Raw genomic sequence first — 461,373 nt, forward strand, 5'->3', positions numbered from 1 at the left:
TTCAACTGCCCGCCGGAGATAACTCTCATCCGCCTCGTAGCATAACGCCCCTTGAAGTTGTATAATCCCTTTTACGATGGAAAGAACAAAGATCGTCATAATAGCCGGGCCAACGGCCTCGGGTAAAACGGAACTCGCCGCTACACTGGCAACTCTCTTTGACGGCGAGGTCATAAGCGCCGATTCGATGCAGGTCTACAGATCCATGGATATCGGCACCGCGAAGCCATCAAAAGAAGAGCTGGGCGACGTCCCTCACCATCTCATCGACATCGTCGGCCCCCGGGAGGAATATACGGCGGCAAGGTTCAAAAAAGATGCCGCTGACAAGATAAGCGAGATACGCTCAAGGGGCAGGAACGTATTCATGGCAGGAGGCACGGGGCTCTATATAAAGGCCCTTACCCAGGGGCTCTTTGAGGGGCCTGAGGCCGACTGGGACCTTAGAAGGGGGCTACTTGAGATCGCTGGCTCAAAGGGCAGGGCGGCCATCCATGAGATGCTGAAGGAGGTAGACCCCGAGAGCGCGGCAAAGATACACCCCAATAACCTGCACAGGGTGGTAAGGGCCCTTGAGGTCTATGAGCTCTCCAAAAAGCCCATATCCGGTCTTCAGAAAGAGCATTCCTTCTCATCCTCACCTTACGAGACCCTCAAGATAGGCCTTGCGAAGGAGAGGACGGAGCTCTACTCCGACATAGACCACAGGGTCGACAGGATGATAGCGGCCGGGCTTCTGGATGAGACAAAAAAGCTGCTTGCCATGGGATACCGTTCTGACTTGAAGCCGATGCGCGGTTTGGGTTATAAAGAAATGACAGGTTTCATAAATGGCGAATACGCCTTCGACGAGGCGGTCCGCCTTTTGAAGAGGAACACCAGACACTACGCAAAAAGGCAGTTGACCTGGTTTAAGGGCGACCATGAAATAAGATGGTTTAACCCTGCTGATAAAACGGGTATAATAACGATTGTAAGGGAATTCCTCGATTGAAAAAACATCTCAAAATACTCTTTATCGCGCTTGTCCTTATCATCCCCTCTCTGGTGAATGGGGCCGATATCGAGGTAGTGCCATCTGAGGGCACCGCCTTGAAATCGGACGATATAGCCGATGTAAAGCGCAGGGCCATCGACCACGCCCTCAAAAACGCGGTCTCGGACGCCGCGAAGGCCATTCTTACGAAAGAGTCGCTTTCAGCCAACGACCCTGTGATGCAGGCCCTGACCTCTGAGGCGAGGCGCTTTGTCCTTAACTACAAGATACGCTCGGAAGGCTGGGTCAACCACATGGACATGCTCCCTTCCGGCGCCATGCCGGAAGGTGTAACGGCTGCGGGGGGGGTGGAGCTCTACCACATATGGGTGGACGCCTCTGTAGATAACGGCGCGCTAAGGCAGGCTATAGGCAAGTACCTCTCGGTGGAAAGCTTCTCGGCCCCGCTCGTCATAAACATCATGGACGTAAGGGACTATACGGTCTTCAAAGGTCTTCTCGCCTCTTTGCGGAAGATAACCGTCATAAAAGACATCTCGTACAATTCGTTCTCTAACGGCAGGATAACACTTCTCGCGAGGGCGAGCGGAGAACCCTCTACCCTTGCCGGCAGGATCGCCAGAGAGCTGCCTCAGGACTTCACGGTAACGGAAGGCGCGGGACAGATAATCATTAGGCCGTCCGAGGGGCTTGCAACAGAATGAGAAGACTCATATTCGCGATAATCATCGCCGTTACGCTTTCAGGCTGCGGACCCGCGGTCAAACATATCGTATCCCCGGAATATGAGCAGACGAGGCCGACGAAGGTGGTCGTCCTGCCCCTCATCTGGGAGCTGGAGGCCGCGAAAGAGGCCGACGATATAAGCTATCTCTTCAGGAGGATGACCGCGGAAAAGCTCAACCTCCTTAACTATCAGACCGTCCCTCTTGAGGACGTGGAGAAGGCTGGCAAGGGCTCCGGGGACTGGTTTACCGGCAAGGCCCCGCACGAGGTAGCCGCTCTCTTCGGAGCGGACTCGGTCCTCTTCATACGCATGAAGGACTGGGACAAGCACAGCCTGCCTCCATATGCCTCGCTTGAGATAAGGGCCTCCTTCGAGCTGCGCTCAGCCAACGGCAGCCTTCTCTGGCAGGCCGAGTACTCGAGCAGCGAGGCTGACCTTAATATCGACAGCGCCCCCATGCACCTGGCCCTGTACAAGGCATACGAGCCGAGGGTGCAGAGGTTCGTTGACGCTATCTTCACTACCCTGCCGGCCGGGCAGGCACGGGAACAATCCAGGAAGACATATTTCAAATGGCTGCCGTAAAGACCAATCTTAACAGTTAAGGAACCTCTGATTTATTTGCGCCTTGTTGTCCTTCTGAGCGAAGCGAAGAATCTCGCATGTAGCCATCGGCAAATTACCGGCAGGCTGTTGAAAAACAGCCTGCTAAAGGCAATCCAGCGTACTGTTCTTGTATGCAGCAGTAACGACGAAGACAACGATGCAGATGGAACCTTTCAACAGCCGTAAGCGGAAAATGAAGAACATCCCGAACATCCTTACAGTCTTCAGGATAGTCCTCGTCCCTGTCTTCCTCTATTTCGTCATCGACGAACGCCTATACTCGGCAGCGGCGGTCTTTATCGTCGCCGGTGTGACCGATGCGGTCGACGGCTTTCTCGCCCGCAGGTTCGATATCCGCACTGAGTTCGGCGCCAACATGGACCCGTTCGCCGACAAGTTCCTCCTTGTGAGCGCCTTTATAGCGCTGACCGCCAAAGGGCTCATCCCGCTCTGGCTTACTATTCCGGTGATCCTCAAGGATTCATTTCTCCTCTCAGGCGTGCTGGCGTTGCGGAGCGCCGGGAGGAAGGTGGTCATCTCACCAAGCGTTTTCGGCAAATCAACGACCCTGCTCCAGATAATCACCGTCGTCTATGCCATGCTGCTTGGCAACGGCCCGGAGTTCACCGCCCTCGCGGCGACCACAGCCGCGATTACCTTGTATACCTGGATAGATTACGCGAGAAGGGAGATCAGGATACAGACTGGGAAGAAGTGATATGAAAAAACAAAAGGCGGGTCTTTGACCCGCCTTTTGTTTTTTCGTTTACTGCCTGCCTTTAACTGGTCGCTAAATCGCCTCAGGCAGTCCGCCCAGCTCCGAGAGCTTAAAGACAGGGCCGCACTGGCATACGTAGACGCTATTTATCTGGCAGTGGCCGCATTTTCCTACCCCGCATTTCATACGCCTCTCAAGGGACATGTAGATATCTTCCGCGCCCAACCCCAAAGCCTTGAGGCTTAATATGACGAACCTGTACATCACCGGCGGCCCGATGATGACCCCGAGCGTCTCCTTCTCCTTTATCGAGACCTTCGGTATGAGGGTCGTGACGACCCCGGTGTTGCCCTTCCACCTCGCTTCTGCCTTATCTACCGTAAGCTGGACGTCGAGGCCGCGCCTTCTCCAGTTGTCCATCTCCTCGGTAAAGAGCATCTCCTCCGGAGTCCTTGCGCCGTAGATAAGAGTAAGCCTCCCGAACCGTTCGCGCTCCGCCAGAACGGCCTTCACGAGCGAGCGCATGGGCACGATGCCTATGCCGCCTGCCACGAAGACGATATCCCGGCCTTCCATCTCGTTAGTGGCGAAGCCCCTGCCGAACGGCCCTCTAAGCCACATCCTGTCGCCCTTCCTCAGCTTGTGCAGGGCGTTCGTAAGGTTCCCCACCGCCCTTACGCAGAGCTCTATCCTTGTATCACCCGGCGCGGAGGTGATCGAAATAGGCGCCTCTCCGTAGCCGGGCAGCCCTACCATGAAGAACTGCCCCGGCCTGTAGGCAAGCAGCGCTTCGCTCGACGGGACTACCGCAAAGAACCTCTCCTTCTCGCTCAAGCGCATGGAGCGCTCTACCATGCCGAGGAACGGGAGGTACGGAGAGTCCATCTCTCTCGCAAATTCCTTCAGACTATCGTCTGTGACTTTCGCGTATAAGCTCATTAGTTACATCCACTATGTTTATTTTTACAAGGCAGGTCCTTGAGCACCTGCCGCACCCGACGCAGAAGAGCGAATCGAAGGTGCCGGCCAGGTACCTGAACTTCCTGTTGAACCTGTGCCTGAGCCTCTCTGCCCGGCTCTTCCTGAAGTTGTGCTCTCCGGCCACCTTGGCGAAGTCCTCCAGGGTGCAACCGTCCCACGTCCTTACCCTTTCGCCCTCGACCAGGTTCGGCCTGACCTCGTCCTTTACGTCAAAGCAGTAGCAGGTCGGGCAGACGTTGTTGCACGCGCCGCAGCCGTAGCAGATGGCCCCGATCTTCTCCCAGACCGGGCTTTCATCGCTTTTGGCGTATATCGCCGGGAGGTCTTCAGGCGCGCCGTTTATCTTTGCCTTGAAGGCCCGCTCCCTTTGCGCCCCCCTCTCCTCAAGCTCCTTCAGCTCGCGTACCGTCGGCTCACGCGAGTCGGCGAGCCTTGAAAGAAGCTCCGCGCCCCTGTCGGTAGATGTCCTTACGAGGAATCCCCTGGATATCCTGTGGAGGAATATATCGAAGCCATCCTCGACCTTGTCGGTGCCGAGGCTTGAACAGAAGCAGTACTCGTCAGGCACGCAGTCGGTGCCGACGACTATCGTCTGCTCGCGCCTGGCGAGGTAATTGGGGTCAGAAACGCCATGCGAGAAGACCCTGTCCATGAGCCCCATCCCCTTGATATCGCAGGGGTGAAGGCCGATGAGCACTTGCTTTTCCGCCTCTATTACCGGTACATGGGTCGAGGTGCGCATGTTGAACTTGAGGAGCACCTCGCGCTGCGGGAAGAGGAACTCCTTGGCTGAAAGGTGGGTCGGGGTCTCCGAAAGTTTCAGGTCATCGACCTCAAAAATCTCCGCGAAGGCCGGGAAGCCATCCTTTTCAACGGTGCCGTAGACCTTATGCTCCCTTAAGAGCCCCTTTATGAGGGACCTGTACGCCCTATCGGGTAAATATTTGAATTTGTGGGTCTTTTTCATAATTAAAATTATATCAAGGTGAAAAAACCCTGTCTATACCTGAATCAATATTTTTAAATTTTTTCCAGCTTACGTTGAGAGTACTTTTTTGATCGTTAATACTTGACAAAATTGATAAGGTATATTAGATTGTACATATTGGTATTTCACCGTCTATTATATCAAGAAGTTCGAGGTTTGATTTGAGGCTTTCCACAAAAGGACAATACGCGGTGCGGGCGATGGTCAATCTGGCCTGCCACTCCGGCGAAAGACCGGTGACCTTAAAGGGTATTTCGGCTGAGGAAGGGATATCTTTATCCTATCTTGAACAGCTCTTCGTGAAGCTCAGGAAAGGCAGGATAGTCAAAAGCGTCCGGGGGCCTGGCGGAGGGTACGTGCTGGCAAAAGACGCGTCCCTCATAAGCGTGGGCGAGATAATAGCCGTGGTAGAAGAACCGCTTAACCCTGTGGCCTGCCTTGACGAAGATTCCGCCGGGTGCGACAGGGCCACGCGCTGCACCACCCAGCGTGTATGGAAGTGTCTTGCGGAAAAGATCGCCGAGTTTCTAAACTCGGTTTCCATAGATGACCTGAGCAGGGAGGCCAACGCCTTAAAGAACGGCCAGCCGCGCGTGAACGCGGACCTCTGCGGCTTAACTGAATAATAACGGAGGCTTGAAGAAATTGAAGAGGATCTACTTCGACCACAACGCGACTACCCCTGTGCTTGATGAGGTATTCGATGCCATGGTGCCGTTCCTGAAAGAGCAGTGGGGCAACCCGTCCTCGATACACTGGGCTGGAAGGGGCACGAAGAAGGCTTTGGAGGATGCCAGAGAAAAGGTATGCGCCCTCCTTAACTGCGCCCCCCTTGAGCTCATATTCACAGGCTCCGGCACGGAGGGCGACAATCACGCCATTAAAGGGCTTGCCTGGGCCAAGAAGGACAAGGGCAACCACATAATAACCACCAAGGTAGAGCACCCGGCGGTGCTCAACACCTGCAAGCACCTCCAGAAGGAGGGCTTTGAGGTGACCTGTCTCGACGTTGACAAGTACGGGCTTATAAGCCTCGACGAGCTCAAGGCCGCCATAACGCCCAAGACCATACTTATAACGGTCATGTTCGCTAACAACGAAACCGGCGTCCTCTTCCCCATAAAGGAGATAGGCGCGATAGCGAAAGAAAAGGGCATCGCCTTCCATACCGATGCCGTGCAGGCGGCTGGAAAGATAAAGATAGACGTGCAGGACCTGAACGTCGACCTCCTCACCATCTCCGGCCACAAGCTCTACGGCCCCAAGGGAGTGGGGGCGCTTTACGTGAAGCGTGGCACCAGGCTCGTGCCCCTCATCCACGGCGGCCACCACGAGAGGAACAGGAGGGGCGGCACCGAGAACGTGGCCGGCATAATCGGCATGGGCAAGGCCGCCGAGGTGGCGCTCCGCGATATGGACAGGGAGATAGCGCACCTTACCGTCCTTCGTGACAGGCTTGAGAAGGGCATGGCCGAGCGTGTCCCGCACATAATGGTGAACGGGGCGCCAGACAAGAGGCTCGCTAACACGGCGAACATCTCCTTCGAGTTCGTCGAGGGCGAATCGCTCCTTCTGAACCTTGACATGAAGGGCATAGCGGCCTCAAGCGGCTCTGCCTGCACCTCAGGAAGCCTTGAGCCTTCCCATGTGCTTGTCTCAATGGGACTAAGCCACGAGCTTTCACACGGCTCCGTGAGGTTCAGCCTCGGCAAATCCAATACGGCCGAGGAGATAGACTACCTTTTAGAGATAATGCCGCCCATAGTGGAGCGGATGAGGTCCATGTCCCCGCTATATGCCGGGGCGGCGAAGTAGCGGATTTGACAACAATTCCAAAGTCGGATATATAATAAAGAAAAGTGTTTTTTTACCAATCAACAGCCAATAGGAGAGGGATATGTATAGCGAAAAAGTGATGGACCACTTCTCAAACCCCAGGAACGTGGGCGAGGTCGAGGACGCGAACGGCACCGGCACGGTAGGGAACCCTGCCTGCGGAGATATAATGAAGCTCAGCATAAAGGTCGAGAACGACGTGATTCAAGAGGTAAAGTTCAAGACCTTCGGCTGCGGCGCGGCCATAGCCACAAGCTCTATGATAACCGAGCTTGTAAAGGGCAAGGGCCTTGTCGAGGCGGAGCAGATATCGAACAACACGGTAGCGGAGGCCCTCGACGGGTTGCCGCCCGTCAAGATGCACTGCTCGAACCTTGCCGCAGACGCCCTCCACGCGGCGATCGAGGACTATAAGAAGAAACAGACAGAACCGGCAAGGTAAACCGGCAGACAGATTGGAAAACAAAGCCCCCGAGGGTGATCTCGGGGGCTTTGTTTATCTCGAACCTCTCTGGCATGTTAAATCCAGGTACGCTGCTACTTCATCGCGGACCAGAAGCCGAGTATCTTGATCCAGTTGCCCTCCTTTTTTATATCCCTGAACCCCGCCTGCTCAAGATACGCGCCGATATTGCCCCGCACCTGTTCTATGGTGTTCGGCCATAGTTTAAGGGGCCATGCGATTATCCACCATAAGGGTGTCACCGGCCTGTCTATATCTACCAGTAAAAGGCGCCCATTGGGCTTAAGCACCCGCCTTACCTCGGCAAGGCCCCTGATCTTGACATCCGGCGGAAGGTGATGGAGCATCAGGCTTGAAAGGGCGATGTCAAAGCTATTGTCGTCGAAAGGCAGATCTTCCATGGCCGCGACCCTGAACTCTGCCCTGCTCTTCTCCCTTCCCGCGCTTATCCTTGCCTCCCCTATCATGGCCGGGGCAGGGTCGATGCCTGCCGCGCTCCCGTCAGGTCCGGCTTTTTGAGCCGCCATCCTTGTAAGTACCCCTGTGCCGCAGCCCACGTCCAGCACCTTATGCCCGGGCCTTATATCAGCAAGCTCCACCGTCTTTTCCCTGAAGACCCTGCCAAGGCCAATTAGCGGGCAGTACCAGTCGTAGAAGGGGGCAACCCAGTTGAGCGCCATGCCCCTGGTTGGCGCGGGAGGCTCCTTTGAGAGCGAGCGCACCCTGATAACGCCGTAGGCGATGATCACAGGGCAGACTATAAGTAAAGAGACGAGGATAGATGAGAGGATAGAGAAACCCAGGGCGAGAAAGGCCAAGACCGCCGCCAGGAGCATGAGCGGCGGGCAGAGCCAGAAGAGCCTTTGCATATCAGCTTACCTCTATCTTCAACGCCTTCAAGGTCGCCGAGTTGGCCACGACGGAAAGTGAGCTTAAGGCCATGGCGGCGGCGGCGATGATAGGGTTAAGAAAGCCGAGGGCCGCTATCGGGATGCCTATCGAGTTATAGATGAAGGCCCAGAAGAGGTTCTGCTTTATCTTCCTCATCGTAGCCCTTGAGAGCTTTATACCGGCAAAGACATCCCTTACGTCGTCCTTGACGAGGATTATACCCCCGGTCTCCTTTGCCACGTCAGAGCCGCTGCCGATGGCTATGCCGATATCGGCCTGGGCCAGGGCCGGGGCGTCGTTTATGCCGTCGCCGACCATTGCCACAACCTTGCCCTCGGACTGAAGCCTCTTTACCACCCCGACCTTCTCGCCCGGAAGCACATTGGCTATGACCTTATCTATCCCGGCCTGTCCGGCCACCGAGCGCGCCGTCCTTTCGTTATCGCCGGTAAGCATTATGACCTCAACGCCCTCCCTCTTAAGGGCGCTTACGGCGGCTATCGAGCTCTCCTTCAGGGTGTCCGCAACGGCCACTATCCCCATTACCGTGGCGCCCCTCGCAAGGAGCATCGCTGTCTTGCCCTGTTCCTCAAGCGCCTTCATGCTATCCTCAACCCCGGCTATATCGACCCCATTCGCCTCCATGAGCCTCCTGTTGCCGAAAAAGACAGTATCGCCCCTGAAGGCCACCTTTACCCCGTACCCGGGGACAGCCTCGAAGGAATCCGCGTCCGGGACCACTGCCTTATCCATCGCTGCGGCCCTTACTACAGCCTCGCCCAACGGGTGCTCCGAGCCCTTCTCTGCCATGGCGGCGTACATGAGGACGGTCTCAGTACTGGAATCGAACGGCACGATATCGGTTACTGAAGGCTCGCCCCGGGTGAGGGTCCCGGTCTTGTCAAAGACAATAGTAGTGAGCTTCTGCGCCCTCTCCAGGTACTCGCCGCCTCTTATGAGAATGCCGGCCTCGGCCCCTTTTCCGACCCCGACCATGAGGGCAGCGGGGGTCGCTATGCCGAGGGCGCATGGGCATGCTATGATCAACACAGCTATAAAAGCCAATAACCCCTGCGGGAAATTACCAGTCGCCCACCACCCGAAGAAAGATAGAAAGGCCACTGTAACAACAAAAACGACGAAATAGCCGGAGACCTTGTCTGCTATCCTCTGTATGGGGGCTGATGAGGCCTGCGCCTCCTCGACCATTTTGATTATCTGGCTGATTGTGGTCTCTGCGCCGACCCTTACGGCCTTGAACTTGAGCATGCCCACCTTGTTCATGGTGGCGCCTATGACGCTGTCCCCCGGTTTCTTATCGACCGGCATGGACTCGCCGCTTATCATCTTCTCATCCACTGCGGAAGAGCCCTCCATTACAAGACCGTCAGCCGGTATCTTCTCGCCTGGCCTCACTACCACAATTTCACCGACCTGGACCATCTCAGCGGGTATCTCCATCTCCTGAGCGTCCCTTATGACCCTCGCCACCTGCGGCTTCAAGTCAAGTAGCTTCCTTACTGCCGCCGAGGACTTCTTCTTTATTATCTCCTCCATGTACTTTCCGAGGAGGACAAAGGCGATGATAACCGCCGACACCTCGAAGTAGACGTCCCTCTCCTCGACCTTGACAGGCAATATGTCAGGGGCGAATATGACTATTACGGAATAGAAGTACGCTACCGTCGTGCCCAGGGCTATGAGGAAATCCATGTTTATCATCCTGTTCCTCACGGCGTTATAGGCACCCTTGTAAAAGCTCCACCCGCCGATGAACTGTACGGGGGTTACAAGTATGAAGAGCCAGACGCCCCATGTGAACCAGGGGAGCTGCGGTATCGGCGCCCAGGTGAGTATGGTCGCGCCGGCGGCGAGGCCAAGGAAAAAGGCGGCGCGGAGGATGGCAAGGACGAGGACCCCTGCCAGGGCGATAGAGACCCGCCTCTTCATCTTCTTAAGCTCTTCTTCAGGAGACTCGAAGGTCCTTAGGCACCCGTCGCTGCAGAAGTAGAAGGTCCTTCCGCCAAGCTCCTTCTTTAAAGATTTTCCCTTATCGACCACCATGCCGCAGATAGGGTCCTTCGCGGTATCGCTGGCGCCTGGGGCCGCCTCTTCCATCCCGGTCTTCATGCCGGAGGGCTTGCCTGCCCCGAGGTAGCTCGAAGGGTCTCTATCGAATTTTTCTTTGCACTTGAGAGAGCAGAAATAGACCGTCTCGCCCTTGTGCTCGCTCTTTCCAGCAGACATCGACGGGTCTACTTCCATCCCGCATACCGGGTCTTTTGGCATTTGCCTCTCCTTCCCTAAGCTCTTCCCCATCCTTAAAGGCTCTTCCTTACGCCTCCCTTAAGGTCGAACCTGAAGACCCTTTCAGGGACCCCGGCCACGTCCTTTATTACAAGCTCGACGTAATCAGAGCCAGCGAGGTCTGCGCCCCTGAACTCGATGGTTGCCTCCCTGTGGTGGCCTGAACCCTTGGAAGAGACAAGCCCTGCCGCATGCTCGCCGCCAGTTTGGTCACGGAGCGCTACTATATCCTCGAACCTGTACCGGTCGAGCTCAACGGAGTGGGTATCGAGCACCACATTGAAGACAGGGGAGGCATTGCCGGGGTTATTATATGTCACCTTTGCCGTGACCCCGGCTGCCTCTGCTTCCATGGCAAGGGCCGCGCTCTCCCGCATCTGCCCCTTCTCTTCCATCTGGCCACCCATATGCTCTTTCATGTGCTCCATCATCTGCCCGTCCATCTGGGCAAAAGCGGCCTGAGGAAGAAGAGCTGCTGCGACGGCAGATAAGATAATACGGTACATAATGCGCCTCCATTCGATTTTTTTAACGCTTATTCATGAGCATGTCCTTTGCTACAAAGAAGACGGCGGTAAGCGCGCCAGCAAGAAAAAGGCCCACGCCAGGGGCAGCTATCACCGTTACCGAGGCCTCTGCCATCTCCGGGCCAAGGGACGGGGTCCTGTAGCCCATCGCTATCCAGGCCAGCGGATAGATGAGGCCGCCGAGCCCTGCCATCGTGGAGGCGGCTATCTTTATCCAGCCACTGGCTGAGGTGAAAGCAAGGATAAAGGAAATAATAATAGCCCCAAGGCCGAGCCCCATCGCATGCAGATGGCCCCTGGTAAGGCGGGTATGGGTAAGCTCCGTCAAAGCGTCATTATGCCCTCCGCCGTGGCCATGGGCCTCCTGTGTAGAGACCGGCATAGCCTCTTTTTTCACGTGCATGTGCTCCGCACCGTTGTTGTGCGTGCGCCTTACTGCGGATTCTATCTGGTTTTCAGCGTTATGGCTGGCCTCTTGCTCGTGCAGCGGGACGACGGTTAAGCTGGCGGCCTCAAGGCTTGCATGCAAACGCTCGTGGCCGAGCACGAGCCAGAAAGCCCAGCCTATGCCGAAAAGGATCCCAAGCAGTCCTATCAATATCCCGGGCCTTACAGGCCGTATGGAGTTCATCATCTTGCCTCTTTATTCTCCCCTTGTTTACCTTGATGCAAATCCTCTTTCAAACCTTCCGCGTTGCAGTCGGGCTGCTGGCATGGCTCCCCGGCCTCTTCCTTGACCATAGACCCTTCAGCATGCCCGTCCCTGTCATGGCCCCCCGGCATGCCGTGGTGGCCGCCCCAGACCAAGGCCCCTATAAGCATAAGCCCCATCATGATCACCATTACTGTTCCCATTTTAAGATCATGCTCCTTTTAAGCCTTGCAGGCTTTTTAGCAGCCATGATGATCATCGCCTCCTTTCTCCTCCTTGCTCGCCTTACCCTCTTTTTCCTCTTTCTTCCCGTGAGAATGCCCGCCACCGCAGCAACCCCCTCCGCCACGGTGCATGAGGAACATGAAGACCACGATGATAATGATGAATATTATCGTATTTACGTCCATATCAACTCTCTCTCTTTTACTTTTTTGCCGCTATCTTCGGTATGAACATAGGGACCTCCTCCCTGTACCTCCTGTACGCCTCTCCGAAACCTCTTTCCATCTCCTCCTCCTCATTTTTAGCGAGCCTGTAATAGGCGAAGAGGAGGACAGGCCACATGACGGCTGTTATGATAGTGGGCCATTGCACAAGAAGCCCTATGGTCACAAGGAAAAGCCCTGAGTACTGGGGATGGCGGACACGGCTGTAAAGGCCTGTAGTGACCAGCTCTCCCTTAGCTCCGTGCACCTGCCTCCATCCGGAGGCCATCACAAGGAAACCGGCTATCATGAGGCCGTTACTTACCAGGTGTATGAGCATGAGCATCGTTTGGCCGCCGCCGAGCAATGTGGCCCAGAGATGTCCGCTCTCGTGGGAAAAGGGATTAAGCGACGGGTACTTCGCCCCCAGTACGGCCGTAAGGATATAGATCGTCAGGGGAAAGCCGTACATCTCGGTAAAGAGGGCGATTATGAAGGCGGTCGCCACCCCCATCGACCTCCATTCCCTCCTCTTTACTGGCGCGAGGAAGCTAAGGATAAAGAAGAGAAAGAAGAGGACGTTTACGATGACGAGCGACCAGAAGCCGTATCCGTAAGAGAAGCCGTCTCCGTGCATCGCCTACCTCTTGCGCGCGGTCAATGGCATTTTGGAGGCGCGCCCTTCGGCTCTTTTATTAACTTCTGCCACCATTTTTTGCCTGGCTCTGAGTGCCTGATGCCTTTTTCCAGCTCAAAACGGTCCTGACAGCTCTTTGAGCAGAAGTAAAAGGTCTCGTGCTCGCAATGGGTGTAGAGCTGGGCATCCTTTTCATCGACCTCCATGCCGCAAACGGGGTCCTTTGCCATAAACGCCTCCTTTTAAAGGCTCATGCGACCTTCCAGGGCAGAACCAATGCCTGCAATACCCACATTATATCCTTTTTTCGCGTCCTTAATGCCTGTGCTCCAAATGATTCCTATCCTGACTCTTTCCACTGCCTGAGCCGCCTTTCCCGGCGGTCGCGCATCCAGCCAGAAGGACTAAAAGTATTAGGATAAGGGCCTTTCGCATAAATACATTACTCCTTATTTGATTTCTGATTGCTATCGCTGCCATGGCTGAGGGGGGGGGGCGCCATCATTCTACAAATAGTAGAACATATGCTGTCAAAAAAAGGCCTTTTAAGGCCATGAAACTCGCTAACTGATTTTATAATATTCTACTATTCGTAGGATGTCAAAGGCTATCTGCAATAAAGCACCGGTAAGGGCTTGAGGCAGGGTCAAGCCCCTGAAATGTCTTTCTTTTTTTCAAGATACTCTTCTTTCGTGATCTCGCCCCTGGCATATCTTTCGTCGAGGATATCCATGGCCCGCTTCTCTATAATCTTATTCTTCCCAAGAAACGTGCCTATGAGCTTTACTATACCGATAATGACAAGGACCCATATCGCGAGCCAGAAGAGCGCCCATAGCCAGTGATACGGGGGCGTCATCCAATGTTGCATCCAATCCATTCTCATGAGTGCTTGCCTTTATAGCTATTCCACATCATGCTCATGCCCCTGCGCCTCAGCAGCCTTCACCCCAACGCCGTACTTGTATACCATCAGGCCGCCCTTGTCCGCGCCAATGGCCATTACTGCCGCGATTATAAAGGCGACAGCCAGATGGAACAAACGCCCCTTTCTTGAAAAACGCCCCCTGGAATAGATACGCCATGCTGAAAGGAAGAGGCTTAAGGCGAGCACGGTCAACCCAAGGTCCCTGTGCGTCAAAAGGACCGCGTGAGCCTCCTCTGAATGCTCTACCGTAGTCGCGGCCCATAGCCCTGCCAATACAGCCCCAAGCGCGCCTGCAGTACCCAGATAGAGCATCCAGTCAGCCGCAAACCTGAAGCTCTCCCTTCCTGTAAAAAAACTCAGCAGCTCCATCAACAGGAAGGAGTCAAGAAGGGCGATGGGGAAGTGCACTATGAGGGGATGTATATTCGGCATCTCTGAGATGCCCTGGAAGATACGGAAGAATATGTCCATTCAATGCCCTTATGCTTTTTCAGCGGCTTTTTTAAGTCTAACCTTGATCGTCCGCCTGTCAAATCGAGAGATCCAAAAAAACCGGGGAAAATGCGCTCGCTCTTCATAAAGATAGCCCCCGCCATAATGGAGATGGGAGGGCACAGGATGTGAACCGCCCCCCAAGTGCTGCTTGCCACAGGATAAGTAACTTAGTACTATAGGGATACCGGAGGGATTTTGATATATACTGGCAAGAGCGAATAGCGCCTGTCCTCCAAAAAAACAAACCTGCTCACAACCGATGCCTTCAAGATCACGCGGACATAATGAATCGGTATTCCTGCGCCTGCTCGCAGCCCTGGCCATCATTGCAGTGCTCCCCTGCGCGATTATCGGCTACGTCTTATACAGCATGAACAGGTCGGCTCATCTCGAACAGACCTCTGTCCTCCTTGACACCCTGGCGGCGGACCGCGAATTCACGACCCGTCTCCTGATAGAAAGGCGGCAGGTCTCGCTCGACCATCTCGCCAAAGACCCTGAAACGGCGCGCCTGGCCCGTGGGCTGTCGCCCGGGGGCAAGGCAGGCGATACCGTGGCCCTGCGGGAGATGGTGGAAAGGAGCACCTACTTTGCGGGGTTATCCGTAGTAGACCTGACAACAGGACGCCACCTGAGAGCTGGCACATTCCCGCAGAAGATAATCGAACGGGCCCTCAAGCTTAAAGAGCAAAGACCTTTTGTGCTCACCGAGACCCTGCCGGGCGGCGAGCGCGTGCTGCTCCTCGGCCAGGCGATCGAGCCCTGGAAGGACGGCAGCGCGCTCCTGCTGGCCCTGGGCAGGCTCAACACCTTCAATGAGCTATACAGGGACAACAGCATCCTGGGGACTACCGGGGAGAGCTTTCTGACTGATTCCAACGGGCTGGCGCTTACAACGCTTCGCTATTCTTACCACAGGGAAAGCCACCCTGTCGACGCCGCCGCCATGACAGACTGTCTTGCGGGCAATAGCGGATCGTTCATAATCACGCCAGACTATACCGGTGTGCCTACCGCCATGTCCTACAGGCCGGTACAGAGCTACGGCGGATGCGTGATGGTGCACATGCGCGCTTCAGAGGTCATGGCCACCGTCAACGCCATGAGAAACATGATAATAGCCATTGTCGCCACTGTGATAACGGCTGTCACGTTGATGTCTTTTTTAGTGGGCCGGAAATTGCTGAGGCTCAACAATGAACGCGGCCTCCTTGAACAGGCACTGGCATGGCACGCCAGCCAGATGGAAGCCACGGTGGAAAAACGCACCGTTAAGCTTAAAGACGAGATAAAGGCGCGCATAGAGGCCGAGGGGAGGCTCCGGGAGAACGAGGCATTTCTCAAGAACATCGTCCATAACGTCCACGAGGCCATCTTCATGGTCAACGCCGAGCAAGGCGGCGCTTTCCGGCTGATGTGGTGGAACGCCAACGTCGATAAGATGCTCGGCATAAAGCCCGCGTTCGCGGCAGGCCTTTTGCTGCCGGACGTATTCGGGCCGGATACAGGTGGGCGGCTTGAGGCTCGCTGCTCTGAGTGCGTCGATACCGGCTCCATCGACTATGAGGAGACGTTCAATACGCCCAACGGCCCCATGGTCCTCCTTACCACGCTGGCCCCGGTCAGGAACGCCGCAGGGCGCGTCGTCCAGATAATCTGCTCCGCGATGGACATAACCGAAAGGAAGAAGCTCGAAGGCGAGATGATAAAATCTCAGCAGCTTGACTCCCTCGGGGTCCTTGCCGGAGGCATAGCCCACGACTTCAACAACCTCCTTGCCGTAATACGGCTCAATATCTCCATATTGAAGCACAACGCCTCGCTGGACCCCGAAAGCCTTGAGATGATAGGCCTTGTGGAGAATTCGACTGCCCTGGCGGCAAACCTTACGAACCAGCTCCTGACCTTCGCGAAGGGCGGCAAGCCTGTAGTGAAGGCCGTCCCGGTGCGCGAATTCCTGAACGAGGTCGCCAATCTTTCCCTGAGGGGCACAAAGACGGCCTGCAAACTCGACCTCGCCGAAGGGCTCTCAGACATAGAGGCGGACCGCGGACAGATGACGCAGGTCATAAACAACATGCTCATGAACGCGGACCAGGCCATGCCCGACGGAGGCATCGTTAAGCTCTCGGCAGAGGAGATCGAACTCACAGGGCTTGAAAAGGGCTTGCCCCTCAAGCGTGGGAGGTACGTAAAGATAACCATAGAAGACCATGGCATCGGCATACCGGAAGAAAATCTATCGAGGGTCTTCGACCCGTATTTCACCACAAAAAAGAAGGGCAGCGGCCTCGGCCTTGCCAGCTCGTATTCGATAATAAAGAACCACAACGGCCATATCTCCGTAAGCTCCAGCGCCGGGCACGGCACTATATTCGAGATCCTCGTGCCTGCCTCGGCCACAAAGGCGCCTTCGGATATCCATGATACCGGCGGAGCCCTTATGACGCGGACCGGCAGGGTGCTTGTGATGGACGACGAGGAAGGCGTAAGGGCCTCGGTGCGAAAGGCCCTTGAATCACTCGGGTACGAGGTCGCGGATGCTTCCAACGGCCTTGAAGCCGTTAACAAATACAGGGAAGGCATGGATAACGATTCTGCGTTCGATGCCGTCATCCTGGACCTCACGGTGCCTGTCGGCATGGGAGGAGAGGAGGCGGTCGCAAAGATTCTTGAGCTCGATCCCGCGGCAAAGGTCTTCGTCTCGAGCGGATATTCAAACACCTCTGTAATCGCTGATTTCAAAAGATACGGCTTCTGCGGCTTTTTGAAAAAGCCGTATGACGCATCCGAACTGGACAGGTCGCTGCATGCCGCTATCTCTGCTCAAAGGACATAAAAGCCCCTCTCGCCATGCCGGGTGAAGCGAGTGGAATTTAAAAGGTATTTTGGTTGCATATCGGGGTCCCCATGCCGCAAAGCCGCAATTCCTTCTTGACAACGCCGGATTAACTTGCAAAAATATCTGTGTTCTTCTTTTCCTGTTTTTGGATGGTAGACATGAAAGAGCCGCATCTTATCACTGTTATCCCTGGCCCCACACCCTTCTTCTCGATATATCTGCGCCTTTTTCCGGTTCACACCGAATAGCTCGCGGTAACCTCTCCAATTCCCATAAGATTCCAATAACTTCGGGGTTGATATATGGACGACGAGGACCAATCATTTCTTTTTTCTTTTTTTCTGAGATTCTGCCGGAAGAGGCCTGGGCAAGGCCCGGCAGAATACCCGTCTTCAGCTAACGGGGATATGAAGTGATCTACCCGACCCCGCTTGAAACAGTTTCAGCTTCAATAATCATCTTCCTGGCCACATCCTTACTCTCTGCCATGCTCGGCAGAAGCCAGCCATCGCTTATCCGCTTCTCCAGCATACTCTCGGCGATAGCTTCCCTGGCCGCGTTCTGGGGAGGCTTCAGCTCTGTCTTCGCCGGTTCGACCGAGGCGGCTTCCTTGCCGATCGGATTGCCGGACATGCCCTTTTACCTGAGGCTCGACCCCGTATCAGGCTTCTTTGCCGCCCTTCTGGGGCTCATGGGCTTTTTCATCTCCATCTATTCCGCCGGCTACCTGAGGGGCTTTCTCGCCAGGAGGCCGGTCACCTCTTTACTTGTATTCTCCAACATATTCATGGCGGGCATGCTCCTTGTGCTCCTCTCGGATGACGCCTACTTCTTCCTTATCTCCTGGGAGATCATGACCGCGTCATCGTTCTTTCTCGTATGCTTCGAGGACGACCATGTGCAAAACAGGAGGGCGGCCTTCGTCTACATGGTCATAGCCCATGTAGGGGCGGTCCTTATACTGCTCTCCTTCGGGCTCATAGCTGGCTTTGCCTCCGGGTTCGAGAACTTCCAGGGCTATACCTTCTCGGCCATGCGGACCGCGCAGATCTCCACCGCATGGTCGTCCATAGCCTTTATCCTGGCGTTTCTGGGTTTCGCGGCAAAGGCAGGGGTCGTGCCGCTGCACGTCTGGCTCCCTGAGGCGCATCCGGTGGCCCCGAGCAATATATCCGCCCTTATGTCGGGTGTCATGCTCAAGGTCGCTCTCTACGGGCTTATCCGCGTCTGCTTTGACATCCTCGGCGTAACGGAATGGTGGTGGGGCGGCCTCGTGCTGGTCTTCGGCCTCCTCTCGGCGGTCCTTGGCGTACTTTACGCGCTCATGGAGAACGACCTTAAGAGGCTCCTTGCCTATTCATCGGTAGAGAACATCGGGATTATCCTTATCGCGGTGGGGCTCGCCATGATATTCACGTCTTTCAGGATGGAAACGCTCGCCGCGCTCGCGATGGCCGCGGCCCTGTACCATATGCTCAATCACGCGGTCTTCAAGGGGCTCCTTTTCATGGCCGCGGGCGCGGTGGTCCACTCGGCGCATGAGGGAAACATGGAAAAACTCGGCGGGCTCATCCACAAGATGAAGTGGACGGCCCCTCTATTCCTGGCGGGGTGCCTGGCCGCATCGGGGCTGCCGCCCTTCAACGGCTTCGTCTCCGAATGGCTCATCTTCCAGTCGTTCCTCCTTTCGCCTGCGCTCCCGAACAGCCTCCTCAACCTCTTCATACCGCTTGGCGCCGCCCTCCTGGCGCTTGCCGTCGCGCTTTCGGCAAGGGCGTTCGTGAAGGTATACGGCATCACGTTCCTCGGCAAATGGAGGGGGCAGCAGGCGAGGGACGTCCACGAGGTAAACTGGCCCATGAGGGCTGGCATGTCGCTGGCGGCCCTCTCGTGCCTCTCCCTCGGCGTATTCCCGAACCTTGTCATCGGGTGGCTCGACATCATCCCGGAGATGCTCGTCTCGGGCAGGATATCGCCCACGGCTGAGGCCTCCGGCTGGCTATGGCTTACGCCCGTGGCGGCGGAGAGGGCGTCGTACTCGGCCCCGATGGTATTCCTCGGGATAGCCCTGATAGTCGGCATAGTCTACCTGACCTTCAGGACAAGGGACGTGAGCGTCCGGAGGGCCCCCCTGTGGGACTGCGGCTTTGAGAAGATGACAAACAGGATGCAGTACACCTCCACCTCGTTTTCAATGCCCACGCGGCAGAACTTCGGTTTCGTCTTCAGCATCAAGGAGACCGCGAAGATAATCGGGAAGAAGGACGCAGGCCTCTTCCCGGAGAAGTACATCTATCACCTCAAGGTCAGGGACCGTATCTGGAACTTCTGCTACAAACCATTCTCGGACGGCTCGTTCTGGCTCGCCCGGAAGGTCGGCAGGCTCCAGCACGGCCGCATACAGATATACCTTCTATACTCGTTCATAACCCTTGTAGTGCTGCTGGTGTTCGCATGAGGCAATATTACCCGGTCTTGATGGAAAGCCTGCAGGTCGTCATCGTGGTGCTTGCGGCCCCGCTACTTGTGGGATGGATCAGGACGCTCAAGTGCTGGACGCAGGGGAGGAGCTCGGCGGGGCTCCTTCAGCCGATGAGGGACATAAAGAAGCTCCTCGTAAAGGACGTCGTACTGGCCGAGAACGCCTCGTGGATATTCACGGCAACGCCGTACATAGTCTTCGGGGCGACCCTCATGGCAGGCGCCATAATACCGATAATCTCGGTCGACCTGCCGCTTGCCGCTACGGCCGACATCATAGCCCTCGTCGCCCTTTTTGCCATAGCGCGCTTTTTTACGGCCCTTGCCGGGCTTGATACCGGTACCGCCTTCGGCGGCATGGGCTCCAGCCGCGAGATGATGATCTCATCGCTCGCGGAGCCCGCGGTGCTCATGTCGGTCTTTACGGTCTCGCTCGTGAGCCATTCGACCTCGCTTTCCTACATGGTCCACGAGCTTACGTCCGGGGCTTTTGTGCTCCGTCCATCGCTCGCCTTCGCGCTCCTGTCTTTCGCGCTTATAGCGATAGCGGAGACAGGGCGCATACCCGTCGACAACCCGGCTACACACCTCGAGCTTACGATGATACACGAGGCGATGGTGCTCGAATACTCGGGGCGGCACCTCGCGCTCATCGAGTGGGCGCGTATGATGAAGCTCTTTCTTTTCGCCTCCCTTGGCGTCGCCCTTTTCATGCCCTGGGGCATAGCCGGCATCGACAGCCCCGGCATGCTGCCCCTCGCTATCGTCGCGCTAGCCGTAAAACTTGCGCTGATCGGTGTTTTAGTCGTGCTTATCGAGACCGGCATAGCGAAGATGCGCGTCTTCCGGGTCCCGGAGTTCCTTGGGATGGCATTCCTTTTTGCCACCCTTGGCATGCTGTCGTATTTCATACTGGAATAGGAAAAAATGGACCTTAGCCTCGCGGCACAGTTAAATAGCGTCCTGGCGGCCCTGATACTGCTGGCCTCTTTCGGGCTCCTTGTCCAGAGGAGGATCAACGGGCTGCTGCACATATTCGCCTGGCAGGGTCTGTTCCTGTCGATGAGCACCGCTGTCGTGGGCTACTCGGCGGGACTCTCGCACCTCTATATCTCCGCGATACTTACGCTGATACTTAAAGTCTTCGCGCTCCCGTACATACTCTATACGCTCATCCACAGGCTCAAGATCCACAAGGAAGTGGAGTACATGGTCAACATACCCGCTACCATGCTCATAGGGATCGCCCTCGTCATCTTCTCGTACCACCTGACCTCGCCCATAATGGAGCTCTCTACACTGGTCACGCGCTCCACCCTGGCCGTGGCGCTCTCGACCGTCATGCTGGGACTTCTGATGATGATAACGAGGAGGAAGGCCGTCACCCAGATAGTCGGCTTCCTGTCCCTTGAGAACGGGCTTTTCTTCGCGGCCACGAGCGCCACCTACGGCATGCCCCTCGTCGTAGAGCTTGGCGTTGCGCTCGACATACTCATCGCCGCGTTCATATTCGGAATATTCTTTTTCCAAATACGCACCACCTTCGACAGCCTTGACCTCAAGGAGATGGAGAAGCTTAAGGAGGATGAGTGAGCGCATACGCGGATAGAACGGAGGAGACAGTCGCATGGCCCTTCTGACAGTCATGGGCGCAAGCCTCGTGGCGGCGGTGCTTCTGGCCTTCATAGGGGACAGGAAGTTCGCGCCGGAGATAAATATAGCCGGCTCTGCCGCCACCTTCGCCGCGAGCCTTCTGCTCGCCTTCGAGGTCTATGAATGGGGCCCCTTCATGGCCGGCGGCGACTTCTTTTTCGTCGACGCCTTCAACGTCTATCTTACCGTCCTTACGGCCTTCGTCTCGATGACCACGGCTATCTTCAGCAGGCGGTACATGAGGCACGAGCGGAGCCACGGCAGGATCGGGCACAAGGGCATGCGCTTCTACCACGCCATGTTCCAGCTCTTCATCTTCACCATGCTCCTCGCGCTCCTTACGAACAACATAGGCGTGCTGTGGATAGCGATGGAGCTCGCAACCCTCTCCACCGTCCTCCTCGTCTCGCTCTACCGCACCCCGGCGGCGATCGAGGCGGCATGGAAGTACTTCATACTCTGCGGCGTGGGCATAGCCCAGGCCCTTTTCGGCACAGTCCTTCTCTACTTCGCGGCCGAAAAGATATTCGGCGATGGCTCGCAGGGCATCCTCTGGACGAACCTCAGCCGGGTGGCCGGGGACCTCGAGCCGACGGTGCTTTCGCTGGCCTTCATATTCTTCATGGTCGGCTACGGCACGAAGGTGGGGCTCGTGCCTTTGCATAACTGGCTGCCGGACGCGCACAGCGAAGGGCCTACCCCGATATCGGCGGTGCTCTCCGGGCTTTTGCTAAACGTCGCCCTCTACGCCCTCGTAAGGTGCAAGGTGCTCGTGGACGGCGCCACGCACAGCAACAAGACCGGATATATAATGATGGCCTTCGGCCTCATATCCATACTCGTCGCCTCGTTCTCGCTTCTCAGGCAGAAGGACATAAAGCGGCTTTTCGCCTATTCGTCGATCGAGCACATGGGAATAGCGACCTTCGCCTTCGGGCTCGGCGGGCCGGTAGCAACCTTCGGCGCGCTCCTCCATATGCTCGTCCATTCGCTTACGAAGTCCGCCATCTTCTTTACGGCCGGCCACGCGGCGCAGATGCACTCCACGCAGGATATGACCGGGATAAAGGGGCTTATAAGAGGCAACCCGCTCGTGGGCTGGGGGTTGATCTTCGGGGTCATCGCCATAGCCGGGATGCCGCCCTTCGGGGTCTTCACGAGCGAGTTCCTTATACTCACCGCCGCCATGAAAACCGCCCCTTACCTTACGCCTCTTTTCCTCCTGGGGATTGGAGTGGCCTTCGCGGCTATGTTCAGGAAGGTGATGCCGATGGTATTCGGGGAGGCCCCGCCCGGCCTTAAGCCGCTTCGGGCCGCGCACATCCCCGTGATGGTCCATATAGCCCTTGTCCTGCTACTCGGCCTTTACCTCCCGGGGTTCCTGAGCGAGTGGTTCCACACGGCAGCGGAGCTTTTGAGATGAGCGAAAAAAGAGACAGCCTCTTGAAATTTCTCTTGAGCAAAGGCTCCTCCGAGATGGACGGGACGGCGCGGGGCGCGGTCTGCTGCAAGGTGAAAAGGGACCTTTTCGCCCAGTCGGCGAAGGTCTTGAAGGAGGCCGGGGTAAGGCTCGTCGCCGAGTGGGCCTCTGACGAGTCTTTCTTCGACAGGGGGTTCGCCCTCTATGCCGCTTACAGCGCCGGAGAGGAATATCTGCTTATAAAGACAGAGCTTGCCAATGACAGCCCTTACTTCCCCAGCCTCACGAAATATTTTCCGGCAGCGCACCGCTTTGAGAGGCAGATACACAGCCTCATGGGGCTTATCCCTTTCGACCACCCGGACTTGAGGCCGTGGATAAAGCATGAGCACTGGCCCGAGGACGCTTATCCGTTAAGAAAGTCCTTTGACGGCAAAAAACCCATGGCAAAGGCTCAAGGCGAATACCGCTGGGTCACCGCCGAGGGAGAGGGTGTTTTTGAGATCCCGGTCGGCCCTGTCCACGCCGGCATAATAGAGCCGGGGCACTTCAGGTTCCAGGCCGTGGGAGAGGGTATAATAAACCTCGAAACGCGCCTGGGCTATGCGCACAAGGGCATAGAAAAAAGATTCGAGTCGCTCCCCTGGCATGAGGCGGTGCGCCTGGCCGGGAGGGTCTCGGGGGATTCCACCGTCGCGCACGCTGTGGCCTTCTGCATGGCGGCTGAAGAGGCCTCCGGCTGCGTCCTGCCGGCAAAGGCACGGTATATAAGGGCCATCATGATGGAGCGCGAGAGGGTCGCCAACCACCTGGGCGACATAGGCGCCATCTGTAACGATACAGGCTTCGCCTTCCTCCACAACCAGTTCTCGATATTGCGGGAAAAGGTCCTCAGGACCAACCGCGTGGTCTTCGGCCACAGGCTCATGATGGATCGCGTGACGCTCGGAGGCGTTGCAACAGACATTGGGGCACAGGATGTCGCTCTCTTCTCCGACGAGATACGGACCCTCAAGGATGAGTTCGACAGGCTCGCGCGCATATACGATGACAACCCGACGGTGCAGGACCGGGTCTACGGCACAGGCGTCCTTGAACCTGAGGTCGCGAAGTACCTCGGCGTAGTGGGGTTCGTCGCCAGGGCGAGCGGCCAGCCCCTCGACGTAAGGATACAGGGGCAGTTCCCGCCATATGACAAGCACCTGCCAAAGGCCAACATCCTTACTTCAGGGGACGTCCACGCAAGGGCATGGATAAGGATTGAAGAGGTGCGCGATTCCTTCAGGCTCCTGAAAGAGATGATAGGCGCCCTTCCGGACGGGCCGCTTTCGGCCGAATGGACACGTCCGCTTCCGGAGGTATCCGGCTTCTCGGCCGTGGAGGGCTGGCGCGGCGAGGTCGTCTACTGGGTTCAATGCGGCCTGGACAGGAATATAAACAGGTGCATGGTGAGGGACCCTTCGAGCGTAAACTGGCTCGCCATCGAGCAGGCCATAAGGGGAGGCAACATCGTCCCGGACTTCCCGCTTTGCAACAAGAGCTTTAACCAGTCGTATTCAGGACACGACCTTTAGCAGCCTGACCAAAATCTGTGTTTTTCACCAACCTGTTAGGGAAAAAAAGATGATACGGATACTCCATCAGATCTTCAGGACAGGGATAGTGACCGAGCCGCTCGCGCCGGAAGAGGAGGCCCGGGTGACCATTACCGGAAGGGCGCTCGAAAAACAGGTGCTCGAGCGTTTCAGGGGGAGCCTTGCCATAAGGCTCGTGGACGCGGGCTCGTGCAACGCCTGCGAACTTGAGATAACAGCCATAAACAACCCTCTGTACAACTGCGAGAGGTTCGGCATGCGCTTTACCGCCTCCCCCCGCTTCGCCGACATGCTCCTGGTAACAGGACCTGTATCGGTAAACATGGCGACCGCATTAAAGAGGACCTATGACGCCATGCCCTCTCCAAAGCTCGTGGTCGCCGTCGGGGACTGCGCCTACAACGGCGGAATATTCGGCGAGAGCTACTCTTCCCTCGGCGGGGCCGGAAACGTCATAGCGGTAAACGCCTACATACACGGGTGCCCGCCTTCTCCTTCGGCGATACTCGGCGGGATACTCAAGGCCGTGAGCCCTGACCTGGCAGGCTGCTGAAAAAGGCCAACCTGCGGCGTCGTCTTCAAAATTCGCCATCGCGGCGTACCATCCAGGTACGCCTCATTCCTCCTGTTTCGGCTCCTTGCGTCTTGACCTCATTTGAAGCCTGAACCTGGTTTTGAATTTTTCAGCAACCTGCTAGGTCTTCCGCCCTTTAAGCCTCCTGTCCTTCTCGATGACCGTAACCTTTGAGCCCAGCCTGGAGAATATCTGCGCGAACTCTATCACTATCGGCCCGGCCCCGAGTATTATGATGCGCCAGGGCAGCCGGCGGAGCTCAAGGGCGGTCTCGTTCGTAAGGGCCCGTGCCTCCTTAAGCCCAGGTATGGGCAATATTACGGGCCTCGAGCCGGTGGCGATGATGAAATGAACGCCCTCAAGCCTTTCGCCGTTCACCTCAAAGGTCTGGCCGTCGATGAAACGCCCCTGCCCGAAGATGACCTCTATGCCCATCTTCCTGAAGCGCTCCGGGTCGTCGTTCTCCGCTATCCTGTCCCTCGTCTTTCTCATCGACTCCATTACCTTCCTGAAATCCACCTCGGCCTTGCCGTTTCAGGATACCGAACTCCTCGGAGCGCCTTAAAAGCGAGGCCACCTTCGCTGACTGCACCAGCCTTTTTGTCGGCACGCAGCCTGTCCTTAAGCAGTCGCCGCCAAGGGATACGTTGTCTATAAGGGCGACCTTCGCGCCAAAGCGCGCCGCCCCGCTCGCGGCCACAAGCCCGGCAACACCGCCGCCAATGACGATAAGGTCAAAACTTTTCATAAGGATACCTCTCCCTTAAGGGGGTTGCACATCTTTTAGCCCTATAAAAAGTCTATCAGAATACGGAGTGAAAGGCTGAGCTGCCCGTGGAAGGGCCGGAAAGGTCAAAAAAAAGCCCCAGGCCGGTTTTTTAACCGGCCTGGGGCAGGGAGCTACTCTGCTCGTTCTGCTACATCACCAGCCGAGCACCCACGCGAATATCAGCGGGGCTACTATCGTCGCGTCCGACTCTATGATGAATCTTGGGGTCTCGGCGCTCAGTTTGCCCCAGGTTATCTTCTCATTCGGGACCGCCCCGGAATATGAGCCGTAGCTCGTGGTCGAGTCCGATATCTGGCAGAAATACGTCCAGAACTGCGTGGCGTCCTTTTTAAGGTCCTGCCTGAGCATGGGGACTACGCATATCGGAAAATCCCCGGCAATGCCGCCGCCTATCTGGAAAAAGCCTACACCGTGCCCTGAGCTGTTGTTTTCATACCAGCCGGCAAGGAACTGCATGTACTCTATTCCTGACCTCATGGTGGTAGGCTTCAACTCACCGGTCACACAGTATGAGGCGAAGATGTTACCGAGGGTCGAGTCCTCCCAGCCAGGGACGATGATCGGCAGGTTCTTTTCAGCCGCGGCTGAAAGCCAGCTGTCCTTTTCATCTATCTGGTAGTACTGCTTCAAGACGCCGCTCCTTAAGAGCTGGTAGAAGAACTCGTGCGGGAGGTACCTTTCACCCGCGTCATCCGCCTTCTTCCAAAGCTCGTAGATGTGGTGCTCTATCCTCCTTATGGCCTCGTCCTCGGGTATGCAGGTGTCGGTTACCCTGTTGAACCCGTTCTGGAGGAGCTCCCATTCGTCGCTGGGGGAGAGGTCCCTGTAGCCCGGTATCCTCTTGTAATGGTCGTGGGCAACGAGGTTGAATACGTCCTCTTCGAGGTTCGCTCCTGTGCAGGAGATTATATGCACCTTCCCGGCGCGTATCATCTCGGCAAGAGATTTGCCAAGCTCGGCCGTGCTCATGGCCCCGGCAAGCGTGACCATCATCTTGCCGCCTTTGTCCAGGTGCGCTTCATAGCCCTTTGCGGCGTCGACCAGGGCGGCTGCGTTAAAGTGGAGATAATGCCTTTCGATGAACTTTGAGATCGGTCCTCTTTTCATTTTTCCTTCCTCTGCGTGATTATGATCGAAGATCCTGCTTTCGCGGACTATATCCAAGATACGGTTCTACAAAAAGATGTCAAGGAATAAGTGGGCTCAGGAGGCGCGCTACTTTCGCAAAATCTCCCCCCTCAGGATTTCACAGTGAATTGTCTCAAAAGTCCCTGGTTTTTTATAAAATATGGAACTCTTGCTGCTGTTGCATTCTCTTGAGGATGGATCGATCAACGTCGAAGGGGCAGAGGGATTCTAAAAGGCGTCTATCTTGACGGAGATGTAAGGGGGGCGGCAAGAAAAGCGTTTTCATGTCGATTACGCCTTTTTGATCGCCTCAAGCTCTTTTGCATGGCATTCTGCGCAATACGAGTGCGTTACACGCTTGTCCTCAAAGGGCTCTTTTTCGCCCAGCTTCTTTTTACAGACACAGCAGACTATTACCATTTGACGCCTTCGGTATCTCAAATCCCCGCCTGCCAATATCGTCATTTTCCCCTTAAAGGGAATGGAAAGCGGCTGAGGCAAGGGGGCCCTCCATGAGCCGCTCTTGATCTGCCATCATGGGCGCATCAAGAGCCCTCAGCCCTTTCCAAGTGCAGATGACCCCTGGATGAGGTCGGGATTGGACTTATTGTTAGAACGTGGCGGCGAGCCTTGCCCCGTATATAAAGACAGTATCCTGGGAGCTATCGCCGCCCGGGTTTACTACTACCTGGAGGTCAGGCGATATGGAGATGTTGTCGTTAGCCCAGTACCTGTAATATGCCTCTATGTAATGCTCGAAGGACGCGTCAGCGGAGTACCCTTCAAGGGAGAGGGAATTGTCCTTGAAGTCCTTGCTTACGTGGCTCGCGCCGTAGGCGAGGCCCGCTACGTCGTTGCCCCTGCCCCAGGCGTTGCCGACCAACTGCGCGCCCGCGCTTATGACCTGATCGAAGCTTGCAACGCTTTTGTCCTGGACCCCGTAGCGAGCGAAAAGCGTCATGTCGTTTGATACCTTCTGGTCTACGCTTATTCCAAAGCCCTTATTGGAGAGGTTCTCCGTCGTCGGGTCTGCAAGGTCCGTGTGCTTTACCTGGTTGGTCCAGGCGTAGATGCGGTAGTTGCCGTCAAGGCCGTAGTAGGGCCTCCATATGTCGAGCTCGGCCATGATGAATGGGCTGTCCATCATGTCCTGAAAGTCCCCGTCCCCCTCGAAGAGGCCGACCCTGCCGGTGACGTTCAACCCCTTGTTGTAGATCGAGGTGAAGCGGTAAGCGGCCGAAAGCCCCGCCCCGTAGCCGTTGGCGTCTCCGCCGAACTCGATGGCCAGGTTATTGACAAAGATGTCGGCCATGAACTGGCTTACCTCGGAGTTTGCCACCGTGTTCGCGTCAAAGAGGGCTGTCGGGTCCATCTTTCCAATCGTCATCTCCAGCCTCTTGTCCCTTGTGTCAGGGATCGCGAACTCGGTCCAGTACCAGGCCTCGGCGATCTCGAATGAAGGCTGGTCGAACTCGAGGTCTGCGTTCGGCCCGGAGAACGTGGGCGGGATTAAAAGGGAGGCCCCTTCACCCTGGCCTATATCGCCCCTGAAAAAGAGGTTCCCGTAGCGCCCTACCGGCGCGATAAGGAAGAGGTCCGCCGAATATGAGCCGTCGGCCTTGTTCGTGCCGCCGCCGCTTACGCCCTGGACGATGAGCGACAGGTCTCCTCCTATCGACAAGGCCTCCACCTTCTCCTGGAGCGCCTTTATCCTGCCTGTCCTGTAGTCGACCATGGTAAGCTCCTGCTCGAGCGTCTCCACATGGCTTTTTAACTCCTCCATCCCTTCGGTCTTCGTCTTTTCAAGCTCTTCTACCATCTTCTCCATCCTCTCCATGCGCTCGCTCATGGAACCCTGCGCCGCGTCAGCCGCGAACGCGGGTGACGACAGGAGCCCCAGGACAAGCCCGGACAGGGCATATCTGCTCAACATCGCTTTCATTACGCCGAACCTCCGTCTGAATTTGCTGAATCCGTGAATCATCGAAATTGATTATCATTTTCAATTGAGCCCCAAAAAAAGGCGGCTTGATCAATACCCGCCCTTTTTGCCTGCGCCGAAGTAGGTGAACTCCCACTCCACCTCGAAGGGCTTGAACCAGGGCCTTACGCCGGTCTCCCTGTCGGTGTGCCTGCCGAAACCCTGCTTAAGCGGGTTCTCTATCCTGTAAATGACCTTGTATTTGCCCGCCCCGAGCATCTTTACGTTATCCCCGTAGTGCGGGCCGTCATTGGCAACCATGGGGGCAAGGTGCCCTTCTATCTTCTGGTTGGTGTCGAGCTTTATAAGCGTATAGGTCACGGTCAGGTTCGGTATCCATTCCCCGGCGGCAAAGCCGTTGGGGTTGTTCTCGGACGCCCTTATATCGGCCTCGATGTGGATATCGGATTTCTCCCTCGAAAGCATCGCGTGGGGCCCGTCCTTTGGCTCCATCTCAATGGGCTGAAGGTATACGGCCGAGATATCCATCCCGAAAAGGGGCTGCGGCAGTCCTATCGGCACCTCAAGGGCGAAGGCGGCCGGGCTGTACAAAACGATAAAAGCTAACACGATAAACGCTCTCTTCAACATCTTCATCTCTTTACTCTCTCCTTGTTTTTTTGTAAAAAGCTCAATTCCGCGCCAAACTTGAAATGCCTATGCTACTTAAGCTCCACCCCCTTCCCATCCAGTTCAGCCGCGGCCTTCCTGACCGCCTCCGCGAGGCTTGCTACCCTGCCCTTTACCTCCTGGACAGGCGCTTTGACGTGCATAGCCTTCCTCAACTCCGAGAAGCCCTTCTCAAGGTCAACCGCCCTTTTAAGGGAGAGCCTCTGCCTTACGGCTATCTCCATATTCGCCTTTTCCCCCTCGAAGACCCCGAAGTAGGCGTCAACTGCCTTCTCCTCAGCCGCTTCAATCTTGCCAGCCTCGTAGAGCTTAAGGCTCGCGCTGAGCTCCCCCCCTATCCTTTCAGCCACCCCTGCCCAGGTCCCGGCGGCAAAGGCGCCCGCCGACAGGACGGATACGAGGACAAATGCTGCGATTAATTCGTGCGCGAAATACAGGACCCTCTTTTTCATCGACCACCCCTTCTATATTCTGAATTTGATTGTCATGTTCAATTGATGCTCAAAAAATTACCATCTTCCACGCCCAGGCAACGAGGCCAATGCCCGCCGCGCTCGGAATGAGGTGCAACCCAAGCCTGCCGGGCACCTTATAGGCCAGGTAGAGGCTCCAGAGCGCCCCGCCGGCAAAGAGTGTTGTCTGGACGCCCTTCACGGCCACAGGGGGGAGCCCCATCTCGCCCATGGCCTGGAAGAGCATCTGCCCGAGGCCGATGACTATCGATATCATCGCGACAGGCGCGTAAAAATAGCCGAGCTCCGTGACCCTTCTGACCGTCGTATTTCGGCCATAGGCCAGAAAGGCGGTGGCTGTGGTAAATGCGAAGAGGACCACAGTAGCAACTGTAAGGCCCAGGAGCATGAAAGAGCCGATGGATATAAAGTCCAGCCAGTTGAAGACCTCTCCGGCTTCAGGGTAGTTGGCCATCGCCCACCACGGGCCGCTGCCTCCTATGAACTCTCCCAGCCCCACAACGAGCAGGAACTCTCCTATCGTCTGCTTGAAGAGGATATAGAACGGGTTCGCCTGCCAGTGGAAGGCCCCGAGGGCGAGCCCGGTGGCGCCGAAGAGGAAGATGACCTCATATATGGAAGGCGCGCTCTTTGAGATGTTCTCTATCTCCGTCCCCGGCTTTCTGAATGCCAGGGCCATCGCGCCAGCGTTTGAGTGGTCGGCGCACTTGAAGCATTCTATGCAATGGCGGCCTGTGGATTTTCCGGCAAGGCCGATAAACGTCGGGCATGCGGCCTTTTTAAAGCCCGTGACCTTTGACCCGGGCCTGTTTTCCTCAAAACTTACCATCCCGAGCCTTGAGAATATCCCAAGGAGAGACCCTATCGGGCAAAGATACCTGCACCAGGTCCTGTAGCGCTTGGTATAGATAAAGCCAACGACGGCGGCCAGGAGCATTGTGCCGCCGAATATCTCCACCACCGGCAGCGGGTAGTCCCGCACGCCTACGAGCTGGCCGAGGACCGTGACAAAGACGAAGCTTAAGATGGGTGTGCCTTCCCAACGTAACCAGGAGGGCGACTTTTTATTGATCCCGACCTTGTTCGCATACTCCGCAAGGGCCCCCTGCGGGCAGAAAACACCGCACCAGATCCTGCCGAATACGACCGTAGAGAGCAGGACGAGCGGGAACCATATCCCCCAGAAAAGAAAGCGCGCGAATACGGTAAAGTTATTCAGGGGCGTCGCCTCCTCCGGGGGGGCCGGGAGGAACGGCGGGATGAGTATAAGCGCGGTGAACATGATGAGCATGGCAAGGTGGATATAGCCAATAAGCCTCTTGTGGCCGGTGAAGAATTCCTCGATCCCGGCGGCCAGCCTCTTCTGCCAGGGGGCCTTCCTTTCAACCTCTATCGTCTCACGTATCGCGTTGTCGGTTTTCATTGGGGTCTTCTCACTTTTTTATTGTGCGCTCGATATCCTTGAATACGTCTGAAAAGGCCTCCTCGAGCTTTTCAAGGTGGTCCATGACCTCATGCACCTTCGAGTCTATATCCTTGAGATGCCCTTTTATCTCAACGACCTCCGATCCATCCTTCTTTACAGATAGCTCCTGGCAGAGGAGGGCATGCTGCCGTATATGGTCGAGCGTCCCATGCAGCCCCGATATGTCAGAGGCGATATGCGCGACTTCTCCGAGCATCCTGCCCCTTTCCATGTACGGCCTCAGAAGGAGGCTATATGCCAGGGCGGCAAGCATCGCCAGCACAAGGAATATCTGGATAGAGAGCCCTTCCCAGCTCGGGTATATACCTAGGAAGCCGACGGATGGCATTCCGGCGACCGGCGTGGTCGAAAGCCACCCGGCGCCCTGAAGCTCGAGCACCCCCTTGCCTGAAAACGAAAAAGCGAGGTAATAGAGGAGCGCGCTCGTAACCGTAAAGAACTGCCCCAGAGGTATCTTGACCGTCCCGTAACGGAAGAGCAGGAATATTACCGCAAGTATGACTGTGCCGACTCCGACTCCGCCCAGGAGGTACCCCAGGCCGCCGCTGGCCGATGAATAGAGCGCCTGATAGAAGAGTACCGTCTCAGCGCCCTCGCGGAAGACCGCTATGAAGGCTGCGAACCAGAGGGTGTAGATATTGCCCCTGCTTAGGGCTCCCTCGACCGAGGACTTGATGTACCTCTGCCAGCGGGCCGCCCTGGCCTTGCTTATAAGCCAGTAGCTCACGTAAAAAAGGACCGCCGTCGCAAGGAGCATGGTGATGCCTTCGAGCGCCTCCCTGCCGGCGCCTGCCGCTGAAAAGAAGAGCTGAAAGACCGCGGCAAAGAGAAGGCTCGCTACTATCGCCAGAACGCCACCGGAGTAGACAACCCTGACCTTTTCCGCCTTCCCGGTCTTTACGAGATAGGCCGCGAGGGCGCTTATTATGAGGATCGCCTCAAACCCCTCCCTGACGATGATCAGCATGGAGTTAAAAAACAGAGAGAGGTGGCCTGAACGGCTTCCTTTTTCAAGAGAGGCCGCGCCCGCGCGAACCCTCTCCATCAATTCGTCGATGGAGGCATCAACCTTCTCCGGCGCCTCGCCGGAGCGGATCTGCCCCGTTATCCTGCCGAAGATGGCCTCTATTTCAGTCTTATCCGAGGGCGATACGGCCCCCAGGGCATTTTCAAGGCCGCTACCCTCAAATGAGTCAAAATAAGCGCTCGTGACGTACGCCTTCGCCTTGCTGGTCTCCCCGGCCTTATGGCTCTCGAGCGCCTTGTCGAGATTGGTCTCTATCTCGGTTAAGGCATTGGCGTAGCCCTCCCCGGCCTGGCAGGCCTGCACAAGCGGGAACAGGGCCAGAAAAGCGGCGGCGAAGAGTGAAAAAAGCGTCTTTAGCATCAGGAAGGTCCCTCGGTATTCCAACGATATTGAAAATCATTTTCAATTATCCTACAAGGGATCTACACACCTGTCAAGGGTTTTTTAGCGGCGATCTTTCTATTGCAGGGTAGCTTTATCCGCGCATATGCGCTATTACGTCATAAAAACAGGCCGTTAGGCTGTCCTGGCTCGCCTTGCTTACTGTGTGCTGGCCGTTACCGCCTGACTGTTGATGAAAAACTCAAAATCACGTTCAGGCTGCTCAGGGTCAAGATGCAAGGAGTCGAAACAGGAGGAACGAGGCGTACTTTTTTGGTACGCCGCGGTAACGAATTTTGAAGACGACGCCGCAGATTGGCCTTTTTCAGCAGCCTGCTGAAACCCATTTGATTTGAGGCCGAACTGGTATATAATCGGAAGATGACAAGCCACTCGTTTTTCATTACGTCTTTATTCGCGTTCACTCTCGTATGCCTCTCTTCCGTATCTTTGGCCTCCGGGCCGGAGAGGGTTCAGGCTGATGAGCTTATGGGGATGCTTGAGGGCAACGAGAAGGTCATCCTCATCGACGTCCGCACCCCGGCCGAGCACTACGGGGCCCACATACCCGGGAGCGTACTCATGCCGCTTGACACGCTCGAAGGCGTAAAATCCCTTCCAGAAGGCGGCCGGATCATACTCTACTGCAGGTCCGGCAAGAGGAGCCTCACAGCCATCGATATCCTCTCCCGCAAGGGCTACAAGGGCTTGGTGGACCTCGATGGCGGGATAATCTCCTGGACAAAGGCAGGCGGAGAGATCATCACCGGCACTGAAAAATAAATCCGCAGAACCCGCTCAATTCAGCGCCCTTCTTCCTAATCTCCTTTTAAAATGAGCATCCCCGCCCTCCCGGCAAATCAAACATTGACAATTCGTCATTTGGCGAATTATAATATTAATTATGTTTGATGAAACTCTCACGATAGCAAAGGCCCTTTCAGACCGTGCGAGGCTCCGGGTCCTCATGGCGCTCCTCCCCGGAGAGCTCTGCGTATGCCAGATAGTAGAGCTTCTGGGCCTTGCCCCGTCTACCGTCTCCAAGCACCTGCAGCTGCTGCAGCACTCCGGCCTTATAGCTTCCCGCAAGGACAGCAGGTGGGTCTACTACAGGCTTGCCGGCAGGGAAGCCTCTCCTGCGGCCCAAAAGGCGTTGCGGTGGGTGAGGGATACCCTGGCGGAAGACAGCTCCATAGGGGCTGACATGAAGGCCATTAAAAAGATAAACGGCATGACAAAGGAGGCCCTTTGCAGGGCGCAGGCAAAAAGATAAGGGTCCTCTTCCTTTGCACGGGAAATTCCTGCAGGAGCCAGATGGCCGAGGGCTGGACCAGGCGCTTCTGGGCCGGGACGATAGAGGCTTATTCTGCCGGGAGCAGGCCCGCGGGGCTTAACGCCCTGGCGGTGGAGGCGATGAGAGAGGCCGGGGTGGATATCTCAGGCCAGTCATCAAAACATGTGGACGCGCTAAGAGGCGAGCGCTTCGACCTTGTCGTAACGGTCTGCTCGGAGGCCGGCGAGAACTGCCCGGTATTCCCGGGCGGCGCAAGGGCCGTGCACGCTGGCTTCGATGACCCGCCCGCCCTCGCGCGTGACGCGAAAGACCACGATGAGGCGATGGCACACTACAGAAGGGTCAGGGACGAAATACGGGATTTCGTAAAGAGGCTCCCTGAGATAATCGGAAATGGCTAAAACAGCAAGCACCCTCTCTTTCACCGACAGGTTTCTTACGCTCTGGATAATCCTGGCCATGGCAGCCGGCGTGCTCGTTGGCTCGTACGTCCCCGGGATATCCGCGGCGCTTGAGTCCTTAAGCTACGGGACTACAAATGTGCCCATAGCCATCGGGCTCATCCTCATGATGTACCCCCCTCTGGCAAAGGTCCGCTACGAGGAGCTTGGCAAGGTCTTCAGGGACTGGAAGATACTGGCGATAACGCTTGCGCAGAACTGGCTCATAGGGCCGGTCCTCATGTTCGCCCTTGCCCTGCTCTTCTTAGGCGATTATCCCGGCTACATGACGGGCATCATACTCGTCGGGCTTGCCCGCTGCATCGCGATGGTCATAGTCTGGAACGGGCTTGCCGGAGGCGACCCGGAGTATGCCGCAGGGCTGGTGGCCTTCAACAGCCTCTTCCAGATATTCTTCTACAGCCTCTACGCCTGGCTCTTTATAACCTTCCTGCCGCCTCTTTTCGGGGCTGAAGGCGCGGTCGTCCACGTGGGCATCGCGGAGATAGCCAGAAGCGTACTTACATACCTGGGCATACCTTTCTTCTCAGGAATGGCGACAAGGTTCTTTCTTGTAAGGCTCAGGGGAAGGGACTGGTACGAAGGCTATTTTATCCCAAGGATAAGCCCGCTGACCCTTGCGGCCCTCCTCTTTACGATAGTCGTCATGTTCAGCCTCAAGGGCGGCGAGATATTAGGGGTCCCTCTCGATGTGGCGAGGATCGCCGTGCCGCTGCTCATCTACTTCGCGGTCATGTTCCTTGTAAGCTTCTGGATGGGTAAGAAAGCCGGAGCGGATTATCCAAAAACGGCTACCGTCGCCTTCACGGCCGCGTCAAATAACTTCGAGCTCGCCATCGCGGTGGCCATAGCCACATTCGGCATAGGCTCTGAAGCGGCCTTTGCCGCTGTAATCGGCCCCCTTGTCGAGGTCCCGGCCCTCATGTCCCTCGTAAACGTTTCCCTGTTTTTAAGGCAGCGCGTCTTCCGTTCGGCAGATACCTTCTCACGCGAGGGCGTAAGATGAGGAAGCCTTATGAGGACTGCCCGTCTTCCCTCCACCTGTAGCCGAAGCCTTCCAGAAGAGGCCCCGGCGCGTCTTTTTTTTGCTGGCGGGAGGGTGGACAACTCCCGCCCTTTTCGGGATGAAGAGACCCGCTTCGCGGGTATTTACAGGGGGTATCGGCGCCCCCCCTGTAAACTCGTCTATCTTTACCAGGCTGTTTTTCAACAGCCTGTTAGAACGCGTTAGAACGCCACCTGCAGGACTACTTGCCCCTTCTTGTCGTCGTAGGCCTTTGTCTCGTCGTGGGTCTTCTCATACGCCGCCACGATATAATTCTGGCCTGTTATCCTGTAGCTCACGCCGCCTATGGTCGTGGTTATCCTGTCGTCAGAGGCGTCCTTGTTCGGGTCAAAGCTGTCGTACCTGCCGAAGAAAGCGACCTGGTCGTAGGTCGGGAGCGCTACCTTCGCGAAGAGCGAGTACCCCTCCTTCTCCTTCGCGCTCGACGTATCTCCGTTGAACGCGCCCTTTCCGGAGTAGACCTCTGCCGTAGCCGTGGCGTATTTATGCTGGTAGGTCACAAGCCCGGTATTGTTCGTCCACTGCTGGGGCTTGCCTGTGGCTGCATCTGTGGCGTTGCCCCTGCCGACGATCCCGAAGTAGGTGAGCTGCAGACCGGGCAGCGCATCCGGCAAGGGCCTCACGGTGAGCCTGCCCTGCACGGACTTGTCCTTGTTCGTCTCGCCTGTTGCGCTGTAGCCGCCGCCGTTGTATACGCCTATGTGGTAGCTTCCGTACCTGCCGGCATAACTACCGCTTCCCACCTCGGCCGTCTGCTCCTTGGAGAGCTTGCCTGCCAGATAGCCTTGCACGCTTACCCCGAGGTCGGACGATGTTATGAGCCCTCTTTTGTCTTCGAACATGGAGCCCTGCATCCTGTAACCGTTAATGGACTCCTCGAAGTCCAGATAGGTAGTATGTCCGAGGCCGGCCCTTATGTCCGTATTGGTCAAGGGGCCCATATCCGGCGTCAGGAAATCCGCGTAGAGGTATTTCATCCTCACTGTATAATCGCCTGTCACGGTCGTCCCCGACTTTATGTCTGTAGTCATCCTCGCCCTCATCCACGGGGTTATCTCCTTTACTATGTTCAGATAGCCCCTCTGGAGGGTAAACCTGCTGAAGTCGGTCTTTGCGGAGGCGCCGGAGGCTGACTGCCCCGCCGAGAAATCGAAGAACGCGATACCGCTCACGCTCAGGCCTTTAAGGGCCGCTGGAAGCTCGACCTTCTTTGACTGAACCTCCTCGGCCTCGGTGGCGCTCAGAGTCCCCTTGTCCACCAGTTTCCGCAGGAGCGGATCCGTTACCTCCGCGTTCGCGGCCAAAGGCGCTGCAAACGCACATCCCAACATAAAGACGAACAGCCTTCTCTTCATCCTGATAATCTCTCCTTCTTGTTTTTTTTATTTAGCCTTCAAAATCTGCTGTACCCAGACCTCTTTTTTTTCGCCCGGCACAAGCCGGTTCAGTTAAGCCTCTTCGGTCGCGCCGAGCCGCGCCTGAGGACGTGGCTCAGGAGCATCGGACAGCGGTAGTGCTCTTCGGTTAAGCAGTAGCTCTCTTCATCTTCTACCGTCGGGGCCAGCAGGCTTATCGAAGCGGCGCAGACGGCCTTGTTTCCCTTCTCCAGATATGGACACTCTTCCATTTCTCTTTTTCTCCTCGTTTTTAAAGACATCTTACCCGCCGATTGTTAAGGGATTATGACAGGGCGGTGATATCTCCGTTACACCCGTCCTCTTTAAGCAGGCGCCCCACCCTGAAGATGAGCTCTTTCACCTCGAAGGGCTTGGTCATGTAGTCGTCGGCGCCGGCCTCAAATCCAACGGCCCTGTCCTCTGGCATGCACTTGGCCGTGAGCACGAGCACTGGAAGCTCCCTTCTTTTCTCCTTAAGAAGACTGCAGAGCCTCCATCCGTCGATCCCCGGCAGCATCAGGTCGAGTATCACCAGGTCAGGCGTGAAAGTTAGCGCCTTTTCAAGCCCGTCGGCTCCGTCAAGCGCCCCGCAGGTCATATACCCCTTCCTTGTGAGGTTATAGTCCACCAGGTCCAGGATGTCCATTTCGTCTTCGATTATGAGTACCCTCTTTTTTTCCATCTTTTCTCCATCTTGGTTTTTATCGGATTATAGCCGCCGGATGTTGAGGGAATATTGCGGTCATGTTAAGTTTTCATGGACATGGCATCAGAGGGAGAACCGAGCGGGAGGGGTACTCCGAGCTTCAAATAAAAAAAGGGGGCGCGTATTACGCGTCCCCTTTTTACGTCTTATCATATCCGCTCCGCTATCCCCCCAGGTCGCCTATGAGCGCGATATCTATGTTGGCCATGTTCCTGGGGTTGCCGTCAGGATGGTACGCGACCTCGATCTTATCCCACTTCCGTATCTCTGCCGCTGATACGGTGGCGGAATATTTCGCGTTGCCCCTGTCGTCGCTCTTGAAGGAGAAGTCCGCCCTGCCGACTCCGGCCATGTTCTTACCAGCCTCCTCGCTCACGAACCAGAGCGTATATACAGAATTCGGCCTGAGGCCGCTGGCCTGGATATTGATCTCCTTCTGCCCGGCCCTGGCGTCCCTTATGAGCGCCTCCCCGCTTGCCTCCCGAAATGCTGGTTCGGCTTCAAGTGTGAGCTTTTCAGTCGCGGCGATGACCTTTTTCGTGGCCGCATTTGAGACCCCTATCAACAAAGAGAAGAAAAGGAGCGCTAAAAACGCGGCGATATGACTCTTTTCCGTTCGCATTGCACTGCCTCCTTTAAAAAAGTTGTTATATTTAAATATTATCGCCTGTGGAGGCCAAGTCAAGTAGCTCAAACCAGGTCCGCTCTTATTTGCCCTGAAGGCTTTTAAGATAATTTGCCATCTCCTTCGCCTCTTCAGCAGAGAGCTTCTGCGGGGGCATCCCGGCCGGGTATCTATCCGCGTATCTTCTATCTCCTCCCTGCCTGCCCTTTGTTATCGTTTTGACGATATCATCTTCTGAGGCGGACCTTACGAACTGGCTATCGACAAGGGACGGAGCTATGCCGGTGCCCTTGCCGCCAGGCCCATGGCATGGCTGGCATCTCGATTTGAAGAGCGGTTCCGCTGGAGCGGCGTTCGCGACGCTCAACGGGCCAAGAATAAACGCAAAGAGCATAAACGGGATGATCCTCCTCATAATGCCTCCTTTGTGTTTTAAATGAGAACCGGGATCCTTAATAGGAGGATAACCGAGGACTTGAATATTTCAAGCGGCTCTGCGAAAATCACAAAAAACTTTCGGAGGGAGAAAAGATATGTCTGTTCTGCTCGAATTCAGCATGACCCCTATAGGCAAGGGCGAGAGCGTAAGCAAGTACGTGGCAAGGTCGCTTGAGATAATCGACAGGAGCGGGCTCCCTTACAGGCTGAACCCGATGGGCACCGTGATCGAGGGTGACTGGGACGATTGCCTGGCGGTGGTCAAAAAATGCTTCGACAGGATGAGGAAGGACTGCGAGCGCGTATCGACGTCAATAAAGATAGACTACAGAAAAGGGAAGAAGGGGAGGATCACCTCAAAGGTCGAGTCTGTGGAAAGAAGGGTCAAGAGGGCACTTAAGAAATAGATTCAAGAAATCTCTGATGAATTCTGTTTTCTGTCATTCTGAAGGGAGTAAGCGACCGAAGAATCTTGTAACTCGTTAATTGTCTACGCACAAGATTCTTCGCTTCGCTCTGAATGACAATCACCGCGGATCAATCAGAATTTCCCAGAAGTTCCCTGATCTGCTTCGGCGTATATGTCATAATCGCCCGCCCCTGTCACAGTTGCGGAGACTATATCGCCTGGCGAGGCCTTCTCTCCCTTCAAGTAGACCGCGCCGTCCACGTCGGGCGCCTGTGCCGAGGCCCTGCCCTTGAAGGCGTAACCTTCCTCACCAGGCCCTTCGACGAGGACCAGTAATTTTTTCCCAACGAGGGCGCTGTTCTTCTCAAGGGATATCTCCCTCTGGGCCGCCATGAGCGCCTCCATCCTGCCGGCCTTCACCTTCTTGGGGACCTGCCCTTTCATCGAGTACGCCGGGGTTCCCTCCTCCCTCGAATAGACGAACGCGCCGAGACGGTCGAACCGGGCGGCCTCTACGAAGCCCAATAGCTCCTCAAAATCCTTTTCAGTCTCCCCCGGGAAGCCGGTTATCATCGAGGTGCGTAGCACCGCGTCCGGGAGCCTCGACCTGATCTTTTCTATGAGGGCCTCCACGCCAGCCCTGTCGTAGAGCCTGTTCATCGCCTTTAGTACCGGAGGGCTTATGTGCTGAAGTGGCAGGTCTATGTAGCTTAGGACCTTCTCCTCGCCCTTCATAATGGATATGAGCTCGTCGGTTATCCTGCCTGGATAAAGGTACAGGAGCCTTATCCACTCGATCCCCTTGACCGGGACAAGGCCCTTGAGAAGCGCTTCCAGCCCCTCTCCCCTGTCCTTGCCGAAGGATGTAGTGTCCTGAGCTATGAGGTTTATCTCTTTTATGCCCTGCGCTGAGAGCGCTTCAGCCTCCCTCACCACCGACTCTACAGACCTGCTCCTGAACGAGCCCCTGATGGAAGGGATGGAGCAGTAACTGCAATGGTTTGAGCAGCCCTCGGCCACCTTCACATAGGCGTAATAGCCCGGGGTGGAGATTATCCTCGGTGTGGTATAGTCGTGTATGAATGTTGGCAGCCCCACGAGGACCCTTTCCCTGAAGCCCTCCTGGACCGCCTCGGCTATCCTGTGGTACTCGCCCGTGCCTATGAAGCAGTCGACCTCCGGGAGGCTTTCGGCAAGCTCTTCCTTGTAGCGCTGGCTCAAGCACCCGGTTACGATAAGACGCCTGCACCTGCCTGTTTTCTTATGCTCGGCAAGGGCGAGTATCTCGTCTATCGACTCCTCCTTGGCGTCCCCGATGAAGCCGCAGGTATTGACGATGAGGACGTCCGCATCCCCTTCCGCCGATGTAAGCTCCATCCCGGAGCCCTTCAATATGCCTAACATCACCTCGGAATCTACAAGGTTCTTGGGGCAGCCGAGGCTTATTAAACATACTTTTTCCGCTGTCTTCCGCATAAGGGTCTTATTTTAACTTGAACGGCGCTGTCAGGCAAGACGAAAGCAGACCATAGGCGCAGGACCCAAAGGTCCCGCCATAGCGATGGTGAACGAGGGGAACGGGCCTGCGGGTATTATTAGACCGCGGCCCTCAAAAGCTCTTTATAGCCGTCCCTCAAGGTGTGCGCAAGGAGCACCGGGCAGTGGTAATGGCCCTCTGAGTGGCAGTAGGCCTCGTAGTCAAAGAGGCTTGGGACCATGCTGCTGACCGATGCCTTGCAAACGCTCTCTGTAAGGTAGACGCAGCCGCATTCCATCTTTTTCTCCTCCTTATAGAAGCTCCCGCCTTGAAAGACGGAAGCCTTATAGTATCCACTTCGGAGGCCGATTCACCGAACTTGAGTGGATTTTTCCGGGAGACAAGCGGATGGCTGGGCTATAGAAAAAAAAGCGGGTTACGGCCTTCACCGTAACCCGCTTTTCGACATTAGAGATTTGGCAGTTGCTTCAAAACTCCGGCTTTTTCAGTAGCCTATTCCGGGGCGCATCGACTCCAGCCTCGCTATCCTTTCCTCTATCGGGGGGTGCGTGCTGAAGAGCTTGAAGAACGACCCGCCCGTGAGGGGGCTCACTATGAACATATGAGAGGTAGCCGGGTTTGCCTCCATGGGTATCCTCTGGGAGGCCATGTGGAGCTTTCTCAGAGCGTTCGCGAGGTAGTGCGGGTTCCCGGCGATAGTCGCCCCTCCCTGGTCGGCCTTGTACTCCCTTGATCTCGATATCGCCATCTGCACGAGCATCGCGGCTATCGGGCCGACTATCATCATTACTATGGCGGCTATGGGGCTGCTACCGCCCTCACGATCATCTGACCTTCCGCCGCCAAAGATCATCGCCCACTGGGCCATCTGGGCGAGGTAGCTTATGGCGCCGGCAAAGGTGGCGGCTATAGTGCCGACCAGTATGTCCCTGTGCTTTATATGGGCGAGCTCATGAGCCAGGACCCCTTCAAGCTCCTCCCTCGTGAGCATCTTCATGATGCCGGTCGTCACGGCCACGACCCCGTGAGCGGGGTTTCTGCCGGTCGCGAAGGCATTGGGCTGGGCCTGGTCCATTACATAGACCTTTGGCATGGGTAGCCCTGCCGCGGATGAGAGCCTTGCTACGCTGGAGTAAAGCTCAGGGGCCTCCGCCTCGGTCACAGGCTTCGCGCCGTACATCTTGAGTATTATCTTGTCGCTCCACCAGTAGCTGAAAAAGTTCAAGGCGAAAGCGATGACCAAGGCGAATGTCATGCCGCTCTTTCCGCCTATAGTCGCGCCGACAGCCACAAGCATGAGCGTGAGCGCCAGCATCAGAACCCCGGTCTTAAGCCCGTTCATCTTTTTGTCTCCTCCTGTTTATTCCTTCTTGTGGTCTTAACGCGGCCCGAAATATAAAAAAGACCTTCTACCGCGCTATGAAAAAACAATTCGAAGGCGCCACCACGGGCCGCCCCCTTTTACGCGGTAAAGGTCTCGCTGTTAGCTGAAACGCTAACCAATGGCGCCGGGCCCTTTAAGGCCGTGCTGACGGCGGTCACTGCAGGCTACTCCCCTTTACAGAATATAACAATAACAGATGAGTATACAGCTGTCAAGGGAATCCGGTTGCCAGGTCCCCATGACAGAGCACTCATTATTTTGCGGCGCCTGCCTCCTTGTACCTCTGGGCCGTATCTACGGACTCGAAATAAAGGGCGGAGCCGTTCACCCCTTCCACGATAACGGCCTTTGCCTTATCTATCTCTTTGCCGGAGACCGGGTCTTTTGAATAACGGGCGCTGCGGTCTGTCTTAAGGGTAGAAACGCATCCGGCGCAGCAGCCGTAATATGTCTTGCCCTCGAACTCTACCGGTATCTGGGGCTTCGCCATTACCGTATTATTGACCATGCAGACCTCGCTGGATTTTACCTGCTTTATCTGGGCCTTCATGGTATCGGCAATGCCATTTGCATGGAGGGCAAAGACGCCAAGCATGACAATAAGGCCTATCATGATATTCCTGGTTAAACGGTTGAACATAACGACCTCCAGCTTTTTTTAGAGCCTGTCCAAGGTTTAATATTATTCTACTTAACGTAGTGTGTCAACGCTAATATTAGAATTGTTTATTTATCATGGTGTTACGCTTCTTTTTCAAACAGCTCACGCCGTAACGAATCCGTGAAGGCTGCGGCCTCCTCCATGCCTTCGCTATTGAGGCCCCTTGCAACCTCTTCGATCGAGCGGCCTGAAGGGGTCAGGACATACGGATCGAGCTCAAGAAGGGGGATGGCAATAAATGGGCGGGCCTCGATATCGGGGTCAGGGAGCACGAAACCGTCCCGGGCCACCTTGACGTCATCGTATGCTATAAGGTCGAGGTCTATGGCCCTTGGCGCGTACTTATCCCCGGTCCTTACGCGGCCCAGAGAGCCTTCGAGCCTTTTGAGGGCGGCCTTTAGCTCGGCGGGAGGCCTCCCGGTGGCCAGACCCGCAACACAGTTCAAAAACCTCGGCTGCCCGGGCCTCCCAACGGCCTCTGTCCAGTAGACGGTAGAAACGGAATCCAGCCCCTCAGCCGCAAGGAGCCTTAAAGCCTCGAGGATATTCCTTTCAGGGCTGATATTCGAGCCTATGCTTATGTAGGCCCGCGCCACTAACGCCCCCTCGTTATCTCAACACCGACGGTCTTCGCGAACCTCAGGGCCGAGGGCTTGTCTATCCTTACCCTTACACTTTCCACCCCCGAGTGCTCGAGACATATCCTTGCCACACCTTCGGCAAGGGCCTCGATGAGGAAGAACCCGGAAGGCTCGACAAAGCCAAGGACCTTCTTCTTTATATCCTTGTAGTTGACGGCGTCCTCGATCCTGTCGGTGGCACCGGGCCGCCTGAGATCGCAGTAAAGGTCGATATCGATGATAATGTCCTGTCGTTCTCTCCGCTCGTCATGGTTTATGCCTATTATGCAGCGCGCTGCAAGCCCCTCAATCAGGATGCGGTCCACGGCCATATTCAATCAGATGCCTCCCTCCGTCAACGTTTATGACCTCTCCGGCCAGAAATTCCGATTTTAATACGTATATTACAGCTTCCGCTATATCACGCGGGCCGCCGTGCCTCTTAAGTGGCACGGTCCCGACCAACCTTTCCAGATAGGCCATCTCAACGCCCGGCGGCGGGAGTATGAGCCCTGGCGCAACGCCGTTTATGACGACTTGAGGGGCGTACTCCACAGCCGCCATCTTTGTAAGCTCACTCAGCAGGTGCTTGCTCATCATATACTCGGCGTGCTTCCAGTCGTAGCCGGATGTCCTCGAGTCTATGAGGTTTACGACCTTGCCCCTTTTCATGATGCGAGCGAAGTCCCTCATCAGCGTAAAGGGCGCCCAGGCGTTTACCCGTATATTGGCGAAAAGCCCGTCGAGCGTCATCTCCCCAACGGTAGACTCGGGGAATATGGAGGCGTTGTTCACGAGTATATCTATGCCGCCAGCCGCGATAACGGCCTTATCGAGGAGCCCCTCATACTCGTTTTTGTCGAAGTCGGCCCGTATAAGCCAGGCCGCGACACCCTTTGCGGAGACCTCGGTCTGTAGCTCTTTAGCCTCCTGCTCAGAGGCGGAGTAATGTATGCAAACGTTCGCCCCCTCTTCCGCGAGCCTGAGGGCTATTTCTCTTCCTATCCTCTTGGCCGCGCCGGTTACCAGCGCGTTCCTGCCTTTTATCTCCCAGGACATCTGTCAAGCTCCAGCCTGTTATTTGCTCGCCTCGATCGCGTCTATCTTCGCGGCCATTATGAAGTCGTTCCGGGTGAGGCCCCCGGCCTTGTGCGTGGTAAGCCTCAGGTCTACCTTATTGTATGAGATGCAGATATCGGGGTGATGGTCCTGGGCTTCAGCCACAACGGCGACCTCGTTCACGAACCCTATCGCCTCACGGAACCCCTTGAAGCTCAACTCCCTTGATATCGAAGAGTCCCTTAACGCCCATTGAGGCACCTCCCTTGAAAGCTCGCCTGATTCGGACCCAGTCAGAGGCCTCTGCCCCAACTCTATCTTGCGGCAGTTCTCATCTGTTATCACGGCGTCCTCCTTTCTTTCAGGAGACCCTCAGGAAAGCGATATCGCCCCCAAGAGGTCTTCAGGGGTCAGCTCTCCTCCCTTTCTGATGAGCGAGCGCGCCTCGTCCACCTTCTCCCAGACGTTGCATAGCATCACGCCCCTCACCCGGCGCTCCTTAAGGTAGTAGACGACCCCTTTCATATTCTCTTCCTGCCAGTCGGCAAAGGTATCGAGATTGGAGCTTACCTCTCCCACCGCCTCGTAGCCGAAGTCAAAGAGGTCTGAGAAGAAATACGGCATATGGTCGTAAGGTTCCTTTGCTCCGGCCATGTTCAGCCCCGCGCGCCGCCCCTGGGTGAGCGCGTTGTCCCAGTGCTCTACCCTCGTCATTCTGTCGAGGGCCTTGTAAGGGAAGAAGGCGCAGTCGCCAGCGGCGAATACGTCCTGCTCCGACGTCCTTAAAAATTCATCGACCGTTATCCCGTCTTCTGTCTTTATCCCGGCGCTCCTCGCCAACTCCACCGCCGGCGTTATGCCGATCCCGGCGATGACCATATCCGATTCGAAGCTCCTGCCATCAACGGTCTTCAAGATGAACCTGTCGCCCTTTTTGGCGACAGACGCGGGCCTCGCATCGGGGAATAGCCTTATCCCCTTTTTTATGAAACTCGCCTCGACGGCCCTGCCGAGCGGCTCAGGGAATACCCTGTCGCATATATAGGAAGAAGGGAAGATCATCGTGACCTCCACCCCGTTGAAGCTGAGCGCGGCGGCTATTTCAGAGCCTATGAAGCCGCCGCCAATTACGAGGGCCGAGGCGCCTGCCGCGGCCTTCTGCCTAAGGCGCCTGTAGTCGTCGATATACCTGTAATAAAATATCTCTTCCAGGTCTCCTCCAGGGATCTGAAGCGCCCTGGGAGACCCTCCGGTGGCGATGAGGAGCTTTTCGTATCCGTACACGCCCCCCGTGTCATCGATAACCGTCTTTTCATTGGCATCAAGCTTAACGGCCCGCGTGCCGAGCCTCAGGTCTACCCCGTTCTTCTCGTAATAGTCCGTGGGTTCCAGGAATATGTCTTCGAGCTTTTTTTGGCCGAACCAGAGTTTCTTTGAAAGCGGCGGCCTGTCATAGGGACGGTCGGCCTCAGCGCCAAGAAGCATCACCCGCCCGTCCATGTCGCGCTCCCTTATCCCCTTTATGGCCGATGCCCCGGCGAGCCCTCCGCCTATTATCACATACCTGTACCTGCCATCCATCGACCCATCCCCCGCAAGGACTCTTTTGCCATCCGGACAGTATACAGTCTATCATATAAAGGGATTTGCCGTGGATGCGCTATACGATGGCTTTGTTTTGGAGAAAAAAGGGTGTTCTCAGGAGAGAGGCCGGGCTATCTGGTTTTTTTTCTGCCCCGTGCCGAGCCCTTTGCCAGCGCCTCGCCTTCTTTCGCGAGCTGGGCGATGGTCTTGCCGTCAAGGACCTCGAAGAGTTTTTTCTGGGCCTCATGCCAGACCGGGTGCACCGGGCAGAAATCGTCCATGTGGCATTCGCCCTTCCTTACAAGGCAGATATTGAGGAAAATAGGCCCTTCTATGGCCTCGATCGCCTGCCGAAGGGTTATGGAATCGGCGGGCTTTGCCAGCATGAAGCCACCGTTGATGCCCCGTCTCGACCTCACGAGGCCGGAGCGCACCAGGTGCTGCATTATCTTGGATAGATAGCTTTTCGGTACCTCTTCGGCCTCGGCTATTTCGGTTATGAGGGATATCTTTCCCTCTGGCTGGGAGGCGAGGAAGATGATGGCCCTTACGGCGTATTCACCGTCCCTGGTAAGCTGGAGCATGCTGGACCCCTTAAAAAGGACATTGAGGACTATCTTAGTCCGATTTATTCCGCTTTGTCAACAGAAAAAAGGGGCATGGGGGGATGAAGCCGGGATGAGGTGTCAGAAGTCGCGGTTCTTCTCAGCCGCCTTCTGTAAGCCGGGTTGAGGATAGAGCGACCAGCCGTTCTCTTTCGCGCTGAAATACGTTGAACGGCCGATGATGATGTGATCATGGACCAGTATATCTACGGCGGAAGCGGCCCTCTCAAGTCCCCTGCTGACCCTGAGGTCGGCCGCCATGGGCGTGGGGCCGAGAGGCTTCTCGTGGACGAATATGACGGAGCGCGCGTTGCACCTGAAGGCCGGTTCTATGGCCGTCCTCGAAGGAATGGCGGCGCCGGATAAATTGCCTTCATGGAGCGTCTCGACGGATATGACCTCGTTCCTCGCGTTCAGATAGACGCCGATGAACTTCTCCGCAGATCCGCCGCCGTTGTTGCGCCTTAAGTATTCCACAACGTCCCCTGGGCTGCGTATGGCCTCTGACACGTCCACCTTCTCCCGCAAGTACTCGCCGGCTGCCGTCCTGACAAGCCCTATGAAAGCGGCCGAATCGTCGTCCAGGCCGGCCCTTTTAAGCTCTTCCGAAGAGGCCTCGATGACGCCTTTTAGCCCGCCGAGCCCGCTCGTGAGCGTTGACGCGAGCTGGCTGGCCCTCTTGCCAGGCATTACGAAGGAGAGCAGAAACTCGACCACCTCTGACCCGGCAAAACCGTCGAGCGAGCCCTCCCCGAACCTTTCCCTTAATCTGCGGCTTTTATCCATACGTATCCGGTGTTTTTGAGCGCCGGGAATATTTTATTTGTCGAGAGCGCTCCTGACCGAGCTCAGGAGGTCTGATATCTCGTATGGCTTTTGCAGGAAGTTGAAGCCCCTGGCCCTGATGGCCGGCCATTGGGACTCGACGTCAAGGTACCCGCTCGTCACAAGCACCTTGAAGTCCGGCCCGGCCGGGTCGATCGCCCTTAAATGGTCCACAAGCCGTATGCCGTCATTGTCCTTCAAGACCATGTCGCTGAAGACGAGATTGAAAAAGCCCTTCTCCCTTTCGAAAATACTTATCGCCTCCCTCGCTGACGAGGCCTCGTATACCTTGTAACCGTTCTTTGCCAGCACCACCGATACGCTCTTTCTAAGGAGCTTCTCGTCCTCGACCACAAGCACCCGCTCTCCTTTTCCAACTGGCTCTTCGTTCACCGGCCTTCTCTCTTCCGCCTTGCCGGCGCACTCTACAGCCGGCAGATATATCTCGAACCGGGTGCCGGCGCCGGGCTTGCTCTCCACGTCTATCCAGCCCTTCAGGTCCTTGACTATGTTATGCACTACGGCTAGCCCTAAGCCCGTGCCCATGGGCCCCTTGGTAGTGAAAAAGGGCTCGAATATCCGCTTTATGGTCTCGCTTTCCATGCCAGTGCCAGAGTCCTCAACCGTAAGCCTCGCGTATGCCCCTGCTTCGAGCGAGGCCGCCCGGAGGGATTCTCCCCCCGCGATCCCCACGTTATCCGTCCTTATCGTAACGAGCCCGCCCCTTGGCATCGCGTCCCTTGCGTTTATGACAAGGTTCATGACTATCTGCTCGATATTGACCTTGTCGGCCCTTATCTGCTTGATATCCCGGTCAAGCTCCGTCCTTATCCGGATATTCTCGCCGATGAGGCGCTTCAATATCCCGAGTATCTTCTCCACCTTCGTATTAAGGTTCAGCGCCGCAACGGTAGTCGGCTGTTTTCTGCTGAAGATAAGGAGCTGGCGCGTCAGGTTCTCGGCGCGCTCTGAAGCGGCATTTATCTGTTCGAGGTAAGGGGTTATCTCCCCGTCCTTACCTGCCCGCTTCATCGAAAGATCGCTATTGAGCTTTATTACGACCATCAGGTTATTGAAATCGTGGGCTATGCCGCCGGCCAGGGCCCCTATCGCCTCCATCTTCTGCGACTGTATGAGCTGGTCATGCATCTTCTCCCTCTCGCGCTCCTGGAACTTCCTCCTCGAGATGTCCCTGCCTATGCCCCTGTAGCCCAGGAGCTCGCCGGCCTGGTTCATTATCGGCGCGCCGTTTGTCTCTAGTATGACCTCGCGTCCGTCCTTGTGGCAGTTCCTGTTCTCAAGGAGAGCGAAGGGCTTTTTAAGGGCGGCTATCCCGACGAATGTGGCGCGGACCCTTTCGGCCTCGTCGGCGGGCATAAAGTCGAATAGCGTCCTTCCGAGGGCCTCATCAGGCCTGTATCCGAGCATATCCATCACCTTCGGGCTTACGTACGTATATACGCCGGAGGCGTCCACCTCCCATACCCAGTCGCTCGTCGTCTCGACAAGGGTCCTGAAGCGCTCTTCGCTCGCCCTTAGCCTGCTGTTCATCTGCTTGAGCTCGACGGTCCTCTCCTCGACCTTTGACTCAAGCTCCCTGCCGGCCTTTCTAAGCAGCTCCTCCGCCCTATTGCGCTCCGCTATGTCGAGCCCTATGCCGACGATAAACGGCCTGCCGTCCTTGCGGAAGAGCCGTGCCCTGAAAAGGAACGGTATGAGCTCGCCGCTCTTCGTAAGGAGCGTTGCCTCCACTTCCACGCTTTCAGAGCTGAAGACCTCGGCTATCTTCTCCTTTATGAGGGGCCTTTGTGCCGGCGGAAAGAAATCCACCGGGTGCATCCTTGCTATTTCGGCTGACGTATATCCGGAGAGCGTCTCGAGGTTCCCGTTCCACCTGACCAGCTTCGTATTATCGTCTATGACATAGAACGTGCCCGGGAGGCTCTCAATGAGCCCCTCACTCAAGCTCATCTCGTCGAGGAGCCTCTGCTCTGCCTCCTTTACGGCGGTTATGTCATTGCCTTTACAGACGACCCCCCTTATTATCCTCGTTCCCTCATGGTACTCCGGGATAAGTTGCAGCCTGAGCCAGCGGAGCTCCTGAGCCCGGGTATAGTACCTGAGCCCTGCCTCCAATCTCCTGCCGGAGAGCGCCGATGCGAGCGTCTCCTTCAATTTCACGGCGTCTTCCGGGTGGAAGATCCTCTCAAGGCTTTCGAATGAGCTTATATCCCAGGGGCCATAACCGGAGATCTCCTCAAAGGATTCGGTTATCCACTCGAGATCGAGCGCTCCTCCCGGCCTTATACTCATCCTGAATACCAGGTCAGAGGTAAGCTCTACAAGATCCCTGTAGCGGCGCTCGCTCCTCCTGAGTTCATCAAGGGCGAGCCTTCGCTCCGCGCTCTCGATAACGGCCCAGTCGCCTTCTTTCTTGATTAGGGTATGGCCGTGACTGGAGGCCACGTCCATGACCTCAGCCGCCCCGCACGCCCCAAGGGAGTAAGTGCAAAGCGCTATCATCCTGAGCTTGCCGATGGCCCCCTGAACGGCCCTCTCATAATCCGAGAAGCGTTTCCAGTCCTTCTTCTCGACCCAAAAGGTATTGCCGGTGACCCTCATCCCGTCAAAGCCATCCCTGAGGGCCGTCTCATGCATCTCGGCCCAACCCTTGAGCACCCGCTCAGGGTCGAACCCGCCGCCGGAGAGGTACCAGTCCTCGTGGCTTACAACCCTTATCTGCCCGGCCGCGAGGCGGTTATTGAAATCCGGCACATGCCTTTCGAGCGCGGCCAGGGCCGATGCGGCCTGCTCTTTGCCTGAGGCTACCCACATGCAGAGCTCGTTAGAGCGGAGCCCGGCATTGATATACGGGAGGATTATCTCCAGGAGGTCGCTCTCCGTGCTGTAGAACTGGCACAGGTGCGTACCCCAGGGGACCTCTCCTATGAGATCGATTCCCGAATTCCTGGGTCCCATTACAGAGCCTCATCTGTTTTAGGGGTTAGAACCATCACAAACATAACTGATTTCAACAATTTTTTAAACAGTTTAATTTAACTGGATTTTACAAGGGTATAAGTATAGCCCGGTTTTTTGAAATTGCCAGCCTTCTTGAAATTAAAAAGCGGCATGGCGAAAGGGCATCTCGCGCCTTTCCGCCCCCTTCTCGGGCAAGCTTGACAGCCCTTAATCGCTCTGTTACCGTCTAATAAGTACTTTTCAGCCCTCTTCCTTACGCTTTTGGCAAACTGTCCGCACTTCGGTCCTTTTACCGGGTTAGTGAGAAATATGGCGGAAGATAAGACATTCAAATTCTTCGAATGCTTCGCGCTTACCACCCTGACAGGCAGGAAGGCAGCCGACATCCTGGAGCTTGTGGAGATCATGAAGACCATAAGCCATGAGTCGATCTTCCACCACATGCACCAGTATTTCCTAAAGCCTCACGCGGTCGAGCCGGAGTTCCCCAACGACTTCGCCGTTTGGGTCTCCGAATCTCTCGGCGAGCCCCTTCTCGCCGAGGCCCTTGCCAACGTAAACCCCTTCGAGTTCACGAATATAGAAGACCTCCGGGCAGAGCTACTCAGGATAATAGAAGAGTACCTCACGAAGTACCCTCCGCCGAGGCCTGTCCTGCCGGGCAGGGAGTTCATGTTCAACGAGGGGATAACCATCGTCATACCAACGGGGATCGAATCCGGGCCGCTCCTCCATGAATTCGCCGCAAAGCTCAAGGAGGTCGACTACTCCAGCATCTATTTTCATTTCTACGAGTCAAGGCTGCGGTTCGGGCGCCCTGTGGACGACTTTAGCGAGTTCCTTTCCACCTCGCTTGAACGCCCGGGCATTGCCGCCAGGATAAAATCGCTCGACCCTTACATGTACTCGACCGAAGTGCTCCGCGCAAAGATAATAGGGCTCATCGAAGAGGGGCTGTGAACATAAGCGACTACCATGGCATAGCCGAGCCGGGCGACCTCCGCGCCATAGAGAGGATGGCCTCCGCCCTTGCGGGCAGGAAGATGCTCCATATCAATTCTACCGCCGCCGGCGGAGGTGTAGCCGAACTCCTCATCAGGATGGTCCCCCTTTTAAGGGGGCTCGGCATTGAGGTCAGGTGGGAGGTCATGCAGGCCACCCGCCCCTTCTTCGAGGTCACGAAGGGCATACACAACTCTTTGCAAGGCAGGGGAGAGCCTCTCACGAATGAGATGTGGGAGACATACCGGGAGGTAAACAGGGAGAACGCCGCGAGGATCGACCTTGACGCCGACCTGGTGGTCATCCACGACCCGCAGCCGGCCATGTTCATCGACTTCAAAAAGCGGGGCACATGGGTATGGAGATGCCATATAGACATATCAGCCCCGGAGAAGATGACCTGGCAGTTCCTGAAGTACCTGGTCGCCAGGTATGACGGCTCCATATTTTCAGTATCGGGCTTTGCCCAGTCGCTGCCCATACACCAGTTCCTGATGCAGCCCACTATCGACCCTCTGGCCGAAAAGAACATCCACCTCGAAGACGAAGAGGTACGCTCGGTATACGCAAGGCTCGGAGTGCCGATGGACAAGCCGATACTTCTGCAGGTATCGAGGTTCGACCCGTTCAAAGACCCCATCGGAGTTATCGAATCGTACAGGCTGGCGAAAAAGTACCACGACTGCGCCCTTGTGCTCGCCGGAGGTACGGCCACTGACGACCCTGAAGGAGAAAGGGTCCTGGCAGAGGTTCAGGAGAAGGCGGCCGGCGACCCGGACATACACATACTTCTTCTGCCTCCGTTCAGCGACCGCGAGGTGAACGCGCTTCAGAGGGGGGCCACCATAGTCCTGCAGAAATCCACGAGGGAGGGCTTCGGCCTGGTCGTCGCCGAAGCGCTATGGAAAAAAAAGCCTGTCATCGCGGGCAACGTGGGCGGCATACCGCTACAGGTCATCGAAGGGACTACAGGCTTTCTGGTCCACTCGGTTGAAGGCACGGCATACAGGATACGCCAGCTCCTGGAAGACCCTGAACGGGCGCGCAGGATGGGCGAGGCAGGGCGCGAACACATAAGAAGGAACTTCCTCATAACGCGGAACGTCAGGAACTACCTCGGCATCTGGACGGCCCTTGAAAGAAAGGAAGAGAAGGTCATATACGTCTGAACCCCCTTTCCTCCGACTCCCTTATCCTCCGGACACGCTCTGCCATTGGAGGGTGAGAATAGTAGAACGCCGCGTAAAGCGGGTGCGGGTAAAGGTTTGACAGGTTGTCCCTGGTAAGCTTCACAAGGGCGCTGGCAACCGCCCCTGGATCGCCAGAGACCCTGAGCGCGTAATCGTCCGCCTCCCTCTCGTGCCTTCTGGAGACCCAGGCGAGAAGCGGCCCCAATGGAAAGGCCGCGACAGGGGCTAAAAAGCCGAGCATGACCGCCTGGGCATAGAATGATGCCCCCTCGAATCCGAAAGCCCTCTCCAGGAGCCCGCTACTTATCGCCGCGTAGGAGAGATAAAGCGCGGCAAGGCTTATGGCCTCGATAAGGAGAAGCGTCTTAAGGAGGTGCCTTCCCCTCCAGTGGCCCGTCTCGTGCGCGAGGACGGAGATTATCTCCGGGCCTTCGAGCTTCTCCATTAGAGTATCGTAGAGGACTATCCTTTTTACCTTCCCTATGCCTGTGAAGTAGGCGTTCGTGTGCGCGGTCCGCCTCGAGGCGTCGATCTTCTGAACCCGCCTGACCCTTATCCCCGCCTTTTCCATCACGCTTCTTATCCCCTCTTCAAGGCCGGGGTCGTCTACCTCCTCGAACCTGTTGAAGAGCGGCTCTATTACATACGGTGATATATACATCATGAAGACCGTCGCGCCCAGGAAAAGGCACCATACCCAGAACCACCACAGCCCCGGGCTTGCCTTTACAATCCAGAGCCCGGCGGAGACGAGCAGCGCTGTCATTGCCGTAGAGATGGCGAGGGCCTTGGCAAGGTCCGCTATCCAGAGGCGCGACGTCATCTGGCTGAAGCCGTATTTTTTCTCTATCCTGAAGGTGCGGTAAAGGCCCCATGGCGCCCCGATAAGCGTCTGCGCGAACAGGATCAAGACGAAAAAGAGGAGCCCGGAGGTTACAAAGCCGGCCCCGAACGACGCCACCCACCTGTCATAAGGCTCCAACAGCAACAAGACGAATACGAGCGTGATAGCGTTGCCGGCTATCGACTCGGCGATCGAAAACCTCGTCTGCTCGACCGTGTAATCCCTGGAGCGCTCAAGGAACGCCTGGTCGATATGCCCCTCGAAGCCTCGAGGCACATTAGCGCCTTTTTTCCTCAAGTGCCTCAGGTTCAACGCCTCGAGCGCGTACCCGAAGCCTGCGGCAGCGACAAACAGGCTTATTATTATCGCGAGCGAATATTCCATATACTTATCTTACCAGCTGAATGGGGATAATTGAAGCTCAGCGGGGGATTACCGCCATCTTCAATCATCCGTTGACAGCTTGCCCGCCTTGTGCTATGGGTATGTGGTTCCCATCGCTTTAGTAAAGGGTGCCTCTAAAAATTAGAAATTTTTTCTGAAGTCAAGGAAGGGCGGAAATAAAAAGCGCAGCATATATGCGAATATGTGAGCATTTTTATTTTCGCCCTGACGCAGAGGTCAGGGAAAAGAACAATTTTTAGAGGTAGCCTAAAATCACTTCCTGCGGCAAAGAACACCTCTACTCCCCGTCTGTCGGGGAGCTTCTCGATAGGAATACAGGAGACGCCTTGCTATACGCGCAAGGCAGATTTCAAGCATGGGGAAGATCTCAAAAACCTCTTTCTTCGCCTTCCTTCTGGCATTTGCGGCCAGCCCCGCCTTCGCCGACGTGATGTGCAATTACGGCGACACACAAAGACTCGACGTATACCTTAAAAAGGGGCGCGAAGCCGAAAAGGAAGGCAAGCCGCTCAACGCGATCCTCTTCTTCCAGGCAGCTGACGAGTACTGCGGTAACAGGGACGAGGCCAGGCGCGGCATCATGCGCATAGGCGCCAGGATGGGCGCGGCTGCCGCCGCGAAAGGCAGGCTCTTCGCCAACAGGGACATCCTGACCACGGTGCCGGACGAAGATTGCCGGAGGTGGAGCCGCAACTATTACCTCGTCCCGAACCCCTATGAACCGCCTGTCCCGGGCCTTTGCACGACCAAATCGGGTGGGATGCGCGTACAGATCGAAGGCTCGGCCGGGGCGTACGACTGGTACGAGGCCACATTCAACTACCGGGAGTCCGATGCCCTGGTCTTAAAAGTCCTCCGGTCGAGCCCCCACGACTTTGGCGCCTATGAAGCGGCGCAAAGGCATTTCAAGAAAAGGCACCAGCTGAACCATGCCGGCTATACCCTTGACACAGCGCACCTGATGGAGCTCCGGAAGACCGCCTCCTCGAACGTGACCGCGATACTTTTGCAGGAACAAAAAGATCTCGCGGCCCCGAAGGAGGCAGACAGGTCCCTGTCCCAGCTCGAGGCCGCGTTGAAATGGGCCTCCTACGCCGGAGAGGAGGAGACGGCAAGGGTGATAAAGCGAGCGATAGACCGGGGTGATGACGCGCTCATGGAGAAATCCATAACCGACCTCCATGAAGCGCTCGAGTATTATTCCTTCGCTGAAAAGATGGAAAAGGTCCGGATGGTTGAGATGAGGGCCGACGAGCTTGGGATGAACGCCTTGAGCGACAACGACCCTGGGGCCGCGCTCAACTTTTTCATGCTCTCCGGGAACAGGGGGCAGGCCGAAAAAGCAAGAGTGCTTATTGAAACGGGGCCGAAGGCGGCAACCGGAAAAAAGACAGCCGGCCCCACCCCGGCAAAGAAGAGGCCTTAAAAGGGGGCGCGCTCTTCAACCTGACCTCGCCAGGCCACCGTCCCTGCGCCGTCGCCCTTCGTAAGACATCGAGCGGGTCCTCACCCGCAATCCTTAAAAACTCCGCGTAGCTTCTCAAAACCCTCTTCGTGTATGCCCTTGTCTCGCCATAAGGGATGGATTCGACGAACTCGTCAAGCTCAGCCGGAAGGGTCCTGGCCCATCTGGCCGCCGCGTTCGGCCCCGCGTTGTACCCGGCGACGGTAAGCGCGAGGTCCCCGTTGAACCTCTCCAGCAGCCGGTCAAGATACCATGATCCGAACCTGATGCTGGTATCCGCCTCCAGAAGGCGCTCTCTGTCGAAATGAACCCCGAGCTCCCTGGCTATGCCGCTGCCCGTGGAAGGCATTATCTGCATAAGGCCCATCGCCCCCACAGGGGAGACCGCGGCCGGGTTGAAATGGCTCTCCTCGCGCGCAACCGCCGCGACCAGGAACGGGTCCGTTGGCGCGCCTCTCTGCCTTACCCTGTCTACAAGGCTCAGCGGGAAGCCAAGATGGGCTTGCGCCAGGTCGTTTGAAAGATGGCTCCTGTAGAGCCTGTAGGCCCTGTAGAAGTCCCTCGCCTCGTATAATAGATTGGCAAGCATTATAAGGCCGGCCTTGCCGCCGGGGTTATTCCGGGCTGTCATCTCTATTTCAACCGCCGCCTCGTCCCTTAAGCCCAGGGCAAGGAGCTCCATGCCCGCCCTGTAACGCGGATCACCCGCAAAGGGGAACTCGACGGCCGCCGGATGAGGAGAAGAGACGGCACCGTCATCAACCGTAGCGGCGACATTCTCGAATCGCCCCGGACCGCTCTGGGCTCTGCCGCCATTCAACTCTTTTGACCTCGCGGCTGAAAGGAGGCAGTAGAAAGAGCCTGGGTCGATAGCGCAGACCTCCTCATATATATCCGCCGCCTCGTAGAGTCTCCCGGCCCTCTGGGCGCTCCGCCCCTTCCAGTACTTGAAGCGCGAAGCCTCCTTGCCAAAGGGCTTTGCTTCGGCATAGATCGAAAAACTCTTCATCGCCTCATCGTACCCGCCCGAGGTGTACTCGACCCATGCAATCTTCCAGAACGCCTCGTCCGAGGCGGGGCTGCCGCCGCAGTTGTCGAGCACCGCCCTGTAAGCGTTCTGAGCCCCTTCCGGGTCTGTGCCCTCCTTTTCCCTGCCGATGAGCATAAGCACCTTCGCGCGCTCTTCGCTTGAAGGGAATTTGCCTGCGAGCCTCTTTTCAGCCTTTAAGAGCCCCTCCTCCCTGCCCTGCCTGACCGACGATAACGCGAGCCAATAGAGCGCCTCAGCCTCTTTTGGGGGAGCGTTGCCGGAAAGATATTCGTTAAAAAGCTTTTCGGACCTGGCGTAGAGCTTGAGCCTGGCATTGGCGACAGCCGCCTTGAAAAGGACCTTCTCCCTGAACGCCGGCAGGTCAAGGAGGCGCTCATATTCCCGGGCCGCGCCGTCGAAGTCAGCGCCCCTTGAAAACGCCTCAGCCCTCCTGAACCTCTCCTCGTCCGTAAGGCTTGCGCCCTTAAACCCGGCGGCCTCAAGGAGACTGAGCCTCCCACGCGCCTTTATGGCAGGGGAAGAGGCAGGCCGGTGGACCGCAAGCCCTTTCAAGGGGTCGATGGCCTTCTCAGGTTTTCCGGAATAGATATACGAATCCGCGAGCTTGAAGAGCGCCTCAGGCAAAAATGGGCTTTTGGGGAAGGTCTTTACGAATCTTTCAAGGGTCTGCCCGGCAGCCTCATAATCGGCGGCATTGAATAATGAGAGGCCGCTCAAAAATGTGGCCCTCTCGACGAGCATCGAACCGGGAAATATTGTTATAATTGATCCATACGCTGAAGCGGCCTCGTCAAAGCGCCCCTGTGAGAAAAACGCCTCTGCCTTGTAGAAGAGGAGATAGTCGCCTATATCTTCAAGGCCCTGCGCCCGCTCGATATGCCCGATGGCAGCGGGGTCCTTCTCATCTATCGCGATGAGGCCCAATAGAAAAGAGGCCCTTGCCGCCCAGACCGTCTCAGGGAAAAGCCTGTGCACCTCGCCGAGGGAGCGCTTTGCCTCTGGAAGATCGTTCGCCTCCTTCATCCGTTGCGCGAACCCGAAGAGCTTTTCAGGCTCAAAGACAACCTGTCCCTGTCCGGGAGGCTCTTTCAAGGTCTCCACGACAGAGGCTTCAGCCGGGCGGGACGAGTTAGCCTGTATGAAGGCGGCTGAGAGAAGGGCTGGTATGATTTTAATGCTTTTTTTCAACAGGGCCATAAGGAACTCCGACAAGCCGCATTATAACATAACCACGGCTTCCGGACAAAATGTTGAAGCGCGGCCGGCACCGGAAAAAAGCTGTTATAAAACGCCTCTGTATTGTATAATCCGCAATAATGCCGCGAACATGGCAACATCCTAATATTTCAGGGGAAACTTATGCAGCTCATTGAGGAGCTTACGGCTGAGTCCAAGATAGCCTACTTTTCAATGGAGGTGGGCTTCAGGAACGACATACCCACCTACAGCGGCGGCCTTGGCGTACTCGCCGGAGACACCATCAAATCGGCGGCTGACCTTAACCTGCCGATGGTCGCCGTGAGCCTCATATACCGTAAGGGCTACTTTAGACAAGAGCTCGACGAGTTTGGAAAGCAGACGGAGTTTCCGGAGAAATGGAACCCTGCCGAGCACATGAGGCTCCTGCCTCAGAGGATAAAGGTCACCATAGAGGGCAGGGAGGTGGCTGTCCAGGCCTGGGTCTACTTCGTAACAAGCCTGGTCACCCAATGGAAGGTGCCCATCTTCTTTCTCGACACCGACGTGCCTGAGAACAGCCCCGAGGACAGGGCCATAACAGACCAGCTCTACGGCGGGGACGACAGGTACAGGCTCAAGCAGGAGATAGTCCTCGGCATCGGGGGCGTGCTCATGCTCCGGTCCCTGGGCTTCAGGATAAAAAAGTACCACATGAACGAAGGGCACGCCGCCTTCCTGACGCTTGAGCTGCTTCAAAGGTACAAGCGCGACATAGAGGCCGTATGGGACGAAAGGGAGGTCTGGGACGTCGAGCGCGTAAAAGACCTTTGCGTCTTTACGACCCACACCCCAGTGGAGGCCGGACACGACAGGTTCTCTTACGAGCTTGTGAAGGAGGTGCTCGGAGAGCCGATGCCGCTGGAAGTCCTCAAAGAGCTTGCCGGTAGCGGAAAGCTCAACATGACGCTCCTTGCCATGAACCTGAGCCAGTACATGAACGGGGTCGCCAAAAAGCACAGCGAGGTGTCCAAGGTGCTTTTCCCCGGCTACAAGATACAGGCCATAACCAACGGCGTGCACACCTTTACCTGGGTCTCGGAGCCTTTCGCGAAACTCTACGACAAATACCTGCCCGGATGGGCGAACGAGCCAGAGCTCTTCGTCAGGATATCGAAGATACCCGAAGAGGAGCTATGGGGCGCCCACATGGAGGCCAAGAGGAAGCTTATAGACTACGTCAACGAGACGACAGGGGCTGGAATGGACTATGAGACCCTGACCATAGGGTTCGCCCGCAGGGCCACCGCCTACAAGAGGGCGAGCCTCCTTTTCTGGGACATCGAGCGCCTCAGGAAGATAGGGAAAAAGAAGCTTCAGATAATATACGCGGGCAAGGCCCACCCCAACGACATGGACGGGAAGAAGAACATAGAAGAGATAATGAAGAAGGCGCGCTCCCTCAAGGGCGACATAAAGATAGTCTATCTCCAGAACTACAACATGGACCTCGCATTGAAGCTCGTCTCGGGCGTGGACGTATGGCTCAATACCCCGATGAGGCCGAGGGAGGCCTCAGGCACAAGCGGGATGAAGGCCGCGCACAACGGCGTGCTTAACTTCAGCATCCTCGACGGCTGGTGGATAGAGGGGCATATAGAGGGATATACAGGATGGTCCATAGGACCTGCCCCGACCGAGAGCTCGCTTTCGGCCTCGACGGACGAGCTCGACGCCGAAGACCTTTACACAAAGCTCGAAAAAGAGGTCATCCCGGCCTACTACGATAACCGGCACATATGGCTCCGCATGATGGAGAACGCAATAGGAAAGATCGCCTACTACTTCAACTCGCACAGGATGATGAGGAGGTACGTAACGGAGGCGTATATAAGGTAGGCTAAACATCTTAACAGGTCGCTGAAAAACTCAAATCACGTTCAGGCTGCTCAAAAAGGCCAAGATGCGACGAATTTTGAAGACGACGCCGCAGATTGGCCTTTTTCAGCAGCCTGCCTAAGGCACCCTGCCGCTCTTAAGATATACCTTGCACTCATCGCTTCCGATCCAGTCTATCTTCATCATGTTGGTGGCGCCCCTCATGCCGACCTTCGTGCCTGAGACGATGACGACCGTATCCCCGAAATCAGCGAGGCCGTTATCCAGCAGAGCGGTCTCTCCCCTGCATATCATCTCGTCAGTATGCGCCCCGAAATCCACCTTGTAAGATGTTACGCCCCACAGGAGGGCCGCCCTCCTCTGCGTCCGCTCCTGGTTGGTGAAGGCGATTATCGGGGTAGCGGGCCGGAGCTTTGAAAGGAGCCTTGCAGTCTCACCTGTCTGGGTGAAAACGACTATGGCCTTCGGCCTGACCTCGGTTGAAGCGGCATGGGCGGCAAAGGCGACCGCCTGGGCGAAAGAGCCGAACATGCCGTCTTTTCTGCGTAAAAGGTGCTTGTGCGCCAGCGCCGCCTCTTCAGCCTCTTTTACGATCCTTACCATTATCTCGACCGATTTTACCGGATAGCTCCCGACCGCCGTCTCTCCGGAGAGCATCAACGCGTCGGTGCCGTCAAAGACCGCGTTGGCGACGTCAGAGGCCTCGGCCCTTGTGGGCCTCGGGTTGGTTATCATCGTCTCCATCATCTGTGTGGCCGTGATGACTATCTTCCCGGCCTCGTTGGCGCGCGCGGTGAGCTTTTTCTGCAATACCGGCACCTCTTCGGTGGATAGCTCCACGCCGAGGTCGCCCCTCGCTATCATTATCCCGTCAGACTCATCGAGTATGGCATCGAGGTCTTCCACCGCCTCGGCCTTCTCTATCTTTGCTATGACGGGGATATCGGCCTCCCTGGCCTTTATGATATCCTTTACCCTCGCCACGTCCGCCGCCTTCCTGACGAAAGAAAGGGCGATGTAATCAACCCCGTTCTCTATGCCAAAGGCCAGGTCGGCCATGTCCTTCTCTGAAAGGCAGGGAGCGCTCACGTTCACTCCGGGCAGGTTCATGCCCTTGTTCTCCTTGAGCTCTCCACCGTAGACGACCCTGCAACGGATAGACTCGCCCTCCACACCGAGGACCGCCGCCTCTATGAGGCCGTCGTCCATAAGTATCCTGTTGCCGGGCGATACGTCCCTGTAAAGGTCGGAATAGGTGGTCGATATCATCGATGCATCCCCGTCCGGGTCGCGGGCTACGATAGTTATCTCCTGCCCGGCCTTGAGCTCTATGGATGGGCTGCGGAGGCGCCCCACCCTTATCTTGGGCCCCTGCAGGTCAAGGAGTATGGCTACCGGGATATTGAGTTTTTCAGAGACCTGGCGTATGGTAGAGATGACCTGGCCGTGGACAGACCTTGTCCCGTGCGAGAGGTTAAGCCGGAAGACGTCGGCCCCCGCGCGCATGAGCCCTTCGATCACCTCAGGCGGGGCCGAGGACGGGCCTATAGTAGCGATAATCTTGGTCTTTCTTTTGGGGATCGTCATTCAGGGCATTATCCCACTCTTTACAGACCGCAGTCAACAGCTTAAGGCCAGCTTGACAAAGCGGGCGGCAGCTATTTAAATTGACCGGGGGGCCAATGGATTTCGGCGATATAAAGATATTCCCTGTAAGCGATGGTTCTTTCAAGGTAGATGGCGGGGGCCTCTTCGGGGTCGTGCCCAGGCCCTTGTGGGAGGGGCTAAACCCACCGGATGAAAAGAACCGGGTGCTCCTTGGGCTCAACCCCCTGCTCATCCAGACAGGAAAGAAAAATATCCTTGTCGATACCGGCATAGGCGACAAGGCGACCGACAAGTTCAACTCCATCTATGCGGTAGACAAAAAACACACCCTTTCAGAGTCTCTTTCCGGGCTTGGGCTTACCCCCCGGGAGATTGATATCGTCATAAACACTCATCTCCATTTTGACCACGCCGGAGGCAACACGATTAAAGATGGCGGCTCATTCAAGCCCGCCTTCCCCAGGGCGCGATATATCGTACAGCGCGGTGAATGGGAGGCTGCCACAGAGCCGAACGAGCGTACAAGGGCAAGCTACCGGGCCGAGGACTTCGTCCCTCTGAAAGATGCCGGACAGGTCGACCTTATAGAAGGGGACGGCGAGATAGCGGAAGGGGTCTCGGTCGTCCGCGCGCCTGGGCACAACAGGGACACCCAGCTCGTCAGCATCCGCTCAGGCGGCAGAACAGCCGTCTTTTTAGGGGACCTCATCCCCACCACGGCACACCTCAGGCTCCCGTTCATAGCGGCCTTTGACCTATATCCCCTGGAGACCCTCAAGGCAAAAAAAGAGATTATCGAGGAGGCCGCCCTCAACAGGTGGCTTCTCATATTCGAGCATGACCCTGAAGCGAAGATGGGTTATGTAAGATTAAAGGAAGGAAAGGTGGAGTTTGAGAGGGTGATGTAGGAGCCTAAGGCTGGAGGAAGGGGGTACAAAGCGAGCTGAGCCTTATGCCCAAAAAAGCGCGGCAGCGCGCAAAAGGTCTTTTGCGCAAAGATGATAAGAAAATCTCATGCTCATATTTTATAATTTCTTATGATACCGCCTCTTCCGCGCTTTTCTCGACGATTTTCAATCGCCATCTATCCTTCTCTTTCGAACCCAAAAACCTCCAGCCATTTCATAATTGTACCGACGCCCTGCCTATCATGATGGAAGCAACTGGCGCGCCCTTTTTTAACGGCGACCTTACGATAAGCTTCTTCTTTTTGAGATCAGCCCCGACAATATAGCCGAGGGCCATGTCCCTCCCCAACGCGTCCCTGAAGGAGAAGAGCCTGCCGGAAAGTCCTTCCAGCTCTACCTCCCCAGTGTACCTCAAGCCAACGGAGGCGAGGCGTACTGTAAACGTCCTTCCGCCCCTGAAGTATTCCCTGAACTTGCTGGCGCGCCACTCGGTTCTACTGGCCACCGTTTTAAGGACGGCATGCTCTGAGGCTTCTACCATTATCACCCTCGGGCGCCTCTGTTTCCTGTAGGCGTCGAGTATATGGCCGAGCTCGTCTCCCTTCTCTATCCCTATCACGATATCGGGCGAGAGAATATCTATCTTATATTGCTTATAGATCCTCCCGACCGGCTCGGTTATGAGGCCGGTCGTGTCTATCACGAGCTTTTCGCACCTCTTCAGGGCGCTGTCCATAAGGAGCCTCGCTCCCGCGATAGACGGCAGAAGGTTACCCGGCGGACTCAAGCTCCCCGTGAAATAGAGCTCCTCGGCCTTTATCCCCTCCCACCCGTTAAAACCGCCTTTGGCCACGCCCCAGGCCAGGGTCGTCGGAGGGCCAATATGCGATTGCCCCATGTCAAGGTCAAGGGCGCCGGTCCTCCATTTACGGGAAAGGAGGCCGACCGCCGCCTCGGCCATCGTGGTCTTGCCTGTATCCGCCCCGCCGATGAACATGATGCTCCGGGCACGGGCGGAAAGTATCGCGCTTACGATATCGCCACTAAGGTCCACGGAGCCCCTCTCGCGGCCATGGAACTGATTAAAGGATAGCATATAACCGCTCGCCCGGCTGGAGCGGAATATTTTTTCGATTTTTTCTTTGACATTTTTCGACCTTTTGGTAATATTCAAAATGCCTTTAAAATTGAAGCGGATTTACAGGCTTTTTCGCCTATAAATTACCTGTGCCCGTGCTAAAAAGAACCCCGCTATATGACATACATACCTCGCTCGGCGCGAGGATGGTCCCGTTCGCCGGGTGGGAGATGCCCGTCCAGTACTCCGGCGTAATAGACGAGCACGTCGCGGTGCGCTCCTCCTGCGGGCTCTTCGACGTCAGCCACATGGGCGAGATCGAGGTCTCCGGGGACGGGGCAATAGATTTCGTCCAGTTCATCATGACCAACGATATCGAGCGTATAAAAGACGGACAGTGCCAGTATACGCTGCTGTGCAAGGAAGACGGCGGGGTGGTCGACGACACCATCGTCTACCGCTTCAACATAGACCGCTTCCTCTTTGTGGTAAACGCATCTAACGCGGAGAAGGCCTTTGGCTGGATGAAGAAGGTCCAGGCAAAGGAGCAGTTCCCTGACGTATCCATAGAAGACTTGAGCCCGCGGTACGCCCAGCTTGCGGTACAGGGGCCGAAATCGGTCGAGGTATTAAGGCCGCTACTCGACATAGACCCTGAGGAGATAGGGCATTTTCACTTCCACATGGGCCTCCTTGGCGGCGAGATAGAGGCGGTCGTATCAAGGACCGGCTACACAGGCGAGGACGGCTTCGAGATATACCTCGACCCAACCGATGCCCCCGCGGCCTGGAAGGCCATCATGGAGACCGGCAGGGTCCACGGCATAAAACCCACCGGGCTCGGGGCAAGAGACACCCTGAGGCTTGAGATGGGCTATCCGCTTTATGGCCACGAGCTCGGCGAAAAGATAACCCCCATAGAGGCGAGCCTGGGAAAGTATGTGAAGTTCAACAAGGATTTCATCGGAAGAGAGGTCCTTGAGAAGCAGTCCAATGAGGGCGCCGAAAGGGTCCTCGTGGGCTTAAAGATGCTCGATACAGGCATACCGAGGCAGGGCTACGAGATACAAAACTCAGGGCTTTCAGTCGGCGAGGTAACAAGCGGGACGATGTCCCCGTCGCTCGAGGTCGGCGTAGCAATGGGCTTTGTCAAGACAGCGCTCAAAACGCCTGGCACCGCGATAGAAGTGATCATAAGGGGACGGGCCGCAAGGGCAGAGGTAACCACGCTTCCGCTATACAAAAAATAACGCCTTCCATTATTTAAAAGCAGGAAAGGAGAATCACACAATGGAGTTCCCCAAGGACCTTAAATACACCAAGGAACACGAATGGATTAAGGTCGAAGGAAAGACCGCGACCGTCGGAATAACCGATTACGCCCAGGACTCTCTCGGCGATGTCGTCTATGTCGAGCTTCCCCAGGAAGGCGGCAGCGTAACAAAGCACGAGCCCTTCGGCGTGGTCGAGTCTGTAAAGGCCGTATCTGACCTCTACTCGCCGGTAAGCGGCAGCGTCACAGAGGTAAACGACGCGATAATCGACAGCCCGGAGGTCATAAACGAAGACCCTTACGGCGACGCGTGGATGATAAAGGTGGAGATATCCAGCAACAGCGACCTTGATGACCTTCTTACCGCTGACGAGTACCAGAAGTTCATCGAAGAAGAGAAGTAAGCCGCTGTGCCCTACATACCCCACACCGAAGAGGACATCCAAAAGATACTTCAGGCGGTCGGCGCAACCAGGGTTGAGGAGATACTCTCCCAGCTGCCGGCCGCTTTGAGGCTTAAAACCCCCCTTGACCTTCCCAGGGGGCTCTCCGAGCAGGAGCTTCTCTGCCATCTCAAGGACCTTAGCGCGAAGAACACTACCGTAGAGGAATATTCGAGCTTCCTTGGCGCGGGCGCGTATAACCATTACATACCGGCGATAGTAGACAGCATTATTTCAAGGTCAGAGTTCTATACCTCTTATACGCCATACCAGCCGGAGCTGTCGCAGGGCACCCTTCAGGCTATCTTCGAGTACCAAACGCTCGTCTGCCAGCTTACGGGCATGGACGTAAGCAACGCCTCTCTTTACGACGGCGCCTCAGCCGTTGCCGAGGCGGCCCTCATGGCCCGGAGGATCACCGGCAAGGACGGGATAATATTATCGAGCTCACTGCACCCTGAGTACAGGGAGACCGTAAAGACCTACCTTGCAGGCACAGGCGACAGCCTCTCGGAAGTGATGTACTGCACCGAGACCGGAGCGACGCTCCCTGGCGCCGTAGAGGCTGCCATGGTGGACTCTACCGCCTGCGTCGTCGTCCAGCACCCGAACTTTTTCGGCTGCGTTGAGGATGTAGAGGCGCTCTCAGAGGTCGTGCACCGCAAGAAAGCCATCCTTATAGTGGTCGTAAACGAGGCCGTCTCCCTTGGCCTCCTTAAGCCGCCCGGAGAGTCGGGCTGCGATATAGTAGTCGGAGAGAACCAGTCTTTCGGAAACCCGTTGAGCTACGGCGGCCCTTACCTGGGCTTCATGGCTACAAAAACAGAATTCGTCCGCCAGATGCCTGGACGCATCATCGGCCAGACGGTAGACAGGGACGGCAAGAGGGCGTTCTGCCTCACCTTCGCCACAAGGGAACAGCACATAAGAAGGGAGCGGGCCACCTCCAACATATGCACGAACCACGGCCTAAGCGCCCTTGCGGCCTCGGTCCACATGGTCGGGCTCGGCTCCCAGGGCCTGCAGAGGCTCGCGAGGCTTAACCTCTCAAAGGCCGAATATCTCAAGGATAAGATCACCGGGGCAGGGGCAGAGATAGCTTTCACCTCTCCTACCTTTAACGAGTTCACGGTAAAGGTAGGCAAAGACCCTGATTCAGTATTGAACGCCCTCTTGAGAAAGAAGATAATCGGGGGGGTAGTCTTAAAGAGGTTCTACCCGTCGCTCGACCGTCATATCCTCGTGGCCGCAACCGAGATGAACTCGAAAGACGAGATGGACAGGTTCGCGCAGGTGCTTAAAGGGGCATAATTTTTTCCTCTGACAGGTTGCTGAAAAACACAGATTTTGTTCAGGCTGCTCTAAAAACCATATGCGTGGCCCCCGTTAAATCAGGGAGCGAGAAGGAGGCGTACTCTTGTTGTACGCCGCTACTACGAGCGATGAAGACAGCGAAGCAGATGGACTTTTGAAGTTTCCTGCCAGCTTGCTGCGGGAAACTTGCATGTAAGGAAAATCTCAATTGTGATTCGCTCGCTAACCGCTCGCTATGCATGACCAGCAGCCTGCTAATTAAAGGCAGGGATATATCCAATGGAAGCTAACGGCGCAAAAGGGCTCATCCTGGAAGAGCCTGTGATATTCGAGAAGTCCTCTGCCGGCAGGGTAGGCGTAGAGCCTCCGCCAGCGGATGTACCGGAGACAGACCCGGCGAAGGTCATACCCAGGAGGCTTTTAAGGGCTGCCATCGACGGCTTCCCGGACGTCTCTGAGATGGACGCCGTCCGCCACTACACGAGGCTTTCGCAGTGGAACTTCGGCGTGGACTCCGGCTTTTATCCGCTCGGCTCGTGCACGATGAAGTACAACCCCAAGATAAACGAGACTGCGGCGAAGCTCCCCGGCTTCTCGCTCCTCCACCCGTATCAGCCAGTCGAGATGACGCAAGGGGCGCTCGAGATAATGCACTCCCTCGAAGGCTATCTGGCCGAGATAAGCGGCATGGACGCGGTAACGCTCCAGCCTTCCGCGGGGGCGCACGGAGAGCTCTGCGGCCTTTTGACTATCGCCGCCTACTACAGGGCCATCGGCAAGCCCCGTACCAAGATAATCATACCGGACACCGCCCACGGCACTAACCCGGCAAGCTCGCACCTCGCGGGCTTCAAGGTCGTGCCCGTCAAGACCGAAGGCAGGGGCACCCTTCCAGCCGAGGCGGTAGCGGCTGTGATGGACGAGGAGACCGCCGGTGTGATGCTCACGAACCCGAACACCATCGGCCTCTTCGAGAAGAACATAAAAGAGATAGCCGAGATCGTCCACGCGAAAGGCGGCTTTGTATACGGCGACGGGGCGAACCTCAACGCCCTTATGGGCCTCACAAAGCTCGGCGAGATAGGGGTTGACGTGGTGCAGTTCAACCTGCACAAGACCTTCTCGACCCCGCACGGCGGAGGCGGCCCTGGAAGCGGCCCGGTCGGCGTAAGAAAGCCGCTTGAGCCATTCTTGCCTGTGCCAAGGATAAAAAAAGAGGGCGGCAGGTACAGCCTGGATTTCAACCGCCCGCAGTCTATTGGCAGGATGAAGTCGTTCTACGGTAACTTCTCGATAATGGTCCGCGCATACACCTATATAAGGAGAATGGGCGGGGAAGGGCTGAAGAGGGCGACCGAGACCGCCATACTCAACGCCAATTACGTGAAAGAGCGGCTCAAGGGCACCTACCACCTCGCCTTTGACGAGCCCTGCATGCATGAGTGCGTATTCTCCGACAGATTGCAGCTCGGCAACGGCGTTTCAACGATGGACATCGCAAAGAGGTTGATAGACTATGGCTATCACCCGCCGACGGTCTACTTCCCGCTCGTTGTGCCTGGCGCGATAATGGTCGAGCCTACGGAGACCGAGACGATAGAGACACTCGATAAGTTCATAGACGTTATGAAGGCCATCGCAGAAGAGGCGAAGACAGACCCGGAGCTGCTGAAGAACGCGCCGACTAAGACCAAGATAAGAAGGGTCGACGAGACAAGGGCGGCGAGGGAGCCGGTCCTGAGGTGGAAAAAATAGAGGATAAAAAGCCCGCTTACGCGGGCTTTTTTAATCACAGGATGAAAGTATCTCAAGCCGATACCCTCCAGAAAAGTGAACAGTATTTCAAGAACCATCTGCCGGCGCTCGACCTGCTTCGGGCCATTTCGATCGTCATGGTCCTGCTCTTCCACTTCAGCGGTTCGTTCAGCCTCCCGAGGGAGTCGTATATAGCCAGGTTTTTTTTCTGGGGCAAGCACGGGGTCGATCTTTTTTTTGTGCTCAGCGGATTTCTTATCGGCGGACAGATAGCCGAGAGCACATTGAGAGGCGCTTTCAGCTTCAAGGTCTTTTACTTCAAGCGGTTCTGGAGGATCTTCCCCGCTTATTACTTCTCTATCCTTGTATACGCGCTGCTTGTTTATTATTTCTCAGGCGGAAACCTTTTCAATAATAGCGGCGTCATAAAAGACATCCTTATCCATATCTTTTATACCCAGAACTATTTCAACCCCTCGATGTATGGCGGCATCTACTGGACCCTTGCCGTCGAGGAACAATTTTATATCGTCATCCCTGTCCTGCTCTACCTTTTGATAAAGCGCTCTCCCGGATCTACCGTACCCGCATTCCTTCTGATCCTGCTCTCATCCATCGCCGTCACGTACTTCCTCTATGACCAGTCCGATTGGTGGTATTATTTCATGGACCACAATATCCGGGGTTTTTCCGCCCTCCTTTCCGGGGTGGCCACAGCCTTCCTCTGGATCCGCTACAGGGACAGGCTCAGGAATATCCCCTCAATTTTGCCGGCAGCCATCCTTGCGGCCTCATGCGCTATCCTCTTTGTATCTTATATCAAGGACAGCACGCTTGGCATGAGCTGGCACGAATCCTTATGGCAGTTCATCCCGACCTCGATAGGGTTTTCCGGATTGATACTTTACCTGTCTATAAAGCCGTTCTCATTCCCCCTTAAGTGGCTGATAAAGACAGTCGCCAGATTGAGCTATACGATCTATCTCTATCATGTGCTCGTAGCCGTATTATTGAGGTACGTGATCAAATCCCAGGGGATCGTCTTTAATACGGCCTCCCTGTCATCTTTCGCGGCTGTCTTTTCGGTCTATCTGATATTGGTTATCGTACTCTGTCAGATCGCCTACTATCTTATTGAAAGACCCACGATGCGCTTCAGGGAAAATTTTTTGAGAAAAAAGAGCCTTCTTGATCCCTGAAAATTATGATGACGGTATTGGGGTGGGTCAGGTGAGCTTTTGAGATGAAAGACCAGAAATGAAGGCAGGCGTCGGTAGGACTGCTTTCATCCAATCCGTCGGCCATTTTTCAAGGCCCCAACCCATTCCGGGCTCTCATGGCCCTTCAAGCAACGGTCGTTTAAGGCCGAAGCCATTGGGATTCAAGGCCTTTAAGGCCTCCTTAGGTGGTTTGCACGCACCCTGCGGATGGGGGTCACGGACCCCTTCTCCAGTCCAGACAACGCCTGTCTTTCAATTAAATTATAGCAGAAAACAAAGAACTCTACAACATTGGACCGCCTTGAAATCCGCTTATTTATAAGATACTTACAAGATTATTTAAAAAACGGTTTTTCGGGTTGGAGGGGCAGGAAAAAGGGCAAAAATAAAGGGCGCATCTTGAGGAGAAGAGGCTTTCATACAAGTGGAAGTTCAGAAGAGCGGTTCAGGCTTCCGGCCTGGGGAGATGCTCTCGCAATCCCGGTTGGCTTGCTCACCCCGCCCTGGAAGAACCCCTAACGGTACCAACTGAAGCTCATCTCCAACAGATGCGTCCTTTATCTATTTTCATAATACTCCTATTGTAAATTCTTGTCAAATTTGATTGTCGCATGTGTCCCCCTAACGGCTCTACTCGCCCGCCGGCCTTGTCTTCCATCTCCTGTGCACCCAGAACCACTCTTGAGGGTGCTTTCTTATCATCTCTTCGACCACTCTGGTAAACCGGGTTGTGTTCTCTATGGCATCCCGCTCCCTGTCGCCTGTATTTGAAAGGGACAATTCCTCCATTACCTCTAACACGTGGCCTCTACCCTTCCTGCATATGAAGGCCGGGACCACGGCAGCGCCGCTTGCCTGAGCGAGGTGCGCCGGGCCCTTGTTAGTGCAGGCCGGGACGCCGAAGAAGTCCACGAAAACGCCTTCAGAGGCCGCAACGTTCTGGTCGACGAGTATCGTGACTATCGCATTCGAGGCAAGGGCCTTCAAGAGCTTCCTCATCGCCCTCCGCTTGTATATCATCCTGTTGCCTGAGCTGCTCCTCGCCCACGTGACGAAGCGCTCGAAGGCGGGGTTATCTATCTTTCGGACAACGATGTCGAGGCTGTACCCCCTGTGGCCGAGGGCCGCGGCGAGAAGCTCCCAGTTGCCGAAGTGCGCGGTCAGAAGGATCACGCCCCTGCCGCGCGAGAGCGCCCTGTCGAAGTTCTCAAGGCCGCTGAACTCTACCATTTTTTCGATATCGCCGCGATCAAGCCATGGCAAACGCGTGAACTCGAAGAACATGGTCGCGAGATTCCGGAAGACCCCCCTCGCTATACGCTTCCTCTCGCCTTCAGCGCCGCCCAACGCGCGTTCCAGGTTCGAAAGAGCGACCTTGCGGTGCCTGCCAGAGAGGCGGTATGCCAACGCCCCGAAGATAGCGCCTAAGGGGCGGACCACCCGCACCGGCAGATGTCCGAGCAGGAAAGAGAGGAGCTTTAGAAGCTTAAACATCAAAACACCCCTCTCAAGATAGGCGCGACAGAGGAGTTGAGAAGGCCCTGGTCTATATCCACCTCGACCTTGAGAGCGAAAACCGGGAGCGTTTTTACAAGCCCCTTGAGCTTGACCGCGTCTTTTTCAGTGGTGACGATCATCTCGGCGCGCCTTTGCTCCATGCCCCTCGCGTCGGCTTCGGTATATGAATGGTGGTCAGGAAAATCCATGCTTTCGGCTACTTGAGCCCCGAGACAGGCAAGGCTCTCCTTGAACGACTCTGGCCTGGCTATCCCGGAGACGGCTAAAACCTTTTGCCCAAGCAAAGAGGCGAGCGGCAGCTCTTCCCCGGAGGCGATGTTGTACAGGCGCTCTGCCCTGTAGGCAAACGGGATGTAAGGGATGGAGTACTCATGGAGCGTCTCCCAGGTCCTTCCCACAGGGGCCCCGCCCTTTATCATTGCGAAATCCGCCCTCTTAAGAGCCGATACCGGCTCGCGAAGCGTTCCTCTGGGCAGCATATACCCGTTGCCGAAGCCTTCCCTGGAGTCAAGAAGGACGATATTGATATCGCGTTCGAGCCTCAGGTGCTGGAAGGCGTCGTCAAGAAGGAGGACGTTTGGCGAAAACCTCTCCATTATAAACTCGCCCCCCCTTACCCTGTCCGGGCAGACGACGACCGGCACTCCGGGTAAGCGCGAGGCCATGAGATAGGGCTCGTCCCCGGCCTCCCTGGGCCCCATCAGGATATCAAAACCGTCCGATACTACCGAAGGGCCCCTGGCGCCGCCCTTGTACCCGCGGCTTAAGATAGCGACTCTCTTTCCGTCTTTCTTGAAAAATTCGGCAAGGAAGATGGTTACCGGGGTCTTGCCCGTGCCGCCAACGGTAAGGTTTCCGACCGAGACGACCTTCACCGGGAGCGAGCGCGATCGAAGGAGGCCGAGCCTGTATGAGACAAGGCGCGCTCGCACGCCAAGGCCATAGAGCAACGAAAGGGGGTAGAGGAAGGCATGGGAGGCCTGGCCGATCTCCCGCGCCCTCATGCTCGCCTCCAATTTCCTGGCAATCGACACCCCTTACCTCCTGAGAAGCCCTTCTATGGCTTCCGTGGTGCGTTGGGCCGCGCCCCTGTTCTCCTCGACAACACCCCTGGCGAGCGCGCCGGTCCTCTTTTTCAGGACCTCGTTGGAAAGAAGGCTCTGGAGCGCCTCAGTAAGCTCGCCCTCATCTCTAACGCGTATGCCGCCGCCTTTTTTCTCAAGGAGCTCCGCCATTCCGAGATATGTCGTAAGATGAGCGCCGTATATGACGGGCTTGCCGAAGTACGCCGGCTCAAGGAGGTTGTGCCCGCCGACGCCCGGCAGCAGCGACCCGCCTACTATCGATATGTCGGAGAGCGAATAGACTGTCATGAGCTCCCCTATCGAATCGAGGAGTATTATTTGAGCCCCCCCGCCCCTGGAGCGCCTCGCGTAAGGAATACCCGTCTTCCGGATAACGGACTCGACGTCGTTAAACCTCTCCGGGTGCCTTGGGGCGATGATGAGCCTCAACCCCTTCATCCTGCCGGAAAGGGCCCTGTAGGACGAAAGGACGATCTCCTCCTCGCCAGGGTGGGTCGAACCGGCTACTATCAAAGACTCGCCGGCCCTCACGCCCAATACTTCCTTGAGGTTTTTTACAAACTGCCTGTCCATGATGGACGGCGAGAGGTCGAACTTCAGGTTGCCTGTAAGCTCGACGTTCTCAGCCGGGACCCCCACGGCAACGGCCTTTTCCATATCTTCCGCGGTCCTGGCCAGAAAGAGGCTCACGTCGCCGAAGACCTTTTTAAAAAGGAATGAGAAGGCGCGGAACCTCCCGGCCGACCTCTCCGAGATAGTGCCGTTTGCCACCACCACCGGCGCGCCGAGCTTCCGCATTGTCCTGAAGGCGTTCGGCCAGATCTCCTTCTCGACCGTAATAAAGAGCGCCGGCCTTACAAGGGCGGCTACCCGCCCTATCGACCATGGAAGGTCAAGCGGGAAGTAAATGAGCGCGTCGATGAGCCCCTTGCCCTCCTGCGCGGCTGTCCTGTTGCCGGTGGCGGTCACGGTGGAAAAGAGTATGCGGACGTCAGGCCGGCCGCGCTTCAAGGCCCTGAGGACCGGCAGCACGGCCTTTGTCTCGCCGACTGAAACGGCATGCACCCAGACCACCTTGCCCTTCCTCAGGTTCCTGAGCTTGCGCTTGTTGAGAAAGCCGAACCTCTCTGGTATGCCCTCCCTGTATTTTCGCGCGAAGAGCATCTTGAGGATAAAATATGGGAGGAGCAGCAGGGCTGATATGTGAAGGATGAGGTTGTAGAGGAAGTACGCCATTTACTCAGCTATTTTTCAAAGCGGCTGTCAGCTGTAGAGGTGGCCTCGACAAGGCTCTTTTCAAGGGCCGCCCTCGCCTCTTCCATCTCCTCGGGGCCTGCCTCAGCCCTGACATAAAGAGGCTCGCCGCAGACGAATACCCCGCGCGAGAAGGGGTACGGCATTATAAAGCCGTCCCAGCTGCCAAAGGTTTTTTTTTTGACGCCCCGAAGGAGATAGGGATGATCGGAAGGCCTGTGGCCTTGGCGGCCTGTATGGCCCCCATCTGGGCCTTCTCGCTGGGCCCTTTCGGTCCGTCAGGTGTTATGGCCAGGTCTTGTCCGTCCCGGGCAGCCTTTAAAAGCCCCTTTATACCGGCCAACCGGCCCCTGGTCGTGGAGCCGCGCACAGAGTCCATCCCGAATCCTTTGACCGTCCTGGCGATCAGCTCGCCGTCCCTGCTCTGGCTTACAAGTATGGAGATGCCGCCGCCCAGATAGCAGTAGGGCATCATGAGAAGCCTTCCGTGCCAGAAGGCGATGATGACCTTTGCGCCCCTGGCCGCAAGCTCCCGGTAGGCGCCGTAATTTACATACTCGACGCGCATCGTCGCCCGCAGGAGCCTTATTATCCCCCGCGCGACAAACGGCAGCGCCGCCACCATCACCTTTTCACTTATCTTAGCCATAAGAGAGCCTAACAGGATTGCTTTAGCAGGCTGTTATCAACAGCCTGCTAAAGATTATCACGATAGAGCTATTTTCTCAACGATAGTTGAAGGCCCGTGAAGACGATCCAGGCAGCCGCCTACCCTTCGAACTGCATCGAGTAGATGCGGGAGTACTCCCCTCCTGTTGAGAGTAGCTCATCATGCCTTCCCATCTCTATTATTCTGCCGCCTGAGAGGACTATTATCCTGTCCGCGCTCCTGACCGTAGAGAGCCTGTGGGCGATGACAAAGGTCGTCCTTCCTGTCATGAGGTTCGATATGGCCTTCTGCACCTCAAGCTCTGATTCGGTGTCAAGGGCAGAGGTGGCCTCGTCCAGGATAAGGATGGGCGCGTTCTTGAGGATCGCCCTGGCGATGGAGAGCCTCTGCCTTTCACCGCCGGAGATCCTCACCCCGCCTTCGCCTATCACCGTATCATATCCTTGCGGGAGCCTCGCGATGAAATCATGGGCGTTGGCCGCCCTGGCGGCAGCTGTTATATCCTCGTCGCTCATCTCGATAGAGCCGTAGGCGATATTGCGTTTCACCGTGTCGTTAAAGAGGATCACCTGCTGGGAGACTATCGCGACCTGCGCCCTGAGGGACTTGAGGGAAACTTCCCTTAAGTCCCTGCCGTCTATAAGTATGGAGCCGGAAGATACGTCGTAGAACCTGGGTATGAGGTTCACGAAGGTGGATTTTCCGGCCCCGGAGCTCCCGACGATGGCTATCACCTCGCCCTTCCTTACTGTGAGGTCTATATTGCTCAGGACCGGCTCGTCGCCGTATTTGAACCCTACGCCGCTGAACTCGATTGAATCCCGTACGCCGTTTATCGGCGCTCCGACGCTGTCGCGCTCACCGGGCCTGTCGATTAGCTCGAAAATCCTCGCCGCGGCGGCAATGCCCTGCTGAATATTGAGGTTTACGCCGTTAAGGGACTTTATCGGCTGGTAGAACATTATGACCGAAGCGAAAAACGAGATGAAGGTCTCGGGCTTCAAGGTACCCTGGCTTATCCTGTATGCGGCGTACCAGATCGTCACCGCGAAGGCGAATGCGCCGAGCGTTTCCATGAGCGGCGAGGATATCGCGCGGACCTTCAAGGTCTTTATCTGGTTCCGGGTGAAGCTCTCGTTCTCCTTCTGGAACCTTTCCGACTCGTAACCCTCCATGCAGAAGGCCTTGACTATCCTGACGCCCGATATGGCCTCGTGCAGGAGCGCGGTCATCGCGCCCATGGTCACCTGCCCCTGGGTCGAGACCTTCTTCATCCTGCGCCCGAGCTTCTGCATAGGGTAGACGGAAAGCGGCAGCGCGACAGAGGCGGCCATGGCGAGCTTCCAGTCGAGGCTCACGACGACCGCGCCGAGGATGATTATGGTGAGGCTCTGCTTCAATATCTGAGTCACCGCGTCGGAGGTCGAAGTCTGTATGAGGTTTACGTCGCTGGTTATCCTCGACGTGAGGATCCCGGTGGAGGTGCTCGAGAAGTAGCCGAGCGACAGCGTCAGTATATGGGAGTAGAGCTTCTTCCTCAAGTCACGCACAATGCCCTGCCCCACGTAGGCCATGAAATACGCCTGCCCATATGAGCTAAGCCCCTTTGCCGCCGCCACGGCGATGATGGCAAGCGGTATCGCGAGCATCATCTTTTCCCTGGGGACGGTGAAAAGGTCGAAGGGGATGAGCTTTATGGTATCCGGGCCCCCGCTTGTGAAAAGGAACTTCATCACCGGGCCGATGAGATAGGCCATCGCGCCGTTTGCGAGCGCGAATGCGAACATGCACGCGAAGGCCATCAGGAAGTGGCCCTTGTACGGCGGCATGAGCTTTAATAGACGGAGGTACGTATTCATGTCCGGCGCACCAGGTCAGGGCTTACGTGATAGTCATGGTAATCGAGATTGGTGATAAGGTTGTATATAGACCTCGCGGCCTTGTCCGCGGCCCCGCCCCTTCCAAGGTTTTTCTTTATCTCCATATAGCCCTCGATCATCGCCTCCCGCCTGGGGCCGTCGAAGAGGGATATGACCTCGCGGGCAATATTTTCAGGGGTCGCCTCCCCCTGCAGAAGCTCAGGGACGACCTTCCTTTCCGCGACGATATTCGGCAGCCCGGCGTAGGCAAGGCCCACGAGCGCCCTGGCTATGCCATAAGAGACCGGCGACATCTTATAGACTATGACCATAGGCGTCCCGATGAGGGCTGTCTCAAGGGTAGCGGTCCCTGAGGCGACTACGGAGGCGTCTGAGGCCCTGAGCGCTTCGTACATCTTCCCACGCACCACCCTTATGTCTGCCTTGGCGCCTTTAAGGGGCCCGGCAAGGAGCCCGTCATCGATGCTTCTGGCGGCTGGGAGGAGAAAGACGGTCTTTTTCTCTTTCGAGATCATGGCCGCCGCCTGCACCATCGGCCCCAGGAGCCTTTTGACCTCTCCTGTGCGGCTGCCGGGCAGAAGAGCCACTACCGACTCTTCAGCGCCTATCCCGAAAGAAGCCCTGGCCTCTTCCTTCGTAGAATCGCATCTGGCGCTATCCGCAAGCGGATGGCCCACATACTCGACATCGACCCCGGCCTGCCTGTAGAGGTAGTACTCAAAAGGGAAGACGACGAGCATCTTGTTGACCAGGCGCGCTATCTTCCCGAGCCTGCCCTTCCGCCATGCCCATACCTGCGGGCTTATGTAGTAGATAACTGGCACGCCGAGGCGCCTGGCCTCTTTAGCTATTCGGAGGTTGAAATCAGGAAAATCTATGAGCACCACCGCGTCAAAATGCTCACCGGCGAGCTGGCGCTTCAATGTCCTCATGGAACTTATTATCTTCGGGAGCCTGGCCGCCACCTCCACGACCCCCACGACCGAGACGTCGCGGGAGTCGAGGCCGACCATCCCCTCTTCCTTCATCCTCCATCCGCCCATGCCGGTAACGTTAAGGCCCGGTATGAGCTTCTTAAGGGACCTTATCAGGGCCGCTCCGTGCAGGTCTCCGGACTCTTCACCGCTTACAATAAATATGCTTTTATCCATGCTGCTTTCATCTCGATTTAATAACGATTAAGATACGGGGCCAGAGGCAGGCGCGGCAGCCTCTCTTACCGGCAGCCAGCTGAGCGCTGGACCAGCTCAGCCAGCTCAAGCGCCTTCATGCCGTCCATGCCAGAGACCACAGGCCGGGCGCCGGTTGTGATGGAGAAGAGAAAGCTTCTCAGCTCCTCAAGAAGTGAGTCCTTCTTCTCGACGGTTATGTCATCGTCCACCTGCCGGGCGACAGGCCCCTGCCCCGCTACCGTCCTCGTCAGGGTCAAGCCCTGCGTGGCGTAGTCTATCGAGACCATGGCGTCAGGCTGGACAACGTTTATCTTTCTTACGCGCTCTTTGGAGACGCGGCTTGAGGTTATGTTCGCAACGCATCCGCTTTGAAAGGTGACCCTCGCGTTCGCGAAATCAGCCTTGCCCGCAGATACGACAGGCACCGCCATCGCCTCTACCTTCACGGGCTCTGAGCGCGCTATCGAGAGCACGAGGTCCAGGTCGTGTATCATTACGTCGAGGATGACGTCCACGTCGGTGCTCCTGTTCGGGAAAGGGGAGGCCCGCACGGCCTCTATGTATACCGGGTCTTTTATCCTGTTCCCAAGTGCGAGCATAGCCCCGTTGAAGCGTTCGAGGTGTCCGACCTGGAGGACTGCCTTCGTCCTTTCGGCCTCATCGACAAGGGAGCGGGCCTCTTTCGACGCTGCGGTTATGGGCTTTTCCATCATCACGTGGACGCCCCTGGAGAGGAACTCCATCCCGAGCCGGTAATGGTGCTCGGTCGGCGTCACAATGCTTACGGCGTCCACCTTCCCTAAGAGCTCCTGCGGGGAGGTGAATGCCTTTGTGTTGACCTCGGCAGCGACCCCCGCCGCCCTTGCCGGGTCCGGGTCGACAACGCCTACAAGCTCTGCCTCTTCGAGCATCGCGTACTTTTGAGCGTGGAACCTGCCGAGGTATCCAACGCCTATGACCGCGACCTTAATCTTCTTCAGAGAGATCACCTTTTCTCTTCATCCTTTCGCGGGCGATCCCCCTTTTTGAGCCATGAATGAAGTCTACGAACCTCCTGGCGTGGACCGAGCCGGGAAGCTCCTTCTTTAATTCCTCCACGGCGTCGGAGGTAGAAAGAGACGACCTGAATATGATGTTGTAGGACCTCTTTATCTCGCCGAGCTCTTCCTTTGAAAAGCCCTGCCTTCTTATGCCGACAGCGTTGAGCCTGTAGACGCTGGCCCTGTTGCCTACCGCCATCACGTAAGGGGGGATGTCCTTGCTCACCGCTGAAGCGCCGCCTATTATGCAGTACGCCCCTATCCGCACGTACTGATGGACTGCAACGAGGCCGCCCACTATGGCGTTGTTGTCGATGCGCACGTGGCCGCCGAGGGTGGCGGAGTTGGCCATGATAATATTGTCGCCGAGCTGGCAGTCATGGGCTATGTGCACGTAGTTCATGAAAAGGTTGTTGCTGCCGCACTCGGTCCTGAGCTTGTCTTTGGTGGTGGCCCGGTGGATGGTGACGAACTCCCTTATAGTGTTGTTGTCCCCGATGATCGTCTCCGTCCTCTCGCCCTTGTAGCCAAGGTCCTGGGGGGGCGCTCCTATGGAGACGAACTGGAATATAGAGTTGTTCTTGCCGATGGCCGTCCACTTGTCTATTACGACATGGGAGCCTATCTTGGTGTTCTCGCCGATCCTTACGCCCTCTCCTATTACGGTGAACGGGCCTATCTCGACCCCTGGCGCCAGCTCCGCGGTCGGGTGGACGCAGGCCGTCGGGTCTATCCTCACTTCTTTTATCCTGGCTGCGGACTTGCTCATGATATGGGAATACCTTTCGTTATTGGATGGTGCTACTTCTCCATTATGGTCGCCAGAAGCTCGGCCTCGGCGACGAGGGCCCCGGCAACGAACGCCTCTCCCTTGAAGGCCCATATGGTGCCCCTGCACTTCGTGACGTTGAGGGCGAATTCTATGGTGTCCCCCGGCACGACTGGCTTTCTGAAGCGCGCCTTGTCTATGCCCATGAAGTAGACCACCTTGTTGCTCACGTCCGCGGACTTGAAGGCCAGTACGCCTCCGACCTGCGCCATCGCCTCTATTATGAGGACCCCCGGCATTATGGGGTGGCCCGGGAAATGTCCGGTGAAGAATGGCTCGTTTATGGTGACGTTCTTAAGCCCCCTGGCCGATTTTCCCGGGTCAAGCTCCAGTATCCTGTCGATCAGAAGAAAAGGGTAGCGGTGCGGGAGGATGTTCATTATCTCCCTCGTATCTATCATGGCGCCTCCTCTGGATGTCTTTTCACCGGCCTGCGTATCGGTCATATATCCCCCTGTTCCTTATCGGCCTTCAATGATTTTTCGATTTCGAGAAGCCTCTTTTCCATCTCACCCAGCTCCTTCTTGAGAAGAGGGAGCTTCGAATAGATATTCTGGGCGCGGAGCCACTGTGCGTGCGGGATGGCCGGGAAGCCCGCGAAGACGCTCCTGGACGGGATATCCTGCACCACCCCTGATTTCGCGCCTACGCCGACGTCGTCCCCTATCGTGATATGCCCGCCGATGCCGGCCTGCCCGCCGATCTGCACGCGGCTCCCCACCTTTGTGGAGCCGGCGATCCCGGCCTGGGAGACGATGACCGTGTCCTCGCCGATGGCCACGTTGTGCGCCACCTGCACGAGGTTGTCTATCTTCGTGCCCCTTCCTACGATCGTCTCTCCAAGCGTGGCCCTGTCAATAGTAACGCACGCGCCTATCTCAACGTCGTCCTCTATCCTTACGATGCCCCTTTGCGGGACCTTGACGTACTTTTGTCTGTCGCGGGCATAACCAAAGCCGTCGCTGCCGATGACGGAGTTGCAATGTATTATGACGCCGCGCCCAACGAGAGAGCCCTCTCTTATCGCAACGCCAGAGTAGATTATGCAGTCAGGGCCGATCTTCGCGCCCCTGCCTACGTACACGCCCGGAAAAAGGACGGTGCGCGCGCCCACGCTGGCGCCTTCTTCGATCGCGCAGAACGCCTGCACCGAAACGCCTTCACCGAGGCTGGCCCCTGGATGGACCTCGGCCCTTGGGTGGACGCCGGGAGCTGGAATGGGAAGAGGCCTCAAGACCTCGACTATCCTGGCAAAGGCGAGCTGAGGGTTCTTTACTATTATAAGGTTAAGGCTGGCGGGAGCGCCCTCTGAAACGACTACCGCGGTAGCGCGCGTAGAGGCGAGCAGGCCTGAATATTTCTTCTCGGCAACGAACGAGATGTCGCCAGGCCCGGCCTCCTCCAGGGAAGCAGCCCCGGTTATGACGGCCGCTCCGTCGCCTGCAACAATGCCGCCGACCAGCCCGGCGAGCTCTGCGATGGTCTTCCCTGGCATGGCGTTATTTCTTACCCTTGCTGTTGAAGGCCTTTATGACCTCGTCCGTGAGGTCGTATTCCGACGGGGCGTACAGGAGCCCTCCGACGGATTTCTCGAAGACGAAGGTTACGCCTTTTTTCTTGGCGATCTCCTCCACCACGTCACGGAGCCCCTCGATTATCTTCGCCTCTGTCTCCTGCTTTTTCTTGTTGAGGCGCTCTCCGTAGTCCATGAACTTCTTCTGGAACTCGCCTGTCCTGGCCTTGAACTCCTTTTCCTTGGCTTCCCTCGTCTCCTTGTTCCAGACACTCGCCTTCTTGTCCAGATCGTCCTTGAGCTTCTTTAAGGACTCCTGCTCCTTGTTGAGCTCTTCCTCGAGCTTCTCGGCCTCGGCCTTGATGTCCTCCTTGGCCTTCACCCCGGCATCGCACTGGTTGAGCGCCTTCTGCAGATTGGCGTAGCCTATTTTTATCTCGGCTGAAAACGCCTGGCCCGAAAGCAGAAATACGGAAACGAATATGGCGGCGGCGATTACCCTTGTCATTTTCATCATTATCATTTTCTCCTTTGTTATATGCGCGTCAGAACAGGGTCCCGATGGCGAAATCCCATTCCGAAGCGCTCTCGTCGTCCTTTGGGTTAAGGTTAAAGCCCACCTCTATCCTGAGCGGCCCGAGCGGCGAGAACCACCTTATCCCCGTGCCGATAGAGGTCTTGAAATCGCCGAGGTCTATCCTGCCCTGGTAGGCGTTGCCCACGTCGAAGAAGACAAGCCCCCTTATGCTCTGCTCGGCAAAGAGCGGGAACAGGTACTCCGCGTTGACGGTCAGCATCGAGCTGCCGCCTATGAGGTCGCCGGTGGCCGGGTCCTTGGGGCTTACGGACCTCGTCAAGAAGCCGCGTATGCTGTTTATGCCCCCAAGGTAGTACCTCTCATAAACGGGGGCGTCATGCCCGTCGTAGCTATGCACATAGCCGATCGCGCCGTGGAGCGAGAAGACGGTGTCCCAGGCCATGGGGAAGAACCTCACAGCGTCCGCCTCGTATTTTACGAAGTAGCTCGTCCCGCCAAGCGGGCCGCCAGCGAACTCGGTTATCAGGTTCACCACCGACCCTTCAGACGGGAAGAAGGCGTCGTTCCTCGTATCCCTTCTTATCTGGAGCCTTATGCTGCTCTCGGTGCTCGCGCCTTCCTGCTCCTTTATGAGCGAAGAGGCGGTCTCTGCGACTTCGGTGATGAATACGTCCTCGAGCTTGTAGGTGATGAAGCCCCTCGTGTACCTGTTGGTTATCGGGAAGCCGAACCTCAGGTCAAAGCCCTGCTTCCTCAAATTGAAGTCGGGGTACTCCCTTTCGGTATTGTAAAGGTCCAGTCCCGCGGATATCGGCCTGTCGAAGAGCCATGGCTCGGTTATGCCGAATATGTAGCGGGAGCTCGAGGCGCTGACCGTGCCGGAGAGATCGAGCTTCAGTCCCGTGCCCATGAAGTTCGCCTGCGAGATGGAGGCCGTGCCTATCACCTTGTCGACCGAGCTGTAGCCCAGCCCCAGGGAGATGGAGCCGGTCGGCCTTTCCTTGACGCTCAGGCCCAGGTTCATCCTGTCGCTACCGCTGCCCCTGGTCTCGGTTATCTGGACGTCCTCGAAGTAGCCGAGCCTTTTCAGGTTACCGCGCGAGCGCTTGAGCTCTGAAGCGGAATAGAGGTCTCCCTCCCCCAGCTCGACCTCCCTCCTTATTACCTTGTCCCTGGTCCTTACGTTACCCGTGATATCTATCTTCTCTATGTAGACAAGCTCATCCTTTTTTATCTCTATGGTGATGTCGATGGTCCTGTCTTCGGGGTTTATCTTTGTCACGGGTTTTATCTCGGCGTAGGCGTAGCCCTTGTCGCCGTAAAACCCGGTTATCGCCTCTATACCCCTGGCCAGCTCCCTCCTGCTGAAGACGCGCCCACCCTCGAGACCGAGCTTTTCAAGCAGCTCCTCCTTTGACGCGAGCAACTCGCCGCTCAAATCGAGTGCGCCCACCCGGAACTGCTCGCCCTCGGAGATGTTAAGCGTTATGTAGAACCACCGCTTTTCCTCGCTCAGCAGCACGCGGGAATCGAGCACGTCGGCGTTTATGTAGCCGTTGTCGAAGTAGTGGTTCATCAGGATGGCGATGTCGTTCTGGTATATGAACTCGTTGAACTTGCCCGACTTGGTGAGGAAGGTGAAAAACCCGACCTCCTCGGTGTTCATGAGCCCCTTGAGCTTCCCGTCGGTGAACGCCTTGTTGCCGATGAAGGTTATTCTCTTTACCCTGACCTCCGGCCCTTCTTCTATCTTGAAGACGACGGTGGCCTCTACCCCGTCGGACTCGATGACCGGGTTGACCCTGGCGAGATAATAGCCTTCCTCCTCGTAAAGGGACTTGACCCTCTCGGCGTTCTCGGCCAGAAGAGTCCTGTCGAGGACCCTGTTCGTCTTGAGCGTTACTACCTCGGTAAGCTTTTCCTCTTTTATCTCGTTGTTCCCCCGGTACTCTATGCGCCTCAGGAAGGGCATCTCCTTCACGCTGAAGACGAGCGCCTTTCCCGCGGCGGTATCCGTCAGAGCGGCCGCGACGTCGTCGAAGTAGCCGGTCGAGTATATGCCCCTCACGTCCTCCCGGACGGTATCCGGGGAGAATGGCTCGCCCTCCTTGCTTGTAATCTTCTTCATGACCGCCTCGGTATCGACCCTCCTGTTGCCCGAGACCGTTATGCGGTCCACCGTCCCGCCCTTCTCGACAGGCCTTGCCAGCAAGGCGGCGCGCATCTCGTCGGCCATCTTGCCAGCCTTGCCCCTTATCTGGCGGACGAGCTCCGCCTCGGATGGCGAGCTTTCGTAGAAGAAGGCCTTGGCGGCCCTGTCTTTGAGGTCTAATACCCTCCAGTCCACGTTCGAGGTGGCGCCGATCCTCGTTACGGCGCCGAGCACGGCAAAATCCGCCTTCACGCGGGCCGCGAGGCCAAAGGCGGCCTCTTCGCCGAAACGGGCGGCCTTCTCCCTGAGGACCATCTCCATGGTCTCCTCGGTCCCGACCACCTCCACGCCGCTATCCTCCAGCGACGAGGCGAGCGCCTCCATTATATTCCTCCTGACGTTCGATATGTCCGCGCCTGCGTGCATATCGAACGGGAGTATCAGTACCCTTATACCCTCAGCCATGGCCGAGACGGGAAGCAGCATGATGACGAGAGCTAACAAACAAAGACGGAACAGGGCCAACTGCGGATACCTTCCAGACCGGAAACGGGTCTTAAATTTGTTGGTGACGATGGTGCTTACTTAAAACTTATTCCTCGCGGATACCTTCCAGACCGGAAACGGGTCTTAAATTTGTTGGTGACGATGATGCTTCCTTAAAACTTATTCCTCGCGGATACCTTCCAGACCGGAAACGGGTCTTAAATTTGTTGGTGACGATGGTGCTTCCTTAAAACTTATTCCTCCGTGATAAAACCGTCCGCCATCTTAAGCCGCCTCCCGAGCCGTGAGGCGAGCTTTTCATTGTGCGTCACTATTACCATGGTAGTGCCCATGGTGCGGTTAAGCTCAAGGATAAGGTCGAAGACCTCCTCGCCTGTCCTGGTGTCGAGGTTGCCTGTGGGCTCGTCCGCCAGCAAGACCTCCGGCGACTGCATGAGCGCCCTCACCACGGCGGTACGCTGCTGCTCTCCCCCGGAGAGCTCGCCCGGTTTGTGCTCCAGCCTGCCTTCAAGCCCCACCTCGACAAGGAGGCGGCGGGCCCTTTCGCGGGCGTCGTTAAAGTCGGTCCCGCCTATGAGGGAGGGGAGCATTACGTTTTCAAGCGCCGTGAACTCCGGCAGAAGGTGGTGGAACTGGAATATGAAGCCCACGGACCTGTTCCTGAAGGCGGCGAGCTTCTTATCGTCATACCTGAATACCGGCTCGCCGCTAAAATATATCTCCCCGGAGCTCGGCCTGTCGAGCGCGCCAAGGATATTGAGAAAAGTGGACTTCCCGGCGCCGGAAGCCCCAACCACCGCCAGGGTGGCCCCTTTTTCGATGGAGACGTCTATGCCCCTTAGGACCTCGACCTTTTTGCCGCCGTCCCCATAGACCTTCTTTAGCCCTTTTGTCCTTATGAGTTCCATTTTCCCCAGGCCGCTTAATACGGCCTTATTCGTACCTGAGCCCTTCGACGGGGTCGAACTTCGATGCCTGCCACGACGGGTACAGGGTCGCGGCGAAGCTTATTGCGATGGAGATAACGACGATGGCTATGACCACCGTGGGCTCGACCTTCGAAGGGAACTTGTCGATGTAATATATCGAGGGCGGGAGCACCTTGAAGTGGAATACCCGCTCTATGAACTGGACTATCCTCTCGAGGTTCATGGCCGCCGCCACCCCGACAATGGTGCCAAGGGCCGTGCCGGCTACCCCTATGATAAGCCCTTCTATCATGAATATCTTCATTATCCCGCCTGAGGTCGCCCCCAGGCTCTTGAGTATAGCTACGTCCTTGCCCTTCTCCATCACTACCATTATGAGGGTGCTTATGATATTGAGGGCCGCCACAAGTATTATGAGCGTGAGTATGATGAACATGGCGGCCTTCTCAAGCCTCAGGGCCGAGAAGAGGTTCCTGTTCATCTCCATCCAGGTCCGAGTCCAGTAAGGCCCCTTGAGCTCCATCATTATGCTGTCCGCGACTTCCTGGGCCTTGTAGATGTCCTTTATCCTGACCTCCACCCCTGAGGCCGCGTCTCCCATCCTGAAAAAGCTCTGGGCGTTCTCAAGAGAGATGAAGGCCAGGGATGAATCGTACTCGTACATGCCGAGCTCGAATATCCCCGCCACCCTGAAGGCGGCCATCCTGGGCACCGGCCCCGCCGGGGTCATTGTCCCCATGGGGGATATCACGTTAAGGACGTCGCCTACCGAGACGCCGAGGTTGCCGGCGAGCTCTCTGCCGATGACGATACCGGCGTCCCCGGAGTTATTGGAGCCGACAAGCCTTGGCTTAAGCCCTTCAAGAGAGCCTTCCTTCATCTTTCCGGGCAGTACAGTGACCTCTCCCGTGGTCTCCATGTCCAGGCCCCGGATCACCGCGCCAACGACACCACCGGAAGAGGAGATCATCGCCTGGTTATAGGTAAAAGGGGTGGCGCCTACTACACCGGGGACCTTGCGGACATCCTCGGCAACATCCCTGTAGCCGGCCATTGGCGCGCCAAGCTCGGTTATGACCACGTTGGCGTTTATGCCGAGTATCTTCTCCCTCAGATTCTCCTCAAAGCCCGTCATGACCGAGAGGACTATGATGAGGGCGGTTACGCCGACAGTTATCCCGAGTATCGATATGAACGTTATGACCGAGATAAAGGTCTGCTTCCTCTTGGCCTTTAGGTAGCGAAGCCCTATAAAGAGTTCATAAGAAGCCATTGTCCGTCAAACCATCCCTGCCCGTGGTTCTTCCTTCCCGGGCAATTTAAAGACCTACTTCCTGAGCTGCGGGAACAATATGACGTCCCTGATCGACGGGGAATCGGTAAGGAGCATCACGAGCCTGTCTATGCCGATGCCCTCTCCGGCGGTCGGGGGCATGCCGTACTCGAGGGCGCGTACAAAGTCATCGTCCATCTCATGGGCCTCGGCGTCCCCGGCGGCCTTCTCCTTGAGCTGAGCCACGAACCTCTCACGCTGGTCGATGGGGTCATTGAGCTCTGAGAAGGCGTTGGCTATTTCTCTACCCGCCACCATCAGCTCGAACCTATCAACGATAGCCGGGTCTTTCGAGTTCTTCCTCGAAAGGGGGGAAACGTCGAGCGGGTACAGGGTGATGAAGGTGGGCTGGATGAACCTGGGCTCCGCAACCTCTTCGAATATCTCGGTCAGCACTTTGCCGTGGCTCAGCCCTTCGGGGATAGAAAGGCCTATCTTCTTCGAGAACTGTACCGCCTTATCCTTGTCGGCGAATATATCAACCGTTGCGTCCGAGTACTTGAGTATCGCCTCCCTGACAGATATCCTCGTCCATGGCGGGGTGAAGTCCAGTTCAGTGCCCTGATAGGTCACCTTCATAGAGCCGGTTATCTCGAGGGCCAGAGAGCTTATCATATCTTCGGTCAGGTCCATCAGGTCCTCGAACGTAGAGTACGCGAGGTAGAACTCGAGCATCGTGAACTCGGGGTTGTGCTGGGTTGAGATGCCCTCGTTCCTGAAGTTCCTGTTTATCTCGAATACGCGCTCAAGGCCCGCGACGATGAGCCTTTTGAGGTAAAGCTCAGGGGCTATCCTCATGAAAAGCTCCATCTGGAGGGCGTTATGATATGTCTTGAAGGGCCTTGCCGTCGCCCCGCCTGGAATGGGCTGGAGCATGGGGGTCTCTACCTCCATGAACTCCTTTTTGGTAAGGAAGTCCCTTATCCCCTTTATTATCCGCGACCTCTTTACGAATACCTCTTTGACCTCCGGGTTGACCATGAGATCGAGGTATCTCTGCCTGTACCTGGCCTCGACATCCGTCAGGCCGTGCCACTTCTCAGGCAATGGATGAAGGCCCTTGGCAAGGAGGCGCAGTCCCGCAGCCTCTATCGTAAGCTCACCCGTCTTTGTCCTGAAAAGGGAGCCTTCCACCCCGACGATGTCTCCCATGTCGCAGAGCCTGAAGAGGTTATACCCTTCCTCGCCGAGGAGGTCTTTTTTCATGTAGGCCTGTATGCGCCCGGTCCTGTCCTGGATGTGGACGAAGGAGGCCTTGCCAAAGTCCCTCTTGCCCATGATGCGCCCGGCCACAGAGACCTTTGAGCCCTTTCCGGCCTCAAGCGCCGCCGCGTCAAGGGGGCCGAACTCGGCAATGATGGCCTCCGCCGTCGTGCCTGGCTTAAAGTCATTGGGGTAGGGGTCTACCCCGGCCTCTTTTAACGCGCCGAGCTTGGCGAGGCGCTGCTGAAATTCCATGCTCCTGTCTTCCACTTGACCCTACCTCTGAGAAAAATATTTTAACGCCCCAAAAAAGGCATAAGTTGACACGCTTTTCCATGAAAAAAGCCTGAAAAGAGCAATGTTAAAAGTTATCTTATTTGGGGGAGTGAGTCAAGGAAAAACCGCGGATTTTCAGGGGGTTTAAGGGGTACAGAGGAGGCGCGCCGACGAAAAGGAGGTCGGGTTTTCTAATGACCGAGGGCCTCACCTTTTTTCTCTTGCCGCACAAGCTCCGCCACGTTTTTGTTTACGGCCTTCCCGTCCATTATGTTCGCCCCTCTGTTAAGCGGGGCGGAAACCTTAAGCGCCCCGTCTATGCCGAGGTTGGCGAGCGTCAGCACGTACGGAAGGGTGGCGTTCGTGAGGGCAAAGGTCGATGTCCGCGGCACGTTGCCCGGCATGTTGGCAACGCCATAATGTATGACACCCTCTTCGACGTAGACAGGGTCTGTGTGGGTCGTGGGCCTGATGCTCTCTACACAGCCGCCCTGGTCTACGGATACGTCCACTATGCAAGAGCCTTTTTTCATGAGAGGGAGCATCTTTCTTGTTACAAGCCTCGGCGTCCTCGCACCAGGTATATGTACCGCGCCTATAAGGAGGTCGCATTCCCTTACACTCGCCTCGATATTGTGGGCGTTTGAGAAAAGGGTCTGTATCTTCGAGCCGAAGAGGTCGTCAAGGTGTCTGAGCCTTGCCGCGTTTGTATCGAGCATGGTCACGCGCGCGCCGAGGCCGACCGCTATCCTGGCGGCGTTCATCCCCACGACGCCGGCCCCGATTATGAGGATATTGCCGGCCTCTACCCCGGGAACGCCGCTTAAGAGCACGCCCCTGCCGCCATGCGACTTCATGAGATAATGGGCGCCGGCCATGACAGAGAGCCTCCCGGCGACCTCGCTCATCGGGGCAAGGAGCGGCAAGGTACCGTCTTCGAGTGCGACGGTCTCGTAGGCTATCGCCGCGACCCCCTTTTTCATAAGCTCTTCGGCAAGCCTCAAGTCGGCGGCGAGATGGAAGAACGTGAATATGGCCTGACCTTGCCTCAGAAACCCGAACTCTTCGGGCCTCGGCTCTTTTACCTTTACGATGAGGGCGGCCCTTGAGTAGACCTCCCCAGGGGAGCGGAGCACCTCTGCCCCGGCCTTCAGGTATTCCTCGTCCGCAATCGAGCTCCCGTGCCCTGCTCCGGCCTCTACCAGCACCGTATGGCCGGCATCTTTCAAGGCCCGCACGCCGGAAGGCACGATGCCGACCCGGAACTCGTTGTCCTTAATCTCTTTTGGTACGCCTACGATCATCAGATTTTTCAATTTTTCAGCAGGTTGGTTAAGCCACAGACGAGGCTATCAGTTTCGCGCGTTGCAGTCAAGTACGCCTCAGGCCAGTTTTTCCTTCGCGTCCCTCATGAGGGGGAGGACGGTATGGTTGAGATAATAGAGGTCCGCCTCAAGGGTCTTTATCTCGTCGTCACGGAGCGTAAAAGGAGTTATGGGGGTATCGCGAAGGAACCCGTTCCTGAATATATCGCTATTTTTCCTCACAAACCCCGCGGGGATCTCATTGGGCGCGCTCACGTTGTTCATGATAGCCCAGGCAAGGGCCCAGCTCCTTGCAACGTTGCTTAAATCGTATCCGCCGCCACCGAGGGCGACCCAGGGCAGCCTGAAGGAAAGGATGCGCTCAACCACCTTCTCAAAGCTGTTTGTCGTGAGGCTCAGGTGCGTGATTGGGTCTGTCTCGAACGAATCGACCCCGAGCTGGGTTACGATAATATCGGGCTGGTACTCTTCCATGAACGGAGGGACGGCCTCTTCGAAGACCTTGAGGAAAAGCTCGTCCCCTGTCGAAGGGGGCAGCGGCATATTGACAGAAAAGCCCCTGCCCGAGTTTATGCCTATGTCTGTCACGAACCCCGTGCCGGGGAAGAGCCACTGCCCGCTTTCATGGATGGAAATGGTAAGCACCCTGTTCGTGTCGTAGAAGGCGAACTCGACCCCGTCCCCGTGATGGGCGTCTATGTCTATGTAGGCGACCCTCTTGCCGAGGTTCACGAGGTGCTTTATAGCGACCGCCGCGTCGTTTATGTAGCAGAAGCCTGAGGCCCGCCCCGGCATGGCGTGGTGGAGGCCGCCGGAGATGTTGAAGGCGATATCGGCCTTGCCATCCGCCACAAGCTCAGCCGCCATGACAGAGGCCCCGGCGCACAGGGCCGACCACTCGTAGACGCCGTTGAAGACCGGGTTGTCGGCGTTCCCCAGGCCGTACATGCTGCCGCCCACCGGGATTATGCCGGTGTTGGCCTCTTTTAAGACCCTTACGTACTCCGGGGTATGGAACAAAAGCAGCTCTGATTCCGTGGCGGCCCTTGCCTCTATTATCCTTGACGACGGCAACACGGCAAGGCCGAGCGCATCGATAAGCTCATAGGTGAGCCGGAGCCTTGCCGGCCTCATAGGGTGGTCTATGCCGTAGTAGTAGCCGCCGAACCTGTCGGAGTAGACGAAGGCCGTCTTTGGCTTCCTGGTCTTCCTGGCAGTCTTACTCATACCTCAAGGCCTCTATAGGGTCCATGAGCGACGCCTTGCGTGCGGGGTATATGCCGAAGAGCACCCCCACAAGCGCCGAGAAAAAAAAGCCGAGCCCGATGGACCACATGGTCAGGACGGTCTCCCACTGGCCGAAGCTCGAGATGAACGTGGCAATCGCCGCTCCGGCGGCTATGCCTGCCGCGCCGCCTGTTATTGTTATCACGAGCGCCTCTATGAGGAACTGCCTCATTATGTCCTTCCTCCTCGCGCCAACGGCCATCCGTATGCCTATCTCCCTGGTGCGCTCCGTTACCGATACGAGCATTATGTTCATGACCCCGATGCCCCCGACAAGGAGCGATACCGCGGCTATCCCGGAAAGGAGCGCCGTAAAGGTGCTGGATGTCTCCTGCATGGTCTTGAGCATCTCGGTAAAGTCCCTGATGGTGAAATCCGATTCAGCGCCCTCCGCAATCCTGTGCCGCTGCCTCAAAAGCCGCTCAACGCCTTCTTTTACGGCCGGGATAAGGGCAGGGTCCTCGACCTGGATATTTATGTCGTTTATATGCTCCTGATAAAAAAGCCTCCTCTTGGAAGTGGAGATCGGGATGAAGACCTGGTCGTCCGGGTCAGAGAAGGTGCTCTGCCCTTTGGCGGCCATTATCGCGATGACCTTGAAGGTCTGCCCCTGTATCTTTATCTCCTCGCCCAGGGCAGGGCTTTCCCCGAAAAGCTCATGTCTCACGGTATTGCCGATGGCGGCAACCCGCTTTACGAGCTTAATATCAGTGTCGTCGAAAAAACGCCCTTCCGCAACTTGAAAATTATTTATGTCGATATATTCGGGTGTTGTGCCGGTAAGCATGGTGGTGGCGTTCTTGTTGCCGAACTTTACCTGCCCGGAGCGCGCCACCCCCGGCGCGAGCTTTCTTATGCCCGGCACCTCCCTCTTTATTGCCTCGGCATCCCCGATGGTGAGCGTTTCGACGTTACTGGTCCTTACATGTCCGAGCATCGCCGCGCCAGGGCGCACGCGCAGGAGGTTGGTGCCGAACCTTGAGATAGACTCCATCACCTGCCGCTTCGCCCCCTCTCCGATGGAGAGCATGGCGATTATGGAGGCGACACCTATGATGATGCCAAGCATGGTAAGGGAGGTCCTCATCTTGTTGGCGAGGATGCCCCTGAAGGCCGTGCGTATTACCTGTAAAAAGAGCATGGATGAGCCTGTTCTCTCTTTGTATGAATCAATGAAAGCCCCCCGCACCCCCAGGGGAGAGGAGTAGGGTGCAAGCCCGGACGCTTGCGATCAAGGTCCCTTGCCGGACAGGTTCAAACAAAGGCTACAGCACCTTGCCGTCCCTTATCGTGATCACCCTTTGCGCGTGTGCGGCTATCTCGTTTTCATGGGTGACCATCACGATGGTCGTCCCCTTATCGTGCAGTTCCTTGAATATCCCCATCACCTCGGCCCCGTTGCGGCTGTCGAGGTTTCCGGTAGGCTCGTCGGCGAGTATGATCTGCGGGTCCATGACTATGGCCCGCGCTATGGCGACCCGCTGCCTCTCTCCGCCGGAGAGCTCATTGGGCTTGTGGCCCATCCTTTTTTCAAGCCCCAGCTCCTTCAAGGCCCTGGAGGCGTGGGCGCCGGGCTCTGTAACACCCGCGTAGAAAAGCGGCAGCTCTACGTTTTCGAGGGCGGTGTGCCTGGAAAGGAGGTTAAAGCTCTGGAAGACGAAGCCGATGTTCCTGTTCCGCACAGCGGCCAGGCCGTCATCGTCCATCTCCTCGACCCTGATGCCGTTGAGGGCGTACTCGCCGCCAGTGGGCCTGTCAAGGCAGCCTATGATGTTCATGAGGGTGGACTTTCCGCTGCCAGAGGGGCCCATTACGGCAACGAACTCGCCCTTTGATATCCTGAGGTCAACGGAGGAGAGGGCCTCAATGTACTCGCCGCCAAGGCGGTATCTTTTGGTTATCCCGCTAAGCTCTATCATCTTGCCCGTTTAAAAGAAGAGCCTTCTCTTCCCGTTCTCTTTTTTATTCTCTGAATTTACCGGAGAGGTGACCACCTCGGCGCCTTCCGCGACCCCGCCCTTTATTTCAGTGGCAACGCCGTCGGTGTCGCCTGTCTCGGCTTCCACGAACTCGGGCTCTCCGCCTTTAACAACATATACACCGGTCTTCGCCCCTTTGGTCTTGACCGCCTCCCTCGGCACAAGGAGAGCGTCCTTCCTTACGCTCGTCACAATGCTCACGTCCGCTGTCATGCCGGGCCTTAAAAGCGATTTTTCCCTGTCAATGACCCTTACGACGACATCGAAGACCGTGACGGTCATCTCTGTCCTGCCCTTCGGCGCTACCCGCTCTACCACGCCTGCGAACTCCTTTTCCGGAAGGGAGTCTACCTTTATAACGGTTTGCTGACCGGGCCTTATCCTCGCTATGTCCACCTCATCTATGTTAGCCGTGACGAAGATGTTATCGAGGTTCGCCATGCTGAATATCTGAGTCCCCTCGGAGGCCGAGGAGAGGGTGGAAGATATCACCTGCCCCCTGTCCACGAACTTCTTTAATACGGTACCAGCGAAGGGCGCCTTTATCTTCGTGTCAGCAAGACGTTCTCTCGCCTCTTTCAAGGCCTCTTTTGTCTGCATGAGCTCGGCCTCGGAGAGCTTTACGTCAGACCCGGCCTTCAAAAAGCCTATCTCGGCATCATCGAGCTCCTGCCTTGATATGATGCCCTCCTCAAAAAGCCTCCTCTGCCTCTGAAGCCTTACGTCCGCGTCCTTCCGGGATATCCCGGCCTTCTCAAGCCTCGCCTCCGACATCAGGAGGGCCGCCTCGGCCTGCTTTGCCCTGGCCTCCTCTGTCTGCGGGTCGAGGCGCACTACGACGTCGCCCTTTTTAACGAGGTCGCCTTCGTTGAAAGGGAAGTCGATTATCTCTCCCCCGGCCTTGCTCTTGACGACGACCTCGACCTCCGGGTTTACAGTCCCGTTGGCCATGGCCTCCATCTTCAAGGTGCCTATGGCGACCTTCGCCGTCTTAAGCGGCTCAGTGTCCTTCTCCTTGTCTCCGCCGCTCAAGGCGAATAGAGCCGCGGCGGATATTGCCGCAACCGCGGCTATTATAGCGTACCACTTTTTAGTCATCTCACCTCTGAAGCGCTTTTGATGTTTATCCCCAGCTCCTCAAGGAGTGTGCCTTTTTCCCTGTAGAATCTAAGGAGCACCTTATTATAGTCCGAGACCGCCGCCAGCCTCTTGAGCCGGGATTGCAGGAGGTCGTCCTGGATCCTCAGCACGTTAAAGGTAGTCGACCTGCCGGCCTCGAGCTTTTTTTCCTCTGCAGAGAGGGTCTCTTCCGCGAGCCTTACAGCCTCCCCCGCGGCTTCCAGCCTCTTTGCATCCGTCGCTATTTCCTTCAAGGCCTCGTCGAGCTTGAGTATCATCCCCTGCTCAATGCGTTTGAGCCGTATCTTCGATTGTAACGCCTGAAGCCTTGCAGCCTCAAGCTCTCCGCGAGCGCCCCGTGAGCCAAGCGGATATCTGAAGAGGAGGCCAAGCCTCCATTCCGGGTTGTCATCAAGGTTGCTGAAGGAATCTGAAAATGAATCACCGAGTCCGTTGTAGCCGTAGCTCGCCTCGAGGTCTACCTCAGGGTAGGTCTGGTTTTCCGTGTACCTTATCTCTATGTTGTTCCTCTCAAGGACGCTCTTCGCTTCAAGGTACTCAGGCCTTGCCTCTATCGCGGAATTGACGGCTTCCCTGAGGCTGCCTCCGGCTGGCCGAAGAGTTCCATCGCCCACAGGCACGATCTCTTTTCCGCTTATGGCGTAAGCGTCTTTTGAGAGGAGCTCTTTAAGCGCCCTTTCACCGGACTGGACCGCCTTTTCCGCAACGAGCACGTCTTCCTTTCTCGACGCGGCGGCAGATTCGGCCTGCACCAGCTCAAGGCGGGATATCGCCCCTGCCTCGAGCTTTTTCCTGTTCACGTACAGGAGCACCTCCGCGAGCTTTAGAGATTCTACCCTCGCGGCAAGAGCGCTCCGCGCCTCCATGAGGGCCCACCATGCCTCCCCGTACCCTGAGACGGCGTCAAGGATGGCGCGCCCAAGCTCGTGCCCGGATATCTCTCTGTCCTTTCGCGCAAGCGTCACCTCCAGGAGGCTGGCCTCGCCGAACCCCCTCAGAAGAGGCTGCGTTATCGATACGCCGGAGAAGGACTCGTACTGGAACTCGAAGTCGTTGAAGGTATCGGCCGTCCAGCTGCTGTTCGTCTTGAGGGTATACTCCGTGCCGAAATACGTCTTCCCTGTCAGGCCCGCTTCAAGGCCGTATGACTCCGACTCAACGGAGCTTAAGCCGCCGGCGGCGACACTTGAGCGCGCGCTCAAAGGGGTCGATCTGTCCTGCCTCGAGAAAGAGCCGAAGACCTCCATATCAAAGCCGCCGATGGCGCTTAGGACGCGAGCGTCGGCTATCCTGGGCTCTATCCTCTGCACGCTCAGGTCGAGGTTGTTCTCAAGGAGCATCTCGATCCCCTGGGAGAAGGAGAGCTCAAGGCGCTCTGCCGCTTGCGCGCCGCATGATGAGGCGAAAACGAAAACGGCCGGAAGTATGAGTGTAAGGAGCTTACGCATTAGAAGAAAACGAAAGAGGGTCAAGATGGCCCCATAATGGCCGGACAGAGATTGAACGCACTAACAGGATGTTGAAAAAGTCCATCCGGGACTTTTTCAACTACGATTTGGCCTGAGTGAATCAGTCCAAATCTTACAGATTGCCCGGCTTTTCAAGTCTCGCAATCTGGCAATCCGTCCATGGATTGCTTTAGCAGGCTGTTTTTCAACAGCCTGCTAAAGAGGTATCAGCCCTTTTTATCTTTCCTGTCGGCTGTCCTGGCAGGCTCGCGCAAGAGCACCTTCCTCGGCCTAATCCCGACCGAGTGGTCCTTGGGCGCGGCTATCTTCCTTAAAACATCAAGGCGCCCCTGCTTCTTGAGTCTATTGTAGATGCTCACCCAGGCGCACTCTCTGTCAAGGTATACTTCGCACATGCCGTCGGCCACGCCGCCGCACGGGCCGTTCAGGAGCCCCTTGGGACATTCGGTATGCGGGCATATGGCGCCGGTCTCCGCAAGGACGCACTCGCCGCAAAGGGCGCATCCCTCGAAGAACCTGCCGAAGCGCTCGACGGTTGCGAGAAAGGTCGAATCGAGGGCCGGGAGCACAGGCTGGGTCTCGTCGGCCACGTCAGCGATCGTCCTTACGCCAGCGCCGCAGGCGAGCACAAGGACGGCTTCCGCCTTTTTCGCGGCCTCGTCCTCCCTGTACGTCTTGAGCACCAGCTGCCTGTAGCATGTCTCCGCTGGAATAGAGCTTCCGAGGACCTTAAAGCCCCTCTCCTCGAGGGCACGGGTCATCTCCGTAACCTCTTTTTTACCGCCTGTGGCGCACTGCTCGGCGCATGAGTCACAGCCAAAGAGGTAAACGCTCTTCTTTCCATTTAAAGAGGCGGCTACAGCCTCTATGTCCTTCTTTTTAGTGATTATCATTTTTAGGATATGAGCGGGCTTAAAGGCCTGTCAGGCGCGTTTCGCCGCTTCAACGGTGTTTTTAAGGAGCATGGCTATGGTCATGGGCCCCACGCCGCCTGGCACGGGGGTTATGAAGGCCGCGTGTTCGGAAGCACCCTCAAAGTCCACGTCGCCCACCAGCCTCCCTTCGCTCGTGCGGTTTATGCCCACGTCTATCACTATAGCGCCCTTTTTTATCCAGTCTCCCTTTACGAACTCGGCCCTGCCGACGGCGGCCACAACGACGTCAGCAGCCCTTACCCTCTCGGGCAGCCCCTTTGTCTTTGAATGGCAGACGGTCACGGTCGCGTTCCTCTTGAGGAGCATCATCGCCATGGGTTTGCCCACTATGTTGCTCCTGCCAACGACAACGGCCTCCTTGCCGGAGAGGTCTACCCCGGTAGAGTCTATGAGCCTCATCACGCCAAAGGGCGTGCAGGGCTGAAGTACCGGGTTTCCTATCATGAGGCGGCCCATATTATAAGGGTGGAAGCCGTCCACGTCCTTCATGGGGGATATCTCTTCGAGTATCGCCTCTTCGTCGATATGCTTTGGCAACGGGAGCTGGACAAGTATGCCGTGGACCTCTTTCGAGGCGTTAAGTTCACGTATGAGATCAAGTAGTTCCGCCTGTGTCGTGCTCTCAGGGAGCTTGTGATGGGTGGACCTTATGCCCACCTCTTCGCAGGCCTTGATCTTGTTCCTGACATATACGACAGATGCCGGGTTCTCTCCGACCAGGACGACCGTAAGCCCGGGGGTTGTGCCGGTCTTTTCCTTCAGTCTCTGTATCTCGGTCTTTAGCTCGCCCCTTACCTGGGCGGCTATCTCCTTGCCGTCGATTATCTTCGCGCTCTTCACGTTTTCCATAGGATTTCAGGTGGTTTTTTAAGGAAGTATACTTTAACAGGGCCGGTTTTGCAAAGCATATTTGGGGAAAAGGGTCATATACCCGGCGCCTGTCCGTTCCGGGGATGTTTTGTTCCAAACACTTGACAGGATGTAACGGCAATGCTTTATTATCAGAGGCGGAAGGTTTTGAATTCGTTTTTCTTTTTCTATCTGGTGTACAAGGGAAAGGAGGGATAATGGGTTTTTGGGACCGTATGAACGACGAGCTTAAACGGGCCATGGAAGAGAGCTGGTCCGCGGTAAAAGAGAGCGCCAGGATCGGCAAGCTGCGCCTGCGCGTACACAACCTCCATAAGGACGCGGAGAGGCGCTTCAAGGAAATAGGCGGGATAGTCTATGAATCGGCCAAGCTCCCCTGGGAAAACCCCCTCCAGAAGCCTGAGGTACAGAAGGCCATAGAGGAGATAAAGAAGATAGAGGCGGAAACTGAGGCCATCGAGGATGAGATAAAGAAACTAAAGCACAAAGAGGCCTCTGAAAAGAAGTAACTCGCCCGGACAGTCCTTCAATAAGCATTTTTTTAAATGGACTTATTTCATGCCTGTAAAGAGCTGAGATGGAGAACATACCCCTTCTAAGGGACATAGTCATACTGATGGCGGTCTCGGTGCCGCTAAGCATGCTCCTCACCAGGTTCGGGCTGCCTACCGTGGTCGGCTTTCTTCTGACCGGCGTAATAATCGGCCCTTACGGCTTCGCGCTTGTCAGGGACACGCACACCGTAGAGCTCCTTGCCCAGATAGGCGTAGTCCTCCTTCTTTTCACCATCGGATTAGAGTTCTCGATAGCAAAGCTCCTCAACATAAGGCGCGAAGGCATAATGGGCGGCGGCTTCCAGGTGGGGCTCACCGTCATATTGGTCATGGCGATATCCCTTATCCTCGGCCAGAATTTATCCGTGGCCCTGCTCCTGGGCTTTATCATCTCCCTTTCGTCAACCGCGATAGTCCTGAAATTATTGGCAGACAAGGGAGAGGTCAACACCCCGCAGGGGAACTTCTCGGTGGGCGTGCTCCTATTCCAGGACCTTGCAGTGGTCCTGATGGTCATGGTGCTCCAGTCGATAGGGATAGACGACGGGGCCTCTCCCTTCGATATCACAAAGAAACTGGGTCTTTCCTTCGCGGCCTTCGCGATAATAGTCGCCGCGGTAGTCTGGTTCATTCCAAGGCTCTTTGACCAGGTCGTGAAGCTCAGGAACAGGGAGGTATTCATCCTCACCATCGTCCTTGTCTGCCTCGGCACCGCCTGGTTTACCTCCCTTTTCGGACTCTCCCTTGCCCTCGGGGCCTTCATCGCCGGATTGGCCATCTCAGAGTCCGAGTACTCCAACCAGATAGTCGCCGAGGTCATCCCGTTCAGGGATACCTTCTCAAGCCTCTTTTTCATGTCCATCGGCATGCTCCTCGACCTGAGCTATTTCTACGGACAGATAGGGTGGGTTGCGCTGCTGGTAGTGGCGATAATAGCCGTCAAGGCCCTTATAGTAGTCGGGGTGGGGCAGATCATGAAGTACCCCCTGAGGCTTTCGGTCATCGTCGGCTTGAACCTCGCCCAGATAGGCGAGTTCTCCTTCATCCTCATGAATATGGGGCAGGATTATAACCTTTTAAACCACGGGCTCTACCAGTCGCTCCTGGCGGCCTCTATAATAAGCATGGCGCTTACGCCGTTCATCTACCAGAGGTCGGCGGGGCTGGCGTATGATATCGGCAGGCGCATCGGCAAGGGCGGGGGGCGCGAGGGGCAAACCAAAAGCCACATGTCCAACCATGTGATAATCATCGGCTACGGCCTGAATGGGCGAAACCTCGCCAGGGTCTTGAAGGAAACCGGCATACACCATGTGATAATGGAGATGAACATGGAGAGGGTGAAGGCGGCCAAGGCAGAGGGGCACGCCGCCTATTTCGGAGACGCGAGCCACCCTGAGGTCTTCAAAAGGCTCGGCGTTGACAAGGCCAAGATGGTCGTTACCGCCATATCAGACCCCATAAGCACGAGGGTCATCGTGAAGACCGCGCGCGAGATGAACCCGGCTGTATCGGTGCTTGTGCGTACGAGATATATAAAAGAGGTAGAAGAGCTGTACAGGCTCGGCGCCAACCAGGTGATACCGGAGGAGTTCGAGACGTCGGTAGAGATATTCGCGAGGGTCCTGAAGGACTACAGGATACCCACGAACATCATACAGAACCAGATAGACCTCATCAGGGAGGAGGGCTACGCGATGCTTCGAAACCCGTCCCTTATGAGCGACAAGCTCTCGCGCCTTTCCGCTATCCTTGAGAAGACCGTGATGGACACCTATTATGTGGACGCGGCCTGCTCGGTAGCCGGTCTTACCATAAAGGAGCTCGATCTACGGAAGAGCACCGGGGCCTCCATCATCGCAATATCCCGCGGCGCCGGGGCAAATACCAACCCTGCGCCGGATTTCAGGATAGAGGCTGGCGACATCCTCGTCATACTCGGTAGCCACGCCCAGCTCGCCGGGGCCTTCAAGATGCTAAAAGACAGGTGCCCGCTGCCGGAAGGAAGGGACTGAGCCGGTTCATGTGTTGGCTCAAGCCAGATAAAAAAAACCCCCTCCAACACTGGAGGGGGTTTTTTAATCTCATCTGATAATCTCTATTATCTCTCGTTGGGGAGTTTATATCCCGCGCCAGCGAACTGGATATTAGCCGGGTCGTCGCACCTCGGGGGAGAAACCGCGTGCACCCCGCCGCACTTGGGGCATTTTCCAACGAAGGTCTTCAACACGAAGGCCTCTCCGCAGCCCTGGCACTTGGCATTAAGCCCGCCGTCCGGGATAGGCGCGTTCCTCACTCCGCCGCCGTGGGCGTTATAGACGAACTCCACAAGCTCCAACCCTTCTGAAAACGGTCCGCCACCGGCAGGCCCGCAGCTTCCGCAACCTTCACCCATAAAACCTCCTGAAAAAAGCTAAAGAATTTCTATAAGGATACTATATCGCGCGGAAATCTTCAATTAAAATCATGCCCGCGCGAGCTGCCATTCACCCATTATCATTATTACATATAGTCTCTGTAATTATACCCTTTAAAAATCTTATACTCCTGAGACATGGGAAAAAAGCAACCAGCCGATGAGAGATGTATTGCCCTTGGTCAGACCATAAAGAGACTAAGGGAGCAGAAGGGGCACACGCAAGAAGCCCTTGCTGAGAAGGCTGATATACACACCAGCTACATCGGCCAGATAGAACGGGGCATACGGTATCCGTCGCTTAAAATTCTTTTCAAGATAGCAGATGCCCTCAATTCAAAAATTTCAGACCTTTTTAAAGGGATTTAGAAGAACAGATGTCCAAAAGCAGAGCAACTAAAAAGAGTACGCCCAAAAGGGCAAAAAATGAAGTCGTTTATGTAACTCCAGAAGGCAGTATAGAGCTTTTCAATTTTGAAGAGACAAGTGCCTATGGGGAAAAGCCCTATTCCGTATATTTCAACGATGATAAGCATCATGTAAGGCTTTTGCAGGGCAATTGTATCGAGGTGCTTAATCGCGCTCGTGAAAACAGTGTTGATATGATCTTTGCCGACCCACCATATTTTCTGTCGAACGGTGGAATTACCTGCCACGCAGGAAAAATGGTTTCGGTAAATAAGGGCAAATGGGATCAGTCTAAGGGAATAAAGGAGAACCACCAGTTTAACCTTGAATGGCTCGCGGCCTGCCAGCGCGTTCTAAAGCCGAATGGTACTATTTGGGTTTCTGGAACAACGCACATCATCTATTCCATCGGCTTCGCGATGCAGGAGCTTGGCTTCAAGATCCTGAACGATATTGTCTGGTATAAAAGGAATGCGCCGCCTAACCTGTCCTGTCGATATTTTACTCACTCAACGGAAATCGTCTTGTGGGCCGTCAAAAATGCCAAAGGGAAGCATTGCTTCAATTATCAGTTAATGAAGAAGATTAATGTCGGCAAGCAAATGCGGAATGTCTGGGAAATATCCGCACCGCTTGCGGCAGAAAAGAAATTTGGCAAACACCCGACCCAAAAGCCGACTGATTTATTAAAAAGAATCATTCTTGCTTCCACACTGGAAGGCGACCTTGTACTTGATCCTTTTTGCGGAAGCTCGACCACTGGAGTCGCGTCAGCTTTATTGAATAGAAAATATGTTGGCATTGACCTCGAGGAAGAATACTTAAGTCTTTCAAAAAAACGCCTTGAGCAAGCTATCAGAGGACAAAATCTAACATTCTGTTGCGGGGACGAGGCATTATGAAGACCGGCGGCACAGGCGGATGCAACACAATTACAGGCTTATGTTTTGAGAAGAAAGTTGATTTTCAAGAGCTTCTGAAGGCGATTCCCGGATATGCGTTGAAAAAAGTACCACATAAGGCCGGCTTGGGAGTGTTTTTTGAGAATAATCTCGTCGCAAGGTGTTTCAGGAAACATGATTTTTATAAATTCCTGACTGGAGAGGGCATAAATTGGAAGCATATGCTCTCAAAGCAATTATTGCCAGATGATGCCCTTCTCGTAATTGTACGAGAAACCTTGTTCATTATTGAAGTCAAATATCAACAGGTTGCAGGCTCAGTTGACGAAAAATTGCAAACGTGCGATTTTAAACGCAAACAATATTTAAAATTGGTTGCCCCACTCGGCCTAAAAGTTGAATATGTTTATGTGCTGTGTGATTGGTTTAAAAAACCAGCGTATAAGGATGTGTTGGCGTATATCCATAGCGTCAATTGCCATTACAAATTCAATGAACTCCCTTTGTCATGGTTAGGACTACCGACAACACCAACTCTTTCCTAACCCGTTAAACCTTCTCGTACGGATCCCAAAGCTTTTTAAACTCATCGAGGGCAAACCTGTCGGTCATGCCCGCGATGTAATCGCAGATGACCCTTTCCTTGCCGATCCTCTCTATCTCCATGCAGGTCTTTGGCGGCAGGAGCTTGGGCTCCCTCATATAGACCATAAAGAGGTTACGGAGGATCCTCCGTGCCTTGTCGGCCATCCGTATGACCCTGTGGTGGGTATAGAGGTTCGCCTTGAGGAACCTCTTAAGCTCCCTGTTCTTCGCCTCCATGCCGAGGCTAAAGCGGGCGATCGTCTTCCTCGCGCGCACGTCTTCGAGCGAACCTATCCCTTCTTCCTCTATCGTCCTCGTGATGCTCTCCACCAGGTCTGTTACCTGCGCGTTTATTATCTTTATGATCGTCTGAGAGGTGAGCACCTTGAAGGGTTCCTTCGGGAACTGCCTTTTCACCTCGCTCAGGTGCTCCTGCCAGATGGCGACCTCGCCGAGCGTTTCCGGCTCTATCATCTCGGATGATAGGCCGTCGTCTATGTCGTGGTTGTTGTAGGCTATCTCGTCGGCTATATCGACTATCTGCGCCTCAAGGCAGGGGGACTTGCCCTTTTCATACTCTGAGTTTACTCCGGGGCGGTCGTGCTCTGAAGAGTGTTTTACAATTCCTTCCCTCACCTCAAAGGTAAGGTTAAGGCCGCTGAAGGCCGGGTACTTCTTCTCAAGCTCCTGGACGATGCGTAGGCTCTGGGCGTTGTGCTCGAAGCCGCCGTGCCCTTCCATCAGGCTGTTAAGGGCGTCCTCGCCCGTATGCCCGAAGGGCGGATGCCCCAGGTCGTGGGCCAGGGCTATCGCCTCGGCGAGGTCTTCGTTCAAGCCGAGGGCGCGGGCGATCGTCCTCGATATCTGAGCGACTTCGATGGTATGGGTCAGCCTGGTCCTGTAGTGATCGCCCTCGTGGTAGACGAATACCTGGGTCTTGTACTCAAGCCGCCTGAAGGCGTGGCAGTGGATTATCCTGTCCCTGTCCCTCTGAAAAGGTGTCCTGAAAGGGTGCTCTGCTTCAGGGTATTTTCTGCCCCTTGAAGCGCCGCTCTTGGCCGCGTAAGGGGCCAGACGCTGTGATTCCAATTCCAGATAGTTCGGTGTCTTAGGCATTGACAATTCCCCGGATGGTAATAAAATCTAAATTATGAGAGCCCTCATCATTGCCCTCGCATCGTTTCTGCTCGCAGGGTGCTCGGTCATCCCGAAGAGCGTGCTGAAAGAGGTAGACCGCGACATCACGATAGACATGGTGCAGGCCCACCCTGAGCGGTACGCCGGGGCAAAGGTCCTGTGGGGCGGCATCATCCTTAACTCTGAGAACCTTGAAGAGGTAACAGAGATAGAGATACTTGAGACCGAGCTCGCCTTTGACGAACGCCCTGAGGACGGCTCTTCAAAGGGCAGGTTCGTACTCCAGTCCCCAGGCTATCTCGACACCAACATATTCTCCAAGAACAAGAGGATAACGGTAGCCGGTACCGTAAAGAGCATCGAGCGCAGGAAGATAGGAAAGATGGACTATCCCTATCCCATCATCACGCCTATCGAGATCCGCACCTTTGAGCCGTTGAGCGAATATTACGAACCCAACTATTACGGCCCTTACGGGCCATATGGCCCCTATCCTTATGGGCCCTATGGACCATCATACCCGTATGGCCCGAACTACCCGTTTGGCCCATACAGGAACCCTCTATACCCCTATCCTTATCCCTTCCCGTGACGTTCTTTGCCGCTGGCCCCAAAAGGTAAGAGGCCTGGCAAGGCGGGCACTACTTCGAGCACCCGTCCTTCAGGTTCTTCAGATAGTCCATGTACTCGTCGTAGTGATCGTCCATGAACTCAAAGACGTTTTTCCCCTCTGTGTCGATGCTCTTTTTGGTCTTTAAAAATTCCTTGAAGGTCATCCTTTCAGGTCCTTTCGTCTTCTGTAGGGTATCGGGTCCGCAACACCTGCCTCGCTGAAGCCGCGCAGGCGCAGAAGGCAGGAGTCGCACTCCCCGCAGGCCTCGTCTTCTTCCTTGTAGCACGACCAGGTAAGGTGCATGGGCGCGCCAAGGCTCAGCCCCTTTTTCACTATATCAGATTTTCTCAAGTTTATAAGCGGGGTCACTATCCTTATCCCGGTCTCCGGCTTCGTGCCGAGGTTGGCGGTCTGCTCGAAAGAATCGAAGAACCTTCTTGTGCAGTCCGGGTACCCGGAGCTATCCTCCTCGACAGCCCCTATGTATATTTCGCTCGCGCCTATGACCTCTGCCCACGAGACCGCTATCGAAAGGAGGTGAGCGTTCCTGAATGGGACATAGGTCACCGGAACGTCCGTTCTTTTGAGGTCGCCCTGGGGCACATCGATATTCCTGTCCGTGAGGGCCGAGCCGCCGATGAGCTTAAGATGGCTTATGTCTACCACGAGGCGCTCCTTTACCCCGTAGAACCTGGCTATATCGTTAAAAGCCCTGAGCTCCCTTCCTTCGGTGCGCTGGCCGTAGTTCACATGCAGGACGGCGCATTCGCCAAGTGAGGCGGCAACCGCCGCGGTAACCGCGCTGTCCATCCCGCCGCTTAATAGCACAACCGCTTTTGCCATTAGGGAATTAAAGCATAAGGCGGAAAAAGGTCAACCGAAAATTGAGCGAAAGACCGCCTTCGACCTTTCCGGCAAGGGCTCCTCTGCCTTTGCCCTGGCGTGCGCCTCTTTTATCTCTTCGAAAACGGCCTTCTGCCTGATATATATCTCCCAGTCTGCGTCAGAGGCGCCTGGGGCCGCCTGCCTCGATAAAAGGCGCTCTTTAATGGTCGAATTTAAAGCAGTACACTCTACTACCCGGAACTGCGCATGCATACGTTCGGCTGTCTGCTTCGCCTTCAAGACAAACGCCCTTCTCCCGAATGTAGCGTCAAGGACTACGGAGCGCCCCTCGCTTAAAAATCGCGCGCCCCGCCTTATAAGCTCCCCGTAAGTCCGTTCCGTGAACCCTTCAGAATAGATCCCAAAGCCAAAGGGCTCGGGCCATCTCTCATCCATAGGGAGCCCGGCAAGCTCCTTTCTTATCCTGTCAGAGGAGAGATGTACAAAGCCTGTGTGCTTCGATATCTCAGCGGCAAGGGTCGATTTGCCCGTGCCAGACGGGCCTGCGACGGCTATGAGCATGGGACCAAAGCCGCCCGAGGCATAAAGCCCTGAAAGATAGAAGTGGTAGGCTGACCTTAAAAAGGCGCTATCCCTTTCGCCATCGTCCACCTCCGGCTCAAGGCTCTTGAAGCCTTCGACCTTGCCCCTTACGTACGCCCGGTAGCACCTGTAAAAGTCCATAAGCCGCCTGCCTTCGTAGTCGCCGGTCTTCTCGAAGTAAGCGCTGTCGAGGGTTCTACCAAGGCCGTGCCTGTTATGAAAGTCGAGGTCCATTGAAAGAAAGGCTATGTCCGCTATAACGTCCGAGTACCTGAAGCGCTCGTTGAACTCTATGCAGTCGATTATCTGTATGCCGTCCTCCACAAAGACATGCTCTGAGTGCATGTCGCCGTGGCAATCCCTTATAAAGCCCTCCCTTACCCGCCTTTCAAGCATGGGGGAGTTGCCGGAGATGAAACCCTCTGTAAACTCCCTTATCCTGCCGTAAAGGGCGGCGCTCAGGCCCTTTCCCACAAACGCGGTCGTCTGCTCGAAGTTCTCTTCCGTGTTCTTCCGTATGCTCTCAAGAGAGCCGAAGCGCGAGATATAAGGGGTTGAATCGGCCTTCAAATGGAATGCGGCGGCCGCCGCCGCGACCCTTCTTATATCCTCGACAGTTGCCTCCCCCTCGTCGAGCATGCGGCCAAGCATCTTTTTTTCCTGAAGCCTCCTCATCTTTACGGCGTACTCTACAGGCTCGCCATCGCCTCCCATGAAGGGGCTGCCATGCCGCTCGGTTATGCCGATTACGTCGAGATAGGTATCCGGCGCGAGCCTCCTGTTGAGGCGCGCCTCCTCATCGCAGAAAAAACGCCGCCTTTCAAGGGTGGTGAAGTCAAGGAAGCCGAAATCCACGTGCTTTTTTATCTTGTAGACAAACTCTGGTGTGAAGATAAGGTACGAGATGTGGGTCTGGCGCAGCTCGAGTTCGGTGGGGCGCTCAGGAAAGGCTTCCGGGGTGAGGAGCGCCCTTACCAGCCTGGCAGTTCCATCCACGCTTCCTCCTCATCCTTCGATTAAATAAAGGCCGGGAAGGCCCCTGTACCGTTCCTTGTAGTCCATACCATAGCCCACTACAAAGCCCCGCCCTATTACAGCGCCGAGGTAGTCGGCTGCCTCGGGAGAGCCGCCATCGCGCTTAAGGAGGGCGCAGACCTTTACGGAGGCCGCGCCCTTGTCAGAGAAGTATTTTTTCAACGCCCTCGCGGTATGCCCCCTGTCGATTATGTCCTCGACGATTATCACGTCGCGCCCCTTGAGGTCGGTCGTCACGTCACGGAGGATGAGCACCTCCTCGGAAGGGACGTCCCGCATGCCGTAGCAGGCGGTCTGGATGAAGTCGACCTCGTGGTCTACGGCAAGGCTACGCACCAGGTCTGAGATAAAAAGGAACGCTCCCTTGAGGACACCCACGACCACGGGGGAGCGCCCCCTGTAATCAGAGCTTATCTCGGCGGCTATTCTCTTTACTATTTCCTCTATCCCCTCGGGAGGGATATAGGGCAAAAGGTCCATATCTCATACACCAGGATTTTGAGTTAAGGATATAATCAGGCGGCAAGGCTGTCAAGGGAGGAGTTTGTCTTGAATTAAGGCTCTTCTGTATGCTAAATATAAGTAAACTTTTGTTCCTCCCCGCAAAAGACCGCGGGGATTTCGCGGGCATATTCAAGCAGGCAGAAGATGATAATACAATGCGATAAATGCGAGACCAGGTTCCGCCTGGACGATTCGCGCATAACCGGGAACGGCGTAAAGGTCCGTTGCACAAAATGCCAGAACGTCTTCATAGTGGCCCCTCCTCCGCCAGCCGAGGAGGTAGAGCTTAACGAAGTCTTTGGCGCAGGCGGCAGCTCGCCCTCCACTTCCTCCCCTTCCTTCGATGATGGCGCGAAAAGAGAGCCTTCCAGGGAGAAGGCCCCCGCAAGGCCCAGGGAAGAGAACAAGCGGAACCTGGCCTTTGACTTTGATGAGAATACCGTTGGCGATGCGAAGGCCCGCGCGCCAGAGACCGGCAGCAGCCCCGCGGAAGAGCCATTTGCCGGTGAAGAGAATACCGGTGACGAAAAACTCTCCTTCAATGACATAGACTTCTCCTTCGGCGAGGAGAGGACCGAGGAGAGGGAGAAGGAAGAAGGATGGGACGCCGGTGAAGCCTTCGGCTTTGATGCTGAAGGCACGGATGATACCCCGAAAAAAGACGAGCCTGATTTCAGCTTCGATGATCCGGTAGACAAGGGCGATGACGATCTGCGGCCCACGGGCTTTGACGCGGTAGAAGACCCGGTTGAACCTCCAAAAGAGGCCGCGCCATATTCTGCCTCTGGCTATACGAGGGCGGGCAAGGCCGCCGCGGCGCCAGAGTCGCCTGTGGTTAAAGAGGCTTCGGCAGCCCCGGGTGAAGAGTTCAAGGATATACTCTCCCGGAGCCTCACAAAAGAGGAGCTGCCGGCTTTCGATGAACCTGAAGAGGAGCACAAGCCCACGAGGGGCCAGTTCCCCGGAAGGCTCGCCCCTATTCTGGCCGTCCTCATAGTACTGCTTGGCGGAGCGGTCATATACTATAGCGGCGTGATAGACAAGCTCGCCCGCGCGCTCATGCCGCCGGCCGCAAGCACCCTCAAGACGGTGGAAATAGAGAACATCAGCGGATTTTTCGCCGAGAACAGGAACTTCGGGAAGTTCTTCGTCATCCAGGCCCGTGTAAAGAACATCACCGGAGAACCGCAGGAGATAAAGGCGGCAACCGGCGTTATCTATGACGAGGACGGCAACACCATCGGCTCGCGCTCGGTCTCTCCCGGCAGGATGGTGTCAACGGATGACCTCAAGAACCTCCCGAAAGAAGAGCTCATAAAAGCGTTCAAAGACCCCTCCGGAGGGGTCATACCTGCCAAGGGCACTGTTCCGGTAATGGTGCTCTTCACCGATATCGCCGAAGGCGTGACCGAGTACGGCATCGATATCGTAAGATAGCCTCCTTAACCCAGGTAAGAGACCCGATGCGTCATCTTGAGGGCATAGCGGAAAAGTTCCTCTCCGACATCGCGGCCCTGCCAGAGGTCAGGATGAGGCTCGGCCTCTTCGCAAAAACGCTCTCATCGCTCACGCCTGAGCAGAGCGCAAGACTCCTTGCCATAATCTACGAAAAAGAGCCGAAGGACAAAGGCGCCGCGATAGTCCGCGCAATAATGGTGGACAACGACGGGCTCCTTCAAACCCTTGGCCAGACGACCTACGACTCCATCTATCTCGCCTCGCTCCGGCTCGGGCTTGTGAGGATATCGAGGTTCTTTACCGAGTTCGAGCCGCATAAGGAAGGCGTAAGCGGCTATGAGGAAGAGGAATTCGTAAAGACAGAACAACTTTCGCTCGGAGAAAGAAGGAGCCTCTCCAAATCCCACCTCATAAGAAACCTTGAAAAGCTCCTGTCGGACCCTGACCCGGCAGTCGTTGAGAACCTCCTCAATAACCCGAGGATAACCGAGAAGGAGGTCTTGAAGATAGCCTCTAAACGGCCTAACTCGCCCCACGCGCTAAAACTCGTGGCGCTCCATGTAAAGTGGTCGAGGCGCTATGACGTGGCAAAGGCCGTCTCAAGGAACCCGTACACCCCGCCGAGAGTCTCTGTCGCCCTCATGGAAGGCCTGCTTAAGCAGGACCTTTTGGCAGTCTCAGAGGACACTACACTCCATCCGGAAGTAAAACAGGCCGCAAAGGAAATACTTGAGGATAAGGAAAGGAAGGGAAAGGGGTAGAAGCGCTTACTTCTTGAGCTTCTCTTTTTCGTCCTGCTCCGGTTCGTTCGAGGCCTTCTTGAAGTTCTTTATGGCCTTGCCAAGCCCTGAGCCGATCTCCGGGAGCTTGCCAGCGCCGAAAAGGACAAGGATAATGATGAGTATTACGATAAGCTCTGTGGTGCCGAGCCCGAACATTTGTATAACCCCGCGATTTTGTGTAAAATAATGTGTAAAAGGTACTACTAAATCTTGACAGATTTAAGGGTGCATGTCAATTAAAACTTTCCGCGGCCCAAAGGGCCAAATGATGCTGATTTTCCTGGCACTTTCGGTGCTCTTGCACCTCTCCGCCGCCGCCCTGGTGAGCCTTTTACCCTCTATTGAAAGGGAAAAGCAAACTACGCCGATACCCGTCGAGGTCGTAGATCTGCCCCATCCAAAACCCGAGAAAAAGCCACTTGTTGTCGCGGAGGTCCCGCCGGCGATAAAAGAGAACATATCTCCAGAGAAAAAGCGGCCAACCGTCTATGCCGACAGGGAGCAGAGCGTTAAAAAAGAGACCTATCCAAGGGGAACGCCTGCGCCAATGGTAAAGTCGCCCCAGCCTGTTCCGCCATCGCGTGAGGCGCCGAGGGTGATCGAAAGGCCGTTAAAGGCGGTCGAGGGGCCGGTTGCGAAGAAGAGCGAAGAGACAAGCCCTCAGCCGCTTAAACCCGTGGAGGAGGTAGTAAGGACCGCGCCCAGAGCTGAAGGGAAGACCATGGAGGAGGCAAGGCCAAGGCCAACGCCAGTTACACCGGCCAGGCCCCGGGTCTTCTCAGAGCAAAACAGGCCGAACCTTTACCCGACAGATGAAAGGCTTGCCGAGCTTACAAAAAACTATGAGGCCCAGTCCCCTTCAGGCGAGGTCGGCAAGACCCTGCAGCTCAATACCGCGGAGCTCAAGTACCAGAAGTACATACTCGACATGAAGAGGAAGATAGAGCTCTACTGGGACTACCCGGACCTGGCGGCCCGGAACGGCTGGCAGGGGAGCCTCTGGATAACCTTCAGGATAATGAAGGACGGCACCGTATCTGACGTGAAGCTCGAGAGGTCTTCAGGCTACCCGATGCTCGACGACGCCGCGGTGACCGCCATCAGGATAGCAGCCCCATTCCCGCCCTTCCCGGCGAATTTTTCCGTCGAAGAGATAAACATAAAAGGGCAGTTCATGTATAACATTATCGGGCCTGCCGGGCGCCAGAATTAGGAGCGTAGAAAAAACAGGGGGGAGGGCGTCAAGACGCCCTCCCCCGTTGTCATTGTGCTTTTTCAGCAGCCTGTTAAAACGCGGCAAAGAGCATGAGGGTGGTAAGATTATTCCCCTCATCCGGGGTCGGTCCTCCATCCCCGGTGTACCATGTGTGGTCGAGCTGGACCTGAAGATTCTGGATCGGCGTATAGACCACCCCCAGCGTGGTAGCGTCATCCGTGTCATCTCCGGCGGCCCCGCTATTTCCGTCGCGGTAGACCGCGGCTACCGTAAGCTTCTGCGCTATCACGCCTACCTCCGCGGCGACAGTCCAGGCGCTCTTGTCTCCGGTACCTGTCTCGTTGAATATGTTGGGGTCATCGCTGGATGACGGGGCCTTGCCATAGGTCAGGTATACGCCGACAGGCAGCGCGCCCACACCGCCCTGCGCCTGCGCGTCAATGGCCCATGCCTCTGCCTTCTTTCTGGTCACAACGCCGTCTTCAAGGTTCTTCTCCACGCCACCCCAGACTTGTCCGCCAAACCCCAGGTCCCATCCTGCGAATGTAGGCGTAAAGGCTAACCTGGCGTAATGCAGATATGGCCCTGACGATATCGAATTTCCCGTCTCAGCTGGATGCTCGTTCGCCCAGAGGGTATAATTGGCGAACCAGAGGCTGTTGACAGCGGCAAAGGTCAAACCCGTGGCCTCTGTCGCTGTGCCGATGTATTGCTGGGCCGAGGTCTCTGTACGGTGCTCAAGGAAGCGCTGGTGGCGAAGCGAACCGGTATTTAATAGCTCCAGTCCGTAAGCTGCGCCGAGCCCATCGGTAGTGAACGGGACTACGCTAATATTCGTCCCGCCCCCGCCGAGAGCGAAGACAAAGGGCAACTTGAATGAGGTGAATAGCGGCTCGCCTTCCTTTATCGCGGCCTCAAGGAGGAAACCCGCGTGCTCGCCTACCCTGCCGCCGAGCAGGAGGGCTGCCTCATCGGGGAACTGAAGCGACCCCTTGTTAAGCTCGCCCGCTTCCCCGGCATCTGTGCCTCCGTTCCTCTTCTGGAAGCGTATCTTCGTTACCAGGCTGGCGTTCAAGACAGAGGGGAGCGAGAGGAAGTCACCTTCTATCATGCTCTGTCCGCCAGTCATCGTATATCCACCCGCCTTGAAGGAGCGGCCAAAGGCGTTAAGAGCCGGGAAATGCTGAAAATGGCATGAGCTGCACGCCATCCCCGTCTGCCGCGAAAAGGCCGGGATGGCCCCGGCGTCCTGCGGCATGAAAAACGAGACCGCGAGGAAGATGAGCCCCACATAGACCACTGATAGATTTACCCTCATCACACCCGCCCCCTTGAGTTTGTATTTTAACCGCTTCAGCTATTCGTCAATAAAAGACCGGGGTCCGATGTTGACAGGGCCCCGGATATCTGTTATTGCTAAATACAGCCTTTCCTGAAGATATGCCCGAGTGGCGGAATTGGCAGACGCACGGGACTTAAAATCCCGAGGTGGCAACACCGTGCCGGTTCGACCCCGGCCTCGGGCACCATTAAAACCTATAAAGCTTCACTTCTTTTTAGGCGTCCTTACGTAAAATTCCCTGAAGACCTCCACGCACCCGTTCGGCACGTTGTAAAGGTAGATATCGGTCCCCCTGGAGCTTGATATCCAGGCGTATACATTCTCCCTCTTCCTGATATTGATGCTCCCGGCCGGATAGTTTTGCCTGTACTTTTCCGCGAGCGCGCCGCAGGTGTTCGTCCAGTAGGCGGTCACCGTCCGCGAGGCCTGGCACGAGCCGTCTTTCATGGGCAGGAGCGTAAGCGAGTAATGCTTCGTCCCCTGCAGGAAATCGACGAGCGCCATCTCGCTCTGCTTGTTCCAGAGGGTGTTCCAGTAGCTGTTCCCCTTTTTGAAGTCGTAGTCCAGCGCCTCAAGGCAGCTGTTGTTCAGGTTATTAATCAGCTCCTTTTTCATCCCCTTGCCTTCAAGCTCTTTTTTCACGTCGAACGCCCAGGCCGTTGAAGAGACAAGAAGGATCGCCAAAACAAAAACCAGTCTCATATAAAGACTCCCTTTGCTAATGGAATGACAGCCTCAGCTCCAATACATCGTCCGGCGCGTCACTGGTAAGGCCGAAGGTGGTCGAGAGGTCGATAGAAAGCTTGTCGCTCCACGCCCAGTTCCCGCCGAGGCGTATGGAGGAGGCGTTTATAAGCGAGCCCGCTATCCTCTCCCCGTCCTTCTGTGTCTCAAGGGTGAGGCTGTGCTGGTATTGCATGTTGACCGAAAGCCTGTAGCTCAACGCGTATGCCGCGCCGAAACCAAACTCGTAGGCATCGCCCGGAGAGAGTTTGAGCTGCCTGCTTACGTAGACTATCTCCTGCGTATCCGGGTCCTGCTCCGCAACGAATAGCGTATTCTTCCTCGGGAAGCTGTGTGTGTAGCCCAGGTTGAGGAAGACGACCGCCGGGTCCGAGCTTTTTATGAATGAGAGCGTCCCCTTGAGCGAATTAAAGCCCGTGCCCATGGGCATCTCGCCCTTTGTGGGGTCTATCTCGAATACGCTCTGCCCTGTCCTCGATTTGAAGGTAAGACCGGCCAGCAGATGCGGCATGGTCGCGGTCTCCTGCAGGGCATGGACGAGTACGGTGCCGTATATGTCACCCTTGCCCTGGTCGTAATTGATCACCTCGTCCTCACCGACCGCCACGTCCGGCCTGAAAAAGCTCTCCCTCTGGTACCTGTACGGGACCGTCAGCTCGAGCTGCACCCTGTCGGTTATTCCGACCTTGCCGGTGGGAGAGATTATGAAGATATCCCTTTTTATCTTCTCTACCGTTACCTCGCCGATGACGAGCACCGGAAGCAGGGCGAACCCGTCTACGTATATCTGGCTCTCGGAGAAGTGGGCGTAAGACAAGCCCAGATCGAGCGCGAACTTGCCCTGGGGAAGGAGCAACCCGCCCCTCCTCGCGTCAGTGGATACCGGGGTATGGTGCTCCCCCTTGAGGGCCTCCTTGGCCTGGTCAGGGTCTGTTGGCGCCTGTTGGACCGCCTCATCCGCCTTTGAGTCAGCCGTGAAGATAAAAAACAGAAAAAGGGTTACTGAAAAACAAACCCAAAGAGCCTTCTTCATCCATCCTCCAACCGCGATCGAGATGTGCAAAGAGTATATACCGGTTTCAGGAGGACGCAACCGCCCCGCCTCAGAACCTTCTCAAGTCGTTTATGCCGTGCTGAAAAAAGTGGGGAGGAGGCTGGAGAAATCTCCAGAGCTCTTCCATGTATGGCGCGTCGGCCCGCCTGAAGCCGGGCTCCGGCTCGCCTTCCCTGTTCACCAGTAGAAAGATATTCTCGTACCAGTAGTCGCTGAACTGGTAGACCGGCAGGGTCAGGTTGCCCTTGGCCGGGTCAGCGAGCTGGACCCTGTCGCCTTTTATCCCCCTGAAGACGACGAAATGCTTGTAATTATTTATGACTATCGGCAGGAGCACGGCTGTGTTGGCCTTCGCAAGCTCCTCTATGCCGTCGGCCTTGTACCCTTCCGCCTTATAGCCCCTCTCTGAGGCGAACCTCTTAAGGTCCAGTATCGAGAACCCCTTCCTCGCCACTATCTGGGCGATGTCTCCCTTGCGCAGGATCCCGTCTATGACCTCGTCTTCCCGAACCGTGTCTCCGAGGATATTAAGAAGTGTAGCCATCGCCGCCGACCCGCAGCTGTAATCGAACTTCTGCATCACCACGCCAGAGGTGCGCATCTCCCAGACGTTCCTTATCTCTTTAGTGAAGGCCATACCTCCCGCTGTTATCCGGTATTCCATTGCAACGGCCTCTCCGGCGGCGAGGGGCGCGAGAAAAAAGGCCAGAATAGTCCAGGCTAAAAATGCGGCTCTTGTCATTTCCCCTCCGTAAAAGTGGAGGGAGGGGCTTTAAGCCCCTCCCTCCGGTCTTCAAGACGGTCTTAGTTCTTGTTCACGGCGTAGGCAAAGGTACCGCCGTCCGCGACGTTGGAGTAGTTGACCGCGGTATTGGTGTTGAACTGTTTCACGCAGGTCTGGCTGAGGGTCCCGGCGTTAATGACGTTCAACCCGGCGTTCACAGCGGACGCCGCTGAGTTTATGAGGACGACCGCGCTCGCGTAGCGCTGGGCGTTGTCATTCAGCTGGACCGAGTTCATGTTGTTGTCCTGGGTCCCATTGCTCAGGTCGGTGGCAAAGTAGTTCTCCACGACCTGGGTCTGCTTGTACTTGTTCTTTGCCGTCGCTTCGCCTTCAAGCGCGAACGCGTCGTTGTAGTGGTTCTTCGCGGTCTGCGTGTTCTCCTGATGGATAACGGAGTTGGTCACGTCGCCGCCGGCGTTGTCCCAGTTGATGAGGTTCTGCCCGACGTTCACCGCGGAGTTGGCCGAGTTTATAAGCTTGTCCACGGTCACGTACTGCTGGGCATTGTCGTTCACCTGGACCGAGTTGTTATTGTTGTCCTGGTCGTAGATTATAGCGTAGTTATTCGCGATATACTGCCCCGGGTCGTCGGATGTCTCCCAGTTCCTGGCCTTCGCGTCAGTACCGCCGTCGGCGTAGTTATCGAAGTTCTCGGCGGTCTGGACGTTTTTCTGGTAGATGGTGTCATCGCTATTGGTGATGTCGCCTACGTCCAGGACGTTCAGCCCGGCGTTCACGGCAGAGGAGGCCGAGTTCTCGAGGAGCACAGCGGATACGTTCTCCTGCGCGTTGTCGTTCAGCTGGACCGAGTTATTGTTATTCTCCTGGTCCTCTATAACGGTCGTAAGCTGAGCCGTTACAGGGAACTCCCCGTTGTGGACGTGCTGTGTCTGCTTGTTTTGGTTCTCCGCGTATGCGTCCCCGTCAACAGAAAACGCGTCGTTCACATGGTTTTCAGCTACAGCGGTGTTGGTCTGGTAGATGTCCGTGCCGGTAACGTTGCCCACAGTGGCGAGGTTCGCGCCGGTGTTGGTCGCCGACTTGGCGGTATTGACGAGCGAATCAACGAGGGCGTTCTGCTGGGCGTCGTCGTTCACCTGGACCGAGTTGTTGTTGTTGTCCTGGTATTCTATGGTGGTGTCCAGGAAGGAATTCTCTATCCGCTGGGTGACGACCCCTTCCTCATAGTTCTGGGCGTACGCGGCACCGTCTTCGGCGTCAGCGGTGTTATTCATGTTGTAGGCGCGCTGGGTGTTGGTCTGGGTGATATCACCGCCGGCGATGTTGCCTGAGTCAGAGCTGTAGATATTGAGGCCGAAGTTGTTGGCGCTGAAGGCCGAGTTCAGGACGCTTACGCCCTCTGAGTTCTGCTGTGCGTTGTCGTTCATCTGGACAGAGTTGTTGTTGTTCTCCTGGTCCTCGATAGTCACAAGGAAGCTATTATTCACATCCTGGGTCTGCTTGTTGAGGTTCTGCGCGTATGCGTCGTTATTAAATGCAAACGAGTCATTCACATGGTTCTTGGCCGTGTTGTCGTTCTCCTGCTCTATTCCAGAGGAGGTCGCTGGGCCGCTGTAGAGGAGGTTGGCCGAGGCGTTGACGGCGCTTACCGCCGAGTTGATTAGCCCTTCGACATTGCTGCTCTCCTGAGCGAAGTCGTTCAGCTGAACGGAATCGAGGTTGTTGTTCTGGTCGGCTACAGGAAAATTGCTCTCGTTCACAATGGTCTGGATGCCCTGGGCGCTTACCCTGTCCATCTCGGAATCAGAGAGGGCCGCCGAGCCTGCGAACGCCGTCCCACTGCCTGCCAGTGTTATGCCTACAGCGAGTGCGAACGCCTTTCTTAAAGTCATTTTGCTTCCTCCTTGGTTGTTTGTTGTTAAGCTGCGTTCAATCCCCCATGCCGCTTTTACAGCGTACCGCTCCATACGAGAAGGCTGTTAAGGATGCCTAGCGAGGTGTTGGTCTGGTTCACTGCGCCGTTGTTGTCGCCGTTGATGACGGTTATGTTTATCCCGATAGGCACGGCGCTATTGGCGGCGTTCAGGTTCAACAGCGAGTTCAGGTTGCTCTGCGCGTTGTCGTTGAGCTGCACCCCGTTCTGTATACCCGTTGCGCCATTCCCCAGGGTCTGTGAGGCGCTTCCAGGCAGGGTAGCGCCCGCGATGACCTGGCTAAGGTCAAGGGTGCCGTCGAGGTTCGGGACGAACATGTTGTAGTCGAGGTAGACGATGAGCCCCTGGGCGTGGACCGTGTCAAGGTACTCGTCAGAAAGCCTGTGAATGGCGCCGTCGGCCTGCGGGGCCATAAGCCACAGGGACAAGAATGCCCAGATTGTGAAGGCGAGTCTTTTCATTTCTCCTCCCTTTATTTGAAGGAGGGGGCTATTACGCCCCCTCCTTCCAGTGGTTCAGCCCCGTCTTAGTTCCTGTTCACGGCGTAGGCGAAGGTCCCGCCGTCCGCAAAGTTGGAGTAGTTGACCGCGGTATTGGTGTTGAACTGTTTTACGCAGGTCTGGCTGAGGGTCCCGGCGTTAACGACGTTCAACCCGGCGTTCACAGCGGACGCCGCTGAGTTTATGAGGACTACCGCGCTCGCGTACCTCTGGGCGTTGTCGTTCAGCTGGACAGAGTTCATGTTGTTGTCCTGGGTACCAATGAGCACGGTATCGGCGTTATTTGCGATCCACTGGGTCTGCTTGTAGGCGTTCTCGGCGGTCGCTATCTCGTCAGACGCGAAGGCGTCATTATAGTGGTTCTTAGCGGTCTGCGTGTTCTCCTGATGGATAATGGAGTTAGTCACGTCGCCGACCGTCCAGTCCCAGTTGATGAGGTTCTGCCCGACGTTCACCGCGGAGTTTGCCGAATTTATGAGCTTGTCGACGGTCACGTACTGCTGGGCGTTGTCGTTAAGCTGTACGGAGTTGTTGTTGTTATTCTGGTCTAAGATGACAGCAACGTCTTCGTTTATGATTAACTGCCCGGGGCTTGCCGCGGTCTCTTTATTGCTGGCAGTGGCGTCTTCGCCGCCGTCGGCGTAGTTGTTGAAGTTCTCGGCGGTCTGGACGTTTTTCTGGTAGATGGTGTCATCGCTATTGGTGATGTCCCCTACGTTCAGGACGTTCAGCCCGGCGTTCACGGCGGAGGAGGCCGAATTCTCGAGGAGCACCGCCGATACGTTCTCCTGCGCGTCGTTGTTTACCTGGACCGAATTGTTGTTGTTCTCCTGGCTCACTACAACGGAGAAATCACCGTTAATGACGTTCTGGGTCTGCTTGTTGTAGTTATTGGCGTATGCGTCCCCGTCAAAGGCAAACGCGTCGTTCACGTGGTTTTCAGCTACAGCGGTGTTGGTCTGGTAGATGTCCGTTCCGGTAACGTCGCCCACCGTGGCGAGGTTCGCGCCGGTGTTGGTCGCCGACTTGGCGGTATTGACGAGCGAGTCAACGAGGGCGTTCTGCTGGGCCTGGTCGTTCACCTGGACCGAGTTGTTGTTGTTGTCCTGGTCCACGATCACTGAGAAAAAGTCATTGACTACCAGTTGAGTGATGAGGCCTTCCTCATAGTTCTGGGCGAATGCGTTTACCTCGCCATTTGCGGTGTTGTTCATGTTGTAGGCGTGCTGGGTGTTGGTCTGGGTGATATCACCGCCGGCGATATTGCCTGAGTCAGAGCTGTAGATATTGAGGCCGAAGTTGTTGGCGCTGAAGGCCGAGTTCTGGACGCTTACGCCCTCTGAGTTCTGCTGTGCGTTGTCGTTCATCTGGACAGAGTTGTTGTTGTTATCCTGCCCTTCTATAACTGAGAACTCGTCATTGTTAACGTACTGTGTCTGCTTGTTGAGGTTCTGCGCGTATGCGTCGTTATTAAATGCAAACGAGTCGTTCACATGGTTCTTGGCCGTGTTGTCGTTCTCCTGCTCTATTCCAGAGGAGGTCGCTGGGCCGCTGTAGAGGAGGTTGGCAGAGGCGTTGACGGCGCTTACCGCCGAGTTTATTAGCCCTTCGACGTTGCTGCTCTCCTGAGCGAAGTCGTTCAGCTGAACGGAATCGAGGTTGTTGTTCTGGTCGGCTACAGGAAAATTGCTCTCGTTCACAATGGTCTGGATGCCCTGGGCGCTTACCCTGTCCATCTCGGAATCAGAGAGGGCCGCCGAGCCTGCGAACGCCGCCCCACTGCCTGCCAGGGTTATGCCTACAGCGAGTGCAAACGCCTTTCTTAAAGTCATTTTGCTTCCTCCTTGGTTGTTTGTTGTTAAGGTTTGAACGTCGCCTGTTCACGCAAGAGACTCCCCCGCGCTCACCTCCTCCTTTCTCAGGATCGCCAACCCCCTGCCGCGGACCCGTGTATAAAACAAACCGCAAGGCCCGCCCACCCCCTAAGCCGCATCCCTTGCCAGAGATATCGCTACGCGAATGCCACGGCCTGATCTGTATGGCATGTTGTTTAGCAAGCGCCGTGCCAAGCCTTTATCTCATCTACTTACCTGTCTTTTTCTCCCGGGCACATTTCCGGGTTGTTAAAAAGCTTTACAGGGACTTTGCAGTGTATCTTTCTGCAGGAGCCATCTCTCCATTTATAAAGCTCATTAGTAACGCCCCTTTTCGCGTTCTCTGATCCTCCGGTCAAGCGGTCGCCGTCTTGCCTGTAAAGACTTTTTACGGAGAGTTATGAGGTCCAGGGAGGGCACGGCCACCGCAGTTCTGTCTTGACAACAGTAGTCGGGATAACGTATCTGCTGTAGCAGGGAGGCGTCATTGAGATCCGGACAGATGAATAAACAGGTACAGGGGCGGGTGCGCCTGATACTCTTCAATAAGCCCTTCAACGTCCTCTGCCAGTTCACCGATAGCGCTGGGCGAGCTACACTGGCAGACTTCATACCCTTCAGGGACGTCTACGCCGCCGGGAGGCTCGATTACGACAGCGAAGGGCTCGTCTTACTCACGAACAACGGGCGTCTGCAAAGCCTCATAGCAGAGCCAAGGCATAAGCTCCCGAAGAGCTACCTCGTCCAGGTAGAGGGCGCGCCGGATAAAGAGGCCCTCGACAGGCTAAGGCGCGGGGTGCTGTTAAAAGACGGCATGACCCAGAAAGCGTTGGTCGAAACTGTCAGCGACCCTCAGATTTGGCCGCGCGTGCCGCCGATAAGGTTCAGGAAGAACGTCCCTGATAGCTGGCTCAGGATCACGATAACAGAGGGCAGGAACAGGCAGGTGCGGCGCATGACAGCCGCCGCGGGCTTCCCCACCCTGAGGCTCATAAGGCTTAAGGTCGGCCCATGGGAGCTTGGGGGGCTAAAACCCGGCGAGTGGAAGGAGGCGCCCTTCCCTGAAGCACTGCTTATAAGATAGCCTTGTTGCTTCTCCACTGCCATGTGATATATACTTGCCGTTATGAACTCTTACGTATTATTTAACGGGTGAAGCGCATGCCTCTTTGGTCCGCCGCCGCAAGGCTCGTTGGCCTCATCGTCACAGGAAAGAGGGTCATCAAGGTCTCCCGAGCGGTACTGGGCTCGATCAGGCAAGAGCGCGGCCCTGAGCCTGACGAGGGGCTTAAAGACCGCCTTGCCGCGATGGAGTTCAGGGTAGAAAGGATTGAAGCCGAGGTCGAAGAGTTGAAAAGATCGGTCAGACGGCTCTCTTCTGCCCTTTACGCTCTCGGCGCCCTCGCGGCCATTGCCCTCTTATTGGCTTTAATCAAACTGGCCTGATACGGAGCAGCCCTTGATTTAAAGTCCGGATTTTAGTATGCTCGAAAATATCAGGCTATTCCTCTCCACGACTCCCCTTCAAGACCAATTCATCTCGAGTTCTTTCAAAAAAACCGCCCTGTGGGGGCAATATGCGCAAGGTCCTCATAATAGACGACGAGGAGAATATCAGGGAGGTCCTCTCTGAGCTTCTCTCCGGAAAAGGTTTCACCACCTTCCAGGCCGCTGATGGCGCCTCTGGCATCGACGCCTTTTTGAAGGTACGGCCGCACGCGGTCCTGCTTGACCACCGCATGCCGGGCATCGACGGCTTCGAGACCTTCAGGGCCCTGAGGGATATCGACCCGGCTGTGCCTGTCATCTTCCTCACGGCCCATGCCGATATCCATGTCGCCGTTGCGGCGATAAAATCCGGGGCCTATGACTTCATAACAAAACCGCCGGAGCTGGAAACGCTCTCGATCATCATCCGCAAGGCCATAGAGAAGCTCGAGCTTGAAAGGGAGGTCGGGAGGCTCAAGTCGGCCGTAGGCGCTTCCGTCGAGTGGACGCTCGGCAGGAGCGAGGCCATAAAAGAGATAATCCCGCAGCTCGTAAGAGTGGCGGCAAGTGATTTCTCCGTCATCATCCAGGGCGAGACCGGCACCGGCAAATCGATGGTCGCGGGGCTCATCCACAGCATGAGCATGAGGGCGCAAGGCCCTTTCGTGCGGGTAGATATCGGGGCGATGCCTGAAACGCTCATCGAAAGCGAGCTATTCGGCTCTGAAAAAGGCGCCTTTACAGGGGCAGAGAAGGCGAGAAGCGGTTATTTCGAGGCGGCCTCCAAAGGCACCCTTTTCATCGACGAGCTTGAGAACACCTCGGCCTCTGTCCAGGCCAGGCTCCTCGGGGCGGTCGAGGCAAAGCAGATATGCAGGGTCGGGTCGAGCAGGCCTATCCCGGTAGACGTCCGGATAATCACCGCCTCGAACAAAGACCTGAGGGGGCTCGTAAAGGAAAAAAGGTTCAGGGAAGACCTGTTCTTCAGGCTGAACGAGTATACCGTGACGCTACCACCACTGAGGGAGAGGTCGGAGGACATATCTTTTTTGGCCGGGAAGTTCCTCTCCGAGGCCTGCGAGGAGCTAAAAAGGCCCGATATCGCCGTAACAGGGCCCGCGCTTGCCGCCCTCCTCAGCCACGCCTGGCCGGGAAACATCCGCGAGCTTAAAAACGTCATGCGGCGGGCCGCCCTGGTGGCAGCCGGAGGCGAGCTCTCTCCAGCGCACCTTGACCTTCTCTCTTGCCATGATGCCCAGGCTCCGTTCGACCGCGTCCTGCCCCTTAAGGAGGTATCCGCGACAGCGGCAAGGGAGGCCGAAAAAGCCGCTATAAAACAGGCGTTAAAGCTCTCCTCAGGGAATAAGACGAGGACAGCCTCCAGCTTGCGGGTCGATTACAAGACCCTGCTTACAAAGATACGGTCCTACGGCCTGGAATAGCATAATATGGAAGCCGTTCCATAATTATGGAGCGCTCTCCCCACCATTGACATCTCCCGAATATCGATTCTAATTAAAAGATAACTGTAATCCGGGTTACTTTGCCTTTGGCATCCTCCTTGCTATAAACAACCTTGCGGGAAGAGGCTAAAGTTTTTTGCATTGTAACCGAAAGATAAAAGTCAAGGAGGGCCGTATGCGTAATCAAAAGATCCTGTTGCCGATACTCTTGGCAATGGCATTGATCGGCAATGGGGCATATGCCGGGGAGCAGAGCCTGAGGGAACGGCTTATCGGGACCGGGACCGTCGAGACGCTCTATTCGGTCGACGACCACACTACCATAGTAAAAGCCGCGGACGGCCAGGCCCTTAAGGGGCTCGAGGCCCTCTGCTCTGAATATATCGGGGCCGGGCTCGTAAAGGAAGGCGCAGCAATGAAATGCGGCGCTATCTTCGAGGCCTCAGAAGACCTTACCCAGGGAAAAAACCCTCTTTACAGGATAAAAAGCGAAGAGGCCCAGCCTGTAGCTTACAAGATAGCTGCCCTGCCGCCTTTCGAAGAGCTCTCCGCGCCGCCCGACGGAAGGATAGAAGGCGGGCTTGGGAGCATCGATGTCTATCAGTACATGTACGCGCTTTGCAAAAAGGAGCAGGGGAGCCATTCGATAGTAATATCCAGGAGGTTCGGCAGGTTCGTACGGCTGGTGGAGGTGCCTTCGGAGGAGGCCTTCGATTACCTACTTTCCTCCGGCGATACAAAGGACCCCTGGTTCTTCGCCTGCGAGGGAGAGAACAGGTTCATAGTCGAGAAGGACTATCAGTACGACCCTGACGGAGAGAAAAAGTTCTACTTCCGCCAGGACAGGGGGCTTGAGTCGGTCGATTACATCAAGTCCGGCGAGCGTGAGAAGCTGGCGCGTCTTGAACGTTCATCCAAAGAAGACCCGAGCCCAGACCCTTCGGTTGAAACCCGCATGATGGAGGCGATGGCGGTAGATCTGAGCGAGCTCAAGTTCGACTTTATAAAGACAGGCCTTGGCGCGAAGTATGAGGGGCACTACAATAATACTGACGACGCGGGCTGCGCCCGTACGACGATCAAACAGACCCGCTCCGGGACGGCAGAAGAGGTATTCAACTACAGGGTATGCGGCACGAACGTTGCTCTTATCGACTCTACTGACAGGAAAAGTGGGTTTTTCGCCGGCCTTCTCGGCAAATAGGAGAACAAAAAAAGGGCTGGACCGATACGGTCCAGCCCTTTTTCCATTTCATCCTGTAGGGCTTTTCCTCCTTCTCCCTCCGGGAGAAGGCCGGGATGAAGGGCTATGTATTTAAGTGGAAAGATCACCTTCCGTGGCACCTCTTGAATTTGGAGCCGCTGCCGCACCAGCAGGGGTCATTCCGTCCGGGCTCCGCCGGGCGCTCAACCGGAAGAAGGTTGGGGGAATTTGTTGCGCACCATCCCCTTATAGTATCAACGACCTTTTGAGCTGCCTCTTCCGCGCTCGCAACACCCTCTGCCAGGCTTTTAGCCGAGGCCTTCCTCTCAGCTTCTATGGCCCTGGCTATCGCAGCCTCGTCCCCTGAACCAGCATCGTCTATTATCCTGCAGTAACCGCGTTCACCCTGGCGGGCCTCAGGCGCGCCGAGCCACCCGCAATGGGGTGGCCTGATATCACGCCCGGTTATTGAGGGATGAATCGAGCATGACTTGTCATCCGAGAGAAAACGGCATTTGAAGGCGAACATCGCGATGAGGTTTATCGTCAGTACTTCACCTGTTGCCCTTATATCCTTTACGATGACATTATACTTCTCAGGCGTACCGAAAAGCGGCCTCTGCGGGGCTTCCGACGTCTTATACGCGTCGGTTATCCGCTGGAGGCGGGCCCTTATGCCCTTGAGCACATCTGCCCTGAAGACTGAGATGTTCTCAAGCCCTCCCTCCTTAACTACTGGATAAGAGATTATCCCCCACCAGGGGTCACAGCATATCCCGCCGCAGCGCTCCACGCAGACCGCGGAGAAAGACGCCTTTGTCTGTGCCACTTCCGCCATGGGGAGATTATAACTTTTTTGGAATCAAAGAGTCCATCCGTTTCAAAAGGGTATAGCTCGCGTCTTTCTGCCTCCCCCCTTGACCTTCCCTTCCCCCTGTGCTAACCCTAATCGTATGAAAAAGAGCGGAAAAAACTCGCGCGCCATGAGGCCCATTACAGAGATAGCCTTTGAGGCCGGGATACCTGGCGAGAGCCTTATTCCATACGGGGCGCATTTCGCAAAGGTACGCGCGTCCCTCCTTCACGAGCTAAAAGACAAGCCGGACGGACGGCTCATCATCGTGACCGCCATGAGCCCGACGCCCGCTGGCGAGGGCAAGACCACTCTTACCATAGGGCTCACGCAGGCCTTAAGGTCGCTTGGAAAAAAAGCCTTTGCCTGCATACGCCAGCCGTCCATCGGGCCGCTCCTCGGCGCAAAGGGCGGGGCCACGGGCTCCGGCTCTTCCAGAGTAGAACCAGCCGAGGAGATAGCCCTTCACTTTACCGGGGACGATTACGCGGTCTCAACATCTCACAACCTCGTCTCGTCCTTGATCGACAACCACATCTACCACGGCAACAGCCTTAATATGGAAAAAGTCCTCTGGAAGAGGGTCTCCCCGATTAACGACAGGTCACTACGCAAGGTAAGGATAGGCCTGGGCAAAGCGGCGGGAGAAAGAGAAGAGGAGTTTCACATATCAGCCGCGTCCGAGCTGATGGCGATTTTGTCTCTCAGCGCAGATCTGGCTGACCTCAAGGAGCGCGTCTCAAGGACTATTGTCGCGCTCGGAAAAGACGGATCCGCGATAACGGTACGGGACCTGAAGGCCAGCGGCGCTACCGCCGCCCTTCTTAAAGACGCCCTCAACCCGAACCTCGCCCAATCAATCCGCGGCGCGCCTGTCTTCATACACACGGGCCCATTCGGGAACATATCTATCGGATGCAGCAGCCTCTTATCCGCAAAGATGGCGCTTAAGCTCGGCGAGTACGTCATCACCGAGGCCGGGTTCTCAACAGAGCTTGGCGCGGAGAAGTTCTTTGACATCGTCTGCAGGGCCGGTGGCTTACGTCCTGCCGCGGCTGTTATAGTCGCAACACTTGGCGCTCTGCGCCTGCACGGCGGGGCGAGCGATTACCGGGCAAAAAATATGAAGGCGGCGCTAAAGGGTATCGACAACCTCCGCAAGCACATCGAAAACGTCGCCGCCTTCGGTCTATCGGCGATAGTCGCGCTCAACAGGTATAAAGACGACACAGACGAAGAGATAGACGAGACGCTCTCAAATATCCGGAGGCTCGGCTGCATGGCTGTGGCGGTGGACGCAAGGGATTTGGGCGCCCCGGGCGGCATTGAGGCTGCCGAGGCCGTTGTCAAGGCCTGCTCGGAAGAAAATGACTTCAACTTCCTTTATCCCCTTGATCTACCCATTGAAGAGAAGGTCTCAACGATAGCGAGGTCGATCTACGGCGCCGAAGGGGCCGTCTTCTCGGCAGAGGCCAGGGCAGACCTTGAAAGGATCGAAAGGCTCGGCCTTTCAGCCCTGCCCGTATGCATAGCCAAGACCCCTAAATCCCTTTCAGACGACCCGGCGCTCCTGGGCCGTCCAAATGGCTTTAACATCAATGTACGAGAGGTGCGCCCGGCCACAGGCGCCGGTTACGTTGTGGCTGTCTGCGGCAACGTGCTCCTGATGCCGGGCATGCCGGAGCACCCCCTCGCCGAGGAGATAGACATCGACGCCTCCGGAAGGATAACCGGGATCCGGTAAGGACCACACCCCAGCCATTTTGAGCATTTTGTGAAACTTGCTCCGCTGCAGGATTACCATGATGTATAATAATCGAGCTAATGGCCGCTAAAGAGGAAAGATATTAAAATGCCAATAGGCAGATATAAAGACCTTCTCAAATCTGGTGGTTTCCAGTCATTTCTGTGGACACAGTTCCTTGGGGCCTTCAACGACAACGCCTTCAAGATAGTCCTCTCTATGATAGCGGTCAACATCTCCGCAGGCTCCGGAGGGGCCTACATATCGATGGTTGGCGCGGTCTTCATCCTCCCGTTTTTCTTCTTCTCCGGCTATGCCGGCCATGCAGCCGACGTCTTCAACAAGAGGACGGTCCTTATAGCGGCAAAGGGCTTTGAAATATTCGCGGTCGTTGTCGGCCTTTTCGCCTTCTGGTCCGGAAAGGTCGAGTTCATGCTCGGGACCCTCTTCCTCATGGCCCTCCATTCCACCTTCTTCGGCCCAGCCAAGTACGGCATAGTCCCGGAGATGCTCCCCGACAAGGAGCTTTCGCGCGCCAACGGGCTGCTTGAGATGTCCACCTTCCTCGCCATCATACTCGGCACCTCCATAGGCACCATCATGTACTCGGTATGGAGCGAAAGCCTTCCGATAGTCGGCGTTTTCCTTGTGGTCATCTCTCTTGTGGGCATGTTCCTGAGCTTCGGCATACCCGTAGTGCCTGATTCAGGCGCCAGAAAGAAGTTCCGCCTGAACCCCTTCGGCGAGATAGGGCAGGGCTTCAAAAGCCTCGTTAAAAAAAGGCTCCTCCTCTTTACGGTCGGCGGCATAAGCTACTTCTGGTTCATCGGAGCTCTGCTTCAGATGGATATCCTCCTTCTCGGCAAGGAGGTAATGGGGCTCGACGACTTCTGGGTCGGGATACTCATAGTATTTCTCGCGGTCGGCATAGGCCTGGGGAGCTTGACCGCAGGCAGGCTCTCGGGGGACAAGGTAGAGCCGGGATTGGTCCCACTTGGCTCTATCGGCATGGGCCTGTTTTCGCTGCTCCTGGCCGTTTCCACAGATTCATATCCGAGGACAGGGGCCGCCATGCTCATGCTCGGCTTCTCCGGCGGCCTCTTTATCGTGCCTCTAAACGCCCTCCTTCAGCAAAGGAGCGGCGCCGATGAAAAAGGGCGCGTTATCGCTACCAACAACTTCTTCAACACGTGCGGCATCCTCCTTGCCTCGGTGGTGCTCTGGTTCATGAGCGGCTCCCTCGGTGTTTCCCCGGACAGGATAATACTGGTCTTCGGTTTCGTGACCCTCGTCTCAACGGTATTCGTATTGAAGGCCCTGCCGGACTTCCTCATCCGCTTCGTCATGTGGATGCTCACCCATACGCTTTACAAAATAAAGATAGTCGGCCAGGAGAACGTCCCGATAAAGGGCCCGGCTCTCCTTGTCTCGAACCACATGTCCTTTGTCGACGCCTTCCTTGTGGGCGCGTGCGTGCAGAGGTTCATCCGCTTTCTCATATACGAGTACTTCTACAATATAAGGCTCATCAACTGGATATTGCGCCTCATGAAGGCGGTCCCGATAGCCGACGGCAACAAAAAAGAGGTCTTGAGGTCGATTGCGAGGGCGAGGGAGGAGCTTACCGCCGGCCACATGGTATGCATATTCGCCGAGGGCGCGATAACCCGCACAGGGAACCTCCTGCCATTCAAGAAGGGCTTTGAAAGGATAGCCGCCGGACTGGACGTGCCCATAATACCTGTGCACCTCGACCGTGTCTGGGGCTCTATCTTCAGCTTCAAGGGGCGTAAGTTCTTCTGGAAGCTCCCGCACCACTTCCCCCACCCTGTTACCGTCTCATTCGGAAAGCCGCTCAGGGGCGCGAATGCCGAAGAGGTGCGCCAGGCCGTGACAGAGCTCGGGAGCGCCGCCCACGACCACAGGCGCGCGCCGGACGACCTCCTGCACATTCGTTTCATAAGGGGCGCGAGAAGGCGCTTTTTCTCCTTCTGCATGGCCGACTCGACCGGGAAAAAAATCACCTGGGGGGCGGCCCTCGCAAGCGGAATAGTCCTCTCAAAATGGATAACAAGAAACTCAACGGGAGAGATGGTCGGCCTTCTGCTGCCCTCGTCGGTTGCCGGCGCTCTCGCCAATATCTCTCTACTCATGGCAGGGAAGGTCCCGGTAAACCTCAACTTCACCGCTGGCAAGGAGGCCATGGCAATCGCCCTCAAGCAGTGCGGGGCAAAAGAAATAATCACCTCAAGGGGCTTTATTGAGAAGGCCGGGATTGAAAAGGACAGCCGGATGGTCTTTCTCGAAGACATAGTCACCGGTATTTCCGGGGCCGAAAAGCTCCTCGGCTTTATCTCCGCCGCCATACTGCCCGCGCGCCTTATCGCTCTTCTTTTTTGCAAGGGCAAGCGCGACCCCGACTCTCTGGCGACCGTCGTTTTCACGAGCGGCACGACCGGGGTCCCAAAAGGGGTACAGCTCACGCACCACAACATCATATCCAACATAGAAGGCTTCCAGCAGGTATTGGAGTACTCCGGCAAGGACACCATCCTTGGCGCGATCCCGTTCTTCCATTCTTTCGGCTTTACCGTCTCCATCTGGTTCCCGCTCATCTCCGGCTTCCGCGTCGTATACCACCCGAACCCGATGGACGCCCGTTCGATAGGGCAGCTCGCTAGACAATACAGGGCCACCATGATAATGGGCGCCCCGACCTTCTTTGCCGCTTACATAAAGAAGTGCGAGCCCGGCGACTTCGCGACACTCAGGTACGCGATAGCAGGCGCGGAGAAGCTAAAGGCGCAGGTGGCGCAGGAGTTCAAGGCCAGGTTCAAGGTAGACCTCCTTGAGGGTTACGGCTGCACAGAGATGTCCCCTGTCATATCCGTGAACATACCCGATGTCGAGGACAGGGGGATAAGGCAGCAGGGAAGAAAGCCGGGGAGCGTTGGGCACCCCATACCGGGTGTATCGGCAAAGGTAGTCGACCCCGCCACGGGCGAGACACTGCCGCCCGGCCATGAAGGGATGCTCTACGTCAAGGGGCCGAACCTGATGCTCGGGTACCTGGACGACCCGGAGGCCACCTCGCGCGTCATAAGGGACGGCTGGTACGTTACCGGGGACATAGCATCGATCGCCGAGGACGGCTTCATAACCATACTCGACAGGATGGCGAGGTTCAGTAAGATTGGCGGCGAGATGGTGCCGCACATAAAGGTCGAAGAGGCCATGTCAACGGCATTGGGGGCCGAGTGCGCCGTTACGGCTGTCGAGGACCCGGGCCGGGGCGAGAGGCTCGTTGCCTTCTATACCAAAAAGGGTCTTTCCGCGCAGGATGTCTGGGCCAGGCTTGCCGCCACAGACCTGCCAAGGCTCTGGATACCGAAGAGGGAGAACTTTTATTTTATCGAAGAGCTTCCGCAGACCGCCGCAGGAAAGGTTGATTTGAAGAAGATAAAGGCGATGGCAGCGGAGAGGGTGGGGGCTTACTGAAATCTCCCCCTTTTCTAAAGGGGGACTAAGGGGGATTATAAACCCTTCAAAGATAATCTCCCCTGACCCCTCTTTAGGAAAGAGGGGGACCAGGAATATCCTTCGCTTCCATTTGATATCGCGCAGCTGATCCGACGTCACTGTGAACGTAAATGCCGTTCAGGGCAGTTTACCTCCCTGCCCTTCCAATTGCCGACCCCAATTGATTTGAAAAAACCCCCGAAATAATACCTCCAGGAGATCCCGTAGACCGGTGATTTAGTGGGCCAGAATGAGATGGTATCAACCCCCGCGGCCCCGGCCATGTCGATAGCCTTAAGTATCATATCCTTTCTGTCATTCCAATTGAACAGGACATACTTCCATTCTATCAGCGGCTTTCTCAAGCCCCTTGAATCCCTGTACTCGACCAGGGCCTTCATATTGTCATAGGCTTTTCTAAAGCTCCCCTGCCTCTGGTATCTCCGGACTGTTTCATCACTGATGCCATCGACTGAGAAGTATATATGGTCGAGCAGCAGCGCGGCCTCGCGCTTTCTATCGGTATCGAGAAGGCTGCCGTTGGTAGAGGTAGTTATCTTGAGGTCCGGATTGCCGTTACGGAGCAACGTAAGCTCGTCTATTATATCCGGGTGGAGGAACGGCTCGCCCAGGTTGAAATAATAAAGGTTTTCTATCCGGTTTTCACTGATCGCAGAAGAGATCTTTCTGATATTCTCGACGGTAAGGTCTCTCTGCCTCCTTATCTTCAGCAGGGTCTTTCTTGAACAGCCCGTACAGTCAAGATTGCACGAGACGGTATTCTCGACCATTATGCCTTTTTCAGGCACGCTGTAATGTTCTTCAAAGTGGCGCGCATCCGCTTTATCCACCGGCTGCAGATCGCCGCACCTTGTACATGTCAGGATCGGCAACTTCCCTTCCGCCAGTTTTTTTCTGAAACCCCTGGCGACAGGGCCGCGAAAGATCTCCTGCAGGCTATTGGCCAAGAGGTCTCCGAGATGGCCTGAGCCGTCATAGTCCTGGCAATTGCAGGAGACCGTCATGTCCGAGTTGATGACGATATTATAATAAGACTGCCCCGTAAGCGCCTTGCAGTAAAAAGCCTTCTTCGTAAGCCTGGCCCTCATCTGGAATAAAGAGGCCAATATTACCTTTATAACGTTGTTCAATCTTTCATTATCCATCGCTTCTTCCGATGCCTGGCGGGATGCCCTCTTTTACTTCGAAGACACAGCCCCGGGCAGGGGCGCCAAAAAGACGGTATTCCTTGAAAGGTCCTTGGCCCTGTACATGGCCTTGTCTGCTGTCTTTAAGAGCTCTTTTTTGTCCCTGGTGTGGGTGGGATAGGTGGCAACACCTATAGAGGCGGTTATCCTCAGAACGAGGCCTTCCTCCTTCATGAACTCGTGCTTTTCTATCGCCGCCCTCGTCCTTTCGGCTACCCTCATGGCAACGTTGTAATCGGCGTCCACCAGGATGATGACGAACTCGTCACCGCCGTACCTTATGACCGAATCGACCTCCCTGACGCACTTAAGGAGGATATTGCCGATCTCGATGAGCACCTTCGATCCTATGAGGTGGTCGTTGCAGTCGTTTATCTGCTTGAAGTTATCGAGGTCGAGGAAGAGGACGGTAACGGGCATCATGAGCCTGTCCGCCCTCTTTATCTCCTTGTCGAGGACAAGCTCAAGGTACTTGGCGTTGTACAGGTTGGTGAGGCTGTCGATGAAGGCCATCTCCTTCGCCTCGGCGTACTTCTCGGCGTTTTCAAAGGCCCCGGACGCGTGCTCGGCTATGAAAGAGGCGTTCTTTACGTCCCTCAGCGCGAACTCGTTCTTGCCGGCGCTCGATAGGATGATGAAGTACCCAGCGGTAGCATTCCCCTTCATGATAGGGGCCACGAGGAAGGAGTTGCAGTCCTTGAGTAAATTCTTTTCCGCGCCTGTGAGCTCCGGCTTCGCAACGATACTGATGCTCGGCAGCCCCTTCAGGTCCTTTTCAAATCTGGACTTAAAGACCTCAAGCACGCGCTCGGCGTCGGCAGGGCTTATGTGCCTCAGCCCTTTCATTGAAAGGGTCTTGTGGTCTTCCTCATAAGCGGCAGCCAGGCCCGATTCTCCTGGCACGGTCTGCAGGAGCGCGTCCAATGTCATATTGTACAGCTTCGATATGTCGAGGGTGGTCGTTATGGCCCGGCTTACTTCAAAGAGCCTGAGAGACTGGCGCATCTCCTGGTTCTCTTCAAGGAGCTTGCGTTTTTCAAGGCAGCTTGCCACCGTATGGAGCAGCTCGTCTTCGTTGAGCGGCTTCATGATGTAGTCGAAGGCGCCGCTTTTGAGGGCGGTGATGGCCGATTCTATCGAGCCGTGGCCCGTGACGACGATGACGTCGATGAGGGCATTGTGCTGCTTTACCCTTTCCAGCACCTCGATGCCGTTCATGTCCGGCATAACGAGATCGGTTACGACGATATCGAAGGCGTTTGTCTCGATGATGTCGAGGGCCTCGGCTCCGGTAGATGCGGCCTTCACAAAAAACCCTCCGCCCGTCAAGATATCGGAGCAGAGGACCCTGAAGAACGCGTCATCGTCTACTATGAGGATCCTGCCTTTGCTCATGGACATGGTCGCGAGAGAATCATCACGGCTCTTTCCCTTACAGTCGAAGTCCCGTGGGTCCGCCGGGGCTTCAATACCAACCCTTAAAATAACAGAAAATATCGAGGGGTGTCAATAGAAGCAGAGGGCGCCGACGCCTTGACAACCCCCCTTTTTAAGGAATAATGATTATTTGATAAAACAGGGTCTCATGGGGCACAAAATGGCAAGACTCCTGCTCACATTTGTTATGCTCCTGCCGCTCCTTTCCGGATGCGGGGACGCCGTAACGGACGGCGCCTCGAGGTCGGCCTTTCTCCAGGCGTTGGAGATATCCGCCGGAGACTTCCACACTTGCGCCCGCGTAGACGGGACCGTCGAGTGCTGGGGCGAGAACTCAAGCGGCCAGCTCGGAGACGGCTCTGAGATAGGCTCTCTCAACCCTGTCGCTGTATCAGGCATCCTGACCGCCTCGCGGATATCCGCGGGCGGCTCTCACACCTGCGCCCTCCTTGCCGACGGCACCGTCAAGTGCTGGGGGGAAAACTCAAACGGCCAGCTCGGAGACGGCACAACAGCCAGGTCGGCTACCCCCGTAACTGTCACCGGCCTCACGGGCGCGACCTCCATCTCGGCAGGCGGCTCTCACACCTGCGCGGTACTCTCTGACGGCACGGTAAAATGCTGGGGCAGGAACGTATTCGGGACCCTCGGCAACGGCTCGAATGCCAACTCAAGCCTGCCTGTCACGGTCTCCGGCATAAATACCGCCACAGCTGTATCGGCGGGCGGCTCTCACACCTGCGCCCTTTTGGCCGACAGCACGGCCGTGTGCTGGGGGTCGAGCTCTGTCGATCAGCTCGGCAACGAGGATACTATCACCGGCGCGGCCTCCAACATCCCGGTAGCCGTAACCGGGCTTGCCAACACGACCTCCATAAGCGCGGGCACGAACCACACCTGCGCCGTCATAAATTCCGGCGCCGTTCGGTGCTGGGGGGACAATAGCTCAGGCCAGCTAGGTTCCTTCTGGACGATCATCTCGCTCATCCCGGTTATAAACGACACCAACTCCAGGACACCCCTTACCGTGACCGGGGTGTCGAGCGCGACGGCAGTGGCAGCCGGGCTTGCCCATTCCTGCGCGGTGCTTTCAAGCGGCAAGACGGTCTGCTGGGGCGAGAACGCGAACGGCCAGCTCGGCAACGGCAACGTCATCGGCTTTGTCCCGCCAGGGGCAGGGGCTACTTCCACCTCGACCATAGTCCCTGTGGAGGCGGTCGGCATAACATCGGCGGAAGAGGCCGCGGCTGGCCTCTTCCATTCCTGCGCGAGGCTCTCCAACAGCAGCGTCCTTTGCTGGGGCGACAACTCAAACGGCCAGCTCGGCAACGGCTCTACCATCTCTTCCACCATCCCCGCACAGGTAGTCGATTGAAGCACTACACCCTTGAAGGCGCCCCGGTAAGGCCCGTCTCTCACAACCCTGAGCTTCATAAAAGGCTCTTGCTGCCAGAGGGGGTCTCTTGCCTGCGTCACATAAGCCATATAGTCCTGAAGCCCGGCTCCGTGGCATCGATGCATTCCCATCCTGAAACCACTGAGATATTCTACTGCGTCCGGGGACTGATAACCTTTAGCGTCGAGGATACACCCGTGCGACTCAAGCGCGGCCATCTTCTCGTAGTCGAACCCGGCGAGGAGCACGCCATCATCGATGTAAGCGAAGAATCCGAGATGGTCTACATGATGGCTGGATGATATTCTGATATACTGAATGTTTTTAATGGAAAGGAGATATTCTATGTTGACCGAAGGCCTTAAAGCCCCTGACTTTACCCTCCCGGGCATAGACGAGGACGGAGCGGAGACGAAGTTCTCTTTAAAAGAGCTCCGTGGCAGAAAGCTCGTCCTGTACTTTTACCCCAAGGACAATACCCCGGGATGTACCCGCGAGGCTTGTGATTTCAGAGACAACATGAGAAGGCTCAAAGGGAACGCGGCAGTCTTGGGGATAAGCCCTGATTCAGTCGAGTCGCACAAGAAATTCCGTGAGAAGCTTGACTTAAGCTACCCGCTCCTTTCAGACGGGGAAAAGACAGTAGCCTCCGCTTATGGCGCGTGGGGCGAAAAGACGATGTACGGCAAAAAGACCTTTGGGATAATACGCTCTACCTTCCTCATAGACGAGAAAGGCGTTCTGTTAAAGGCATGGCGGAAGGTGAAGGTACAAGGACATGTGGACGAGGTCTTGGGGGCCTTAAAGGGGTAGGGCTGGCGCTTTTTCGCTCACACGGACCCCGTTTTTGTCGGCTATCCCCGCTGGCATGTAGCGTGTGGTATGGGCTATCGCATAGCGCCCTCTTCTATCGAGGGCCAATAGCCCTGCCTCGCCTCCGATTCTACGCAGCCGCTTAAGGGCGGCCTCAACCGCCTTTTTGGCGCTTCGCCGCTCCATGCGCATGCACGCCTCCTTGGCGAGGCATAGCCTCAGGATATACTCCCCTTTGCCGGTACAGGTAACAGCTCCAAGGGTATTATCGGCGTATACCCCCGCCCCGATTATGGGCGTATCCCCGACCCTGCCCGGGAGCATGGCAAAGACCCCTCCGGTCGATGAGCCTGCCGCGAGGTTGCCCTCGCCGTCTATAGCTACAGCCCCCACCGTCCCAAAGTAGACTTTATAAAGCCCGGCCGTAATATTGCCGCTCTCTGCTTTTTTAAGGCGCTTAAGCGCTTCCTCTCCAGGCGGAGCCAGCCTCGCGACCCTCTCTTTTTTCGCCAGTTTTGCCGCCCCGACGTTTGTGAAGACATTATTGGGGAGCTCCATCGCCGCCCTTGCCACCCTTACCGGGTTCCTGTATCCCTCAAGGCCGATTACGGCCCCGGCCTTGAGTAGCCTCCCTTCCATAAGCGAACTGTCGAGCCGCCTGATGCCGTCAAGCTGGAGATTGCCTCCCTCGCCAGCGTTAAAAAGGGCTGAGTCTTCCATGAAGGCTATCGTCTCGGTGACCGCGTCAACGGCGCTTGCGCCCCTTTTGAGGACGGAGTAGCCAGCCTCAAGCGAGCGCCCTATGGCCTTCAAGGCCGACTTTGACGGCCTTTTAAGGCCAGCGCCGCCGTGCGCGAGTATTATCATAACGCCTCCTCATTCAAATATATCCCTATTCCATCGTATTTCCACGTTTTCCTTTATCCTTATCCGTGTTAGAATAGCGGAAATGCTCAAGCATACCTTCTGCCATATCCCCGGCGTCGGCCTCAAGACCGAACGGAAGCTCTGGGACAAAGGGGTCATTACCTGGGACTGCCCTCTCGGCTCATTCAAGTTCAAGAGGACGGCTGAGGGTGTCTTCAAGGCCATTGTCGACGAGTCCCGCCAGAGGCTATCCGACGGCGATACCGCCTACTTTGGCAGGCTCCTTCCGGCAAAAGAGTCCTGGCGCCTTTTTTCGGAGTTCAGGAATGAGGTCGCCTATATCGATATCGAGACAAACGGCTACGTCGGCCCCTACGGGTATATAACGGCCATATCTCTCTATGACGGCAAGAAGGTGCGCTATTATATAAAGGGCGAGAACCTCGACGACTTCAAGGAGGACATATTCGACTACAAGGTGCTTGTCACCTACAACGGCAAGTGCTTTGACATACCCTTCATCGAAAGCCACATGGGGATAAGGCTTCCGCACGCGCACATCGACCTGAGGTATACGTTGCGGGACCTGGGCTTCAAGGGCGGCCTCAAGGGCTGCGAGAAGCTCATCGGCATTGAAAGGGGCGGCCTCGACGGCGTCGACGGATACTTCGCGGTGCTCCTCTGGAAGGACTTCAGGAGGAACAAGAACCCGAGGGCGCTCGAAACGCTGATGGCCTATAACATACAGGACGTCGTAAACCTCGAGCCACTGATGATCACCGCGCATAACCTCAAGACATCGGCCACCCCCTTTGAGGAAGCGTACCGGATAGAGCTGCCCTCGCCTCCGATGGACCTGCCGTTCAAGCCCGACCTTGACACCATAGAGAGGATAAGGACGGCGCGCGCCCATATCGGGGCGTGACGGCATCTTGATCAAAACCCCTTCCTTTTTTCCTTATATTCCACGCATCAAATAGAGATCTCGTCCCGATGCCGCTATTTTACCCCTTGACAAAGTTTCAAGATTTCGCAATAATGCAAATATGGCTATCAGAAAAGAAGTCTTCGAGATGCAGGCTGAGATCTGCAAGACCCTGGCAAACGCCAAGAGGCTGGAGATAATAAACGCCCTCAAGGACGGCGAGCTCTCCGTGGGCGACCTGGTTGAAATGCTCGGCATCACCAAGGCCAACGTCTCGCAGCACCTTGCCCTGCTCAGGCAGAGCCGGGTGGTTGTGTCCAGGAGGGACGGGGTCAATATCTACTACCGTATAAACAACCCCAAGATAATAGAGGCCTGCTCTCTTATGAAGTCAGTCCTCCTCGAACAGCTCGAAGAGAACGAGAAGCTCGCCAGGAAGATAAAAAGATAAGAACGCCGAAAGGAGGAACGGCCATGTCGGTTGAAAGGTATCTGCGCCTTATAGCCGGTATTTTCGTGCTCCTGTCTCTGCTGCTTTCAAGGCTCCACTCCGAATACTGGCTTTTCTTTACCGCCTTCGTGGGGCTAAACCTCTTTCAGTCCTTTTTCACTAACTGGTGCCCCATGATGAGCATACTTAAGATGCTCGGCTTAAAAAGTTGCTCTGGGTCAGCCTGAAATATCTTTACTTATGACAAGCCGTTGCTTATGCAGCAATTTTCTCCACGCTGCCCATTCCCGGCGCCTCCTCAGCCCTGCTGCGGCCCCTTAAAAACAGCTGACCGAAATCATATATCAACGCGCCCTTGCCTGTTACAATCATCACGTCTTTACAGGAGGTCCATTGCCATGAGATGCGTCGTAAAGAGAGATACCTGGATACTGGCCCTTGTCGCCGCCCTTATCCTTTCGGCCGCTACCATCGCCAATTCAGCGGAGCACGACCACGGCAGGGCCGGGCACGGGGAATCCGCCCTTATAGAAGAGATGAGAGCGCTTGACGCCGCGTTCAGGGAGATCGTATCAGGGGTGGCCGTTAATGACCGGCACAGGGTGCTATCGGCGATAGAGTTGCTCCACGGCACAATGGAGAAGACACAGGAGGCCATGCTCCACGGGGCCGTCAAGCTCAAGCGCAACCCTTCAGGGATAAAAGAGTTCGAGCGCCTTGACGTCGCATTTCACAACGACCTCGCTTCCCTTGCGCGCTCAGCCCGCGAAGGTCAGAAGATGAACGCCATTACGAAAAAGCTCCTCGACGGCTGCGTGAACTGCCATACCTCCTTCAAGCCCTGAAAAATTATACCCCCTCAAGCGGCCACTCCCCCCTTTCAAAAGCGATGACCCCCTCCTTTCCGTTTTTCTCCTTTACCGCCAATACCTTCTAAGGTATAATATCTGATTCTATTCGGGCCGTATGGCCAAAAAACCAGAAAAGAGCCGGGAAAAATGCAGACCAGCAATCTAAGGAACATAGCGATCATAGCCCACGTCGACCACGGGAAGACGACCCTCGTTGACGCGATGCTCAAGCAGGCGGGCGTCTTCCGCTCCAACGAAAAGGTCCAGGAGCGCGTCATGGACAGCATCGACCTCGAGAGGGAGAGGGGAATCACCATAATGGCCAAGAACACGGCCGTGGAGTACGGCGGTGTGAAGATAAACATAGTAGACACCCCAGGCCACGCCGACTTCGGCGGAGAGGTGGAAAGGACCCTCAAGATGGTAGACGGGGTCCTCCTCCTTGTTGACGCATCCGAAGGGCCGCTCCCGCAGACCAGGTTCGTCTTGAAGAAGGCCCTTGAGCTTGAGCTCGTGCCGATACTTGTCATAAACAAGATAGACAGGCCGGACGCCCGTATAAAAGAGGTCTTGAACGAGGTATACGACCTTTTCATAGACCTTGATGCCACGGAAGACCAGCTCGACTTCCCCATCGCCTACACCAACGCGAGAAAAGGGACGGCCACCCTGGACCTCGAGGCCGACTCGCCAGACTTAAAGCCCCTTTTCGAGCTTATAGTCAAGACCGTGCCCGCGCCAAAGGGCGACCCCCTCTCTACCTTGCAGGTCCTTGTGACCAACATCGACTATAGCGACTACGTCGGCAGGCTCGCCATAGGCCGTATCTTCTCCGGGACTATTAAGGCGGCGGACAACGTCGCGATGATGCACGCCGACGGCAAGACCGTCAAGACAAAGGTCACGGCCCTCTGCGTGTTCCAGGGGCTTGAAAGGAAGGACGCGGCAGAGGCCTCGATCGGTGAGATCGTCGCTCTCGCCGGCATGGAGGGGGTAAATATCGGGGATACGATCACATCTGCGGATAGCCCCAAGGCCCTTCCGAGGATAACGGTGGACGAGCCGACCATATCGATGGTCTTCTCCCCCAATACCTCGCCCTTCGCGGGCAGGGATGGCAAGTACGTCACCTCCAGGAACTTAAGGGAGCGCCTTGAAAAGGAGCTTCTTTACAACGTCTCTATCAGGGTCGACTTCGAGAAGGCAGACGCCTTCAAGGTGATGGGCAGGGGCGAGCTTCAGCTCGCGATCCTGATCGAGATGATGAGGAGGGAAGGCTACGAGCTTTCCATATCGATGCCCGAGACCATAACAAAGCAGATAGACGGCAAGCTGCACGAGCCGATGGAACACCTGGTCATTGACGTGCCCGAGGAGTTCATCGGCGTTGTCACGCAGCAGGTCGGCACCAGGAAGGGCAAGATGCTCAAGATGCAGAACAACGGCCACGGCAGGGTGAGGCTCGAGTTCAGGATACCCTCGAGGGGGCTCATAGGCTTCAGGTCCCAGTTCCTGACCGACACCAAGGGCATGGGCCTTCTTAACCACCTCTTCGACGGATACGAGCCCTGGCACGGCAACATATCAAAGAGGGCTAACGGCTCGCTGGTGGCCGACAGGTCCGGGGCGTCTACCATTTACGCTCTTTTCAACCTCCAGCCCCGCGGCACCCTCTTCATCAAGGAGACCGTCGCGGTATACGAGGGCATGGTAATAGGCGAGAACTCGAGGGAGAACGACCTCGATGTGAACGCCGTAAAGGAAAAGAAACTCACCAACATGAGGGCCTCCGGCTCTGACGATGCGATGTTCCTCTTCCCGCCGAGGACGATGACCCTTGAGCAGGCGATGGAGTTCATCGGGGAGGACGAGCTTGTCGAGGTCACACCGGCCTCCATACGCATAAGGAAAAGGGTCCTCGAAGCCAATAAAAGGCCCAGGAAGAAAGACTGAGCCGAATAACGCATACAATAAGAAAAGCCGCAGGCAAAAACCTGCGGCTTTTTTATTCTCAGTAGGGTCTGATAACCCGCAACTTGCCGCGTATTTTTTATATCCTCTTCGGGCGGCGGAGCGGAGATAAAATATACCGCTCAGTCTAAACTTTCACAAAGACCCACCATGCGGCTATGCTCGCCGCATAGCCCAGCGCGATAACGGGCGTCCACTTGAGGTGAGACAAGAAGGTATACATATCCCTTCTTACGCCCATGACGGCCACCCCGGCGGCAGAGCCTATAGAAAGAAGGCTTCCTCCCGTGCCAGCGGTAAGGGTCACCAGGAGCCATTGGTCGAGGCCCATCTCCGGGTTCATCTGAAGGACCGCGTACATGACCGGGATGTTGTCGACAACGGCCGAGATGACGCCTACGGCGATATTCGCGTAGCTCGGCCCGAACACTCCGTAAAGGTTGGCGCTCAGAAGGGACAGGTAGCCGATGTACTGGAGAGCGCCAACGGCTGTTATGATGCCGAAGAAGAAGAGGAGGGTGTCGAACTCGGACCTTTCTATCTTCCTGAAGATGTTGAAGCTCTCCTCTATATCCTGGGCCTTGTTCCTGAAACCATCCTTCTTTTTTATGTAGTACCCCAAAAACATCAGCAGCCCCAGCCCGGTCATCATGCCCAAAAACGGCGGCAGATGCAGGAACTGATGGAAGCTCACGGCGGTCGCTATGGTCAGAAAACCGAGGACTATGACCGACTTTGCCCCCCGCTTCATCATTATGCGCTCGCTAGAGCCCTGAGGCGCGCCCTTGGGCAGGAACGGGAACATGATCGCGGCAGGCACAAACCAGTTCACCACCGACGGGATGACTATAGCTGAAAATTGCAGCGTCTCCACCCGGCCGGTTGTCCAGACCATGAGTGTAGTGATATCGCCGAATGGGCTCCACGCTCCACCTGCGTTCGCAGACACTATTATGTTTATGAAGGCAGGCACGATAAAGGCCCTGTTGGAGCTAACCGCTGCGACTACCGTCGCCATGAGGAGCGCGCTCGTAAGGTTGTCCGCAACTGCCGAGAGGAAGAAGGTGATGACCCCGGTTATCCAGAATAGCGACCTGTAGCCGAAGCCCTTCCTTATGAGCCAGGACTTAAGCGAGTCGAAGACCATCCTCTCCTGCAGGGTATTTATGTATGTCATCGCCACGAGGATGAAAAAGAAGAGCTCCGCTATCTCTCCGATCATGTGCTTCACGTGCTCTTCGGCGTGTCCGGCCCCGTTCACGCTCTCATACAAGGCGATAAACGCCCACATAAGGCAGCCGATAAGCAGGACAGGCTTTGATTTTCTCAGGTGGAGCTTCTCCTCGAGTATCACGAGCACGTACGCGAGAACAAAAGCGCCAAGGCTCAGGTACCCCAACCATGATGACGTAAGTGCGTGCATTAAGCTTCCTCCTGTAGAGTCCGTGTTCCGGACAAAAAAAAGGCTTAAAAAGGGGAGGTCCCTCTTTTTAAGCCTACTCTCCCATATTATGGGCGCGTCCGTCCGCTAAATTTTACAGCCCTATTTATGACATTTGCGAGGCCCGGTGTCAAGCGCAGAAAACCCTCAAAACCCGCCTCAAACAGCCGATATATCCAAAAGGAATAAATTGCTTTTAAAACATTGAAATTATATTATAGCCGAAGCTGGGCAGAGTTGCCATGAAGTCGCCTTCCAGCTCTACCTTGCCTGGATACACCTCCCTGGACCCTCCCCTTCGGCGCTAACCCGGCTAAACAGGTACTGTGATGAAAAATCCGAAGCTCTCCCTATCAATAAAAGCGCTCTCCGCCGTTGCCATAATCCTTCTGCCTATCCTTTTCACTTTCATCATGGGATACAGGTCCAATAAGGAGCTCCTTACCAACCATTTCCTCGAGGACCTTACCCTCATAGCAGAATCCATAGAAGGGCAGGTCTACCAGTTTATCGAGATGGGCAGGAGCAGGGCCGTGGACTTGAGCAGCGACGGACTGATAAGGTCCGAACTGGCCCAGGCCGGGCGCCCCGGCTGGTCTCCGGCGGGGCTTAACTCGCACCTGATCTCAAACAAGCTCCCTCTCAATACGCAATTAAGGGCCATAGCCGTCGTATCTCCGCTTGGCAAGGTCTTGTCCTCCACGGAAAGCTCGCTCATAGGCACAGACATCTCCGGCGAGCGCTTTTTCAAAGCCGACGGAGGGATTAACGTGGCAGCAAGGCGTTCAGGGGTCTACGGGCCGCCTGACCTCGCCTTTGCGGCCCCGGTAGTTACCCGCGGCGGCGAGACCCTGGGCTTCGTCGTGAACTTCGTAAACCTCTCGGACCTGGGGAGCGTCTTGACAGGGGAGCTCAGCCACAGGCTCGGGGCCATGACCTCGCGCCTTTACCGCCGAGATACCTTCGAATCATACCTTGTAAATTCAGACAGGTTCATGATAACCGGCTCCAGGTTCGTCTCTGACGCCGTCTTCTCTCAGAAGGTGGAAACAGAACCTGTTGCCGCCTGCCTTGAAAGAGGACAGGAGCTTACCGGCTTCTACACCGATTACAGGGGGGTGGAGGTGGCCGGCGCATCCATGTGCCTGCCGAAGCTGGGCTGGACGCTCCTTACGGAGATAGGTTCCTCCGAAGCGCTTATGCCGATTTCCGCGATAGGCAAGTACGCCGCGTTCACCGCCCTCGTCGTCGCTTTTCTGATCGCCCTTCTCTTTGTAGCCTTCAGAAAGATCGTCCTTGAGCTACAGGGTGTTTCAAGGGCAGCGGCCGAAATAGCCAGAGGCAACTACGACGCCGGCATACCCGTGAGGTCAGGTGACGAGATAGGCGAGCTGGCCCGTTCCTTCAACGATATGGCCCTCCAGATCAGGGAACGGAGCGCTTCGCTTGAGCATAGCGAACAGAGGCTCAAAGCCATATTGGACAACTCCTCCGCCGTCGTCTATCTAAAAGACCTTGAGGGCAGATATCTGTTCGTAAACCGCCAGTTTGAGAGTCTTTTCAGGACGGCAGACAAACACCTGCTCGGTCGCACCGACCATGACGTTTTCCCGCGAGAGGTGGCCTATTCGATCGCCGAGAACGACCGGAAGGCCATAGAGAGCGGCTCTCTTATAGAGTTCGAGGAGACTATCCCCCAGGATAACGGCCTCCATACCTATATTTCCATGAAGTTCCCTCTTTACGCCGCAGGGAAGCCTTACGCCGTATGCGGCTTCTCAACCGACATAACCGAGCGGAAACACATGGAGACGTCCCTCAAGCAGAGCGCGGAACGCCTTAAAAGGGCCCAGGCGCTTGCTCTTATGGGGAGCTGGGAATGGGAGGTGCCGAATAACGTACTGTGGTGGTCTGACGAGATATACGATATCTTCGGATGCAAGCCACAGGAGTTCGGGGCCACTTACGAGGCCTTCCTGGGGTTTGTGCACCCCGATGACCGGGAATTCGTGAAAAACTCCGTTGAGCATGCCCTCTATGACACGAAGCCCTACTCCATCGAACACAGGATAGTGCTTCCCGACGGCACGGAAAAGATAGTCCATGAGAAGGCCGAGGTCCTCACCGACGAGGTGGGCAGGCCGCTTCGGATGATAGGCACCGTCCAGGACCTCACCGAGCGCAGGCGCGCTGAGTTCGAGCTCAAGAAACTCTCCGCCATCATAGAGCACAGCGTCAACCTGGTCTTCATCACGGACAAAAAGGGCTCTATCCAGTACGTGAACCCGACATTCGAGCAGGTCACAGGCTTTACCAGGGAAGACGCCCTCGGCCAGACCCCGAGGATACTCTCCTCCGGGGAGGTCACAAACGCGCAATACCAGGAGCTCTGGAATACGATACTTTCCGGCAAGACCTGGAGGAGCACCTTCAAGAACAGGAAAAAGAACGGCGGGTATTACTGGGCGACGACGGTCATCACGCCGATAAAGAACGACAGGGGAGAGATCACCAACTTCCTGTCCGTCCAGGAGGACGTCACCGAAAAGATGCAAAAGGAAGAGCGGCTCAACTACCTCGCGAGCCACGACGAGCTTACAGGCCTGATAAACCGCGCGAGCTTTATCGAGCAGGTCGGAAAATGGATAGAGTCGGCAGGCCACAGGAGCGCCACAGGGGCCCTCTGCATTCTTGACATGGACCAGTTCAAGCTCTTGAACGACACCTTCGGCCACGGCGCCGGCGACGAGTACTTAAGAAGGATCGCCAACATACTGCATGACAGACTCGAAGAGATCTGCAAAAACTCGCCTTCTGAGTTCGACCAGCCACCTGTGCTTTCCCGCTTGAGCGGCGATGAGTTCGCCATCTTCCTCCCGGGTATCTCTGAAGAGCGGGGGGTAGAGCTTACGGAGAGCTTACGGAGTTCAGTGGAGGGCTTCTACTTTACCGAGGCCTCCAGCACCATGACGGTGAGCGCTGGAATGGCGCTTTACCCGGACCACGGCATCGATATAAAAGACCTCCTCACGAAATCCGACGCGGCCATGTACAGGGCAAAGGAACTCGGCAGGAACAGGATACACGTCTACCGCCCCGAGGACCGGGACCTCGAGAAGATGCACTCGAGGCTTTCATGGAGGGAGAAGATATTCAAGGGGCTCAGGGAGGACCGCTTCGTGCCATGGTTCCAGCCGCTCCTTGACCTCAATGAGAACAGGGTACACCACTACGAGGCCCTGGCAAGGCTCATATCGGAAGACGGCCTTGTGCTCCTTCCGGGCGCGTTCATCGACATAGCCGAAAGGTTCGGCATCATAGGCCTCATAGACAGGGTCATCATAGAGAAGACCATGCGCACGCAGGCCGAGATGAGGCGTCTTGGCAAGGATATCTCCTTCGGGATGAACCTCTCGGGCAAGGAGCTCGGCGACGCGGACCTCCTCGACTTCATAAAATCGAAGATAATCGAGACGGGCGCGGACCCGGCAGGGCTGGTATTCGAGATAACCGAGACCGCCGCCATCGGTGACCTTGAAAAGGCGACCCGGTTCGTTAAGTCGCTCAAGGAGATAGGTTGCCAGTTCTCGCTCGACGATTTCGGGGTCGGCTTCACCTCTTTCACTTACCTTAAGGAGATGCAGGTCGACTTCATCAAGATAGACGGCTCGTTCATAAGAAAGCTCCACGAGAACCCGAGCGACCAGGTCTTCGTAAAGGCGATAACTGACCTGGCGAGAGGGCTCAAGATAGAATCGATCGCAGAGTTCGTGGAAAATGAACAGACGCTCGAGCTCCTAAGGTCCTTCGGGGTGGACTATGCCCAGGGATACTTCATCGGGAAGCCTTCGCCTACCCTTCCCCACAATGGTCCGTGGTTCAATAAGAAAGAAACGGCGCGAGTGGTTTAGCCGAGAAAGGGCAGGCGCGCTGGTGAATTAGTTTTTTGAGGCGTGCTTCTTTGGTACGCCGCAGCAGCCGGCTTCTGAAGCCAACGATGCAAATGGACTTTTTCAGCAGCCGGAGAGCAGCTCCACAAGCGCCCTGCCAAAGCCCGGCAAGTCTCCGGGATGGCGCGATGTGACAAGCCTTCCGTCAACTACCACGGGGGCGTCTACGTACGTGGCCCCGGCGTTTATGATATCTGTCTTGACCGAGATATAGCAGGTGGCCTTTTTTCCCTTAAGGACACCGGCCTCTATCAAAACTTGAGCCCCGTGGCAGATGGCCCCGACCACAAGGCCAAGGCCGTTGGCCTCCTTGACGAGATCGACCATAGGCCCGTTTATCCTCATCCTGTCGGGTGCCTGCCCTCCTGGGATTATAAGCCCCTTGAAGTCCCCTGCCTTTACCTCCGCTGCCGATTTTTTCGCCTCAAGCGGGTAGCCGTGCTTGCTTAAGTACGTACCCGCCTTCGGACCGACTATTGTTACCCTGTGCCCCGCCTCCTGAAGCCTGTAAAAGGGATATAACGCCTCAGCGTCCTCGTAGCCGTTCTCTATGAGCATGATTATCTCTGACATGGGAGGCCTCCTTAAAGAGAGCTTTTATCTTCGCTCTTAATCGACCAGATAATGCTCTATGGCTTGCTTCGGTTACCCCCCTTTAGAAAAGGGGGACGAGCCCTTGGGGAGGCCGCTGTCACTTCTTCCCCTGCATCTCTCTTTTCATCCTTTTAGATAACATATCCGCATGCCGTATCGGCTCCGTGAGCCTGTACCTGCTGGCAGACGCAAGGACTATCCTTACCGAGCCCTCTATATCTATAAGATGACCGGGTGAGATGAAAAGGGGTCTCACATTATCCCTGGTCCGCACCACCGCGCCGACTTCAACTCCGTTATATATAAGCGGAGAACGCTCGCCCCTCATCATACCAGGCTCTTTGTACTCTCCCACAAGGCGCGTCTTGGCGGCCCCTATGGATGGCATATCAAGGAGAGCGCCCATGAAGGCGGCGATGCCAAGCCCCTTTGGGTGGGCTATACCCTGTCCGTCGAATATCAGCAGGTCAGGTCTTTTGGTCAGGCCCTTCAACGCCTTTATCACAGCCGGCCCTTCCCTGAAGGACAGAAGGCCGGTTATGTACGGGAAGGCCGCCTCTGTAACAACCGCGCTATCTTCAAGATGTTCAAGGGACGGGAAGCCGAAGAGGCTGGCAGCGCATGCGATCCTGTCATCAAAAAAAGAGGCGTCGACCCCGGCAATGAGAGAGGGCGGCCTCTTAAGCGGCATGATCCTGAGCCTCTTTCTTACCTCTTCCTGTATCTCCCTTATGCGTTCCCTGTCCCTCGGCCACCTGAGCCCTTCTATGACGCGAGGCTCCACCTCAGGCGCCCCTGTCCTTTTTCAGAAGCCGCCGCAACTTCCCTATGACGCTTCTCTCCCTGTACTCTACCCCGGCCCTGGCGCCGGAGACCTGCGTGCCCATCTCTACCTTGATGGAGCCCGATTTTTTCACTGCCAGCACCTGAGAGGGATAGGCCGACCTGTGGCCGGTTATCATGAAACTTATCACACAGGCGACGGCAGCGTAAGGCGCGACCTCTGCCCCGAATAGCTCTACGGACATGATCGACGCCGCGATCGGCGTGTTTGCCGCGCCCGCAAGGAGTGCGACGAAACCTATGGCGGAGAGCATGGCCGGGTCTACGGAGAGCACCGTTGAGAATGCCGAACCGGCTGTCGCGCCGACGAAGAATATGGGCGTACCGATGCCCCCGTGGCCGCCGAAGCTGAGCGTTATCGATGTAAAAAACGACTTCAGTATAAAGGCGTACCAGGGCACCTCGCCCCCTTCGAGCGCCGTTTGTATCGTCTCGAGGCCCAATCCGAGGTAATCCCTTGAGAAGATAAAGGTGAGCGCGACCAGCAGGCTTCCAGCCAGAAGGGCCTTTGCCTCGGTAGATAGCTTTATCGCTTCTGACGCCTTTTTTCCGAGCCTCAGCGTCTCGACCAGCAAAAAGGAGCAGAGGCCGAAAAAGACCCCGGCGGCGATGACCTTAAGGAAGAACGATTCGCTAAATACTGGGATAAAGGTCACAGGATTATAGAAGTACGTAAGGCCAAGCCATGACGAGACCTGGTAGCTTATTATCCCCGCGACGAAGGACGGCAGAAGGACGTCATAGAGTATGCTCCCGACGAAGAGGACCTCCATGCCGAATATCGCCCCGGCAAGAGGGGTGCCGAAGACCGAGGCAAAGCCGCCGCTTATGCCGCAGATGACGAGCTTCCTTCTGTCCGCGCCCTCGAACCTGAGCGCGTCAGCTACCAGCGAGGCGAGTCCCGCCCCTATCTGCGCGCTCGGCCCCTCTTTTCCGGCTGAGCCGCCGGTGGTAATCGTCAGGAAGGTCCTTACAAACTCGACGGGTACGGCTATCGGCCTTATCTTACCGGCGTTCTTGTGTATGCTCTCTATGACGCTGTTCGCGCCGTGACCCGCGGCCTGAGGGAATACGTATTTTATTATAATGGCGCTTAAAAGAAAGCCGACGGGTATAAGGAGGAAGTAGTAATCATAGCGAGAGGCAATTGCCGCCCCCCAGTTGAGCGATTTGACGAAGGCCGTTGTAGAGACCCCGACGATGGCGCCGACTATCGTGGCCAGAAAGATCCACTTTATGACGCTTATGAAGATGACCGTCTCTTCCCTGATCTTCCTTCGCATTATTTTATTATATCACTCCGTCATTCAAAAAAAGAAAAAGGCCTCTTCTGTTCAAGAGGCCTTCCGATAATATTTTATAGTCAGGATTTTCATCCACATCCATCACCCCGCGCTTCGCTATCTTCCACAACTGTAGAGAGGAAAAAAACGTCTTGCTTACTGCACGAACCTGCCTGTGTCAGAGGCCTCGCCATATTCTACAGTCTCAAAGGCGCCGCCGTCCTTCTTGACCATCGTGCACGTGCCTTCAAAGAGAACGCCTTCATCGATTATAAGCGTCGGGGTCTTGATCTCGCCCGTCATCCTGCCCGGGGCCCGTAACTCTACACGCTCTGCCGCCTCCACCTTGCCCTTTACCGTGCCTGTTATTATGACGGTGGAGGCACTTATCTCGCCTTCGATATACCCGCCGTCGCCGACGACAAGAGAGCCTGTCGGGGCCGAGATATCCCCCTTAAAGCTCCCGTCGACGCGCATCGTCTCCTCGAATATGAGCCTGCCTTCCATGGCGACACCCTTTCCGATAAAGCCGGCTATCACGCCGACCTTCTTCCTCTCTTCTTTCTCCTTTTCCCTTCCGAACATGGCAAACCTCCATCTGGAATGAGGGAACATCATAATGACAAAAAACAATGATGGAAAGGACCCCGGTCACATCACGCCGTAACCGACCTCAGAAGGTCTATTATCCTCTCCCTCTCGTCAGCGGAAAAATAGTTTATCTCTACCCTTCCTTTTCCCTTCTTGTCCTTGAGCGCTACCTTTGTGCCGAAGATACCACGGAGCTCATCCTCTACAGGGTTCGTTAAAGCTGCCCCTGCCCTCGGCCTCTTTGTCTTGCTCGCGCCCGGCGCGGCTGCAAGCGCCTCGGCTTCTCTCACTGAGAGGCCTTTGGTTATTATCTGCCTGCATAGCTCAGCCTGCGCGGCGTGCCCTTCGATTGAAAGAAGCGCCCTCGCGTGGCCCATCGTGATATTGCCCTTTACGATCTCTTCCCTCACCTCGTGCGGGAGCTTAAGGAGCCTCAGATAATTGGCGACCGTGGCCCTTTCCTTGCCGACCTTTTTGGCGACATCCTCCTGCGTAAGACCGAAGCCCATGAGGCTCCGGTAGGACTCCGCCTCTTCAATGGCGTTTAGCCCCTCCCTCTGGATGTTCTCGATGATGGCAAGCTCAAGGCTCTCTTCGTCGTTAGCGTTGACAACTATCGCCGGGACCTCTTTTAAGCCGGCCATCCTGGAGGCCCGCCACCTTCTCTCGCCAGCGATAAGCTCGAAGCCCCCAGAGACCGCCCTCCTCACTACAAGGGGCTCTATTATCCCCTTCTCTTTTATCGAGTCGGCAAGCTCGGTAAGCGCCGCCTCGTCAAAATATTTTCTCGGCTGGGTCTTGTTCGGGCTTATCTCATCGGACGGGCAGAAAAAGAACTTTTCGTTTGTAGCAACCGGTACGGACTTCTCTGGCGAGGCCTCTCCGATGAGCGCGCCAAGACCCCTGCCAAGGACCTTTTTCTTATTGAGCATAATAGCCCCTTTTAATACTTAAGTAATTGATTTTAAAGAAGAATTTCTTGATTCGGCCTCAAAGACCAGCTCCTTCGCAAGCTCCATATAGCTAACCGCTCCTTTTGACTGGATATCATAGAGTATCGCCGGTTTGCCAAAGGAAGGGCTCTCTGAAAGGCGCACGTTTCTGGGGATAACGGTCTTGAAGGCCTTCTGCCCGAAGTGCCCCCGGATCTCGTCCTCAACCTGGTGCGCGAGCTTATTCCTCGAATCGAACATCGTAAGGAGTATCCCCTCTATCTCAAGCCCGGGGTTGAGCTTGGCCTTTATGAGGTCTATGGTGCGGAGGATATCGCTTATGCCTTCGAGGGCATAGTATTCGCACTGAAGGGGGATCAAGACCGCGTCAGCCGCTACGAGCGCGTTGACGGTCAGGAGGCTCAGAGACGGCGGGCAGTCTATGAAGATATAATCGAAGAGGTCTTTTACCTGATTGACGCAGTCCCTAAGCCTGTACTCGCGCGCAGGGGCGTCTACAAGCTCTATCTCCGCGCCGGTAAGGTCTATGGATGATGGTACAACCTTAAGGTACTTAAGCTCCGTATTCTTGAGAAGGCCCTTTATATCCTCCTGCCCTATCATGGCATGGTAGATGCCTGAAGAGCCCCTTTTATCGAGCCCCAGACCGCTGGTGGCATTTCCCTGCGGGTCGAAGTCAATAAGAAGGACCTTCTTTTCAGCCACGGCAAGGGTAGCCGCGAGGTTTACAGAGGTAGTGGTCTTACCCACCCCTCCCTTCTGGTTTGCGACTGTGATTACCCTTCCCACATCCAGCTCCTGCTTACGTTTCCTGAGTTTAAAACATCGCGGCAAGTGATTGCAAGAGAAAAGAGCACGAGATGTTCCACGTGGAACATTTTTGGAAGATTATTTTCTGCCAAGGAGAGAAAACAGGGGTTGTGTAATGTTCCACGTGGAACATTACACCTTACGAATTACTACCAGGGTAGTCTTCCGGTCTGAGAATGGTACCGCTACCTCAAAAGACTCTGGCGGCAGGACACCTTTCATCACACCAAGCGCATTGATCTCTTCGGCCACAGCAGGGCCTTTCATGGCCAGGAGCATGCCCCCGGGCCTAAGATAAGGGAGCCCCAGGGTCATGAAGGCAGGAAGCTCTGTAAACGCCCTCGATATCACGCAATCGAACGAGCCTGCAAGCCTGTAGGCCAGGTCCGGGGCCTCTGCCCTCCCTGCAATCGCCTCAGCACCCTTTAGCCCCAGGGTCCTTATAATATGCTTCATGAAGTTGACCTTCTTCTCTACAGAATCCAGGAGGGTCAGTCGAAGCTCAGGCATGGCTATCTTCAACGGTATGCCCGGGAAACCCGCGCCAGCGCCCATATCAAGGACCGATCTAACCTCGGAAAAGAGGCCAAAAGGGGTGAGTGAATCAAGGAAGTGCTTGATTATAATATCTTTTTCGTCCTCTATGGCGGTGAGGTTTATCTTTTTGTTCCAGACCTTCAGCTCACGCAAATAGGTAAGGAATGCAGCTGCTTGGCTATCGTCGAGGGCTACGCCAAGCTCAAGGGCGCCTTTTTTGAGTAATTCGATCTGGTCCATGTTTTTCATCTTTCAAAGCACCATTGGGCATAGGGTGAAGCGAGCATAAGATTGGGGGCAGGGCGCAAGGAGGCCTTCGTCAGAAAGCCGATGTTCCACGTGGAACATCACCGGTAAGCCCCTATCTTCTTAAGATGTATCATCAGCATCGATATGGCCGCCGGGGTCACGCCAGGGATGCGGCTGGCCTGTCCGATCGAAGACGGCCTGGCCTTATGAAGCTTCTCCCTTATCTCGAGCGAAAGGCCGGATACGGCCTCATAGGTGATATCAGGTATCTTTACCCCCTCCATCTTCCTGAACCTGCCAGCCTCCTCGACCTGCCTCTTTATGTAGCCCTCGTACTTGGTCTCTATCTCTATAGCTTCGGCTATCTCCTGAGACACCGCGATATCATTGCGTGAGAGCGCAAGCACTTGCTTGAGATTCAAGCCGGGTCTCCTGAGAAGCTCCCTTAACGTAACCGATTTTTTTAGTTCGCCAGCGCCGATAGCCTGTAATTCTTTTGAGACCTCGGTGGTGGGGTTTATCCTGGCGGAGTCCAATAAATTGCCTATCTCATTGATTTTATTCTTTTTTTCTAAAAAAGCGGCGTAGACCGCGTCCCTGACGAGACCTGCCTTGAAGCCCAGCTCCGTCAAGCGCAGGTCAGCGTTCTCCTCCCTTAATATCAGCCTGTGCTCTGCCCTTGAAGTAAACATCCTGTAAGGCTCGCTGGTACCCTTGGTGACCAGGTCGTCTATCATGACGCCTATATATGCCTCGGCCCTGTCGAGGACCAACGGCGCCATCCCCTTGATCTTGAGGCTGGCGTTCATCCCGGCGATGAGCCCCTGAGCAGCCGCCTCCTCATATCCTGATGTTCCGTTTATCTGCCCGGCGAGGAACAGCCCCTCCACGGCCTTTGTCTCAAGGGTAAGCCTGAGCTGGGTCGGGTCGACATAGTCATACTCAATAGCGTAGCCGGGCCTTAATATCTCGGCCTCTTCAAGGCCGGGTATGGTCTTCAAAAAGGTCTTCTGCGCATCTATCGGCAGGGATGTCGAAAGGCCGTTCGGGTATACCTCGACGGTATCGTACCCCTCAGGCTCTAAAAAGACCTGATGCCTCTCCCGGTGCGGGAACTTTATGACCTTATCTTCTATAGACGGACAATATCTTGGGCCTACACCTTCTATGACCCCACTATATAGTGGTGAACGCCCCAAGTTCTCACGTATCACCCTGTGCGTCTCTTCATTAGTATAGGTGATATGACAGGGTAACTGCGCCCTTGTAAAAGGGGGCGAAGAGAATGAGAAGGGCCTCGTCGCCTCAAGAGGCTGCAATTCCTGCATCGATGTCCTGGAATAGTCGATGGACCGGCTGTCGAGCCTCGGGCAGGTGCCTGTCTTAAGCCTCCCGAGCTTAAGGCCTAAAGATGAAAGCGATCCGGAAAGGTGTGTGGCCGACTGGTCCCCTGCCCTGCCACCGGGGAAGCTGCTGAGGCCGATATGGATAAGGCCCATAAGGAAGGTGCCTGCCGTTATAATCACGGCGCGGGCTGAAAATTCCTCTCCTGTAGTAAGGCGCGCTCCGGTTACCTGTTGAGACCCGTCCGCTCCTGTAACAGTCATTATCGATTCGGCCACACCCTGCCTCAGGTGAAGTCCGGGTGTTGACTCCAACGCCCTCTTCATCCTCTGCCTGTAAAGGCTCCTGTCGGCCTGAGCCCTGGTGGCGCGCACAGCGGGCCCCTTGCTGTCGTTCAATGTCCTCATCTGTATGGCGGTGTCGTCAATGGCCCTGGCCATCTCTCCGCCGAGCGCGTCTATCTCCTTTACAAGGTGCCCCTTCGCTATCCCGCCAATGGCCGGGTTGCAGGACATCTGTCCGATGGTGTCGAGGTTCATCGTGAGGACGAGCGTGCGTAGCCCCATCCTCGCCGCGGCGAGCGCGGCTTCGCACCCGGCGTGCCCGGCGCCGACCACTATTATATCGTAACTGTCTTGAGCCATTTTTTCCTCACGCTATACTCGAAGACGATATTTTATATTAGAGTCGAAAGGGGTGTCAATCATAACGGGGTTTAAAGAGGAGGGCGGGCTCTTTGGATCTCGTTCACCTATTACTCTTTTCTCATGGCCTTCTTTTTGGTATAATCAATCACTTCATAAGAACGCCCCTGTGGAGCGGGGCTCAAGACGGCGTTGAACACGGTTTAAACATCCGATTTTAGGCGTTTTTAGGGTCAACCTGACGGATAGTCAAAGGAAACCAAATTAGATTGACAACCAACTAAAAAACAGTATACTTCCTTCTTATGCCAAAAACAGCCGATAAAACTAAAAAAGCAGTTAAGGCACCGAAGAAAGACGCTACGCTTGCCGCGGCTTCAAAGGCCCGCGCAGGCAAGGCTTCCGTGAAACCACCGAAAGAAGAGAAGCAGATGGCAAAGACAGGCACCAGGGCAGACACAGCAAAAAAAGCAGAGAAGCCTAAGGCAGGAAAGGTCCCGTTCAAAAAAGAGATATCGCAGAAGCTCCTTGATGCCAAAAACAAGATCCTTCAGGAGGTCTCCCAGAAGGTAAAGAGCGAAAGCAACGTCCTCAAGTTCGAGATCGGGGACATCTACGATATCGCGAGCAATGAACGCGATAGGGAGCTCGCGCTGATGCTCGGCGACCGCGACAGGGAAAAGCTCGCGGAGATCGAGGACGCGCTCGAAAGGCTCCGCGACAGCTCCTACGGCACCTGCGAGGAGTGCAGCGAACCGGTGGCAGAGGAAAGGCTCCGGGCCCTCCCGGCCACAAGGGTATGCGTCGAGTGCATGTCCAAGATGGAAAAAGAGATGAAGATAAAGGGCAGGTTCGAGGAGGAGACAGGCCTCGGCATCATGGAGAGGTCAGAGTCCGAAGAAGAGGAGTTCTAAATCCCCTCTTCCAAAAAAATATCAGAGCCGGGCCGCATGGCCCGGCTTTTTTCATTTGGCCCAAAAAAATTATGCCAAAGAAGAACCTTAAATACGCGATAGCCGCCGTAACGCTCCTTCTCCTCGCGCTCTCTTTTTTTCTCCTCAGAAAAGACGGCGAAAGCGTAACATACACGAGATCTGCCATGGGCACCGTCGTAAAGCTCACGCTCATGGATGGCGACCGGAACAATTTTGACCTGGCAGCCAGCTCCGCCTTCGATGAGATCGAAAGGCTCGAATACATCTTCAGCTCTTATAATCCTCAAAGCGACCTATCGAAGATAAGCAGCAACGCCGGGGCCGGCGCTGTAGAGGTCTCGCCAGAGGTCGTGGCGGTCACCAAAGAGGCGGTACGTGTCGCCCGTCTTTCAAGCGGCGCCTTTGACCCGACCGTGGGCGCGCTCGGTATCCTCTGGGGCCCCTCAGGCGAAAAAGGCATTGTGCCGGATGAAGAGGAGATAAAAAAGCTCCTCCCCCTCGTAGACTACAAGGAGATACTAATAGAAGGGGATAACAAAGTAGGGCTATCGAGGGCAGGCATGGCCTTGAACCTTGGAGGTGTCGCAAAGGGGTACATCGCCGGAAGGGCGGTAGATGTTCTCATGGCAGAAGGGGTCAAAAGGGGGATAGTCCAGGCTGGCGGGGATATGGTCGTATTCCAGGAGGATAACGTTTCGCCCTTCACCATCGGGATACAGCACCCGAGGGTCAAAGACGGGCTCATCGGGGAAGCTTACGTCTATAACGGCGCGGTCCCGACCTCAGGGGATTACGAAAGGTTCTTCGAGAAGGACGGCATAAGGTACCATCACATCCTCGACCCGAGGACAGGCTTTCCCTCAAAAGGGACCCAGGGTGTGACGCTCACGGCCAAAGACCCGACAACAGCCGACGCGCTTTCAACGGCGGTCTTTGTCATGGGCCCCGAAAAAGGCATGGAGCTGATCGAAAGGCTCGATGGCGTGGAGGGGGTCATAATAGATGAAAACGGGGTGGCGCGGACTTCGAGCGGGTTTACGGGAAAGATCTATTGACCTTCAGCTCGTTTAGCTGGAACTACCTCCCCTTGCGTCTTTTCCTGCACTATCTTCTTTTCCTCTTCCTGCTTCGCCTTATTCTGCCTCTGGAACTCGTCCACGGCCCTGTTGTGCTCCTTGAGGGTCCTTGAGAATTGATGGCTGCCGTCGTTCCTTGAGACGAAGTAGATAAAGTCGGCCTTCGCGGGGCGGAGCGCCGCGCTTATCGATTCCCTGCCGGGGTTGGCTATCGGGCCCGGAGGCAATCCGTAATGGCGGTAAGTATTGTAGGGCGACTTGATCGACAGGTGGCTTTTCCTGATATTGCCGTCAAAGCCGTTGATACCATATATTACCGTCGGGTCGCTCTGCAGCTTTATCCCCTTTTTGAGCCTGTTATGGAATACCGCTGAGATGACCTCGCGCTCTTCCGGCGCGCCGGTCTCCTTTTCTATCAATGAGGCCAGCGTCACCACCTTCCGCATGGACATCCCATGGCGGCTCGCCTCTCCCTCGAACTCCGAGTAGACCTTTATGAACCTGCCGGCCATGCGGGCTATCATCTCGTCGGTCTTCATCCCCCTGGTGAACTCATAGGTATCGGGGAAGAGATAGCCTTCGAGCGTCGGCCCCTCCACCCCGAGGGAGAGCGCAAGCTCCGGGTCCGTTGCCCTGGCCATGAAGACCTCCGGCTCGGCAAGCCCGGCGGTCTTCAAGACAAAGGCTACGTCCCTCAGGTTGTAGCCCTCCGGTATGGTGACGAAATATCTTTTTACCTTCCCCTTGACCAGGAGCTCGAGCACGTCGACAGGGGGCATATCAGTCGTGAACTCGTACTCCCCGGCCTTTACCTTCTTGTATACGCCGAGGATGCGGGCGGCGAGGCTGAAGCTTTCCGCGTCACGTATCACCCCGGCCTTCTCAAGGCCGTCGGCGACGAGCCTGAAGCTCATACCGCGCTCTATAGTCACGGTCCTTACGGCCTTTACGGTGGAAGGGGGCGTATAGAAGGTAATATAAACGTGCGTGGCGGCCAGAAAGACCGCGACTGCAAGGAGGATTATTATGGTCTCGATGTGCTTTCGCATGGACGGATGATGAGGCCCTACTCGACCCTTCTGCTGTCGAGATAGCCCTGCAGAATATAAGAGGCCGCGAGCTTGTCTACCACTTCTTTTCTCCTGGACCGGGAGATGTCGCCCTCGATCAGGACCCTCTCCACGGCAGCCGTGGAAAGCCTCTCGTCCCAGGTCTCAACCGGCATCGAGGCGCTCTCCCGGAGCCTGTCGACGAACTTGAGGACAAATCCGGTCTGGGGGCTATGGGTGCCGTCCATATTAAGGGGCAGCCCAGCCACAATTGTAGAGACCTCGTTGCCTGAAGCTAACTTTAGGACCGCTTCGATATCCTTTACGAAGGTAGTCCTCTTTACAGTGGTAACCGGCTGGGCCGTAAGCCCCACAGGGTCGCTCAAGGCAACCCCGATGGTCTTCTTCCCTATGTCAAGGCCCATTACCCTCATAGATCCCATTAGAAATATAACCTTTAAAGGCCTGTGCCTTCAAGGTAATTCTTGACTACCACCCGTCCATAACTGTAAAATATATCTCCATTTCAGCCGGGCGGTTAACTCAGCGGCAGAGTGCCACCTTCACACGGTGGAAGTCACAGGTTCAAATCCTGTACCGCCCACCATAAATCCCCCCAGACAATCAAATTTTCCGCGACCTGCCGTAACGTAACCTGCAAGGGCTTGACAGCTATGACCCAACCTGCTATATTGTTCATTATTTAATAGATTTCGAAAGTATGCAATCTTATCTATCTTTGGGGAGTGGGCCAATGTCTTCAAAAGAGATCTACGAGATACACGCAAGCATCTGCCAGTGCCTGGCCAACCCAAAGCGTCTTGAGATCATAAACACCCTGAGGGACAAGGAGCTTTCGGCGACCGATATAGCTGAAAAGATCGGGGTATCCAGCGCGAACGCCTCGCAGCACCTCGCCATAATGCGCAACAAGGGAATACTCAAAAGCAGGCGGGAAGGGGTCAGCATCTACTATTCCCTCGCGAATCCCAAGGTCATAACCGCATGCGACATAATGAAAGAGGTGCTTTTCGAATTCCTTAACGAAAAGCAGTCGCTCACGAGAAAAGTGAAGATCTGAAGGAGGTTTTTATGTCTCACGATTTTTCAAAAGAGTTCTTCGCAGCGTACCATGCCGCGGTCATCGAGGCCCTCGGAGAAGACACGGCAAAATATAACGCCAAGATAGGGGCCATACTCGCCAACGCCTGGCAAAAGAGACTCAGTGAGCTGCCAGCGGACCCGGCGGAGTTCAAGAAAGCCATCGAAGCCTACATGAGCGGGCCGTTCAGGTTCTCCGATATCGCAAGGTTCGAATTCAATGATGACGGCACGGCCCACCTGTATGTCAAAGGGTGCGACATCTGCAACGGCAACGAAATTCTGAGGAACAGCGGCAAGAAGGGCTCCTGTCCGATAAGCCAGATGGTCAAATCCGCAATGGGCAAAGCTCTCAAGACCGGGGTGGAGCTCACTGGCAGCGAAAAGCCCGGCCCGGTAGGCGAGTGCTACTTGAAGTACAAGATATCAAGGTAAGCTTTCCGTAACGCGCTTGATTTTAACCTGACCTGAAAGTGAACCGCCTCAGGAGGAGCTATGGCGAATATCGTAATAATAGGCGCTTCGACCGGCGGGCTTCCGGCGGCCTACGAGATGAAGGCCGCCCTCGACGCCAGCCACAAAGTGACCGTAATCTCGAATACGGATACATTTCATTTCGTCCCGTCGAACCCATGGGTTGCCGTTGGCTGGAGGACGAAGAAGGACATAAGCTTTCCACTCAGGCAGCCGCTTGAGAAAAAAGGGATTGAATTCATCCCAGAGGGTGCTGCCGCCATAGACCCTGTCAAAAAGAATATAAAAACCTCATCAGGCGCCGTCGTGCCTTACGATTACCTCATCATAGCTACAGGCCCGAAGCTCGCTTTCGATGACATTCCGGGCCTCGGGCCTGAGGGACACACCGTATCCGTCTGCACAGTGGACCACGCCGAAAAGGCGTTCGAGCGATACCAGAGATTCCTTGAGAACCCCGGCCCGGTGGTCATCGGTGCGGCCCAGGGCGCTTCATGTTTCGGCCCGGCTTACGAGTTCGCATTTATACTAGATGCCGACCTGCGCAAAAGAAAAATCCGCAGGAAGGTCCCCATCACCTTCATCACCTCTGAACCGTACATAGGCCATATGGGGCTTTCCGGCGTCGGCGATTCGAAAGGCCTTCTTGAGCACGAGTTAAGAGAGAGGCACATAAGCTGGCTTACCAACGCGAAGATAAAACGCGTCGAAGACGGGAAGATGGTCGTCGAGGTTTTGAACGAAGGCGAGCGGGAACTTCCCTTCGCATACTCGATGATAATCCCGTCCTTCAAGGGAGTTGACGCGGTAGCCGCCGTCGATGGCCTCTGTAATCCCAAAGGTTTTGTCGTGGTCGACAAATTTCAGAGGTCTCCAAAGTATCCGGACATTTACGCCATAGGTGTCTGTATAGCGATAGCTCCCCCGGAGGCGACCCCGGTCCCGACGGGCGTACCCAAGACCGGCTTCATGATAGAGAGCATGGTGGCAGCCACGGTCAGGAATATCAAGGCCTCTATTGAGGGAGGGCAGGCCTCGGCAATTGCGACATGGAACGCGATATGTCTCGCGGACATGGGCGACACGGGAGTAGCGTTCGTGGCGATACCGCAGATCCCTCCAAGGGATGTGACCTGGGCGAAGAAGGGCCGCTGGGTCCACATAGCGAAGGTCGGGTTCGAAAAATATTTCCTGCGTAAGATGAAAAAAGGCATAAGCGAGCCTTTCTACGAGACCACGGTTCTGTACGCCCTGAAGATAAAAAAACTCGAATAGACTATGGCAGCATGGGACCCGAAAAAATACGAGGCCTGGTATGAGACCCCGCTCGGGAAGACCTCCGACAGGCTCGAGCAGGATCTTGTCCTTTCTATGGCAGGCGTCAAGGAAGGTGAACAAGTCCTGGACGCTGGCTGCGGCACGGGAAGATATTCCATCGAACTCGCGAAAAGAGGGGCCATAGTAACCGGCCTGGACGCTTCATCCGAAATGCTTGAATGGGCAAGGGCCAAGGCCGGAAAAGCAGGCCTGAAAATCAATTTCATCAAGGCCGACGAGCGTAATGTCCCCTTCCCTGACGGACATTTTGACCTTGTGCTTTCCGTCTGCATGCTCTGCTTCGTAAGGGAAAGGGAGGCCGCGCTCCTCGAGATGAAAAGGGGCTTGAGGCCGGGCGGCAGGGTTATCATTGCCCTCCTTAACAGCCGCTCCCCCTGGGCCCTCTTGAGAAGGGCCAAGGGACTTTTCAGAAAATCTGTTTACAACAGCGCGGAATTCCTATCTCCGCGCGCCATAGAGGCTGAACTCAAAAGGGCTGGTTTTAAGGAGATAGAGACAAAGACCGGCCTCTTTTTTCTGCCCATAAATTCAAAAATATATCTCGCCTTCTCAGAGCTTCAGGAGCGGCTCGGGAGAAGCTTGTGCCCCAAGGCTGGAGCGTTCCTGGTTACGGTGGCAACAAAGGCGTAAGCCTGAATCAAATAAAATCTGTTTGCGAGTGTTATCATGAAAAAATTCTCTCTTGTCGAATTTTCAGTCGAACATCCAAAGCTCGTTGTCGCTATCGTGGCGCTCATAACACTCGGCTTCCTTACGCAGTTCCCGAAGATAAAGACCGACACAAACCCCAAGAACATGCTTCCGCCGACCTCGGACGTGAGGGTCTGGAACGATGAGGTGGACGAGACATTCGCCCTCTACGAAGACACGATAGTCGTCGGCATAGAAAACGATGAAGGCGTCTTGAATGAGCGCACGCTCGGCAAGGTCTTGAAGTTGACCGAAGAGGTCCTGCTGATAGATGGCGTTGCGGCCAGGGACGTGAACGGGCTTCCTACTATCACGAATGTCACCGCCGAAGCAGGCACATTAAAGGTGGGGCCGCTCATGGCAGAGCTTCCGAAGAGCGAGGCGGAAATAGAACGCCTGAAAAAAGACCTCTTTGAGAACCCGCTTTTCACAGGAAGGGTGATATCCGATGACGGAAAGACGACGGCGATCTATATCCCCCTTGAGGAAGGCGCAAACGGCAAGGCCATCGCCGACAGGATAAGGGAGGTCGTCAAGAAAGAGGGCGGCCCGGAGAAATACTATGTAGCGGGCGACCCGGTTGCGAGGGACACCTTCGGCGCAGAGATGTTCAAGCTAATGGCGATATTCGCACCCATCGCTGGCATGGTAATGCTCATTATCAGGTATCTCATGTTCAAGGACCTGTTCCTTTCGATCACCTTGATGATGGACGCCATGATGAGCATCGTCTGGTCGATGGGGGCCCTTATCATCCTGGGCTTCCCGGTACATATCATGAGCTCCATGGCCCCGGTCTTTCTGATGGCGATAGCGACCGACAGCATACATATCTTCAACGAGTTCTATTTCCGCTACAGGGAGAAAAGGGAGAAAAAGGCCGCTATAATAGAGACTATGAAGGCCGTTGGCCGCCCCGTGCGTTATACGGCGCTCGCCACCGCCATAGGCTTCGGGGTGCTTATCTTCATGGATATCGTCCCGGTGAAGGTCTTCGGCGCGGTGGTGGCCTTCGGCACAGTGGCCTTGAGGCTCCTGAGCTTCAGCTTCATACCGGCGATGTTCACCTTCGTGAAAGAAAAAAACCTCGAAAAGGTGGCCGCTGGCGAGGAGACATCTTCCGGCAGGGCCTCCGGGTTTTTAAAGGGGCTCGCGTCCGCGGGGGCGAAAAGACCTTTAGTCACAGCCGTCGTCGGCCTTGTCCTCTTTGGAGTGTCGGCCATCGGCATATCGAGGGTCGTCGTAAACAACAACATGGTCGAATGGTTCAAGGCAGATAGCGATATACGCACGGCTGACTCGGTACTTAACGCCTCCCTCGGCGGCACCTCGCTCGGCTACATCGTCGCCACGGCTGGCGAGGACGATTATATAAAGGACCCTGAGGCTATGAGGTTTATAGAGGGGCTTCAGAGGCGCCTTGAAACACTTCCAGCGGTCGGAAAGACCAGCTCTGTCGTAGATTACGTAAAAAGGATAAACCTGGTGCTCCACGACGGCGACCAAAGGTTCGATAGAGTCCCTTCCACAAAGGACGAGATAGGCCAGTACCTATTCCTGTTCAGCATGTCGGCGAAGCCCTCTGACCTCGACAACGTAGTCGACTACCCTTTCAGGAAGGCCAATATATGGATGCAGCTCAAGACCTGGGACGCCGAGGCGATGCGGAGCGTAATAAAGGCGGCCGATGAATACAAACTGGAAAATCCGACGGCCCTTGACTTAAAGCCCGCGGGGATAGCGTACTTCAACCTCGTCTGGAACGACGAGGTCCTCTGGGACATGCTCAAGGGGTTTACGATCGCCCTCGTCATGATATTCGTTATCCTCTCCTTCAACTTCGGCTCGGTAAAATGGGCGGCCATCGGGTATACGCCGCTTCTTTTTACGATACTTCTCATCTACGGCGCTGTCGGCTATCTGGGCAAGGACTTTGACATGCCGATAGCCGTCCTGAGCTGCCTGTCGCTTGGCATGTCGGTGGATTTTTCCATCCACTTCATAAGCAGGCTCAGGCAGAGGCTGAAGGAGGCTTGCCAGGGCGCGGCGCCTTCCCGCGAATCCCTGACCGACGCGCTTGTCTGGACGGCGGCAAGGCCCGGCAAAGGCATCATGCGTAACGCCGTGCTCTTCGCCTCTGCCTTCTCCGTCATGCTCTTCGCGCCGCTTACGCCTTATATAACCGTGGGGGCGTTTATCGTGAGCATGATGCTCATAAGCGCCACACTTACCATGGTCGGGCTTCCGGCCCTTATCATGTTGTTCAGAGGGCGTCTCTTTAGGGGCAATTGATATATCCTTATACAAGGCAGCATACGCTTCATATAAACGGAGGTAGCCATGCTCAAATATCTGCTTTTATTTTTAGCCGTGCTTCTGCCGCTCGATTCCTTCGCGATAACTCCCGAGGAGGTGATGAAAAACTCGCAGGCCGCGTTCCTCTACCCGGGCAAGGACTTCAAGTCAAGGGTGGCGATGAAGCTTGTAAGCAGATCCGGCTCGGTCAGGACAAGGGAACTTACCATGCTCCGCAAGAACTACGGAGAGACAGGGGGCGACCAGAAGTACTTCATGTACTTCCTGCAGCCGGCCGACGTAAAGGAGATGGCCTTCATGGTCTATAAATACCCCGGCAGGGACGACGACCGCTGGCTCTTCGTCCCTGCCCTCAACATGGTAAGGAGGATCGCTGCGCAGGACAGGCGCTCAAGCTTCGTGGGCTCTGATTTCACGTACGAAGACGTCTCCGGGAGAGACATTGCCGACGACACACACGAGATCGCAAGAGAGGAAAAACTCGGAGATGCGGACTGCTTTGTCGTCAAGAGCACGCCGAAGGCCGGGGATACGGACTACGGACACAAGCTCTCATGGATCGACAAAAAGTCATTCCTGCCGTTGAAGGAAGAGTACTTTGACAAAAAAGGTTCGTTGTATAAGGTCTTCACCGCCGACGAGATCAAGGAGATAAAGGGCTTTCCGACCGTCACCAAAAGGAGCATGAAGAACCTGCAGAGCGGGCATTCGACGGAGTCGACCTTCACAAAGATCGACTACAACATGGGGATAGAGGACAGCCTCTTTACAGAACGGTATCTAAAACAGCCCCCCAGGAAGTGGATGGACTAAAGCTCTTTACGGACCTCGATCATGACAAGAAAGATCCTATACGCCTGCCTTGCCGCCCTGCTCCTCGTCTCAGAGGATTCTTATGCCTGGGATCTCTCAGCCGGGGGCTTTTTGCAGGGCAATTACTCCCTCGGGATAGACGGCTCGAACCCGGATGGCGGCGACTTCAAGTGGGGCGAGGAAAGGGGGCAGTTGAAGCTCGAAGGCGCAAAAGAACCCCTTCGCCTCTTCCTCAAGGCAGATATATCCTTTGACCACCTCGACAGGAACGGCGAGGTCGAGCCCAGGGAGGCGTACATCGACCTCACGCGGCAGAGATGGGACCTGAGGGCCGGCAGGCAGATAATAACCTGGGGCCTCGGCGACCTGATCTTCATTAACGACGTATTTCCTAAGGACTATGAGGCCTTCTTCTCCGGCCGTCCGCTTGAGTACCTTAAAATCGGGGTAGATGCCATGAAGGCCGGGTTCTACCCTGATATAGCCTCCTTTGAGCTGGTCGTGATCCCTTTCTTCGAGCCGAACAACTTCCCGGACCCAAACAGGTTCTGGACCTTCGACCCATTGCCCGATGTGGGGGACAGGACTCAAAAGGAGCCTGCGTCAAACCTGAAGAATACAGAGGTGGCGCTTAGGGCCTACCGTGACATAGCAGGTTTTGACGCGTCCGTATATCTTTACAAGGGCTTTTACAGGGCGCCGTCGCTCGTCCCGGACAGCCTGACATCGACTACGAGAATAGATTTTATATACCCTGAGCTCTCGGTCTACGGGGTAAGCCTTCAGAGGAGCGCCCTGGCAGGCGTCGTTGGCCTTGAGGCTGGCTATTATGACTCTCTGGATGACAGGGACGGGACCGACCCCCTCATCCCTAATTCCCAGACACGTTTCCTTTTGAGCTACCAGAGGCAGTTCATCGAGGACTTCAGCGTTACCGTTCAATACTACGGAGAATACACATATGATTATTCGGAATACGAAAGCACCCATATAGCCGGTTTCCCGAAAGAGCCGAGGTTCCGTGACCTCACATCGCTAAGGATGACCTATCTTCTCATGCGTCAGAACCTCAGGCTCCAGTGGTTCTCATTCTGGTCTCCCACGGACAAGGATTATCTTTTTAACCCCGAGGCCAAATACAACTTCTCCGACAGCGTCTGGGCAGCCCTTGGCGCCAATATCTTCGGAGGAAAAAAAGATACTACCCAGTTCGGGTCTCTCGACAGGAATGACAACATATATATACAGGCGAGATACGAGTTTTAAGATAACCCATTAATTTCAAAGGCTAAATGCCTGCTCAACGCGGTTTCACACAATTAAGGGCACAGAATAGGATCAAATCCGTACCGACAGCAAACCAACTTCTGTCCCCATGGCAAGATGGCGTTTCTAAAGCATTTTTCCTGATTTCGTCTATAGCTCTTTGCCACATCCGGGCTCGACCGTTTAGAATAATTTCAGGTAAATAATATTTATCAAAAACTGTTGACAGAGTTTTTCAAAAGGTCTATAATCTGTTAAATTATCAATAGCATCGCGAAGATAGCTTAACATCAGGTGAGAAAGCCCAGCGACAGTTCTATTCCGCTAATCACGGCCTCAGTTCTACAGCTCACGCGAGAAGCCCTCTTACCCTCTCCCTGAGATTATTAACAGGGGACGTTATCTTCCCGATGTTCGCTTCAAGACCACACAAAGTAAAAAGGAGAACTCTAAATGGGTGTCAGCTATTCGGATATCATTGAGAGGATGAGGTGGGCCGGAAAGCTCAAGAACGATTCGGCCGTTGCGCGGGTCCTTGGCGTAACCCCTCAGGCCCTTTCAAATTATAAGAAAAGGGGCGAGATGCCTACCGACCTGGTCTTGAGGTTCGCTAATATCTACGGCCTCTCGGTCGACTGGCTCATCTCCGGCGAAGGCGAGATGTACAGGCCCGGCAAGGGCGGCGAGTTCGAGAGAAAAGGCTACATGATAGCAGCCGAAGAGACCTCCGCGTATGGAAAGGAATTCACCCGGGCGCCGGATTTCACCGCCTTGAGCCCCGATGAGATAATCTACGTGGGCAAGCTCCTCAAGATACTCCGCAGCCAGAACAAGAGCACTGCGGCGGCCATAAAGTACAGCGTTGACGCCTTCCTCAAGGCCTCGGAGATACCGGTCGAGCAGTTCGCGCCTGAAAAGGACCCTGTTACAAAGGGACACTGAGCGGAAAGGATATACCGGTTACAAGGCCGCATCCGGAGAACGGGCGCGGCCTTTTGTTTTTCCATTTCACTGTCAAGGTCCTCAATTGATTGAAGCCCCCGCCTTATTGACCAACTACCCTCCTATGTGATAATTTTACAACTTATGGCTAAAGGCTTTTCATATACGCTACTCGGTCAATGGCTTGGCGTGGAAGAAGCGCGGCGCAAAACGATACTCGACGGACTTCTTCCCCACCAGAAGCTCCTTCTCTTCTCTGAAGGCTCGATGACCCTTGAGCTTGAGCTCCTTACCCAGGGTAACGTCGAGGCTGAGATAAGGTTCATGGGCCTGACCTCCATTACCGCCGAAGCGGCCTCTTTTCTCGGCGCAGAGGTCGGGGCCGAGGCCATGGAAAGGGAGGTCTGGCTCACCGGTGGCGGCAGAAGGCTCCTTTACGCCCACGCGCTCATACCCGAGGGGATGATAGCCCCGGATATAAAGTCCGCGCTCGACGAGAGGCCTAAAGAGCCGCTCGGCAGGGTCCTTGCCTCAAACGGGGTCCTATTCGCCAAAGAAAGGCTTGAGATCGGGATCGTAAAAAGCCCTTGCGCCTCAAGGGACCTGGAGATCCCCGAAGATACGCCGCTTTTCGCGCGGAGATACATACTCTTTAATAAAGGCGCGGACCGCTGGATAATAAAGGCAGGCCTGACCGAGATATTCAGCCCCGAGCTCGTCGGCGCTGTCCTGAGGAGCTGAAGCCCGTGGGCCAGGTCGCGGCAGATAAGCTCCACGCGGTCTCAGAGCTTCTAAGGCTCCCGCGCCAGCAGGGCACTCTACTGCTTCTGTGGCCCACGATGTGGTCGCTTTTCATGGCTTCAGGCGGGAGGCCGGAGTTAAAATACCTCTCTATATTCATCATCGGCGCCTTTCTAATGAGAAGCGCCGGGTGCGCTGTAAACGACATAGCCGACAGGGACTTCGACCCACATGTTGAAAGGACCAGGACGAGGCCCATCGCAAGCGGCAGGCTCAAGGTGAAAGAGGCGATGCTGGTCTTCGCCCTGCTCTCGGCTGTGGCCTTCGCGCTGGTATTGCAGCTCAACAGGCTGACGGTCATGCTCTCACTCGTCGCGCTCGCGCTCGCCGGGGCATATCCGTTCGTCAAGCGCTTCAGCCACTTCCCGCAGGTCGTCCTCGGCATGGCATTCGGCTGGGGAGCGGTCATGGCATGGAGCGCGGTCAGGGAAGAGGTCGGGGTAGCGGCGTTATTGATATTCACGGCGAATATATTCTGGTCGACCGCCTACGATACGATCTACGCGCTCATGGACAGGGACGACGACATAAAGATAGGGGTAAAATCGACCGCTATCTTCTTCGGCGGCTCGGTATACAAGGCGCTCTCCGTACTTTACTTATGCTTTGCTGTCGCGCTCGGGGCCGCGGGTATGGTCGTTGGGCTCGGAGGCATTTTCATGACAGGCCTCCTCATCTGCCTTATACTCTCCCTCGCAATAGTAGAGTTTGTAAAAAAAGAGCGGACAAGGCAGGCGGCCTTCAAGGGCTTTCAGGCGAACGCGGCCATAGGGGGCGTATTGCTCCTCTTCATAATATTGGACATGAACCTTTGAGACGGGGAATATGCCGTATTACGACCTGAGAGAATTTATAGAAGTGCTTGAAAAAAAGGGGCTCCTTAAGCGGGTGAAGACAGAGGTAGACCCTGTGCTTGAGATCGCCGCTATACAGGAGAGGCTTGTAAAAAGCGGCGGCCCCGCGGTCCTGTTCGAGAAGGTCAAGGGGCACAGGATGGCCGTTCTGGGCAACCTCTTCGGCACAGCCGAAAGGGTCGCCCTCGGCCTTGGCGTAACTGAAGAAGAGCTCTCTGATATAGGGCAGTTCATCGCCACCCTCCAGAGGCCGCAGCCGCCTGAGGGGCTCTGGGACGCCGTGAAGAAGATCCCCTTCTTCGGCAAAATCCTGACCCTTGGCCCAAAGACGGTAAAGAGCGCTCCATGCCAGGATGTCGTCGAGACAGACACCGCCGACCTCTCGAAGATACCCATAATCAAGTGCTGGCCCGGGGACGCGGCGCCGCTTATCACATGGCCGCTCGTCGTCACGCAATCTCCCCAGGGCGGGCCGTATAATGTCGGCGTCTACAGGATGCAGTACCTTGACGGCAAGCGCGCCATAATGAGGTGGCTTTCTCACAGGGGCGGGGCCACTCACCAGAGGCTTTGGGAGAAGGAAGGCAAGGCCATGCCCGTGGCAGTTGCCATCGGCTGCGACCCGGCGACCATCATCGCGGGCGTAACCCCTGTGCCGGAGGACGTTGGCGAGTTCCACTTCGCGGGCGTGCTCCGCAAAAAGGCGATAGAGCTGGTAGAGTGCAAGACCATACCGCTTAAGGTCCCGGCCACGGCAGAGATAATAATAGAAGGCGAGATAAGGCACGGGGAGCTTGAGATGGAAGGGCCGTTCGGAGACCATACCGGCTATTACAACGCGGCGGAGCCCTTCCCCGTCTTCCACGTGAAGGCGATAACCCACAGGAAAGACGCCATATACATGACGACCATTACCGGCAGGCCTCCAAAAGAGGACGCCGTTATCGGCACCGTTTTGAACAAGCTCTACCTGCCCTCTTTAAAGCTTCAGTTCCCGGAGGTCGTCGACTTCTGCCTCCCGATGGAGGCGGTCTCTTACAGGATAGCGGTCGTATCGATAAAGAAGGAGTACCCCGGCCACGCGCGCCGCATCATGATGGGCCTCTGGGGGGTCTTGAAGCAGTTCATGTACGTGAAATACATCATCGTCGTCGACGATGATGTAGACGTGCACAACTGGACCGATGTCATATGGGCCATCTCAACGCGCGTTGACCCGAAAAGGGATACGCTTATTATCGAGAACACCCCTATCGACTATCTGGACTTCTCGTCCCCCATAGAGAACCTCGGAAGCAAGATGGGCATAGACGCCACCAACAAGTACCCGCCAGAGGTCTCACGCAAGTGGGGCGAGAAGATGGAGATGGACAGCAAAGTAGAGGAACTGGTCGAGAAGAAGTGGAAGGAGTACGGGTTTTAATGACGACCGAATCACAAAAATTCGAGCAGTACGGCTCTGACTGGTGGAACCCGGCTGGCAGGCTCTTTTCACTTCACAGGATAAACCCGCTCCGCTTCGGCTACTTCTCTTCGCGCTCCGGAGAGCTTGCGGGCAAGACCGTGCTCGACATCGGCTGCGGGGGGGGGCTGCTTTCCGAAGAGTTCGCGAAGGCCGGGGCAACGGTCACAGGGATCGACCTCTCGCCTGTAGCGATAGACGCGGCGAAGGGCCATTGTGCCGCGTCAGGGCTTTCAATCGATTACCGCGTGGCATCGGTAGAGAAGACGGCCCGGGAGGGCAAGCAGTTCGACGTCATCGTCTGCGCAGAGGTGCTCGAGCATGTAGACGACCTCAACGGATTTCTCCGGGACTCGCTTTCAATGCTCAAGCATGGCGGCCTCTTCTTCTTCGGCACTATAAACAAGACCTTCAAGGCGCGCTTCCTCGCCCTCTTTATGGCCGAGGATGTCCTGGGCATGGTCCCGCGCGGCACGCACGACTATAACAGGTTCGTGCGCCCCTCTACCCTCAAGGAGATACTCGCTCAGAACGGGGTTGAAATTGAGGAGCTTAAGGGGATGAGCTACGACCCTTTGAGGCTCGAGTTCAAGATATCTAATGACACGTCGGTAAACTATCTCGGCTACGCCAGAAAGAAATAGGGTTACATCAGTTGATGCTCACGTCCCTTATCTTATTGGCAACTTTCATATCCATCGTCTTCCCGCTCGTGACCATCCTGTGGCTGTGGAAAGGAAAGTTCACGAGCAGGGTCGACTGGGCCTTAAAGGTGCTCGCCTCCGCTTCGGTGGTCGTCTTCTTCTCGTTCGCGGGCCCCTGGGCCTTCACAAGCATATGGCTCAAGTACATACTCAAGATACTCTTCGTCATCGCCGCGGTCATGACATTCCCCAGGCTTGAAGACAGGGCCATCTTCAGCAAAAGGAACAGTAAGGGGCGGGTGAGCTACAAGCCGCGCGCCGTCTTCCTCGCCGTCTTTCTCGTGCTTGACCTCATCACGATAAAGGGCAGGTATTTCAAGGGAGAGCCTCTTGAGCTTTCATTCCCCATGAAAGATGGAAGGTACTATGTCATCCAGGGCGGCGCAAATCCGATATTAAACCCGTTCCACAGGTCTACCCCGGCAGAGGCTTACGCCCTTGATATAGTGAAGCTCAACTTCCTCGGCAACAGGGCTGGCGGCCTTTTCCCTTCAGAGCTTTCGGGCCACAAGGTATTCGGAGAGATACTCTACAGCCCGTGCTCAGGCAAGGTGGCTGGCGCTGTCGATGGCCTTGCCGACACGCCACCGCGCACGCCAGACGAGTCAAATCCAGCGGGAAATCACATCATTATCGAGTGCGGTGACGCGGAGATACTCCTTGCGCACCTCATGAACGGCAGCGTAACGGTGAAAGAAGGGCAGTACGTGAAGGAGAACCAGGTCATCGCGCGGGTAGGAAACTCCGGCAACTCATTCGAGCCGCATCTACATATAAGCGCGCACATGGCTCAAGACCCGGGAAAGGCCGTCCCCCTCACCTTCAGGGGCGAGTTCCTGGTGATGAACAAGGGGATAAGGAATTAGGATTCCCCCCCTTTTCTAAAGGGGGGGAAGGGGGATTATATTGGTGCGCACAGCGCACCCTACAATACTGAATGATTCCTGCGTGTTTGGGTTCTCGGAATGACCGCTTGACCGTCATTGCGAGCCGAAGGCGAAGCAATCTCATCTTTAAGATTGCCGCGTCGCTACGCTCCTCGCAATGACAACATTTTTTTGGAATTGCTAAAATTCGAAGCTTACCATCAGCCCTAAATCCCCGTATGGCAAAACCGCGAACGCTGAATCTTCTTTATGGACGGCGTTTACGCTCAAGTAGCCCAGGAACCACCCGAGGCTGGCCTGAGAGAGGAAGTGCTTGCCATCGTTTATCCTTGAAAGCGCTGGAAGGGCTGAGGCCGTGTAAAGAAGCGCTGTTACGCATGGGCTATCCGTCCTTTTAGCCGCTACGATAAAGGGAACCGCGCCTATGAAGGCGTGGCCGCTAAGGCCATTATCGTCCCTGAAAGGGCTCCATTCAGAACCGCCCTCTTCAGGCCTCCCCCCGCCAGTAATGTATTGAAGCGCCAACCCCGCTGGCGCGCCAATGGCGATGGCCCTTATCGAATCATTTGCCCATCCTTTTATATCCGGGTCATTCGAAAGTAGATAGGCGCCGAAGAGCACAGGTATCGCTACGTATAATTCACCGGGAAGGCGGGTTATATCAGATGCGCTATCGGTAGACCCGCTCTTGAGATGGCCGACATAGTACCTCTGAAAATTTTCATCTACCGGGGAATTGGCCATGAGGCCCGCGCCAGCGACCGCTGCCCCGAGCTTTATCGCGTTTGACCTGTCTGTGTATGCCACGCTAAAATCGCCCTTTATGTCATGTAGAAGCGCCTGAAGGTCGGCCCAGGGGTCCTTGGCGAAAGCGGGCTGGCTTAAAAAGACCAGCGTGATAATCAGAAAGAGTATCTTTTTCATAGAAAGGTACACGCAGTGAAAACGGCGAAGGCAGATAATAGAGTGAATTTCGATTTTAATCAGGCTGCTCAAAAAGGTCCAGAAAAGCAGATAGGCCTTTTTCAGCAGCCTGCCAGCGCCCTCTCTATCTCCCCCGCAATCCTCTTCGCAGCCTCCACCGGGTCAGGCGCGTTTCTTATGGGCCTGCCGACGACGATATAATCCGCGCCGTTCGAGATAGCGTCAAATGGTGTTACGACCCTTTTCTGGTCGCCGACAGCGTCCTCTGCTGTCCTTACGCCCGGTGTAATGATGAGAAAACCCGGCCCCAGGGCCTCTCGCACCGCCTTCGCCTCAAGGCCTGAGCAGACAATGCCAGCGCAGCCAGCGGCCTTCGCCGCCTTTGCCCTGTGCACGACAAGGCTTTCAGGGGTGAACAACGGGTCTATCCCGGCCTCAGGGAACGCCTCCTTCGATAAACTTGTAAGGACCGTTACGCCAAGCACCTTTGTAGAGCCTGCCGCCTCTACAGCGGCCTTGAGGACCGACCCGCCGTCAGAGGTATGGACCGTAACGAAGTCCGCGCCGAGAGAGGCCGCCGACCTCATCGCCCCCTTTACGGTCTCGGGTATGTCGTGGAACTTAAGGTCGAGGAAGATCCCCCGGCCGCCTACAACCCGCACGGTCTTTACTATCTCCGGGCCGCACGCGACAAAGAGCTCGAGCCCTATCTTAAAGAAGCCGACATGGTCTTTGAGCAGCCCTGCGTATTTGCGCGCCCCATCAATATCAGGCACATCGAGAGCGAACATTATCCGGTCTTTCGGAGAGAGCGCCATATGGGTTCCTTTCATCGTCTCACTGATTCGCGACTGTATTTCCCCCTCACCCGCCCTCTCCCCAGGGGAGAGAGGTTTTATTAAAAAAAAGAGGCCGAGCCTTTCAGGCTCAGCCCCAACAGGTCTTTATAAAGACAGGTATCAGAATACCGGCCTCTCCTGCTCTCTTTCTTTCTTCTTCTTTTCCTTCTCGTCTTCCTCGGTCCTCTTCTTGTGGACCTCGAGGAGGTCTGCCATGGTTAATATCGAATCGACCTTTACCCCGGTCTCCTTCTCGATATTCCCGGCCCCGCCCTCTTCCCTGTCAAGAAGGGCTACGACGCGGAGCACATTGAAGCCGGCCTCCTTTGCCCTTTGAACGGCCTTTATCGTCGACCCGCCTGTGGTGATGACGTCCTCTACCACGACCACGTTCGCGCCCGGCTTAACGTCCCCCTCTATGCAGGCCTGCGTGCCGTGCCCCTTCGCCTCTTTCCTTATGATGAAGACATCAAGGAACTTGCCCCTTATGGTGCACATGAGGGCGGCGGCATAGGCGATAGGGTCTGCGCCGAGTGTCAGGCCGCCAATGGCGTCTATCGGGGCGAGCTTGAGCTTCTGGAAGTAGGCGTAGCCTATAAGCTCCATCGCTATCGAGCTCAAGGCGGTCTTCTTTACGTCTATGTAGTAGTTGCTCTTCTTGCCGCTGGTGAGCGTGAAGCCCGCCTCGTCATACTTGAATGATTTTGTATAGAGGATGTCAAGGAGCTCCTTTTTATAGTCCTCTTCCATTATCTGGTGTGAAAAGTCCTGCATGCCTTGCTCCTTTACCGTTGTTTGGGGTTCCCCAATAATATAGTACCAACGGGCGCGAAAATCAAGGCGAGGATTTAGCGAAGGAGCCGGAAGGCGACTGAACTTTAACAGGTTGCTGACACAGATTTTTTCAGACTGCTCAAAAAGCTCCATATGCGAGGCGTGGAGGAGGCGAGGAATGAGGCGTACTTCCTTAGATGGACTTATTTCATGCCTGTTGTCATTTGCGGCTTTTCTTGAAGGGAATAACGTTGGCGCTCCTCTCTTTCAGGAGGGCTGAGAGGACCGTATCGAACCTTTTTTGAGGGTCAAGCTCCATGCTCGCAAGGGCCCTCATCTGGGCCGGTTTCGCAGAAAGCCAACTCAGGAGATAGTCCTGCTTGTCTTTCGGCTCTAACCTGAGCGCAGTGCAGGGCTCTTCGTCCGGGGCCTTCCCAGGAAGGTTATCTGTCTTCATTTAACCCCTACTCAGGCTCGGAGTAGGTGAATATCTTGTTCTCATAGTTCCTGAGGGTGATCTTGCCCTTTGCCTGCGATATAAGGTAGGTCGGCGCAACCGGGATCTTCCCGCCCCCGCCTGGCGCGTCGACGACGAATGTCGGAACGGCATAGCCGGTGGTATGGCCCCGCAGCTCCTCCATTATGTTCATGCCAACGGACACGGGGGTCCTGAAGTGCCCCATCCCCATGGCCATGTCGCACTGGTAGATGTAGTAGGGCCTGACCCTTGTCTTAAGGAGGTCCTGCATGAGCTTTTTCATCACGGACGGCTTGTCGTTTACGCCCTTCAGGAGGACGGTCTGGCTGCCAAGAGGGATGCCGGCGTCGGCCAGCATGGAGCAGGCCTTCTCGACCTCCGGGGTGATCTCCTTCGGGTGTGAGAAGTGTATGCTGATATAAAGCGGGTGGTACTTCTTGAGCATGTTCACAAGCTCATTGGTCACCCTCATCGGGAGGGTCACGGGGACCCTGGTGCCTATCCTTATGATCTCCAGATGTGGTATCTCGCGGAGTCCCTTTATGTAGCGCTCAAGGAGCTCTGTCTTCATCATGAGCGGGTCTCCGCCCGAGATGAGGATGTCCCTTATCGCCTTTTTCGACCTGATATATTTGAGGGCGTCATCAAAGCGCTGTATAGCCATGGGCGGGTGCTCTTCCCCGACCATCCTGTTCCTCGTGCAGTACCTGCAGTACATGGCGCATGAGTCAGAGACTATGAGAAGCGCCCTGTCCGGGTACCTGTGGACAAGGCCCGGCACAGGCGAATGCGAGTCCTCTCCGCAGGGGTCGACAAGCTCGCCTGAGGAGACGCTGAATTCCTCGATCCTGGGAATGCACTGCTTCCTGATTGGGCATTTCGGGTCGTTGCGGTCGATGAGCGAGAAAAAATAAGGGGTTATGGCCATAGCCAGACGGCCTGTGGCGCGCTTTATTCCTTCCTCTTCCCTCCTTGTAAGGGTGATGATGTCCTTTATCCCCTCAAGGGTGGTTATGCGGTTCTTGAGCTGCCATTTCCAGTCATACCAGCTATCAGGCCGCGAGGCAGGATACTCTATGTATTCAGCCAGTTCAGTCTTCGCGGCAGCTAACTTACTACTGGGCGGTTCAGAGCTTATCGAAAGCCCCTCCATTCGGCTCCTCCTACCGGCTAAGCGGGTTTCTCGGTTTTGGTCAGGTTCAGCTGCGGGTGCTCTATCTCTTCCATAGCCTTCTCAAAGGCTATCTTGTATTTGAAGCCCTTTTTCAGGTACTTCCAGATGAACTCGACCTTTTTCACGTCCTCGTCAGAATATTCCCTGAACTCTTTATCCCCGATCAGGATCTTCTGGGGCTTGATAAACCCCTTCTGCTCAAGGTAATAGAGCTTTTGCCTGGGTATGTCTATTTTTGAAAGTAGGTCTGGAGTCCTTATGCCCACCCCTGTAATTGCTCCTGTATACGGCAGACTGATACATTATTAAGTTGAAAGTTATTCTCAAAATGAATTTAAACTTATTTTACAAAACAAACTCAAACTTGTCAAGCGAAAAATGAGATTTTATAAAGGCTTGCGGATACAGGGTGCTATCAGGTTAGAGTTTGACTCAAGTTTATTTTTAGATTTGTCTAAAGGACTAAATCTTTAGATAATGGAAAAAGGAGATAAATATCAGTTACTTTGGCGAAAATCAAGATAAGATAGGGGTTATGTTCAAAAATAGCGAGTAGAATAAAAAGCACGTTTCAAATTAAATAAAAAAATCCTTAAGAGGGGGGGGCGCAAAGAAAAAAAGCTGCAAAACCGGCGGGGCTTGAACTTTTCGATTCGATTTGTTACACTTTTTTTGGGCTTTAAGCCCGTTATCCTAAGGAGTACTATGATGCATACTACTACCGTCTGGCGTCAGGCGTTCTTCGCGGAGGTCGAGCCGATAAGGCTCAGGGAGCCGCTCGCGTATATCCTGGGTGCGCAGGAAGAGACAGAGCTTTTCGTCATCAACTATACGGATGCCGTGCTCGTAGCCGGCCATTCATGCCCGGCTGTATCAGGGGCCTACAAGGTCACACAGAAGGCCCTTAAGGCGCTTTACAAAGATGAGGTGCCTGTACGAGGGCAGATAAAGGTCCTGATAAAAGGCGGCCCGGGCGACCTCGCCTACGGCCCGCAATCTCACGTCATCTCGCTCATTACCGGCGCCGCCGGGGCGACCGGCTTCAAGGGGCTCGGCGGCAGGTTCGGCAGGAATAACCGCCTCTTCTTCGACCCGGAAGACGCCCAGTTCAACACCTTCATATTCCAAAGGGAAGATACCGGAGAGGCTGTCCAGGTCGCCTACAACCCGCAGGCGCTGCCCGGAGACCCGCGGATGAACGATCTCGCCCCGATGGTCATGAGGGGTGGGGCCTCGAAGGAGCAGAAGGAGCTTTTTTACGCGCTCTGGCAGGGTAACGTTAGAAGGATCCTGCTTGAAGACGAACTATATCCCGGCCTCTTTGAAGTGACAGAGCTCAAGGGCTTCACCTTCCCTGACCTCAAGGCAGGCTCGTACTGACGTAGCGTAAAGCCGCTTCACATTATCTGATTTCCGTATATAATCATCAGGGTCCGCTCGTTCTACTTTGATTCCAGTTCATCTGTCCGTCAGGAGGCTCAATGTCCATGTCCATCGGGATGACCCTTACCAAGTTCCTGCTCGAAGAGCAGAGGAAGTACCCCGGCTCTTCAGGCAACTTCACCGCGCTCTTCTCCGACCTTGGCACCGCGGCAAAGCTCGTCTCTCACGAGGTGCGCAGAGCAGGTCTTGTCGATATACTGGGCGCCTCTGGTAACAGGAACATACATGGTGAAGAGGTCCAGAAGCTCGACGAGCTTGCCAATGAGACCTTCATAAGGGCGATGGAGCATGGCGGCCATCTCTCCGCGATGGCATCGGAAGAGATGGATGAGATCATCCACGTGGACGGCAAGTATCCCAAGGGCAACTACCTGCTTCTTTTTGACCCGCTTGACGGCTCGTCCAACATCGACGTCAACATAAGCGTCGGCACGATCTTCTCCATCCTCCGCTGCAAGGATGGCTCCAACGTGACGACAGCCGATTTCCTCCAGCCCGGCACGCAGCAGGTCTCCGCCGGTTACATACTCTACGGGTCGAGCACCATGCTCGTATACACGACCGGCCACGGCGTACACGGCTTTACCCTTGACCAGAGCGTTGGCGAGTTCCTCCTTTCGCACGAGAACATAACCATCCCCGGCAAGGGGAAGATCTACAGCATAAACGAAGGCAACAGCAAGTACTGGCTCCCGGGCACAAGCGCTTATATAGAAACGCTCAAGGCCAACGGCAGGGACTACAGCGCAAGGTACGTGGGCTCGCTTGTCGCGGACTTCCACAGGAACCTCCTGAAGGGCGGCGTATTCCTCTACCCATCCGACAGGAAGTCGCAGAAAGGGAAGTTAAGGCTCCTGTACGAGGCCAACCCGCTCTCGTTCATAGTCGAGCAGGCGGGCGGCAGGTCGTCAAGCGGCCTTGAAAGGACGATGGAGATAAAGCCCGAGGAGCTCCACCAGAGGACCCCCCTCATAATCGGGAGCAAGGCGGATGTTGAAGAGGCAGAGCAGTTCTGGAAGGCGCATCTGGTTTGAATCCGTTGAGACGGACCTTAACGGGGGCAGAGACCTGACCTGTCTGTCTTTAGCGTTTTTGGCGGGAAAGGTATTTGCGAAAAGTCTTCCCTGATTCAAAGTATATTACCGTACCGTCCTCACCGGCAACGATATACGCCTTTGCCTTATCCACCTCTTTACCAGTGTCAGGGTCTTTTGAGAAGCGCGTCGCTGTCTTGCTCTTGAGCTTTCCCACACATACAGGGCAACAGCCGTAGTAGGTCTTTCCCCCGACTTCGATGGGGATATTCTCCCTGCCCGAGACCCTGTCCTCCACCATGCATACCTTTGAGTTCTCGACGCACTGGACCGCTACGACTGTAGAAAAACCCGCGGCCGGGAAAGACCAGGCTGCCAGGAGCGCGAGGCAGACCCAGAGGGCCTTTGAGAGCATCGGTTTTCTCCTGATGTTTAGTAAAAACACGTGGATTATATCATTCCAGATCACTTAAAGCATCACTTCCCGATACAGAACGAGCTGAAGATAATGTCGAGTATATCTTCTGTCGTGGTCTCGCCGGTTATCTCTCCGAGAGAATCGACCGCGCCCCTGATATCAGAGGCGATGAGCTCTCTTGGAAGCCCGGCGGCAATGGCATCTGTTGCCCTTCCGAGCGCGTCAAGGAATCTGGCGAGACAGTCCCTGTGGCGGACAGAGGCCACCAGCTCCCCCGGAGGCGCGGAATATACCTTTTTTTCATGGCCCGCGGCCTCTGTAAAGATAAGGTCCTTTAGCCCCTCGATGCCTTCTTCCTTAAGGGCAGAGATGGCGATAAAAGGCCTGCCTGGAAAGGCGCTCTCAGCATCGGGGTAGACGTAGGGCAAATCTTTCTTGTTGGCGACGACGATCGTCTTTTTGTCCGCAAGGCCGTTCAATATCTCGACGTCCTCGCCAAAATCCGAGGTGAGGTCGACCATGTAAAGTATAAGGTCGGCGGAGGCGGCGCGCTCTCTCGCTATCCGCACCCCGATGGCCTCGACCTCGTCTTTAGCCTCCCTTAGCCCAGCTGTATCCATGAGCCTTACGGGGATGCCGCGGATATTCACGCACTCTTCTATCACGTCCCTGGTCGTGCCCGGGACCTCGGTCACTATAGCCCTCTGCTCTTCGAGCAGAACATTAAGGAGGCTCGATTTCCCGGCGTTCGGCCTGCCAAGTATAAGTACCTTTACCCCCTCCCTTATAGCCCTGCCTTCCTCAAAGGTCTTAATAAGGGCGTCTGCGGCGATAGAGGCCTCCTTCACGGCCTTATCTATCGCATCTTCCGGGAGGGCGTCGATCTCCTCTTCGCTGAAATCAAGCTCGGCCTCAAGGTGGGCAAGAAGCGCTACAAGCGGCTCCTTGATCGAAGCGACCTTCCTGGAAAGCCCGCCATCGAGCCTGCCGCTTGCGGCGGAAAGCGATAAAGAGGTCTGGGCCTTGATGAGGTCTGAGACGGCCTCTGCCTGCGCGAGGTCGATTTTTCCATTGAGAAAGGCCCTCTTGGTAAACTCGCCGGCACCGGCCGCCCTTGCCCCGGCTGAGAGGGCTTCCGCGAGGACCTTCTTAAGGAGGAGAGGGCCACCGTGGCAGTGGAGCTCTACCACGTCCTCGCCGGTATAGGACCTTGGCCCCTTCATGAAGACCAGGAAGCCACGGTCAATGGTCCCTTCGTCCGCGCCGCAAATACTCCCGAGGTGAAAGTACCTCTCCCTTATATCTTCCGGGCGGGCCCTGAAGAGCCTGAGGGCAATCGCGAGGGCCCGGGGTCCGCTTATCCTTACAATGCCTACGCCCCCTTCACCCTGGGCTGTCGCTATGGCGGCTATGCTGTCGGTCAATGGTTCTTTCATGGCTGGTTGTCGTTTTTGGGTACCGGCGGTAAAGTCGATTAAAGCCCGCCCACTTAACAAACAAATTAAAAACCCCCGGCCTCGATCGAAGCCAGGGGTCATTTTAATCCCGTTCTATCTTCCTTTCAAGTCAAGCCCTGGCAGGGGTCTTGTAGATGAAGTACTGCTGCCCGATGGAAAGGACGTTGTTCACGAGCCAGTAGAGGACGAGCCCCGAGGGGAAGTTAAGGAACATGAAGGTAAAGATGACCGGCATGAACATCATTATCTTCTGCTGGGCCGGGTCGACCGTAGAAGGCGTCATCTTCTGCTGGATAAACATCGTCGCACCCATTAGAAGCGGCGTTATGTAGTACGGGTCCTTGGCAGAAAGGTCATGTATCCACAGGTAGAAAGGGGCATGCCGGAGCTCTATCGCCACGTAAAGGACCTCGTAGAGGGCGATGAAGACCGGTATCTGCAGGAGCATTGGGAGACACCCGCCGAGCGGGTTTATCTTGTAGCGCTTGTAAAGCTCCATTAGCTCCTTGTTCATCTTATCCTTGTCGTTCTTGTACTTCTCTTTCAAAGCGGCGAGCTGGGGCTGCATCTTCTGCATCTCGCGCATGGAATTGAGGCTCTTTTTTGTAAGCGGATAGAAGAGCACCTTTACGATGACCGTGAGTATGATTATCGCTATCCCGTAGTTGCCGAGGTACCTCTCGAAAAAGTTCAATACAACGAGGAAAGGCTTTGCTATCCAGTCGAACCAGCCGAACTCTATGGCCTCCTCAAGGCCGTTCTTCTGCTTGACAAGCCTGTCATACTCCTTGGGGCCGATAAACGAGTTATAGTTCAATGTCGCGGATGCCCCGGGGGCGAGCGTTACCGGGAACTGCAGGGTCGCTCTCGACTGCCCGGCAACAGGAACCTCGGTTATCCAGGAGAGCTGGCCTTCGTCAGCGGGTATGAGCGCGGAGAGAAAGTACTTGTTCTCCAGGCCCAGCCATTTGGGCTTGGCTGCCCCGGTGAGCCTTGCCTCGTCCTCATCCTGCCTGAGGAGCTTGTCGTTTGTCTTGACAATTGGCCCCTGGTGATAGCCTGTTTCGTCTGTGCCTGAGACCTTGGAGGAAAGGACGGTGTCTGCCCGAAGTGAAATGGCGCTGGCCGTAGGGTTGGATGCCTTCAAAACAGTGCTGATCGCGTATGTATCGCCGGAGAAGAGATATTTTTTCTCGATGGTCGCCCCGGTCGAGGACCTGCCTATATAGGTAAGCTCCCCTTTGCCGGCTTCTTCAATAGAGATCGATGCCTTTGACGGGGTAAAGAGGATATTCTCGGCCACCCCGTTGATATCGAGCTGAGTCTTGAAGGAATTTTCTGTGGCGACCAGGTCGGTCACGTTTACGGCCTTTCCGCCATCTATCCCATCTGTATGTCTTTTAAGCTCAAAGTTTCTGATGCTGCCGCCGGCGCTTGAGAAGACCGCCTTGAAAAGCGGGGTTTCGACCGCGGTAAGCTCTTCTTTTACAGGCTCTGCAACGGGCAGGGCGGGTGAAGCCGCCACGGCGCCGGTGGCTGGCTGTTGCGCCTGCTGGGTCTCCTGTGCCTTTTCCTGGGGCTGAATCTGAGGATAGAACTGCTGAATGAAATAGGGGTATAAGAAGAGCACCGCCATTGAGAGAATCAAGGCGATCCAGACTTTTTTATCCATGCGAAGGAGTCCTCTTCATCGTTTTTTCGGTTACCGGGGGCACGGGGTCAAACCCGCCTTCGTGGTAAGGATGGCACCTTAAGAGCCTCCTTAAAAAAAGGTATATGCCTTTGGGCGTTCCGTGTATTTCTATGGATTGGCGCGCATAATCCGAACAACTCGGGTAGAACCTGCAAGAAGGCGGCAAGACCGGAGAGATAAAGGCCTTGTAAAATGAAATAAGGGCTACCAGGAGCTTCTTGAACATCTTCTAACCGGACCCCGGGGCCTTAAGGCCAAGCGCCTTTTTGAGTTCAGCCTCTACATCCGCGAGCCCCTTTATCTGCTCGAGGGTTTTGACGGTTACGAGTATGTCCGTGGACTCCGGGAACAGGGCCTTGTTGAGCCTGAAAAACTCCCTCAATAGCCTCTTGACCCTGTTCCTCTTTACTGCGCCGCCTACCCTGGAACTGACGGCGAGCCCGAGCCTTTTTATGGCCAAGTCGTTCGGTAGAAGGTAAAAAGTAAAACTTTTTGTCGAAAGCCTCTTTCCAGTTTTCCTGACCCTTGCGAACTCCTCTGGCTTAAGGAGCCGTTCCTCCTTCGTAAAGGAGAACTTTTTTTTCTCAGCGCTCATTATAAGCCCTGCCCATGCCAATGGGCTTACCCCGCGCTTATTTACTGGTGCTGATGGTCACGGAAAGATGCTTTCTTCCTTTAGCCCTTCTCCTGTTTATTACGGCCCTTCCGCTCTTGGTGGCCATCCTTACGAGGAACCCGTGGGTGCGGAGTCTTCTTTTATTGCTCGGCTGAAATGTTCTTTTCGGCATGACTTGTCCCTTTTCTTAATTTTTACGTTCTGGTGTCGTTGGTATCCGGGTTAAAGAAACAGAAGCCCCTGGTCAAACCGTTATTTAGACACAGGGGCTCCTTAAATGTCAAGGATTTTCTATGATTTAACGTGTATATTGCCGTTTTAGACCCATTCTTTATCCAGTATCTATCAGAGCCTCATCGGCATTATTATGTAAGTATAATCCTCGCCGCCTTCAGGCCTTATTATCCCAGGGCTTAAAGAATCTTTAAGGACTATACTGACCTTCTCATTGCTTATAGCCTCGAGCACGTCAATGAAATATCTCGCGTTGAAGGCTATCTCTATATCGGATTCCGGGAAGTCGATATCGACATCTTCGGTCGCTTCCCCTATATCAGGGCTGGAAGATGAGAGTACGAGCTTATCTTTGTTAAAGCTGAATTTTACCCCTTTTATCTTATCCGTTGAAAGGATCGATACCCTTTTAAGAGAGGCCAGGAGATCACCCCTCATAGCCTTTGCTTCCTTATCGTTATCCTTGGGTATTACCCTCCTATAGTCAGGGAACTCCCCTTCAAGGAGACGGACGGTGACGACGGTAGAATCCCTTTTCATGACGGCGTTCTTTTGCGTTATCCCGAGAAAGAAGCTGCCCTCCTTTTCATCCAGGACCTTTTTCATCTCCATCACACCTTTTCTAGGCAGCAAGACCCCTTCCTTTTGCCCTTTGGCGATATTGTCCCCTTCCCTTATGATGAGGGCAAGCCTGTGTCCATCTGTTGCTACCATCTTTATCTTGCCCTCCTCCCTTTCAAGGAGGAAACCGTTTATATTGTACCGGGTCTCGTCTGTTGAGACCGCAAACGAGGTCTTGTCTATCATCTCCCGCAGTGCTTCGCCGTCTATGGCCTGTAAAGACCCTTCATCGACGACAGGGAATACCGGAAAATCCTTTGCTGGCAACCCCATGACGTTAAACCTGGCCTTCCCGGCCTTGAGGGTAAGCTTATCGTCCTTTCCAGCGGTGACATCAACCGTTTCTCCGGGAAGTTCCTTCACTATTTCAAAAACCTTCCTCGCGTTCACGGTAATGGAGCCTTCTTCAGAGACCCCGGCCTGGACCGAGTCTTTTATGAAGACCTCAAGGTCGGTCGCCATTATAGTTATCTTGCCCTTGGATGCGTCCAGGAGCACATTGGCGAGAATCGGCATGGTATTTCTCTTTTCTACAATGCCCTGCATCCTCTGGAGGACCTTTATGAAGTCAGGCTTTCCAATAGTGAACTTCATCCTCATCTCCTATTATTGATATATTTTTAAAATATAGTAGTAGATAGCAGTAGGCCATGTTGGTATGTTGATAACGGCCCAAGTGGTTGATAACGGTACCTAACAGTGCCACGGCGCGTGTTGATAAAAACGCGCGTCCGTCAACCTTTTACCGCCCTGCTATTTTTTTTCCACAGCCCCGACCAGGTTACCAACAAAAAGGGCAAGCTAACCAACATCTTTATCTTCTTCTGTTGATAAGCCTGTGGGGAACGGCTCAACATACTGAAGTTGCCTACCTTATCCCGATATTCTGCTTCAACGACTTGACCGCCTGCCTTATATCCTGGTTCTCCTTCAGCTCGTTTGCGATCTTTTTGCAGGCGTGTATGGCGGTCGAATGGTCCTTGCCGCCAAAGGACGAGCCTATCTCAGGGAAAGAAAAACCGCCGTACTCTCTTGCGATAAACATCGCTATCTGCCTGGGGAGGGCGATGTTCTTATGTCTTCTCTTGCTCTTGAGGTCAGAGTATTTGATGTCGTAGAACGAGGCTACAGCCTTTTGTATCTCGTCTATGGTAACGACCTTCTCTTCTTTTACTTTTACGAGGTGCTTTAGCGCCTCTTTGGCCATCGAGAGGTCGATTTCCTTATTAGTGAGGCTTGATACGGCTATTATCCTGTTGAGAAAGCCTTCGAGTTCTCTTACGTTCGAGCCGTTCACTTCGGCTAAAAACCCGGCGACATCGTCCGGGAGCCTTACCCCTTCGACTTTGGACTTTTTCCGCAATATCGCCATTTTCGTCTCTATGTCAGGCGGCTGGATATCGGCCACCAGCCCCCACTCGAAACGCGATCTCAGCCTCTCTTCGAGCCTGTCGAGGTCCTTGGGGAACTTATCACTTGTTACCACTATCTGCTTGTGGTTCTCGTAGAGGGTGTTGAAGGTATGGAAGAACTCTTCCTGGGTGCCTTCCTTGCCAGCCCAGAACTGTATGTCGTCTATGAGGAGCACGTCAACGTTTCTGAACCTGCTCCTGAACTCGCTCATTTTCTGGCGGCTTACGTAATTTATGAAGTCGTTCACGAAGCGTTCGGAGGTGTAATAACAGACCTTTGAACCGGGGTTTGCCTGCAGGACCTTATGGCCTATGGCCTGTAGGAGGTGGGTCTTGCCGAGCCCTACGCATCCGTATATGAAAAGCGGGTTGTACTTGCTCCCCAGATGGTTCGCCACGGCAGAGCAGGCGGCATGGGCAAATTCGTTTGCCTTTCCCACGACGAAGTTCTCGAAGATGTACTTGGGGTTTAAGTTAAGCCCGGCCTGCTTGGGAGCCTTGACGGTATCCTTCTCCTTCTCCTTTTTTTTCGGCGCGGCCGCCTTGGTTGCAGGCTCATCGCCTACTTTCCAGAGGATGGCCACCTCTTTTTTGGAGACCTGCCGGAGCGCTTCCTCGACAAGCGGAAGATAGTGCTCCTTTATCCATTCAAGGAAGAAGCGGTTGGGGACCTCAAGCTCTATGTGGGTAGCGTTCGCGCCCGCGGGCTTTATGGGCCTGAACCAGGTCGCTATATGCTGGGGGCTTACATGGGCAGATATTACATTGAGGCAGTTTTTCCAGATCGCTTCGGAATCCATCATCCACCAACGGTTCCGGCGGCTCTGGGAAAAACAGCGGGGACCAGAACGGTTTTATTGCAGCCGGAAGATATTCACAGGGTTATTCACAGATGTTGATAACCGGGGCCTTTTAGTAGGGAGCCAATTTATCAGAGTGGTATCAGGATTTCAAGGGTTTTGATGGGCTGGAGACCAAGATTTTTGCGGGTAGAATAAAGGATAGATAAATCAACTACATGTAGGCTCAGCCGGGGATGCGAGTTGGCGCGCCTCAGGGATAAAGGCCCCTGATCTCCACCGCCTCGGCCACCCTTTTTACCCCGAGTACCATCGCCGCGGTCCTCATATCTATCTTCTTGCCTGTGGACAGGGCCAGCACCTCTTTGAAGGCCTTTTTCATGATGGTAGTAAGGCGTGAAGTGACCTCGGCCTCGTCCCAGAAAAATCTCTGCAGGTCCTGGACCCACTCGAAGTACGAGACGACGACGCCCCCGGCGTTCGCGAGTATGTCCGGCACTATGAAGACCCCGTTCGAGTGGAGAAGCTCGTCAGCTTCAGGCGTAAGGGGGCTGTTGGCCCCCTCGGCTATCAGCTTTGCCTTGATCGACCCGGCGTTCGATGAGTTTATCTGTCCTTCAAGGGCCGCCGGTATGAGGACGTCGGTCTCAATAGAGATGAGCTCTTCTATCGTAAGGTCCTCCGCGTCTTTAAAGCCCTGCACCGTGTCTGATCCATGCTTGTGTCTGGCGACCGCTTCTATATTGAGCCCTTGCGGGTTGTAGATGGCGCCTTTTGAGTCGGCGATCCCGATGACCTTCGCCCCTGCGTCTTCCAATATCTTCGCGGCGTTATAGCCGACCTTCCCGAAGCCGAGTACGGTGACCGTGAGCCCCTTGACAGCCATGTTGAGGTGCTTTAAGGATTCGAGGATGGTGGTGACAAGGCCGGATGAGGTCGCTTTGCCCCTGCCCAAAGACCCTCCCAGGCACACGGGCTTGCCGGTAACGACACCCGGCACAGAGTACCCCTTTATCATCGAGTAGGTATCCATCATCCAGGCCATCACCTGCTCGTCGGTATATACGTCGGGCGCAGGTATGTCCGATTCGGGGCCTATGAGGATCGCTATCTCGTAGGTATATCTCCTGGTAAGCCTTTTGATCTCTTCCCTGCTCATAATGGTCGGGTCACAGGTCACTCCGCCCTTGGCGCCGCCAAATGGTAGGTCCACCAGGGCGCACTTCCAGGTCATGAGGGATGCGAGCGCGGTAATCTCATCGAGGTTTACCTTCGGATGATATCGGACGCCGCCCTTTGCGGGCCCCCTCGCAAAGTCGTATTGTACCCGGTAGCCGGTAAAGAAGCTCACGTTCCCGTCGTCCATCTGCACCGGTACGGATACGATAAGCGAACGCCTCGGCGTCCGGAGCCTTTCGTAGATGGCTGGCGGGAGCTTGAGATGCCTGTTCGCCTTCTCGAGGTTTAAAAGCACCTCTTCAAAAACGCTTTTTTCTGGCATAAGACCCCTTAAGAAGTTTATGGCGGCGAAACCCGTCCCCTGGCGTGTAGGAAAGAGACCACTATAAACTATTTACCATCAACAGCCCCTCTGTCAAGGGAAGGGGTGGAAGGGGGCTCGGGAGGCAAAGGCTCCTGCGGGGCCTCAGGTGCTGGAGGCGGTGGTTCATGTGACGGCGCCCGCGGCGGCACGACCTGTTCTATGGCCGGTTCTTCTGTATGGTCAAACCAGTAGGTGCCTATCAATGACCCGGCGGCAAGCCCTGCCGCGAGCATGACAATGACCCAGAGGATGAGCTTTAGAAGGCCCCTTCTGCGTCTCGTAACGGCGACTTCCGGCGCGGCCTCCTCTTTTGGCTCTGGCGCCGTCCTGGGGGCTTCCCGTGGCGGCAGAGGCCTTTGAGCCGGAGGCGAGGGCGCTTTTTGAACAGAGGGCACAGGCGTGGCTTCTCTCTTTTTTTCCTCTACAGGGAGCTCCACATGGGGCTCTTCCCATGTAGTCAACTCTATCCGGTCAGGAGTCTCTTCTTTAACTTCTTCCGCTTTGATCTCTTCTGCTTTAATTTCTTCTGTTGGCTGAGGGGGCTCGAAAGAAAACCCTTCCTCCCCTATCTCGATCACGTCGCGCGCTGACCCGCTCTCTTCTAAAGGCTTTTCTTCGGCCCATTCCTCTTTTTCAAGATGGCTGGCCTCTGCCCCGGCCCTCTCGACAATGGCCTTGGCCTCATTGAGAACGGCCGCGGGGTTGCCGCCCGTCTTTGCGAATATCCCTTCCATCTCCGGGATCGAAAAGCAGCCGGAGTGGCCAAAGGCCTTAAGCCGTTCTTCCAGAAATGAGGCGGTCTCTTCCCCGGTCATATTGCCGACCGTTATCCTGCATGCGAGCCTTTCGTCAAGCTCCTTGTACTCAAGTTCCTTGAGCTTCCTTGAAAGCCCGGGTCTGCTGAAAAGGATTATCTGCAGGGTCTTGAGCCTCGTCAGGTACTGGATGAGCTTAAGGCAGCCGGTGGAGAGCTCGTCCGCCCGGTCTATCAGGATTATGTTTTGACCCCCCTGTATCTTGTTCTGGGATACCCTCATGCCAAGGCTAAGGAGCTGCTCTTTGACGGTTGTAGCCTCGCTCTGGCTGCCCACTTCCAGGTTTATCTCTTTTATAAGGTCGATCTCTTTTTGATGTGGCTTGAGAAGAACGGCCGCGAGGACCTTGTCCTGGGATAATTTGTTGAGGAGCTCAAGGAGCACCGTCGTTTTTCCGGAGCCCTCCTCTCCTTCGATGAGTGCCGGCCCGGAGCGCTTCCTTACCGCCTTCGCCAAAAGCTCAAGGGCCGCGGCCTGGCCGCCGGTAAGAGAGGTCTCTAATGGTCCTGCCGGAGGCGAGATCCCGAGCTCGAGCTTTTTGATCTCGGAGAGGGCCTCTGTATTCCAGGGGTTTTTGGAAAGGGCGGTCGAGAAGGCCTTCCTGGCCCAGTCTGCCTTGCCCTGGACCGCAGACAGCCTGCCCAGATACAGCCACGCGCTGTCAAGGTCGTTGTTGAGGTCTATCGAGTCCTTTATAAGTCTTTCGGCTTCGTCGACCCTGCCCGGGTCGTCATTGTATATCGCCCAACCGAGAGCGGCCCAGTACTCGCCCTCGCCAGGGCTCAAGTTGGTTATCTCTTTCAAGATCTCTATCGCCGAGCGGTAGTCCTTGTGCTGCAAGGCTGTTTTTGCCCGCATGAAAAGGAGCTCTGAGTTGAGCTTTGAGTCTACCTGCGCCTCCGGGGCCTGTGCCTCTTTTGATTCCTCGATCTCATAGGCGGGCTCGCTTTCGGCGCCGTCCCTGTCCTTCAAAACACCTGTAAGTATCAGGCTCATCGCGATGGAGATGGCGCGGTGGCGCAAAAGGTCCGAGGAGGCGAGGGCCTCTTCGAGCGAGCCCTCTCCCTTGAGGGCCTCGACAAACCTCTTCTCCTGGAGGTTTAGGCGGAAGTCGTCGAGCTTGTAGCTGGCAATCGCGGAGGGGGCGAGTTTTTTGTCCATGTAGGGCTTAAGGCCGGTCTTTATCTTCGATACCGGATAGAAGCCCAGGCTTATGCCTTCGAGTATCAGCTCTGCCGGGTGCAAGGGGTTGTGCGGGAGGTTCTGGGGCAACGTGGTCTTCATATACCGGTATGAGCCATCGTTCCAGTCGAATATCTTGAGGAGCCTTCTTTTGAGCTGGAGGCGGAGGAACTCTTCGAGCTGCTGATGGGTAATTAACCCCATTGAGATAAGCACCTCGCCGTGCCTCTTTTTTTCCTTCAGGACCACCTCGAGCGAGCTCTCGTATTCCTTCTGCGAGATGATGCCCTCCTGCATAAGCAGCCTGCCGAGCACCTCGCCCAGGATGTTGGAGCTTGCCGCCACCGGCAGCCCTCTCCTGAAGAAGAACCGTTTCTTTATAGGCTCTTTTATAATATCGAGGACAGCCGCGTCGTCTTTTTTGAGATAAATAAGGTGGAGGAGCCTCGGCAGACCGATCTCGCTCAGTTCCCCGTGCCCGTCCTTCATCTTAAGTCCTCCATCTTCTTGTTTTTAAGGCTACCTCTAACTTTTTAGGGCCTCAAGCGTCGTTACGTAGGTCCCCCTGACCCTTTCGGCTATCTCCGTGTAATCCTTTAATAGCTTATCGGCCGCTTCAATCCCTGTGTAGCCGGTACTGCGGGCAAGGGTGGCGAGTTCTTCCGAGCCTTTGTAGAGATAGCCTTCAGGCCGGTCGTGGACTATCCTCTGCCTGGTCTCGATAAGGCGCATGAAGGAATAGGCCCTTAAAAGGAAGTCCAGGTCGTCTTTTGGTATTACGCCGTAGCGTCCGAGCCTTGCAAGGGCCTTGTGCGTAAACGGGCTTCTGAGCCCGGCTTTGGCGGCGCCGTATTTAAGCTGCAGGGCCTGGGAGAGAAACTCGATATCCACTATCCCGCCGCGCCCGGTCTTGACATTATACCGATTCGCGTTTTCCTTGGCAATTTCAACTTCCATGCGTTTGCGTATCCGGAGCATCTCGTCCACGTCGGCCGTGGTCAAAGGCTTGGAGTAGAGTATCTCCCGGAGTCTTTCTACCACCGGGCAGCCGAACGCCATGTCGCCGGCAACGCATCTCGCCCTCGTGAGCGCCTGTCTTTCCCATACCTGTGTAGCCCCGGAATGGTATTTCAAGAGCGCCTCTTCCGAAACCACAAGCGCCCCCGCGCTCCCAGAGGGGCGAAGCCTCGCGTCCACATTGAAGATAAAGCCCTCTTTCGTCCTCAGGGTTGCAACGCTTATTATCCGCTGGCCGAGCCTCACGTAGTATTCGTGCGAGGATATCTCCTTCGCTCCGTCCGTTGTCCCGTCCGTCGGCGCGGAGTATACGAATATTATGTCCAGGTCAGAGCCGTAGATGAGCTCTCTGCCGCCGAGCTTGCCCATGCCGATGACGGCGAAGCTGCCTCCCGCAGGCTCTCCGTAGCGCTCTTTAAGAGCGTCCCTGGCGATCTTGATGGAGGCATCGAGGGCGGCCTCGGCTAAAAAAGTCATCTGGCCGGAGACCTGCCGCGGCGTGAGGGCGCCCGCTATGTCGTTGAGCCCGATTCTAAAAAGCTCTTGCGCCTTAAGCCTTCTTATGGCGTCGAGGACCTCTTCGTATCCCTTGCCCGAGGAGGCCTCGCCCATAAAGGACTCGATTATATTCTCACGGCTTTTGTACGGGACAGAAAGCTCGTTTGAAAGGAGTATGTCGAGGCTTTCCGGGCGCTCGATCAGGTCTCTCGAAAGGAATACGCTGGTGCCGAAAAGTTTTACAAGTTCATTCGTGACGCCGGGGTTTTCAAGCATTAGCGAGTAGAAGGCCGTGCGCGCCCCGACAGATGAGATGAACCGCTCAAGGTGTGCGAGGCTCCTGCCGGGGTCGGGCGAAGAGGCGGCCTTTGAAAGGAATATCGGCGCAAGCCTCTGGAGGGTCACTCTGGCCTTTGCGCTCAAGCGCGCGAAGGGAGGGCCGTCCCTCAACAGGAGCATGTTCTTATATGCTGCTTCAGTGTCTTTGAAGCCTGCCTCGGCGAGCTTCCCGCGCGCGTCATCCTCCGGCAGGTCAGGCGACAGGATGAGTTGAAACTCCAGCGGGACCTCCTGAGCCTCCTCGGACTTATAAAATAAAGACCTGAAGAGCTCGTGTATGCCGCCGGTAATCCTCCTGTACTCATCCCAGAAGAATTCGGCCGCCTTCCTGTCAATGGTATCCCGGAAGCCCATCATCCTCGCCAGCCGCTCGAGGGGCTCGTTTTTAGCGGGTATGGCCTGGCTCTGCCTTCCTTCCACTATCTGTATCCTGTGCTCAAGGTCGCGCAGGAAGACGTATCCCCCGGCAAGCCGCCCGGCCTCCTCCTCGCTTATATATTGTTTCTTTTTGAGGAGCTCTATCGCGGCAAGTGTGTTCCTCTCGCCCAGTTCGATATCACGTCCGGCGTGTACGAGTTGCAGGGCCTGGCAGAAGAACTCTATCTCCCTTATGCCGCCTGAGCCGAGCTTTACGTCCACCGTGTCGGGATCCCTTCGAAGGAGGCTCAGGTCTATCTTCTCCTTCATCGTTTTTATCTCGTCTATCGCGGTAAAGTCGAGGTACTTCCTGAAAACGAACGGCCTCACCATCCTGAGGAACTCTTCGCCAAGAGGAAGCGACCCGGCAACCGGCCACGCCTTTATGAGCGCGGCCCTCTCCCAGGGCTGCCCCCACGACTCGTAATATATTTCCGCGCTCCGGAGCGAATTGGCCACGTCCCCGCTCCTGCCCTCGGGCCTTAAGTCGAGGTCCACCCTGAAGGCAAAGCCCTCGTCCGTGACGTTCGAGATGAGCCTGGTCACGAGCATCGATACCTTTACGAAAAAGGCGTGGAGGCTTATTGCGGAGCCCTCGACCCCGGTCGTCTCGCCCTTGTCTGATGAGTACAGATATAGAATATCTATGTCTGAGGAGAAGTTGAGCTCTCTGCCGCCGAGTTTCCCGAGGCCTATTACAACGAACCCGGCCTCTTTTGTCTCCCCTTCCTCGTTCGTGTATAAAGGAGCGCCGCAGGAGGCCTTAATGTGCTTGAGCGAGAAGGTAACGGCCGCCTCAAGGCACGCGGAGGCGAGGTCGGATAGCTCACGCGTAGTCTCTTCGACAGAAGCGATGCGCAGGAGGTCCCTTGAGCCTATCCTCAGATATTCCTTCTGTTTCAAGAGCCTTATCTCCCTTGAGACCTCTTCAGGCGTTGAAAGAGGGGCGGTCCTTTCGAGTATCTCTCTTTTGAGCGATCTCTCGTCCCTGTACTGGCCGAGCGCGCCGGCAAAAAGCCAGCCCAGGTATTGGGGGTTCTTTATGATGATAGATGAAAGGAACGGGGAGGAGCCGCAGATGGTCGTAAGGGCCGAAAGCTCGTCATTATTCAGGCGGCCAATATAGGGGCCTGCCTCTGCCATTATCCTTTCGAGGTTATTGAGCGCCGCTTGAGGGGAGGGGGAGGAAAGCGAGAGGCTCAAGACCTCTTCCAAACAGCCGGAGAGCGCTCCGAGCGAAAGGAGCTTCAGGTCCCTTAACGCGCCCATGCCGTCGGTAAATCCGAGAGAGGCGAGTTTGACAGATGCCTCGGTTTCGTCCTTACTTAGTATGTCATCGACCATGAGCCAGCATGATAAGCCAAACACAGGAAAAAGGCAATAGCCCCACGCCCCTAACCCCGCCTCTTTCTTGACAAAACCACGGGGCGAGCCTACATTATAATAAACGTCCCGCCCTGGACGGCCTTTTACGCAGGAAAAGGAGAGTACGCATGAGGCTTGACAAGTTCACCATAAAGGCCCAGGAGGCCCTTCAGGATGCCCAGCAAAGGGCAGAGTCCATGGAGCAGCAGGAGGTAATCCCTGAGCACCTGCTGCTTTCGCTCCTTGCCCAGGAGGGGGGCATAGTCCAGCCCGTGCTCCAGAGGATCGGGGTCAACAGGAACCTTTTGAAGGGGCAGGTCGAGGAGGCGCTCAAAAGGCTTCCCAGGGTCTACGGGGGCGGCATGGAGGCTTACATATCCCAGAGGCTCAAGGGCGTGCTCGACGGCGCCATGAGGGAGGCCAGGGAGATGAAAGACGAGTTCGTCTCGGCCGAGCACCTCCTTCTTGCCGTAGCTTCCGAGAGGGGCGGCGAGGCGGCAAGGGTCCTTGCCGCTAACGGCGTCACAAGAGATATGGTACTTAAGGCCCTTGTCTCCATAAGGGGCTCGCAGAAGGTGACCGATCAGATGCCCGAGGAGAAGTACCAGGCCCTTTTAAAATATACCCGCGACCTCGTGGAGCTTGCCCGTTCAAACAAGCTCGACCCCGTAATAGGCAGGGACGAGGAGATACGCAGGGTCATACAGGTCCTTTCCAGGAGGACCAAGAACAATCCGGTGCTGATCGGAGAGGCGGGTGTCGGAAAGACCGCGATAGTCGAGGGGCTGGCGCAAAGGATCGTGGCGGGTGACGTACCCGACACATTGAGGAACAAGAGGCTTCTGGCCCTCGACCTGGGCTCCCTCATAGCGGGGACAAAGTACAGGGGCGAGTTCGAGGACAGGCTCAAGGCCCTTTTGCGCGAGGTAACGGAGGCGCAGGGGGAGGTAGTGATCTTTATAGATGAGCTTCACACCCTGGTCGGCGCCGGCGCGGCGGAAGGCGCCATGGACGCCTCAAACATGTTAAAGCCTGCGCTCGCCAGGGGAGAGCTCAGGTGCGTGGGCGCCACTACCGTTGACGAGTACAGGAAGCACATCGAGAAGGACGCGGCCTTCGAAAGGCGGTTCCAGCCCGTGCACGTCGGCGAGCCCACGGTCGAGGACACCATCGCGATCCTCCGGGGCTTGAAGGAGCGCTACGAGGTGCACCACGGCGTGAGGATAGCCGACCCTGCGATCATAGCCGCCGCCACCCTCTCCAACAGGTATATAGCGGACAGGTTCCTGCCGGATAAGGCCATAGACCTCGTTGACGAGGCGGCCTCGCGGTTGAGGATAGAGATAGACTCCATGCCCACGGAGATAGACGCTATCGAGCGCAAGGCGGTCCAGCTCGAGATAGAGAGGCACGCCCTTTCCAAGGAAACCGACAGGAGCTCGCTTGAGAGGCTTGAGAAGATAGAAAAGGAGCTTTCGGAGCTTAAGGATTCCGGCGCGGCTTTAAAGGCGCACTGGCAGGGGGAGAAAGAGGTCATAAACCGCATACGCGGGACAAAGAAGAGGATAGAGGAAGTGAAGATACAGGCGGCGCAGGCCGAGAGGGCCGGTGAGCTTGGAAAGGCGGCGGAGCTCAAATACGGCAGGCTCTCGGAGCTTCAAAAGGAGCTTGAGGCCGACCAGACGGGCCTCTCTGACCTCCAGTACGGCCGCAAGATGCTCAAGGAAGAGGTCGACGCCGAGGACATAGCCGAGGTCGTCTCCAGGTGGACGGGCGTGCCGGTTGCGAGGATGATGGAGGCTGAAAAAGAGAAGCTCCTCAAGATGGAGGACGGCCTTAAAAAGAGGGTCGTCGGCCAGGACGAGGCCCTGCAGGCCGTCTCCAACGCCGTCCGCAGGGCCAGGGCGGGCCTGCAGGACGCGACGAGGCCCATAGGCTCGTTCATCTTCCTGGGCCCTACCGGCGTGGGAAAGACCGAGACGGCGAGGGCGCTCGCCGAGTTCCTCTTCGACGACGAGAAGGCGATGGTAAGGATAGACATGAGCGAATTCATGGAGAAGCACTCCATCGCGAGGCTCATAGGAGCGCCCCCCGGCTACGTCGGCTACGAGGAAGGGGGCTTTCTCACGGAGGCTGTAAGGAGGAGGCCGTACGCGGTGATCCTTTTTGACGAGATAGAGAAGGCGCACCCTGAGGTCTTCAACCTCCTCCTCCAGATACTCGACGACGGCAGGCTTACCGATGGCCACGGCAGGACGGTGGATTTCAAGAACACGGTAATAATAATGACCTCCAACACCGGCAGCCAGTACATAACCGAGCTTGGCGAGACAGAGTACGAGGAGATAAGGGCGAGGGTCACGGAGGTGCTGCGCGCCACCTTTAAGCCCGAGTTCCTCAACAGGATAGATGACATCATCATATTCCATCCTCTCACAAGGGAGGAGATGAAGGCCATAGTCGATATACAGATCACGAGGCTGGAGAAGCTCCTGAAGGACAAAAAAGTCGATATAGAGCTTACCCCGGCCGCAAGGGAGTACCTCGCTGACAAGGGCTATGACCCGGTCTACGGGGCGAGGTCGCTTAAGAGGCTCGTGCAAAAACAGATACAGGATTCCCTGGCGCTTAAGTTCCTCGAAGGGGAGTTTGGCGAGGATGACAGGATCGCGATAGACCTGCAAGGGGACAAGCTCGTCTTCAGCAAGGACGTCTCGCAGGCAGACCAGGCCGGGAGTGGCAAAACACTGGCCAGGTAAGGGTGGCGCGCCACTTAGCCTTCTTGACAAACGCTTGATTATAAAATAAATTAGAATTTGCGTCAAAAGAGGCTTTAAAGGGCGGCCTTTCCGCCCCTGGGAGGAGGTGTTTTACACTGGCCCTTAAAAGAAGAGACCCCTTCAAAGACCTTCTCTTCCTCCAGGAGAGGATGAGCCGCATATTCGACGAGGCCCTCGTCAAGTACAGGGCTTCAGGGGGGAACGACTGGTACCCGCCTGTCGATATCTACGAGACAGAAGAAAATATCGTCCTTAAGGCCGAGCTGCCGGGCGTTAGCCCGGAGAGCGTTACGGTAGAGGTGAACGACAACACACTGTCGCTTAAGGGCGAACGGAAGTTCGAGAAGAACCTGAAGGAAGAGAACTATTACAGGATGGAGAGGTTCTGCGGCTCCTTCCAGAGGGCCTTCAGCCTCCCCTACCCGGTCGACAGGAATAACATAAAGGCCAGGTTTGAGGACGGCGTCCTGAAGATCACCATCCCCAAGGCAAGGGCGGGCGGGGAAAAAGGCGTAAAGGTCAAGGTGCAGTAAAAAAAGGGAGAGCTTGAGCGGATGGAAGATAACGTAAACAAAGATACTATAGAAGAAAAAAAGGAAGGCGGCGAGGCGGGGGCGCAAGCCGACCTGCCGGCCCTTGATTTCACCACCTTCATCCTTTCGCTTTCCACCTCGGTCCTCATGAACCTTGGGCTGGTCGAGAACCCGGTATCGAAGAAGACGGAAAAAGAGCCCGATGTAGCCAAACAGACTATAGACCTTATAGCCCTTCTCAAGGAAAAGACTAAAGGCAATCTTACCCAGGAGGAATCAAGGCTCGTTGAAGACGTCCTCCATGAGCTCCGGCTCTGTTACGTGAAAGCGGTATCATAAGCCGGGCCCTCTAACCGCGATATTTCATCCCCCGGGAGCATAAATCAAAATGAAAGAAAGCAAAAAAAGATTCGGTCTCAAGACAATAGTCCTTGTGGCCGCGGTCTCCGTCATCGCAGGCATAATGCTTACGGCCAGGTTCGACATGACCAACCCCACCGTGGCCCAGAACTTCTGGCGTGAGGCGGACTCAAGCCCACAGGTGAGCGGGGCGGCGCCAAATAACTTTGTCGAGCTCGCGAAGAAACTCTCGCCGGTGGTCGTGAACATATCTACGACGCAGGTGATGAAGGAAAGGCCGACGATGCCCTTCCCGGAGTTCAGGGGGCCCTTCGAGGAGTTCTTCGGTGACGACCTCAACAAGTTCTTTAACGAGCCAAAGAAAGAGTTCAAGCGCCAGAGCCTGGGCTCCGGCTTTATCATCAACAAGGAAGGCTACATACTTACCAATTATCATGTGATAGAGAACGCGACCGAGATCATAGTGACCCTTTCAGAGAACAAGGTTGACTACAAGGCAAAGGTCGTGGGGCAGGACCAGAAGCTCGATATAGCGCTCATCAGGATAAAGCCGGACGGCGACCTGCCGGTAGCGACCGTCGGCGATTCCGACAGGCTCGAGATAGGCGAATGGGTCCTCGCCATTGGCAACCCCTTCGGCCTCGGCGGCACCGTTACATCCGGGATACTCAGCCAGAAGGGCAGGGTGATAGGCGCGGGCCCGTATGACAACTTCCTGCAGACCGACGCTTCTATCAACCCCGGCAACTCCGGCGGGCCGCTATTTAACATGAAGGGCGAGGTGGTCGGCATAAATACCGCCATCATCGCGGGCGGGCAGGGCATAGGCTTTGCCACCCCGATAAACATGGTGAAAGAGATATTGCTTCAGCTCAAGGAGACCGGCAAGATCACAAGGGGCTGGATAGGCGTGAGCATACAGGAGCTTACCCCGGAGCTCGCGAGGTCTTTCGGGCTTAAAGAGGCCAGGGGCGTGCTCATATCATCGGTCAACCCCGGAGAGCCGGCCGACCAGGCGGGGCTCAAGGCAGGCGACATAATAGTATCTTTTGACGGCAAGCCGGTTAACGAGCTAAGCGACCTGCCAAGGATAGTGGCCACTACAACCCCGGGCAAGAGCGCCGAGATAAAGGTATTGAGGGACGGCAAGAAAAAGACCTACTTCGTGAAGGTCGGCATAAAGGTCGACGAGGATGCGGCCGAGGCTGTCCCTGACCAGGAGACCGAAGGCACGCCTGATAAGAGGATGGGCCTTTCCATACAGCCCATAACCCCCGAGATAGCAAAGCGGCTCGGCAAGAAGGAGACCGACGGGGTCATCGTAAGCTCTGTGAGGCCCGACAGCCCCGCCGCCGAGGCAGGCTTGAGGAGGGGCGACATCATTAAAGAGATAGACCGCAAGCCCATAAGGGGCGCGGCTGATTACAACAAGGCCCTCGCCGAGGCTGAAAAGAGCGAGGTAGTGCTCTTCCTTGTCGAGCGCGGCGGGAATACGATATACGTGGTCGTGAAGCCGAGGAAGTAGCAGTTCGGGTCAGGGATGAGAACAGTTTTGTGAAAGATACAGATTTTGTTCAGGCTCTCAAAAAGCTCCATATGCGAGGCCCCCGTTAAATCAGGGAGTGAGGAGCGAGGCGTACTCCTGTTGTACGCCGCTACTACGAGCTTCTGAAGCCAACGAAGCAGATGGACTTTTTGAGCGGCCCTTAGACTAAAGGCAACAGGCGGAAAAAAGTGGCTTATCTGATCGCCCTAACGGGGGCAAGCGGCGCAATATACGGTTTGAGGCTCGCTGGCGAGCTTCTTTCAAGGGGGGATGATGTGGAAGTCATCATCTCCCCTTCTGGTTTTCTTATACTTAAAGAGGAGCTTGGCCTTGAATGCGCGCCAAAGGACGCCGCAAGCAAGATAAGGGCTTACCTTGAAGGGCAGGGCAGGGCCCTTAAAGGGCGCTTGGGCATTACCGCCCACGACGATATGTCCGCCTCAGTCGCCAGCGGATCATCACTTCTTAAGGCAATGATAATCTGCCCCTGCTCTATGGGAACCCTGGCGAGGGTGGCCTCCGGGGTCTCCGGCAACCTGATAGAGCGCGCCGCAGATTGCATGCTTAAGGAGAAAAGGCCCCTGTTGCTCGTGCCGAGGGAGACCCCGTTAAGCTCCATCCACCTTCAGAACATGCTCCGCCTCTCAAGGGCCGGGGCGGTAATCCTTCCCGCCATGCCCGCCTTCTATCACAAGCCCTCTACGATCGACGATATGGTCGATTTCATGGCTGGAAAGATATTGGATATGCTCGGCGTGGAAAACTCCCTTTACAAAAGGTGGAAAAAAGAAGCGGAGTGATTTATAATCCGGCGTCTTGACATCAAAAACGCATCAAACGGAATAAAGAACGCTTGCCTCGATGATCCAACGGGTTTAGCGCAGTAACTTAATAATAAACGCATCAAACGGATAAAGAACGCTTGCCTCGATGATCCAACGGGTTTAGCGCAGTAACTCAATAACAAACGCATCAAATGGAATAAAAATGCTGGACATAAAATTTCTGAGGGAAAACCTCGAAGAGGTCGAAAAGAGGCTCAAGACAAGGGGCGCTTCCATTGACCTAACTCCTTTCAGGGCGCTCGACGCCGAACGGAGGAGGCTCCTTTCCGAGGCTGAGGCTCTTAAGGCCCGTAGGAACGCCGTCTCTGAGGAGATAGCGAAGCTTAAAAGGGAGAAGAAGGAGGCCGCCCACCTTATCGCCGAGATGCAGGAGGAGGGCGCCAAGATAAAGGCCCTTGATACCGAAGCGGCAAAGGTGGAAGAAGAGCTTAATACGTTTCTTCTCGGCGTGCCGAACATGCCCCACGCTTCGGTGCCAGTTGGCAGGGACTCAAATGACAATCCGGTCATAAGGAGCTGGGGCGAGCCGGCCCAGTTCAAGTTCTCGCCCAAAGAGCATACCGAGATAGGCGAAGGGCTCGGCATACTCGATTTCGAGCGCGCTGGAAAGATATCCGGGGCGAGGTTCTCCCTACTGGTCGGCGCGGGGGCGCTCATGGAGAGGGCGCTGATAAACTTCATGCTCGACATGCATACAAGGGAGCACGGCTACACCGAGCTACTCCCGCCCTTCCTGGTCAAGGATACCGCGCTTATGGGCACGGGGCAGCTCCCCAAGTTCAAGGAGGACCTCTTCAAGATCGAGGGGTGGGACCATTACCTCATACCAACGGCAGAGGTCCCTATCACCAACATGCACAGCGACGAGATATTGGACGAAGAGAAGCTCCCGCGCAAGTACACTGCCTATACCCCGTGCTTCAGGAGCGAGGCGGGATCTTACGGGAAGGACGTGAAGGGGCTAATACGCCAGCACCAGTTCGACAAGGTAGAGCTGGTGAAGTTCGCCCACCCGGACAACTCTTATGATGAGCTTGAGAAGCTTACCAACAACGCCGAAGAGGTGCTTAAATGGCTCGGCCTTCCCTACAGGGTCGTTACTCTTTGCACAGGGGACATGGGCTTCGGTTCGGCCAAGACATATGATATAGAGGTATGGCTCCCTGGGCAGGGCAAGTACAGGGAGATATCGAGTTGTTCGAACTTCGAGGACTTCCAGGCAAGGCGGGCGAACATACGGTTCAGGCCCAAGGGCGGCAAGCCCAGGTTCGTGCACACCCTTAACGGAAGCGCCCTTGCCGTCGGCAGGACGCTTGTGGCGATACTTGAGAACTGCCAGCAGGAGGACGGGAGCGTCGCCGTGCCCGAGGCCCTGAGGCCGTACATGCGGGGCCTTGAAAAAATCCGCAAGATGGGTTAATTTATCCGAAGGTTTCCCCTCATCATCTCCAGCCGCTAATCCACGGAGGGTTAGGCTAATGGTAAGTCACCGGTCTTGAAAACCGGCGGGCTAACGCCCTTGGGGGTTCGAGTCCCTCACCCTCCGCCAGTTTTTTGTAAACTTCTTCAACAAAATCATTGTTGTTGCGCAGCCAGAAGGAAGCGGCGGGAACCTACGGCAGAGCCGCCAAGCAACTTGAACGAGACCTCGACCGCCAGGAACAGTTCATATCGGAACTTCACGACTTCAAGGATAAGCTCCGCCGCACGGCAGACTTACATTGATGCCGGACCTGAACGACGGCGCAGTCCTCAATATCGCCCCGTTGTGGGAAATGGTTCCGTGGAAAGAGGCCAAGAAGTACTGGGAGGAACTCTCGGAGGACAAATACGAATGGTCCTCGGTCGGAAAGCAACTCCAGGAGAAGGGGCTGGTCAGATGAGCAACCACCATACTCAGAAGCCGAAAACTGTTGTGTTCCTTGGCGCTGGTGCATCATGCGCTGAAGGGGCACCTTTACAGGGCAAGCTCTTTCGGAAATACTTCACCTATTACAATAGTCCTATGAATCAACAATGTCTCCGTCATCGGTGGGATGAGGAACTGGCTATGTTTTTCAAAACGTTCTTTGGAATTGACATTAATGATAAAGAAGGTATTAAGACTGCGAGTTTTCCTACATTCGAGGAAGTTCTCGGAATCATCGAGATTGCCGACTCTCAAAATGAGAGTTTTAAGGGTTGGGACACATCAGAGCATGTCCACAGGCTTATCAGTGATCAAAAGCCGCTTCTTAAACATATGCACGATATCTTGATACTGCTAATAGCCGAAATCCTCGATTACACGCTTAAAGATAAGGCCCAATATCATCCTCAATTGATACGGTCACTTCATGATGCTGATTGGCTACGTACCACATCATTTATCAGCCTCAATTACGATATTCTTATAGATAATGCTTTGCTAAAGGCTGACGAGGAATATGGCCTCGACTTGGATTATGCCATTGATTTTGTGAATTTCGGTGATGAATGGCGGCCGCCTAATAAGGAGAATAATCTAAAGCTGTTTAAACTACATGGAAGCTTGAACTGGTTGTATTGCCCGACGTGCAGAACAATCAGGATTACGCCGAAGGAAAAGGGTGTTTGTCATCTCAAATGGAAGCGTGAAGATTGTGTTTGCAAGAAGTGCGATACCCTTGCGGTTCCCATAGTCATACCTCCCACATATTTCAAAGCGCTATCGAATCTATATCTTCGGCACATTTGGCACGCTGCTGAGCAAGCGCTCATGGAATGTGACCGCCTCATTTTCTGTGGGTACTCCTTTCCTGATGCTGACGTTCATATTCGTTACCTGCTAAAGCGAATAGAAATGAGTCGGCAAAGTTCTCCAGAAGTATATATCGTCAATGAACATAAGGGGAAAAAGAATGACTCACGACTGACGGAAAAAAGCCGATATATGAGGTTTTTCCTCGACAAGACAAAAGTGTACTGGACGAAGCTCTCGTTTGAAAAATTCTGCGAGAACCCGACATCCATTGAGGGTTCATCCAGATGAGAAAAGCTGGTATGGCAAGAAGGAGGGGCTAAGCTTATGGCATTCCAGCCGTGTAGGGTGTGCTCTGCGCACCGTTGATTTTCGTCTCAACTCGGCCCTTTATTTTCTCCGCCCTCCTCCCAAGGATATATCCCCGCCAATCCGTGACGTCTTTGAAAAAAGGCCAAAAGTGGACGCGTACGGCTTGCATTCCGCGTCGAAGAATAATAAAGTTTAACGATTATGGCTTACAGGGTAAAAGAGGCGGAGTTCAGGGCGTTTGCCGCAAGGGCGCTGGACAACCTTCCCGATGAGTTCAGGGAACGGATGGAGAACGTCGTAGTGGTCGTGGAGGATTACCCCTCTGTCGAGGACGCCGCAGGCGCGGGTATCCCGCGTGAAGAGCTTCTCGGGCTATTTCACGGCGTATCACGGCTTGAGCGTGAATGGTCCAACAGCGCGCCTGACCATCTTCCCGAAAGGATCGTGCTTTACAAGCGCAACATCGAGGCGGTCTCTTCCACGGAAGAGGAGCTTGTCGAAGAGATACGCCTGACCGTCCTCCACGAGATAGGCCATTACTTCGGCCTGAGCGAGGAAGATCTCGAGAAGTACGAGAACGAATAATTAATCACGGGTAAATCCCCGGCTAAGCCGGGGGACTCGCAAAGCTTGACAGTTCCGGGAATAGCCTCTGTTGTCGTATTGCAAAATCACCAGGCCTGGCGTGGAGAAGGAACGAATCTTTCACCCGCCCCTTTATCCCCTCGGAGGTGAGGGGGACAGTAAGCCTCAAAGGGACGGAGGCTGATAACCCCGGAGATTGCCGCGTCCTCCGCTCCTCCCAATGACGACAAGCTTTCACTTACCCCTTGGAGTTTGGCAGTGATGGCCGGGTTAGAGATTATTCAGGACTTGGGTTTGTTGCAGTCTTTTGTGTTGGATAGCAGGGCGTTAGCATATTGACATCCCGCCGTTTTTAAACTACTCTAACCGGGTGTTAAAAAAGCCCATCCAGGACTTTTTTAACTACGATTTGGTCTGAGTGAATCAGCCCAATCTTACAAATTGCTCGACTTTTAAAGTCTCGCAATTTAGCAATCCGTCCTTGGATTGCTTGGCAGGCTGTTTTTTAACAGCCTGCTAAACAAAAATCTCTGGCTAAATCATGCAGCTTCTTTTTGTGATCCTGACCCTTATACTCTTCGCCGCCGCAGGCGCCTCCGTCATCCGACTAATAGATAGATCTGGAGAGACGGGGCTACACGGCGCGCCTCTTATAGGCATCGCCTTCATCACTGGTCTTGGCGTGGTCAGCCTCCAGATGTTCATCTTATCGCTTTTCTCTATTCCGGTTACTCTTGCCACCGTCTCCATCCCATGGCTTGTCTTTATCGCAGCCGTGTTCTTGAAGATAAAAGGCGCCCCCGCAAGGCGCGAGCGGGAGAGGTGGGACCTGGCAAGCGTTCTTCTCCTCGCTATAATCATCGTCCAGTCGGCCTATTCGTTCGTCTACGCACTTTCAGTCCCGCTCTCCGGCTGGGACGCCTGGTTCATCTGGTTTATGAAGGCACGGGTCTTCTACCTCGACCAGGGCGTCACGGGGCAGTTCCTGGTCGACCCGAATTATCAGCAGCACCAGGACTACCCCGTCATGCTGCCGCTCGCGATAAGCCTCGTCTACAGCGCCGCCGGCTCTGTCAAGGAGGTCTTCGGCAAGCTCTTGTACCCCCTGCAGTTCCTCTCCCTCATTTCGGTCATATATTACGCTACCGCGAAAGAAGCAGGCAGGAGGACGGGGCTTCTCTTCGCGGCGCTCCTGTCAATTGTGCCGGTAATAATGATACATGCCGGGGGTATACCGCTTAAGATAGGGCAATTGTACGCGGGTGATTTCGTCGGGTACTCGGACTTCGCCCTCTCGATTGTTTTTTTGGCGGCCTCGGTCTTTTTTTATCTGTACGCTCAAGAGGGCGGAAAGGCAACTCTTGCCCTCTCGGCCCTTTTCCTTGGCATCGGCGCATGGACAAAGAACGAGGGGCTGACCTTCGCTATTTTTTCCACCCTTCTGTTTTTCGTCTACAGGTTCAAGAAGGGGGGTATGGGCTTTGTCCGTGAATCGCTCGTTTTTGTCCCTGTTATCGCATTATTCGTCCTTCCGTGGCTCTTTTACAGGGTGAGCCTTGGCGTCGGGAGCGAGTACGTGGGAAACCTGAGCTTTTCTACCGTGATTGATAACCTGTGGAAGCTTGGGGTGATTTTCAAGACGCTGGGCAGGATGCTCTTTTTGAATGTCGAGCTCTACAATTTCTGCTGGTGGGCGTACGTCTTGTCTGTTGCCGCCAACTGGCGCTGGGTCTTCTCAAGGGGCCTTGTGGCGCTAAATCTGCTCCTGGCGCTGCAGCTCTCTACCTATATATTTATCTATATAATAAGCCCGGCCCCGATAGACTGGCACCTCGCCACCTCTGCCGACCGGCTTCTTCTGCACCTTCTTCCGCTTGCCATGCTGATAACGGCATTTAATCTCGTCTCGCTTGCGGGCTTGAAAAGCTTCCGCAATCTATCAGAGGCGCGCTCAAGCGCGAAGGCCTTTTGACCGGACCCCTACCGTTACTCTCCCCCCGCCGACCTTTTCATGAACTCCTTTTTCTGGATGAGCATCTCAAGGTTACTTATGGCCTTAGGGTTGGGATAGATCCTTATGCATTCCCTGTATTCGCGTTCAGCCTCGTCATATCTGCCCCGCATCTCATAGGCATATCCCAGGTTCAGGCGCACCCTCTCCTGCATGGGAGATTTCCTTGCCGCGTCCTCCCAGAAGGCCACTTCGTTCCTCCAAACGTTCTGCCTTGAAAAGGCGAGGAGAGCGAGCGCGAGGACGATGAGCACTGCCGCGATCGTAGCGGCCTTCTCCAGACGGAAGTTCGTTGCCGCCTTTCTCATCCCCAAGCCGAACAGGATGAACAGGCCGATCGCCGACAGGTACATGTACCTGTCGGCGTAATAGACGGGTAGCGGTATGATGTTTGAGGTCGGCAGGAGCCAGAGCCAGAACCACGCGTAAAAGAAGCGCACAAGGGGGCTCCCCTTCCAGAACGCCAATACCGACACCGCCGCCAAGCCCAGGGTAGAGACGAGGACGACCGGGTTAAGGAAAGAATCGTATAATGCCGTATCGTAGAACCCGCTCAGGTTAATGGGCAGGGCGGTCATCAATATGTACTTCCAGAAGACGGGCATCATAGTCGGATAGACGGAGTGGAGGAGAAACTCCATCGTGAAAAGGTTATTGCCATCGGAAGCGGCCTCCGGGTGGGTGTATATGGCGATAAGGGAGAAAAGCCCGGAAAGGAGCAAGGCCGGTACGAGGTGCCGGAACTTCCTGTCAGGACTAAGAAATAGCTCGTAGGCGAGGAAGACCGCTGGGAGCATCACAGCCGTGGACTTTGAAAGGAGGGCTGCCGTAAAAAGCGCGAGTGAGAGCGCGTAGAGCCCAAGCCTCTTCTTTTCCCGGTAATCGAAGTAGAAGATCATCGAGGAGAAGGTGAAAAGGGCCGCCAGCAGCGTCTTTCTTTCGGCGACCCAGGCGACGTTCTCAACGTTCAAAGGATGTAAGGCGAATAAGGCCGCCCCGAGAAGGGCGAGGCTGGAGCTTCGCGTCAGGCGAAGGAGAACGAAGAAGAGCAGAACCCCGTTGGTGGCGTGAATTATGACGTTGGCAAGGTGATAGCCTTTTGGGTCAAGCCCCCAGATAGCGAAGTCCAGCGAATAGCTCAGCAGGTGCAACGGCGCGTAGTTTGAAAAGAAGGGCTTAAGGAAGATAACGCCCAGGTTCTCCGCGCTGAAGCCCCGGATATAGATATTGTCCACCACGTATTCGGAGTCGTCCCATGAGGGGATGAAATCGAAGCCCACGGATTTGAAGTAGACCGCGACCGGGGCGATGAAGAGAAGGATAAGTAACAGGGGGCGATTTTTCAAAAGTTTATCCATGGCATGGGCGTTAAAAATCTTACCTCGATTCTGGAATGTGTGTCAATACCGCCAGTGGAGCATGGAAGGCTCAAGGGCCTTAAAAGGATTGAAATGGTCTTGAATTTTTTAAATATTAGGTTTATAGTGCTTTAGTCATCCGGGGAGGGTTTTTCTGATGCGCGAGATAATAGCCTGGTTACAGCGGGTTGAGGGAGCGGCAGCCGAGGTCTACAATCTCGCGGCCGGCAGGTTCTCTGATGACGTGGAGTTCTCCACGTTCTTAAGGCGGCTCAGGGACGATGAGTGCGAGCACCTTAATATCGCCAGGATAGCCGGGGGGGTCATGGAAAAAGGTGTTGCCCTTCCCTGCATCATTTCAATCGACGGCCCGGAGATGTCTTATATAGAGGACTTTCTCATCTTCCTTCGGAACAGGGTCAAGACAGGCAAGGTCACGAAAGAGGGCATGCTCCATTACATGATCACCATTGAGTCGAAGGAATGCAACGACTTCCTGGCATATATAGTAAACTGGCTGTATAGAAACGGCTATGTGCAAACGACCGCGGCCGGCCAGATCGGCTCTCATAAAAAGGCCATGGAGGAATACCTCGAAACCATCAGGTGGAACGGGACGCTGATACACAGGTTGGACGCCGTCTCGCCTTTGCGGGGCAAGAAGCTCCTGGTAGTCTCGGATGACAATCTGATAGAGGATGGCCTTAAGGCCATCTACGAGGGTGAGGATGTCACCCTTGAGAGCGCCGTGGCAAAAAAAGACCTCCTCGGCATGATAGGCAAGGGAGAATACTCGGCTATTGTGGCCGATGCCGACGGCCCCGGGCTCGACCTCAAGGATTTTTACACCGAAGCGGTCGGCCTTCGCCCCGAGATGAGACAGAGGCTCGTCCTTTTCACCAAAAAGCCGGAGGCGCACCAGTTCTTTTTCTCAAACGGGCTTAGGTTCCTCGGCAAGCCGACCAGCATACAGGCGATCAAAAAGGCGCTGCAAGAGGTCGCGCTATAGCAGGATGTTGAAAAAGTCCATCCAGGACTTTTTCAACTACGATTTGGCCTGAGTGAATCAGTCCAAATCTTACAAATTGCCCGGCTTTTCAAGTCTCGCAATTTGGCAATCCGTCCATGGATTGCTTTAGCAGGCTGTTTTTCAACATCCCGCTGGTCCGCTCCTGCGATAAATCCCCCTCACAATCTCCATCGCTGACCTCTTCTGCTACTGAAGCTTATCCCCCTCAAATGCGTTCGATCCATTGACAATCCGCTTATTTAGGACAGACTTAAAATCAGGGGCTTTTTGCCGTGAAACAGGCAAAGGAGCATAGAGGGAAATGAGGATAGCACAGGTATCGCCGCTTTTTGAGAGCGTGCCGCCGGCGCTGTACGGGGGCACCGAAAGGGTAGTCTCCTATCTCACAGAGGAGCTTGTGCGGCAGGGGCACGAGGTGGCGCTCTTCGCTTCAGGGGATTCGCGCACCACGGCAGAGCTTGTGCCGTGCTCTGAGCTGGCGTTAAGGCTCGATGAAAGGCAGCTCGACCCGGTCTCCCTTCACCTTATCATGATGGAGGAGGTCCTCAAGAGGGCAGGCGAGTTCGATATCATACATTCTCATGTCGACTGCATAGGGTTTGTGCTGGGCAGGAGAACAGCTGTGCCGGTCATAAACACGCTTCACGGCAGGCTGGACATGTGCGAGCACGCCCTCATCTTCGAAGAGTATAAAGAGTCTCCGCTCGTATCCATCTCTTTGTCACAAAGGTCGGCGAGGCCGGAGGCCAACTGGGTAGCGAACATCCAGCACGGCCTGCCCAGAGAGCTATACGCGTTCAGCCCGAAAAGGGGCGGCTACCTTCTATATGTCGGCAGGGTATCTCCTGAGAAGAGAGTAGACTCGGCGATAAACATAGCCGAGAAGGCCGGGATACGCCTCAAGATAGCGGCGAAGGTCGATCACGCCGACCAGGACTACTTTAACTCGGAGATAAAGCCGCTCCTCAAAAGCAGGTACGTGGAATTCCTCGGAGAGGTTAATGACACGGAGAAGAACGCGCTCCTCGGCGGGGCCCTCGCTTTTCTGCACCCGGTTGACTGGCCGGAGCCTTTCGGCCTTTCCATGCTGGAGGCGATGGCCTGCGGCACTCCGGTCGTGGCAAGGAGGCGCGGATCGATACCTGAGGTCGTCGAACAAGGCGTAACAGGTTTTATTTTTGAAGACGACGGCGAGGCAGTCGATTATGTAAGCGGGCTCTGTCCGGACTTCTCCAGATCAAGGTGCAGGCAGAGGTTCGAGGAAAGGTTCCTCGCGTCGAGAATGGCCGCCGACTACGTAAAGGCCTATGAGCTTTTGAAAGACGGGGGAAGTGGCGCATGGCTGCGGTCAGCAGGATAAAGGACTCGTTCTTTATTGTAGCCACTTCGACTGTAATAGACCCGCTGAGGCTCATACAGAAAGACGGCGACATATTCGGCATCTACGACAGGTTCGGCGACATACTGCCGCTCGGCAAAGGGGAGCAGGGGCTCTACTACAAGGGGACGAGGTTCCTCTCCCATTATGAGCTGAGGGTAAACGGACAGCGCCCGCTTTTTTTAAGCTCGAACACAGACGATGAAAACCTCCTCATGACGGTAGACCTCACCAACCCGGATATCTATTCCGGAACAGAACTCCTCCTTCGCAGGGATTCCATTCACATCATGCGCTCAAGGTTTCTTTCCTGCGGAAGGCTCATGGAGCATATCAGGGTGAAGAACTTCGGCGGAGAGCAGGCAAGCTTCACCCTTGAGATAGGCGCCGATTCTGACTTCGAGGATATCTTCGAGGTGAGGGGGCTCAAGAGGATCAGGCGGGGCGCGCTCCAGGAGCCGGAGTACGGCGAACGGGGGCTCAGGCTCTCTTACGACGGGCTCGACGGCGTGAGGAGGACTACCGCCTTTACCTTGACGCGCGCCCCGGACAGGATGGGCGACAACACCTTCGATTTCAGAGTGGACTTGAAGCCCGAGGCGGTGGAGGATATCTTCATCACCGCCGAGTGCGTGGAAGGGTTATCGCGCCATGAAAGCGGGGCCGACTTCGCGGGTGCTTTCGAAGAGGCGAAGAGGGCCTCGTCAGCCAGGAAGAGATCGAACGCCGGAATACAGACCTCGAACGAGCACTTCAACATCTCGATAAAAAGGTCGCTCGCCGACATCAACATGATGCTGACGGAGACCCCCCATGGCGTCTATCCCTATGGCGGCATCCCGTGGTACTGCACCCCGTTCGGGAGGGACGGGATAATAACGGCCATCGAGTGCCTCTGGATAAAGCCGGAGCTTGCCAGGGGCGTGCTCAAATACCTGGCGTCGATGCAGGCCACAGTGCTCGATAAGAAAAAGGCCGCAGAACCGGGCAAGATCATGCACGAGACCAGGCAGGGCGAGATGGCCGCGCTCGACGAGATACCGTTCAGCCTCTATTACGGCAGCGTTGACGCCACACCTCTCTTTGTCGTGCTTGCGGGAGTATACTGGAGGAGGACAGGTGACACCGCCCTTATAAAAAAGATATGGAAGAACATAGAGGCCGCGCTCGTCTGGATGGACAGATACGGAGACGTGGACGGCGATGGCTTTTTGGAATATGTCCCGCACGCGAAGGGCTTGAGGAACCAGGGCTGGAAAGACTCTCAGGACTCTGTCTTCCACAAGGACGGCGCGTTGGCCGAAGGGCCTATCGCCCTTTGCGAGGTCCAGGCCTATTTATACGCGGCCAAGAGGGAGGCCTCCGCCCTCGCGAGGCTCGTCGGCAAAGACGCGCTCTCTGAGAGGCTCAAGCGAGAGGCTGACGAGGTACGGCGCAGGTTCAACGAGTTATTCTGGGACGAGGAGCTTTCTACGTTTGTCCTTGCCCTCGACGGCGATAAAAAGCCATGCCGGGTGGTCGCCTCAAACGCCGGGCACGCGTTATTCGCCGGCATAGCCGATATCGACAAGGCCCATAGGGTAGCTGAGACACTTCTTTCAGATCCCCTTTTTTCAGGCTGGGGCATTCGGACCATCGGGGCGAAGGAGAAACGCTACAACCCCATGTCCTATCACAACGGGTCGGTCTGGCCGCATGACAACGCGCTTGTAGCCTTTGGGCTGGCGACTTACGGCTTTACAGGGCATTTCAACAAGGTCTTCTCCGGTATCTTCGACGCGGCGCTCTCTACAGAGCTTCAGAGGCTGCCGGAGCTATTCTGCGGCTTTCACAGAAGAGATGGCGTTGCCCCCACGCAGTACCCTGTCGCCTGCTCGCCGCAGACATGGGCTTCAGGCGCGCTCCTTCTCATGCTCCAGGCCTCTCTGGGAATATACTTCGAGGCCGACAAGAAGATGGTGATATTCAAGGAACCGGTGCTGCCGCAGTTCCTCACGTCTGTTTATCTTAAAAACCTCATGGTCGCCGGCCGCAAGGGGGTGGATATCCTCATATCAAGGTACGGGGAGGACGTTACGGTGGAGGCGCTCAAAAAACCCGATGACGTGCACATATTAATCATAAAGTAGCAAACGGTGAGGGCAGGGGAGAGGGGGAAAAGTCTGTCAAAAATGAGCAAGGCGAAGCAATCCCGGTTTCTTCGCCCCTTGACTTCGACCGAAAAAAGGCCAAAATAGATAATATGGAAAAGGTAAAGAAGACAGAGCAGGAATGGAAAAAGGTCCTTACGCCAGAGCAGTATAATGTGACGCGGAAGCAGGGCACCGAGAGGCCTTTTTCAGGCGAGTACGTCCACACGAAAGACAAAGGGGTCTACGCCTGCGTCAACTGCGGGCAGGAGCTCTTCAGCTCTGATGCGAAATACGAGTCGGGCACAGGCTGGCCGAGCTTCCGGGAGCCAGCCGGCCCTGAAAAGGTAAGCGCCAAAGAGGACAGGAGCCTCTTTACGGAGAGGACAGAGGTCCTGTGCTCACGGTGCGAGGCGCACCTCGGTCACGTCTTCGACGACGGCTCGCCACCGACCGGAAAAAGGTACTGCATCAACTCTGTCGCGTTGAAGCTTGTAAAGAAATGACACCCATTACCTGGGCAGGGGTCTCCAGCCGAGGGCCTCTGCTCTCTGTCTGGCCTCGAAGGCGAGGTCATCCTTTCCGATATTCGAGTAGGCCGCTGCAAGGTTGACCCATGGCTCCGGCTTGCCGGGCAGCAGGGGGATGGCCCTCATGAGGTCGTCGATAGCCTTGTCGAATTCACCGAGCGCGCCGTACGCGCCAGCTCTGTTGTTTAAAGCATAGGCGTCCTTCGGGTTAATGGATATGACCACGTTGAAGTCATCAATAGCCTCCCTGTGCCTTCCGGCTTCGTCAAGCGCAAGTCCCCTCATGTTGTAGGAGTGCACGACCTTTCCGGGATAGAGCTCTATCTGCCTGTTCCATAGCGCGATAGAGTCCTTCCAGAAGCCGGTCTGCCTTACTGTTACAGCGGAGAGCGCTACCAGTATAGCGAGCATCACCGCCAGGGCCGCGTAGAACGCCGCCCTGGTCTTATGAAGTTTGTGGAGGATGGTCCCGGCCCCCGCGCCCGCCAGAAGATACAGGCCGAGCATGGGCAGATAGGTATACCTGTCTGCCGCTGCCTGGCTTCCCACCTGCACAAGGCCTATTACCGGGAGAAGCGTTACGAGGTAATAGAGCCAGCCCGTTGCCGGGGCTTTTGTCCTTCTCAAGGCCAGCACGGAGACGATGGACACTGTCATGATAAGGGCCGCGGAGGCGTAAAAAGAGATGTCGAAAGGCTCGGCAGCCATCGGGTAGTACGGCGCGAGGCCCGCCGGGTAGATGGTCTTGAAGATGTAGAAGCCCACCCCGCGCACCGCGGTCACGCCCCTTTGCCATACGGAGGAGCTATCCAATGAGACGACCGCCGCCGCGGACTTCTGGACCAGGATGGTCGTTATCGCGGAGGCCGCGCTGAGCGCGATGAAAGGCGCTTTTTCGATGACGGCTTTGATGAGGCGGCCCCTGAGCCTGTCGAGCGGAAAGAGGTCGATAATAAGGAGGACCGCCGGGATGGTGACCGCCATGGGCTTGCTCATAAGCGCCAGGGCGAACAATACCAGGGCCGAGATATACCAGACGCCCCTTTGGGTGGCGGCGTACCTCAGGTAGGCCGATATAGTCAGGAGGAAGAAGAAGGCGCAAAGGAGGTCTTTCCTTTCAGATATCCAGGCCACCGACTCGACATGGGTCGGGTGTACCCCGAAGAGCAGGGCCGCGGCAAGGGCCGTGGTCCATATAATAACGCCCGGCAGCCCCTTACGTGCGGATGCGAGCCGGAAGGAGACTAAAAAGACCAGGGCTGTGTTGAGGGCGTGGAGGATGCTGTTGGTGAGGTGAAAACCGAACGGCTTGTTCCCCCATATCGCGAAGTCAAGGGTGTATGAAAGCAGCGTGAGGGGGAGCCAGTTGCCGACGGTTATCGATGTGAACGCTGCCTTGAGGTCGAGGGCGCGTATATAGGGGTTTTCGTATACATGCTCTGGGTCGTCCCAGTTCACGAACCCGTTGCCGAGGGATGGCGCGTAGACGGCAAAGGCTATGATGGCTGAAAGTAAAGCCGCGGCCAGGGCCGATGTTCTGATCTTTTTTTCGAGTGGCATAATAATAGGGCCCATTGCGCATATTATCCGGAAATGGAGGGTGAAATCAATCTTTTCAGGCGCCGCTCCTTTTCAATTGACAGCCCGAGAGCTGTTTTGCCATAATTGAAGGGACGAAAACAATCTACCGCAGCCGGACCTCTTTATGTTACATGGAAAAAAAGTAGTAGTCGTCCTTCCAGCGTATCACGCCGAGAAGACGCTTGTAATGACCTACAAGGATATCCCTATGGACGTCGTTGACGACGTCGTGCTCGTGGACGACTGCAGCGCCGACAACACCGTTGCCGAAGCCAGGAAGCTCGGCATCAGGAACGTGGTCGTGCATGAGAAGAACAAGGGGTACGGCGGGAACCAGAAGACCTGCTACACAAAGGCCCTTGCGCTCGGGGCGGATATCGTTGTAATGGTCCACCCCGACTACCAGTACGCCCCGAAGCTCATTACTGCCATGGCCTCGATGATAGCCTCTGGCGAGTATGACGTGGTTTTGGGCTCAAGGGTGCTTGGCACCGGGGCGCTGAAGGGCGGGATGCCGGTCTACAAGTACATCTCCAACAGGTTCCTGACGCTTGCCGAGAACCTCCTTCTCGGAGAGAAGATATCCGAGTACCACACAGGCTACAGGGCTTTCTCAAGGCAGGTCCTGGAGACATTGCCGCTCAACGAGAACTCGGATGATTTCGTCTTCGACAACCAGATGCTCGCCCAGTCAGTATGGTTCGGCTTCAGGATCGGGGAGATAAGCTGCCCGACAAAGTACTTCGAGGACGCCTCGTCGATAAACTTCAGGAGAAGCGTCATATACGGCTTCGGTGTCCTTGGCACAGCCCTGAAATACAAGCTCCAGAAAATGGGGCTAAAAAACTATCCTATCTTCGCGCGCGCCGGCAAAAAGCTATCCTCCGTCACAGGGCGCGCCGTTTAAAGTCTCATAATCTGGTCTAACCCCGTGCCTTTCGTTAAATGAAGAGATGGGAGATTTGGGTTCCCCTCTTTTATAAAGAGGGGTCTGGGGAGATTATTTCTGAAGGATTATAATCCCCCCTTTTTGAAGGGGGGATTATTCAGTTGTAATATTGTCAGTCAATGGCCGCAGCTTCCGCAGCTCCCGTCTCCGCTGCAGTCGTCATCGGCCACCCCTACGAAAAGGCCGCAGTCCGGGCATTCTTCCGATGAGCCCATGAGCGCGGCGCCGCAGGCGGGGCAGAGCCCTTTTTTAAGCCGTTCCTCGGCATCGGCTATCTCCGGGTTGGACCTCTTCCATAGCTCGTCGACCCTGGCGGCCGCGTCAACCGCTACTTCCCTGTCGACAAATACCCCGAAGCCGCCCTTGCAGGAGCTGGCAGGAGCGCGGAGCACCGTGACCTCAAAGCCGTCGCTCCGGAGGGCCCAGGCGAGTTCATTAGCCCTATCGTAAGTGCCTTCCTCCAGGCATACAAGGCCCTCGTTGCCCGGGGTTGCGGGGCGAGGCGAGGGGCCGCGCATCTCTTCCGGACTTACCAGCTCGGTATCGCACCTGTTGCAGACATTTACGTGCGCGAAGAACTCTGCCCCGCATTCAGGGCAAACCTTGGTCTCGTCATCCATAATAGATTTCCTTTATAATGTTGTTTTGGTGGCCTGAACGGTCAAAAGCGGCCTTGATTATACCATGAACTCGTGATACAAATAAACCTTGTCTTTTTTCCATTCGCCGGAGAGGTGGCCGAGAGGCTGAAGGCAGCTGCCTGCTAAGCAGTTGTAGGGATAAAACTCTACCGGGGGTTCGAATCCCCCCCTCTCCGCCAGTTTTAACTCATGTCCCAATACCTATCGAAGGCCAGACCCCATCTCCCGTTTTTAGCGCTCCTGATCGCACTATCCGTATACCTGGGATTAAAGACCCTGCCTTAGGAAGGGTGAGACGGCTGGAAAGAAGGCTCGGCGCAGACGTTGTTGACCCTTGAGCTTTCCCACTTGAGGATCCTTCATCGGGTCCGTTCCCCGTTCAAGAGTTTTGTCACAAACCCTCCGGGCCGGTTTGCGTTATAATATGGTTGTAAAGGGGGGAGAAGTCCATGAATGAGAAGAAAACCGAGAAGGCCGTCTTCGCCGCCGGCTGTTTCTGGGGGGTGGAGGAGACGTTCAGGAATGTAAAAGGCGTTATCTCGACAAGGGTCGGTTATACCGGCGGCTCGACAGAGGACCCTTCATATGAAGAGGTATGTACCGAATCAACAGGCCACGCTGAGGCGGTGGAGGTAACGTTCGACCCCGGGACCGTAAGCTACGGAGAGTTTCTTAATATTTTCTGGGACATACACGACCCTACGACGCTCGACAGGCAGGGGCCGGATATCGGAAGCCAGTACAGGTCGGCGATATTCTATATGAGCACAGAGCAGGAGAGGCTCGCCATGGGATCAAAGGAGAGGCTCGAGCAAAGCGGGATATACAGTGGGCCGATCGTGACGGAGATAGCCCCTGCAGGGGTCTTTTACCCGGCTGAGGAATACCATCAGAAGTATCTTAAGAAGAGGGGGCTTAAGTACTGCGGCTGATCGCGATAGAAGTCTAACAAAGGGCGGCGGATGCCGCCCTTTGTTTTTTAAACCCAGCTTCGATCTTCTACTTATATATGAGCTTTAGCGTAAGGATTATGAGCGAGAATACCAGCGAAATTGAGTTGGCTACGACGACCGGCAGCGAACCTATCTTTATGCCGTAGACTATCCAGATAAAGATGCCGACGGATAACAGCAGGAACATGACGAGTGAAACGTCCTTTGTCGAGCGTGTCTTCCAGGTCTTCACTACCTGTGGGAAAAAAGAAGCCGTGGTCAACGTGCCGCCCAGCAGCCCGAGCAGGGTAATCGAGTCCATTCAATCCTCCAATAAGGTTCCTGATATTCATTCTATTTGATTACCGGGATTTTTCAAAGCCTTTTCGGGGCCGGTTGGCCAACTGTCCCTGGGTACAGGTTCATCTGGCTTCTGAAATAAGTATAATACCCGAAAATAGGCGATCTGTGAGCTGTCGTTCTGGCCGTGGTCGGCTTGAAATGGCGGCTTTTCGCGAGAATACGTCTTTGGGGGCGGTGGGCCAGACGGGGCTGAGGCTGGGTCTGGCCTGTACTACCGTACCCGGGAAGAAGGGGCAGGAGAGCGGGGACTCCCTGCCCTCTTTTTCATTTCGGCGCTTGTCTTTTGTATATTATAATCTCTTGACTCAAACCGCATAGATGTTAAAATCCTTAAATCATTCGCCCCTGCCGGGCAAGCAAAAAATATCAAGACAAAGCGCCCGTGGCTCAGCTGGACAGAGCATCTGACTACGAATCAGAGGGTCGGGGGTTCGAATCCCTCCGGGCGCGCCAAGAATATCAGGGGGTTACGGCTATCGTAGCCCCTTTTTCATTGACTGTGCCAAATCTTTGCTGATCCTGTCCACGATCTTCCCGGCTACAATCCCGCCATCCAGACAAAACCGGTTTTCTCGTGTATATTTCATCTTTAAAATCAAAATGGGGCCTTGAGCCGTCAAAAGTCACGGAGAAGCGGCTATACCCATGTTAGGGTGGCAAGCATTTTGAGGACCGGGCTAATTCTTAATGTCTCACCCTCCTCTTTTATCCACCTCCCATCGAGGGAGGGGGGCGAAGCGCGGGGTGAGAGGGCAGTAAGCCTCAAAGCTGAATAAATATACTCTCGGTCGGTCTTTCAGCCCGGCCAAAACCTTGAACTACGCCTTTCAGGCGATAGTGGTTCAGTTATTCCACGTAAGAAAGTATAATATGACGATGCGCTCAAAAATATTTCCAGCGATCATAATACTTCTGCTGATGGCTGTCGCTGGCTGCGACAGGCCGATGATACTCAAGACCGACAGCATCACAAAACAGGAAGGCGTGATGATCGCCGGGACATATCATGGCCATTGGAAGCCCCGCTTTACCTCCGGTATATCTGTCAAGATAGACGAGAATGATGTCGTCGAGATACCGTGGGCCGAGGGGCGTTTTTTGGAGCTAAACCCCGGAAGCCACTCCTTCGAGATATGGTACGGTTGGTTTGCGCGGCGCGCCTCCGTGGCAAAGGGTTGTTTCAAGCTTAACCAGGGGCAGGTGTTGTATCTGGAATATAACCCGCAGGGGACGTCAGAGGGCAAGGTCGATCTGCTCGATCTGAATAGCAGGAGCCAGATAAATTATAATAAAAAATGTTTATAGTGCGTCTTTCGTCAGTAGCATGGGACTGAGAAAGCACGGCAGGGCATGAAAAGGCAAATCTGGGCTGCTTACATAATGATCGGCGCGGTGGTCCTGCTCCAACCCAGCCATGACCCCGACATGGCGCTCTGAGCATATGGCGCCGTGTACTGTATTTTGCCGCTCTCCCCTCGCGCTCCATCAGAATTGCGGAAAAATGAAGCCGTTTGTCATAGTAAAAACAAAAAAATGAGTCTCACGCCATGAATATGTTCATCCTTGATAGCGAGATCTACATAAGGCTCGGATTTTTCCTGTCTATCTTCGCGTTTATGGCTGTGTGGGAGATCGCGGCGCCTCGCAGGGCCTTCACCACTTCAAAGCTCTCCCGCTGGTACAGAAATATTTCCATAACCTTTCTCAACGCCGTTGTTGTACGCATTCTTTTTCCTGTGACAGCCTTGGGTGTCGCCCTTATCGCCAGGGAGCGAGGATGGGGGGTCTTCAATATATTTTCGGCAGGTGATTTGATAGCGGGGGTCATAGCTATCATGGCCCTTGATCTGATCATTTATCTTCAGCACCGCTGGTTTCATTCCGCTCAGACCTTCTGGCGCATTCACATGGTCCACCATACGGACCTTGATGTCGATGTAACGACCGGGGCCAGATTCCATCCTTTTGAGATCATCCTCTCGATGATGATAAAGATGCTCGCGATCATCATAATCGGCGCTCCGGCCTGGTCCGTTCTGGCGTTTGAGGTCTTGCTCAACGGGACTTCGATGTTCAATCACTCCAACGCCTATATAGGCCTTCGAACCGACGGTATCCTGAGAAAATTTATCGTGACGCCTGATATGCACCGGGTCCATCATTCCGTATTGACCGATGAGACCAACAGCAACTTCGGCTTTAACCTGCCGTGGTGGGACCATTTGTTCGGCACCTACCGGCGTCTGCCTGCAGACGGGCATCAAGGCATGACGATCGGCCTCCCCGATTTCAGAGACCCGGACCGTCTAACGCTGTCATCAATCCTGGCCATGCCTGTTACCATGGGAAAACGGAGTTAGGCGTGGTGGGCTGTGCCCACCATCTTTTATCTGAGACCCCGAAAAATCAACTCTTTCGGCCCTTCAGGTTGGGTAAGTGAAGCGTTACCCAACAAAAGCACTGAATCAAAGGGCTACGGCAGATTGCCGTAGCTTAGAGCCGGGTATAAAGCGGAGCTTAAAATATAATGGCGAAAAGAGTTGATTTCAAGTAGCTTATAAGCTACAATTGATAAAAATCAATGGAAACGTACCCATACTCTATCGAGTATTACCTGACAGCTGCCAATAAAAAGCCATTTAAAGAATGGCTGGGCGGCTTAGATATTGGGGCAAGGGCAAAGATTCGCGTCAGGCTGGATAGGGTTAGGCTGGGTAATCTGGGTAAAAACCGTTCTGTTGGTGAAGGGGTTTACGAATTAAAAATCGATTATGGCCCAGGGTACAGGGTTTACTATGCGCTGAATGGAAAAACAGTTGTGTTGTTACTGATTGGCGGCGATAAATCGACCCAGAAAAAAGATATCTTACTGGCAAAAGCCTATTGGCAAGATCACAAAGAGAGGAAACAATGACTAAAAAAATCACCAGTTATCAGGAAGACCTGATCGAGTCCTTAAAAGACCCGCGTGAAGCCGCCGAATATCTAAATGCGGCAATTGAAGATGGGGATAAAGAAGTTTTTCTTTTAGCAATGCGGAATGTGATTCTTGCTCATGGTGGAATGGCGGTAGTCGCAAAAAAGGCGCGTATGAATCGAGAAAGCCTTTATCGTATGCTTTCAAAGAAGGGCAATCCAGAACTTAAAAGCATTTTAAATCTGCTTCAAATTGTTGGGCTGAAGATCAGTATTGAATCGGGGAAAAACAGCCGTACTAAAACAGTTAAGCGTAAGGCTGCATAGGGCTATTGCGCTAGCTATGTTTTTACCAGCCGGGTGGGCTCCGCCAACCATTAAAAAGAGGCCATTAATGACATTGCATGTCGAATTATAGCTTCGTAGCTTGGGCTCGGCCCACCATTCTTTGTCTGAGACCCCTGCAATCCTCTTCTCCCCTGAAATTCCCGGTTGCGTACACCGTCAATAGATTGTATGTTATTTGAAAGCAGACCAACTCAATTTTTATATCATGAAAGGTGGATCATGGACGTAAAGGACAGCAACGGAAACGCCCTTAGCGATGGGGATTCTGTGCAGGTCATCAAAGACCTTAAGGTAAAGGGCTCTTCCATCACCCTTAAAAGGGGGAAGGTCTTTAAAAGCATCCGCCTCACCTCTAAAAACGATGAGGTCGAGTGCCGTGAGGGTAAGACCACGATTGTTCTAAGGACGGAATTTTTGAAAAAGGCCTGATCCTGTAATCCGGCGGACCGGGTTTCGCTCTCGCGAGACCCGGTAATCTGATCTCCCGCCTGGCTCATCAAAGCCCGCCCATGGGCTCCGCCCCTTTAAGCACCTCCAGCGCCATCGCCCTGTTCTTGCGGGCCGCAACGTCAGTCGGGTCTATCGCAAGGGCCTTGTTAAAGTCGTTCAGGGCCAGCCCGTATCTGCCAAGTATCCCGTACGCGCTCCCCCTGTTCACGTAGGCGTCCTTGTAGCCAGGGTTCAGGAAGAGCACCTTCGTGAAGTCCTCGATGCTCTTTTCGTAATCCCCCGCGTCGAAATACGCGGAACCCCGGTTGTAATAGGGGAGCAGGTTTATGGGATTATCGGCAGCGGCCCCCTTCTCCTCAATGATCGATATCTGATAGGACCAGAGCGAGAGCGAGTCCTTCCATACGGGCAGTTGTCTCCACGTAAGCGCGGCCAATATCGAAGACGAGATCAAAATGGCCGCCGCAACTGGAAAGATCGAACGCCCGTTCAATCTGCCGGCGAAATGGACGGCAGCGAATGAGATGAGTATCGTGGGGGCGACGCTGGGAAGGTATGCGTACCTGTCGGCGGCTGCCTGCGCGCCTGCCTGCACCAGCCCTGAAACCGGCGTAAGCGTTACCACATAGTATAGCCAGACGGCTGTAAAGGCCTTGTTCTTTTTAAAGGTGTACGCGCATAGAAGGCTGATCGCCAGAAAAACGATAGCCGTAAAAACGTATTCTGCCGAGAGGACTGTTACATTTCCGGGGTGGGGGTAGAAGGGGGCGAGCCCTGCCGGCACCAGAAGTTTTCCTATATAGAAGATGAAGGCCTTCAAGGCGATCATCACACGCCCCTGCAGGCTTACATCAGCGGTTGTAGAGATTGCGGCCTGCTGGGTCGAGAGGGTTATGGCCGCTGAAAGGATGCTCAGGGCGAAAAATGGGATCTTTTCGATTATGGCGCGTTTCAAGCCCTTCCCAAGGCGCTCAAGCGGATAGAGGTCAAGTAGCAGGAGGACGATGGGCAAAGAGACGACCATCGGCTTGCTCATGAGGCCGAGGGCGAATAAGAGAAGGGCCGCGGCGTACAAGCCCCTGGATGGGGCCAGCGCGTATCTCATGTAGGCGAGCAGGCTCAGAAGGAAGAAGAAGGCGCTCAAGACGTCCTTCCTTTCCGATATCCACGCGACCGACTCAACGTGAACAGGGTGCAGCCCGAAGATGAGCCCCGCGAGAAGAGCGCCAGCGAGCGCGGTCCGTTCCGGCAGTTTTATCGCCTGGGCGATACGGACGGCGATGAGCGCGACAAGGGCGCTATTCACGGAATGGAAGAGCGAATTGGTAAGGTGATAGCCTGCCGGGGCAAGTCCCCATACCAGGTAGTCAAGTGCATAGGAGAAGATAACGAGGGGCTGCCAGTTGGCGACAAAAGAATTTGTGAAAGCGCCCTTTACAAGCTCCATCCCGCCTGTTCGCAGAAGCGTATTATCCGTTACGTAGATCGGGTCGTCCCAGTTGACGAAGCCGAACCAAAGGGACGGCAGATAGAGCGCAAAGGTGACAGCCGCCACGATGGCTGCGACGACGTTTTCCTTATAGACGTATCCCTTACCGACCATGAGAAGGGCCTTTCCCTTGCTATCTCAAATAGACAAGGATTATAAATCAATATGCCCCCCTCCTTCCAGATTGTTTTTTTTCCTTTCAATCAAAAGAATAGTCCCGGGGGCGTAGAAATAGTATTATCTCCCCTTCGGGAAGCGGGGGCGGGGCTCATCGCCATTCAATTATCGAAGGAGGAGCCGGAAGTTGAAGCACGGCGGCCATGGCCTTAAGGCCCTCATTTTATCTTCATCCATCGTTCTCTTTTTTTGTCAGAGCGCAGTCGCGGAAGTCATTACCTCGCTGCCCGACCCAGGCAAAAACGCTGTTGCCCTGACCTTTGACGCGTGCGAGACAAAGACCCCGTCGCACTTCGACAAAAAGGTCCTCGATTACCTCGTTAAAGAAAAGATACCATTTACGGTCTTCATAACGGGCAGGTTCGCTGAAAGGAACAAAGAAGACATATTAAGGCTTGCCGAGCTTGGCTTTGTCGAGTTGGAGAACCATTCGAGGAACCATGTCATGCACATGGAGGCGTTGAGCGAAAAAGAGGTGCTCGAAGAGATATCCGATAACGTGCTCAAGGGGATAACCGGCAAAAAGACGAAGTTTTTCAGGTTTCCGGCAGGTAACTATGACCAGAAGACGCTCGAGCTGGTCGAGCGGAAATACAAGGTGGTACATTGGACCTTCCCAAGCGGCGACCCTGATAAGAATATAACCGCGGAGATGCTTGTAAAGTCAGTCACCTCAAATACCAGGCCAGGCGACATATTGATCTTTCATATAAACGGGAGGGGGTACGGCACGGCAGAGGCGTTGCCGGAGATAGTCGAGCGGCTTAGGAAAAGGGGGCTCCATTTTGTAAAACTGGAGGAGATTATCCAGCCCTGAACCCTTTAGGTGAAGGAAAGGTTACTCGACAGGGTGGCCGCAAGCGGCTTTAGCGAAACGCACACCCCGTTTCAGCGCCCCCTGAAGAACCTCTTGACGATAGCGATGAGGATGCTCGTGGCCACAAACCCGGCAAGGAGCGCCGCAACAGGGTCTGTTGTTATCCTCTCCCAGAACGTGTTTATGATATACTCCAAACCGTCCTCCTTTCAGGTACTTATACCACTTTCAAGTACGCATTTGCAATCGGTAGTGGCCTTTCACCGGAGCGCCTTCTTTTGAGCCCTTATAACTATAAATGAGCCCTCACCATGCCCTTCCTTCGGCTCCTCAGGCTTACCAGTTGGCCTCGTGAAAAGCGACTGGGAGAATGCGAGGTCCGCAAAGCCGGACGTCCGCAGTAGCTCGATAGCCTCGGAGGTGGAAAAGAGTTTCGCGTCCCGGTAGAACTCATCATCGCCTTTTCTTGAGGAATACTCCTTGCCCAGCTCGCTTTCCCTGTCTATCATCGCAAGTAGAAGGCAGCCGCCGGGCCTTATTATCCTTCGTGCCTCCTTCAGGGCGGTCTCCGCGTCGTCAACGAAGCAAAGCACATCTACCATGAGGGCGAAGTCGAAGCTGTCATTCAAAAAAGGCAGCCTTTCGGCAACTCCCGCGACGGCGTCGATGCCCCGTCTTCTCGCCAGCCCCCTCATAGCCCCAGAGGGCTCAACGCCTGTGCGGATGCCAAGGGCTTTTGCGAACCTCCAGGTCCCCGTCCCTATCTCTATCCCATCGCCGCCCTGGGGGCAGGAGCATCCTTATGGCCTTGAGTTCGGAAGCGAAGAGAGCCATGTTCCTGTCGAACCAGCCATCATATCTTTCGGCGAACCTGTCGAACTGATCGGTCTTTGCCATCGCGGATTTGACAACTCCTGTTAATTCATTTAATGTACCCTCTAATATTTTCGAAAGTCAAAGGGAAAAGGCTTGAGCGCGAGGCAGGATGAGATCTTCATGGCCGAGGCCATGAAAGAGGCCCGAAAGGCCGCCGCAAAGGGCGAGGTGCCTGTAGGCGCGGTGATAGTCCTCGACGGCAAGGTAATAGCCAGGGGCCATAACAGGCGTGAGACAGCGAACGACCCTTGCGCCCACGCGGAGCTTCTCGCCATCAGGTCAGCCTCAAGAAAGCTCGGCAGCTGGAGGCTTTCAGGGACGACGCTTTACGTAACGCTCGAGCCGTGCCTCATGTGCATGGGGGCGATAGTCCTGGCGCGCATCCCAAGGATGGTCTTCGGCCCCATGGACCCGAAGGCGGGCGCGGCTGGCTCTCTTTACGACATACCGGCCGACAGCAGGCTTAACCACAGGGTCCATACAAGGGCAGGGGTCCTCGCGTCAGTATCGGAAGAGCTCCTTAAATCATTTTTCAGGAAGCTAAGGGCGGAAAAAAGGGAAAAAAGAGGGGAAAAGCCCTCGTAATCCCTGTTTTCATATATAATGGTATAAATCACTTTTGGGAGAAATCGATGAGCCTTTCCGACGCGATATTCAGGGAGTACGACATAAGGGGGCTGTGGGGCAAGGACCTTACGGTAGAGGTCGCCGAGCTTATCGGCAGGGCCTACGCGATATTTGCTGAAAGGCACGGCGCCAAGATCGGTCCCGGCTTCAAGATAACGGTGGGCAGGGACGTGAGGATGAGCTCAAAGCCCCTCTATGACGCGCTCGTCCTTGGCTTGACCGAGAGCGGGGTAAACGTAATCGATATAGGCGAGTGCCCGACCCCCTTGCAGTATTTCTCGATGCACACACTTAAGGTGGGCGGCGGCGTCATGATAACCGGAAGCCATAACCCCTCCGAGTACAACGGCTTCAAGGTGAGCGTCGGCAAAGAGACGATCCACGGCCATGGGATACAGGAGCTGAAAAAAGTCATAAAGGAAGAGGTTCTGGGTAAACCCGCCCGCAAGGCGGCAACTCCCGGTACGGTAGAGACCTTCGACGTAATAAAAAGCTACGTGGAGTATGTGGGTAACTCTGTAAGGCTGCCGGCGACGGAAAAACCCATCAAGATCGTGCTCGACTCCGGCAACGGTACCGCCGGGGCGGTCGCACCGCAGCTTCTGAGAAAGCTCGGGTGCGATATAATAGAGCTCTACAGCGAGCCGGACGGCTCTTTCCCCAACCACCACCCGGACCCGACCGTCCAGGAGAACCTGCTCGACCTTATCCAGACGATAAGGCGGGTGGGGGCTGACTTCGGGGTCGCCTATGACGGGGATGCCGACAGAATAGGCATCGTCGATGAAAGGGGGGGTATCATCTGGGGGGACAAGCTCATGGTCATATTCTCCAGGTCTATATTAAAGGAGAGGCCCGGCGCGACCATAGTCGGCGAGGTCAAATGCTCGCAGGTCATGTACGACGAGATAGCGAGGATGGGCGGAAAGCCCCTCATGTGGAAGACGGGCCACTCCCTTATAAAGGCCAAGATGAAGGAGGTAGGCGCCTCGATGGCTGGCGAGATGAGCGGACATATATTCTTCGCGGACAAATGGTTCGGCTTTGACGACGCCGTCTACTCTTCTTGCAGGGTGGCTGAGATAGCCGCCATGGAAAGGGCGGCAAACCCGGCCTTCCGCTTCTCTTCCATGCTCGCCGGGCTGCCCGAGACCGTAGTTACGCCTGAGATAAGGATAGACTGCCCGGATGAGCTTAAGTTCTCCGTGATAGGGATGCTCGAAGAGGCGATAGGCTCTGGTTCTGAGGATTTCAAGATCAGGGACATCATAAAGATAGACGGCCTGAGGGTGAACTTCGAAGGGGGCTGGGCCCTTGTGCGGGCATCGAACACCCAGCCGGTGCTGGTGCTGCGTTTCGAGGCTACGGACAGGGCGCTCCTTGAGAAGGCGAAGGCCTTTATAAAAGAGAAGCTCGAAGCTGTTCGCCCCGGAGAGAGCATAGAGATCTGATCTCTACTCCCGGTCCCCCTCTTTCCTAAAGAGGGGTCAGGGGAGATTATACGTAGGGTGCGCCGTGCGCACCAAAAATAGTCCCCCTTTGGAAAAGGGGGAGATTTCAGAGATTATACGTAGGGTGCGCCGTGCGCACCAAAAATAGTCCCCCTTTAGGAAATGGGGAGATTTCAACGGAGTTTTTTTTCAGCTGGTCGTTAAACCCAAAAGGAGCCATTGGATGGGCGTTAACTATGCTGATGTGATAGAAAGGATGAAATGGGCGGGCCATCTCAAGAACGACTCGGCTGTGGCGAGAGCGCTTGGGGTGACCCCGCAGGCCCTTTCCAACTATAAAAAAAGGGGCGAGATGCCATCAGACCTGGCTCTCGCCTTCTCCGAGAAGTTCGGTGTCGCGCTTGACTGGCTGCTGGGCGGCTCCGGCGAGGTCTATAAACCGGGCAGGGCGCCGGCGGCTGGCGAGGGGACAAGTCTATATCCGGGGAAAGGCCCCTCCGGGAATGGGGGGATCTCTGCTGAAGAATCGGTCTATATAATGAAGCTCCTCAAGATACTGAGGGGCCCGGAAGCGTCGCATTCTGCCGCGATAAAATCGACTATCGACTCTGTTGTCAAGGCACAGGAGAAGGAATTCGACTGAACTGTCTTCCTTTAACAGGCATGAAATAAGTCCATCTGCTTTGTTATCATCGTCGCTCGCGCTTCGTACCAAAGAAGTACGCCTCATTCGTCAAACGGCGAGAATCGCCGTTTTTAAATCAGCCTGAACAAAATCCTCTGAAATCCCCTCCTTCAGGACGATTATCCGGTCCAAAATACCTTCATGATTAGGTAGCCTTAGCATTTAATCTCTACGGGTTGAATTCCCGGCAACTTGCTGCGTGATTTTATATCCTCTCCCCGGTGGGGGAGAGGGAGCAGAAGCGTCATAGAAGGGCTTCAGATACTCCGCTGTTTTGCGGCGGGTTCATTCCGGCGAGCCGGGGGATTTTCGGCATTCAGGGCGGTGTCGATTTCAATGGGAGCATAGGCTATTTACCTAATGATTAAAGTATTTTAATCTTTGTTCATAAAATGAACAAAGCCATTGACGAGAGTTCCTTGCCTATGCTATCGTTCATTTAATGAACATGGTCGCGAGCGCAGGCTCCGCGGTTTCATGCGGGGCCGAGTGAGCGGAATGCAATTGAATTCTTTTTCTTCTCATGTCGAAGATTCCATGCGGTTTTTCCGCAGGGAGCTTCAACATGGTCGCGAGCGCAGGCTCCGCGGTTTGCAGCAAGGTAGCTCATTATGTCGCAATCATCTAATCCTGTCCGGGAAAAAGCTCTGAGATGAGACAGAACCTGCTGATACTGATAGATTTCACGAAGAAGCTCTTCAAGAGCCGGCAGATGCTATGGGCAATGGCCCTGCGCGACATGAAATCCAAGTATATCGGCAGCGTCTTCGGCTTTGCATGGTCTATCTTGAACCCCCTCTCTCAGGTGCTGGTCTTCGGGGTCGTCTTCGGCCTCATTTTCCAGACAAGGCCAGACCCAATCTACGGCACAGACAGCTTTGTCCTCTATCTCCTTTCCGGCCTCCTTCCCTGGCAGTTCTTCTCACAGGGGGTCACATCGGCCATGGTCTCTGTCACCACGAACTCTAACCTCGTCAAAAAGGCGGTCGGATTTCCATCCGAGCTTCTGCCCGTTGTTACCACCATAAGCAGCCTCATAAGCCACGCCATAGGCATGGCCCTTTTTCTTGTCATACTCGTCGCCTTCGAATGGCGCTTGCCCTTTTACGCGCCTTATCTCCTCGTCTACCTTTTTCTCCTTACGCTCTTTACCATCGGCCTCGGCTGGGTGCTCTCAAGCGTCAGTGTATATCTGAGGGACGTCCGCCAGGTGATAGACATGGTGATGATGGCATGGTTTTTTTTCACGCCCGTATTCTTTTCGACCGCGAACATACAGAACGGGCTGCTCCTTACGATACTCAAGCTGAACCCGATGTACTACGTGATAGAAGGGTACAGGCTTACCCTTCTTGCGGGAAGGCCGCCGGAGGCAACGGGGCTCGCCTATGTCGCCGTTGTTTCTTTCGTCATGTTCGGCGTTGGCGGCATATTTTTCAGAAGGCTAAAGCCCGGCTTTGCCGAGGCCTTATAGGGCGCGCGAATGGATATTGCCATCAGTTTAAAGAACGTGAGCAAGAGCTACCGGATGTACGCCACTCCTGCGGAGAGGCTAAAGGAGCTATTGCATCCCTTTGGCAGGAAATACCACCAGGAGTTCTGGGCGCTCCGGGATGTGTCGCTTGAAGTCAAAAAAGGGGAGTGCGTCGGAATAATCGGGAAGAACGGGAGCGGAAAATCGACCCTCCTGCAGGTGCTCTGCGGCATACTCCAGCCCACGAACGGAGAGGTAAAGGTACAGGGCAGGATATCGGCCCTGCTTGAGCTTGGCGCCGGCTTCAATCCGGAGTTTACCGGCAGGGAGAACGTATACCTGAACGGCGCGCTCATGGGCGTGCAGAGAGAGGAGATGGACGAGCGGTTCGAGCGCATAACCGAGTTCGCCGAGATAGGCCATTTCATAGACCAGCCGGTCAAGACTTATTCGAGCGGGATGTATGTAAGGCTGGCCTTCGCCTGCGCGGTGAACGTGGACCCGGATATATTGATAGTAGATGAGGCGCTGGCCGTGGGCGACATCGGGTTCAGGTCAAAATGCTATCTCAAGTTCAACGAGATCGCGAAAAAATGCGCTGTGGTCATCGTAACCCATGACCTGCCACAAGTGAGCAAACTTTGCGACAACGTGCTCGTGCTCAATGGCGGGAATACATATTTTTATGGTGATCCGATTCAGGGTGTCGAGAAATATAATAGCCTGTTTGGTGAGAAGCAAACTATATTGGCGGGTTCCGGAGAGGCCAAGGTAAGCGATTTGAAATTGCTGGATGAAACGGATAAAGAGGCGAATGTATTTGAATATAATGCGCCGCTTCGAATCCAGTTTGATGTGGAGGTCGATGATAAATACGATGAATATATCGTATCCATTACCATTATGGACCAGGGTGGCGCATTGATCGCGCAATGCCATTCAGAATACAATAAAGTAATTTTGAAGAACGAAGGCGGCAGATGCACATTTAGAGTAGATATCGATAGGTTGCCGCTTAACCCGGCAAACTACTTTTTGTCTATCATAATTTTTGACAGTTCGAACAGCAGACACCTTGCGTGGCTTTATGCTGCCAGAGAATTCACGGTAGTGGGAGATTTTCATGGAGGTGCCGCGATCCAGCTGAGGGGCTCTTGGGAAAAAATGTAGTCGCAAGGCTTGCGTGAAAAAAATACGGTATGAGAGATAACGGCGGCAGCCCCGCTAGCGAAGGTCGAATACTGAGTTGTCCGTTTTGCGGCGGAAAACCCGTATTCGCTTATAATATGGGCGCTTATTGCATCGAAAAATGTTGCGTCTGCAATACGGGTTTTGCGAACCCGATGCCTGAGAGAGGAATACTGGCCATGTTTTACGATGGGTTCCTTTTCGAGGCAGATATCAGGAATATGCCAGATATTGCCAAAAACTCGAGGGAACTATTTTCAGAGCTGAAGCTTGAGAATGGACGTAATCTGGAAATGTTGGATGTCGGAGGAGGCGGCGGGTTTTTCTCTAAATCATTTGAGAACCTTGGCTACGGGAAAAGCACTTATGTGGACCTCGACGCAAAGGCTTGTGATTTTGCAAGAAACAAATTAGGAGTAAGCAATGTGATCAATGCAGATGCTACTCAAGCCGCATTTGATAAAAAATTTGATTTTATAATGTGCCGTCATATTATAGAGCACCTTCTGAATCCGTCAGAATTTGTTTTGAAAATGACAGGCCTGCTTTCCGAAAAAGGGCTTTTGCTCGTCATGTGCCCTAATGGAGCATCCATTGAGTATTTGGCGTATCCAAGGCTGGGTCTGCTTAACAGAGCGAGGATAATTAAAGGGTCAAATCCGATCCGTTCAATTGCCCTGCTTAGAAAATTTTTGTTCGGGGACATTCTTCACGGAATCGACCCGCCCAGGCATCTTTGGGCAATAACTGGCAAAGGCATGGAAATTTTTCTAAAAAGGAATTCCCTGAATTTCAAGATATACACGAAAAAACTTACGGACAAATGTTATTCGCCATATTACAAGCCGCGCACCTTTTTCGATAAAAAAATAGCTCCATTTCTGGTCGACAAATTTCTTTCCAGGATTCACGGTGGTACGCATCTTATTTTAGAGATAAGAAAGTAGACCGTGGGTAGACCATCACAGACGATCGACATTGTTTTACAGAACAACCTGTGCATAGGCTGCGGCTTATGCGCAGCAGCCTGCCCACATAATACAATCAAAATGGGCTGGCACTCAAAAAGAACCTGGCAGCCGGCTCTTGACAAATCGAAATGTACAAAATGCGGACTTTGCTACGAAGTGTGCCCTCATTCGCCTGAATGCATAATAGAATATTCGCAAGCCGCGGCAGAAAGCGGGCGCAAATTCGGGCTGCCGCATGGTGCCGACTATTTCATAAGCTACGATATGGATGAAAGCAAAAGGATTCTAAGCGCTTCCGGCGGAGCCCTTAGCGTCCTCCTGGGACATCTGCTTGAATCGGGCGTCATCGACGGTGTAGTCGCTTCCGTTCCGCTGTTCACCGAAATCGGGAAACCGCATTACCAGGTGCAGATCTTTCATTCAAAACAGGAGCTGGAAACCGGAAGAAGTTCTCATTATCACCCCCTGAACTATGATGCGGCGATACGGGAGCTTTCCGGGATGAAAGGAAGTTTCGCCATACTCGGCGTGCCATGCATTGTGAGGGGGCTCAAGCGCCTGCCCCAGAAGATCAGGCAAAAAATCAGGTTTACCATTGCTTTGTGCTGCAGCCATAATGTCACGGGAGCGTTCATCGATTGCCTCGCAGCAAAAGAGGGTATCGGAAAGAATGAACCCTTTCAGGCCAACTTAAGAGAAAAAAAGGGGATTCCCGACGCAAACAATTTCAACACCTACTTTTGCCTCGAGCAAAGGGAAATTCGCAGAAACCGGTTTGAAAGCGCGTTTACCGATATGTGGCGCAATTATTTTTTCGCGCAGGAATGCTGCCTTTATTGCCCTGATTTTTACGGGGTTGATGCCGATTTGTCAGTCAAGGACGCATGGGGGCGATTGAGCAAAGATCCGCTGGGCATATCGCTCCTGGTCATTCGCAATAAAGAACTCAGCCGCCACCTGACGCAGCTCAGAGAAACAGGGCGGCTGTATCTCGAAGAATGCAGGGCTGACGAGGTCTTTGATTCGCAAAAGGAGACCCCGGTCTTTAAGCATGAGGGCGTGCATCACCGTCTGGCGTGGAAAAAAATTATAAGGGCCGATATGAGGAGGAAGAACATTCCTCATATCGCAAAAGACTGGAGTTCCAGGGAGTCTGTCGAGTATTGGCGTTTCAGGGCTTTTATTTGGCTATCCAACTTTTTTTATTTCAATTTTGGGCGCGTGCCAGTCAAGAGATTGCTTGACATGGTGCGGCCCCGGAAGAAACCCAACACGATAAATTCGTCCCGTCCAGCAGGGCCTGCTTCATCAGGCGCTCGGTCAGATGCATGGCAGGGTGCTGAAAACCCAAATGTGCTGATAGCTGGCGGCTACGGGTATGGGAATGTGGGCGACGAGGCCCAGCTCGCCGCTAACATACAGCACTGGAAAAAGGCCTTTCCGTCTTGCCGGATAACGGTCCTGACGCCATACCCTGAATACACCAGGGCGACTCATAGAAAGGACATAATAATTGAGCTTGCGCCGAGGGTGTCATTATTCGGCGCGGGCGATGTCCCTTACTTCGGTTCTGAGGAGATTTTCAAGAAGAAGTTTTTTCCTTTGGCGCTGCGCTTCCTTTTAAATGCGTATTTGATAAGGGCCGGCCTGCCCGCAGTCGGGCTCACCGCTCGACAGGCCCGGATGTTGAACGTGTTAAGGGGCTCTGATGTCCTGTTTCTCTCCGGCGGAGGTTATTTAACCGGCATGACGCTCAGCAGGCTCTGGGAAAATATGCTGCTGCTAAGGCTCGCTCGCATTTTTGGGGTCCCTGCCTTCTTGTCCGGCCAGACTATAGGCGTATTTCAAAATCGACTAAACAGGTTTCTTGCAAAATGGGGCCTGAAGACAGCGGAGCTCATCTATCTGCGCGACCCTGTCAGCTCATCGAAGGCCCTGGCCGAAATAGGTATTACCGCTGAGAGGACAAAAAGCACTTTTGATGACGCTCTCTTTTATTCGCCGGAATCGCAGGAGAGAATCGATGATTTTCTCAAGGGGCACGGACTCTATGAAAAACCGTACCTGGCAGTAAATGTCCATTATTGGGGGCAGGCCCCTGAAGAGTCCAGGGTCATCATAAAACAGACGGCCAGTGCGCTCGACAGAATACAATCAGTGCTCGGCCTGCGGGCAGTGTTTGTGGCGATGCACGCCTCTGACGAGGCGGCTGTCGATGAGACATTGCGCCTGATGCAAAATCCGGGCATTTTTCCGAAGTGCGGCTATGACCTGGACCTGACTATCGGCCTCATTCAAAATGCTACGCTTTGTCTTACGATGAAGCATCATCCTATCATTTTTGCAATGGCGGCCGGGGTGCCTACGGTATCGATGTGCTTCGATGGTTATTATGAACACAAGAACAGAGGCGCTCAGGACATATTCGGGCAGGGCAAATATGTGATCGCTGGCTGCGAGGAGCTATCTATCAAAATAGAGGAAAGCGTCACTGAGGTGTATCGCAGGAGAACTGAGCTATCCGCGCAGATTAGGTCAAAAGTGGAAGAGCTAAGGCCGCTGGCAGGCGACGTCATCTATAAGTATAAGTCCGCTCTGCACAGCAAAAGGATACCGTGAATATTTACGACGAAATAAAAAGGAAAATAACGGGTAAGAGAGCCACTCAATACAGAAAAAGCTGCCTTATCATACCTTGCGGCTGGTTTGGATTTGATTACAAAGAAATACATAAAAGGGCTTCTGAGAACAATTGTCATTTTATAACTTACGATTTCAAGGAAGTCGATAGAAGCGAAAAGATCTATTTGGATTATTGTAAATATAAAGAAATAACCTATAGGGGAGTCAATTTATACGAATCATCTATTTACAACATTTGCAATGATTTGGAATTAGCGCCAAAATTTTTAGATTTTTCAGATCAAGTTCAAAAAAAAGTTTTAGAAAAATGGTATGAAATAGCAGCAAGGCATGTTGATTATGCAACACGGCTTTTTGACGAAAACAAAATTGAATTGGTCATTATTCCTCAAGGTTATGTTTTGGAAGCAGCAGTTGTGAGACAAATTGCCGTTAATAGGGGCGTTTCTGTTTTGGCGATAGAGAATAGCCTAAGTAAGGACAAGCTCCTTTGGGATAATGTGTCAGGCATTACGGTCAATGCTAATCTCGGCAAGAATTATTTTTGGAAATTCAAAAGCAGTATTGATGAGAGGACGGCAATAAAATATAAGGAAGACTTTTTGAGAAATATCAAGCTGTTGAAGGTAAGCGAGCACTCGTCGCCAAAAACCCAATATCCAAGAAACGGCGGCAGGAAAACCATATTATTCCTTTCCCAGGTTTACTTGGATTCATCGATTATTTTCGGGATATACGATTTCCCCGATACCGTAAAAATAATTGAGATTCTTTGTAGATTTTGCGAGCGCATGAATTACGAATTGATTGTAAAACTTCATCCAAAGGAAATTGAGGGCAACAGTATATTGAACAGGCCTTATGACAAAATTACATGGAGGAAAATCAAATCCAACAAGTATCTTGCAGACAAAATAGAGCAGCAAACATATGTGCATGTTGATTTCGAGAACAGTTACGACACCTACAGCTTAATAAGCAATGCTGACGTTTGCGTAACTGTGAATTCAATGGCCGGTATCGAAGCTTTATTGCTTGGGAAAAACGTCATTCTTTGCGGACAAAGCAGCTATGGCGGGCTTGGTTTCACATTTGAAGCCTATAATCAGGAATTTTTAGATTTTTTTTTAGAGTTGGTAACTACTAAAAATAAAACGATGATTAATGCAGACGCAGACAAATTCTTTTATATCTATTTAGAGAAATATTGTATCGATAAGACTAATGGCGCGTTAATAAGCTTGATTGAAAAACAACAATTAGCAAGAAGATAAAAATGCAAAAACCGTTAGTAAGTATAATAATTCCTTCATTTAATTCTGAAAAATACATCGCACTTGCTATAGAATCTGTTCTCAAACAGACATATAGAAATTGCGAGATAATTGTAATCGATGACGGATCATCTGATTCTTCATTCAAAATAGCTTCTGAATATGCAAGGAGAGGACAGATAAAAATTCTACATCATAGTAATTTCGAAAATAAAGGTGTGAGCAAGACCCGGCATTTAGGAATAATGGAAGCAACTGGAGAATATATTGCATTTTTGGACTCGGATGATTTTTTTGAAGAGGACAAAATTGAAAAACAAATTGTTGCACTGGAGTCAAACAGGAATTATATTCTCTGCCACACAGCCATCAAGCCAATTTCCGAAACTGCAGCGCAGGCGGATTTTGTTGGTCATTTTAATATTTCGGAAGATGTTTTGGCGTACAACTATCAAGAATGCGAAGATTTCTTATTATCTAATCACGTCTGTAATTCCTCGGTGATGGTTCGCTCTTCGATCCTAAAACAAATAAATTTCTGTTCGCGACAGATTTTTCAATATGAAGATTGGGTATTATGGGTGCTTCTTTCTGAGCACGGTAAATTTCTTTATTTACCGGACGAATTGCTTAATTATCGTTTTCATGAAAATTCGGCAACATATAAGGTGGTTTCGAATAGGTTAATTAACCACTACTCATCATTGGAATTTTGTCTGATGTTGATTGCAAAAACAAATAACAAAGATATAGCGTTAAAGGCATTACAGTTATCAAAAAAACAGATTTTAGAAATATGTAAAATCTATGGGAATGGAAAGACGTGCCAATTTGATTCGTTTTTTGAAAATACAGAGGAAAAAGAGCGTCAGTTGAACGAACTTCTCTGTTCGTACAGCTGGAAGATAACAGCGCCGCTGCGTGGCATTTTAGATGTTATCACGAAAAGAGGACGCGATTAGCTTATGGACTACGCCGTTTGCACGATAGTCTCGAAGAACCACCTGCCCTTTGCCAGGGTCTTCGCCGAGTCTTATAAGAAGCATAATAAGGGCGAGGTGTTCCTGTTATTGGTAGATAGGGTGGACGGCTGCTTCGACCCCGCAAAAGAGCCGTTCAAGATGTACACCATAGAGGACTTCAGGGACCGCATCCCTGAATTCGAGAGCTTCTGCTTCAGGTACAGCATCCTTGAGCTTAACTGCGCGATGAAGCCGTACTTCATCGAGTCTCTTTTCAATGAGCATGGCTTTAAAAAGCTCCTTTACTTCGATTCTGACATTTTAGTAACCGGCAGTGTTGACGAGCTGATAGGCCTGCTGGACAGCCACCCGCTTATAATCACGCCTCATTTTACGGCACCGCTTAAAGACGGCTTCCTGCCAAACGAGGTGGGCGTGCTCATGGCCGGGCAGTACAACGCCGGTTTTTTCGGCATTACCAATACGCCTGCCGCCAGGGGCTTTATAGAGTGGTGGAAGGACAGGCTGTATACCGATTGCATTCAAGCTGTTGAAAAGGGGCTGTGTTCAGACCAGAAGTGGCTCGATTTCGCGACCAGCTATTTAGACGACGTGCTCATACTTAAGGACCCCGGCTGCAACATCGCCTACTGGAACCTTTTCCGCAGGGAGCTAACGGAAGAGGACGGCAGGTACTACGTGAACGGCCGCCCGGCAGTATTTTTTCACCTCAGTGGCTTCGACCCGGACAACGCCGAAGTAATATCCCGCCACCAGAACAGGGTTACATTGGAAAAACATCCGCAGTACAGGGGAATATTCGAGGAATATGGAAAGCTGGTGAAGTCCAAGGGATGGGCCGAGGCACACGGCTGGCCTTACGCGTTCGGGCGGTTCGACAACGGCGCTGACATCCCGCCGTTTGCAAGAAGGCTTTTTCATGAGATGAGAGATGACGCCCGGAGGTTCGGCAATCCTTTTGAAACCGCGCAAGAAGGGTCGTTTTACAATTGGCTGAACGAACCTATGAACCAGGCCCGGCCAGATGTAACGCGCTGGTCTCTTGCAACGCAGGTACGGCAGACTGCGCCGGGCGTTCAAGAACTTATGGACCTGTTATACCAAAAAGAAGAGGTGATCAGCCAAAAAGAAGAGGTGATCAGCCAAAAAGAAGCAGAAATAAGATTGATCCTGAATTCCCTGAGCTGGAAGATAACGGCGCCGTTGAGAAAGACATTGGGATTATTGAAAAGATAGATAACAGAATTTTCGAAATGGAACACAAGACAGACTGCAAGAAACGCGTATCTACCGCTAAAGAGGGACCACATCATGAACGACATAAGGCAGTTCCAGAGAGGAAAAATAGAATGACAGCGAATAAGCTTGCTTCAATAATCATTTTAAATTTGAATGGTGAAGAAATTTTATCAGAATGCCTGGATCGACTGCTTGCGCAAACGTATCAAAATTTTGAGATTCTGATTGTGGATAATGGTTCCAGTGATGGCAGTGTTGAACTGATTAAAAACAGATATGGCGGATATTCTAATATTATTTTGATAGAAAACGATGAGAATGTTGGCGTACCAGAGGGGAGGAATGTAGGGTTAAGAGAGGCAAAAGGCGATATAATCGTTTTTCTCGACAATGATGGGTTTGTTGATAAGGAGTGGCTTGAAAAAGGAATAGAGACTTTATACTCGGCCGATGATATCGGTTCAGTTGCATCGCTTGTTTTTTTCGCGGACAAAAAAGACATCCTTAATGGCGCGGGCGGCACAATTAACCTCCAAGGTTATGGTGGCGATTTGTGTTCCGATGAGCCGTATAAGTATGCTGATATCCCTAATGAAGTCCTGTATCCAATGGGGTGCGGCATGTTCCTGAAACGAGAGGTCCTTAAATATACGGGCTTTTTCGACAGCATACTTTTTTATTACTACGAAGATCTTGATTTTGGCATAAGCGTCTGGAGATCGGGATACAGAATTGTTGTTGCAAAGGAAGCAATAGTTTATCACAAGCTCAGTTACAGCAGCGGCTTCCTCAATTCGAAAAAATTCTATTTGTATCATAGAAATAGGATAAGAACTGTTTTAAAGCATTTCCCTTTCAACGAAATACTGAGATGGCTTTTCAGAGAATTCAAAATCGAAATCAACCGCAGATTTCCAACTTTTGCAAAGGCATGGCTATGGAATTTAAGACATCTGAGCTCTCTCTTAAAATTTAGAAGAAGTTTGCCGCCAAATTATGATTTTTTTAATCTTATGGATAAAACTATCGATCCATTTTCGCTTGCAAAGCCACAAAATTTACTTTTCCGGCCTGATCCTGAATCGGCATCACTGGAATTTACGATTGGCAAAGGGGATGAAAAATTTCTTAATTACGGGTGGTATCATTTGGAGAAAGATTTGAGTAAGAATAAGGTTTTTAGATGGAGCTATAAAGCAAGCTCCGTTATTCTCAGAATACCAGAATCGATTAAGGCATTGGGTCTGGATATCAGATTTTGTTCTTTAAAAACAAATTCAATAAGGGTCGATATCATAGATTATGATTCTGCGGAAACGATTCAATCTTGCAAGATAGAAAAAGAAAGCGACGAATGGAAAAAGGTTACGGTACCAACTGCTTTGAAAGCGGGCACCTATGAACTGCAATTCCGCCCTGAATTTACATATAAAGAAAGAAGTACAAGACAATTAGGTTTTGCACTTTCCAAAATCGAAGGTGAGGTATAGCATGAGATGCGCACATATTTTCCCTCTTTTTGGGAAGGAATTGATAAATGGATCAGAATACTATGAATTAATGCTTTCGTCCCATTTGACCAAATTAGGAATGGAAGTTGATATTTATGCAACCACATCGAATTCAATTCAGATCAAGTCTGCTTTTTGTATCGCATGGAAAGGACATTATAGAAGCGGTCTTGAAAAAATTGATAACCTCAATGTCTATAGGTATCCAACTTGGACCTGTCCTGAAAAATTGGGAGCAGTATTTTCCAAATTAATTGTAGATAGACTTAATAAGGAAGGGGTTCTCTCAACAAAGAAATCTCACAAGTTATATTATGAAAAAGCTCTGGAGAGACCCAAAATATATGATTTGCTGGCAAGGGTGGGCCGCGGCCCTTATTCAAGGGATTTACTGAAAGCACTCAAGGCAAATATTAACAAATACGATATTGTTTTAACTGGGTTTCTTCCATTTTCATTGTCACATCAGGTAATCACAATTGCAAAAAAAGCGCGTAAAAAGGTCGTTCTTCTGCCCTTATTCCATCCAGATGATTTGTATCATCATTGGAATTATCTTTATCGATATTTCGAAAAATCTGATGCCGTATTGACTTTAACTGATCATTCTCAAAAAATCATTCGCGACCTTTTCTCTGAAAAAGTAAAAAATGTCAAAACAGTAGGCGCTGGCGTTGATTTGAAATCCTTTTTGGATAAAGGAATTTCCGGCAGCAGATTCAGAGCGAAATACGGACTTGAATCAAAAAAAATAGTTTTGTTTGTAGGCCGCAAAGAGAAATTCAAGGGATATGAAACGGCAATACAGGCTATAAAAAATATAAAAAATCCCGATATTAAATTGGTAATGATAGGTTCTGATGCGGACAAAAAACCAATTAATGATGATTTTGTTTTATATTTGAACAAGCTGGATAGAAATGAACTTATTGATGGTTACGATAGCTGTGACTTGTTTATACTTCCTTCAGAGCACGAAAGTTTCGGGATGGTTTTTTTAGAGGCTTGGGCAAGAAAAAAGCCTGTGATTGGAAATGGAAATTGTGGACCGGTTACTTCGCTGATTGATGATGGTGTAAATGGTCTGTTATGCAAGAATGTCGATGAATTCAGTCAGGCCATTGTGAAGCTCTTATTAAACAGAGATACAGCAAAAAAATTTGGGGAGAATGGCTTTGAAAAGGTGAATATGGAATATACCTGGGATGTGGTGGCCCGCAAAACCGCCGATATCTACAATGGATTATTGAGCGAATAAATCCTTATGAGCGCGACCGTTTCAATCAGACTGAGATTATTCCAGCTTGTCAGGGAATCCGCCGCTATGGCGGCCTCTGTCCTGAAGCCCGTTTTTCAAAGGCACACAAGGATAATGGGGCTGCTTCTCAAAATAAACGAGCGTGTCCTCGCCCTGCCGACTATTTGCCTCTTCTCAAGCACCAAACCCGCGAATTCGGACGCGCCTGTATCTGAAAGATATCTCTACCTTGAAAAGGGGGTATCCTGTAGGCCGTGCGGTGCAATGGAACAATGTCCTAAAAATCAAAAAAATTATTGCGAGAATTTTGTTGAGCCTGAATCGGTCTCAGAGGAAATAATGAGGATGCTGTCAAATGTCTATGGGACAAACATCTAATAAAACGGTCTTCTGCACCATCGCGAGCGCGAACTATCTATCACGGGTACAGGTGCTCGAAAACTCGTTGAAAAGCCATAGCCCCGACTATGACTTGAAGATACTCCTGTGTGAAAACCCGGAGGTTTGTGAAGAACTCGCCAGGCGAACAGGCCGTAAATTCTATTCCCCCGCTGATATCGGGTGTACTGATTGGCTGCATATGGCCTTCTATTACAATCTAATCGAGTACAATACCGCGCTTAAGCCGTATTTTATCGAAACACTGATAAAAGAAGGGTACGCTTCTGTTTTTTATTTCGACCCTGATATAGAAATATTTTCTTCATTAGATGAAATGACAGGGCTCATCCCAAAAAATGATATCGTTTTGACGCCGCACGTCTGTAAGCCCCTCCGGGATGATCTCAAATATCCTGCTATGGAATATCTTATGCAAGCTGGGCAATTCAACCTCGGGTTTGCTGGTTTTTCCAACAGCAATGAATCCCTTGAGCTCTTGAGATGGTGGCAGAGTGTCTGCCATGAAAAGTGCGTTTTTGATGTTAATCGCGGGTATTTCGTGGACCAGTCCTGGGCTGGCATCTTCCCTTCTTTTGTTGAAAAGACATATATATTACGCGACCCTGCGTATAATGTCGCCTACTGGAATATCTTCCAGAGAGATCTGAAATTTTCTGATGGGAGATGGATGGTCGATGGAAAGGAGCTAAAGTTTTTCCATTTCAGCGGTCTGTCTAAAGATGATCTGACCAAGGTGTCGATATACCAAAATCGCGTGACCGCGCCCATGGGAAGCGCCCTCCATTCTCTTTTGACGCAGTATTTTGAAAAGATAAAGGCCCAGGGATGGGCGGAGTTTAATGATCTCGCGTACTCATTTTCGAAATACTCGAACGGGGAGCCCATTACCGAGGCTGATAGAAAAAAGTTTCTGCTCTTGAGCGCTGAGGAGAGAAAAGAATTTGGTGACCCTTTTGAAAAATTTTCAGAGGTCAAAGAAGATCAAAAAAATTGCGATGGTTTTGATATGTATATCGAGTCATTGAGAACGGAAGGCTTTCTGGTCGCGAACCTGAAGGCTATCCGCGCTTTAAAAAGAAGATATTCCGAGAAGATGAAAATCACCAACCCGGTTTCAAGCACGAATGTTTTCAGCCTGTATCTCGAAGTCTTGAAAAAAGAAGGCTTTATTATAACCAATTTAAAAATGTTGCGATCTCTTTCGAGGGCTGTAAAACAAAAGGTCGGTTTTAAAAAAATTACTGATTGCAAATACTATATGAGAGCGGCCCTTTCAATCAAACTTAAGTTCTCCCATTTTATCAGGGAATCCGCCGCTATGGCGGCCTCTGTCCTGAAGCCCGTACTCCAAAGGCACACAAGGATAATGGGTCTCCTTCTCAGGATAAACGAGCGTGTCCTCGCCCTGCCAACCGACGCGTGCGGCAATGATGATTTTGAAAAGAGTACGAAGGATTTCAGTGGGGAACCAGGCGTCAATCTGATCGGCTACATAAACGCGGAAAGTGGGGTTGGCGAAGGCGCGCGGGCGAATATAAGGTCGTTTGAGCGCGCTGGCGTGCCTTTCGCCTTGAACAACCTGAAATGCCAGTCAAGGCAGGGGGACGCGACCTATACGAATTTTACGGAGACTAATCCTTACCGGGTCAATCTGGCGCATGTCAATGCCGATATGGTGCCGTCACTCATTCAGGCCAAGGGCCTCGATTACCTGAGGGGCAAGTACAATATAGGCTTCTGGTATTGGGAGCTCTCCAAATTCCCTGAGATATGGTTTGACAGGTTCAGGTTCTTCAACGAGATATGGGTTGCCACCGGTTTCTGCCAGGAATCGATTTCGGCTGTAGCCCCGGTGCCGGTTACGAAGATACCGCCTTCGGTAGTGGTCGAGAATATAAAAGAGATGACCAGGGGCGATTTCGGCCTTAAGGAAGGCGAGTTCGTCTTCCTTTTCGCCTTCGACATCTTCAGTTTTTTGGAACGGAAAAACCCCTTTGCCCTGATACGGGCGTTCAGGGACGCCTTCCCTGCGGAGAAGGACGTAAGGCTGGTACTCAAGTGCTCCAACATGGAGCGCGCCCCTGACGCAAGGGAAAGGCTTCTTAAAGAGACAGAGGGGCTCAACGTCAAATTCATCGACCGGTATCTGGATAAGGACGAGATAAACGCGCTCTTGAAGTTGAGCGATTGCTATGTCTCACTTCATCGTTCCGAAGGCTTCGGGCTGCCGCTTGCCGAGGCCATGTACCTCGGGAAGCCCGTAATAGCTACAGGGTACTCGGGCAATACCGATTTCATGAACGCAAACAACAGCTTTCCTGTAAAATACAGGCTTGTAGAAATAGAGAAGAGCATGGGCCCTTACAAAAAAGGCAATATATGGGCTGACCCGGACCATGCGCACGCCGTCGAATTGATGCGGCTTGTCTATAATGATAAAAAGCTCGCCGCGCAAATAGGAAAAAAGGCGTCGGAAGACATAAAGGCGCATTTAAGCCCGGAAGTCATCGGCAAGATGATATCCGAGAGGTTTGAAAAATTGCGGATATGGAATTAACGTTATGAACAACAAGAACGAGCAGACAGACGACTACCGCTCTTTGCAGCTCCTTGACGAGATATCGAGGAACCACGAGCTTACCCAGAGGGACTTAAGCCACAAGCTCGGGGTCGCCCTCGGCCTCATAAACTCATATCTCAAGAACCTCACCCAGAAGGGCTATATCACCATTTCCACCATTCCCAGAAAGAGGTACACTTATTACCTTACGCCGCACGGCTTCGCGGAAAAGACCCGCCTCACCTACCAGCACCTCCAGAACTTTACCTCTTTGTACAGGGTGGCGAGAAGGGATTTCCATGACCTTTTCGACGAGTTGCGCGGCTCAGATGTAAAAAGGGTCGCCTTCTGCGGTGTGGACGAGGTCACAGAAATAGCCTATCTGTCATTAAAAGAGGCCGAGCTTGAGCTTGCCGGGATAGTCGATGGCTCTCCTTCTAAAGCCAAGTTTTTCGGCCATGACGTCCTGAAGATCGATGATATAATGACGCTCGATTTCGACGTGGTCGTCATCACGAACTTCAATGATGACCAGGGGCTTAAGGCAAGGCTTTTTGAGGCCGGGGTAGAGGAGAAAAGGGTCTGCTCGATAAGCTCAGGCGGATGGCTTAAAAAGATTGAGAATCCAAAGATATGAGAAGTTTGATATTTTTGTTTTTCTGTTATTGCGAGGAGCTTTAGCGACGAAGCAATCTCATAATTCGTGCCTGGTAAAAGATTAGATTGCTTCGCTGCGCTCGCAATGACAAATCGATGAGCCAGGGTCATTTAAAGGAGAGCGCGTTGACTTCCTTGAAAAATAAGAGGATAGCGGTAACAGGTGGCTCCGGCTTCCTGGGCTCTTTCGTGGTCGAGAAGCTTAAAGAGCGCGGGGCAGAGGTCTTTGTGCCGAGAAAGGCCGATTACGACCTTGTGGATAGAGACGCATGCAAGAGGCTCTATGAACAGGCCCTGCCTCAGATCGTGATACACCTTGCGGCAAAGGTCGGCGGCATAGGGGCCAACAGGGAGAACCCGGGGAGCTTCTTCTTCGAGAACCTCATGATGGGCGCGCTCCTGATGGAGGAGGGCAGGCTCTACGGCATTGAGAAGTTCGTGGCCCTCGGCACTATCTGCGCGTACCCCAAGTTCACGCCGGTCCCCTTCAGGGAAGAGAACCTCTGGAACGGCTACCCGGAAGAGACAAACGCCCCGTACGGCCTTGCGAAGAAGATGCTCCTTGTCCAGTCGCAGGCGTACAGGCAGCAGTACGGCTTTAACTCGGTCTATCTCCTGCCCGTGAACCTCTACGGGCCGGGGGACAACTTCGACCCGGCTTCTTCACACGTAATACCTGCCCTCATTAAAAAGTGCATGGACGCCGTATCTATGGGCGCGCCCTCGATAACGGTATGGGGCACGGGCAGGGCCACGAGGGAATTCCTCTATGTCGATGACGCCGCTGAAGGCATAGTGCTCGCTGCCGAGAGATACGAGAAGGCTGACCCGGTGAACCTGGGCGCGGGCTTCGAGATATCGATAAAGGACCTTGTACAGCTCATCGCCAGGCTTACCGGCTTCAAGGGCGAGATAATCTGGGACGACTCAAAGCCCGACGGCCAGCCGAGGCGGTGCCTTGACACGACAAAGGCCGAACAGGAGTTCGGCTTCAAGGCAAGGACAGGCTTTGAGGAAGGCTTAAGGAAGACCATCGACTGGTATATTTCGGCCTTGGCGGATAAGGCTTAATCGGAACAAAAAAGGAGTCCGGACATATGTCGCAGATGAAGGCCCTTGTATTAAGCGGAGGGAAAGGAACAAGGCTCAGGCCCCTTACCTATACCGGCGCGAAGCAGCTGGTGCCTATCGCCAACCGTCCCATACTCTGGTACGTGCTCGACAATATCGCGAAGGTAGGCATAAAGGAGGTCGGGATAATAATCTCCCCTGAGACCGGCGCGGAAGTACAGGATACCATGGGCGACGGCTCCAAGTGGGGCGTTAAGATAACCTACATAATGCAAAAAGAGCCCAAAGGGCTCGCCCATGCCGTTGTGACCGGCCACGACTTCCTCGGCGACAGCCCCTTTGTCATGTACCTCGGGGACAACCTCATAGGCTGCGGTATAGATTCCTTCGTTGGCACGTTCACCTCGACCGGCTCCGACGCCGTTATACTCCTCAAGCCCGTAGATAACCCACAGTCCTTCGGGGTGGCTCAAGCAGATGATAAAGGGCGGATAGTCTGCCTCGAGGAGAAGCCGAAGAACCCGAAGAGCAATCTCGCCCTCGTCGGCGTATATATATTCTCAAACGAGATACACAAGGCCATTGCGAGGATCAAGCCCTCCCCCAGGGGGGAGCTTGAGATAACAGACGCCATACAGGAGCTTATAAACCAGGGCAGGCCCGTCCACAGCCACGTGCTCGATACATGGTGGCTCGACACGGGGAAAAAGGACGACCTCCTTGCCGCGAACACCATCGTGCTCGACGAATGGTTCAAAAGGGACCTGAAGGGGAAGATAGAGAATTCCGAGATTATCGGAAGGGTCACGGTAGAGGAAGGCGCGGTTGTAAGGAACTCGACGCTACGCGGTCCCATGGTGATAGGAAGCGGGGCGCTTGTTGAGAACAGCTTTATCGGGCCTTACACGAGCATTGGCTCTAATACCAGGATACTCAAGTCCATCGTCGAGCACTGCGTCATACTCTCCGGCTCAGAGGTCGACCATGTGAACAGGCTTGAGGACAGCTTGATCGGCAGGAACGCGAAGGTCAAGAAGTGCCATAACAAGCATGAGGCCCTCCGTTTGATGATAGGCGACGATTCCGTGGTGGAGGTATAAGGATGTTCAAAGAGGGAAAGATCGAGGGGATAGTGGTAAAGGAGCTTAAGAGGTATGCGGACGAACGTGGGTGGCTCATGGAGCTATTCCGCACCGACGAAGTCGAAAGGGAATATCACCCCGTGATGACCTATGTCTCGCTCACAAGGCCCGGCATCGCCAGGGGGCCCCATGAGCATATCGACCAGGCCGATTACTTCTGTTTTGCCGGGCCATCGGATTTCAAGGTATTTTTATGGGATAACAGGCCAGAGTCGCCGACGTACAGGCACAAGATGACCTTCATAGCCGGAGAGTCAAATCCGGCCGTGGTGATCGTCCCCAAGAACGTGGTCCATGCCTACAAGAACGTGGGGGAAAGCGAAGGCCTTGTAATAAACTGCCCCAACAGGCTCTTTAAGGGAGAAGGGAAAAGGGAGCCGGTCGACGAGGTCCGGCATGAAAGCGATTCGGCCTCTCTCTACAGGCTTGATTGATGAAGGTACTTGTAACAGGCGCAAAAGGACAGCTCGGAGCCGACCTAGTCCGGCGGCTTAAGGCTGAGGGCATCGAGGCGGCCTGCTTCGGCTCCGCAGAGCTTGACGTAAGCGACGCTGACGTTGTATCGGGCGCGGTTAAAAAAGAGAGGCCAGGCATAATTATTAATTGCGCCGCCTATACGAAGGTAGACCTCGCTGAAAAGGAGCGATTGAGGGCCTTCGCCGTAAACGCCGTTGGCGCGGCAAACCTCGCGAGGTCCGCTAAGGAGGCAGGGGCAAGGCTCATCCACGTATCGACGGACTTTGTCTTTGACGGATCGAGCTCAACCCCGTACTCCGAGACCGACGGCACTAACCCCCTTGGCGTATATGGGGAATCAAAGCTCGCGGGCGAGGCCGAGATCACGAGCGAACTTCCCGAGCACGTGATAGTGCGCACCTCATGGCTCTACGGAGTAACAGGACAGAACTTCGTCAAGACGATGCTCAGGCTCGCCTCGGAACGGGAGGCCTTAAGGGTGGTCTACGACCAGGTAGGCACGCCCACGTGGAGCGCGGACCTCGCGGGTGTCCTGGTAGATATATCAAAGGCCATTTCAGCCGGAGGGAGCCCCTGGGGCGCCTACCATTATTCGAACGAAGGTGTTGCGAGCTGGTTTGACTTTACGGTAGCCATATGCGAGGAGGCGGCTGCGCTCGGGGCGTCGCTCAAGTGCTCTACGATAGACCCGATACGCACCCATGAATATCCAACGCCTGCCAGGAGGCCCGCCTACTCTGTCATGGACAAGGCAAAGATAAAAAAGACGTTCGGAGTAAAGGTCCCTCATTGGAGGGTCTCTTTACGGAATATGCTAAAAGAACTATACGGGGGTACTCATGCGTAAGGTACTGATCACCGGAGGCGCTGGTTTCATCGGGGCCAACTTCGTCCTTCTTATGAGAAAGGCTCACCCGGAGGACAGGCTCATAGTCCTCGACAAGCTCACATACGCCGGGAACCTCGAGAACCTGGCCTCTTTAAAGGAAGGGCCTCTTTACAGGTTCGTAAAGGGCGACATTAACGACGCGACGCTTGTTGACAGGCTCTTCGGGGACGAAGATATAGATACGGTCGTCAACTTCGCGGCAGAGTCCCACGTTGACCGCTCGATACTCGGCCCCAGGGACTTTATAGAGACGAACGTCTTCGGCACATTCACTCTTTTGGAGGCCGCGAGGAAGCACTGGTTGCCATCAAATGGCGATGGGAAGAGGTTCCTTCACGTGTCAACGGATGAGGTCTACGGGTCGCTCGGGCCAACAGGCTTTTTTACCGAGTCCACGGCCTACAGCCCGAATTCGCCATACGCCGCGTCCAAGGCCTCTTCAGACCACCTCGTGCGGGCCTACTTCCATACGTACGGCCTTCCGGTTGTCACCACAAACTGCTCGAACAACTACGGCCCGTACCAGTTCCCGGAAAAGCTCATACCGCTTATGGTCATAAACGCCCTCAAGGGTAAACAGCTCCCTGTATATGGCGACGGGCAGAATGTAAGGGACTGGCTCTACGTCGAGGACCACTGCACGGCTATCGACACGGTGCTTGAAAGAGGAAGGCTTGGAGAGACTTACAACGTAGGCGGCAGGAATGAGAAAAAGAACCTGGATATCGTAAAGCTCATCTGCTCTATCGTGGATGAGAGGACGGGCAGCGGTAGCGAGCTGAAACGGGAGTTCCCTTTCGATGGGAGCCGGGCAAAGCTCATCAACTTCGTAAAGGACAGGCCGGGCCACGACCGCAGGTACGCTATCGACTGCGCGAAGATGGAAAAAGAGCTTGGGTGGAGCCCAGCCCACCGCTTTGAAGACGGTATAAAAAAGACGGTCGACTGGTATCTGTCGAACCGCAGGTGGTGGGAGCGGATAATCTCAGGAGAGTATGTGGAGTATTACAGCCTGCAGTATAGTGGAAGGTTCACTGGACAGGTGGAATAAGAAGACGGAAAGAGAGGGGCAGTTCGATGCGGAAGGGCTTCACGGTCTGGTTCACAGGTCTTTCGGGGGCGGGAAAGACTACTCTTTCGAGCCTCCTGCACCATCAGCTGCAGGACAAGGGCATCACCAACGTCGAGGTGCTTGACGGAGACGTGGTAAGGACGCACCTTTCAAAGGGGCTCGGCTTCACCAAGGAGGATAGGGACACCAACATCAGGCGGATAGGCTGGGTAGCGCATCTGCTGACCAAGAACAAGGTGCCTAACCTCGTCTCGGCGATATCGCCTTACAGGGACGTGAGGGACGAGGTCAGAAAAATGGTAGAGCAGACCGCCGGGGAAGGGACCTTCATAGAGGTCTTTGTCGATTGCCCGGTAGAGGTCTGCGAGGGAAGGGACGTCAAGGGCCTTTACGCGAAGGCTCGCAAGGGAGAGATAAGGCAGTTCACCGGCATCGACGACCCTTACGAGGCCCCCCACAGGCCCGAAGTCCATATAAGGACCGACCATGTGACGGCACGGCAGGGGGTTGAGATGATCCTGGGTCATCTTGCTGGAAAGGGACTGGTCTAAAGAGCTTTATTATGAAGCAGGCCGCAGATAATATTCTGTCCATAATCAAAGGATATGACTTAAGCCGGGCCATTCCTGATATCAGGAGATACGGCATAAGGACGTTTCTGCGCAAGGCGGTCGCTGAATTGACCAGGGGAACACGCCACGAGCTGCTGTCCCAACCGGTCAGCCCGGAACGCTCGCAGTGGCGGAAAGATTACCTGGCGATGTCAAAGATGATAGAAGACGTCTGCGCTCTGGCTATCCAAAAACAGGTAAAGCCGGTATCGTCGATAAAGGTCGGCGATAATGAGATCGAAGATAGGATACCGGGACTTACGCCTGACAAAAATGATAGACCACTGGTTTCCATCATAATACCTGTCTACAACAATATCAGGTCCACCGTCGAATGCTTGCTCTCTATCCGGAAGTATAAGGGTGAGACGTCTTTTGAGATAATCGTGGTCGACGACTGCTCGACCGACGACACCAGCAAGGTACTTTCCTCCGTCAAAAACCTCAAATACCTGAGGAATACAGAAAGCCTCGGTTTTGTCCCTACCTGCAATCGCGGCGCCGAAGCCGCGGAAGGAAAGTACCTGCTTTTCCTGACGAGCAGCGCGCAGGTGACCGCCGGTTGGCTTGACGAGCTTGTAAAGACATTCGAAGACAATGAAAACGTTGGGGCCGCCGGGCCCAGGATTCTCTATCCTGACGGCAGGCTCAAAGAGGCCGGCTCGCTTATACAAAAGGACGGTTCAGCGGTCTTCATAGGCAATGGGGACAGCCCTGGCCTGCCGAGATACAATTACGCGAGGGAGGCAGACTATTGCTCCGGGGTCTGCCTGCTGGTCGAGGCGGAAAGATTCCGCGCCCTCAGGGGCTTTGACCCTGAGTTTGCCCCTGACTGCGCTGACGCGGACCTGTGCCTCAAGTTAAGAGATGCTGGCCTGAGGATAATGTACAATCCCAAATCTGTTATCGTCCATCACCCGAGCGTCACCTCCGGGAGTGTGGAAGGCGCTTATAAGATGCGCTCAGCGAGAGCAAAACTCGCCCTTAAATGGCGTAACGAGATCGACTCGCTCAACAGCACCCGCCTGATAGCGTTTTATCTGCCCCAGTTCCATCCGTTCCCTGAAAACGACCTCTGGTGGGGTAAGGGCTTCACCGAATGGACAAACGTATCCAAGGCAAAACCGAACTTCACGGGCCACTATCAGCCGCATCTCCCGGCTGACCTGGGTTTTTATGACCTGCGCGTGGAAGAGGTGATGGTGGAGCAGGCGAAGCTCGCAAAAAGTTACGGCATATACGGCTTTTGCTTCTATTATTACTGGTTCGGGGGAAAACGCCTGCTGGAGATGCCGATAGAAAGGATGCTCAAGACCAATAAGCCCGATATCCCGTTCTGCCTTTGCTGGTCAAACGAGAACTGGACCCGCAGGTGGGACGGCAAGGAGAACGAGGTCCTGGTGGGGCAGAAACATTCGGACGAGGACGATAAGGCCGTTATCCTGGATATTATCCGCTACATGCGCCACCATAACTATATAAGGATAAGCGGCAAGCCCCTCTTTCTTGTCTATCGCCCGGGCCTTTTCCCTGATATAAGGAGGACCATCGGCATATGGCGCGAGCTCTGCCGCAAAGAGGGGATAGGTGAGATCTATCTTTCGATGGTAGGCTCATTCGAGAACGCGGGCGCTTACGCATGCCCTTCGGAATACGGGTTCGACAGCTCCGTTGAATTCCCGCCTCACGGGATGGCAACACCGTGCAAGATGCCGGGCCAGTCCCTGAACCATGAGTATGCAGGTACAGTAAGCGACTATCGCTCCCTTGCGCTCAACTACGTTAAGCAGGATCTACCGGGTTATACGAGATTTCGCGGGGTCGTGCCTTCATGGGACAATACGCCCCGTCGCCAGAACGACCCGCTGGTTTTCATAAATTCGTCGCCTGGCCCGTACGAGGCATGGCTTGAGTTCACCGTAAGGCAGACCCGTGAACAGAACTTCGGGGGTGAGCGTATCGTATTCATAAACGCGTGGAACGAATGGGCGGAAGGGGCGCACCTGGAGCCTGACAGGCTCTTCGGGCGCGGCTATCTCGAGGCAACGCGGAGCGCCCTTGACCGGGCCTGACTATAATCGGGTATCAGGATGTCTTTAAAGGTATATGTAGTACTCCTCAACTGGAACGGGCTCAAGGACACCTCCGAGTGTCTTGAGTCGCTTGAGAAGGCCGCATGCCCCGGGCTTGAGATTATAGTCGTCGATAACGGCTCCACGGACGGCTCTTTGGAGGCGCTGAAAAAAAGGTTCGGCGCAGCGGTAAGGTTCATCGAGAACAGGACGAACCTGGGCTTTGCGGGCGGGTGCAACGCTGGTTTAAGGCAGGCCCTGTCCGAAGGGGCGGAATATGTCATCCTGCTCAACAATGATACGGTAGTGGACGCGGATTTCGCGCGAGAGCTTTTAAAGGCCGCTGAAACGGAGCCGGAAGCCGGCATCATCTGCTCAAAGATATTTTTTCATGACAGGCCGGATGTGATCTGGTATGCAGGGGCTTTTTTTAATGAGCGGCTCGGCTGGGGCAGGCATCGAGGCTACAACGACAGCGGCGACAAGTATCGCTCAACCGAAGAGACAGGCCGCCCGACAGGCTGTTCGATGATGGTGACAAGGGAGCTTTGCGGCAAGATCGGGCTTTTCGATGAGGAGTACTTCTGTTATTGCGAGGACCTTGACTGGGGCTTGCGCGCCAGAAAGGCCGGGTTCAAGGTCCTCTTCGCGCCTGCCTCAAAGGTCTGGCATAAGGTATCGAGCTCCAGCGGAGGCAGGTCCACGGCCGTCTCCCTTTATTACTCCACAAGGAATATGCTGATGTGCGTCGATAAGAACAGTCCGCTCTCCTTCCCGCTGAGACAGCTGAGATATCTTTCGATAGCCGCTGCCTCTTTGTTAAGCCTCTTTACGATGGGGGTACCTTATGCGGCAGGCTTGAAGATGGTCTTCAAGGGCTTTCAGGATTATTTCAGGGGCGTAAAAGGCGAGCTTTGCTTGCAGAAACTCTATAAGGGGGTAGCGTGAAGGTACTTCTTACAGGCGGCGCCGGGTTCATAGGCTCTAACGTGGCGGACGCGTATATAGAGGCCGGCCATGAGGTGGTGATCCTTGATAACCTCTTTACCGGGAAGCGGGAGAATATAAACCCGAAGGCCAGGTTCTATCTGATGGACGTACGCTCCCCGGAGGTGGCAAAGGTATTCGAGTACGAGCGTCCGGATATGGTGAACCATCACGCGGCCCAGATGTCGGTGCCCGCCTCTGTCGCGGACCCGGCCTTCGACGCCGACGTGAACGTAAGGGGCCTTCTGAACGTACTTGAGGCGGCAAGGAAGAACGGCACCAGGAAGGTCATATTCATCTCATCGGGTGGAGCTGTCTACGGAGAGGCCAGGGAGTTTCCAACCAGCGAATCCTGCTATCCTGAGCCGGCTTCTCCATACGCCATAACAAAGTACGTCTCAGAAAAATATCTCGCCTTCTACAAGCGGCAGTACGGGCTCGATTATACGGCGTTGAGGTACGCGAACGTATACGGCCCCAGGCAGGTCCCGCACGGAGAGGCTGGCGTTGTGGCGATATTCATGGAGAGGCTCCTCACAGGCTCTCCATGCACCGTCAACAGCTTCAATGACGAGCCCAGGGGCATGACCAGGGACTACTGCTTTGTCGGCGACGTTGCCAGGGCCAACCTGCTCGCCCTTGATAAAGGGAGCGCCCAGGCTTACAATATCGGGACCGGCGTGGCCACGCACACCCTTGACCTTTTTAATACCATATACTTGGCGATAAAAAGCAGGGCCGCCATCTCCTCTGAGCTTGAAAGGCCTGAAAAGGGGGAGGCAAGGCCCGGGGACCTGAGGCAAAGCTGCCTTAAGGCGGAAAAGGCCAGGGCAGGGCTTGGCTGGACGCCTGAGGTCGGACTTGCGCAAGGCATATCGATGACGTTGGACTGGAGGGCCGGAAGGCCGCTCCAGAAGATATGAATATTACGAAGGGGGCTTAACCCGAAAATGGCGAAGAAGGCTTTGATAACAGGCATCACCGGGCAGGACGGCTCCTATCTTTCTGAGTTCCTGCTGGCCAAAGGCTATGAAGTCTACGGCATGGTCAGGAGGGCGAGCATTGACAGGTTCGACAGGATAGACCACATAAAGGACCGGATACACCTTGTCCAGGGCGACCTTACCGACCAGTCGTCCCTTGACGAGGCGGTAAAGGAGATACGGCCCGACGAGGTCTATAACCTCGCGGCCCAGTCCTTTGTGCCGACCTCCTGGAACCAGCCGACCCTCACGGGAGAGGTAACTGGCCTGGGGACTACACGGCTCCTCGAATCGGTGCGCAAGATCAAGCCCGACGCGAGGTTCTACCAGGCGTCATCGAGCGAGATGTTCGGCAAGGTAAGGGAAGTGCCCCAGAGCGAGCTTACGCCATTTCACCCGAGGAGCCCTTACGGGGTAGCCAAGGTCTACGGCCACTTCATAACAGTGAATTACAGGGAGAGCTATAACCTCTTCGCCTGCTCAGGCATACTCTTCAACCACGAATCGCCCAGAAGGGGCCTTGAGTTCGTCACAAGGAAGATAACCCACGGGGTCGCCAGGATAAAGCTCGGGTTGGCAAGCGAACTAAGGCTCGGAAACCTCGACGCCAAGCGCGACTGGGGCTTTGCCGGGGATTATGTGGAGGCCATGTGGCTCATGCTCCAGCAGGCAGAGCCTGACGACTATGTGGTCGCCACAGGCGAGACCCACAGCGTGCGCGAGTTCGTTGAGTTAGCATTCGGAACGGCGGGGCTCGACTGGGAAAAGTACGTTGTCTTAGACCCCAAGTTCCTGAGGCCGGCGGAGGTAGAGCTCCTTGTGGGCGACCCGGCAAAGGCAAAGAAAAAGCTCGGCTGGGAGCCGAAGGTCTCTTTCCATGAGCTTGTAAGGATGATGGTCGACGCCGACATAAAGGGGCTCAGTGGTGCGTAAGGTACTGATTACAGGCATCGCGGGCTTTGCGGGCTCCCACCTTGCCGAAAGGCTTATCGGACGCTTCGAGGTCTCCGGGACGGTCATAGATGACAACGTCCGGAACCTCTCAGGCTTGAGCGGCCTTGACCTCGTCAAATGCGACCTCCTCGACCGGGGCGCTGTCGAGGGGCTTATAGCGCGCCTTAAGCCGGATTTCATATTCCATCTCGCGGCGCAGTCAATGCCGTCATTTTCCTTCGGACACCCGGCAGAGACGCTCAGCACCAACATATTCTCGACGCTGAATATATTCGAGGCGACAGTGAACTCCTCTCCTGAAACGGCCATCCTCAATATCGGCTCAGGGGACGAGTACGGGGACGTCCGGCAGGAGTCTCTCCCGGTAAATGAAACGGCTGAACTACGCCCCTTGAACCCATACGCGGTCAGCAAGGTGACGCAGGACCTCCTCGCGTTCCAGTACTGGAAGAGCAGGGGGCTCAAGGTCGTGCGCGCCAGGCCGTTCAACCACTTCGGGGCGCGCCAGGCGGAAAGCTTCGTTGCCGCCGAGTTCGCCAAGCAGATAGCCGAGATAGAAGCGGGTATAAAGAAGAATAAGGCCCTGAAGGTCGGCAACCTGGACGCTGTCAAGGACTTCCTTGACGTGAGGGACGTGGTAGCCGCGTACGAGCTGCTGGTACATAAAGGGAACTACGGCGAGGTATATAATATCTGCTCCGGGCGCGCCATAAGCATCAGGCAAATGGCCGAGAAGCTCATTTCGCTCTCCAGTGAAAAGATAGAGATCGAGCAGGACACCTCGAGGAAAAGGCCCACCGATACCGTCGCCATGTACGGGGACGCGTCGAGGCTCAAATCACTCGGATGGGAGCAGAGGTACACTCTGGAAGAGTCCATTAAGGCCCTCCTCGACTACTGGAGGGGCAGGGTCGGGAGATGAGGATAGGAATAAACGCCCTCTATCTTTTGCCCGGCAGAGTGGGAGGAAGCGAGATCTACCTTAGGAACCTCGTCAAATGGCTTCCCAGGGTAGCACCGGAAAACGAGTTCCTGCTTTACGTGAACAAGGAATCAGAGGGCGTTCTGGGAGCAGAAGGGGTAAGGGTCGTGGCCTGCAATGTGAGGGCGGAGAGCCGCCCGATGAGGATATTGTACGAGCAGACCGTTTTGCCCGTCCTTGCCATGAGGCACAGGCTCGATGCCCTCCTTTCAGCTGGTATGACAGCCCCTTTTTTCTGCCCTGTGCACTCTGTACTTATGGTCTATGACATGCAGCACATAAACGAACCTCAGAACTTCAACAGGTGGTATCTTCTCTTTCTTAAATCGATAATCGGCTTAAGCGCGAAGAGATCGAAGGCCGTGCTTACATTATCCGGAAAATCCAAACAGGATATCCTTGAGTTTTACGGCCTGAGCCCTGGAAAAGTGGCTGTCACATATCTTGCCGCTGACAGGTCGGTCTTTTACAGAAGGGCGGATCCGGAGGTAGCCGCCCTGAGGAATAAATACGGCCTGCCTCAAGAGTTCGTCCTCTATATAGCATCTTCCCTGCCCCATAAGAACTATGAGCGGCTTCTGTCTGCTTTCGCCGAAGTAAAGAGGGTGAGGCCGGAGCTTAAGCTGGTGCTCATCGGAGCCCGTGATTACGGCCGTGAGGCGATCAAGGCAAAGATAGCCTCGCTCGGGCTGGAAGAAGGCGTCCTGTTTCTCGGATGGCTGCCGTTTGAGGATATACCAGGGATATACTCGGCGGCAAGCCTCTTTGTATTCCCGTCGCTGCACGAAGGCTTTGGCATACCGGTCCTTGAGGCGTTTGCCTCAGGCGTGCCTGTGGTATGCTCGGGGATCGGCCCCCTTGACGAGGTCGCGGGAGACGCCGCGCTCTTTGTTGACCCGTTGAGCGTGGAGAGCATAGTGGGGGGCATGCTCAAGGTCCTCGGCGACAGTCGATTGAGGGAGTCGCTTATAGCAAAGGGGCTCAAGAGGGCATTGGATTTCAGCTGGGAGAGGACGGCATCCGAAACACTTGCCTTTATCGAAAAGACGAAACGCGGGGGGCTCCATTGAGAAAGCCCCCGAGGATAACGGTCATAACACCTTCCTTTAACCAGGGGCGCTTCATCGAGGAGACGATCAAAAGTGTCCTCGACCAGGACTATCCCGACCTCGAGTACATAGTCATGGACGGCGGGTCAAAGGACAATACGGTCGAGATACTCAGGAAATACGAACCGAGGCTCAAGTGGGTATCAGAGCGCGACAGGGGGCAGTCGGACGCCATCAATAAAGGCATAGGAAAGGCCACAGGAGATATAATCGCCTATCTAAACTCCGACGACCACTATGAGCCGGGCGCGCTCGAGAAGGTAGCCCGTTTTTTTGTAAAGAACCCGGAAAAGGTCTGGGTTACAGGCAGGTGCAGGATAATCGATACCGATGGCAAAGAGGTAAGGCGATTCATAACCGAGTATAAAAATTTTTTGCTTGGCAGATACAGTTATAATATACTCCTTGTCACGAACTTCATCTCGCAGCCGGCCACTTTCCTGAGGAAAGAGGCCTTTGACAGCTTCGGGCTCTTTGACGAGACGCAGCACCGTGTTATGGACTATGACTTCTGGCTGAGGATGGGGGCAAACCATGCGCCGGGCATACTCGCTGATTATCTCGCCTCGTTCAGGGTGCACCCGGCTTCCAAGACCTCAAGCTCATTCCACAGCACCTTTAAAGAAGAATTAGAGGTCGCAAGAAAGTACTCCGGTTCTGCGTTCTTGAACGCCATCCATTACTTGAGCTATCTTGGCATCCGCGCAGCCTACACGGCGCTTGATTCGGCCGCGAGGCGCAAGCGCGCATAGGAAAGGGTATCTCGTATGTCACGCAATCAAGGTGTTAGCGGAAAAAAGGCGGCCTCAAGAATTGCCGCTTCTGCGGTCCTGCCAAAGCCATTAAAAAGAAGGGCTTCCCCGGGCGCCGCGCTCAAGCGAAGGGGCGGCGGCAAGCTCTATGCGACAATACTGGCCGGGGGCATAGGGACGAGGTTCTGGCCCCTGAGCCGCGAGACCACCCCGAAGCAGGTGCTCAAGGTCGTAGGCGACGAAAGCCTTCTCAAGTCCACCATCAAAAGGCTCAGTCCGCTCGTTCCCCCGGATAGGGTGATGATAGTCACCAACGCGAGGCAGGCCGAGATAATAAGGCTCCACCTTGCCTCTGACCGCGCCTCTGAGGCTCCTGGCTATATCATAGAGCCGATGGGCAGGAATACCGCCGCGGCAATAGCGCTCGCGGCCTTCGAGCTTTACAGGAAGGAGCCCGATGCGGTGATGGCCGTCCTTCCTGCCGATCACGTGATAGAGGACGGCAGGCCCTTCAGGGCAGCCATGAAGGCCGCGCTCAAGGTCGCCAGGGAAGGGCGCCTCGTTACCTTCGGCATAGTGCCGACACGTCCTGAGACAGGGTACGGCTACATAAAGGCCATGCCCAGGGCCTTTAAGAATATAGATGGCTTCGGCGTTCGAAATGTTGAGAGGTTCGTCGAGAAGCCCGACATAAGAAAGGCCAGGAGATACCTTAAAGAGGGTGGCTATTACTGGAACTCCGGCATATTCATCTGGAAGGCCGAAAGGATTCTCGATGAGATAAAGGAGCACCTCCCCGATCTTTACGCGAGCCTTTCCGAATGCGCTGACGTGGAGGGCATAACCGAGGCCTACAAGAATCTCAAGGACATCTCCATAGACCACGGCATCCTCGAGAAGGCCAGAGGCGTGGTCGTCATCCCCGCCAGCTTCGCCTGGTCTGACATGGGAACATGGAGTTCCTTTAACACTATCCTTAAGCCCGACCTGGATGGCAACATCATAAGGGGCCGGGTCGTGGATATAGGTTCGAGCAACTCGCTAATCCTCGGCTGCGACAGGGCTGTGGCAACGATAGGGCTGAAGGACATCATACTGGTAGACACTCCTGATGCAACGCTTGTCTGCCCCAGGGAGCGCGCCCAGGAGGTCAAGGACGTCGTAAGCATCCTCAAGAAGAAGAAGTACACGGAGCACGAGGTACATAGGACCGTAGATAGGCCATGGGGCTCTTACACCCTTCTTGAGTCTGGCGAGGGATACAAGATAAAGAAGATAAGGGTAGAGCCAAGAAGGCGGCTTTCCCTCCAGATGCACCATCACAGGAGCGAGCACTGGGTGGTCATCTCAGGCACCGCCCGCGTGCAAAGGGGCGAAGAGGTCGTGGATATCAGCATAAACCAGTCCACGTACATCCCCAGGGGCGTGAGGCACAGGCTTGAGAACCCCGGGGATACCCCGCTTGAGATAATCGAGGTGCAAAACGGCGAGTATGTCGAGGAAGAGGACATAGTGCGCTTCGAGGACGACTTCCAGAGGAAATAAGATAAAGATGGGCCTGCATACCGGCATAGACGTCGTCTCCATCAGCAGGATAAGGGACGCGGCGGCAAGGGTCCGCTTTCTTGAAAGGGTCTTTACCCCCGATGAGCTTCGCTATTCGTTCGGCAGGAGGGACCCTTACAGGCACCTTGCCGGCAGGTTTGCCGCAAAGGAGGCGTGCATGAAGGCCTTGAGGGGCCTTTCCCCGGGGCTCGGCTGGAAGGATATAGAGGTCAAGAGGGATAAGGACGGCAGGCCAGGTCTCGTCTTGCGCCCAGAGGCGGAAAGACTCCTCGGGAAGACAAGCGCCCTTGTGAGCATATCCTATTCAGGGGACATGGCCTTTGCGTTGGTCTCCGTCGGTTAAGCGGTTCTCAAAACGCAGGCTTTATAGCCTGAATGTGATGTGAGTTTTTAAGTAAAAATCCGGAAACTCAAGGGTAGCGCCATGAAACAACGTGAGCAATGGGGGTCGAGGATAGGGCTTATCCTTGCAATGGCGGGAAACGCGATAGGCCTCGGCAATTTTTTGAGGTTCCCGGTCCAGGCCGCCGACAACGGCGGCGGGGCCTTCATGATCCCGTACTTCATCTCGCTGCTGGTCCTTGGCATCCCGCTCATGTGGGTCGAGTGGGGCATAGGCCGGTACGGCGGCTCGCTCGGCCACGGCACGGCGCCCGGCATGTTCGATGCCCTGTGGAAGAGCCGGCTTGCCAAGTACGTCGGCGTACTCGGTGTCTTTTTGCCGCTCGTCATAGTCATATATTACACATACATCTGTTCATGGACCCTGGCCTTCAGCCTTTTTTCGGTCCTGGGCAACTACCCGAGCCCGGATAGCATCGCTACAGCGGCATCTGCCTCAGAATACCTTAAGCCATACCAGGCGTTCCTCTACGATTATATAGGCGCCTCCGGCGGCGGGGGCATGCTGACGCCATCGCCGATAGCCTACGTCTTCTTTCTCGTGACCCTTCTTCTGGGGCTCTGGATATTGGGCAAGGGCGTATCCGGAGGCATCGAGATATTGAACAAGCTCGCCATACCGGCCCTGTTCGCGATGGGCCTCATACTTTTCATAAAGGTCTTTACTCTTGCATCTCCCACAGACCCGTCGGTCAACATAACGGAAGGGCTCGCCTTCCTGTGGGAGCCGGACTTCAGCGGCCTCCTGAGCGCGAAGGTCTGGCTTGCGGCCGCCGGCCAGATATTCTTTACCCTGTCTCTGGGCATCGGGGCCATCCTCACCTACGCGAGCTATGTGAAAAAGGACGAGGACATAGCCCTTGACGGCCTCTCGACCGCGAGCCTTAACGAGTTCGCCGAGGTGGTATTCGGGTCGACCATAGCGCTGGCCTCCGCCGTCATCTTCTTTGGCACCCAGGGGGCCTCAGAGATAGCTTCAGGAGGGGCCTTCAAGCTCGGCTTCATCAGCATGCCGGCGATCTTCACGCACATGAGCTACGGCCAGTTCTACGGTTTTCTTTGGTTCATGCTCCTTTTCTTCGCTGGGCTTACATCCATGGTGGCCCTTTCGCAGCCGGTGGTCGCCTTTTTCGAGGACGAGTTCGGATGGGAGAGAAGGAGGTCGGTCATCGTCCTTGGCGCCATCTTCTTCGTCTCCGCGCACCTGCCGATATTCGTAAACGGCGCGCTCGATGAGATGGACTTCTGGGCCGGGACATTCGGCCTGGTGATACTCGCTCTCCTTGAGATGATAATCTTTTTCTGGATATTCGGCGCGGACAAGGCGTGGGAGGAGATAACAAGGGGGGCGCACATAAAGATACCGAGGGTCTTCTTTTATGTGATGAAGTACGTGACCCCGGCCTTCCTCATAGTAATACTCGCGGCGTGGACGTACGAGCAGCTTCCAACGGTGCTCGCAAAGGGAGACGCCGGGGTATGGGTTACGAGGGCATTTCTCGCGCTCCTTCTGCTGGCCAATATAGCGGGGGTGAGGTACGCGTGGAAAAGGAGGCGGGCATGACCGCAGGCGGCTGGATATTCCTGGCGCTATCATGGGGTACTGTAAGCGTCTTCGTGGCTTTTTGCTTTTATAAGGTCTTCAAGAAGATCGGTTTCCGGTAGGCTTAGCGTTCAAGCTTGCGAAGGAGCCTCTCGGCCTTTCTCCTCCTGTGCCGGATGACCGCGTATTTTACAGCATAGTAGGTAGCAAACGTGCTAACGGCCGAGACTATGACGTTGCCGACAAGAAAGACCACGTAGGCCCAGCCTGCTCCTGTAAGAAACCCCTCAGCCTTTACCTTGTCTACTATGGTCGAGTAATCCTCCCTCATGATAAAGCTCCCCACGACAACGCTCATGGTCCAGAAAAAAGGTGATGTGAGCGGGTTTGCTATGAGGGTGCCGAGGACCGCTGATGCCTTGTTGGCCTTGAGGACGAAGGCTGCGGCAAGGGAAAATATCATACCCAGGCCGAAGGTCGGGAGCACACCCATCAGTACGCCGATGGATGCCCCGCGCGCGATCCTCTCAGGCGGGTCGTCGATGCGAAGTATCCTGAGATAGATAAGCTTCGCCCTCCTCCTTATCCAGACAAGGGGGTGCTTCTTGTCTATCCCGTTCCTGTATTTTCCGTCTGTTTTTTCCATTTCAGGCGGGCCGGAGATGCTTGGCAAGGAAACTCATATAAATAAGTTACCACACGCCTTCCAGGCAAGTCAATCTACGCTGGGAGGGGGTCTGGAAGAAAATCCTGCGCTGAATGCGTACCTGGGGGACCCGGTCTATCTATTTGTAAAATCAAGCGAAGCCAGACTCTTTAGGGTAAATATGCTAAATAAGACCTAAATAGTCCAAAATTTTCCTTGCGCTCCTTACGGCTTTGTGTATAATTACACGTAAGCTGCTTAAAGAGAGCGCGGCTGATAAAAATCACGACATAAAGATAAAACTGAGGAGGGTTTTTCGATGCAGCAGGCAAACGTGAGCACAAGCAGGGAGTTCAAGGACGACGCGGTCAACAAGGTCACATTCATAAAGACTGAGCAGCTGGTGCAGGATACCTATTATTTCAAGCCAGGCCAGGTGCTCGACTATCACAGGCATCCGGGCGGAGACCAGATATTCTTCGTGCACGAGGGAGAGGGCACCTATTATATCGATAACGGCAAGGAGTCGACAACAACTCTTAAGCCCGGTGTGGTCGTGCTCGCGCCCAAGGGCGTTTGGCACAAGATCGTGGCAAAGGGCGAGCTTGTCGTATCTCAGGCAACCGGCCAGCCGGCGGGCTTCGAAAAGAGGGCTTAAGCCAACGAGTCAAAGAAACTGCAAAGGGCAGGGGAAAATCCCCCTGCCCTTTTTTTGATACAACGGAACAGGCCGCGCCAAAAAGAGCAGCTCCCTTCCCTTGACAATAACTCACTCAAACAGCTAAAATGTCTCGCCTTCCTGAAGATGCACGCGGGCAGTCCCCGTATTTTCACCGCGGTGAGCATCGACTTTCAGGGGCAGAGGGCAATATACTCCAGGTCCATCTGGTTCAGGTAAAAATGACCTCTCGGCCACGCTATTATGCCTTTTTGAAACTCTCCGTAATCTTAAGCGCGATAGTCTTCCTCGTACTTACCTTATTCATCGACCCGCGAAAGGATATAATAGGCACCAACGACGACGGCAGTTATTTCTCGTACGTGAGGTCCGTTGTGGTCGACAGGGACCTTGACCTCGCAAACGAGTACGAGAGCCTTAAGATAACAAACTTCAAGTACTCTCCCATCGGCCGTCCGGAAAACAAGTATTCGGTGGGGTTTCCACTTACCGTCCTCCCGTTCTACCTTTTGACTCATATATTCGTGCTCATCCTTAACTTCCTCGGGGCAGGTCTTGACGCTACGGGCTATTCCGTCATTTATCAGCTCTCGTTCAGCCTGGGGGCTCTGGTCTACGGATATGCCGGGCTTGTCATCTCCTGTAAGCTCGCGAAAAGATACTTTTCTGATAGGATCTCCTTCCTGTCGGTCCTCGCGATCTTTTCAAGCTCGAACATAATCTATTACTTCATGCGGGAACCCTTCATGTCGCACCTTTCCTCCTTTTTCTCGGTGGCGCTCTTTCTATATATGTGGAGCATCGTGAGGGATGGAGAAGGCGGCAAGGGCGCCTGTTTCACTCTGGGGGCGGCGGCCGGCCTCATGATAATCATCCGGCAGCAGGACGTGACCTTCCTGGCGGTGCCTCTGGTGGACGCCCTTATCGGGTATGCGAGAGAAAGGAAGGCCCCGTGGTTTCTGTCAGCGGGTAAGCTCGTTGCCGCGCTCGCGGGTTTTCTTCCGTTAATAGCGGTGCAGCTTTTCGTGTGGAAGGCGGTCTTTGGCTCTTTCCTGGTCTATTCATACTCCGGAGAATCGTTCATATATGCCGCCTCTCCAAAGATACTGGAGGTCCTCTTTTCGTCGAAACACGGCCTAATAAGCTGGAACCCCATAATACTGGCCGCCCTTGCCGGACTTGTTCTGTTCATGAAGGCGCGACCACGCGCGGGGTGGCTGCTGCTCGCGGCCTTTCTCATGCAGCTTTACGTGAACGCTTCATGGCACATGTGGTGGTTCGGGAACTCATTCGGCCACAGGGCGTTCATAAGCTCTACCCCGATATTCGTGATCGGCCTTTCAGCCTTGATGGACAAGGCCAATAGCAGAGGCAGGACCGCCTGGGCAGTCCTCGGGGTAAGCATCCTCGCGGCATGGAACATGGTAATGGTCCTTGCCTACCTTTCAGAGATGATCCCATATGCCGATTACTTCAGCTGGTGGGAGTTAATACTCAAGCTCAAGGAGCTGCCGGCGGCGGTCTTAAGGAAGATAGCGTCGCTGTAAGGGGATTACCTGACGAGGCCTATCATGACGTCCATCACATTGGCGCCAGTCGGCCCTGTTATGAAAAGCCCATTGACCGGTTTGAAGAAGTTGTAGGAATCGTTCGCGACGAGATATTTTTCAGGGTCAAGACCCAACGCTTGAGCCTTTTTAAGCGTATCGGGCATCGAGAAGGCCCCTGCGGCAACTGTAGGGCCGTCTGTGCCGTCAGTTCCGGCGGCAAGCACTGATACTCCTGTTGCGCCGGCGAGTGTGATCGCGCATGCAAGCGCGAACTCCTGGTTCCTTCCGCCTTTGCCTCTGCCTGTTACCTTCAAGGTAGTCTCACCTCCCATGAGCACGCACGCTGGCCGGCTTACGGGGTTGCCGGAGCCTTTTATCTCTTTCAGGATGGAGGCAAAAAATCCGGCGGCTTCCCTGGTATTGCCGGTTATCGTCGACGAGAGTATGAGTGTCTTGAGGCCCAAAGAGGCGCCCTTCTTTTTCGCCGCCGCAAGGGCTGTAGCGTTGTCGGTAAGTATGACGTTAACGCATCTTTCGAACGCCCTGTGCCCCGGTTTGGGGGTTTCAACAACCGCGCCCTTCGCGCCTTTTCGGAGAAAGGCCGTTATATCCCGCGGGGCCCTGGAGTAGATGGCGTACCTCTTTAGTATCTTCAAGGCCCCTTTAAAGGTCGTCGGGTCAGGGGCTGTCGGGCCGGAGCCGATTGAAGACATGTCGCTTCCGACAACGTCAGAGACGATAAGGGTCAAAACCTTCGCCGGAAAGGCGGTCTCGGCCAGGCGTCCGCCCTTTATCCGCGAGAGGTGCTTTCTTACTACGTTTATCTCGTCTATCGTCGCGCCGGAGTTTACGAGGAGCCTTGTCACCTTCTGCTTGTCAGTCAGGCTTATGCCCCCGGCAGGCGAGGGCACAAGGGCGGAGGCGCCGCCTGTGAGAAGGAAGATGACAAGGTCGTCTTCGCCGGCCCTCTCCGCTATCTTTATTATCCTTTCGGCTGCCGCAACGCCGCTCGCGTCGGGTATGGGGTGTCCGGCCTCCAGGACCTCGATACGTTTGAGCGTCAAGGAGTGTCCGTACCTGGTCACAACCAGGCCGCCTGTTATGCTCTCACCCAATATCTCCTCGACCGCCTTTGCCATCGGGCATACGCCCTTGCCGGCTCCTATGACAAAGATACGCCTGTATGGTCTGAGGTCCAGGGAGATTTGTTTTTTGATCGTGAGTTTTTTTGAAGAAGCTGAAAAACGCAGGTTATTTCGGACGGCGCTATATGGCGAGGCGGCCTCAACGGCCGCGTAGAAGAGCTCCTGGAGAATAGCCTTATCTGCCCCCGTTCTCATATCTGTTGGTTATGGGCATGCGCCTGTCCTTGCCGAGGGCCCTGGGGGTTATCTTGACCCCCGGGGGCGCCTGCCTTCTCTTGTATTCGCTACTGTCTACCATCGAGGCCACCTTCCTTACAAGCTCTTTTCCAAAGCCCATCATGGCGATTTCCTCTATTGACCTGTCCTCCTCGACGTAGGCCTTGAGTATCCTGTCGAGCGTATCATAAGGAGGGAGCGTGTCCTGGTCGGTCTGGTCCGGCCTCAGCTCCGCCGTAGGCGCCTTTGTGAATACCCTTTGCGGGATGAGCTCGCTGCCTTCAAGCTCGTTTAACTTTTGAGAGACCCTGTAGACGAGGGTCTTTGGCACGTCTTTTATCACCGCGAAGCCCCCGGCCATGTCCCCGTAGAGTGTAGCGTACCCGACGCTCATTTCGCTCTTGTTCCCGGTCGTAAGGACAAGCCAGCCGAACTTGTTGCTCAAGGCCATGAGGATATTGCCCCTTATCCTGGCCTGCATATTCTCCTCCGCCTCGTTGGGCCTTGTGCCGGAGAAGGCCTTGCGCATCATGTCAAGGTATCTCTGGTAGGTATCGTCTATGGGTATGGTCATCTTCTTTATGCCGAGGTTTCTGGCCAGAGATGCCGCGTCATCGATACTCTCTTTCGATGTATACCTCGAAGGCATGAGAACTCCGGTGATGTTCTCTTTGCCGAGGGCGAGGCAGGCGACAGAGGCGACAAGTGAAGAGTCTATCCCGCCGCTCAAGCCGACTACCACGTGGTTGAAGCCGTTTTTCCTTACGTAGTCTCCTGTGCCGAGTATGAGCGCCTTTAGTACTTCTTCAGACTCGTTCAAAGGCCCGGCCTCTTTTTTTGCAAGGCGCTGGAGCTTCGTTTTTTTAGGCAGGGCCCCAAGGTCGACGGTTTTGACCTCCTGGGGGGCCATCCTTTTGGCCTCGCGCCTTCTCGGGTCGTGGAGACGGACCATCGATATCGAATCGATATCCAGGTCGGTTATTATCAGGTCCTCTTCGAAGGCCCTGCCCCTGGCGATTATCTCTCCCCTTTCATCGACGACCATGCCCCTGCCGTCAAATACCAGCTCGTCCTGCCCGCCTACGGTGTTGTTGTAGGCGATAATCACCTCGTTGTCCCTCGCCCTTGTGACGAGCATCTCCTCCCTGGCCACGGCCTTGCCAGTGTGGTAAGGGGAGGCGTTTATGTTCACGATGAGCTCGGCCCCTGCAAGGCACTGCGCCCTGGCGGGGCCGTCCGGGTACCAGATGTCCTCGCATATCTCTATGCCTATGGTTATGCCGCCCAGGACGAAGTTCAAAGGATCCGTGCCCGCCTGGAAATACCTCTGCTCGTCAAAGACGCCGTAGTTTGGCAGGTACATCTTGTGATAGACGGCCGCGACCTTGCCGCCATGCACTATCGCCGCCGCGTTGTATATATCGGCCTTCCTGTCGACGAAGCCTACTATGGCGGTTATGCCGCTTATCTTTCTGGCGAGGACTTTGAGGGCCTTGAGGTTGTCGTCTATGAAGCCGGGCTTCAAGAGCAGGTCTTCAGGCGGATATCCCGTAAGGGAGAGTTCAGGGAAGAGGATAAGCCCTGCCCCGGCCTTCTTCGCCTTCCCGGTATAGGAGAGTATCTTTTTTGCGTTGCCCCTGATATCGCCCACGGTTGGGTTTATCTGGGCCATGGCGAGCCTTAATCTGCGCATGGGTAGAAGATTATCAGAAGGGCTTTTACGTGTAAAGGGAGAATGGAACAGAAAAGAGGGAAGGCCCCTTCTTCTTCTTTACAACCTTGCGCAAGGGGTCTATAATCTCCGGCCATGAGCAACCCTTACGCGATATTCGATCGAGCCGAGAGGAAGAGGTCGGTCTCCAGGTTCCTCGAAGCGATACCGCTTTACCTCGAGGCCAAGAGGCTCTCCGGTGTAGATGACGAGCTTAAAAGCGCCTGCTTTTTCTCCCTCGGGGATACCTACCGGATGGTCGGCGAGTTCTCCAAGGCTGGAAGATGCTATCTCTCCTCACGTAAGCTCCTCCTCGCCATGGGAGATGAGGTAAGGGCCATCGACTCGATGGTCGGCCTGGGTCTTAGCCTCAGGGCTACCGGAGAGGTGAGGGAATCGCTTGCGCTCTTTAACGAGGCCCTCAAGAGCTACAAAAAGCTGGGGGACAGGGCCGGGGTGGCCTTTACGCTCTGGGCAAGGTCAGGGGCGCTTCGCCTGAAGGGCGATCTTTTGGGCACGATAGCCGGCTTCAAGGAGGCAAGAGCGAGCTTTTCGCGCCTGCGCGATAAGAGCGGGGTTGGATATTGCCTCACAGGCCTCGGCGGGGCCTCCCGCGTGGCGGGCAAGCACAGGGACTCGAACAGGTACTATACAGAGGCGAATAAGCTTTTCAGGGAGTTAAAGGATACCTTCGGTGTCGCGTACTCCTACTGCGGCATAGCGAACTCGATGAGGATGGTCGGGGACCTCCGTGGCTCTCTAAAGTTTTTCAAGTTGGCCAAGGAAAATTACAGGAAGATAGGCGACAAGGTGAGCTACGCCTATACCCTTTGGGGTGAGGGGACCGCTTTGCAGATGCTCGGCAAGGATAGCGCCGCGCTCTATGACTTCAAAGAGGCGCTCTCTCTTTTCAAAGAGACAAGGGACAGGCGGGGGCTCATCTACTGTATTATGTCAATCGGCGAGATAGATTTTGGAATCAACCCTAAAAAGGGGCTAAGGGCCTTCAGCTCTGCCCTAAAAAAAGCGGAAGCGCTTGGCCTCGGCGTTGAGGCCCGCTATGCCAGGATGCTTCTGGATAAAGCGAAAAAAGATCCGGGGGCGATCCCGCTAAACCTCGCATAGAGAATGGATATCACCCAGGCCCTTGTCCTCGCCATAATACAGGGCATAACCGAATTCCTCCCGATATCCTCCACCGCGCACCTGATACTGGTCCCGCTCATCACAGGGTGGCCTGACCAGGGGCTTTCCTTCGACGTGGCCCTCAATACCGCGACCTGGCTCGCGGTGGTCGTCTATTTCCGCAAGGACATAATAGCGATAAGCCGCGGCTTCGTAAGGAGCCTTGGTGAAAGGTCGCTTAAGGGCAACCACGAAGGCGCGCTCGCGTGGATGGCGCTTTTGGGCACCATACCAGTCGGCCTGGCCGGGGTGCTCGCCCACGATGTCGTAGCAGGCGAGCTTCGCACCCTTGAGGTGATAGGCTGGTCGTCAATAATCTGGGGGCTTGTCCTTTGGGTGGCTGACAGGAACCCCGGCAGAACGGATATCAAAGAGGTCGGATGGAAGGCTGCGATCGCCGTAGGCCTGGCCCAGGCCATAGCCCTCGTGCCCGGCACAAGCCGGTCGGGCATTACCATGACGGCCGGGCTTTTTATGGGTCTATCGCGCATGGCCGCGGCGAGGTTCTCATTCCTTCTTGCTATCGTTGTCGGGGCCTTGGCCGGGGCGAAGGAGGGGGCCGATATGGTAAAGGCCGGGGTCGACACGCCCTGGACCGCCGTCCTCATAGGCGGGTCCGTGGCATTTGTCTCAGCCTACCTTGCGATACATTACTTCCTTAAGATCATCTCCCGCTCGTCGATGGTGCCGTTCGTCGTATACCGTGTCGCCCTCGGCGTCGTCATCTTAGCCTACGCATATTACAATCTTTAAGGAAGCTCTGATTGCTGGTCCCCCTCTTTCCTGAAGAGGGGTCAGGGGAGATTATCTTTGAATGGTTTATAATCCCCCTTAGTCCCCCTTTAGAAAAGGGGGAGATTTCAGCCTCAGATGAGAAACTTCCCGTTCTTCTGAATCGCCTTCCCGTCGAGGTATATGGCCCCGCCCCGCCTCAGGTCCTTTATCATGTCCCAGTGTATGGCGGATGAGTTCTTGCCCCCGGCCCGCTCGTAAGACCTGCCGACCGCGAGGTGGACCGTGCCGCCTATCTTCTCGTCGAAGAGGATGTCCTTGGTGAACTTCTGTATGCCGTAGTTTACGCCTATCCCCAGCTCGCCCAGGAAGCGCGCCCCCTTGTCCGTGCCGAGCATGGCCATGAGGAAGTCTTCGTTCTTGTCGGCGCTCGCCTCCACTACCTTCCCGCCCCTGAACCTCAAGCGTATGCCGGTGACCTCTCTACCCTGGTAGATGGCTGGCATCTCATAGTATATGTAGCCTTCTGCGCTCGTCTCTTCAGGGGAGAGGAATACCTCCCCGTCGGGCATGTTCCTTTCGCCGTAGCAGGGGATGGCCTTGCGGCCGCGTATGCCTATCTTGATATCCGTATCCGTGCCGACTATCCTTACCTCGTTGGCCCTGTCGAGGGCCGCCTTGAGCTTCATCTCCTTCTGCTTTACCTTCTTCCAGTCTATGTTCGTGGCGCCGTAGACAAAATCCTCGTACTCTTCGAGGCTCATATCGGCCTCCTGGGCGAGGCCGTTGGTGGGGAAGTTGCAGAGGACCCATCTCTTGCGGTTGACTATCTCCTCGCTTATCGGGCGGAGCACCTTTGTCCGCTTGCCGACGACCCTGGGGTCGGCGTTGGAGAGCGCCTTCTTGTTGGCCGAGGCCCTTATGTTCACGAAGCAGTCGATTTTTTTGGCCTCGAATAGCCTGGTCGTGGGGAAGAAGGCTATCTGCTCCGGGCTTGCCGTATCGAAGAATATGCTGGATGTCTCCTCGAAGCCTATGCTCGTGAGCGGGTGCCCCCCGGCCTTAAGTACCTCCCTGAAGACTTCGAGCACCAGCGGCTTTGCGAGCTCTGTTGTGGAGCTTATGAGGACGGTGTCGCCCTTTTTTACCCCGATGGAATGATTTACAAGGATGGAAGCGAGCTTTTTTTGGCGCGGGTCGGCCATTATACGGACCCTCCGGTCTTTTTTTTGGCAGGCTGCTGAAAAAGGCCAATCTGCGGTGTCGTCTTCAAAATTCGTCATTGCGGCGTACAGAAAAGTACGCCTCATTCCTCATTTTTCGACTCCTTGCATCTTGACCTTTTTGAGCAGCCTGAACCTGATTTTGAGTTTTTTAGCAACCTGTTGGATTCCACCCCATAAAGGAGTGGAAGTCGTTGCTTCAGTTCATCTGGAACTTATCGATGAGGACCCTTCTCAGCCTCGGCGCGTATACAAGGTCAAAGACCACTTCCTTGCCGGGGAAGAGCTTTAGCGCGTACTCCCTTACCGCCGCGACGTGCCCCGAGGCCTCAACAGGGGTCATCTCCGGTGTCTCAAGGATGAGGGCTATGGTAAATTCGATCATCCTGCGTAGATGCCTGATCCTCTTGTCCTCGTCCTTTATCTCTTCGTTTGTCGGGGGCCTTTCAATCGCCGCCATATCGTTTCCTTCAAGCGCCCGCCGGGATATAAAGCGCGCCCTGCCGCGTCCGCCTTTCCCGCAGAAGCCCTTCTATTTTGTCTATGATCATGAACTTATTTACGCCCCATACAGGGGCGAGGAGAAGCCGCCTGGGGACATCCCCGCACAGGCGGTGGATGATCATCTCCGGGGGCAGCCGCTCAAGGCATTTTACCACCATATCCGCGTACTCTTCAAGGCTGAGGGTCTTTACCTCGCCTCTTCTCCAATCCTCTTCAAGGCGCGTGCCCTTTATTACCTGAAGCTGATGGAATTTTATGCCGCTTACGGGCAAGGCGCTTACAAAGTCCATGGTATTGAGGATATCAGCCAACCCCTCCCCCGGCAAACCGACTATCACATGGGCGCAGACCTCTATCCCCCGCTTTGCCGCCCTCCCGCAGGCGTCGGCGAATTCGGCCGCGGTATGGCCCCTGTTTATCCTTTCAAGCGTTGAGTCATTGGCCGACTGAAGCCCAAGCTCAATCCAAAGATGTTTTTTTGATCCAAGCTCACAAAGGAGGTCAAGGACCTCTTCTGCAAGGCAGTCCGGCCTGGTCGAGACCGCTATCGCGGCGACCTCCGGGATGAGGGCCTCTTCGTAGAGCCTCTTGAGTTCCTCCACGGGGGCGTGGGTATTCGTATTCACCTGGAAGTATGCTATGAAGCTATCCGCCTTGTGGCGCTTTCTTACATACTCGATGCCGCTCAGAAGCTGTTCCCTTACACGGGAGCCGGAGATGAAATCCTTTGGAAGGAGGGTGGAAGAGTCGCAGTAGGCGCAGCCGCCTTTGCCTTTTGCCCCGTCCCTGTTCGGGCAGGAAAGGCCGGTATTTATGCTCACCTTGAAGAGCTTGCAGCCGAAGGTGGATCTAAGGTGGCTGGAAAGGGAGTTGTAGAGTCTGGTTTCTTGCGTCATGTGAGTATTGGCAGGACAAAATCTGTGTTTTTCATCAGCCTGCTTAGTGCAGCCCTTCTCTTCGCACAAGCTCCGCCGCCCATGAGGATATCTTTTCATTGTCCTTGAAGACGAAGCCCCGGCTCCGGTAATGGTAGTCCGAGACCTTGACGACGTATTCGATCCCGGAGACCGTTCCGTCCTCGGAGGATATGGTAGAGATGATGGAATCGTCGACTATCACGAAAAGGCCCGCGAGCTTCCCGAGGACCGGATTGCTCGAGGCCCAGCCTGTATAGTCCTTGCCCTCCTCAAAGGGCTTTATCTCGTAGTTGTTCTGGAACTCAACTACACCGCCACCCATTTGTTCAAGCCTCATCGTGCCCTGGCACCTCCAGAGCTCTTCTCCGTGGGTTATCCTCGCGGACCCGTCCATCTGCATGGGGTTGCCTTGCTGGTCGAAGAACTCGCCTTTTGTGGCCCAGAGCCCTTCCTCGAGAAGGAACGTGTGAGTTATCTTCATCCGCGCCCTTCCCCGGCGGCCCCGTCGTCTCCCACGCCTTTAGGAAGCCCGGGCCTTACGACAACGCTCTTGTATTCCTTGACCGTTACCATGCCGGGCTTGGCGCCCCTGGGTTTTTTCACGTTCCTGGCCTCCGAGTATATCACCTCCACCTTGCCTGCGTTCTTCGCCTTGCTGTAGAACGCGGCTATGGAGGCGGCCTCCTCGATAGTCCGTTTCGTAAGCTCGCCGCCCTTTCCCGCTATCTTTATAAGGGCGTGAGAGCCGGGCGAGCCCTTGACATGGAACCAGAGGTCGTCGCCTGACGCGTATTTCGCCACAAGGAGGTCGTTGCCGAGCCCGCTTTTTCCGCAGAGTATCTCAAAACCTTCTGTCGAGGAGAACCTCCTTACAGGCTCAACCCTCTCGACTTCCTTTACAGCCGCTTTTTCCACCTTTTTAAGATAGCCCCCTCTCGCAAGCTCGTCATCAAGGTCCTGAAGCCCTTCAAGGTCCCCTGCCGCCTCCCATTCATAGACGAGCGTTTCGATGTAATTTATCTCTTCCTCAACGGCAGGCATACGCTCCTTAAGGAGAAGAAGAGCCTTTTTCCCTTTCCTGGCGCGCTTGAAGTACTTCTCTACATTCTCCTTCGCCCCGAGCCTCTCGTCGAGCTTGACCTTGACCATCTCCGGAGGGTCTTTAGTATAGTCTATCAACTCGGCCTCTTTCAAACCCCTTTTAAGGAGATGGAAGTTCGATGTAAGAAGCTCCCCGTTCTTATAGTTTTCGACCTCGGCAAGGGCCCTCATCCGGTCGCCTTCGAGGTTTACAAGTTTTCTCCTTAGTTTCTTCTCCGCCTCCGAGATCACCCGTCTGAGGCCGGTTTTACGCGCTGTAAAAATTTCTCCATCCACAAGCCTTGAGTAGAACCTGTCTGCCGCCATGTTCCAGCTTTCGCCTTCGGTCCTTTCAACGGCCGCCTCCTTAGGGCGCGCTCCGGGGGGCAGGGCTTCGAGCTTCAATCCAGGGAGAACGCCCCTCACAGAGCTTTCAGGGGGGAAGTACCTGAGGGCGTCAAGGACGACTCCCCGCCCGTCGACCAGGATTATATTGCTCGATTTTCCGGTTAGCTCGCAGACGAGCCGCAACGACTCCCTTTCGCCTGAATCTGTTTTTTTACTGAGGTCTATAATGGCTATGCGCTCGAGGTCCTGCTGGCGGATATCCTCTATGCGGGCGTTCGTTATCCTGCTCCTCAGGAAGGCGCAAAAGCGCAAGGGGGCAGGGGGGTTCTCAAAAGGCCTTTCGGTTATATGGATCCTCGAGAGGCTGTGGTGCGCGGAAATGATAAGAGAAGCTTGCGCCCCCCGCGCGAATATCTTCAAGATGATATTGCGCTCGTCAGGCTCAAATACCTTTGATACGACCCCGCCCATGAGCATCTCTTCCAGCTCAGAGACGACCTCTTTTAACAATAGCGGCCCCATGATTTAAAGATTATAACATCTTGAGCGTTCCGACAGAATGCTTAAATAAACCAACACTTGATGGTCTGCCAGGGCCGGATCCAGCACTGGATACTGTATACGAAAACCAGCTTGACAACACAGTGGCGATTGTTATATTATCAAACAATAAATTACAATCGGCGTAAAGTCGGTCTGTCTCACGCTTCAGATCTTTCCAATGCGGTCCACAGTCGTACCGCGCTTCAGCTCCTGATACAGCTTCTACGGGTTTTAAAAGACCGGAGGAAACGGCCAATGGATAAGAAGGATAAAGACTCAAAAGGTCAAGCCGCTATAGATGTCAGGCAAGAGGCCAGGACGTCCAGGCGCGGTTTTCTCAGGAAGGCCATCGTCACAGGCGTCGCCGTTACCGCTACAGCGGGCCTTGCCAAAAAGACCAGCGACCTTCTTCTCAAGGAAGACTGCCAGAAGGCATATCTCGACGACGTGCTCCCCGGGGACAAGGTCCTCGCGGCAAGGAGCTACGTAGTGATGACGAAAGAAGAGAAGGATGCCCTCGTAGAGCGCATGATCCAGTTTCACAAGAACCCGGAGGCCTGATTCCTGGCCTGGTTGAGATATCCGTAGAATATCATGCATGATGCTCAGAACGGATGGAGGGAACGTGTCTGAAATAACGGACAAAGATAAGTCGAACGAGCAGGCGGGCCCTGAGGGGAACTCCCGCCGCGAGTTCTTGAGCAAGGCCGCGAAAGGCACAGTTGCCGCCGCTGCGGTCGCCGGCGCTGGAGCGCTCCTCGCCAACTCCGACACCGCCGAGGCGAAGGCCTCCTGGGGCGAGTGGTTTCAGAAAAACTACCGCCTCATGACCGATGAGGAGAAAAAAGAATCGATAGCCAGGCTTGAGAAGAGGTACACCGAGGAGTTCGGCAAGAAGACCACGGTAGACGGCACGCCTGCCCAGGAAGGGGTGCTCTTCGGCTACGCCCTCAATATCCAGAAGTGCATCGGCTGCAGAAGATGCGTCCACGCCTGCGTCAAGGAGAATAACCAGTCCCGCGACAACCCAGAGATACAGTGGATCAGGGTCTTGAAGATGGAGAAGGGCAACTTCCTCGCCGAGAACATGGACAAGGGCTACCCCGACCCCGTTGGCATCCAGGTCGGCGGGAACGCCTATCAGAACGCCGGGGTTACTCTCGAAGGAGAGCACTACTACGAGCCTGAACAGGTGCCTGAGAAGGGCCATTTCTACCTCCCCATGCAGTGCATGCAGTGCGAGAAGCCGCCCTGCGTAAAGGTCTGCCCCGTGCGCACCACCTACAGGGAGCCGGACGGCATAGTTGTCATCGACTACAACTGGTGCATAGGCTGCAGGATGTGTGTCTCGGCCTGCCCATACTGGGCCAGGAGGTTCAACTGGGGCGAGCCCAACCTCCCGAAAGAGGAGATGAACCCGAACACCCATTACCTGGGCAACCGCCCGAGGATGAAGGGCGTTACCGAGAAGTGCACCTTCTGCATGCAGAGGACAAGGCAGGGAAGATACACCGCCTGCGTGGAGGTCTGCCCGGTCGGGGCGAGGAAGTTCGGCAACCTCCTCGACCCTGAAAGCGAAGTCAGGAAGGTACTGGAGAAGAAGAGGGTCTTTAGGCTCAAGGCAGAGCTCAATACCTACCCGAAGTTCTTCTACTTCATAGATTAGGGGAATAAGATGAAGCCTGTTATCCGTTTTGCCCTGGATTCGTTCCTTTATCTTGTAAGGGGGAGCGCCAGGTACTATGCCTGGCTCATGTTCCTGGGGTTCCTCATGCTCCTCATGTTCTACGGGGCATTCGAGCAGTTCACCAAGGGCATGATAGTCACCAACTACAACGACCAGGTCAGCTGGGGCCTTTACGAGGCCCAGTTCATCTTCCTTGTCGGCGTGGCGGCCGCGGCGGTGACGGTCGTCTTCCCTTCCTATGTCTATCACCATAAGAAGCTTAAAGAGATAGTGGTCCTTGGAGAGATGCTGGCCATCGCCGCCGTCTCCATGGTCATGATATTCATAATGTTCCACATGGGCCGCCCGGACAGGTTCTGGCACCTTATCCCCGTGATAGGGATATTCAACTGGCCGAATTCCTTGCTCACCTGGGACGTCATCGTCCTGAACGGCTATCTCGGCCTCAACGCCATCTGCGGCTTCTACTACCTCTACAAGAGGTATACCGGCCAGGAGGTCAATAAGCTCTTCTACATGCCGCTGGTCTATATATCGATAGTCTGGGCGCTCTCCATACACACCGTGACGGCATTCCTCATCAACACCATGCCATCGAGGCCGATGTGGTTCCATTCGATGATGCCGATCAAGTTCATCTCTACGGCCTTTGCCGCCGGTCCGGCGATGATAATACTCGCCTTCCTGGCGATAAGGAAATACACGAAGCTCAAGATAGCCGATGAGGCGATAGAGACCCTCGCGCAGATAGTCACATGGTGCCTGGGGATCGCCATATTCCTCGGGATCTCGGAGGTCGTAACCGAGTTGTATCCGGCAACCGAGCATTCTTTCTCGCTCCAGTATCTCATCATGGGCAAGCACGGCCTCTCCGGTCTGGTGCTCTGGTACTGGTCCTCGGTGCTTTTCCTTCTGGCGGGCTTTTTCATGCTCCTTTGCCCGCCCTTGAGGAAAAATCACAAGTTCTGGCTCCCTCTGGCCTGCGTCCTGACATTCGCGGGCATATGGATAGACAAGGGCATGGGCCTCGTGGTCCCGGCCTTCATCCCGTCCCCAGTGGGCGAGTTTTCAGAGTATACGCCTTCGGCGATCGAGATAATAAATACCCTCGGCGGCTGGGCAACCGGCCTCTTTATCTTCACGCTGCTCGCGAAGGTCTCCATCGGGGTCCTGCTTGGCGAGTTGAAGTACTCAGAGGATGAGGGCTGGAGCCCCTCAGGCGAGTGGGAGCCCATAGTCCACTCGAACGAGGAGGTGTACAAATGAGAAAGCCTTTCGCTTCTGTATTGACCTACGGCCTCGCCCTGGGGCTTTTCTTCACGGCCTCCCCGCTCCATTCAGAAGATACGTATATTTATAACCTCAAGAATAAGCAGGAGCCCGCGGAATGCTTTGAGAGCAGGGAAGGCTATTCTACCGTGCAGCGCTCCGAGACAACGCCCGGCGCGCCGAACGTGAAGTGCTCGAACAAGACAGGCGGTGTCCTCTGGTGGGGAGACCCGTTTGACGGCACAGAGCCCATGGGGCAGATGCCGGTCGAGGCCGACTACAGCCGTGAAGAGGCGGTCGTAAAGCCCAGACAATCGCAGCTTAAGTACTTCATGCCATGTACCGCCTGCCACAACGGGGAGACGGTGCCCTATCCGAAGAGCAAGAACCCGAGGGCCCTTGCCATGCATCAGGACATAGTGCCTGACGCGATGGATCTGCAGCACGGCAGGGGCGCGATATGGTGCCTCGACTGCCATAATTCGAGGAACAGGGATACGCTCATAGATCACAGGGGCGCCGAAATAAGCTTTAACCAGCCCCAGAAGCTCTGCGGCAAATGTCACGGAGAGGTCTACGGCGACTGGAGGGACGGCATCCACGGCAAGAGGATAGGCATGTGGGATAAGGGCGGCAAGAAGAGGTGGTGGGTTTGCACCGAATGCCATAACCCGCACATGGTGCAGACGAACAGGTTCCAGCCGATCACGCCTGAACCCAGGCCGCAATATCCGAGGACACGCACCAACGCCGATCATGAAAAAAGCCACGGCAGCGAGGCGGCTGCAAAGACAGGCCACTGATACGGTTTCAATCAGGGCCGGGCGGTTTTCCGCCCGGCCTTTTTTATTTTGCTTTTAGTACGTAAAAAATGAATAGCTATAGCTTTATCGGCTTGCAAATTGATAGAATAACGCATCCCGTCTGAACGAGGAATTTCATGTCTTTTGAGGCGCTGATTCCGGTCATAGAGAAATACAAATCAGACAAGGAATCTGTCTACAATACCTGGTTTGTCGAAGGGCAGGAAAGGCTTTGCGCTTTCCGGGCCATTAAGACGGGGTTAAGGCAGGTGATCGAAGAGATAAAAAGCGGCACATTCGGGAACGATTTCAAAGGGTCATCTCTCGAAGTCGTATTGAATTCGATAACCGAGCAGAAGCAGGTCTTCAAAGGGGCTTCCCACGCCTTTTTCTGGAAGCCGAAGCTCCGTATCCCTGATATATACGAGAATGAGCAGAATAAAAGATTCTTTGGACAGTTCCTCGAAACCTGCCTGTGCGCCTGTAAAGAGGAACAACTCCTGTCGGAGATAATCAAGCTCTCTGAAAAGAAGATAAAAGGGCTCGGCCCAGCGGCTGCGAACATATTGTATTTTCTGCACCCGACTATCATACCGCCTTTCAATACCGCTATCCTTGGAGGTTATAATGCCCTTTTCAAGGAAAAGAAAAAACTCGGATCATGGCAGAGCTATCTTGAGATGAGGGAGGTAATCTTTAAGGCTAACAACGAACTTAAGGCACACCTCTCAAAGGACCTTGGCGCTATCTCAGGGCTTCTGTTCGAGATTGGCGTAAACAGGGTCCTTATAGACGGCAATTCGGAAGAGGTGCTTGAAAAAGAGACGGCCAGGGCAGCCTCGATCGTAAAAAAACGCCATGAAGAAGTTTTGCTCGACAAAAAAGAAGACGATGCGCACACAAGGATGCAGTATCTTCTCGTTAAAGCAGGCAAGGCACTTGGTTATGACGTAGCGGTAGCGTCCAATGACCGGTCCAGGGAGTATAATGGAGAGAAGTTTTCGTTCCTTACTCTGCCTGCTTTGCCAAAGATGGAAATATCCGATGATGTCATGGAAGTAGTGAATTTCATCGATGTGCTATGGTTTAAAAAAGGGACGAACGACATCGAATGCGCCTTTGAGGTCGAAAAGACAACGTCTATCTATTCGGGGCTCTTAAGGCTTAAGGACCTGATATATTCGATATCAGATAATAACGAATACCATGTGTTCGTGCTTATCCCTGATGAGAGGGAGCAGGAGATGCTGGCGCAATTGAAAAGGCCCGCTTTTTTCGATCTCAGGGAGAAAAATGTAAGCTATATCCTTTTTGGCGACCTCTGCTGCCATGCCGAAGCGATATGCAAGCTCGGGGATGATTATAGGATATTGAAGAAGATCTGCAGGGATTTGGCAGGGGCCAAGTGCAGTTGAGGAATTTTAAAACATAGTGATATCATCCAAAGGGAGCTTAGACGGGAATTCCAATTGCCAGAGTGGCCTCTGAAGAGTGTTGTTCGGAAGTCCGTGAGAACCCATAATCAACCCAGCCCCTTTATAACCTTACCATCAAGTCTGTTTTCCTTTTTTCTGCTATACTCCGAATAGTCAAACCAGAACGCAATGTCCAAGATAACAGAGCAGATATTGAGCCGCCGGGGCTTTTTGACCGCCGCCGCCGCCTTTTTAGGGGCCATTGGCGCGGCCTTCGCCGCGGTGCCCTTTATCCGGGCTATGAGCCCCACAAAGGACATCCTCGCGGCCGGCACGCTCGAGGTGGACATCTCCTCGATCCCTGAAGGTGGTACCAAGACCGTCATCTGGAGAAAACAGCCGGTATTTATCCTGAGGCGCACGCCCCAGATGATAGAAGAGGCGAATAGAATCGACCCGCATACCCTTTCAGACCCGGCAAATCCGGAAGAACGGGTCGTGGACCCGAAGATCTTCGTGGCGATAGCCATATGCACGCACCTGGGCTGCATACCCAAGTTCATGGATAGGATGCCGGATACCGGCGTTGCGGGTTTTTACTGCCCGTGCCACGGCGGCAAGTACGACAACCTCGGCAGGAGGCTCGGCGGCCCGCCCCCGGAAAACCTGCACCTTGTGCCATATGCCCTTATCGATTCCAACAGGCTTTTAATCGGCACGGAGCGCTTCGCCGGGTATGGGGAGAACGTCAGGAAGGTACAGGAGCTGCCGAAGGTATAAGGAGAGGTTGAAAATCACCTGCCTCTGTTCCAGGGAGGGGCGCTCAGGATATTCGCAGATCTTGTTTTTGAAAAATCATGGGCGCAGGCGTTGCGAGCATGAGGTTTGGGGTGGGACGAGCGAGCCTTATGCCCAAAAAAACCCGGCAGGGCGCAAAAGGTATTTCGATACAGAACTGAAGACCAGGTTCTTTGCTCAGAATAACGGCAAGATGATTTTTGTAAGCACGTTTTCGGTCAAATAACAGCGCAAGGTTGGCAAATGGCCCGTTACCTCGACTGGATAAACCAGAGGCTTCCGGTCTCCGAGTTCATCGACAAGCACATAACCGGCTATCCTACGCCCAGGAACCTCAACTATTTCTGGAACTTCGGCTCTGTCCTCGGCGTCTTCTTCGCGCTCCAGATCATAACGGGCGTATGGCTCTCCATGTACTACAAGCCCGATACCAACGCGGCCTTCGACAGCATCCAGCACATAATGCGGGATGTGAACTACGGCTGGCTCATCCGTTATCTCCACGCCATAGGCGCAACAGGCATATTCTTCTCCCTCTACGTGCATACCGGGAGGGGCATTTATTACGGCTCGTATAACAAGCCGAGGGAGCTCCTCTGGTGGATAGGCCTTCTCATACTGCTCTTTTTCATGTCAGAGGCCTTCTTCGGCTATCTCCTTCCATGGGGGCAGATGTCATTCTGGGGGGCCACCGTCATAACCAACCTCTTTACAGCGATACCGCTTGTAGGCCAGGACCTCGCGGTCTGGCTGAGAGGTGACTTCGCGGTCGGCGACGCTACACTCACGAGGTTCTACTCCTTTCACACTACCCTTGTTCCTTTCGCAATACTGGGCGTGCTGGTAGTACTTCACCTCTCGGCCCTCCACAAGGTGGGCTCGAATAACCCCGAGGGGGTAGAGCTCGACAAGAAGGGTCCTCAAATGGTCCCCTTCTCGCCGTATTACATAACAAAGGACGCGTGGTTTTTAAGCCTGGTCCTGACCATCTTCTTCTATTTTGTCTTCTTCCGTCCCGACGCGTTCATAGAGCCCATAAACAACGAGACAGCGAACCCTATGAAGACGCCCCTTCATATCGTGCCTGAATGGTACTTTCTCCCCTTTTACGCAATCCTCCGGTCGATACCGGATAAGCTCGGAGGGGTTATCGCCATGGGCGGGTCGGTTTTGATACTCTTTCTCCTTCCCTTTATCGACCGCTCGAAGGTCAAAAGCTCAAGGTACAGGCCCGTTAAAAAGGTCCTGACCTGGGTCTTCTACATAGATTTCATACTGCTTGGCTATGTTGGCATGCACGCGCCCGATTCGATCTCGCCGGTGGGCTTCAAGATGGCAACACTCGGGATGATATTCACTGTCATCTATTTTCTGTACTTCGCCTTCCTGCCGGTGCTCCCGTACTTTGAAAGGGCGAAGCTTCCACGGGAGGATAAGCATGTTTAAGATACTGCTCCTTGTCATTATGCTCTTTTCTGTGCCTGCCCATGTCAGGGGCGAGGACCTTTCTATAGATATGAGCAGGGAGGCCAAAGAACGGGGCATGGCTGTTTTCATGCAGCATTGCGTTGCCTGCCACGGCGTTAAATACTACCGGGCACCAGGGTCGTCAACAGGCATAGCCCCGCTCATGGACCCCAGGGCGGCTGAAGCATCTTTCGGTGTTGCCCCGGCCGACTTAAGCCTCATGACATCTTCAAGGGGAAAGGGGGTTGAGGGGGCGGAGTACATATACAGTCTTCTTACGACTTATTACACGGAGAACGGCCGGACGATGAACAGGGCCTTTGCCGAGCAGACCCATACAGATGGGATGATAGCCATGCCCCCGCCCATCCCCATGGACGACCCGGAGCTTACCCAAAAGGCAAATGACGTCTCAGCCTTCCTCTTCGAGGTCTCTAACCCTGACCTCGAAGAGAGAAGGTCGCTCGGCCCCTGGGTCCTCATCTACATGGCCATCCTGACAGCCGTACTCTATGCCCTCAACCGGTATACCTGGAGGGAGCAGAAAAAGAAGATGAAGGGCTGACGTGTTGCGCGCGCTTTAAAGATATCAACAGACCCCCGGACACCCCATAGAGACCGCCTTTCCTGGAAAAAATAAAAAATTCGAGCGCTTTCCTTGACAAAGGCCGCCCCCGTACCTATATTAACCTTAAAGCCGGGGTATGGGCGGGTCATCCGCCAGGACCAAGTACCTGGTTTAAAAGATAAATTTTAAAACGCAGATCAACAGCAGGAGGAGCATAAGATGGGAAAGATTATCGGCATTGACCTCGGCACCACCAACTCGGTTGTCGCGGTAATGGAGGCCGGGGAGCCGAAGGTCATCGTCAACGAGGAGGGGAGCCGCATAACCCCCTCTGTGGTCGCCTTCACCAGGGATAAGGAGATACTCGTCGGCCAGGTCGCCAAGAGGCAGGCTGTTACCAACCCGGAGAACACGGTATTTTCCATAAAGAGGTTCATGGGGCGGAACTTCGAGGAAGTCAACGAAGAGATGAAGATGGTCCCCTACAAGGTACAGAAGGACGACCAGGGCAGGGCGGTAGTCGTATCCGGGAACATGGGCAGGACATTTACCCCGCCAGAGGTATCGGCGATGATACTCCAGAAGCTCAAGAGGTCGGCTGAGGCGTATCTCGGCGAGCCTGTAACAGAGGCGGTCATAACGGTCCCCGCGTACTTTAACGACGCCCAGAGGCAGGCTACAAAGGACGCCGGCAAGATAGCCGGCCTCGACGTAAAGAGGATAATAAACGAGCCTACGGCATCTTCGTTGGCCTACGGCCTTGAGAAGAAGAAAGAGGAGAAGATAGCGGTCTACGACTTCGGCGGCGGCACCTTCGACGTCTCCGTACTCGAGGTAGGCGATGGCGTCTTCGAGGTCAAGTCCACCAACGGAGATACCCACCTTGGCGGAGACAACTTCGACCACAAGATAATCGACTGGCTCGTTTCCGAGTTCAAGAAGGACCAGGGAATAGACCTCTCAAAGGACAGGATGGCCCTCCAGAGGCTCAAGGAGGCCGCTGAAAAGGCGAAGATAGAGCTCTCCTCTACCATGGAGACCGAGATAAACCTGCCCTTCATCACCGCTGACGCCACAGGCCCCAAGCACCTTGTGATGAGGCTTTCGAGGGCAAAGCTTGAGCAGCTCTGCGGCGACCTGATCGACAGGAGCAAAAGGCCGTGCGAGCAGGCCCTGAGGGACGCGGGACTAAAGCCCTCTGACATAGACGAGGTCGTGCTCGTCGGCGGCATGACAAGGATGCCCGCCATACAGAAGCTCGTAAAAGAGTTCTTCGGCAAGGAGCCCCACAAGGGCGTGAACCCGGACGAGGTTGTGGCTATTGGCGCGGCCATACAGGGAGCGGTCCTGGCCGGAGAGGTGAAGGATGTCGTTTTGCTTGACGTAACGCCTCTTTCGCTCGGCCTGGAGACGCTCGGCGGGGTCATGACTACCCTTATAAACAGGAACACGACCATACCGGCGAGGAAGAAAGAGACATTTACCACGGCCGCCGACAACCAGACTCAGGTCGAGATACACGTCATGCAGGGCGAGAGGCAGATGGCCCGCGACAACAGGACGCTCGGGAAGTTCCACTTGATGGGCATGCCTCCAGCGCCTCGTGGCGTGCCTCAGATAGAGGTGGCGTTCGATATTGACGCCAACGGGATTCTCCACGTCTCGGCAAAGGACATGGCCACAGGCAAGGAGCAGAACATAACCATCACGGCTTCGAGCGGACTGGCCAAGGACGAGGTCGAGAATATGGTCAAGGAGGCTGAATCCCACGCCGATGAGGACAAGAAGAGGCGGGAGGTCATCGAGACCAGGAACCAGCTCGACACTCTTATCTACTCGACCGAGAAGCTCCTTGGCGAGAACCGGGCCAAGATACCTGAGGCCGATGCCAAGGGCGTTGAGGATGCGGTAGCTGAGGCCAAAAAGGCCCTTGAGACCAACGAACTTGAAGCGCTCAAGGAGGCGATAAACAGGATAAACACGGCCTCTCATAAGATAGCAGAGGTCATGTACAAGAGCGCCTCAGAGGCCCCGGGAGCAGGGGGCGAAGGGAAAAAAGAGGGCGATGTAGTGGAGGCGGAGGTCGTTGACGACCAGAATAAATGACCTGCCGTAAAAACCTGAAAAGTCCGCTTCATCGATTTAAGGCAGCTTGATATGGCCGGGGCCCGCAACCGGGGCCCCGGCGTTCATGCGCCCCTTTCCAGCCGAAAATTCTCTTCTGAGACTTGCCCAATACCAATCATGCTTGTAGAATTAAGTAGTGGCCGATTTGCCAATAACGGGGCTTCCCGGGAATCGAAAGGCTTAAGGATGTGCTGAATATGGCCAGAGACTACTATGAGATCCTCGGTATTCCCAGGAACGCGTCCGAAGATGAAATAAAAAAAGCGTACAGAAATCTCGCCAGGCAGTTCCACCCAGACCTCCATCCGGACAAAAGAAAGGAGATGGAAGCCAAGTTCAAGGAGATAAACGAGGCCTATCATGTCCTTAGCAACCCCAAGAAGCGCTCAGACTACGACCTTACCGGCAAGGTGGGCTTCGAGACCGGTACGGGCGCGCCTGGATACGCGCCTGGGGGCGTCAACTTCGAGGAGTTCGGCTTCGGCTTCGGCGGCTTTGAGGACATCTTCAGCGACCTCTTCGGCCGTGGCGCGAGGAGAAGGGCCGCCCAGAGAGGGGCTGACATCGAGTACTCCATTGAGCTGGATTTCATGCGGGCCGTAAAGGGCGCGGACGTGAGGGTAAGCCTGCAAAGGATGTCAGGGCCGGAGGTGCTTACCGTGAAGGTCCCGGCCGGGATAAGGACCGGCTCACGGGTGAGGGTGACCGGTAAAGGCGAGGAAGGCCTTGCCGGGGGGCCGCCCGGTGACCTCTACATAATCACCTCCGTGAGGCCGCACCCGTATTTCCGCCGTGAGGACAATGATATCTACGTTGACGTGCCGATAACCTTAAAGGAAGCGCTCTTGGGCGCCGAAATAGAAGTGCCGACAATAGACGGCCCGTCCAGGATAAAGATACCCTCCGGCACACAGGGAGGGCAGAAGCTCAGGGTCAAAGGCAAGGGGGTGCAGGGCCCAAGAGGGGAGCGCGGAGACGAATATGTGGTCGTGAAGATCGCGGTCCCAAAAAAGATAGATGATAAGTCACGGAAACTTATAGAAGAATTCGAAGAGCAAAATCCATATGAACCCCGAAAAGGACTGTGGTAGAATCAATTAGGCGAAAGACCCGTCTGTCCCGGTGAAACTGAAAGGCGTGAGCCGCCATTGTGGCGGCACAGAAAAGGCGATTAGGTAGGTAAACCGAACCTAATGAGCTGAACGGCTTGTCAGGACCAAACCCGGTCCGCGGAACTCCGGCGGACTTCAAGAGGCTAACAATGACCGAACTTGAAGAGATAAAAGAGAAGCTTACACCAGCCGCTCGCAGGGTCCTGGACGCCGCCATCGAGGAGAGTAAAAACCGCCAGCACTATTACCTCGGTGTTGAGCATCTGTTCCTTGCGTTCTCCAAGGTCGAAGAACACTTCTTCCGCGAGGTTATGGAAGACCTTAACCTCGACGTCTACCACGTAATCAACTTCCTCAACGAACACTTGAACGTATCCAGGCAGTACATCGGCCTGGGCCTAAAGATACCCCCGGCTACAAGGAACGTATTCAGGCTCGCCCGTGAGGAGGCCCAGAGGTGGGGGCGCGACGAGCTTGATTCCACCGACCTCTTCATCGCCATATTCCAGGAGAACCACAGCCTTCCGGCAAAGGTCTTCAGGAGCTTCGGCCTCGATCCAGACTACGTTATGCGGAGGATCACCGTCAAGGTCCGGAGCAAGGAGGAGATGGAAGAGGAGCTCAAGAAGAAATACGAGCTGCCGCCTAATCTTAAGCATTTCGCCGTGAACCTCAATAAGCTCGCCCGCTTCGACAAGCTCCCTGTCATTATAGGCAGGGACGACGAGATAGACCAGGTTATGGAGATACTCTGCCACGTAGACCGGTCCAACTCCGTCATGATAATAGGCGAGCCGGGCGTGGGCAAGACCGCCGTGGTGGAAGGGCTCGCGAGGAGGATAGAGCTCGACCCGAAGAGGGTGCCGAAACGCTTACGCGACAAGCAGATAGTGAACCTGCAGATGAATTCCATTGTGGCGGGCACCATCTTCAGGGGCATGTTCGAGGACAGGATAGAGAAGATAATAAAGGAGATAAAGGAGAGGAAGAACATCATATTCTTCATCGACGAGGCCCACACGCTCATAGGCGCGGGCTCGGCGATGGGGGTGCCTTCGGACGCAGCCAATATTTTCAAGTCGACCCTTTCCAGGGGCGAGGTGCAGATAATAGGAGCGACCACGCTCTCCGAGTACAAGGAGTTCATAGCCGAGGACGAGGCGCTCGCCAGGCGCTTCAGGCTCGTGAATATAAAGGAGCCTTCCGTAGAGGAGACCAGGAAGATACTCTACGGCATCAAGCCGAGGCTTGAGAGGAGCTACTCGGTCAAGATAACGAACGAGGCGGTAGAGACCTCCCTTGACATGAGCCAGAGGTACATGAGGGGCCTCAAGATGCCTGACAAGGTCATCGGATGGCTCGATACCTCCTGCGTAAAGGTAGAGATAAACAGGCCCACGGAGCCGGTAAAGTCTGACGACGTGATCGAGGTCATCTCCCAGGAGACCCGGATACCCAGGGACATGATATTCAGGGATACCGTCGGCAGGTTCAAGGATATGGAGAAGACGCTGACGAAGAGGATCGTAGGGCAGAAAGAGGCCATCGCGGCTCTCTCCAAGAGGCTCAGGCTCAACAAGGGGCCTTTAAAAGAGAACTTCTCCAGGCCCGACGGCGTGCTCCTTTTCCTCGGCCCCACCGGGGTTGGAAAGACGGAGCTGGCCAAATCTCTCGCGGATTTCCTCTTCGGCGACGAGAAGAAGATGATACGCATCGACATGAGCGAATATAAGGATTCCGCCATAGCGGTCGACAAGCTCATAGGCATGCCGAGGGGCATAGTCGGTTCTGAAAGAGGCGGGCTCCTCAGTAACCCCGTGCGCGAGAACCCCTACTCGGTAGTCCTTCTCGACGAGATAGAGAAGGCGCATCCCTTCGTCCTGAACCTCTTCCTGCAGGTATTTGACGAGGGCTGGCTCACCGACGGCAGGGGCAAGAGGGTCTACTTCAGCGACACGGTCATCATAATGACCAGCAACCTCGGTTCCGACGTCTTCAAGAAGTACGTAAAGCCCCTCGGCTTCATGCCGGAGAGCGAGGTCGACGCCAGGTCGTACAAGAAAGATATAATGAAAGAGGTCGAGAACGCCCTTAGCCCCGAGTTCCTTAACCGCATCGACGACATAATCGTCTTTACGCCTCTTACCATGGGCGAGGTGAGGGAGCTTACATACATGTACCTGGAGAAGATCCGCGAGCACATGGAGGGCTACGGCAAGCACCTCGCGCTCTCGGACAGGGCGATAGACCTCCTGGTCGAAAAGGGATATAATCAAAAATATGGAGCAAGGTTCCTGAAGAGGCACGTAGACGAGCTGGTCAAGGTCCCCGTGACCCTTAAGTGGAAGGAAGGGGATTACTTCAGGATAGACGTGAACGAGGACGAGATAATGGTAGAGGTCTCCAACATAAACGAGCCGGCGCTGGCATGATAAAGACGATACTCGTACCGCAGGACGGGTCAACATACGGCAAGGCCGCGCTGGACTACTCCAAATGGCTTTCGGGGAGGTTCGGCGCCGGCCTTGTCGGGCTTCACGTGGTCGATGTGGTCTCTCTCGAAGGGCCGTTCCTTCACGACATATCCGGCTCGCTCGGCTTCGAGCCGTTCCTTAACTTCTCTACGAAGATGAGGGAGGCGCTCGAGGCCAGGGGCAAGACCATACTCGCCGCCTTCGAGGAGGCCTGCAGGGAGACCAAGGCGCCCTGCGAAAGCCAGATAGCCTTCGGCATAGTCGCCAACGAGATAGTGGACAGGGCCAGGGTCGCCGACCTCGTCGTTGTTGGCAGGCGCGGGGTCAACGCCAAATTCGAGTACGGCCTGCTGGGCTCTACCACGGAGAGCGTCCTCCGGAGGTCGCCCAAGCCGGTCCTCATCGTGCCGGAGCGCTTTACAGAGCCGAAAAATCCGCTGCTGGCCTATGACGGCAGCGCGAACGCGAGCAGGGCCATGCACTCTGCCGCAGAATGGGCCGCAACGCTAAATCTGCCGCTTACGGTCCTTGCTGTATCTTCAACAGAGGCTGAAGACCCGATCATGAACGACGCGAGGAGCTATCTTAAGCCCTACGGCATAAAACCTGTTTTCGTCTACCACAAAGGCGACCCGCCCATCGTGATAGAGAACTTCTACAGGGACAACGGCCACGACCTTCTTTTCATGGGCACATCCCACCATTCGAGGCTCGTGGAGATGGTCCTCGGCTCCACCACCGAGCATGTCATGCGGACCGTTGCCGGGCCGTTCTTTCTGGAGAGGTAAGAAAGCATGCTGATTCTGTTCTTGACGCTCGCGGGTCTTTTTCCTGTTTTCTTTACTCTTCTTCTATTGCAGGTTCAAAAAGAAACTTACCTGGAAAGCGGCCTAAAAGAAATGGCATGGGATATCCTCGTCCAGCTTGTCCCACCTTAGACCCATAGGATTTTTTTTATTTCTAACTTATCCCCCTATTCCCCTGTTGACTTATCCCGCCTCTGGTGCTAATTTTTTTAGAAGGCTGCAGAACGTGAATCCGCCTGCCGGTTTTTGCCGAAGGACCGCGCGAATCCTGTTCCGGACCAAAAAAAACATCATCATTCAAGGGCTTTGACCATGGGCGTCGAGGTCAAAAACGACCACATAGACGAGGTCAGGGGCTACCTCGAGGCCGACCGGGAAGAGGAGATAAGCGCTCTTCTTTCCACCCTCCATTCCTCTGACATCGGAAGGCTTCTCAAGTCGCTCGATGACGAGGAGGCTCAAAGGGTCTTTAAGCTCCTCTCCCCTGAGCAGGCCTCGGCCGTCCTCCTTGAGATAGACGAGCGTCTCCGTAAGGCCCTCATCTCATCCATATCCTCGGAAGAGCTCATCGAGGTCGTCCATGAGATGGAGACCGACGACGCGGCTGACGTCATCTCAGAGCTGCCGGTCGAGGACGCCAAGCAGGTACTCGAAGGCATCGACAGGCACGAGGCCATCGCGGTACAGAAGCTCCTTGTCTATCCAGAGGACACCGCCGGCGGAAAGATGCAGGCCGAGCTCGTCTCCGTGCACGAGACAGCCACGGTGGAAGAGACCATCGAGGAGGTCAGGAAGAAGGCCCGGGAGATAGATAACATATCAAACGTCTTCGTCGTCGACCACGAAGGCGTTCTCATGGGGGTAGCTCCGCTCGACAAGCTCATCCTGGCCAGGCCGAAGACCAGGATACTTGAAATAACCAACAGGGACGCGGTAAGGGTGGCGACAGACATGGACCAGGAGGAGGTCGCCAAGCTCTTCCAGAAATACGACCTCGTCGCCGTGCCCGTCGTAGACCATGACGGCAAGCTCGTCGGCAGGATAACGGTAGACGATATAGTGGACGTCCTCGAAGAGGAGATATTCGAGGACTTCTACAAGATGGCCGGGTTGAACGTAGAGGACCGGGCGCTCGACCCGGCTAACCGCTCCATCAGGATGCGCGTGCCATGGCTCCTCGTTAACCTCGCCACCGCCTTCCTGGCCGCGAGCGTGGTAAAGCTCTTCCAGGAGACGATAGCGCAGCTGGTAGTACTCGCGGTGCTCATGCCCATAGTCGCAGGCATGGGCGGGAACGCCGCCACCCAGACTATCACGGTAGTGGTAAGGGGGCTTGCCCTGGGCGAGCTTACGCTCAAGAACGCCAAGTGGGTGCTCTTCAAGGAGGCGCTTGTGGGCCTCTCGAACGGGTTCGTTACAGGGGCTGTGGCTGCCCTTGCCGTATATATCTTCGGGGGCAAACCGATTGTGGGGCTCATCCTTTTCCTCGCGATGACGGCGAACCTCTTTATAGCAGGCTTTATCGGGTCCCTCATACCTATTGTGCTTACAAAACTCAAGTTCGACCCTGCCATCTCATCGAGCATCTTCGTTACGACATTTACCGACATAGGCGGGTTTTTTACCTTCCTCGGCCTCGCGACCATCTTCATGAAGATGGGCTTGCTGTGAAGCGCGGGCTCTACAGGGGGCGCGCCGTTGTCCTCAACTCGCTCGACTACGGGGAATCGGACAGGATACTCACCTTCTGTACCCTTGAGCACGGCAAGCTCCGTGGCATAGCCAAGGGCGCGCGCAGGTCGAGGAAAAGGTTCGTCGGAAACCTCGACCCGCTCTCGCATATCGACCTCATATTTTTCCATAACGACGGCAGCGACCTGGTGCGCGTCGAGGACGCGAAGCTCGCAGATGCCTTCGCGCCGCTCAAGGCCGATATAGAAAGCCTCGCCGACTCATGCTATCTGCTGGAGCTTACCTCGGAGATGACAAGGGAGGGGCAGTCCCTCCCTGCCGTCTATCATCTGCTGGTAGAGTTTTTAAAGATGCTCGAGGCGAAATCCATCGGGCAGGAGGCCTTGAGGTTCTTCGAGATACGGCTGCTGGCCATTACCGGCTACCTGCCGCACCTCGGCGGGTGCGTCTCTTGCAGGGAGAAGACAGACGGGCAGAGGATATATTTCAGCTCGGAGAGGGGCGGGCTGGTCTGCAGGAGGTGTTCAAGCGGCCTCATTGGTCTTATCCCGCTCTCTCCCGGCACGGCGGGCCTTCTTTCAATGGCCGCGCGCCTCGATGGCGAGAAGCTAAAGCGCCTTAAGCCGGGGCAGGCGTTTCTTGACGAGAGCGAGCGGCTTCTATATGACTTCATAAAATTCCAGATAGGGAAGGAGCTTAAGACCAGGCGCTTTATGATCAAGCTCAAAAGCGCCTGGGCCTGAAGGGGGAAGCAGGATGGAGGCAAACGCGATACCGGTATTTATCATTGCTTACGTGCTTGTAGTGGTCTTCTCTCTTATCGGCGATGTCACGGCCAGAAAAGAGGGCGCGCTAAAACTGCCTAACATAGGAAAGAAGATGCTCAGGAGCGCGGCCTATCTCGCGCTCATCGTAGGGGCTTTCGTGGCGTATACATGGCTGACGGGCCAGTGGAAGTGAAGCCGCGAATCTTCCGCCATACGCTTTAAGCGTGAAATTCCGTTTTTGACTTCCATGTGCTCTTTTTTGTAGAATGTATTTTTAGATAACCCTCGTTGGAGGAACTGAACATGTATTTCCAGGACGTTATCTTGAATCTCCAGAGGTTCTGGTCTGAAAGGGGCTGTGTACTGATGCAGCCCTATGACATGGAAAAGGGCGCGGGAACCTTCCACCCGGCTACCTTCTTAAAGGTGCTCGGGCCAGAGCCATGGAAGGCCGCTTACGTCGAGCCTTCGAGGAGGCCGACCGACGGCAGGTACGGCGAGAACCCGAACAGGCTGCAGCATTACTATCAGTTCCAGGTGATCCTGAAGCCCTCGCCGGAGGAGATACAGGAGCTATACCTCGATAGCCTCAAAACGCTCGGCATCGACCCTCTCGCCCATGACATAAGGTTTGTCGAGGATGACTGGGAGTCGCCCACTCTCGGCGCCTGGGGGCTCGGCTGGGAGGTCTGGCTCGACGGCATGGAGATAACACAGTTCACCTACTTCCAGCAGGCGGGTGGCATTGACCTCAAGCCGGTCGCGGGCGAGATAACCTACGGCCTCGAGAGGATAACCATGTACCTTCAGGGCGTCGACAATGTCTACGACCTCCAGTGGTCTAAGGACGTGAAGTATGGAGACGTCCATAAGCAGACCGAGATAGAGTACTCGAAGCACAACTTCGAAGAGGCGGATACGAAGATGCTCTTCACCCTCTTCGATATGTATGAAAAGGAGAGCTTTAGCCTCCAGGAGAAGGGCTTGTATCTTCCGGCCTATGACTATTGCCTCAAGTGCTCGCACACTTTTAACCTCCTTGACGCGAGGGGGGCGATAAGTGTGGCGGAGCGGACCCGCTTCATCGGCAGGGTGAGGGCGCTCGCCAGGGGCTGCGCCGAGGGGTATCTCAAGACGAGGGAGGCTCTCGGCTTCCCGCTCCTCAAGGGAGAAGGGGTAAAGGCGGGGGCGTAAATCGTCGGAGACCGGATAATAATAGCGGGTTCAGGTTTTAATATGTCATTCTGAGCGTAGCGAAGAATCTTGTGGTTTGATAAAAATGTGAAAGCACTTATAGATTCTTCGTCGCCTTCGGCTCCTCAGAATGACAGACTTCCCTCACCCCGCGCTTCGCTTCCCTCTCCGAGGGGAGAGGGTCAAAATAAAAAGGCGAGGTCTTTGACCTCGCCTTTTTCAGTTTAGCAATCGACCTGATCAGGAACGTAAGAAATGGCTTTAGACAAGGCGGACGACGAGGAAAACCGCAGGCGTACCCTCTGCGGTACGTCGAGGATTTTCCGAGGAGTACAACGCAGTATAAAGACATTTATTGCGTTCGGGTCAATACTTCGAGACGTTCATCTCCTCCATCTTGCCCGTTACCATATAAACGACCCTCTCCGCTATGTTCGTCACCCTGTCCGCTATCCTCTCTATATTGTGCGCGGCCCAGATGAGATAGGTGGCGTCCTTTATGAGCTTCGGGTTCTCTATCATTAGAAGCACAAGGTCGTTATATATCGTGTCATAGTAGGCGTCCACCACGTCGTCCTCGTTGCAGATATTCCGGGCCGTCTCGATGTCCCTTTCGATGAAGGCCTTCATGCACCGTTCAAGCATCGAGGTCGCCTTCTCGGCCATCTTCGGCATATCGACGAGCGGCTTAACAAGCGGTTCGTTCCCGATGGCGAGGCTTATCTTCGCTATGCCCTCGGCGTGGTCGCCGATGCGCTCGAGGTCGGTTATGATGTTTATTATCGCCGCGAGTATGCGCAGATCTACGGCCATCGGCTGCTGTGTCGCTATCAACCGGATGCACTTCTCCTCTATCTCGAAGCGCTTCCGGTTCACCTCGATGTCGTTTTGGACTATCTGCCGGGACCTCTCAAGGTCCCTCGCCTTCAACGCCTCTATCGAGCCTTTTATGGCTGTATCGACCATTGCGGCCATGCGCTGAACCTCGCCTTCAAGCTCGGTAATAGCCCTGTGGTATGCCTCGCGGGTCATCTTCCCTCCTTAATGCCGGGGCTTCAACCCCTAGCCGAAACGTCCTGTGATGTAGTCTTCCGTTAGCTTGTTCGCCGGGGCGGTAAAGATCTTCTCGGTCGTGTCGAACTCGACCACCTCCCCGAGCATGAAGAACCCTGTATATTGAGAGACCCTGGCGGCCTGTTGCATGTTATGGGTGACGATGACGACCGTGTAGTCATGCTTGAGCTCGGTCATCAGGTCCTCTATCTTTGCCGTGGCTACTGGATCGAGCGCTGAGCAGGGCTCGTCCATGAGTATCACATCCGGCTCTACGGCCACGGCCCTCGCGATGCAGAGCCTCTGCTGCTGGCCGCCCGAAAGGGAGAGCGCGGGCTCATGGAGCCTTTCGCTTATCTCGTCCCAGAGGGCAGAGTCCTTCAAGGCCTTCTCGACCCTTCCGGAGACCTCGCTCTTGCTCTTTATGCCTATGAGCTTCAAGCCGAAGGCGATGTTCTCGTATATGGACATTGGAAAGGGCGTGGGCTTCTGGAAGACCATGCCGACCTTGCTCCGAAGCTTTATGAGGTCGAGACCCTTCTCAAGGAGGTTCTTTCCGTCGAGCAGCACCTCGCCCTCGTACCTGTTCCCCGGGTAGAGGTCGTGCATCCTGTTGAGGCACCGTAAGAAGGTCGTCTTGCCGCACCCGGACGGGCCTATGAGGGCGGTTATTTCCTTGTCCTTTACGTAAAGGCTTACGTCCTTGAGGGCGTGCTTTTCGCCGTACCAGAAGTTGAGCTTGTTTATCGTGAACTTGTATTTCATGCTAGCCTGCCTTGCCTCTCACTATTATCCTCGAAAATATCGTTACAAGCAACACCATAGCCGTAATAAGGAGGGCCGCCCCCCATGCCTTCTGGTGCCAGTCGTCGTAAGGCCCCATCGCGTAGTTGAATATGGTGACCGTAAGCGTTGCCGTTGGCTCTGAAAGGTTGAAGTTCCAGAAGGAGTTGTTGAAAGATGTGAAGAGCAATGGCGCCGTCTCTCCTGAGACCCTTGCCACCGCCAGCATGACCCCGGTCACTATGCCCCTTATCGCCCCCCTGTAGACGACCTGCACCGTCACTTTCCAGTGGGGCGCGCCAAGGGCAAGGGCGGCCTCCCTGGTGGCGTCAGGCACGAGCTTGAGCATCTCTTCCGCCGTGCGTATGACGACAGGGAGCATTATTATCGATAAGGCCACGGCGCCCGCTATGGCCGAGAAGCCGCCCAGGGGTTTCACGAGAAGGGCGTAGACGAATACGCCGATGACTATGGAAGGGGCGCTTACGAGTATGTCGGAGGTGAACCTCACGACAGAGGCCATCCTGCTCTTGCGGCCGTACTCTGAAAGGTATGTGCCAGCCAATATGCCTGCCGGAACGCCTATGGCGGTGGCGATAAAGGTGATGAGGACCGTGCCGAAAATGGCGTTCGCGAGCCCCCCGCCTTCCATGCCAGGGGGAGCCGGAAGCTCGGTAAAGAAGTCCAGGTTTATCGCCTTGAAGCCGAATACGAAGACGTCTTTCAATATCCAGAAAAGGAAGAATATGCCGAATACGGCTGAAAGGAGCGATACCGTGAGCGCGGCGTAGTTGGCTGTTTTTCTTTTGAGGTAATGTAGGTACATGTTCTTAAAACTGCCCGCCCTTGTATGAGTATTTGGCGATAAGGAGCTTGGCGATAGCGAGCACCACGAAGGTTATGAGGAAGAGGATGAGCCCCAGCTCCACGAGGCTTGAAAGATAGAGGTCCTCGACCGCCTCCGTGAACTCGTTCGCGAGTGTTGCCGATATGGACGTGGCAGGCTCTAAAAGCGACATGCGTATCTTCTGGGCGTTGCCGATGACGAAGGTTACGGCCATCGTCTCTCCAAGGGCCCTGCCGAGCCCGAGGATCACCGCCCCGACTATCCCGGAGCGGGTGTACGGGAGGACGATCTTCCGTATGACCTCCCATTTTGTGGCCCCAACGCCGTAGCCCGATTCCTTGAGCATGGGAGGGACCATCTGGAATATGTCCCTCGATACCGAAGATATGAACGGGATTATCATTATCGCGAGTATGAACCCGGCGGGCAGCATGCCTATACCTAAGGGCGCGCCGGAGAAGAGCGGGAGGCCTCCGAGGTACTCGATGAGGAACGGCTCGACGCTGTCTGCGAGGAATGGCGCGAAGACGAAAAGCCCCCACATGCCGTAGATGATGCTCGGTATCGACGCGAGCAGCTCGATCGCGGACCCTATAGGCACTTTAAGGCGCTTGGGAGCCATTTCGGTCAGGAATATCGCTATGCCGAGGCTTACTGGCACGGCTATGACGATGGCTATGATGGATGATACGAGCGTCCCGTAAATGGAAGGCAGCGCCCCGAACTCAAGGGCAACGGGGTCCCATGTGCTGGAAAAAAGAAAGCCGAAGCCGAAGGCCTTGATCGAAAGCCACGACTCCTTCAAAAGGACGATAAAGATAAGCGCCATAAGGGCTATGACCGATGCTGCGGAAGACCAGGCCATGCCCTTGAAGACGGCGTCCCCTATCCTTGCTGAATTGTATTTTTGAGCGTTCAAATCATCCCCAGGCGCGCGGTTTTGCGCGCTACCCGCCCTTCTTTTTTTTATGGTCTCAGCGTCCGGCATTGATGTTAATAGAAAACGGGTGCGCCTTCCAGAAAAATCAGGAGCCGCCGGAGAGCGGCTCCTTCTAATTGTCTATTTGCCCCAGACCGGCTGTGAGGCGCACTTTATCTCTTTTGCCCAGGCGGCCTCCATAAGGTCGCTTACGTTTTTGGGGATAGGCACATAGTCGAGAGATTTTGCCATGGCGCCCCCGTTCCTGTAGGCCCAGTCGAAGAACTTCAATACCTCTTTGGCCTTACCGCAGTCCTGCGGGTTTTTCTGCACCAGTATGAAGGTGGCGCCTGCGATAGGCCATGAGCTTTTGCCGGGCTGGTTGGTGAGGACCACCGAGAAGCCGGGCGTGCCCTTCCAGTCGGCGCTTTCCCCGGCGGCCATGAACGTATCTATCGATGGGGAGACAAAGTTGCCGGATCTGTTGTTAAGCTGGGTGTAGACGAGCTTGTTCTGCAGGGCGTAAGCGTACTCGACATAGCCGATGGTGTTCTTTATCCTCTTTACGTAGGTGGCAACCCCCTCGTTCCCTTTGCCGCCAACGCCCACCGGCCAGTTTACGGCTGTGCCGAAGCCGACCTTCCCTTTCCAATCGGCGCTTACGCTGTTAAGATAGTTGGCGAATATCCAGGTCGTGCCGCTTCCGTCAGAGCGGTGCACAACGGTTATCTTCTCCTGAGGGAGCTTTACCCCGGGGTTGAGGGATGCTATCTTCTGGTCGTTCCAGCTCGTGACCTTTCCGAGGTATATGTCGGCAAGGACCTCTCCGGTGAGCTTAAGCTCACCGGGCTTTACCCCCGCGAGGTTTACAACAGGGACGACCCCGCCTATGGCCATGGGGAACTGCATGAGGTCGGACTGAGCGAGCTCCTTTGGAGCAAGCGGGGCGTCAGAGGCGCCGAAATCAACCGTCTTTGCCGTTATCTGCTTTATCCCGCCGCCGCTGCCTATAGACTGGTAATTGAGCTTAAGGCCCGTTGTCCTGGCGTACTCATAGGCCCATTTGGAGTAGAGCGGGTAGGGGAACGTCGCCCCGGCGCCGTTTATAAGCTCTGCCGAGGCTGCGCGAAAGCTTAAGCCAAGAAAGAGGACCGCAAGCAGGATCAGGTATTTTTTCATCTTTTCTATCCTTTGTTTTTTTCTTTTAAATGTAATGGATGAATGTTACAGCCGTGTTACAGGAATGTTAAGGGTATGAAAAAAGGCGGAAGGGCTTACATTATGGTGTAAGTATGGCATTTTAAGCTGTTTTTAAATGAACTACCGCTGGCCAGGGTGCGGGTATATTCCCCCGGAGCCCCTCCCCCGCTAACGGGAGGGGACTTCAAACGGCTCTGCAAGGACTTAAAAATATAGCTGCCCCTGCAGCTGTACTACATCCTTGCTGTCGGCATTGGCAAGCTTACCCGTGGCGTTGGGCTCGTACTCGGTGTGTACCCAGTCTGCCTGTAGTTTCAGGCTGTGCCCCTTGCCGTACCAGTTCACCCCCAGGGTCGTGCTCTTCTCCTTCTTATCGCTCGCCTCCGAGTCCTGGTCATAGACCTCGTACCTGGCAACAGGCTCTATATTGAGGCCCTCTATAAAGTACCCCGCCTGGGCATACCAGCCCAACGGGTTCTTTTTAGCGATAGCAGGGTCGCTCGATTCCATCTTCCAGTTTATATACTCTACGGTGGCGGTCAGGCCTTTATAATGGCCTGAGAGGTCGGCCTCCCAAAGGGTGCGCTCCTCATCGAAGCCGTTCTCCTGGTATTCGATGGCGCCCTGCCTCGCGAAGCTTGTGCCTAATGTCAGGTGCTGCCCCTTGCCCAGATAGGAGCCGGTCTTTTTCTTCTCCACCCAGCCGGGTAGCGATAGGTCTGTCCTTACCGCTAACAGAGGCTGGGCCTTGAATACAGTCCTTCCGGTCTCAATCGTCTCTCCGGTCTGCCATCCGTCCGCAACGGAGGCCTCATAGGCGATAGCGCCGTCAAAAAATCTTCCGAATATAGACGCTTTAGGCTGGAAATAGGCGTTTGTTGCCCCGAATATGTTCTTGCCCGCGTCGCCTGAGGCGGTAGCCTCTACGAAGAGATGGGTAGAGTCAGAGGTAAGAAAGTCCCTTGAGAAAGGGAGCTTGAATTTGCCTATGAAGAAGGAATAGGCTTCAGCGGGCTCCCAGGTAAGCCACACGTACTTTACGGATACCTTGTTTGTGTTCCCGGTCTTCTCCCACTTGTCGCCGTCGAGGGTAAGGTTGTACCTTATCTGCTTCGAGAGGAGGTTGCCCGTCATCTCAAGGCGTATCCTTCTAAGGTAGAGGTCGCTGCTGCTTTCGTAAGCTGTACCGTCCCTGTCCTCGATTATATCGCCGGCATCGAGCCTGGGCTGGAACCTTATCCTTACCGTAAGATCGCTCTCGCCCTGAGTAAATGTGACCCCCTTTGTCTCTTCGCCGAAGTAAAAATCTTTCGCGAAGGCCGGGACGGCTGAACCTGCCGAGGTGAGTAAAAAAACGATGAGCAGACTTCTTTTCATGCAGACCTCTTTTTTTAGAACGGCGCGTTTGCCATTTAAGCCCGATTATGGCATAACTCGGTAAGTTATGTAAATAGAAGCGAAAAACGCGCAGAAATTGGCGTTGACACGGATTTGCCCATTCGGGTAGGATATACGGCTAAAGCGACCTCAGAAATTAATGAAAAAAGGAGATAGTGATGGGGACGAAAAGATCCGCTCAGATCCTTAAAAAGGCAGTGAGGCTCATCCCGGGAGGAGTCAACAGCCCAGTAAGGGCCTTCAAGGCCGTGGGCGGAGGGCCGGTCTTCATCTCCAAGGCCAGGGGCTCCCGGATATACGACGTAGACGGGAACGAGTATATAGACTACATAGGCTCCTGGGGCCCCATGATACTCGGCCATGCCCATCCCAGGGTCTCTGCCGCCATCAAAAAGGCGGTCGACAGGGGGACCAGCTACGGAGCGCCGACAGAGCTTGAGGTCACCCTGGCCGAGCTTACGCTCAAGGCCTTCCCATCGATGGAGATGGTCAGGTTCGTAAGCTCCGGCACAGAGGCCACGATGAGCGCTCTGAGGCTTGCCAGGGCCTTTACCGGGCGTGACGGGATAATAAAGTTCGAGGGCTGCTACCACGGTCATTCCGACAGCCTCCTCGTAAAGGCAGGCTCAGGCGCCGCCACGCTCGGAGTGCCTGACAGCCCCGGCGTTGTCGCCTCTCTCGCCAAGCATACCTATAACGCGACCTACAATGACCTGGCCTCGGTAAGGGCCATATTCGAGAAGGCTCCCAAGGGCATAGCCTGCGTGATAGTGGAAGGCGTGCCAGGCAACATGGGCGTAGTACTTCCCAAAGAGGGTTTTCTTACCGGCCTCAAGGCGCTCTGCAAAAAGTACGGGGCGCTCCTTATAATGGACGAGGTCATGAGCGGCTTCAGGCTCTGCTACGGCGGGGCTCAGAAGGTATATAAGATAGACCCCGACATTACCTGCCTCGGGAAGGTCATAGGCGGGGGGCTCCCGGTAGGCGCCTTCGGGGGAAAGAGGGCCATAATGGAGCGGCTTGCCCCCTCAGGGCCTGTCTACCAGGCCGGCACCCTCTCCGGAAACCCGCTCGCCATGACCGCCGGTATCGAGACCTTGAAGCTCCTCCAGCGCAAGGGTCTATACGACAAGCTCTACAAGTCAACGGACTTTCTTGTCGAAGGGATAGGGGAGATAGCGAAAAGGCGGGGCGTGCCGGTGCATACGGCCGTGGCAGGCTCGATGTTCACGGTATTCTTTTCCGGCAAGCCTGTAACAAACTGGCAGGACGCGAGCAGAGCTGATACCGCGAGGTTCGGTAAATACTTCACCAGGATGCTCAAGGGCGGCATATATCTTCCGCCGTCGCAGTTCGAGGCCGTCTTTGTCGGGCTCGCCCACACCAGGGCAGACCTTACAAAGACGCTCGAGGTAGCGGACAAGGCCTTCAAGGGACTGTAAAAGGCATGAAATAAGTCCATTTGAGCGGCCTGCGCTAAATCCAGTGTTTTTTAGCAACCAGCTAAAAAAGAGTTTTAAAATGCAGAGCCCCGCCTTTAGAGGCGGGGCTCTGCATTTTCAGCGCCCTTTTTCCTTGACTCCAAAAGAGGCAGAAGATATTATTTTATTTCCTGCCATAATCAACCGAAAGCCCGGGAAAAAGTATGAAAAATGACGAGATAGTCTCAAGATCGTTTACCGAGAGCATCCAGGCGAAGCAAGGGTTCCTTACACCCGAGAACGTCTCGAAGACCGTAATATCCGCGGAGCTTGTTGCCGCCTCCTTCAGGAAGGGCGGAAAGCTCATCATAGCGGGCAACGGCGGCTCAGCCGCCGACGCGCAGCACCTCGCGGCCGAGTTCATAAACAGGTTCGAGATAGAGAGGCCGCCTTTGCCGGCCCTGGCCATAACGACAGATTCGTCCGATCTTACGAGCATAGGGAACGACTACTCATTCGACCAGGTCTTCTCAAAGCAGCTCCTCGCCCTCGGGAAACCCGATGACGTCTTCCTGGCCATAACCACCAGCGGCAACTCGCAGAACATCCTTAAGGCGATCGAGGCCGCCGAGACCATAGGCATGAAGGTAATAATACTCACGGGCAAGGGCGGCGGGCTCCTTTCTGGAAAGGGCGACGTATTTGTAAACGTAGACGCCAGGAGGACCGCCAGGATACAGGAGGTGCATATCACCTTCGGCCACGTGGTCTGTGAGCTTGTAGACCATATGCTCTTCCAGAAAGTTTAGGATAACCTCAGGATGAAGTTCAAACCTATCTCCTCCAAGGGCCTCAAGACATACTCTATCAAGGATAGAAAGAGCAAGGTAAGCGTCGGGGATTTTGCCTCCTGCGCGAAAAAGGGCGGGAGTTTCGCAGGCTTCCTCGGAAGCCTGCCCGGCATACTCGCGGCAAAAGACCTTTTGGAGGTGGCCGCCGCTGTAACAAGCGCCCATGGGAACAAGAAGACGGTCGCCCTCGGCATGGGCGCGCACGTCATCAAGGTCGGGCTTAGCCCGCTTATAATAGACCTCATGGAGCGCGGGGTCATAAATTCTGTCGCGATGAACGGCGCGTGCGTTGTCCATGACTTCGAGACGGCCTTTGCCGGGTGCACCTCCGAGGACGTAGACGCCGAGCTTGGAAGCGGCGCTTTCGGCATGGCCGAGGAGACCGGAAGGCTCATCAATCAGGCGATAAAGAAGGGCGCTAAAAAGGGGCTCGGGGCGGCGGTAGGCTCGATGATAGCGAAATCCAGCTTCCCTCATAAGGACAAGAGCATACTCGCCGCCGGCAGCAGGCTCGGCGTGCCCGTAACCGTGCACGTGGCCCTTGGCACGGATATCATACACCTTCACCCGCAGATGGACGGGGGCGCAACAGGCGAGGCCTCGACGATCGATTTCAGGATATTCTCTTCGGTCGTATCTACCCTTGCCGGAGGCATGTATATAAATATCGGCTCAGCGGTCATAATGCCCGAGGTATTCCTCAAGGCCTTGACGCTCGTCCGTAACCTCGGCCATGACGTAAAGGGCTTCTCCACGGTGAACATGGACTTTTTCCAGCACTACAGGCCGCTTACGAACGTGGTGAGAAGGCCGACCATGGGCGGCGGCGGCAAGGGATACAGGCTTACCGGCCATCACGAGATAATGGTGCCGCTACTGTACGGGGCTATAATAGAGGGCTTGGGGAAGAGATGAAGAAGAAGGCCTGGTCAGGAAGATTCAAGGAATCTACGGACAAGCACGTTGAGGAGTTCAACGCCTCCATCGGCTTTGATAAGCGGCTTTTCAGCCACGATATCCGGGGCTCCATCGCCCACGCCAGCTTGCTTGTGCGGGCGGGGATACTCAAGGAGGCCGAGGCTAAGCGGATAATCGCGGGCCTCAAAGAGGTTGAAAAGGAGATTGCCGCCGGAAAGTTGAAGCTCACGCCTGAGCTCGAGGATATCCATATGGCGGTGGAGTCGCGCTTGACAGAGAAGATCGGCCCGCTTGGCGGAAAGCTCCATACCGGGAGGAGCAGGAACGACCAGGTCGCCGTCGATATAAGGCTTTATCTGAAGGATGAGATATTCGAGGTCCTGAACCTCGTCCACGGGTTTAAAAGGGCGCTTGTAGAGGTAGCCGGGAAAAATCTCGACGTCATCATGCCGGGCTATACACATCTGCAGAGGGCGCAGCCCGTGCTCTTCTCCCATCATCTCCTCGCCTACTACGAGATGTTCAAGCGCGACACCGGCAGGCTTCTCGATTGTCTTGAGAGGATGGACGAGATGCCGCTTGGCGCTGGAGCGCTTGCCGGAAGCCCGTACCCGCTCGACAGGAAGTACGGCGCCAGGCTCCTCGGCTTCGCCCGTGTCACGGAGAATAGCCTCGATTCTGTAAGCGACAGGGACTTTATAATCGAGTTCCTTTCCGCGGCGTCCATCATCATGACCCATTTTTCCCGCCTCTCGGAGGAGATAATACTCTGGTCCTCGCAGGAGTTCGGTTTTATCGAACTGTCCGATGCCTTCTCAACGGGCTCATCGATAATGCCCCAGAAGAAGAACCCGGACGTGGCCGAGCTTTCAAGGGGCAAGGCTGGAAGGGTGTACGGGCATCTCGTATCACTTCTTGCAATGATGAAGTCGCTCCCCCTTGCCTATAACAAGGACATGCAGGAGGACAAGGAGCCGCTCTTCGATACGGTAGACACCCTGAAGATAGTCCTCAAGGTCTACGGACCGATGCTCGGGAGCATGAAGGTAAATAGCGAGAAGATGCTCGCGGCAACCGGCGCGGGCTTCTTAAACGCCACCGACGCCGCCGACTACCTTGTAAGGAAGGGCATGCCGTTCAGGGAGGCGCACGAGGTCGCCGGCAGGGCGGTCGGTTACTGCATAGGCAGGAATAAGACCCTCGAAGGGCTCGATATCATGGAATGGAAGGCGCTCTCTCCCCTTTTCGGAGATGACATAAAGGCGGCTGTGTCGATAAAGAGGTCGCTCGGCGCGAGGAAGGTCTACGGCGGCACAGCGCTTGAGACGGTAAAAAAGAGGCTCAAGACGGTAAGGAAGGAAGTGGAAGGGGGGTGCTGCTGATGCGTTACGTTTTACTGCTCGCGCTCATGATCTCGCTTGTGGCAGGTACTGCTTCATGCGGCAAGAAAGGCCCGCCAGAGCCCCCTGACGACACCGCACTCTTCAGACGGTGAACGGGGCGTCTAATTTCTTTGAAGAGCCGTTCTTCTTGTTGTAAAATAATAATCTTATTCAGACGCTTTCGGAGGATAAACGGATGCACTTTTTCGACTACAAAGGCAGGAGCTTCTACGCTGAGGGCGTCCCGGTTGAGCGTATAGTAAAAGAGATAGGCACGCCTGTCTATATATACAGCCAGAAGACGCTAAAGCGCCACTTCAGGGCCTATGACGAGGCCTTCTCTGGCGCGCCGCACCTTATCTGCTATTCTATCAAGGCGAACTCCAATCTCTCGGTGTTGAAGACCTTCTCCGAGGAAGGCAGCGGCTTCGATATCGTCTCGGGCGGCGAGCTCTTCAGGGCATTGAAGGTTGGCGCCTACCCCGGTAAGATAGTCTTCTCAGGCGTGGGCAAGAGGGCTGACGAGATAGAGTACGCTCTAAAAAGCGGGATACTCATGTTCAACGTCGAATCCCCCGAGGAGCTTCGCGCGATAGATAAGATCGCCGGGAGGCTCAGGAAGAAGGCTGGCATAGCGATAAGGGTCAACCCGGACGTAGACCCCAAGACCCATCCGTACATATCGACAGGGCTCAAGAAGAACAAGTTCGGCATAGAGACAGCCGAGGCCTTCAAGGAATACCTCTACGCCAAAAGGAAGCTTGGAAACGTAAACCCCATCGGCATAGACTGCCACATAGGTTCTCAGATAACGCAGATCGGGCCATTCGTAGACGCCCTCAAAAAGACCACCGGCCTTCTCAAGATGCTCAGGGCCGAAGGTGTAGAGATAAAGTACCTGGACATGGGCGGCGGCCTCGGCATCACCTATGATAAAGAGACGCCCCCGCACCCGAGCAGGTACGGCGAAGCGGTACTGAAGGGGACAAAGGGCCTAGGGCTTACGCTCATATTCGAGCCGGGCAGGTCGATGGTCGGTAACGCCGGTATCCTCGCCACGACCGTCGTCTACACCAAGAAGGGCACAAAGAAGAACTTCATAATAGTAGACGCCGCGATGAACGACCTCGCAAGGCCCAGCCTCTACGGGTCGTATCACGCCATAAAGGCGGTAAAGAAGAACGGGAAGAGGGAGATAACCGCCGATGTCGTCGGCCCCATCTGCGAATCGGGCGACTTTCTCGCGAAGGACAGGGAGGTGCCTGCCGTGAAGGCTGGCGAGTCCCTTGCCGTCATGAGCGCCGGGGCATACGGCTTTTCGATGTCTAGCAACTATAACACGCGCCCGAGGGCGGCGGAGGTCATGGTAAGCGGGCGCGAGTTCTTCGTCGTAAGAAAGAGGGAGGGTTTAAACGACCTCCTTGCCGGCGAAGAGCTTATTGTGAAGAAGAAAGCTGCCAGGAGAAGATAGACCGCATGAAGATCAACTTCACCAAGATGCACGGCCTCGGCAACGACTTCATAGTCCTTGACGCGCGGAAAAGGGATCTGTCCAATACCGTAAAGGTCGTAAAAAAGCTCTCTGACCGCAGGTTCGGCGTGGGCTTTGACCAGGCGCTCATCCTCAAGGACTCGAAGAAGGCCGACTTCAGGATGGATATCTACAACAACGACGGCGGCAGGGTAGAGATGTGCGGCAACGGCATACGCTGCCTCGCGCAGTATATCTGGACCAACAGGCTTTCAAGGAAGCCCCGTTTGGACATTGAAACGCTCGCCGGGATCATAAGGCCCGAGAAGGTCGGCGCGCTCGTAAGGGTCGACATGGGAGAGCCGGTGCTCGAAGGCAAGCTCATACCGACTATCGTCGAGGGCGAGATAGTGGACAGGAGGCTTGCCATAAACGACAGGACCTTTGAGATAACCTGTGTCTCCATGGGCAACCCGCACTGCGTCATCTACGTCGACGACGTAGACGGCTTTCCGGTCGAGAAGTACGGCTCTCAGATAGAGGTCAACAAGTTCTTCCCGAAAAAGACGAACGTAGAGTTCATAGAGGTCCTCGGGAGGACGAAGATAAAGATGAGAGTCTGGGAGCGCGGCGCGGGAGAGACCCTTGCCTGCGGCACCGGCGCTTCGGCGGCAGCCGTCGCGTCCATCATAAAGGGCTATACCGGCAACAAGGTAACGGTGCTCTTGCGGGGCGGCAGGCTCGTTATTGAGTGGTCGAAGAAAAATAACCACGTCTACATGACAGGTCCGGCTGAAGAGGTATTCACCGGTCAGGCGGAGGTCTAAAAGATGGATCTCAAGTTTACAGGTTCTATAACGGCCCTGGTCACGCCATTCAGGGACGGGGTCATAGATGAGGCGGCCTTTGGAAGGCTCATAGAGTTCCAGATAGCCAACGGCACCGACGGCCTGGTCCCGTGCGGCACCACGGGCGAGTCCGCGACACTTTCCTACGAGGAGCACTACAGGGTAGTGGAGCTCACAATAGAGATAGCCGCGAAAAGGGTCCCGGTAATAGCGGGGACGGGTTCGAACTCCACAGCCGAGACGATAGTCCTCACGAAGCACGCTCAAAAGGCCGGGGCGGATGCCGCACTCCTCATAACCCCGTACTATAACAAGCCTACCCAGCAGGGACTCTTTGAGCATTACAAGAAGGTTGCCGAAGAGGTCTCGATACCGCTTATATTGTACAACGTCCCGGGGCGCACGAGCGTGAACATGCTTCCTGAGACGGTGGCCAGGCTCTCTCTTCTAAAGAACATAGTCGGCATAAAAGAGGCTACCGGAGACTTGAAGCAGGTGAGCGACACTATCGAGATGTCCAGGAAGGGCTTCATCGTCCTCTCAGGCGACGATTTCACCACACTGCCTCTGCTTACTATAGGCGGCCACGGGGTCATCTCTGTCACCTCGAACGTTGCGCCCGGCATGATCTCTGATATGATTAAGGCGTTCGCCGGGGGGGACCTCGAGAAGGCGCGGGAGCTGCATTACAGGCTCCAGCCGCTCCACAGGGCGATGTTCATCGAGACCAACCCGATACCCGTCAAGACCGCCCTCGCGATGATGGGCATGGTCAAGGATGAGTTCAGGCTTCCGCTTGCCGGGATGAATGACGCGAACAGGCAAAAACTCGCAACCGTTATGGGCGCGTTCGGGCTCATGCCGAAAGGGGCTTAACAGATGATAAAGGTCGCGGTAACCGGCGCCGCAGGCAGGATGGGCAGGGCGATAATAAACTCGATAGACCAGAACCCCAGGACAGAGCTTGCCGGGGCGCTCGAGAGGGAGGATTCCCCTTTTACCGGCAAGGACGCCGGTGAGATCATCGGCATAGGCAAGATGGGCGTCAGGATAATGGAGGACTCTGAAAAGGCCTTCAAAAAGGCCGACGTAATAATAGATTTCAGCACCCCTGAAGCGACCATGAAGATACTCGAAGAGGCCGTAAGGTCGGGCAAGGCCATGGTCATAGGCACAACCGGTTTTTCGCTCCACCAGAGGGATGAGATAAAGGAGCTTGCCAGGGGCGCGAGGGTCGTTATGGCGCCCAACATGTCTATCGGGGTAAACCTCCTTTTAAAGCTCGTGCACGAGGCAGCGACTGTCGTGGGAAGGGAATATGACATGGAGATAATCGAGGCGCACCACAGGCTTAAAAAGGACGCGCCTTCGGGCACGGCCCTGAAGATAGCAGAGGTGGCCGCTAACGCAGTCGGGCGGGACCTCGAAAAGGTCGGCGTATACGAAAGAAAGGGCATAATCGGCGAGAGGAGGCCTGAGGAGATAGGCATACAGACTATCCGCGCCGGGGATATAGTCGGGGACCACACGATAATCTTCGCAGGCCCCGGAGAGAGGGTGGAGATAACCCACAAGGCCTCCTCAAGGGATACCTTCGCGGCCGGGGCTGTGAAGGCCGCCGTATGGGTAATGGACAAGCCCAACGGCCTTTACGATATGCAGGACGTGCTCGGCCTTAAATGACCGGCAGACTGCTGAAAAAGTCCATCTGCTTCGTTGGCTTCAGAAGCTCGTAGTAGCGGCGTACATGAAGAGTGCGCCTCCTGCCTCGCCCCCCGATTTAATGGTGCCTCGCATCTGGAGCTTTTTGAGCAGTCTGAATAAATTCGAGTTTTTCAGCGATCTGTCAAAACAAAGGAGTTTAAATGAAAAAGAATATAACGCTCATCCTCTTCGCGCTCTTCCTTGCGTTCAACGGTGGAAGCGCCCTTGCCTTCCAGGGGGCCACGACCGGCAAGTGCGCTGACTGCCACAACCTTTCTAAAGAGGAGGCGGCCAAGCTCCTCAAGGCCGACGTCTACAAGGCCCAGATAAAGGACGTGCGCTTAAGCCCTGTGAAGGGGCTCTGGGAGGTCGAGGTAACGCAGGTAGACAAGACCTTCATCATCTATGTCGACTTCGCCAAGCAGCACCTTGTCGAGGGCAGGTTTACGGAGCTGGCGCAGCTCGGAGAGAGCAAGCCCTTCAAGAAGGTCGATCTCAAAAAGATACCTCTCGATAACGCTATAATCGTCGGGAATCCGAAGGCGGAGAAGAAGGTCATCGTATTCGACGACCCTGACTGCCCTTATTGCTCCAAGCTCCATGAGGAGATAAAGAAGATAGTGGCAAAGAGGAGCGACATCGCCTTCTATATAAAGATGTATCCGCTGGCGATACACCCGAACGCCTACGAGAAGAGCAAGTCTATAGTCTGCCAGAAATCCGCCAAGCTCCTCGACGACGCCTTCGCAGGCAAAAAGCTCCCCAAGGCTGAGTGCGATACCCAGGAGATAGACAACAACATCAAGCTGGCTGAAGAGCTCGGGATAAGCGGCACACCGGGGCTCATAATGCCGGACGGAAGACTGTTCCCTGGATACGCCTCTGCCGAGGTGCTTTTAGGAGTCATAGACAACCCGCAGCCCTGAGCTTCCAGGGGTCCGGGCTTAAACCCCCGGGCCCTAAAGAAAGCTAAAGTCCTGCCATCCATCTTCCGAAGAAGATAATATCCCCATAGATTTTCAACAATTGACTTGACTTTTGTGCCAGTAAAAGGATATCTATCAGAAAAGATATTGGCACATTGCAGGTATGCGAAAGAGAATGGATGGAGCCGGCGGGGGGAATTGAACCCTCGACCTACTGATTACGAATCAGTTGCTCTACCCCTGAGCTACGCCGGCGTTAAAGTACTAAATGGTAAGTCAATGGGCGTGATTTGTCAAGGTCTTTGAGTGCCCAGGGCTCTTTACCGCCGCGTCTTTCCTAAGGAAAAACAACAAATGTGCCTGAATATCCTCACAAGAGAGATGGCGAACTGCAATAAGGTACTTATCATAGAAGATAGCCTTACCAACAAGGCCATCCTTGAGGATATCCTCTCCCATAACGGTTTTGAGACCAGGTCCGCTTCCGACGGCAAAGAAGGGCTTAAGCTTCTCGGCGAATGGGCCCCGAACGTCATCCTCCTCGACATCGTCATGCCAGGGATGGACGGCTTCAGCGTGTGCAAGGAGATAAGGCGGATGGATATCCATCCGAGGCCCTCCATCGTGATGGTCTCGGTAAAGGCAGATAAGGAATCTATTGTCAATTCGCTTGCTTGTGGCGCGGACGACTTCATAACAAAACCGATCAACGAGGCGGAGCTCATCGCGCGCGTGCGGGCTCAGCAGAGGATCTGCGATTTCAACCGCGAACTGGAGGAGGATAAAAGGAACTTGGAGACTATCCTTGATATTACGGGCACGATGTCCGCGTCCCTCGACCCCTCTGAAGTCCTGAGCACCATAGTCACCAAAGTGGCCGATGTGACCCAGGCCGTAAGGTGCTCGATAGTGCTGATAGCGACCGAGGAGAACGAGGGCTACGTCCTCGCCTCTCATGAAGACCCAATGATTAGAGAGCTCAAGATAGACCTGTCCAGATACCCTGAGATAAAGCAGGTCATAGCCACAAAGACCCCGCTCGCCATTGAAGATATCGTCAACAGCCCCATAATGCACCCCGTAAAGGATTCCGTAAAAGAATTCGCCGGGATGAGCATGCTCATCGTGCCGATAGTCTTCAACGACGAGGTCCTGGGCACGCTCTTCCTCCGGACGAGGAAGAAGGTGCACGGGTTCGCTCAGAAGGAGATAGACTTCTGCAGGATAGTCGCGAACGCCTCATTCCACGCGCTCCGGAACGCGCGCCTTTTCGAGAAGGTCGTAAAGGAGAAGGACTACTTAAAAGAGATGGCGGTGAGGGACCACCTCACCAACCTCTATAACCACAACTTCTTCTACTCAAGGCTCGATGAGGAGTTCGAGAGGGCCGTGAGGTACGAAACGCCTCTCTCCCTCATAATGCTCGACATAGATAACTTCAAGCAGATAAACGACACCTACGGCCACAGGGTGGGCGACATGGTCTTGAAGGAGATATCGGCCCTCATAAAAAAGGGCGTGAGGAAGACGGACATAGTCGCCCGCTACGGCGGAGAGGAGTTTTCGGTCATACTCCCCCATACTCTTTTGAAGGGCGCCGTAGATGAGGCCGAAAGGCTCCGCGAGATGATAGACAACCACGCCTACGCTGGGCTGGTGAACCACAGGGTGACGGTGAGCGTCGGGGTCGCCTCATATCCGCAGAAGGGGGCCATGAACTCCGGCGACCTTGTAAACTATGCTGACGACGCCCTCTACAAGGCCAAGTGGAGCGGAAAGAACTGCGTTAAGGTGGCTGAGGCGTAAGCCTCGTAATACTCCAAAAAACAAAAAGGCGGGCATTTTGCCCGCCTTTTTTATCTTCTTTTTGCGTAATAACTGCCCAGTGCGAAATATTATTTCTGTATCTTTATCGCGCAGAGCTGGCCGCACATGGTGCAGACCGATTCATCCTCCGGCGGGCTCGCCTCCCTTATAGCCCTTGTCCTCCTGGGGTCTATCGCAAGCCTTATCTGCCCTTCCCAGTCAAGGGCCTTCCTTGCCTTGGAGAGGGCTATATCGGCCTCCATCGCCCCCTTCGCCTTCTTCGCTATGTCACCGGCGTGCGCGGCTATCCGGCAGGCGACGACACCTTCCCTTACGTCATCCACATCGGGGAGCCTCAGGTGCTCGCTTGGGGTCACGTAGCAGAGGAAGTCTGCCCCGGCCCCGGCTGCTATGGCCCCGCCGATGGCAGAGGTGATATGGTCATAGCCTGGCGCTATGTCGGTTACAAGGGGGCCAAGGACATAGAATGGCGCGCCGTTGCAGAGCCTCTTCTGGAGTATGATATTCGCCTCTATCTGGTCTAAGGGCACATGTCCCGGCCCCTCTATCATGACCTGCACGCCCTCGTCGAAGGCCTTTTTAGCGAGCTCGCCCAGGGTTATAAGCTCATGTACCTGCCCCCTGTCGGTCGCGTCGGCGATGCAGCCGGGCCTCAATCCGTCGCCGAGGCTCAGGACCATGTCGTACCTTTTGGCTATCTTGATAAGCCTGTCGTACTGTTCGTAGAGCGGGTTCTCCTTCTTGTTGAACTTCATCCACTCGGCGGTGAGGGCGCCTCCGCGGCTCACTATTCCCATGATGCGCCCCTCTTTTTTCACCTTCTCCACGGAGCTTCTTGTAACGCCGCAGTGGACCGTTACGAAGTCTACTCCGTCTTCCGCGTGCGCCTCGATAGAAGCGAACATCTCCTCTGAGTCGATCTCCACAAAGGATTTGCCCTTTTTCCTCGCGTCATAAGCGGCCTGGTAAATGGGGACCGTGCCGATGGGGACAGTGGACTCGGCCATGACCGAGCGCCTTATGGCAGAGACGTCGCCTCCGGTGGAGAGGTCCATGACGGCGTCGGCGCCGGCCTCTATCGCGGCCCTGAGTTTCGTAAGCTCTTCATTGACGTCAACCTTGTCCTGGGAGGAGCCGATGTTGGCGTTGACCTTGGTGCGCAGGCCCCTGCCAACGGCAAGCCCCTTTATCGAGCGGTGGAGCTTGTTCCTGGTTATTATGATTACGCCCTCTTCTATGCCCTTTCGTATGTACTCCGCTTCAACGCCCTCGGAGAGCGCGGCGTTTTTCATCTCTTCCGTAACGATGCCCCTGCGGGCGGCCTCAAGCTGTGTCATCTTATCTCCTTGTCTATTGCCTGCATTCCCGTTAGTAGTTCCCTTGCCGCGCCTTCCGCGTCCACGCAAGACAAAAGCGCTCTGATAAGCGCGGCGTAAGCCCCTGTGGAGGCGGCCTCCCCGATATTTTCTATGTTTATCCCTCCGAGCGCGTATACCGGTATCGAGAGCGCGCGGACGGCCTTTTCAAGCTCTTCTACCCCAAGCGGCTCTCCGTACATGGCCTTTGACGGGGTGTGGTAGACAGGGCCGAAGGTCACGAAGTCGGCCCCCTGAGACTCAGCCAGCCTTGCCTCTTTTACGGAGTGGGTCGAGACCCCTATTATGCCCTCTTTGCCCAAAAGCTCCCTGGCGGATGAGGCCGGATAGCTTATTGAGGTAAGGTGTACCCCGTCGGCCCCGCAAAGCATCGCTATATCGGCCCGGTCGTTTATAAGGAGCCTCGCGCCCCAGGCGCGGGTCAGCTCACGAAGTTCGTTGGCGAGCCCAAGGAGTTCTCTGGCTGAGAGATCCTTTTCCCTGAGCTGCACGAGCTTGACTCCTCCACGCAGGGCCGCTTCAACGGTAGAAAGAAATGCCCCGGAGGCGCAGGCCGACCTGTCTGTTATGAGGTAGAGCTTTGGCAGTTCCAAGTCAAATTCTCTGCTGAACAAATCAGTATTTCAACGACTGCTAAGCCTTCCATAGCCTCCGTGAGACTATGACGATGACGCTTACAGCCGCTATCGAAACGCTTACGGCCTGTGCGGCCTTCATCGAGTCCATCATGAGGCTGTCGGCCCTGAAGCCCTCGACGACGAAACGTCCGATGGAGTACAGCGTAAGGTATACGGCAAAGATGAAGCCGCTCTTATGCTCCCTTTTTTTAAGGTAGAACCACAGGAAAGAAAATATCCCCAGGTTTATGAGCATCTCGTAGAGCATGACCGGGTGGAGCGGTATGCCAGGGAACTCAGAGCCGGCTATCGATCCCGGCGGAAAGACTATGCCCCACGGAAGGTCTGTCGGCCTGCCGTGGGCGTCGCCGTTCATGAAGTTGCCGAACCTGCCGAAGGCCTGGCCGAGTATTATTGAGGGGGCTACCGCGTCAGCCATCCGCCAGAAGGCTATCGACTTTCTGCGGAGGAACAGCCATGCCGCCGAGATGCCGCCCAGGAGCCCGCCGTGTATGGCAAGTCCGCCATGCCAGACCGCCGGTATCTCAAAGGGGTTCGCGCCGTAATAGTCCCAGTTGAAGGCGACGTAGTAGGCCCTTGCGCCGATGATGCCGCCGACCACGGTCCAGATGATGAAGTTCATCACGTCGTCCTGAGTGAGGGCGATCTTTTTCCTCTTGACCTCTTTCGTGATGAGCACGCTCGCCACGAGTATGGCGACGACGTACATGAGGCCGTAGAACCTTACCGCAACCGGTCCGAATTGAAATAGTACAGGGTGCATAGCTGCCTACTGTATTACGCCGGCAAGAGGGCTGGACGCCGCGGCGTAGAGCTTTTTCGGTATCCTGCCGGACAAAAATGCCAGACGGCCCGCCTCTACCGCGAGGTTCATCGCCCTCGCCATCGAGACAGGGTCATCGGCCCCGGCGATGCCGGTATTCATGAGGAGCCCGTCGCAGCCGAGCTCCATCGCTATCGCCGCGTCGGAGGCGGTCCCGACACCGGCGTCAACGATCACCGGGATCTTTATCATCTCGCGTATGATCTGGATATTGTAAGGGTTCCTGATCCCAAGGCCAGAGCCTATGGGAGCGGCAAGGGGCATCACGGCAGCGCACCCGGCCTCTTCAAGTTTTTTAGCCATGATGGGGTCGTCGTTGGTGTATGGCAGCACAGTAAAGCCTTCCTTCACAAGGACCCTGGCGGCCTCAAGAAGGGCCTCGTTATCCGGGAAAAGGGTCCTCTGGTCGCCTATGACCTCCAGCTTCACGAAATCGGTTGCAAGCGCCTCCCTCGCCAGCCGTGCCGTCCTTATCGCCTCTTCAGCCGTGTAGCAGGCGGCGGTGTTTGGCAGGAGCGTATACTTTTTCGGGTCTATGTGGTCAAGGAGCGATTCACTCCCGCGGTCGAGGTTGACTCTTCTGACGGCGACCGTTACCACCTCGGCGCCAGAGGCCTCAAGGGCCTTTACCATTATCTCGTTGGAAGGGTACTTGCCTGTGCCTACCATCAGGCGCGACCTGAACTTGTATTTCCCTATCTTAAGCACGTCCATGCTCTTCTCCTTTTGCTAATTCGACGGGTCCGGGTCCTCTTTATCCCCCGCCGACCATCCTGACTATTTCCAAAGTGTCGCCTTCTTTAAGGACCGTAGAGCCCAGAAGCCTCCTGGGCACTATCTCCCTGTTGAGGTCAACGGCTATGCCCTCTCTTTTTATGGAGAGGGATTCAAGAAGGGCTTCTACAGTGCTCCCTTCCTGGGCCTCTCTGTCTTCTCCGTTGATCTTTATCTTCATCTTAAAAGTAGAGGTCCCTTTTGCCTTCCTCTATCGCCTTGAGCTTCCCGGCAAGCGCTTTTTTAAGGCCCGGATCAGTTACGTCCTTCAGCCCTTCCTCTATCGCCCGCTCTACCGCATCTCTTCCGCCGTTCTGGCAGAAGTCCAGCAGGTACTCCTTCAAGGTGAGTAGCGCGTTCGCCTGGCAGAACTTTCCCATCGCTCCGGCAAGGGTCGTATCCAGGAAGCTCTCCCCGGTCCTGCCGACCCTGTAGCATGTCGTGCACAGGCTCGGGAGCAGCCCCTCGTCGACGATGGAATCTATGACCTCGGCAAGGCTCCTGTGGTCGTTTGTGGAGAACTGCTCAAGGGTCTTGTCCCCGGCATACCCGCCGGGGTTTGTCTTCGAAGCGGCGCTCAGCTGGGTGGCCCCTGTATGTATGAGCTCGCCCCTGAAGCCGGCCTCTTCCCTGGTGGAGGCGACTATCCCGGCAGTAGGCACGCTCAGGCGGAATACCGCCACGACCTTCTTCAGCTCATCGTCAGAGACCTTGTGGGGCACCTCGGCCAACCCCGACTCCGCCGGCCTCAGGCGCGGGATAGAGATAGTATGGGCATGTGCGCCGAACCTTTCAAAAAGGTGCAGCGAGTGGGCTATTGACGCGAGAGCGTCGAACCTATAGTCATAGAGGCCGAGAAGGGGCCCGATGCCCACGTCGTCAAAGCCGGCCTCCATGGCCCTGTCCATCACGTCGAGCCTGAAGTCATAGTCCTTTTTCCTGCCGGAAGGGTGCATGAGCGCGTAGGTAGGCCTGTGATAGGTCTCCTGGAAGGACTGGTAGACCCCGGTCCCGGCCCGCTTAAGCTCCCTGAGAGAGTCTGTATCCATGGGAGGGGCGTTCACATGGACTATCCTTATCCCGGTCCCCTCGTATATAGCCCTTACGCATGAAACGATATAATCAAGGCCCCACCTCCGGTCCTCTCCGGTTACAAGCAGGACGCGCTTGAAGCCCATGGCCTCGAGAGACCTTGCCTCCGCCACCACCTCATCGACGGTAAGGGCCTTTCTCGCCAACCCCTTGTTCTGGCTCCTGAAGCCGCAGTACTTGCAGCCGTTGGTGCAATAGTTCGAGAGGTAAAGGGGCGCGAAAAGGACTATGCGCCTGCCGAAGACACGCTCCTTGACCTCTCCGGCCCTTTGAAGCATGAGCTTCGTAAGCTCCGCGTCCCTGGTAGCCAGGAGCACCGCGGCCTCTTCAAGGGTTAGCCCCTTTGCCCTGGACGCTATCTCAAGGACCCGGAGGGTATCGGCCTTATCCGGCTCGCCTATGGCCGAGAGGCTTTCTATATTTTCATGGTCTATTGACATAATGGGTTGTTTATTCCTGTAAGCAGGCTGAAGCCTGAATGTGGATTAAGTTTTGCGGCTACCTGTTAAAATAAAAAAAGCCGCCAGAGGCGGCTTTCAGGCGCGATGCGCCTGTGATCTTGTTGTCAGCCGCTTCCCTACGCTGGTATTAACCAGATCAGGTCGTTAGGGTCTTCCCTCAAGCGGGAACTCTCAGCCCTGTCCGGACTCCCCTAGCGTAATTTCAGATAAGAATAGCAGTCAAATCCCCGCCTGTCAAATCGCTTTGGCCAGCGTGGGCAAAAAAAGGAGCTGGGCGGGTTTAAGGCGTTGTTAAAGGAGCTTGCTGGCCGAGATGATGGTCTCCGCAATCTCGCGCATCTTCTTGTTTTCTTTCTGCGAATGGGTCTGGAGGAGCTTGAAGGCGTCGTCTTCCGAGATATTGCACCTTTTCATGAGGATGCCCTTGGCGCGCTCGACCATCTTCCTGGTCTCGATGGCGTCCTTGAGGTCGCTGACCTCGACCTTAAGGCTTTTGAACTCATTGTACCTTGCCATGGCGAGCTTTATGGCTGGCTCAAGCTGCTTTTTTGTGACCGGCTTGACGAGGTAGGCGAAGACTCCGGACTCTATGGCCTTGCTGGCCATCTCATCAGACGAAAGGCCTGTTATGAGGATGATAGGCATGGGGCCCTTCGAGGAGATCGCCTTGGCAGCGTCTATGCCGTCCATCTCAGGCATCTTGACGTCCATTATGACAAGGTTCGGTTTTAACTCTTCGACCAGCTCCACCGCAGCCAGCCCGTTCGATACGGCCTCGACCTGATAGCCAAGGAGCTCAAGCTGGTTTTTAAGGAAGAGTCTCGTTTTTGAGTTGTCCTCAGCTATAAGGACTTTTTTTGCCTTCGCGGGAGACGGAGTGGTCATGGCCTGGTAGCCCTCTTGGGAGTTTCCGATTAGGATAACTTAGATACGGCCTTGAGTCAATATTTTATTTTAGTTTGAGGGGTTACGCTGATACGGGAGCGCGCCGTATCAGACCCCTTCAGGGCCGGGATTGCGTTGCAGGCGCGAAAAAAGCCTGTTTACAGCCGAGTCGACAACGAGGACGAAGATAAAGAAGTAGCCGAGCGAGGCCAGGTAGACCCTGTGCTCATAGATAGCGTCCGCGATGGGTATGAAACTCGACGTGGGCGAAAGTATTATGAAGAACCATAATATGAAGAAGGCCGCCACCCGTGCCTTCGAATCCGGGTCCTTCCTCGACCTTAAAAGGAGATATGCGGCGGCGCCTGTTATGACAAGCAATATGGCGAGAGAGAGGGCAGGCGGCGGCATGGGAAAGTTGAGCGCCGTACCCGGGGCCGCTTCCGGCGCCTTGAAGAGCCCGCTGGCCCAGGGGAAGTCGTAATCGAGGTTCTGGTTGGCCGGCACCGCGAGGAGGGCCAGGTAGTATACGATGACGTTGAACTGGGTATAAAGGTACTCCTCTGGGCTTATCCTGGAGACATTAAAGCCAGCGGTGTAGTCGTGCCTCGTCTTTCCCGCCGGTGCTCCGGCGCCATCTTCGAGACCGGAGAGGTCTTTCACGATAGGGGCGGCGTAGATCGATTCAGCGGCGCTCTCCTCGCTTAAGTCGTTGAACCCGCCAAGCGGCACGACCGTCATGTAGGTAAAGTACGCGAACAGGAGAGCGAGAAGGGCGTATACAGGCCATTTTCTGAGCATCTCGCCGAGACTACCCCTTGCGATGAACAGATAGTCGTAAAGGACGATGACCGCCGGGAGGGTGTATGTTATCTCCTTGGAGTAGAAGGCGAGGAGATAGGAGAGGGCGACACCCGTGTATAGGGCGCCACGTTTGATCGCGCCGGAAGCCCTGGAAGCTCCGATGAAAAGCAGGAGCGCGAGCAGATAGAACATGCCGGACAGAGACTCCATCCGCTGCACTATATAGGTGACCGCCTGTGTCTGTATCGGATGTACGGCGAAAAGCAGCGCGGAGAATGCGGCCAGCCGCCTGGAGGAGCCCTCCTGGACCTTGACCAGCCTTAAGGTCGCAAGCACGAGGAGGTAGGCAAGCGAGGCGTTTATTATGTGAACCGCCAGGTTCACCGCGTGGTAGCCCCGTACGTCGAGGCCGCCTATGGCGTAGTTGACCGCAAAGGTGAGTAAGGTGAAGCCCCTGATATTGTTGACTATTTCGCGGATATTCCCGAGGTCCCGCAGGAGGTGGTTGTCCCGTATGATGGGGCCGTCGTCGTACTGGAAAGCCGCTGTAAAGGTATTTGAGTAGACAGCCACGGTAACAAGGGCCATGAAAATGACGAAGAGCGGGCTGAACCAGCGGCTTAAGAAGAGCCTATCCATCGGAAGGGCCCTTGCCGTCCCCTTTTCTGGTGCCAGACGGGTCTATGCCCGCCTCCTTGAGCGCGTTCTTAAGGAGCGTTATCTCCTGTGCCAGCGTCTTGTTCTTCTCGTGGAATATCGAGATGACCACGGAGAAGTGGAGGTTTATGAGGAGCACGAAGAGGAAGGCGACAAGGAAGAGGAGGGAAGGGGGATAGGCTATGCCGATGAAGCCCGCAAAGCTGTCGAGCAGCTCCTTTTTGAGCGACAGGCCCGTTATGATGACAGCGGCTACCAGCCAGAGTACAGAGTACTTCTCCTTGAGAAGCCCCCTCCTGATGAAGTCGATCACGAAGGCGAAGAGCAGTAAAGAGCCGGCTATCGAGAATACCTGGATAAGATACATCAGTCCTCTTTTGGTGCTCAGGTCCTCTTGATGAGGTCTACCAGGATGGCAAGGAAGACCTTGAACATATAATAGACCGATTTCACCGGCGTTATGGAAGAGCGCCCCCCGGACCTCTCCGACATCTTTACAGGGACTTCCATTATACTAAAACCGTTTTTGTGAAGCAATACGAGAGCTTCCACTTCCGGGTAGTCGTCCGGGTAGTGTCGGCTAAAAAACCTTATGCAGTTCTGCCCCGCTGCCCTGAAGCCGGAGGTCGTGTCGGTAAGGCGCGACCTTACTATCGACGAGACTACCCTTGAGAAAAAAGCCATCCCGACCCCCCTGGCGATAGAAGGCCTGTAGTCTCCCTCCCCGAGAAAACGCGAGCCGACTACAAGGTCTGCCTTGCCCTCAGCAACCGGCCTTACGATATCGCGTATCTGCTCGGCAGGGTGCTGGCCGTCACCGTCAATCTGCACCGCTATTTTATATCCGCGTTGAAGGGCGTACTTGTATCCGGTCTGCATGGTGGCGCCTATGCCAAGGTTGTATATATGGTTTAACACAGGCACCCCAAGCATTTCGGCTATGGCGGCTGTCCGGTCTGTGGACCCGTCGTTTATGACGACTATATCGGCCTGAGGGACGTGCTTCATTACAGAGGAGATGACGCTGCCAATGGCAGCCGCCTCATTGAAGGCCGGGATTATGACCAGCAGCTCGTGGGGTTTCATCTCATGGACAAGGGCCGAACCGGGCCTCGGTATCTTTTTGAAAAGGGATACCGGAAGGTTAAATAAATTACTGCATCAGTGTAGGGCGCTCGAAAACTGTTCGAGTCCCGTCAATAAATATGGTGCCGAAGGGGGGACTCGAACCCCCACAGGCTTTCACCCACAAGAACCTGAATCTTGCGCGTCTGCCAATTCCGCCACTTCGGCTTTTAAGATGCCCTCTTTAAGCCCCGGCAGGCTATTTAAGCCTTGAAATAAGGGCTGATTCAGGCTATCATCCACATTAAAAACAGGGGAGTGCGAATTACTCGCCCTCTCGACAATTTGAAATATTCCCACAGTAAAAAACTTTAGTCAAGGGAGTTTTTGATGAAGTTCTTTATCGATACCGCGAATCTCGACGAGATACGTACCGCCGACGAATGGGGGCTCATAGACGGCGTTACCACGAACCCCTCTCTTGTGGCAAAGGAAAAATGCGACTTCAAGGGGCGAATAAAGGAGATATGCTCGATAATAGACGGCCCTGTGAGCGCGGAGGCGGTAAGCCTTGACGCCTCCGGCATGATCTCGGAGGCGAGGGAGCTTTCAAAGATAGACAAGAACGTGGTCGTAAAGCTTCCGATGACACTTGACGGGCTCAAGGCGGTGAAGGCCGTGAGCAAGGAAGGGATAAAGACGAACGTCACACTTGTATTCTCACCGGTGCAGGCCCTTATGGCCGCCAAGGCCGGCGCTACATACGTGAGCCCCTTCATCGGAAGGCTCGACGACATCTCCCAAGTCGGTATGGAGATAATAGCGCAGATACTGGAGATATACGATAACTACGGCTTCACCACCGAGATAATAGCCGCAAGCATCCGGCACCCTGTGCACGTGCTCGACAGCGCGAGGATCGGCGCCCATGTCGCCACCATACCTTTCAAGGTCCTCGAACAGCTCGCGAAGCACCCGCTCACGGATATAGGCATTGAAAGGTTCCTCAAGGACTGGGAGAAGGTCCCGAAGTGACCTTCTGCCCCTCCCGGGGCGTGACACCCCGGGAGGGATTTTGACCCAAAGACCCGGCGCGGCCCCCCCAGGGGCAGAGCGCCACATAGGGGAGTTTTATAACGAGACCATACGCCTCCAGCCAGATCCCCCGCATGGCCCCCAAGCGGGGCCCCTCCGTTCTTTTTCTCCAGCGAAATACGCCCTGTACCCTTAAGGGATATACTTACAGAGTGGCTATAAAGCCTCTGCCCCGGTGGCAGGGACTTATTTTAAAATATTTTAAGAGGTGAAGGTTTGATAACGCACGTCGTTTTATTCAAGCTCAAGGAGAGCTCCCCTGACGCTATCGCGAGGACGGTAAAGATGCTCAAAGGACTTGTGGGAAAGGTGCCCCGGATAAGGGGGCTGGAGGTGGGGACCGACGTGCTCAAGTCCCAGCGCTCTTACGATATTTCCCTTACGGTCAAGTTCGATTCGTTAAACGACCTTGAGGCCTACCAGACTCACCCGGAGCACGTCCTGGTTGCCCAGCATATAGCCTCCGTGAGGGAAGCGGTGGCGGTAGTCGATTATGAGTCCTGACAGGCCTGTCCGGGAAGAAGAGCTTAAAAAAAAGGTGCTCGCCTTCATGGAAGGGGAGGCCCCTGGCCCCCTGACCTTCAGGGAGCTCGTCCATGCCTTCGGTGTCGCGCGTGACGGGAGGGATTCTTTCAGGCGCGCTGTAAAGGCGATGGTCGCCGATGGGCTCCTCATAAAGACCAGGGGCGGCAAGTACGGCCTGCCCGCGAAGATGAACCTCGTGAACGGAGAGCTGGTCTGCCACCCTGACGGCTACGGCTTCGTCGTGCCTGAGGGCCGCAAAGGCAGGGAAGGCGACATCTTCATCAGCAACCGCAGGCTTGCCGGAGCGATGCACGGCGACACCGTTGTCGCCAGGGTAGACGGTATTAAATCCGGCGGCAGGCGTGAGGGCTCGATAATAAGGATAGTCGCGAGAGCGCGGAAAACCATTGTCGGCAGGTTCGAATTGGGCAGGGGCTTCGGGGTGGTGATACCCTCTGACCAGAGGTTGATAAACGAGTTCATAATACCGCCGAAAGAGGCCAAAGGCGTAGAGGCTGGAAAGATAGTATCGGTGGAGATAACCAGCTGGCCCGCCAGGAACATGGCTGGCACCGGAAGGGTACTGGAAGTGCTCGGCGACCCTGACGACCCGGACGTCGAGGCTGACGTGATACTCCGTAAATACGGCCTGCCGAACAGGTTCCCGGCCGATGTCATGGCTGAGGTAGGCCCTGTCCCCGCGGTGGTAACCGAGGAAGAGCTCGGCGGCAGGCTTGACCTGAGGGAACGGACGACCTTCACCATAGACGGCGAGACCGCCAAGGACTTTGACGATGCCGTTTCCATCGAGAAGACCCCCAGGGGGTACAGGCTCTGGGTGTCGATAGCCGACGTGGGCTACTATGTGAAGGAAGGCTCGGCGATAGACCGGGAGGCGTACGCGAGGGGCACGAGCGTCTACTTCCCTGACAGGGCCATCCCCATGCTCCCCGAGGCGCTCTCCAACGGGATATGTAGCCTTAACCCAAAGGTCGACAGGCTCACCATGACCGCGGAGATAGAGTTTGACTCCGCCGGCAATCCAGTAAAGAAAAGGTTCTACGAGAGCGTCATCCGGAGTGTCGAGAGGATGACCTATACGAACGTCAAAAAGCTCATAATGGACGAGGACCCGGTACTTGCCGGGAGGTACGCACGGATACTCCCTGACCTCAAGCTCATGGCGGAGCTTGCTGGAAAGCTCATGAAGAGGAGGTCGGAGGAGGGCTCTATCGACTTCGACCTGCCTGAGCCGCAGATAATAATAGATATCGAGGGCAGGGTCGAGGACATCGTAAGGTCAGAGAGGAATATAGCGCACAGGCTCATCGAGGAGTTCATGCTCTCGGCCAACAGGGCCGTTGCTGAAGAGTTCTCAAGCCGCGCCCTGCCGTTCATATACAGGATACATGATGAGCCCTCGGAGGATTCCATCGCGGACTTCAAGGACTTCGCGGGGAGCTTCGGGCTGCGCTTCGAGTACGACGGCCCGAAGTCCTTCCAGTCGGTGTTAAAGAAGGCCGAGGGCAGGCCAGAGGAGAAGCTCATAAACCACGTGCTCCTGCGTTCGATGAGGCAGGCGGTCTACTCTGAAGAAAACGTTGGGCACTTCGGGTTGGCCTTCGAGGACTATACGCATTTCACCTCGCCCATCAGAAGATACCCCGACCTGGTAGTGCACAGGCTCTTGAAGCTCCTTTTGAAAAAGAGGTATTCACCTGAGGTCCGCGACACGATGGAAGCGGCCCTGCCGGAGGTGGCCTCCCATACCTCTGCCCGCGAAAGGAAGGCGATGGAGGCGGAAAGGGAGATAGCCGACCTCAAGAAGTGCCAGTTCATGAAGGACAAGGTCGGAGAGGTCTACGAAGGGTTAATCTCAGGCGTTACGAGCTTCGGATTTTTCGTGGAGCTTAAGGACTACTTTGTCGAAGGGCTTGTGCACGTCTCCATGCTCTCGGACGATTACTATATATTCGATGAGAAGCGCCATACCCTTACGGGGGAGAGGACGAGAAAGGTCTACAGGCTCGCCGACGAGGTCAGGGTAAAGGTAAACGGCGTGGACCTGGAAAGACGCAGGGTAGATCTCGCCCTCGATGTCAAAGAGCCGGCGAAGGCGAGGAAAAAGGGGCGCAGATGAACCCGTTAAGGTTCCATACGGCCTATAAGAGCGCAGGGAGGCTCAAAGAGATCGCCGCGGTGCTGGTGCGCCACGGCTTTTTCCCTCTGATGGAAAGGCTCCATCTGACAAGGCTCTTATCCTTTTCCCTGAAGCTTGCAGGCCGGAGGATCACGAAGGAGAGGGAGGAGCTTACCCAGCCTGTGAGGACGAGGCTCGCGATGGAAGCGCTCGGGCCGACCTTCATCAAGTTCGGCCAGATACTCTCGACCAGGCCCGACGTCGTGCCTCACGAGTATATAATAGAGTTCCTCAAGCTCCAGGACTCGGTAGCCCCGTTCCCCTTCAGCGAGGCCAGGAAGGTCATAGAGGCGGAGTTCGCCTGCCCGGCATCTGACATCTTCTCTTCCATAGAAGAGACGCCCATAGCCGCCGCCTCGATAGCGCAGGTGCACAGGGCCGTCACAACCGGCGGGGAAGAGGTCGTCATAAAGGTCCAGAGGCCCGGCATAGAGGCGACCATCGATACCGACATAGCCATCCTGAGATACCTTGCCAGGCTGGTCTTCAAGCATATGCCGGAGAGCAGGCTCTACGACCCGGAGGGGATGGTAGAGGAGTTCTCGCGCGTCATAAAAAAGGAGATGGACTTTACCCTTGAAGCGAGCTACACCGAGAAGTTCAGGGAGAACTTCTCAAGCGACAGCAGGGTCAAGGTGCCAAAGGTCTACTGGGAGCGCACGGGCAGGAACGTCCTTACGATGGAGCGCGTCCACGGGATAAAGGTAGACAACACGGGCAGGCTCAGGGAAGAGGGGATAGACACCGCCGCGATAGCCCACCTTGTGGCGGATATCTTCTTCAAGCAGGTATTCGAGTTCGGCCTCTTCCACGGAGACCTCCACTCCGGCAATGTCTTCGTGGTCTCTGAGGCGCAGATAGCGCTGGTCGATTTCGGCATCGTCGGCAGGATAGATGACGCCATGAAGCATGACCTCGCGGATATCCTCATAACCTTCGTGCAACAGGACTTCGAGGGGATGATAAAGGTCTACCAGAGGATGGGAATACTTCCCGAGAAGATAGACAGGGCCGCCTTTGAAAGCGAGTACCATGACATAATCATCCACTACTTCGGCAGGCCGTTGAAATACGTCAAGATAGGCGAGCTCCTTCTCGATTACATAAGGCTCGCCGCCCGGCATAATATAAGGCTTCCGAGGGAGCTTCTCCTTTTTGATAAATGCCTCATCGAGCTCGAAGGGCTCGCAAGGGTCCTCTACCCGGAGGTCAATATCCTTGATGAGAGCGAGCCTTACGCAAGGAAGCTTTACGTGCAGAGGCTCAAGCCAGGGGCTTTGATGGGGCGCGCCCTTTCGGCCGCGGAGGACTATAAGGACCTCGTGATGGATTTCCCTTCCCAGGCCGACCGCATAATGAAGAAGGTGCTCGACGACAGGCTCCGGATCGAGTTCCTGCACAGGGGGCTCGAGGACTTCATGGGCGAGATGGACAGGTCGTCGAACAGGCTCACCTTCGCCGTCATCATCGCGGCCTTGATAATAGGCTCATCCATGGTAATAGCGGCTGAGGCGGCCCCAAGGATATTCGGCCTTCCCGTGCTTGGCCTCCTGGGCTTCATAATAGCCTCGGTCCTCGGCTTCTGGCTCGTGGTGCAGATATTGAGGTCTGGGAAGTTTTGAGGGGACGACCCTTTTAATCTTTGCGTCTGGATGGGTATGCGTATCTTTCGTGACCCGGGCAAACTCGGGAAGATCAAGAAGAAGACCGTCGTTACCCTTGGCAACTTCGACGGCGTGCACCTTGGGCACAGGAAGATAATCGGCAAGGTGAGGGAGAGGGCCGGGAGGCTCGGTTGCCTCTCTGCCGTATATACCTTCGAGCCGCACCCCCTCAAGGTAGTCGCGCCTCTTAGAAGCCCGCCCCTTATAATAGATACCGCGAAAAAGGCGGAGCTGGTGGGGGCGCTCGGCATCGATTATATGGTCATCGCCAGGTTCACGAAGGAGTTTGCCTCAAAGCACCCCAGGGAATTTGTCGAGGAGGAGATAAAGCCGCTCGGCGCGGTAGAGGTCTGGGTCGGCCATGACTTCTCCTTCGGCAGGGGCAAGGCCGGGACCGTCGACTATTTAAAGAAGCTCGGAAGCGAGCTGGGCTTCAGCGTCCACGTCATATCCGCCTACATGCTGGGCGGCGAGGTCGTCAGCTCTTCCCGCATACGCCGTCTTGTAAGCGAGGGCAAGGTCGGAGAAGCGGCAAGGCTCCTCGGCTGCCCGTTTTCGATAAAAGGCAGGGTGGTGAGGGGAAAGGCGATAGGAAAGGAGATAGGCTTTCCTACGGCGAACCTTTTTGTGGAAAGCGAGCTCGTTCCAGCTGGCGGGGTCTACGCCGCCTTCGCCACCGTTGGCGGCAGGAGGCTCAAGGCGGTCCTCAACATAGGCACGGCCCCTACATTCGGCGGCAAGAAGAGGTGTGTAGAGGTACACATACTCGGGTTCAGGGACGATATATATGGTAAAAAGGTCGAGGTGGAGTTCATAAGAAGGCTCAGGGGCGAGCGCGCCTTCGCGTCAAGGGAGGCCCTCGTTCGACAGATAAGGAAAGACGCCGCCAGGGGCGAAAGAATACTTTCAAGGACCGTTAAATGAGGATAAATGGAAAGACACTTGTAGCGGGCATCTTCGGGGACCCGATAACGCATACGCTCTCCCCGGCCATGCACAACGCCGCCTTCAAGGCCGTGGGCCTTAACGCGGTCTTTGTCCCCTTCCATGTGAAGGCAGGGCAGGACAAAGAGCTCAAGGCAGCGGTAGAGGGGATAAGGGCCATGAACCTCCTTGGGGTGAACATAACCATCCCCCACAAGGAGAAGGTCATGAAGTACCTTGATGAGATAGACCCCTTCGCGATGGACCTTGGCGCGGTCAACACGGTCGTGAACAGGGGCGGCAGGCTCGTCGGTTATAATACGGACGGGGCCGGGTATCTCCTTAGCCTTAGAGACGAGACAGGCTTCAGGCCTGCCAGAAAAAAGATTATCATAATAGGCGCCGGCGGGGCGGCAAGGAGCATATTATATTCGATGCTGGGCATGAAGCCGTCGACTGTTGTGCTCGTCAACAGGACCGTAAAGAGGGCGGACTCTCTGGCTAAGGCCTTCGCCCAAAAGTTCTCTCTCACCGATATAAAGGCTGTCGTACTTCAAAGGGCGGCGCTCATCGAGCACTTCGCCTACGCAGACCTCGTCGTCAATACGACCTCCATGGGGATGATGGGCAAGGGCGCTCTCGATCTGCCCCTGGAGGCCCTTCCGCCAAAGGCGATTGTATCGGATATTGTATACAGGCCCCTTCGGACAGACCTTTTGAAAGGGGCGGAGAGAAGGGGCCTTAAGACCCACGAGGGGCTCGGCATGCTCGTCCGCCAGGGGGCGATAGGCTTTGAGTTGTGGACCGGGAAAAAGGCCCCGGTGGCCGTTATGGAGGAGGCCGCGAAGAAGGCGCTCAGGCAAAGATGAAGACGGTATTCATAGCCGACGGGCATTTGAAGGGTTCGCTCGACCCCAACCAGAAAAGTCTTGTAAGGTTCCTCGATTCCCTCAGGGCCGACACCCTCGTGGTGCTCGGCGACCTCTTCGATTTCTGGACAGGCTCCAATAGCGTTGCCGCGAAAGAATACAGGCCGGTCCTCGAAGCGTTCATGCGCCTCAAGCGGCGGGGGGTCAAGATAATATACTGCGAGGGCAACCACGACTTCTCGATGGGCCCGTTCTTCAAAAACGACCTGGCGGCATCTATTCTGCCTGAGATCTCCGAGATCGATATCGACGGGAAGAGGTTCCTCCTGGGCCATGGGGATACAGTTGCGATGACTAAAGGGTACAGGCTGTGGAGGTGGTACCTTAGAAGCCCGTTTTTTAAAGTAACGGCAGCCTTGGCGACCCCCAGGGGGGTCTGGACCATAGCGACTAAACTTTCAAAGAAGAGCAGGCGAAGGGGCGCTCCGTACCCGGCAAAGAACCATATCGAGGAAAGGCTCAGGGACTTCGCCAGAGATAAGCTTTCAGAAGGGCTCGACGCGGTGCTCTTCGGCCACTCCCATGCGGCCGGGGTGCACAGGGAGGCAAAGGGCGTTTACGCGAACCCCGGGAGCTGGGCGGCAGATCACACCTGTCTCGTCTATGAGGACGGAAGCTTTAGCGTAATCGAATGGAAGGAAGGGTAGGATATGGAGATACCCTGTCATCTGCTTACGGATAGCGCCCTGGAAGGGCTCATAGAGGAGTACGTTACAAGGGAAGGGACCGACTACGGCCAGAGCGCCCATACGCTTGAGGCAAAGGCAAAACAGGTGCGGCGGCAGCTTGAGGCGGGCCTTGCAGTGATAGTCTATGACGAGACTGAGATGACCTGCAATATCGTGCCCGGGGAGAGCCTGAAGAATAAATAGACTGCCAGCTGCTACTCGCGCCCTATTACAACCGTCTCAGCCAGCCTGTCGCCGAACCTCGCCCCCCGCTCATCCGTGTAGATAAGGAGCATCTCAAAGCCTATGACCGCCAGGGTCGCCGCGAGGAAGAGGACTTTCCCGAGGTATGGTATCCAGCTTACGATATACCAGACTATTATGAGGATGGCAAACGGGGAGTTCCTGATGATAGACCTCTTGAAGTCGCACGGCTCTCTGGTATCCATGGCCACGGCCCTGATGCCTACGATCCTTTTCCCGATGCTCTGCCCGCCCATGAGGCCGTCGGAGATGAGTATGTAGGTTATCCCGGCCAAAGGACCGATGATGGCAGGGAAGACAAAGAACGCGCCCATGACGAGGAAGTCGATGAACTTGGCCAGAAAGCGCTCGAGGACGTCAGCCTTTGGGAAGGGCTCTGCGTTGGCCCCTATGTTGTTGGTATATTCCTCAGCCATGCGTGTCGCCTTTATGCTGTCATTGCGAGCGGAGCTAAACAATCTCCAAGTGCCTGATGGCTTCGGCTCACACACTCGCAATGACGAATCAACAAAACCAGAGATTCCCTGATCTTTAGAGGACGCCTTTAGCCATCCTCCGGCTCGTCGCGCGTGAAGAGCAGGAAGGCCATGGAGGGGCGTTTTGAGGCGTCCCTCATGGTGAAATGGATGTTCTCGATCCGCCATCCCTCTGGTGTAGCCGAGTTTAGCGTCTTTTCGATAGTCTCGTCCGTTACGGTAGAGAGCTCTATTACCTTGTACTTAAGCATATTATAGCCGATTTTCCTCTGCTTCGCCCCGTCGAGGCCCGCGATGGAGGGCTCTTTTAAGCCAGACCGCTTTATAGATTAAAACGCGCCATCTTTCAACCCAAAAAAAAGCGGGACGGAATCTTCCGCCCCGCTGTAAGGACAATCGTTATTTTTACCTGTGGACCTTTACCTGTCCCGCCTCAGTCGCCTTTTTCTCGTCCCTCGCCTTTTTAGCGGCATCGGTCGGCTGATAGGTGCAGAACGGCTCTTCGTCCATGTAGTCGCCGGTGAAGGCGAAGGCCCTTGCCCTGCACCCGCCGCAGACCTTCCTGAACTCGCAGTAGCCGCATCTGCCGTTATAGTCGTCCCAGCTTCTCATCTGCTGGAAGACCTTGGAGGTGTCCCATATGGTGTGGAAGGGCTCTTTCCTTATGTCCCCGCACTCCACGTCAAGGAAGCCGCATATCTGCACCTTCCCTGTGTTAGAGACGAAGGCGAAGGACTGCCCGCCCATGCACCCCTTGCTCATGGCGTCGAGGCCGTGGGTCTCAGGGGTGACGGTTATCCCCTTTTCGCGCTCCTTCTGCCTGAATATCCTGTAGTAGTGGGGGGCGCAGGTCGGCTTGAACTGAAGCGGCACCTTGTCCCTCATCTCGTGGAACCACGAGAGCGATTTTTCGTACTCCTCAGGCGTTATCTCCTGGTCCTTCAAGGCCGCGCCCCTTCCGGTCGGCACAAGGAGGAACGGATGGTGGGCCACAGCGCCGAGCGATATCACAAGCTCGAGTATCCTGGGAAGTTCGTGGAGGTTATGCTTTGTTATGGTGGTGTTGACCTGGAACGGGAGGCCGACCTTCTTTACGCTTTCGATAGCGGTCATGACGCTGGCGAAGGCGCCCTGGACGCGCCTGAAGTTGTCGTGGCTTTCCGCGGTGGCCCCGTCTATCGAGAAGCTCACGCGCTGTATGCCTGAATCTATCATCTTCCTGACGGTCTCCTCTGTTACGAGGAAGCCGCAGGGCGCCATGACCATCCTGAGCCCCAATTTGGTGCCGTGCTTCGCGATATCCCAGATATCGTCACGGAGCATCGGCTCGCCGCCGGTCATTATCATTATCGGGTTTGAGAAGGAGGCCACGTCTTCAAGGAGGTTGAAGCACTCCTCGGTCGTGAGCTCGTTGGGGTATGGGCCGAACCTGGCCGCCGCCCTGCAGTGTATGCAGTCGAGGTTGCAGGACCTTGTAAGCTCCCACGCGATGAGCTTGGGGAGCCACTTCCTCCCGCCGCTCTTGTCTACCCCTCCCGGTCCGCCGGGGTGTCCATGTCCGTGACCGTGCCCCTTCATCCCGGGGACCTCGTGTGGATGGCCTTTTGGCATGCTGCCGTGCATAAAGAGTCTCCTTTGTAGACTTCTTTGTCTTACTTCTGAAGAAGCTTTGCCGCGTCCTTCGCGAAGTAGGTGAGTATCATGTCGGCCCCGGCTCTCTTTATCGACGTGAGCGACTCCATCATGGCCCTGTCGCCATCGAGCCAGCCGCGCTCTGCCGCCGCCTTTATCATCGAGTACTCGCCGCTTACGTTATAGGCGGCAACCGGGTACCCGAACTCGTCCTTTATCCTTCTTATGATGTCGAGGTAGGGAAGCGCCGGCTTTACCATCACTATGTCCGCCCCTTCCTCTATGTCGAGCGCTGTTTCGCGCAAGGCTTCGTCCGAGTTGCCGGGGTCCATCTGGTAGCTGCGCCTGTCCCCGAACTTGGGCGTTGATTCCGCCGCGTCCCTGAAAGGGCCGTAAAAGGCGCTCGCGTACTTTGCCGAGTAGGCCATGACCGGGGTGTTGGAGAAGCCGTTCTCGTCGAGGGCGTCCCTTATGGCGCCTACCCTGCCGTCCATCATGTCAGAAGGGGCGACCATGTCCGCGCCCGCTTGCGCGTGGGATATGGCCTCCTTGCAGAGGAGATCGAGGGTGGCGTCGTTATCTACGTCTTTATTCCGTATGATACCACAATGGCCGTGCGAAGTGTACTCGCACATGCATACGTCGGTTATGACTGAGAGTTCCGGGGCGGCGGACTTTATGGCCTTTATAGCCTCCTGGACCGGGCCGTGCTGGTTGAAGGCGCTGGTGCCTTCCTCGTCCTTGTGCTCAGGGATGCCGAAGAGTATCACAGACGGGATGCCGAGGGCCTTTATCCCCTTCGCCTCTTTTTTGAGGTTATCTACCGATATCTGGTAGTGGCCGGGCATGGACTTTATCTCTTTTTTGACCCCCTTGCCGTATGTCACGAAAAGCGGGAATATGAAGTCATCGGGGCTGAGGGTGGTCTGCCTGACCATCCTCCTTAAGGTCTCGGTCTTCCTTAATCTTCTCGGACGGTAGATGGGGAAGTTCATTTTGGGTTCCTCTCAACGGGATTTTTGCCCTTTTTTGAAGAGAAATAATCGGCCATGGCCTTTGTAAGGGCAGGTATCGTGTAGTCTTTCGGCATGATGTCAACGCCTATGCCGTATTTTTTAGCCGTATCGGCGGTTATGGGGCCAATGCAGGCGACCTTGCAGCCCTTGATGAGCGCTGGCAGCTCCTTTTTGTTGAACATGGCAACGAAGTTCGTAACAGTCGATGAAGAGGTGAAGGTCACGATGTCGACCCCGCCCGAAAGGAGGAGTTTTTTTAATTCCCCCGCCTCTTTCGCGGGCTTTACCGTCTTATACGATGGCACCACGTCTATCCTGCCGCCGAGCCTTTTTATCTCTTCCGGGAGTATCTCCCTCGCCTTCATCGCCCTCGCAAGGAGGAACCTCTTCCCTTTTATGCTCCTTTTGCCAAGCGATTCAAGGAGCCCCTCTGCCTTAAATTCCTTTGGGGTAAGGTCTACCCTTATGCCGAGCCGTTCAACCGCTCTGGCGGTCATGGGGCCAATGGCGCAGATCTTGACACCCTTAAGCTCCCGTATGTCATAGCCGAGCTTGTAGAGCCTTTCGAAGAAGTATTTTACCCCGTTTACGCTCGTGAATATGGCCCAGTCATAAGATGATAGCTTTTTGACGGCGCTATCCAACGGCTTCCAGCTGGGCGGGGGTGTGGTCTTTATCGTGGGGAAGGCTATGGGCTCTGCGCCCTCTTTCTCCAGTATCGAGGTGAAATCCCCGGCCTGCTCAAGGGCCCTGGTAACGAGCACTCGTTTGCCGAAAAGCGGCTTGCTCTCGAACCAGTCGAGCTTCTTTTTAAGGCCGACGACGTCGCCCACGACGGTCACGACCGGGGGCTTAAGCCCCCTTGCCCTGGCAAGGCTTACGATGTTATCGAGCCTTCCGGCCAAAGAGACCTGCTTTGTCATGGTCCCCCAACGTATGAGCGCCACAGGGGTCGAAGGCGCCCAGCCGTTCTCAAGGAGCTTCCCGGTAATAAGCGGCAGGCTCTTCCAGCCCATGAGGAATACGAGGGTCCCCCTCCTGGTGGAGAGCCTGTCCCAGGCTATGTTCGTCCTCTCTTTAAGGGGGCTTTCCTGCCCCGTTATGAAGGTAACCGATGAGGCCAGATCCCTGTGGGTAAGCGGTATCCCCGCGTATGCCGGTGCCGCGATGGCTGAAGTGACGCCAGGGACTATCTCAAACTCTATGCCCTGGAGAGCGAGCTCCTCTGCCTCTTCGCCGCCCCTTCCGAAGATAAAGGGGTCTCCGCCCTTGAGCCTTACGACGGTTGCGCCCTTTTTGGCCTTTTTTATGATGAGCTTGTTTATATCTTCCTGCTCAAGGGTCTTCAAGCCGCCCTTTTTGCCGACGTAGATGGTCTCGGCCCCGGCCTTTCCGTACTCAAGGAGGCGCGAGTTCGCGAGAAAGTCGTATATGACGCAGTCTGCTTCCTTCAAGGCCTCAAGCCCTTTGATTGTAAGGAGCCCGGGGTCACCGGGGCCCGCCCCTACGAGATATACCTTGCCAGTCATATGAAGAGATCCTAACCCTCGTGGTTTATTTATACCAACGCCCCATTAAGGGAATTTCATTTTTTGGATTAAAAATTTTTAAAGAAAAACCATTATATCAAGGCAGGGCCCTTAATAAAACCGGAAAAACAAGGGTGAAAGGGCTTTGTGCCGCCGTCAAGGTTATTTTTTTGGCTTTGTCCGGGGCGGGCAGGCCGCTGGTTCTTCAGAGCCTGTCGCAAGGTCGTGGGTGAAGCACCTCGGGGGCAACTCCTGCATCCTGCAGTTGTCGAGCACAGTCCTTATCGTCACTTTCTTCGCGTTCACCGAGACAAGCTCGTAGCCTATGGGGCTTTCCGAGTCCTTGAGCGAGACAACGCTTCCCTCTTCACCGTTAAACCAGGCCACGCCGTAGTCGCAGTCAAGGTGGTAATCGCCTATGAACGATAGGGCGTCAAGCCAGGAGATATTATCAAGAGAGACCGATGCCTTGTCCCAGGGCAGGGCGGGGTCCAGCGCCAGCGCTATCGACGCTTCGGTGTCTGGCGCGGAGGCCCATGCCTCTACCGGCATTATGATGTAGTCCTCCTCCGGGCTCCAGAGCATGTTCTTGAAGATATCTTTTATCCTGGCCGGCCTGCCGGCCTTCTCCCATCCATATACGTCCGTGTAGGTCGAGCTTACGAGGGGCTCTATCTCCCCGTTCGGGATAAAGTCCACCCTGTACAGGATATTGTTTACGTTATCGACGTCTTCGAGCATCTCTTCTTTCGCGTACCTTGTGTGCGCCATCTCGGTGAATACGACTATATAGACGCCCTTCGGGGAGGTGAACTTCTCCTGTCTGAAGATGTCTGCCTGAGCCCCCGGCGAGGCGAATATGAAGATGAGTAGAACGAGAAACGGCAGGAGAGTTGATTTTAGAAAGGTAAGTTTAGTAGCCATCATCTTTGGAATGAAAAAAAGGGCCCATGCCAGCGGCTGTGGGCCCTTTTCAGTTACTTTTTCAGGCCGACCCTGGGGGCTTGACCTCGTAGAGGTCTTTAAGGATATCGTATGCCCCCATCTGAAGGAGCTTTTCCGCCAGCTCAACTCCGAGCTTCTCGCAATCGTCCCTGCGCCCTGAGATGGCGCTTTTAAGTATCGTCTTGCCGTCGGTGCTGGCCACAAGCCCCGTTATTCTGATGGTGTCTCCCGCAAGCTCTCCGTGGGCCGCGATGGGCACCTGGCAGCCGCCCTCAAGCCTTTTGAGGAGCGCCCTTTCTCCCCTTACGCAGTATGAGGTCTCAGGGTGGTCGAAGAAGGCGACAAGGCCGTTTATGTAATCGTCATCCGTCTTCGTCTCTATGCCGAGCGCGCCCTGGCCAATGGCCGGGAGGCTCAGGTCCACAGGCAGCAGCTCTGTGATCTTATCTGCCCAGCCGAGCCTTTTTACCCCCGCGCCCGCCAGTATTATGGCGTCGAAGTCACCGTTGTCGAGTTTTTTCATGCGAGTGTCGAGGTTGCCTCGAAGCTGCAGTATCTCGAAGTCGGGGCGTAAGCTCAGTATCTGGGCCTGCCTCCTTAAGCTCGACGTGCCTATCCTGGCGCCCTTTGGAAGGTCGAGGAGCCTCACTTTATTTTTGCTGAATACGGCGTCTCGCGGGTCCTCCCTCTCTGTTATACAGCGCAGATGCAGCCCGTCGGGGAAAAAGGTGGGCACGTCCTTCATGGAATGGACCGCGAGGTGGGCCCTGCCGTCAAGGAGCGCCTCTTCTATCTCTTTTACAAAGAGCCCCTTGCCGCCGACCTTGGCGAGCGGCACGTCGAGGATCTTGTCCCCTGTCGTCTTTATCTTGTTGAGTGTTACCTCGAGCTCAGGGTGTCTTTTTTCTATCTCGCTCTTTACCCAGTTCGCCTGCCAGAGCGCGAGCTGGCTGCCCCTGGTGCCTATGATTATCGTCTTCTTCAAAATAAGTCCCCTTATCTTTTGCTCAGAGCGCCATAACTTCGCATGCCTGCGTTGTTCCGACGTTCTGTTTTAGTCGTCGTTGCTCTGGGCCGCCTTTTTTACGGCCTCTTCGTCGATGGTCAGGTCGAAGAGCTTCCTGATGGTGTCTATATAGAGGTCTCCCTCTATCTTGTTCGCCTCGCGCTTGAGGTGCGTTACCGGGTGGTGGAGGATCTTGTTGACTATGGCGGAGGTCATGGCCTCAAGGACCTTAAGCTCCTTTTCGCCCAGGCTCGGGATAGTCGAGACCGCCTTGGCGAGCTCGGCCTTTCTAACCGAGTCGAATGACTTTCTGAGGGCTATTATGGTGGGCACAACGTCAAGCGATTTTATCCACCTGTAGAATAGTTCTATCTCCTCGGCTATTATCCCTTCCGCCTGCAGGGCTTCCTTTTGCCTCTCATGCAGGTTCGCCACGACCACGCCCTGCAGGTCGTCGACGTCGTAGACGTAGCAGTTGTCTATTGTGTTGACCTCCGGGTCCACGTTCCTTGGCACCGAGATGTCGATGAAGAACATGGGCCTGTTCTTCCTCTCGCGCATCACGTCGTGGATCTGCTCCGGCTTTATTATGAAGTTTGGCGAGGCGGTCGAGGCGATGACGATATCGACGTTCTTGAGGTAGTGGGGGAACTCCCTGAACATGATGGCGGTGCCGCAGAAGCATTTCACGAGATCTACGGCCTTCTCATAGGTCCTGTTCGCCACCAGTATCTCCCTGACCCCGTTGCTCTGAAGGTGCCTGGCGGCAAGCTCCGCCATCTCTCCGGCGCCTACGAGCATGCAGGTCTTTCCGGCAAGTTCGCCGAATATCTTTCTGGCGAGCTCTACCGCGGCGAAGCTTATGGATACCGCCGATTCGCCTATCTTCGTCTCTGTCCGCACCCTCTTGGCGACCTGGAAGGCCTTGTGGTAGAGCTTGTTGACTATGATCCCGGCGGTGTTGTGCTGGACCGCGTAGCCGTATGAGTCCTTCACCTGGCCGAGTATCTGCGGCTCTCCCATGACCATCGAGTCGAGCCCGGCGGCCACCCTGAAAAGGTGCTTCACCGCCTCCTCTCCCTGGTGGACGTAGAGGTGCTCATCGAGCTTCTCAAGGGGTATTGAGTGGTAGTCCGAGAGGAACCGCTTTATCTGCCAGGTCCCCTTCTCTATCTCGCTCGTGATGGCGAGCACCTCGACCCTGTTGCAGGTCGAAAGTATGACGCCTTCGGCCAGGCCGTAGTGGTTCGTGAGCCTGGCGAGAGGCTCGCCAATGGTCTGGGAGGGGAATGAGAGCTTCTCCCTTATCTCGATGGGCGAGGTCTTATGGTTGAGTCCGACTATTACGAGGTTCATCCCGAATCCGCCTGAGTAGCTTTTAACTTAGCGAGCGAGCCCGTGCGCTCCGCCTGACAGAATATTTATGATGAAGTAAGAGCCTATGAGGCTCACAAAGGCCACCCCGGAGAGTATGGCGGCCTTCCGGCCCCTCCATCCGGCGGTAAGCCTGCCGTGGAGGAGCGCCGCGTAAAGGAACCAGGTTATGAGCGACCAGACCTGCCTGTGCTTCCATTCCCAGTAGCTCCCTATGGCGTACTCTGACCATATGGCGCCGGTGATGATGGCCGCCGTAAGGAGCGGGAAGCCGTACTGGAGGCACTTGTAGTTAAGCTCGTCGATGGTGTCGAGCGAGGGGAGGACGAAGAAAATGCCGCGGAGCTTCCTGGTCTTGAGGTACCTGTCCTGGATGATGTACATTATCCCCAGGAGGAAGGCCAGGGCGAAGAACGCGTTGCCGAGGAAAGCGAGGACCACGTGGACCGGGAGCCAGTAGCTTTCAAGGACCGGCGCGAGCGGCACTAACTGCTTTGGCAGGAACGAGGCCGTTATAAGGAGAAGCAGGGCGAAAGGGCTTACGAAGGCGCCCAGCACCCGTTGCCTGTATTTAATGGCCAGTATGAGAAAGAGCGTGACCGTGATCCATGAGAAGAAGATCAGAGAGTCGTGGAAGCTGGTGGCGGGGGTGCGGCCTGAGGCGGCCCAGCGGGTTATTATAGTGGCGGTGTGAAATACGTATCCGGTTACAAGGACCCATTGGGCTACAGAGAGGAGCCTCTCTTTTCTGGCAAAAAGGTATGCTGAATAAAGGACCGTAGTCACCAGGTATACCGCCGCTGTTATATGAAAAAATATTTCGCTCACCTTGCCTGAACGACCACGGACACCTTAAGGGCGCCCGCTCTCCTTTTTTATATTTATCCCAAGCCTGGACAGGGTGTACGCTTCTCCAAGCCTGGCCTTAAGGACCGAATTTATCTCTCTGGAGCGCCCCTCCTTAATGAGCCCTGGCAGGGGAGATCTCACCAAATCCTTGATAATACTTTCTTTTTTATCACGACTGAGGCCGGTTTTCAACAGCTTCTTCCGGGCCGCCCCCAGTATCTCAAGAAAAACCTCGTACTCGGCGCCTATGCACTCCTCAAGCGCCTCCCTGAGCATCCTGGCAAGATAGGGGCTTTTGCCAGAGGTGGAGATGGCTATTACGAGCGCCCCCCTGTCCACTACCGATGGGACTATGAAGCTGCAGCGCTCAGGGTCGTCGACAACGTTCACGAGTACGCCCGCAGCTTCAGAGTCCCGGTAGATGGACCAGTTCGCCTCTTTGGAACCGGTGGCGGCTATTATCAGGAAATGCCCCGTCACATCTCCCTGCCTGTAGGCCCGCTTTTCAAGCGTTATCGTCCCCTCGTCCGAAAGGCCGGCAAGCGCCTTTGTCACCCTTGTGGCGACCACATCAACCCTTGCGCCCGCGGCCAGGAGGCTCAATGCCTTTCTCTGGGCCACGGAACCGCCGCCTACCACCAGGCAGGCCCTGTCCTTGAGATCGAGGAAAACCGGATAATAACGCATACCTTTAGCGAGGGGAAGCAAAGCGACCGCCGTCAGCCGCTTACGGGGGATTCTCTGTCCCATTCGGGGAATCCCCCCTTCCCGTCTGTATTATCTATCGGCAAGATTAAAAACAAGTAAAAGGAATCTTTAAAAAATCGTAATCTGGGCTAAGCCCCGGAAGCGTAATAGCGGCTTACTCCAGCTCTCCCAAAAACCACTTCTCGTTGCCGTGTATGTCCGCGAAGACCAGCATGACGCCGCCCTTTACCTTCTCGATGGGAAAGCGGAGCTCAAAGCCGTTTTTCTCCAACTCTGCCGCGGTGTGGAAGGCGTCGAAGCGAAAGACCTCGCCGTCGAAATCGAAGTCCAGGGCTACGGATGACAGGGCCTCTTTCCCTTCCGGCCCAGTATGATGCGCGCTTGAGAACCGTTCGATCCTGACCACGCATTCGCCCGCCGTCTCATCTATTGAGTAAGCGCATTTGACCTGAGGGGCGTGGTCGTCTCCTTCGCACTCGCATCCTTCCCTGGCGAGCACGTCAAAGGGCGCTGCTGCCTTCCCATATCTTTTCCCGGGGTCGTCTATATCCCTGGAATCCTTTATCGTAAGGAGCCTTTTTTCTATCGTATGAATGGCGAGTTCGCCTGAATCGACCCCCACCCATCTCCTGCCGAGCTTTTCGGCTGTGGCGGAAGCGGTGCCTGCCCCTGCAAAGCAGTCGAGCACGATATCGCCTTTGTTCGAGGCGGCCTTCACGACGCGCGCGAGGAGCGCCTCCGGCTTCTGCGTGGGGTAGCCGGTCTTTTCAGCCTCCGAGAGGTGCATGGCGTCCGGTATGTCGTCCCATACATCTCCGACGAGCTTGTCTTCAATGACCCAGTCGCCGTCCTCGCGGAGGAAGTACTTTATCCTTATATTGCCGGTCCTGGTCCTGTAGATCCGGTTCTCTTTTGAGAGCGCCTTTATGCTCTCATCGGTATAGTCTCCCCTCGGCGAGGTCTTGAACCAGCGGCCGTCTTCGTCTCTTTTGAAGCCGCTCCCCTTTTTGGGGACCCTTTTCCCGATGGTCAGCTGGTTGAAGACGTGACGCGCCCCCTTGCCGTACCACAGGAGTATGTCGTGGTTCCGGGAGAACTGCCCTGCCACCGCCTTCGCCCCCCTGCCTCCGTAGCTCCAGATGATATCGTTAAGGAAGTTCTTTTCACCAAAGACCTCGTCGAGCACGATCTTTATATAGTGGGCCTTTTTCCAGTCGAGGTGGACGAAGATGGAGCCGTCCTCCGTAAGGAGTTCGCGGAGCACGATGAGCCTCTTCCGGAGGGACTCGACGAACTCGGCGCCGGTTATCTTGTCTTTATACGCCCGCTGGTTATGCCTGCCCCTGAACTCAAGGTTGGTGGAAAAGGGCGGGTCGATGTATACGAGCCTCGCGCCGGTAGAACCGTCAGCGCACTTGAGCGCCCCTTTTTTTTTCATCTCCAGCAAGGAAAGGAGCGCCCCGAGGTTGTCTCCTGATATAAGGAGGTTCCTCCAGCCGTTCCCGCCCCTTGAGGATTTCATCTTCCAGAGCGGGGCGCCGCCGGAGGACAAGACCTCTCCAGCGGCTGTCTTGTCCTTATAGATAAGCTCGTAGTCGCTTTGCGCCCCCAAAAGACCCTCCAGGGTTTTAATAGTCGGAGGGATTATACCAGAATCATCAAAGGCTACCTCTAAAAATCGTTCATGCGATTTCCACTTGATTATGCCACGCTGAAATCGGATTATATTTATCTGACATTTTTAAGACTGGGGGGATATCCGTGAAATCATACAGGCTGCATACGTTCGTCTGCCAGGGCAAGCAGTGCTCAGCGAAGGGCTCTGAGGCGATACATGAAAGTTTAAAGGAGAAGATCAGGGACCGCGGCCTTAAAGGAGAGGTAAAGTCGTCGAGGTCGGGCTGTCTTGGCGTATGCAGGGAGACCGGTGTGGCGGGCGAGTACTCCCCGGTCATCGTCGTCTACCCCGAGGGCACATGGTACAGGAACGTGACCATAGAGGATGTGGACGAGATAATCGAAAAGCACCTTAAAGGGGGGCAGCCCGTTGAAAGGCTGCTCCATTTCAGGCTTGATACCAAAACAGTTTGACCGGCCTTGCGCGCCCGGTTAAAATAAAGGGTGCCTCTAAAAATACTTCAAAGGCAGGTCTTCATGATGAGATTACTCGCAAGGTTTTCAACCCTTCTGGCGTTTGTATTTATTGTCATAGGCTCAGCCCATGCTGAAGGGGCCAAGGCGGCAAAGTCGCTTGCCGTCCTCCCCTGGAACGTGAACTCGGCCGAGAATATGGACTTCGTAAGGAACGCGATGTCAGACATGCTCGCTTCCCGGCTCGGCGGCTCAGTAGAGCTTATCAGGCCCGACCTGGTAAGAGGCGCGGTAGCCGAGAAGTCCGGGGGGAAGGCTGTGCTTAACGACAGCTCGGCCCTTGAGGCCGGGGCAAGGCTCAAGGCGGACTATGTCCTGTTCGGGAGCGTCACCGTCTTTGGCAAGGCCGTGAGCATGGACGCGAAGCTCGTCAACGTGGCAACGGGAGAAGCGACCCCGTTCGCCTCTCAGTCAACAGGGCTTGAGTCTATAATCGGACTTACGGACAGGCTCTCTTCCGACGTCCTTGCCGCGCTCGATCCTTCCAAAGCGCCTGCGCAGAAGGCAGAGCCGGTAAAGGCGCTCTCATCCGCCGGCCTGCCGTCACCGCCAAAGGAAGAGGGCGCCGGGGAAGAGTTCATCGTGAAGGCGAAGACCGAGCGGCAGAGGCCTGTTGCCTGGAAGAGCGGCCAGATGGATGGCGTGTTCGTGGCCATGACAGCCGCGGACCTTGACAGGGACGGAAAAAAGGAGCTCTTCTTGATATCAGGGGGCAAGATAGTCGTCGGCGCCTATATGCCCGATGGCTTCAAGGTCATTCACGAGATAGAGGACAGGACAGGGTCGAATATAGCCATATCATCAATAGACGCTGACGATGACGGGACTCCAGAGGTATATGTTTCGAGGATATCGGGGAACAAGGCGGAAAGCGCCATGCTCGAGTACAGGGACGGCTCTTACAAGATAACCGCGAGGGATATCGAGTGGCTTCTTCGCACGGTCCAGGTAGACGCGGCAGCGCCTGTGCTCGTGGGGCAGAGGTTCAGACAGATAGACGGCTTCTACGGCGGCCTGGCGGTATTAAGGAAAGAGGGGGAGAAGCTCGTTGAAAAGGGTCCTTTAAATATCGAGCTTCCGGCAAAGGTCGACCTCTTCAGGTTTGAGGCCTTTACGCTTACCGGTTCAGGCGCGGTAGACCTTGTTACAGTTGACGACAGGGAGTATCTGAAGGTCTATGCAGGCAAAGATGGCGGCAAGGGTTGGGCTCCCTCTTACAGGAGCGCCGATTTTTACGCGGGCACCCTCAATTATATAGCGCTCAAGGCTGAAACCCCCGGGTCGCCAGACCCAGAGCCTATCCCGGTAGAGGGCAGGTTCTTTCATCTTGATATGGATAAGGACGGCTTGAGGGAGCTGGTCATAAAGAAGAACACGCCCGGCGGCCTTGGCAGGAGCGCTGCGCGCCCGATCACCTTTAAGACAGGTGAGATAATAAGCCTTTCCTGGGACAAGGACGGCGGGACCGTATCCGAGAACTGGCGGACAAAGCCGGTGGAAGGGTATATCGCGGATTTCATGGTCGAAGACCTTGACGGCGACGGCAACCAGGAGGTGACGATGCTGGTGGTCACAGGGACCGGGAAGCTCTTCGGGACATTAAAAAGTTATATACTTTCACATCGGATTTCGCTATAATTCTCGGCCTTGGATTTAAATTCGTCCATGCCTTTCAGCAAGGCGGTGTAGCTCAGTTGGCAGAGCAGGGGTCTCATAAGCCCCGCGTCCGTGGTTCGACTCCACGCACCGCCACCAAATAAAAACCCTTCAAAACACCCCGATTCTCAAGGTCTTTTTAAATATTTAACGCTTACCTGGATGGATTTTTTCAACATCCTGTTAGAGGAGCAATCTTTTCTACTCTCAAGGATGTGAGCGCGGCTATCGGTTTGATATCGAAGAGGCTGGGGCTATGGCAGGTTTTCTGCCGAGTTTTTTGATTATGAGCTTCCTTACCGGCTTCTCGAACAAAATCCAGACAAGAGAGCACCAGGCAACAAGTGCAATGAAGTATGCAGGGTAAAGAAAGCGCTCGGGGATGAACCAGAGCCGATGGCCGTAAACCATGTAGGCGTATATCAGCGGGCTATGGAATATATAGATGGTGTAGCTGATCTCGCCTAAGAAAACAAAAGGGCGTAATTTGAGGCCCCTGGAGATATAACCGGACTGCAAGGCAGTTACGAAAATTAGTCCGGCAAAAAGAAGGCTGGCCCCGCTTCTCCTTATATAGATGTAAGTCCCTGAGCCGAGCTCAGGGCCAATGATGCCGGATGTCATGACAAGATTGGCGAAAAAGGCGATGGCAATTACAAAGGCGATCTCAAGGACCGTGACCGTTATAGCGGACCATCGGATCTTATGCCTGTATTCCTTCCACAGAAAGCAGGTCCATATGCCAAGACAGAATTCGAATAAACGGGTCAATGGAAGCGCATATATAAGGCCGATGTTGGTCAACTGGTAAGAAGAAGCATCTTTGTTGTGAGGAAGGTCCATATAATTCGATATCAAAACCATCAGCAGGGCCAGGCCGGCTGCAAGTATTATTTTTGTCCTTCCGGTAGAGATAAAGTTTTTTATCAGAAAAGGGAAAAAGAGATAAAACGCAAACTCTGTCGAGATGGACCAGGATGGCACATTGAAGGAATAATAAATATCTTTAAATGGAAACCATGAGTGCAGGAGGAAAAGATTTAGCGTGAATATATATGGACTGGGTGTTAGCGAAAAAAGGCCAAAAGCCAGCAAAAACAACAGGGCGAGCGCATGGACAGGCCAGATACGGGCTACACGCCTGATCAGGAAATTCCTGATGGCAGGGCCTTCAAGCGTTGGATAAACATAGGCGAGAATGAAACCTGAAAGTACGAAAAAAAATGAAACCGCCTCAGTCAGGGCGAAGGTGGTAAGGAAGTCTTCAGGCACTCCGAGGGTGCCCCTGGCGTGGACAAAGATCACGAAAAAGGCCGCAAAAAACCTCAGGGATGTTAAGGAATCAATTCGATCCATAGATGAACTTGGTCGCCAGTTGCTTCCCCGCAGATGGCTTGGGCCAAGCGAGTGAACTGTAATAGGTTGTATATTCGAAGATTTTCCGCGGTCTTCCGCCGGAAGATTTAATGTCTCACAATGGGATTTAAAATCCCTCGTCTTACAGGCGAAGACTTCCAGTGCGTCGCTGAAAGCGCGATATCAAATGTGGAAGCGATGGATATTCCTGGTCCCCTTCTTTCCTAAAGAGGGGTCAGGGGAGATTATCTTGAAGTCATTATAATCCCCCTTAGTCCCCATTTGGAAAAGGGGGAGATTTCAGTCGGGTTTTCAGCCGACTGTTTTTCGAACCTGCCGCCTTCCAGGCGGTAGTGGTTTAATTATGACGAAAGCTCAGGAAAATGGCAACGAAAAAGATAATCGGAGGAATATTGTAAAGAAACCGCTGTTATGACAGGCTCCCAGGATGGCCCCTCATCCCGACTCTCTCCCCGGATGGAGTAACCCCGCAAGCCCTGGGGCTTGGTAGATTTATAGACCTTTTTGTGTGAGATTCACGAGATTTTAATGAAGGCGCTCTGCGAGCCGGGGGGTTATAACCGGCCTTGTTGTGTTTGACCCTGCCGCGCCTAACATGTTGAATTATCGTGGTTTTTTTCAAAAGAGGTTCGGGCGGGAGATTTTTTTGCCAAAAGCCACTCACTTTCCTATTGACAAAAGGATGTATTTTGGATTAGTATTGCGTTAAAGGATATTTAATAAATATCGTATACCTGAAAAAGGTTTTGAACTGATGGCGGTTCAAGGCCGGATCCTTAAAAGATTCAAACTGTAAACGCACGTCGTTGTTTTTCCGGACCTGAGCTGATGGCGGCTTGGGCAGGCCCACCGGGCCTGGTCGTTCCGGAAGCGCGGATAGGAGATCCGCAAGCAACTCCGCTGCAAGTGGGTTTGAGCTGATGGCGGTTCAGATTACACGCGGCAACTGAAGACCTCCTGGCTGGTCTTCAGAGAATTCAAGATCCAACGTCAAGCCAGGTGTGAAACTGAACTGAACCTAAACCTACTTGTGAACTTAAAGGAGTTAAACATGAAAAGGCTTGCGTTAGCTTCTCTCATCGCTCTTTCAGCTGGCTTCGTAGCAGTTGGTACCTCATTCGCCGCTGATGATGCCGGCACAATCGCAGGCGGCGCCTTCGATGCTGGCGATGCCGCCAGCGGTATCGGCCAGTCAAGGCATAACCTCGGTTCCCTCGGTAACAAGGCGAACACCTCCTTCTTCACCTCCACCGGGACATCCGAGATCTGCGTATTCTGTCACACGCCTCACCACACCAGCACCACAGGCGCGGGCCCGCTCTGGAACAGGGGCGCTTCCCAGACCTCCTTCACCGCCTATAGCACCACCATCGCAGGCACCCCCGTCGCCGCGCCTGGCGCGGGTTCGCTCGCTTGCCTCAGCTGCCACGACGGTACCACCACCTTTGACAACATCGCCAACAAGCCTGGCAAGGGTCTCGGTGGCTCGTCTATCGGCGCTTCCGGTGACCAGAACTGGTACTTCTTCAAGGACAACAGCGCCCTTCAGACCAACACCGCCTCTGACGATGAGATCGGCAACTCTTCGACCTCCAGGCTTAACGTGGGCGGCACCAACAGCTCCGGGATCTCCAACGACCATCCGGTTGGTGTGACCTACTCCGGCGGCACGAAGGCCTCTCTCAGGCAGACTTCGCTTACCATCTCTAACATCAGCGTAAGCGCTGACCTCGCCTCGAGCGCCGGTACCTTCGATGACGGCAACCTTGCCCAGAACCGTTGGGCTGTGAACGGATTCATCTCCTCGACAGCGTCCATCGCTGACCTCCTCAGGGGCGGCCTCGTAGAGTGCACCACCTGCCATGACCCCCACTTCAGGAACAGGTCCTGGACTGAGGCCGAGACGGTTGATGCCTACACCGATGGTATGTTCCTCAGAAGGGTCGGCGGTAACGCCGGTTCCGGCGTCTGCAGAACCTGCCACGAGAAGTAAGCTTTTTACCTGCACCACAGAAGGGCGGGCCCTCGGGCCCGCCCTTTTTTTTCTCAATAGCCGCGACAGTAACCGCACCGTGCTGGTCTCAAGGCGCTCGCCGTAAAATCTGACCGACCCGGACGTTCCAGCGGCCAACGCTCGTGGGGCTGTGAAAAACACTTTTTGGTGAGCCCCAGGGGTGGGGCGAGACAAGAATCGAACAGTTGGTTATATATATTTGTCTTTGGCTCCTCAGGACGACAACTTTGGAGACTTTTTCAGAAACTGTCAGGGAGCAGAAGTGATATTTCATCCAGACATAAGCGCCTTGATCGAAGATAATCTCCCGACGATTTTCCTCATATACGGCTTCAGCTTCTTCTATGTAGCGCTCGCGATCCTCTTTAGCATGAAGACCTTGAGGTCTATAGGGCTCTTCGGCGCCTTCGTCTTTCTCTTCCTCTTCTCCGTCATCCATGGCTCGGTAGAGTGGCTTGACACATACAGGCAGTTCAGCATTCAGCTATACGGAGCTGACGTGAGCGAGCGCGTGCTCTATCTCAGGTCATATATGCTCTCCTCGTCATTCGTCTTCATGCTGCTTTTCGGCATGACGCTATTTTCAAAAGTCGCCGGCTCTATAAGGCTTGCCAGGCTCTCAACGGTCATCGGGATAACGCTGGTGGTATTTTTCGCCGTACTCTTTAAATTATCGGCGGATGACAGCCTGGATAAGATCGAGGCGTTCAGCAGGGTATTGCTGGGCTTCCCTTCGGCGGCCTTCGCTGGAGCCGCCTTTTACATGCTCTCAAGGAAGGACTATGACACCTTCCTTCCTGAGCACCATTCCTGGTACTTCAGGTACAGCTGCTATATCATTGTGCTATACGGAGTATTTTCGGGCCTCGTTGTCCCCAAGACCCAATTCCTGTTCGCGGACATCATTAACCAGAGGAGCTTTTTCGAGTACACCGGCTTGCCGGTTCAGGTCCTGAGGGCCTTTTGCGCGGTGGCCATATCGTATTTCATGATAAGGGCCATGGCCTTGAAGATATCCCAGCGGCTCATGGGCATCCTGGGGACGTTCTTTCTCCTCTTCTTTATCTTCGGCATGACCGGCTATATAAACCTGAAGCTGGTGATAAACAGCTATGAGACGATTACAAAATTAAAGGCCGAAGAGAGCCAGTTCTCCGACCTCGCGGCCTCCTTCGACAGGATATACGCGCTGCAGGGGGTGAAGGGCGACAGGGAGGCCAGGATACTCCTTGATGAGCAGCTAAGCGTATTCGGAACCGCGCTTGAGAAAACAAGGGCCCTGAGGCACACGGACCCGAGGGAGAACGCCCTCATTGAGGACCTGGCAAGGTTCTATGATGAGGCTATTGCCGCCCGTTCTGATTTCAGGATAAGCAGGGCCGGGATGGAGAAGTTCAAATCAGCTATTGGCGAAGTAAGGCTGCTGCATTCTTCTGAGATCGGCGAACAGTCGGCGCTGGTGGCGAAAATAATAGAGAATTCATTGTATCTGCGTTTCATGGTCCTCGCGGTATCCGTTGGGGCGTTCCTCTTTATCTGGTATTCGATACACAGGACCATAATACAGCCCATCAGGAACCTGAGGGCCGGCGCCACCCAGCTCGCCGGAGGAAACCTGCAATACAGGATATCGATAAAAACGGCTGACGACCTGCAGGAGCTGGCCGACGACTTCAACGTGATGAGAGAAAAGCTCCTTGAGCGTACCGAAAAGCTTGCCACCACGGCAAGGGAGATGGAAGAGCTATCGACGCACGACGGGCTCACGGGACTCTATAATTACAGGTACTTCCATAACCGCCTGAAAGAGGAGATGCAGAAATCGGCAAGGGCGGGCGCGCCGCTTTCGGTGATGCTGATGGACCTCGATAACTTCAAATTATATAATGACAGGCACGGGCATCCAGCGGGGGACCTCCTCCTTAAGACCGCTGCGGAGATCTTCAGGCAGACGCTACGCGGCACCGACCTTATCTGCAGGTATGGAGGCGAGGAGTTCGTGGCCATATTGCCCAATACCGGCAAGGAGGGGGCGATTGTGGCGGCAGAGAACGTCAGGGCCAATATGGAAGGGCACGACTTCCCGCACAGGGAGACACAGCCCCTTGGCGCCGTGACTATCACCATAGGAGTGGCGCAGTACCCTGAGGACGCAACAAGCGCAGACGAGCTTGTCAAATGTGCCGATGACCTGATGTACAAGGCTAAAAAAGAGGGCAAGAACAAGGTCTACGCAGTGACGTGCAGCGCTGTTAAAGCCCAGATTGTTTGAGCCTGCTAAAGCAATCCATGGACGGATTGCCGGCTCGATGGCGTTAAGAAAAACCCACTTGACGGATTTTTTAAAACAGGCTACAATATCCGTGTAATATATCTCACCTCGACAAACATCCCGTTCTTCAGCGTAAAATCCCGTGAATTTGTTCCAGGCAATTGATTAAAGCTTTTTAGCAATTTTGAATTTTTTTGATGAGCCGGGCCTTGCCTGTGCCAGTTCACAGGAAATTTAAAATTTTGAACATGGTCGGCGAGCGCAATCCCTGCAAGTATTAACTGCGGGGTCTGGCGAGCGAAGTGTAATGGTTGTTTTTTTCATTACATGTCGAAGATTCCCCGTAGCTTCCAGCGGGGAGCTTCAACTTATCACTCAGATAGCGATACCCGGTAAGGAGGTAATGAGGTAAGAAAAACAAGTGTCATCTCTTATTAAAGGACCTGTCAAGACAACCCATCCTGAAAAACCACATCCCGACCCAAAATAAACCGGCTTAAGGCAAGTCTTTAATGTCTCACAATGGGACCTGAAATCCCTCGCCTTACAGGCGAAGACTTCCAGTGCGTCTAATGAGATTTTCAAGCTTACGTCCCATGCCAGGCTGAAAGCGCGATATCAAATGGAAGCGATTAATCTCCCTCTATCCCCCTTTAGAAAAGGGGGAGATTTCAGTCGGGCTTTCAGCCGACTATTTTTCGAACCTGCCGCTTTCCAGGCGGTAGTGGTTCAGTCGATACAGCCAGGCAAGAGCATGGAACGGCTATTTTAAACGCGGTTTGCGCCGCTCAGGCGAAAAACTCATGCCCTGCTTGTGGCGCTTTCATTTTTCACCAAGGGAAAGCTTAATCTGACTATTTGCGATAACGGAGGACTCATGAAGGTACTGGTAACTGGCGGCTGCGGTTTCCTCGGCTCTCACGTATGCGAGTTCTACGCCCAAAAGGGCGCTCAAGTCATATCTTACGACAATATGACAAAGCACGAGCTTGCGAGGACCGGCTTTGCCGCGGACGAGGCAAGGGACTATAACCGGCAGTATCTCAGGTCGCTGGGTGTAAAGATGGTAAGGGCAGACGTTAGAGACCTTGAAGAGCTGCTTGACCACAGCCAGGGCTGCGGCTATATCGTCCATACGGCGGCCCAGCCGGCCATGACCATAAGCTCTGAAGAGCCTCTGCTGGACATCACGACCAATGTCATGGGCACCTTTAACGTCCTGGAGGCGGCGCGGAGGCTGAAGGTCCCCGCGGCATGCTGCGCGACGGTCCACGTCTACGGCAACAGGATAAACAACACGCTGAAAGAGGGGGTAAAGAGATATCTCAGGGAGCCGGAGAGCATAGACGAGGAGCTAAAGACCCTTGAAGGGACTCTAACGCCGCTTCACGCCTCAAAGGCCGCCGGTGACAGCTATGTAAGGGCATACGCGGACACATACGGGCTTAAGGCCGCGAGCTTCAGGCTTACCGGCATCTACGGCACCCGGCAGTTCGGGGGAGAGGACCACGGATGGGTCGCCAACTTCTCCATCAGGAGCGTGCTGGGCCGGGCGATATCGATCTTCGGGACCGGCAAGCAGGTGAGGGACATCGTCTACGCCACAGATGTCTGCGAGGCCTTCGACGCCTTCTACAAGAGGCGAAAGCCCGGCGTCTACAACATAGGAGGCGGGGCGAAGACGGCGATATCTCTTTTGGAGTGCGTCGACCTGATCTCAGAGATAAACGGCTTCAGGCCGGAGGTGGAATTCCACGCGGAAAGGCACGGCGACCTTAAGTACTTCGTCTGCGACACCGGCAAAGCCGAACGAGAGCTTGGCTGGTCGCCGAAGGTGCTGCCGGAAGAGGGCGTTCAAAGGCTCATCGACTGGATAAGGAGCGAAGCGCATATCTTCAATAAGGAAAAGGAGAGCGCTCATGAAGGCGATAGTTCTTGCGGCAGGCAGAGGCCGGCGTCTCGGTGACATGCTGGGGAACAGGAACAAGTGCATGATACCCGTGAACCGGAGGCCTGTCATCGAGTACAGTTTTGGAAGTGTAGCCAACACGGAAGTGAAAGAGATGATAGTGGTGGTCGGCTTCCGCGCGGAAGAGATAATCAACACCTATGGGAACAATTACAAGGGCGTGCGGATAAAATACGTGGTCCAGCAGGAGCAGAAGGGCCTTGTTCACGCGCTCGAATGCTCGGCGGCGATGCTCGACGGTGACGACTTCATACTCCTGCTTGGCGACGAGGTGCTTGTAAACCCCAGGCACCAGAAGCTTATCTCGGAGTTCAGGGGAGATAGCGCCATAGCCCTCTGCGGCGTTTTGAAGGTAGAGGACAGGAGCTTTATAAAGAGGACCTACAGCATACTGCACGATGAGAAGAATAAGGTATACAGGCTCATCGAGAAGCCGAGGAACCCGCTTAACGACCTGATGGGCACCGGCGATTGCGTATTCAGGAACGAGATACTCTCGTATATAGAATTTACCCCGGCGCACCACGAGCGCAAGGAGAAGGAGCTCCCGGACCTTATCCAGTGCGCCATAGATGACGGCAAGCTCGTGAGGTCTTTTACTATCTGCGACAGGTACACGAACATAAACACGCCTGAAGACGTCACGCTGGCGGAGAGTTTTTTCAATGAAAGTGGCTGTTATATCTGATTCCCTGCCCGGCTATCACCGTTTGTGGAGCGGCGCAGAGATAATCGCCGAGACACTGGCGGAGATGCTTGACGGCAACGGCTGCATGGCCTTCTGCGTGACGGCCCCGTTTGATAAAAAACCCGCGAAAGGCGGGATAGAGGTCCTTGAAGTGAAGACACCGCTCAAAAGGTTCGGTGCGATCTCAAGGAACTTCCCCGTTGATATAGGCGCGATACGGGGCGTCTACAGGGTGTTAAAGATGAAGAGGCCGGACATAGTGCATATAAACGCGAAGTACCTATTCCTCCCGGCTGTCGTAGCCTCCTGGCGGCTTGGCATCCCGGTAGTATTCACGGTGCCAGACTACTTTATCTTCTGCCCCACGACCTTCATAAGAAGGCCCGACGGAAGAAGCTGCGAGAGCTACCATGGCAAGGACTGCCACAACTGCCTCACGCTCCTCGGCGAAGGGTTTCTTAAAAAGATGGTAAGCGCGGTTCCCGCCGTTTTTACGCGAAGCCTGCTGGCGTTGAGGGCAAAGGGCTTCGACTATATTCTCAGGAAGCTCCCGGCTTACGTGGTCCTCTCCGAATCTTCAAAGGAGAGGCTCGTCCGTTATGGCATCCCTGAAGAGAAGGTAAGGCTCATCTACCACTACCGCCTTGCGGCCCCGGAGGAGACGAAAGAGGAGATAACCAACCCTTCAGCCGTTTTCGTCGGCTGGCTCACCGAGGAAAACGGGGTCGATGTGCTCGTGAGGGCCTTCATAAAGGCTCAAAAAGAGCTGCCGGAGGCGAGGCTCTATCTCATCGGCACGGGCAAGGAGGGATTCATAAAAGGACTAAAGCGCGAGGTAGCTGAGGCGGGCATCAATGGGAAGGTCGTCTTCCTGGGCAAGAAGGAAAATAGCGAAGCGCTTTCAATAATATCGAAATGCGATGTGACCGTAGCGCCCCACCAGTGGCCAAAGGAGTTCGGCCCGGTGATATTGATAGAGGCCCTTGCCATGGGCAAGCCCGTCATAGCGAGCCGCATAGGGGCGACCGATGAATTCGTATCGGACGGAGAAAACGGCTTTCTCGTGGACGATTACAGGAGCCCGGCGGCCTTTGCGGAAAAGCTCGCGCTGCTATTGTCTGACAGAAGGCTGGCAAGGGAGATGGGCGGCAGGCACAAAGGCAGGACAGGGTTCGTAAGGGACGACTCATCGTCGAGGAAGATGAAAGAGCTATACCGTTCGCTGCTGGCCAGGCATGAAAAGGCTGGTTAGCGTACAGAGAAAAGGTGAACGGACCTACAGGGAGCTTATGCTCTCGATCGTCAACGGGCTTGGGCTCAAGGTTTATTTTCGGCAGGCACGCAAGGTACTCATAAAGCCGAACCTTGTGACCTCAAAGAGCTCTGCGGAAGGCGTTACCGTAGACCTCGAACTGATAAAGAGCCTGGTCGAGCTCTTAAATGAAGAGTCGAAGGCGGAGATAGTGGTGGGCGAGGCGGCCCTCGTCAACACAGAGGATGTCTTTAAAGACCTTGGCGTTTACGGGCTTGAGGCCGCTGGGTGCAGGGTCGAAAACCTCGAAAAAGGCGAATGGGTCGAGGTCAGGCCGCCATACTCCCTTCTCTTCGAGAAGCTGCTAGTGCCGAGGAGAGCCTTTGAAAGCGACCTCATAATCGACATGAGCAAGATGAAGACGCACGAGCTCACGGGGGTCAGTTTAGGGCTCAAGAACTTCTTCGGCCTTCTTTCGCAAGGCGGCAGGAGATACGCGCACATGAACGGCGTCAACAAGGGGATAGTAGATATCTATTCGTACTTCGAAAAGGAGAAAAAGGTGATATCGATAATTGACGGACTGATCGCGCTTTCGGGAAGATCAGGCCCCATTATCGGAAAACCGATAGAGATGGACTGTGTCGTAGCCAGCACGAATGCCGTACTCGCGGATGCCGCGGCGGCCCGCATAATGGGCGCCGACCCCGCCGCTATCGGGCACATAAGGCTCGCCTCAGAGGTCATGGGTATCGATCTAAGCGAGGCAGCCTCCGATTACGGCGCTCCAGAGGCCGATTTCGACCTGCCGCTTTTGCCGGATGAAAGGCCGTTCAGGATAAATCTATGGGTGCATCATAAATTCCACAAATATCCGGTGCAGAAAGACTCAAGCCTGTGTACCTCGTGCACCCGGTGCGAGAGCATCTGCCCGAAGGGGATCGTCACAATAGAAAATGGCAACTTTGATTATAAAAGAGACGAATGCGTGCATTGCCTCTGCTGCGTGGAGGCATGCAACACTGGAGCTATAACCTCAAGGATGAAGAACGAGTACCTGTTCAGGGCGCTCAAAAGGGGCTGGAAGACGATAAAGGCGTACAAGGACCAATAGATTCCGCAATGGGGAGAGATCGATGAAATACGACGTAAACACCGTGAACAAGATGATCATGGGGACAGGCTATCTCTACAAGAACAAGCTCATCCGGGTCATCAATAACCACAAGCACGTCCTGCAGCTTCTGCGTCTGGGAAAGTTCAGAAGGGCCTTGAATTTGCTGAATACGATATATTTTGTCCCCGGCGGCGAAGGATCGATGTCGCTTGCGTACAAGCTGGGCTTGAGTAAGCTCATCACCCGGTTCCCTCAGCTTGCCCCGGTCCCCCGGTATATAGAGATAGAGGTAACTACCGTATGCGACAAGAAGTGCGTTTTCTGCGAGCACACGCATTGGGAAAAAGGCAGCCAGGAGATATCTCACCTCAAGTTCGACCAGTTCAGGGATATGACCGGCCAGCTGCCGAACGTCAGGTGGGTAAACCTTACTGGCGAGGGTTCCGCCTTTCTCAACAGGGACTACTTCAAAATGCTCAGGCACCTTCGCGAGAAGTACGACACATCCTTATACCTCGTCGACCATCTGAGCGACCTTGGCAAAGAAGAGCTCGACGAGCTCATCGACCTCGTTGACGGCATATATATCTCGATAGACGGGGCTACAAAGCAGACCTACGAGAAGATAAAGGTCGGCTGCTCGTTCGACAAGGTCATCGACAACCTCAAATACATAATAAAGAGGAAGAGGGAGCTTGGGCGCTACAAGCCCGACCTCAATATCAGGTACGTGATAATAAAGGACAACCTGCATGAGGTGCCGGCGTTCATAGACCTCATAAACTCGATAGCCACAAGGGACGACATCGATGTAGGCATGATCAACTTCACGGGGCTGCTTTACTTCGATGGCGTAAAGGAATGGTATGTCGACCAGTTCCCCGAGGAGATAGTGGAAGAGGTCAGGAAGAGGGTCAACGACGGGGTCTTCTTCAGGTTTGAGCATTGTATAGACGACTTCAACCCGCCGCCCGACAAATGCTACTACTGGATGGAGCCATACATAATGATGGGCGGCTACGTCATGCCGTGCTGCTCGGTCATGATGAGCGACCAGCGCAAATTTCTCCGGGAGAACGCCTTCGGGAACGTATTCGAGCAGGACTTCAAGAGCATCTGGAACTCGAAGAGGTACAAGGCCTTCAGGAAGACGATCACCGACCCTAAAGCGCCGGTCCCGGTCCTTTGCGCCGGGTGCAGGGGGTTCAATACGAAAGAGCGCGTGAAAAAATACGGGATAGCGGAAGGCATCTGAGTGATAAGGAGGAATCTCGCATATACTTCCGCGGGGGAGGCGGCATCCAAGGCGATAATCTTCGTGCTCTTCGTATATCTCGCAAAAAAGCTTGGCCCGCTCGATTACGGTTATTTTAGCCTCGCTGTGACCTTTTATCTCATGGGACGGACTATCTCGCTCAATTCACTCGACATGCACGGCATACGCCTTATTTCAAGCCTCAGGGACGACGCCGGTATAAGGAGCGTTTTGAGCGACATCAATATGCTCCGGGCGCTCTTCTCTATCGTCGTCTGCGTTACGCTGACGGCAGCGATATTCTTCCTCTACGAGGAGAGAGCGGTGCGCTGGATAACTATCGGTTTTACTCTCTGCCTTATCCCGGCTACTTTTATAAGCGAATGGTTCTTTAACGGGCGGCAGCTCATGTTCTACTCCGCGCTCTCACAGGTGGGCAGCTGGACGTCTTTCATGGCCCTGGTCCTGCTGGCCCCGAGGCTGTCCGAGACATATTCATACTACCTGCCCGCGGCCTTTTTCGCATCGCTCGCCCTTATGGCCGTGGCGATGCACATCGTGATGAGGAAACTCGTCGGGGGCTTCACGTACCGGTTCAGCCTGAAGGAGGCAAGTTCGATATTCATGGAGACAGGGTATATAAACCTCGTCAACATCTTCGGCTACCTTATAAACTCGGCTGGCATTCTTGTATTGAGCTTCTCGAACTCCCCTGACCTTGGCTATTACGCGGTCGCTCTCCAGATCTGCACCATGCTGATACTCGGCGGCAGCGTTATATACCGGGTCACGCTGCCGCACCTCAATACCGTATGGCGCGAATCAGAGAGCGAATTCAACGGCAAGGTCGGTTTCGTGACCAGGCTCCTTGGCTTTGCGGCAATCGTCGCGGTCTTCTATCTCCTGGCCTACAGCGAACCCTTTATCCGGGCCTTCTGGGGGGCTGAGTATCTCAGGGTGGCCCCGGTAGTCAAGGTCCTGAGCGTCATCATCTTTTTCGGGTATTACATGATGGGCTTTGCGCAGGGGCTTTTTATCCTCGGCAAGGACAGGCTCCTGATGAAGATATATCTATTCCAGCTCGCGCTTACTCTTGCGCTGACCGCTGGCATGTTCAGGTACTTCGGCCTCATGGGTGTAGCCGCCGCGCTGTCCATCTCCTACTTCGTCGGCTTCATAGTCTTTATGGCGAGCTTCCACAGGTCCGGCAATTATGAATGGCGGCACGCGCTCAAGGTGATGGTATCAGGAGGTCTTTTGATAACCTTCCTTTATTGGGCCTTTGACGGGAATATCCCGTTTGCGTTCATCCTTATCTTCCCTGCCGTCTACTTCGCGGCTTGCGTCCTTCTAAAGGTAATGAGCCTGGCTGACCTCAAGATGATATTCCCGGGGCGGCCGCTAACGCTCGGCAAATAATAGCAGGCAGGTGCGATGAGAAGATTGAAAAGAAAGGTGTTGAACGCGGAAAGGGCGCTCTTCCAGAAGGTGAAGAAGAGCGTCCTCGGCCTCCATTACGCCCTCGGCATCACCAGGGCGCTTCCGCCTGTGTCGTGCCAGATAGAGATAACGACCGTATGCAACTACAACTGCGTCATGTGTAACAGGAACTTCGTGGACAAGGGGCGGAAAAACAGGATGATGAGCGTCGAAGAGTTCAGGCAAGTCCTCTCCCACCTGCCGCGGAGCATCAGGCACATCTTTTTCATGGGGCAGATGGGGGACGCCTTTTGCCACCCCGGGTTCTACGAGATGCTCGACCATGCCTCTGACAGGGGCTACCAGATATCGATTGCCACAAACGGCGAGCGATTGACGAGGGAACGGACGGAGAGGCTGGCGAAATACAACCTGTGGCGGCTCCACGTCTCCCTCGATTCGATTGACGAGGAGACCTATTCTACCATCCGCGGTGGCAGCATCGCGAAGATCATCGAGAACCTGAGATTCTTTAAAGACAGGAACCCGAACACATCCCTCTTTCTCGCGATGGTCCTCATGAAGGACAACGTGGGCGGCATGGACAGGTTCCTCGATACGGCGAAGGGATTGAAGGCCGACCTCATCATCCTCCAGATGATGATCCCCTTCAGCAGCGAGATATGGGCGGAGCAGAGCCTTTATAACGACGCCGGTGCCTTACGGAGCATGGCAAAGGTGGTGAAGCGGCATAGAGAGGGGTCCGGGCTTAGCTTCGGCAGGGGCGGCGGGTCGGATAACTGGAGCTTCCAGCCCTCAAACGGGCTATGCGAGAGCGCCTTTTCCATCCCCCAGATAATGGTCAACGGAGATGTGGTCCCATGCTGCATGGTCTCGAACGCAGAAGAGGAGTTTACCGCCGGCGTGCCTTTCAGGATCAACCCCGGCAACTATGTTGTCGGCAACGTGATAACCCACCCTCTGATGGCGGTCTGGAACAACAGGAAGATAAAACAGATCAGGAAAGAGATAATCAAGGCGCATAGATTCTACAGACGCGTTGATGGCGGCTGCCCGGTCAAAGGGATAGAAGGCTTCGCGGAGATAAAAAGAGGGGTCCCCGGGCAGAGCGGTTTCGATTACTGCAAGGTATGCGCCCTAAGATGGCAGGTTGGAGGATGATTTGAAGGTCCTATTCATCTATCCGGACGACGGTTTCACGGGAAGGAACAGGTTTCACAGGGGTGTTGCCCAGCTCTCGGCCTGTCTCAAGGCGAACGGCTTTGACGTAGGACTGCTGCACATATCTGACGAGTCGATCGCTCCTCAGGTTTTCCTCGACAGGGTGAGGGCGCATAAGCCGGATATGCTGGCCTATTCGTCGATCACTACCCAGTATCCGGCTGTAAGGAGGTTTGCGGGGCTTACAAGGGGGCTCAAGATACACACCATCTACGGCGGCATACACCCGACGATAGCCCCTGATGAGTCTATCGAAACACCTGGCATAGACGCCATCTGCAAGGGCGAGGGCGACGAGGCGATAGTCGAGTACGCCAGGGCCTTTGAAAGCGGCGGAGATATAACATCCGTTCATAACTTCTGGGTCAGGCAGGGGGAGAAGGTCTACAGGAACCAGGTCCACCCGCTTGTGACAGACCTCGACAAGCTGCCGTTCCCGGACTTCGAGCTTTTCAGGTATGACAAGCTCGATGAGTACGTCTATCTGAAATCGGCCTTCGTCATGTGCTCGAGAGGGTGCCTCTTCAACTGCAGCTACTGCTGCAACCACCAGCTAAGGGAGCTCTACCCCAACAAAAAGAAGTACCTGAGGTTCAGAGGCGTTGAGAACGTCATAAGGGAGATAGAGAGCCTGAGGGAGAAATATCCGAACATCTCAAAGATAAGGTTCGGGGACGACACGCTCGCCCAGGACAAGGATTGGTTCAGGGAGCTTGTGAGGGAGTACAAGAAAAGGGTGGCGCTTCCCTTTTCGACCAACGACAGGGTAAACAATATCAACGAGGAGACGGTCGCCCTTTATAAAGAGGCCGGTTGTTTCTGCGTTGATATGGGCATAGAGAGCGGGAACGACTACATACGGAACAGTCTTTTTGACAGGCACGTATCGAAGGAGAAGATGATAAAGGCCTTTCACCTGCTCGAGAAAAACGGGATACAGACAGGCTCGTTCAATATAATCGGCGCGCCCGGCGAGACCGTCTCGACAGTACTCGAAACGGTAAAGCTCAACGCGATATGCAGGCCGACGACCAGCGTGAACTCATATCTGTTCCCCTTCCCAGGTTCGAAGATACTCTCGATATGCGATGAACGGGGGCTCGAGATCACAGGGCTCAAGAAGAGCCAGGTAGAGCGTCCGACCATAAGGCTCAAGACCGCCACCGAAGAAGAGTTGGTCTTCGGCTTCAATTACTTCAGGACCCTTACGAGGCTCTATAAGTCCCTCTACAGGTTGGGTTGGGCCGGGGGAAGGCTTGCCTCTGTTGCGGATACGGCCATCTGCTCACCATACTTCCCATACCGGTTCTTTAACCTCATATATCTCAACAAGGCCGCGGTCTACTCTGAAAGATACCCAAGGCTTGTGGGCTTCGCAAAGAAGATATACCGGCGATACAAGCTCCTTTTCAATAAGGCGAAGTAGCATGAAAGTGGCTGATATGATGGCAGGACGCTGGACCCCGATAGATGAGCCGGTAGTGAGGAGTGGGGCTCCCGAAGGATGGGACGGCCTCTCGGCCATAACCCCCGGCATCTTCGCTGGCGGAGCCGGGAAAAAGTTCGGCATGTTCTATGTGGGCCTCTCTGCCCGCTCGGATACCTGGGGGATAGGCTATGCCGGGTCGGACGATCTTCTCTCATGGGAGAAGCCTGGGGCAGACCCGCTCATAAGCTCTGAGGACGAGGAGAGTTGCGTTAGCTATGATTCCCCATGCCTTGTAAGAAAGGATGGCAGGTTCCACCTCTTCTGCGAGGAGAAGAAGAAGAGCAAGAGCGCCGGGGCAAAGATAAAACACCTCCTGCCGCTGAAGCTTCGCATGGGCATCGGAAGGCTCCGGAGGTCTCTAAAGGGGAAAGAGGCGAGGGCGCTCTCTGTCCAGCACGCTGACAAGAGGTACTTCGTGAGCTTTTCGACGGACCGGCTCCTTGAATGGGATACAGGCGCGAAGCGTATCGCATTTGATAAGGGCGAGGCAGGCTCATTCGACGCCGAAGGACTTTTTTCGCCTCAGGTACATGAGCTGGAAGGGCGGTACTATATGTTCTACGGAGGCTCTGACGGGTCCGCTACATCAACCGGGCTCGCCGTATCTGACGACCTGGTGAGTTGGGAAAGGCGCCCTTCACCTGTGCTCAAGACAGGCGGAAAGGGAGAGTGGGATGAGAAGAACGCGCTCATAGTAAGCGTACTAAAGGTGGATGACGGATACTGCGGCTTCTACGAGGGCGAGGACGCGAATAACACTTACAGTATAGGGCTTGCCGTATCCTCAGACCTCAAGGGATGGGAGAAGTTTGAAGGGAACCCGATAATCAAAAACGGCGGGAAAGGCTCGTTCAGTGAAAAGATGGCCTGCTCGCCTCACATATTCGCGGCTGAGGGGAAGGTGCTCCTCTTTTACACAGGCCACGACCGCTATATGCGAGGATCATGCGGGGCAGCGATATTCGAGAAAAGTTAAACAGGGAGACCGGGCCTGATTATTTGCAGAATGGACTTTTAAATCGATGGCCCAAAAAGGACGGGTATGAACAGGATATTCAAAAAAATCAGGAACCATTTCGGCTTTGACGCCCCAGCGGACATAGATTTGAGGCACCTGGTCTATCCAAAAAGGTTCTATAACGTCCTGAAGTACGTCCTATGCAAGAACAAGAGGATGGAGAGGCTGCCATATTATCCGATCACATTGATGGTGGAGGTGAGTACCAAATGCAACCTCAAGTGCCCGGGATGCGAAAGGGAGCTTTACAAGTCAGACCCCAGGACAGGGGGCATACCCAGGGAGAACGTAAAGCTGGAAGACTTCAAAGGCCTCGAGAAGGTCCTGCCGTATGTGTACAGCACCTATTTTGTGGGCGGCCTCGGAGAGCCTTTCATGAACAAGGAGTTCTGGGATATACACAGGTTCTTCAAGCGCCACAAGGTGATGACCGGCTACATATCGAACGGCATGCTCATCGAACCGGCTGATTGCGACAAAACGATACGAGAGGGCGTGAACCGGGTGATGATATCGATAGACAGCCACGTAAAGGAGAAGTACGAGGGCATAAAGAAGAACGCGAAATTCGAAAAGGCGGTCGAGGTCGTAAGGGAGTTTGCGCATACCAAGCGAAGGCTGAACGCCAAAAGGTTCCAGATAGGGCTCAACTACATATTCAGGTCAGATAATTATAACGACGCGCTCGATTATCTGGACTTCGCGAAATCGCTCGGGGCCGAGTACATCATGTTCACATCCTTCATCACCCATATAGAGGCGGAAAAGGACAAACCCTTCTTTCTCGTTGAAGAAAAAGAAAAGGAAGATCTCTACCGGAAGCTCAAAGAGAAGGCCAGAAGGCTCGGGATAAGCGTGAGGCTGCCGAGTATCGCCCCCTCTAAAGGGTGCCTGTGCAACTCTCTCTGGCACGGGGCCTGTATCTTCTATAACGGGGATGTATGCGCGTGCCCGTTTTTCAGGACAACCCGGGAGTTCTACTACCATGTGGGCAGGGAGAACCGGGTGGAATACGCCAAGAGGGAGTGCCTCGACACGGTGATGGGCAATTACCGGACAGGAGTGAACTTTCTCGATATCTGGAACAGCGAAAAGGCGGTCGGCATGAGAAAGGCCGTGCTTGGCGGGGACTTCGGTTTCAACCCGTGCGGCACCTGCTATTACAAGCACGACCTGCATTGACGCAGGAGGTGAGTGATGTCGCTTTACCTTCAGGATGACAGCGCCCTTTTTTTCGGGCGAAAGAGCATCCTTGTGGCCGAGAAGGAGACACGGCTGAGCGATTACGAGCCATGTTACTTCCCGAAGAAGATGATAATGAGCCTTACATCGAGGTGCAACCTGAGGTGCGCCCACTGCATGAGGAGCAGATGCGCTGATATGGGAGATAGCGCCATGACAAGGGAGATGGTAGACCATGTGGTCAGGACCTTTTTCCCGAAGATAACATGTATGCAGCTCGGCGGGATAGATTTCGGGGAGCAGATGCTCTCGCCTCACTTCGGCTACTTCCTCTCGAAGGTGCAAGAGTACGGCGTGGGCCTCGACCTTGTAACTAACGGGACGCTCATAAGAAAAGATAACGCCGGAGCGCTCGCCTCATCAGCCGCGAGGGTCATGCTCTCGGTCGAGGGCATTGGCCCCAACTACAAGAAGGTCCGCGGGGTGGGCTGGGAGAGGTTCAGGGGCAATATCGAGGCGCTCCTTGAGGCCCGGAGCTCCGCAGGCACGGATGACAGGGCCATAGTCTGCCTTAATATCTGCGCCATAAGGGAGTTCAGGGATGATTACTTCAGGCTCGCCGATTATTCAAAAGAGGCCGGGGTTGACCTAATGATACTCCGGGACCTCATCCCGAACAGGATCGGCGAGCGGGCCATGTCATTTCTCTACCATGAGCAAGAGCACAACGAGTTCTACTCCGAGTTAAAAGAGTACGCGGAAGGCCTCGGAGTAAAGATAGCCGTGCCGCCGCCGATACCGCTTGAGAAAAGAGCAAGGAATCAATTCAGGAGAAAGGCCTGCACGTTGCCTTTCGAGGTCTTCGGCCTCCTCTCTGACGGCAAGATAGTGACCTGCTGCCTTGGCGAGGCCTTTGACCTGGGGCAGCTCTCTACCGATGACAACGACATCATGCCCCTGTGGAATTCGGAGCGATACAAGCAGATCAGAAATAGCGTAAACACAATGGCCCCGCCTGAGCCGTGCAGGCTCTGCGAGGCGGTTAATTACAACGCCCTTGCCTACAGGCCCACGAAGGCCTATCTCATGATGAAGCAGCTCCTTACGGAGAGGCTTCCGGGCGCGAGACGCTTCAAGAACATAGTAAAAAAGGGCCGGAGGGCGCTTCTTGGACAAAGGACCTAACCGATAATGATCGTAAGCTACTGGCAGATAATGGCGGCCTCGATGCTCCTGTTTTCCGCGGCCTTTGCCGTAGAGAATTATTTCAGCATAGTCCCGAAGTACGCCGTCACCATACCCGGCTTTATCCTGCTCTTTATCCTGGCTGCAGAGGCCGGGCAGGTGGAGCTTAAAAAGCTGCCGAAGGCGTCCAGGTGGCTTGGCATAAGGATACCGATGGCCATCCTCTTCTTCGGCAGTGTGATAGGGCTCTATAAGCTCGGGGACACATACCCGGTCTATTTTTTCGGTGATTTTTACGTCATAGCGCAGTTCATCGTAGTGGGGATGGTCTTCTCATTAAAAAGGATAGAGAGGCAGACGGACAGGATATTCTGGGGCTACTTTCTATCGATCGCCGTCATATCGGTCGCGAAGTTCTACTTTAGCTTCACGAAATATTACGCCGAAGTCGGGAGGTTCATCCCGTTTGACAACCTGCTGGTAATAACCTCCGCCTGGTTCGCCTTTTACAGGCTTAAGGTCAGCGCGCTCGCGGTGTTAAGTATCTTCCTCGTTCTTTCCGCGATGTCCGGGATGAGGCTCGGCTTTTTCCTGAGCCTCCTTATGACCATGGTTGTGATCTTCATCGCGAGGGAGAACGTTTTATCGCTCAACAGGGTAACCCTCGCGGCGGCTCTGCTGCTCCTGCTGGCTGTCGTAAACCTGTCGGCGGCATCGTCTTTCAAGACGGTCGAAAGGCTCTTTGGGGCATACGAGATGAACGAGGAGGAGATGATATCGACCACTTCACGCTTTAGCGAAGCGAGCGCCGCCGTAACTGAGCAGATGAACAACCCGATATTCAATGTCCTCTTCGGCAACGGCCACGGCGCCCTCTACAGGGAGTACGTATTCTGGGATCTGGAGGTCAACATGACACCGAAGGGCACGCACAATATCCATATATCGCCCGCGCTCTTCTTTTTCCGCTACGGGCTGCTGGGGCTTGCGTGGTATCTGATGATCTTTTTCTACGCGATATCAAAGGCGAAACGGATGCTTTTCTTGAGAAGCGGAGGATATGTGAACGACTGCAGGGTGATAAGCAGCCTCTACCTCTGCTCGATGCTCTTGAGCTCTTTTCTCGGCCAGAACAACTTCATCTACATGGACATCCCGATAATGCTCTACCTGACGGGCATCTATGAGGAGGCATATGCGTAAGATAACGACGAAGATATCGAAACGGCTTTTATACGCCTACGCTATCGTCTCAGCCGCCGTTCTAATCGGCCAAGCGGTACTCATGTTCTCGCCGATAGTTACGGTGCTGGCCGAGGGGCTGCTTGTCGACCCGGAGGTCAAAAGGGCGGACGCGATAATAATACTCGCCGGAGGCGCGTACAATAACGGCGCCCTTGACCGGTCCACCCTCACGAGGGTCATCCACGGCGTGGAGCTCTACAAAAAAGGCCTTGCCGAAAAGATAATCCTTAGCGGCGGCAACATGCCTGGGCGAAACAGGCTCGACATCACGATCTCAGAGAAGATGTCAGAGGCCGCCACCATCATGGGAGTCCCGCTCAAGGCGCAGATGATAGACGCCGTATCTTTAAGGACATACGAGAACGCGGTTGAGAGCGGAAGGATAATGGAAGAGAACGGCATGGATGACGCCATCCTCGTTACCTCGGCTACCCATATGAAAAGGGCGCTCCTTACATTCAGGCGCCTTGGTATAAAGGTATACCCCGCCCCGGCGATAGCCTATGAGCCATTTGTCAGGGACCCGCTGGAGAGGCTTGGGATGTCAAAGACCGTGATGAGGGAGTACGCGGGCATGCTCTTTTACAGATGGAAAGGCTGGATATAAACGGTGCTAAGACCATCTCCGCACAGGATAGTGGACAGGAAGAAGAGGGCGCTCGCCCTTATGCTTCATTACGCGCTCAGGCCGGCCTTCGATATACACAGATTATCACGTGGGTTGAGGGTAACCGGCGGGAGGCGTTTCGGCGAGATGAAAAAGGTGCTTCTCATCAGGATAGACGGGCTCGGGGACATGGCGATGTCAGCGCCGGTCTTCTCTTCGGTAAGGAAGGTCTTCCCGAACGCCAGGATAACGCTCCTTACGGCGAGCTGGTCAAGGGGCATCGCAGAGGCGCTCGAAGGGCTGGACGAGATAATCTGCTTCGACGCGCCGTGGATGGTGAAGGGGAGGATCGAGAGAAAAGAGAGCGTTTTGAAGGTCATCAGAAGATTGAGAAAGGAAAGGTTCGACCTTGCAGTGGACTTCAGGGGGGATTTCCGGAACAACATACTGATGTATCTCACGAAGGCTGAATACCGGGTCGGCTTCGACATCACGGGGTGCGGCTATCTCCTTACAGACGTTGTCCCGTGTGACAGCGACCATCACCCTACAAAGATGTGCCTCGCGGCGATGAAGTACCTGGCACCGGCATGTGAAATAGCTTCGGAGCACAAGCTTAAGACTACGGAAGCCGACAGGGGCTATATCCACGAATTGCTGGCTCGTAACGGGGTATATCCCGCCGGGGCACCGGTCGTAGTGATCCATCCCGGCGCCAAATGGGAGGGCAGGTGGTGGGAGGCGCGAAGGTATGCAGAGGTGGCGGACAGGCTGATAGAGGAGTACGGGGCAAGCATCGTCATATCGGGCGCGCCGGCAGACGTTCATCTGGCAGGGCAGATAGCGGGGCTCATGAAAAACAAGGCCGCCGTGGTAGCCGGGAAGACTTCACTGAGGCAGTTCCTGGCACTGCTTGATAGGAGCTGTCTTTTCATCGGTGTCGATTCAGGCCCCATGCACATGGCCGCCGCGATGGGGACAAGGGTGGTGGCCCTTTTCGGTCCGGCCCTCGCTCAGGCGGTCGGGCCGTACGGGAGCGGGCACATAGTGGTCACGAAGCAGAGGCTCTTCCCGTGCAGCCCGTGCGCCCAGACGGCATGCAAGATGGCCGATTTCAACTGCATGAAGGCGATAACGACGGAAGATGTCTGGGCAGCGGTCAGAGAGCAGATGGACGCTGTTATCCCGCGTAGAAGGCAAGGGGCGTAAGATGAGAATACTCCTCATAAGCGCGATAAACCCGCATATGGAATCTGAGACGAGATATCCGCAGCTTGGGCTCGGCTACCTTGTGAGCTACGCGAGAAAAAAGCTCGGCGCTGATACACACGAGTTCAAGGTGATAAATCGCGATATAGAGGAGGCGGTTGAAGAGTTCAGGCCGGATATCGTTGGCATAAGCTGTTTTTCATCTAATTACGGCATCGTAAAAAGGTACGCCGCGTTCTGCAAAGGAAAGGGCATACCCGTCGTCATAGGGGGCATACACATCTCGCTCCTGCCGGATTCGTTTACGAAAGAGATGGATATAGGCGCGCTGCATGAGGGCGAGGAGACCTTCGCAGAAGTAATCGAGCTCTATGACAGGACAGGAAGGTTCGACCCTGAAAGCTGCGCCTCGATAAAGGGGATAATCTATTGGGAGGACGGAAGGCTCAAGTTTACGGAGCGAAGGCCCCTTATAGATGACCTCGACGAGATACCGCGCCCGGCAAGGGAGCTTTTAAATGTAAGGGGAAGTCACCTTTCAATGTTCACCTCCCGCGGCTGCCCGTACCGCTGCGTATTTTGCGCCTCGAGCAGGTACTGGACAAAGACCAGGTTCGCCTCCGCCAGCTACGTGGCAGAGGAGATAAAGGAGCTTTACTACGACTACGGCGCCAAGATCATAAGCTTCTACGACGACTTATTTATAGTCAACAGGAAGCGGGTAAAAGAGCTGAGAGACATACTTGACGCCGAAGGGCTCCTTGGCAAGGTGAGCTTTTCCTGCTCCGCGAGGGCGAACCTTGTCGATGACGATATGGCAAGGCTCCTTAAGGACCTCAACGTCGTATCCGTGGCTCTGGGGCTTGAGTCCGGCCACCAGCGCGTGCTCAAATACCTGAAAGGCGGCAACATCTCGGTCGAGGCCAACAGGAGCGCAGTCGAGCTGCTCGCCAGGAACGGCATAACGCCGAACGCCGCCTTCATCATAGGCTCCCCCGACGAGACAAGAGAAGAGATGATGGCCACATATGATTTCATCAGGTCCGTGCCTTTAAGGAACTTCAACGTGTACGTGATGACCCCGCTTCCAGGCACCCCTGTCTGGGCAGAGGCTGCCGGGAAGGGGCTTATCCAAAAGGACTTTGAGGACTGGGCGAGCCTGGACGCGGTCCATTTCTCAAAACATTACAGGAAGGCGATAATCGTGTCAGAGACCATGTCGAGGGAAGAGATCCTCAAGGTCTACAGGAAGTTCCAGCGCCTGCGGTACTGGGTCTTCTTTAAAAACGTCCACCGCCACCCGTTCGTAAAGGACGTGCCTAGGATGACGTTAGCCCTGGCAAGGGAAAGGATACTGGGGATGGTGAAAGGATGAAGATACTTCTTATAGACCCGCCATTCTACAGGTTCATAAAGTACTTTAACCGCTTTTTTCCTCTTGGGCTTGCCTATCTCGCGGCCGTTATGCGCGAGCTGGGCCATGAGGTGTCCATATACGACGCGGACGCAAATGTGGAGAGGGCTGAGGAGATGGATTTTTCAGCCCTTGAGGAGAGCTACCCTGTATACATAAAGCGCCTGAACGACCCCCTTGACCCTGTCTGGGAGGAGATGCGCAGCACGATACGGTCGGTGGGGCCGGACCTGGTCGGCATCAACGCCTATACGACCAGGGTAGCCTCCGCGTTCAGGACCGCCAGGATAGTAAAGGCGCTCTTCCCCGGTGTACCGGTAGTCATAGGGGGGCCGCACCCGTCTGTTAAGGCAGAGGAGTCGCTCGATATCTGCCCGTCGATCGACTTCGCTCTCCGGGGAGAAGGGGAACGTTCTTTCGCCGGGCTCGTAGAGTGCCTGGAAAAAAAAGGCGACCTGAGGAGGATAAAGGGGCTGAGCTACAGGGGGGAGGGGGGGATCATCCATAACCCGGCCGTAGAGTTCATCGAGGACCTCGACAGCGTTCCTTATCCCGCGAGGGACCTCCTTATAAATAAAGGCTCGTACACGCCCGAGGACATGGGGCTCATCATGACCGGGCGCGGATGCCCGTATGAGTGCACCTTCTGCTCGTCGAGCGGGGTGTGGAACAGGCGCGTAAGGGCCAGGTCTCTCGGCAACGTGCTCGGCGAGATACGCAGGGTTAAGGCCCAATACGGCACCGTCCAGTTCAGCTTCAAGGACGACACCTTTACCCTGGATAGAAATAGGGTGAAGCATTTCTGCAGGGCGGTCCTGGACGAGGGCCTCAAGATAAATTGGGACTGCAACGTAAGGGTAAACCTCGTTGATTATGCTCTTCTCAAGCTGATGAAGTCCGCCGGGTGCAACGGCATCAAGATGGGGATAGAGTCCGGGAGCGACCGGGTATTGAAGGAGGTAATGAAAAAGGGCACGACGATAGAGCAGATAAAACGGGCGGCTCAGATAGCGCGAAAGGCCGGCATACACTGGACAGGCTACTTCATGATGGGCCTTCCGACAGAGAGCAGGGCTGAGATGATCGATACGCTGAAGCTCCTTCACGATATAAGGCCGGACTTCGCTTCCATTTCCGTCTATGAGCCGTTTCCCGGTACCGGCCTTTTCAGGACCGGGGTCGCCTCCGGCCTCGTGGCCGAGAAGCGCACCCTTGACGATTACTGCTCCATATCCCCGAAGTACTACTTCATGAAGGACCAAAACAGGCGCATAGATAGCATGACCGACGAGGAGTTCAGGGAGATGGAGCGGTTCATAAAGGAGAGCTTCCGAGATTACAACCGCTCCTTTTCGCGCATCTTCAAGAGGGCAAGGTCGCGAAGCGCCCTGTACCTCACAGAGCCCGCCGCGCTCTGGGGGGATTTTCAAAAGTTCATCGCGTGGATGAGGTGACGTTTCGTCATATTGACAGGGGCTGAGGCCCAGAAAGGAGACAGCCGGGATATGCGACAGCATGGACAAAAATCGATAATCGATGAAACAAAAAGGCGCAAAGACCAGGCGTGTACTCGTTACAGGGGGCGCGGGCTTCATCGGCTCTCACCTCGTTGACGACCTCGTCGCCCTTGGCCACGAGGTCACCGTTATCGACAACCTCGACCCTCAGGTCCACCCCGGAGGCCGCAGACCCGGGTACCTCAACAAGGGGGCGAACTTCATCGAGGCTGATATCAGGGACCCAGGCGTCCTCGAATCAGCGCTTCCGAAGACTGAAATATTATTTCATCTCGCGTCTTTGACCGCGGTAGGACAGTCGGCTTACCAGATAAACCGCTATGTGAACAACAACGTGCAGGCCACGGCCAGGCTGTGGGACCTCCTGGCCAATACCTCCCATTCGGTCCGCAAGGCCGTACTTGCCTCGTCGCGCGCGGTATACGGCGAGGGCATCTGTTTTTGCCCAGCGTGCTCGAAGGAGTTTGTGGCCTCCCCGAGGCTCGAGACCGACCTGAAAGACGGGATATGGGGCGTAAGATGCCCCGGCTGCTCCGGCTTTACCGAACCGCGCCACGTCCACGAAGGCATACCCCCTGTCCCCGCCTCCATCTACGCCATCACGAAGAGCACGCAGGAGGAGATATCCATCTGCTGCGCCAGGGCCATGGGCCTTCCAGCGGCGGTGCTCAGGTTCTCGAACGTCTACGGGGACAGGCAGTCCATGTCGAACCCTTACGTGGGCATATCATCGATATTCGCCTCCCGCGTTGTGAACGGGGAGCCGGTCGAGGTCTTCGAGGACGGCCACGAAAGCAGGGACTTCATATACGTAAAGGATGTCGTGCAGGCATGTCTTCTCGCGATGGAAAGCGACAAGGCCGATTACGAGGTCTTCAACGTAGGAAGCGGAGAGGTGATAAGCGTCCTTGCCCTTGCGAAGAAGATCATCCGCGAGCTGAAATCTGACGCCCGGCCTGAGATAAGCGGCAGATACAGGGTAGGGGACATCAGGCACCTGTGGATGGATATCTCAAAGATAAAAAATGTGCTCGGCTTCTCCCCCGCTTATTCATTTGACCGCGGGATGAGCTGCTTCATGGACTGGGTGCAGGCGGAAAGGCCCGACGACATTTACGGGAGGGTCAGGGAAGCCTGCAAAAAGGCAGCGGATACCAAACCAATGCGGGCCTGCACATGATAGACGCGTCTATAGTAATAGTGTCTTACAACAGCAGGGAGTATACGGAACGGTGCCTTAAGTCCATCTACGACAACGTAAAGGGGCTTTCCTTTGAGGTCATATGCGTTGACAACGGATCAAAGGACGGCTCTGCGGACATGATACGGAAAAAGTTCCCGCAAGTTGTCCTTTACGAAAGCAGGTTGAACATCGGCTACTCCAGGGGCAATAACCTCGGGCTGAGGATGAGCGCCGGGCGCTACGCGGTCCTCCTTAACAGCGATACCGTGATCCTCCCCGGGGCGCTTGAGACGGTAATCGAGTTCATGGAAAGGAACAGGGACGCGGGCGCCGCCAGCCCAAAGCTCCTCAATCCGGATGGCTCCATCCAGTACTGCGTGCGCACCCTTCCGGACATAAAGACCGCGGTATTCCAGAGCCTGGGATGGCACAAGCTCTTCCCGCGCAGCAGGATAACCGCCAGGTATTATCGGACCGACCTGGACTATGAGAAGGTCCTGTCGGTCGATTCGATAGGGACGACCTGCTATGCGATAAGGAGAGAGGTGCTTGAAAGGGTAGGCTTTCTCGACGAGGCTTTTTTCATGTACAACGTCGACCTTGATTATAACAAGAGGATAAAGGATGCGGGCTTCAATATCTACTACCTCCCGGAGGCGAGGATAATACATTACGGGGGCATAAGCGTAAACCAGAACAACATACGCGGCCTCAAGGAGCAGCACCAGGGCATGTGGCTCATGTACAAGAAGCATTACTCGCCGAGGCGCCCGCCCGTGACAAACGCCTTCGTATACGCCGCGATCCGCATGCGGCTGAGCGCAAAGCTCCTCCTGGCGCTCATAAGTAGCGACAAGCGGGTCATAAAAGGCCCCGGTGCTCCGCGAAGCGGGAAAGGGACCGCTCCCTGAAAAGAGATCCCGTGCGCCTGGTACGGGGTCATAAGCGAGAAGGTTACTGAAAACTCTACCCTTGTTAGAAGCAAAGCGTTCAGCGCGACCGTCAACTGTGAGTAACCCGAAGCAAAGGCGGTTACGCCACGATGGTCATATCAGTTTTTATCGGAGCGTTCCTGATATCGTTTCTGGTCCAGTTCTGTTTCATAAAACACAGCTCGCTCCGTTGCCTCTTCAACGACTGTGAGCAGACACCCAAGCCGCAGAGGTTCCATTCAGAGCCCACCCCGAGGTCGGGGGGGCTCGGGGTCTTTGCCGCCTTCGCCGCCACAGGGCTTGCGCTGGCGTTAGCGAGAGGCGGGGAGATCGGCTCGGTCTTGCCATTTATAGTCCTCGCCTCCATTCCGGCTTTCCTCGCCGGCATCTGCGAGGACTTCGGCATGAGCATCAATCCGAGGCTGAGGCTCGCGATGATAGGCGGGGGCGGGGTGCTTGCCATGATTTTGCTCCAGGTGAGTCTCAGTAACTTCGAGATCTTCAGGCTCCCGCACTGGATAGCGGTGCCTGTTACGGTGCTGGCCATAGCAGGGGTCACAAACGCCATAAATATAATCGACGGTTTCAACGGCCTGGCCTCAGGGGTCGCGTTGATAGCTCTCATCTCTTTCGCGTCCGTCTCCGTCATCTGCGGCGACCAGCTGGTGCTCGCGCTCTCTTTAACGCTCATGGCCTCGCTGCTCGGGTTTTTCGTCTGGAACTTCCCGAAGGGCAGGATCTTTCTCGGCGACGGCGGGGCCTACTTTACGGGCTTCATGCTGGCCATAATATCCATCATGCTGGTAAACAGGAACGCCCCGGCGGAGTTCCCAGCCTATCTTGGCGCTCACGCGTCGAATTACGTCTCTCCATGGTTCCCGCTCGTAGTCATATCCTATCCTGTATTCGAGACCATCTTCTCCATATACAGGAAGAAGTTCAAAAGGGGAGGGTCGCCTTTCGAGCCTGACAGGGTCCATTTTCACATGCTGGTCTACAAGCGCGTGACCAAGAACAACCCCATGACATCGGTCTACCTGTGGGGCATAGTCATCTTCTTTAACGCGGTCGCGATCCCCGCTCACAACCTGAATTTCGCCCTCATCCCGACCTTCATAATCTTCTCCGCGACATACGTATATCTCTACAGGAAGATAGTGAGGTTCAGGCGCCGTGGCGTTAAAGAGGCCTATGCGCAAAGGTCCTGAGCGCGTGATGGCGCGGACGTCTCTTTTTCTGCTGGTAATATTCCTGGCGCTTGCCTCAGAAAGCGGCTCCGCTACATCCACGAACGTGCCTGTAGGGAGCCCTATATACGACGGCCTTGAAAGGCTTGAGGTAAAGGGTCTCCTGGGCGGGGGTATCTTAACGACAAAGCCGATTTCGAGAGGCGAGGTGGCAAGGCTTGCTCGGGAAGCGGAGAAGCTTATCAAAGATGGCGCGCGGGAGGCAGGCCCGCTCAGCATAGTAGAGAGTTTAAGGCGTGAGCTTTCATTTGAGATGAGCCGTGGTGGTGACAACCTGGGCGGCGGCTTCTATCTCAAAACATCATACAGAGATGGCAGGGCGAGTTTCGCCTCCATCAACGATAATGGGTACGTCCCTGAAGATGGGGCTGGCCTAAGGGGCGGGGCCGTACTGAGGGGCGGCCTTTACGATACCGCGTCGCTATACCTCAACCCCGAATACCGTCTGGATGAAGAAAGGTCAGAAATCGAGCTTCTGCATGGCTATGCGGTCATCAACATCGGGAATCTGGAGCTTCTTATAGGCAGAGACTCGATCTGGTGGGGGCCGGGCCGCCATGGTGGGCTTATAATGACAAATAACGCAAAGCCGTTTGACATGGTCAAGGTCTCATCGCAAAGGCATTTCATCCTCCCGTGGGCCTTCAAGTATCTCGGAGTGCTGCGCCCCGCCATCTTCCTCGCCCGCCTTGAGGAAGAAAGGGATTACCCGCACGCCAACCTCCTCGGCATGAGGGTCGATCTCAAGCCTGCGCCATATCTTCAGGCGGGGCTTTCGAGGGTGATCATGTTTGGCGGAGAGGGCAGAAAAGCCTTAACCCCCTCCGACTGGGCAAAGGTCTTTATCGCCTCAGACGGCGCCGAGCACGCCGATTCGCCCATAAACGGGAACCAGATAATCGCCCTCGACCTCTCTTACGTCTACGTCAACAGAAATAGGTACATCCCTTTTGCGGGCGTGAAGCTTTATACCGAATGGGGCGCGGAGGACTCTTCCGGCAATACCAAGACACCCTCAGGCAGGGCCAATATATACGGGATGTATATGGACGAGCCATTCCGTCAGAGCGGAGTCGACCTTCGGGTCGAATGGGCCAATACCGCCAGGAGCGCGAGATACGGCCCTTATTGGTATACGCACGGGGTCTACACCTCAGGCTACACCCATGAGGGGCGCGTCATAGGACATCACATGGGGGGAGACTCAAGGGACCTATTTCTCAGACTTCAATATCATATGCCGAGGGCTACCTTAGGTGTCGAGGCTGATATCGAAAGGTCGGGAGTACATTCAACGCCCGATGATAAGAGATGGCTGGGCTTTGACGTCTCGTATGATGGTGATGGCCTTGATCTGCGAGGCAACGTGGGGTTTGAGGACAGCCCTGGCAATGTCTTTATTGGGCTTGGGATCGCTCGCGAGTTCTGACGTGTGTCAGGCTGCTGAAAAGGCCAATCTGCGGCGTCGTCTTCAAAACGGTAAAAGCGGCGTACCAGCAGGATGTTGAAAAAGTCCATCCAGGACTTTTTCAACTACGATTTGGCCTGAGTGAATCAGTTCAAATTCTACAAATTGCACGGCTTTTCAAGTCTCGCAATCTGGCAATCCGTCCATGGATTGCTTTAGCAGGCTGTTTTTCAACAGCCTGCCAGAAAAGTACGCCTCATTCCTCATTTTTGAAGATTCCCAGCTTCCGCGGGAATCTGCTACATGTAATGGAAAAGACAATCATTGCATTTCGCTCGCTTGATCTCGCAGTAAACTGCGAGGATTGCTCGCGGGCATGTTCGACTCCTTGCATCCTGATCTTTTTGAGCAGCCTGAATGTGATCTTGAGGACAATCGATGGGCAAGAGGTAACAATGTTACCTCTTGCTAAATAGACGGATTCAAACAAGTGTTTGCGGCAGGTTTTTCGGCAACCCGCTAAGACGCGTTTTAAGCCTGCCTCTGCTTCAAGCCCGCGTGCTTCCTTATCTCATCGAGCACGCCCCTGTTCCCCGGGTCTTTTGAGACCTTGCGGGCGTATTCGACCAGAAAGGAGCCAAATACCGAGGCTATAAAACCGGAAAAGGCGGCGATGGCAGCCATTACGCCCCTTTGAGGCCGCTCCTTTCTCTCGGACGCGACCGCCAGGTCGAGGACCTGAATGGTCACCGCCTCCCTTGCCTCGTCCAGTCGGGCCATCTCGTACTGCCTGGACAGTATCTCGAAGAGAGTTTCGTTGTATTTCAGCTCCCTTAGTTTCCTTACATGTCCAGTGCCCAGTTCTGGGAAGCTTTTGGTCGAAAGCAGAAGGTCGTGCTTGCCTGTGCCTCCGGCCTCTATCTTCGTGAGGGCATTTTTCATGCTCCTTATCTCTTCAGCTACCCTCTGCAGGTCCGGGTTCCTGGGCGTCGTGTAGCTCTTCATCACATCGAGCTCCACCTCTTTTGCCGATATTTTGGACTTGAGCCAGGTGACAGACTCTATGACGGCCTCGGCCTGCTTCTCAAGCTTTACCACGCCGGTCCTCTGCTGAAAGGCGCGCATCGATTCTTCGGCGGCGATAAGGCTCTCTTTGACCCGTTTAAGCTGCTCCTCTACGAAAAGCCGCCGCTTGGCCGCCTCGGTCACGGCAAGGTCCTTTGTAAGTTCCTTGAGCTCCTCAATGAAGGCGTTCGCCATCTTAGCCGCCCTCTGAGGGTCGGTATCTTCGACGGAAACAGAGATTATGCCGTCTTTTGAGCTGCTTACGGATACGTGCTCTGAAAGTCTTTTGCGCGCGTCCTCCCTGAAGCTTACGCCGTATAGCTCCATGAGGGCGAACCTGTCTATTACGCGCTCAGAGAGGGTCCTGCTCCGCAGTATGCCAAGGTATACGTCGTTCGGGTTCTTTAAGCCCACCGCCTTGTCGAGTAGCGATGAGACCTCCCCTACCGCAAGGACCTGTTGGTTGACGGCCTGCTGCGGCGGGAGTATCCTGGTCTCGGCCCTGTATGACGGGCTTATGAGAAAGCTCGCGGCAAAGCCCGCGAGGCCGCAAAAAAAGGTCGCTCCGGTTATTACCCGTTTTTTCTTCAGGACTATCGCCGCGTAATTGAGCAGGTTTATATCTCCTGCCCTGCGTGGCGGCCGGCTTGAGTTTTTCCTTTGGTCAAGCATTACCAGTTCTCCCGAGCGTCAGAAGGCGACTAACAGTACCCCTGCAGAGACGGCTATCTGATAGAATATCTGGGAGATGTCTTTGATCTCCCTCATCCAAGCTGTTTTATCAAGCCTGTCAGGGACTATTACCGTGTCTCCAGGGTCAAGGCCGGTCCCCCGGCTCCAGAATGCCCCTCCACCTGGTTTGAACGCCCGCCCGTCAGCCTTAAGCACATAGACCCGCCCGGTATCGGCGTTTTCGGTGTACCCGCCGGCCATGTCGATATAGTCAGAGATATAGGTACCTCTATCAAAGATAAAAGCGGTCTGGTTGTATACCGACCCGATGACCTGGACGCTGTTTGGCGTCCTGGGCACATGCAGGCTGTCGCCGTCTTCCAGTGTTATGTCTGAACCCGCGCCATTGGGGCCGTCAAGCCTGATGACCATCCGCCCGTTTGCCTTGATATTCTTGAGCTTCGCTATGAATTCTTTCTTCTGGTTTAACTCATACTCCGATATCTTCGCGTTCTCCGGCGTAAGCATGGTAGAGCTGTCAACGGCCCCTTTCCCAAGAAGCTCCATCTCAAGCCTGTCCACCATCTCGTCTATCTGTTTTTGCTGAAGCTCCCTTACGAACTTCCTTGTGAAGATAGCGCCTTCGATGTAGGCCTCGCCAGTTGTGCCGCCCGCCCTCTTGATGAGAGAGGAGAGGCGTTCTCCTTTTTCGATCATGTAAGTGCCAGGGAACCTGACCTCGCCGCTTATCTTGACCACGCGGTAAAGCTCCCATTCCGGCACCGTCTTTACGGAGATGAAGTCGTTCTCCTGAAGGATGAAATCCTTATCACTCGCCCCGGAGAGCGCGCTCGCCAGGTCTATCGAAAACTTCTCCGTTTCGGGCCCTTTCTCCGTGACCGTGACCCTTGTGAGCTCGGCTTCTTTCGTGTACGCGTAATACTTGAGCCCTCCTGCCATTGAAACCAGCTCCCTCAGGCTCATCCCCTGCTTATAGCCGTATTCCCCCTGCCCGTGGACAGCCCCTGAGACCCTGACCACCCTCCTGTCCTGGAAGACCGGAAAGATCCTTACGAGGTCGCCGGCATTGAGCTTAAGGACTGCGCCGTTTGCATCCTCGAGAGATGATTCGACGACTACCTGCCTTCTGCCGCCGTCTATGCGCTCTATCTGCACCCTTCCCTTGAAGGCCAGCGGGCTCAAGCCCCCCGCAAGCGAGATTAGCTCTGGGATGGTGGACTCGTCCTTCAATTCATATATGGCGGGGTTTGTCACGCTGCCTGTTATGGCGGCCTGCGGTCCAACAGGCGGTATGAATATCACGTCCTCGGCTTTAAGCCTTTCGTCTTTTACCTTGTCCCCCTTCAGGAAGAACTCGTACAGGTCGAGATGGGCTACGGTCTTCCCGTTCCTCTTAAGCTGTATGTCCCTCATAGACCCGGTCTTGAGCGGGCCTCCGGCGGCGAAAATGGCGTTTACCAGGGTTGAAAGGGATGAGACCGTGTAGGCCCCTGGCTTCTGCGCGCCCCCAACCACATAGACGGTCATCGAGCGGAGCGGCCCAAGGGAGACGTTCAGATCGAAACCTGTGTAGTAAAGAGAGAACTCTTTTTTGAGGAATTCCTTCAGCTCGTTGAAGGACAGGCCCGTGACGTTTAACACGCCGAGCTTGGGGAGGGTGATGTTCCCGTCCCTGTCGACCGTCAGGCGCCACTGCCCCTCGACCTTTCCCCAGACGCTTATTCTTATCTCGTCCCCGGGGCCAAGGACGTAGTCGGCGCTTACGGGTATTTTTTCGGCTGGCGCGAAGGTGGAGGGGGGCTGGCTGAAGAGTGCGTAGCCGAACTGTCTTATCTCTTTACTCTCCTGCCTGCGGACATATTGCTCAAATTCGGATAGCTCCGGCTCTTCTTCAGGGTCGGCCTTTTCGTCATTACGGTTTTTTTTGACGGCAGGCTTTTCATCGTCCTTCTGCTTTTGTTCCCTGACCTCAGCCCCTTTTGGTTTTGGCTCGTCTTTGAAAGTAGCAGACTCTTGCCCTGACAGAGAGAAAAAATCAGGGCTTTTTTGTTCCTTTTTCTCGATTGCAGCTTCTTTTTTTTCTTCCGAAAGTGCCTGTTCGGACGCCGGTGCTGACACAGACGCCAACAGAAGGAGGATCAGGCAAATAAAGGCGTATTTGCCGAAAAGAGAAATCGACGGGTTATGAGGGATGAGCACCTTGTTACCGCTTGAATGGAATTGCTCAGGTGCTTAAGTCCAGGATGGGTATATAAAGTCTAACCTTTTTTTTCAGGATGTCAACCCTAAATTGAATTTTTTTGCTAATTCTTTTCAGGTAATAGGAGTGTTGTGAAAATATGCAGTAAATTTATATGGTTGCGTCATTTGTTTTTAAGGCACGAATTTCATCAGTTCGTTACATTTTTTGCAGGCCCCGATAATATGGTCACCACTAAATACAGGGGATGGCATGGTATTTCCCCCTGGAACGTGATAGGTTGACCGTCGCGCCTTGACAGTACTTTGGCCCGCGGTCAAAATAAGATAAGGACAAAAAGGGAGATTTACGCCGAGCGGCCTTGAGGCGTTTGGCCTGTAAATAAAGTTTTGTGGAGGGAAAGATGGAACAGGCAAAGCAAGGCGATGCCGTAAAGGTGCACTATACCGGCACCCTTGATGACGGCACCAGGTTCGATACTTCCGAGGGGAGCGACCCCTTGCAGTTCGTGATAGGGGAGGGGATGCTCATCCCGGCCTTCGAGCAGTCTGTAGTTGGCATGAACCCCGGCGAGTCAAAGGAGCTGCATATAGCGGCTGAAGAGGCCTATGGGCCGTACATGGATGAGCTGATACTCGAGGTGGACAGGAGCCAGATACCGCAGCATATCGAACCTGATGAGGGGACCCAGCTCCAGATAACCCAGGACGACGGCAGCTCTACGGTAGTCAAGGTCGTAAAGCTTACGCAGGATAAGGTCTATCTTGACGCAAACCACCCGCTTGCGGGCAAGGATCTCATCTTCAAGATCGAACTGGTCGGCATAGTGAATCACTGAAGATTAAGGGAGGCCGGGTAAAACCCGGCTTTGGTTTTTTTTGAGGATGGGCTGATCTCAGCGCGATACCTTCTCCTTCATCTCTTCAGTAATAGCCTGCCTTATATCAAAGTACCCTTGCCAGGGGTCCTTTGTATCCCGTATCCTTTCCCTTATATTCGCGAGCGTAAAGGAGCCGGGCCCCACTCGCATAAGCTCATCCCACGTTAGGGGCGAAGCTACAGGCGCGCCCTTTTTGGCCCTTGTCGAGCAGGCCTCTATCGCGGTAGCCCCGCGTATGTTCCTCATATAGTCTATGAATATCTTCCCGGCCCTCCGGGACTTTGTCATCATGGAGGTGAACCTTCCCGGCAGCCCGCTGGAGATAAGCTCCGCGACAGCCTTTGAGAAGGCCTTGACCTCGTCCCAATCAAGGATAGGCTCAAGCGGGACTACGACGTGGAGCCCCTTGCCGCCGGTTGACTTCACAAATGACTTAAGGCCAAGCTCGACGAGAAGGTCCCTTATAAGGTATACCGCCTCGACGAGCCTTGCCCATTCGACACCCGCATCCGGGTCTATATCGAATACTATCCTGTCCGGGCTTTCGATTTTCACATATCGGCTGTTCCATGTGTGCACCTCAAGGACTCCGAGCTGTACCAGGGCTATTATCCCCTCTGGCGAGTCCACCATCAGATATTCCGCGGGGGTGCCGTCGTTCTCCGTGACCTTTACCCGTTTTATCTCAGGCGGTATGTTCTGGTCGGTATGCTTCTGGAAGAAGCACTCCTTGTCATAGCCCTCAGGGCAGCGCACAAGTGTAAGGGGCCTTCCTATGAGGTGGGGGAGCATCAGCGGGGCTGCCTCTTCGTAATACTCGATGAGGTCGCGCTTCGTGAAGCCGTCTTCAGGATAGAATACCCTTTCGGGGTTTGTGACGCGGACGGCCTTTATGAGGCGCCCGGGCCCGGGCTCCGGCGGCGGGGTAGCGGCAAGCCCTTCTTCGGCCGGGCCTATCGCCTCCGTCAGTCTGCGGGGCTCTTCGTGGACCACCTCCTGGGCGCTCTTGTCCTCTCTTAGCCCCTGGAACGACGGATGGCGGAGCACCCCGTCCCTTGTCCATTGCGTGTACTCGACCTCGGCTACAAGCTCAGGCCTGACCCAGTGGACGCCTTTAGCCTCGGCCCCTGCGGGAGGGTTGTGGAACGCCGGTCCCGGCTCTTCTATTTCCTTAAGCCTCTTCCATATCTCCGTTATAGAGCGTTCATTGAAGCCGGTTCCGACCCTGCCGCTGTAGATGAACCTCCCAGCCGCGTCGAATACACCGATAAGGAGCGCGCCGAAGCCCTTTCTGCCTCCGCCAGGTTCTGTAAAGCCGCCTATCACGAACTCCTGTCTCTCAAGGCATTTGACCTTGACCCATGAGCTCGTCCGCCCCTGCACATAGGGCGCGTCCCTTCTCTTCGAGATAATCCCCTCAACGCGGTAGCCGCAGGCGTTCTCGAAAAAAGCCTCTCCGTTGCCTTCGATATGTTCACTGAAGCGCAGGATGGACCTGTCAGCCTTCACGGATCTAAGGAGCGATTGAACGAGTAGCTTCCGGTCGATAGTCGGCGAGCCCTCAAGCGAGTAGCCGTTATAATAGAGGGCGTCGAATATGATATAGATAAGCCCCGTGTCAGAACCCTCGGCGAGAGCGTGCTGAAGCCCCTCGAAGCTTGTGGAACCGTCCTTATCGATTGAGACCACCTCTCCGTCAAGCCATCCTTCTTCGAGAGGAAGCCTTGATAAGGCCTTCGCTATCGTGGGGAATCTTGCGGTCCAGTCGTTGCCATTACGGGTAATGAGGCCCACGCGCCCTCTTTCGACCCTGGCGAGTATCCTGTAACCGTCGTATTTTATCTCGTGGAGCCAGTCCTCTCCCGCTGGGGGAGTATCGATCTGTGTGGCAAGCTCCGGCCGGATGGCCGGGGGCATGGGGGCCTTCACGGGCCGCGTGCTTGCCGGGAGTATTTGTCTGTGCTCTTTCGCGCCGCTCCATATGCCCTGGGGGAGGGCAGCTACGTCCTCGACCGTTCGGTCGCTATCAACGCTCTTTGGCATCTCGGCCGTAATCTCTCCATCCTTCGAAGCCTCTTCGTCCTGCTCCTTGATGAGAAGCCAATCTTCCTTATCTTCGCCCGGGCCGCCGCCCATTCTTACGAGGGCCCACCTGCCCTTGAGCTTCCTGCCGCTTAAGATGAACTTCAGCGCGCCTTTCCTTAAGCCCTCAACCGGGTTTTCTTCCGGTATCCAGAAGCCCCTGTCCCACAATAATACCGCCCCGCCGCCGTATTCTCCCCTTGGTATGACGCCTTCGAAGGCAGCGTACTCGGCAGGGTGGTCTTCTACGCGCACGGCAAGGCGCTTGTCATCAGGGTTAATGGACGGGCCTTTTGGCACAGCCCAGCTCTTTAGTACTCCGTGGAGTTCAAGACGGAGATCGTAATGGAGGGTGCGGCTTGAATGCTTCTGTACAACAAAGACACCGGCGCCCTTGTTGCCGCTTACGCCGCCTTCAGGCTCCGGTGTGCGGGTGAAGTCCCTTTTGCCGCGGTAGTCGCCAAGGCTGTCGCTCTCATCTGCTCTTGCCATTTGCGGCCTGCTGGATATTAGCCGGGTATTGTCATCGCGAGGAGTGTTTCTTGCGACGAAGCAATTTCAGCCGTTGTTTATATAGAGACGAGATCGCTTCCCGCCACGACTTCGCTCGCGGCTTCGGCTCACACGCTCGCAATGACGGTAAAATGGGTTTTTTCGCAGCCAGTCAACCGCCGGAGGCCTTCCGGGTTTTTACCTTTGCGGCCTCGGTCTCCTCTATGCTCTTTTTAAGGAGCGACATGAGGTCTATGACCTCGGCTTTGGGGCGAGCCGGGATCACCTCTTCGACCTTGGCCGTCTCCCCTGCCGCGACCTTCTGTTTAATGTAGGAGAGTAGCTCTTTTCTATATGTGTCGCGGTACTTCCGCGGCTGCCAGCCGCCTATCATCGATTCGATGAGGCGTTCCGCCATCTCAAGCTCTTTGCCGGTCACGCCAAGTCTTTTCAGGTCCTCTTCCGGCACGTCCAGCTCCAACGGGTCTTTTATCTCATCCACGTACCTTACGAGGTCAAGCACAAGGACCTTCCCGTATGGGATGACCGCGCCGATATACTCCTTCGAGTGGATGACCACCTTTGCCACCCCCGCCTTGCCGGTCTTCTTGAGCGCCTCTCTTAAAAGAGCATAGCCCTTCTCGCCCCTGCCCACCGGCGCGAGGAAGTATGGTTTCTCGAAAAATACGGGGTGTATCTCAGAGGCGTCCACGAAGTCGAGTATCTCTACCGTCTGGGTCGCCTTCGGGTTTGCGCGCTTGAAGTCCTCTTCGGTCAATACGACGTACAGGCCGCGGTCGAACTCATAGCCCTTGATCATATCTCCGGGGCCTACCTCCTGGCCTGTCCTCTTGTTTATCTTCTTGTATCCGATGGGGGAAAGGTCGTTCTTGTCGAGGAGGTGAAAGTCGAGCCTCTCCTCCTTGCCTTCGGCTGTAAAAAGGCCGACAGGTATATTGACAAGGCCGAAGCTTATGCTTCCTTTCCAGATGGGACGGGCCATGGCAAAACCTCTTCTCTTGGCCGCATGAGAGGCTTAAGGGGCGAATCTATTTTGATTGTATTGTAAAACAGGGGGGAGTCAAGTAAGGGGGTAATGGGTCAGGGGTTTTTTGCTGGAGTTCAGGGTTTAACCCTGAACTCACGGTTGAGCCTTTCTCAGGTAGAAGCAGGCCATGTCGCCTTTGCCGGTTTCATTCAACTCCATGGCCTTTAGCCTGAAGCCCCTGAGCGTCGCCTTGTCAAAGGGCTCGTTCTTGCGCAAGTACCCCTTATGCTCTTCGATAGGCACACCGGCCCTGCATAATTCGCTGCCGACGAACTGGAACTCCCATGAGTCGTAGACGGTCTTGAAGACTTGAAGCCCGTTTTCAGCGGCAAGGAGCCTTATGCTCTCTTCGGAGTGCAGATAGAGGTGCCTCGGCGGGTCGAGCTGCACCCAGTCCGCGCCGTACTCATCCCAGGCAAGCGAGGTGCCCATGGGCACCCTCACCATGGCGGTCCCTTCGTCCTTTAAAAGCCTGGTTATATGACCGAAGGCCTCATGCTGGTCTATCATGTGCTCGAGGGAGTGGTTGAGCATCATGAAGTCGAAAAGCCCGCGCCCCGCGAGGTCGCCCATCGAGCCCTTCCTTATCCTGAGGCCGTTTGGGTAGGTTATGTCCTTGTCCAGGAAGGGCTCGAGGCCCATCGCCCCCCTGAACCCCTCCTTTGCTACCCTCAGGAGAAGCTCGCCGCTTCCGCAGCCTACATCGAGTATGGCCGAGCTGAACGTGGCGTTGCCCGTGACGAACCATTCGTGGTGAGTGGGAAGGGTGAATATCTTCTTCAGGCGTTCATGCCAATTCTTCCTGAAAGCGACCCTGGCGGCGGAGCGCCTCAAAAGCCCTTTCAGGAAATTGTCGGCCCGCTTTCTCTCTGGTGCCGCCTTGAGCGAATAATATTCAGAGGTGTAAAGGCCGCTTGCGTCTGATGGCATGTCGAGGTTCTGCAGGCAGCCGCAGGAGGCGCACTTGAAATATGTATACTCAATACGCTCTGTGCCCCGTAAGTCCCTGACCGTCCAGGCCTGGTGAGGGCCGAGGCTGCCGCAGATGCGGCATGGTTTTTCTGAAGTCTGCTTCATCATCCTGTTTCAATGGCTGAGATATCAAGAAGAACGAGCGCAAGGATACCACGCCCGTTGTTATCGGATGGCCTTATGTTTATTGTTGGGTTAGCGGAGCGCAACCCAACAAAAACCCTATATCTCCACCGTCTCTCCGTCCTTTGGCCGGTGGGTGTTGAAGCCGTACTTCTCCTTCACGAGCTTTGAGAATGACTCTGCCGATTCGTCCTCGCCGTGGACGATGAATATGGTCGGGGTGTCGTCAAAGGCCGAAAGCCATTCAACGAGCTCTTCCCTCCCGGCGTGCGCCGAGAAGCCGTTGATGGTATATATCGAAGCCCTCACCAGTACCTCCTCGCCGAGGACGTTTACCGACCTGGCCCCGTCGATTATCCTCCTGCCAAGAGTGTTCTCCGCCTGGTAGCCAACGAATATGACGCTGCACTCCGACCTCCAGAGGTTGTGCTTCAGGTGGTGCTTGATCCTTCCGCCCTCGCACATGCCGCTTCCGGCGATGATGATGTTGCCGGATTTCAACCTGTTGAGCTTCATCGACTCTTCAGCCGTTCTCACGAAGTGGAGCCTCATCGAGGTATCGGACTGCCGGGTCGTAAAAAGCCTTCTCGCCTCGTCGTCGAAGCATTCGGGGTGGGCCACATAGACCCTCGTGACCTCCTCGGCAAGCGGGCTGTCGAGGTAGACGTCGATTCTATAGAGCCTGCCCTCGCGCACAAGGTTATTTATGATGTACAAAAGGTCCTGCGACCTGCCCACGGCGAAGGAGGGGATGTAGACGTTCCCGCCCTTTCTAAAGGTCGTTTTGATGGCGCTCACAAGCTCGTTTATCGATTCGGCAAGCGGCCTGTGCGACCTGTTGCCGTATGTCGATTCCATAACGACATAATCGGCCATGGAAGGGGCAGAGGGGTCTTTTATGATGGGGTTCCCCTTCTTCCCGATATCCCCTGAGAAGACTATCTTCTTCTCTTTGTCACTGTCCTGATACCATATTTCAAGAGAGGCGGAGCCGAGTATGTGCCCTGCGTCTAAAAACCTGAACTTCACCCCGCCGCCGAGGTGATATATCTTGTTGTACTCCTTGACCTCGAAGAGCGGCAAGACCTTCTCAACGTCCTCGGTGGTATAAAGGGGCTGGGCGGGCGGCCTGCCGGTGCGCATGGCCCTTCGCGTGAGCCACTCGCTGTCGCTCTCCTGGATGCTGGCCGCGTCGTAGAGCATCGGCTCAAGGAGGTCTTTTGTGGCCGCCGTGGATATTACCTTCCCCATGAAGCCGTCCCTTACCGCCTTCGGGAGCATGCCTGAATGGTCTATGTGCGCGTGGGTTACGAAGATGAGGTCAAGCTCGGCGGGGTTGAAGGGGTAGGGGTTCCTGTTCAGCTCATCAGAGCCGTTTCCCTGGTGGAGGCCGCATTCCACAAGAAACTTGAACTTCCCGACCTGGAGATGATAGCAGGAGCCGGTTACGGTGCTTGCCCCGCCTACAAACGTTAGCTTCATACTGGCCCCCGAACAGGCTGCTCCAAAAGTCCATCTGCTTTGTTGGCTTCAGAAGCCGGCTACTACGGCGTACCAAAGAAGTACGCCGCATTCCTCACTCCCCGGTTTAATGGGGCTCTCGCATATGGAGCTTTTTGAGCAGCCGAACAAAGTCTCTGTTTTTCAGCAACCTGCTAAGAAATAAGAGCCCCAGTATAGCATTTTCAGAGTGTCTTTTGGAGACAAAAAGCGGCAGATCCCTCGTAAAACCGGCCCGGGGGTTGACTGATTCTTGAAAAGATGTCCTAATTTATATAGGTGGATCAAGCCCTTGTGGCGCTCTGCCGGGCAGATGACCTTTTATGAGGAGGGATGGAAGCTGATGCAGATGGAGAAGGTAAGAGAGAAGGCGAAAAAGCTGGGGTTAAAGACGGCGAAGATGAAAAAGCAGGAGCTCATAAGGGCGATACAGAGCGCGGAGGGCAACTTCCCCTGTTTCGGCACGGCTGAAGGTCACTGCGACCAATCGGGCTGCTGCTGGATCGAGGACTGCGTAGAGTAGTTTCGAAGCAGAAGTGAAAATTAGAAAGGAGGTGCGCCATGCCTACCGATCCTGTCTGCAAGATGGAGGTAAGCGTTAAAGAGGCAGAGGCTACGGCCGAGTACAAGAACAAGACCTACTATTTTTGCAGCGAGGCATGCAAGGATGCCTTCGAGAAGACACCCGACCGCTTCGTGAGAAAGACGGCCTGAGCAAAACGGCAAGAGACAAAAAAAGCGCGACCTGATGCGGGCCGCGCTTTTTATAAAAGATAAGGCGTCTCGGGGCTATACAGGCTCCACGCCCTCTATCTCAGGGGCAGCTTTCCTGACCTGTGCCTCGACCCCGGACTTAAGGGTCATCGAGGCCGAAGGGCATCCGCCGCAGGCCCCTGTAAGGCGCACCTTCACGACCATCCGCTCCTCGTCTATTTCCACAAGCTCCACATCCCCGCCGTCAGCCACAAGGTGCGGCCTCACCTTGTCGAGGCCTGCAAGCACCTTCTTCTTAAGCTCCTCTCCCCTGGCAACAGGGCCCTTGAGCTTTTTTATGTTCACGACCCATTCTGAAGGACCTTCGGTAACCGGTTCCCAGGTGTATTTGCCGCTCTGCTCTGATTCGAGCTGATACTTGAGCATCCTTGGGTCGTGGTCGTTCGTTATCTGAAGGACCTCATCCGCCTTTAGCCCTTCCCATTTGTCGAATATGAGGGGATGGCGCTGGAACATGGGTGTCTCCCTCAGGTCGAGCTTTAAGATAGTGTCTGACATCTATTTCTCCCTTTGCGATATTCCCCTACAATATACAATATTTCGGGGGAAGGGTCACATGATTATTGTGAAGGGATTGTGGAAGGTTACGCTGTGAGGTAGGCTTGAGGGAAGCTTATTTCATCCGGCCTTTTGGAGTTCGTTATCCACTTGCCGTCAGCCGTAAGGTCTGCCACAACGGGCTTGGGGAAGGGGACCTGTTCCCTGTCGGATATAAGAAGGACCACCGGCTGGAGCGGATGGGCATGGTTTATCATCTTGACGATGGCGTTCTCCCCGGTATTGAGCTCTACCAGAGTGCCTATGGGGTAGACGCCCAGGCATTTTATGAGCCTCTCGACCATTTCGGGGTCGAAAAACGACCCGCGCATCTGATAAAGCCTCTTGAGCGCGTCCTCACGCGGCATGCCAAGCTGGTATACCCTGTTGCTTGTCATGGCGTCGTAGACGTCCGCCACGGCCGCTATCCTGCCGAAAAGGCCGATATAGTCCCCCGCGAGGCCGCAGTAGTAGCCGCTGCCGTCATAGCGCTCATGGTGCTGGGTCACGACCTCAAGCGACTGTTCGCTTAAAAAGCCCATGCCGGAGAGAAATTCGCCTCCAAGCTCGGCATGCCTCTTCATGAGCGAGAACTCCTCCTCGGTAAGGCGCCCAGGCTTGTTAAGCACATGGCTCGGGATGAGCATCTTTCCGATGTCGTGGAGTATGGCCCCGAGCCCAAGCTGGTAGAGGCTCTCTTTGGAAAGTCCCATGTGCCTGCCGAGGGCGAGGGAGAGTATGCAGACGTTCACGCAGTGGGCGAAGGTGTAATCGTCAAAGCTTTTAAGCCGTGCGAGGCTTGTCAGGGCGTCCTGGTTCCTCATGACCGAATCGACCATCTTTCCGACGGTCTCTTCGACCTTCCCTGATTCTATCTTCTTACCGACCCTGGCGTTCTGGAGAAAGCCCCTGACCAGCTGCTCGGCCTCATGTCTTATCTCCTTGGCCTCGACGAGCTCTTCTTCGAACTCCGTGCAGGCGGAAGCTCCGCCGTCCGGGGCGCAAATCGAAGGCGCGGCCTCCTCTTTTTCACATGGCGCCCCAAGCGCGGCGCTCTCATCTGTCACCATGCAGACGAGGAAGGCATTCTCGTCCCGCTCGCCTTCTGAAGGCTCCGCGATGTCGGCCTCGGTCTGCCCGGCGGCCTCAGCGGAAACTGCCGGCATCTCGTCGTTTACGGATATGTAGACGCTGGCGTAGCCCTTCGCGCGTATCCTTTCAAGGTCTTCCGCGGAATTGATAAGGATATCGTTCATAAGGAATACCGGGCTGCAGCCGCTTCTTTCCATGCCGCAGACATACATCCCTTTATCGATATCTTCTATGCCTATTTTTTTTATCATCTTGTGATTTTAGAGGGTTCTCCCGCCTATTCATGTTATCGGCAGGGCATGGAAAACCTTTAGCCCTAAATTGACACTGCCCGGAACCGGGCTATACTTTACATTACGGGGTAAAGTAAGGAAAAACATAATGAAAGGGGGATGTACAAATGGCTATAACGATGCCAAAGATACTAAGCTGCACTGTCCTTGAATGCGCATATAATAAAAACAGCGAATGCCACACCCTGGCTATAACAGTGGGCGACGGCGGGCACGCCTCTTGCGACACCTTCTTCAAGGCCGGCAACAAGGGCGGCGCGGACGTGACCGGCGGCGTTGGCGCGTGCAGGGCTTACGAGTGCTCCTTCAACAAGGGGTTTGAGTGTACGGCCTCAGGCATAAACGTCTCCCACCACAGCGAGCACGCTGACTGCAAGACCTTCTCGCCCAGGAAATAAGCGCTCCCCAATAGATAAAAGGCTGAAGGTCATTCCTTCAGCCTTTATTTGTTTGCATGAAATCAGGAAAGGCGCGCATTGTATGTCCCTTTCTTATGAGGGGCTTTATCCAGCCACGCTTTCATGATATAGGTTCCTTTCATGGGAAGGATAATAACTCTTACCACGGATTTCGGGCTGAAGGACCCCTACCAGGGGGCCATGAAAGGCGCCATCCTGACGGTTGCCCCCGGCGCCAGCATAGTCGACATAACACATCTCGTCGAGCCTGGCAACATACTCGAGGGCGCGTTCGTGCTCCTTGGGGCCTGCCGGTATTTCCCTCCAGGGACCATACATGTGGGGGTTGTCGACCCCGGCGTGGGTGGGGAAAGAAAGACAGTGCTCATCGAGACCGGCAGATATATCTTTGTCGGCCCGGACAACGGCCTGTTGAGCCTTGCCGCGCGAGAGGACGGCATAAAAAGGGTTTTAGAGCTTAAAAATAAGGATTTTTTCAGAGAAGAAGTAAGCGACACCTTTCACGGCAGGGACATCTTTGGCCCGGTGGCGGCCCACCTGAGCATGGGCGCCGCCATTTATGAAATGGGGCAGGGGATAGACGATATAAGGGCGCTCGACCTGCCCAGGCCTGTGACCGGGGGCGGGGATATAAAAGGCGAGGTCATCTATATCGATTCTTTCGGGAACCTCATCACCAACATACGGCGCGAGGAGATCCCGGCTTCCAGGGCCGAAACTATTGAGGTGCTCGTAAAAGGGTTCGCGCTGAAAGGGATCAAAAGGACGTACAGCATGGAAGAGCAGGGCTCGCCTCTGGCCCTCATCGGCAGCACCGGGTTTCTTGAGATAGCCGTAAACTCCGGCAGCGCGTCAAGGACGCTCGGCGCGCATGTCGGGGAGAGCGTGCTTTTAAGGACAGGATGAAATAAAAATAGCCGGTCTGCAGCCATAACCCCTCTTCTGCTATCCTTAGGGTATATCCTTGAGTGACGGGGGCGTACCCTATGGCTGAAGGAAAAAAAAGGATCAGAAGGAAGCTTTTCGGCCCGCCCAAGCAGCTGACCGAGTCTGTCTTCCAGAAGATATCCCTCATACCTTTGCTTGCGTGGGTCGGCCTCGGCGCGGACGGCCTCTCATCTTCGGCTTACGGCCCTGAGGAGGCGTACAAGGCCCTTGGCGAGCACGCATATCTCTCGATCGCGCTGGCGGGCGCGGCGGCCTTTACCGTCTTCGTCATCTCCTACGCGTATTCGCGCATAATAGAGCATTTCCCACACGGCGGCGGCGGTTACATAGTGGCAACAAGCCTCCTGGGGGAGAAGGCCGGCGTGGTCTCCGGAAGCGCCCTGCTGGTCGACTATGTCTTCACCATTACGGTCTCTCTTGCCGCCTGTTCTGACGCCATCTTCAGTTTCCTTCCAGCCGGGATGCACAAATACAAGGTGATCTTCGCCGGGGTCCTCATCATCCTTCTTATGGTCATGAACATAAGGGGGGTGAAGGAATCTATCTTCGTCCTCACCCCCATATTCATGGTATTCATCTCGACGCACGCGCTCCTCCTCGTAGACGGGCTTTATACCCATTACGACCGCTTCGGGGTCCTTTTAAGCGACTTCTCCACCGGCCTGTCTTCAGACCTGTCATCCGTCGGGTTCTGGGGGGTGGCCGCGGTCCTGCTTCGGGCCTACTCTCTCGGCGCCGGCACATATACAGGGATAGAGGCGGTCTCCAACGGCCTCCCGATAATGCGGGAGCCGAAGGTGAGGACCGGAAAACGCACAATGGCCTACATGGCCCTTTCTCTCGCCTTCACCGCCGGGGTCCTCCTCATAAGCTATCCCCTGATAGGCGTTCTCCCGGTCGAGGGGATGACGCTCAACGCCGTCCTCGCCGAAGAGCTTTACGGCGACTGGCCCTTTGGCGTGGGCCTTGCCTTCATAACCATCTTCTCGGAGGGGGCGCTCCTTCTTGTGGCGGCTCAGGCCGGTTTCACCGACGGGCCGCGCGTCATGGCCAACATGGCCGTAGACTCGTGGCTGCCCCACAGGTTCTCGGCCCTGTCCGAGAGGCTCAGCATGCAGAACGGGATAGTCCTCATGAGTGTAGCCGCACTCGCGGTGCTCATATATACGAACGGTTCGGTATCGGCGCTCGTGGTGATGTATTCGATAAACGTCTTCATAACATTCTCCCTTTCCCAGCTCGGCATGTCCCGCTTCTATATAAAAAGGAGAAAGACCGACAGAAAATGGATTCAGCACCTGAGCGTCCATGCCGTTGGCTTCATCCTCTGCGCCACTATCCTTGTAATAATGTCCTTTGAGAAGTTCCTCGATGGAGGGTGGCTGACCCTGTTCATAACCGGGGCTGTCATAGGGCTCTGTTATGTGATCCGGTCCCATTATCAGAAGGTAAGGACAGGGGCCGCCAAGCTCGACGAGATACTCATGGGCGTACCCGTCTTCGGGCCCATAAATACGGATCCGCTAAACCCCAGGGAGATGACCGCCGTGCAGCTTGTGAACGGCTTTAACGGCTTCGGTATTCATACGCTGCTGTCGACCGCGTCGAACTTCCCGCAGATGAAGAACTTCGTCTTCGTATCGATAGCGGTCATAGACTCCGGCTCGTTCAAGGGGATAGAGGAGGTAGAGGCGCTCAAGGCCTCCGTCAGGAGCTCGCTTCAGCAGTATGTCGAGCTTGCGAGGAAGCTCGGCTTCCCTGCTGAGTACAGGATGGGCGTGGGCACAGACGTAGTGGAAGGCGTAGAGGAGATAAGCAAGGGGCTTTCCGCCGAGTTCAAGAGGATGATGGTCTTTACGGGGCAGCTCACATTCAGGCTCGAGAAGTTCTACCACAGGCTCCTGCATAACGAGACCGCCTTCGCCATACAGAGGAGGCTACAGTGGAGCGGTATCACGACCATAATACTTCCGATAAGGGTGCAGGTGTAGGCTACTCCTGTTTGACACTCGCGCGCTTAGGTGGTAATTTTTCCCCATGAACCATTCCGCCTGCATCGACATAAGCTCAAAGGGCTTTGCCGACGTCATCGACATCACCCCGAGGGTGGAGGCGGCCTTGCGTGAATCAGGGCCGAGGAAGCGGCGGATAGTCGTGCAGGCGGTGGGGCAGTGAAGGTGGTAGGGCTCGGCCAATGCTCGATAGACTATATAGCCCTGGTAGACGGCTACCCTGAGGAGGATACCAAAAAAGAGGTGCTGGGCTTTGTCATGCAGGGCGGCGGGCCTGCGGCTACCGCCCTGGTGGCATTGAGCCGTCTTGGAGTTAAGACCTCTATAATAGGGCGTGTCTCGGATGACAGGGCTGGAAGCCTGATAAGAAGCGGGCTTAAGGAAGAAGGCGTCGATGTAAAGGGCCTCATTACCAGGGAAGGCGGCTCATCACAGCAGGCGTTCATAACGGTCAGCAGGAAAAACGGGACGAGGACGATCCTCTGGCAGCGGCCCACCGTCAAGCCGGTGGCGCCCGGCGAAGTGGAGCCGTCTTTTTTAAAGGGCGCGGACTTTCTCCTCCTGGACGGGCTTATGCTCGAGGCCTCATACAGGGGCGCGGAGATCGCCTCGAAGATGGATATCCCGATAATGCTTGACGCGGGCAGCCTCCGCCCCGGCATGCTCAAGCTCGCCTCCATGTGCGATTACGTGGTCTGCTCGGAGCGGTTCATCTCAGGGCTGGGCTTGAGCCTCAAGGACGCGCTCAAAAAACTCGCTAAAGGAAGGACCAGGGCGGTAACCGTGACCTTCGGGGACAAGGGGAGCTTTACCTATCATAACGGCAGGGTCTTTCTCCAGAAGGCGTTCAAGGTAAAGACGCTTGATACGACCGGGGCAGGGGATGTATTTCACGGGGCCTATGTTTACGCCCTTCTTCAGGGCTGGGACTTGAAGAGGACGGTAAGGTTCGCCTCTGCCGTGGCGGCGATGAAGTGCACAGAGCTCGGCGGAAGGGCGGGGATACCGGATCTTCCCGAGGCGTTGAAGTTTTTAGAAGAATCGAAATAAAAAACGGGGGACGGTCTCCCGTCCCCCGTTTCATGACCTTTCAGTGCCTGAACTTCTCATGGCAGGCGTTACAGCTCTTAATGAGCCTGGAGAGGTTCATAAGGGCCTTGTCCCTGTCGCCCGCCTCCGCAGAGGCGGCGAGGTCATCAGCCGACTTGTGGACGGCCATGCCAAAGGCCAGAAAATCCTTCTCGCCCGTCATCTCGCTTACGGCAGAGCACCTTTTTTCCTCTTCAGCAGACCAGCCGAGCCCCCGCGCCGCGGCAGAGGCCTTGGCCATGTCTCCGCTTGAGAGCGCGAGGGTAATTTCCCCCACCGTATCGAGGTGCTGGCGCATCATACGTTTTTGCATGACCTTCATCGCATCCGGGAGTTTTAGCTCTACCCTGTCGTCTGCCTTTGGACCGCCGGCCTTCATCATCTTCTCGTGCATCGACGAATGGTCCTCGGCGAAAGAAGGCGCGGCTGCCAGAAGCCCTGTTATCAAAAGCCCTAAAACAGTCTTTCTCATCCTCTCCTCCTTCAAAAAACGGGGTTGCCCGACACATCCAACTCAGCAGGCCGCCGGGTAGCTTGCCCCCAAGTTCTTCATAAAACGGATTTTCAGGAATGCGCGGATTATACCATGAGCCTGGAGAGGTCCGCAATTTCAAAATAGAGGCCCCTTACCGAGTTGAGGAGCCTCAGGCGGTTTGTCCTTATCCGCTCGTCCTCTGCCATGACCATCACATGGTCGAAAAAGACGTCTATCCTGTCCTTTATCGAGGCGAGGGCCTCGAAGGCCTTTTCGTACTCGCCCCTGCCGCGGTGGGCCTCCATGAGTGGGGCTATCTCTGAGCTCGCCTTGAAGAGCTCCGTTTCCTGAGATTCGCTGAAGAGCGAGGCTTCAGGGGCGCTCTTGTCAGTGGCGACATTTTTAAGGATATTGGAGACGCGCTTGAATGCGGTCACGAGCCTCGCGCAGTCAGGATGCGACTTGAAGGCTTCGAGGGCCTTGATCCTCTTTACCGCGTCTGGCAGGTCGGACCACGGGGCCGAGAGTACCGCGTCTATTGAGTCGTGCGAGAGCCCCTGTGAGAGGAGCTGGTTCCTGAGCCGTTCCTTGAAGAACTCCAGCACGTCTGAGCGCACTTCATCCGCGGGCCTGGTAAGCTTCGAGGAAAGAAGGCCCAGGGATGAATCGACAAGCCCATCGAGGGACAGGCGCAGCTCTTTGTCGAGGATAATGGCTATGACGCCCAGCGCCTGCCTTCTCAGCGCGTAGGGGTCCTGCGCTCCTGTGGGGATGAGCCCCACGCCGAAGCAGCCGGTTATGGTGTCGGTCTTGTCGGCTATGCTCACTATCGCGCCGGGGATGGAGGCCGGGAGCGCCCCACCGGAGGCTGTCGGCAGGTAATGCTCGTATATGGCGGTGCTTACCTCCGGGGCCTCACCGTTTTTTGCCGCGTAGACCGAGCCCATGATGCCCTGGAGCTTCGGGAACTCGCCTACGACCCCTGATGTAAGGTCGGCTTTCGCAAGTATCGCCGCCCTTCCTATTATGTATTTGGAGTAAAGGCCTGGGGCTGTCGCCTTTCGGTCATATTTGGCGGGGTTGAAACGTTCGGTCGCGTAATCGGATGGCTTCTCTTCGGCCTCCATGGCTTTTGAAAGACCAAGCATGGCGCCTATGGAAAGGGCCAGAGAGGTGAACCTCTCGACCTTCTCGTAAGAGGTGCCGAGCCTGGCCTGGAAGACTACCCCCCTGAGCTTCTCGACGCGCTCTACAAGCGGCCTGTGCACGTCCTGCTCATAGTAGAACTTGGCGTCGTTGAGACGGGCCCTCAGTACGCGCTCGTTCCCCTTCCTCACCACGTCCATGTCGGTTGCGAGGGTGTTGGCTACAGTTATGAAGTACGGAAGGAGGGCGCCTTCGGGGCCGGCGATGGAGAAGTACCTCTGGTGCTCGCGCATGGCGTTCACGATGATATCCCTCGGCAGCTCTAAAAACTCGCGGTCAAAGGAGCCTCTCAAGACCACAGGGTATTCGACAAGGTAGGCGATCTCCTCAAGAAGGCCCTCGTCCGCCACGACCTCGCCACCGGCCTCCCTTGCCGCCTTCTCTATCCCCTCGGCGATTATCTTCTTCCTCTCGGCAGGGTCCGTTATCACATAGGCCTTACGGAGCCCCTCGATGTATGAATCCACGGAGCCCACTTTTATGGGCTTGAGCCCGGAGGCCGTTCTTTCGGAAAGGAACCTGTGGCCGTAGGTCAGGTTAGAGCTTTTTATGTGGCCATACGCAAGGTCTACCGTCTCCCCGCCGAATATGACGAGCATCCAGTGGATAGGCCTTGAAAACGATATGTCGTAGGAGCCCCATCTCATGGATTTGGGCATGAACTCCTGGGAGATGGTGTTTATGATGACGTCAGGGAGTATCTTCGCCGTATCTTCTCCCGTTACTTCCTTTACGGCCATCACGTACTCGCCCTTGTCGGTCTTGACGTTTTTTATGTCCTTGATGTCAACGCCCTGCGACTTCGCGAAGCCGAGGAGCGCGCCCGTAGGCTTTCCTGCCGCGTCATAGGCGGCCTTAATCTGCGGGCCTTTTACCTCCAGCCTCGAATCGGGCTGCCTCTCGGCGAGCCCCTCCACTATAAGGGTAAGGCGCCTCGGCGTCCCAAGCGTCCTTATGGAGCTGAAGGTGAGCCTCCTCGTCTCAAGCCCTTTTCTGAGGAATCCAACGAGCGCTGAAAGCGCCCTCGGGACAACGCCCGCCGGGAGTTCTTCGGTCCCTATCTCGAAAAGGAGGTCTTTAGCCATTTTCCCTCTGGTCAAAGTGTAAGTTGCAGACCAATTTATCAAAAATATGATTATTTTCAACCCCTTTTCGCTCAGGGGCTATAATCATATTGTGAGGCCCATGCGAAAGGTGCTTATCACAACCGACGACAGCCGCACATTGGGCGCACTGCGCTTGCATCTCGGGAGATACTGCGCCCTTGCGTCCTCGGCCTTAAGCGAGGCCGCCGAGGCCTTTGCCGCTACCCGGCCCGATGCCGTGATACTGGACCTTGACGGCGCGGGGGTAAGGGCGATCGAGGAGGTCCGCTCGATAGACCCGGGGGCCAATATCATCGTGCTTACCTCAAGGCACGAGCTTGAGACGACCGTGGAGGTCATCAGAAAGGGCGCTTTCGACTGCCTCTTCAACCCGTTGGACTTGGATGAACTCGATGAGTCCCTTAAAAGGGTCTTCAACGGATTGGACCTCCACCGGAGTCTCGGCGATATAACGCCCTTGGCGGAATACAGGGCAGAGACGATAGTTGGCGGGAGCAGGGCCATGGAGGAGATATTCAAGACCATCGGCATCGCATCCCAGTCAAAGGTGACGATACTCATACAGGGCGAAAGCGGCACCGGAAAAGAGCTTATCGCCAGGGCCATACACTCAAGCTCGGAAGACAGGACAAGGCCTTTCGTAGCGATAAACTGCTCTGCCCTCGTCGAGACCCTCCTTGAAAGCGAGCTCTTCGGCCATGAGAAAGGCGCTTTCACCGGCGCGCTTTTCAGGAAGGAGGGCAAGTTCGAGGCCGCCCGCGGCGGCACGGTATTCCTTGACGAGATTGGCGAGATGAGCCAGGCCCTGCAGGTTAAGTTGCTGCGGGTGCTGCAGGAGAGGAGCTTTGAGCGCGTTGGCGGGAGCGAGACCATAAGGACCGACGTAAGGGTCATCGCCGCTACCAACAGCGACCTTAAAACACTTACCGCCGGGGGCGCCTTCAGGGAGGACCTCTACTACAGGCTCAAGGTCATAACGATAGACGTGCCGCCTTTGAGGCAGAGGAAAGAGGATATTCCTCTGCTTGCAGCTTACCTCCTTGAGAAGGCCAACAGGGAGCTGCACAAAAAGGTCACGAAGGCGCCTCAAGAGGTGATCGACAGGCTTATAACCTACGGTTGGCCGGGCAACGTCCGTGAGCTGGAGAATGTCATAACCAGGGGGGTAGTGCTCGCCAGGGGGGATGTCCTCTCCGATGTCTGCATGGCTGAAGGCGGGGAAGGCAGCCTTGAGGAGGTGTGGTCGCCCGCAACGCTTTCCGACGTCGAGCGCGCGCACATCTCAAAGACCCTTATACAGACCCGCTGGAACAAGTCGAGGGCGGCCGTGCTCCTGGGTGTATCGCTTCCGAGGCTTGAAAGGAAGATAGTCAAATACGGCCTTAAGCCCTAACGCTCCTCTTCCCCTGATACAAGCGGCGGGACGAATATCTTGCGCCTCTGCAGGATTACGGAGAGCGAGGCGGCCGATATCGGGTCGTATAGCTTGAGCCCTGAGACAGCCTCTATCCCGTTTATCTCCCGCGACCAGACGATAAGGCCCCTGCTCCTGACGCTTAGAAGCCTTATGATGACGAAGACCGTGGCATCGGCGTTCAGCGGGGCCCCCATGTACCTTATCCTTATGCCGTGCTTCGAGATGTCAGAGGTCTGCGCGAAAGGCCTGGACGGGGATGCATCGTCTTCTACCAGGCAATCCTCCGCCCAGCACAGGCGCCTCTCTTTTCTCCTGTTATCGTCAAGGCCCCTGTACATGGCGAAAAACGCCGAGAGGTTCGCTCCTGTCGCCCCCTCGACCTTCTTCAGGAGCTCTTTCACGTCAAAGGGCTTTATGAGGTATTTTTCGTTGAGCATTGTGATGACGGAGTGGCCTTCGAGATCGGCGCAGGCGTCTTCGGTCATGAAAAGGAATTTTTCCTTCATGCTGGCGTAGGCCTTGAGGGTATTCAGGTAAAGCCCCATGCCGTCGAGCCCCGGAAGGCGCATGCCGGTTATCACCAGGTCGAACTCCGACTCTTTGATCTTCCAGTACGCCTCAGTGCCGTCCGAGGCGGCAACCACGTTGTAGCCTGCATTGGTCAGGACCTCCGAGCACAGGCTCCGTAAGCCTTCGTCATCGTCAACGAAAAGAATGCGCTTTTTCTCGATCTGTTCTTCCATGTGCACCTTTTCAGGGCGGCTTTTGTCTCTGGGCAGGACTCTGGAAGCGCGGGGGGAAGACGCGGGAATGGTCGAACGGGGAACCGGTTGCCGGAGGATCCGTTATTGGAGAGTTTTGGCAAGCCGCCTTCTCAAATTAACTGTAATGCTTGAATATTTTTTGTCAAGGTGGTTTCTCGCGCCGCTAAAAGGCGCGCCCCCTGTCAGAAACGCCTTGACAAGGAAAGGTTATATTTCATAAAATACATTGTCGAAGTAAGGACAACCCCGATTTCAGTTCCGCAGCCGGCATGGGCCGGGCGGTTCCGGCACGGTTTTCCCGAATCCCCCCGAGGGCCCATAGCTCAGTTGGAAGAGCCACCGGCTCATAACCGGTCGGTCCCTGGTTCGAGCCCAGGTGGGCCCACCAAAACAATCAGCCCCGGAGGCTTTATTGATAAACACCTTGAGAGTCCTTGAACAGATACAGAGGATAGACCTCGAAGTCAAGGCCATCGAGGACGAGGAAAAGCAGTACGTCGCTGAAATGGACGCGCTCGGCGCCGAGCTCAAGGCGGCAACAGAGGCCATCGAGGCCATTGAAGCCCAGGCGGAAGCGTTGAGGACGCAGCTCAAGGAGATAGACGAGAAGATAAGGGAGAGCTCCGAGAGGGTGGCGAAGGACGAGCGCAGGCTCAACTCGGTCAAGAACGACCGTGAGCTCAACGCCATAACAAAAGAGATAAACGGCGCGAACAAGAGCAAGAAGCAGGGGGAGCAGGACAAGTCCACGCTCGCCGCAAAGATCTCTGAAAAGGAGAGCGCGCTTAATCTAAGGAAAGAGGCCGCCAGGGCCAGGGAAGAGGAATTCGGAAGGCTCTCCGGCGGGGTCGAGGGCAAGAGAAGCGGCTGGAAAGAGGCCGTTGACGCGAAGCTCAAGTCGAAGGACGAGATAAAGAATCGTCTGAGGCCCGATATATATAAGAAGTACGAGATGATACGTTCCAGGAGAGGCGGCCTGGGTCTCGTGACCGTAAAGAACGAAATATGCCAGGGCTGCTTCACGCACATCCCCCCGCAGGTCTACATAATGCTCAAGAGAGGGACTGAAGAGCTTCAGTCCTGCCCCCACTGCCACCGGCTGCTGTACGTTGAGACCCCTACAGAGTTAGAGGCCGTCTGAAGATGTCCCAAAGGGACGACGACCTGGCAAGAAGATTTCTAAAAGAGATTTCAAAGACACTCGATGTCTGCGCTGCCGCTAAAAAAGTCGGCATCACGGAAGACGAGGCAAGGTCCATATTCAAAGGCCTTGCCGGAGAGCCTGTCCAGGAGCCCCTCTTCAAGGCCCCGGTTTCGGGTCTTTACGAGATAAGGGTAGACGGGGCCTCTCGCGGCAACCCTGGCCAGGCTGGCGCGGGGGCGATAATAAAAGACCCCCAGGGCAATATCGTAAGAGAGCTCAGGAAGTACCTCGGGGTGACCACCAACAACATGGCCGAGTATCATGCGCTTGTCATGGCCCTTACAGAGGCCGTATCCATGGGGGTCGCAGAGGTAGAGGTCTTCGCCGACTCAGAGCTTATGGTAAAGCAGGTCACAGGGGTCTACAGGGTCAAGAGCGAGGACTTGAGGCCCCTTTTCGAAGAGGCCAAAAGGCTTTTTAAAGGCTTCAGGGCCTCAAAGATAGTCCACGTTTACAGGGAGGAGAACAGCCTTGCCGACAAGCTGGCCAACGAGGCCATCGAGCGGCGGGCTTGAAAGTTTTCTTATCATCAGGCGGCAACGCCGGAGGATGCCGGGCGGCCGCTGGCTTTTAAGCCAGAGGAAAGTCCGGACACCATAGGGCAGGGAGGTCGCTAACGGCGACCGGGGGCGACCCCAGGGAAAGGGCCACAGAAAATATACCGCCGCGCGTCGAGCGCGGTAAGGGTGAAAAGGCGGGGTAAGAGCCCACCAGCCTGCCGGGTGACCGGCAGGGCTTGGCAACCCCCTCCCGGTGCAAGGCCAAATAGGTTCCGCTTCAAGGACGGCCCGTCCTTCATCCCTCAAGGAGGGCGGAACGGGTTGGCTGCTCGAGCCTGCTGGCAACAGCAGGCCCAGATGAATGGCCGCCGCCCGGTTTCGACCGGGAACAAGATCCGGCTTATGGCATCCTCCGGCTTTTTTGCTCTATAATAGAACGACAAACAGGAGACGGGACAGGCTTCCTCCCCCGCGGCTCTACCCGTGCCCGCATGGATCTTTGATCTTTTGATCTTTTTGATCCAGGGGGGCGCCGGGATCTGTTCTTCCAGCCTTATCCTCTCCGTTTAAGTCTCTCATGCGCGCGGGTTTGCTTTAAGTGGTCTGTCACCGGTTTTTTGCGCGTATCCTCTTAACATGACGCTTTTTTGACAACTCGGTCCCCATGCTTTCGGATGCGGCTCTTTGAGTCTTTGCAGGGCCGGCAACAATCTATCGGGTCAATGCTCAGGTGAAGATAGGCATCAAGATAAAGCTGGCGGTCATACTCTCCATCCTCCTCTTTGTGACCACCTTTACCATTGGCGCGATCCTGATCGCACACCAGAAGTCCTCCCTCGAGGAGCAGCTCCGGGCGATGGCAAGCACCATTACCCGCGAGTTCGCGAACGGCTCGAAGATACCCTTCATGCAAAAGGACAGCCTGGCCATGAACCTGGCCGTCCAGAACATACTCAAATACCCCGGCATACATGACGCCTATATCCTGAACCACAGCTTCCAGGTGGAGGCCCACAGGAACCTGCTGGAGGCGGGCACGGACTTTACCGGGTTCGGCAAGCCGCTCATCGAAGGCAAGCGGGAGGCCCCTCCGTGGCTCGTAAACGACGGCGGCGCGGGCCTCATAACCTTTGTGGCGCCGGTCGTGTTCAGGGGCACTACCGTCGGCTATACCGTCGTCTCCTTCTCAAAAAGCTTCATCCAGGCGCAGGTGAGGCAGGCCGTCAAAAGGGTCGCCGTAATAGGTCTCGCGGCGGTCGTAGTCGTAACACTCATCTCCATACCGCTGGCCTCAGGGCTCCTGCGTCCGGTATTCAGGCTCTTCCGTGGCACAAGGGAGATCGCCATGGGCAACCTCGACTACCGTATCCCGGAGATACGGAAGGACGAGATAGGGGACCTCGTGACCTCGTTTAACAAGATGGCGACGGAGTTAAAGAAAAAAGAGGTCATGAAGGGCGTCTTCAACCGCTATGTGAGCCAGCATGTGGCAGACGAGATATTCAGGGACCCGGAGCGGATAAGGCTCGGAGGGGACAGGCGCGAGGTCACGGTCTTCTTCGCCGACATCCGCGGCTTCACAGCCATATCGAGGAAGATGGAGCCTGAGGAGATAGTGGAGCTCCTTAACAGGTACTTCACCGTCATAACCGACGTTGTCTTCCGTTTCGAGGGCACCATAGACAAGTTCATAGGGGACGCCGTGATGAGCGTTTTCGGCTCTCCCATTATAAGCCCAGGCCACCTCGAGCAGGGGATAAAGGCCTCGATGGCAGTAAAGTTGGCTGTCGAGAAGCTCAATAGGGAAAGGATGGCGTATGGCGCCGCCGCCCTTCATATGGGCATAGGACTGGACTCCGGAGAGGTGATAGTGGGGAACATGGGGTCGAGCGTAAGGATGGAGTACACCGCGGTCGGGGATACCGTCAACACCGCGTCAAGACTTACGGACCTCGCCAGGGGCGGCGACATCCTGGTAAACGAGTACGTCTACAGGATGGTGGCGGATAACGTGGTGGCAGAGGAGATAAAGGGGGTCTCCATAAAAGGCTTCGACAAGCAGGTAACGCTCTACAACATAAGGGAGCTCTGCGGCCTGTGGAGCAGGGAGGTCGAGGGGATGGTCAGCCTCGCCTTCACTGAGCTTGAAAGGGAGGGCGTCGTTGTTTAAGCTATTCATCATAGCGCTGGCCGCGCTTATGGCCGGCTGTACGCAGATGTCGTCGCGCTACGCGCGCGGCACCGAGTATGACCGCGCGGTAATACTCTACGAGAACGGCATGCTCGCCGAGGCGCGGGAGAAGGCGAGGTCGATTACAAGGAAGTCGCCCGAATACGCCTCGGCAAGGAAGCTCGTCGCGGACATAAACGTTATATCCATGCAGCTTTCCAGGCGGCACATGGAGATCGGAGAGGACTACGAGAGGGCAGGCATCTTCGCAAAGGCCGCCTTCGAGTACAGCGAGGCGCTCAAGTTCAACCCTTCCAACATGATCGCCAGGCAGAGGCTCAGCTTCCTTAACGACGCGATAAGCTCTGGAGAGCGCCGCGAACATCCCGACAGGAAAGCCTCTGCCGCGCCGGCGAAAAAAACCGGGCGTGATGAGCCCGAGGACTTTGCCAATACCCACTACCTCAAGGGCAAGGTCTACCTCGAATCAAAGGCCTACGCGAAGGCCATAGACGAGTTTACCGCCGCAATCAAGATAGTGCCTTCATACATGAACTCCAGAGAGCTCCTCGACAGGGCCAGGGCAGAGCGCGACAAGGCCATGGACAAGCACCTTATGAAAGGCATAGCCTATTTCCAGAGCGAGCAGATGGAGCTTGCGATAAAGGAGTGGGACGCGGTCCTTGAGCTTGACCCGTCGAACAGGGTGGCTGCCGACTACAAGTACAGGGCCGAGGTCATACTGGAGAGGCTCAAAAAGATCAGAGAGAAGCAGTCGGCCACCGGAGCCGCCTCTTAAAGAGAACTACTGTCTTTTTAAGAAATAGCCATACATATCCAATTCATCTCCCCAGGTCTTTAACCCCAGGTTTATCATACACCTCAGAATCTGGCACAACTGATACCGCCCAGGACCCTCTTCTTTGCCATAACCTCCAAAAAATAATAGTTTTTTTATCCAATTTGCGGTTTTAGATTTCGCTTGACAAAAAAAAACAGCGGGAATATAGTTAGCCCATTGCGTGGTATAAAGTGGTATGAAGTGGTATGAAGCTGTTCAAAAGTGGGATGGAGTGGCGATTTAACCCCGAACAATCCACAAGATAGGCTCATCTGGCCAAAGTGGATAAAGTGTTGATAAATGTTCAAAGGCAGGTTCGAACACCTAATCGATTCCAAGGGCAGGCTCAGCATCCCGTCGAGGTTCAGGGAGACGCTGAACGAGAGGTATGATTCCCGCCTCGTCGTGACCAACTACGACAGCTGCCTCATCGCCTACCCGCTCGCCGAATGGCAGAAGCTGGAGGAGAAGATATCCCTTCTGCCCGAATTCAAGAAAGACACCAAGGCCTTTTTGAGGTTCTTCTATTCCAGCGCCACCGATTGCGCCATAGACAAGCTCGGGAGGATACTCCTCCCGCAAACTCTCAGGGACTACGCGAAGCTCGAAAAGGACGTGGTCCTTATAGGCGCCTTCAGGCACATGGAGATATGGAGCAAGTCTCTGTGGGAGCAGGCCGCCTCTGCCGCCTCTCAGGAGGACATCGTCAACACCCTCGAGCGGTTGGGGCTGTAGCCCGATGGAGTTCGGCCACCTCTCCGTGATGCCAGCCGAGGTGATAGAGTACCTCGGTTGTACGCGCGCCGGCACTTATGTTGACGGCACGGTAGGCGGCGGCGGGCACGCGGCCTGGATACTCAGGGCGAACCCTGAGAACAGGCTCATCGGCATAGACAGGGATTCGGATGCGCTTGGGGCCGCCGAGGGCGCGCTCGCCTCTTTCGGCGGCAGGTACGTGCTCGTAAAGGATAACTTCAGGAACGTGAAGGCCGTACTCTCTCAGCTCGGCCAGGGGCCTGTCGATGGCATGCTCCTCGATCTCGGCGTCTCCTCCTACCAGCTTGAGCGCGCGGAGCGGGGCTTCAGTTTCAGGTTTAACGCAAGGCTCGACATGAGGATGGACAAGAGCGAGGCCGGGAGCGCGTATGACCTCGTCAACACCCTCGATGAAAGGGAGCTTGAGCGCGTATTCAGGGACTACGGGGAAGAGGCGCATTCAAGAAGGATCGCCAGGGCCATCCTGAGGGCCCGGTCATCAAAACCGATAGAGACGACCTGGGAGTTGGCGGAAATAGTGGCTGGGGCCGTGCCGGCCAGATTCCACGGGCAGAGGATCCACCCGGCGACCCGTGTATTCCAGGCCCTGAGGATAGCGGTAAATGACGAGCTCGGAAGCCTGATGGACGGGCTCTCCGACGGAGTTGCCTCGCTGAAGCCGGGCGGAAGGATGGTGGCGATATCCTTCCACTCTCTCGAGGACAGGATAGTGAAGAACGCGTTCAGGGACGCCTCAACCGGCTGCGTATGCCCGCCGAGGATCCCGAAATGCGTATGCGGAAAGACCCCGCAGGCTGTAGTTATGACAAGGAAGGTCGTCTTGCCCTCGGAGGCGGAGGTGAACAGTAACCCCAGGGCCAGGAGCGCCAAGCTCAGGGCCCTGGAGAAGCTCTAGCAGGATGTTGCCCAAAGGAGGTCCGTTATGTCGGAAGTGGTAAGCAAAAAAATGGAATTCCCCGGCGTGCTCATCGGGCAGGACGTCAAGGCGAAGAGGGACCCCAAGGACCTGAACTTCCTCTATGTAGCCGTCATATCAGCGTTCGCGGCCGTGCTCATAATCTTTGCCTTCGTCTGGAGCAGGCTGATGGTCGTGAACACCGGCTACGAGATATCGAAGGTGAATTCGGCGCGCTCGGCGCTTATAGAGCAGAACAAGAGGCTCAAGCTCGAGTACATGCGCCTTAAGTCCCCTGAGAGGATCGAGGCTATAGCCGCCGAACTCGGATTCGTAAACCCGACAAGCGAGCAGATAGTCGTCCTTAGATGAAGCGAAAGAGAGCCAGAGAGCCGAGAGGGGACCTGAAGCTCCGTATATTCCTTGTCCTTGGCTTCTTCATCGCCGTCTTTTGCGTGATCCTCTTCAGGGCCGCCCAGCTCCAGATCATAAAGGGCCCGGAGCTTAAGAAGATGGCGTCGAGGCAGCACAACAAGATCCTCAATCTGCAGTCAAAGAGGGGGGACATATACGACAGGAACCTGAAGGAGCTGGCCGTAAGCATCGAGGTAGACTCGGTCTTCGCCCAGCCTGACAAGATGGGATCCCGTCGGACGGCGGCAAAGGTCCTTTCGCCCATACTCGGGATATCGTCGCAGGAGATCGAGAAGAAGCTCAGGGGCGAGGCCAGGTTCGTATGGCTCAAGCGCCAGGTGGACCTTAACGAGGCGCAAAGGGCGGTAGTAGGCTCTCTTGACGGAATTGGCATTATAAAGGAGAGCAGGAGGTTCTATCCGAACAAGCAGCTCGCCTCGAACATAATAGGCTTTACCGGCCTTGACGCAAACGGGCTCGAGGGGGTGGAGAAGTACTACGACACGATGCTCAAGGGCTCTTCCGCGAGGCTTACCGGGGAGAAGGACGCGATAGGGAGGGTGCTCCTTTACGAGGACCTCGACAAGACCGTGCCGCTTAAGGGCATGGAGGTCGAGCTCACTATCGACAAGACCATCCAGTATGTAGCCGAGAAGGCTTTAAAGAGGGCGGTCGACGAGTCGAACGCGAAGGGCGGCACCGCCATTGTGATGGACCCCTCAACAGGGGAGATACTCGCGATGGCAAACCAGCCCTCCTTCGACCCTAACGAGCATAAGAAGTTCGGGCAGCAGCACTGGAGGAACCGCGCCATAGCCGACCTCTTTGAGCCCGGTTCGACGTTGAAGCTTTTCCTGATAGCGGCGGCCATGGAAGAGAACCTTGTGAAGCCGACGAGCCGCTTTTTCTGCGAGAACGGCAGCTACAGGGTCGCCGACAGGGTCTTCCACGACCATCACCCTTACGGCTGGCTCACGGTCTCCGAGATACTCAAGTACTCAAGCAACATCTGCAGCGCCAAGATAGGAGAGGCGCTCGGCAAGGTCCAGCTATACAGGTACATGAAGGGTTTTGGCTTCGGCTCAAAGAACGGGATAGACCTCCCGGGCGAGGCATCGGGCCTTTTGAGGCACTACAATAACTGGTCGAAGGTGAGCCTCCATACGATCTCCTTCGGCCAGGGCATCTCGGTTTCAGGGTTGCAGCTGGTCACGGCGCTTTCCTCGATAGCAAACGGAGGGTTCCTGATGCAGCCTTACGTGGTGAGGTCGGTAAAGGGCCCCAGTGGGGTTGTTGTGACCGAATCCCACCCTGTGATCGTAAGAAGGACCATGTCGGAAGCGACATCGAAAGAGCTTACAAAGATGATGACTGGCGTAACCGAGGAGAACGGCACAGGCACAAAGGCGGCGCTCGAGGATTTCGATGTCGCGGGAAAGACCGGCACAGCGCAGAAGCCTGATTTCAAGAGGGGCGGCTACGCACGCGGGGCTTACATGGCCTCCTTCATGGGCTTTGTGCCAGCCGATAACCCGAGGCTCGCTATCCTCGTATCGATAGATGAGCCCAAAGGTGAATATTACGGCGGTCTTGTCGCTGGCCCCGTATTCAGGGAGATAGCCCAGGAGTCCCTTGCCTACCTCGGTGTCTTCAAGGAGAACTCGAACGCCCCGAAGGCCGAGGAGGAAGAAGAGCCGTCTAAAGATGACGCTGGGCTGACGCAAGCTGCGGTTGAGATAGGCCCAATGGCGGTCCCGGATTTTTCCGGCAAGTCGGTCAGGATGGTCATAAGGATGGCAAAGGAGAGGTCCTTTGACGTGGAGGTAAATGGCAGCGGCAGGGCCGTGGCCCAGGCCCCTACTCCCGGCTCGTCCATACCGTCGAAGGGGCCAGTGGTGGTGGAATTCCGGTAAAAGTTTGGTTTGAAAACAGAAGTGCTCTTGTGAGACAATATCATGTTGAGACCAGGCCGCTTCCCCGGTTGAGCCGGAGGCGCAAGTAGCCGGTTTCCCAAGTGTTTTAAGAGGCAGTATGAAACTTAGCAAGATAACGCCTTTTCTCGGCTGCGAAGTCCTCGGAAGCGTTGACATAGAGATAACCGGCATCACCTCTGACTCAAGGAATATCGAGAAAGACCCCCGTCCTGGTTTCGGCCCCCTTTTCGCGGCAATACCCGGAGAGCACGTCGATGGCCATTCCTTCATCCCTGCGGCCTCGTCCGCCGGGGCCGCCGCAGTCCTGGCGGAAAGGGAGACGGCGTCGGTATCCGCGACCCAGGTCATAGTGCCGGAGATAAAGGAGGCCCTCTCAATGGCCTCCGACGTTTTCTACGGCGAGCCGTCGAAGGGGCTCTTCGTGATAGGCGTTACAGGCACGAACGGAAAGACGACCACGACCTATCTTGTAGAATCGGTGCTCAGGCAGGCGGGCTTTAACCCGGGCGTCATCGGCACGGTGAACTACCGCTACAGCGGTAAGACCTTCCCGGCCCCGCACACGACACCTCAGTCCCCTGAGCTTCAGTCGATGCTCAAAGAGATGCTCGACGCCGGGGTAACGCACTGCGTAATGGAAGTATCATCCCATGCCCTCGAGCAGAAGAGGGCGGCCCACTGCAGGTTTAAGACAGGCGTTTTCACGAACCTTACTCACGACCACCTCGACTATCATAAGACGATGGATGAGTACTTCAGGTGCAAGTCCATCCTTTTTGACATGCTTCGCGCCTCGGGCGGCGCTTCCATAATAAACGTGGACGACCCCTGGGGAAGGAAGCTCGCTTCTGTGACCCCGGGAGCCATCACCTTCAGCCTCAGGGAGGGCGCGTCAATATGCCCGAAGAAGTACTCTCTCCTTGAAGGGAGGACAGAGGCCGAGGTCTCGACACCCGCCGGGGATATAGAGATATCGTCGCACCTGGTCGGCGAGTACAACCTCTACAACATCCTCGGCGCGATAGGTGTTGCGATATCCGCGCGTATAAAGCCTGACGCGATAGCGTCTGGCATAAATTCCCTTGAGCGCGTGCCCGGAAGGCTTGAGAAGATCGAGTCCGCCGGCAGCGGCTTCAGGGCCTATGTCGATTACGCGCATACAGGGGACGCCCTTGAAAGGGCGCTCCTTGCGTTAAGGCCGGTCACGAGCGGCAGGCTCATAACGGTCTTCGGCTGCGGCGGCAACAGGGACAGGCTCAAGAGGCCCAGGATGGGTGAGATAGCATCGAGGCTTTCTGACCTTACTATCGTAACGTCCGACAACCCGAGGGACGAAGAGCCGCTTGAGATAATCAAGGAAATAGAGGCCGGCATACAGGGCATATCCAAGCTGCCTTCGAATGAGAGGCCGGTTAAAAGATGCTACATGGTCATACCCGACCGGAGGGAGGCCATAATGAAGGCGGTCGGGGCCGCGGGCAAGGGAGATACCATACTGGTGGCCGGCAAGGGGCATGAGGACTACCAGATAATAAAGGGCGTGAAGCACCATTTCGACGACTTCGAGGTGCTCTGCGATTCGATACGCGGCGCGGCTGCCGCTGGGGCCTGATGAGACCTTTGACTGTAGCGGAGATAGCCTCTGTCGTAAGCGGCGGGCTCAAGGGCTCGGGGCAGACGATCGTGTCCGGGGTCTCGACCGATTCCCGGAATGTCGCCACAGGGGAGATATTCTTCGCGCTCAAGGGGCCCAACTTTGACGGCCACGCCTTTGTGGCCCAGGTCTTCGCGAAGGGGGCCTCTGCCGCTGTCGTGGAAACAACAGCGGGGCTCGAAGGGCTTCCCGCATCCGCCGTGGTCATCGTCGTAAAGGATACGCTTCGGGCCCTTGGCGCGCTCGCCTCATACGTAAGGAGACTCTACAGGATACCTTTTGTGGCTGTAACGGGCAGCGCTGGCAAGACAACGACCAAGGAGATGATAGCCTCGATACTTTCAAGGTCGAGGAACGTTCTTAAGACCGAGGGGAACAAGAACAACCTGATAGGCGTCCCGCTTACGCTTTTCAGGCTCGAACCCGCGCATGATGCCGCTGTCATAGAACTCGGCATAAGCGAGGACTGGGAGATGGAGCGGCTCGTAGACATGTGCGCCCCCGATGTGGCGGTCATAACGAATATAGGCAGGGGACATCTTGCCACGCTCGGCTCGCTCGATGGGGTGGCAAGGGCCAAGGGGCCGCTCTATACGCGCTTGGGCGCTCACGGGGTAAAGGTCGTGAACCTTGACGACCCCTGGGTCGTCAAGGCCGCTGGCGCTGGCGGGGCCTCGGTCACATATGGCTTAAAGCAAAAAGCGGACGTTTCGGTTGAAAGCTACAGGGTCGAGGAAGGGTTCGGGGGCGTTACCGCGGTCTATGACGTTGGCGGGAGGAAAGTAGAGGCCAGGTTTACTACCCCGGGCATCACCAACGTTGTGAACGGCGCGGCCGCCATAGCGGCGACCCTTGCGCTGGGCGCGCCTTTAGAGGATATGGCAGAGGGGTTGCGGGCCTACTCACCCGTGAAGGGCAGGATGACGGTCGTTGTGGCGGGCGGATTGACTATCCTTGACGACACCTATAACGCCAACCCCGAGTCTATGGCCTCCGCGTTAAGAACACTCGGCGCCGCGAGGGGGAGGAAGGTGGCGGTCCTCGGGGACATGCTCGAGCTCGGAGAGGCAAGCGAGAGCGAGCACGCCTCTATCGGGGCGCTCGCCGCCGGTGTCGGGGTAGACGTGCTCGTGGCCATAGGGGCCCTGTCCGCCAGGACAGCCGAAGGGGCGCGCTCCGCTGGTTTGAGGGCGGTATTCGATTTCAGGGATAAAAAAACGGCCCTCGCTTCCCTTCGGGCCATAGTCGCGGAAGGCGATACGGTGCTTGTGAAGGGTTCCAGGGGTGTCGCTCTCGAAGATGTTGTCGAAGGGCTTAAAGAGCTTGCCCCGTCAAGGGAGTGCGTGTAACTTTTAAGAAGGAAAGAAGCAAGGGATGCTCTATTATTTTCTTTACCCGCTGGCGAAGTACTATACGATATTCAACCTGTTCCAGTACATCACGTTCAGGACGATATACGCGGCCATAACCGCGCTCGTCCTGAGCTTCGTCGTAGGCCCTTATCTTATAGAGAAGCTCCGCGCCCTCAAGGTCGGCGAGGTCGTAAGGGATTGCGGGCCGTCAAACCACCAGAGCAAGGCCGGTACTCCCACGATGGGCGGGGCGATAATACTCCTGGTGGTGGTCACATCCGTACTCCTCTGGGGCAATATCACAAACGAGTATATATGGCTCCTGACGTTCGTGACCCTCGGCATGGGAGCCATAGGTTTTGTGGACGACTACAGCAAGGTCGTCCAGAAAAAGAAGGGCGGCATGAGGGCCAGGACCAAATTCAGCCTTCAGGTCCTCGTTGCGCTCGTGGCCGCGCTCTTTCTGTACTATAACGGGGCGGATACCGTCGTATCGGTGCCTTTCCTCAAGGACACGGCCATAGACCTGAAGGCGTTGTACATCCCGTTCGTGGTCTTCGTCATCGTCGGCACATCGAACGCGGTGAACCTGACCGACGGATTGGACGGGTTGGCCATAGGTCCGATGATAATAGCGGCCGCGACCTATATGCTCCTTGCTTACCTTGTGGGACATGTGAAGATAGCGAACTACCTCCATATAATGTACGTTCCCAAGGCCGGAGAGCTGACGGTATTCGCCGGGGCGATGGTCGGGGCCTCCCTGGGTTTTCTCTGGTTCAACTCCTACCCGGCGCAGGTCTTCATGGGAGACGTCGGGTCGCTTTCGCTCGGGGGCGCGCTCGGGACGCTCGCGGTCATCACAAAAAACGAGATACTGCTCCTCCTTGTGGGGGGCATCTTCGTGGTCGAGGCGCTTTCGGTCATCTTCCAGGTGGGCTCTTTCAAGCTCACCGGTAAAAGGGTCTTCGCCATGGCCCCGATACACCACCATTACGAGCTTAAGGGCTGGCCTGAGCCGAAGATAATAGTAAGGTTCTGGATAATATCGATAATACTCGCCCTGGTGGCGATAAGCACGCTGAAGATCAGATGATACAGGGCGCGGTCAAAAAAGGTGATTGCCTTCTCGCCGCGAAGGCGGCCCTCAAGGGGAAGAGCGCGGTAGCGATAGGCCTCGGCGCGACCGGCATCTCGGTTGCGAGGTTCCTCCATAAATGCGGCGCGAAGGTCGTTGCGACAGATTTCAAGGAGGCTGCAGCGATACCGGGCGTTCAATCGCTTGCTTCGATAGGCGTTGAGGTCAAGGCCGGCGGGCATTCAGGGGTGAGCCTTAAAGGGGTAGAGCTCGTTGTCGTAAGCCCCGGCGTGCCGTATGACCTGCCCTTCTTAAACGATGCCAGGGTAGCTGGAGCGGAGGTCATAAGCGAGATAGAGCTCGCGTGGCGGTTTATAGACGCCCCCGTGCTCGCCATCGCCGGGACGAACGGCAAGACGACCACTACCACCCTTCTTGGCGAGGTATTGAAGGAGGCTGGCTTTAATGTCTTTGTCGGCGGCAACATAGGCACCCCGGCTGTCGAATATGTGGAGGAAGGCGGCGGCGCGGACCTGTGCGTCCTTGAGATATCGAGCTTTCACCTTGAGACGACAAGATATTTCAACCCCCATGTCGGGGTGCTGCTCAACATCACCGAGGACCATCTCGACAGGTACAGGGATTTTGAACATTACGCCGCAACGAAGCTCAGGCTCTTCGAGAACCAGGCCGAAGGGGACTTCGCGGTCATCAACGTGAACGACCCGGAGATAGCGAAGAGGACGGCCTCCATAGGCAGGGGAAGGGTAGTGCCCTTCACGGTCGAAGGGCGTCTAAAAGAGGGGCTTTTCATGGAAGACGGGTCGATTGTGCACCTCTTTGAAGGCTTGAGAGAAGAATACCCGGTCGAGGGGATAAGGCTCAAGGGGCTGCATAACATCGAAAACGTCATGGCTGTTATAGCGGCCGCGCGGCGCGCAGGCGCGACAAAAGAGGTAATATCGAAGACCCTTTCAGGCTTTTCAGGCCTCCACCACCGGATGGAGTTCGTAAGGGAGCTTGACGGGGTCACATACATAGACGACTCCAAGGGCACGAACATAGGAGCCCTCATGATGGCGTTGAGGGGGATTCACGGAAAGGTCGTCCTCATAGCCGGCGGCGTGGACAAGGGCGGCGATTACAGGGCTCTCTCGGAGCTTGTAAAAGAGAAGGTGAGGCTCATGGTCCTTCTCGGCGAGGCCAGGTTCAAGATAAACGAGGCCCTTGGGGGGCTGACCGGTTCGGTCATCGCCGGATCGTTCGAAGAGGCCGTTAGTATCGCGCGCGAGGGAGCGCAAAATGGCGACACCGTCCTTCTCTGCCCTGCGTGCTCGAGCTTTGACATGTTCAGGAACTACAAGGAAAGAGGCGAGAGGTTCAAGGCTTTAGTGGAGGCCCTTTGATAAAGTTCAAGGACACAGACAGGCTCCTTATAATTTCGACCCTCCTTCTGGTAGTCCTCGGCGTCGTCATGGTCTACTCGACGAGCTATGTCGTTGCCATGAAGCGCTTCGGCGACGAGTACTTCTTCGTGAAAAAGCACCTGACCTACGCCCTTGCCGGCGTGGTCATGATGATAATATCGTCAAGGCTCCCTTATGAGTTCTACAGGAAGATGGCCTACCCGATACTGATAGTGGCGGCCCTCTTCCTCATCTGCATATACATACCCGGCATAGGATTTACCGCGGGCGGGGCTCGCAGATGGATAAGGCTTGGGCCGATCGCTTTCCAGCCTTCTGAGCCGGCCAAGCTCGCCGTCATCTTCTTCCTCGCCTACTCGCTTGCCGTAAAGAGGGACAAGATAAAGACATTCTCGCCGGGCTTTCTCCCGAATATCGTGATACCCGGCGTGATAATCGGCCTTATCATGTTCGAGACCGACCTCGGCACCTCGCTCGCCCTGGCAGCGATCGTATTCCTTATGAACTTTTCGGCGGGCGTGAGGAAGAGATACCTTTTCGGCTCGCTCGCGCTCCTTGGCATGGGCCTGTGGTTCGTGGTCCATAACTTCAGCTACATGATGGACCGCATACTCATATTCCTCGACCCATGGAAAGACCCGGAAGGCAAGGGCTTCCAGATGGTACAGTCCTTCCTGGCATTCGGCTCCGGGGGTATATCCGGCGTCGGCCTGGGAGAGGGCAGGCAGAAGCTCTTCTTTCTGCCGGAGGCGCACACGGATTTCATACTCTCCGTCATAGGAGAGGAGCTGGGGCTTATCGGTGTGGCGGGCGTCATCGCCTTCTACGTGCTCTTCCTCGTCTGCGGCGTGAAGGTCGCCCTCAAGGCAAGGGACCTGCATGGCCAGTACCTGGCTCTCGGCCTTACCTTCATGATAGTCATGCAGGCCGCGATGAATATGGCGGTGGTGATGGGGCTTCTGCCCCCCAAGGGGCTTCCCCTGCCGTTCATAAGCTATGGGGGGACAGCCCTGATGGTGAACATGATCGCGGTCGGGATACTCTTGAACATCTACATCAGGGAAAACGAGGCCTGAGAAGGCTTTCGGGACAGTAATGGCGGGCTGTGGGAGACGCGGAAAAAAAACTTAAGCTTGTATTTGCCGGAGGGGGTACGGGAGGGCATCTGTTCCCGGCTATCGCCCTCGCCGAGGAGTTCAGGCGTAAAGACCCCGGTGTTGAAGTCGCCTTCGTGGGCGGCAAGGGCGGCCTTGAGGAGAAGGTGGTCCCGAAGTACGGGTATCCGATCAGGGTCTTCAACGTAGAGGGCATAAAAAGAAGGCGCGGCCTTGAAAGGATAAGGGCCATCGCAAAGGCCGTAAAGTCGACGATTGAGGCCCTTCAATACTTGAGGTCAATGCGTCCCGACGGGGTCATCGGAAGCGGCAGCTACTCTTCAGCCCCGGTAGTCACCGCCGCGAGGCTCTTGGGGATCAAGACCGCGATATTGGAGCAGAACGCCCTGCCTGGGCTTACCAACAGGCTCCTCGGCAGGTTCGTGGACAGGGTCTATATCTCCTTTGAGGAATCCAGGCGGTTCTTCCCCGGCGGGCGGACGATACTGAGCGGCAACCCGGTCAGAAGGGAGATCATAAGGAAGATCGAGGACGGGAGGGTGGCTGAGAAGTTCACCATCCTGGTCTTCGGCGGAAGCCAGGGCGCAACCGCCATAAACGCCGCCTTCCTGGACGCCATAGAGTTTCTGACCGAGATATGGAGCGGCCTGAGGGTGATGCACCAGACCGGCAGCGAAGGGTACGAGATGGTCTGCGCGGCATACAGGAGGAAGAACCTTAAGGTCGAGGTCTTCAAGTTCATAGAGGACATGGGCGCTGCGTACAGCTCTGCCGACCTTGTCGTATGCAGGGCGGGGGCAACATCCCTTGCCGAGATAACCGCGGCGGGACTGCCGGCCATACTGATACCGTACCCGTTCGCCTCGGACGACCATCAGACCGTCAACGCCAGGTGCCTTGAGAAGGCAGGCGCCGCGGTGATGATAAAGCAGGACAAGCTTACGGGGGCGGCCCTGGCCGAGTCCGTAAGGAGACTTTACGAGAACAGGCAGGCCTTGAGGCTCATGCGGGATAAATCCAAGGCCATGGGCAGGCCGAGAGCGGCCCAGGAGATAGCTGAGAACTTCTCCGGGACCCTACATAAGAGGTGATCGAGTGTACAGAGGCAGGATAAAGAAGATACATTTCGTCGGCGTGGGCGGCAGCGGCATGAACGGCATAGCCGAGGTCCTCGTCAACATGGGGTACAAGGTGACCGGCTCTGACCTCGCGGACGGCGAGACAACGAAGAGGCTCCGCGGCCTGGGGGTCACGATATTCACGGGCCACAGGGAGGAGAACGTCATCGGCGCGGACTGCGTCGTCTACTCGTCGGCGGTCAAGAAGGAGAACCCTGAGATAAAAGAGGCGACCTCGCGCCAGATACCCATCATACCGAGGGCCGAGATGCTCGCCGAGCTTATGAGGATGAAGTACGGGATCGCCATCGCCGGGACGCACGGCAAGACCACGACGACGTCGATGGTGTCGATGATACTCGCCGCGGCGAACATGGACCCGACCATCGTGACCGGAGGCAAGCTCAACAGCCTTGGCGCGAACGCGAAGCTCGGGGGCGGGGACTTCCTCGTGGCAGAGGCCGACGAAAGCGACGGCAGTTTCCTGAAGCTCTCCCCAACGATAGCCGTCGTGACGAACATAGACCGGGAGCACATGGACCATTACAGCGACATGGAAGAGGTAAAGGGCGCGTTCCTTGATTTTATGAACAAGGTCCCGTTCTACGGCTGCGCCGTCATATGCCTCGACCACCCTGTCATACAGGGGCTCATACCGAAGATAACGAGGAGGTTCAGCTCATACGGCTTCACCGCCCAGGCCGACTTCCACGCAAGGAAGATAACGCACGACGGCATGAAGACCTCATTCGAGGTCTGGCATGAGAACAGGTGCCTGGGCTCCGTGACGCTTAACCTCCCCGGAGAGCACAACGTCTACAACTCGCTTGCCGCCATAACCGTAGGCAGGGAGCTTGAGATACCTTTCGACAGGATAAAGGCGGGGCTCGAAGGCTTCACCGGGGTAGAGCGCCGCTTCCATGTGAGGGGAGAGGCCGGCGGTATTACGGTCGTCGACGACTACGGCCACCACCCGGAGGAGATAAAGGCGGTATTGAGGGCGGCCAGGAAGGGCTGGCCGAACAGGATCGTAGCGGTCTTCCAGCCGCACAGGTACTCGAGGACGAAGGACCTCTTCAACGAGTTCCTCTCCGCCTTCAACGACGCCGACAAGCTCATACTGACTGAAGTCTACGCCGCCGGCGAGGAAAAGATCGAGGGGGCCTCCGGCGAGGCGCTCTACAAGGGCATCAAGGGGTACGGGCACAAGGACGTCGCCTATGTGCCTGAGACGAGCAAGATCCCGTCTTATCTCGAGAGCATCGTCCAGCCTGGCGACATCGTGATAACGCTCGGCGCCGGGGACGTCTGGAAGGCCGGGGTCATGTTCGTGGAATCCTTGAAGAGCAGGGCAGGGGCTTAAACACTTAAGTGATAATGGGCATGCGCAAGGGAGAAGAGAAGGCTTCGATGCAGTATTCGCTATTTTTCATACAGCGCTTCAAGGGCAAGGTGCTCTTTAACGTGCCAATGAGCGAGCACACATCCTTCAGGATCGGCGGCCCGGCTGACGTAATGGCCTTCCCCAAGGACGAGGGCGACCTTAAGGACCTGATCGCCTTCGCGGAGTCGAAGGGCTTCCCCTTTCACGTGCTTGGCGCGGGGACGAACCTCCTTGTGAGGGACGGGGGCGTAAGGGGCATCGTCGTCAATATCTGCGAGGGCTTTAAAGATATCAGCTGGCTTGAGGGCGGCAAGGCCACGGTGGGCGCAGGCGTTAAGCTTATAGAGCTTGTAAACCAGTCGAGGGACAGGGGGCTTTCGGGCCTTGAGTTCGCTGTGAGCATACCGGGGACCGTGGGCGGCGCGGTCATAATGAATGCCGGCGCCTACGGCGGAGAAATGAAGGATATCGTCGAAGGGGTCGAGATAATAGGGCGCAAGGGGCACAAGGGCTTCATACCCAAGAGCGAGCTCAACTTCTCGTACAGGAGGGCGGAGCTTCCGAAAGGCGCGATCGTCACCAGGGCGCACATGCGCTTTAGCGAAAAGGACGCCGAGGATATAAAGGAACGCATGAGGGAGTTCAGGGAAAAAAGAAAGGCGACGAGCGCCATCCCGTTCCCGAACGCGGGCTCCATATTCAAGAACCCCGAAGGCAAGGTGGCGGGAAGGCTCATAGACGAGGCAGGGCTCAAGGGCGAGCGCTCGGGCGGGGCCCAGGTCTCGGAGACGCATGCCAACTACATAGTGAACACGGGCGGGGCGAAGGCAAAGGACGTGCTCGCCCTCATGGCCCTCATAAGGGACAGGATCTATAGCCTCAAGGGCATAGTCCTTGAGCCTGAGATAAAGGTGATAGGAGAGGATTAGGATATTGACGAAAGCTGCTTTAAGGAAGAAAAGGATAGGCGTGCTGATGGGCGGCCTCTCCGAGGAAAGGGAGATATCTCTCAAGACCGGCATGGCGATACTCGCGTCTCTCCGGGTAAAGGGCTATAAGGCCGTCGCGATAGACGCCGGCAGGGACCTTGCAACGGCATTGAGGAAGAAAAGAGTAGAGGTGGCCTTCCTCGCGCTCCACGGCAGGTACGGCGAGGACGGCTGCGTGCAGGGCCTCCTTGAGGTCATGGGCATACCCTACACGGGCTCAGGCGTCAAGGCATCGGCCATGGCGATGGACAAGGCGACAGCCAAGAAGGTGATGCTGTGCCACGGTGTCTCCACCCCGCCGTCGTGCGCATATGGTGAGAAAAAGGGGATGACGATCAAGCCGCCGCTCGTCGTAAAGCCCGCATCCCAGGGCTCGGCAATAGGCGTGAGCATAGTTAAAAAGAGCTCCGGGATAAAACGGGCGGTCGAGGGCGCGATGAGATTCGGCGGCGGAGTGCTCATCGAGAAGTTCATAGAGGGCAGGGAGCTTACGGTATCCATACTCGACGGCAGGGCCCTGCCGACTATAGAGATAAGGCCCAAGAAGGGCTTTTACGATTACACGGCCAAGTACACGAAGGGCGCAACCGACTTTGTCGTCCCCGCGCCCCTTAAAAAATCTGTCGATAACAGGGTTGCAAAGGAGGCCCTTGCCGCCTACAACGCCCTCGGGTGCAGCGGCGCTGCGAGGGTCGACGTGATGCTCGATAAAAAGGAGACCCCCTACGTGCTCGAGGTCAATACCATCCCGGGCATGACTAATTTGAGTCTCTTCCCCCGGGCGGCTGCGGCAGCCGGCATGGATTACCCGGCGCTTGTAGAGGAGATGCTCAAGGGCGCGGGGCTTAATAAGTTCTGACATGATGAAAAGGACGATAAAACCCAAAAAGGCAAACAGGAGGCACAGGGAGCCCTTCAGGCGCCGGGCCTCGAGGTTCTTGGGCTCAACGGCAAAGCTCCTCGCGTTCGCGCTGCCATTGCCGCTCCTTGCCATCGGGGGCTGGTGGGCGTACGGCCAGATAACGACATCGCCGTACCTTGAGATAGCGAGCATCGGTGTTTCAGGCGTTGAAAGGGTAGCCAGGGAAGACGTGGTCGAGCTCTCCGGCATCAGGGAGGGGCAGAACATACTGGCCATCTCGAACGATGCCGTCGCCGCCAGGCTGAAGTCAAACCCGTGGATAGAGTCGGTCGAGGTCGACAGGCACCTGCCCGATACCGTTGAGATTATCGTAAAGGAGCGGCAGCCCTCTGTGCTCGTGAAGCTTGAAACGCTCTACCTGATGGATGCCCGCGGGGTCATATTTAAAAGGTACTCGGCTGAGGAGGACTCCCTCGACCTGCCTGTGGTGACGGGTCTGAGCCCCAGGGACCTTGGGAACAGGGGCAGCCGGCTGGAGGGAAGGCTCCTTGAGCTGATATCCGTGTTGACGAAGAGGAACGGGTTCAACATAACGAAGGTATCGGAGATAAGCGTGGACGCTGACCACGGGCTCTCTGTCTTCACCCTCGAAGAGGGAGTGAGGCTGGACGTTGGGCTCGACGGGTTCGAGGACAAGCTCGCCTCCTTCGAGAAGATACTCGCGACAAGGGACGGGATACTGCGCGGCATAGAGGCTTTCGACCTCAATGACCATCGCGAGGTCATAGTAAGGTTTTCTACAGACGTAGTAAAAAAAGGCGGTGATGCGAATGGCTAAAAGGGATAACATCATAGTCGGGCTCGACATAGGCACGACCAAGATCTGCGCCATAGTCGGCGAGAAGACCAGGGACGGGGTAGAGATAATCGGCATAGGCACCCACTCTTCCAGGGGCCTCCGAAAAGGCGTGGTCGTGAACATCGAGAGCACGGTGGATTCCATAAGAAAGGCCGTCGAAGAGGCCGAGCTCATGGCGGGCTGCGAGATCAACAGGGTCTACTGCGGCATCGCCGGCAGCCATATACGGGCCTTCAACAGCCACGGCGTCATCGCGATAAAGAACAGGGAGATAAACCAGGCCGACATAGACAGGGTAATCGAGGCGGCCCAGGCCGTCGTCATCCCGCCAGACAGGGAGGTCATACACGTAATACCTCAGGAGTACATCGTCGACGACCAGGAGGGCATTCAGGAGCCCATGGGCATGATAGGCATAAGGCTCGAGGTGAAGGTACATATCGTGACAGCCGCTGTGACCTCCGCGCAGAACATAGTGAAGTGCGCGAACAAGGCGGGCCTGGACGTCGCGGATATCGCGCTCCAGCAGATAGCATCGAGCGAAGCGGTCCTGAATCCCGATGAGAAGGAAATAGGCGTCGTGCTGGTCGATATAGGCGGCGGAACCACTGATATTGCCCTTTACCACGGAGGCACAATAAAGTATACTACGGTAATTTCTTTAGGCGGGAACCAGGTCACAGGGGACATTTCCGTCGGACTTCGCACCACCGCGAGCGAGGCTGAGAAGCTAAAGCGCGAGAACGGGTGCGCTATGACGGCGATGGTCTCAAGGGACGACTGCATGGAGGTCCAAAGCGTCGGGGGGAACACCTCCAAGACGGTCTCCCGCTACATGCTCTGCGAGATAATCGAACCGAGGATAGAGGAGATATTCCAGCTCGTCAAGCGCGAGATCATGAAGTCCGGCTACGAGAACCTGGTCTCCTCTGGAATAGTCCTTACCGGCGGCACCGCGGCGATGGAAGGCATAACCGAGCTTGCCGAGCAGGTCTTCAACCTCCCGGTGAGGAGGGGGCTCCCGATAGGCATAACCGGCCTCGTCGATGTAGTCAAGAGCCCGATGTATTCAACCGGCGTAGGGCTCGTCCTTTACGGAGGGAAGAACCTCGACGGCACCAAGTTCCAGAGGGGTAACGACAGCACCCTTTTCAACAAGCTTACTTCCAGGATGAAGGGCTGGATGAAAGAGTTCTTCTGACAGGCTGAATAGAAAGTTTATAAGCGAACAGCTAAAGCGTAAGGCGAAATTTTAAATTCGACAAAACTCGGCGGCGGCTATTACCAAGGAGGTGGACGATGGTGATTGAGATGGACGAGAACTTCAACAGCGGTGCGAGGCTCAAGGTCATAGGTATCGGGGGCTGCGGCGGAAACGCTGTAAATACCATGATAGAAAGCGGCCTTGACGGGATAGAGTTCATGGCCGCCAACACCGACAGCCAGGCGCTCGAGAAGTCCCTTGCAGGCATAAGGGTACAGCTCGGGGCCGGACTCACCAAAGGGCTCGGCGCCGGGGCGAACCCGGAGGTCGGCAGGAACGCGGCCCTTGAGAGCAAGGAGCAGCTCACCGAGGCCATTCGCGGCGCGGACATGGTCTTCGTGACCGCCGGAATGGGCGGCGGCACCGGGACAGGCGCGGGCCCGGTAGTGGCCGAGGCCGCCAGGGCAGCCGGAGCTCTCGTGGTAGCTGTCGTGACGAAGCCATTCGCCTTCGAAGGCCAGAAGAAGATGAAGCAGGCCGAAGATGGGCTCAAGAGGCTCCGCGAGGTCGTCGATACCGTCATCACCATCCCCAACCAGAGGCTCCTGTCCATTTCAAGCAAGAACACCTCCCTTAAGGAGGCCTTCATGAGGGCCGACGAAGTGCTCATGCAGGCCGTAAAGGGCATCTCCGACGTCATCACCATCCCCGGGCTCGTGAACGTGGACTTCGCCGACGTCCGCACCATCATGTCCGAGATGGGCCAGGCCCTTATGGGCAGCGGCACCGCCAGGGGCGAGAACAGGGCAGCTGAGGCCGCCCGCAAGGCCATCTCCTCGCCGCTCCTCGAGGACATATCAATAAGCGGAGCCAAAGGCATACTCATCAACATCACCGGCTCCTCCGACATGACCATCCATGACGTGGACGAGGCCTCAAGCCTCATACACGAGGAGGCCCACGAGGACGCCAATATCATCTTCGGCGCGGTCATAGACGAGTCGATGGGCGAAGAGGTGAGGGTCACCGTCATCGCTACGGGCTTCGGCAAGGAAAAGTCCCAGAAAGAGATCATCGCCCCGGCTATGATCATCGAGGAGAACCTCGATGTCCCGACCGTGCTCCGTCGCGGCATGGACAGGGGCGGAGAGCTTAAGAGCAACGAGATAAGAAGGCTCGGAAAGCTCGGCGGCTTCAACGTCGACGACGAGGACCTCTATGATACGCCGACCTTCCTCCGTAAGCAGGCCGACTGAGGTCTTTGATCTGTTGTTGCCGTAAAGCCGGGCCTGCCATCCGGGCCGGCTTGGGCTGGTTTTCTTAAAGTCGTTTTGAAAAGGGTTTAAGCCCTTTGGGCGGGTGTTTTTTTCTTAAGACCATGCCGCCCGGGGGCTTTCGTATTTTTGCTGCCCGGACGACCCCTCCCGCCTTGTAAACCCGTTTATTCTATGGGATAATTTTTCAATGGCCGTTGGCCATAATTATTTTTTTCCGGAGGTTCTTTATATCCTGGGGTCTTAAAAAGAAGATAAGGGAGAGGCTCTCTATGGAGAGCGGGACCGTCTACAAGGAGCACGGGGGAAGGCTTAAGGTCTGCCTTGTCTATCCGAACACCTATTCCGTCGGCATGGCAAACCTGGGCTTCCAGTCGGTTTACATGCTCATTAACGCTATCGAAGGATGCGTCTGCGAACGGGCCTTTCTCCCCGAAAAGGATCTGCTCCAGGAGCACGCGAGGACCTGTACGCCTCTTTTCTCTTACGAGTCCCAGACGCCTCTTAAGGATTTCGACCTCGTTGCCTTCTCTGCCCCATTCGAAGAGGATTACGTCAATATACTGAAGATACTGGCGCTTGCTGGCATCGAGCCCCGGTCCGCTCCGCGCAGCTCCTGGCCCATTGTCGCGGCGGGCGGCGTAGCTGTATCTTTGAACCCGGAACCCATCGCCGATTTTCTGGACTTCTTCTTCATCGGAGAGGCGGAAGGGGCCTTTGAGCCTGTGGTCGAGCTGTTGAAAGAGAGCCGCTCTGGCGGAGGTGAAAAGAAAGATACCCTTTCAAGGCTCGACTCTCTCGACTGGGTCTATGTGCCTTCGTTTTATAATGTCGTCTACGAAGGCATAAGGATTAAAGAGGTCGTGGCCGCAAAGGGCGCAAAGGCCTCCGTAAAGTCCGCGAAGACGGGGGATCTCAGCAAGGCTCCGGTACCCCAGAGCTTTGTATATACCCCTCAGACCGAGTTCAGGGAGACCTATTGCGTTGAGGTGGAAAGGGGCTGCGGCAAGGGGTGCAGGTTCTGCGCCGCCGGCTTCCTCTATCTCCCGCCCAGGATGAGGGATGCCGCAGCGGTGCTCGAATCGGTCAGCAAGGGGCTGGAAAGCTCAGGCAAGGTAGGTCTTGTTGGCACCGCTGTATCAGAGTACCCGGAGATAAAAGAGGTATTGAGGCGCGGCATCGGCAGGAACGCGACCTTGACGCTGTCTTCGCTACGCCTCGACGAGCTCGACTCCGAGTTCCTTGCCCTTCTTAAAGATGCCGGTTACAGGACCATGACTCTCGCCCCTGAGGCGGGCACAGAGCGCATGCGCGATATCATCAACAAGGGGATAACCGGGGAAGAGATAATGGAGTCTGTCCGGCTCATCGCCGACGCAGGCATCAGGAGGGTAAGGCTCTACTTCCTTGTGGGCCTGCCCGGAGAGACCGACGAGGACGTCCAGGGCATCGTCGACCTCTCGATAGAGATACGGAAGGCGTTAAAGGGCGGCGAGGTCAACTTGAGCGTAAACCCGTTCATCCCCAAGCCCTGCACCCCTTTCCAGTGGCACGGCTTCGAGAGTATTGACGTCATAGAAAGAAGGCTCGGGATAATAAAGAAGAGCCTCGGCAAGGCCGGGATCATGGTACGTGAGATGTCCGCGAGGGAGGCCTTTTTGCAGGCCTATCTTTCGAGGGCGGACAGGCGCGCAGGCGAGATCATCCTGGCGGCGGCGGACTCCGGCTGGAGGAAGGCGATGAAGGGAAAAGAGGCGTTCATCGCGGAATCGGTCCACTCGGCGAGGGATAAGGATGATATACTGCCCTGGGACATAATAGACCACGGTGTGAAAAAAGATTATTTCTGGAAGGAATATCAGAGGGGTCTGGGGGGAAAAACAACCCCGCCTTGCGACGTTGGCAGGTGCTCAAGGTGCGGGGTCTGCTGAAGGTCTCCGCCCGCCCGTTCCATGTGGGAGAGGGGTTGTTTTAAAAAGATTTTTTCAGCTTACGATGTATTAGAGCCACCAGGAACCCCTCTTTTTTAAAGAGGGGTATGGGGAGATTATTTAACAGTTTTTTATAATCCCCATTCATCCCCCTTTAGAAAAGGGGGAAAATAAATTTGAGGATAATTGTCGACGTATGACAACGGACATAAAAAAACTCCTTCCCCTCGTAAGGAAGCCTTCGCGCTATACAGGCGGAGAGGTCAACTCGGTCAAGAAAGACCTCTCAAAGGTGAGGCTTACCTTTGGCATGGGCTTCCCGGACGCCTATGAGATAGGCATGAGCCATCTCGGCATCCAGATACTCTATCAGATATTGAACGCCCGGGAGGATATCGCCTGCGAAAGGGTATTCGCCCCGTGGACCGACATGGAAGGGCTTTTGAGGAAGCGGGGCTTGAGGCTTACTACCCTCGAGTCCGGCATACCGTTAAACGGCCTCGACATACTCGGGATATCCCTCCAGTATGAGCTATCCTACACCAATATCCTCAATATGCTCGACCTTGGCGGCATACCGTTTTTTTCCAGGGACAGGGTCGATGGCGCCACCTTTGTCATCGGCGGCGGCCCAGTTGCCTTCAACCCCGAGCCTGTGGCGGAGTTCTTTGACGCTCTTCTCCTGGGCGACGGCGAGGAGGCTATCCTTGAGATAGCCGACGCGGTCGCTGAAGGTATGGAGAAGGGCGAGGGCAGGGTAGAGATACTCAAAAGGCTCGCCCGCATACCCGGCGTCTATGTCCCCTCTTTTTTCGATATCGAATATAATGATGATAATACCGTCAAAAGGGCCGTTCCCATCCTCGAAGGCTATGAGAAGGTCGTAAAAAGGACGGTCCCGGACATCAACTCGCTCCCTTTGCCGACAAGGCCGGTCGTCCCTTTCCTGGAGACGGTACACGACAGGGTAAGTGTCGAGATATCGCGCGGCTGCACCAGGGGGTGCAGGTTCTGCCAGGCCGGGATGATCTACAGGCCGGTAAGAGAGAGGGCGCCTGAGGCGGTTAAAAGGATAATAGACGAGAGCCTCAAGAACACGGGCTATGACGAGGTCTCGCTATTGTCTTTGAGCACCGGCGACTATACTTTCATAGAGGACCTCCTTGCCGGGCTCATGAAGAGGTTCTCGGATGAGAAGATAGCGGTATCGCTCCCCTCCTTGAGGGTAGGGACCTTGAGCGCGAAGGTCGCCGGGGAAATAAGGAAGGTCAGGAAGACGGGCTTTACGCTCGCGCCAGAGGCCGGGAGCGAACGCCTCCGTAAGCTCATAAACAAGGGCATAAAGGAAGAGGACCTCCACGCGGCGGCCAGGGACATATTCACCCTCGGCTGGAAGTCAATGAAGCTCTACTTCATGATAGGCCTTCCGACGGAAGAAGATGAGGACATCCTTGCCATAGTCCGCCTCGCCGAGTGCGTTAAGAATATAGGCAAGGGCGCCTCCGGCAGATGGCCTGAGATAAACGTTAGCGCCTCTTCGTTCATACCAAAGCCTTTTACGCCATTTCAGTGGGAGCCTCAGATAACGATGGGCGAGGGGCTTCGGAAACAGGCGCTACTGCGTAAAGAGCTTTCCAGGCTAAAGCTCGGCTTCAAATGGCACGGCGCCGACATGAGCATCGTCGAAGGCGTTTTCTCGCGTGGCGACCGCAGGCTTTCAAAGGTCTTGCTCAATGCCTACAGGAACGGGTGCAGGTTCGACGGCTGGAGCGAGATGTTCGACTTCGCCAAATGGCAGGAGGCCTTCCGCGCCTCCTGCATAGACCCGTCGTTCTATACGGAAAGACGCAGGCCTTTTGACGAGGTATTCCCGTGGGACCACCTGAGCCCGGGCGTTAAAAAGCATTTTTTCAGGAAGGAGCTTGATAGCGCCCTCGCCCTTGCCGAAACGCCGGACTGCAAGGTGGACAGGTGCTCGCAATGCGGCCTCTGCGACTGGAAGAGCATAAAACCGAGGCCCGCAGATGAAGCCCCTTCATTTAGCGATGTCCATGGCCGGGCGGGCGATGACGTCTCTTTCAGGGTAAGGCTTAAGTTCTCCAAGACCGGGGACGCGAGGTTCCTGGGCCACCTGGAGCTTATGTCCGCGGTTGTAAGGGCCGTAAGAAGGGCCGGGTTGCCACTTAGGTACTCGCAGGGCTTTCACCCGATGCCAAAGTTGTCGTTCGGCCCGCCACTGCCGGTCGGCATCGAATCCCTTGAGGAGTACCTCGACATCGAGCTTGCCGGGAGTGTAGCTCCGGAAGAGGTGCTCAAGAGGCTCAATAGCGAGATGCCCCGGGGGTTACATTTTCTTGAGGCTTATCACTTACCCTTGAAAGTTGCTCTGCCCTCTGCTATTATGACAGAGTATGTTGCTGCTTTAAATGACAGCCCACAGGGCTTGCATATAGATTTTGAAAGAATTGATGGGTTATTAAGGGATTTTTTAAGCAGGGACTCCATTCCCGTGACTATCGAGAAGGAGGGCAGGACCAGAGAGATCGACATCAAACCGCTTCTGGCAGGGCTTTCCCTGAATAGCGATTTGACATTGAGGCTCGCCCTTAAAAAGGGCGACGGCGCATCAGTCCGGCCTCACGACGTCCTGGCCTGTCTCCTTTCCCTACCGAGGGAATCCGCTTCCTTAATCCCCATCCTTAAAATCAGGGCGGTCCATTAGCTACCTTTAGGGGGACGCGCCCAACCTCACTATGAAGAACAGTAACAGGACAGAGATACTCATCAACTCAAACCCGTTTGAGAAGAGGGTGGCCCTTATCGAGCAGGGCCGGCTCGTGGAGTTCTACGTCGAGCGGGCCAAGGACAGGGGCATCACCGGCAATATCTACAAGGGCAGGATCGTAAGGGTGCTCCCTGGCATGCAGTCCGCCTTCGTGGAGGTCGGCATACAGAGGACATCGTTCCTGCACGTCTCCGATATAAAAGAGCCTCCCGACGAGTTCGAGGAGGAGGATGAAGAGCACCAGAAGCACGCGGACGTAAGGATACAGGACCTTATAAAAGAGGGGCAGGAGATGATGGTCCAGGCTGCCAAGGAGCCGATTGGCACCAAGGGCGCGAGGGTAACCTCCTACATCTCCTTGCCGGGCCGCTACCTGGTATTCATGCCCACCTACGATAAGATCGCCATCTCCCGGAGGATATCGAGCGAGAAGGAGAGGAGAAGGCTCCGTGAGATAGTCTCGTCAGTGCGTCCTCCCGGCTACGGGTTCATCATCAGGACCGTGTGCGACGGCATGCCCAAAGAGGACATCCAGGCCGATATGGAGTTCCTCATAAAGCTCTGGAACTCCATATTAAAGACGAAAGACCAGGTCAGGACGCCCGGGCTGGTCTGGTCGGAGCTCGACATCACGCTCAGGATAATAAGGGACCTTTTCTCGAAGGATATTGACAAGCTCATAATAGACTCAAAAGAGGAATATGAGCGCGCGAGGAAGTTCGTCGAGGACTTTATGCCTCACCTTGCCGGAAGGCTCGAGCTCTATGAAGGCAAGGAGGATATCTTCGACGCCCACGGCATCGAGATAGAGCTTACAGACGCCCTTGAGCGGCGCGTCTGGCTCCGCTCCGGCGGCCACATCGTCATCGACCAGATGGAGGCCCTTACAGCGATAGACGTGAACACGGGCAAGTACGTTGGAAAAAAGAGCTCTGAGGATACCATTGTCAAGACCAACCTCGAGGCGGTAAAAGAGGTAGTCTACCAGCTCCGGCTCCGCAACATCGGGGGCATCATAGTGATAGACTTCATCGACATGGCAAGGGCCGCCGACAGGGAGAAGGTCTATAACGCGCTCAAGGAGGCGCTCAAGGCCGACAAGGCGCGTACCAATATACTCAAGATATCCGAGCTCGGCATCGTGGAGATGACGAGGAAGAGGACGAGGGAGAGCTTGTCGCAGTCGCTCTGCGAGCCATGTCCTTACTGCGACGGTAACGCGCAGGTGAAGGCGAAGGACACCATTATAATGGATATCTACAGGGAGCTCACGAGAGAGCTCCCCATGAGAAAGAAGAAGGCGACGCTGTACGTAAGCCCCTCCGTGGCCGAGCGGCTTAAGGAAGACCCCGGCCCTATGCAGGAGGTCGAGAAGAAATCCGGCAAGAAGGTGATCGTCAAGCCTGTGGACAGGTTTCACCAGGAAAGGTACGAAATACTCTGACCGCCCTGGGGTTTTCCCCATTCCTTCCAAAAGCCCGTGTTTTGCAAGGCTTTTCGGTTTCAAAGCCCTTGACAAGCAATCCCCTTCCCGTTTACCATAAAGGCAGCCTTATTTATCCTTTTTCAATGTTAGGAGCAAGATGAGAGCTCTTGGGGTTTTATTCGCTGTTACAGCCCTTGCCTGCGCTGTTTTGTTTCCGGCTGGAGCGCAGGCCGGGGTCGCTGAAGGGAAAAAGGCTTTCGAGGCGCGCAAATGCGCCTCATGCCATCAGGTCGCCGGGCCTGCCTCTGAAAAGACCATAAAGGACCAGCTCGCCAAGAAAGGGCCTGAGCTCTGGTACGCGGGCAGCAAGTTCAAGGCCGGTTTTCTTGAGAGGTGGCTCTCCAACCCTCAGCCCATAAGGCCGCTTGCCTACAATAGCGTAACCGAGAGGAACAAGGGCGACCACCAGAGGCTTGCCGGTCCAGAGGCGAAAGACGTGGCCGTGTACCTTATGAGCCTCAAATCGACAAATGTAAAGCAGCTCGGCATCCAGCCGGCAGACACCCCGAAGGGCAGGGTTATTTTCATAAAGAAGCAGTCGTGCTACGGCTGCCATACCGTCATCAATAACAGGGGCAAGGCCGTGGGCGGCCTCTCCGGCCCCGCTCTTGCCAACGCCTATGACAGGCTCAACCCGGACTGGGTCTACGCCTATCTTTCCAACCCGAAGGCCTTCAAGCCGGTCAAGATGATGCCTGTCTATGCCGGGGTGCTTAACGACGCCGAGATGAAGGAGCTCGCGGCGTATGTCGGGGGGCTCAGATGAGATCGAAGGAGCGTGCGATGGGTTTGAGGCCTTATTATATCGTCCCGGCCATTCTGCTGGCCCTGGGCGCGGCAGCCGCGCCTTCTTTCGGGGCCACGGCAGAGGAGAACTATAAATTCTATTGCGCCCAGTGCCATGGAACACACGGCAGGGGAGACGGGCCAAACGCCACGAAGGAGATGCCGGTTAGCCCGCGCGATCATACAAGCGCGGTCGAGATGAGCAAACTAACGGACGAGGATATCATAAACGCGATAGCCGAGGGCGGCCCGGCCACGAGCAAGTCAAGCCTCATGCCCCCTTTCGGCAAGACCCTCACCAGGGGTGAGATAACGGAGCTTAAGGCCTATTTGAGAAAGCTCTGCAACTGCAAGGGGAAGTAGCATCAAGGTATCAAAATGGGTTTTGGTTCAGAGAGGTTCGGATTCGTACTTATGCTCCTCGGCGCGCTCCTCGTCATCGAGGGCATCCCGTACTTCGGTTTTCCCAAGGCGGTAAGGCATTGGGCGGGGTATCTCCACCGTCTCCCCGAGAAGAGGATGAGGCTTCTGGGCCTCGTGATAATGGCCTCTGGCATAGTCCTTCTTTTCGCCATAAGGGACATCTGGAAGTAAGCCCATGGAGATCATACTTCCAGTCCTCGGCGCCCTGCTTGTCATAGAGGGGCTGCCGTATCTCCTCTTTCCCGGTAAGGTCAAGGAATGGTCGGCCGCGCTTGTTGAGGCTACAGAGCCGGGGATGAGGGTAATAGGCCTTGTAACCGTTTTTGCCGGGCTACTAATACTCTACCTTGTCCGGTCCTTCTAAATCTACCCTGAGCAAATCGGAGTTTTTCAGCAACTGATAATATATGCCATCGTTTAAAACCAGGCCCTGGCGGCTTATAAGCGTTCTTTTGCTCCTGCTCTCTGGCTGTCTCCATACGGCGCCCGGCCAGGCTGGCTATGGGGAGAAGGTGCGGGTCCTGATACTTAAATCGTCCGGCTCCTTTGACCTCCGTGGCACTGACAGGGGGGAGCTGCATATCAGGTACTCCGGGGCGGAGTCCGCCTCTGTGAACGGCAGATTGAAGCGCCTGCCGATGAAGCTTTATCCAGAGGACGAGTTCGTCTATATAAACGGCAGGCCCTACCGCGGGACGGTCGAGGTCTCGGCTGGCAAGGGCGCCCTTCTGGTAGTGAACGAAGTCAACATGGAGGCCTACATAGCCGGGATAATAAATAACGAGATATCGTCCAAATGGCCTGAGGACGTGATAAAGTCACAGGCTGTCATCGCCAGGACCTATGCCCTCTTCAACATGAGAAAGAGGCAGAACCTGCCTTATCATGTTGAAAGCTCTGTCATGGGGCAGGTCTACAGCGGCGCCTCGGTAGAGGATAACGCCGCCATAAAGGCCGTGCAGGCAACCGCGGGCGAGATACTCGTCTTTGACGGCGAGCCGGCCCTGACGGTCTACCACTCGAACGCCGGCGGCATGACCGATTCGGCGCGCGAAATATGGCGCAGGGATTATCCATACCTTCTGCCGGTGGAGAGCCCGTTTGATGCGAGCGCCCCGAAGTACGAGTGGGAGTTCGCCCTCCCGGCGGAGTCTTTCAAGGGGCTCCTTTCTTCCGGGGGCCTCCCCGCGCTCACTCCTCAAGAGATAACCGTCCTCGATACTACCTCGGCTGGAAGGGTAAAGCTCATCGCCTTAAGGGATGGCAGCGGGAAAGAGGCGCGGTTATCGGGTGAGGAGCTTAGAGGGGCCGTAGGTTACTCTAATTTGAGATCGACCTTCTTCGCTGTCGAGAAGGACGGGGACCGCTTTATCTTCAAGGGCAGGGGCTCCGGCCATGGGGTCGGCCTCTCCCAATGGGGGGCAAAGGGGATGGCGGAGAACGGATATTCCTACAGGGAAATACTCGATCATTTTTATCCGGGCACAGAGCTTACCAGGGCGTGGTGACCCACCTTTTTTTAAATCCCCTCTAAATCAAGCGGACCTCTTTGAGAATTGACTCTGATGGAACTTAACGACTTCATATTCGACCTCCCTGAGAGGCTCATCGCCCAGCACCCGCTGCCTGAGAGGGACGCTTCGCGCCTCATGGTGCTCTCCAGGGAAACCGGGCATATTGAGCACAGCTCATTCAGGGACCTCGCCAAGTACCTCAAGGCCGGGGACGTCCTTATATTGAACGACACCAGGGTCATTCCTACAAGGGTCTTTGGCCAGAAGGGCAGCGGCGGCAGGGTAGAGCTCCTGCTCGTTGACAGGACAGGGGCAGATGGGGATGAATGGAGGTGCCTGGCGAAGCCCTCGAAGGGGTTGAGGAACGGGACGCGCCTGACCATCGAAGGGGTCGAAGGCGAGATAACCGGAAAGGATGATGAGGGGCTTCTGACTTGCAGGTTCGCAAGTCCTCTCGACCTTTCTTCCATAGGCAAGATCCCTCTGCCGCCTTATATAAGGAGGGAGGCTGACGAGGCGGATAGCGTCAGGTATCAGACGGTATTCGCCGGGTCCGCCGGGGCTGTAGCGGCCCCAACCGCCGGGCTCCATTTTACTGACGGGCTTATCGACGATATAAAGCGCAAAGGCGTCATCGTACACCGCTTAACCCTGCATACAGGCCCGGGCACCTTCATGCCCGTGCGTTGCTCAAGGATCGAGGAGCACAGGATGATGAAAGAGCGCTACATCATAGGTAAAGATGCCTTCGATGCGGTGGCGAGCGCGAAAAAGGAAGGGCGGAGGGTCGTTGCCGTGGGCACTACCTCTACGCGCGCCCTCGAATCGAGCGTGAAGAACGGCTTTGAGAGGCCGGCCCTTGAGGGAGCAACAGACCTTTTCATCTACCCGGGCTTCAGCTTCAAGGCGGTGGACGCCCTCCTGACCAATTTTCACCTGCCAGGCTCGACGCTTATAATGCTTGTGGCGGCCTTCGCGGGAACGGGACTGACTCTCGGCGCGTACAGGGAGGCCGTCCGGAAAGAGTACAGGTTTTTCAGCTATGGCGACGCGATGCTTGTGCTGTAGACTGTAGATTGTTCTGCTATGATATTCGTAATTTTACCAGAAGAACAAGAAGGGTTCTGGAAAAGTGAATGGATTCGGATTCGAGCTATTAAAGAAGGACGCCTCCGCGAGGCTCGGGCGCGTGAAGACGCCCCACGGCGAGTTCGCTACACCTGTTTTCATGCCGGTAGGCACCAGGGCGGCCGTGAAAGGGCTTACCCCGGAAGAGCTTGAAGAGATAGGGGCGGAGATAATACTTGCCAACACCTACCACCTCTATCTAAGGCCAGGGCACGACCTTGTGAGGGAGTTGGGTGGCCTCCACCGCTTCATGAACTGGAAGGGGCCGATACTCACCGATAGCGGCGGCTTCCAGGTCTTCAGCCTCTGCAAGTTGAGGAAGATAACGGAAGAGGGCGTGCAGTTCAGCTCGCACCTCGACGGCACTAGGTATACTCTTACCCCGGAGAGCGCGATAGAGGTGCAGGAGGCCCTGGGCGCCGACATCATCATGCCGCTTGACGAGTGCACCCCATACCCGGCTGACAGGGAGTATACCGTAGAGTCGATGAACATGACCCACAGGTGGGCGAAGAGGTGCAAGGAGGCCAAGAGGCCGAACGGCCAGGCGCTCTTCGGCATAGTGCAGGGCGGCATGTACAGGGACTTGAGAAAGGAGAGCGCCGAGGCGCTCATGAATATCGGCTTCGACGGGTACGCGATAGGCGGCTTGAGCGTCGGGGAGGAGAAGGGGCTCATGAAGGAGATGGTAGCCTCTACGGTCGAGAGCCTGCCGCAGGATAAGCCCAGGTACCTGATGGGGGTGGGCACCCCTGAGGACCTGGTCTACTGCGTGGAGATGGGTATCGACATGTTCGACTGCGTGATGCCCACAAGGAACGCCCGGAACGGAACTCTCTTTACAAGGCATGGAAAATTGGTTATAAAGAATGCGCAATACGAAAAGGACCCCGGGCCCATTGAGGAGGGCTGCGCCTGCTACACCTGCAGGAGCTTCTCAAGGGCTTACCTGAGGCACCTTTACATGGCGGGCGAGATACTCGCCCCCAGGCTCAATACCATCCATAACCTTTTCTATTACAGCAGCCTCATGCGCTCGATGAGGGCGGCGATAGGAGAGGGCAGGTTCGAGCTCTTTAAAAAGAAGTTTTACGAGGAAAGGTCGCGGGTGGAAGAGCCCGTGGCATTATAAAAAAAGGAGGACTATTTTCGTGTTTTTTTTCCCAGTCGCAATGGCCTACGCACAGGACGCTCAGCCGGCCGTGCCCGGACTCTCGGGCCTCATGAGCATAGCCCCGCTGATAATACTCTTCGTGATCTTCTACTTCCTCCTCATAAGGCCGCAGCAGAAAAGGGCCAAGGAGCACAGGCAGATGATGGCCGCCGTCCAGAAGGGCGACAACATTGTCACCTCCAGCGGGATCCACGGCAAGGTCGTAACGGTGAACGAGGATACCGTCATGGTGGAGATAGCCGATGGCGTGAAGATCAAGATGTCCAAGGAATCTGTCGCCGTAAGAAAGCCTCAAGCGTAGGTAACTTTGTCTTTGCCGCCCCGCGGGGCGGCGTTTTTTTGTTTTGAGCCGCCGGTAAGCATAAAAGCGCCGGTGGTAAATCGGCTGTCATTCCGGAGATAGGATGAGAAGTATTTTCTGGCGCGTCGTACTTCTGGCCGCGTTCACAGTCCTGGCGATAGTGCTTTTCCTGCCCTCGACCCCTCTTTCAAAGAGGCTGCCATCGTTCTGGGTCAATAACATCCCCAAGATAAACCTGGGCCTTGACCTCCAGGGGGGCATGCACCTGGTATTGAACATAGACCAGGCAAAAGCGGTGGAGAGCCATACACAGAGGCTCGCTGGCTCTCTTGAGGATGCGCTCAAAAAGAAGGGCATACCTTATTATAGCGTCAACAGGCAGGGGATTGATTCCATAGCGGTAGCCTTCCCTGACGAGAAGACGAAGGGCGAGATAGCAAAGCTCGTAAAGGATGAGTTCGGGATATTCGGCTCTCCTTCTGAGGAGAGCGGCAGGCTCCTTTTCACCCTCGATCAGCCCGAGACAGACCGCATAAGGGAGTGGTCTGTATCCCAGGCCCTTGAGACCATAAGGAACAGGATAGACAAGTTCGGGGTCGCCGAGCCCATAATACAAAAGCAGGGCGAAGACGAGCTTGTCGTACAGCTCCCAGGCCTCAAGGATCCCGAGAGGGCCATTCAGCTCATCGGCAAGACGGCTGTCCTGGAATTCAGGCTCATCGACGAGTCGATGAGCCCGTTTGCCGCCGAGACGCAGGGCGCGCCGTTCGGCTCAGAGGTCATCTATCAGTACTCCGTCGACAAGCAGACGGGCGCTCAGCAGAAGACCCCCTTTCTCGTAAAGAAAGATTCCATACTTACGGGGGATTCGCTCTCCGACGCCAGGGTCGCCTTCGACACCCAGTATAACGAGCCGTATGTCTCGCTTACATTCGATTCGGCGGGCTCTCGCGTCTTCGAACGGGTCACGACACAGAACGTCGGCAAAAGGCTCGCCATAGTCCTTGACGGGAACCTCCATTCAGCCCCCCAGATAAGGGAGCCGATAAGCGGCGGCAGGGCGCAGATAAGCGGCGGCTTCACCTATGAAGAGGCCACAGACCTTGCCATAGTCCTCCGGGCGGGCGCTCTCCCGGCCCCGGTAAACATCATCCAGAACGTGACCGTCGGCCCAAGCCTCGGGCAGGACTCGATCGAGGCTGGCATAAAGGCCGGCCTCCTCGGCGCGTCCCTCGTCCTCGTCTTCATGCTGTTTTATTACAAGGTTTCCGGCGCAATAGCGGACTTCGCCGTGTGCCTGAATATCATAATGCTCCTCGGGGCCATGTCATGGCTGAACGCCACGCTCACGCTCCCTGGCATAGCCGGTATCGTTCTCACCATAGGCATGGGCGTTGACTCCAACGTCCTCATATTCGAGAGGATAAAAGAGGAGCTCCTGGCGGGACGCACCCCCAGGTCTGCCATAAACGCCGGGTATGACAGGGCGTGGTGGACGATCGTCGACGCACACGTGACGACCTTGATAACCGCTGCCGTGCTCTTCCAGTTCGGGAGCGGGCCGATAAAGGGCTTCGCGGTATCTTTGAGCCTCGGAATACTCATAAACCTCTTCACCGCCCTTGTCGGCACGAAGGTGGCCTTTGATATCCAGAGCGAGAAGCTGAGGGTCAAGAAGCTTAGCATCTAAAGGCCGCAGACGCGGCTTTCGGAGGATAGACATAGATGGACCTTGTCCGTAACACAAAGATAGATTTCCTTGGGAAAAGGCGGATAACATTCGTCATCTCGATAGTCCTTGTCCTGTTGGGGCTTGTGGCCGCTATCGCCATACCAATGGGCAAGGCGAACCTGAGCACCGACTTCGAGGGCGGAATAGCCATACAGTTCAGGTTCCAGAATGCCTTTGAGATAGACAGGATGAGGGTGCTCCTCGCTGAAGCGGGCTTCAAGGACGCTAACTTGCAGCAGTTCGCCGAGCCCACGAAGCTCCTCGTCAAGCTCAAGAGGTCTGACGGAGACCTGAGGGCCCTGTCCCAATCACTCGGAGATGTCTTCACAAGGGGCATCCATGACAACCCCTTTACGATAGACTCGACCACCGAGATTGGTCCTACCGTGGGAAAGAAGCTCCAGAAGGACGCGCTCTGGGCTGTGCTTATTTCTATGATAGGCATACTCCTTTATGTGGCGTGGAGGTTCGAGTTCAGGTTCGGCGTGGCCGCGGTGGCAGCCACCTTCCATGACGTCCTGGCCGTACTCGGCGTATTCTTCCTGCTCGACAAGGAGATGAGCCTGCTGGTAGTGACAGCCCTTTTGACCGTCGCCGGGTACTCCCTTACGGATACTGTCGTGGTCTTCGACAGGATACGCGAGAACATGAGGAAGAGGACCAAGGAGGACCTCGTGACCCTCATAAACAGGTCGCTGAACGAGGTCCTCTCCCGTACCATCGTCACATCCCTTACTACCCTGCTCGCCGCCCTTGCCCTGACAATCCTTGGGGGGGAGGTCATACATGACTTCGCCCTTGCCCTGGTAATGGGCGTCATCGTGGGCACCTTTTCATCGATATTTATCGCGAGCCCGCTACTCCTTTACTGGAAAGGTAAGGGAAAACAATCGCTTGTAAAAGTTTAACCCCTTCTTTGCGTTTCCCGCGCCCTTTTTAAGGGTGCGGGACCAATTTTTCGGATTTTCCTCAAAAAAAAGCCTATTGTAATTTTTAAAGACTTATGCTATTCACAAGTATCGGCAGGAAGCCGTTTTGTTCATCTTTTATTTAGAAATTTAAATATGAGGCTGACCTTCCGGTAGTAGAAATCAGTAATAAAAGGCTCATGGCGGGCCGGAAAAGGTAAGGGATGCCAAGATACCAAGAAGGTATTAAGGCATTTTTTTTTGCGCTGAATGGATCTACGTAGTTCCACGCTAAAGAGCGGCTCTATGGAAAAGAAAAACGGCTTTTCCGCTATTCCCGCCCCCATGGACCTGTCGGTCTGGAGGGAGTTTCAGAAGGGGCTCTCGCTTCTTCTGGACATGCCGCTTCAGCTTTATGACTCGGCAGGGAACCTGCTTGTCCCCTCGATAAAAGAACCGTGCGTTTGCGAGAAGGTCTGTTCAAACGAGCGCGGCAGGTCCCTTTGCTCGGAGATGATCTTGGCCTCCATAGCCAAGGTCATCGAAAAAAAGAAAGCTTACATATTCAAATGTCACGTGAACCAGTACTTCTTCGCTGTCCCTGTCATCCTCGCTTCCGGCCACGCGTTTGTGATAATCGGTGGGCGGGCGTACTTCGAAGGGAGCGTAATAAAGGATTTTTATGAGGGTATAAGCGGGTTGGGCTTAAGCGAGTCTGAAGCGAGCGGGCTTCGGGCAGAGCTGAAGACGGTCCAGCCGAAGTCCATGTTCATGGCCCCGACGATATTGCACAGCATGTCCGTGCCTCTTTTGACCTCCCTGGTGGCAAACCGCCAGGCAGGCGCGGGAGACTCTGACGTGAGTCTCAGGGGCTTTAAGGCCCTGGAGCAGGTCTACAGGTCGATAGCGCCTGTGCTGGACCGGGAGGAGCTCTATGAGACGATACTGGCGAAATCCTCCGAGCTGGTGGGGGCCGACAGGGGGTCTCTTATGATCCTCGATAACAAGCAGAACGTACTTTCGGTCAAGGCATCAAAGGGCATGGACAGGAAGATCGCAGAGGGCTTGAGGGTCAAGGTCGGCGACGGTATCTCCGGGGCGATAGCGGCCAGGGGCGTGCCGGTGATAGTCAGGGATATAGAGAACGAGGTGCCGTCCTGGAAGAACAGGCCGAGGTACAAGACCAAGTCCTTCATATCCTTGCCGCTTAAGCTCGAGAGCAAGGTCATAGGCGTAATAAATTTAAGCGACAAGAACTCCGGCGAGGTCTTCTCTGAAGAGGATCTGCACCTGCTGCTCTCTTTTTCGAACTACGCCTCTATCGCCCTGGAGCGAGGCGCTTACTACAGCATGAGCGAAGAGCTCAAGATGCTCTCCATGACAGACCCGCTTACGGGCCTTTTCAACAGGAGGTATTTCAGGGAAAGGCTCTATGAGGAAGTCGAGAGGGTCAAGAGGCATAACGAGTGCTTCACCTCCTTTGTAATAGACATAGATAACTTCAAGAGCTTCAATGACAGGTATGGCCATCTCGCGGGCGACGAGGTCTTGAAGGGTGTTTCTCGGGCCATCAGGGACGCCGTGAGGTCCATGGACGTAGTGGCCAGGTACGGCGGCGAGGAGTTCGCGGTCATCCTCCCGCATACGAACAAGGCCGACGCCTCCATCATAGCCGAGAGGATAAGAAAGGGCGTTCAGGACTTCAGGCCGCCGAACCCGGACTTCGAGCACTGGCCCACCATAAGCCTTGGCGTGGCAGAGTTCCCCGGGGACGCGAGCCACATAGACGATCTCATAAACAAGGCCGACAAGGCCATGTACCTGGCCAAGAGGATGGGCAAGAACAAGGTAGTGGTCTATGAAAGATAGGATGCTCTTCAATACCTGCCCTGACGGCGAGTTCTTCGGCCGGGTATACGAGATAGATTACATCTGCAGGAGGGCGGCTGAGAAGCCCGCCCCGGCCATCTTCCTTTTCGGAGGACGCTGGACCGGGAAGACAGAGCTCCTCCGCAGGGTCTTCCACGGCCTCTTCTGGGGACAGGCCAGGGTAGTGCCCATTTACTACCAGTTCAAGGGCTACGGCTCCGCCGAGGAGTTCGCGGAGGACTACCTGAAGGAGGTCCTGAAGCAGTACCTCGCCTTCAGGCTCCGCGACGCCAGGCTCGTCCGCAACGAAGTCTCTCTCGATAAGCTCGACCGCCTGCTCGTGGATAACGACCTTTACGACCTCGCCGACCTCGCCGCCATTCACAGGGAGGCGCGCAGGGCTTCCGACAGCACCGCGGCCTTGAGGAACGCCCTTTCAAGCCCGGCGATGGTCTCCGCGCGCTCAGGCATACCCGTATACCTCATACTGGACGATATCGACCACGCGGCGTGCTCGGACGGTCAGAGGGAGGCCGCGTTGTCCAGGGAGCTTATCGACTCGCTCTCGCTCGGCCCCGCCTCCTTCGTCGCTTCTGCGTCGACCAAGCGCCCTCTCGATGGCGCCGCCTTCAGCGGCTCGGCCGAGGCCATGGAGCTTCCCGGCCTTGACGAGGAGGTCGCCACGTCGATGATGATGGACTTAGGCCGCCAGTACGGGGTCGAGTTCGATACCGAAATATTGAGGCTCGCGGCCACGAGGCTTGAGGGGAACCCCATGTACCTTAAGAGCCTGGTCTGGGCGGCGGCCAAATCCGGAGTAAGCCTTTCTACACTCAAGGAGTTCGGGGACCTCTATACCCAGGACCTCTTCGAGGGTAATATGGGCATAGCGCTGAGGTCGGCATTGGGGCTCCGGGGGATAAACAGTTTAAGGGTGCTCCATGCGTGCTCCACATCGAAGAGGCCGCTTTCCGACGAAGATCTCTCCGAGAGGTTCAGGCTTGAGCCCTCGGAACTTGAAAATATCATCGAGGGGCTCTCTGAGGCCGGTCTCGTGGAGGTGAACCTCGGATCGCTCCTGTGGGCCGGGGGCTCGGTAGTCAAGGATTTCATATGCTTCGTCTACGAAACGCGCGTTAAGGGTAGAAGCGCCGAAGAGGTAAGGACCTATCTGGCCAGGGAGATACTGAAGGAAGGGTTCGGCTTCAGGGGGGCGAGGGCCGGGTTAAAGCTCAAGGACGAAGTCGCCGAAGTAATGAGATCGTTCAACAACCAGAAGGTACTGAAGCTCCTTTTCCGGAACCAGGCGTTTTCAGCCAGGTTCAAGAAAGGGAAAGGCGGGGACGAAGGCGAGCTTACGGTCCCGCAATCAGTTGGCTGCTTCTCATCCGAACGCCTTGAGGCCGGAGAGGCGGGCCCGCCAATACTCGTGGCGCACGGCTTCCAGAACGGCAGGTACGATTCCGGCAATGAGGTCGTCTGGATAGCCTCGGTCAAGGACGCCCTTTCGCCGGTCAATATCGGCGACGTAGAGAACTTCCTGAGGCGCACCCAGATACTCCGGGAGAACTTCAGGGCCGCGAAGGTCGTAAGATGGATGGTCGGGAGGGAGGGCTTCACCGCCGAAGCGCAAAAGCGCATAGAGGCCGAGGGCGTTTTCTCATCCGATTCTGTCCAGTTGAAGATAATAAAAGAGGGGCTCGCCGATAAAGACTCGGCCACGAGGCTCAAGTCCTCTGATAAGATAGCCCCGGTCAAGGAATTCGAGGTGGTGCTGCCTTCGTCTTCCAAGGCCGAGCTTGTGGCGGCGAAGGCGGTCGAGGAGATAGGCACCGAGATGGGCTTCGACGACGCGGCCATAGGCCAGATAAAGGCCGCCCTAGTAGAGGCCTGCATAAACGCATTCGAGCACAGCAGGCTTAAGATCGCGAAGGTCTTTTTGAGGTTCGTCGCCTCTGCCGACAGGCTTACCATCCATGTCCAGAACGGCGGGGTCGATTTCGACAGCCCTTCCGAGCCTTCAGACCCCATCGAAGCGGGGGCCATGCCCAGGAAGCGCGGCTGGGGATTCGAGCTCATGAGGGGGCTTATGGATGAGGTCAGGGTAGAGCGGGTAAGGGGAGGGGCGAAGATAGTCCTCGTGAAATACCTTGTAAAAGGAGATAGCAGTAATGGTAAAGAGGTATAGGAACTTCAAGGAGATAGGGGATACCGTCGTCCTTTACCCTGATAATTATATCAACGACATAGAAGGGGAAAAGCTCGAAGAGCTCTGCGCCAGCTACCTTGAGCGGGGCTTCAAGAAAATAGTGATAGACTTCTCGGAGACAGACCTCATAAATTCCATCGGTGTATCCGTGCTCATCGGCATGATAGAGAAGGTCAGGGAGAAGAATGGCGCTGTCCTTTTCTCCGGGCTCAAGCGCGTTAACTACGACATATTCAGCATAGTAGGGCTTACGAAGCATATAAGGATATACGAGACCGAAGAGGAAGCCATTGGGGTCGGTCCTGACACTGCTGGTCACGTGACAGCCTGAAACCCTTAGGAGGAGTTGATGTCTGAAGCCGAACTGAGCCTTGAAAAGCTCCTTTTCAACCTGAGCACGCTTGCGGAGCTTGGTGAAGAGATAACCTCGCCAAAGGATTTTAACAGGGTAGTGAAGAGCGCCCTTTACATGGTGATGGGCTCGTTTTCGTCAACAAAAGGCGCGATATTCCAGTACGACCAGGACAGGGATTTCTTCACCCCCATAGCCTCCAAGGGCCTTGGCGACATAGGCGGGGTGTCGATCAAGCTCGGGCACGATGAAGTAGCCGGGCTTGTAAAGCACAAGGACCCCCTGGACCTCGCCTCCGGGGCCCATCCGGCAGGCCTGCTGGGTACGGCAAGGGAGGCGTTAGATAAGCTTGACGCGAAGGTGCTGGCATGCCTTATCGTTAAAAACGAGCTGCTGGGCCTTATCGCCATAAACGGCAAATTCACCGGCGAGCCATTTACCGTATACGATTACCAGCTCCTGTCGGTCATGTCCCAGCACATCTCATTTTCGCTCCACAGCCATTCGCTTCTGATGAAGCTCATGCACAAGTACACGGAGAACAAGAACCTGTACGACAATTTAAGGCGCATATACTACGACACCATACACGCCTTTGCCGCCGCCATCGACGCCAAGGACGCCTATACCAGGGGCCATTCCCACAGGGTCTCGGCCTATAGCGCGGCGCTGGCAAGGGAGATGGGCTGGTCTAACGACGAGGTCGAAGGGATAAGGATAGGCGGACTCCTTCACGATATCGGCAAGATAGCCGTCGACAAGACCATCATAAACAAGGCGAGTCCGCTTACGAGCTATGAGTGCAGGGAGCTCAACTCGCATCCGGTCGTGGGCTACGAGATACTCTCCAAGATAAAGTTCCCGTGGAAGGGTATACCCATGATGACACGGAACCACCATGAGAAGGTGGACGGCTCAGGTTATCCCGACAGGCTCAAGAAATCCGAGATACCCATAGGCGCCAGGATAATGTCGCTCGTGGACGCCTTCGACGCGATGACGACCGACAGGCCGTACAGGCCCCGTCTCTCTTTCAGAGAGGCGATGAGCGAGGTAAAGGAGAACTTCGACAGGCAGTTCGACCCGGAGGTCGTCTACCCGTTCATCTCGGTAATAAAGAAAGAGGTGAGAAGGGAGGTCGATAACCCGACGATAGTGCCTCTTCTTCTGGAGCAGTTGGATTCTGTCACCATCGACAGGATGTTCGAGGGCTTCCCCCCTGCCTAATAAGGCTGGCAGCGCGTTAATCAGGAAAGAAGGCCCCGTCGGAAAGACCCGCCGGGGCCTTTCTCTTTCAGGATATACATCATCTCTGCTGTCCGCTATTGTTTATGAAAAGCTCCACTTTTTATACTTTTTCCGACTTGTGTAATGTCTTTGATCCAGGCCATTCTGTCTTGACCTTTTCCCCCGTTGAAAGTAAAATGAACGCTGCCAATCCCTTCGCTTTTTAAGCTCCCCTCTAGCCAGCTGGGGCTTCGACATGCGGGAAAAAACATATTACACATCGCTCGCTTGACCCCGTAATCTACTGCGGGAATGCTCGCGGGCATGTTCAAGAGGGCCGTAGATCATCTGATGCTCAAAAAACGCTGGAAAGTAAGCCCGGCCGATATGGGGTTGCGGGAGGGCTTAAGCAGGCAGCTCAACATATTGCCGGTTACGGCTCAGCTTCTGGTAAACAGGGGCCTTGTCGAGGTCGACAAGGCCTTTTCCTTTCTTAAGCCGGACTTATCCTCTCTGCACGACCCCATGCTCATGAAGGGCATGGAGGCGGCTGTCGCGCGCGTTGTCAAGGCCATGGCCGGGGGGGAGAAGATAGCCGTCTACGGCGACTATGATGTTGACGGGACTACGTCAGCGGCCCTTCTGTACCTGTTTTTCAAGGAATCCGGCGTCGATGTGCAGACGTATATACCGGCGAGGCTCACCGAGGGGTACGGCCTCAACGCCGAGGCCTTGAAAAAGATCGCGGCCTCCGGCTGTACGCTCGTCATAACGGTAGACTGCGGCTCGTCAAATGTCGCGGAGGTGGCGTTCGCCAATTCGTTAGGCATGGACGTTATCATAACCGACCACCATGAGATGAAGGAGGCGCCCCCGGCCCACGCGGTGCTGAACCCGAAGCAGGAGGGCTGCGCGTTCCCCTTCAAGGGGCTCGCGGGTGTGGGTGTTGCCTTTAACCTTGTCGTGGCGCTACGGACCCGCTTGAGAGAGGCGGGCTGGTTCAAGGAGGGTGTTCCGAACCTCAAAAGGTACCTTGACCTGGTGGCGGTTGGCACCGTGGCAGACCTCGTGCCCCTGATGGACGAGAACCGCGTATTCGTGCACTACGGCTTAAAGGAGCTTGAGAGGGCGGAAAGACCCGGGCTAAAGGCCCTTATTGAGGTCGCCGGGATAAAGGGCAGGCTCGATTCCACCGGCATAGCCTTTCAGATCGCGCCGCGCATAAACGCGGCGGGAAGGGTCGCGAGCGCCGGTACGGCCCTAAGGCTCCTTACGACCAGCGACCCGCAAGAGGCGGCCTCACTCGCGGCCGAGCTCGACCGTGAGAACACCTCGCGCCAGAGGATAGAGGCCGAAACGCTAAGTGAGGCCCTTTCAATGCTTGAGGGGCACACAGGCAACGGCATAGTCCTTTTTTCGGAGGGCTGGCACCCCGGTGTCGTGGGCATAGTCGCCTCCCGCCTCGTGGACAGGTTCTCGAAGCCCGCTGTGCTCATCGCGATGGATAACGGGGTTGGAAAGGGCTCGGCCCGCGGCATAAGGTCTTTCGACATCTTGAAGGGGCTTGAGTCATGTTCGGCCTTTCTTGAGAGGTTCGGGGGGCACAAGGCCGCCGCCGGCCTTACGGTTACAAGCGAAAAGGTGGAGGCGTTCAGGGACGAGTTCGTCAGATACGCGGACAGGACCCTCAGAGACGAGGACCTCGTGCCAGAGGTCACCCTCGACGCCGTAGTCTCCCTCGACGAGGTCGACCGGAGGCTCATATCCGAGATAGAAAGCCTCGCCCCGTTCGGCCAATCGAACCGCGAGCCGGTCCTTTGCCTCTCTGACGCGCACATAGTCGCCACCGAGGTCGTCGGCTCAAGGCACTTGAGGTTCACGGTCAAGCATAACGGGCGCTCCGGGCGGGGTATTGGCTTCGGGCTTGCGGGGCTCCATCCGGTGCAGGGCAAGGGCTACGGCATAGCCTTTTCCCCCTATATCGACGAGTGGCAGGGCGCGTCAAGCCTGAGGCTCAGGATAAAGGACGTCATGCACGGGTTTGTAAAAACCTTGACATGAAAGCCAAAACAAAATATATTTTTACGTTGCTTGTTTTTAGGAGTTATCTTCTTGATGTCTCACGGAAAATCTCATAAAATGATTTTGAAAAAAGGGCTTGCCGTTCTTGCCATGGCCTTCTTCTTTGAGGCCTTCCTGTCGCCAGCTTTTTCGAATGGAAGGTTTTTCTCTGACTGGCTGCCGGAGAAGAGCCAGTCGGCGAAGGCCGCCAGGCATTATGTGCTGGACGTGCTCCGCGAGAACAGGACCGGGCTCGGCTCCCTTGAGGAGCTTAAGCTCGCCGAGGTCATCCTCATGGAGAGCGTTGCCCACAAGATAGACCCTTTGTTCGTGCTCGCCCTCATAGAGAACGAGTCGACCTTCTATAACTGGACAAGGTCGTTCCGCGGCGCGGTGGGGCTCATGCAGATACTCCCCACCACGGGCGAGGAGCTGGCTGGCGAGCTTAACGTCGCCTGGAAGGGCGAGGAGACGCTTCTGGACCCGTATACAAATGTCAGGATGGGGGTCCACTACCTCTCAAGGCTTAAAAGCAGGTACAAGGACCTTGATACTACCCTTTCAGCCTATAACTTCGGCCCCGGCAGGATGGATACCATGATGAAGGAAGGCAATGAGCCGGAGGCCGAGTACGCCCACAGGGTGCTTGAGAGTTACAGGAAGTTCAAGGAAAAGGCCGAGTTCTATTGAAGGCCGCCGGGCAAGAGTCCTACGCCGGTCAACTCCGGCTTGGCAATATATAACATGTAATCCGGGGGTATAAAAATGTTCGTACCAAAAAGGGTCTTTTTTACAAAGGGCGTAGGCATACACAAGGAAGAGCTCACCTCTTTCGAGCTCGCGTTGAGGGATGCGGGCATAGAGAAGTTCAACCTTGTGCAGGTCTCCAGCATATTCCCGCCCGCCGCCAAGATCGTGCCCAAGACGGTCGGGCTTAAAAAGCTCTCCCCCGGACAGATAGTATTCTGCGTCATGAGCAGGCTTGCGAGCAACGAGCCCAGGAGGCTTCTGGCCGCCTCAGTGGGATGCGCCATCCCGACCGACAGGAAACTCTACGGGTACTTGAGCGAGCACCATTCCTACGGCCAGTCCGATAACATCGCCGGAGACTACGCGGAGGACCTCGCGGCCGCCATGCTGGCCTCGACCCTCGGCATCGAGCTCGATGAGAACCTCGGCTGGGACGAGAAGAAAGAGATATACAGGATAAGCGACAAGATAGTAAAGACGACTAATATAACCCAGTCCGCCATAGTCAAAAGCGACGGCAAGTTCACCACGGTCGTAGCCGCGGCAGTCCTCGTCCCCTGAGCCGCGAAGCTCACCCGAGGCCTAAAGCCTTAAACGGTGCTATGAGAGTCGCCCTTACCTACAATCTGAAAAAGGACCTCGTGGAGGCCAAAAGCCTCCCCTCGGACTTCTACGCGGAGTGCGACGAGCCTGAGACCATTCAGGCCGTCCGTGACGCCCTCGCGGAGCGTCATGAAGAGGTCGCCATGGTAGAAGCCGACGAGGATGCCTTCGAGAAGCTCCGGCGCCTTAAGCCCGATATCGTCTTCAACATGGCCGAAGGGCTCTGGGGAGAGAGCAGGGAGGCGCAGATACCGGCCGTCCTCGAGATGCTCCGCATCCCGTACACCGGCTCAAACCCGCTGACATTGGGGCTTTGCCTCAACAAGGCCCGCGCGAAAGAGGTCCTTGCCTATTACGGGATACCCACGGCAAGGTTCGTCGTAGCCGCCGCGCCCTCTCTTGAAATAGAGAAGTTCCTGACCTTCCCGATGATAGTGAAGCCGCTATTCGAAGGTTCGAGCAAGGGCATAAAGAACGATTCCATCGTACATACCCCCTCTGAATTAAAGAAGAAGGTCGCCTCGGTGCTCGAAGAGTACTCCCAGCCCGCCCTTGTGGAGGAGTACCTGAGCGGGCGCGAGTTTACCGTCGCGCTCATGGGTAACGGTGAGGGGCTCAAGGTCCTCCCGATAGTCGAGATAAACTACTCTGCCCTCCCGGCGGGCGTAAACCATATATATTCGTACGAGGCCAAATGGGTGCTCGACACACCGGATGCCCCGCTCGACATATTCACGTGCCCGGCGCAGATACCTGACAGGCTCAAGAGCGCCATCGAGGCGGTTTCAAGGGACGCCTTCAAGTCGCTTGACGTCAAGGACTGGTGCAGGATAGACGTAAGGCTCGATTCATCTGGCGTGCCGCACGTCATAGAGCTCAATCCCCTGCCCGGCATCCTCATGGACCCGAAGTGCAATTCATGCTTTCCCAAGGCCGCGAGGGCAGCCGGGATGTCGTTCAGCTCCCTCGTAAACGGCGTGCTTGATGCCGCGCGCGGAAGGTTCGGCCTGTGAGGCCGTCGAAGGTGAAGATAATCTTCAACGACGACGGACATGACACATACGCCATGGGCGGCAAGGCGATAGACCTCGAAGACATCAACTCTACCGTAGCCGACGTAGATGGCGCCTTAAGATCAAAAGGATATCCCGTATCGAGTGTGCCGCTTAAGGGCAGTGAAGATCTCGATAGGTTCACGGCAGAGATAAAAGACACAGAGGCGGTCATCTTTAACCTCTGCGAAGGGGCCTTCTCCAAGAGCTCATTCGAGATGAACGTGGCGGCCCTCCTTGAGCTCTACGGCGCGCGCTTTACGGGCAACGGCCCGCTTACGCTGGGGCTCTCTCTCAATAAGGGCCTTACAAAGGATATACTCTCCAGAAGGGGCGTGCCTACGCCGGCTTACGCCGTCATGAATGAGCCGCCGGAGGAGATTGCCGGCCTTGAGTTCCCGCTTATCGTCAAGCCGCTTTGCGAGGACGCAAGCGTCGGGATAGATTCGAAAGCGGTCGTTGGGAACCTTGCGGAGTTGCGTGAGAGGGTCGGGCATGTCGTCTCGAAGTTCTGCCAGCCGGCCATCGTGGAAGAATATATCGACGGCAGGGAGTTCAATATCGCGGTAATGGGCAATGGAAGAGGCGCGCGGGCGCTGCCGCCTTCGGAGATACTCTTCGTCGATTTCCCTGAGGGCAGGCCGAAGATATGCTGCTACGAGGCCAAATGGGTGGAGGAGAGCCCCTTTTATATGAAGACGGTCCCGAGCTGTCCCGCGCAGATACCCGACAGTCTCAAGGCCGAGCTTCAGTCGATAGCGCTGCTGGCCTACAGGACCATGGGCTGCAGGGATTACGCCAGGGTGGACATGAGGCTCGGCATGGACAATAAGGTCAGGGTGATCGAGGTAAACCCCAACCCGGACATATCGTCAGATGCCGGGTTCGCGAGGGCAGCCAAAGCCGCCGGGCTTGAGTACGCCGACCTTATAGCCGCGATAGTCGAAGCGGCGGTCGAGAGGAATGAACCGCAGGAGGCCAGGGCCTGCTTAGCGAGATGAGAGAGAGCGCCAGCCAGAGCGGGTTAACGATGAGAAAGACGGTTCCCGCGGACAGGGCGGCGCTTGTTTCGTGCGTCGAGGGCGCCGGGAACCTCACGTCAGATGAGAGGGACTGCGCGGTAGAGCTCATCGACATATATCTGAAAGACCCGCTTCAGACCGATTACTTCTTCATCACGGCGGCCGCTTCCGACGGATGCCCTGCCGGTTACGCGTGCTATGGGAAGAGGCCGCTCACGGACGCTGTCTATGACCTGTACTGGATACTCGTCGGCCAGGAGCGCAGGCGAGAGGGTGTCGCGACCATGCTCCTTGAACACGTCGAGGGGCTTTTAAGGGACGAGGGCGCGAGGATGCTTGTGGCCGAGACATCCGGCTTGCCGGCCTATGACGCGGCAAGAAGGCTGTATCTTAAGAGCGGCTTCCGCGAAGAGGCCAGGATAAGGGAATTCTACAAGCCGGGAGACGATATAATTTTTTTCACCAAGCGGTTATAAAACCAACGGAGTGACTGTGGAGCTTGAGAGCATAAAAAAGATATACGCCGGTTACTCGAACATATACGACGCCCTTTTCAAGAGGTTCTTTTATCCGAGGATAAAGCACGCCATAACCTACATGGACATCAAGCCCGGGGAGAGGGTCCTTGACGTCGGCGTGGGCACGGGCCTTTCCCTTCAGGAGTTCCCCGGTAACTGCACCGTGGTCGGCATAGACCTCTCTACGGCCATGCTCAGGAAGGCGAAGGACAAGATAGGCAAGCACGGCCTCGGCCACATACATGTGCTCAGCATGGACGCCATGAGCATAGGCTTCAGGGACGACACCTTCGACAAGGTCTTCATATCCCATGTCGTAAGCGTCGTGCCAGACCCGTACAGGCTCATGTCCGAGGTGAGGCGCGTGTGCAAGAAGGGCGGCCAGGTCGTCATCGTCAACCACTTCAAGTCGAGCAACAAGGTCGTTGAGATAGTCGAGAAGCTCATAAACCCGGTGTGCAAGAAGATAGGGTGGAGGTCGGACCTGTGCCTAAACGAGTTCATAAACCGTTCCGGCCTCAACGTCCGGCAGAAGTACATGCTCAAGAAGCTGGACTTTTGGCACATACTCTTCGCCACAAACGAGAAGTAAGCCGCGGAGCCATTTGCCCAGGGACAATATCCTATCCGGCCATCTTATCGAGCCCCTGACCGCCGAAGACCTCGAGGAGGTCATGAGGATCGAGAGGGTCTCTTTCCCCAAGCCCTGGACCAGGGCAATGTTCGAAGGCGAGCTGAAAAACCCGGTCTCCTCGGCGTACACCCTGAAGGTGCGCCCCGACGATGATGAGCTGGCGGCCTACATAGTCTTCTGGATAGTCCACGGCGAGGCCCATATCCTCAATATCGCCGTTGACCCGAGGTGGAGGGGCAGGGGGGTGGCTTCCCGCTTACTTGGCTTCGTCCTCCAGATAATGAAGCGCAGGATGGTCTACGAGGTCTTCCTCGAGGTCAGGGTTTCTAACGAGTACGCGAAGAGCCTCTATAAGAAGTTCGGCTTCAGGGAGGCCTTCATAAGAAGGAACTACTATGGGGACGAGGATGCGATAGTGATGGTCCTCGATCTTTAGCAGGCGACGAAGAATCTCTCTTATTTTGGAACTGAGGCAGGGAAGATTTTGGAACTAAAGGCAAAGATACTCTATAACGACCGCCTTGCTGAAGGGTACTTCAGGCTTGGCCTCTCCTGCGGGATGGCCGAAGTGAGGGCAGGGCATTTTGTCATGCTCAAGGTCTCTAACGGATTGGACCCGCTCCTGAGAAGGCCGCTCGGCATATACAGGCCGCTTGGCGCGAAAGGCAAGGGCGCAGGTGTAGAGCTTCTTTACAGGGTCGTTGGCAGGGGCACGGGGATACTGTCGCTCAAGAGGCCTGGTGAGACGCTCGGCGTGCTTGGCCCGCTCGGCAACGGTTTTGCCGACCCGCCTGAAGACCGTAAGATAGTGATGCTTGCCGGCGGCATGGGCATAGTGCCGCTTTATATGCTGGCGAAAAAAGCCAGGGGCGCTACGCTTCTTTTCGGGGCGCGCACGAAAAAAGAGACTTTCCTACTGAAGGACTTCCGCGCCATGGGGCTCAAGATAAAGACCGCCACTGAGGACGGCAGCGCCGGTACAAAGGGCTTTGTTACGGAGCTGCTTGCCTCTGGGATTACCCCTGAGACAACTGTATACGCCTGCGGCCCTGTCGGCATGCTCAAGGCAGCGGCCATGATAACCAATAAGGCCGGGGCGAAATGCCTGGTCTCGCTCGAGCGGTCGATGGCCTGCGGCATAGGCGTATGCCTGGGCTGCGCCGTGAGGACCAGGGCGCGCCACGAGGAGAAGGAGAACAGGTTCTACAAGATGGTCTGCTCTGACGGCCCTGTATTCGATAGCGAGGAGATAGATTGGGACGTGCTCTGAAAAGAGAAAACCCGCTTGAGGTAAGGATAGCGGGGCTCAGCTTCAAAAACCCGGTCATGACAGCTTCCGGAACCTTCGGCTATGGGAGCGAGTTCGCGCCGTATATGGATTTGAATAAGCTCGGCGCGATCGTCGTGAAGGGCCTCTCTCTTTATCCCAGGCAGGGCAATCCCGGGCCGAGGATAGTCGAAACGCCCAGCGGCATGCTCAACGCCATAGGCCTTCAGAACGTGGGCGTTGACGACTTTATCGAGCGGAAGCTCCCGCTACTTAAGGGAGTAGACACGCACGTCATCGCCAATATCTTCGGAGAGACCGTCGAGGACTATGTCGAGGTAGCGCGGAGGCTCGACGCCGCGAAAGGTGTAGCGGCCCTTGAGATAAACATCTCATGCCCGAATGTAAAAAAAGGCGGCATCGTCTTCGGCACAGACCCGAACGAGGCGTTCAAGGTGGTCTCTGCCGTGAGGAAGGCAACCCGTCTTCCGGTCATCACAAAGCTATCGCCCAACGTAACCGACATAAAGGTGATGGTAAAGGCGGCTGAGGACGGCGGCTCTGACGCGATTTCTCTCATCAACACCATAACCGGCATGGCCATAGACGTAGAGCGGAGAAGGCCTGTCCTCGCCACGGCCACAGGCGGCCTCTCAGGCCCGGCCATAAGGCCGATAGCCGTGCGAATGGTATGGCAGGCGGCGCAGGTGGCGAAGGTGCCCATAATAGGCATGGGCGGCATCGTAACGGCCAAAGACGCGCTTGAGTTCATAATAGCCGGCGCAACCGCCGTGCAGGTGGGCACCGCGAACTTCATAGAACCGGACGCCTCTGTCAAGGTGGTTGACGGGATAGAAGAATATCTCGTCAGGAAAAATATGAAGCTGGAAGAGCTCATAGGTTCGCTCAGGAGCGGGTGAAGCTGGTCTTGCCGTTATTGGTAAGGACTTTTTCCGCACTGCCGTGAGGCATCGAGGCTAAGGCTCACTTCTTTCTACCTCTCTCACTCCGTGAACTCGCCCCTTAGGTCGCTTCGCTCCATCTTCCCATCATTCCTCTTTTGGGTTGAAATCTCCATTCATACGGGTTAAGTTTGAATCAAAATCGAAAGTGGGAGGATGTATGAAAAACCCTGTCGAAAAGATCTTGAAGGAATCGAGCGTCGTCTCGGAGCTCTACCACAAGCTGTCGAAGCTCAGGGGCAAGCTCGACAAGGAGATGAACGCCATCGGGAAGAAGTTCTCCAACGAGATAACGAAGATAGAGAAAAAGGCCAAGAAGAAGCTCAAGGCCGTCGAGCATGCCCAGCTATGGGAAAAGGGCGGCTTTGAGAAGCTCGCCGTGAAGGTCCACAAGAAGACCGAGGCCCTGATGAAAACGGCCCAGAAGGACTGCAAGCTGGTGATAGCGAAGCTGAGGAAGTAAGGGATGATGAAAGCCGGGGCGCGAAAGCGCCCCGGCTTTTTAGTAGGGGGCTCCGCCCAACAAAAGCAAGGCGCCAAATCAAAAAATGGTGGCGCAGCCACCCTACCCTACTGCGACATGTAAGGAAAAAAACCTATTACATTGCGCTTGCGACCATGTTCAAGCAGTGAGAGTCCTGTGTCCTTAAACTATTCAGGCCCAAAGTTTCTTAATGGCATTGCCTTATTGCGGGCTATTGCAGTTCTGTTTGTCATGTACGCCCATCTTGTAGGCCAAAATCAATATGTCATCTTATGGCCCAAGCAGCTCTTAACCGAATACTTCTTTGAGCCTTTAAATATTGTTCAGCATGGTGGCGCTCTTGGCGTGGCGATCTTCTTTTTGGTGAGCGGCTACATTATCCCCTATGTAGCACAGCATGAAACCTTCAAAGAGTTTGCCCTGAAGAGATTTTTCAGGATATATCCGCCATTCCTTTTTTCGATTCTATTCATAGCCGCCGCCTTTATATTGTTGGCATTTTTAAAGGTCAAAACCTATGGCTTTATGTCGTCTGAGCATTTTATTCCCAAAAACATCATTCTGAGTGCATCCTTGACTAATTATTTCTTTCAGATCAAGAATATAAACAGTGTCGCATGGACGCTCGCGATCGAGATCTTATTCTATGTCTGGATCTCTCTAATATTGGGTGTCCTTTTCAAAAGACCTCCTTTTGCTATTCTTGTAACTTTCACCTCGTCTGTACTGTTGCTAGGAAGCAAAGTGCTTTTTAATTTTCAAGGAGAATTGGTCAATTGTTTTATGTTCATCTGTTTTATGTTTCTGGGTACCTTAATATACCTAAGGCAGGCAGGGCTGATATCAAGACTCCATCTGGTTTTTTGGACGGCCCTTTTCTGGATATTATTTTTATATCATGTCGACCTGCACGTTGTGCCACCTGCGCCTCAATATGAGACGCCGGGGTATGCCGCTTCCTATGGCCTTGCTTATTTGATTTTTGTATTAGCCGTATTCTTTGAGCCCAGGATCAGGCTTGGTCCAATATTTAAGTTCATCTCTGACAGAAGCTATTCGATCTATTTATTCCATGGCACAATCGGCGTTTTCTTAATCGGATCGCTATATGCTATTATTGGTATCCATCTCACATTGATACTTGCCTTTTCTGCTATCTTTCTGTGCTGCCATTTAGCCTATAAATTTGTTGAAAAGCCCTCTCAGGTTTTGGCGAGAAAACTATTAGGTAGGACAGATAGCAATAGCTTATCTAGGAGTGTAGTAAAAGATGTGTAAATAGTATCGTAGGCTGGGTTGAGCGTAGTGAAGTAATCACACCTTAACCTTGAGATTGCTTCGTCGCCGAAAGCGTTCCTCGCAACCCCTCTCCCTCAACGGGAGGGGCAATAAAAAACCGGGTCGGCTTTCGCCTTCCCGGTTTTTGTTTTTATCCGTAAATCTTACGCCAGATCCAGCACGCTCACCTTTGCCGCCACCTGCTGTGATATCTCGACAAAGGCCTTTGAGTGGACGGAGGCCGGGTCAGCGTGGACTATCGGCATGCCTGTGTCCCCGCCCTCCCTTATCGCCATGTCGAGGGGGATCTTGCCGAGGAGCGGCACATTGTACCGTTCGCTCGTCTTCTCTCCTCCGCCGTGGCTGAATATCTCGGACGTCCCATTGCAATGCGGGCAGACGAAGAAGCTCATGTTCTCAACTATCCCCAGTACAGGCACCTTGACCTCCTTGAACATCTTTATCGCCCGCCTCGCGTCTATTAGGGCAACGTCCTGCGGCGTGGTGACGATGACCGCGCCGGTAAGGGGTATGGTCTGGACAAGGGTAAGCTGGACGTCTCCTGTGCCGGGCGGGAGGTCGATGACCAGATAGTCGAGATCGCCCCACTCAACCCCCACGAGGAACTGCTTAACGAGCTGCATGACAAGCGGCCCCCTCCAGATAAGCGGGGTCTCCTCGTCGAGCATGAAGCCTACGGAGATGAGCTTAACGCCATACTTCTCAAGCGGCACAAGCCGCTCTTCAGGCGTTGCCTGAAGCGGTTCATGGATGCCGAACATAAGCGGCAGGCTCGGCCCGTAGAGGTCTGTATCAAGAAGGCCGACCTTCGCGCCCGATTGCGCCAATGAGACGGCCAGGTTCACGGCTACGGTAGATTTGCCGACGCCGCCCTTGCCGCTCGCTACGGCTATAGTGTTCTTGACGCCGGGTATCTGCTCCTTATCGGGCAGTTGCTTTGATTTCGGCACCTGCGCCCCTGTGGTAAGGGATACATCGGTTACACCGGGTATCGCCTTCACCGCGTTCACGCAGTTGGCCTCAAGCTCTTTCTTTAATGGGCAGGCCATCGTGGTGAGGACCAGGTTGAAGCTCACCCTGGTCCCCTCGACCTTCACGTCCTTTATCATGTTGAGGGTGACGAGGTCCTTGCCAAGCTCTGGGTCCATTACGGCGCTCAATGCCTTGAGCACCTGGGATTCGGTTATATTTGACAATTAATTACCTCCGGTCCTTGGTCCGTTTTCGGGTTGATTCCGCGCTGCTTGCGGCTTTTATCGGCTCTTTGTCCTCTATGGGGCAGGATATCGGCGCTTCTTATCCGCCCATTGGAATCCCATCCCCCCATTCAAGGGAAAGGGTGGGAAGTAAGATCAGCAAAACAATCGCGAGGCGGTCTTCTTACCTGGAAGCCGCCTCGTTAAGCGCCGTCATGAGCTCTTCAAGGGGCGCTCCGTCCCTTCTCGCTGCCGCCTCTATCGAGACAGCCCCGCCGCAGCATGAGTCTATGCGGAACTGCGTGAATATCCCGATAGTCTTGGGGAAGAGCTTTATGCAGTCGTTTACGACCATGTACTTGTTTACCTTGCTCATCATCTCACCTTCTTCTTGCCGGCTATCTCGTTCAGGTCCCTTAGAAGGGCGTCCATGTCAACGCTGTGCATCTGTGAGCCGAAGTCTATATCCTCATAGTCGGCGCCGGGGCAGTCATCGCACCCCTTGAAGTACCTCCTGAACACCTCTATCGTATCAGGGTACTCCTCCATCACCTTGCCGATTATCATTTCCTTTGTGATGGGCATATAACTATTTCGGAGGCGCCGGTGGCGGCGGGGCTGCCTTTACGGTCATGAGCATATTGGTGGCGAAGAAGACGATGGAGATCGCCTCGACGACCGAGAAGATGGCCAGAGTCGCCATCTCGCCGGAATCGTTGCGTATCACCCAGCCTGCCGCCATGCCGATGAGGCCGATATTCGCGAGCCAAAGCTGCGCCTTTGCGAGCGGGTCGCTGTAGAGAGGGCGTCCGCTGAACCTGGGCAGTATATGGTATGCCACGCCGTAGATCATCATGGACATCCATCCGAGGAGGTTGAAGTGGGTGTGTATCGGCATCCACGGGTATACCGGGCCGGCTATACTCATGTGAAGCCCAAGGAGTATAGCGGCAAGGAAGTAGATGATCGCAAAGCGTATGAACCAGACTGTTATACTGCTCATTCAGTATCCTCCTAATGGACTGAGCGTGCTAACCTCGCTCGCCTTCGTCGCGCCTCGGTCTGCTTTGTTCTGACGCTCGGTCGTGCAATTCTAACAGGCTGCTGAAAAACTTTTTGAGCAGCCTGAACAAAACCTGTGTTTTTCAGCAACCTGCCTAAGGTACTATATATCAGCCTGCCGCCTTGACAGGGGCGGGCTGGCAGACGTCCACTGGACAGACTTCGGCGCATGCGCCGCACTCTGTGCAGAGCTTGGGGTCTATGGTGTAGGGGTTGCCTTCGGAGATCGCCCCTTCAGGGCACTCTGGCAGGCATACGCCGCACGCGACACAATCCTCGAGTATGTGATAGGACATAAAGACCTCGTTATTTTTCTGTAAGTGCCGGATTTGTCATGTGTTTATATATTCCGGCTGAGAGTTGCACCCATGGCGTCCGGCTGGACTGAAGCACAGCCGCTGAAGCTTAAGCAGGATGCTAATAAAGCCTGTCAAGGCATCGACCTGGCCGGGTCTGCCCCGGCCAGGTCTCACATTGCCAAAAAGCTTCGGGAAGACCTCTCAGATAGAGAGGACCTGCTTTACTTCCGGGACCTTTTCCTTTATAGCCCTCTCAACGCCCATGACGAGTGTTATCTGCGCGCTGGGGCAGCCTGAGCACGCGCCCTGGAGCTGTACCCTTACGACCCCCTGGGCCTCGTCTATATCAACGAGCTCGACATCTCCGCCGTCAGCCTGCAGCGCCGGCCTGATACCGTTAAGAGCCTCTTCGACCCTGTCTCTAAGCATTTTGTATATCCTCCATGGAAATGGTTGTTGAAAACACTCTATTATACCTCAAAATATAAAGCTCTTTCAAGCCGGAATAAATGATTTCCGTCATGTCATGCGCCCTTGCCATGTTGTAAAAAGTATACACAGGCTGTGGGTGAAGGGCATCCGGCCTGGACGTATCTTGCAATAACTGAGGTATTCTGGTATTTTAGAGTTATTCTGGTATTTTTAAAGGAAAGCGTCTTATGAAAAAAACATATGATCTCGTGACAGAGGCTCAAGGCTCTCCGGCCTCCGGTTTGGCCTTTGGCTGGCTTGCCCTGGCGGTATTTTCCCTCGTCTTTGCCGGGGTATTCGCCCTCCTTGTGGCACTGGCGAGGACGCCTGTACTTGAGGATATGCTCCCGCTCGGGCGGGACTATATCTATGTGGCCCTCGTCGGGCACGTAGTCCTTGCGGTTGTCATATGGTTCCTCGCCTTCAAGGGCTTTCTCTGGGTCTTCTCGTCGGCATGCGTGGCTGGCAGGTCTGTCTTTTCAATGGCCCTCGGTTGGGCTTCGCTCGCTCTTTCTGCCATCGGTATGTCCCTGGTCGTAGTCTCAGCCGTCCTGGGGCTTGGGGCGGCCGAGCTTGCCAACTATGTGCCCGTCCTCCTGACCCCTGTCTTCTATGCGGGGCTCATATGCTTCGCTTCGGGTATATTACTCAATATCGTAAATACGTTCCTCTCAGTCCTCTTCGGTGGCAAGGGGAAGCTCCCGGTACTCACCTTCGGCATGCTCATCGCCGGGGCAGCGGTAGCCGTGGCCTTCTTTGACTTCGCCCTCTCAGGCTGGTTCCAGTACTCGACAGGCAAGATGTACCTTGACTTTGAAAGACTATTCTGGGGCGGAGGGCATATACTCCAGTTCGCCAACACCATCGCGATGGCTACCGTCTGGCTCTACCTCGTAAAACGGGTGCTCGGCAGGAACGCCATTGGTGATACCGCCGCAAAGGCCATATATGTCATCTTCCTTATCTTCATCCTGCCTTCTCCTGTGCTTTTCTTCTTGTACGATACCTCCTCGCAGGCCTATAAGGACAGCTTCACATGGCTCATGCAGTGGGGCATCGGCCCCTCTGTAGGCATATTCATGATAGCTGTCTACTGGACTTTGTTGGCCACAATGCGCAGGCCGTGGAAGGACCCGGCCTTCTCCTCTTTGGTCCTCTCGATCTCTGTCTTTTCACTCGGCGGGCTCATAGGCATCGGCATAGACGGAGTCAACACCATCATACCGGCCCATTACCACTGCGTCATAGGCGCGGTCACGATAGCGTTCATGGGCCTTTTCTACGAGATCCTGCCGGACTTCAACAGGGCCTTGTGGAGCAGAAGGCTCGCCGCGGTCCAGCCGTACCTCTATACCCTCGGCATAGTCCTCTTTGCGGTCGGGCTCTTCCTCGCGGGCTCTCATGGCGTTGCGAGAAAGACCTACGGGAGCGAGCAGAACCTCAATACGCTCGGAAAGCTCATAGGCATGTCGATAATGGGCTTGGGCGGGCTGGTGGCCATCGCCGGCGGGATCGCCTTTGTAGTAAACGCCATTATGTCGCTCTTCGGTAAAAAGGCCGCTCAGGAGGCCCCTGTCGGGCTTGCCGGGCGCGCGTAACGGCCCGTCTTATTTGTGTTTTCTGAAATAAAAATGACCAGAGGAGTTACCAGATGACGGTGATGAAATACCTGCCGGTTTTCAAGCTCCGGATCTGCAGCCTCATAACCTTCAGCGCCATAGTGGGCCTTATCTCTTCGGCCTCCGGCGGCTTCAGCTTTGGCAAGATGGCCTTCCTGGTCCTGGCAACCATGCTCGCCGCAGCCTCCGCGAGCGCCTTCAACCATTACTTTGACAGCGACATCGACTCGGTGATGAAAAGGACGAGCCGCAGGCCCCTGCCTTCCGGGGTAGCAGGCTCAAGGGTGGTGCTTGTCATGGCCGCCGCCCTTTTCATCCTTTCCCTGGCTGTCTCCTTTACCGCGCTCAACTACATGGTCGCCCTCCATCTCGCGCTCGGGGCCTTCGTCTACGCCATCATATACACCGTGTGGCTCAAAAGGAGGAGCTGGGTCAATATAATCATCGGCGGGCTTGCAGGCAGCTTCGCCGTGCTCGCCGGCGGCGCATCGGCAAGCCCGGACCTGTGTATGCCCCCGGTCCTTCTTGCCATAGTCATGTTTTTCTGGACGCCATCGCATTTCTGGAGCTTCGCCATATATCACAGGGACGAGTACGCGAAGGCCGGGGTCCCCATGCTGCCCGTAGTGGTCGGCGACAGGCGGACCGCCCTCTATACCCTTATAAATACTATCCTTCTCGTGACCTCCTCGCTCGTGCCCTGGGTCCTGGGCTACAGCGGGGTGGTCTATCTTGCATCGGCCGTTCTCCTCGGGGCCTATTTTATCTACTGGAATGTAAGGCTTGTGCGGGACCCGGCAAGGGAGATCGCCTGGAAGAACTTCAAGGTATCCATGCTATACCTGGGGGTGCTTTTCACCTCTGTCATAGTTGACATGGCCGTAAGGAACATGGGATAATTCTAACCGAAAGGCGGCCCCCAAAGCCATTCTACAAAGTTCTTGACAAGGCAATGGGTTGACTGTATTCTTTGTTTCTCAAATTTCCTTATACCAAGGAGGACTCACATGCGTAAAATATTAGGAATTGGCATACTCGCTCTCGGTCTCGCCGCTTTCACAGTACCTGCGATGGCCGCTGACGGCGCAGCTGTCTACAAGGCGAAGTGCGCTCCGTGCCACGGCGCCGACGGACAGGGCACCGCGATGGCCCCCGGCTTCAAGGGCAGCGAGTGGGTAAGGAGCACCGCTGACGCCGAGATCGCCACCGTCATCACAGCCGGCCGCGAGGGCGCCGCGAAGAAGTACAAGCAGTTCGCCATGGGCATGCCCAAGCAGAAGCTCTCCGACGATGATGTAACGGCCGTTGTGGCCCACATCAAGGGGCAGGCGAAGTAAAAGTTTATTAAGCTCTACTCGAAGGGCCCGGTCTTTCCGGGCCCTTTCTTTTTCCCCGCAATTTGAAGCCGCTCGATGCCGTTTTTTTTTATCTTGATGACAGCCGGACGCAGTTGACAACCGTTTCGAAATCATCGATAATTGCTGGATAATATTTTTTAAAATCCTACAATAAAACCCATTCTTTTTAAGGTTTTTCAGTTCAATGGAGCAACATCCATCTGTCGCTTTTTTAGCGGCAGATTTGAACTCAATAAGAGCCCGAACCATTATTAATTGCTAACACGCGAACAATCGGAGGTGGAACTTGTCAGGCTCAAGGTCTGTATATGTCGGCATCGACATCGGCTCAGTAAGCGCCAATACGGTAGTACTTGATGAGCACAAAAACCTGCTCGAAGAACATTACACCAGGACCAAAGGCGAACCCTTCGAGACATCCCTCGCTATCCTCACAGAACTGATCGAAAAATACGGAAAAGCCAATATCAGGCTCGTGGCCGCCACCGGCTCCGGCGGTAAGCTCATAGCCCCTCTCATAGGCGCCGGCTTTACCAACGAGGTCATAGCTCAGGCCAAGGCGACCGCGGTCTTCCATCCTGAGGCGAGGACGGTAATAGAGATGGGCGGACAGGACGCCAAGCTCATCTTCCTCACCCCGGAGGGCGAAGACGGCAATCTCAGGATGTCTGATTTCCAGATGAACTCCGTTTGCGCCGCCGGCACAGGCTCTTTCCTCGACCAGCAGGCATGCAGGATGAACCTTACGATAGAAGATTTCGGGCACCTGGCCCTGAAGGCCGAACACCCGCCAAGGGTCGCCGGAAGGTGCTCGGTCTTCGCCAAAAGCGACATGATACACCTCCAGCAGATAGCTACCCCCGACTACGACATCGTGGCCGGGCTCTGCTACGCGGTCGCGAGAAACTTCAAGGCCACCATTGGAAAAGGCAAGGACTTCATAAGCCCGGTCTCCTTCCAGGGCGGAGTTGCCGCCAACCTCGGCGTGAGAAAGGCCTTCAAGGAGGTCCTTGAGCTCGAAGACAAGGACTATATCATCCCGGCGCATTATGCTTCGATGGGAGCCCTCGGGGCTGTCTTTACCTGCCTTGAGATGGGCAAGGCCATAGGCGCGTTCAAGGGCGTGGAGGGGCTTCAAAACTTCATGGCCACTGGCAGGAAGAACGACAGGTCGCTTGAGAAGCTTCAAAGGCCCGAGGGCCATCCCTCTCAGAGGATGAGCGCCGCTGGCTATGAGCTTCAACCGGGCAGGAAGATAGACGCCTACATGGGCATCGACGTGGGCTCGACCAGCACGAACGTCATCCTCGTCGACAGGGACCTGAAGCTTATAACCAAGAGGTACCTCGCTACCGCCGGGCGCCCGCTTGAGGCGATAAGAGAGGGGCTCAGCTCGGTCGGGGACGAATGCGGCGAGTACGTGAACGTCATGGGCGTCGGCACGACCGGCTCCGGCAGATATCTTTCAGGCGACTTCATCGGAGCGGATATCATAAGGAACGAGATAACCGCGCAGGCCACAGCCGCCGCCGAGATAGACCCGGAGGTCGACACCATATTCGAGATAGGCGGCCAGGACTCGAAGTACATTGCCATGAACGACGGCGTTGTCGTTGACTTCGAGATGAACAAGGTATGCGCCGCGGGCACGGGGTCGTTCCTCGAGGAGCAGGCGGAAAGGCTCGGCATAAGCATCAAGGGCGAGTTCAGCGATCTCGCGCTCGGCAGCCCCACCCCGCCCCCCATGGGCGAGAGGTGCACGGTCTTCATCGAATCAGACATGGTCAGCTTCCAGCAGAAGGGCGTTGAGAAGGACGGGCTCGTGGCCGGCCTCTCGTACTCCATCGTCCACAACTACCTTAACAGGGTCGTTGGAGACAGGAAGATAGGCAACAAGATATTCTTCCAGGGCGGCACAGCCGCGAACCTGGGGGTCGTGGCGGCCTTCGAGAAGGTCACTGGCAAGAAGATCACCGTCCCCGAGAACCACGACGTGACCGGCGCCATCGGCGCGGCCATACTCGCGGCAAGGGAGATGCCTGCCGGGGCCAGGACCAGGTTCAAGGGCTGGGACGCGGGGAAGAAGAAGTACGAGCTTACCTCTTTCGAGTGCAGGGACTGCTCGAACGTCTGCGAGGTAAGGAAAGTCGTCATGGACGGCGAAGCCCCGCTCTATTACGGCGGCAGGTGCGAAAAGTACGACGTGAAGAGGGACGACAGCAAGAACAGCCACCTTCCGGACCTTTACAAGGAGAGGGAGAAGCTCCTCTTCTCCGCCTATACAGGCAAGGTCGCCGGTAAGGCCGCCCCTGTCATAGGCTTCCCCAGGATGCTCACCATGTACGAGCTCTACCCGTTCTGGAAGGCCTTCTTCGATGTCCTGGGCTTCAGGACCCAGATGTCGTCGCCGACCAACAAGGATATAATAAAGAACGGCATAGAGCAGATAGTGACCGAGACCTGCTTCCCGATAAAGGTTGCGCACGGGCACGTAAACGAGCTTGTCGAAAAGGGCTTGAAGAAGATATTCATCCCTTCGATAGTGAACATGAAGCCCGCCAAGGAAGGGCAGACCGCTACACAGCTCTGCCCCTACGTGCAGACGATGCCGTACCTTTGCAACTCGGCCTATGACTTCAAGTCCAAGGGCGTAGAGGTGCTCGCCCCGGTTATACACTTCAACACCAAAGAGTCGATACTGAAAAAGGAGTTCTACGACTTCGGCAAGACGCTCGGCAAGGGCAGGGGAGAGGTCGACAAGGCGCTCAAGGCGGCTTTTGGCGCGCAGGACTTGTTCAAGAAGAGGCTCCTTAAGCGCGGCAAGGAGGTCGTGGATGGCCTTAAGCCCGATGACACGGCCCTCGTCATTGTGGGCAGGGCCTATAACACTATGGACTCAGGGATAAACCTCGAGCTCCCGCAGAAGCTCCGCGAGATGGGCACTATCGCCATCCCCTTCGACATGCTTGACCTCGACAGCGCCACCGACGAGACCCTGGGCGTGGACATGTACTGGAGGAGCGGGCAGAAGATACTCGCGACAGCGAAGATGACGAAGAACGACGAGAGGCTCTTCGCGGTCTACATAACCAACTTCGGCTGCGGCCCCGACTCGATGATAACCCACTTCTACAAGGACCTGTCAGGCGGCAAGCCCTTCCTCCAGCTCGAGATAGACGAGCACTCCGCCGACGCGGGGGCCATAACCAGGTGTGAGGCCTTCCTCGACTCGATCAGGAACACAAAGGGCAAGCTCAAGATAAGGTCCGAAGAGAAGGCAGCGCTCAAGCGCACCAATATCAAAAAGAAGCTCTACATCCCGAACATGTGCGACGGGGTATACGGCATGGCCGCCGCCTTCCAGGCCTGCGGCCTCGACGCCGAGGTCATGCCCGCGCCGGATGACGAGTCCCTCAAGTGGGGCAGGCGCTACACCTCCGGCAGGGAGTGCTATCCGACGATACTGACGACCGGGGACATGGTAAAGATAGTCAAGAGGGAGGACTTTGTCCCTGAGCGTAGCGCCTTTTTCATGCCGTCGGGCGAAGGCCCGTGCAGGTTCGGCCAGTACAACAGATTGCACAGGCTCATACTCGACGAGCTCGGCTTCAAGGATGTCCCGGTCTTCGCGCCTGACCAGGACGGCAAGCTCTACAAGGAGCTCGATATCGTCGGCGGCAACTTCCCGAGGCTCGCGTGGTGGGGGATAGCAGGCATAGACCTCCTTGAGAAGAGGCTCTTCGAGACCAGGCCCTACGAGAAGAACCCTGGCGAGACCGAGCGCGTCTACTGGCAGGCCGTAAGCAAGCTCTGCGACGCGGTAAGGCAGAAGAGGTTCCCGGACAAGGAGCTCGAGGACGCAAGCGAGGCCTTCAACAGGATACCCGTGAGCGAACCGGGCAGCAGGCCCGTCATCGGCATAGTCGGCGAGATATACGTCCGGAGCAACAGGTACAGCAACGAAGGTGTCATAAAGAAGCTCGAGTCCCTCGGCGCCGAGGTGCGGATCCCCACCATAGGCGAGTGGATATACTACACCAACTTCTGCAACAAGCGTAAGAGCTGGGAGAGAGGCCAGTTCAGCGACTACTTCAGGACCATCGCGAGCGAGTTCTTCCAGAAGAGGGACGAGAAGAAGATGGAGGATATCATCAGCCGTGACCTGAGGGCCGGCCACGAGCCGCCCACCAAGGAGATCCTCCGGAACGCGGCCCCCTACCTGCACGACTCGTTCGAGGGCGAGGCGGTCCTTTCTATCGGCAAGTCGATAGACTATATCTCGAACGGGGCGCACGGCATAGTCAACGCCATGCCCTTCACCTGCATGCCGGGTACTGTCGTAAACGGGCTCCTGAAGACGGTCCGCGAGGACAACGACAACATACCCTACCTCAACATGGTCTTTGAGGGCAACGAGGACACCAATGCCGTTACCAGGATGGAGGCCTTTGTCCACCAGGCGAGGGAGTTCATGCTGAGGAACCGAGAGGGTGTCCAGACAAAGATAAACCACTCAGAAGAAGCCCCGGCGTACAGCGCCTAAAAGATGGAAGAAGCCGTAATCATCGTTCTTTCGGTCCTGGTCCTGGGCCTTGTTGCCGCCCTTTTCATGGCGGCAAAGGCCCGGGGCACGGACTCCTTCCAAGCCGGGATAGATTCCTTAAGGTCAGAGGTACAGAAGTCCCTTACAGAGACCACCAGGCACATAGACAGCCAGCTCGCCTCAGTTACCGGCCAGGTCGCGGAGCAGCTCTCATCTGTAGCCAGCCAGCTCAACTCATCCACAGGCCAGATAAACAATCGAATGGACAACGCACAGAGGGCCGTGGGCGAGGTGCGCCATGCCCTTGGCGAGCTTACGAAGGCGACCGAGCAGGTCTTTGAGATAGGCAAGAGCATCTCAGGGCTTGAAAAGATACTCGCCGCGCCAAAGGCAAGGGGCGGGTTTGGTGAATTACTGCTTGGCGAGCTTCTTTCGCAATGCCTTCCTGCAGACCGGTTTGAGCTGCAGCACGGCTTCTCGGACGGCGCAAGGGTCGACGCTATCATAAGGCTTAAAGAGGGGCTCGTGCCCATAGATTCGAAGTTTCCGCTGGAGAACTTCAGAAAACTGATCGAGGCGCAGACTGACGATGAACGGCGAGGAGCCGGAAGAAGGTTCGCGACCGATTGCAGGAAACATGTCGACGCGATAGCCTCGTCCTATATCCGCCCAATCGAGGGCACCTTGAGCTTCGCCTTGATGTATGTGCCTGCCGAGAGTGTCTATTACGAGCTTATAACCAGGACCGACGACAGCGGGGCCGCCCTTTCCGATTACGCCCTTTCGAAGAAGGTCGTGCCGGTCTCTCCAAACAGCTTCTACGCCTACTTGCAGACCATACTCATGGGGCTCAAGGGCATGGAGATAGAGGAGAGGGCCGGGGAGATACTCGCTCACCTCACAAGCCTTCGGGGCGGGTTCGAGAGGTTCGCGTCCGACCTCGACACCCTCGGAGGCCACATATCGCGCGCCAAATCCAAGTACGACGAAGTGGAAAGAAAGGCCCGCCAGTTCGGGGAGAGGCTGGAGGCCGGGGCAGGAGAGGAGAGGGAGAAGGTTTAGCATTATTTCATCCCCCTTTTCTAAAGGGGGATTGAGGGGGCTTATAAAATCGACGAAAGATAATCTCCCCCTGCCCCTCTTTAGAAAAGAGGGGTAAATCGCTCAGAATGACAATAAGTCCCTCCCCGCCCTTGACGGGAGGGGATTGAGGGCGGGTTCAGGTTTAAAACCTGAACCCGTAGATTTTGTACTTAAAAACACATCGGGCATAAGGCGTAGCGAGCCTAAGGGTGGGGGAAGGGCGCGCGAGCCGGGGAAGCAGGAGCGAGGGCCGAATGGGCCGAGCCTTATGCCCAGAAAAGCGCGGCAGCGCGCAAAAGGTTTTTTGCAATAGAGCTGAAAACAGATTGCTCGTTTTTCGCTCGATAGCATCTCCTCCCGACCATCTCCCCAGGGAAGAGGGTTAAATCCGAATACTCTTTTCCATTTGCCTCCAACTCCCCTCAGTCGTATCATTAGAAGTTGGAGGTTTTTTTATTTGAAAAGCACGCAAAGCGGCGAGCGGCTTAAAGTCGGCATCGCCCTCGCCTCTCTTTACATACTCTGGAGCTCGACCTACCTTGCCATAAGGATAGCGATAGAGTCGATCCCGCCCTTCATGATGGCTGGCTTGCGTTTTTTCATTACCGGATGGGCGCTCTACCTTTTTTTGAGGTTACGCGGGGTCGGCGCGCCTGAGAAAAGGCAATGGCTCGCTGGCGCGGCCGTAGGCGCTCTACTCCTCCCTGTCGGCAACGGCGGGGTCGTCTACGCAGAGCAGTGGGTGGCCTCATCTCTTGCGGCACTTGGGGTGGCGACCGTCCCCCTTTGGACGGTACTCTTCGGCTGCCTCTGGAAGAGGCGTCCCACGTGGATAGAATGGGCAGGCGTTCTCCTGGGCCTTGCCGGTGTGGTGCTCCTCAACTTTGAAGGTGACTTGAGGGCGCACCCTATAGGCGCTTTAGCCCTCGTAATAGCCACTATCGGCTGGTCTTTCGGCTCTGCATGGGGTAAGGAGCTGCCGCTCCCAAAGGGGCTTATGAACGGGGCGGTGCAGATGATATCCGGCGGCGCGCTCTTTTTCGTGATGAGCGTCCTCTGGGGCGAGCCGATGCCGGACGCGGTCTCCTCCCGCTCTCTCATCGCGCTTATATATCTCATGATCTTCGGCGCGTTAATAGGCTTCAGCGCATATACATACCTCATTAATAACGTCCGGGCATCCCTTGCCACATCATACGCTTATGTAAACCCGGTCTTTGCCGTGCTCCTTGGCGTTGCCGCGGCTGGCGAGAGGATATCAGCGGCAGGGGTGGCGGCAATGCTCGTCATAGTGGGCGCGGTAATGCTCGTCCTTTTGGGCGGCCCTTCCATGAAACAGAGCGATTGACTTGGCATGTTCTTTTGCCGTATCATATTTTAATCGAGATAGTCTTGAAATCTTTAGCGTCCAGAGGATAAAGTGAAAAAGAAAACCTACAACGTTGCCATTGCCGGCGCAACCGGCGTGGTCGGCAGGGAGTTCATAAAGATACTCGAGGAGAGGGACTTTCCGGTCGGAGAGATAAAGCTCCTCGCCTCCGAGCGGAGCGCCGGGACAAGGATAGAGTTCAAGGGCAACGAAGAGCTCGTGACCGACCTCGACGACGAGACCTTCGAGGGTATTGACATAGGCCTCTTCTCACCCGGCGGGAGCGTGAGCGCCAAGTACGCGCCGAGGGCCGCAAGAGCGGGCTGCATAGTCATCGACAACACCAGCCACTTCAGGATGGACCCTGACGTGCCGCTCGTCGTGCCCGAGGTCAACCCCAAGGACATCGGCCTCTACAAGAAAAAGAAGATAATAGCCAACCCCAACTGCTCTACCATCCAGATGGTGGTCGCCTTAAAGCCCATCCACGATAAGTACAGGATAAAGAGGGTAGTCGTCTCCACCTACCAGTCGGTCTCCGGCGCGGGCAAGGAGGCGATGGAGGAGCTTTCAAGCCAGGTAAAGGATCTCTTCAACATGAAGGAGCCCAACGTCAACGTCTTCCCGCACAGGATAGCATTCAACTGCCTGCCGCAGATAGACTCCTTCCTTGATAACGGATATACGAAGGAAGAGATGAAGATGGTCAACGAGACGCACAAGATATTCGGCGACGATAGCGTAAAAGTGACCGCAACGACCGTAAGGGTGCCGGTCTTCGTGGGCCACTCGGAATCGGTCAATATCGAGACAGAAAAGCCCATCGACCCGAAGGATGTCCAAAAGCTCCTCTCCAAGGCCCCCGGCGTCGTTGTCATAGACGAGCCCAAGGAGAGCGCCTACCCCATGGCAGTCGACATAGCGGGCCAGGACGAGGTCTTCGTCGGCAGGATTAGGAGGGACGACACTGTCCCCAACGGCCTCAATATGTGGATAGTGGCCGATAACCTCCGCAAGGGCGCGGCCCTTAACGCCGTGCAGATTGCCGAGGTACTCATAAAGGAATATATCTGATACCTAACAAAAATCGGAGTTTTTCAGCAACCTGCTAAATTTCAAGCCCTCTCCCGTAAGGGGGAGGGCTTTTTGTTTGGGCCATGCGCAATATAAAGCTTTTAATAGAGTACGAAGGCACCAACTACGCCGGATGGCAGGTGCAGGCGGGGCTCCCCACCATACAGGGGGCGCTTATAGAGGCCGCTTCCCGGCTTACCCATGGGCAGGCCCAGGTTGCCGGGGCCTCGCGAACAGATGCCGGGGTGCACGCCTTGGGGCAGGTGGCGAGCCTCAGAACAGATTCCAGCATCCCAAGCCACAAGATAATGCAGGGCATGAACTTCTTCCTTCCGAAGGATATCGTCATAAAGGAAGCGGCTGAGGCGCCGCCGGATTTCGACCCAAGGAGGGGCTCCAAGGGCAAGGTCTATCTATATAGGATAATAAACAGGGACCACCCTTCGGCCATCGTCCGCAACTTCACCTGGCACGTCTTCGCCTCCCTTGACATCGCCGCCATGCGGCAGGCCGCGGCTCATCTGATAGGAGAGAAGGACTTCTCATCATTCAGGGCGGCTGGCTGTGAGGCCATCCATCCTATAAGAGAGGTCACCTCCGTTGAGCTATTCGACAGGGGAGAGGGGCTTATCGAGATAGAGGTCAGGGGAACGGCCTTCCTCCGGCACATGGTCCGCATAATGGCCGGAACCCTTGTCGCCGTTGGCAAGGGGAAGATAAGGCCGGATGAGCTCCCGGACATAACAGAGGCGAAGCAGAGGGCTGCCGCCGCCATGACCGCCCCGGCGCAGGGGCTCTGCCTGGTGAAGGTGGAATATTAACGGTTTTCCTGTTTATTCTCGCTAAAGACGCCCTCTTCATCGCAACGCAAGTCCTTTAAAACCCTTGTTTTTCCCTTTCCCCTGTAGCATACTTTATAGCTGGATAAATCTCATTAAGGAACGGTTTTTCTATGGAAATAACGCTCGGACCGGTCCTCTTTGATTGGCCGAAGGACGAGGTCTTGAAGTTCTATGAAGAGGCCTCCAGGATGGATGTTGACAGGGTCTACATCGGCGAGGTGGTCTGCACCAGGAAGATAGGCCTCAGGATGAACGACATCGAGGGGATAATAAAGCTTCTCCAGGACTCTGGCAAGAAAGTGATCCTTTCGACCCTCGCGGTCATATCGAACGAGGAGGAGCTTGAGTTCACGAGAAAGCTCCTTCATCTCCCATGCCCGGTCGAGGCCAACGACATGTCCGTCTTCAACATGGCAGGGGAGAGAGAACTTGTCGCCGGGCCTCATATCACCGCCTATAACGCGCCAACGATAGAGTTTTTTAAGTCCATCGGGGTAAAAAGGGTCGTCTTCCCCGTGGAGCTGCCGAAGGCGTCTATCGAGCACGACCTGAGGGCCACCGGCATATTCGGCGAGGTCTTCGCCCACGGCAAGGTCCCCCTTGCCTTCTCGTGGCGGTGCTACACCTCCCGCGCCTTCGGTCTCAATAAGACAAATTGCAAGCACCACTGCATGAAGTACCCCGATGGCATGGAGTTGAAGACCGTTGACGGCGAGCCGATCTTCAGCGTCAACGGCACCTCGATATTGAGCGCGAGCACCTATTCGCTCGTTGAGTTCGTCGAGGACCTTAAGGGCATTGGCGTCGGCGCCTTGCGGATATCCCCTCAGTACAGGAATACCGCGAAGATAGTCGAGGTCTTCAGGGCGCGGGTCAACGGCACGCTCGGGCCCGGCGAAGGCATGAAGGAATTGAAGGCTGTTACGGAAGGGAGCTTCTCAAACGGCTGGTACCATGGCGGTGCCGGCAAGGAGTACTTAAACGCGGTCCTCGGTTGACCGCCGAAAGGAGTCGTCATGGCAGATCTCCTCGATAAGGCGTTGCTCATAGGCTTGGGCCTTGAAAAAAAGGCCAAAGAGGTGCTTGAAGAGCTTGAAAGGTCCGGGAAGGGCTCAAAGGAAGGGACCGGCGAGGCCGGGCTGCCCACCAGGGAAAAGATAGAGAACAAGGTGGTCGATGAGGGGGTAAAGGCCCTCGCGGACTTCCTTTCCCTTATAAGGGGCGCCAGGGAGAAGCTCGAAAAAGAGCTGTCATCTTCCTCTGAGAAGGTGCTCGACAAGCTGAACGTCGCGACCATGGACGATGTGGAAGTCATAAAAGAGATGGCAAGGGTGGCGAGAGAAAAGGTCGACAAGCTCGAAAAGCGGGTCGCTGACCTGGAGTCCCGTCTTGAGAAGGACGAGTTGAAGGAGGAGATGTAAGTCAGCACCCTATGGCAGCGAGCGCTTACAAAAACATACGCAGGCTCAATCGGATAGTCATAACCCTCATAAGGTACGGCTTCGGGGGCCTCGCCAGGGACCTGAGGGTGTTGCCCTCGTTCGTCCCGGCTATAGAGCGGCTCTTCATCTCGAAGAAGGCCAGGGACTTAAGCGCGCCGGTGCGCATACGCCTGGTGCTTGAAGAGCTTGGCCCGACCTTCATAAAGCTCGGGCAGATAGCCTCTACAAGGGCCGATATCCTCCCGCCGGACTGGGTCGAGGAGTTCAAAAAGCTCCAGGACATGGTCCCGCCGGTAGAGTTCGAGGAGGTCAGGCGGATAATAGAAGGCTCTTTCAAGGCGCCCATAGGGGCGAAGTTCGCCTCTTTCGACACTGAGCCGGTGGCCTCTGCGTCGATAGCGCAGGTCCATTACGCGGAGCTATTTGACGGAAGCAAGGTCGCCGTCAAGGTCAGGAGGCCGGGCATAGAGCGCGTCATCGCCTCCGACATATCGGTCATGCACACCATCGCCGGGTTGCTTGACAGGTACGTGTCTGCGGCCCGCCGCTACAGGCCGCACGAGGTGGTAAGCGAGTTCGAGAGGGTAATAAAGAGCGAGCAGGACCTGACCATCGAAGGCGTCAACCTGAACCGCTTCAGCGATATCTTCAAGGACGACCCGCATATCCAGATACCGCGCGTCTTCTGGGACTACACCACAGAGGACGTCCTCACCATGGAGCGCATAAGCGGCACGCCGATAGACGAGGTCGAAACACTCAAGTCCAAGGGCATAGACATCAAAGAGGTCGCTGTCCGCGGCATAGGCATCTTCTTCAAGCAGGTATTCGAGCATGGCATATTCCACGCCGACCTCCACCCCGGCAACATCTTCGTAAGGGACGACGGCGTTATTATCTATCTCGACTTCGGCATCATCGGCAGGCTCGACAGGGACTTGAGGAAGTACCTCGCCAGCATGCTCTTCCACCTGGTGCGCTCGGACTACTACAGGATGGCCCTTGTGCACAGGGAGATGGGCCTTATCGGCGACGACGTGAGCCTCTCTGAGTTCGAGGAGGCGCTCCGCGACATATCGGTGCCCATCTTCGGCAAGTCCCTTGAGAAGATAGACATCTCGGGGCTTCTTATGAAGCTCCTCCAGACTGCCAAGCGCTTCAATATGAAGCTTCAGCCCAACCTCCTTCTTCTTCAGAAGTCGATGGTCATAATAGAGGGCGTGGGCAGGCAACTCTACCCGGATGTAAACATGTGGGAGGTCGCCAAGCCTCTTATCTTCAAGTGGATGGCGAAAGAGAAGCTCTCGCCTAAGATGATAGCCGAGAGGGGCAGGGAGAAGCTCGAAGAGATAATGGAGACGGCCTTTGACCTGCCGGTTAACTTCAATACCCTCCTGAGAAGGACCCTCAGGGAGGACATAAAGATAGGTTTTGTCCACCACAGGCTTGAAGAGGTAACAAACGAGCTTGAGAACGCCGGCAGGAGGATAGGCGGCGGCATAGTCGTAGCCGCGCTCGTCATAGGGGCCTCGCTCGTGGCTGTTTTCTCGAAAGAGGCGACGACGTTTCTGGGCCTCCCTGTGTTGAGCGGCGCCGGTTACCTGGTCGCCGCCATTATGGGCTTGAGGCTCTTCAGGAGGAGCGGCAGGAATGGAAGATAGCAAGGTAAAGGTGGTCGCCATAATACAGTGCGACTTCGCGAAGGAGCGCTGCAGCGGCTTTTGCTGCGTAAACTCATTCTCTAAAAGGATAGACGCCTTTGCGGGATATCCCAAAGATGCCGAGATAATGGCTGTGCCATTCAACTGCGGCGGCTGCCCCGGCAGGAGGATATCCCGGTCTGTGGCTCATCTGGTGAAGAGGGCCAAGAAGAAGGCGGAGATAGAAAAGGACGAGATCGTCTTCCATCTTTCGTCATGCATGGTAACAGACAACGGCCATTATCCGCCGTGCCCGCACCTGGATTATATCGAGAAGATATTGATGAGGAAGGGCGTTAGATATAAAAAGGGGAGCTACAGGAGCAAGACCGCGACAGCGAGGCGGCAGGCGGGGGTTTACGAGCCGTTCGAGTTTTAATTCCCCTCTTTAAAAAAGAGGGGAAGGGGAGATTACTCGCCTTCGTCGCGCCTTGGTCTATTTTGTGCTGACGCTCTGCGACAAAGAAGATTTTGTCATAAGGAGTTTTTAGATGTCCGAGAAGATGACCCACTTCGGGAACCAGACCATCCCGGAAGGTGAAAAAGAGAAGAAGGTCAGGGAGGTATTCGACTCTGTAGCCTCCAGGTATGACCTCATGAACGATCTAATGAGCTTCGGCGTCCACAGGTTCTGGAAGAGGTTCGTCGCCGCTGAGACGGGCTTGAGGCCCGGGCAGTCGGCGATAGATGTCGCCGGAGGCACCGCCGATATATCTCTACTCATGGCAGACAGGGTCGGCGAAGCCGGCAATATCGTCGTCTTCGACATAAACGGCGAGATGCTTAAATACGGCAAGGAGAAGTGCGTTGACCGCGGGTACCTGAAGAACATCCGCTTCGTGCAGGGCAACGCCGAGGACATAGCCTTCGATGATAATACGTTCCATTGCGCAACCGTCGGCTTCGGCATAAGGAACGTAACGCACCTCGACCGGGCTTTCAGGGAGATGACAAGGGTAGTGAAGCCCGGAGGCAAGGTCATCTGCCTTGAGTTCTCGCACCCGACGAGCAAACTATTCAAGAAGGCCTACGACCTCTATTCGTTCAGCTTCATCCCGAACGTGGGCGAGATGATAACCGGCAACAGGAGCGCGTACGAGTATCTGCCAGAGTCTATCCGCAAGTTCCCGCCGCAGGAGGAGCTGAAGAAGATAATGGAGGGGGCCGGGCTCTGGAAGGTAAAATACCACAACCTCATGAACGGCATAGCGGCCGTGCACGTGGGGGTGAAGGTGTAGGTTTTTTTTGCGTCGAAGCAATATCAAAGGATTGATTAATTAAAACCAGATTGCTTCCCCTCACACGCTCGCAATTACAAGGTATCTATCCCCCTTTTCTAAAGGGGGATAGAGGGGGATTATTTTTGGTGCGCACGGCGCACCCTGCGGATAAGCTCCCCATCCCCTCTTCAGGAAAGAGGGGTATAAGAAAATCATTCTGAACATAGCGGAAAATCAAGCCAGGTGAAAATTGAAATGGAAGAGATAAAGAAGCAGCTGAGGGAAGAGCTCTACAAGGGCCTTCGCCTGCCGTTGAAGGCGATCCCCCTCTGGATGGAGGCCATAGGCGTCGGTGTATTCATCAAGAGCATACTCGAGAAGAACCCGTCGTTCAGAGAACGGCTTGGCGAGCTCGACGACAAAGTATTCATGTTCGAGGCAAAGGACCTCGGCAAGGGCTTCTTCATGCATATAAAGGACAACGACATAAAGGTCAAGCCGCATAGTGTGCGCGCCCCGGACGTCACCATGAAGGGAGAGATGAGCGTCCTCATGGACGTCCTTCTCGGCAAGGAAGACCCGGACACTGTCTTCTTCTCAAGGAAGCTTGAGATAACGGGAGACACCGCTACAGCGATACACTTCAAGAACCTGTTGGCGGCGTTGGGATAGGACCCTTTGCCGTCGACGCTAAGTTGTTTTTAAAAGAACCCTGAGGGTAAGGTGAGCGAGCCGGGGGAGAACGAGCAGGGGGGGAGAAAGCGACACGAGCCTTAGCCCTCGAACCGCACGGCAGTGCGGAAAAGGAATGGTGCGCAGAGCGCACCCTACAGGGCTGACCGGGTGCGTGCGGATTAACCAAAAAGTGGGGTAGTAGCATGGATTGGCCGGCCTTTATCGCCGCGTTATTGACCAGTCTCGGAGGAACCGGGATTCTCATCGCCATTGCTGTGTTTCTTGGCAAAAAATGGCTTGGATCTCGAATTGAGCAGCTTGTTAAGCATGAATATGATAAGAAGCTCGAAGAACACAAGGCAGAACTTCAAGCACAGGTGAACAGATCTGTTGAGGAGATGAAGGCTGAGTTTCAAGAGGCTGTTGATCAAAAGGCGACGGATAAAACTCTTTTTGCCAAGTTTCTGGATACGCTCCCATCCTCTGGCAGTATCGAGTTCCTTAAGACTTTTGATATGGGATTTGGTTCCTTCGAAACGGAGCAATTATCTCAATTAAAAGATTTTTATTATAATTGGAACAAGCCAGAATACGAATTTCTTGATTCAGAATTGGAAAAGAAGCGCAGAGAATTACGCAACGTTGTGCAAAAGTATCTTGATTCTTATAGCAAGAATACATTCCTTACATACGACATAGATCAAAAACGTGCTTATGTGCTACCAGAATGGAAGATAACACAGCCTGAAAATTATCGTCAGGCTATAGAAGAACTGAACTCTTTGGCTGATGAAGTGGTAAAAGCGCATACGGATTTAGTCCGTAGCGCTCGGGTTAAGCTGAAATGCTGAGTGTTAGAATGAAGCAGATAATAATCCGGAACTTAAACCGCTAATAGCATCCCGTCTGAATAGTTTGAGGTCGATTGCCTACTCTGATCGGGCGGGATTCGAGTAAAATAGGAGGTCTGTAGTGCTGAAAAAAGGTGAGATCGATAGCAAGAAGATGCTTGTTAAAGATGTTTTTAAAATGTGGTTTCGAATCCCAGAATATCAGCGGCCTTATGTGTGGGGATATGAGGAAATTACGGATCTCTTAGATGACCTTTCATTTGCACACAGCGAGAAACCGGATTCAGAATATTTTCTCGGCTCTTTTGTTTTTCAAGCAAAGCCAGCAGACCCAGGGCTTGGGCGGAAGTTTCCTGAAAATGACCTGCTTGACGGACAGCAGCGAATGACGACCCTGCTTCTTTTGATGGCTGTTATTCGAGACCTCTCAAATGACCCTAGTATCAAAAACAAATGTCAGGAATATATATTTCAAGAAGCCGACAAGGTTGAAAAAATACCCGAACGAGTCAGGGTGGTTTTTGCTATACGTGATGTAGTTCAAGAGTTTATTGATCAATACGTTAAAACCAAAGACGGCACGAGTGACGAAAAAGCGATAGAGCAGATAGCGAAGAAAACACAGGACGTATCTGTAAGAAATATGGCGGAAGCCATTTTGGAAATTCGGGAATATTTTAAGCAGGAGGGTGCTTCAAAACCCGATGAATTACTCACTTTTATAGCAAATAATGTTTTAATGATCTATGTTGCCACAGAGAACCTGGAAGACGCATTCCGTATGTTCACAATACTCAACAATCGTGGTATCCCACTTCGTAATAGTGATATTCTAAAGTCTCTGAATCTGGGAGCTTTGGAAACAGAGAAAGATAAGCTCAAATATGCAAAGCTGTGGGAAGAGGCAGAGGGCGAGCTTGGCGATGACTTTGACCGTTTTCTGAACTATATTCGAACTATTCTTGTTAAAGAAAAGGCACGCCTTAGCCTTTTGCAGGAGTTCGAGGATAAGATTTATGACCCGAAAGAAAAGGATAAATCTACAGGGAAGAAAAAGCCAGCTCTGCTTAAGAAGGGAAAAGATACTTTTCTTCTTGTCGAGAAGTATTTAAAGCATTATAAGGCGCTGTTAGGAGGCCAAAACTATGATGAGGTCGGCAAGAGCTTCGAGTTTGACAACCTAATCAAGGTGATGCTTACCGGTCTGCCATCTACAGATTGGGTACCGCCTTTGCTACGTTATTTTGACAAATTCAACTATGATAGACTATATGAGCTTTTAACAAAGCTCGATAATAAGTTTTCGGGCGATTGGATAGCCCAATATTCGCCAACTGAGCGTATAGAAGCGATGAATAATGTTATAAAGGCTATTGATACCTCAAAAAGGCCGGATGATGTTTTTCGCTCTGGATGCTTTAATATCGACAAAGACTCTTTTGCCCGGATACTTGAAGGGCTAGTATACGGGAAGCGATTTGTTCTCTATATGCTTTTGAAGCTTGATTATTTGTATCAGAACCACGACCAGAAGATGCACTTTGAAACCTTGTCAGTCGAACATATTCTCCCTCAGACCCCTGCAGAGGATAGCCGGTGGATAAAAGACTTCGCACCCAAGGTGCGGGAAGAATGGACGCATAGACTGGGGAATCTGGTTCTTATCACTAGACGCAAAAATACTTCGCAGGGTAGGTTGGACTACAAAGAAAAGGTCAATAAATACTTCAGTAAAAGTATTGACACCTGTCCAAATTCGCTGCGGGTACTTCAAAAGTA

General features: G+C 55.3%; 424 protein-coding genes, 9 tRNA genes, 1 other RNA gene, 2 pseudogenes and 1 other annotated feature (2 of these 437 running past the window's edge). Of the genes and pseudogenes, 266 read left to right on the forward strand and 170 right to left on the reverse strand.

Annotation, left to right across the window (positions count from 1 at the left end; genetic code table 11):
• The 5 genes from A2V21_306360 to A2V21_306380 all read left to right on the forward strand — a co-directional run.
• A protein-coding gene (locus tag A2V21_306360; protein OIJ75080.1) for a hypothetical protein crosses the window boundary here: on the forward strand, window positions 1-45 show its final stretch. It extends 777 nt beyond the left edge of the window; the window shows 45 of its 822 coding nt (coding positions 778-822); its start codon lies beyond the left edge, outside the window; it ends in the stop codon at window positions 43-45.
• Window positions 46-76: 31 nt separating this feature from the next.
• Window positions 77-994, forward strand: coding sequence for a tRNA (adenosine(37)-N6)-dimethylallyltransferase MiaA (locus A2V21_306365; GenBank protein ID OIJ73921.1), 918 nt, complete (start codon window positions 77-79; stop codon window positions 992-994).
• Window positions 991-1,701 (forward strand): hypothetical protein, encoded by a 711-nt coding sequence (locus A2V21_306370; protein OIJ73922.1) that lies wholly within the window; start codon window positions 991-993, stop codon window positions 1,699-1,701. The genes A2V21_306365 and A2V21_306370 overlap by 4 nt, the downstream gene beginning before the upstream one ends.
• Window positions 1,698-2,309, forward strand: coding sequence for a hypothetical protein (locus tag A2V21_306375; protein OIJ73923.1), 612 nt, complete (start codon window positions 1,698-1,700; stop codon window positions 2,307-2,309). Before A2V21_306370 ends, A2V21_306375 begins: the two co-directional genes overlap by 4 nt.
• Before the next feature lie 214 nt (window positions 2,310-2,523).
• On the forward strand, window positions 2,524-3,048 hold the full coding sequence (locus tag A2V21_306380; protein ID OIJ73924.1) for a hypothetical protein: 525 nt from the start codon (window positions 2,524-2,526) through the stop codon (window positions 3,046-3,048).
• 72 nt (window positions 3,049-3,120) lie between these two features.
• Here A2V21_306380 and A2V21_306385 read toward each other — a convergent pair whose 3' ends face one another.
• Together A2V21_306385 and A2V21_306390 are read right to left on the reverse strand one after the other, a co-directional pair.
• On the reverse strand, window positions 3,121-3,933 hold the full coding sequence (locus A2V21_306385) for a hypothetical protein (protein ID OIJ73925.1): 813 nt from the start codon (window positions 3,931-3,933) through the stop codon (window positions 3,121-3,123).
• Between the two features lie 22 nt (window positions 3,934-3,955).
• Complete coding sequence (locus A2V21_306390) at window positions 3,956-4,942, reverse strand: hypothetical protein (GenBank protein OIJ75081.1); 987 nt, start codon at window positions 4,940-4,942, stop codon at window positions 3,956-3,958.
• 236 nt (window positions 4,943-5,178) lie between these two features.
• Between A2V21_306390 and A2V21_306395 the strand changes: the two genes are divergently transcribed.
• The 3 genes from A2V21_306395 to A2V21_306405 all read left to right on the forward strand — a co-directional run bounded on the left by A2V21_306395 (window position 5,179) and on the right by A2V21_306405 (window position 7,295).
• Window positions 5,179-5,643 (forward strand): transcriptional regulator, encoded by a 465-nt coding sequence (locus A2V21_306395; GenBank protein OIJ73926.1) that lies wholly within the window; start codon window positions 5,179-5,181, stop codon window positions 5,641-5,643.
• Between the two features lie 19 nt (window positions 5,644-5,662).
• Complete coding sequence (locus A2V21_306400; protein ID OIJ73927.1) at window positions 5,663-6,832, forward strand: cysteine desulfurase NifS; 1,170 nt, start codon at window positions 5,663-5,665, stop codon at window positions 6,830-6,832.
• Between the two features lie 82 nt (window positions 6,833-6,914).
• A complete protein-coding gene (locus A2V21_306405) occupies window positions 6,915-7,295 on the forward strand; it encodes a Fe-S cluster assembly scaffold protein NifU (protein ID OIJ73928.1) in 381 nt (126 codons plus the stop codon).
• A gap of 95 nt (window positions 7,296-7,390) precedes the next feature.
• Here A2V21_306405 and A2V21_306410 read toward each other — a convergent pair whose 3' ends face one another.
• The 9 genes from A2V21_306410 to A2V21_306450 form a co-directional block, all read right to left on the reverse strand.
• On the reverse strand, window positions 7,391-7,996 hold the full coding sequence (locus A2V21_306410; protein ID OIJ75082.1) for an SAM-dependent methyltransferase: 606 nt from the start codon (window positions 7,994-7,996) through the stop codon (window positions 7,391-7,393).
• A gap of 190 nt (window positions 7,997-8,186) precedes the next feature.
• Window positions 8,187-10,496, reverse strand: a complete 2,310-nt coding sequence (locus A2V21_306415; GenBank protein OIJ75083.1) for a copper-translocating P-type ATPase — start codon at window positions 10,494-10,496, stop codon at window positions 8,187-8,189.
• Window positions 10,497-10,528: 32 nt separating this feature from the next.
• Entirely contained in the window at window positions 10,529-11,020 is a 492-nt protein-coding gene (locus A2V21_306420; protein OIJ73929.1) for a hypothetical protein, read from the reverse strand.
• 22 nt (window positions 11,021-11,042) lie between these two features.
• On the reverse strand, window positions 11,043-11,672 hold the full coding sequence (locus A2V21_306425; GenBank protein ID OIJ73930.1) for a hypothetical protein: 630 nt from the start codon (window positions 11,670-11,672) through the stop codon (window positions 11,043-11,045).
• Entirely contained in the window at window positions 11,672-11,896 is a 225-nt protein-coding gene (locus A2V21_306430; protein OIJ73931.1) for a hypothetical protein, read from the reverse strand. Before A2V21_306430 ends, A2V21_306425 begins: the two co-directional genes overlap by 1 nt.
• A gap of 223 nt (window positions 11,897-12,119) precedes the next feature.
• Window positions 12,120-12,758 (reverse strand): isoprenylcysteine carboxyl methyltransferase, encoded by a 639-nt coding sequence (locus A2V21_306435; protein ID OIJ73932.1) that lies wholly within the window; start codon window positions 12,756-12,758, stop codon window positions 12,120-12,122.
• A gap of 20 nt (window positions 12,759-12,778) precedes the next feature.
• A complete protein-coding gene (locus A2V21_306440) occupies window positions 12,779-12,988 on the reverse strand; it encodes a hypothetical protein (GenBank protein ID OIJ73933.1) in 210 nt (69 codons plus the stop codon).
• A 416-nt stretch (window positions 12,989-13,404) separates the two neighbouring features.
• On the reverse strand, window positions 13,405-13,644 hold the full coding sequence (locus A2V21_306445) for a hypothetical protein (protein ID OIJ73934.1): 240 nt from the start codon (window positions 13,642-13,644) through the stop codon (window positions 13,405-13,407).
• An 18-nt stretch (window positions 13,645-13,662) separates the two neighbouring features.
• Window positions 13,663-14,157 (reverse strand): hypothetical protein, encoded by a 495-nt coding sequence (locus A2V21_306450; protein OIJ73935.1) that lies wholly within the window; start codon window positions 14,155-14,157, stop codon window positions 13,663-13,665.
• Window positions 14,158-14,440: 283 nt separating this feature from the next.
• Between A2V21_306450 and A2V21_306455 the strand changes: the two genes are divergently transcribed.
• The 7 genes from A2V21_306455 to A2V21_306485 all read left to right on the forward strand — a co-directional run bounded on the left by A2V21_306455 (window position 14,441) and on the right by A2V21_306485 (window position 24,725).
• Window positions 14,441-17,020, forward strand: a complete 2,580-nt coding sequence (locus tag A2V21_306455) for a hypothetical protein (protein OIJ73936.1) — start codon at window positions 14,441-14,443, stop codon at window positions 17,018-17,020.
• A 415-nt stretch (window positions 17,021-17,435) separates the two neighbouring features.
• The gene (locus A2V21_306460; protein ID OIJ73937.1) at window positions 17,436-19,481 is read left to right on the forward strand and encodes a hydrogenase 4 subunit B; all 2,046 of its coding nucleotides are present in this window, start codon (window positions 17,436-17,438) and stop codon (window positions 19,479-19,481) included.
• Window positions 19,478-20,425, forward strand: coding sequence for a formate hydrogenlyase (locus tag A2V21_306465; protein ID OIJ73938.1), 948 nt, complete (start codon window positions 19,478-19,480; stop codon window positions 20,423-20,425). The genes A2V21_306460 and A2V21_306465 overlap by 4 nt, the downstream gene beginning before the upstream one ends.
• 6 nt (window positions 20,426-20,431) lie before the next feature.
• The gene (locus A2V21_306470; protein ID OIJ73939.1) at window positions 20,432-21,097 is read left to right on the forward strand and encodes a formate hydrogenlyase; all 666 of its coding nucleotides are present in this window, start codon (window positions 20,432-20,434) and stop codon (window positions 21,095-21,097) included.
• A 34-nt stretch (window positions 21,098-21,131) separates the two neighbouring features.
• Window positions 21,132-22,580 (forward strand): hydrogenase 4 subunit F, encoded by a 1,449-nt coding sequence (locus tag A2V21_306475; GenBank protein OIJ73940.1) that lies wholly within the window; start codon window positions 21,132-21,134, stop codon window positions 22,578-22,580.
• Window positions 22,577-24,151 carry a hypothetical protein gene (locus tag A2V21_306480; GenBank protein OIJ73941.1) on the forward strand — a complete coding sequence of 525 codons (1,575 nt, stop codon included), beginning with the start codon at window positions 22,577-22,579 and terminating at the stop codon, window positions 24,149-24,151. The genes A2V21_306475 and A2V21_306480 overlap by 4 nt, the downstream gene beginning before the upstream one ends.
• A gap of 49 nt (window positions 24,152-24,200) precedes the next feature.
• Window positions 24,201-24,725 carry a hydrogenase gene (locus A2V21_306485; protein OIJ73942.1) on the forward strand — a complete coding sequence of 175 codons (525 nt, stop codon included), beginning with the start codon at window positions 24,201-24,203 and terminating at the stop codon, window positions 24,723-24,725.
• A 141-nt stretch (window positions 24,726-24,866) separates the two neighbouring features.
• Here the strand turns inward: A2V21_306485 and A2V21_306490 are convergent, their stop codons facing one another.
• The 7 genes from A2V21_306490 to A2V21_306520 all read right to left on the reverse strand — a co-directional run bounded on the left by A2V21_306490 (window position 24,867) and on the right by A2V21_306520 (window position 32,621).
• Window positions 24,867-25,265, reverse strand: coding sequence for a hypothetical protein (locus A2V21_306490; GenBank protein ID OIJ73943.1), 399 nt, complete (start codon window positions 25,263-25,265; stop codon window positions 24,867-24,869).
• A 403-nt stretch (window positions 25,266-25,668) separates the two neighbouring features.
• Window positions 25,669-26,643: a deoxyhypusine synthase gene (locus A2V21_306495; GenBank protein ID OIJ73944.1), complete on the reverse strand. Its 975-nt coding sequence runs from the start codon at window positions 26,641-26,643 to the stop codon at window positions 25,669-25,671.
• A 631-nt stretch (window positions 26,644-27,274) separates the two neighbouring features.
• Window positions 27,275-28,606: a hypothetical protein gene (locus tag A2V21_306500; GenBank protein ID OIJ73945.1), complete on the reverse strand. Its 1,332-nt coding sequence runs from the start codon at window positions 28,604-28,606 to the stop codon at window positions 27,275-27,277.
• 90 nt (window positions 28,607-28,696) lie between these two features.
• Complete coding sequence (locus A2V21_306505; protein OIJ73946.1) at window positions 28,697-29,242, reverse strand: hypothetical protein; 546 nt, start codon at window positions 29,240-29,242, stop codon at window positions 28,697-28,699.
• Between the two features lie 65 nt (window positions 29,243-29,307).
• Window positions 29,308-29,727: a hypothetical protein gene (locus tag A2V21_306510; protein ID OIJ73947.1), complete on the reverse strand. Its 420-nt coding sequence runs from the start codon at window positions 29,725-29,727 to the stop codon at window positions 29,308-29,310.
• Window positions 29,728-29,776: 49 nt separating this feature from the next.
• Window positions 29,777-31,171: a hypothetical protein gene (locus tag A2V21_306515; GenBank protein OIJ73948.1), complete on the reverse strand. Its 1,395-nt coding sequence runs from the start codon at window positions 31,169-31,171 to the stop codon at window positions 29,777-29,779.
• A gap of 10 nt (window positions 31,172-31,181) precedes the next feature.
• On the reverse strand, window positions 31,182-32,621 hold the full coding sequence (locus A2V21_306520) for a hypothetical protein (GenBank protein OIJ73949.1): 1,440 nt from the start codon (window positions 32,619-32,621) through the stop codon (window positions 31,182-31,184).
• 471 nt (window positions 32,622-33,092) lie between these two features.
• Between A2V21_306520 and A2V21_306525 the strand changes: the two genes are divergently transcribed.
• From A2V21_306525 to A2V21_306540, 4 genes are all read left to right on the forward strand, one after another.
• A complete protein-coding gene (locus A2V21_306525) occupies window positions 33,093-33,425 on the forward strand; it encodes a hypothetical protein (GenBank protein OIJ75084.1) in 333 nt (110 codons plus the stop codon).
• Window positions 33,426-33,546: 121 nt separating this feature from the next.
• A complete protein-coding gene (locus A2V21_306530; protein ID OIJ73950.1) occupies window positions 33,547-33,915 on the forward strand; it encodes a hypothetical protein in 369 nt (122 codons plus the stop codon).
• 41 nt (window positions 33,916-33,956) lie between these two features.
• Window positions 33,957-34,337: an arsenate reductase gene (locus tag A2V21_306535; protein OIJ75085.1), complete on the forward strand. Its 381-nt coding sequence runs from the start codon at window positions 33,957-33,959 to the stop codon at window positions 34,335-34,337.
• Window positions 34,330-35,403 (forward strand): arsenical-resistance protein, encoded by a 1,074-nt coding sequence (locus A2V21_306540; protein ID OIJ73951.1) that lies wholly within the window; start codon window positions 34,330-34,332, stop codon window positions 35,401-35,403. Before A2V21_306535 ends, A2V21_306540 begins: the two co-directional genes overlap by 8 nt.
• Here A2V21_306540 and A2V21_306545 read toward each other — a convergent pair.
• From A2V21_306545 to A2V21_306570, 6 genes are all read right to left on the reverse strand, one after another.
• Window positions 35,383-35,607 carry a hypothetical protein gene (locus tag A2V21_306545; GenBank protein ID OIJ73952.1) on the reverse strand — a complete coding sequence of 75 codons (225 nt, stop codon included), beginning with the start codon at window positions 35,605-35,607 and terminating at the stop codon, window positions 35,383-35,385. The two genes, A2V21_306540 and A2V21_306545, sit on opposite strands and share 21 nt — an antisense overlap.
• A gap of 17 nt (window positions 35,608-35,624) precedes the next feature.
• Window positions 35,625-36,818, reverse strand: a complete 1,194-nt coding sequence (locus A2V21_306550) for a hypothetical protein (GenBank protein ID OIJ73953.1) — start codon at window positions 36,816-36,818, stop codon at window positions 35,625-35,627.
• 89 nt (window positions 36,819-36,907) lie between these two features.
• A complete protein-coding gene (locus A2V21_306555) occupies window positions 36,908-37,090 on the reverse strand; it encodes a hypothetical protein (protein ID OIJ73954.1) in 183 nt (60 codons plus the stop codon).
• 53 nt (window positions 37,091-37,143) lie between these two features.
• A complete protein-coding gene (locus A2V21_306560) occupies window positions 37,144-37,542 on the reverse strand; it encodes a hypothetical protein (GenBank protein OIJ73955.1) in 399 nt (132 codons plus the stop codon).
• A gap of 187 nt (window positions 37,543-37,729) precedes the next feature.
• Window positions 37,730-38,188: a hypothetical protein gene (locus A2V21_306565; protein OIJ73956.1), complete on the reverse strand. Its 459-nt coding sequence runs from the start codon at window positions 38,186-38,188 to the stop codon at window positions 37,730-37,732.
• A gap of 85 nt (window positions 38,189-38,273) precedes the next feature.
• On the reverse strand, window positions 38,274-38,606 hold the full coding sequence (locus A2V21_306570; GenBank protein ID OIJ73957.1) for a hypothetical protein: 333 nt from the start codon (window positions 38,604-38,606) through the stop codon (window positions 38,274-38,276).
• A gap of 118 nt (window positions 38,607-38,724) precedes the next feature.
• On the opposite strand from A2V21_306570, the gene A2V21_306575 reads away from it, so the two are divergent.
• Window positions 38,725-39,036, forward strand: a complete 312-nt coding sequence (locus A2V21_306575) for a hypothetical protein (protein ID OIJ73958.1) — start codon at window positions 38,725-38,727, stop codon at window positions 39,034-39,036.
• A 134-nt stretch (window positions 39,037-39,170) separates the two neighbouring features.
• Here A2V21_306575 and A2V21_306580 read toward each other — a convergent pair whose 3' ends face one another.
• The 12 genes from A2V21_306580 to A2V21_306635 form a co-directional block, all read right to left on the reverse strand.
• Window positions 39,171-40,514 carry a ribosomal protein S12 methylthiotransferase RimO gene (locus tag A2V21_306580; protein ID OIJ73959.1) on the reverse strand — a complete coding sequence of 448 codons (1,344 nt, stop codon included), beginning with the start codon at window positions 40,512-40,514 and terminating at the stop codon, window positions 39,171-39,173.
• A 119-nt stretch (window positions 40,515-40,633) separates the two neighbouring features.
• The gene (locus A2V21_306585) at window positions 40,634-40,813 is read right to left on the reverse strand and encodes a hypothetical protein (GenBank protein OIJ73960.1); all 180 of its coding nucleotides are present in this window, start codon (window positions 40,811-40,813) and stop codon (window positions 40,634-40,636) included.
• A 207-nt stretch (window positions 40,814-41,020) separates the two neighbouring features.
• On the reverse strand, window positions 41,021-41,878 hold the full coding sequence (locus A2V21_306590; GenBank protein OIJ73961.1) for a protease HtpX: 858 nt from the start codon (window positions 41,876-41,878) through the stop codon (window positions 41,021-41,023).
• A 295-nt stretch (window positions 41,879-42,173) separates the two neighbouring features.
• Window positions 42,174-42,560 (reverse strand): hypothetical protein, encoded by a 387-nt coding sequence (locus A2V21_306595; protein ID OIJ73962.1) that lies wholly within the window; start codon window positions 42,558-42,560, stop codon window positions 42,174-42,176.
• A 101-nt stretch (window positions 42,561-42,661) separates the two neighbouring features.
• On the reverse strand, window positions 42,662-43,177 hold the full coding sequence (locus tag A2V21_306600) for a 2-amino-4-hydroxy-6-hydroxymethyldihydropteridine diphosphokinase (GenBank protein ID OIJ73963.1): 516 nt from the start codon (window positions 43,175-43,177) through the stop codon (window positions 42,662-42,664).
• The gene (locus A2V21_306605) at window positions 43,177-43,533 is read right to left on the reverse strand and encodes a dihydroneopterin aldolase (GenBank protein OIJ73964.1); all 357 of its coding nucleotides are present in this window, start codon (window positions 43,531-43,533) and stop codon (window positions 43,177-43,179) included. Before A2V21_306605 ends, A2V21_306600 begins: the two co-directional genes overlap by 1 nt.
• A complete protein-coding gene (locus A2V21_306610) occupies window positions 43,508-44,260 on the reverse strand; it encodes a hypothetical protein (protein OIJ73965.1) in 753 nt (250 codons plus the stop codon). Before A2V21_306610 ends, A2V21_306605 begins: the two co-directional genes overlap by 26 nt.
• A gap of 18 nt (window positions 44,261-44,278) precedes the next feature.
• Window positions 44,279-44,572 (reverse strand): hypothetical protein, encoded by a 294-nt coding sequence (locus A2V21_306615; GenBank protein ID OIJ75086.1) that lies wholly within the window; start codon window positions 44,570-44,572, stop codon window positions 44,279-44,281.
• 60 nt (window positions 44,573-44,632) lie between these two features.
• Window positions 44,633-45,841, reverse strand: a complete 1,209-nt coding sequence (locus A2V21_306620) for a hypothetical protein (protein OIJ73966.1) — start codon at window positions 45,839-45,841, stop codon at window positions 44,633-44,635.
• Between the two features lie 134 nt (window positions 45,842-45,975).
• Window positions 45,976-46,428 carry an Rrf2 family transcriptional regulator gene (locus A2V21_306625; GenBank protein OIJ73967.1) on the reverse strand — a complete coding sequence of 151 codons (453 nt, stop codon included), beginning with the start codon at window positions 46,426-46,428 and terminating at the stop codon, window positions 45,976-45,978.
• A 102-nt stretch (window positions 46,429-46,530) separates the two neighbouring features.
• A complete protein-coding gene (locus A2V21_306630; protein OIJ73968.1) occupies window positions 46,531-47,235 on the reverse strand; it encodes a hypothetical protein in 705 nt (234 codons plus the stop codon).
• Window positions 47,236-47,268: 33 nt separating this feature from the next.
• Window positions 47,269-50,253, reverse strand: coding sequence for a hypothetical protein (locus A2V21_306635; GenBank protein OIJ73969.1), 2,985 nt, complete (start codon window positions 50,251-50,253; stop codon window positions 47,269-47,271).
• Between the two features lie 312 nt (window positions 50,254-50,565).
• On the opposite strand from A2V21_306635, the gene A2V21_306640 reads away from it, so the two are divergent.
• Both A2V21_306640 and A2V21_306645 read left to right on the forward strand, forming a co-directional pair.
• Window positions 50,566-51,216: a hypothetical protein gene (locus tag A2V21_306640; GenBank protein ID OIJ73970.1), complete on the forward strand. Its 651-nt coding sequence runs from the start codon at window positions 50,566-50,568 to the stop codon at window positions 51,214-51,216.
• A 56-nt stretch (window positions 51,217-51,272) separates the two neighbouring features.
• The gene (locus tag A2V21_306645) at window positions 51,273-52,427 is read left to right on the forward strand and encodes a glycosyl transferase family 1 (protein OIJ75087.1); all 1,155 of its coding nucleotides are present in this window, start codon (window positions 51,273-51,275) and stop codon (window positions 52,425-52,427) included.
• Here the strand turns inward: A2V21_306645 and A2V21_306650 are convergent.
• The gene (locus tag A2V21_306650) at window positions 52,414-53,676 is read right to left on the reverse strand and encodes a peptidase M48 (protein OIJ73971.1); all 1,263 of its coding nucleotides are present in this window, start codon (window positions 53,674-53,676) and stop codon (window positions 52,414-52,416) included. The two genes, A2V21_306645 and A2V21_306650, sit on opposite strands and share 14 nt — an antisense overlap.
• A gap of 376 nt (window positions 53,677-54,052) precedes the next feature.
• Between A2V21_306650 and A2V21_306655 the strand changes: the two genes are divergently transcribed.
• Window positions 54,053-55,123, forward strand: a complete 1,071-nt coding sequence (locus A2V21_306655; protein OIJ73972.1) for a hypothetical protein — start codon at window positions 54,053-54,055, stop codon at window positions 55,121-55,123.
• Here the strand turns inward: A2V21_306655 and A2V21_306660 are convergent.
• Complete coding sequence (locus A2V21_306660) at window positions 55,050-57,425, reverse strand: hypothetical protein (protein ID OIJ73973.1); 2,376 nt, start codon at window positions 57,423-57,425, stop codon at window positions 55,050-55,052. The genes A2V21_306655 and A2V21_306660 overlap by 74 nt on opposite strands.
• A 147-nt stretch (window positions 57,426-57,572) precedes the next feature.
• Between A2V21_306660 and A2V21_306665 the strand changes: the two genes are divergently transcribed.
• Entirely contained in the window at window positions 57,573-59,288 is a 1,716-nt protein-coding gene (locus A2V21_306665) for an alpha-glucan phosphorylase (protein ID OIJ73974.1), read from the forward strand.
• 117 nt (window positions 59,289-59,405) lie between these two features.
• Here the strand turns inward: A2V21_306665 and A2V21_306670 are convergent, their stop codons facing one another.
• A complete protein-coding gene (locus tag A2V21_306670; GenBank protein ID OIJ73975.1) occupies window positions 59,406-60,875 on the reverse strand; it encodes a pyruvate kinase in 1,470 nt (489 codons plus the stop codon).
• A 95-nt stretch (window positions 60,876-60,970) separates the two neighbouring features.
• Between A2V21_306670 and A2V21_306675 the strand changes: the two genes are divergently transcribed.
• Window positions 60,971-61,804: a hypothetical protein gene (locus A2V21_306675; GenBank protein ID OIJ73976.1), complete on the forward strand. Its 834-nt coding sequence runs from the start codon at window positions 60,971-60,973 to the stop codon at window positions 61,802-61,804.
• A 214-nt stretch (window positions 61,805-62,018) separates the two neighbouring features.
• Here the strand turns inward: A2V21_306675 and A2V21_306680 are convergent, their stop codons facing one another.
• Window positions 62,019-62,978, reverse strand: a complete 960-nt coding sequence (locus tag A2V21_306680; GenBank protein ID OIJ73977.1) for a hypothetical protein — start codon at window positions 62,976-62,978, stop codon at window positions 62,019-62,021.
• A 110-nt stretch (window positions 62,979-63,088) separates the two neighbouring features.
• Here A2V21_306680 and A2V21_306685 point away from each other — a divergent pair, with 110 nt between their 5' ends.
• The 3 genes from A2V21_306685 to A2V21_306695 are packed head-to-tail and all read left to right on the forward strand — an operon-like array spanning window position 63,089 to window position 65,909.
• Complete coding sequence (locus tag A2V21_306685; protein OIJ75088.1) at window positions 63,089-64,132, forward strand: hypothetical protein; 1,044 nt, start codon at window positions 63,089-63,091, stop codon at window positions 64,130-64,132.
• 40 nt (window positions 64,133-64,172) lie between these two features.
• Window positions 64,173-64,559 (forward strand): glycine cleavage system protein H, encoded by a 387-nt coding sequence (locus A2V21_306690; GenBank protein ID OIJ73978.1) that lies wholly within the window; start codon window positions 64,173-64,175, stop codon window positions 64,557-64,559.
• A gap of 6 nt (window positions 64,560-64,565) precedes the next feature.
• Window positions 64,566-65,909, forward strand: a complete 1,344-nt coding sequence (locus A2V21_306695) for a glycine dehydrogenase (aminomethyl-transferring) (GenBank protein OIJ73979.1) — start codon at window positions 64,566-64,568, stop codon at window positions 65,907-65,909.
• 40 nt (window positions 65,910-65,949) lie between these two features.
• Here the strand turns inward: A2V21_306695 and A2V21_306700 are convergent, their stop codons facing one another.
• Window positions 65,950-66,153, reverse strand: coding sequence for a hypothetical protein (locus A2V21_306700; GenBank protein ID OIJ73980.1), 204 nt, complete (start codon window positions 66,151-66,153; stop codon window positions 65,950-65,952).
• 38 nt (window positions 66,154-66,191) lie between these two features.
• Here A2V21_306700 and A2V21_306705 point away from each other — a divergent pair, with 38 nt between their 5' ends.
• Both A2V21_306705 and A2V21_306710 read left to right on the forward strand, forming a co-directional pair.
• The gene (locus A2V21_306705; protein OIJ73981.1) at window positions 66,192-67,667 is read left to right on the forward strand and encodes a glycine dehydrogenase (aminomethyl-transferring); all 1,476 of its coding nucleotides are present in this window, start codon (window positions 66,192-66,194) and stop codon (window positions 67,665-67,667) included.
• On the forward strand, window positions 67,655-68,866 hold the full coding sequence (locus A2V21_306710) for a hypothetical protein (protein ID OIJ73982.1): 1,212 nt from the start codon (window positions 67,655-67,657) through the stop codon (window positions 68,864-68,866). The genes A2V21_306705 and A2V21_306710 overlap by 13 nt, the downstream gene beginning before the upstream one ends.
• Window positions 68,867-69,517: 651 nt before the next feature.
• Here the strand turns inward: A2V21_306710 and A2V21_306715 are convergent.
• From A2V21_306715 to A2V21_306825, 23 genes and pseudogenes are all read right to left on the reverse strand, one after another.
• The gene (locus A2V21_306715) at window positions 69,518-70,381 is read right to left on the reverse strand and encodes a hypothetical protein (protein OIJ73983.1); all 864 of its coding nucleotides are present in this window, start codon (window positions 70,379-70,381) and stop codon (window positions 69,518-69,520) included.
• Window positions 70,381-71,439, reverse strand: coding sequence for a tetraacyldisaccharide 4'-kinase (locus tag A2V21_306720; GenBank protein OIJ73984.1), 1,059 nt, complete (start codon window positions 71,437-71,439; stop codon window positions 70,381-70,383). Before A2V21_306720 ends, A2V21_306715 begins: the two co-directional genes overlap by 1 nt.
• A gap of 3 nt (window positions 71,440-71,442) precedes the next feature.
• Window positions 71,443-72,726 (reverse strand): hypothetical protein, encoded by a 1,284-nt coding sequence (locus tag A2V21_306725; protein OIJ73985.1) that lies wholly within the window; start codon window positions 72,724-72,726, stop codon window positions 71,443-71,445.
• Between the two features lie 8 nt (window positions 72,727-72,734).
• Window positions 72,735-73,393: pseudogene (locus A2V21_306730) on the reverse strand (hypothetical protein).
• 119 nt (window positions 73,394-73,512) lie between these two features.
• Complete coding sequence (locus A2V21_306735; protein ID OIJ73986.1) at window positions 73,513-75,273, reverse strand: ABC transporter permease; 1,761 nt, start codon at window positions 75,271-75,273, stop codon at window positions 73,513-73,515.
• Window positions 75,270-76,445 (reverse strand): lipid-A-disaccharide synthase, encoded by a 1,176-nt coding sequence (locus A2V21_306740; GenBank protein ID OIJ73987.1) that lies wholly within the window; start codon window positions 76,443-76,445, stop codon window positions 75,270-75,272. Before A2V21_306740 ends, A2V21_306735 begins: the two co-directional genes overlap by 4 nt.
• A gap of 65 nt (window positions 76,446-76,510) precedes the next feature.
• Window positions 76,511-77,446 (reverse strand): hypothetical protein, encoded by a 936-nt coding sequence (locus A2V21_306745; protein ID OIJ75089.1) that lies wholly within the window; start codon window positions 77,444-77,446, stop codon window positions 76,511-76,513.
• Window positions 77,433-78,275, reverse strand: coding sequence for an acyl-[acyl-carrier-protein]--UDP-N-acetylglucosamine O-acyltransferase (locus tag A2V21_306750; GenBank protein ID OIJ73988.1), 843 nt, complete (start codon window positions 78,273-78,275; stop codon window positions 77,433-77,435). The genes A2V21_306745 and A2V21_306750 overlap by 14 nt, the downstream gene beginning before the upstream one ends.
• 32 nt (window positions 78,276-78,307) lie before the next feature.
• On the reverse strand, window positions 78,308-78,736 hold the full coding sequence (locus tag A2V21_306755) for a 3-hydroxyacyl-[acyl-carrier-protein] dehydratase FabZ (protein ID OIJ75090.1): 429 nt from the start codon (window positions 78,734-78,736) through the stop codon (window positions 78,308-78,310).
• A gap of 41 nt (window positions 78,737-78,777) precedes the next feature.
• Window positions 78,778-79,830: a UDP-3-O-(3-hydroxymyristoyl)glucosamine N-acyltransferase gene (locus A2V21_306760; GenBank protein ID OIJ73989.1), complete on the reverse strand. Its 1,053-nt coding sequence runs from the start codon at window positions 79,828-79,830 to the stop codon at window positions 78,778-78,780.
• A 4-nt stretch (window positions 79,831-79,834) separates the two neighbouring features.
• Window positions 79,835-80,371 carry a hypothetical protein gene (locus tag A2V21_306765; GenBank protein ID OIJ73990.1) on the reverse strand — a complete coding sequence of 179 codons (537 nt, stop codon included), beginning with the start codon at window positions 80,369-80,371 and terminating at the stop codon, window positions 79,835-79,837.
• 22 nt (window positions 80,372-80,393) lie between these two features.
• Complete coding sequence (locus A2V21_306770) at window positions 80,394-82,622, reverse strand: outer membrane protein assembly factor BamA (GenBank protein ID OIJ75091.1); 2,229 nt, start codon at window positions 82,620-82,622, stop codon at window positions 80,394-80,396.
• Between the two features lie 656 nt (window positions 82,623-83,278).
• Complete coding sequence (locus A2V21_306775; GenBank protein ID OIJ73991.1) at window positions 83,279-83,953, reverse strand: ABC transporter ATP-binding protein; 675 nt, start codon at window positions 83,951-83,953, stop codon at window positions 83,279-83,281.
• Between the two features lie 25 nt (window positions 83,954-83,978).
• Window positions 83,979-85,247 carry an ABC transporter permease gene (locus tag A2V21_306780; protein ID OIJ73992.1) on the reverse strand — a complete coding sequence of 423 codons (1,269 nt, stop codon included), beginning with the start codon at window positions 85,245-85,247 and terminating at the stop codon, window positions 83,979-83,981.
• 54 nt (window positions 85,248-85,301) lie between these two features.
• Window positions 85,302-86,780 (reverse strand): lysine--tRNA ligase, encoded by a 1,479-nt coding sequence (locus A2V21_306785; GenBank protein ID OIJ73993.1) that lies wholly within the window; start codon window positions 86,778-86,780, stop codon window positions 85,302-85,304.
• Between the two features lie 197 nt (window positions 86,781-86,977).
• Window positions 86,978-88,090 carry an alanine dehydrogenase gene (locus tag A2V21_306790; protein ID OIJ73994.1) on the reverse strand — a complete coding sequence of 371 codons (1,113 nt, stop codon included), beginning with the start codon at window positions 88,088-88,090 and terminating at the stop codon, window positions 86,978-86,980.
• Between the two features lie 78 nt (window positions 88,091-88,168).
• Window positions 88,169-89,257 carry a hypothetical protein gene (locus A2V21_306795; GenBank protein ID OIJ75092.1) on the reverse strand — a complete coding sequence of 363 codons (1,089 nt, stop codon included), beginning with the start codon at window positions 89,255-89,257 and terminating at the stop codon, window positions 88,169-88,171.
• 73 nt (window positions 89,258-89,330) lie between these two features.
• Entirely contained in the window at window positions 89,331-90,539 is a 1,209-nt protein-coding gene (locus tag A2V21_306800; protein ID OIJ73995.1) for a hypothetical protein, read from the reverse strand.
• A gap of 124 nt (window positions 90,540-90,663) precedes the next feature.
• A complete protein-coding gene (locus A2V21_306805; GenBank protein OIJ73996.1) occupies window positions 90,664-91,317 on the reverse strand; it encodes a macrolide ABC transporter ATP-binding protein in 654 nt (217 codons plus the stop codon).
• 9 nt (window positions 91,318-91,326) lie between these two features.
• Window positions 91,327-92,475: a hypothetical protein gene (locus A2V21_306810; protein ID OIJ73997.1), complete on the reverse strand. Its 1,149-nt coding sequence runs from the start codon at window positions 92,473-92,475 to the stop codon at window positions 91,327-91,329.
• Window positions 92,472-93,965: a hypothetical protein gene (locus tag A2V21_306815; protein OIJ73998.1), complete on the reverse strand. Its 1,494-nt coding sequence runs from the start codon at window positions 93,963-93,965 to the stop codon at window positions 92,472-92,474. The genes A2V21_306810 and A2V21_306815 overlap by 4 nt, the downstream gene beginning before the upstream one ends.
• 227 nt (window positions 93,966-94,192) lie before the next feature.
• Complete coding sequence (locus A2V21_306820; protein OIJ73999.1) at window positions 94,193-94,879, reverse strand: hypothetical protein; 687 nt, start codon at window positions 94,877-94,879, stop codon at window positions 94,193-94,195.
• A gap of 30 nt (window positions 94,880-94,909) precedes the next feature.
• Window positions 94,910-95,770 (reverse strand): bifunctional methylenetetrahydrofolate dehydrogenase/methenyltetrahydrofolate cyclohydrolase, encoded by an 861-nt coding sequence (locus A2V21_306825; GenBank protein OIJ74000.1) that lies wholly within the window; start codon window positions 95,768-95,770, stop codon window positions 94,910-94,912.
• Between the two features lie 236 nt (window positions 95,771-96,006).
• On the opposite strand from A2V21_306825, the gene A2V21_306830 reads away from it, so the two are divergent.
• Window positions 96,007-96,300 carry a hypothetical protein gene (locus A2V21_306830; GenBank protein OIJ74001.1) on the forward strand — a complete coding sequence of 98 codons (294 nt, stop codon included), beginning with the start codon at window positions 96,007-96,009 and terminating at the stop codon, window positions 96,298-96,300.
• A 68-nt stretch (window positions 96,301-96,368) separates the two neighbouring features.
• Window positions 96,369-98,360 (forward strand): hypothetical protein, encoded by a 1,992-nt coding sequence (locus A2V21_306835; GenBank protein ID OIJ74002.1) that lies wholly within the window; start codon window positions 96,369-96,371, stop codon window positions 98,358-98,360.
• An 86-nt stretch (window positions 98,361-98,446) separates the two neighbouring features.
• On the opposite strand, the gene A2V21_306840 is transcribed toward A2V21_306835, so the two are convergent.
• Entirely contained in the window at window positions 98,447-98,740 is a 294-nt protein-coding gene (locus A2V21_306840) for a hypothetical protein (protein OIJ74003.1), read from the reverse strand.
• Window positions 98,741-98,899: 159 nt separating this feature from the next.
• Between A2V21_306840 and A2V21_306845 the strand changes: the two genes are divergently transcribed.
• The 3 genes from A2V21_306845 (at window position 98,900) to A2V21_306855 (ending at window position 100,616) form a co-directional block, all read left to right on the forward strand.
• Window positions 98,900-99,130, forward strand: a complete 231-nt coding sequence (locus A2V21_306845; GenBank protein ID OIJ74004.1) for a hypothetical protein — start codon at window positions 98,900-98,902, stop codon at window positions 99,128-99,130.
• A gap of 89 nt (window positions 99,131-99,219) precedes the next feature.
• Complete coding sequence (locus A2V21_306850; protein ID OIJ75093.1) at window positions 99,220-100,071, forward strand: DNA methyltransferase; 852 nt, start codon at window positions 99,220-99,222, stop codon at window positions 100,069-100,071.
• Window positions 100,068-100,616, forward strand: coding sequence for a hypothetical protein (locus A2V21_306855; protein OIJ74005.1), 549 nt, complete (start codon window positions 100,068-100,070; stop codon window positions 100,614-100,616). Before A2V21_306850 ends, A2V21_306855 begins: the two co-directional genes overlap by 4 nt.
• Before the next feature lie 4 nt (window positions 100,617-100,620).
• Here A2V21_306855 and A2V21_306860 read toward each other — a convergent pair whose 3' ends face one another.
• Window positions 100,621-101,772, reverse strand: a complete 1,152-nt coding sequence (locus tag A2V21_306860; protein OIJ74006.1) for a deoxyguanosinetriphosphate triphosphohydrolase — start codon at window positions 101,770-101,772, stop codon at window positions 100,621-100,623.
• 34 nt (window positions 101,773-101,806) lie between these two features.
• On the opposite strand from A2V21_306860, the gene A2V21_306865 reads away from it, so the two are divergent.
• Window positions 101,807-102,385: a hypothetical protein gene (locus A2V21_306865; protein ID OIJ74007.1), complete on the forward strand. Its 579-nt coding sequence runs from the start codon at window positions 101,807-101,809 to the stop codon at window positions 102,383-102,385.
• 180 nt (window positions 102,386-102,565) lie between these two features.
• Here the strand turns inward: A2V21_306865 and A2V21_306870 are convergent, their stop codons facing one another.
• The 3 genes from A2V21_306870 to A2V21_306880 are packed head-to-tail and all read right to left on the reverse strand — an operon-like array spanning window position 102,566 to window position 105,349.
• Entirely contained in the window at window positions 102,566-103,249 is a 684-nt protein-coding gene (locus A2V21_306870; protein OIJ74008.1) for a 7-cyano-7-deazaguanine synthase QueC, read from the reverse strand.
• Window positions 103,250-103,279: 30 nt separating this feature from the next.
• A complete protein-coding gene (locus A2V21_306875; GenBank protein ID OIJ74009.1) occupies window positions 103,280-104,830 on the reverse strand; it encodes a hypothetical protein in 1,551 nt (516 codons plus the stop codon).
• Between the two features lie 9 nt (window positions 104,831-104,839).
• A complete protein-coding gene (locus A2V21_306880; protein ID OIJ74010.1) occupies window positions 104,840-105,349 on the reverse strand; it encodes a hypothetical protein in 510 nt (169 codons plus the stop codon).
• A 168-nt stretch (window positions 105,350-105,517) separates the two neighbouring features.
• On the opposite strand from A2V21_306880, the gene A2V21_306885 reads away from it, so the two are divergent.
• Both A2V21_306885 and A2V21_306890 read left to right on the forward strand, forming a co-directional pair.
• Window positions 105,518-106,810, forward strand: a complete 1,293-nt coding sequence (locus A2V21_306885) for a hypothetical protein (protein ID OIJ74011.1) — start codon at window positions 105,518-105,520, stop codon at window positions 106,808-106,810.
• Window positions 106,811-106,836: 26 nt separating this feature from the next.
• Window positions 106,837-107,592 (forward strand): hypothetical protein, encoded by a 756-nt coding sequence (locus A2V21_306890; GenBank protein OIJ74012.1) that lies wholly within the window; start codon window positions 106,837-106,839, stop codon window positions 107,590-107,592.
• 6 nt (window positions 107,593-107,598) lie between these two features.
• Here A2V21_306890 and A2V21_306895 read toward each other — a convergent pair whose 3' ends face one another.
• A complete protein-coding gene (locus A2V21_306895; protein OIJ74013.1) occupies window positions 107,599-107,769 on the reverse strand; it encodes a preprotein translocase subunit TatA in 171 nt (56 codons plus the stop codon).
• Between the two features lie 109 nt (window positions 107,770-107,878).
• On the opposite strand from A2V21_306895, the gene A2V21_306900 reads away from it, so the two are divergent.
• The gene (locus A2V21_306900; protein ID OIJ74014.1) at window positions 107,879-108,826 is read left to right on the forward strand and encodes a hypothetical protein; all 948 of its coding nucleotides are present in this window, start codon (window positions 107,879-107,881) and stop codon (window positions 108,824-108,826) included.
• A 73-nt stretch (window positions 108,827-108,899) separates the two neighbouring features.
• Here A2V21_306900 and A2V21_306905 read toward each other — a convergent pair whose 3' ends face one another.
• On the reverse strand, window positions 108,900-110,147 hold the full coding sequence (locus tag A2V21_306905) for a hypothetical protein (GenBank protein ID OIJ74015.1): 1,248 nt from the start codon (window positions 110,145-110,147) through the stop codon (window positions 108,900-108,902).
• 124 nt (window positions 110,148-110,271) lie between these two features.
• On the opposite strand from A2V21_306905, the gene A2V21_306910 reads away from it, so the two are divergent.
• Window positions 110,272-110,358 (forward strand) — tRNA-Leu (locus tag A2V21_306910).
• A gap of 17 nt (window positions 110,359-110,375) precedes the next feature.
• Here the strand turns inward: A2V21_306910 and A2V21_306915 are convergent.
• The 6 genes from A2V21_306915 to A2V21_306940 form a co-directional block, all read right to left on the reverse strand.
• Entirely contained in the window at window positions 110,376-110,873 is a 498-nt protein-coding gene (locus A2V21_306915) for a hypothetical protein (GenBank protein OIJ74016.1), read from the reverse strand.
• Window positions 110,874-110,889: 16 nt separating this feature from the next.
• Entirely contained in the window at window positions 110,890-111,948 is a 1,059-nt protein-coding gene (locus A2V21_306920; GenBank protein OIJ74017.1) for a hypothetical protein, read from the reverse strand.
• Between the two features lie 70 nt (window positions 111,949-112,018).
• Complete coding sequence (locus tag A2V21_306925) at window positions 112,019-112,633, reverse strand: hypothetical protein (protein ID OIJ74018.1); 615 nt, start codon at window positions 112,631-112,633, stop codon at window positions 112,019-112,021.
• A gap of 140 nt (window positions 112,634-112,773) precedes the next feature.
• Entirely contained in the window at window positions 112,774-114,606 is a 1,833-nt protein-coding gene (locus A2V21_306930) for a hypothetical protein (protein ID OIJ74019.1), read from the reverse strand.
• 56 nt (window positions 114,607-114,662) lie between these two features.
• Entirely contained in the window at window positions 114,663-115,109 is a 447-nt protein-coding gene (locus A2V21_306935) for a hypothetical protein (GenBank protein ID OIJ74020.1), read from the reverse strand.
• A gap of 65 nt (window positions 115,110-115,174) precedes the next feature.
• Entirely contained in the window at window positions 115,175-116,980 is a 1,806-nt protein-coding gene (locus A2V21_306940; GenBank protein ID OIJ74021.1) for a hypothetical protein, read from the reverse strand.
• A gap of 544 nt (window positions 116,981-117,524) precedes the next feature.
• Here A2V21_306940 and A2V21_306945 point away from each other — a divergent pair.
• The 4 genes from A2V21_306945 to A2V21_306960 all read left to right on the forward strand — a co-directional run bounded on the left by A2V21_306945 (window position 117,525) and on the right by A2V21_306960 (window position 121,177).
• Window positions 117,525-118,106 carry a pseudouridine synthase gene (locus A2V21_306945; protein OIJ74022.1) on the forward strand — a complete coding sequence of 194 codons (582 nt, stop codon included), beginning with the start codon at window positions 117,525-117,527 and terminating at the stop codon, window positions 118,104-118,106.
• Between the two features lie 77 nt (window positions 118,107-118,183).
• Entirely contained in the window at window positions 118,184-118,468 is a 285-nt protein-coding gene (locus A2V21_306950; protein ID OIJ74023.1) for a hypothetical protein, read from the forward strand.
• A 131-nt stretch (window positions 118,469-118,599) separates the two neighbouring features.
• Window positions 118,600-119,952, forward strand: a complete 1,353-nt coding sequence (locus A2V21_306955; protein OIJ74024.1) for a hypothetical protein — start codon at window positions 118,600-118,602, stop codon at window positions 119,950-119,952.
• Window positions 119,953-120,169: 217 nt separating this feature from the next.
• Window positions 120,170-121,177, forward strand: coding sequence for a hypothetical protein (locus A2V21_306960; GenBank protein OIJ74025.1), 1,008 nt, complete (start codon window positions 120,170-120,172; stop codon window positions 121,175-121,177).
• Window positions 121,178-121,301: 124 nt separating this feature from the next.
• Here A2V21_306960 and A2V21_306965 read toward each other — a convergent pair whose 3' ends face one another.
• The gene (locus A2V21_306965) at window positions 121,302-122,015 is read right to left on the reverse strand and encodes a hypothetical protein (GenBank protein ID OIJ74026.1); all 714 of its coding nucleotides are present in this window, start codon (window positions 122,013-122,015) and stop codon (window positions 121,302-121,304) included.
• Between the two features lie 115 nt (window positions 122,016-122,130).
• Here A2V21_306965 and A2V21_306970 point away from each other — a divergent pair, with 115 nt between their 5' ends.
• Window positions 122,131-123,774 carry a formate--tetrahydrofolate ligase gene (locus A2V21_306970; GenBank protein ID OIJ74027.1) on the forward strand — a complete coding sequence of 548 codons (1,644 nt, stop codon included), beginning with the start codon at window positions 122,131-122,133 and terminating at the stop codon, window positions 123,772-123,774.
• A gap of 114 nt (window positions 123,775-123,888) precedes the next feature.
• Entirely contained in the window at window positions 123,889-127,272 is a 3,384-nt protein-coding gene (locus A2V21_306975) for a hypothetical protein (protein OIJ75094.1), read from the forward strand.
• Between the two features lie 137 nt (window positions 127,273-127,409).
• Here the strand turns inward: A2V21_306975 and A2V21_306980 are convergent, their stop codons facing one another.
• Entirely contained in the window at window positions 127,410-128,459 is a 1,050-nt protein-coding gene (locus A2V21_306980; GenBank protein OIJ74028.1) for a hypothetical protein, read from the reverse strand.
• Between the two features lie 33 nt (window positions 128,460-128,492).
• Window positions 128,493-129,896: a hypothetical protein gene (locus A2V21_306985; GenBank protein OIJ75095.1), complete on the reverse strand. Its 1,404-nt coding sequence runs from the start codon at window positions 129,894-129,896 to the stop codon at window positions 128,493-128,495.
• 190 nt (window positions 129,897-130,086) lie between these two features.
• Between A2V21_306985 and A2V21_306990 the strand changes: the two genes are divergently transcribed.
• The 3 genes from A2V21_306990 to A2V21_307000 are packed head-to-tail and all read left to right on the forward strand — an operon-like array spanning window position 130,087 to window position 132,147.
• Complete coding sequence (locus A2V21_306990; GenBank protein OIJ74029.1) at window positions 130,087-131,313, forward strand: hypothetical protein; 1,227 nt, start codon at window positions 130,087-130,089, stop codon at window positions 131,311-131,313.
• Window positions 131,310-131,636 (forward strand): hypothetical protein, encoded by a 327-nt coding sequence (locus tag A2V21_306995; protein OIJ74030.1) that lies wholly within the window; start codon window positions 131,310-131,312, stop codon window positions 131,634-131,636. The genes A2V21_306990 and A2V21_306995 overlap by 4 nt, the downstream gene beginning before the upstream one ends.
• 43 nt (window positions 131,637-131,679) lie before the next feature.
• Window positions 131,680-132,147: an alkyl hydroperoxide reductase gene (locus tag A2V21_307000; GenBank protein ID OIJ74031.1), complete on the forward strand. Its 468-nt coding sequence runs from the start codon at window positions 131,680-131,682 to the stop codon at window positions 132,145-132,147.
• On the opposite strand, the gene A2V21_307005 is transcribed toward A2V21_307000, so the two are convergent.
• Window positions 132,136-133,014: a hypothetical protein gene (locus A2V21_307005; GenBank protein OIJ74032.1), complete on the reverse strand. Its 879-nt coding sequence runs from the start codon at window positions 133,012-133,014 to the stop codon at window positions 132,136-132,138. The two genes, A2V21_307000 and A2V21_307005, sit on opposite strands and share 12 nt — an antisense overlap.
• An 82-nt stretch (window positions 133,015-133,096) precedes the next feature.
• Here A2V21_307005 and A2V21_307010 point away from each other — a divergent pair, with 82 nt between their 5' ends.
• From A2V21_307010 to A2V21_307030, 5 genes are all read left to right on the forward strand, one after another.
• Window positions 133,097-133,939 carry an exonuclease gene (locus tag A2V21_307010; GenBank protein ID OIJ74033.1) on the forward strand — a complete coding sequence of 281 codons (843 nt, stop codon included), beginning with the start codon at window positions 133,097-133,099 and terminating at the stop codon, window positions 133,937-133,939.
• A 121-nt stretch (window positions 133,940-134,060) separates the two neighbouring features.
• Window positions 134,061-134,390 (forward strand): hypothetical protein, encoded by a 330-nt coding sequence (locus A2V21_307015; protein ID OIJ74034.1) that lies wholly within the window; start codon window positions 134,061-134,063, stop codon window positions 134,388-134,390.
• A gap of 23 nt (window positions 134,391-134,413) precedes the next feature.
• A complete protein-coding gene (locus tag A2V21_307020) occupies window positions 134,414-134,617 on the forward strand; it encodes a rhodanese (protein OIJ74035.1) in 204 nt (67 codons plus the stop codon).
• Window positions 134,618-134,788: 171 nt separating this feature from the next.
• Window positions 134,789-135,235 carry a hypothetical protein gene (locus tag A2V21_307025; GenBank protein ID OIJ74036.1) on the forward strand — a complete coding sequence of 149 codons (447 nt, stop codon included), beginning with the start codon at window positions 134,789-134,791 and terminating at the stop codon, window positions 135,233-135,235.
• A gap of 153 nt (window positions 135,236-135,388) precedes the next feature.
• Window positions 135,389-137,194 carry a GTP-binding protein TypA gene (locus A2V21_307030; GenBank protein ID OIJ74037.1) on the forward strand — a complete coding sequence of 602 codons (1,806 nt, stop codon included), beginning with the start codon at window positions 135,389-135,391 and terminating at the stop codon, window positions 137,192-137,194.
• A 145-nt stretch (window positions 137,195-137,339) separates the two neighbouring features.
• Here A2V21_307030 and A2V21_307035 read toward each other — a convergent pair whose 3' ends face one another.
• Window positions 137,340-138,635 (reverse strand): sodium:proton antiporter, encoded by a 1,296-nt coding sequence (locus tag A2V21_307035; GenBank protein ID OIJ74038.1) that lies wholly within the window; start codon window positions 138,633-138,635, stop codon window positions 137,340-137,342.
• Between the two features lie 347 nt (window positions 138,636-138,982).
• On the opposite strand from A2V21_307035, the gene A2V21_307040 reads away from it, so the two are divergent.
• Window positions 138,983-142,564, forward strand: coding sequence for a hypothetical protein (locus tag A2V21_307040; GenBank protein ID OIJ74039.1), 3,582 nt, complete (start codon window positions 138,983-138,985; stop codon window positions 142,562-142,564).
• Window positions 142,565-142,666: 102 nt separating this feature from the next.
• Here the strand turns inward: A2V21_307040 and A2V21_307045 are convergent, their stop codons facing one another.
• The 8 genes from A2V21_307045 to A2V21_307080 all read right to left on the reverse strand — a co-directional run bounded on the left by A2V21_307045 (window position 142,667) and on the right by A2V21_307080 (window position 150,451).
• The gene (locus tag A2V21_307045; protein OIJ74040.1) at window positions 142,667-143,176 is read right to left on the reverse strand and encodes a protease; all 510 of its coding nucleotides are present in this window, start codon (window positions 143,174-143,176) and stop codon (window positions 142,667-142,669) included.
• A gap of 118 nt (window positions 143,177-143,294) precedes the next feature.
• Window positions 143,295-143,966 (reverse strand): hypothetical protein, encoded by a 672-nt coding sequence (locus tag A2V21_307050; protein ID OIJ75096.1) that lies wholly within the window; start codon window positions 143,964-143,966, stop codon window positions 143,295-143,297.
• Between the two features lie 16 nt (window positions 143,967-143,982).
• Complete coding sequence (locus A2V21_307055; GenBank protein OIJ74041.1) at window positions 143,983-145,323, reverse strand: voltage-gated chloride channel; 1,341 nt, start codon at window positions 145,321-145,323, stop codon at window positions 143,983-143,985.
• 156 nt (window positions 145,324-145,479) lie between these two features.
• Entirely contained in the window at window positions 145,480-145,908 is a 429-nt protein-coding gene (locus A2V21_307060; protein ID OIJ74042.1) for a hypothetical protein, read from the reverse strand.
• A gap of 71 nt (window positions 145,909-145,979) precedes the next feature.
• Window positions 145,980-146,846 carry a hypothetical protein gene (locus A2V21_307065; protein OIJ74043.1) on the reverse strand — a complete coding sequence of 289 codons (867 nt, stop codon included), beginning with the start codon at window positions 146,844-146,846 and terminating at the stop codon, window positions 145,980-145,982.
• An 18-nt stretch (window positions 146,847-146,864) separates the two neighbouring features.
• Window positions 146,865-147,656 (reverse strand): chromosome partitioning protein ParA, encoded by a 792-nt coding sequence (locus A2V21_307070; GenBank protein ID OIJ74044.1) that lies wholly within the window; start codon window positions 147,654-147,656, stop codon window positions 146,865-146,867.
• Window positions 147,657-147,809: 153 nt separating this feature from the next.
• Window positions 147,810-148,454 carry a 16S rRNA (guanine(527)-N(7))-methyltransferase RsmG gene (locus tag A2V21_307075; protein ID OIJ75097.1) on the reverse strand — a complete coding sequence of 215 codons (645 nt, stop codon included), beginning with the start codon at window positions 148,452-148,454 and terminating at the stop codon, window positions 147,810-147,812.
• 107 nt (window positions 148,455-148,561) lie between these two features.
• Window positions 148,562-150,451 (reverse strand): tRNA uridine-5-carboxymethylaminomethyl(34) synthesis enzyme MnmG, encoded by a 1,890-nt coding sequence (locus tag A2V21_307080; GenBank protein ID OIJ74045.1) that lies wholly within the window; start codon window positions 150,449-150,451, stop codon window positions 148,562-148,564.
• Window positions 150,452-150,963: 512 nt separating this feature from the next.
• Between A2V21_307080 and A2V21_307085 the strand changes: the two genes are divergently transcribed.
• Together A2V21_307085 and A2V21_307090 are read left to right on the forward strand one after the other, a co-directional pair.
• Window positions 150,964-151,365 (forward strand): hypothetical protein, encoded by a 402-nt coding sequence (locus tag A2V21_307085; GenBank protein ID OIJ75098.1) that lies wholly within the window; start codon window positions 150,964-150,966, stop codon window positions 151,363-151,365.
• Between the two features lie 71 nt (window positions 151,366-151,436).
• Window positions 151,437-152,441, forward strand: a complete 1,005-nt coding sequence (locus A2V21_307090) for a hypothetical protein (GenBank protein ID OIJ74046.1) — start codon at window positions 151,437-151,439, stop codon at window positions 152,439-152,441.
• On the opposite strand, the gene A2V21_307095 is transcribed toward A2V21_307090, so the two are convergent.
• Complete coding sequence (locus A2V21_307095) at window positions 152,435-153,511, reverse strand: hypothetical protein (GenBank protein ID OIJ74047.1); 1,077 nt, start codon at window positions 153,509-153,511, stop codon at window positions 152,435-152,437. The two genes, A2V21_307090 and A2V21_307095, sit on opposite strands and share 7 nt — an antisense overlap.
• Window positions 153,512-153,528: 17 nt before the next feature.
• On the reverse strand, window positions 153,529-153,945 hold the full coding sequence (locus A2V21_307100; GenBank protein ID OIJ74048.1) for a Holliday junction DNA helicase RuvA: 417 nt from the start codon (window positions 153,943-153,945) through the stop codon (window positions 153,529-153,531).
• A 98-nt stretch (window positions 153,946-154,043) separates the two neighbouring features.
• On the opposite strand from A2V21_307100, the gene A2V21_307105 reads away from it, so the two are divergent.
• From A2V21_307105 to A2V21_307170, 14 genes are all read left to right on the forward strand, one after another.
• Window positions 154,044-154,118 (forward strand) — tRNA-Val (locus tag A2V21_307105).
• Between the two features lie 147 nt (window positions 154,119-154,265).
• The gene (locus tag A2V21_307110; GenBank protein ID OIJ74049.1) at window positions 154,266-154,592 is read left to right on the forward strand and encodes a transcriptional regulator; all 327 of its coding nucleotides are present in this window, start codon (window positions 154,266-154,268) and stop codon (window positions 154,590-154,592) included.
• An 11-nt stretch (window positions 154,593-154,603) separates the two neighbouring features.
• Window positions 154,604-155,047 (forward strand): hypothetical protein, encoded by a 444-nt coding sequence (locus tag A2V21_307115; GenBank protein OIJ74050.1) that lies wholly within the window; start codon window positions 154,604-154,606, stop codon window positions 155,045-155,047.
• Window positions 155,048-155,107: 60 nt separating this feature from the next.
• The gene (locus tag A2V21_307120) at window positions 155,108-156,361 is read left to right on the forward strand and encodes a pyridine nucleotide-disulfide oxidoreductase (protein OIJ74051.1); all 1,254 of its coding nucleotides are present in this window, start codon (window positions 155,108-155,110) and stop codon (window positions 156,359-156,361) included.
• A 3-nt stretch (window positions 156,362-156,364) separates the two neighbouring features.
• Window positions 156,365-157,054: a hypothetical protein gene (locus tag A2V21_307125; protein ID OIJ74052.1), complete on the forward strand. Its 690-nt coding sequence runs from the start codon at window positions 156,365-156,367 to the stop codon at window positions 157,052-157,054.
• Between the two features lie 36 nt (window positions 157,055-157,090).
• Window positions 157,091-159,406 (forward strand): hypothetical protein, encoded by a 2,316-nt coding sequence (locus tag A2V21_307130; protein OIJ74053.1) that lies wholly within the window; start codon window positions 157,091-157,093, stop codon window positions 159,404-159,406.
• 48 nt (window positions 159,407-159,454) lie between these two features.
• The gene (locus A2V21_307135) at window positions 159,455-160,243 is read left to right on the forward strand and encodes a hypothetical protein (GenBank protein ID OIJ74054.1); all 789 of its coding nucleotides are present in this window, start codon (window positions 159,455-159,457) and stop codon (window positions 160,241-160,243) included.
• 21 nt (window positions 160,244-160,264) lie between these two features.
• Complete coding sequence (locus tag A2V21_307140; protein OIJ74055.1) at window positions 160,265-161,509, forward strand: hypothetical protein; 1,245 nt, start codon at window positions 160,265-160,267, stop codon at window positions 161,507-161,509.
• A gap of 453 nt (window positions 161,510-161,962) precedes the next feature.
• Window positions 161,963-162,451, forward strand: a complete 489-nt coding sequence (locus tag A2V21_307145; protein ID OIJ74056.1) for a hypothetical protein — start codon at window positions 161,963-161,965, stop codon at window positions 162,449-162,451.
• Window positions 162,452-162,640: 189 nt separating this feature from the next.
• Window positions 162,641-163,192, forward strand: a complete 552-nt coding sequence (locus A2V21_307150; GenBank protein ID OIJ74057.1) for a hypothetical protein — start codon at window positions 162,641-162,643, stop codon at window positions 163,190-163,192.
• Window positions 163,193-163,197: 5 nt separating this feature from the next.
• Complete coding sequence (locus A2V21_307155; GenBank protein OIJ74058.1) at window positions 163,198-164,067, forward strand: 4-hydroxybenzoate polyprenyltransferase; 870 nt, start codon at window positions 163,198-163,200, stop codon at window positions 164,065-164,067.
• 10 nt (window positions 164,068-164,077) lie between these two features.
• The gene (locus A2V21_307160) at window positions 164,078-165,529 is read left to right on the forward strand and encodes a menaquinone biosynthesis decarboxylase (protein OIJ74059.1); all 1,452 of its coding nucleotides are present in this window, start codon (window positions 164,078-164,080) and stop codon (window positions 165,527-165,529) included.
• A complete protein-coding gene (locus A2V21_307165; GenBank protein ID OIJ74060.1) occupies window positions 165,529-166,212 on the forward strand; it encodes a hypothetical protein in 684 nt (227 codons plus the stop codon). Before A2V21_307160 ends, A2V21_307165 begins: the two co-directional genes overlap by 1 nt.
• 299 nt (window positions 166,213-166,511) lie before the next feature.
• Window positions 166,512-167,138, forward strand: a complete 627-nt coding sequence (locus tag A2V21_307170; GenBank protein OIJ75099.1) for a hypothetical protein — start codon at window positions 166,512-166,514, stop codon at window positions 167,136-167,138.
• A 201-nt stretch (window positions 167,139-167,339) separates the two neighbouring features.
• Here the strand turns inward: A2V21_307170 and A2V21_307175 are convergent, their stop codons facing one another.
• The 6 genes from A2V21_307175 to A2V21_307200 form a co-directional block, all read right to left on the reverse strand.
• A complete protein-coding gene (locus A2V21_307175; GenBank protein ID OIJ74061.1) occupies window positions 167,340-168,083 on the reverse strand; it encodes a hypothetical protein in 744 nt (247 codons plus the stop codon).
• Between the two features lie 101 nt (window positions 168,084-168,184).
• The gene (locus tag A2V21_307180) at window positions 168,185-168,916 is read right to left on the reverse strand and encodes an orotidine 5'-phosphate decarboxylase (protein ID OIJ74062.1); all 732 of its coding nucleotides are present in this window, start codon (window positions 168,914-168,916) and stop codon (window positions 168,185-168,187) included.
• A gap of 126 nt (window positions 168,917-169,042) precedes the next feature.
• Window positions 169,043-169,696 carry an orotate phosphoribosyltransferase gene (locus A2V21_307185; GenBank protein OIJ74063.1) on the reverse strand — a complete coding sequence of 218 codons (654 nt, stop codon included), beginning with the start codon at window positions 169,694-169,696 and terminating at the stop codon, window positions 169,043-169,045.
• Window positions 169,697-169,916: 220 nt separating this feature from the next.
• On the reverse strand, window positions 169,917-170,153 hold the full coding sequence (locus A2V21_307190) for a hypothetical protein (protein OIJ74064.1): 237 nt from the start codon (window positions 170,151-170,153) through the stop codon (window positions 169,917-169,919).
• Between the two features lie 7 nt (window positions 170,154-170,160).
• Window positions 170,161-171,327, reverse strand: a complete 1,167-nt coding sequence (locus A2V21_307195; GenBank protein ID OIJ74065.1) for a lysine 2,3-aminomutase — start codon at window positions 171,325-171,327, stop codon at window positions 170,161-170,163.
• Between the two features lie 17 nt (window positions 171,328-171,344).
• Window positions 171,345-171,614 (reverse strand): hypothetical protein, encoded by a 270-nt coding sequence (locus A2V21_307200; GenBank protein OIJ74066.1) that lies wholly within the window; start codon window positions 171,612-171,614, stop codon window positions 171,345-171,347.
• Window positions 171,615-172,053: 439 nt separating this feature from the next.
• On the opposite strand from A2V21_307200, the gene A2V21_307205 reads away from it, so the two are divergent.
• A complete protein-coding gene (locus A2V21_307205; GenBank protein ID OIJ74067.1) occupies window positions 172,054-172,728 on the forward strand; it encodes a hypothetical protein in 675 nt (224 codons plus the stop codon).
• A gap of 107 nt (window positions 172,729-172,835) precedes the next feature.
• Window positions 172,836-173,825, forward strand: coding sequence for a fructose-bisphosphatase (locus A2V21_307210; GenBank protein OIJ74068.1), 990 nt, complete (start codon window positions 172,836-172,838; stop codon window positions 173,823-173,825).
• A gap of 49 nt (window positions 173,826-173,874) precedes the next feature.
• On the opposite strand, the gene A2V21_307215 is transcribed toward A2V21_307210, so the two are convergent.
• The 11 genes from A2V21_307215 to A2V21_307265 all read right to left on the reverse strand — a co-directional run bounded on the left by A2V21_307215 (window position 173,875) and on the right by A2V21_307265 (window position 188,255).
• A complete protein-coding gene (locus A2V21_307215; protein OIJ74069.1) occupies window positions 173,875-174,240 on the reverse strand; it encodes a hypothetical protein in 366 nt (121 codons plus the stop codon).
• A 62-nt stretch (window positions 174,241-174,302) separates the two neighbouring features.
• A complete protein-coding gene (locus A2V21_307220) occupies window positions 174,303-175,679 on the reverse strand; it encodes a tRNA uridine-5-carboxymethylaminomethyl(34) synthesis GTPase MnmE (GenBank protein ID OIJ74070.1) in 1,377 nt (458 codons plus the stop codon).
• A gap of 130 nt (window positions 175,680-175,809) precedes the next feature.
• A complete protein-coding gene (locus A2V21_307225) occupies window positions 175,810-177,372 on the reverse strand; it encodes a hypothetical protein (GenBank protein OIJ74071.1) in 1,563 nt (520 codons plus the stop codon).
• Window positions 177,365-177,619 carry a membrane protein insertion efficiency factor YidD gene (locus A2V21_307230; protein OIJ74072.1) on the reverse strand — a complete coding sequence of 85 codons (255 nt, stop codon included), beginning with the start codon at window positions 177,617-177,619 and terminating at the stop codon, window positions 177,365-177,367. Before A2V21_307230 ends, A2V21_307225 begins: the two co-directional genes overlap by 8 nt.
• Window positions 177,620-177,622: 3 nt before the next feature.
• On the reverse strand, window positions 177,623-177,988 hold the full coding sequence (locus tag A2V21_307235; GenBank protein ID OIJ74073.1) for a ribonuclease P protein component: 366 nt from the start codon (window positions 177,986-177,988) through the stop codon (window positions 177,623-177,625).
• 37 nt (window positions 177,989-178,025) lie between these two features.
• Window positions 178,026-178,181 (reverse strand): 50S ribosomal protein L34, encoded by a 156-nt coding sequence (locus tag A2V21_307240; GenBank protein ID OIJ74074.1) that lies wholly within the window; start codon window positions 178,179-178,181, stop codon window positions 178,026-178,028.
• 173 nt (window positions 178,182-178,354) lie between these two features.
• Window positions 178,355-179,458 (reverse strand): DNA polymerase III subunit beta, encoded by a 1,104-nt coding sequence (locus A2V21_307245; protein ID OIJ74075.1) that lies wholly within the window; start codon window positions 179,456-179,458, stop codon window positions 178,355-178,357.
• A gap of 274 nt (window positions 179,459-179,732) precedes the next feature.
• The gene (locus A2V21_307250; protein OIJ75100.1) at window positions 179,733-181,076 is read right to left on the reverse strand and encodes a chromosomal replication initiation protein DnaA; all 1,344 of its coding nucleotides are present in this window, start codon (window positions 181,074-181,076) and stop codon (window positions 179,733-179,735) included.
• Window positions 181,077-181,329: 253 nt separating this feature from the next.
• On the reverse strand, window positions 181,330-182,577 hold the full coding sequence (locus A2V21_307255; protein OIJ74076.1) for a glutamate dehydrogenase: 1,248 nt from the start codon (window positions 182,575-182,577) through the stop codon (window positions 181,330-181,332).
• A gap of 68 nt (window positions 182,578-182,645) precedes the next feature.
• Window positions 182,646-185,105, reverse strand: coding sequence for a hypothetical protein (locus A2V21_307260; protein OIJ74077.1), 2,460 nt, complete (start codon window positions 185,103-185,105; stop codon window positions 182,646-182,648).
• Between the two features lie 36 nt (window positions 185,106-185,141).
• Entirely contained in the window at window positions 185,142-188,255 is a 3,114-nt protein-coding gene (locus tag A2V21_307265; protein OIJ74078.1) for a hypothetical protein, read from the reverse strand.
• 125 nt (window positions 188,256-188,380) lie between these two features.
• Between A2V21_307265 and A2V21_307270 the strand changes: the two genes are divergently transcribed.
• The 10 genes from A2V21_307270 to A2V21_307315 all read left to right on the forward strand — a co-directional run bounded on the left by A2V21_307270 (window position 188,381) and on the right by A2V21_307315 (window position 199,904).
• A complete protein-coding gene (locus tag A2V21_307270; GenBank protein OIJ74079.1) occupies window positions 188,381-191,011 on the forward strand; it encodes an ATP-dependent chaperone ClpB in 2,631 nt (876 codons plus the stop codon).
• A 116-nt stretch (window positions 191,012-191,127) separates the two neighbouring features.
• Window positions 191,128-191,565, forward strand: coding sequence for a molecular chaperone (locus A2V21_307275; protein OIJ74080.1), 438 nt, complete (start codon window positions 191,128-191,130; stop codon window positions 191,563-191,565).
• A 21-nt stretch (window positions 191,566-191,586) separates the two neighbouring features.
• Window positions 191,587-191,904, forward strand: coding sequence for a hypothetical protein (locus A2V21_307280; GenBank protein ID OIJ74081.1), 318 nt, complete (start codon window positions 191,587-191,589; stop codon window positions 191,902-191,904).
• A 49-nt stretch (window positions 191,905-191,953) separates the two neighbouring features.
• Complete coding sequence (locus A2V21_307285) at window positions 191,954-193,450, forward strand: hypothetical protein (protein ID OIJ74082.1); 1,497 nt, start codon at window positions 191,954-191,956, stop codon at window positions 193,448-193,450.
• 209 nt (window positions 193,451-193,659) lie between these two features.
• Window positions 193,660-194,271, forward strand: coding sequence for an aromatic acid decarboxylase (locus A2V21_307290; protein ID OIJ74083.1), 612 nt, complete (start codon window positions 193,660-193,662; stop codon window positions 194,269-194,271).
• Window positions 194,272-194,458: 187 nt separating this feature from the next.
• Window positions 194,459-195,736, forward strand: a complete 1,278-nt coding sequence (locus tag A2V21_307295; protein ID OIJ74084.1) for a serine--tRNA ligase — start codon at window positions 194,459-194,461, stop codon at window positions 195,734-195,736.
• 44 nt (window positions 195,737-195,780) lie between these two features.
• Window positions 195,781-195,865 (forward strand) — tRNA-Ser (locus A2V21_307300).
• A 330-nt stretch (window positions 195,866-196,195) separates the two neighbouring features.
• A complete protein-coding gene (locus A2V21_307305; GenBank protein ID OIJ74085.1) occupies window positions 196,196-197,326 on the forward strand; it encodes a hypothetical protein in 1,131 nt (376 codons plus the stop codon).
• A 222-nt stretch (window positions 197,327-197,548) separates the two neighbouring features.
• A complete protein-coding gene (locus A2V21_307310; GenBank protein ID OIJ74086.1) occupies window positions 197,549-197,932 on the forward strand; it encodes a hypothetical protein in 384 nt (127 codons plus the stop codon).
• Window positions 197,933-198,473: 541 nt separating this feature from the next.
• On the forward strand, window positions 198,474-199,904 hold the full coding sequence (locus tag A2V21_307315) for a hypothetical protein (protein ID OIJ74087.1): 1,431 nt from the start codon (window positions 198,474-198,476) through the stop codon (window positions 199,902-199,904).
• 14 nt (window positions 199,905-199,918) lie between these two features.
• Here A2V21_307315 and A2V21_307320 read toward each other — a convergent pair whose 3' ends face one another.
• Window positions 199,919-201,301, reverse strand: a complete 1,383-nt coding sequence (locus A2V21_307320) for a hypothetical protein (GenBank protein ID OIJ74088.1) — start codon at window positions 201,299-201,301, stop codon at window positions 199,919-199,921.
• 157 nt (window positions 201,302-201,458) lie between these two features.
• Here A2V21_307320 and A2V21_307325 point away from each other — a divergent pair, with 157 nt between their 5' ends.
• The 4 genes from A2V21_307325 (at window position 201,459) to A2V21_307340 (ending at window position 206,344) form a co-directional block, all read left to right on the forward strand.
• A complete protein-coding gene (locus A2V21_307325) occupies window positions 201,459-202,310 on the forward strand; it encodes a hypothetical protein (protein OIJ74089.1) in 852 nt (283 codons plus the stop codon).
• Window positions 202,311-202,632: 322 nt separating this feature from the next.
• Window positions 202,633-203,691, forward strand: a complete 1,059-nt coding sequence (locus tag A2V21_307330; protein ID OIJ74090.1) for a glycosyl transferase — start codon at window positions 202,633-202,635, stop codon at window positions 203,689-203,691.
• On the forward strand, window positions 203,670-205,838 hold the full coding sequence (locus A2V21_307335) for an amylo-alpha-1,6-glucosidase (GenBank protein ID OIJ74091.1): 2,169 nt from the start codon (window positions 203,670-203,672) through the stop codon (window positions 205,836-205,838). Before A2V21_307330 ends, A2V21_307335 begins: the two co-directional genes overlap by 22 nt.
• Before the next feature lie 113 nt (window positions 205,839-205,951).
• A complete protein-coding gene (locus A2V21_307340) occupies window positions 205,952-206,344 on the forward strand; it encodes a peptide-methionine (R)-S-oxide reductase (protein ID OIJ74092.1) in 393 nt (130 codons plus the stop codon).
• 6 nt (window positions 206,345-206,350) lie between these two features.
• On the opposite strand, the gene A2V21_307345 is transcribed toward A2V21_307340, so the two are convergent.
• Entirely contained in the window at window positions 206,351-207,928 is a 1,578-nt protein-coding gene (locus A2V21_307345) for a hypothetical protein (protein OIJ74093.1), read from the reverse strand.
• A 145-nt stretch (window positions 207,929-208,073) separates the two neighbouring features.
• On the opposite strand from A2V21_307345, the gene A2V21_307350 reads away from it, so the two are divergent.
• Window positions 208,074-208,856, forward strand: a complete 783-nt coding sequence (locus A2V21_307350) for a glycosyl transferase family 2 (GenBank protein OIJ74094.1) — start codon at window positions 208,074-208,076, stop codon at window positions 208,854-208,856.
• 158 nt (window positions 208,857-209,014) lie between these two features.
• On the opposite strand, the gene A2V21_307355 is transcribed toward A2V21_307350, so the two are convergent.
• The gene (locus A2V21_307355; protein ID OIJ74095.1) at window positions 209,015-209,518 is read right to left on the reverse strand and encodes a hypothetical protein; all 504 of its coding nucleotides are present in this window, start codon (window positions 209,516-209,518) and stop codon (window positions 209,015-209,017) included.
• Between the two features lie 108 nt (window positions 209,519-209,626).
• On the opposite strand from A2V21_307355, the gene A2V21_307360 reads away from it, so the two are divergent.
• Window positions 209,627-209,718 (forward strand) — tRNA-Ser (locus A2V21_307360).
• A gap of 270 nt (window positions 209,719-209,988) precedes the next feature.
• Window positions 209,989-210,471, forward strand: coding sequence for a peptide-methionine (S)-S-oxide reductase (locus tag A2V21_307365; protein ID OIJ74096.1), 483 nt, complete (start codon window positions 209,989-209,991; stop codon window positions 210,469-210,471).
• Between the two features lie 67 nt (window positions 210,472-210,538).
• On the opposite strand, the gene A2V21_307370 is transcribed toward A2V21_307365, so the two are convergent.
• A complete protein-coding gene (locus A2V21_307370; protein OIJ74097.1) occupies window positions 210,539-210,793 on the reverse strand; it encodes a hypothetical protein in 255 nt (84 codons plus the stop codon).
• 417 nt (window positions 210,794-211,210) lie between these two features.
• Here A2V21_307370 and A2V21_307375 point away from each other — a divergent pair.
• The 6 genes from A2V21_307375 to A2V21_307400 all read left to right on the forward strand — a co-directional run bounded on the left by A2V21_307375 (window position 211,211) and on the right by A2V21_307400 (window position 214,527).
• A tRNA-Arg gene (locus A2V21_307375) sits at window positions 211,211-211,287 on the forward strand.
• A 417-nt stretch (window positions 211,288-211,704) separates the two neighbouring features.
• The gene (locus A2V21_307380; protein OIJ74098.1) at window positions 211,705-212,139 is read left to right on the forward strand and encodes a hypothetical protein; all 435 of its coding nucleotides are present in this window, start codon (window positions 211,705-211,707) and stop codon (window positions 212,137-212,139) included.
• A gap of 242 nt (window positions 212,140-212,381) precedes the next feature.
• The gene (locus A2V21_307385) at window positions 212,382-213,194 is read left to right on the forward strand and encodes a fatty acid hydroxylase (GenBank protein OIJ74099.1); all 813 of its coding nucleotides are present in this window, start codon (window positions 212,382-212,384) and stop codon (window positions 213,192-213,194) included.
• A 221-nt stretch (window positions 213,195-213,415) separates the two neighbouring features.
• A complete protein-coding gene (locus tag A2V21_307390) occupies window positions 213,416-213,748 on the forward strand; it encodes an addiction module protein (protein OIJ74100.1) in 333 nt (110 codons plus the stop codon).
• On the forward strand, window positions 213,745-214,077 hold the full coding sequence (locus tag A2V21_307395; GenBank protein ID OIJ74101.1) for a putative addiction module antidote protein: 333 nt from the start codon (window positions 213,745-213,747) through the stop codon (window positions 214,075-214,077). Before A2V21_307390 ends, A2V21_307395 begins: the two co-directional genes overlap by 4 nt.
• Before the next feature lie 240 nt (window positions 214,078-214,317).
• Complete coding sequence (locus A2V21_307400; GenBank protein OIJ74102.1) at window positions 214,318-214,527, forward strand: PhnA protein; 210 nt, start codon at window positions 214,318-214,320, stop codon at window positions 214,525-214,527.
• Window positions 214,528-214,594: 67 nt separating this feature from the next.
• On the opposite strand, the gene A2V21_307405 is transcribed toward A2V21_307400, so the two are convergent.
• Window positions 214,595-216,151, reverse strand: a complete 1,557-nt coding sequence (locus A2V21_307405; GenBank protein OIJ74103.1) for a hypothetical protein — start codon at window positions 216,149-216,151, stop codon at window positions 214,595-214,597.
• A 190-nt stretch (window positions 216,152-216,341) separates the two neighbouring features.
• On the opposite strand from A2V21_307405, the gene A2V21_307410 reads away from it, so the two are divergent.
• Window positions 216,342-217,031, forward strand: coding sequence for a polysaccharide deacetylase (locus tag A2V21_307410; GenBank protein OIJ74104.1), 690 nt, complete (start codon window positions 216,342-216,344; stop codon window positions 217,029-217,031).
• A 260-nt stretch (window positions 217,032-217,291) separates the two neighbouring features.
• On the opposite strand, the pseudogene A2V21_307415 reads toward A2V21_307410, so the two are convergent.
• Window positions 217,292-217,928, reverse strand: a pseudogene (locus A2V21_307415) (hypothetical protein).
• A gap of 99 nt (window positions 217,929-218,027) precedes the next feature.
• On the opposite strand from A2V21_307415, the gene A2V21_307420 reads away from it, so the two are divergent.
• From A2V21_307420 to A2V21_307570, 31 genes are all read left to right on the forward strand, one after another.
• Window positions 218,028-218,492: a tRNA-specific adenosine deaminase gene (locus tag A2V21_307420; protein OIJ75101.1), complete on the forward strand. Its 465-nt coding sequence runs from the start codon at window positions 218,028-218,030 to the stop codon at window positions 218,490-218,492.
• 47 nt (window positions 218,493-218,539) lie between these two features.
• Window positions 218,540-219,985, forward strand: coding sequence for a phosphomannomutase (locus A2V21_307425; protein OIJ74105.1), 1,446 nt, complete (start codon window positions 218,540-218,542; stop codon window positions 219,983-219,985).
• A 223-nt stretch (window positions 219,986-220,208) separates the two neighbouring features.
• Window positions 220,209-220,628, forward strand: a complete 420-nt coding sequence (locus tag A2V21_307430; GenBank protein OIJ74106.1) for a hypothetical protein — start codon at window positions 220,209-220,211, stop codon at window positions 220,626-220,628.
• 694 nt (window positions 220,629-221,322) lie between these two features.
• A complete protein-coding gene (locus A2V21_307435; GenBank protein ID OIJ74107.1) occupies window positions 221,323-222,144 on the forward strand; it encodes a hypothetical protein in 822 nt (273 codons plus the stop codon).
• Between the two features lie 9 nt (window positions 222,145-222,153).
• Window positions 222,154-223,314: a hypothetical protein gene (locus A2V21_307440; protein ID OIJ74108.1), complete on the forward strand. Its 1,161-nt coding sequence runs from the start codon at window positions 222,154-222,156 to the stop codon at window positions 223,312-223,314.
• 197 nt (window positions 223,315-223,511) lie between these two features.
• A complete protein-coding gene (locus A2V21_307445; protein ID OIJ74109.1) occupies window positions 223,512-224,279 on the forward strand; it encodes a hypothetical protein in 768 nt (255 codons plus the stop codon).
• Between the two features lie 288 nt (window positions 224,280-224,567).
• Window positions 224,568-226,922: a hypothetical protein gene (locus A2V21_307450; GenBank protein OIJ74110.1), complete on the forward strand. Its 2,355-nt coding sequence runs from the start codon at window positions 224,568-224,570 to the stop codon at window positions 226,920-226,922.
• Window positions 226,919-228,220: a hypothetical protein gene (locus A2V21_307455; protein ID OIJ74111.1), complete on the forward strand. Its 1,302-nt coding sequence runs from the start codon at window positions 226,919-226,921 to the stop codon at window positions 228,218-228,220. The genes A2V21_307450 and A2V21_307455 overlap by 4 nt, the downstream gene beginning before the upstream one ends.
• A 2-nt stretch (window positions 228,221-228,222) precedes the next feature.
• The gene (locus tag A2V21_307460; GenBank protein ID OIJ74112.1) at window positions 228,223-229,182 is read left to right on the forward strand and encodes a hypothetical protein; all 960 of its coding nucleotides are present in this window, start codon (window positions 228,223-228,225) and stop codon (window positions 229,180-229,182) included.
• 3 nt (window positions 229,183-229,185) lie between these two features.
• Window positions 229,186-230,439 carry a hypothetical protein gene (locus A2V21_307465; GenBank protein OIJ74113.1) on the forward strand — a complete coding sequence of 418 codons (1,254 nt, stop codon included), beginning with the start codon at window positions 229,186-229,188 and terminating at the stop codon, window positions 230,437-230,439.
• 113 nt (window positions 230,440-230,552) lie between these two features.
• On the forward strand, window positions 230,553-231,932 hold the full coding sequence (locus A2V21_307470; GenBank protein OIJ74114.1) for a hypothetical protein: 1,380 nt from the start codon (window positions 230,553-230,555) through the stop codon (window positions 231,930-231,932).
• A 1-nt stretch (window position 231,933) separates the two neighbouring features.
• A complete protein-coding gene (locus A2V21_307475; protein OIJ74115.1) occupies window positions 231,934-233,211 on the forward strand; it encodes a hypothetical protein in 1,278 nt (425 codons plus the stop codon).
• 6 nt (window positions 233,212-233,217) lie between these two features.
• A complete protein-coding gene (locus A2V21_307480) occupies window positions 233,218-233,589 on the forward strand; it encodes a hypothetical protein (protein OIJ74116.1) in 372 nt (123 codons plus the stop codon).
• Window positions 233,590-233,791: 202 nt separating this feature from the next.
• On the forward strand, window positions 233,792-236,170 hold the full coding sequence (locus A2V21_307485; protein OIJ74117.1) for a hypothetical protein: 2,379 nt from the start codon (window positions 233,792-233,794) through the stop codon (window positions 236,168-236,170).
• A 4-nt stretch (window positions 236,171-236,174) separates the two neighbouring features.
• Entirely contained in the window at window positions 236,175-236,810 is a 636-nt protein-coding gene (locus tag A2V21_307490; GenBank protein OIJ74118.1) for a hypothetical protein, read from the forward strand.
• A 116-nt stretch (window positions 236,811-236,926) separates the two neighbouring features.
• Window positions 236,927-237,901, forward strand: coding sequence for a GDP-fucose synthetase (locus A2V21_307495; GenBank protein OIJ74119.1), 975 nt, complete (start codon window positions 236,927-236,929; stop codon window positions 237,899-237,901).
• A 35-nt stretch (window positions 237,902-237,936) separates the two neighbouring features.
• The gene (locus A2V21_307500; protein OIJ75102.1) at window positions 237,937-239,001 is read left to right on the forward strand and encodes a glucose-1-phosphate thymidylyltransferase; all 1,065 of its coding nucleotides are present in this window, start codon (window positions 237,937-237,939) and stop codon (window positions 238,999-239,001) included.
• Window positions 239,002-239,003: 2 nt separating this feature from the next.
• Window positions 239,004-239,477, forward strand: a complete 474-nt coding sequence (locus A2V21_307505) for a dTDP-4-dehydrorhamnose 3,5-epimerase (GenBank protein OIJ74120.1) — start codon at window positions 239,004-239,006, stop codon at window positions 239,475-239,477.
• Entirely contained in the window at window positions 239,477-240,367 is an 891-nt protein-coding gene (locus A2V21_307510; GenBank protein ID OIJ74121.1) for a dTDP-4-dehydrorhamnose reductase, read from the forward strand. The genes A2V21_307505 and A2V21_307510 overlap by 1 nt, the downstream gene beginning before the upstream one ends.
• On the forward strand, window positions 240,360-241,460 hold the full coding sequence (locus A2V21_307515) for a dTDP-glucose 4,6-dehydratase (GenBank protein ID OIJ74122.1): 1,101 nt from the start codon (window positions 240,360-240,362) through the stop codon (window positions 241,458-241,460). Before A2V21_307510 ends, A2V21_307515 begins: the two co-directional genes overlap by 8 nt.
• Before the next feature lie 26 nt (window positions 241,461-241,486).
• Window positions 241,487-242,032 carry an adenylyl-sulfate kinase gene (locus A2V21_307520; GenBank protein ID OIJ74123.1) on the forward strand — a complete coding sequence of 182 codons (546 nt, stop codon included), beginning with the start codon at window positions 241,487-241,489 and terminating at the stop codon, window positions 242,030-242,032.
• A gap of 11 nt (window positions 242,033-242,043) precedes the next feature.
• Entirely contained in the window at window positions 242,044-244,164 is a 2,121-nt protein-coding gene (locus tag A2V21_307525; GenBank protein ID OIJ74124.1) for a hypothetical protein, read from the forward strand.
• An 18-nt stretch (window positions 244,165-244,182) separates the two neighbouring features.
• Window positions 244,183-245,112, forward strand: a complete 930-nt coding sequence (locus tag A2V21_307530) for a hypothetical protein (protein OIJ74125.1) — start codon at window positions 244,183-244,185, stop codon at window positions 245,110-245,112.
• The gene (locus A2V21_307535; protein ID OIJ74126.1) at window positions 245,109-246,074 is read left to right on the forward strand and encodes a UDP-glucose 4-epimerase; all 966 of its coding nucleotides are present in this window, start codon (window positions 245,109-245,111) and stop codon (window positions 246,072-246,074) included. The genes A2V21_307530 and A2V21_307535 overlap by 4 nt, the downstream gene beginning before the upstream one ends.
• A 27-nt stretch (window positions 246,075-246,101) precedes the next feature.
• Window positions 246,102-247,067: a GDP-mannose 4,6-dehydratase gene (locus A2V21_307540; GenBank protein ID OIJ74127.1), complete on the forward strand. Its 966-nt coding sequence runs from the start codon at window positions 246,102-246,104 to the stop codon at window positions 247,065-247,067.
• The gene (locus A2V21_307545; protein ID OIJ75103.1) at window positions 247,060-248,010 is read left to right on the forward strand and encodes a hypothetical protein; all 951 of its coding nucleotides are present in this window, start codon (window positions 247,060-247,062) and stop codon (window positions 248,008-248,010) included. Before A2V21_307540 ends, A2V21_307545 begins: the two co-directional genes overlap by 8 nt.
• Window positions 248,007-249,140, forward strand: a complete 1,134-nt coding sequence (locus tag A2V21_307550; GenBank protein ID OIJ74128.1) for a hypothetical protein — start codon at window positions 248,007-248,009, stop codon at window positions 249,138-249,140. The genes A2V21_307545 and A2V21_307550 overlap by 4 nt, the downstream gene beginning before the upstream one ends.
• Window positions 249,137-249,931, forward strand: coding sequence for a hypothetical protein (locus A2V21_307555; GenBank protein OIJ74129.1), 795 nt, complete (start codon window positions 249,137-249,139; stop codon window positions 249,929-249,931). Before A2V21_307550 ends, A2V21_307555 begins: the two co-directional genes overlap by 4 nt.
• 156 nt (window positions 249,932-250,087) lie before the next feature.
• Entirely contained in the window at window positions 250,088-251,476 is a 1,389-nt protein-coding gene (locus A2V21_307560) for a mannose-1-phosphate guanylyltransferase/mannose-6-phosphate isomerase (protein OIJ75104.1), read from the forward strand.
• 7 nt (window positions 251,477-251,483) lie between these two features.
• Window positions 251,484-251,840, forward strand: coding sequence for a holo-[acyl-carrier-protein] synthase (locus A2V21_307565; GenBank protein ID OIJ74130.1), 357 nt, complete (start codon window positions 251,484-251,486; stop codon window positions 251,838-251,840).
• Window positions 251,841-251,921: 81 nt separating this feature from the next.
• The gene (locus A2V21_307570; GenBank protein ID OIJ74131.1) at window positions 251,922-253,463 is read left to right on the forward strand and encodes a sodium:calcium symporter; all 1,542 of its coding nucleotides are present in this window, start codon (window positions 251,922-251,924) and stop codon (window positions 253,461-253,463) included.
• A gap of 103 nt (window positions 253,464-253,566) precedes the next feature.
• Here A2V21_307570 and A2V21_307575 read toward each other — a convergent pair whose 3' ends face one another.
• Window positions 253,567-254,028 carry a hypothetical protein gene (locus A2V21_307575; GenBank protein ID OIJ75105.1) on the reverse strand — a complete coding sequence of 154 codons (462 nt, stop codon included), beginning with the start codon at window positions 254,026-254,028 and terminating at the stop codon, window positions 253,567-253,569.
• A gap of 379 nt (window positions 254,029-254,407) precedes the next feature.
• Here A2V21_307575 and A2V21_307580 point away from each other — a divergent pair, with 379 nt between their 5' ends.
• Genes A2V21_307580 through A2V21_307590 form a run of 3 tightly spaced genes read left to right on the forward strand, consistent with a single transcriptional unit; the run spans window position 254,408 to window position 256,314 of the window.
• Window positions 254,408-254,746 carry a hypothetical protein gene (locus tag A2V21_307580; GenBank protein OIJ74132.1) on the forward strand — a complete coding sequence of 113 codons (339 nt, stop codon included), beginning with the start codon at window positions 254,408-254,410 and terminating at the stop codon, window positions 254,744-254,746.
• A 54-nt stretch (window positions 254,747-254,800) separates the two neighbouring features.
• Window positions 254,801-254,986, forward strand: a complete 186-nt coding sequence (locus tag A2V21_307585; GenBank protein OIJ74133.1) for a hypothetical protein — start codon at window positions 254,801-254,803, stop codon at window positions 254,984-254,986.
• Window positions 254,987-254,988: 2 nt separating this feature from the next.
• On the forward strand, window positions 254,989-256,314 hold the full coding sequence (locus A2V21_307590) for a hypothetical protein (protein OIJ74134.1): 1,326 nt from the start codon (window positions 254,989-254,991) through the stop codon (window positions 256,312-256,314).
• A 5-nt stretch (window positions 256,315-256,319) separates the two neighbouring features.
• Here A2V21_307590 and A2V21_307595 read toward each other — a convergent pair whose 3' ends face one another.
• Window positions 256,320-257,657 carry a hypothetical protein gene (locus tag A2V21_307595; protein ID OIJ74135.1) on the reverse strand — a complete coding sequence of 446 codons (1,338 nt, stop codon included), beginning with the start codon at window positions 257,655-257,657 and terminating at the stop codon, window positions 256,320-256,322.
• On the reverse strand, window positions 257,638-259,371 hold the full coding sequence (locus A2V21_307600; protein ID OIJ74136.1) for an NAD+ synthase: 1,734 nt from the start codon (window positions 259,369-259,371) through the stop codon (window positions 257,638-257,640). Before A2V21_307600 ends, A2V21_307595 begins: the two co-directional genes overlap by 20 nt.
• Window positions 259,372-259,485: 114 nt before the next feature.
• On the opposite strand from A2V21_307600, the gene A2V21_307605 reads away from it, so the two are divergent.
• Window positions 259,486-260,514, forward strand: a complete 1,029-nt coding sequence (locus A2V21_307605) for a hypothetical protein (GenBank protein OIJ74137.1) — start codon at window positions 259,486-259,488, stop codon at window positions 260,512-260,514.
• Window positions 260,515-260,517: 3 nt separating this feature from the next.
• Window positions 260,518-261,327 (forward strand): undecaprenyl-diphosphatase, encoded by an 810-nt coding sequence (locus tag A2V21_307610; GenBank protein OIJ74138.1) that lies wholly within the window; start codon window positions 260,518-260,520, stop codon window positions 261,325-261,327.
• A 113-nt stretch (window positions 261,328-261,440) separates the two neighbouring features.
• Here the strand turns inward: A2V21_307610 and A2V21_307615 are convergent, their stop codons facing one another.
• The 5 genes from A2V21_307615 to A2V21_307635 all read right to left on the reverse strand — a co-directional run bounded on the left by A2V21_307615 (window position 261,441) and on the right by A2V21_307635 (window position 265,888).
• On the reverse strand, window positions 261,441-262,511 hold the full coding sequence (locus tag A2V21_307615) for a hypothetical protein (protein ID OIJ74139.1): 1,071 nt from the start codon (window positions 262,509-262,511) through the stop codon (window positions 261,441-261,443).
• 217 nt (window positions 262,512-262,728) lie between these two features.
• Window positions 262,729-262,989: a hypothetical protein gene (locus A2V21_307620; GenBank protein OIJ74140.1), complete on the reverse strand. Its 261-nt coding sequence runs from the start codon at window positions 262,987-262,989 to the stop codon at window positions 262,729-262,731.
• Window positions 262,990-262,999: 10 nt separating this feature from the next.
• Window positions 263,000-263,929, reverse strand: coding sequence for a TIGR01212 family radical SAM protein (locus tag A2V21_307625; protein ID OIJ74141.1), 930 nt, complete (start codon window positions 263,927-263,929; stop codon window positions 263,000-263,002).
• 43 nt (window positions 263,930-263,972) lie between these two features.
• Window positions 263,973-264,431: a hypothetical protein gene (locus A2V21_307630; protein OIJ74142.1), complete on the reverse strand. Its 459-nt coding sequence runs from the start codon at window positions 264,429-264,431 to the stop codon at window positions 263,973-263,975.
• A complete protein-coding gene (locus A2V21_307635) occupies window positions 264,428-265,888 on the reverse strand; it encodes a hypothetical protein (protein ID OIJ74143.1) in 1,461 nt (486 codons plus the stop codon). The genes A2V21_307630 and A2V21_307635 overlap by 4 nt, the downstream gene beginning before the upstream one ends.
• Before the next feature lie 288 nt (window positions 265,889-266,176).
• Here A2V21_307635 and A2V21_307640 point away from each other — a divergent pair, with 288 nt between their 5' ends.
• The 16 genes from A2V21_307640 (at window position 266,177) to A2V21_307715 (ending at window position 284,100) form a co-directional block, all read left to right on the forward strand.
• Complete coding sequence (locus tag A2V21_307640; protein ID OIJ74144.1) at window positions 266,177-266,482, forward strand: hypothetical protein; 306 nt, start codon at window positions 266,177-266,179, stop codon at window positions 266,480-266,482.
• A gap of 73 nt (window positions 266,483-266,555) precedes the next feature.
• Window positions 266,556-267,587, forward strand: coding sequence for a 4Fe-4S ferredoxin (locus A2V21_307645; protein ID OIJ75106.1), 1,032 nt, complete (start codon window positions 266,556-266,558; stop codon window positions 267,585-267,587).
• 9 nt (window positions 267,588-267,596) lie between these two features.
• A complete protein-coding gene (locus A2V21_307650) occupies window positions 267,597-268,874 on the forward strand; it encodes a hypothetical protein (GenBank protein OIJ74145.1) in 1,278 nt (425 codons plus the stop codon).
• Window positions 268,871-269,680, forward strand: coding sequence for a hypothetical protein (locus tag A2V21_307655; GenBank protein OIJ74146.1), 810 nt, complete (start codon window positions 268,871-268,873; stop codon window positions 269,678-269,680). The genes A2V21_307650 and A2V21_307655 overlap by 4 nt, the downstream gene beginning before the upstream one ends.
• Before the next feature lie 137 nt (window positions 269,681-269,817).
• Window positions 269,818-271,095 (forward strand): hypothetical protein, encoded by a 1,278-nt coding sequence (locus A2V21_307660; GenBank protein OIJ74147.1) that lies wholly within the window; start codon window positions 269,818-269,820, stop codon window positions 271,093-271,095.
• Window positions 271,096-271,284: 189 nt separating this feature from the next.
• Complete coding sequence (locus tag A2V21_307665) at window positions 271,285-271,875, forward strand: ubiquinol-cytochrome c reductase iron-sulfur subunit (GenBank protein OIJ74148.1); 591 nt, start codon at window positions 271,285-271,287, stop codon at window positions 271,873-271,875.
• 261 nt (window positions 271,876-272,136) lie between these two features.
• The gene (locus tag A2V21_307670; protein OIJ74149.1) at window positions 272,137-273,339 is read left to right on the forward strand and encodes a hypothetical protein; all 1,203 of its coding nucleotides are present in this window, start codon (window positions 272,137-272,139) and stop codon (window positions 273,337-273,339) included.
• The gene (locus A2V21_307675) at window positions 273,332-273,925 is read left to right on the forward strand and encodes a hypothetical protein (protein OIJ74150.1); all 594 of its coding nucleotides are present in this window, start codon (window positions 273,332-273,334) and stop codon (window positions 273,923-273,925) included. Before A2V21_307670 ends, A2V21_307675 begins: the two co-directional genes overlap by 8 nt.
• Window positions 273,926-274,147: 222 nt before the next feature.
• Window positions 274,148-276,034 (forward strand): molecular chaperone DnaK, encoded by a 1,887-nt coding sequence (locus A2V21_307680; GenBank protein ID OIJ74151.1) that lies wholly within the window; start codon window positions 274,148-274,150, stop codon window positions 276,032-276,034.
• A 218-nt stretch (window positions 276,035-276,252) separates the two neighbouring features.
• On the forward strand, window positions 276,253-277,146 hold the full coding sequence (locus tag A2V21_307685; protein OIJ74152.1) for a hypothetical protein: 894 nt from the start codon (window positions 276,253-276,255) through the stop codon (window positions 277,144-277,146).
• A 170-nt stretch (window positions 277,147-277,316) separates the two neighbouring features.
• Window positions 277,317-279,599 (forward strand): hypothetical protein, encoded by a 2,283-nt coding sequence (locus tag A2V21_307690; protein ID OIJ74153.1) that lies wholly within the window; start codon window positions 277,317-277,319, stop codon window positions 279,597-279,599.
• Window positions 279,596-280,429, forward strand: coding sequence for a hypothetical protein (locus A2V21_307695; protein OIJ74154.1), 834 nt, complete (start codon window positions 279,596-279,598; stop codon window positions 280,427-280,429). Before A2V21_307690 ends, A2V21_307695 begins: the two co-directional genes overlap by 4 nt.
• A gap of 330 nt (window positions 280,430-280,759) precedes the next feature.
• Entirely contained in the window at window positions 280,760-282,118 is a 1,359-nt protein-coding gene (locus tag A2V21_307700; protein ID OIJ74155.1) for a magnesium transporter, read from the forward strand.
• Window positions 282,115-282,882 (forward strand): DNA repair protein RecO, encoded by a 768-nt coding sequence (locus A2V21_307705; protein ID OIJ74156.1) that lies wholly within the window; start codon window positions 282,115-282,117, stop codon window positions 282,880-282,882. Before A2V21_307700 ends, A2V21_307705 begins: the two co-directional genes overlap by 4 nt.
• A 13-nt stretch (window positions 282,883-282,895) precedes the next feature.
• Window positions 282,896-283,099 (forward strand): hypothetical protein, encoded by a 204-nt coding sequence (locus A2V21_307710; GenBank protein ID OIJ74157.1) that lies wholly within the window; start codon window positions 282,896-282,898, stop codon window positions 283,097-283,099.
• A 110-nt stretch (window positions 283,100-283,209) separates the two neighbouring features.
• Window positions 283,210-284,100 (forward strand): glycine--tRNA ligase subunit alpha, encoded by an 891-nt coding sequence (locus A2V21_307715; protein OIJ74158.1) that lies wholly within the window; start codon window positions 283,210-283,212, stop codon window positions 284,098-284,100.
• 366 nt (window positions 284,101-284,466) lie between these two features.
• On the opposite strand, the gene A2V21_307720 is transcribed toward A2V21_307715, so the two are convergent.
• From A2V21_307720 to A2V21_307745, 6 genes are all read right to left on the reverse strand, one after another.
• On the reverse strand, window positions 284,467-285,132 hold the full coding sequence (locus A2V21_307720) for a phosphate transport system regulatory protein PhoU (protein OIJ74159.1): 666 nt from the start codon (window positions 285,130-285,132) through the stop codon (window positions 284,467-284,469).
• 30 nt (window positions 285,133-285,162) lie between these two features.
• Window positions 285,163-285,918, reverse strand: a complete 756-nt coding sequence (locus tag A2V21_307725; protein OIJ74160.1) for a phosphate ABC transporter ATP-binding protein — start codon at window positions 285,916-285,918, stop codon at window positions 285,163-285,165.
• A gap of 1 nt (window position 285,919) precedes the next feature.
• Window positions 285,920-286,762: a phosphate ABC transporter, permease protein PstA gene (locus A2V21_307730; protein ID OIJ74161.1), complete on the reverse strand. Its 843-nt coding sequence runs from the start codon at window positions 286,760-286,762 to the stop codon at window positions 285,920-285,922.
• A gap of 4 nt (window positions 286,763-286,766) precedes the next feature.
• Window positions 286,767-287,648, reverse strand: coding sequence for a phosphate ABC transporter permease subunit PstC (locus tag A2V21_307735; protein OIJ75107.1), 882 nt, complete (start codon window positions 287,646-287,648; stop codon window positions 286,767-286,769).
• Window positions 287,649-287,843: 195 nt separating this feature from the next.
• A complete protein-coding gene (locus tag A2V21_307740; GenBank protein OIJ74162.1) occupies window positions 287,844-288,881 on the reverse strand; it encodes a phosphate ABC transporter substrate-binding protein PstS in 1,038 nt (345 codons plus the stop codon).
• Between the two features lie 225 nt (window positions 288,882-289,106).
• Complete coding sequence (locus tag A2V21_307745; GenBank protein ID OIJ74163.1) at window positions 289,107-290,279, reverse strand: hypothetical protein; 1,173 nt, start codon at window positions 290,277-290,279, stop codon at window positions 289,107-289,109.
• A 179-nt stretch (window positions 290,280-290,458) separates the two neighbouring features.
• On the opposite strand from A2V21_307745, the gene A2V21_307750 reads away from it, so the two are divergent.
• The 9 genes from A2V21_307750 (at window position 290,459) to A2V21_307790 (ending at window position 299,821) form a co-directional block, all read left to right on the forward strand.
• The gene (locus tag A2V21_307750) at window positions 290,459-291,742 is read left to right on the forward strand and encodes a glutamate-1-semialdehyde-2,1-aminomutase (GenBank protein OIJ74164.1); all 1,284 of its coding nucleotides are present in this window, start codon (window positions 290,459-290,461) and stop codon (window positions 291,740-291,742) included.
• Window positions 291,743-291,945: 203 nt separating this feature from the next.
• The gene (locus A2V21_307755) at window positions 291,946-292,530 is read left to right on the forward strand and encodes a phosphoheptose isomerase (protein ID OIJ74165.1); all 585 of its coding nucleotides are present in this window, start codon (window positions 291,946-291,948) and stop codon (window positions 292,528-292,530) included.
• A gap of 12 nt (window positions 292,531-292,542) precedes the next feature.
• A complete protein-coding gene (locus A2V21_307760; protein ID OIJ74166.1) occupies window positions 292,543-293,487 on the forward strand; it encodes a hypothetical protein in 945 nt (314 codons plus the stop codon).
• Entirely contained in the window at window positions 293,484-294,872 is a 1,389-nt protein-coding gene (locus A2V21_307765; protein ID OIJ74167.1) for an argininosuccinate lyase, read from the forward strand. Before A2V21_307760 ends, A2V21_307765 begins: the two co-directional genes overlap by 4 nt.
• Before the next feature lie 196 nt (window positions 294,873-295,068).
• A complete protein-coding gene (locus A2V21_307770) occupies window positions 295,069-296,343 on the forward strand; it encodes a diaminopimelate decarboxylase (GenBank protein ID OIJ74168.1) in 1,275 nt (424 codons plus the stop codon).
• A gap of 5 nt (window positions 296,344-296,348) precedes the next feature.
• Window positions 296,349-297,170, forward strand: a complete 822-nt coding sequence (locus A2V21_307775; protein ID OIJ74169.1) for a diaminopimelate epimerase — start codon at window positions 296,349-296,351, stop codon at window positions 297,168-297,170.
• A 3-nt stretch (window positions 297,171-297,173) separates the two neighbouring features.
• Window positions 297,174-298,067, forward strand: coding sequence for a 4-hydroxy-tetrahydrodipicolinate synthase (locus A2V21_307780; protein ID OIJ74170.1), 894 nt, complete (start codon window positions 297,174-297,176; stop codon window positions 298,065-298,067).
• Window positions 298,068-298,070: 3 nt separating this feature from the next.
• Window positions 298,071-298,874: a 4-hydroxy-tetrahydrodipicolinate reductase gene (locus A2V21_307785; protein ID OIJ74171.1), complete on the forward strand. Its 804-nt coding sequence runs from the start codon at window positions 298,071-298,073 to the stop codon at window positions 298,872-298,874.
• 182 nt (window positions 298,875-299,056) lie between these two features.
• On the forward strand, window positions 299,057-299,821 hold the full coding sequence (locus tag A2V21_307790; GenBank protein OIJ74172.1) for a hypothetical protein: 765 nt from the start codon (window positions 299,057-299,059) through the stop codon (window positions 299,819-299,821).
• A 180-nt stretch (window positions 299,822-300,001) separates the two neighbouring features.
• On the opposite strand, the gene A2V21_307795 is transcribed toward A2V21_307790, so the two are convergent.
• Window positions 300,002-300,076: transfer RNA gene (locus A2V21_307795), tRNA-Thr, on the reverse strand.
• Between the two features lie 99 nt (window positions 300,077-300,175).
• On the opposite strand from A2V21_307795, the gene A2V21_307800 reads away from it, so the two are divergent.
• On the forward strand, window positions 300,176-301,627 hold the full coding sequence (locus tag A2V21_307800; GenBank protein ID OIJ74173.1) for a hypothetical protein: 1,452 nt from the start codon (window positions 300,176-300,178) through the stop codon (window positions 301,625-301,627).
• Between the two features lie 89 nt (window positions 301,628-301,716).
• Here A2V21_307800 and A2V21_307805 read toward each other — a convergent pair whose 3' ends face one another.
• From A2V21_307805 to A2V21_307855, 11 genes are all read right to left on the reverse strand, one after another.
• Window positions 301,717-302,985, reverse strand: coding sequence for a phosphomethylpyrimidine synthase (locus A2V21_307805; GenBank protein OIJ74174.1), 1,269 nt, complete (start codon window positions 302,983-302,985; stop codon window positions 301,717-301,719).
• A complete protein-coding gene (locus A2V21_307810; GenBank protein ID OIJ75108.1) occupies window positions 302,982-303,617 on the reverse strand; it encodes a thiamine-phosphate diphosphorylase in 636 nt (211 codons plus the stop codon). The genes A2V21_307805 and A2V21_307810 overlap by 4 nt, the downstream gene beginning before the upstream one ends.
• Window positions 303,618-303,657: 40 nt before the next feature.
• Window positions 303,658-304,425, reverse strand: coding sequence for a prolipoprotein diacylglyceryl transferase (locus tag A2V21_307815; protein ID OIJ74175.1), 768 nt, complete (start codon window positions 304,423-304,425; stop codon window positions 303,658-303,660).
• Between the two features lie 6 nt (window positions 304,426-304,431).
• The gene (locus A2V21_307820) at window positions 304,432-305,199 is read right to left on the reverse strand and encodes a thiazole synthase (protein ID OIJ74176.1); all 768 of its coding nucleotides are present in this window, start codon (window positions 305,197-305,199) and stop codon (window positions 304,432-304,434) included.
• Between the two features lie 40 nt (window positions 305,200-305,239).
• Window positions 305,240-305,440: a thiamine biosynthesis protein ThiS gene (locus A2V21_307825; protein ID OIJ74177.1), complete on the reverse strand. Its 201-nt coding sequence runs from the start codon at window positions 305,438-305,440 to the stop codon at window positions 305,240-305,242.
• Window position 305,441: 1 nt separating this feature from the next.
• A complete protein-coding gene (locus A2V21_307830) occupies window positions 305,442-306,791 on the reverse strand; it encodes a [FeFe] hydrogenase H-cluster radical SAM maturase HydG (GenBank protein OIJ74178.1) in 1,350 nt (449 codons plus the stop codon).
• 117 nt (window positions 306,792-306,908) lie between these two features.
• Window positions 306,909-307,015: a binding site (TPP riboswitch), on the reverse strand.
• 88 nt (window positions 307,016-307,103) lie between these two features.
• Window positions 307,104-307,697 (reverse strand): hypothetical protein, encoded by a 594-nt coding sequence (locus A2V21_307835; protein OIJ74179.1) that lies wholly within the window; start codon window positions 307,695-307,697, stop codon window positions 307,104-307,106.
• A gap of 108 nt (window positions 307,698-307,805) precedes the next feature.
• A complete protein-coding gene (locus A2V21_307840; GenBank protein ID OIJ74180.1) occupies window positions 307,806-309,140 on the reverse strand; it encodes a hypothetical protein in 1,335 nt (444 codons plus the stop codon).
• Window positions 309,133-309,525, reverse strand: a complete 393-nt coding sequence (locus A2V21_307845; GenBank protein ID OIJ74181.1) for a hypothetical protein — start codon at window positions 309,523-309,525, stop codon at window positions 309,133-309,135. Before A2V21_307845 ends, A2V21_307840 begins: the two co-directional genes overlap by 8 nt.
• Window positions 309,526-309,542: 17 nt before the next feature.
• Window positions 309,543-310,244, reverse strand: a complete 702-nt coding sequence (locus A2V21_307850) for a glycosyl transferase family 2 (GenBank protein ID OIJ74182.1) — start codon at window positions 310,242-310,244, stop codon at window positions 309,543-309,545.
• A gap of 120 nt (window positions 310,245-310,364) precedes the next feature.
• Window positions 310,365-310,451, reverse strand: a tRNA-Leu gene (locus A2V21_307855).
• Window positions 310,452-310,613: 162 nt separating this feature from the next.
• Here A2V21_307855 and A2V21_307860 point away from each other — a divergent pair.
• From A2V21_307860 to A2V21_307895, 8 genes are all read left to right on the forward strand, one after another.
• Entirely contained in the window at window positions 310,614-311,258 is a 645-nt protein-coding gene (locus tag A2V21_307860) for a fructose-6-phosphate aldolase (GenBank protein ID OIJ74183.1), read from the forward strand.
• A gap of 276 nt (window positions 311,259-311,534) precedes the next feature.
• Window positions 311,535-311,822, forward strand: coding sequence for a stress responsive protein (locus A2V21_307865; protein ID OIJ74184.1), 288 nt, complete (start codon window positions 311,535-311,537; stop codon window positions 311,820-311,822).
• Entirely contained in the window at window positions 311,812-313,983 is a 2,172-nt protein-coding gene (locus A2V21_307870; protein OIJ74185.1) for a ribonuclease R, read from the forward strand. The genes A2V21_307865 and A2V21_307870 overlap by 11 nt, the downstream gene beginning before the upstream one ends.
• Window positions 313,980-315,665: a hypothetical protein gene (locus A2V21_307875; protein ID OIJ74186.1), complete on the forward strand. Its 1,686-nt coding sequence runs from the start codon at window positions 313,980-313,982 to the stop codon at window positions 315,663-315,665. The genes A2V21_307870 and A2V21_307875 overlap by 4 nt, the downstream gene beginning before the upstream one ends.
• A gap of 36 nt (window positions 315,666-315,701) precedes the next feature.
• Complete coding sequence (locus A2V21_307880; GenBank protein ID OIJ74187.1) at window positions 315,702-316,631, forward strand: riboflavin biosynthesis protein RibF; 930 nt, start codon at window positions 315,702-315,704, stop codon at window positions 316,629-316,631.
• The gene (locus A2V21_307885; protein OIJ74188.1) at window positions 316,628-317,500 is read left to right on the forward strand and encodes a shikimate dehydrogenase; all 873 of its coding nucleotides are present in this window, start codon (window positions 316,628-316,630) and stop codon (window positions 317,498-317,500) included. The genes A2V21_307880 and A2V21_307885 overlap by 4 nt, the downstream gene beginning before the upstream one ends.
• Window positions 317,497-318,207 carry a hypothetical protein gene (locus A2V21_307890; GenBank protein OIJ74189.1) on the forward strand — a complete coding sequence of 237 codons (711 nt, stop codon included), beginning with the start codon at window positions 317,497-317,499 and terminating at the stop codon, window positions 318,205-318,207. Before A2V21_307885 ends, A2V21_307890 begins: the two co-directional genes overlap by 4 nt.
• Window positions 318,208-318,210: 3 nt before the next feature.
• Window positions 318,211-318,432, forward strand: a complete 222-nt coding sequence (locus tag A2V21_307895) for a hypothetical protein (GenBank protein ID OIJ74190.1) — start codon at window positions 318,211-318,213, stop codon at window positions 318,430-318,432.
• A gap of 11 nt (window positions 318,433-318,443) precedes the next feature.
• Here A2V21_307895 and A2V21_307900 read toward each other — a convergent pair whose 3' ends face one another.
• The 11 genes from A2V21_307900 to A2V21_307950 all read right to left on the reverse strand — a co-directional run bounded on the left by A2V21_307900 (window position 318,444) and on the right by A2V21_307950 (window position 329,639).
• Window positions 318,444-318,908 (reverse strand): hypothetical protein, encoded by a 465-nt coding sequence (locus A2V21_307900; protein ID OIJ74191.1) that lies wholly within the window; start codon window positions 318,906-318,908, stop codon window positions 318,444-318,446.
• Between the two features lie 128 nt (window positions 318,909-319,036).
• A complete protein-coding gene (locus A2V21_307905) occupies window positions 319,037-319,219 on the reverse strand; it encodes a DUF4177 domain-containing protein (protein ID OIJ74192.1) in 183 nt (60 codons plus the stop codon).
• Between the two features lie 154 nt (window positions 319,220-319,373).
• Entirely contained in the window at window positions 319,374-320,546 is a 1,173-nt protein-coding gene (locus tag A2V21_307910; protein ID OIJ75109.1) for a heme b synthase, read from the reverse strand.
• A 74-nt stretch (window positions 320,547-320,620) separates the two neighbouring features.
• On the reverse strand, window positions 320,621-321,595 hold the full coding sequence (locus A2V21_307915) for a delta-aminolevulinic acid dehydratase (GenBank protein OIJ74193.1): 975 nt from the start codon (window positions 321,593-321,595) through the stop codon (window positions 320,621-320,623).
• Window positions 321,592-323,145, reverse strand: a complete 1,554-nt coding sequence (locus A2V21_307920; protein ID OIJ74194.1) for a uroporphyrinogen-III C-methyltransferase — start codon at window positions 323,143-323,145, stop codon at window positions 321,592-321,594. The genes A2V21_307915 and A2V21_307920 overlap by 4 nt, the downstream gene beginning before the upstream one ends.
• 162 nt (window positions 323,146-323,307) lie before the next feature.
• Window positions 323,308-324,069, reverse strand: a complete 762-nt coding sequence (locus A2V21_307925; GenBank protein OIJ74195.1) for a hypothetical protein — start codon at window positions 324,067-324,069, stop codon at window positions 323,308-323,310.
• Window positions 324,070-324,130: 61 nt separating this feature from the next.
• On the reverse strand, window positions 324,131-325,078 hold the full coding sequence (locus A2V21_307930; protein OIJ74196.1) for a hydroxymethylbilane synthase: 948 nt from the start codon (window positions 325,076-325,078) through the stop codon (window positions 324,131-324,133).
• A gap of 66 nt (window positions 325,079-325,144) precedes the next feature.
• Complete coding sequence (locus A2V21_307935) at window positions 325,145-326,452, reverse strand: glutamyl-tRNA reductase (protein ID OIJ74197.1); 1,308 nt, start codon at window positions 326,450-326,452, stop codon at window positions 325,145-325,147.
• Between the two features lie 27 nt (window positions 326,453-326,479).
• On the reverse strand, window positions 326,480-327,298 hold the full coding sequence (locus A2V21_307940) for a c-type cytochrome biogenesis protein CcsB (protein OIJ74198.1): 819 nt from the start codon (window positions 327,296-327,298) through the stop codon (window positions 326,480-326,482).
• Window positions 327,299-327,322: 24 nt separating this feature from the next.
• A complete protein-coding gene (locus A2V21_307945; protein ID OIJ74199.1) occupies window positions 327,323-328,006 on the reverse strand; it encodes a hypothetical protein in 684 nt (227 codons plus the stop codon).
• 175 nt (window positions 328,007-328,181) lie between these two features.
• Complete coding sequence (locus tag A2V21_307950) at window positions 328,182-329,639, reverse strand: hypothetical protein (protein ID OIJ74200.1); 1,458 nt, start codon at window positions 329,637-329,639, stop codon at window positions 328,182-328,184.
• A gap of 149 nt (window positions 329,640-329,788) precedes the next feature.
• Between A2V21_307950 and A2V21_307955 the strand changes: the two genes are divergently transcribed.
• From A2V21_307955 to A2V21_307965, 3 genes are all read left to right on the forward strand, one after another.
• Entirely contained in the window at window positions 329,789-330,118 is a 330-nt protein-coding gene (locus A2V21_307955; GenBank protein OIJ74201.1) for a hypothetical protein, read from the forward strand.
• 63 nt (window positions 330,119-330,181) lie between these two features.
• Window positions 330,182-331,816 carry a hypothetical protein gene (locus tag A2V21_307960; GenBank protein OIJ74202.1) on the forward strand — a complete coding sequence of 545 codons (1,635 nt, stop codon included), beginning with the start codon at window positions 330,182-330,184 and terminating at the stop codon, window positions 331,814-331,816.
• 41 nt (window positions 331,817-331,857) lie between these two features.
• Window positions 331,858-331,933, forward strand: a tRNA-Met gene (locus A2V21_307965).
• Between the two features lie 126 nt (window positions 331,934-332,059).
• Here A2V21_307965 and A2V21_307970 read toward each other — a convergent pair.
• Window positions 332,060-333,139, reverse strand: coding sequence for a hypothetical protein (locus A2V21_307970; protein OIJ74203.1), 1,080 nt, complete (start codon window positions 333,137-333,139; stop codon window positions 332,060-332,062).
• A 1,123-nt stretch (window positions 333,140-334,262) separates the two neighbouring features.
• Here A2V21_307970 and A2V21_307975 point away from each other — a divergent pair.
• The 22 genes from A2V21_307975 (at window position 334,263) to A2V21_308080 (ending at window position 362,096) form a co-directional block, all read left to right on the forward strand.
• A complete protein-coding gene (locus A2V21_307975) occupies window positions 334,263-335,204 on the forward strand; it encodes a hypothetical protein (protein OIJ74204.1) in 942 nt (313 codons plus the stop codon).
• A gap of 283 nt (window positions 335,205-335,487) precedes the next feature.
• On the forward strand, window positions 335,488-337,497 hold the full coding sequence (locus tag A2V21_307980; protein ID OIJ74205.1) for a hypothetical protein: 2,010 nt from the start codon (window positions 335,488-335,490) through the stop codon (window positions 337,495-337,497).
• 877 nt (window positions 337,498-338,374) lie between these two features.
• Entirely contained in the window at window positions 338,375-339,463 is a 1,089-nt protein-coding gene (locus A2V21_307985; protein ID OIJ74206.1) for a nucleoside-diphosphate sugar epimerase, read from the forward strand.
• Window positions 339,417-340,154: a nucleotidyl transferase gene (locus A2V21_307990; GenBank protein ID OIJ74207.1), complete on the forward strand. Its 738-nt coding sequence runs from the start codon at window positions 339,417-339,419 to the stop codon at window positions 340,152-340,154. Before A2V21_307985 ends, A2V21_307990 begins: the two co-directional genes overlap by 47 nt.
• Window positions 340,132-341,406, forward strand: coding sequence for a hypothetical protein (locus A2V21_307995; protein OIJ74208.1), 1,275 nt, complete (start codon window positions 340,132-340,134; stop codon window positions 341,404-341,406). Before A2V21_307990 ends, A2V21_307995 begins: the two co-directional genes overlap by 23 nt.
• Window positions 341,390-342,520 (forward strand): hypothetical protein, encoded by a 1,131-nt coding sequence (locus A2V21_308000; protein ID OIJ74209.1) that lies wholly within the window; start codon window positions 341,390-341,392, stop codon window positions 342,518-342,520. Before A2V21_307995 ends, A2V21_308000 begins: the two co-directional genes overlap by 17 nt.
• 22 nt (window positions 342,521-342,542) lie before the next feature.
• Window positions 342,543-343,778, forward strand: a complete 1,236-nt coding sequence (locus tag A2V21_308005) for a hypothetical protein (GenBank protein OIJ74210.1) — start codon at window positions 342,543-342,545, stop codon at window positions 343,776-343,778.
• Window positions 343,779-345,197 carry a hypothetical protein gene (locus A2V21_308010; protein ID OIJ74211.1) on the forward strand — a complete coding sequence of 473 codons (1,419 nt, stop codon included), beginning with the start codon at window positions 343,779-343,781 and terminating at the stop codon, window positions 345,195-345,197. It begins immediately after the preceding gene.
• A gap of 15 nt (window positions 345,198-345,212) precedes the next feature.
• Window positions 345,213-346,379: a hypothetical protein gene (locus tag A2V21_308015; protein OIJ74212.1), complete on the forward strand. Its 1,167-nt coding sequence runs from the start codon at window positions 345,213-345,215 to the stop codon at window positions 346,377-346,379.
• Window position 346,380: 1 nt separating this feature from the next.
• Window positions 346,381-347,865, forward strand: coding sequence for a hypothetical protein (locus A2V21_308020; protein OIJ74213.1), 1,485 nt, complete (start codon window positions 346,381-346,383; stop codon window positions 347,863-347,865).
• 1 nt (window position 347,866) lies between these two features.
• A complete protein-coding gene (locus tag A2V21_308025; GenBank protein ID OIJ74214.1) occupies window positions 347,867-348,904 on the forward strand; it encodes a hypothetical protein in 1,038 nt (345 codons plus the stop codon).
• A gap of 66 nt (window positions 348,905-348,970) precedes the next feature.
• A complete protein-coding gene (locus A2V21_308030) occupies window positions 348,971-350,128 on the forward strand; it encodes a hypothetical protein (GenBank protein ID OIJ74215.1) in 1,158 nt (385 codons plus the stop codon).
• Window positions 350,129-350,143: 15 nt separating this feature from the next.
• Window positions 350,144-351,313 (forward strand): hypothetical protein, encoded by a 1,170-nt coding sequence (locus A2V21_308035; GenBank protein ID OIJ74216.1) that lies wholly within the window; start codon window positions 350,144-350,146, stop codon window positions 351,311-351,313.
• Between the two features lie 6 nt (window positions 351,314-351,319).
• Window positions 351,320-352,516, forward strand: a complete 1,197-nt coding sequence (locus tag A2V21_308040; GenBank protein ID OIJ74217.1) for a hypothetical protein — start codon at window positions 351,320-351,322, stop codon at window positions 352,514-352,516.
• Window positions 352,509-353,165, forward strand: a complete 657-nt coding sequence (locus tag A2V21_308045; GenBank protein OIJ74218.1) for a hypothetical protein — start codon at window positions 352,509-352,511, stop codon at window positions 353,163-353,165. Before A2V21_308040 ends, A2V21_308045 begins: the two co-directional genes overlap by 8 nt.
• Window positions 353,166-353,195: 30 nt before the next feature.
• Window positions 353,196-354,374: a hypothetical protein gene (locus A2V21_308050; GenBank protein ID OIJ74219.1), complete on the forward strand. Its 1,179-nt coding sequence runs from the start codon at window positions 353,196-353,198 to the stop codon at window positions 354,372-354,374.
• Window position 354,375: 1 nt separating this feature from the next.
• Window positions 354,376-355,749 (forward strand): hypothetical protein, encoded by a 1,374-nt coding sequence (locus tag A2V21_308055; protein ID OIJ74220.1) that lies wholly within the window; start codon window positions 354,376-354,378, stop codon window positions 355,747-355,749.
• Window positions 355,746-357,242 (forward strand): hypothetical protein, encoded by a 1,497-nt coding sequence (locus tag A2V21_308060; protein ID OIJ74221.1) that lies wholly within the window; start codon window positions 355,746-355,748, stop codon window positions 357,240-357,242. The genes A2V21_308055 and A2V21_308060 overlap by 4 nt, the downstream gene beginning before the upstream one ends.
• Window positions 357,243-357,324: 82 nt before the next feature.
• Window positions 357,325-358,485, forward strand: coding sequence for a hypothetical protein (locus A2V21_308065; GenBank protein ID OIJ74222.1), 1,161 nt, complete (start codon window positions 357,325-357,327; stop codon window positions 358,483-358,485).
• Window positions 358,485-359,399 (forward strand): hypothetical protein, encoded by a 915-nt coding sequence (locus A2V21_308070; protein ID OIJ75110.1) that lies wholly within the window; start codon window positions 358,485-358,487, stop codon window positions 359,397-359,399. Before A2V21_308065 ends, A2V21_308070 begins: the two co-directional genes overlap by 1 nt.
• A gap of 131 nt (window positions 359,400-359,530) precedes the next feature.
• Window positions 359,531-360,628: a hypothetical protein gene (locus tag A2V21_308075; protein OIJ74223.1), complete on the forward strand. Its 1,098-nt coding sequence runs from the start codon at window positions 359,531-359,533 to the stop codon at window positions 360,626-360,628.
• Window positions 360,612-362,096 (forward strand): hypothetical protein, encoded by a 1,485-nt coding sequence (locus A2V21_308080; protein ID OIJ74224.1) that lies wholly within the window; start codon window positions 360,612-360,614, stop codon window positions 362,094-362,096. Before A2V21_308075 ends, A2V21_308080 begins: the two co-directional genes overlap by 17 nt.
• A gap of 510 nt (window positions 362,097-362,606) precedes the next feature.
• Here the strand turns inward: A2V21_308080 and A2V21_308085 are convergent.
• Window positions 362,607-363,812: a hypothetical protein gene (locus A2V21_308085; GenBank protein ID OIJ74225.1), complete on the reverse strand. Its 1,206-nt coding sequence runs from the start codon at window positions 363,810-363,812 to the stop codon at window positions 362,607-362,609.
• A gap of 18 nt (window positions 363,813-363,830) precedes the next feature.
• Window positions 363,831-366,032, reverse strand: a complete 2,202-nt coding sequence (locus A2V21_308090; GenBank protein ID OIJ74226.1) for a hypothetical protein — start codon at window positions 366,030-366,032, stop codon at window positions 363,831-363,833.
• Window positions 366,033-366,436: 404 nt separating this feature from the next.
• On the opposite strand from A2V21_308090, the gene A2V21_308095 reads away from it, so the two are divergent.
• Complete coding sequence (locus A2V21_308095; GenBank protein ID OIJ74227.1) at window positions 366,437-366,871, forward strand: peptidylprolyl isomerase; 435 nt, start codon at window positions 366,437-366,439, stop codon at window positions 366,869-366,871.
• A 57-nt stretch (window positions 366,872-366,928) separates the two neighbouring features.
• Here the strand turns inward: A2V21_308095 and A2V21_308100 are convergent, their stop codons facing one another.
• From A2V21_308100 to A2V21_308115, 4 genes are all read right to left on the reverse strand, one after another.
• Window positions 366,929-369,487, reverse strand: coding sequence for a hypothetical protein (locus A2V21_308100; GenBank protein OIJ74228.1), 2,559 nt, complete (start codon window positions 369,485-369,487; stop codon window positions 366,929-366,931).
• Between the two features lie 172 nt (window positions 369,488-369,659).
• Window positions 369,660-370,490: a Ku protein gene (locus A2V21_308105; protein OIJ74229.1), complete on the reverse strand. Its 831-nt coding sequence runs from the start codon at window positions 370,488-370,490 to the stop codon at window positions 369,660-369,662.
• A 138-nt stretch (window positions 370,491-370,628) separates the two neighbouring features.
• Window positions 370,629-371,612, reverse strand: coding sequence for a hypothetical protein (locus A2V21_308110; protein ID OIJ74230.1), 984 nt, complete (start codon window positions 371,610-371,612; stop codon window positions 370,629-370,631).
• A 117-nt stretch (window positions 371,613-371,729) separates the two neighbouring features.
• On the reverse strand, window positions 371,730-373,112 hold the full coding sequence (locus tag A2V21_308115) for an MBL fold hydrolase (protein ID OIJ74231.1): 1,383 nt from the start codon (window positions 373,110-373,112) through the stop codon (window positions 371,730-371,732).
• A gap of 361 nt (window positions 373,113-373,473) precedes the next feature.
• Between A2V21_308115 and A2V21_308120 the strand changes: the two genes are divergently transcribed.
• Complete coding sequence (locus tag A2V21_308120; protein ID OIJ75111.1) at window positions 373,474-373,653, forward strand: hypothetical protein; 180 nt, start codon at window positions 373,474-373,476, stop codon at window positions 373,651-373,653.
• A 266-nt stretch (window positions 373,654-373,919) separates the two neighbouring features.
• On the opposite strand, the gene A2V21_308125 is transcribed toward A2V21_308120, so the two are convergent.
• Window positions 373,920-374,183 (reverse strand): hypothetical protein, encoded by a 264-nt coding sequence (locus A2V21_308125; GenBank protein OIJ75112.1) that lies wholly within the window; start codon window positions 374,181-374,183, stop codon window positions 373,920-373,922.
• A gap of 305 nt (window positions 374,184-374,488) precedes the next feature.
• A complete protein-coding gene (locus tag A2V21_308130) occupies window positions 374,489-375,784 on the reverse strand; it encodes a hypothetical protein (GenBank protein ID OIJ74232.1) in 1,296 nt (431 codons plus the stop codon).
• Window positions 375,785-375,933: 149 nt separating this feature from the next.
• Between A2V21_308130 and A2V21_308135 the strand changes: the two genes are divergently transcribed.
• The 4 genes from A2V21_308135 (at window position 375,934) to A2V21_308150 (ending at window position 380,255) form a co-directional block, all read left to right on the forward strand.
• On the forward strand, window positions 375,934-376,224 hold the full coding sequence (locus tag A2V21_308135) for a hypothetical protein (GenBank protein OIJ74233.1): 291 nt from the start codon (window positions 375,934-375,936) through the stop codon (window positions 376,222-376,224).
• A 141-nt stretch (window positions 376,225-376,365) separates the two neighbouring features.
• Complete coding sequence (locus A2V21_308140) at window positions 376,366-377,151, forward strand: hypothetical protein (GenBank protein OIJ74234.1); 786 nt, start codon at window positions 376,366-376,368, stop codon at window positions 377,149-377,151.
• A gap of 80 nt (window positions 377,152-377,231) precedes the next feature.
• Window positions 377,232-379,184: an amino acid transporter gene (locus tag A2V21_308145; protein ID OIJ74235.1), complete on the forward strand. Its 1,953-nt coding sequence runs from the start codon at window positions 377,232-377,234 to the stop codon at window positions 379,182-379,184.
• A 180-nt stretch (window positions 379,185-379,364) separates the two neighbouring features.
• Entirely contained in the window at window positions 379,365-380,255 is an 891-nt protein-coding gene (locus A2V21_308150; GenBank protein ID OIJ74236.1) for a hypothetical protein, read from the forward strand.
• A gap of 40 nt (window positions 380,256-380,295) precedes the next feature.
• Here A2V21_308150 and A2V21_308155 read toward each other — a convergent pair whose 3' ends face one another.
• Window positions 380,296-380,766: a hypothetical protein gene (locus A2V21_308155; GenBank protein OIJ74237.1), complete on the reverse strand. Its 471-nt coding sequence runs from the start codon at window positions 380,764-380,766 to the stop codon at window positions 380,296-380,298.
• 107 nt (window positions 380,767-380,873) lie between these two features.
• Window positions 380,874-383,060, reverse strand: a complete 2,187-nt coding sequence (locus tag A2V21_308160) for a hypothetical protein (GenBank protein ID OIJ74238.1) — start codon at window positions 383,058-383,060, stop codon at window positions 380,874-380,876.
• Window positions 383,061-383,160: 100 nt separating this feature from the next.
• On the opposite strand from A2V21_308160, the gene A2V21_308165 reads away from it, so the two are divergent.
• A complete protein-coding gene (locus tag A2V21_308165) occupies window positions 383,161-384,474 on the forward strand; it encodes a hypothetical protein (protein ID OIJ75113.1) in 1,314 nt (437 codons plus the stop codon).
• On the opposite strand, the gene A2V21_308170 is transcribed toward A2V21_308165, so the two are convergent.
• Window positions 384,471-385,241 carry a hypothetical protein gene (locus A2V21_308170; GenBank protein ID OIJ74239.1) on the reverse strand — a complete coding sequence of 257 codons (771 nt, stop codon included), beginning with the start codon at window positions 385,239-385,241 and terminating at the stop codon, window positions 384,471-384,473. The two genes, A2V21_308165 and A2V21_308170, sit on opposite strands and share 4 nt — an antisense overlap.
• Window positions 385,242-385,574: 333 nt before the next feature.
• Here A2V21_308170 and A2V21_308175 point away from each other — a divergent pair.
• From A2V21_308175 to A2V21_308425, 51 genes are all read left to right on the forward strand, one after another.
• Window positions 385,575-385,650 (forward strand) — tRNA-Met (locus A2V21_308175).
• Window positions 385,651-385,674: 24 nt separating this feature from the next.
• A complete protein-coding gene (locus tag A2V21_308180; protein OIJ74240.1) occupies window positions 385,675-386,403 on the forward strand; it encodes a hypothetical protein in 729 nt (242 codons plus the stop codon).
• A gap of 188 nt (window positions 386,404-386,591) precedes the next feature.
• Window positions 386,592-386,981, forward strand: coding sequence for a hypothetical protein (locus A2V21_308185; GenBank protein OIJ75114.1), 390 nt, complete (start codon window positions 386,592-386,594; stop codon window positions 386,979-386,981).
• Between the two features lie 29 nt (window positions 386,982-387,010).
• An RNA gene (rnpB, locus tag A2V21_308190) (RNase P RNA component class A) lies at window positions 387,011-387,384 on the forward strand.
• 312 nt (window positions 387,385-387,696) lie between these two features.
• Entirely contained in the window at window positions 387,697-389,136 is a 1,440-nt protein-coding gene (locus A2V21_308195) for a hypothetical protein (GenBank protein ID OIJ74241.1), read from the forward strand.
• Window positions 389,129-389,935, forward strand: coding sequence for a hypothetical protein (locus A2V21_308200; GenBank protein ID OIJ74242.1), 807 nt, complete (start codon window positions 389,129-389,131; stop codon window positions 389,933-389,935). Before A2V21_308195 ends, A2V21_308200 begins: the two co-directional genes overlap by 8 nt.
• A gap of 342 nt (window positions 389,936-390,277) precedes the next feature.
• On the forward strand, window positions 390,278-390,712 hold the full coding sequence (locus A2V21_308205) for a division/cell wall cluster transcriptional repressor MraZ (GenBank protein ID OIJ74243.1): 435 nt from the start codon (window positions 390,278-390,280) through the stop codon (window positions 390,710-390,712).
• Window positions 390,713-390,716: 4 nt separating this feature from the next.
• Window positions 390,717-391,649 (forward strand): 16S rRNA (cytosine(1402)-N(4))-methyltransferase, encoded by a 933-nt coding sequence (locus A2V21_308210; protein ID OIJ74244.1) that lies wholly within the window; start codon window positions 390,717-390,719, stop codon window positions 391,647-391,649.
• A gap of 27 nt (window positions 391,650-391,676) precedes the next feature.
• Window positions 391,677-392,021: a hypothetical protein gene (locus A2V21_308215; GenBank protein OIJ74245.1), complete on the forward strand. Its 345-nt coding sequence runs from the start codon at window positions 391,677-391,679 to the stop codon at window positions 392,019-392,021.
• Window positions 392,018-393,976 (forward strand): hypothetical protein, encoded by a 1,959-nt coding sequence (locus A2V21_308220; GenBank protein OIJ74246.1) that lies wholly within the window; start codon window positions 392,018-392,020, stop codon window positions 393,974-393,976. The genes A2V21_308215 and A2V21_308220 overlap by 4 nt, the downstream gene beginning before the upstream one ends.
• Before the next feature lie 118 nt (window positions 393,977-394,094).
• The gene (locus A2V21_308225; protein ID OIJ74247.1) at window positions 394,095-395,609 is read left to right on the forward strand and encodes a UDP-N-acetylmuramoyl-L-alanyl-D-glutamate--2,6-diaminopimelate ligase; all 1,515 of its coding nucleotides are present in this window, start codon (window positions 394,095-394,097) and stop codon (window positions 395,607-395,609) included.
• On the forward strand, window positions 395,609-397,000 hold the full coding sequence (locus A2V21_308230; GenBank protein OIJ74248.1) for a hypothetical protein: 1,392 nt from the start codon (window positions 395,609-395,611) through the stop codon (window positions 396,998-397,000). The genes A2V21_308225 and A2V21_308230 overlap by 1 nt, the downstream gene beginning before the upstream one ends.
• A gap of 25 nt (window positions 397,001-397,025) precedes the next feature.
• Window positions 397,026-398,099, forward strand: coding sequence for a phospho-N-acetylmuramoyl-pentapeptide-transferase (locus A2V21_308235; protein OIJ74249.1), 1,074 nt, complete (start codon window positions 397,026-397,028; stop codon window positions 398,097-398,099).
• Window positions 398,096-399,487 (forward strand): UDP-N-acetylmuramoylalanine--D-glutamate ligase, encoded by a 1,392-nt coding sequence (locus A2V21_308240; protein ID OIJ74250.1) that lies wholly within the window; start codon window positions 398,096-398,098, stop codon window positions 399,485-399,487. Before A2V21_308235 ends, A2V21_308240 begins: the two co-directional genes overlap by 4 nt.
• A complete protein-coding gene (locus A2V21_308245) occupies window positions 399,484-400,584 on the forward strand; it encodes a cell division protein FtsW (GenBank protein OIJ74251.1) in 1,101 nt (366 codons plus the stop codon). Before A2V21_308240 ends, A2V21_308245 begins: the two co-directional genes overlap by 4 nt.
• 29 nt (window positions 400,585-400,613) lie before the next feature.
• Window positions 400,614-401,714 carry an undecaprenyldiphospho-muramoylpentapeptide beta-N-acetylglucosaminyltransferase gene (locus tag A2V21_308250; protein OIJ74252.1) on the forward strand — a complete coding sequence of 367 codons (1,101 nt, stop codon included), beginning with the start codon at window positions 400,614-400,616 and terminating at the stop codon, window positions 401,712-401,714.
• Between the two features lie 58 nt (window positions 401,715-401,772).
• Window positions 401,773-403,104 (forward strand): UDP-N-acetylmuramate--L-alanine ligase, encoded by a 1,332-nt coding sequence (locus A2V21_308255; GenBank protein ID OIJ75115.1) that lies wholly within the window; start codon window positions 401,773-401,775, stop codon window positions 403,102-403,104.
• A 47-nt stretch (window positions 403,105-403,151) separates the two neighbouring features.
• Window positions 403,152-404,054 carry a UDP-N-acetylenolpyruvoylglucosamine reductase gene (locus tag A2V21_308260; protein ID OIJ75116.1) on the forward strand — a complete coding sequence of 301 codons (903 nt, stop codon included), beginning with the start codon at window positions 403,152-403,154 and terminating at the stop codon, window positions 404,052-404,054.
• Between the two features lie 4 nt (window positions 404,055-404,058).
• Window positions 404,059-404,973, forward strand: coding sequence for a hypothetical protein (locus A2V21_308265; protein OIJ74253.1), 915 nt, complete (start codon window positions 404,059-404,061; stop codon window positions 404,971-404,973).
• 1 nt (window position 404,974) lies between these two features.
• Entirely contained in the window at window positions 404,975-405,814 is an 840-nt protein-coding gene (locus tag A2V21_308270) for a hypothetical protein (protein OIJ74254.1), read from the forward strand.
• Window positions 405,801-407,036 carry a cell division protein FtsA gene (locus tag A2V21_308275; GenBank protein OIJ74255.1) on the forward strand — a complete coding sequence of 412 codons (1,236 nt, stop codon included), beginning with the start codon at window positions 405,801-405,803 and terminating at the stop codon, window positions 407,034-407,036. Before A2V21_308270 ends, A2V21_308275 begins: the two co-directional genes overlap by 14 nt.
• A gap of 101 nt (window positions 407,037-407,137) precedes the next feature.
• On the forward strand, window positions 407,138-408,295 hold the full coding sequence (locus tag A2V21_308280) for a cell division protein FtsZ (GenBank protein OIJ75117.1): 1,158 nt from the start codon (window positions 407,138-407,140) through the stop codon (window positions 408,293-408,295).
• 248 nt (window positions 408,296-408,543) lie between these two features.
• On the forward strand, window positions 408,544-410,244 hold the full coding sequence (locus tag A2V21_308285; protein ID OIJ75118.1) for a hypothetical protein: 1,701 nt from the start codon (window positions 408,544-408,546) through the stop codon (window positions 410,242-410,244).
• Window positions 410,245-410,440: 196 nt separating this feature from the next.
• Window positions 410,441-412,966 (forward strand): hypothetical protein, encoded by a 2,526-nt coding sequence (locus A2V21_308290; protein OIJ74256.1) that lies wholly within the window; start codon window positions 410,441-410,443, stop codon window positions 412,964-412,966.
• A 31-nt stretch (window positions 412,967-412,997) separates the two neighbouring features.
• On the forward strand, window positions 412,998-414,473 hold the full coding sequence (locus tag A2V21_308295; protein OIJ74257.1) for a ribonuclease G: 1,476 nt from the start codon (window positions 412,998-413,000) through the stop codon (window positions 414,471-414,473).
• 139 nt (window positions 414,474-414,612) lie between these two features.
• Entirely contained in the window at window positions 414,613-415,281 is a 669-nt protein-coding gene (locus A2V21_308300; GenBank protein OIJ74258.1) for a hypothetical protein, read from the forward strand.
• A gap of 17 nt (window positions 415,282-415,298) precedes the next feature.
• Window positions 415,299-415,664: a hypothetical protein gene (locus tag A2V21_308305; GenBank protein OIJ74259.1), complete on the forward strand. Its 366-nt coding sequence runs from the start codon at window positions 415,299-415,301 to the stop codon at window positions 415,662-415,664.
• A gap of 15 nt (window positions 415,665-415,679) precedes the next feature.
• Window positions 415,680-415,895, forward strand: coding sequence for a hypothetical protein (locus A2V21_308310; protein OIJ74260.1), 216 nt, complete (start codon window positions 415,680-415,682; stop codon window positions 415,893-415,895).
• A 4-nt stretch (window positions 415,896-415,899) separates the two neighbouring features.
• Entirely contained in the window at window positions 415,900-416,088 is a 189-nt protein-coding gene (locus A2V21_308315) for a hypothetical protein (protein ID OIJ74261.1), read from the forward strand.
• Between the two features lie 43 nt (window positions 416,089-416,131).
• Window positions 416,132-417,232 (forward strand): hypothetical protein, encoded by a 1,101-nt coding sequence (locus A2V21_308320; protein OIJ74262.1) that lies wholly within the window; start codon window positions 416,132-416,134, stop codon window positions 417,230-417,232.
• 57 nt (window positions 417,233-417,289) lie between these two features.
• Window positions 417,290-418,306 (forward strand): tRNA preQ1(34) S-adenosylmethionine ribosyltransferase-isomerase QueA, encoded by a 1,017-nt coding sequence (locus tag A2V21_308325; GenBank protein ID OIJ74263.1) that lies wholly within the window; start codon window positions 417,290-417,292, stop codon window positions 418,304-418,306.
• Window positions 418,307-418,370: 64 nt separating this feature from the next.
• Entirely contained in the window at window positions 418,371-419,498 is a 1,128-nt protein-coding gene (locus A2V21_308330; protein ID OIJ74264.1) for a tRNA guanosine(34) transglycosylase Tgt, read from the forward strand.
• A gap of 40 nt (window positions 419,499-419,538) precedes the next feature.
• Window positions 419,539-419,841 (forward strand): preprotein translocase subunit YajC, encoded by a 303-nt coding sequence (locus tag A2V21_308335; GenBank protein ID OIJ74265.1) that lies wholly within the window; start codon window positions 419,539-419,541, stop codon window positions 419,839-419,841.
• A 103-nt stretch (window positions 419,842-419,944) separates the two neighbouring features.
• Window positions 419,945-421,531: a protein-export membrane protein SecD gene (locus tag A2V21_308340; GenBank protein ID OIJ74266.1), complete on the forward strand. Its 1,587-nt coding sequence runs from the start codon at window positions 419,945-419,947 to the stop codon at window positions 421,529-421,531.
• 35 nt (window positions 421,532-421,566) lie between these two features.
• Window positions 421,567-422,481 carry a protein-export membrane protein SecF gene (locus A2V21_308345; protein OIJ74267.1) on the forward strand — a complete coding sequence of 305 codons (915 nt, stop codon included), beginning with the start codon at window positions 421,567-421,569 and terminating at the stop codon, window positions 422,479-422,481.
• 306 nt (window positions 422,482-422,787) lie between these two features.
• Entirely contained in the window at window positions 422,788-424,350 is a 1,563-nt protein-coding gene (locus A2V21_308350) for a hypothetical protein (protein ID OIJ74268.1), read from the forward strand.
• On the forward strand, window positions 424,340-426,538 hold the full coding sequence (locus A2V21_308355) for a hypothetical protein (GenBank protein ID OIJ74269.1): 2,199 nt from the start codon (window positions 424,340-424,342) through the stop codon (window positions 426,536-426,538). Before A2V21_308350 ends, A2V21_308355 begins: the two co-directional genes overlap by 11 nt.
• A complete protein-coding gene (locus A2V21_308360; GenBank protein OIJ74270.1) occupies window positions 426,522-426,890 on the forward strand; it encodes a hypothetical protein in 369 nt (122 codons plus the stop codon). The genes A2V21_308355 and A2V21_308360 overlap by 17 nt, the downstream gene beginning before the upstream one ends.
• 18 nt (window positions 426,891-426,908) lie before the next feature.
• Complete coding sequence (locus A2V21_308365) at window positions 426,909-428,138, forward strand: hypothetical protein (GenBank protein ID OIJ74271.1); 1,230 nt, start codon at window positions 426,909-426,911, stop codon at window positions 428,136-428,138.
• A 351-nt stretch (window positions 428,139-428,489) separates the two neighbouring features.
• Window positions 428,490-430,199: a single-stranded-DNA-specific exonuclease RecJ gene (locus A2V21_308370; protein ID OIJ75119.1), complete on the forward strand. Its 1,710-nt coding sequence runs from the start codon at window positions 428,490-428,492 to the stop codon at window positions 430,197-430,199.
• A gap of 111 nt (window positions 430,200-430,310) precedes the next feature.
• Complete coding sequence (locus A2V21_308375; protein ID OIJ74272.1) at window positions 430,311-430,889, forward strand: hypothetical protein; 579 nt, start codon at window positions 430,311-430,313, stop codon at window positions 430,887-430,889.
• A 75-nt stretch (window positions 430,890-430,964) separates the two neighbouring features.
• On the forward strand, window positions 430,965-431,510 hold the full coding sequence (locus A2V21_308380; GenBank protein ID OIJ74273.1) for an arginine decarboxylase, pyruvoyl-dependent: 546 nt from the start codon (window positions 430,965-430,967) through the stop codon (window positions 431,508-431,510).
• A gap of 41 nt (window positions 431,511-431,551) precedes the next feature.
• Window positions 431,552-432,565, forward strand: coding sequence for a D-alanine--D-alanine ligase (locus A2V21_308385; GenBank protein OIJ74274.1), 1,014 nt, complete (start codon window positions 431,552-431,554; stop codon window positions 432,563-432,565).
• Window positions 432,562-433,605 carry a hypothetical protein gene (locus A2V21_308390; protein OIJ74275.1) on the forward strand — a complete coding sequence of 348 codons (1,044 nt, stop codon included), beginning with the start codon at window positions 432,562-432,564 and terminating at the stop codon, window positions 433,603-433,605. Before A2V21_308385 ends, A2V21_308390 begins: the two co-directional genes overlap by 4 nt.
• A gap of 128 nt (window positions 433,606-433,733) precedes the next feature.
• On the forward strand, window positions 433,734-434,102 hold the full coding sequence (locus tag A2V21_308395) for a hypothetical protein (protein OIJ75120.1): 369 nt from the start codon (window positions 433,734-433,736) through the stop codon (window positions 434,100-434,102).
• A 16-nt stretch (window positions 434,103-434,118) separates the two neighbouring features.
• Window positions 434,119-434,736 carry a hypothetical protein gene (locus A2V21_308400; GenBank protein ID OIJ74276.1) on the forward strand — a complete coding sequence of 206 codons (618 nt, stop codon included), beginning with the start codon at window positions 434,119-434,121 and terminating at the stop codon, window positions 434,734-434,736.
• A gap of 82 nt (window positions 434,737-434,818) precedes the next feature.
• Window positions 434,819-435,214, forward strand: a complete 396-nt coding sequence (locus tag A2V21_308405) for a ribosomal-protein-alanine N-acetyltransferase (GenBank protein ID OIJ75121.1) — start codon at window positions 434,819-434,821, stop codon at window positions 435,212-435,214.
• 48 nt (window positions 435,215-435,262) lie between these two features.
• Window positions 435,263-436,048, forward strand: coding sequence for a hypothetical protein (locus A2V21_308410; protein ID OIJ74277.1), 786 nt, complete (start codon window positions 435,263-435,265; stop codon window positions 436,046-436,048).
• Window positions 436,049-436,104: 56 nt separating this feature from the next.
• Window positions 436,105-436,965 (forward strand): dihydroorotate dehydrogenase B catalytic subunit, encoded by an 861-nt coding sequence (locus A2V21_308415; GenBank protein ID OIJ75122.1) that lies wholly within the window; start codon window positions 436,105-436,107, stop codon window positions 436,963-436,965.
• A 202-nt stretch (window positions 436,966-437,167) separates the two neighbouring features.
• Complete coding sequence (locus A2V21_308420; GenBank protein OIJ74278.1) at window positions 437,168-437,470, forward strand: hypothetical protein; 303 nt, start codon at window positions 437,168-437,170, stop codon at window positions 437,468-437,470.
• Between the two features lie 177 nt (window positions 437,471-437,647).
• Window positions 437,648-438,769, forward strand: a complete 1,122-nt coding sequence (locus A2V21_308425; protein OIJ74279.1) for a hypothetical protein — start codon at window positions 437,648-437,650, stop codon at window positions 438,767-438,769.
• 164 nt (window positions 438,770-438,933) lie between these two features.
• Here the strand turns inward: A2V21_308425 and A2V21_308430 are convergent, their stop codons facing one another.
• The 6 genes from A2V21_308430 to A2V21_308455 all read right to left on the reverse strand — a co-directional run bounded on the left by A2V21_308430 (window position 438,934) and on the right by A2V21_308455 (window position 441,776).
• Complete coding sequence (locus A2V21_308430; protein OIJ75123.1) at window positions 438,934-439,938, reverse strand: hypothetical protein; 1,005 nt, start codon at window positions 439,936-439,938, stop codon at window positions 438,934-438,936.
• A 232-nt stretch (window positions 439,939-440,170) separates the two neighbouring features.
• Window positions 440,171-440,362, reverse strand: coding sequence for a hypothetical protein (locus A2V21_308435; GenBank protein ID OIJ74280.1), 192 nt, complete (start codon window positions 440,360-440,362; stop codon window positions 440,171-440,173).
• The gene (locus A2V21_308440) at window positions 440,362-440,571 is read right to left on the reverse strand and encodes a hypothetical protein (GenBank protein OIJ74281.1); all 210 of its coding nucleotides are present in this window, start codon (window positions 440,569-440,571) and stop codon (window positions 440,362-440,364) included. Before A2V21_308440 ends, A2V21_308435 begins: the two co-directional genes overlap by 1 nt.
• 4 nt (window positions 440,572-440,575) lie before the next feature.
• Entirely contained in the window at window positions 440,576-440,989 is a 414-nt protein-coding gene (locus A2V21_308445) for a hypothetical protein (protein ID OIJ74282.1), read from the reverse strand.
• Between the two features lie 169 nt (window positions 440,990-441,158).
• Window positions 441,159-441,344 (reverse strand): 4Fe-4S ferredoxin, encoded by a 186-nt coding sequence (locus A2V21_308450; GenBank protein OIJ74283.1) that lies wholly within the window; start codon window positions 441,342-441,344, stop codon window positions 441,159-441,161.
• A 204-nt stretch (window positions 441,345-441,548) separates the two neighbouring features.
• Complete coding sequence (locus A2V21_308455) at window positions 441,549-441,776, reverse strand: hypothetical protein (protein ID OIJ74284.1); 228 nt, start codon at window positions 441,774-441,776, stop codon at window positions 441,549-441,551.
• A gap of 230 nt (window positions 441,777-442,006) precedes the next feature.
• Here A2V21_308455 and A2V21_308460 point away from each other — a divergent pair, with 230 nt between their 5' ends.
• The 16 genes from A2V21_308460 to A2V21_308535 form a co-directional block, all read left to right on the forward strand.
• Window positions 442,007-443,416: a hypothetical protein gene (locus tag A2V21_308460; protein ID OIJ74285.1), complete on the forward strand. Its 1,410-nt coding sequence runs from the start codon at window positions 442,007-442,009 to the stop codon at window positions 443,414-443,416.
• 53 nt (window positions 443,417-443,469) lie between these two features.
• Entirely contained in the window at window positions 443,470-444,336 is an 867-nt protein-coding gene (locus A2V21_308465) for a protoheme IX farnesyltransferase (GenBank protein ID OIJ74286.1), read from the forward strand.
• Window positions 444,337-444,444: 108 nt separating this feature from the next.
• Window positions 444,445-444,774, forward strand: a complete 330-nt coding sequence (locus A2V21_308470; protein ID OIJ74287.1) for a hypothetical protein — start codon at window positions 444,445-444,447, stop codon at window positions 444,772-444,774.
• A 307-nt stretch (window positions 444,775-445,081) separates the two neighbouring features.
• Window positions 445,082-449,338, forward strand: coding sequence for a hypothetical protein (locus A2V21_308475; GenBank protein OIJ74288.1), 4,257 nt, complete (start codon window positions 445,082-445,084; stop codon window positions 449,336-449,338).
• Between the two features lie 3 nt (window positions 449,339-449,341).
• Entirely contained in the window at window positions 449,342-450,400 is a 1,059-nt protein-coding gene (locus A2V21_308480; GenBank protein ID OIJ74289.1) for a hypothetical protein, read from the forward strand.
• A 478-nt stretch (window positions 450,401-450,878) separates the two neighbouring features.
• A complete protein-coding gene (locus tag A2V21_308485) occupies window positions 450,879-451,769 on the forward strand; it encodes a drug/metabolite exporter YedA (protein OIJ74290.1) in 891 nt (296 codons plus the stop codon).
• Between the two features lie 72 nt (window positions 451,770-451,841).
• Window positions 451,842-452,864, forward strand: a complete 1,023-nt coding sequence (locus A2V21_308490; GenBank protein ID OIJ74291.1) for an aspartate-semialdehyde dehydrogenase — start codon at window positions 451,842-451,844, stop codon at window positions 452,862-452,864.
• Window positions 452,865-452,947: 83 nt separating this feature from the next.
• A complete protein-coding gene (locus A2V21_308495) occupies window positions 452,948-453,685 on the forward strand; it encodes a tRNA pseudouridine(38-40) synthase TruA (GenBank protein ID OIJ74292.1) in 738 nt (245 codons plus the stop codon).
• A 131-nt stretch (window positions 453,686-453,816) separates the two neighbouring features.
• A complete protein-coding gene (locus A2V21_308500; protein ID OIJ74293.1) occupies window positions 453,817-454,704 on the forward strand; it encodes a hypothetical protein in 888 nt (295 codons plus the stop codon).
• An 18-nt stretch (window positions 454,705-454,722) separates the two neighbouring features.
• Window positions 454,723-455,127: a hypothetical protein gene (locus A2V21_308505; protein ID OIJ74294.1), complete on the forward strand. Its 405-nt coding sequence runs from the start codon at window positions 454,723-454,725 to the stop codon at window positions 455,125-455,127.
• 11 nt (window positions 455,128-455,138) lie between these two features.
• Entirely contained in the window at window positions 455,139-456,809 is a 1,671-nt protein-coding gene (locus A2V21_308510; protein ID OIJ74295.1) for a 2-polyprenylphenol 6-hydroxylase, read from the forward strand.
• On the forward strand, window positions 456,799-457,227 hold the full coding sequence (locus tag A2V21_308515) for a hypothetical protein (protein OIJ74296.1): 429 nt from the start codon (window positions 456,799-456,801) through the stop codon (window positions 457,225-457,227). Before A2V21_308510 ends, A2V21_308515 begins: the two co-directional genes overlap by 11 nt.
• A gap of 112 nt (window positions 457,228-457,339) precedes the next feature.
• On the forward strand, window positions 457,340-458,086 hold the full coding sequence (locus tag A2V21_308520) for a bifunctional demethylmenaquinone methyltransferase/2-methoxy-6-polyprenyl-1,4-benzoquinol methylase (protein OIJ74297.1): 747 nt from the start codon (window positions 457,340-457,342) through the stop codon (window positions 458,084-458,086).
• A gap of 237 nt (window positions 458,087-458,323) precedes the next feature.
• The gene (locus A2V21_308525; GenBank protein ID OIJ74298.1) at window positions 458,324-458,740 is read left to right on the forward strand and encodes a hypothetical protein; all 417 of its coding nucleotides are present in this window, start codon (window positions 458,324-458,326) and stop codon (window positions 458,738-458,740) included.
• Window positions 458,741-458,946: 206 nt separating this feature from the next.
• Window positions 458,947-459,594: a hypothetical protein gene (locus tag A2V21_308530; protein OIJ74299.1), complete on the forward strand. Its 648-nt coding sequence runs from the start codon at window positions 458,947-458,949 to the stop codon at window positions 459,592-459,594.
• A 154-nt stretch (window positions 459,595-459,748) separates the two neighbouring features.
• Window positions 459,749-461,373, forward strand: partial view of a hypothetical protein gene (locus A2V21_308535; protein ID OIJ75124.1) — the 5' portion only. 85 nt of this gene lie beyond the right edge of the window; 1,625 of the gene's 1,710 nt are visible here — the first part of the coding sequence; the start codon lies at window positions 459,749-459,751; its stop codon lies beyond the right edge, outside the window.

The sequence above is a fragment of the Deltaproteobacteria bacterium GWC2_55_46 genome (genome assembly GCA_001595385.3).
In the GTDB taxonomy this organism is placed as follows: Bacteria; Desulfobacterota; GWC2-55-46; order GWC2-55-46; family GWC2-55-46; genus UBA5799.

Bases quoted from the DNA above. Each gene is read 5' to 3' on its own strand.
- A2V21_308240 (OIJ74250.1), top strand. From the start codon at position 398,096: ATGATACAGGGCGCGGTCAAAAAAGGTGATTGCCTTCTCGCCGCGAAG.
- A2V21_308005 (OIJ74210.1), top strand. From the start codon at position 342,543: ATGAAATACGACGTAAACACCGTGAACAAGATGATCATGGGGACAGGC.
- A2V21_307505 (OIJ74120.1), top strand. From the start codon at position 239,004: ATGTTCAAAGAGGGAAAGATCGAGGGGATAGTGGTAAAGGAGCTTAAG.
- A2V21_306375 (OIJ73923.1), top strand. From the start codon at position 1,698: ATGAGAAGACTCATATTCGCGATAATCATCGCCGTTACGCTTTCAGGC.
- A2V21_306885 (OIJ74011.1), top strand. From the start codon at position 105,518: ATGATAATACAATGCGATAAATGCGAGACCAGGTTCCGCCTGGACGAT.
- A2V21_307065 (OIJ74043.1), bottom strand. From the start codon at position 146,846: ATGCTCAATAAGAAAAAGGTCCTTGGCAGGGGTCTTGGCGCGCTCATC.
- A2V21_307030 (OIJ74037.1), top strand. From the start codon at position 135,389: ATGCAGACCAGCAATCTAAGGAACATAGCGATCATAGCCCACGTCGAC.
- A2V21_307185 (OIJ74063.1), bottom strand. From the start codon at position 169,696: ATGCAGGACTTTTCACACCAGATAATGGAAGAGGACTATAAAAAGGAG.
- A2V21_306405 (OIJ73928.1), top strand. From the start codon at position 6,915: ATGTATAGCGAAAAAGTGATGGACCACTTCTCAAACCCCAGGAACGTG.
- A2V21_308225 (OIJ74247.1), top strand. From the start codon at position 394,095: ATGAAACTTAGCAAGATAACGCCTTTTCTCGGCTGCGAAGTCCTCGGA.
- A2V21_307445 (OIJ74109.1), top strand. From the start codon at position 223,512: ATGTTTTACGATGGGTTCCTTTTCGAGGCAGATATCAGGAATATGCCA.
- A2V21_306970 (OIJ74027.1), top strand. From the start codon at position 122,131: ATGAAAAAGAGCGGAAAAAACTCGCGCGCCATGAGGCCCATTACAGAG.
- A2V21_308380 (OIJ74273.1), top strand. From the start codon at position 430,965: ATGTTCGTACCAAAAAGGGTCTTTTTTACAAAGGGCGTAGGCATACAC.
- A2V21_307735 (OIJ75107.1), bottom strand. From the start codon at position 287,648: ATGGCCTGGTCTTCCGCAGCATCGGTCATAGCCCTTATGGCGCTTATC.
- A2V21_307885 (OIJ74188.1), top strand. From the start codon at position 316,628: ATGAGGATAAATGGAAAGACACTTGTAGCGGGCATCTTCGGGGACCCG.
- A2V21_306435 (OIJ73932.1), bottom strand. From the start codon at position 12,758: ATGCACGGAGACGGCTTCTCTTACGGATACGGCTTCTGGTCGCTCGTC.
- A2V21_307600 (OIJ74136.1), bottom strand. From the start codon at position 259,371: ATGCGCAGATTAAGGCTCGCCATGGCCCAGATAAACCCAACCGTGGGC.
- A2V21_307665 (OIJ74148.1), top strand. From the start codon at position 271,285: ATGTCCAAGATAACAGAGCAGATATTGAGCCGCCGGGGCTTTTTGACC.
- A2V21_307800 (OIJ74173.1), top strand. From the start codon at position 300,176: ATGTGCCTGAATATCCTCACAAGAGAGATGGCGAACTGCAATAAGGTA.
- A2V21_307580 (OIJ74132.1), top strand. From the start codon at position 254,408: ATGCAGCAGGCAAACGTGAGCACAAGCAGGGAGTTCAAGGACGACGCG.
- A2V21_307135 (OIJ74054.1), top strand. From the start codon at position 159,455: ATGCTCAAATATCTGCTTTTATTTTTAGCCGTGCTTCTGCCGCTCGAT.
- A2V21_308215 (OIJ74245.1), top strand. From the start codon at position 391,677: ATGTCGGAAGTGGTAAGCAAAAAAATGGAATTCCCCGGCGTGCTCATC.
- A2V21_306550 (OIJ73953.1), bottom strand. From the start codon at position 36,818: ATGAAGAGAAGGCTGTTCGTCTTTATGTTGGGATGTGCGTTTGCAGCG.
- A2V21_307045 (OIJ74040.1), bottom strand. From the start codon at position 143,176: ATGTCAGAGATAATCATGCTCATAGAGAACGGCTACGAGGACGCTGAG.
- A2V21_308040 (OIJ74217.1), top strand. From the start codon at position 351,320: ATGATCGTAAGCTACTGGCAGATAATGGCGGCCTCGATGCTCCTGTTT.
- A2V21_308060 (OIJ74221.1), top strand. From the start codon at position 355,746: ATGAAGATACTTCTTATAGACCCGCCATTCTACAGGTTCATAAAGTAC.
- A2V21_307110 (OIJ74049.1), top strand. From the start codon at position 154,266: ATGTCTTCAAAAGAGATCTACGAGATACACGCAAGCATCTGCCAGTGC.
- A2V21_308360 (OIJ74270.1), top strand. From the start codon at position 426,522: ATGGTAAAGAGGTATAGGAACTTCAAGGAGATAGGGGATACCGTCGTC.
- A2V21_307475 (OIJ74115.1), top strand. From the start codon at position 231,934: ATGAGATGCGCACATATTTTCCCTCTTTTTGGGAAGGAATTGATAAAT.
- A2V21_306990 (OIJ74029.1), top strand. From the start codon at position 130,087: ATGGGGCACAAAATGGCAAGACTCCTGCTCACATTTGTTATGCTCCTG.
- A2V21_307695 (OIJ74154.1), top strand. From the start codon at position 279,596: ATGATAAAGACGATACTCGTACCGCAGGACGGGTCAACATACGGCAAG.
- A2V21_308370 (OIJ75119.1), top strand. From the start codon at position 428,490: ATGCTCAAAAAACGCTGGAAAGTAAGCCCGGCCGATATGGGGTTGCGG.
- A2V21_307985 (OIJ74206.1), top strand. From the start codon at position 338,375: ATGAAGGTACTGGTAACTGGCGGCTGCGGTTTCCTCGGCTCTCACGTA.
- A2V21_306645 (OIJ75087.1), top strand. From the start codon at position 51,273: ATGGCCTCCGCCCTTGCGGGCAGGAAGATGCTCCATATCAATTCTACC.
- A2V21_308165 (OIJ75113.1), top strand. From the start codon at position 383,161: ATGCGAAAGGTGCTTATCACAACCGACGACAGCCGCACATTGGGCGCA.
- A2V21_306430 (OIJ73931.1), bottom strand. From the start codon at position 11,896: ATGGGAACAGTAATGGTGATCATGATGGGGCTTATGCTTATAGGGGCC.
- A2V21_306555 (OIJ73954.1), bottom strand. From the start codon at position 37,090: ATGGAAGAGTGTCCATATCTGGAGAAGGGAAACAAGGCCGTCTGCGCC.
- A2V21_307165 (OIJ74060.1), top strand. From the start codon at position 165,529: ATGACGACCGAATCACAAAAATTCGAGCAGTACGGCTCTGACTGGTGG.
- A2V21_308430 (OIJ75123.1), bottom strand. From the start codon at position 439,938: ATGGACCCAGAGCTTGGCAAGGACCTCGTCACCCTCAACATGATAAAG.
- A2V21_308135 (OIJ74233.1), top strand. From the start codon at position 375,934: ATGGCTATAACGATGCCAAAGATACTAAGCTGCACTGTCCTTGAATGC.
- A2V21_306635 (OIJ73969.1), bottom strand. From the start codon at position 50,253: ATGGGACCCAGGAATTCGGGAATCGATCTCATAGGAGAGGTCCCCTGG.
- A2V21_307525 (OIJ74124.1), top strand. From the start codon at position 242,044: ATGAAGCAGGCCGCAGATAATATTCTGTCCATAATCAAAGGATATGAC.
- A2V21_308345 (OIJ74267.1), top strand. From the start codon at position 421,567: ATGGACCTTGTCCGTAACACAAAGATAGATTTCCTTGGGAAAAGGCGG.
- A2V21_307515 (OIJ74122.1), top strand. From the start codon at position 240,360: ATGCGTAAGGTACTGATCACCGGAGGCGCTGGTTTCATCGGGGCCAAC.
- A2V21_308415 (OIJ75122.1), top strand. From the start codon at position 436,105: ATGACAGCTTCCGGAACCTTCGGCTATGGGAGCGAGTTCGCGCCGTAT.
- A2V21_306800 (OIJ73995.1), bottom strand. From the start codon at position 90,539: ATGCTCTTTTTACAGGTAATACGCACGGCCTTCAGGGGCATCCTCGCC.
- A2V21_306840 (OIJ74003.1), bottom strand. From the start codon at position 98,740: ATGGGTGAAGGTTGCGGAAGCTGCGGGCCTGCCGGTGGCGGACCGTTT.
- A2V21_307675 (OIJ74150.1), top strand. From the start codon at position 273,332: ATGTTTAAGATACTGCTCCTTGTCATTATGCTCTTTTCTGTGCCTGCC.
- A2V21_307430 (OIJ74106.1), top strand. From the start codon at position 220,209: ATGGGCGTTAACTATGCTGATGTGATAGAAAGGATGAAATGGGCGGGC.
- A2V21_307080 (OIJ74045.1), bottom strand. From the start codon at position 150,451: ATGGCTCAAGACAGTTACGATATAATAGTGGTCGGCGCCGGGCACGCC.
- A2V21_306690 (OIJ73978.1), top strand. From the start codon at position 64,173: ATGGAGTTCCCCAAGGACCTTAAATACACCAAGGAACACGAATGGATT.
- A2V21_307755 (OIJ74165.1), top strand. From the start codon at position 291,946: ATGAAAAATGACGAGATAGTCTCAAGATCGTTTACCGAGAGCATCCAG.
- A2V21_306470 (OIJ73939.1), top strand. From the start codon at position 20,432: ATGGACCTTAGCCTCGCGGCACAGTTAAATAGCGTCCTGGCGGCCCTG.
- A2V21_307005 (OIJ74032.1), bottom strand. From the start codon at position 133,014: ATGATAATACTCGCGCACGGCGGCGCTGGCCTTAAAAGGCCGTCAAAG.
- A2V21_308470 (OIJ74287.1), top strand. From the start codon at position 444,445: ATGCGTAAAATATTAGGAATTGGCATACTCGCTCTCGGTCTCGCCGCT.
- A2V21_308295 (OIJ74257.1), top strand. From the start codon at position 412,998: ATGAAGAACAGTAACAGGACAGAGATACTCATCAACTCAAACCCGTTT.
- A2V21_308080 (OIJ74224.1), top strand. From the start codon at position 360,612: ATGCGCAAAGGTCCTGAGCGCGTGATGGCGCGGACGTCTCTTTTTCTG.
- A2V21_306815 (OIJ73998.1), bottom strand. From the start codon at position 93,965: ATGCGTAAGCTCCTTACACTCATACTTCCGGCCGTTTTCGTTTTCGCC.
- A2V21_307245 (OIJ74075.1), bottom strand. From the start codon at position 179,458: ATGAAGTTCACTATTGGAAAGCCTGACTTCATAAAGGTCCTCCAGAGG.
- A2V21_308145 (OIJ74235.1), top strand. From the start codon at position 377,232: ATGGCTGAAGGAAAAAAAAGGATCAGAAGGAAGCTTTTCGGCCCGCCC.
- A2V21_307520 (OIJ74123.1), top strand. From the start codon at position 241,487: ATGCGGAAGGGCTTCACGGTCTGGTTCACAGGTCTTTCGGGGGCGGGA.
- A2V21_307740 (OIJ74162.1), bottom strand. From the start codon at position 288,881: ATGAAAAAATACCTGATCCTGCTTGCGGTCCTCTTTCTTGGCTTAAGC.
- A2V21_306450 (OIJ73935.1), bottom strand. From the start codon at position 14,157: ATGGACATATTCTTCCGTATCTTCCAGGGCATCTCAGAGATGCCGAAT.
- A2V21_308505 (OIJ74294.1), top strand. From the start codon at position 454,723: ATGGCAGATCTCCTCGATAAGGCGTTGCTCATAGGCTTGGGCCTTGAA.
- A2V21_307590 (OIJ74134.1), top strand. From the start codon at position 254,989: ATGACCTCTCGGCCACGCTATTATGCCTTTTTGAAACTCTCCGTAATC.
- A2V21_308015 (OIJ74212.1), top strand. From the start codon at position 345,213: ATGAGAAGATTGAAAAGAAAGGTGTTGAACGCGGAAAGGGCGCTCTTC.
- A2V21_307385 (OIJ74099.1), top strand. From the start codon at position 212,382: ATGAATATGTTCATCCTTGATAGCGAGATCTACATAAGGCTCGGATTT.
- A2V21_307320 (OIJ74088.1), bottom strand. From the start codon at position 201,301: ATGGATAAACTTTTGAAAAATCGCCCCCTGTTACTTATCCTTCTCTTC.
- A2V21_308300 (OIJ74258.1), top strand. From the start codon at position 414,613: ATGAGAGCTCTTGGGGTTTTATTCGCTGTTACAGCCCTTGCCTGCGCT.
- A2V21_307040 (OIJ74039.1), top strand. From the start codon at position 138,983: ATGAAAAATCCGAAGCTCTCCCTATCAATAAAAGCGCTCTCCGCCGTT.
- A2V21_306530 (OIJ73950.1), top strand. From the start codon at position 33,547: ATGTTTGATGAAACTCTCACGATAGCAAAGGCCCTTTCAGACCGTGCG.
- A2V21_306980 (OIJ74028.1), bottom strand. From the start codon at position 128,459: ATGGATAATGAAAGATTGAACAACGTTATAAAGGTAATATTGGCCTCT.
- A2V21_307790 (OIJ74172.1), top strand. From the start codon at position 299,057: ATGAAAAAGAATATAACGCTCATCCTCTTCGCGCTCTTCCTTGCGTTC.
- A2V21_307510 (OIJ74121.1), top strand. From the start codon at position 239,477: ATGAAGGTACTTGTAACAGGCGCAAAAGGACAGCTCGGAGCCGACCTA.
- A2V21_307100 (OIJ74048.1), bottom strand. From the start codon at position 153,945: ATGAGGGTAATGGGCCTTGACATAGGGAAGAAGACCATCGGGGTTGCC.
- A2V21_306780 (OIJ73992.1), bottom strand. From the start codon at position 85,247: ATGGCTTCTTATGAACTCTTTATAGGGCTTCGCTACCTAAAGGCCAAG.
- A2V21_307775 (OIJ74169.1), top strand. From the start codon at position 296,349: ATGAAGATCAACTTCACCAAGATGCACGGCCTCGGCAACGACTTCATA.
- A2V21_306740 (OIJ73987.1), bottom strand. From the start codon at position 76,445: ATGGATAAAAGCATATTTATTGTAAGCGGTGAAGAGTCCGGAGACCTG.
- A2V21_307380 (OIJ74098.1), top strand. From the start codon at position 211,705: ATGACGATGCGCTCAAAAATATTTCCAGCGATCATAATACTTCTGCTG.
- A2V21_307850 (OIJ74182.1), bottom strand. From the start codon at position 310,244: ATGAAACCCCACGAGCTGCTGGTCATAATCCCGGCCTTCAATGAGGCG.
- A2V21_306535 (OIJ75085.1), top strand. From the start codon at position 33,957: ATGGCCGAGGGCTGGACCAGGCGCTTCTGGGCCGGGACGATAGAGGCT.
- A2V21_306715 (OIJ73983.1), bottom strand. From the start codon at position 70,381: ATGTTTAAGCTTCTAAAGCTCCTCTCTTTCCTGCTCGGACATCTGCCG.
- A2V21_307680 (OIJ74151.1), top strand. From the start codon at position 274,148: ATGGGAAAGATTATCGGCATTGACCTCGGCACCACCAACTCGGTTGTC.
- A2V21_307325 (OIJ74089.1), top strand. From the start codon at position 201,459: ATGCGCGAGATAATAGCCTGGTTACAGCGGGTTGAGGGAGCGGCAGCC.
- A2V21_307400 (OIJ74102.1), top strand. From the start codon at position 214,318: ATGGACGTAAAGGACAGCAACGGAAACGCCCTTAGCGATGGGGATTCT.
- A2V21_307890 (OIJ74189.1), top strand. From the start codon at position 317,497: ATGAAGACGGTATTCATAGCCGACGGGCATTTGAAGGGTTCGCTCGAC.
- A2V21_308110 (OIJ74230.1), bottom strand. From the start codon at position 371,612: ATGAAGCAGACTTCAGAAAAACCATGCCGCATCTGCGGCAGCCTCGGC.
- A2V21_306655 (OIJ73972.1), top strand. From the start codon at position 54,053: ATGGGGAAGATCTCAAAAACCTCTTTCTTCGCCTTCCTTCTGGCATTT.
- A2V21_306425 (OIJ73930.1), bottom strand. From the start codon at position 11,672: ATGAACTCCATACGGCCTGTAAGGCCCGGGATATTGATAGGACTGCTT.
- A2V21_306760 (OIJ73989.1), bottom strand. From the start codon at position 79,830: ATGCCAGGGAAGACCATCGCAGAGCTCGCCGGGCTGGTCGGCGGCATT.
- A2V21_307690 (OIJ74153.1), top strand. From the start codon at position 277,317: ATGACCGAACTTGAAGAGATAAAAGAGAAGCTTACACCAGCCGCTCGC.
- A2V21_307805 (OIJ74174.1), bottom strand. From the start codon at position 302,985: ATGACACAGCTTGAGGCCGCCCGCAGGGGCATCGTTACGGAAGAGATG.
- A2V21_307465 (OIJ74113.1), top strand. From the start codon at position 229,186: ATGGACTACGCCGTTTGCACGATAGTCTCGAAGAACCACCTGCCCTTT.
- A2V21_306900 (OIJ74014.1), top strand. From the start codon at position 107,879: ATGATGCTGATTTTCCTGGCACTTTCGGTGCTCTTGCACCTCTCCGCC.
- A2V21_307650 (OIJ74145.1), top strand. From the start codon at position 267,597: ATGAAGCCTGTTATCCGTTTTGCCCTGGATTCGTTCCTTTATCTTGTA.
- A2V21_307825 (OIJ74177.1), bottom strand. From the start codon at position 305,440: ATGAAGATAAAGATCAACGGAGAAGACAGAGAGGCCCAGGAAGGGAGC.
- A2V21_307060 (OIJ74042.1), bottom strand. From the start codon at position 145,908: ATGTTCGGAAGGGAAAAGGAGAAAGAAGAGAGGAAGAAGGTCGGCGTG.
- A2V21_306610 (OIJ73965.1), bottom strand. From the start codon at position 44,260: ATGTCCTGGGAGATAAAAGGCAGGAACGCGCTGGTAACCGGCGCGGCC.
- A2V21_308375 (OIJ74272.1), top strand. From the start codon at position 430,311: ATGGCCTTCTTCTTTGAGGCCTTCCTGTCGCCAGCTTTTTCGAATGGA.
- A2V21_306835 (OIJ74002.1), top strand. From the start codon at position 96,369: ATGGAGAACATACCCCTTCTAAGGGACATAGTCATACTGATGGCGGTC.
- A2V21_306940 (OIJ74021.1), bottom strand. From the start codon at position 116,980: ATGACTTTAAGAAAGGCGTTTGCACTCGCTGTAGGCATAACCCTGGCA.
- A2V21_306500 (OIJ73945.1), bottom strand. From the start codon at position 28,606: ATGAAAGCGATGTTGAGCAGATATGCCCTGTCCGGGCTTGTCCTGGGG.
- A2V21_307175 (OIJ74061.1), bottom strand. From the start codon at position 168,083: ATGAAAAAGATACTCTTTCTGATTATCACGCTGGTCTTTTTAAGCCAG.
- A2V21_307115 (OIJ74050.1), top strand. From the start codon at position 154,604: ATGTCTCACGATTTTTCAAAAGAGTTCTTCGCAGCGTACCATGCCGCG.
- A2V21_307075 (OIJ75097.1), bottom strand. From the start codon at position 148,454: ATGGACCAGATCGAATTACTCAAAAAAGGCGCCCTTGAGCTTGGCGTA.
- A2V21_306515 (OIJ73948.1), bottom strand. From the start codon at position 31,171: ATGAAAACCGACAACGCGATACGTGAGACGATAGAGGTTGAAAGGAAG.
- A2V21_307460 (OIJ74112.1), top strand. From the start codon at position 228,223: ATGCAAAAACCGTTAGTAAGTATAATAATTCCTTCATTTAATTCTGAA.
- A2V21_308170 (OIJ74239.1), bottom strand. From the start codon at position 385,241: ATGGAAGAACAGATCGAGAAAAAGCGCATTCTTTTCGTTGACGATGAC.
- A2V21_308365 (OIJ74271.1), top strand. From the start codon at position 426,909: ATGTCTGAAGCCGAACTGAGCCTTGAAAAGCTCCTTTTCAACCTGAGC.
- A2V21_307975 (OIJ74204.1), top strand. From the start codon at position 334,263: ATGAAAAGGCTTGCGTTAGCTTCTCTCATCGCTCTTTCAGCTGGCTTC.
- A2V21_307770 (OIJ74168.1), top strand. From the start codon at position 295,069: ATGCACTTTTTCGACTACAAAGGCAGGAGCTTCTACGCTGAGGGCGTC.
- A2V21_307235 (OIJ74073.1), bottom strand. From the start codon at position 177,988: ATGAGCGCTGAGAAAAAAAAGTTCTCCTTTACGAAGGAGGAACGGCTC.
- A2V21_307270 (OIJ74079.1), top strand. From the start codon at position 188,381: ATGAGGCTTGACAAGTTCACCATAAAGGCCCAGGAGGCCCTTCAGGAT.
- A2V21_307250 (OIJ75100.1), bottom strand. From the start codon at position 181,076: ATGGATTCCGAAGCGATCTGGAAAAACTGCCTCAATGTAATATCTGCC.
- A2V21_307570 (OIJ74131.1), top strand. From the start codon at position 251,922: ATGAAACAACGTGAGCAATGGGGGTCGAGGATAGGGCTTATCCTTGCA.
- A2V21_308445 (OIJ74282.1), bottom strand. From the start codon at position 440,989: ATGAGCAGTATAACAGTCTGGTTCATACGCTTTGCGATCATCTACTTC.
- A2V21_307660 (OIJ74147.1), top strand. From the start codon at position 269,818: ATGTCTTTTGAGGCGCTGATTCCGGTCATAGAGAAATACAAATCAGAC.
- A2V21_307090 (OIJ74046.1), top strand. From the start codon at position 151,437: ATGCCAAAGAAGAACCTTAAATACGCGATAGCCGCCGTAACGCTCCTT.
- A2V21_306565 (OIJ73956.1), bottom strand. From the start codon at position 38,188: ATGCGAACGGAAAAGAGTCATATCGCCGCGTTTTTAGCGCTCCTTTTC.
- A2V21_307340 (OIJ74092.1), top strand. From the start codon at position 205,952: ATGGAAAAGGTAAAGAAGACAGAGCAGGAATGGAAAAAGGTCCTTACG.
- A2V21_306385 (OIJ73925.1), bottom strand. From the start codon at position 3,933: ATGGACTCTCCGTACCTCCCGTTCCTCGGCATGGTAGAGCGCTCCATG.
- A2V21_308045 (OIJ74218.1), top strand. From the start codon at position 352,509: ATGCGTAAGATAACGACGAAGATATCGAAACGGCTTTTATACGCCTAC.
- A2V21_306920 (OIJ74017.1), bottom strand. From the start codon at position 111,948: ATGAAGAAGGCTCTTTGGGTTTGTTTTTCAGTAACCCTTTTTCTGTTT.
- A2V21_307895 (OIJ74190.1), top strand. From the start codon at position 318,211: ATGGAGATACCCTGTCATCTGCTTACGGATAGCGCCCTGGAAGGGCTC.
- A2V21_307915 (OIJ74193.1), bottom strand. From the start codon at position 321,595: ATGAACTTCCCCATCTACCGTCCGAGAAGATTAAGGAAGACCGAGACC.
- A2V21_308205 (OIJ74243.1), top strand. From the start codon at position 390,278: ATGTTCAAAGGCAGGTTCGAACACCTAATCGATTCCAAGGGCAGGCTC.
- A2V21_308335 (OIJ74265.1), top strand. From the start codon at position 419,539: ATGGCCTACGCACAGGACGCTCAGCCGGCCGTGCCCGGACTCTCGGGC.
- A2V21_306820 (OIJ73999.1), bottom strand. From the start codon at position 94,879: ATGATAATCACTAAAAAGAAGGACATAGAGGCTGTAGCCGCCTCTTTA.
- A2V21_307540 (OIJ74127.1), top strand. From the start codon at position 246,102: ATGGCGAAGAAGGCTTTGATAACAGGCATCACCGGGCAGGACGGCTCC.
- A2V21_307230 (OIJ74072.1), bottom strand. From the start codon at position 177,619: ATGTTCAAGAAGCTCCTGGTAGCCCTTATTTCATTTTACAAGGCCTTT.
- A2V21_308000 (OIJ74209.1), top strand. From the start codon at position 341,390: ATGAAAAGGCTGGTTAGCGTACAGAGAAAAGGTGAACGGACCTACAGG.
- A2V21_307055 (OIJ74041.1), bottom strand. From the start codon at position 145,323: ATGCGAAGGAAGATCAGGGAAGAGACGGTCATCTTCATAAGCGTCATA.
- A2V21_308105 (OIJ74229.1), bottom strand. From the start codon at position 370,490: ATGGCCCGTCCCATCTGGAAAGGAAGCATAAGCTTCGGCCTTGTCAAT.
- A2V21_306935 (OIJ74020.1), bottom strand. From the start codon at position 115,109: ATGAAAAGACTCGCCTTCACAATCTGGGCATTCTTGTCCCTGTGGCTT.
- A2V21_307015 (OIJ74034.1), top strand. From the start codon at position 134,061: ATGGCTATCAGAAAAGAAGTCTTCGAGATGCAGGCTGAGATCTGCAAG.
- A2V21_307620 (OIJ74140.1), bottom strand. From the start codon at position 262,989: ATGGCGGCGATTGAAAGGCCCCCGACAAACGAAGAGATAAAGGACGAG.
- A2V21_306915 (OIJ74016.1), bottom strand. From the start codon at position 110,873: ATGAGACTGGTTTTTGTTTTGGCGATCCTTCTTGTCTCTTCAACGGCC.
- A2V21_308440 (OIJ74281.1), bottom strand. From the start codon at position 440,571: ATGCCCATCACAAAGGAAATGATAATCGGCAAGGTGATGGAGGAGTAC.
- A2V21_307840 (OIJ74180.1), bottom strand. From the start codon at position 309,140: ATGGATAGGCTCTTCTTAAGCCGCTGGTTCAGCCCGCTCTTCGTCATT.
- A2V21_307440 (OIJ74108.1), top strand. From the start codon at position 222,154: ATGGATATTGCCATCAGTTTAAAGAACGTGAGCAAGAGCTACCGGATG.
- A2V21_307485 (OIJ74117.1), top strand. From the start codon at position 233,792: ATGGCCTTCTATTACAATCTAATCGAGTACAATACCGCGCTTAAGCCG.
- A2V21_306925 (OIJ74018.1), bottom strand. From the start codon at position 112,633: ATGGAATACCGGATAACAGCGGGAGGTATGGCCTTCACTAAAGAGATA.
- A2V21_307725 (OIJ74160.1), bottom strand. From the start codon at position 285,918: ATGAAATACAAGTTCACGATAAACAAGCTCAACTTCTGGTACGGCGAA.
- A2V21_308140 (OIJ74234.1), top strand. From the start codon at position 376,366: ATGGGAAGGATAATAACTCTTACCACGGATTTCGGGCTGAAGGACCCC.
- A2V21_307625 (OIJ74141.1), bottom strand. From the start codon at position 263,929: ATGACGCAAGAAACCAGACTCTACAACTCCCTTTCCAGCCACCTTAGA.
- A2V21_306380 (OIJ73924.1), top strand. From the start codon at position 2,524: ATGAAGAACATCCCGAACATCCTTACAGTCTTCAGGATAGTCCTCGTC.
- A2V21_307710 (OIJ74157.1), top strand. From the start codon at position 282,896: ATGGAGGCAAACGCGATACCGGTATTTATCATTGCTTACGTGCTTGTA.
- A2V21_307685 (OIJ74152.1), top strand. From the start codon at position 276,253: ATGGCCAGAGACTACTATGAGATCCTCGGTATTCCCAGGAACGCGTCC.
- A2V21_307195 (OIJ74065.1), bottom strand. From the start codon at position 171,327: ATGGAGGGGCTTTCGATAAGCTCTGAACCGCCCAGTAGTAAGTTAGCT.
- A2V21_307020 (OIJ74035.1), top strand. From the start codon at position 134,414: ATGTCGGTTGAAAGGTATCTGCGCCTTATAGCCGGTATTTTCGTGCTC.
- A2V21_307470 (OIJ74114.1), top strand. From the start codon at position 230,553: ATGACAGCGAATAAGCTTGCTTCAATAATCATTTTAAATTTGAATGGT.
- A2V21_308465 (OIJ74286.1), top strand. From the start codon at position 443,470: ATGACGGTGATGAAATACCTGCCGGTTTTCAAGCTCCGGATCTGCAGC.
- A2V21_306765 (OIJ73990.1), bottom strand. From the start codon at position 80,371: ATGATAATGATGAAAATGACAAGGGTAATCGCCGCCGCCATATTCGTT.
- A2V21_306560 (OIJ73955.1), bottom strand. From the start codon at position 37,542: ATGGAAAAAAAGAGGGTACTCATAATCGAAGACGAAATGGACATCCTG.
- A2V21_306595 (OIJ73962.1), bottom strand. From the start codon at position 42,560: ATGTTCAACCGTTTAACCAGGAATATCATGATAGGCCTTATTGTCATG.
- A2V21_307335 (OIJ74091.1), top strand. From the start codon at position 203,670: ATGGCTGCGGTCAGCAGGATAAAGGACTCGTTCTTTATTGTAGCCACT.
- A2V21_307315 (OIJ74087.1), top strand. From the start codon at position 198,474: ATGCAGCTTCTTTTTGTGATCCTGACCCTTATACTCTTCGCCGCCGCA.
- A2V21_308315 (OIJ74261.1), top strand. From the start codon at position 415,900: ATGGAGATCATACTTCCAGTCCTCGGCGCCCTGCTTGTCATAGAGGGG.
- A2V21_307765 (OIJ74167.1), top strand. From the start codon at position 293,484: ATGAAGAAGAAGGCCTGGTCAGGAAGATTCAAGGAATCTACGGACAAG.
- A2V21_307435 (OIJ74107.1), top strand. From the start codon at position 221,323: ATGAGACAGAACCTGCTGATACTGATAGATTTCACGAAGAAGCTCTTC.
- A2V21_306705 (OIJ73981.1), top strand. From the start codon at position 66,192: ATGGAAGCTAACGGCGCAAAAGGGCTCATCCTGGAAGAGCCTGTGATA.
- A2V21_307000 (OIJ74031.1), top strand. From the start codon at position 131,680: ATGTTGACCGAAGGCCTTAAAGCCCCTGACTTTACCCTCCCGGGCATA.
- A2V21_306465 (OIJ73938.1), top strand. From the start codon at position 19,478: ATGAGGCAATATTACCCGGTCTTGATGGAAAGCCTGCAGGTCGTCATC.
- A2V21_308305 (OIJ74259.1), top strand. From the start codon at position 415,299: ATGGGTTTGAGGCCTTATTATATCGTCCCGGCCATTCTGCTGGCCCTG.
- A2V21_306950 (OIJ74023.1), top strand. From the start codon at position 118,184: ATGCCTCTTTGGTCCGCCGCCGCAAGGCTCGTTGGCCTCATCGTCACA.
- A2V21_308495 (OIJ74292.1), top strand. From the start codon at position 452,948: ATGCGCAATATAAAGCTTTTAATAGAGTACGAAGGCACCAACTACGCC.
- A2V21_306895 (OIJ74013.1), bottom strand. From the start codon at position 107,769: ATGTTCGGGCTCGGCACCACAGAGCTTATCGTAATACTCATCATTATC.
- A2V21_306865 (OIJ74007.1), top strand. From the start codon at position 101,807: ATGAGAGCCCTCATCATTGCCCTCGCATCGTTTCTGCTCGCAGGGTGC.
- A2V21_307845 (OIJ74181.1), bottom strand. From the start codon at position 309,525: ATGTATCTTATCCAGGTATTCTCGATAGCCGGCTCTTTACTGCTCTTC.
- A2V21_307345 (OIJ74093.1), bottom strand. From the start codon at position 207,928: ATGCCACTCGAAAAAAAGATCAGAACATCGGCCCTGGCCGCGGCTTTA.
- A2V21_306415 (OIJ75083.1), bottom strand. From the start codon at position 10,496: ATGCCAAAAGACCCGGTATGCGGGATGGAAGTAGACCCGTCGATGTCT.
- A2V21_306605 (OIJ73964.1), bottom strand. From the start codon at position 43,533: ATGGCCGTGGACCGCATCCTGATTGAGGGGCTTGCAGCGCGCTGCATA.
- A2V21_307565 (OIJ74130.1), top strand. From the start codon at position 251,484: ATGGGCCTGCATACCGGCATAGACGTCGTCTCCATCAGCAGGATAAGG.
- A2V21_308450 (OIJ74283.1), bottom strand. From the start codon at position 441,344: ATGTCCTATCACATACTCGAGGATTGTGTCGCGTGCGGCGTATGCCTG.
- A2V21_307395 (OIJ74101.1), top strand. From the start codon at position 213,745: ATGACTAAAAAAATCACCAGTTATCAGGAAGACCTGATCGAGTCCTTA.
- A2V21_306510 (OIJ73947.1), bottom strand. From the start codon at position 29,727: ATGAAAAAGAGGGTCCTGTATTTCGCGCACGAATTAATCGCAGCATTT.
- A2V21_308515 (OIJ74296.1), top strand. From the start codon at position 456,799: ATGGAAGATAGCAAGGTAAAGGTGGTCGCCATAATACAGTGCGACTTC.
- A2V21_306475 (OIJ73940.1), top strand. From the start codon at position 21,132: ATGGCCCTTCTGACAGTCATGGGCGCAAGCCTCGTGGCGGCGGTGCTT.
- A2V21_307815 (OIJ74175.1), bottom strand. From the start codon at position 304,425: ATGCACCCTGTACTATTTCAATTCGGACCGGTTGCGGTAAGGTTCTAC.
- A2V21_307220 (OIJ74070.1), bottom strand. From the start codon at position 175,679: ATGAAAGAACCATTGACCGACAGCATAGCCGCCATAGCGACAGCCCAG.
- A2V21_307615 (OIJ74139.1), bottom strand. From the start codon at position 262,511: ATGGCCGACCCGCGCCAAAAAAAGCTCGCTTCCATCCTTGTAAATCAT.
- A2V21_308210 (OIJ74244.1), top strand. From the start codon at position 390,717: ATGGAGTTCGGCCACCTCTCCGTGATGCCAGCCGAGGTGATAGAGTAC.
- A2V21_306955 (OIJ74024.1), top strand. From the start codon at position 118,600: ATGCGCAAGGTCCTCATAATAGACGACGAGGAGAATATCAGGGAGGTC.
- A2V21_307295 (OIJ74084.1), top strand. From the start codon at position 194,459: ATGCTGGACATAAAATTTCTGAGGGAAAACCTCGAAGAGGTCGAAAAG.
- A2V21_307350 (OIJ74094.1), top strand. From the start codon at position 208,074: ATGTTACATGGAAAAAAAGTAGTAGTCGTCCTTCCAGCGTATCACGCC.
- A2V21_306485 (OIJ73942.1), top strand. From the start codon at position 24,201: ATGATACGGATACTCCATCAGATCTTCAGGACAGGGATAGTGACCGAG.
- A2V21_308160 (OIJ74238.1), bottom strand. From the start codon at position 383,060: ATGGCTAAAGACCTCCTTTTCGAGATAGGGACCGAAGAACTCCCGGCG.
- A2V21_306410 (OIJ75082.1), bottom strand. From the start codon at position 7,996: ATGGCGCTCAACTGGGTTGCCCCCTTCTACGACTGGTACTGCCCGCTA.
- A2V21_307190 (OIJ74064.1), bottom strand. From the start codon at position 170,153: ATGAAGACAGATAACCTTCCTGGGAAGGCCCCGGACGAAGAGCCCTGC.
- A2V21_307595 (OIJ74135.1), bottom strand. From the start codon at position 257,657: ATGAGAACGGGGGCAGATAAGGCTATTCTCCAGGAGCTCTTCTACGCG.
- A2V21_306495 (OIJ73944.1), bottom strand. From the start codon at position 26,643: ATGAAAAGAGGACCGATCTCAAAGTTCATCGAAAGGCATTATCTCCAC.
- A2V21_307180 (OIJ74062.1), bottom strand. From the start codon at position 168,916: ATGAAAGGAACCCATATGGCGCTCTCTCCGAAAGACCGGATAATGTTC.
- A2V21_308065 (OIJ74222.1), top strand. From the start codon at position 357,325: ATGAAACAAAAAGGCGCAAAGACCAGGCGTGTACTCGTTACAGGGGGC.
- A2V21_308290 (OIJ74256.1), top strand. From the start codon at position 410,441: ATGACAACGGACATAAAAAAACTCCTTCCCCTCGTAAGGAAGCCTTCG.
- A2V21_308115 (OIJ74231.1), bottom strand. From the start codon at position 373,112: ATGAAGCTAACGTTTGTAGGCGGGGCAAGCACCGTAACCGGCTCCTGC.
- A2V21_307305 (OIJ74085.1), top strand. From the start codon at position 196,196: ATGAGCAACCACCATACTCAGAAGCCGAAAACTGTTGTGTTCCTTGGC.
- A2V21_307205 (OIJ74067.1), top strand. From the start codon at position 172,054: ATGATGCATACTACTACCGTCTGGCGTCAGGCGTTCTTCGCGGAGGTC.
- A2V21_306455 (OIJ73936.1), top strand. From the start codon at position 14,441: ATGCCTTCAAGATCACGCGGACATAATGAATCGGTATTCCTGCGCCTG.
- A2V21_307630 (OIJ74142.1), bottom strand. From the start codon at position 264,431: ATGAAGATAACTCACACGTTCCTTCTCGAGGAAGGGCTCTGGGCCACA.
- A2V21_307225 (OIJ74071.1), bottom strand. From the start codon at position 177,372: ATGGATAAAAAAGTCTGGATCGCCTTGATTCTCTCAATGGCGGTGCTC.
- A2V21_307905 (OIJ74192.1), bottom strand. From the start codon at position 319,219: ATGCTTAAGTACAAGGTAATAGAGCTCTCTACCGTAACGGACGAGACT.
- A2V21_307530 (OIJ74125.1), top strand. From the start codon at position 244,183: ATGTCTTTAAAGGTATATGTAGTACTCCTCAACTGGAACGGGCTCAAG.
- A2V21_307640 (OIJ74144.1), top strand. From the start codon at position 266,177: ATGGATAAGAAGGATAAAGACTCAAAAGGTCAAGCCGCTATAGATGTC.
- A2V21_306570 (OIJ73957.1), bottom strand. From the start codon at position 38,606: ATGAGGAGGATCATCCCGTTTATGCTCTTTGCGTTTATTCTTGGCCCG.
- A2V21_308260 (OIJ75116.1), top strand. From the start codon at position 403,152: ATGCAGTATTCGCTATTTTTCATACAGCGCTTCAAGGGCAAGGTGCTC.
- A2V21_307310 (OIJ74086.1), top strand. From the start codon at position 197,549: ATGGCTTACAGGGTAAAAGAGGCGGAGTTCAGGGCGTTTGCCGCAAGG.
- A2V21_306985 (OIJ75095.1), bottom strand. From the start codon at position 129,896: ATGAGCAAAGGCAGGATCCTCATAGTAGACGATGACGCGTTCTTCAGG.
- A2V21_306620 (OIJ73966.1), bottom strand. From the start codon at position 45,841: ATGGATGGCAGGTACAGGTATGTGATAATAGGCGGAGGGCTCGCCGGG.
- A2V21_307035 (OIJ74038.1), bottom strand. From the start codon at position 138,635: ATGCACGCACTTACGTCATCATGGTTGGGGTACCTGAGCCTTGGCGCT.
- A2V21_308220 (OIJ74246.1), top strand. From the start codon at position 392,018: ATGAAGCGAAAGAGAGCCAGAGAGCCGAGAGGGGACCTGAAGCTCCGT.
- A2V21_306750 (OIJ73988.1), bottom strand. From the start codon at position 78,275: ATGAGCAAGTCCGCAGCCAGGATAAAAGAAGTGAGGATAGACCCGACG.
- A2V21_307330 (OIJ74090.1), top strand. From the start codon at position 202,633: ATGAGGATAGCACAGGTATCGCCGCTTTTTGAGAGCGTGCCGCCGGCG.
- A2V21_307355 (OIJ74095.1), bottom strand. From the start codon at position 209,518: ATGGATGACGAGACCAAGGTTTGCCCTGAATGCGGGGCAGAGTTCTTC.
- A2V21_308420 (OIJ74278.1), top strand. From the start codon at position 437,168: ATGAAAAACCCTGTCGAAAAGATCTTGAAGGAATCGAGCGTCGTCTCG.
- A2V21_308435 (OIJ74280.1), bottom strand. From the start codon at position 440,362: ATGAGCAAGGTAAACAAGTACATGGTCGTAAACGACTGCATAAAGCTC.
- A2V21_306445 (OIJ73934.1), bottom strand. From the start codon at position 13,644: ATGAGAATGGATTGGATGCAACATTGGATGACGCCCCCGTATCACTGG.
- A2V21_308255 (OIJ75115.1), top strand. From the start codon at position 401,773: ATGAACGGCATAGCCGAGGTCCTCGTCAACATGGGGTACAAGGTGACC.
- A2V21_308275 (OIJ74255.1), top strand. From the start codon at position 405,801: ATGCGAATGGCTAAAAGGGATAACATCATAGTCGGGCTCGACATAGGC.
- A2V21_306540 (OIJ73951.1), top strand. From the start codon at position 34,330: ATGGCTAAAACAGCAAGCACCCTCTCTTTCACCGACAGGTTTCTTACG.
- A2V21_306665 (OIJ73974.1), top strand. From the start codon at position 57,573: ATGCAGCTCATTGAGGAGCTTACGGCTGAGTCCAAGATAGCCTACTTT.
- A2V21_308355 (OIJ74269.1), top strand. From the start codon at position 424,340: ATGAAAGATAGGATGCTCTTCAATACCTGCCCTGACGGCGAGTTCTTC.
- A2V21_307425 (OIJ74105.1), top strand. From the start codon at position 218,540: ATGAGCCTTTCCGACGCGATATTCAGGGAGTACGACATAAGGGGGCTG.
- A2V21_306670 (OIJ73975.1), bottom strand. From the start codon at position 60,875: ATGACGATCCCCAAAAGAAAGACCAAGATTATCGCTACTATAGGCCCG.
- A2V21_308520 (OIJ74297.1), top strand. From the start codon at position 457,340: ATGTCCGAGAAGATGACCCACTTCGGGAACCAGACCATCCCGGAAGGT.
- A2V21_308270 (OIJ74254.1), top strand. From the start codon at position 404,975: ATGATGAAAAGGACGATAAAACCCAAAAAGGCAAACAGGAGGCACAGG.
- A2V21_308510 (OIJ74295.1), top strand. From the start codon at position 455,139: ATGGCAGCGAGCGCTTACAAAAACATACGCAGGCTCAATCGGATAGTC.
- A2V21_306640 (OIJ73970.1), top strand. From the start codon at position 50,566: ATGGCGGAAGATAAGACATTCAAATTCTTCGAATGCTTCGCGCTTACC.
- A2V21_306965 (OIJ74026.1), bottom strand. From the start codon at position 122,015: ATGGCGGAAGTGGCACAGACAAAGGCGTCTTTCTCCGCGGTCTGCGTG.
- A2V21_307910 (OIJ75109.1), bottom strand. From the start codon at position 320,546: ATGAAGGGGCACGGTCACGGACATGGACACCCCGGCGGACCGGGAGGG.
- A2V21_308035 (OIJ74216.1), top strand. From the start codon at position 350,144: ATGTCGCTTTACCTTCAGGATGACAGCGCCCTTTTTTTCGGGCGAAAG.
- A2V21_307920 (OIJ74194.1), bottom strand. From the start codon at position 323,145: ATGACTGGCAAGGTATATCTCGTAGGGGCGGGCCCCGGTGACCCCGGG.
- A2V21_306805 (OIJ73996.1), bottom strand. From the start codon at position 91,317: ATGATAGAGCTTAGCGGGATAACCAAAAGATACCGCCTTGGCGGCGAG.
- A2V21_307215 (OIJ74069.1), bottom strand. From the start codon at position 174,240: ATGCTCTCAAAGGCCCTCTGGGTCTGCCTCGCGCTCCTGGCAGCCTGG.
- A2V21_308325 (OIJ74263.1), top strand. From the start codon at position 417,290: ATGGAACTTAACGACTTCATATTCGACCTCCCTGAGAGGCTCATCGCC.
- A2V21_307835 (OIJ74179.1), bottom strand. From the start codon at position 307,697: ATGACCACTCCGTCTCCCGCGAAGGCAAAAAAAGTCCTTATAGCTGAG.
- A2V21_307160 (OIJ74059.1), top strand. From the start codon at position 164,078: ATGCCGTATTACGACCTGAGAGAATTTATAGAAGTGCTTGAAAAAAAG.
- A2V21_307140 (OIJ74055.1), top strand. From the start codon at position 160,265: ATGACAAGAAAGATCCTATACGCCTGCCTTGCCGCCCTGCTCCTCGTC.
- A2V21_307500 (OIJ75102.1), top strand. From the start codon at position 237,937: ATGAAGGCCCTTGTATTAAGCGGAGGGAAAGGAACAAGGCTCAGGCCC.
- A2V21_306420 (OIJ73929.1), bottom strand. From the start codon at position 11,020: ATGTACCGTATTATCTTATCTGCCGTCGCAGCAGCTCTTCTTCCTCAG.
- A2V21_307095 (OIJ74047.1), bottom strand. From the start codon at position 153,511: ATGCGAAAGCACATCGAGACCATAATAATCCTCCTTGCAGTCGCGGTC.
- A2V21_308230 (OIJ74248.1), top strand. From the start codon at position 395,609: ATGAGACCTTTGACTGTAGCGGAGATAGCCTCTGTCGTAAGCGGCGGG.
- A2V21_306755 (OIJ75090.1), bottom strand. From the start codon at position 78,736: ATGATAGATACGAGGGAGATAATGAACATCCTCCCGCACCGCTACCCT.
- A2V21_308530 (OIJ74299.1), top strand. From the start codon at position 458,947: ATGGATTGGCCGGCCTTTATCGCCGCGTTATTGACCAGTCTCGGAGGA.
- A2V21_307480 (OIJ74116.1), top strand. From the start codon at position 233,218: ATGAGCGCGACCGTTTCAATCAGACTGAGATTATTCCAGCTTGTCAGG.
- A2V21_307995 (OIJ74208.1), top strand. From the start codon at position 340,132: ATGAAAGTGGCTGTTATATCTGATTCCCTGCCCGGCTATCACCGTTTG.
- A2V21_308455 (OIJ74284.1), bottom strand. From the start codon at position 441,776: ATGCTTAGAGACAGGGTCGAAGAGGCTCTTAACGGTATCAGGCCGGCG.
- A2V21_306650 (OIJ73971.1), bottom strand. From the start codon at position 53,676: ATGGAATATTCGCTCGCGATAATAATAAGCCTGTTTGTCGCTGCCGCA.
- A2V21_306810 (OIJ73997.1), bottom strand. From the start codon at position 92,475: ATGACTAAAAAGTGGTACGCTATAATAGCCGCGGTTGCGGCAATATCC.
- A2V21_307750 (OIJ74164.1), top strand. From the start codon at position 290,459: ATGGGGACGAAAAGATCCGCTCAGATCCTTAAAAAGGCAGTGAGGCTC.
- A2V21_307830 (OIJ74178.1), bottom strand. From the start codon at position 306,791: ATGTCAATAGACCATGAAAATATAGAAAGCCTCTCGGCCATAGGCGAG.
- A2V21_307240 (OIJ74074.1), bottom strand. From the start codon at position 178,181: ATGCCGAAAAGAACATTTCAGCCGAGCAATAAAAGAAGACTCCGCACC.
- A2V21_307285 (OIJ74082.1), top strand. From the start codon at position 191,954: ATGAAAGAAAGCAAAAAAAGATTCGGTCTCAAGACAATAGTCCTTGTG.
- A2V21_308130 (OIJ74232.1), bottom strand. From the start codon at position 375,784: ATGATAAAAAAAATAGGCATAGAAGATATCGATAAAGGGATGTATGTC.
- A2V21_307145 (OIJ74056.1), top strand. From the start codon at position 161,963: ATGGGTGTCAGCTATTCGGATATCATTGAGAGGATGAGGTGGGCCGGA.
- A2V21_308405 (OIJ75121.1), top strand. From the start codon at position 434,819: ATGAGGATCGAGAGGGTCTCTTTCCCCAAGCCCTGGACCAGGGCAATG.
- A2V21_308085 (OIJ74225.1), bottom strand. From the start codon at position 363,812: ATGCTTGACCAAAGGAAAAACTCAAGCCGGCCGCCACGCAGGGCAGGA.
- A2V21_306365 (OIJ73921.1), top strand. From the start codon at position 77: ATGGAAAGAACAAAGATCGTCATAATAGCCGGGCCAACGGCCTCGGGT.
- A2V21_306625 (OIJ73967.1), bottom strand. From the start codon at position 46,428: ATGCTCCAGCTTACCAGGGACGGTGAATACGCCGTAAGGGCCATCATC.
- A2V21_307255 (OIJ74076.1), bottom strand. From the start codon at position 182,577: ATGCCAGAAAAAAGCGTTTTTGAAGAGGTGCTTTTAAACCTCGAGAAG.
- A2V21_307880 (OIJ74187.1), top strand. From the start codon at position 315,702: ATGCGTATCTTTCGTGACCCGGGCAAACTCGGGAAGATCAAGAAGAAG.
- A2V21_307785 (OIJ74171.1), top strand. From the start codon at position 298,071: ATGATAAAGGTCGCGGTAACCGGCGCCGCAGGCAGGATGGGCAGGGCG.
- A2V21_308155 (OIJ74237.1), bottom strand. From the start codon at position 380,766: ATGAGAAAGACTGTTTTAGGGCTTTTGATAACAGGGCTTCTGGCAGCC.
- A2V21_307945 (OIJ74199.1), bottom strand. From the start codon at position 328,006: ATGCGTTATTATCCGGTTTTCCTCGATCTCAAGGACAGGGCCTGCCTG.
- A2V21_306725 (OIJ73985.1), bottom strand. From the start codon at position 72,726: ATGGCGTACTTCCTCTACAACCTCATCCTTCACATATCAGCCCTGCTG.
- A2V21_307450 (OIJ74110.1), top strand. From the start codon at position 224,568: ATGGATGAAAGCAAAAGGATTCTAAGCGCTTCCGGCGGAGCCCTTAGC.
- A2V21_306685 (OIJ75088.1), top strand. From the start codon at position 63,089: ATGGTCCCGTTCGCCGGGTGGGAGATGCCCGTCCAGTACTCCGGCGTA.
- A2V21_306585 (OIJ73960.1), bottom strand. From the start codon at position 40,813: ATGGAATGCGGCTGCGTCTACCTTACAGAGAGCGTTTGCAAGGCATCG.
- A2V21_306945 (OIJ74022.1), top strand. From the start codon at position 117,525: ATGAATAAACAGGTACAGGGGCGGGTGCGCCTGATACTCTTCAATAAG.
- A2V21_306905 (OIJ74015.1), bottom strand. From the start codon at position 110,147: ATGAGGGTAAATCTATCAGTGGTCTATGTGGGGCTCATCTTCCTCGCG.
- A2V21_306700 (OIJ73980.1), bottom strand. From the start codon at position 66,153: ATGCATAGCGAGCGGTTAGCGAGCGAATCACAATTGAGATTTTCCTTA.
- A2V21_308525 (OIJ74298.1), top strand. From the start codon at position 458,324: ATGGAAGAGATAAAGAAGCAGCTGAGGGAAGAGCTCTACAAGGGCCTT.
- A2V21_307550 (OIJ74128.1), top strand. From the start codon at position 248,007: ATGAGGATAGGAATAAACGCCCTCTATCTTTTGCCCGGCAGAGTGGGA.
- A2V21_307605 (OIJ74137.1), top strand. From the start codon at position 259,486: ATGAGCAACCCTTACGCGATATTCGATCGAGCCGAGAGGAAGAGGTCG.
- A2V21_307120 (OIJ74051.1), top strand. From the start codon at position 155,108: ATGGCGAATATCGTAATAATAGGCGCTTCGACCGGCGGGCTTCCGGCG.
- A2V21_306520 (OIJ73949.1), bottom strand. From the start codon at position 32,621: ATGCTAAAGACGCTTTTTTCACTCTTCGCCGCCGCTTTTCTGGCCCTG.
- A2V21_307390 (OIJ74100.1), top strand. From the start codon at position 213,416: ATGGAAACGTACCCATACTCTATCGAGTATTACCTGACAGCTGCCAAT.
- A2V21_307655 (OIJ74146.1), top strand. From the start codon at position 268,871: ATGAGAAAGCCTTTCGCTTCTGTATTGACCTACGGCCTCGCCCTGGGG.
- A2V21_306590 (OIJ73961.1), bottom strand. From the start codon at position 41,878: ATGAACGGGCTTAAGACCGGGGTTCTGATGCTGGCGCTCACGCTCATG.
- A2V21_306505 (OIJ73946.1), bottom strand. From the start codon at position 29,242: ATGAAGATGTTGAAGAGAGCGTTTATCGTGTTAGCTTTTATCGTTTTG.
- A2V21_308100 (OIJ74228.1), bottom strand. From the start codon at position 369,487: ATGGCAAGAGCAGATGAGAGCGACAGCCTTGGCGACTACCGCGGCAAA.
- A2V21_306890 (OIJ74012.1), top strand. From the start codon at position 106,837: ATGCGTCATCTTGAGGGCATAGCGGAAAAGTTCCTCTCCGACATCGCG.
- A2V21_306630 (OIJ73968.1), bottom strand. From the start codon at position 47,235: ATGGATAAAAGCCGCAGATTAAGGGAAAGGTTCGGGGAGGGCTCGCTC.
- A2V21_307125 (OIJ74052.1), top strand. From the start codon at position 156,365: ATGGCAGCATGGGACCCGAAAAAATACGAGGCCTGGTATGAGACCCCG.
- A2V21_307925 (OIJ74195.1), bottom strand. From the start codon at position 324,069: ATGGCTACTAAACTTACCTTTCTAAAATCAACTCTCCTGCCGTTTCTC.
- A2V21_307935 (OIJ74197.1), bottom strand. From the start codon at position 326,452: ATGAACCTCGTAATAGTCGGACTCAACCATAAGACCTCGCCCATCGAG.
- A2V21_308235 (OIJ74249.1), top strand. From the start codon at position 397,026: ATGCTCTATTATTTTCTTTACCCGCTGGCGAAGTACTATACGATATTC.
- A2V21_307420 (OIJ75101.1), top strand. From the start codon at position 218,028: ATGGCCGAGGCCATGAAAGAGGCCCGAAAGGCCGCCGCAAAGGGCGAG.
- A2V21_306775 (OIJ73991.1), bottom strand. From the start codon at position 83,953: ATGGAACTCATAAGGACAAAAGGGCTAAAGAAGGTCTATGGGGACGGC.
- A2V21_308120 (OIJ75111.1), top strand. From the start codon at position 373,474: ATGCAGATGGAGAAGGTAAGAGAGAAGGCGAAAAAGCTGGGGTTAAAG.
- A2V21_307010 (OIJ74033.1), top strand. From the start codon at position 133,097: ATGCTCAAGCATACCTTCTGCCATATCCCCGGCGTCGGCCTCAAGACC.
- A2V21_307370 (OIJ74097.1), bottom strand. From the start codon at position 210,793: ATGGACTCGATTACCCTGCTCGGGCTGCTGGGCGGCACGTTGACCACG.
- A2V21_307780 (OIJ74170.1), top strand. From the start codon at position 297,174: ATGGATCTCAAGTTTACAGGTTCTATAACGGCCCTGGTCACGCCATTC.
- A2V21_308340 (OIJ74266.1), top strand. From the start codon at position 419,945: ATGAGAAGTATTTTCTGGCGCGTCGTACTTCTGGCCGCGTTCACAGTC.
- A2V21_306830 (OIJ74001.1), top strand. From the start codon at position 96,007: ATGAACGACGAGCTTAAACGGGCCATGGAAGAGAGCTGGTCCGCGGTA.
- A2V21_306825 (OIJ74000.1), bottom strand. From the start codon at position 95,770: ATGGAAAACGTGAAGAGCGCGAAGATAATCGACGGCAAGGAGATAGCC.
- A2V21_306480 (OIJ73941.1), top strand. From the start codon at position 22,577: ATGAGCGAAAAAAGAGACAGCCTCTTGAAATTTCTCTTGAGCAAAGGC.
- A2V21_307490 (OIJ74118.1), top strand. From the start codon at position 236,175: ATGAACAACAAGAACGAGCAGACAGACGACTACCGCTCTTTGCAGCTC.
- A2V21_307610 (OIJ74138.1), top strand. From the start codon at position 260,518: ATGGATATCACCCAGGCCCTTGTCCTCGCCATAATACAGGGCATAACC.
- A2V21_308385 (OIJ74274.1), top strand. From the start codon at position 431,552: ATGAGAGTCGCCCTTACCTACAATCTGAAAAAGGACCTCGTGGAGGCC.
- A2V21_306675 (OIJ73976.1), top strand. From the start codon at position 60,971: ATGGATTTCGGCGATATAAAGATATTCCCTGTAAGCGATGGTTCTTTC.
- A2V21_307700 (OIJ74155.1), top strand. From the start codon at position 280,760: ATGGGCGTCGAGGTCAAAAACGACCACATAGACGAGGTCAGGGGCTAC.
- A2V21_306880 (OIJ74010.1), bottom strand. From the start codon at position 105,349: ATGGACCTTTTGCCCTATATCCCTCCCGAGGGGATAGAGGAAATAGTA.
- A2V21_307960 (OIJ74202.1), top strand. From the start codon at position 330,182: ATGATGAGATTACTCGCAAGGTTTTCAACCCTTCTGGCGTTTGTATTT.
- A2V21_307870 (OIJ74185.1), top strand. From the start codon at position 311,812: ATGAGTCCTGACAGGCCTGTCCGGGAAGAAGAGCTTAAAAAAAAGGTG.
- A2V21_306860 (OIJ74006.1), bottom strand. From the start codon at position 101,772: ATGCCTAAGACACCGAACTATCTGGAATTGGAATCACAGCGTCTGGCC.
- A2V21_308030 (OIJ74215.1), top strand. From the start codon at position 348,971: ATGAACAGGATATTCAAAAAAATCAGGAACCATTTCGGCTTTGACGCC.
- A2V21_308310 (OIJ74260.1), top strand. From the start codon at position 415,680: ATGGGTTTTGGTTCAGAGAGGTTCGGATTCGTACTTATGCTCCTCGGC.
- A2V21_307210 (OIJ74068.1), top strand. From the start codon at position 172,836: ATGTCCATCGGGATGACCCTTACCAAGTTCCTGCTCGAAGAGCAGAGG.
- A2V21_307860 (OIJ74183.1), top strand. From the start codon at position 310,614: ATGAAGTTCTTTATCGATACCGCGAATCTCGACGAGATACGTACCGCC.
- A2V21_306580 (OIJ73959.1), bottom strand. From the start codon at position 40,514: ATGCGGAAGACAGCGGAAAAAGTATGTTTAATAAGCCTCGGCTGCCCC.
- A2V21_306440 (OIJ73933.1), bottom strand. From the start codon at position 12,988: ATGGCAAAGGACCCCGTTTGCGGCATGGAGGTCGATGAAAAGGATGCC.
- A2V21_306930 (OIJ74019.1), bottom strand. From the start codon at position 114,606: ATGACTTTAAGAAAGGCGTTCGCACTCGCTGTAGGCATAACACTGGCA.
- A2V21_308055 (OIJ74220.1), top strand. From the start codon at position 354,376: ATGAGAATACTCCTCATAAGCGCGATAAACCCGCATATGGAATCTGAG.
- A2V21_308460 (OIJ74285.1), top strand. From the start codon at position 442,007: ATGAAAAAAACATATGATCTCGTGACAGAGGCTCAAGGCTCTCCGGCC.
- A2V21_306735 (OIJ73986.1), bottom strand. From the start codon at position 75,273: ATGAATACGTACCTCCGTCTATTAAAGCTCATGCCGCCGTACAAGGGC.
- A2V21_307260 (OIJ74077.1), bottom strand. From the start codon at position 185,105: ATGAAGGACGGGCACGGGGAACTGAGCGAGATCGGTCTGCCGAGGCTC.
- A2V21_306575 (OIJ73958.1), top strand. From the start codon at position 38,725: ATGTCTGTTCTGCTCGAATTCAGCATGACCCCTATAGGCAAGGGCGAG.
- A2V21_307670 (OIJ74149.1), top strand. From the start codon at position 272,137: ATGGCCCGTTACCTCGACTGGATAAACCAGAGGCTTCCGGTCTCCGAG.
- A2V21_307365 (OIJ74096.1), top strand. From the start codon at position 209,989: ATGAATGAGAAGAAAACCGAGAAGGCCGTCTTCGCCGCCGGCTGTTTC.
- A2V21_307760 (OIJ74166.1), top strand. From the start codon at position 292,543: ATGAAGTTCAAACCTATCTCCTCCAAGGGCCTCAAGACATACTCTATC.
- A2V21_307495 (OIJ74119.1), top strand. From the start codon at position 236,927: ATGAGCCAGGGTCATTTAAAGGAGAGCGCGTTGACTTCCTTGAAAAAT.
- A2V21_307715 (OIJ74158.1), top strand. From the start codon at position 283,210: ATGTATTTCCAGGACGTTATCTTGAATCTCCAGAGGTTCTGGTCTGAA.
- A2V21_308480 (OIJ74289.1), top strand. From the start codon at position 449,342: ATGGAAGAAGCCGTAATCATCGTTCTTTCGGTCCTGGTCCTGGGCCTT.
- A2V21_308025 (OIJ74214.1), top strand. From the start codon at position 347,867: ATGAAAGTGGCTGATATGATGGCAGGACGCTGGACCCCGATAGATGAG.
- A2V21_307900 (OIJ74191.1), bottom strand. From the start codon at position 318,908: ATGGCTGAGGAATATACCAACAACATAGGGGCCAACGCAGAGCCCTTC.
- A2V21_307730 (OIJ74161.1), bottom strand. From the start codon at position 286,762: ATGTACCTACATTACCTCAAAAGAAAAACAGCCAACTACGCCGCGCTC.
- A2V21_307280 (OIJ74081.1), top strand. From the start codon at position 191,587: ATGGAAGATAACGTAAACAAAGATACTATAGAAGAAAAAAAGGAAGGC.
- A2V21_307720 (OIJ74159.1), bottom strand. From the start codon at position 285,132: ATGACCCGCGAGGCATACCACAGGGCTATTACCGAGCTTGAAGGCGAG.
- A2V21_307875 (OIJ74186.1), top strand. From the start codon at position 313,980: ATGAACCCGTTAAGGTTCCATACGGCCTATAAGAGCGCAGGGAGGCTC.
- A2V21_307990 (OIJ74207.1), top strand. From the start codon at position 339,417: ATGAAGGCGATAGTTCTTGCGGCAGGCAGAGGCCGGCGTCTCGGTGAC.
- A2V21_306845 (OIJ74004.1), top strand. From the start codon at position 98,900: ATGGGAAAAAAGCAACCAGCCGATGAGAGATGTATTGCCCTTGGTCAG.
- A2V21_306855 (OIJ74005.1), top strand. From the start codon at position 100,068: ATGAAGACCGGCGGCACAGGCGGATGCAACACAATTACAGGCTTATGT.
- A2V21_307025 (OIJ74036.1), top strand. From the start codon at position 134,789: ATGAGATGCGTCGTAAAGAGAGATACCTGGATACTGGCCCTTGTCGCC.
- A2V21_306790 (OIJ73994.1), bottom strand. From the start codon at position 88,090: ATGATCGTAGGCGTACCAAAAGAGATTAAGGACAACGAGTTCCGGGTC.
- A2V21_308075 (OIJ74223.1), top strand. From the start codon at position 359,531: ATGGTCATATCAGTTTTTATCGGAGCGTTCCTGATATCGTTTCTGGTC.
- A2V21_306770 (OIJ75091.1), bottom strand. From the start codon at position 82,622: ATGGCCGACGAGATGCGCGCCGCCTTGCTGGCAAGGCCTGTCGAGAAG.
- A2V21_307820 (OIJ74176.1), bottom strand. From the start codon at position 305,199: ATGGACGTGCTTAAGATAGGGAAATACAAGTTCAGGTCGCGCCTGATG.
- A2V21_307130 (OIJ74053.1), top strand. From the start codon at position 157,091: ATGAAAAAATTCTCTCTTGTCGAATTTTCAGTCGAACATCCAAAGCTC.
- A2V21_306870 (OIJ74008.1), bottom strand. From the start codon at position 103,249: ATGGCAAAAGCGGTTGTGCTATTAAGCGGCGGGATGGACAGCGCGGTT.
- A2V21_308500 (OIJ74293.1), top strand. From the start codon at position 453,817: ATGGAAATAACGCTCGGACCGGTCCTCTTTGATTGGCCGAAGGACGAG.
- A2V21_308320 (OIJ74262.1), top strand. From the start codon at position 416,132: ATGCCATCGTTTAAAACCAGGCCCTGGCGGCTTATAAGCGTTCTTTTG.
- A2V21_308350 (OIJ74268.1), top strand. From the start codon at position 422,788: ATGGAAAAGAAAAACGGCTTTTCCGCTATTCCCGCCCCCATGGACCTG.
- A2V21_307405 (OIJ74103.1), bottom strand. From the start codon at position 216,151: ATGGTCGGTAAGGGATACGTCTATAAGGAAAACGTCGTCGCAGCCATC.
- A2V21_307745 (OIJ74163.1), bottom strand. From the start codon at position 290,279: ATGAAAAGAAGTCTGCTCATCGTTTTTTTACTCACCTCGGCAGGTTCA.
- A2V21_308095 (OIJ74227.1), top strand. From the start codon at position 366,437: ATGGAACAGGCAAAGCAAGGCGATGCCGTAAAGGTGCACTATACCGGC.